This window comes from Pseudomonas khavaziana (assembly GCF_019145205.1).
In the GTDB taxonomy this organism is placed as follows: domain Bacteria; phylum Pseudomonadota; class Gammaproteobacteria; order Pseudomonadales; family Pseudomonadaceae; genus Aquipseudomonas; species Aquipseudomonas khavaziana.
On sequence record NZ_JAHSTT010000001.1, the window covers coordinates 461,374 to 904,643 of the forward strand.

At 59.8% G+C, this 443,270-nt stretch carries 442 protein-coding genes, 2 tRNA genes and 5 pseudogenes (2 of these 449 only partly in view); 250 read left to right on the forward strand and 199 right to left on the reverse strand.

What is annotated here, in order from left to right; genetic code table 11:
* Together recA and recX are read left to right on the forward strand one after the other, a co-directional pair.
* Positions 1-921 carry the 3' portion of a recombinase RecA gene (recA, locus tag KVH01_RS01945; protein ID WP_005785454.1) on the forward strand. It extends 138 nt beyond the left edge of the window, so 921 of the gene's 1,059 nt are visible here — the last part of the coding sequence; the start codon falls outside the window, past its left edge; its stop codon occupies positions 919-921.
* Between the two features lie 8 nt (positions 922-929).
* Entirely contained in the window at positions 930-1,397 is a 468-nt protein-coding gene (gene recX / locus KVH01_RS01950; protein ID WP_034118389.1) for a recombination regulator RecX, read from the forward strand.
* A 60-nt stretch (positions 1,398-1,457) separates the two neighbouring features.
* On the opposite strand, the gene KVH01_RS01955 is transcribed toward recX, so the two are convergent.
* Positions 1,458-2,570, reverse strand: coding sequence for an LOG family protein (locus KVH01_RS01955; RefSeq protein ID WP_217880266.1), 1,113 nt, complete (start codon positions 2,568-2,570; stop codon positions 1,458-1,460).
* A 291-nt stretch (positions 2,571-2,861) separates the two neighbouring features.
* Positions 2,862-3,296, reverse strand: coding sequence for a PA3611 family quorum-sensing-regulated virulence factor (locus tag KVH01_RS01960; protein WP_217880267.1), 435 nt, complete (start codon positions 3,294-3,296; stop codon positions 2,862-2,864).
* Positions 3,297-3,475: 179 nt separating this feature from the next.
* Here KVH01_RS01960 and KVH01_RS01965 point away from each other — a divergent pair, with 179 nt between their 5' ends.
* The 3 genes from KVH01_RS01965 to KVH01_RS01975 all read left to right on the forward strand — a co-directional run bounded on the left by KVH01_RS01965 (position 3,476) and on the right by KVH01_RS01975 (position 5,536).
* Positions 3,476-4,195 (forward strand): tRNA-uridine aminocarboxypropyltransferase, encoded by a 720-nt coding sequence (locus KVH01_RS01965; protein WP_217880268.1) that lies wholly within the window; start codon positions 3,476-3,478, stop codon positions 4,193-4,195.
* A 252-nt stretch (positions 4,196-4,447) separates the two neighbouring features.
* Positions 4,448-5,098 carry a response regulator transcription factor ErdR gene (erdR, locus tag KVH01_RS01970; protein WP_046071233.1) on the forward strand — a complete coding sequence of 217 codons (651 nt, stop codon included), beginning with the start codon at positions 4,448-4,450 and terminating at the stop codon, positions 5,096-5,098.
* 75 nt (positions 5,099-5,173) lie between these two features.
* Positions 5,174-5,536, forward strand: coding sequence for a diacylglycerol kinase (locus KVH01_RS01975; RefSeq protein WP_043048897.1), 363 nt, complete (start codon positions 5,174-5,176; stop codon positions 5,534-5,536).
* Positions 5,537-5,539: 3 nt separating this feature from the next.
* Here KVH01_RS01975 and KVH01_RS01980 read toward each other — a convergent pair whose 3' ends face one another.
* Positions 5,540-6,466 carry a LysR family transcriptional regulator gene (locus KVH01_RS01980; protein ID WP_010212678.1) on the reverse strand — a complete coding sequence of 309 codons (927 nt, stop codon included), beginning with the start codon at positions 6,464-6,466 and terminating at the stop codon, positions 5,540-5,542.
* Between the two features lie 125 nt (positions 6,467-6,591).
* On the opposite strand from KVH01_RS01980, the gene fpr reads away from it, so the two are divergent.
* Positions 6,592-7,371 carry a ferredoxin-NADP reductase gene (gene fpr / locus KVH01_RS01985; protein ID WP_003172178.1) on the forward strand — a complete coding sequence of 260 codons (780 nt, stop codon included), beginning with the start codon at positions 6,592-6,594 and terminating at the stop codon, positions 7,369-7,371.
* 182 nt (positions 7,372-7,553) lie between these two features.
* On the opposite strand, the gene tsaA is transcribed toward fpr, so the two are convergent.
* From tsaA to rimO, 5 genes are all read right to left on the reverse strand, one after another.
* A complete protein-coding gene (gene tsaA, locus KVH01_RS01990) occupies positions 7,554-8,249 on the reverse strand; it encodes a tRNA (N6-threonylcarbamoyladenosine(37)-N6)-methyltransferase TrmO (protein ID WP_217880269.1) in 696 nt (231 codons plus the stop codon).
* Positions 8,250-8,252: 3 nt separating this feature from the next.
* Positions 8,253-8,714 (reverse strand): YehS family protein, encoded by a 462-nt coding sequence (locus KVH01_RS01995; RefSeq protein ID WP_043048901.1) that lies wholly within the window; start codon positions 8,712-8,714, stop codon positions 8,253-8,255.
* A gap of 66 nt (positions 8,715-8,780) precedes the next feature.
* Positions 8,781-9,491: an rRNA pseudouridine synthase gene (locus tag KVH01_RS02000; RefSeq protein ID WP_217880270.1), complete on the reverse strand. Its 711-nt coding sequence runs from the start codon at positions 9,489-9,491 to the stop codon at positions 8,781-8,783.
* A gap of 71 nt (positions 9,492-9,562) precedes the next feature.
* Positions 9,563-10,036 (reverse strand): GNAT family N-acetyltransferase, encoded by a 474-nt coding sequence (locus KVH01_RS02005; protein WP_217880271.1) that lies wholly within the window; start codon positions 10,034-10,036, stop codon positions 9,563-9,565.
* A 195-nt stretch (positions 10,037-10,231) separates the two neighbouring features.
* The gene (gene rimO, locus KVH01_RS02010) at positions 10,232-11,572 is read right to left on the reverse strand and encodes a 30S ribosomal protein S12 methylthiotransferase RimO (protein WP_225923994.1); all 1,341 of its coding nucleotides are present in this window, start codon (positions 11,570-11,572) and stop codon (positions 10,232-10,234) included.
* A 289-nt stretch (positions 11,573-11,861) separates the two neighbouring features.
* Here rimO and KVH01_RS02015 point away from each other — a divergent pair, with 289 nt between their 5' ends.
* The 4 genes from KVH01_RS02015 (at position 11,862) to KVH01_RS02030 (ending at position 16,112) form a co-directional block, all read left to right on the forward strand.
* A complete protein-coding gene (locus KVH01_RS02015) occupies positions 11,862-13,763 on the forward strand; it encodes a potassium transporter Kup (protein ID WP_217880272.1) in 1,902 nt (633 codons plus the stop codon).
* Between the two features lie 212 nt (positions 13,764-13,975).
* A complete protein-coding gene (locus tag KVH01_RS02020) occupies positions 13,976-15,082 on the forward strand; it encodes an NADH:flavin oxidoreductase/NADH oxidase (protein WP_124399574.1) in 1,107 nt (368 codons plus the stop codon).
* Positions 15,083-15,185: 103 nt separating this feature from the next.
* Positions 15,186-15,722, forward strand: a complete 537-nt coding sequence (locus tag KVH01_RS02025) for a GNAT family N-acetyltransferase (protein ID WP_217880273.1) — start codon at positions 15,186-15,188, stop codon at positions 15,720-15,722.
* A 204-nt stretch (positions 15,723-15,926) separates the two neighbouring features.
* The gene (locus KVH01_RS02030) at positions 15,927-16,112 is read left to right on the forward strand and encodes a hypothetical protein (RefSeq protein WP_043051506.1); all 186 of its coding nucleotides are present in this window, start codon (positions 15,927-15,929) and stop codon (positions 16,110-16,112) included.
* A 53-nt stretch (positions 16,113-16,165) separates the two neighbouring features.
* On the opposite strand, the gene KVH01_RS02035 is transcribed toward KVH01_RS02030, so the two are convergent.
* A complete protein-coding gene (locus tag KVH01_RS02035; protein WP_217880274.1) occupies positions 16,166-17,791 on the reverse strand; it encodes a glucan biosynthesis protein D in 1,626 nt (541 codons plus the stop codon).
* Between the two features lie 304 nt (positions 17,792-18,095).
* Here KVH01_RS02035 and KVH01_RS02040 point away from each other — a divergent pair, with 304 nt between their 5' ends.
* From KVH01_RS02040 to KVH01_RS02115, 16 genes are all read left to right on the forward strand, one after another.
* Positions 18,096-18,803, forward strand: coding sequence for a tellurite resistance TerB family protein (locus KVH01_RS02040; protein ID WP_217880275.1), 708 nt, complete (start codon positions 18,096-18,098; stop codon positions 18,801-18,803).
* A 556-nt stretch (positions 18,804-19,359) separates the two neighbouring features.
* On the forward strand, positions 19,360-20,982 hold the full coding sequence (locus KVH01_RS02045) for a methyl-accepting chemotaxis protein (protein ID WP_217880276.1): 1,623 nt from the start codon (positions 19,360-19,362) through the stop codon (positions 20,980-20,982).
* Positions 20,982-21,494: a chemotaxis protein CheW gene (locus KVH01_RS02050; RefSeq protein ID WP_217880277.1), complete on the forward strand. Its 513-nt coding sequence runs from the start codon at positions 20,982-20,984 to the stop codon at positions 21,492-21,494. Before KVH01_RS02045 ends, KVH01_RS02050 begins: the two co-directional genes overlap by 1 nt.
* Positions 21,491-22,750, forward strand: a complete 1,260-nt coding sequence (locus KVH01_RS02055; protein ID WP_217880278.1) for a CheR family methyltransferase — start codon at positions 21,491-21,493, stop codon at positions 22,748-22,750. The genes KVH01_RS02050 and KVH01_RS02055 overlap by 4 nt, the downstream gene beginning before the upstream one ends.
* Positions 22,747-23,448, forward strand: a complete 702-nt coding sequence (locus KVH01_RS02060) for a chemotaxis protein CheW (RefSeq protein ID WP_217880279.1) — start codon at positions 22,747-22,749, stop codon at positions 23,446-23,448. The genes KVH01_RS02055 and KVH01_RS02060 overlap by 4 nt, the downstream gene beginning before the upstream one ends.
* Positions 23,445-25,712 (forward strand): hybrid sensor histidine kinase/response regulator, encoded by a 2,268-nt coding sequence (locus KVH01_RS02065; protein WP_217880280.1) that lies wholly within the window; start codon positions 23,445-23,447, stop codon positions 25,710-25,712. The genes KVH01_RS02060 and KVH01_RS02065 overlap by 4 nt, the downstream gene beginning before the upstream one ends.
* Positions 25,709-26,719, forward strand: a complete 1,011-nt coding sequence (gene cheB / locus KVH01_RS02070; RefSeq protein ID WP_043051514.1) for a chemotaxis response regulator protein-glutamate methylesterase — start codon at positions 25,709-25,711, stop codon at positions 26,717-26,719. The genes KVH01_RS02065 and cheB overlap by 4 nt, the downstream gene beginning before the upstream one ends.
* A 52-nt stretch (positions 26,720-26,771) precedes the next feature.
* The gene (locus KVH01_RS02075) at positions 26,772-27,773 is read left to right on the forward strand and encodes a diguanylate cyclase domain-containing protein (protein ID WP_217880281.1); all 1,002 of its coding nucleotides are present in this window, start codon (positions 26,772-26,774) and stop codon (positions 27,771-27,773) included.
* Positions 27,774-28,252: 479 nt separating this feature from the next.
* Positions 28,253-29,348 (forward strand): peptide chain release factor 2 gene (gene prfB / locus KVH01_RS02080; RefSeq protein WP_124399583.1). Its coding sequence is split into 2 segments (ribosomal slippage): positions 28,253-28,324 and positions 28,326-29,348, totalling 1,095 coding nucleotides; the frame shifts between segments, so codons are not numbered across the junction.
* 83 nt (positions 29,349-29,431) lie between these two features.
* Positions 29,432-30,934 (forward strand): lysine--tRNA ligase, encoded by a 1,503-nt coding sequence (gene lysS / locus KVH01_RS02085; RefSeq protein ID WP_217880282.1) that lies wholly within the window; start codon positions 29,432-29,434, stop codon positions 30,932-30,934.
* Between the two features lie 106 nt (positions 30,935-31,040).
* The gene (locus KVH01_RS02090; RefSeq protein ID WP_217880283.1) at positions 31,041-31,757 is read left to right on the forward strand and encodes a TetR/AcrR family transcriptional regulator; all 717 of its coding nucleotides are present in this window, start codon (positions 31,041-31,043) and stop codon (positions 31,755-31,757) included.
* A gap of 16 nt (positions 31,758-31,773) precedes the next feature.
* Positions 31,774-32,322, forward strand: coding sequence for a hypothetical protein (locus KVH01_RS02095; RefSeq protein WP_217880284.1), 549 nt, complete (start codon positions 31,774-31,776; stop codon positions 32,320-32,322).
* A 21-nt stretch (positions 32,323-32,343) separates the two neighbouring features.
* Positions 32,344-33,621: a flavohemoglobin expression-modulating QEGLA motif protein gene (locus KVH01_RS02100; RefSeq protein ID WP_124399587.1), complete on the forward strand. Its 1,278-nt coding sequence runs from the start codon at positions 32,344-32,346 to the stop codon at positions 33,619-33,621.
* Between the two features lie 50 nt (positions 33,622-33,671).
* On the forward strand, positions 33,672-34,577 hold the full coding sequence (locus tag KVH01_RS02105) for an alpha/beta hydrolase (RefSeq protein WP_217880285.1): 906 nt from the start codon (positions 33,672-33,674) through the stop codon (positions 34,575-34,577).
* Positions 34,574-34,900 (forward strand): hypothetical protein, encoded by a 327-nt coding sequence (locus KVH01_RS02110; RefSeq protein ID WP_043050917.1) that lies wholly within the window; start codon positions 34,574-34,576, stop codon positions 34,898-34,900. Before KVH01_RS02105 ends, KVH01_RS02110 begins: the two co-directional genes overlap by 4 nt.
* Before the next feature lie 124 nt (positions 34,901-35,024).
* Positions 35,025-35,417, forward strand: a complete 393-nt coding sequence (locus tag KVH01_RS02115) for a hypothetical protein (protein ID WP_217880286.1) — start codon at positions 35,025-35,027, stop codon at positions 35,415-35,417.
* A 412-nt stretch (positions 35,418-35,829) separates the two neighbouring features.
* Here KVH01_RS02115 and KVH01_RS02120 read toward each other — a convergent pair whose 3' ends face one another.
* From KVH01_RS02120 to KVH01_RS02130, 3 genes are all read right to left on the reverse strand, one after another.
* Positions 35,830-36,615: an OmpA family protein gene (locus tag KVH01_RS02120; protein WP_043050916.1), complete on the reverse strand. Its 786-nt coding sequence runs from the start codon at positions 36,613-36,615 to the stop codon at positions 35,830-35,832.
* A gap of 56 nt (positions 36,616-36,671) precedes the next feature.
* Positions 36,672-37,097, reverse strand: a complete 426-nt coding sequence (locus KVH01_RS02125; protein WP_043050915.1) for a DUF4398 domain-containing protein — start codon at positions 37,095-37,097, stop codon at positions 36,672-36,674.
* 280 nt (positions 37,098-37,377) lie between these two features.
* On the reverse strand, positions 37,378-37,722 hold the full coding sequence (locus tag KVH01_RS02130; RefSeq protein ID WP_043050914.1) for a hypothetical protein: 345 nt from the start codon (positions 37,720-37,722) through the stop codon (positions 37,378-37,380).
* A gap of 196 nt (positions 37,723-37,918) precedes the next feature.
* Between KVH01_RS02130 and ppc the strand changes: the two genes are divergently transcribed.
* From ppc to KVH01_RS02165, 7 genes are all read left to right on the forward strand, one after another.
* On the forward strand, positions 37,919-40,546 hold the full coding sequence (gene ppc, locus KVH01_RS02135) for a phosphoenolpyruvate carboxylase (RefSeq protein WP_217880287.1): 2,628 nt from the start codon (positions 37,919-37,921) through the stop codon (positions 40,544-40,546).
* 280 nt (positions 40,547-40,826) lie between these two features.
* Positions 40,827-41,474, forward strand: coding sequence for an adenylate kinase (gene adk / locus KVH01_RS02140; protein ID WP_217880288.1), 648 nt, complete (start codon positions 40,827-40,829; stop codon positions 41,472-41,474).
* An 89-nt stretch (positions 41,475-41,563) separates the two neighbouring features.
* Positions 41,564-42,250 carry a tRNA (adenosine(37)-N6)-threonylcarbamoyltransferase complex dimerization subunit type 1 TsaB gene (gene tsaB, locus KVH01_RS02145; protein ID WP_217880289.1) on the forward strand — a complete coding sequence of 229 codons (687 nt, stop codon included), beginning with the start codon at positions 41,564-41,566 and terminating at the stop codon, positions 42,248-42,250.
* A 160-nt stretch (positions 42,251-42,410) separates the two neighbouring features.
* The gene (locus KVH01_RS02150) at positions 42,411-42,713 is read left to right on the forward strand and encodes a hypothetical protein (RefSeq protein WP_217880290.1); all 303 of its coding nucleotides are present in this window, start codon (positions 42,411-42,413) and stop codon (positions 42,711-42,713) included.
* On the forward strand, positions 42,713-43,576 hold the full coding sequence (locus KVH01_RS02155) for a DUF72 domain-containing protein (RefSeq protein WP_217880291.1): 864 nt from the start codon (positions 42,713-42,715) through the stop codon (positions 43,574-43,576). Before KVH01_RS02150 ends, KVH01_RS02155 begins: the two co-directional genes overlap by 1 nt.
* A 27-nt stretch (positions 43,577-43,603) precedes the next feature.
* Entirely contained in the window at positions 43,604-44,431 is an 828-nt protein-coding gene (locus tag KVH01_RS02160) for an isocitrate lyase/PEP mutase family protein (protein ID WP_043050909.1), read from the forward strand.
* A 3-nt stretch (positions 44,432-44,434) separates the two neighbouring features.
* Positions 44,435-45,133, forward strand: coding sequence for an extensin-like domain-containing protein (locus KVH01_RS02165; protein ID WP_217880292.1), 699 nt, complete (start codon positions 44,435-44,437; stop codon positions 45,131-45,133).
* A 3-nt stretch (positions 45,134-45,136) separates the two neighbouring features.
* Here KVH01_RS02165 and KVH01_RS02170 read toward each other — a convergent pair whose 3' ends face one another.
* Positions 45,137-45,757: an energy transducer TonB gene (locus KVH01_RS02170; protein WP_217880293.1), complete on the reverse strand. Its 621-nt coding sequence runs from the start codon at positions 45,755-45,757 to the stop codon at positions 45,137-45,139.
* A 96-nt stretch (positions 45,758-45,853) separates the two neighbouring features.
* Between KVH01_RS02170 and KVH01_RS02175 the strand changes: the two genes are divergently transcribed.
* Positions 45,854-46,636, forward strand: coding sequence for a class I SAM-dependent methyltransferase (locus KVH01_RS02175; RefSeq protein WP_217880294.1), 783 nt, complete (start codon positions 45,854-45,856; stop codon positions 46,634-46,636).
* A gap of 39 nt (positions 46,637-46,675) precedes the next feature.
* Here KVH01_RS02175 and KVH01_RS02180 read toward each other — a convergent pair whose 3' ends face one another.
* Complete coding sequence (locus tag KVH01_RS02180; RefSeq protein WP_124411669.1) at positions 46,676-47,311, reverse strand: TetR/AcrR family transcriptional regulator; 636 nt, start codon at positions 47,309-47,311, stop codon at positions 46,676-46,678.
* A gap of 93 nt (positions 47,312-47,404) precedes the next feature.
* On the opposite strand from KVH01_RS02180, the gene KVH01_RS02185 reads away from it, so the two are divergent.
* The 3 genes from KVH01_RS02185 (at position 47,405) to KVH01_RS02195 (ending at position 51,959) form a co-directional block, all read left to right on the forward strand.
* Positions 47,405-48,505, forward strand: a complete 1,101-nt coding sequence (locus KVH01_RS02185) for an efflux RND transporter periplasmic adaptor subunit (RefSeq protein WP_217880295.1) — start codon at positions 47,405-47,407, stop codon at positions 48,503-48,505.
* 3 nt (positions 48,506-48,508) lie between these two features.
* Complete coding sequence (locus KVH01_RS02190) at positions 48,509-51,574, forward strand: efflux RND transporter permease subunit (protein ID WP_217880296.1); 3,066 nt, start codon at positions 48,509-48,511, stop codon at positions 51,572-51,574.
* 142 nt (positions 51,575-51,716) lie between these two features.
* Positions 51,717-51,959, forward strand: coding sequence for a type III secretion protein (locus KVH01_RS02195; protein ID WP_217880297.1), 243 nt, complete (start codon positions 51,717-51,719; stop codon positions 51,957-51,959).
* Positions 51,960-52,551: 592 nt separating this feature from the next.
* Here KVH01_RS02195 and KVH01_RS02200 read toward each other — a convergent pair.
* From KVH01_RS02200 to plsB, 3 genes are read right to left on the reverse strand one after another with little or no spacing between them, the layout of a single operon-like run.
* Positions 52,552-53,241: a DUF4197 domain-containing protein gene (locus tag KVH01_RS02200; RefSeq protein ID WP_124376671.1), complete on the reverse strand. Its 690-nt coding sequence runs from the start codon at positions 53,239-53,241 to the stop codon at positions 52,552-52,554.
* 27 nt (positions 53,242-53,268) lie between these two features.
* Positions 53,269-53,670, reverse strand: a complete 402-nt coding sequence (locus KVH01_RS02205; RefSeq protein ID WP_217880298.1) for a YbaY family lipoprotein — start codon at positions 53,668-53,670, stop codon at positions 53,269-53,271.
* Between the two features lie 51 nt (positions 53,671-53,721).
* Entirely contained in the window at positions 53,722-56,241 is a 2,520-nt protein-coding gene (gene plsB / locus KVH01_RS02210) for a glycerol-3-phosphate 1-O-acyltransferase PlsB (protein ID WP_217880299.1), read from the reverse strand.
* A gap of 181 nt (positions 56,242-56,422) precedes the next feature.
* Between plsB and KVH01_RS02215 the strand changes: the two genes are divergently transcribed.
* Complete coding sequence (locus KVH01_RS02215) at positions 56,423-56,632, forward strand: cold-shock protein (protein WP_043050897.1); 210 nt, start codon at positions 56,423-56,425, stop codon at positions 56,630-56,632.
* A 133-nt stretch (positions 56,633-56,765) separates the two neighbouring features.
* On the opposite strand, the gene KVH01_RS02220 is transcribed toward KVH01_RS02215, so the two are convergent.
* The 3 genes from KVH01_RS02220 to dapE are packed head-to-tail and all read right to left on the reverse strand — an operon-like array spanning position 56,766 to position 59,158.
* Complete coding sequence (locus tag KVH01_RS02220; RefSeq protein ID WP_217880300.1) at positions 56,766-57,143, reverse strand: hypothetical protein; 378 nt, start codon at positions 57,141-57,143, stop codon at positions 56,766-56,768.
* A gap of 54 nt (positions 57,144-57,197) precedes the next feature.
* On the reverse strand, positions 57,198-58,007 hold the full coding sequence (locus KVH01_RS02225) for a putative RNA methyltransferase (protein ID WP_217880301.1): 810 nt from the start codon (positions 58,005-58,007) through the stop codon (positions 57,198-57,200).
* Positions 58,007-59,158, reverse strand: a complete 1,152-nt coding sequence (gene dapE, locus KVH01_RS02230; protein WP_043050894.1) for a succinyl-diaminopimelate desuccinylase — start codon at positions 59,156-59,158, stop codon at positions 58,007-58,009. Before dapE ends, KVH01_RS02225 begins: the two co-directional genes overlap by 1 nt.
* A gap of 272 nt (positions 59,159-59,430) precedes the next feature.
* On the opposite strand from dapE, the gene KVH01_RS02235 reads away from it, so the two are divergent.
* Positions 59,431-60,855: an IS1182 family transposase gene (locus KVH01_RS02235; RefSeq protein WP_217880603.1), complete on the forward strand. Its 1,425-nt coding sequence runs from the start codon at positions 59,431-59,433 to the stop codon at positions 60,853-60,855.
* A gap of 130 nt (positions 60,856-60,985) precedes the next feature.
* Here KVH01_RS02235 and KVH01_RS02240 read toward each other — a convergent pair whose 3' ends face one another.
* The gene (locus tag KVH01_RS02240; protein ID WP_217880302.1) at positions 60,986-63,577 is read right to left on the reverse strand and encodes a glycosyltransferase; all 2,592 of its coding nucleotides are present in this window, start codon (positions 63,575-63,577) and stop codon (positions 60,986-60,988) included.
* A 217-nt stretch (positions 63,578-63,794) separates the two neighbouring features.
* On the opposite strand from KVH01_RS02240, the gene tcdA reads away from it, so the two are divergent.
* Positions 63,795-64,604: a tRNA cyclic N6-threonylcarbamoyladenosine(37) synthase TcdA gene (gene tcdA, locus KVH01_RS02245; protein ID WP_371920232.1), complete on the forward strand. Its 810-nt coding sequence runs from the start codon at positions 63,795-63,797 to the stop codon at positions 64,602-64,604.
* A 489-nt stretch (positions 64,605-65,093) separates the two neighbouring features.
* Here tcdA and KVH01_RS02250 read toward each other — a convergent pair whose 3' ends face one another.
* The 25 genes and pseudogenes from KVH01_RS02250 to KVH01_RS02370 all read right to left on the reverse strand — a co-directional run bounded on the left by KVH01_RS02250 (position 65,094) and on the right by KVH01_RS02370 (position 80,630).
* Complete coding sequence (locus KVH01_RS02250) at positions 65,094-65,507, reverse strand: SufE family protein (RefSeq protein WP_043049609.1); 414 nt, start codon at positions 65,505-65,507, stop codon at positions 65,094-65,096.
* Positions 65,504-66,709 (reverse strand): aminotransferase class V-fold PLP-dependent enzyme, encoded by a 1,206-nt coding sequence (locus KVH01_RS02255; RefSeq protein ID WP_217880303.1) that lies wholly within the window; start codon positions 66,707-66,709, stop codon positions 65,504-65,506. Before KVH01_RS02255 ends, KVH01_RS02250 begins: the two co-directional genes overlap by 4 nt.
* Before the next feature lie 67 nt (positions 66,710-66,776).
* Positions 66,777-67,811, reverse strand: coding sequence for a 2,3,4,5-tetrahydropyridine-2,6-dicarboxylate N-succinyltransferase (dapD, locus tag KVH01_RS02260; RefSeq protein ID WP_217880304.1), 1,035 nt, complete (start codon positions 67,809-67,811; stop codon positions 66,777-66,779).
* A gap of 31 nt (positions 67,812-67,842) precedes the next feature.
* On the reverse strand, positions 67,843-68,205 hold the full coding sequence (locus tag KVH01_RS02265; RefSeq protein ID WP_217880305.1) for an ArsC family reductase: 363 nt from the start codon (positions 68,203-68,205) through the stop codon (positions 67,843-67,845).
* A gap of 50 nt (positions 68,206-68,255) precedes the next feature.
* Positions 68,256-69,359, reverse strand: a complete 1,104-nt coding sequence (locus KVH01_RS02270) for a phage integrase Arm DNA-binding domain-containing protein (protein WP_217880306.1) — start codon at positions 69,357-69,359, stop codon at positions 68,256-68,258.
* On the reverse strand, positions 69,340-69,582 hold the full coding sequence (locus KVH01_RS02275; RefSeq protein ID WP_005785574.1) for an excisionase: 243 nt from the start codon (positions 69,580-69,582) through the stop codon (positions 69,340-69,342). Before KVH01_RS02275 ends, KVH01_RS02270 begins: the two co-directional genes overlap by 20 nt.
* Positions 69,579-69,803 (reverse strand): hypothetical protein, encoded by a 225-nt coding sequence (locus KVH01_RS02280; RefSeq protein WP_217880307.1) that lies wholly within the window; start codon positions 69,801-69,803, stop codon positions 69,579-69,581. The genes KVH01_RS02275 and KVH01_RS02280 overlap by 4 nt, the downstream gene beginning before the upstream one ends.
* Positions 69,804-69,838: 35 nt before the next feature.
* Complete coding sequence (locus KVH01_RS02285; RefSeq protein ID WP_217880308.1) at positions 69,839-70,162, reverse strand: hypothetical protein; 324 nt, start codon at positions 70,160-70,162, stop codon at positions 69,839-69,841.
* Between the two features lie 49 nt (positions 70,163-70,211).
* Positions 70,212-70,526 carry a hypothetical protein gene (locus KVH01_RS02290; RefSeq protein ID WP_217880309.1) on the reverse strand — a complete coding sequence of 105 codons (315 nt, stop codon included), beginning with the start codon at positions 70,524-70,526 and terminating at the stop codon, positions 70,212-70,214.
* Between the two features lie 49 nt (positions 70,527-70,575).
* Positions 70,576-71,256: a hypothetical protein gene (locus KVH01_RS02295; RefSeq protein ID WP_217880310.1), complete on the reverse strand. Its 681-nt coding sequence runs from the start codon at positions 71,254-71,256 to the stop codon at positions 70,576-70,578.
* Positions 71,253-71,528: a hypothetical protein gene (locus tag KVH01_RS02300; protein ID WP_217880311.1), complete on the reverse strand. Its 276-nt coding sequence runs from the start codon at positions 71,526-71,528 to the stop codon at positions 71,253-71,255. The genes KVH01_RS02295 and KVH01_RS02300 overlap by 4 nt, the downstream gene beginning before the upstream one ends.
* A gap of 79 nt (positions 71,529-71,607) precedes the next feature.
* Positions 71,608-72,072: a hypothetical protein gene (locus KVH01_RS02305; protein WP_217880312.1), complete on the reverse strand. Its 465-nt coding sequence runs from the start codon at positions 72,070-72,072 to the stop codon at positions 71,608-71,610.
* The gene (locus KVH01_RS02310; RefSeq protein WP_217880313.1) at positions 72,069-72,380 is read right to left on the reverse strand and encodes a DUF4406 domain-containing protein; all 312 of its coding nucleotides are present in this window, start codon (positions 72,378-72,380) and stop codon (positions 72,069-72,071) included. Before KVH01_RS02310 ends, KVH01_RS02305 begins: the two co-directional genes overlap by 4 nt.
* A gap of 44 nt (positions 72,381-72,424) precedes the next feature.
* On the reverse strand, positions 72,425-73,348 hold the full coding sequence (locus KVH01_RS02315) for a DNA cytosine methyltransferase (protein WP_217880314.1): 924 nt from the start codon (positions 73,346-73,348) through the stop codon (positions 72,425-72,427).
* 7 nt (positions 73,349-73,355) lie between these two features.
* Positions 73,356-74,513, reverse strand: a complete 1,158-nt coding sequence (locus KVH01_RS02320) for an RNA-directed DNA polymerase (protein WP_225924000.1) — start codon at positions 74,511-74,513, stop codon at positions 73,356-73,358.
* A 212-nt stretch (positions 74,514-74,725) separates the two neighbouring features.
* Complete coding sequence (locus tag KVH01_RS02325; protein ID WP_034134182.1) at positions 74,726-75,079, reverse strand: four helix bundle protein; 354 nt, start codon at positions 75,077-75,079, stop codon at positions 74,726-74,728.
* A 57-nt stretch (positions 75,080-75,136) separates the two neighbouring features.
* Entirely contained in the window at positions 75,137-75,730 is a 594-nt protein-coding gene (locus KVH01_RS02330) for a DUF1566 domain-containing protein (protein WP_217880315.1), read from the reverse strand.
* Positions 75,731-75,850: 120 nt separating this feature from the next.
* Positions 75,851-76,327, reverse strand: a complete 477-nt coding sequence (locus tag KVH01_RS02335) for a hypothetical protein (RefSeq protein WP_217880316.1) — start codon at positions 76,325-76,327, stop codon at positions 75,851-75,853.
* Positions 76,328-76,384: 57 nt separating this feature from the next.
* Positions 76,385-76,696, reverse strand: coding sequence for a hypothetical protein (locus tag KVH01_RS02340; protein WP_217880317.1), 312 nt, complete (start codon positions 76,694-76,696; stop codon positions 76,385-76,387).
* Between the two features lie 81 nt (positions 76,697-76,777).
* Positions 76,778-77,092 (reverse strand): hypothetical protein, encoded by a 315-nt coding sequence (locus tag KVH01_RS02345; RefSeq protein ID WP_217880318.1) that lies wholly within the window; start codon positions 77,090-77,092, stop codon positions 76,778-76,780.
* The gene (locus tag KVH01_RS02350; RefSeq protein ID WP_217880319.1) at positions 77,089-77,370 is read right to left on the reverse strand and encodes a hypothetical protein; all 282 of its coding nucleotides are present in this window, start codon (positions 77,368-77,370) and stop codon (positions 77,089-77,091) included. Before KVH01_RS02350 ends, KVH01_RS02345 begins: the two co-directional genes overlap by 4 nt.
* A gap of 602 nt (positions 77,371-77,972) precedes the next feature.
* A complete protein-coding gene (locus tag KVH01_RS02355; RefSeq protein WP_217880320.1) occupies positions 77,973-78,143 on the reverse strand; it encodes a DUF3927 family protein in 171 nt (56 codons plus the stop codon).
* Entirely contained in the window at positions 78,143-78,577 is a 435-nt protein-coding gene (locus tag KVH01_RS02360; RefSeq protein ID WP_217880321.1) for a tellurite resistance TerB family protein, read from the reverse strand. The genes KVH01_RS02355 and KVH01_RS02360 overlap by 1 nt, the downstream gene beginning before the upstream one ends.
* Positions 78,578-78,723: 146 nt before the next feature.
* Positions 78,724-78,912 (reverse strand): annotated as a pseudogene (locus KVH01_RS29670) (response regulator transcription factor); the annotation flags it as partial.
* Between the two features lie 980 nt (positions 78,913-79,892).
* Positions 79,893-80,630 carry a S24 family peptidase gene (locus tag KVH01_RS02370; protein ID WP_217880322.1) on the reverse strand — a complete coding sequence of 246 codons (738 nt, stop codon included), beginning with the start codon at positions 80,628-80,630 and terminating at the stop codon, positions 79,893-79,895.
* Positions 80,631-80,713: 83 nt separating this feature from the next.
* On the opposite strand from KVH01_RS02370, the gene KVH01_RS02375 reads away from it, so the two are divergent.
* Positions 80,714-80,953: a helix-turn-helix domain-containing protein gene (locus KVH01_RS02375; protein ID WP_217880323.1), complete on the forward strand. Its 240-nt coding sequence runs from the start codon at positions 80,714-80,716 to the stop codon at positions 80,951-80,953.
* Positions 80,954-81,252: 299 nt separating this feature from the next.
* On the opposite strand, the gene KVH01_RS02380 is transcribed toward KVH01_RS02375, so the two are convergent.
* Complete coding sequence (locus KVH01_RS02380; protein WP_192904187.1) at positions 81,253-81,471, reverse strand: hypothetical protein; 219 nt, start codon at positions 81,469-81,471, stop codon at positions 81,253-81,255.
* 136 nt (positions 81,472-81,607) lie between these two features.
* On the opposite strand from KVH01_RS02380, the gene KVH01_RS02385 reads away from it, so the two are divergent.
* The 36 genes from KVH01_RS02385 (at position 81,608) to KVH01_RS02555 (ending at position 109,578) form a co-directional block, all read left to right on the forward strand.
* Positions 81,608-81,832 carry a hypothetical protein gene (locus KVH01_RS02385; protein ID WP_217880324.1) on the forward strand — a complete coding sequence of 75 codons (225 nt, stop codon included), beginning with the start codon at positions 81,608-81,610 and terminating at the stop codon, positions 81,830-81,832.
* Positions 81,829-82,536 (forward strand): helix-turn-helix domain-containing protein, encoded by a 708-nt coding sequence (locus KVH01_RS02390; protein ID WP_217880325.1) that lies wholly within the window; start codon positions 81,829-81,831, stop codon positions 82,534-82,536. Before KVH01_RS02385 ends, KVH01_RS02390 begins: the two co-directional genes overlap by 4 nt.
* Positions 82,529-83,899, forward strand: a complete 1,371-nt coding sequence (gene dnaB / locus KVH01_RS02395) for a replicative DNA helicase (RefSeq protein ID WP_217880326.1) — start codon at positions 82,529-82,531, stop codon at positions 83,897-83,899. Before KVH01_RS02390 ends, dnaB begins: the two co-directional genes overlap by 8 nt.
* The gene (locus KVH01_RS29675; protein WP_034117627.1) at positions 83,899-84,108 is read left to right on the forward strand and encodes a hypothetical protein; all 210 of its coding nucleotides are present in this window, start codon (positions 83,899-83,901) and stop codon (positions 84,106-84,108) included. The genes dnaB and KVH01_RS29675 overlap by 1 nt, the downstream gene beginning before the upstream one ends.
* Positions 84,105-85,400, forward strand: coding sequence for a tyrosine-type recombinase/integrase (locus tag KVH01_RS02400; RefSeq protein WP_217880327.1), 1,296 nt, complete (start codon positions 84,105-84,107; stop codon positions 85,398-85,400). The genes KVH01_RS29675 and KVH01_RS02400 overlap by 4 nt, the downstream gene beginning before the upstream one ends.
* Before the next feature lie 5 nt (positions 85,401-85,405).
* Positions 85,406-85,723, forward strand: coding sequence for a hypothetical protein (locus tag KVH01_RS02405; protein ID WP_404821999.1), 318 nt, complete (start codon positions 85,406-85,408; stop codon positions 85,721-85,723).
* 3 nt (positions 85,724-85,726) lie between these two features.
* The gene (locus KVH01_RS02410; protein ID WP_032903592.1) at positions 85,727-86,080 is read left to right on the forward strand and encodes an antiterminator Q family protein; all 354 of its coding nucleotides are present in this window, start codon (positions 85,727-85,729) and stop codon (positions 86,078-86,080) included.
* 114 nt (positions 86,081-86,194) lie between these two features.
* Positions 86,195-86,740 carry a hypothetical protein gene (locus KVH01_RS02415; RefSeq protein WP_217880329.1) on the forward strand — a complete coding sequence of 182 codons (546 nt, stop codon included), beginning with the start codon at positions 86,195-86,197 and terminating at the stop codon, positions 86,738-86,740.
* A gap of 77 nt (positions 86,741-86,817) precedes the next feature.
* Entirely contained in the window at positions 86,818-87,192 is a 375-nt protein-coding gene (locus KVH01_RS02420; protein ID WP_217880330.1) for a putative holin, read from the forward strand.
* A complete protein-coding gene (locus KVH01_RS02425) occupies positions 87,193-87,474 on the forward strand; it encodes a phage holin family protein (RefSeq protein WP_217880331.1) in 282 nt (93 codons plus the stop codon). It begins immediately after the preceding gene.
* Positions 87,474-87,635, forward strand: a complete 162-nt coding sequence (locus KVH01_RS02430; protein WP_217880332.1) for a hypothetical protein — start codon at positions 87,474-87,476, stop codon at positions 87,633-87,635. Before KVH01_RS02425 ends, KVH01_RS02430 begins: the two co-directional genes overlap by 1 nt.
* A 114-nt stretch (positions 87,636-87,749) precedes the next feature.
* A complete protein-coding gene (locus KVH01_RS02435) occupies positions 87,750-88,091 on the forward strand; it encodes an HNH endonuclease (protein ID WP_217880333.1) in 342 nt (113 codons plus the stop codon).
* 158 nt (positions 88,092-88,249) lie between these two features.
* A complete protein-coding gene (locus KVH01_RS02440; protein WP_217880334.1) occupies positions 88,250-88,738 on the forward strand; it encodes a terminase small subunit in 489 nt (162 codons plus the stop codon).
* Positions 88,739-88,741: 3 nt separating this feature from the next.
* Positions 88,742-90,421 carry a terminase large subunit gene (locus KVH01_RS02445; RefSeq protein WP_217880335.1) on the forward strand — a complete coding sequence of 560 codons (1,680 nt, stop codon included), beginning with the start codon at positions 88,742-88,744 and terminating at the stop codon, positions 90,419-90,421.
* 2 nt (positions 90,422-90,423) lie between these two features.
* A complete protein-coding gene (locus tag KVH01_RS02450; protein WP_217880336.1) occupies positions 90,424-91,641 on the forward strand; it encodes a phage portal protein in 1,218 nt (405 codons plus the stop codon).
* Positions 91,625-92,269 (forward strand): HK97 family phage prohead protease, encoded by a 645-nt coding sequence (locus KVH01_RS02455; protein WP_034134202.1) that lies wholly within the window; start codon positions 91,625-91,627, stop codon positions 92,267-92,269. Before KVH01_RS02450 ends, KVH01_RS02455 begins: the two co-directional genes overlap by 17 nt.
* Entirely contained in the window at positions 92,266-93,468 is a 1,203-nt protein-coding gene (locus KVH01_RS02460; RefSeq protein ID WP_217880337.1) for a phage major capsid protein, read from the forward strand. The genes KVH01_RS02455 and KVH01_RS02460 overlap by 4 nt, the downstream gene beginning before the upstream one ends.
* 56 nt (positions 93,469-93,524) lie before the next feature.
* On the forward strand, positions 93,525-93,743 hold the full coding sequence (locus KVH01_RS02465; RefSeq protein ID WP_217880338.1) for a DUF7302 family protein: 219 nt from the start codon (positions 93,525-93,527) through the stop codon (positions 93,741-93,743).
* The gene (locus KVH01_RS02470; protein ID WP_034134205.1) at positions 93,744-94,043 is read left to right on the forward strand and encodes a head-tail connector protein; all 300 of its coding nucleotides are present in this window, start codon (positions 93,744-93,746) and stop codon (positions 94,041-94,043) included. It abuts the gene before it with no gap.
* Complete coding sequence (locus KVH01_RS02475) at positions 94,043-94,384, forward strand: phage head closure protein (RefSeq protein WP_217880339.1); 342 nt, start codon at positions 94,043-94,045, stop codon at positions 94,382-94,384. The genes KVH01_RS02470 and KVH01_RS02475 overlap by 1 nt, the downstream gene beginning before the upstream one ends.
* On the forward strand, positions 94,377-94,823 hold the full coding sequence (locus KVH01_RS02480; RefSeq protein WP_217880340.1) for an HK97-gp10 family putative phage morphogenesis protein: 447 nt from the start codon (positions 94,377-94,379) through the stop codon (positions 94,821-94,823). The genes KVH01_RS02475 and KVH01_RS02480 overlap by 8 nt, the downstream gene beginning before the upstream one ends.
* Positions 94,820-95,185, forward strand: coding sequence for a DUF3168 domain-containing protein (locus tag KVH01_RS02485; RefSeq protein ID WP_217880341.1), 366 nt, complete (start codon positions 94,820-94,822; stop codon positions 95,183-95,185). The genes KVH01_RS02480 and KVH01_RS02485 overlap by 4 nt, the downstream gene beginning before the upstream one ends.
* 87 nt (positions 95,186-95,272) lie before the next feature.
* A complete protein-coding gene (locus KVH01_RS02490; RefSeq protein ID WP_217880342.1) occupies positions 95,273-96,013 on the forward strand; it encodes a phage tail tube protein in 741 nt (246 codons plus the stop codon).
* Between the two features lie 9 nt (positions 96,014-96,022).
* Positions 96,023-96,382, forward strand: coding sequence for a phage tail assembly chaperone family protein, TAC (locus KVH01_RS02495; RefSeq protein WP_217880343.1), 360 nt, complete (start codon positions 96,023-96,025; stop codon positions 96,380-96,382).
* A 29-nt stretch (positions 96,383-96,411) separates the two neighbouring features.
* Entirely contained in the window at positions 96,412-96,690 is a 279-nt protein-coding gene (locus KVH01_RS02500; protein ID WP_318836562.1) for a phage tail assembly protein T, read from the forward strand.
* 3 nt (positions 96,691-96,693) lie between these two features.
* A complete protein-coding gene (locus tag KVH01_RS02505) occupies positions 96,694-99,570 on the forward strand; it encodes a phage tail tape measure protein (protein WP_217880344.1) in 2,877 nt (958 codons plus the stop codon).
* Positions 99,560-99,898, forward strand: coding sequence for a phage tail protein (locus tag KVH01_RS02510; RefSeq protein WP_034134212.1), 339 nt, complete (start codon positions 99,560-99,562; stop codon positions 99,896-99,898). Before KVH01_RS02505 ends, KVH01_RS02510 begins: the two co-directional genes overlap by 11 nt.
* A gap of 9 nt (positions 99,899-99,907) precedes the next feature.
* On the forward strand, positions 99,908-100,657 hold the full coding sequence (locus KVH01_RS02515) for a phage minor tail protein L (RefSeq protein WP_217880345.1): 750 nt from the start codon (positions 99,908-99,910) through the stop codon (positions 100,655-100,657).
* Between the two features lie 3 nt (positions 100,658-100,660).
* Positions 100,661-101,416: a C40 family peptidase gene (locus KVH01_RS02520; RefSeq protein ID WP_217880346.1), complete on the forward strand. Its 756-nt coding sequence runs from the start codon at positions 100,661-100,663 to the stop codon at positions 101,414-101,416.
* 33 nt (positions 101,417-101,449) lie between these two features.
* Positions 101,450-101,794: a hypothetical protein gene (locus tag KVH01_RS02525; RefSeq protein WP_217880347.1), complete on the forward strand. Its 345-nt coding sequence runs from the start codon at positions 101,450-101,452 to the stop codon at positions 101,792-101,794.
* Positions 101,795-101,850: 56 nt separating this feature from the next.
* Positions 101,851-102,444 (forward strand): tail assembly protein, encoded by a 594-nt coding sequence (locus tag KVH01_RS02530; protein ID WP_217880348.1) that lies wholly within the window; start codon positions 101,851-101,853, stop codon positions 102,442-102,444.
* 58 nt (positions 102,445-102,502) lie between these two features.
* Positions 102,503-106,369 carry a TipJ family phage tail tip protein gene (gene gpJ, locus KVH01_RS02535; protein WP_217880349.1) on the forward strand — a complete coding sequence of 1,289 codons (3,867 nt, stop codon included), beginning with the start codon at positions 102,503-102,505 and terminating at the stop codon, positions 106,367-106,369.
* A gap of 340 nt (positions 106,370-106,709) precedes the next feature.
* The gene (locus KVH01_RS02540) at positions 106,710-107,390 is read left to right on the forward strand and encodes a hypothetical protein (RefSeq protein ID WP_217880350.1); all 681 of its coding nucleotides are present in this window, start codon (positions 106,710-106,712) and stop codon (positions 107,388-107,390) included.
* Positions 107,391-107,436: 46 nt separating this feature from the next.
* A complete protein-coding gene (locus KVH01_RS02545; protein ID WP_217880351.1) occupies positions 107,437-108,609 on the forward strand; it encodes a phage tail fiber protein in 1,173 nt (390 codons plus the stop codon).
* Between the two features lie 43 nt (positions 108,610-108,652).
* Positions 108,653-109,078, forward strand: a complete 426-nt coding sequence (locus tag KVH01_RS02550) for a cell wall hydrolase (RefSeq protein WP_217880352.1) — start codon at positions 108,653-108,655, stop codon at positions 109,076-109,078.
* Positions 109,078-109,578, forward strand: coding sequence for a lysis system i-spanin subunit Rz (locus KVH01_RS02555; RefSeq protein WP_217880353.1), 501 nt, complete (start codon positions 109,078-109,080; stop codon positions 109,576-109,578). Before KVH01_RS02550 ends, KVH01_RS02555 begins: the two co-directional genes overlap by 1 nt.
* On the opposite strand, the gene KVH01_RS02560 is transcribed toward KVH01_RS02555, so the two are convergent.
* Positions 109,559-109,918 carry a hypothetical protein gene (locus KVH01_RS02560; RefSeq protein ID WP_217880354.1) on the reverse strand — a complete coding sequence of 120 codons (360 nt, stop codon included), beginning with the start codon at positions 109,916-109,918 and terminating at the stop codon, positions 109,559-109,561. The genes KVH01_RS02555 and KVH01_RS02560 overlap by 20 nt on opposite strands.
* A 501-nt stretch (positions 109,919-110,419) precedes the next feature.
* On the opposite strand from KVH01_RS02560, the gene KVH01_RS02565 reads away from it, so the two are divergent.
* Positions 110,420-112,063 carry a Na+/H+ antiporter gene (locus KVH01_RS02565; protein ID WP_217880355.1) on the forward strand — a complete coding sequence of 548 codons (1,644 nt, stop codon included), beginning with the start codon at positions 110,420-110,422 and terminating at the stop codon, positions 112,061-112,063.
* A 47-nt stretch (positions 112,064-112,110) separates the two neighbouring features.
* Here the strand turns inward: KVH01_RS02565 and KVH01_RS02570 are convergent, their stop codons facing one another.
* The 4 genes from KVH01_RS02570 to map form a co-directional block, all read right to left on the reverse strand.
* Entirely contained in the window at positions 112,111-112,785 is a 675-nt protein-coding gene (locus KVH01_RS02570) for a M12 family metallopeptidase (protein WP_217880356.1), read from the reverse strand.
* A 584-nt stretch (positions 112,786-113,369) separates the two neighbouring features.
* Entirely contained in the window at positions 113,370-114,569 is a 1,200-nt protein-coding gene (gene dapC / locus KVH01_RS02575; protein WP_217880357.1) for a succinyldiaminopimelate transaminase, read from the reverse strand.
* A 158-nt stretch (positions 114,570-114,727) separates the two neighbouring features.
* Positions 114,728-117,430 (reverse strand): [protein-PII] uridylyltransferase, encoded by a 2,703-nt coding sequence (locus KVH01_RS02580; RefSeq protein ID WP_217880358.1) that lies wholly within the window; start codon positions 117,428-117,430, stop codon positions 114,728-114,730.
* A 65-nt stretch (positions 117,431-117,495) separates the two neighbouring features.
* Positions 117,496-118,278: a type I methionyl aminopeptidase gene (map, locus tag KVH01_RS02585; RefSeq protein ID WP_043049616.1), complete on the reverse strand. Its 783-nt coding sequence runs from the start codon at positions 118,276-118,278 to the stop codon at positions 117,496-117,498.
* A gap of 387 nt (positions 118,279-118,665) precedes the next feature.
* Here map and rpsB point away from each other — a divergent pair, with 387 nt between their 5' ends.
* From rpsB to ispD, 23 genes are all read left to right on the forward strand, one after another.
* Positions 118,666-119,403, forward strand: coding sequence for a 30S ribosomal protein S2 (gene rpsB / locus KVH01_RS02590; RefSeq protein WP_003219330.1), 738 nt, complete (start codon positions 118,666-118,668; stop codon positions 119,401-119,403).
* Positions 119,404-119,594: 191 nt separating this feature from the next.
* Positions 119,595-120,458 (forward strand): translation elongation factor Ts, encoded by an 864-nt coding sequence (tsf, locus tag KVH01_RS02595; protein WP_043049617.1) that lies wholly within the window; start codon positions 119,595-119,597, stop codon positions 120,456-120,458.
* A 211-nt stretch (positions 120,459-120,669) separates the two neighbouring features.
* The gene (gene pyrH / locus KVH01_RS02600; RefSeq protein WP_003172271.1) at positions 120,670-121,413 is read left to right on the forward strand and encodes a UMP kinase; all 744 of its coding nucleotides are present in this window, start codon (positions 120,670-120,672) and stop codon (positions 121,411-121,413) included.
* Positions 121,410-121,967 (forward strand): ribosome recycling factor, encoded by a 558-nt coding sequence (gene frr, locus KVH01_RS02605; protein ID WP_043049618.1) that lies wholly within the window; start codon positions 121,410-121,412, stop codon positions 121,965-121,967. The genes pyrH and frr overlap by 4 nt, the downstream gene beginning before the upstream one ends.
* Before the next feature lie 17 nt (positions 121,968-121,984).
* A complete protein-coding gene (gene uppS / locus KVH01_RS02610; RefSeq protein WP_217880359.1) occupies positions 121,985-122,740 on the forward strand; it encodes a polyprenyl diphosphate synthase in 756 nt (251 codons plus the stop codon).
* On the forward strand, positions 122,741-123,547 hold the full coding sequence (locus KVH01_RS02615) for a phosphatidate cytidylyltransferase (protein ID WP_217880360.1): 807 nt from the start codon (positions 122,741-122,743) through the stop codon (positions 123,545-123,547).
* Positions 123,544-124,734 carry a 1-deoxy-D-xylulose-5-phosphate reductoisomerase gene (ispC, locus tag KVH01_RS02620; RefSeq protein WP_217880361.1) on the forward strand — a complete coding sequence of 397 codons (1,191 nt, stop codon included), beginning with the start codon at positions 123,544-123,546 and terminating at the stop codon, positions 124,732-124,734. Before KVH01_RS02615 ends, ispC begins: the two co-directional genes overlap by 4 nt.
* A 53-nt stretch (positions 124,735-124,787) precedes the next feature.
* Positions 124,788-126,140, forward strand: a complete 1,353-nt coding sequence (rseP, locus tag KVH01_RS02625; protein ID WP_217880362.1) for a sigma E protease regulator RseP — start codon at positions 124,788-124,790, stop codon at positions 126,138-126,140.
* A 74-nt stretch (positions 126,141-126,214) separates the two neighbouring features.
* Positions 126,215-128,602 (forward strand): outer membrane protein assembly factor BamA, encoded by a 2,388-nt coding sequence (gene bamA, locus KVH01_RS02630; protein WP_217880363.1) that lies wholly within the window; start codon positions 126,215-126,217, stop codon positions 128,600-128,602.
* 45 nt (positions 128,603-128,647) lie between these two features.
* Positions 128,648-129,151: an OmpH family outer membrane protein gene (locus KVH01_RS02635; protein ID WP_003172279.1), complete on the forward strand. Its 504-nt coding sequence runs from the start codon at positions 128,648-128,650 to the stop codon at positions 129,149-129,151.
* Positions 129,152-129,154: 3 nt separating this feature from the next.
* Positions 129,155-130,210: a UDP-3-O-(3-hydroxymyristoyl)glucosamine N-acyltransferase gene (gene lpxD, locus KVH01_RS02640; protein WP_217880364.1), complete on the forward strand. Its 1,056-nt coding sequence runs from the start codon at positions 129,155-129,157 to the stop codon at positions 130,208-130,210.
* A gap of 111 nt (positions 130,211-130,321) precedes the next feature.
* Positions 130,322-130,762: a 3-hydroxyacyl-ACP dehydratase FabZ gene (fabZ, locus tag KVH01_RS02645; RefSeq protein ID WP_034118457.1), complete on the forward strand. Its 441-nt coding sequence runs from the start codon at positions 130,322-130,324 to the stop codon at positions 130,760-130,762.
* A complete protein-coding gene (gene lpxA, locus KVH01_RS02650; protein WP_043049624.1) occupies positions 130,759-131,535 on the forward strand; it encodes an acyl-ACP--UDP-N-acetylglucosamine O-acyltransferase in 777 nt (258 codons plus the stop codon). The genes fabZ and lpxA overlap by 4 nt, the downstream gene beginning before the upstream one ends.
* 2 nt (positions 131,536-131,537) lie before the next feature.
* Positions 131,538-132,677, forward strand: coding sequence for a lipid-A-disaccharide synthase (gene lpxB, locus KVH01_RS02655; RefSeq protein WP_217880365.1), 1,140 nt, complete (start codon positions 131,538-131,540; stop codon positions 132,675-132,677).
* Positions 132,674-133,306, forward strand: a complete 633-nt coding sequence (gene rnhB / locus KVH01_RS02660) for a ribonuclease HII (protein ID WP_217880366.1) — start codon at positions 132,674-132,676, stop codon at positions 133,304-133,306. The genes lpxB and rnhB overlap by 4 nt, the downstream gene beginning before the upstream one ends.
* Before the next feature lie 76 nt (positions 133,307-133,382).
* On the forward strand, positions 133,383-136,904 hold the full coding sequence (gene dnaE, locus KVH01_RS02665) for a DNA polymerase III subunit alpha (RefSeq protein WP_043049627.1): 3,522 nt from the start codon (positions 133,383-133,385) through the stop codon (positions 136,902-136,904).
* 128 nt (positions 136,905-137,032) lie between these two features.
* A complete protein-coding gene (locus tag KVH01_RS02670; RefSeq protein ID WP_003189182.1) occupies positions 137,033-137,980 on the forward strand; it encodes an acetyl-CoA carboxylase carboxyltransferase subunit alpha in 948 nt (315 codons plus the stop codon).
* Between the two features lie 163 nt (positions 137,981-138,143).
* Positions 138,144-139,463 carry a tRNA lysidine(34) synthetase TilS gene (gene tilS / locus KVH01_RS02675; protein ID WP_217880367.1) on the forward strand — a complete coding sequence of 440 codons (1,320 nt, stop codon included), beginning with the start codon at positions 138,144-138,146 and terminating at the stop codon, positions 139,461-139,463.
* Between the two features lie 273 nt (positions 139,464-139,736).
* Positions 139,737-141,368, forward strand: coding sequence for a CTP synthase (locus KVH01_RS02680; protein ID WP_057723190.1), 1,632 nt, complete (start codon positions 139,737-139,739; stop codon positions 141,366-141,368).
* A 5-nt stretch (positions 141,369-141,373) separates the two neighbouring features.
* Positions 141,374-142,219 (forward strand): 3-deoxy-8-phosphooctulonate synthase, encoded by an 846-nt coding sequence (kdsA, locus tag KVH01_RS02685; RefSeq protein WP_003189190.1) that lies wholly within the window; start codon positions 141,374-141,376, stop codon positions 142,217-142,219.
* A gap of 155 nt (positions 142,220-142,374) precedes the next feature.
* Positions 142,375-143,664, forward strand: a complete 1,290-nt coding sequence (eno, locus tag KVH01_RS02690) for a phosphopyruvate hydratase (protein ID WP_032877366.1) — start codon at positions 142,375-142,377, stop codon at positions 143,662-143,664.
* Positions 143,665-143,835: 171 nt separating this feature from the next.
* Entirely contained in the window at positions 143,836-144,114 is a 279-nt protein-coding gene (ftsB, locus tag KVH01_RS02695; RefSeq protein WP_003189195.1) for a cell division protein FtsB, read from the forward strand.
* Positions 144,111-144,821 carry a 2-C-methyl-D-erythritol 4-phosphate cytidylyltransferase gene (gene ispD / locus KVH01_RS02700; protein ID WP_217880368.1) on the forward strand — a complete coding sequence of 237 codons (711 nt, stop codon included), beginning with the start codon at positions 144,111-144,113 and terminating at the stop codon, positions 144,819-144,821. Before ftsB ends, ispD begins: the two co-directional genes overlap by 4 nt.
* Positions 144,822-144,824: 3 nt before the next feature.
* On the opposite strand, the pseudogene KVH01_RS02705 reads toward ispD, so the two are convergent.
* The 3 genes and pseudogenes from KVH01_RS02705 to KVH01_RS02710 form a co-directional block, all read right to left on the reverse strand.
* Positions 144,825-147,230, reverse strand: a pseudogene (locus KVH01_RS02705) (dermonecrotic toxin domain-containing protein); the annotation flags it as partial.
* A gap of 15 nt (positions 147,231-147,245) precedes the next feature.
* On the reverse strand, positions 147,246-147,851 hold the full coding sequence (locus KVH01_RS29680) for a hypothetical protein (protein WP_225924002.1): 606 nt from the start codon (positions 147,849-147,851) through the stop codon (positions 147,246-147,248).
* A gap of 69 nt (positions 147,852-147,920) precedes the next feature.
* Positions 147,921-148,817, reverse strand: coding sequence for a LysR substrate-binding domain-containing protein (locus tag KVH01_RS02710; protein ID WP_217880369.1), 897 nt, complete (start codon positions 148,815-148,817; stop codon positions 147,921-147,923).
* Between the two features lie 109 nt (positions 148,818-148,926).
* On the opposite strand from KVH01_RS02710, the gene KVH01_RS02715 reads away from it, so the two are divergent.
* The 8 genes from KVH01_RS02715 (at position 148,927) to rpoS (ending at position 156,048) form a co-directional block, all read left to right on the forward strand.
* A complete protein-coding gene (locus KVH01_RS02715) occupies positions 148,927-150,039 on the forward strand; it encodes an S-(hydroxymethyl)glutathione dehydrogenase/class III alcohol dehydrogenase (protein WP_217880370.1) in 1,113 nt (370 codons plus the stop codon).
* Between the two features lie 7 nt (positions 150,040-150,046).
* A complete protein-coding gene (fghA, locus tag KVH01_RS02720) occupies positions 150,047-150,892 on the forward strand; it encodes an S-formylglutathione hydrolase (RefSeq protein WP_217880371.1) in 846 nt (281 codons plus the stop codon).
* A 54-nt stretch (positions 150,893-150,946) separates the two neighbouring features.
* Positions 150,947-151,420 carry a 2-C-methyl-D-erythritol 2,4-cyclodiphosphate synthase gene (gene ispF / locus KVH01_RS02725; RefSeq protein ID WP_032877363.1) on the forward strand — a complete coding sequence of 158 codons (474 nt, stop codon included), beginning with the start codon at positions 150,947-150,949 and terminating at the stop codon, positions 151,418-151,420.
* The gene (gene truD, locus KVH01_RS02730; RefSeq protein WP_217880372.1) at positions 151,417-152,475 is read left to right on the forward strand and encodes a tRNA pseudouridine(13) synthase TruD; all 1,059 of its coding nucleotides are present in this window, start codon (positions 151,417-151,419) and stop codon (positions 152,473-152,475) included. The genes ispF and truD overlap by 4 nt, the downstream gene beginning before the upstream one ends.
* Positions 152,463-153,212, forward strand: a complete 750-nt coding sequence (gene surE, locus KVH01_RS02735; RefSeq protein WP_043049636.1) for a 5'/3'-nucleotidase SurE — start codon at positions 152,463-152,465, stop codon at positions 153,210-153,212. Before truD ends, surE begins: the two co-directional genes overlap by 13 nt.
* A 41-nt stretch (positions 153,213-153,253) precedes the next feature.
* Positions 153,254-153,889, forward strand: coding sequence for a protein-L-isoaspartate(D-aspartate) O-methyltransferase (locus KVH01_RS02740; protein WP_169850588.1), 636 nt, complete (start codon positions 153,254-153,256; stop codon positions 153,887-153,889).
* A gap of 209 nt (positions 153,890-154,098) precedes the next feature.
* Positions 154,099-154,935, forward strand: a complete 837-nt coding sequence (locus tag KVH01_RS02745) for a peptidoglycan DD-metalloendopeptidase family protein (RefSeq protein WP_043049637.1) — start codon at positions 154,099-154,101, stop codon at positions 154,933-154,935.
* A gap of 105 nt (positions 154,936-155,040) precedes the next feature.
* Complete coding sequence (rpoS, locus tag KVH01_RS02750) at positions 155,041-156,048, forward strand: RNA polymerase sigma factor RpoS (protein ID WP_043049638.1); 1,008 nt, start codon at positions 155,041-155,043, stop codon at positions 156,046-156,048.
* A gap of 212 nt (positions 156,049-156,260) precedes the next feature.
* Here the strand turns inward: rpoS and KVH01_RS02755 are convergent, their stop codons facing one another.
* Positions 156,261-156,470 (reverse strand): cold-shock protein, encoded by a 210-nt coding sequence (locus tag KVH01_RS02755; protein WP_002554837.1) that lies wholly within the window; start codon positions 156,468-156,470, stop codon positions 156,261-156,263.
* Positions 156,471-156,857: 387 nt separating this feature from the next.
* Here KVH01_RS02755 and dcd point away from each other — a divergent pair, with 387 nt between their 5' ends.
* Positions 156,858-157,424 carry a dCTP deaminase gene (dcd, locus tag KVH01_RS02760; protein ID WP_003189215.1) on the forward strand — a complete coding sequence of 189 codons (567 nt, stop codon included), beginning with the start codon at positions 156,858-156,860 and terminating at the stop codon, positions 157,422-157,424.
* A gap of 108 nt (positions 157,425-157,532) precedes the next feature.
* Positions 157,533-157,730, forward strand: a complete 198-nt coding sequence (locus tag KVH01_RS02765; protein WP_005785769.1) for a hypothetical protein — start codon at positions 157,533-157,535, stop codon at positions 157,728-157,730.
* A 23-nt stretch (positions 157,731-157,753) separates the two neighbouring features.
* Here the strand turns inward: KVH01_RS02765 and pdeM are convergent, their stop codons facing one another.
* From pdeM to KVH01_RS02835, 14 genes are all read right to left on the reverse strand, one after another.
* Positions 157,754-158,404 (reverse strand): ligase-associated DNA damage response endonuclease PdeM, encoded by a 651-nt coding sequence (pdeM, locus tag KVH01_RS02770; protein ID WP_217880373.1) that lies wholly within the window; start codon positions 158,402-158,404, stop codon positions 157,754-157,756.
* A complete protein-coding gene (locus tag KVH01_RS02775; RefSeq protein WP_217880374.1) occupies positions 158,404-160,884 on the reverse strand; it encodes a ligase-associated DNA damage response DEXH box helicase in 2,481 nt (826 codons plus the stop codon). Before KVH01_RS02775 ends, pdeM begins: the two co-directional genes overlap by 1 nt.
* A gap of 217 nt (positions 160,885-161,101) precedes the next feature.
* Positions 161,102-161,866, reverse strand: a complete 765-nt coding sequence (locus KVH01_RS02780) for an ABC transporter ATP-binding protein (protein WP_217880375.1) — start codon at positions 161,864-161,866, stop codon at positions 161,102-161,104.
* Positions 161,867-161,879: 13 nt separating this feature from the next.
* A complete protein-coding gene (locus KVH01_RS02785) occupies positions 161,880-162,998 on the reverse strand; it encodes a succinylglutamate desuccinylase/aspartoacylase family protein (protein WP_217880376.1) in 1,119 nt (372 codons plus the stop codon).
* 9 nt (positions 162,999-163,007) lie between these two features.
* A complete protein-coding gene (locus KVH01_RS02790) occupies positions 163,008-163,718 on the reverse strand; it encodes an ABC transporter permease (protein WP_043049643.1) in 711 nt (236 codons plus the stop codon).
* Positions 163,715-164,443 carry an ABC transporter permease gene (locus KVH01_RS02795; RefSeq protein WP_217880377.1) on the reverse strand — a complete coding sequence of 243 codons (729 nt, stop codon included), beginning with the start codon at positions 164,441-164,443 and terminating at the stop codon, positions 163,715-163,717. The genes KVH01_RS02790 and KVH01_RS02795 overlap by 4 nt, the downstream gene beginning before the upstream one ends.
* 56 nt (positions 164,444-164,499) lie before the next feature.
* On the reverse strand, positions 164,500-165,279 hold the full coding sequence (locus tag KVH01_RS02800) for a transporter substrate-binding domain-containing protein (protein WP_043049645.1): 780 nt from the start codon (positions 165,277-165,279) through the stop codon (positions 164,500-164,502).
* Between the two features lie 304 nt (positions 165,280-165,583).
* Complete coding sequence (locus tag KVH01_RS02805; protein ID WP_217880378.1) at positions 165,584-167,218, reverse strand: ATP-dependent DNA ligase; 1,635 nt, start codon at positions 167,216-167,218, stop codon at positions 165,584-165,586.
* Positions 167,215-168,219, reverse strand: a complete 1,005-nt coding sequence (locus KVH01_RS02810) for a ligase-associated DNA damage response exonuclease (protein WP_043049647.1) — start codon at positions 168,217-168,219, stop codon at positions 167,215-167,217. Before KVH01_RS02810 ends, KVH01_RS02805 begins: the two co-directional genes overlap by 4 nt.
* Positions 168,220-168,420: 201 nt before the next feature.
* The gene (locus KVH01_RS02815; RefSeq protein WP_217880379.1) at positions 168,421-170,862 is read right to left on the reverse strand and encodes a penicillin acylase family protein; all 2,442 of its coding nucleotides are present in this window, start codon (positions 170,860-170,862) and stop codon (positions 168,421-168,423) included.
* A gap of 233 nt (positions 170,863-171,095) precedes the next feature.
* Positions 171,096-171,296: an SEC-C metal-binding domain-containing protein gene (locus tag KVH01_RS02820; RefSeq protein WP_043049649.1), complete on the reverse strand. Its 201-nt coding sequence runs from the start codon at positions 171,294-171,296 to the stop codon at positions 171,096-171,098.
* Positions 171,293-171,775: an LEA type 2 family protein gene (locus KVH01_RS02825; protein WP_124399640.1), complete on the reverse strand. Its 483-nt coding sequence runs from the start codon at positions 171,773-171,775 to the stop codon at positions 171,293-171,295. Before KVH01_RS02825 ends, KVH01_RS02820 begins: the two co-directional genes overlap by 4 nt.
* 21 nt (positions 171,776-171,796) lie before the next feature.
* Positions 171,797-172,267: a YchJ family protein gene (locus KVH01_RS02830; RefSeq protein WP_217880380.1), complete on the reverse strand. Its 471-nt coding sequence runs from the start codon at positions 172,265-172,267 to the stop codon at positions 171,797-171,799.
* Between the two features lie 4 nt (positions 172,268-172,271).
* Positions 172,272-172,769 carry a DUF6231 family protein gene (locus KVH01_RS02835; RefSeq protein ID WP_124411693.1) on the reverse strand — a complete coding sequence of 166 codons (498 nt, stop codon included), beginning with the start codon at positions 172,767-172,769 and terminating at the stop codon, positions 172,272-172,274.
* A gap of 188 nt (positions 172,770-172,957) precedes the next feature.
* Between KVH01_RS02835 and KVH01_RS02840 the strand changes: the two genes are divergently transcribed.
* Positions 172,958-173,716, forward strand: a complete 759-nt coding sequence (locus KVH01_RS02840; RefSeq protein ID WP_043049653.1) for a hypothetical protein — start codon at positions 172,958-172,960, stop codon at positions 173,714-173,716.
* Positions 173,717-174,212: 496 nt separating this feature from the next.
* Here the strand turns inward: KVH01_RS02840 and KVH01_RS02845 are convergent, their stop codons facing one another.
* Positions 174,213-174,677: a CopD family protein gene (locus KVH01_RS02845; protein WP_217880381.1), complete on the reverse strand. Its 465-nt coding sequence runs from the start codon at positions 174,675-174,677 to the stop codon at positions 174,213-174,215.
* Between the two features lie 99 nt (positions 174,678-174,776).
* On the opposite strand from KVH01_RS02845, the gene dinG reads away from it, so the two are divergent.
* The 6 genes from dinG to KVH01_RS02875 all read left to right on the forward strand — a co-directional run bounded on the left by dinG (position 174,777) and on the right by KVH01_RS02875 (position 183,232).
* Entirely contained in the window at positions 174,777-176,921 is a 2,145-nt protein-coding gene (gene dinG, locus KVH01_RS02850) for an ATP-dependent DNA helicase DinG (protein WP_217880382.1), read from the forward strand.
* 88 nt (positions 176,922-177,009) lie between these two features.
* Positions 177,010-179,307, forward strand: coding sequence for a beta-galactosidase (locus KVH01_RS02855; protein WP_217880383.1), 2,298 nt, complete (start codon positions 177,010-177,012; stop codon positions 179,305-179,307).
* 81 nt (positions 179,308-179,388) lie between these two features.
* On the forward strand, positions 179,389-180,534 hold the full coding sequence (locus KVH01_RS02860; protein WP_217880384.1) for a serine hydrolase domain-containing protein: 1,146 nt from the start codon (positions 179,389-179,391) through the stop codon (positions 180,532-180,534).
* A gap of 143 nt (positions 180,535-180,677) precedes the next feature.
* Complete coding sequence (locus KVH01_RS02865) at positions 180,678-181,829, forward strand: OmpA family protein (protein ID WP_217880385.1); 1,152 nt, start codon at positions 180,678-180,680, stop codon at positions 181,827-181,829.
* Positions 181,830-181,856: 27 nt separating this feature from the next.
* Complete coding sequence (pdxH, locus tag KVH01_RS02870) at positions 181,857-182,504, forward strand: pyridoxamine 5'-phosphate oxidase (protein WP_043051583.1); 648 nt, start codon at positions 181,857-181,859, stop codon at positions 182,502-182,504.
* A gap of 263 nt (positions 182,505-182,767) precedes the next feature.
* Positions 182,768-183,232, forward strand: coding sequence for an outer membrane lipoprotein (locus KVH01_RS02875; protein WP_003189251.1), 465 nt, complete (start codon positions 182,768-182,770; stop codon positions 183,230-183,232).
* A gap of 75 nt (positions 183,233-183,307) precedes the next feature.
* Here KVH01_RS02875 and nhaA read toward each other — a convergent pair whose 3' ends face one another.
* Positions 183,308-184,483 carry a Na+/H+ antiporter NhaA gene (gene nhaA / locus KVH01_RS02880; RefSeq protein WP_217880386.1) on the reverse strand — a complete coding sequence of 392 codons (1,176 nt, stop codon included), beginning with the start codon at positions 184,481-184,483 and terminating at the stop codon, positions 183,308-183,310.
* A 213-nt stretch (positions 184,484-184,696) separates the two neighbouring features.
* Between nhaA and KVH01_RS02885 the strand changes: the two genes are divergently transcribed.
* Positions 184,697-185,794: a PLP-dependent cysteine synthase family protein gene (locus tag KVH01_RS02885; protein WP_217880605.1), complete on the forward strand. Its 1,098-nt coding sequence runs from the start codon at positions 184,697-184,699 to the stop codon at positions 185,792-185,794.
* A gap of 124 nt (positions 185,795-185,918) precedes the next feature.
* Here KVH01_RS02885 and KVH01_RS02890 read toward each other — a convergent pair whose 3' ends face one another.
* The 3 genes from KVH01_RS02890 to KVH01_RS02900 all read right to left on the reverse strand — a co-directional run bounded on the left by KVH01_RS02890 (position 185,919) and on the right by KVH01_RS02900 (position 189,005).
* Entirely contained in the window at positions 185,919-187,532 is a 1,614-nt protein-coding gene (locus KVH01_RS02890; protein WP_217880387.1) for an NAD(P)/FAD-dependent oxidoreductase, read from the reverse strand.
* A 106-nt stretch (positions 187,533-187,638) separates the two neighbouring features.
* On the reverse strand, positions 187,639-188,310 hold the full coding sequence (locus KVH01_RS02895) for a COG3650 family protein (RefSeq protein WP_056847414.1): 672 nt from the start codon (positions 188,308-188,310) through the stop codon (positions 187,639-187,641).
* A 95-nt stretch (positions 188,311-188,405) separates the two neighbouring features.
* The gene (locus KVH01_RS02900) at positions 188,406-189,005 is read right to left on the reverse strand and encodes a short chain dehydrogenase (protein ID WP_043049976.1); all 600 of its coding nucleotides are present in this window, start codon (positions 189,003-189,005) and stop codon (positions 188,406-188,408) included.
* A gap of 217 nt (positions 189,006-189,222) precedes the next feature.
* Between KVH01_RS02900 and KVH01_RS02905 the strand changes: the two genes are divergently transcribed.
* A complete protein-coding gene (locus KVH01_RS02905; RefSeq protein WP_217880388.1) occupies positions 189,223-190,131 on the forward strand; it encodes a LysR family transcriptional regulator in 909 nt (302 codons plus the stop codon).
* Here the strand turns inward: KVH01_RS02905 and KVH01_RS02910 are convergent.
* From KVH01_RS02910 to KVH01_RS02950, 9 genes are all read right to left on the reverse strand, one after another.
* Positions 190,128-190,613: a DoxX family protein gene (locus KVH01_RS02910; protein ID WP_217880389.1), complete on the reverse strand. Its 486-nt coding sequence runs from the start codon at positions 190,611-190,613 to the stop codon at positions 190,128-190,130. The two genes, KVH01_RS02905 and KVH01_RS02910, sit on opposite strands and share 4 nt — an antisense overlap.
* Positions 190,610-191,374, reverse strand: a complete 765-nt coding sequence (locus tag KVH01_RS02915; RefSeq protein WP_217880390.1) for an HvfC/BufC N-terminal domain-containing protein — start codon at positions 191,372-191,374, stop codon at positions 190,610-190,612. The genes KVH01_RS02910 and KVH01_RS02915 overlap by 4 nt, the downstream gene beginning before the upstream one ends.
* Positions 191,371-192,249, reverse strand: coding sequence for an MNIO family bufferin maturase (gene bufB, locus KVH01_RS02920; protein ID WP_217880391.1), 879 nt, complete (start codon positions 192,247-192,249; stop codon positions 191,371-191,373). The genes KVH01_RS02915 and bufB overlap by 4 nt, the downstream gene beginning before the upstream one ends.
* Positions 192,250-192,272: 23 nt before the next feature.
* Entirely contained in the window at positions 192,273-192,569 is a 297-nt protein-coding gene (locus KVH01_RS02925; protein WP_043049981.1) for a BufA1 family periplasmic bufferin-type metallophore, read from the reverse strand.
* Positions 192,570-192,818: 249 nt separating this feature from the next.
* Positions 192,819-193,520: an ABC transporter ATP-binding protein gene (locus KVH01_RS02930; protein WP_046071335.1), complete on the reverse strand. Its 702-nt coding sequence runs from the start codon at positions 193,518-193,520 to the stop codon at positions 192,819-192,821.
* 1 nt (position 193,521) lies between these two features.
* Positions 193,522-194,289, reverse strand: a complete 768-nt coding sequence (livG, locus tag KVH01_RS02935) for a high-affinity branched-chain amino acid ABC transporter ATP-binding protein LivG (protein WP_005785832.1) — start codon at positions 194,287-194,289, stop codon at positions 193,522-193,524.
* Complete coding sequence (locus tag KVH01_RS02940) at positions 194,286-195,539, reverse strand: high-affinity branched-chain amino acid ABC transporter permease LivM (RefSeq protein ID WP_043049982.1); 1,254 nt, start codon at positions 195,537-195,539, stop codon at positions 194,286-194,288. Before KVH01_RS02940 ends, livG begins: the two co-directional genes overlap by 4 nt.
* Entirely contained in the window at positions 195,536-196,459 is a 924-nt protein-coding gene (gene livH, locus KVH01_RS02945) for a high-affinity branched-chain amino acid ABC transporter permease LivH (protein WP_003193535.1), read from the reverse strand. The genes KVH01_RS02940 and livH overlap by 4 nt, the downstream gene beginning before the upstream one ends.
* Positions 196,460-196,686: 227 nt before the next feature.
* Positions 196,687-197,814, reverse strand: a complete 1,128-nt coding sequence (locus KVH01_RS02950) for a branched-chain amino acid ABC transporter substrate-binding protein (RefSeq protein WP_003193533.1) — start codon at positions 197,812-197,814, stop codon at positions 196,687-196,689.
* Between the two features lie 342 nt (positions 197,815-198,156).
* On the opposite strand from KVH01_RS02950, the gene KVH01_RS02955 reads away from it, so the two are divergent.
* A complete protein-coding gene (locus KVH01_RS02955) occupies positions 198,157-198,459 on the forward strand; it encodes a DUF2288 domain-containing protein (protein WP_217880392.1) in 303 nt (100 codons plus the stop codon).
* A 217-nt stretch (positions 198,460-198,676) separates the two neighbouring features.
* Here the strand turns inward: KVH01_RS02955 and KVH01_RS02960 are convergent, their stop codons facing one another.
* Together KVH01_RS02960 and KVH01_RS02965 are read right to left on the reverse strand one after the other, a co-directional pair.
* Positions 198,677-200,941 (reverse strand): putative bifunctional diguanylate cyclase/phosphodiesterase, encoded by a 2,265-nt coding sequence (locus tag KVH01_RS02960; protein ID WP_217880393.1) that lies wholly within the window; start codon positions 200,939-200,941, stop codon positions 198,677-198,679.
* A 138-nt stretch (positions 200,942-201,079) separates the two neighbouring features.
* Positions 201,080-201,448, reverse strand: a complete 369-nt coding sequence (locus tag KVH01_RS02965) for a YkgJ family cysteine cluster protein (protein WP_217880394.1) — start codon at positions 201,446-201,448, stop codon at positions 201,080-201,082.
* Positions 201,449-201,698: 250 nt separating this feature from the next.
* Between KVH01_RS02965 and KVH01_RS02970 the strand changes: the two genes are divergently transcribed.
* Positions 201,699-203,045, forward strand: coding sequence for a spinster family MFS transporter (locus KVH01_RS02970; protein ID WP_217880395.1), 1,347 nt, complete (start codon positions 201,699-201,701; stop codon positions 203,043-203,045).
* A 160-nt stretch (positions 203,046-203,205) separates the two neighbouring features.
* On the opposite strand, the gene rapA is transcribed toward KVH01_RS02970, so the two are convergent.
* Entirely contained in the window at positions 203,206-206,052 is a 2,847-nt protein-coding gene (gene rapA / locus KVH01_RS02975) for an RNA polymerase-associated protein RapA (RefSeq protein WP_217880396.1), read from the reverse strand.
* A gap of 219 nt (positions 206,053-206,271) precedes the next feature.
* Between rapA and KVH01_RS02980 the strand changes: the two genes are divergently transcribed.
* Positions 206,272-206,613: a hypothetical protein gene (locus KVH01_RS02980; protein ID WP_043049987.1), complete on the forward strand. Its 342-nt coding sequence runs from the start codon at positions 206,272-206,274 to the stop codon at positions 206,611-206,613.
* On the opposite strand, the gene KVH01_RS02985 is transcribed toward KVH01_RS02980, so the two are convergent.
* From KVH01_RS02985 to KVH01_RS02995, 3 genes are all read right to left on the reverse strand, one after another.
* A complete protein-coding gene (locus tag KVH01_RS02985; protein ID WP_217880397.1) occupies positions 206,610-207,791 on the reverse strand; it encodes an aminotransferase class V-fold PLP-dependent enzyme in 1,182 nt (393 codons plus the stop codon). The two genes, KVH01_RS02980 and KVH01_RS02985, sit on opposite strands and share 4 nt — an antisense overlap.
* On the reverse strand, positions 207,788-208,258 hold the full coding sequence (locus tag KVH01_RS02990) for a RidA family protein (protein ID WP_217880398.1): 471 nt from the start codon (positions 208,256-208,258) through the stop codon (positions 207,788-207,790). The genes KVH01_RS02985 and KVH01_RS02990 overlap by 4 nt, the downstream gene beginning before the upstream one ends.
* 90 nt (positions 208,259-208,348) lie before the next feature.
* Positions 208,349-209,221: a LysR substrate-binding domain-containing protein gene (locus tag KVH01_RS02995; RefSeq protein WP_217880399.1), complete on the reverse strand. Its 873-nt coding sequence runs from the start codon at positions 209,219-209,221 to the stop codon at positions 208,349-208,351.
* Here KVH01_RS02995 and KVH01_RS03000 point away from each other — a divergent pair.
* Both KVH01_RS03000 and ccoM read left to right on the forward strand, forming a co-directional pair.
* Entirely contained in the window at positions 209,208-209,516 is a 309-nt protein-coding gene (locus KVH01_RS03000) for a hypothetical protein (RefSeq protein ID WP_124376798.1), read from the forward strand. The genes KVH01_RS02995 and KVH01_RS03000 overlap by 14 nt on opposite strands.
* 143 nt (positions 209,517-209,659) lie before the next feature.
* Entirely contained in the window at positions 209,660-209,776 is a 117-nt protein-coding gene (gene ccoM, locus KVH01_RS30395; RefSeq protein WP_017530457.1) for a cytochrome c oxidase subunit CcoM, read from the forward strand.
* Between the two features lie 140 nt (positions 209,777-209,916).
* Here ccoM and KVH01_RS03005 read toward each other — a convergent pair whose 3' ends face one another.
* Both KVH01_RS03005 and KVH01_RS03010 read right to left on the reverse strand, forming a co-directional pair.
* A complete protein-coding gene (locus tag KVH01_RS03005) occupies positions 209,917-211,392 on the reverse strand; it encodes an inorganic phosphate transporter (protein WP_003189291.1) in 1,476 nt (491 codons plus the stop codon).
* Between the two features lie 332 nt (positions 211,393-211,724).
* Positions 211,725-211,925: a hypothetical protein gene (locus KVH01_RS03010; RefSeq protein WP_043049991.1), complete on the reverse strand. Its 201-nt coding sequence runs from the start codon at positions 211,923-211,925 to the stop codon at positions 211,725-211,727.
* Positions 211,926-212,486: 561 nt separating this feature from the next.
* On the opposite strand from KVH01_RS03010, the gene pcaR reads away from it, so the two are divergent.
* The 11 genes from pcaR to pcaC all read left to right on the forward strand — a co-directional run bounded on the left by pcaR (position 212,487) and on the right by pcaC (position 223,193).
* Positions 212,487-213,329 (forward strand): pca regulon transcriptional regulator PcaR, encoded by an 843-nt coding sequence (pcaR, locus tag KVH01_RS03015; RefSeq protein WP_043049992.1) that lies wholly within the window; start codon positions 212,487-212,489, stop codon positions 213,327-213,329.
* A 145-nt stretch (positions 213,330-213,474) separates the two neighbouring features.
* Entirely contained in the window at positions 213,475-214,815 is a 1,341-nt protein-coding gene (locus KVH01_RS03020; RefSeq protein ID WP_217880400.1) for an MFS transporter, read from the forward strand.
* Positions 214,816-214,980: 165 nt separating this feature from the next.
* On the forward strand, positions 214,981-215,838 hold the full coding sequence (locus KVH01_RS03025; RefSeq protein WP_217880401.1) for a CoA transferase subunit A: 858 nt from the start codon (positions 214,981-214,983) through the stop codon (positions 215,836-215,838).
* The gene (locus tag KVH01_RS03030) at positions 215,838-216,617 is read left to right on the forward strand and encodes a CoA-transferase subunit beta (protein ID WP_057021962.1); all 780 of its coding nucleotides are present in this window, start codon (positions 215,838-215,840) and stop codon (positions 216,615-216,617) included. The genes KVH01_RS03025 and KVH01_RS03030 overlap by 1 nt, the downstream gene beginning before the upstream one ends.
* Positions 216,614-217,819: a 3-oxoadipyl-CoA thiolase gene (gene pcaF / locus KVH01_RS03035; RefSeq protein ID WP_217880606.1), complete on the forward strand. Its 1,206-nt coding sequence runs from the start codon at positions 216,614-216,616 to the stop codon at positions 217,817-217,819. The genes KVH01_RS03030 and pcaF overlap by 4 nt, the downstream gene beginning before the upstream one ends.
* A 14-nt stretch (positions 217,820-217,833) precedes the next feature.
* Positions 217,834-218,538, forward strand: a complete 705-nt coding sequence (gene pcaH, locus KVH01_RS03040; protein ID WP_217880402.1) for a protocatechuate 3,4-dioxygenase subunit beta — start codon at positions 217,834-217,836, stop codon at positions 218,536-218,538.
* A 1-nt stretch (position 218,539) separates the two neighbouring features.
* On the forward strand, positions 218,540-219,106 hold the full coding sequence (pcaG, locus tag KVH01_RS03045) for a protocatechuate 3,4-dioxygenase subunit alpha (protein ID WP_217880403.1): 567 nt from the start codon (positions 218,540-218,542) through the stop codon (positions 219,104-219,106).
* A gap of 209 nt (positions 219,107-219,315) precedes the next feature.
* The gene (locus KVH01_RS03050) at positions 219,316-220,611 is read left to right on the forward strand and encodes an MFS family transporter (protein ID WP_217880404.1); all 1,296 of its coding nucleotides are present in this window, start codon (positions 219,316-219,318) and stop codon (positions 220,609-220,611) included.
* A 10-nt stretch (positions 220,612-220,621) separates the two neighbouring features.
* Positions 220,622-221,986 (forward strand): 3-carboxy-cis,cis-muconate cycloisomerase, encoded by a 1,365-nt coding sequence (locus tag KVH01_RS03055; RefSeq protein ID WP_217880405.1) that lies wholly within the window; start codon positions 220,622-220,624, stop codon positions 221,984-221,986.
* 9 nt (positions 221,987-221,995) lie between these two features.
* Positions 221,996-222,787 (forward strand): 3-oxoadipate enol-lactonase, encoded by a 792-nt coding sequence (gene pcaD, locus KVH01_RS03060; RefSeq protein WP_217880406.1) that lies wholly within the window; start codon positions 221,996-221,998, stop codon positions 222,785-222,787.
* Between the two features lie 10 nt (positions 222,788-222,797).
* Positions 222,798-223,193, forward strand: a complete 396-nt coding sequence (gene pcaC / locus KVH01_RS03065; protein ID WP_043050002.1) for a 4-carboxymuconolactone decarboxylase — start codon at positions 222,798-222,800, stop codon at positions 223,191-223,193.
* 37 nt (positions 223,194-223,230) lie between these two features.
* Here the strand turns inward: pcaC and KVH01_RS03070 are convergent, their stop codons facing one another.
* From KVH01_RS03070 to KVH01_RS03095, 6 genes are all read right to left on the reverse strand, one after another.
* On the reverse strand, positions 223,231-224,124 hold the full coding sequence (locus KVH01_RS03070; protein WP_217880407.1) for a polysaccharide deacetylase family protein: 894 nt from the start codon (positions 224,122-224,124) through the stop codon (positions 223,231-223,233).
* Positions 224,125-224,246: 122 nt separating this feature from the next.
* Positions 224,247-225,470, reverse strand: coding sequence for a hypothetical protein (locus tag KVH01_RS03075; RefSeq protein ID WP_217880408.1), 1,224 nt, complete (start codon positions 225,468-225,470; stop codon positions 224,247-224,249).
* Positions 225,471-225,690: 220 nt separating this feature from the next.
* The gene (locus KVH01_RS03080) at positions 225,691-226,941 is read right to left on the reverse strand and encodes an OprD family porin (RefSeq protein ID WP_217880409.1); all 1,251 of its coding nucleotides are present in this window, start codon (positions 226,939-226,941) and stop codon (positions 225,691-225,693) included.
* Positions 226,942-227,124: 183 nt separating this feature from the next.
* Positions 227,125-228,582, reverse strand: coding sequence for an AdeC/AdeK/OprM family multidrug efflux complex outer membrane factor (gene adeC, locus KVH01_RS03085; protein WP_043050007.1), 1,458 nt, complete (start codon positions 228,580-228,582; stop codon positions 227,125-227,127).
* Positions 228,579-231,740, reverse strand: a complete 3,162-nt coding sequence (locus tag KVH01_RS03090; protein WP_043050008.1) for an efflux RND transporter permease subunit — start codon at positions 231,738-231,740, stop codon at positions 228,579-228,581. Before KVH01_RS03090 ends, adeC begins: the two co-directional genes overlap by 4 nt.
* A 3-nt stretch (positions 231,741-231,743) precedes the next feature.
* Positions 231,744-232,892 (reverse strand): efflux RND transporter periplasmic adaptor subunit, encoded by a 1,149-nt coding sequence (locus tag KVH01_RS03095; protein ID WP_043050009.1) that lies wholly within the window; start codon positions 232,890-232,892, stop codon positions 231,744-231,746.
* Positions 232,893-233,157: 265 nt separating this feature from the next.
* Between KVH01_RS03095 and KVH01_RS03100 the strand changes: the two genes are divergently transcribed.
* Positions 233,158-233,790 (forward strand): TetR family transcriptional regulator, encoded by a 633-nt coding sequence (locus KVH01_RS03100; RefSeq protein WP_217880410.1) that lies wholly within the window; start codon positions 233,158-233,160, stop codon positions 233,788-233,790.
* Between the two features lie 303 nt (positions 233,791-234,093).
* Here the strand turns inward: KVH01_RS03100 and KVH01_RS03105 are convergent, their stop codons facing one another.
* From KVH01_RS03105 to KVH01_RS03115, 3 genes are read right to left on the reverse strand one after another with little or no spacing between them, the layout of a single operon-like run.
* Complete coding sequence (locus tag KVH01_RS03105; protein ID WP_217880411.1) at positions 234,094-235,149, reverse strand: alkene reductase; 1,056 nt, start codon at positions 235,147-235,149, stop codon at positions 234,094-234,096.
* Positions 235,150-235,180: 31 nt separating this feature from the next.
* Positions 235,181-236,347, reverse strand: coding sequence for an MFS transporter (locus KVH01_RS03110; protein ID WP_217880412.1), 1,167 nt, complete (start codon positions 236,345-236,347; stop codon positions 235,181-235,183).
* A 14-nt stretch (positions 236,348-236,361) separates the two neighbouring features.
* A complete protein-coding gene (locus KVH01_RS03115) occupies positions 236,362-236,688 on the reverse strand; it encodes an ArsR/SmtB family transcription factor (RefSeq protein ID WP_046071364.1) in 327 nt (108 codons plus the stop codon).
* A 155-nt stretch (positions 236,689-236,843) separates the two neighbouring features.
* On the opposite strand from KVH01_RS03115, the gene KVH01_RS03120 reads away from it, so the two are divergent.
* A complete protein-coding gene (locus KVH01_RS03120; RefSeq protein WP_217880413.1) occupies positions 236,844-237,428 on the forward strand; it encodes an acyl carrier protein phosphodiesterase in 585 nt (194 codons plus the stop codon).
* Positions 237,429-237,468: 40 nt separating this feature from the next.
* On the opposite strand, the gene KVH01_RS03125 is transcribed toward KVH01_RS03120, so the two are convergent.
* Both KVH01_RS03125 and olsB read right to left on the reverse strand, forming a co-directional pair.
* On the reverse strand, positions 237,469-238,260 hold the full coding sequence (locus KVH01_RS03125; protein ID WP_217880414.1) for a lysophospholipid acyltransferase family protein: 792 nt from the start codon (positions 238,258-238,260) through the stop codon (positions 237,469-237,471).
* Positions 238,260-239,015 carry an L-ornithine N(alpha)-acyltransferase gene (olsB, locus tag KVH01_RS03130; RefSeq protein ID WP_217880415.1) on the reverse strand — a complete coding sequence of 252 codons (756 nt, stop codon included), beginning with the start codon at positions 239,013-239,015 and terminating at the stop codon, positions 238,260-238,262. The genes KVH01_RS03125 and olsB overlap by 1 nt, the downstream gene beginning before the upstream one ends.
* A gap of 188 nt (positions 239,016-239,203) precedes the next feature.
* Between olsB and KVH01_RS03135 the strand changes: the two genes are divergently transcribed.
* Complete coding sequence (locus tag KVH01_RS03135; RefSeq protein ID WP_217880416.1) at positions 239,204-240,277, forward strand: serine hydrolase domain-containing protein; 1,074 nt, start codon at positions 239,204-239,206, stop codon at positions 240,275-240,277.
* On the forward strand, positions 240,274-240,588 hold the full coding sequence (locus KVH01_RS03140) for an amidase (RefSeq protein ID WP_217880417.1): 315 nt from the start codon (positions 240,274-240,276) through the stop codon (positions 240,586-240,588). The genes KVH01_RS03135 and KVH01_RS03140 overlap by 4 nt, the downstream gene beginning before the upstream one ends.
* Positions 240,589-240,628: 40 nt before the next feature.
* Here KVH01_RS03140 and KVH01_RS03145 read toward each other — a convergent pair whose 3' ends face one another.
* Positions 240,629-240,919, reverse strand: a complete 291-nt coding sequence (locus KVH01_RS03145; protein WP_217880607.1) for a DUF3077 domain-containing protein — start codon at positions 240,917-240,919, stop codon at positions 240,629-240,631.
* 529 nt (positions 240,920-241,448) lie between these two features.
* Here KVH01_RS03145 and KVH01_RS03150 point away from each other — a divergent pair.
* From KVH01_RS03150 to KVH01_RS03175, 6 genes are all read left to right on the forward strand, one after another.
* Positions 241,449-242,627, forward strand: a complete 1,179-nt coding sequence (locus tag KVH01_RS03150) for a M20 aminoacylase family protein (protein ID WP_217880418.1) — start codon at positions 241,449-241,451, stop codon at positions 242,625-242,627.
* Positions 242,628-242,798: 171 nt separating this feature from the next.
* Positions 242,799-244,109 carry a citrate-proton symporter gene (locus tag KVH01_RS03155; RefSeq protein ID WP_217880419.1) on the forward strand — a complete coding sequence of 437 codons (1,311 nt, stop codon included), beginning with the start codon at positions 242,799-242,801 and terminating at the stop codon, positions 244,107-244,109.
* Complete coding sequence (locus KVH01_RS03160) at positions 244,106-245,548, forward strand: amidase (protein ID WP_217880420.1); 1,443 nt, start codon at positions 244,106-244,108, stop codon at positions 245,546-245,548. The genes KVH01_RS03155 and KVH01_RS03160 overlap by 4 nt, the downstream gene beginning before the upstream one ends.
* 63 nt (positions 245,549-245,611) lie before the next feature.
* Positions 245,612-246,370, forward strand: a complete 759-nt coding sequence (locus tag KVH01_RS03165; RefSeq protein WP_217880421.1) for a helix-turn-helix domain-containing protein — start codon at positions 245,612-245,614, stop codon at positions 246,368-246,370.
* A gap of 174 nt (positions 246,371-246,544) precedes the next feature.
* Positions 246,545-247,126, forward strand: a complete 582-nt coding sequence (locus KVH01_RS03170; protein ID WP_217880422.1) for a YceI family protein — start codon at positions 246,545-246,547, stop codon at positions 247,124-247,126.
* Between the two features lies 1 nt (position 247,127).
* Positions 247,128-248,285: a phospholipase D-like domain-containing protein gene (locus tag KVH01_RS03175; protein WP_217880423.1), complete on the forward strand. Its 1,158-nt coding sequence runs from the start codon at positions 247,128-247,130 to the stop codon at positions 248,283-248,285.
* A 143-nt stretch (positions 248,286-248,428) separates the two neighbouring features.
* Here the strand turns inward: KVH01_RS03175 and bglX are convergent, their stop codons facing one another.
* Complete coding sequence (gene bglX / locus KVH01_RS03180; RefSeq protein WP_217880424.1) at positions 248,429-250,720, reverse strand: beta-glucosidase BglX; 2,292 nt, start codon at positions 250,718-250,720, stop codon at positions 248,429-248,431.
* Between the two features lie 238 nt (positions 250,721-250,958).
* On the opposite strand from bglX, the gene KVH01_RS03185 reads away from it, so the two are divergent.
* The 4 genes from KVH01_RS03185 to KVH01_RS03200 all read left to right on the forward strand — a co-directional run bounded on the left by KVH01_RS03185 (position 250,959) and on the right by KVH01_RS03200 (position 254,405).
* Complete coding sequence (locus KVH01_RS03185) at positions 250,959-251,570, forward strand: LemA family protein (RefSeq protein ID WP_043046330.1); 612 nt, start codon at positions 250,959-250,961, stop codon at positions 251,568-251,570.
* A gap of 18 nt (positions 251,571-251,588) precedes the next feature.
* Positions 251,589-252,317, forward strand: coding sequence for a TPM domain-containing protein (locus KVH01_RS30285; RefSeq protein WP_217880425.1), 729 nt, complete (start codon positions 251,589-251,591; stop codon positions 252,315-252,317).
* 31 nt (positions 252,318-252,348) lie between these two features.
* A complete protein-coding gene (locus KVH01_RS03195; protein WP_043046333.1) occupies positions 252,349-252,966 on the forward strand; it encodes a TPM domain-containing protein in 618 nt (205 codons plus the stop codon).
* 221 nt (positions 252,967-253,187) lie between these two features.
* Entirely contained in the window at positions 253,188-254,405 is a 1,218-nt protein-coding gene (locus tag KVH01_RS03200) for a class I SAM-dependent methyltransferase (RefSeq protein ID WP_217880426.1), read from the forward strand.
* 123 nt (positions 254,406-254,528) lie between these two features.
* On the opposite strand, the gene KVH01_RS03205 is transcribed toward KVH01_RS03200, so the two are convergent.
* The 5 genes from KVH01_RS03205 to KVH01_RS03225 all read right to left on the reverse strand — a co-directional run bounded on the left by KVH01_RS03205 (position 254,529) and on the right by KVH01_RS03225 (position 260,602).
* Positions 254,529-257,087, reverse strand: coding sequence for a TonB-dependent receptor (locus KVH01_RS03205; RefSeq protein ID WP_217880427.1), 2,559 nt, complete (start codon positions 257,085-257,087; stop codon positions 254,529-254,531).
* Between the two features lie 127 nt (positions 257,088-257,214).
* Positions 257,215-258,183 (reverse strand): FecR family protein, encoded by a 969-nt coding sequence (locus tag KVH01_RS03210; protein ID WP_217880428.1) that lies wholly within the window; start codon positions 258,181-258,183, stop codon positions 257,215-257,217.
* On the reverse strand, positions 258,180-258,719 hold the full coding sequence (locus KVH01_RS03215; protein WP_217880429.1) for an RNA polymerase sigma factor: 540 nt from the start codon (positions 258,717-258,719) through the stop codon (positions 258,180-258,182). Before KVH01_RS03215 ends, KVH01_RS03210 begins: the two co-directional genes overlap by 4 nt.
* Before the next feature lie 200 nt (positions 258,720-258,919).
* Positions 258,920-259,792, reverse strand: coding sequence for a dihydrodipicolinate synthase family protein (locus KVH01_RS03220; RefSeq protein WP_217880430.1), 873 nt, complete (start codon positions 259,790-259,792; stop codon positions 258,920-258,922).
* A gap of 27 nt (positions 259,793-259,819) precedes the next feature.
* Positions 259,820-260,602, reverse strand: a complete 783-nt coding sequence (locus KVH01_RS03225) for an aldolase (protein ID WP_217880431.1) — start codon at positions 260,600-260,602, stop codon at positions 259,820-259,822.
* 160 nt (positions 260,603-260,762) lie between these two features.
* Here KVH01_RS03225 and KVH01_RS03230 point away from each other — a divergent pair, with 160 nt between their 5' ends.
* Positions 260,763-261,290, forward strand: coding sequence for a helix-turn-helix domain-containing protein (locus KVH01_RS03230; RefSeq protein WP_217880432.1), 528 nt, complete (start codon positions 260,763-260,765; stop codon positions 261,288-261,290).
* 75 nt (positions 261,291-261,365) lie between these two features.
* On the opposite strand, the gene KVH01_RS03235 is transcribed toward KVH01_RS03230, so the two are convergent.
* Positions 261,366-262,382, reverse strand: coding sequence for a DUF4917 family protein (locus tag KVH01_RS03235; RefSeq protein WP_217880433.1), 1,017 nt, complete (start codon positions 262,380-262,382; stop codon positions 261,366-261,368).
* 123 nt (positions 262,383-262,505) lie between these two features.
* Here KVH01_RS03235 and yiaY point away from each other — a divergent pair, with 123 nt between their 5' ends.
* Complete coding sequence (gene yiaY, locus KVH01_RS03240; protein WP_217880434.1) at positions 262,506-263,654, forward strand: L-threonine dehydrogenase; 1,149 nt, start codon at positions 262,506-262,508, stop codon at positions 263,652-263,654.
* Positions 263,655-263,743: 89 nt separating this feature from the next.
* On the forward strand, positions 263,744-264,418 hold the full coding sequence (locus KVH01_RS03245) for an NAD(P)H-binding protein (protein WP_217880435.1): 675 nt from the start codon (positions 263,744-263,746) through the stop codon (positions 264,416-264,418).
* Between the two features lie 23 nt (positions 264,419-264,441).
* Here the strand turns inward: KVH01_RS03245 and KVH01_RS03250 are convergent, their stop codons facing one another.
* Positions 264,442-264,930, reverse strand: coding sequence for a DMT family transporter (locus tag KVH01_RS03250; protein ID WP_124399704.1), 489 nt, complete (start codon positions 264,928-264,930; stop codon positions 264,442-264,444).
* Positions 264,931-265,007: 77 nt separating this feature from the next.
* On the opposite strand from KVH01_RS03250, the gene KVH01_RS03255 reads away from it, so the two are divergent.
* From KVH01_RS03255 to KVH01_RS03270, 4 genes are all read left to right on the forward strand, one after another.
* Complete coding sequence (locus tag KVH01_RS03255) at positions 265,008-265,925, forward strand: LysR substrate-binding domain-containing protein (RefSeq protein WP_404821992.1); 918 nt, start codon at positions 265,008-265,010, stop codon at positions 265,923-265,925.
* 15 nt (positions 265,926-265,940) lie between these two features.
* Positions 265,941-266,357, forward strand: coding sequence for a fosfomycin resistance glutathione transferase (gene fos / locus KVH01_RS03260; RefSeq protein WP_217880437.1), 417 nt, complete (start codon positions 265,941-265,943; stop codon positions 266,355-266,357).
* A 45-nt stretch (positions 266,358-266,402) separates the two neighbouring features.
* A complete protein-coding gene (locus KVH01_RS03265) occupies positions 266,403-267,044 on the forward strand; it encodes a LysE family translocator (RefSeq protein WP_217880438.1) in 642 nt (213 codons plus the stop codon).
* Between the two features lie 120 nt (positions 267,045-267,164).
* Positions 267,165-267,692, forward strand: a complete 528-nt coding sequence (locus KVH01_RS03270; RefSeq protein WP_217880439.1) for a DUF4142 domain-containing protein — start codon at positions 267,165-267,167, stop codon at positions 267,690-267,692.
* A gap of 56 nt (positions 267,693-267,748) precedes the next feature.
* Here KVH01_RS03270 and KVH01_RS03275 read toward each other — a convergent pair whose 3' ends face one another.
* Positions 267,749-268,174, reverse strand: coding sequence for a low affinity iron permease family protein (locus tag KVH01_RS03275; RefSeq protein WP_217880440.1), 426 nt, complete (start codon positions 268,172-268,174; stop codon positions 267,749-267,751).
* 178 nt (positions 268,175-268,352) lie between these two features.
* On the opposite strand from KVH01_RS03275, the gene KVH01_RS03280 reads away from it, so the two are divergent.
* Positions 268,353-269,135, forward strand: coding sequence for a GNAT family N-acetyltransferase (locus tag KVH01_RS03280; protein WP_217880441.1), 783 nt, complete (start codon positions 268,353-268,355; stop codon positions 269,133-269,135).
* Here KVH01_RS03280 and KVH01_RS03285 read toward each other — a convergent pair whose 3' ends face one another.
* The 5 genes from KVH01_RS03285 to KVH01_RS03305 form a co-directional block, all read right to left on the reverse strand.
* On the reverse strand, positions 269,136-269,636 hold the full coding sequence (locus tag KVH01_RS03285; protein WP_124399709.1) for a methylated-DNA--[protein]-cysteine S-methyltransferase: 501 nt from the start codon (positions 269,634-269,636) through the stop codon (positions 269,136-269,138). It lies immediately after the preceding gene.
* Positions 269,637-269,734: 98 nt separating this feature from the next.
* Complete coding sequence (locus tag KVH01_RS03290) at positions 269,735-270,046, reverse strand: hypothetical protein (RefSeq protein ID WP_217880442.1); 312 nt, start codon at positions 270,044-270,046, stop codon at positions 269,735-269,737.
* Positions 270,047-270,128: 82 nt separating this feature from the next.
* Positions 270,129-270,539, reverse strand: a complete 411-nt coding sequence (locus KVH01_RS03295) for a type II toxin-antitoxin system HicB family antitoxin (RefSeq protein ID WP_043046364.1) — start codon at positions 270,537-270,539, stop codon at positions 270,129-270,131.
* Positions 270,540-270,561: 22 nt separating this feature from the next.
* Positions 270,562-270,744 carry a type II toxin-antitoxin system HicA family toxin gene (locus tag KVH01_RS03300; protein ID WP_217880443.1) on the reverse strand — a complete coding sequence of 61 codons (183 nt, stop codon included), beginning with the start codon at positions 270,742-270,744 and terminating at the stop codon, positions 270,562-270,564.
* Between the two features lie 166 nt (positions 270,745-270,910).
* Complete coding sequence (locus KVH01_RS03305) at positions 270,911-271,804, reverse strand: LysR family transcriptional regulator (protein ID WP_217880444.1); 894 nt, start codon at positions 271,802-271,804, stop codon at positions 270,911-270,913.
* Positions 271,805-271,899: 95 nt separating this feature from the next.
* On the opposite strand from KVH01_RS03305, the gene KVH01_RS03310 reads away from it, so the two are divergent.
* Positions 271,900-273,063: an MFS transporter gene (locus KVH01_RS03310; RefSeq protein ID WP_217880445.1), complete on the forward strand. Its 1,164-nt coding sequence runs from the start codon at positions 271,900-271,902 to the stop codon at positions 273,061-273,063.
* An 80-nt stretch (positions 273,064-273,143) separates the two neighbouring features.
* On the opposite strand, the gene KVH01_RS03315 is transcribed toward KVH01_RS03310, so the two are convergent.
* From KVH01_RS03315 to KVH01_RS03330, 4 genes are all read right to left on the reverse strand, one after another.
* Positions 273,144-273,217, reverse strand: a tRNA-Gly gene (locus KVH01_RS03315).
* A 166-nt stretch (positions 273,218-273,383) separates the two neighbouring features.
* Positions 273,384-274,268: an alpha/beta fold hydrolase gene (locus KVH01_RS03320; protein WP_217880446.1), complete on the reverse strand. Its 885-nt coding sequence runs from the start codon at positions 274,266-274,268 to the stop codon at positions 273,384-273,386.
* A gap of 301 nt (positions 274,269-274,569) precedes the next feature.
* Positions 274,570-275,262, reverse strand: coding sequence for a 16S rRNA pseudouridine(516) synthase (locus KVH01_RS03325; protein ID WP_217880447.1), 693 nt, complete (start codon positions 275,260-275,262; stop codon positions 274,570-274,572).
* Positions 275,252-275,464, reverse strand: a complete 213-nt coding sequence (locus KVH01_RS03330; protein WP_217880448.1) for a cysteine-rich CWC family protein — start codon at positions 275,462-275,464, stop codon at positions 275,252-275,254. Before KVH01_RS03330 ends, KVH01_RS03325 begins: the two co-directional genes overlap by 11 nt.
* 244 nt (positions 275,465-275,708) lie before the next feature.
* On the opposite strand from KVH01_RS03330, the gene KVH01_RS03335 reads away from it, so the two are divergent.
* Both KVH01_RS03335 and KVH01_RS03340 read left to right on the forward strand, forming a co-directional pair.
* The gene (locus tag KVH01_RS03335; protein ID WP_217880449.1) at positions 275,709-276,068 is read left to right on the forward strand and encodes a hypothetical protein; all 360 of its coding nucleotides are present in this window, start codon (positions 275,709-275,711) and stop codon (positions 276,066-276,068) included.
* Between the two features lie 153 nt (positions 276,069-276,221).
* Positions 276,222-276,713: a DUF3757 domain-containing protein gene (locus KVH01_RS03340; RefSeq protein ID WP_217880450.1), complete on the forward strand. Its 492-nt coding sequence runs from the start codon at positions 276,222-276,224 to the stop codon at positions 276,711-276,713.
* Here KVH01_RS03340 and KVH01_RS03345 read toward each other — a convergent pair.
* Positions 276,661-277,773 (reverse strand): enoyl-CoA hydratase/isomerase family protein, encoded by a 1,113-nt coding sequence (locus KVH01_RS03345; protein ID WP_217880451.1) that lies wholly within the window; start codon positions 277,771-277,773, stop codon positions 276,661-276,663. The genes KVH01_RS03340 and KVH01_RS03345 overlap by 53 nt on opposite strands.
* A gap of 136 nt (positions 277,774-277,909) precedes the next feature.
* On the opposite strand from KVH01_RS03345, the gene ung reads away from it, so the two are divergent.
* From ung to KVH01_RS03365, 4 genes are all read left to right on the forward strand, one after another.
* Positions 277,910-278,602 carry a uracil-DNA glycosylase gene (gene ung, locus KVH01_RS03350; RefSeq protein WP_005785971.1) on the forward strand — a complete coding sequence of 231 codons (693 nt, stop codon included), beginning with the start codon at positions 277,910-277,912 and terminating at the stop codon, positions 278,600-278,602.
* Between the two features lie 228 nt (positions 278,603-278,830).
* Positions 278,831-280,861: a hypothetical protein gene (locus KVH01_RS03355; protein ID WP_217880452.1), complete on the forward strand. Its 2,031-nt coding sequence runs from the start codon at positions 278,831-278,833 to the stop codon at positions 280,859-280,861.
* A 262-nt stretch (positions 280,862-281,123) separates the two neighbouring features.
* Positions 281,124-283,061, forward strand: coding sequence for a hypothetical protein (locus tag KVH01_RS03360; protein WP_217880453.1), 1,938 nt, complete (start codon positions 281,124-281,126; stop codon positions 283,059-283,061).
* Positions 283,062-283,243: 182 nt separating this feature from the next.
* Complete coding sequence (locus KVH01_RS03365; protein WP_217880454.1) at positions 283,244-285,532, forward strand: autotransporter outer membrane beta-barrel domain-containing protein; 2,289 nt, start codon at positions 283,244-283,246, stop codon at positions 285,530-285,532.
* 86 nt (positions 285,533-285,618) lie between these two features.
* Here KVH01_RS03365 and KVH01_RS30525 read toward each other — a convergent pair whose 3' ends face one another.
* From KVH01_RS30525 to KVH01_RS03395, 6 genes are all read right to left on the reverse strand, one after another.
* Positions 285,619-285,945: a YncE family protein gene (locus KVH01_RS30525; protein ID WP_217880455.1), complete on the reverse strand. Its 327-nt coding sequence runs from the start codon at positions 285,943-285,945 to the stop codon at positions 285,619-285,621.
* 342 nt (positions 285,946-286,287) lie between these two features.
* Positions 286,288-289,827 carry a YncE family protein gene (locus KVH01_RS03375; RefSeq protein WP_217880456.1) on the reverse strand — a complete coding sequence of 1,180 codons (3,540 nt, stop codon included), beginning with the start codon at positions 289,825-289,827 and terminating at the stop codon, positions 286,288-286,290.
* Positions 289,828-289,986: 159 nt separating this feature from the next.
* A complete protein-coding gene (locus tag KVH01_RS03380; RefSeq protein ID WP_217880457.1) occupies positions 289,987-291,015 on the reverse strand; it encodes an AbrB family transcriptional regulator in 1,029 nt (342 codons plus the stop codon).
* On the reverse strand, positions 291,008-292,522 hold the full coding sequence (locus KVH01_RS03385; protein ID WP_043046378.1) for a tripartite tricarboxylate transporter permease: 1,515 nt from the start codon (positions 292,520-292,522) through the stop codon (positions 291,008-291,010). Before KVH01_RS03385 ends, KVH01_RS03380 begins: the two co-directional genes overlap by 8 nt.
* Before the next feature lies 1 nt (position 292,523).
* A complete protein-coding gene (locus tag KVH01_RS03390) occupies positions 292,524-292,982 on the reverse strand; it encodes a tripartite tricarboxylate transporter TctB family protein (protein WP_043046379.1) in 459 nt (152 codons plus the stop codon).
* A gap of 60 nt (positions 292,983-293,042) precedes the next feature.
* Positions 293,043-294,026 (reverse strand): Bug family tripartite tricarboxylate transporter substrate binding protein, encoded by a 984-nt coding sequence (locus tag KVH01_RS03395; RefSeq protein ID WP_043046380.1) that lies wholly within the window; start codon positions 294,024-294,026, stop codon positions 293,043-293,045.
* A 244-nt stretch (positions 294,027-294,270) separates the two neighbouring features.
* Between KVH01_RS03395 and KVH01_RS03400 the strand changes: the two genes are divergently transcribed.
* Positions 294,271-294,942: a response regulator gene (locus tag KVH01_RS03400; RefSeq protein ID WP_043046381.1), complete on the forward strand. Its 672-nt coding sequence runs from the start codon at positions 294,271-294,273 to the stop codon at positions 294,940-294,942.
* A complete protein-coding gene (locus tag KVH01_RS03405) occupies positions 294,935-296,320 on the forward strand; it encodes a sensor histidine kinase (protein WP_217880458.1) in 1,386 nt (461 codons plus the stop codon). The genes KVH01_RS03400 and KVH01_RS03405 overlap by 8 nt, the downstream gene beginning before the upstream one ends.
* Here KVH01_RS03405 and KVH01_RS03410 read toward each other — a convergent pair whose 3' ends face one another.
* Entirely contained in the window at positions 296,321-297,142 is an 822-nt protein-coding gene (locus tag KVH01_RS03410) for an HDOD domain-containing protein (protein ID WP_217880459.1), read from the reverse strand. It abuts the gene before it with no gap.
* Positions 297,143-297,178: 36 nt separating this feature from the next.
* Complete coding sequence (ygfZ, locus tag KVH01_RS03415; RefSeq protein ID WP_217880460.1) at positions 297,179-298,120, reverse strand: CAF17-like 4Fe-4S cluster assembly/insertion protein YgfZ; 942 nt, start codon at positions 298,118-298,120, stop codon at positions 297,179-297,181.
* 140 nt (positions 298,121-298,260) lie between these two features.
* Here ygfZ and KVH01_RS03420 point away from each other — a divergent pair, with 140 nt between their 5' ends.
* Positions 298,261-298,515 carry an FAD assembly factor SdhE gene (locus KVH01_RS03420; protein ID WP_043046387.1) on the forward strand — a complete coding sequence of 85 codons (255 nt, stop codon included), beginning with the start codon at positions 298,261-298,263 and terminating at the stop codon, positions 298,513-298,515.
* On the forward strand, positions 298,499-298,945 hold the full coding sequence (locus KVH01_RS03425) for a protein YgfX (RefSeq protein ID WP_217880461.1): 447 nt from the start codon (positions 298,499-298,501) through the stop codon (positions 298,943-298,945). The genes KVH01_RS03420 and KVH01_RS03425 overlap by 17 nt, the downstream gene beginning before the upstream one ends.
* On the opposite strand, the gene nadB is transcribed toward KVH01_RS03425, so the two are convergent.
* A complete protein-coding gene (gene nadB, locus KVH01_RS03430; protein WP_217880462.1) occupies positions 298,914-300,530 on the reverse strand; it encodes an L-aspartate oxidase in 1,617 nt (538 codons plus the stop codon). The genes KVH01_RS03425 and nadB overlap by 32 nt on opposite strands.
* Positions 300,531-300,991: 461 nt before the next feature.
* On the opposite strand from nadB, the gene rpoE reads away from it, so the two are divergent.
* The 4 genes from rpoE to KVH01_RS03450 all read left to right on the forward strand — a co-directional run bounded on the left by rpoE (position 300,992) and on the right by KVH01_RS03450 (position 304,841).
* Positions 300,992-301,573, forward strand: a complete 582-nt coding sequence (rpoE, locus tag KVH01_RS03435; protein WP_003172477.1) for an RNA polymerase sigma factor RpoE — start codon at positions 300,992-300,994, stop codon at positions 301,571-301,573.
* 32 nt (positions 301,574-301,605) lie between these two features.
* Complete coding sequence (locus tag KVH01_RS03440) at positions 301,606-302,193, forward strand: sigma-E factor negative regulatory protein (protein ID WP_043046391.1); 588 nt, start codon at positions 301,606-301,608, stop codon at positions 302,191-302,193.
* Positions 302,194-302,209: 16 nt separating this feature from the next.
* The gene (locus KVH01_RS03445; protein ID WP_217880463.1) at positions 302,210-303,169 is read left to right on the forward strand and encodes a MucB/RseB C-terminal domain-containing protein; all 960 of its coding nucleotides are present in this window, start codon (positions 302,210-302,212) and stop codon (positions 303,167-303,169) included.
* A gap of 235 nt (positions 303,170-303,404) precedes the next feature.
* Positions 303,405-304,841 (forward strand): DegQ family serine endoprotease, encoded by a 1,437-nt coding sequence (locus KVH01_RS03450; RefSeq protein ID WP_057011938.1) that lies wholly within the window; start codon positions 303,405-303,407, stop codon positions 304,839-304,841.
* A gap of 67 nt (positions 304,842-304,908) precedes the next feature.
* Here the strand turns inward: KVH01_RS03450 and KVH01_RS03455 are convergent, their stop codons facing one another.
* The gene (locus KVH01_RS03455) at positions 304,909-306,342 is read right to left on the reverse strand and encodes a M48 family metalloprotease (RefSeq protein WP_046071419.1); all 1,434 of its coding nucleotides are present in this window, start codon (positions 306,340-306,342) and stop codon (positions 304,909-304,911) included.
* Positions 306,343-306,437: 95 nt separating this feature from the next.
* On the opposite strand from KVH01_RS03455, the gene KVH01_RS03460 reads away from it, so the two are divergent.
* Positions 306,438-306,677 carry a sulfurtransferase TusA family protein gene (locus KVH01_RS03460; protein ID WP_217880464.1) on the forward strand — a complete coding sequence of 80 codons (240 nt, stop codon included), beginning with the start codon at positions 306,438-306,440 and terminating at the stop codon, positions 306,675-306,677.
* A gap of 19 nt (positions 306,678-306,696) precedes the next feature.
* On the opposite strand, the gene KVH01_RS03465 is transcribed toward KVH01_RS03460, so the two are convergent.
* Both KVH01_RS03465 and KVH01_RS03470 read right to left on the reverse strand, forming a co-directional pair.
* Positions 306,697-307,170 (reverse strand): peroxiredoxin, encoded by a 474-nt coding sequence (locus KVH01_RS03465; protein WP_217880465.1) that lies wholly within the window; start codon positions 307,168-307,170, stop codon positions 306,697-306,699.
* Between the two features lie 10 nt (positions 307,171-307,180).
* Entirely contained in the window at positions 307,181-307,741 is a 561-nt protein-coding gene (locus tag KVH01_RS03470; protein ID WP_003189463.1) for a glycine cleavage system protein R, read from the reverse strand.
* A 262-nt stretch (positions 307,742-308,003) separates the two neighbouring features.
* Here KVH01_RS03470 and dapA point away from each other — a divergent pair, with 262 nt between their 5' ends.
* The 7 genes from dapA (at position 308,004) to hepT (ending at position 312,618) form a co-directional block, all read left to right on the forward strand.
* Positions 308,004-308,882, forward strand: coding sequence for a 4-hydroxy-tetrahydrodipicolinate synthase (dapA, locus tag KVH01_RS03475; RefSeq protein WP_014717368.1), 879 nt, complete (start codon positions 308,004-308,006; stop codon positions 308,880-308,882).
* Between the two features lie 17 nt (positions 308,883-308,899).
* Positions 308,900-310,015, forward strand: coding sequence for an outer membrane protein assembly factor BamC (gene bamC / locus KVH01_RS03480; protein ID WP_217880466.1), 1,116 nt, complete (start codon positions 308,900-308,902; stop codon positions 310,013-310,015).
* Between the two features lie 4 nt (positions 310,016-310,019).
* On the forward strand, positions 310,020-310,778 hold the full coding sequence (locus KVH01_RS03485; RefSeq protein WP_124376864.1) for an MBL fold metallo-hydrolase: 759 nt from the start codon (positions 310,020-310,022) through the stop codon (positions 310,776-310,778).
* A gap of 27 nt (positions 310,779-310,805) precedes the next feature.
* On the forward strand, positions 310,806-311,519 hold the full coding sequence (gene purC / locus KVH01_RS03490; RefSeq protein ID WP_010212191.1) for a phosphoribosylaminoimidazolesuccinocarboxamide synthase: 714 nt from the start codon (positions 310,806-310,808) through the stop codon (positions 311,517-311,519).
* Between the two features lie 83 nt (positions 311,520-311,602).
* A tRNA-Ser gene (locus KVH01_RS03495) sits at positions 311,603-311,692 on the forward strand.
* Between the two features lie 121 nt (positions 311,693-311,813).
* The gene (gene mntA / locus KVH01_RS03500; protein WP_005786031.1) at positions 311,814-312,209 is read left to right on the forward strand and encodes a type VII toxin-antitoxin system MntA family adenylyltransferase antitoxin; all 396 of its coding nucleotides are present in this window, start codon (positions 311,814-311,816) and stop codon (positions 312,207-312,209) included.
* Positions 312,199-312,618, forward strand: a complete 420-nt coding sequence (hepT, locus tag KVH01_RS03505) for a type VII toxin-antitoxin system HepT family RNase toxin (protein ID WP_217880467.1) — start codon at positions 312,199-312,201, stop codon at positions 312,616-312,618. Before mntA ends, hepT begins: the two co-directional genes overlap by 11 nt.
* Before the next feature lie 32 nt (positions 312,619-312,650).
* Here the strand turns inward: hepT and KVH01_RS03510 are convergent.
* Positions 312,651-312,734: pseudogene (locus tag KVH01_RS03510) on the reverse strand (type II toxin-antitoxin system RelB/DinJ family antitoxin); the annotation flags it as partial.
* A gap of 520 nt (positions 312,735-313,254) precedes the next feature.
* Here KVH01_RS03510 and KVH01_RS03515 point away from each other — a divergent pair.
* On the forward strand, positions 313,255-313,506 hold the full coding sequence (locus tag KVH01_RS03515; protein WP_005786036.1) for a DUF6124 family protein: 252 nt from the start codon (positions 313,255-313,257) through the stop codon (positions 313,504-313,506).
* Positions 313,507-313,579: 73 nt separating this feature from the next.
* Here the strand turns inward: KVH01_RS03515 and KVH01_RS03520 are convergent, their stop codons facing one another.
* The 4 genes from KVH01_RS03520 to KVH01_RS03535 form a co-directional block, all read right to left on the reverse strand.
* Positions 313,580-314,806, reverse strand: coding sequence for an MFS transporter (locus tag KVH01_RS03520; protein ID WP_217880468.1), 1,227 nt, complete (start codon positions 314,804-314,806; stop codon positions 313,580-313,582).
* Positions 314,807-315,045: 239 nt separating this feature from the next.
* Complete coding sequence (gene nadS / locus KVH01_RS03525) at positions 315,046-315,333, reverse strand: NadS family protein (protein ID WP_057022035.1); 288 nt, start codon at positions 315,331-315,333, stop codon at positions 315,046-315,048.
* A 2-nt stretch (positions 315,334-315,335) separates the two neighbouring features.
* Positions 315,336-315,650, reverse strand: coding sequence for a type II toxin-antitoxin system RelE/ParE family toxin (locus KVH01_RS03530; protein ID WP_057022036.1), 315 nt, complete (start codon positions 315,648-315,650; stop codon positions 315,336-315,338).
* 105 nt (positions 315,651-315,755) lie between these two features.
* Positions 315,756-316,697, reverse strand: coding sequence for a LysR family transcriptional regulator (locus KVH01_RS03535; protein ID WP_217880469.1), 942 nt, complete (start codon positions 316,695-316,697; stop codon positions 315,756-315,758).
* Positions 316,698-316,854: 157 nt separating this feature from the next.
* On the opposite strand from KVH01_RS03535, the gene KVH01_RS03540 reads away from it, so the two are divergent.
* From KVH01_RS03540 to KVH01_RS03550, 3 genes are read left to right on the forward strand one after another with little or no spacing between them, the layout of a single operon-like run.
* A complete protein-coding gene (locus KVH01_RS03540; protein ID WP_217880470.1) occupies positions 316,855-318,171 on the forward strand; it encodes an MFS transporter in 1,317 nt (438 codons plus the stop codon).
* Between the two features lie 11 nt (positions 318,172-318,182).
* A complete protein-coding gene (locus KVH01_RS03545; RefSeq protein WP_217880471.1) occupies positions 318,183-319,412 on the forward strand; it encodes a Zn-dependent hydrolase in 1,230 nt (409 codons plus the stop codon).
* Positions 319,413-319,423: 11 nt separating this feature from the next.
* Positions 319,424-320,461 (forward strand): histone deacetylase family protein, encoded by a 1,038-nt coding sequence (locus tag KVH01_RS03550; protein WP_217880472.1) that lies wholly within the window; start codon positions 319,424-319,426, stop codon positions 320,459-320,461.
* A 69-nt stretch (positions 320,462-320,530) separates the two neighbouring features.
* On the opposite strand, the gene KVH01_RS03555 is transcribed toward KVH01_RS03550, so the two are convergent.
* Together KVH01_RS03555 and KVH01_RS03560 are read right to left on the reverse strand one after the other, a co-directional pair.
* Positions 320,531-320,833, reverse strand: a complete 303-nt coding sequence (locus tag KVH01_RS03555) for a type II toxin-antitoxin system RelE/ParE family toxin (RefSeq protein WP_217880473.1) — start codon at positions 320,831-320,833, stop codon at positions 320,531-320,533.
* The gene (locus tag KVH01_RS03560; RefSeq protein WP_225924005.1) at positions 320,830-321,234 is read right to left on the reverse strand and encodes a ribbon-helix-helix domain-containing protein; all 405 of its coding nucleotides are present in this window, start codon (positions 321,232-321,234) and stop codon (positions 320,830-320,832) included. The genes KVH01_RS03555 and KVH01_RS03560 overlap by 4 nt, the downstream gene beginning before the upstream one ends.
* A gap of 210 nt (positions 321,235-321,444) precedes the next feature.
* Here KVH01_RS03560 and KVH01_RS03565 point away from each other — a divergent pair, with 210 nt between their 5' ends.
* Complete coding sequence (locus KVH01_RS03565) at positions 321,445-322,347, forward strand: LysR family transcriptional regulator (RefSeq protein WP_043046437.1); 903 nt, start codon at positions 321,445-321,447, stop codon at positions 322,345-322,347.
* On the opposite strand, the gene KVH01_RS03570 is transcribed toward KVH01_RS03565, so the two are convergent.
* Together KVH01_RS03570 and tcuC are read right to left on the reverse strand one after the other, a co-directional pair.
* A complete protein-coding gene (locus tag KVH01_RS03570; protein ID WP_217880474.1) occupies positions 322,339-323,094 on the reverse strand; it encodes a substrate-binding domain-containing protein in 756 nt (251 codons plus the stop codon). The two genes, KVH01_RS03565 and KVH01_RS03570, sit on opposite strands and share 9 nt — an antisense overlap.
* Positions 323,091-324,398: an MFS transporter gene (gene tcuC / locus KVH01_RS03575; protein WP_043046441.1), complete on the reverse strand. Its 1,308-nt coding sequence runs from the start codon at positions 324,396-324,398 to the stop codon at positions 323,091-323,093. The genes KVH01_RS03570 and tcuC overlap by 4 nt, the downstream gene beginning before the upstream one ends.
* 197 nt (positions 324,399-324,595) lie before the next feature.
* On the opposite strand from tcuC, the gene KVH01_RS03580 reads away from it, so the two are divergent.
* Positions 324,596-324,739: a hypothetical protein gene (locus tag KVH01_RS03580; RefSeq protein ID WP_173664474.1), complete on the forward strand. Its 144-nt coding sequence runs from the start codon at positions 324,596-324,598 to the stop codon at positions 324,737-324,739.
* 163 nt (positions 324,740-324,902) lie between these two features.
* On the opposite strand, the gene KVH01_RS03585 is transcribed toward KVH01_RS03580, so the two are convergent.
* A complete protein-coding gene (locus tag KVH01_RS03585; RefSeq protein WP_217880475.1) occupies positions 324,903-325,340 on the reverse strand; it encodes a hypothetical protein in 438 nt (145 codons plus the stop codon).
* A gap of 1,016 nt (positions 325,341-326,356) precedes the next feature.
* Positions 326,357-326,533 carry a hypothetical protein gene (locus KVH01_RS03590; RefSeq protein WP_164486643.1) on the reverse strand — a complete coding sequence of 59 codons (177 nt, stop codon included), beginning with the start codon at positions 326,531-326,533 and terminating at the stop codon, positions 326,357-326,359.
* Positions 326,534-326,662: 129 nt separating this feature from the next.
* Between KVH01_RS03590 and KVH01_RS03595 the strand changes: the two genes are divergently transcribed.
* Entirely contained in the window at positions 326,663-327,586 is a 924-nt protein-coding gene (locus tag KVH01_RS03595; protein WP_217880476.1) for a LysR substrate-binding domain-containing protein, read from the forward strand.
* Positions 327,587-327,691: 105 nt separating this feature from the next.
* On the opposite strand, the gene KVH01_RS03600 is transcribed toward KVH01_RS03595, so the two are convergent.
* The 4 genes from KVH01_RS03600 to KVH01_RS03615 form a co-directional block, all read right to left on the reverse strand.
* Entirely contained in the window at positions 327,692-328,627 is a 936-nt protein-coding gene (locus KVH01_RS03600; RefSeq protein ID WP_217880477.1) for a LysR family transcriptional regulator, read from the reverse strand.
* 137 nt (positions 328,628-328,764) lie between these two features.
* Entirely contained in the window at positions 328,765-329,952 is a 1,188-nt protein-coding gene (locus tag KVH01_RS03605; RefSeq protein WP_217880478.1) for a cyanate transporter, read from the reverse strand.
* Between the two features lie 91 nt (positions 329,953-330,043).
* Entirely contained in the window at positions 330,044-331,450 is a 1,407-nt protein-coding gene (locus tag KVH01_RS03610) for a saccharopine dehydrogenase NADP-binding domain-containing protein (protein ID WP_217880479.1), read from the reverse strand.
* Between the two features lie 103 nt (positions 331,451-331,553).
* Positions 331,554-333,176: a 5-guanidino-2-oxopentanoate decarboxylase gene (locus tag KVH01_RS03615; protein WP_217880480.1), complete on the reverse strand. Its 1,623-nt coding sequence runs from the start codon at positions 333,174-333,176 to the stop codon at positions 331,554-331,556.
* Between the two features lie 111 nt (positions 333,177-333,287).
* On the opposite strand from KVH01_RS03615, the gene KVH01_RS03620 reads away from it, so the two are divergent.
* Positions 333,288-334,166 carry a LysR substrate-binding domain-containing protein gene (locus KVH01_RS03620; protein ID WP_217880481.1) on the forward strand — a complete coding sequence of 293 codons (879 nt, stop codon included), beginning with the start codon at positions 333,288-333,290 and terminating at the stop codon, positions 334,164-334,166.
* Positions 334,167-334,602: 436 nt separating this feature from the next.
* On the opposite strand, the gene KVH01_RS03625 is transcribed toward KVH01_RS03620, so the two are convergent.
* Both KVH01_RS03625 and KVH01_RS03630 read right to left on the reverse strand, forming a co-directional pair.
* The gene (locus KVH01_RS03625) at positions 334,603-335,217 is read right to left on the reverse strand and encodes an NAD(P)-dependent oxidoreductase (protein WP_217880482.1); all 615 of its coding nucleotides are present in this window, start codon (positions 335,215-335,217) and stop codon (positions 334,603-334,605) included.
* A gap of 34 nt (positions 335,218-335,251) precedes the next feature.
* Positions 335,252-336,118 carry an MBL fold metallo-hydrolase gene (locus tag KVH01_RS03630; RefSeq protein WP_217880483.1) on the reverse strand — a complete coding sequence of 289 codons (867 nt, stop codon included), beginning with the start codon at positions 336,116-336,118 and terminating at the stop codon, positions 335,252-335,254.
* Between the two features lie 105 nt (positions 336,119-336,223).
* Here KVH01_RS03630 and KVH01_RS03635 point away from each other — a divergent pair, with 105 nt between their 5' ends.
* Both KVH01_RS03635 and KVH01_RS03640 read left to right on the forward strand, forming a co-directional pair.
* On the forward strand, positions 336,224-337,129 hold the full coding sequence (locus KVH01_RS03635) for a LysR family transcriptional regulator (protein WP_217880484.1): 906 nt from the start codon (positions 336,224-336,226) through the stop codon (positions 337,127-337,129).
* 102 nt (positions 337,130-337,231) lie between these two features.
* A complete protein-coding gene (locus tag KVH01_RS03640) occupies positions 337,232-337,411 on the forward strand; it encodes a hypothetical protein (protein WP_043046463.1) in 180 nt (59 codons plus the stop codon).
* Here the strand turns inward: KVH01_RS03640 and KVH01_RS03645 are convergent.
* On the reverse strand, positions 337,395-338,279 hold the full coding sequence (locus tag KVH01_RS03645; protein WP_043046464.1) for a helix-turn-helix domain-containing protein: 885 nt from the start codon (positions 338,277-338,279) through the stop codon (positions 337,395-337,397). The genes KVH01_RS03640 and KVH01_RS03645 overlap by 17 nt on opposite strands.
* 189 nt (positions 338,280-338,468) lie before the next feature.
* Here KVH01_RS03645 and pobA point away from each other — a divergent pair, with 189 nt between their 5' ends.
* Together pobA and KVH01_RS03655 are read left to right on the forward strand one after the other, a co-directional pair.
* Positions 338,469-339,653 (forward strand): 4-hydroxybenzoate 3-monooxygenase, encoded by a 1,185-nt coding sequence (pobA, locus tag KVH01_RS03650; protein WP_217880608.1) that lies wholly within the window; start codon positions 338,469-338,471, stop codon positions 339,651-339,653.
* Between the two features lie 66 nt (positions 339,654-339,719).
* Positions 339,720-341,237 (forward strand): MDR family MFS transporter, encoded by a 1,518-nt coding sequence (locus tag KVH01_RS03655; protein ID WP_217880485.1) that lies wholly within the window; start codon positions 339,720-339,722, stop codon positions 341,235-341,237.
* A gap of 147 nt (positions 341,238-341,384) precedes the next feature.
* Here KVH01_RS03655 and KVH01_RS03660 read toward each other — a convergent pair whose 3' ends face one another.
* Genes KVH01_RS03660 through KVH01_RS03670 form a run of 3 tightly spaced genes read right to left on the reverse strand, consistent with a single transcriptional unit; the run spans position 341,385 to position 343,419 of the window.
* On the reverse strand, positions 341,385-342,224 hold the full coding sequence (locus KVH01_RS03660; RefSeq protein ID WP_217880486.1) for a cache domain-containing protein: 840 nt from the start codon (positions 342,222-342,224) through the stop codon (positions 341,385-341,387).
* A 55-nt stretch (positions 342,225-342,279) separates the two neighbouring features.
* Positions 342,280-342,750: a cyanase gene (gene cynS / locus KVH01_RS03665; RefSeq protein WP_056847330.1), complete on the reverse strand. Its 471-nt coding sequence runs from the start codon at positions 342,748-342,750 to the stop codon at positions 342,280-342,282.
* A 27-nt stretch (positions 342,751-342,777) separates the two neighbouring features.
* Entirely contained in the window at positions 342,778-343,419 is a 642-nt protein-coding gene (locus tag KVH01_RS03670; protein ID WP_217880487.1) for a carbonic anhydrase, read from the reverse strand.
* A gap of 112 nt (positions 343,420-343,531) precedes the next feature.
* Here KVH01_RS03670 and cynR point away from each other — a divergent pair, with 112 nt between their 5' ends.
* Entirely contained in the window at positions 343,532-344,416 is an 885-nt protein-coding gene (gene cynR / locus KVH01_RS03675; protein ID WP_217880488.1) for a transcriptional regulator CynR, read from the forward strand.
* A gap of 521 nt (positions 344,417-344,937) precedes the next feature.
* On the opposite strand, the gene KVH01_RS03680 is transcribed toward cynR, so the two are convergent.
* Positions 344,938-345,711: a transporter substrate-binding domain-containing protein gene (locus KVH01_RS03680; RefSeq protein WP_217880489.1), complete on the reverse strand. Its 774-nt coding sequence runs from the start codon at positions 345,709-345,711 to the stop codon at positions 344,938-344,940.
* 376 nt (positions 345,712-346,087) lie between these two features.
* On the opposite strand from KVH01_RS03680, the gene KVH01_RS03685 reads away from it, so the two are divergent.
* From KVH01_RS03685 to KVH01_RS03705, 5 genes are all read left to right on the forward strand, one after another.
* Complete coding sequence (locus tag KVH01_RS03685; RefSeq protein ID WP_217880490.1) at positions 346,088-347,458, forward strand: glutamine synthetase family protein; 1,371 nt, start codon at positions 346,088-346,090, stop codon at positions 347,456-347,458.
* A 101-nt stretch (positions 347,459-347,559) separates the two neighbouring features.
* Positions 347,560-348,159: a class I SAM-dependent methyltransferase gene (locus KVH01_RS03690; protein ID WP_217880491.1), complete on the forward strand. Its 600-nt coding sequence runs from the start codon at positions 347,560-347,562 to the stop codon at positions 348,157-348,159.
* Positions 348,160-348,281: 122 nt separating this feature from the next.
* Complete coding sequence (gene rnd / locus KVH01_RS03695; RefSeq protein WP_043046477.1) at positions 348,282-349,415, forward strand: ribonuclease D; 1,134 nt, start codon at positions 348,282-348,284, stop codon at positions 349,413-349,415.
* Positions 349,412-349,705 (forward strand): YcgL domain-containing protein, encoded by a 294-nt coding sequence (locus KVH01_RS03700; protein ID WP_014717482.1) that lies wholly within the window; start codon positions 349,412-349,414, stop codon positions 349,703-349,705. The genes rnd and KVH01_RS03700 overlap by 4 nt, the downstream gene beginning before the upstream one ends.
* Before the next feature lie 108 nt (positions 349,706-349,813).
* The gene (locus KVH01_RS03705; protein ID WP_043046479.1) at positions 349,814-350,746 is read left to right on the forward strand and encodes a D-2-hydroxyacid dehydrogenase; all 933 of its coding nucleotides are present in this window, start codon (positions 349,814-349,816) and stop codon (positions 350,744-350,746) included.
* Between the two features lie 162 nt (positions 350,747-350,908).
* On the opposite strand, the gene KVH01_RS03710 is transcribed toward KVH01_RS03705, so the two are convergent.
* The gene (locus tag KVH01_RS03710; protein WP_043046480.1) at positions 350,909-351,493 is read right to left on the reverse strand and encodes a nitroreductase family protein; all 585 of its coding nucleotides are present in this window, start codon (positions 351,491-351,493) and stop codon (positions 350,909-350,911) included.
* A 153-nt stretch (positions 351,494-351,646) separates the two neighbouring features.
* Here KVH01_RS03710 and KVH01_RS03715 point away from each other — a divergent pair, with 153 nt between their 5' ends.
* Positions 351,647-352,096 (forward strand): YcgN family cysteine cluster protein, encoded by a 450-nt coding sequence (locus tag KVH01_RS03715; protein ID WP_217880492.1) that lies wholly within the window; start codon positions 351,647-351,649, stop codon positions 352,094-352,096.
* Positions 352,097-352,110: 14 nt separating this feature from the next.
* Entirely contained in the window at positions 352,111-353,331 is a 1,221-nt protein-coding gene (locus KVH01_RS03720; protein WP_217880493.1) for a hypothetical protein, read from the forward strand.
* A 141-nt stretch (positions 353,332-353,472) separates the two neighbouring features.
* On the opposite strand, the gene KVH01_RS03725 is transcribed toward KVH01_RS03720, so the two are convergent.
* From KVH01_RS03725 to KVH01_RS03735, 3 genes are all read right to left on the reverse strand, one after another.
* Entirely contained in the window at positions 353,473-353,823 is a 351-nt protein-coding gene (locus tag KVH01_RS03725; protein WP_124399845.1) for a YgaP family membrane protein, read from the reverse strand.
* A gap of 67 nt (positions 353,824-353,890) precedes the next feature.
* Positions 353,891-354,358, reverse strand: a complete 468-nt coding sequence (locus tag KVH01_RS03730; RefSeq protein ID WP_003189607.1) for an RNA methyltransferase — start codon at positions 354,356-354,358, stop codon at positions 353,891-353,893.
* Between the two features lie 162 nt (positions 354,359-354,520).
* Positions 354,521-354,895: a YajD family HNH nuclease gene (locus KVH01_RS03735; RefSeq protein WP_005786102.1), complete on the reverse strand. Its 375-nt coding sequence runs from the start codon at positions 354,893-354,895 to the stop codon at positions 354,521-354,523.
* A 106-nt stretch (positions 354,896-355,001) separates the two neighbouring features.
* Here KVH01_RS03735 and KVH01_RS03740 point away from each other — a divergent pair, with 106 nt between their 5' ends.
* Positions 355,002-355,922 carry a ParB/Srx family N-terminal domain-containing protein gene (locus KVH01_RS03740; protein WP_217880494.1) on the forward strand — a complete coding sequence of 307 codons (921 nt, stop codon included), beginning with the start codon at positions 355,002-355,004 and terminating at the stop codon, positions 355,920-355,922.
* A 117-nt stretch (positions 355,923-356,039) separates the two neighbouring features.
* Here KVH01_RS03740 and KVH01_RS03745 read toward each other — a convergent pair whose 3' ends face one another.
* Complete coding sequence (locus tag KVH01_RS03745; protein WP_057022068.1) at positions 356,040-356,726, reverse strand: spermidine synthase; 687 nt, start codon at positions 356,724-356,726, stop codon at positions 356,040-356,042.
* A gap of 78 nt (positions 356,727-356,804) precedes the next feature.
* On the opposite strand from KVH01_RS03745, the gene KVH01_RS03750 reads away from it, so the two are divergent.
* Complete coding sequence (locus KVH01_RS03750) at positions 356,805-357,083, forward strand: hypothetical protein (protein WP_043046491.1); 279 nt, start codon at positions 356,805-356,807, stop codon at positions 357,081-357,083.
* On the opposite strand, the gene KVH01_RS03755 is transcribed toward KVH01_RS03750, so the two are convergent.
* Both KVH01_RS03755 and KVH01_RS03760 read right to left on the reverse strand, forming a co-directional pair.
* Entirely contained in the window at positions 357,080-357,553 is a 474-nt protein-coding gene (locus tag KVH01_RS03755) for a Crp/Fnr family transcriptional regulator (RefSeq protein ID WP_217880495.1), read from the reverse strand. The genes KVH01_RS03750 and KVH01_RS03755 overlap by 4 nt on opposite strands.
* A gap of 68 nt (positions 357,554-357,621) precedes the next feature.
* Positions 357,622-359,664 (reverse strand): S9 family peptidase, encoded by a 2,043-nt coding sequence (locus KVH01_RS03760; protein ID WP_217880496.1) that lies wholly within the window; start codon positions 359,662-359,664, stop codon positions 357,622-357,624.
* A gap of 24 nt (positions 359,665-359,688) precedes the next feature.
* On the opposite strand from KVH01_RS03760, the gene KVH01_RS03765 reads away from it, so the two are divergent.
* Genes KVH01_RS03765 through KVH01_RS03775 form a run of 3 tightly spaced genes read left to right on the forward strand, consistent with a single transcriptional unit; the run spans position 359,689 to position 361,577 of the window.
* Complete coding sequence (locus KVH01_RS03765; RefSeq protein ID WP_043046496.1) at positions 359,689-360,216, forward strand: hypothetical protein; 528 nt, start codon at positions 359,689-359,691, stop codon at positions 360,214-360,216.
* Positions 360,217-360,246: 30 nt separating this feature from the next.
* Positions 360,247-361,023 (forward strand): class II glutamine amidotransferase, encoded by a 777-nt coding sequence (locus KVH01_RS03770; protein WP_043046498.1) that lies wholly within the window; start codon positions 360,247-360,249, stop codon positions 361,021-361,023.
* A gap of 11 nt (positions 361,024-361,034) precedes the next feature.
* On the forward strand, positions 361,035-361,577 hold the full coding sequence (locus KVH01_RS03775) for a DUF2937 family protein (protein WP_043046500.1): 543 nt from the start codon (positions 361,035-361,037) through the stop codon (positions 361,575-361,577).
* 123 nt (positions 361,578-361,700) lie between these two features.
* Here the strand turns inward: KVH01_RS03775 and KVH01_RS03780 are convergent, their stop codons facing one another.
* Complete coding sequence (locus tag KVH01_RS03780) at positions 361,701-362,615, reverse strand: LysR family transcriptional regulator (protein WP_217880497.1); 915 nt, start codon at positions 362,613-362,615, stop codon at positions 361,701-361,703.
* A gap of 175 nt (positions 362,616-362,790) precedes the next feature.
* Here KVH01_RS03780 and KVH01_RS03785 point away from each other — a divergent pair, with 175 nt between their 5' ends.
* The 4 genes from KVH01_RS03785 (at position 362,791) to KVH01_RS03800 (ending at position 365,871) form a co-directional block, all read left to right on the forward strand.
* Positions 362,791-363,531, forward strand: coding sequence for a 5-oxoprolinase subunit PxpA (locus tag KVH01_RS03785; RefSeq protein ID WP_043046505.1), 741 nt, complete (start codon positions 362,791-362,793; stop codon positions 363,529-363,531).
* A complete protein-coding gene (gene pxpB / locus KVH01_RS03790; protein ID WP_217880498.1) occupies positions 363,528-364,232 on the forward strand; it encodes a 5-oxoprolinase subunit PxpB in 705 nt (234 codons plus the stop codon). Before KVH01_RS03785 ends, pxpB begins: the two co-directional genes overlap by 4 nt.
* Entirely contained in the window at positions 364,229-365,143 is a 915-nt protein-coding gene (locus KVH01_RS03795; RefSeq protein WP_217880499.1) for a 5-oxoprolinase subunit C family protein, read from the forward strand. Before pxpB ends, KVH01_RS03795 begins: the two co-directional genes overlap by 4 nt.
* A 143-nt stretch (positions 365,144-365,286) precedes the next feature.
* Positions 365,287-365,871: a hypothetical protein gene (locus KVH01_RS03800; protein ID WP_217880500.1), complete on the forward strand. Its 585-nt coding sequence runs from the start codon at positions 365,287-365,289 to the stop codon at positions 365,869-365,871.
* Between the two features lie 18 nt (positions 365,872-365,889).
* Here the strand turns inward: KVH01_RS03800 and KVH01_RS03805 are convergent, their stop codons facing one another.
* Both KVH01_RS03805 and KVH01_RS03810 read right to left on the reverse strand, forming a co-directional pair.
* Positions 365,890-367,068: a vWA domain-containing protein gene (locus KVH01_RS03805; protein WP_217880501.1), complete on the reverse strand. Its 1,179-nt coding sequence runs from the start codon at positions 367,066-367,068 to the stop codon at positions 365,890-365,892.
* Complete coding sequence (locus tag KVH01_RS03810) at positions 367,068-367,913, reverse strand: AAA family ATPase (protein ID WP_217880502.1); 846 nt, start codon at positions 367,911-367,913, stop codon at positions 367,068-367,070. The genes KVH01_RS03805 and KVH01_RS03810 overlap by 1 nt, the downstream gene beginning before the upstream one ends.
* Before the next feature lie 242 nt (positions 367,914-368,155).
* Between KVH01_RS03810 and KVH01_RS30400 the strand changes: the two are divergent.
* Both KVH01_RS30400 and KVH01_RS03815 read left to right on the forward strand, forming a co-directional pair.
* Positions 368,156-368,308: pseudogene (locus KVH01_RS30400) on the forward strand (DUF6538 domain-containing protein); the annotation flags it as partial.
* Positions 368,309-368,584: 276 nt separating this feature from the next.
* Positions 368,585-369,610, forward strand: coding sequence for a site-specific integrase (locus KVH01_RS03815; RefSeq protein ID WP_225924009.1), 1,026 nt, complete (start codon positions 368,585-368,587; stop codon positions 369,608-369,610).
* A 94-nt stretch (positions 369,611-369,704) separates the two neighbouring features.
* Here KVH01_RS03815 and KVH01_RS03820 read toward each other — a convergent pair whose 3' ends face one another.
* Positions 369,705-370,133, reverse strand: a complete 429-nt coding sequence (locus KVH01_RS03820) for a hypothetical protein (RefSeq protein ID WP_217880504.1) — start codon at positions 370,131-370,133, stop codon at positions 369,705-369,707.
* A gap of 196 nt (positions 370,134-370,329) precedes the next feature.
* Here KVH01_RS03820 and KVH01_RS03825 point away from each other — a divergent pair, with 196 nt between their 5' ends.
* The 5 genes from KVH01_RS03825 to KVH01_RS03845 all read left to right on the forward strand — a co-directional run bounded on the left by KVH01_RS03825 (position 370,330) and on the right by KVH01_RS03845 (position 374,331).
* The gene (locus tag KVH01_RS03825) at positions 370,330-370,887 is read left to right on the forward strand and encodes a recombinase family protein (RefSeq protein ID WP_217880505.1); all 558 of its coding nucleotides are present in this window, start codon (positions 370,330-370,332) and stop codon (positions 370,885-370,887) included.
* A 479-nt stretch (positions 370,888-371,366) separates the two neighbouring features.
* Positions 371,367-371,795, forward strand: a complete 429-nt coding sequence (locus tag KVH01_RS03830) for a hypothetical protein (protein WP_217880506.1) — start codon at positions 371,367-371,369, stop codon at positions 371,793-371,795.
* Positions 371,785-372,087, forward strand: a complete 303-nt coding sequence (locus KVH01_RS03835) for a hypothetical protein (RefSeq protein ID WP_217880507.1) — start codon at positions 371,785-371,787, stop codon at positions 372,085-372,087. Before KVH01_RS03830 ends, KVH01_RS03835 begins: the two co-directional genes overlap by 11 nt.
* 10 nt (positions 372,088-372,097) lie before the next feature.
* The gene (locus tag KVH01_RS03840) at positions 372,098-372,967 is read left to right on the forward strand and encodes a hypothetical protein (RefSeq protein WP_217880508.1); all 870 of its coding nucleotides are present in this window, start codon (positions 372,098-372,100) and stop codon (positions 372,965-372,967) included.
* 392 nt (positions 372,968-373,359) lie between these two features.
* Positions 373,360-374,331: a hypothetical protein gene (locus tag KVH01_RS03845; protein ID WP_217880509.1), complete on the forward strand. Its 972-nt coding sequence runs from the start codon at positions 373,360-373,362 to the stop codon at positions 374,329-374,331.
* Positions 374,332-374,439: 108 nt separating this feature from the next.
* Here the strand turns inward: KVH01_RS03845 and KVH01_RS03850 are convergent, their stop codons facing one another.
* Together KVH01_RS03850 and KVH01_RS03855 are read right to left on the reverse strand one after the other, a co-directional pair.
* Positions 374,440-375,255, reverse strand: a complete 816-nt coding sequence (locus tag KVH01_RS03850; protein WP_217880510.1) for a hypothetical protein — start codon at positions 375,253-375,255, stop codon at positions 374,440-374,442.
* Positions 375,256-375,403: 148 nt separating this feature from the next.
* Positions 375,404-376,480 carry a DUF748 domain-containing protein gene (locus KVH01_RS03855; protein WP_217880511.1) on the reverse strand — a complete coding sequence of 359 codons (1,077 nt, stop codon included), beginning with the start codon at positions 376,478-376,480 and terminating at the stop codon, positions 375,404-375,406.
* Between the two features lie 125 nt (positions 376,481-376,605).
* On the opposite strand from KVH01_RS03855, the gene cysK reads away from it, so the two are divergent.
* Positions 376,606-377,580, forward strand: a complete 975-nt coding sequence (cysK, locus tag KVH01_RS03860; RefSeq protein WP_043046514.1) for a cysteine synthase A — start codon at positions 376,606-376,608, stop codon at positions 377,578-377,580.
* A gap of 249 nt (positions 377,581-377,829) precedes the next feature.
* A complete protein-coding gene (locus tag KVH01_RS03865) occupies positions 377,830-378,768 on the forward strand; it encodes an aspartyl/asparaginyl beta-hydroxylase domain-containing protein (protein WP_043046517.1) in 939 nt (312 codons plus the stop codon).
* 126 nt (positions 378,769-378,894) lie between these two features.
* Here the strand turns inward: KVH01_RS03865 and acnA are convergent, their stop codons facing one another.
* A complete protein-coding gene (acnA, locus tag KVH01_RS03870; protein ID WP_217880512.1) occupies positions 378,895-381,636 on the reverse strand; it encodes an aconitate hydratase AcnA in 2,742 nt (913 codons plus the stop codon).
* 196 nt (positions 381,637-381,832) lie between these two features.
* Here acnA and rlmM point away from each other — a divergent pair, with 196 nt between their 5' ends.
* Entirely contained in the window at positions 381,833-382,909 is a 1,077-nt protein-coding gene (gene rlmM, locus KVH01_RS03875; RefSeq protein WP_043046521.1) for a 23S rRNA (cytidine(2498)-2'-O)-methyltransferase RlmM, read from the forward strand.
* Positions 382,910-383,035: 126 nt separating this feature from the next.
* Complete coding sequence (tusA, locus tag KVH01_RS03880; protein WP_032877224.1) at positions 383,036-383,281, forward strand: sulfurtransferase TusA; 246 nt, start codon at positions 383,036-383,038, stop codon at positions 383,279-383,281.
* A gap of 97 nt (positions 383,282-383,378) precedes the next feature.
* Here the strand turns inward: tusA and KVH01_RS03885 are convergent, their stop codons facing one another.
* Positions 383,379-384,776, reverse strand: coding sequence for an MATE family efflux transporter (locus tag KVH01_RS03885; RefSeq protein ID WP_043046522.1), 1,398 nt, complete (start codon positions 384,774-384,776; stop codon positions 383,379-383,381).
* 273 nt (positions 384,777-385,049) lie between these two features.
* On the opposite strand from KVH01_RS03885, the gene pdxB reads away from it, so the two are divergent.
* Complete coding sequence (gene pdxB / locus KVH01_RS03890; protein ID WP_217880513.1) at positions 385,050-386,192, forward strand: 4-phosphoerythronate dehydrogenase PdxB; 1,143 nt, start codon at positions 385,050-385,052, stop codon at positions 386,190-386,192.
* Between the two features lie 53 nt (positions 386,193-386,245).
* Here the strand turns inward: pdxB and KVH01_RS03895 are convergent, their stop codons facing one another.
* Entirely contained in the window at positions 386,246-386,419 is a 174-nt protein-coding gene (locus KVH01_RS03895) for a PA1571 family protein (protein WP_217880514.1), read from the reverse strand.
* Positions 386,420-386,664: 245 nt separating this feature from the next.
* Here KVH01_RS03895 and KVH01_RS03900 point away from each other — a divergent pair, with 245 nt between their 5' ends.
* The gene (locus KVH01_RS03900) at positions 386,665-388,422 is read left to right on the forward strand and encodes an ABC transporter transmembrane domain-containing protein (protein WP_217880515.1); all 1,758 of its coding nucleotides are present in this window, start codon (positions 386,665-386,667) and stop codon (positions 388,420-388,422) included.
* Positions 388,423-388,560: 138 nt separating this feature from the next.
* On the opposite strand, the gene KVH01_RS03905 is transcribed toward KVH01_RS03900, so the two are convergent.
* Positions 388,561-390,489, reverse strand: a complete 1,929-nt coding sequence (locus KVH01_RS03905) for a transglycosylase SLT domain-containing protein (protein WP_217880516.1) — start codon at positions 390,487-390,489, stop codon at positions 388,561-388,563.
* Between the two features lie 213 nt (positions 390,490-390,702).
* On the opposite strand from KVH01_RS03905, the gene KVH01_RS03910 reads away from it, so the two are divergent.
* Positions 390,703-392,622 (forward strand): ATP-binding cassette domain-containing protein, encoded by a 1,920-nt coding sequence (locus KVH01_RS03910; protein ID WP_005786146.1) that lies wholly within the window; start codon positions 390,703-390,705, stop codon positions 392,620-392,622.
* A 194-nt stretch (positions 392,623-392,816) separates the two neighbouring features.
* Here KVH01_RS03910 and KVH01_RS03915 read toward each other — a convergent pair whose 3' ends face one another.
* A complete protein-coding gene (locus KVH01_RS03915; RefSeq protein WP_043047503.1) occupies positions 392,817-393,257 on the reverse strand; it encodes a universal stress protein in 441 nt (146 codons plus the stop codon).
* Between the two features lie 105 nt (positions 393,258-393,362).
* Here KVH01_RS03915 and KVH01_RS03920 point away from each other — a divergent pair, with 105 nt between their 5' ends.
* From KVH01_RS03920 to KVH01_RS03950, 7 genes are all read left to right on the forward strand, one after another.
* Positions 393,363-393,800 carry a hypothetical protein gene (locus KVH01_RS03920; RefSeq protein ID WP_046071493.1) on the forward strand — a complete coding sequence of 146 codons (438 nt, stop codon included), beginning with the start codon at positions 393,363-393,365 and terminating at the stop codon, positions 393,798-393,800.
* A 458-nt stretch (positions 393,801-394,258) separates the two neighbouring features.
* Entirely contained in the window at positions 394,259-396,406 is a 2,148-nt protein-coding gene (gene fadB / locus KVH01_RS03925; RefSeq protein WP_005786151.1) for a fatty acid oxidation complex subunit alpha FadB, read from the forward strand.
* A gap of 29 nt (positions 396,407-396,435) precedes the next feature.
* Positions 396,436-397,611: an acetyl-CoA C-acyltransferase FadA gene (gene fadA / locus KVH01_RS03930; protein WP_043047500.1), complete on the forward strand. Its 1,176-nt coding sequence runs from the start codon at positions 396,436-396,438 to the stop codon at positions 397,609-397,611.
* A 98-nt stretch (positions 397,612-397,709) separates the two neighbouring features.
* Positions 397,710-397,946 (forward strand): DUF1653 domain-containing protein, encoded by a 237-nt coding sequence (locus KVH01_RS03935; RefSeq protein WP_003172568.1) that lies wholly within the window; start codon positions 397,710-397,712, stop codon positions 397,944-397,946.
* Positions 397,947-398,060: 114 nt separating this feature from the next.
* Complete coding sequence (gene topA / locus KVH01_RS03940; RefSeq protein ID WP_043047499.1) at positions 398,061-400,682, forward strand: type I DNA topoisomerase; 2,622 nt, start codon at positions 398,061-398,063, stop codon at positions 400,680-400,682.
* A 248-nt stretch (positions 400,683-400,930) separates the two neighbouring features.
* A complete protein-coding gene (locus KVH01_RS03945) occupies positions 400,931-401,452 on the forward strand; it encodes a DUF6586 family protein (RefSeq protein ID WP_043047498.1) in 522 nt (173 codons plus the stop codon).
* 148 nt (positions 401,453-401,600) lie between these two features.
* The gene (locus KVH01_RS03950; protein ID WP_005786160.1) at positions 401,601-401,834 is read left to right on the forward strand and encodes a hypothetical protein; all 234 of its coding nucleotides are present in this window, start codon (positions 401,601-401,603) and stop codon (positions 401,832-401,834) included.
* 37 nt (positions 401,835-401,871) lie between these two features.
* On the opposite strand, the gene sulA is transcribed toward KVH01_RS03950, so the two are convergent.
* Positions 401,872-402,345, reverse strand: coding sequence for an SOS-induced cell division inhibitor SulA (gene sulA / locus KVH01_RS03955; RefSeq protein ID WP_217880517.1), 474 nt, complete (start codon positions 402,343-402,345; stop codon positions 401,872-401,874).
* Positions 402,346-402,355: 10 nt separating this feature from the next.
* On the reverse strand, positions 402,356-402,964 hold the full coding sequence (gene lexA, locus KVH01_RS03960) for a transcriptional repressor LexA (RefSeq protein ID WP_003172575.1): 609 nt from the start codon (positions 402,962-402,964) through the stop codon (positions 402,356-402,358).
* Positions 402,965-403,227: 263 nt separating this feature from the next.
* Between lexA and KVH01_RS03965 the strand changes: the two genes are divergently transcribed.
* Together KVH01_RS03965 and nagZ are read left to right on the forward strand one after the other, a co-directional pair.
* Positions 403,228-403,935 (forward strand): TetR/AcrR family transcriptional regulator, encoded by a 708-nt coding sequence (locus KVH01_RS03965; protein WP_043047496.1) that lies wholly within the window; start codon positions 403,228-403,230, stop codon positions 403,933-403,935.
* Positions 403,936-404,071: 136 nt separating this feature from the next.
* Positions 404,072-405,082, forward strand: a complete 1,011-nt coding sequence (gene nagZ / locus KVH01_RS03970) for a beta-N-acetylhexosaminidase (RefSeq protein WP_217880518.1) — start codon at positions 404,072-404,074, stop codon at positions 405,080-405,082.
* 102 nt (positions 405,083-405,184) lie between these two features.
* On the opposite strand, the gene KVH01_RS03975 is transcribed toward nagZ, so the two are convergent.
* The 3 genes from KVH01_RS03975 to mfd are packed head-to-tail and all read right to left on the reverse strand — an operon-like array spanning position 405,185 to position 411,914.
* Positions 405,185-407,878: a DEAD/DEAH box helicase gene (locus tag KVH01_RS03975; RefSeq protein ID WP_217880519.1), complete on the reverse strand. Its 2,694-nt coding sequence runs from the start codon at positions 407,876-407,878 to the stop codon at positions 405,185-405,187.
* 9 nt (positions 407,879-407,887) lie between these two features.
* Positions 407,888-408,454 carry a CsiV family protein gene (locus tag KVH01_RS03980; protein WP_217880520.1) on the reverse strand — a complete coding sequence of 189 codons (567 nt, stop codon included), beginning with the start codon at positions 408,452-408,454 and terminating at the stop codon, positions 407,888-407,890.
* A 10-nt stretch (positions 408,455-408,464) separates the two neighbouring features.
* Complete coding sequence (gene mfd / locus KVH01_RS03985; RefSeq protein WP_217880521.1) at positions 408,465-411,914, reverse strand: transcription-repair coupling factor; 3,450 nt, start codon at positions 411,912-411,914, stop codon at positions 408,465-408,467.
* Positions 411,915-412,254: 340 nt separating this feature from the next.
* Here mfd and KVH01_RS03990 point away from each other — a divergent pair, with 340 nt between their 5' ends.
* Complete coding sequence (locus KVH01_RS03990) at positions 412,255-413,718, forward strand: glyceraldehyde-3-phosphate dehydrogenase (RefSeq protein WP_217880522.1); 1,464 nt, start codon at positions 412,255-412,257, stop codon at positions 413,716-413,718.
* A 282-nt stretch (positions 413,719-414,000) separates the two neighbouring features.
* Here the strand turns inward: KVH01_RS03990 and KVH01_RS03995 are convergent, their stop codons facing one another.
* The gene (locus tag KVH01_RS03995) at positions 414,001-414,534 is read right to left on the reverse strand and encodes a chalcone isomerase family protein (RefSeq protein ID WP_217880523.1); all 534 of its coding nucleotides are present in this window, start codon (positions 414,532-414,534) and stop codon (positions 414,001-414,003) included.
* 214 nt (positions 414,535-414,748) lie between these two features.
* Between KVH01_RS03995 and sthA the strand changes: the two genes are divergently transcribed.
* On the forward strand, positions 414,749-416,143 hold the full coding sequence (sthA, locus tag KVH01_RS04000; protein ID WP_043047489.1) for a Si-specific NAD(P)(+) transhydrogenase: 1,395 nt from the start codon (positions 414,749-414,751) through the stop codon (positions 416,141-416,143).
* A 42-nt stretch (positions 416,144-416,185) separates the two neighbouring features.
* Here the strand turns inward: sthA and KVH01_RS04005 are convergent, their stop codons facing one another.
* Positions 416,186-416,908: a glycerophosphodiester phosphodiesterase gene (locus KVH01_RS04005; RefSeq protein WP_003172585.1), complete on the reverse strand. Its 723-nt coding sequence runs from the start codon at positions 416,906-416,908 to the stop codon at positions 416,186-416,188.
* A gap of 44 nt (positions 416,909-416,952) precedes the next feature.
* Positions 416,953-417,531, reverse strand: a complete 579-nt coding sequence (locus KVH01_RS04010; RefSeq protein ID WP_217880524.1) for a PilZ domain-containing protein — start codon at positions 417,529-417,531, stop codon at positions 416,953-416,955.
* 94 nt (positions 417,532-417,625) lie between these two features.
* Here KVH01_RS04010 and KVH01_RS04015 point away from each other — a divergent pair, with 94 nt between their 5' ends.
* The 3 genes from KVH01_RS04015 to KVH01_RS04025 are packed head-to-tail and all read left to right on the forward strand — an operon-like array spanning position 417,626 to position 420,872.
* Entirely contained in the window at positions 417,626-418,876 is a 1,251-nt protein-coding gene (locus tag KVH01_RS04015; RefSeq protein ID WP_043047486.1) for a lipoprotein-releasing ABC transporter permease subunit, read from the forward strand.
* A gap of 7 nt (positions 418,877-418,883) precedes the next feature.
* Positions 418,884-419,567: a lipoprotein-releasing ABC transporter ATP-binding protein LolD gene (gene lolD / locus KVH01_RS04020; RefSeq protein ID WP_019818240.1), complete on the forward strand. Its 684-nt coding sequence runs from the start codon at positions 418,884-418,886 to the stop codon at positions 419,565-419,567.
* A 60-nt stretch (positions 419,568-419,627) separates the two neighbouring features.
* Positions 419,628-420,872 (forward strand): lipoprotein-releasing ABC transporter permease subunit, encoded by a 1,245-nt coding sequence (locus KVH01_RS04025; RefSeq protein ID WP_005786190.1) that lies wholly within the window; start codon positions 419,628-419,630, stop codon positions 420,870-420,872.
* A 117-nt stretch (positions 420,873-420,989) separates the two neighbouring features.
* Here the strand turns inward: KVH01_RS04025 and KVH01_RS04030 are convergent, their stop codons facing one another.
* Both KVH01_RS04030 and KVH01_RS04035 read right to left on the reverse strand, forming a co-directional pair.
* A complete protein-coding gene (locus tag KVH01_RS04030) occupies positions 420,990-422,336 on the reverse strand; it encodes a heavy metal sensor histidine kinase (RefSeq protein ID WP_217880525.1) in 1,347 nt (448 codons plus the stop codon).
* On the reverse strand, positions 422,333-423,013 hold the full coding sequence (locus KVH01_RS04035; RefSeq protein ID WP_043047484.1) for a heavy metal response regulator transcription factor: 681 nt from the start codon (positions 423,011-423,013) through the stop codon (positions 422,333-422,335). The genes KVH01_RS04030 and KVH01_RS04035 overlap by 4 nt, the downstream gene beginning before the upstream one ends.
* 262 nt (positions 423,014-423,275) lie before the next feature.
* On the opposite strand from KVH01_RS04035, the gene copI reads away from it, so the two are divergent.
* A complete protein-coding gene (copI, locus tag KVH01_RS04040; protein ID WP_217880526.1) occupies positions 423,276-423,797 on the forward strand; it encodes a copper-resistant cuproprotein CopI in 522 nt (173 codons plus the stop codon).
* Between the two features lie 66 nt (positions 423,798-423,863).
* Positions 423,864-424,694: an NADPH-dependent 7-cyano-7-deazaguanine reductase QueF gene (queF, locus tag KVH01_RS04045; protein WP_217880527.1), complete on the forward strand. Its 831-nt coding sequence runs from the start codon at positions 423,864-423,866 to the stop codon at positions 424,692-424,694.
* A gap of 153 nt (positions 424,695-424,847) precedes the next feature.
* On the opposite strand, the gene KVH01_RS04050 is transcribed toward queF, so the two are convergent.
* Positions 424,848-425,114, reverse strand: coding sequence for a DUF4404 family protein (locus KVH01_RS04050; protein WP_043047481.1), 267 nt, complete (start codon positions 425,112-425,114; stop codon positions 424,848-424,850).
* A gap of 111 nt (positions 425,115-425,225) precedes the next feature.
* Entirely contained in the window at positions 425,226-425,834 is a 609-nt protein-coding gene (locus KVH01_RS04055; protein ID WP_217880528.1) for an HAD family phosphatase, read from the reverse strand.
* 196 nt (positions 425,835-426,030) lie between these two features.
* On the opposite strand from KVH01_RS04055, the gene KVH01_RS04060 reads away from it, so the two are divergent.
* Entirely contained in the window at positions 426,031-426,720 is a 690-nt protein-coding gene (locus KVH01_RS04060) for an MlaA family lipoprotein (RefSeq protein ID WP_043047479.1), read from the forward strand.
* A gap of 62 nt (positions 426,721-426,782) precedes the next feature.
* Here KVH01_RS04060 and KVH01_RS04065 read toward each other — a convergent pair whose 3' ends face one another.
* Positions 426,783-427,079: a PilZ domain-containing protein gene (locus tag KVH01_RS04065; protein ID WP_043047478.1), complete on the reverse strand. Its 297-nt coding sequence runs from the start codon at positions 427,077-427,079 to the stop codon at positions 426,783-426,785.
* Positions 427,080-427,355: 276 nt separating this feature from the next.
* On the opposite strand from KVH01_RS04065, the gene rssB reads away from it, so the two are divergent.
* Both rssB and rssC read left to right on the forward strand, forming a co-directional pair.
* Positions 427,356-428,537 carry a two-component system response regulator RssB gene (gene rssB / locus KVH01_RS04070; protein ID WP_005786210.1) on the forward strand — a complete coding sequence of 394 codons (1,182 nt, stop codon included), beginning with the start codon at positions 427,356-427,358 and terminating at the stop codon, positions 428,535-428,537.
* A complete protein-coding gene (gene rssC, locus KVH01_RS04075) occupies positions 428,537-429,019 on the forward strand; it encodes an anti-sigma factor antagonist RssC (RefSeq protein WP_010212025.1) in 483 nt (160 codons plus the stop codon). The genes rssB and rssC overlap by 1 nt, the downstream gene beginning before the upstream one ends.
* 200 nt (positions 429,020-429,219) lie before the next feature.
* On the opposite strand, the gene tal is transcribed toward rssC, so the two are convergent.
* Both tal and dusA read right to left on the reverse strand, forming a co-directional pair.
* Entirely contained in the window at positions 429,220-430,146 is a 927-nt protein-coding gene (tal, locus tag KVH01_RS04080) for a transaldolase (protein WP_043047477.1), read from the reverse strand.
* 331 nt (positions 430,147-430,477) lie between these two features.
* Entirely contained in the window at positions 430,478-431,464 is a 987-nt protein-coding gene (gene dusA, locus KVH01_RS04085) for a tRNA dihydrouridine(20/20a) synthase DusA (protein WP_217880529.1), read from the reverse strand.
* Between the two features lie 175 nt (positions 431,465-431,639).
* Here dusA and KVH01_RS04090 point away from each other — a divergent pair, with 175 nt between their 5' ends.
* Both KVH01_RS04090 and KVH01_RS04095 read left to right on the forward strand, forming a co-directional pair.
* The gene (locus KVH01_RS04090; protein ID WP_225924010.1) at positions 431,640-431,915 is read left to right on the forward strand and encodes a BrnT family toxin; all 276 of its coding nucleotides are present in this window, start codon (positions 431,640-431,642) and stop codon (positions 431,913-431,915) included.
* The gene (locus tag KVH01_RS04095; RefSeq protein WP_217880530.1) at positions 431,893-432,201 is read left to right on the forward strand and encodes a BrnA antitoxin family protein; all 309 of its coding nucleotides are present in this window, start codon (positions 431,893-431,895) and stop codon (positions 432,199-432,201) included. Before KVH01_RS04090 ends, KVH01_RS04095 begins: the two co-directional genes overlap by 23 nt.
* 142 nt (positions 432,202-432,343) lie before the next feature.
* Here KVH01_RS04095 and KVH01_RS29700 read toward each other — a convergent pair.
* From KVH01_RS29700 to KVH01_RS04105, 3 genes and pseudogenes are all read right to left on the reverse strand, one after another.
* A pseudogene (locus tag KVH01_RS29700) lies at positions 432,344-432,439 on the reverse strand (type II toxin-antitoxin system RelE/ParE family toxin); the annotation flags it as partial.
* On the reverse strand, positions 432,429-432,671 hold the full coding sequence (locus KVH01_RS04100; RefSeq protein WP_019820674.1) for a CopG family ribbon-helix-helix protein: 243 nt from the start codon (positions 432,669-432,671) through the stop codon (positions 432,429-432,431). The gene KVH01_RS04100 and the pseudogene KVH01_RS29700, both read right to left, overlap by 11 nt.
* A 178-nt stretch (positions 432,672-432,849) precedes the next feature.
* Positions 432,850-433,296: a thiol-disulfide oxidoreductase DCC family protein gene (locus tag KVH01_RS04105; protein ID WP_019820672.1), complete on the reverse strand. Its 447-nt coding sequence runs from the start codon at positions 433,294-433,296 to the stop codon at positions 432,850-432,852.
* 424 nt (positions 433,297-433,720) lie between these two features.
* Here KVH01_RS04105 and KVH01_RS04110 point away from each other — a divergent pair, with 424 nt between their 5' ends.
* Together KVH01_RS04110 and KVH01_RS04115 are read left to right on the forward strand one after the other, a co-directional pair.
* A complete protein-coding gene (locus KVH01_RS04110; protein ID WP_217880531.1) occupies positions 433,721-434,086 on the forward strand; it encodes a DUF6124 family protein in 366 nt (121 codons plus the stop codon).
* A gap of 145 nt (positions 434,087-434,231) precedes the next feature.
* Positions 434,232-434,450 (forward strand): hypothetical protein, encoded by a 219-nt coding sequence (locus KVH01_RS04115; RefSeq protein ID WP_217880532.1) that lies wholly within the window; start codon positions 434,232-434,234, stop codon positions 434,448-434,450.
* Between the two features lie 147 nt (positions 434,451-434,597).
* Here the strand turns inward: KVH01_RS04115 and KVH01_RS04120 are convergent, their stop codons facing one another.
* Positions 434,598-435,785 carry an MFS transporter gene (locus tag KVH01_RS04120; RefSeq protein ID WP_217880533.1) on the reverse strand — a complete coding sequence of 396 codons (1,188 nt, stop codon included), beginning with the start codon at positions 435,783-435,785 and terminating at the stop codon, positions 434,598-434,600.
* A 481-nt stretch (positions 435,786-436,266) separates the two neighbouring features.
* On the opposite strand from KVH01_RS04120, the gene mqo reads away from it, so the two are divergent.
* Positions 436,267-437,913, forward strand: coding sequence for a malate dehydrogenase (quinone) (mqo, locus tag KVH01_RS04125; protein WP_217880534.1), 1,647 nt, complete (start codon positions 436,267-436,269; stop codon positions 437,911-437,913).
* A gap of 63 nt (positions 437,914-437,976) precedes the next feature.
* On the opposite strand, the gene KVH01_RS04130 is transcribed toward mqo, so the two are convergent.
* The gene (locus tag KVH01_RS04130) at positions 437,977-438,813 is read right to left on the reverse strand and encodes a LysR substrate-binding domain-containing protein (protein WP_217880535.1); all 837 of its coding nucleotides are present in this window, start codon (positions 438,811-438,813) and stop codon (positions 437,977-437,979) included.
* 98 nt (positions 438,814-438,911) lie between these two features.
* Here KVH01_RS04130 and KVH01_RS04135 point away from each other — a divergent pair, with 98 nt between their 5' ends.
* Together KVH01_RS04135 and KVH01_RS04140 are read left to right on the forward strand one after the other, a co-directional pair.
* Entirely contained in the window at positions 438,912-439,811 is a 900-nt protein-coding gene (locus KVH01_RS04135; protein WP_217880536.1) for a DMT family transporter, read from the forward strand.
* Between the two features lie 130 nt (positions 439,812-439,941).
* A complete protein-coding gene (locus tag KVH01_RS04140; protein ID WP_124411790.1) occupies positions 439,942-440,271 on the forward strand; it encodes a YXWGXW repeat-containing protein in 330 nt (109 codons plus the stop codon).
* 129 nt (positions 440,272-440,400) lie between these two features.
* Here KVH01_RS04140 and KVH01_RS04145 read toward each other — a convergent pair whose 3' ends face one another.
* From KVH01_RS04145 to KVH01_RS04160, 4 genes are all read right to left on the reverse strand, one after another.
* Positions 440,401-440,796, reverse strand: a complete 396-nt coding sequence (locus KVH01_RS04145) for a PIN domain-containing protein (RefSeq protein WP_217880537.1) — start codon at positions 440,794-440,796, stop codon at positions 440,401-440,403.
* Entirely contained in the window at positions 440,793-441,050 is a 258-nt protein-coding gene (locus tag KVH01_RS04150) for an AbrB/MazE/SpoVT family DNA-binding domain-containing protein (RefSeq protein WP_057013363.1), read from the reverse strand. Before KVH01_RS04150 ends, KVH01_RS04145 begins: the two co-directional genes overlap by 4 nt.
* Before the next feature lie 177 nt (positions 441,051-441,227).
* Positions 441,228-442,601 carry a nucleotide 5'-monophosphate nucleosidase PpnN gene (gene ppnN / locus KVH01_RS04155; protein ID WP_043047468.1) on the reverse strand — a complete coding sequence of 458 codons (1,374 nt, stop codon included), beginning with the start codon at positions 442,599-442,601 and terminating at the stop codon, positions 441,228-441,230.
* Positions 442,602-442,749: 148 nt separating this feature from the next.
* On the reverse strand, positions 442,750-443,270 hold the 3' portion of the coding sequence (locus tag KVH01_RS04160) for an aspartyl/asparaginyl beta-hydroxylase domain-containing protein (protein ID WP_217880538.1). The gene runs 304 nt beyond the window's last position; the window shows 521 of its 825 coding nt (coding positions 305-825); its start codon lies beyond the right edge, outside the window; it ends in the stop codon at positions 442,750-442,752.

The following is a 443,270-nucleotide window of genomic DNA, read 5'->3' on the forward strand; positions in this document are numbered from 1 at the left end:
GACATCGCGCTCGGCATTGGCGGTCTGCCAAAAGGCCGTATCGTTGAGATCTACGGTCCTGAATCTTCCGGTAAAACCACCCTGACCCTGTCGGTGATCGCCCAGGCGCAAAAGATGGGCGCCACCTGCGCATTCGTCGACGCCGAGCACGCCCTGGACCCTGAGTACGCCGGCAAGCTGGGCGTCAACGTCGACGACCTGCTGGTTTCCCAGCCGGACACCGGCGAGCAAGCCCTGGAAATCACCGACATGCTGGTGCGCTCCAACGCCATCGACGTGATCGTGGTCGACTCCGTGGCTGCCCTGGTACCCAAGGCTGAAATCGAAGGCGAAATGGGCGACATGCACGTGGGCCTGCAAGCCCGTCTGATGTCCCAGGCGCTGCGTAAAATCACCGGTAACATCAAGAACGCCAACTGCCTGGTGATTTTCATCAACCAGATCCGTATGAAGATCGGCGTGATGTTCGGCAGCCCGGAAACCACCACCGGTGGTAACGCGCTGAAGTTCTACGCGTCGGTCCGTCTGGATATCCGTCGTACTGGCGCGGTGAAGGAAGGTGATGAGGTTGTCGGTAGCGAAACCCGCGTCAAGGTTGTGAAGAACAAGGTGGCTCCGCCATTCCGTCAGGCCGAGTTCCAGATTCTCTACGGTAAGGGTATCTACCTGAACGGCGAGATGATCGACTTGGGCGTACTGCACGGTTTCGTCGAGAAATCCGGTGCCTGGTATGCCTACAACGGCAGCAAGATCGGTCAGGGCAAGGCCAACTCGGCCAAGTTCCTGGCAGACAACCCGGATATCGCCGCCACGCTTGAGAAGCAGATTCGCGATAAGCTGCTGACCCCAGCGCCGGACGTGAAAGCTGCCGCCAACCGCGAGCCGGTTGACGAAATGGAAGAAGCCGACACTGACATCTGAAGCAAACGATGACTGTGGTACTGGATACACTCGTCGCCGTTCGGCGCACTGCGATGGACCTGCTCGCTCGCCGCGAGCATGGTCGAGTCGAGCTGACGCGTAAATTGCGTCAGCGCGGCGCAGAACCTGAGATGATCGAAACAGCCCTTGACCGTCTGACGGAAGAGGGACTGTTGTCGGAAGCCCGTTACCTTGAAAGTTTTGTGTCCTATCGAGCGCGCTCCGGTTACGGCCCTGCGCGGATTCGCGAAGAACTGAGCCAGCGTGGCCTGCAACGTGCCGATATCGACCTCGCGCTACGTGAATGCGGTATCAGTTGGCAGTCGCAGCTGGAAGACACTTGGCGACGCAAGTTTGCAGGCCATCTTCCGATTGATGCCAGGGAGCGTGCGAAGCAAGGTCGCTTCCTGAGTTATCGCGGGTTTTCCATGGACATGATCAGTCGTTTGTTAAGCGGTCGGGATATGGACGACTGAACGCTACAAAAAAAGGCCCACTATGAAAATAGTGGGCCTTTTTTTTCGCCTGCGAAAAAGTCACGCGGGTTCTGGCGTTACCCGTTGCTGCGTCTTGCCCTGAGCCTGCGCCCAGTTTTCCGGGAGGTTGATGTAATCCACCAACTCTCGCAACCGCCCCTGATCGCGGCCATTGAAGTTGAACACCAAGCGGGTCAAATGACTGAATCGCGGTTCGTCGTGGTCTTCACCCGTATAGGCGAGTTGCTGGAACTCACCACTGAGCCGCAGACTGGCAAATTCTTCCTGCAAATGGGCCAAGGCATGGTCGCTGAGGGGATGGTGCATGCGCACCACAAACTCACGCTTCAACCAACGGGTAGAGTGGAAGTTGGCGTAAAACTGGTTGATTTCGTCCACCGCTTCCTCGGCGCTGTAGACCAGGCGGATCAGCTTGAGGTCGGTGGGCAGGATATAGCGATTGGCCTCCAACTGGCTGCGGATAAAGTCCAGGGCGCCTTGCCAGAAACCACCACCCGGTGCATCCAGCAGTACCACCGGCACCAGCGGGCTCTTACCGGTCTGAATCAAGGTCAACACTTCAAGTGCCTCATCCAGGGTGCCGAAACCACCCGGGCACAGCACCAGCGCGTCGGCTTCCTTGACGAAGAACAGCTTGCGGGTAAAGAAGAAGTGGAAGGACAGCAGGTTTTCGGTGCCGTCAATGGTCGGATTGGCGTGCTGTTCAAACGGCAGGGTGATGTTGAATCCCAGGCTGTGCTCCAGGCCCGCGCCCTCGTGGGCTGCGGCCATGATACCGCCGCCGCCACCGGTGATGACCATCAGGTCGGAACGCGCCAACGCAGCGCCCACTTCTCGGGCTAACGCATACAATGGGCTTTCCACAGGTGTGCGTGCTGAGCCGAATACTGTCACCTTGCGCCGCCCCTTGAACTGTTCGAGTACACGAAAGGCGTGGTCCAGTTCGCGGATGGCGCGCAGGGTGATCTTGGCATTCCAGCGGTCGCGGTCGTCCTGGGCCATGCGCAGGACGGTAAGGATCATGTCGCGATAAAGGGGAATATTCGGACTGTTAGGGGCCATCAACTGGATTTGCGCGTCGACCTGCTGCGTGAGGTCGGTCCCGTTTTCTTCAAAATGACGAAGCAACTGCTCATTCGATTCATAAGGCATTCAACTTCTCCTTCTTTGCAGGGCCTGGGTAGTCGACGAGAGCGTCGTCGGGCCACGACACTGCATGTGTCGCGGCATGCCGCAGGAGGGCAGGCCTTTTTTGCCCTGAAAGTACTACAGAACAGCATTGAAACTGCTGTGGATGGGCGTATGGGATGGCATGATCATGGGCCGAAAAACCCTTGTCTGGCAACCGCTTATTGGTCACCCTCAAGAAGTTCGGTAGTTGGCAGGAAACGCAGTGAGAAAGTACGCGCTGCTGGACAGCAGCGCGTGAGGGGTCAGCAATGGTTACTTTTTCTTCTTTGTCGGAGCCGGGCAATCGGCTTCTACGAACTTGACCGACGCCACGGGCCGGTTGGTCTTGTTCTCGGTGATTTCGTAGCGCATCACCGCACCCTTGGCCATCAACTCGCGATAGCCTGGGTTGGTGCACACACTGCGGCCCAGCTGGAAGTACACAGCCTTGGGGTTGGCGCGCATCTGTTCGGCGCGATCAGGTAGCACGCTGAGGTGATCAATCAGTTGCATGCCTTCGACGGTGTAGGCCACTTCCAGGGTTTTTTCATCGATTTCCCGGGGCAGGTCCTTGTTGCTTTCGGCTGCGACGCTTTGCAGCTTCCTGTTCATCTGAGCCTCCAGCAGCGAGGCCGCATGGGCGCCCATGGGCAAGGCCAACGCAAGGGCGACGGATGGGGCAACAAGGCGCAGCATGGAACGCAGCATTAAACTCTCCTGATTCGGTTACTGGTGCATAGACCAGCCACTGCGCTGTGCGTTCAGTGGCGCGCAATTATAGGTGAGCCCTTGCCACTACAGCCAGGCGTATCGCTGGTAAACTGCGGGTACTTCTGTTTTTCACGAGTTTGTTCCGTGTCGATCTCCTTTTCTTCGCCGCGTGTCCGATGAGCCACGCCGTTTCCCGTTTGCGCACCCAGCGCCTGGCGCGTGCCGTCAGGCCATTTCTCAATCGGGGTTCCCGCGCTGAGCGCTGCCCCGGCTGTCGGGTGATTCCCGAGTATTGCTTGTGCGCCTGGCGACCCAAAGTCGTGGCCGAGTCGGCAATGTGCTTGCTGATGCACGATGTTGAACCGATGAAGCCCAGCAACACGGGCTGGCTGATTGCCGATGTAATCGAAGACACCACCGCGTTTGCCTGGTCACGCACCGAGGTTGATCCCGGTTTGCTCAGGTTGCTGGTCGACCCGCAGTGGCAGCCATACATTGTATTCCCCGGTGAATTCGTGGCGCCCGAGCGGGTAGTCAGTGAAGTGCGCGTGGAGGAGGGCAAGCGCCCGCTGTTTATCCTGCTGGACGGCACTTGGAGCGAAGCGCGCAAGATGTTTCGCAAAAGTCCTTACCTTGAGCATTTGCCGGTCCTGAGCCTGGCCCCTGAGCAGTTATCGCGCTATAAGCTGCGGCGCTCCAAGCGTGATGACCATTTCTGTACTGCCGAGGTGGCAGCGCTGTGCCTGGAGCTGGCCGAAGATGTAGCTGCAAGCGAAGTGCTGGACGCCTACCTCGATGTATTCAGCACCCATTACCTGGCAGCCAAGTTCCAAATGCCCTTGGACCCGATGGACGCTGTCCATACGCGCCTTGCACCCTATATACCGCCAGTCTAGCCAGACGACGTTTGCATGATGGCACCCTGAACCCGCCACCCGCTAGAATGCCCACGGGCGTAGTGCTTGACCCTCCAGGCTGCGCTGGGCATGCTGGGCGCCGATTGGGGCGCAACCGTGAATGCTCGACGTCGTTTCATGTACTTTTGGCGTTGGGCGAGCCCTGTGGCGATGGCTGCCTGGCCGTCGCCTCGTGTATTGGTGAACCCTGAACCCATCAGGGCTCCCATAAAAAACAGGATCATTTAACCAATGGCCACATACGAAATCCTGATAGCCGATGACCACCCGCTGTTTCGTAGCGCACTGCATCAGGCGGTAACCCTGGGCCTTGGTCCTGATGTACGCCTGGTCGAAGTGGCCAGCATTGCCGAACTGGAAGCCCGCCTCACCGAAAAATCCGATTGGGATCTGGTCTTGCTCGACCTGAATATGCCGGGCGCCTACGGTTTCTCGGGGCTGGTGCTGTTACGCGGGCAATACCCGCAGATCCCCGTGGTGATGGTCTCTGCCCAGGAAGAAGCCGACGTGGTGGTACGCTCCAAGGAGTTTGGTGCCAGTGGTTTCATTCCTAAGTCCAGCGCAATGGAAGATATCCAGAAAGCCGTGCGCGCGGTGTTGGATGGCGATGTGTCGTGGCCACCCCAGGCGTTTGAAGAAATCAATGTGTCCGAAGAAGCCAAAGCCGCCCGTGATGGCCTGGCCAGCTTGACTCCCCAGCAGTTTCGCGTGTTGACCATGGTCTGCGAAGGGCTGCTGAACAAGCAGATCGCCTACGAGCTGAGCGTGTCCGAAGCGACCATCAAGGCACACGTGACAGCGATCTTCCGCAAGCTGGGGGTGCGTACTCGAACCCAGGCGGCACTGCTGTTGCAACAACTTGAGTCAATTTCGCAGCATTAAGTTACAACCACTTCACGCTTTTTTGACTTTGCGTGATCTAGCTTCCCCACTTCTTTGGTTCAGTTGCCTACATCTATGTCGCCTTTCAAGGGTCAAACCGGTATCAAACGTATCTTCAATGCAGGGGGCTATTCCCTCGATGGCCTGCGCGCGGCCTTCACTGGCGAGGCGGCATTCCGTCAGTTGGTGTTACTGAATGTCATCCTGATCCCAGTGAGCTTTTTCCTGCAGGTCAGCCGGGTTGAGCGGGCACTGTTGATTGCGGTGTGCCTGCTGGCACTGATCGTCGAATTGCTCAATTCAGCGGTGGAAGCGGCCATCGATCGCATTTCCCTGGACCGTCACCCCTTGTCTAAAAACGCCAAGGACATGGGCAGCGCCGCGCAATTCGTGGCACTGACCATGATCACCCTGGTGTGGGCGGTGATCCTAGTCTGAGCATCAAGCGATGCTCGGCAGTACGATCTCGTCGCTGCGCTGCACCCCCGCGGTGAAGGCGCGGCACAGCTCCAGAAACTCGCGCATGGCCGAGGTCTGGTACTTCTGCTTATGCCAGATGAAGTAGAACTGCCGGGCCAGGTCCAGGTCCGGGGTTTCCACCGGCACCAGACTGCCACGGCGGAAGGCATCGCGTAGCGCCAGCCGCGAAATGCAACCAATACCCAAACCCGACTCCACTGCTCGCTTGATCGCCTCGGTGTGTTCCAGCTCCAGGCGGATATTCAACGCGCTGCGGTGATGACGCATGGCCTGGTCGAAGGTCAGGCGCGTGCCCGAGCCTTGTTCCCGCAGGATCCAGGCTTCGTGGGTCAACTCGTCCATGCTCGCCACGCCACGTTTGGCCAGGTGATGCTGCGGCGCACAAAACACCACCAGTTCGTCCTCCACCCAGGTTTGCACCTCGATATCCGGGTGGCTGCAGTCGCCTTCGATTAGACCCAGATCAATTTCGTAGTGCGCAACCTGATGCACGATATGCGCAGTGTTCTGCACGTGCAGCTTCACTTGGCTTTCGGGATGCTGCTGCATAAAACTACCGATCAACAATGTTGCCAGGTAGTTGCCGATGGTCAGGGTCGCCCCGACTGCCAGGGAACCGAAGCCGGACTTACCGTTGAGAAGGTCCTCGATCTCCTTGGCCTGGTCCAGCAGCGCCACAGCCTGGGGCAATAGCTGATGGCCGAGGGCGTTAAGGCTCAGGCGTTTGCCGGCGCGGTCGAATAATTGGCAGCTGGATTGGCGCTCCAGCTCGGTAATCGAGGTGCTGGCGGCGGATTGAGATAAGGCCAGAAGGCCAGCAGCGCGGGAGACGCTTTCTTGCTGGGCGACGGCGACGAAGACTTGCAGTTGACGGAGAGTAAATCGCATATCGATATAACCGATAACCCTTATCTTAATAATCCAGTTAACAGATATTGTCGCCGCCATTAGAATGCTGTGCAATTGCGCATCTGTATCTTTTGCGCAGACCCATTTCCAGGAGTCCCCCGTACATGAGCAACATGAACCACGAGCGTGTCCTCAGTGTTCATCACTGGAACGACACTCTGTTCAGCTTCAAGTGCACCCGCGATCCGGGCTTGCGCTTCGAGAACGGTCAGTTCGTGATGATCGGCCTGCAACAGCCCAACGGCCGCCCGCTCATGCGTGCTTACTCGATTGCCAGCCCTAACTGGGAGGAGCATCTGGAGTTCTTCAGCATCAAGGTGCCCGATGGCCCGCTGACTTCCCAATTGCAGCACTTGAAGGAAGGCGACGAGATCATCATCAGCAAAAAACCGACAGGCACCCTGGTGCTTGACGATTTGAAGCCAGGCAAGCACCTGTACCTGCTCAGCACCGGTACTGGCCTCGCGCCCTTCATGAGCGTGATCCAGGATCCGGAAACCTACGAGCGTTTCGAAAAAGTGATCCTGTGCCATGGCGTGCGTTACGTCAACGAAGTCGCCTACCGCGAATTCATCACCGAGCATCTGCCGCAGAACGAATTCTTCGGCGAGGCCCTGCGTGAAAAGTTGATCTACTACCCGACCGTGACCCGCGAGCCGTTCGAAAACGAAGGCCGCCTGACCGACCTGATGCGCAGCGGCAAGCTGTTCAGCGACATCGGCCTGCCGCCGATCAATCCCGAGGACGACCGCGCCATGCTGTGCGGCAGCCCAAGCATGTTGGACGAGACCAGCGAAGTGTTGAACAGCTTCGGCCTGAAAGTTTCGCCACGGATGCGAGAGCCGGGCGATTACTTGATCGAGCGTGCGTTCGTCGAGAAGTGACTTCGGGTCACTGGTAGGAGCGAGCTTGCTCGCGAAGGACGTCAACGACAACGCTGGCAGCCTGAATTAACGCGGTGCTTGTAGTTTTTTCGCGAGCAAGCTCGCTCCTACAGTTGAATGCGTTTGCAAAGAAAAGCCCGCGTTGCCTATGAAAGCAGCGCGGGCTTTTGCGTTTTTGCGATTTACTGCGCCGGCACCACTTCCAGCACACAAATCATCCCCGGTTCCGGATAGTGCCAGCGCACATCCACATCCCAGAGTTGCGCGCCGTATTCCCGTTCTGACGTCGGGACCTGATACGCCGGCCGTGGATCCTGCGCCAGACACTGCTCAATCAGTTCCACCAAAGGCTCGCCGAGGCGCTGGGCGTGGCCTTTCGCCTGTTGCAGCGCGGTCTTGAGCCACTGCACAGCAATCAACTGCGGCGCACTGCTGGCGATGCCGTTTGTGGCATCGTCGATCATGTCGGCGTACGGCACATACGGCTTGATATCCAGTACCGGTGTGCCATCGAGCAGGTCTATTCCCGAGATCCACAGCCGCCCCGGCTCCACCTTGTCCAGCTTGACCACCGACTGGCCAATGCCATTAGGCCGATGAGTGGCGCGGGTGGCAAACACGCCCATGGACGTATTGCCACCCAAACGTGGCGGGCGCACTTTCAGGCGCGGCTTGTCTTCCAGGGCCTGGTGAAACAGAAACAGCAGCCACACATGGCTGACCTGCTCCAACCCCTGCACCGCCTCACCCTGGTCGAACGGCGCCACCAACTCCAGCACTCCGCGGGCAGCCGGCGCCAGTTGTGGTTGGCGTGGGATGGCGAACTTCTCCTTGAAGCAGGAGCGTACGAAGCCGACGGGCGAGACCTGGTAACTCATGGCTTAAGCGCGGACCCGCAGGGTCAAGCCCTTGAGGAAGTTACGCAGCAACTGGTCGCCGCACGGGCGGTAGTTGGTATGACCGAACTTGCGGAACAGTGCGCTCAGCTCAGGCTTGGACACTGGGAACTCCGCTGCCTTGAGGATCGCATGCATGTCGTCTTCCTTCAGCTCGAAGGCCACGCGCAGCTTTTTCAGGATGATGTTGTTGGTTACCGGGGTTTCAATCGGCTGCGGCGGACGGCTTTCGTCCTTGCCGCGCTTGAAGATCACCAAACCATCGAGGAAGTGGGCCATGACCTCATCCGGGCAGAACACGAAGCCTTCTTCCTCATCTTTCTTGAGGTAGGTCAGCAGGTCTTCCTTGGTCACGTCCATGCCGCCGAGCTTGATGATCTCGACCATCTTGTTGTCGCTGATGTCGAGCATGTAGCGCACGCTGCGCAGTACGTCGTTGTGAATCATGGTGGGCAATCCTGGTATCAACTGAGGACACCGCCCAATCAGGCGGTGTCGGGAAAAGGGAGCGGCTTAGAACTTCTCTTTGCCGGACAAGTAGCGCCATTGGCCAACTGGCACCTTGCCGATGGATACGCCGCCGATACGGATACGGCGGATGGCGACGACTTTCAGGCCAACCGCTTCGCAGAACAGCGCGATCACGCCGGGCTGCGGGTTTTTCATCGCAAAGCGCAGGCGGTTTTCGTTCTGCCAACTGGCTTTGACTGCCGGCAACTCCTTGCCTTTGTAGGTCAGGCCGTGGTTCAGGCGATTGAGACCGTGGGCAACCATGTCGCCTTCGACTTCTACCACGTACTCTTGCTCGATCTTGGCGGCATCGGCGGTCAACTTGCGCAAAATCTTCCAGTCCTGGGTGAACACCAGCAGGCCGCTGGCCTTGGCTTGCAGGTCGGCGCTGGCGGTCAGGCGCAGGAAATGCCCCTTGAGCGGGCGCTTGCTGAAGCGATGTTCTTCGGACAGGGTCTCGGCGCTGATCAAGGTCATGGCGGTTTCAGCATCCATGCCCGCCGGTGCATGCAGCAGGATGGTGACTGGCTCTGGCGCGGTGGCTTTAGCCTGCGGGTCCAGTTCAACTTTCTCGGTCGTGACCTTGAACTGCGGCTCATCGATCACTTCGCCGTCCACCGAGACCCAGCCGCCTTCGATAAACAGCTCAGCCTCCCGACGGGAGCAACCGACCAGTTCGATAAGGCGTTTGGAGAGGCGTATGGGGTCAGTCATGACAAGGGCCGTAACAAAAGGGGGCGGCTATTGTACCTGCCTGGCGTCGGTTAATCCCGAGCCCATTTCATTTAGCCCTGGCGCGCCTGTTGTCGCGCCTGGCGCAAACGCATATGCAGCAACGGGTAGGGCTGGCCAAGGCCGTCATGTTCCGTGCGTCCGATCACCTCGAAGCCTTGCTTGAGGTAAAAGCCCAGGGCCAGGGGGTTCTGCTCGTTGACGTCCAGTTCCTCGGCATTCATGTGGTCAATTGCATAGCCCAGCAATTGGCGGCCCAGGCCCTGGCCACGATGTTGCGGGTCGATAAACAGCATCTCCACCTTGCCCGCCGCCACCCCGGCGAACCCGGTGATACGTTGGCGTGAGTCCTTGGTGCAGATCAGCATCACCGCGTCCAGGTAGCGGGTCAGCACCAGGTTTTTCAGCAAGTCGATATAGCTGCCCGGCAGGAAATCGTGGGTGGCGCGTACCGAGTCTTCCCAGATCTGCGCCAAACGCGCGTAATCGCTGGATTGAGGTGTGTGGATAACCGAATGCTGCCGCATGCCTGCTGCCCCTTGCCGTAATTGGCGTCGATGGGCAAAACGATAGCCCGAAAAAAGCCCCGCATCTTGTCAGAGGCGGGGCTTTTTCAAAAATATTACGCCTTGATCATCATTGTCGGCGCCGGCTGGCGGGACGCTGAGGGTCCCGAGAGGCAATCCCACGCAGCGTGGGAACGATCAATTACGCAAATGCGATCAGTCGCGTTTTTCAGCCCACAAGTCGTACTCGTCGGCGTCGGTCACGGTGCACCAGACCTTGTCGCCCGGCTTCAAGCCGCTGGCATCGTCGATAAATACGTTACCGTCGATCTCCGGCGCATCGAAGAAGCAACGGCCAACCGCGCCTTGCTCGTCGACTTCATCGATCAACACTTCGATTTCCTTGCCGATGCGCAGTTGCAGGCGTGCCGAACTGATCGCCTGCTGGTGTGCCATGAAACGCTCCCAGCGCTCCTGCTTGACGTCGTCCGGCACCACGGCCAGGTCCAGCAGGTTGGCCGGAGCGCCTTCCACCGGCGAGTACTGGAAGCAGCCGACGCGGTCCAGCTGAGCTTCGGTCAGCCAGTCGAGCAGGTACTGGAAGTCTTCTTCGGTCTCGCCGGGGAAGCCGACGATGAAGGTGGAACGGATGATCAGTTCCGGGCAGATCTCGCGCCAGTTCTTGATGCGCGCCAGGGTCTTGTCCTCGAACGCCGGGCGTTTCATCGCCTTGAGCACCTTCGGGCTGGCGTGCTGGAACGGGATGTCCAGGTACGGCAGGATTTTGCCGGCGGCCATCAGCGGGATCAGCTCGTCCACGTGCGGGTACGGGTAAACGTAGTGCAGGCGCACCCACACACCCAGGCTGCTCAAGGCTTCGCAGAGTTCTGTCATGCGGGTTTTCACCGGCGCGCCGTTCCAGAAGCCGGTGCGGTATTTCACGTCGACGCCGTAGGCGCTGGTGTCCTGGGAGATCACCAGCAGTTCCTTGACGCCGGACTTGACCAGGCGTTGGGCTTCGTCGAGCACGTCACCGACCGAGCGGCTCACCAGTTTGCCGCGCATCGACGGGATGATGCAGAAGCTGCAGCTGTGGTTGCAGCCTTCGGAAATCTTCAGGTAAGCGTAGTGGCGAGGGGTCAGCTTGATGCCTTGGGGCGGCACCAGGTCGATCAGCGGGTTGTGGTCCTGGCGTGGCGGCACCACGTCGTGCACGGCGTTGACCACCTGCTCGTACTGCTGCGGGCCGGTTACGGCCAGCACGCTCGGGTGCACGTTGCGGATATTGCCTTCTTCCACACCCATGCAGCCGGTCACGATGACCTTGCCGTTTTCCTTGATGGCTTCGCCAATCACTTCCAACGACTCGGCTTTGGCCGAGTCGATGAAGCCGCAGGTGTTGACCACCACCACGTCGGCGTCCTGGTACGTGGATACGACGTCATAGCCTTCCATCCGCAATTGCGTGAGGATGCGCTCGGAGTCGACCAGAGCCTTCGGGCAACCCAGGGAAACAAAGCCAACCTTGGGGTTGGCTTTTGCGATGGTGGTGGACATGTCTAACCTCGGTATTGAATGACGCTGCCGGTCGTGCACGACAAGGCAGCGGAAGGGCGCTTGGTGCGCCTCTGATCAAAAAGTGCGCAATTCTAGCGACGGGCAACGCACTTGACCAGCTTTATGCAGGGAAATGCGACGAGTGCTGCGCTATGCTTCGCGCCGTTACGCACGGGTAATGCCCTTGGGTCAATAAAACGTCTGTTACGAGAAGTAAAACAGCGCATGCTAGGGTCAGCTTAGTCGTGCTGTTTATAAAAGACCTCAGGTCAAAGGGCAGGAGTGGTTGATGGGTCAGGCAAGTAGTCAGGCAGCAGGTGCCGAGCATTCAAACGCCAAGCCGATTGGCATGCTGGTGGCGGCGGTCGGGGTGGTTTATGGCGATATCGGGACCAGCCCGCTCTACACCCTTAAAGAGGTGTTCAACGGTGGTTATGGGGTGCAGGTCAACCATGACGGCGTCTTGGGGATCCTGGCGCTGATCTTCTGGTCGCTGATCTGGGTGGTGTCGATCAAGTACATGCTGTTTGTGCTGCGCGCCGACAACCAGGGCGAGGGCGGCATCATGGCGCTCACTGCATTAGCGCGGCGAGCCGCCGGGGAGCGTGCAAAACTGCGTAGTTTCCTGGTGGTGTGCGGCCTGTGTGGCGCGGCGCTGTTCTATGGCGACAGCATGATCACCCCGGCCATTTCCGTGTTGTCGGCCATCGAAGGCCTGGAGCTGGCGTTCGACGGCCTGGAAAAATGGGTGGTGCCGATTGCGTTGATTGTGCTGGTGGCGCTGTTCCTGATCCAGAAACACGGCACCGATCGCATCGGCAAGCTGTTCGGTCCAGTGATGGTCACCTGGTTCCTGGTGCTGGGAGGGCTGGGTGTGTACGGCATCCTGCAGCAGCCCGAAGTGCTGAATGCACTGAACCCGGCATGGGGCGTGCGCTTCTTTATGGTGCACCCCGGTATCGGCGTGGCGATCCTCGGCGCGGTGGTGCTGGCCTTGACCGGCGCCGAAGCGCTGTACGCCGACATGGGCCACTTCGGCCGCAAACCCATTGCCCGTGCCTGGTTCATCCTGGTGCTGCCGGCGCTGGTGCTCAACTATTTTGGCCAAGGCGCCATGCTGCTGGGCGATCCGGAAGCCGCACGCAACCCGTTCTATCTGCTGGCGCCGAGCTGGGCACTGATTCCGTTGGTGGGCTTGTCCACACTGGCGACGGTGATTGCTTCCCAGGCGGTGATCTCCGGGGCGTTCTCGTTGACCCGCCAGGCGATCCAACTTGGCTACATTCCGCGCATGCATATCCAGCACACCTCCAGTGCCGAGCAGGGCCAGATCTACATTGGCGCGGTGAACTGGTCGCTGATGGTGGGTGTGATCCTGCTGGTGCTGGGCTTCGAGTCTTCTGGTGCGCTGGCTTCGGCCTACGGCGTGGCCGTGACCGGCACCATGCTGATGACCACTATCCTGGTGTCGGCGGTCATGCTGCTGCTGTGGAAATGGCCCCCGGTACTGGCTGTGCCGGTGTTGCTCTGCTGCCTGTTGGTGGACGGCCTGTTCTTCGCGGCCAACGTGCCCAAGGTGATCCAGGGCGGTGCCTTCCCGGTGCTGGCGGGGATCGTGTTGTTTGTGCTGATGACCACCTGGAAGCGTGGCAAGCAGTTGCTGGTCGAGCGCCTCGACGAAGGCGGGCTGCCGTTACCGATCTTTATCAGCAGTATCCGCGTGCAGCCGCCCCATCGTGTGCAGGGCACGGCGGTGTTCCTCACTGCGCGGCCCGATGCGGTGCCCCACGCGCTCTTGCATAACCTGCTGCATAACCAGGTGTTGCATGAGCAAGTGGTGCTGCTTACGGTAGTCTACGAGGACGTTCCGCGGGTGCCCGCCACGCGGCGGTTTGAGGTGGACGCGTATGGCGAAGGCTTCTTTCGGGTGATCCTGCATTTCGGCTTTACCGACGAGCCGGACGTGCCCGAAGCACTCAAGCTGTGCCATTTGAGTGACTTGGATTTCAGTCCGATGCGCACCACCTACTTCCTCAGCCGCGAAACAGTGATCGCCTCGCGTATCAAGGGCATGGCGCGCTGGCGCGAGACCCTGTTCGCCTTCATGTTAAAGAACGCCAACGGCAACCTGCGCTTCTTCAAGTTGCCGGTAAACCGCGTGATCGAGCTGGGCACCCAGGTCGAAATGTAAGGCGTTGCACCACGGGAGCCGGCAATCGGCTCCCGCTTTCCTTATCTGAACCCTGTGCAATCGATGGTTGTCGACTAGGCTGGTAGGAGCGAGCTTGCTCGCGAAAAACGTCAACGATCACGCGTTAATCCTGGATAAACGCAGCGCCTATGAGGCCTTCGCGAGCAAGCTCGCTCCTACAGAAATGTCTAGAAACCCAGAAGAGGTGCGCCATGAGTCAGCTGCTCGAACCCTATACCCTGCGCCAATTGACCCTGCTCAACCGCATCGCGGTCTCGCCGATGTGCCAATACTCAAGCGACGATGGCCTGGCCAACGACTGGCACCTGGTGCATCTCGGCAGCCGCGCCGTGGGGGGCGCCGGGCTGATTTTCACCGAAGCCACCGCCGTGACGGCCGATGGGCGCATCACCGCCCAGGATCTGGGTCTGTGGAACGATGCCCAGATCGAACCGCTGCAACGCATAACGCGCTTTATCGCGGCCCAGGGGGCAGTTGCGGGTATTCAACTGGCCCATGCAGGACGCAAGGCCAGTACCCATCGGCCTTGGATTGGCAAGCATGGCAGCGTCAAGCCGGACGAAGGCGGCTGGGTGCCGGTGGGGCCTTCGCCGATTGCCTTCGACCCGAATCACACCCAGCCCAAGCAATTGGACGAAGGGCAGATCCAGCAGGTGATTGCCGATTTTGTCGCTGCCGCCAAGCGCGCCTTGACCGCCGGCTTTGAAGTGGTGGAAATCCATGCTGCCCATGGCTACCTGCTGCACCAATTTCTATCGCCGATCAGCAACCAGCGTCAGGACCACTACGGTGGGTCGTTCGAAAACCGCATTCGACTGGTGCTGGAGGTGACCAAGGCTGTGCGCGCTGCCTGGCCACAGGACTTGCCGCTGTTTGTGCGAGTATCGGCCACCGATTGGGTAGAAGACGGCTGGAACCCGGATGAAACCGTGGAGCTGGCGCGCCGCCTCAAAGACTTGGGTGTCGACCTGATCGACGTGTCCTCCGGGGGGACCGCCGCCAATGCCGAGATCCCCACCGGCCCCGGCTACCAGACGCGCTTCGCCGAGCGGGTGCGCAAAGAGTCGGGCATCGCCACCGGCACGGTCGGCATGATCACCGAACCGGCCCAGGCCGAGCACATCCTGCGCACTTGCCAGGCTGACATTATCTTCCTGGCTCGCGAACTGCTGCGCGATCCTTATTGGCCGCTGCATGCCGACGATGACCTGGGTGGGCGCAAGGCCATCTGGCCGGCCCAATACCAGCGGGCGACCCATCGCGACCAGCCGATCCATGAGTCGGATCTGCGCGACTGATCTTGCACACGGCCCCGCCAGACCCACTCTTACACGGTGGGTTTTTTCTTGCCGGCGTTTAAAGGAAGGCTGATCCTTGGTGGTCGTGAAGCAGGAGACCCCTATGCTGGTGGAACGCGCGTTAACCGAAAACGATATCCCCTTGCTGGCTACCATCGACCGTACGGAGTTGATCCAGGCGTGCTATCGCATGGAGCGTGGTGAACTGGTGTTGTATACCGCGCACCATGACATGCGCGGCTGGCCCGAAGGCGAGGCCGAGCAGGATGCCGTGGCCCTGCGTGCCTGTCTCCAGCGTGGCGGGTGGCTGTGGGGCGTTTTTGACGGCCCCGCGCTGGTCGCCGCAGCGGTGGTGGACAACCGGCCCTTGCGCCATCAGGGCCTGCTAATGCGGCAGTTGAAATTCCTGCACGTCAGTCACGCATCCCGTGGTTCGGGCCTGGGTGGCCGGTTGTTGGCGCTGGCCTGCGAGCACGGCTGGCAGGTGGCGGCACAGGCGTTGTATATCTCGGCCACGTCGTCGCGTAACACCGTGGACTTTTACCTGCGCCATGGTTGCCGACTGCTGCAGCAACCCCATGCTGAGCTGTATGCACAAGAGCCTCTGGACATTCACCTGTATCGGCCACTGTGTGAGTAACGGCTGTAGGGTTTTATTACCCAGCCTATTTTTTTAAGTGAATACTCTAAAAAAATCCCACGTGCGACGAGATAGTTTCTAAGATTAGGGTAAGTCTGGTTCCTGGCCCAGGGAGGCAGGCTGCTTGTCCACGGAAGCGTTGCGCTTCGGGGAGTTGGGAAGTGGGCACCAGGAGTATTTGACTGATATCAGGAGTAACAGTCCATGGCCAAGTCCTATGGCGTAGCGGGTGCGGTGGCGTCTTTCCTCAGCCGCCGGATGTCCTTGCGGGATCGAAGGTTGAGTTCGGATGAAATGGAGCTGCTGGCCCAGTATCGGGCGCTGACCGAAAGTGATCAGGTGGCGATGCGGTACTTGATTGGTGCGATGAAAAGCGTATCGCGCTTCTGAGCTATATACGATCACTCCCACGTTCTCGCGTGGGAATGATCGCGAAGCTCACCTCAGGTGTACTTGCGCTGCTCCGGCGCAGGCGGGAAGTATTGGTAGAGCCAGGTTTCGCTCAAGGTTCGGTCCTGGGTGCGAATAAACAGGCGCAGCTCCACCGGCTCCACACTGTCGCTGGTGGGGTACCAGTCGAACAGGATGCGATATCCTTTGATGTTGTCCAGCACCAGCACGCTGAAATCCTTCACCTCACCATGGGAGCAGGTCACTACCGGCTCGATACCGGTGCCTGCTGGCAGGCGATCCAGGCCGCCGCCCTTGAAGTCGACGGCGAAACGCCGTGCCCACACCTTCGGGTAATGCTCGCCGGGTGCCCAACCCTCGGTAAATCCACCCATGCCCGAACGAGTCGCGTCGACCTGGGCCAGCGGCGTGCTCACCGGCGGTAGTGCGCTCCAGTACAGCTTGTAGCCATAATTGAGCGAATCACCAGCGGCCACGGGCTTTTTCGGGGTCCAGAAGGCCACGATATTGTCCAGGGTTTCGCCGGTGGTGGGGATCTCCAGCAAATCGATCGAGCCTTCACCCCATGCAGTGGTAGGTTCAACCCACAGACTTGGGCGCTTGCTGTACCAGTCGACGGTGTCCTGGTAGCTGGCGAACTCATGATCGGTCTGCACCAGGCCGAAGCCTTTGGGGTCGGTGTCGGCGAACGCATTGAATTGCAGCTTGGCCGGGTTGTTCAGCGGGCGGCAGATCCACTCGCCATTGCCGCGCCACATGGCCAGGCGGTCCGAATCGTGGATTTGCGGGTGGATGGTGTCGCACATGCGCCGCTCGTGGGTACCGCAGCTGAACATGCTGGTCATCGGCGCGATGCCCAGTTGTTCGATGGCGGTGCGCGCATTGATATGCGCATCGATCGCCATCACCACCTGGTTGGCCTGGCAGTCGATATCGAAGCGGTAGGCGCCGGTGGCGCTCGGTGAGTCGAGCAGGGCATAGACCACAAAACGGGTGGCGTTCTTGTCCGGGGTTTCGAACCAGAACTGCGTGAAATCGGGGAATTCTTCGCGTTTTTTCGCGTAGGTATCAATCGCCAGGCCACGGGCCGAGAGGCCGTATTGGCCGGTGGAGTCCACTGCGCGGAAGTAGCTGGCGCCGAGAAACGACAGCACGTCATGGCGGTCCAGTTCCGGCGCCTTGAACAGCTTGAAACCGGAGAAACCCAGGTCGCCGGTCAGTTGCTGGGTGTCCACCGTGGTTTTTTCATAGTTGAACAGCGAAGGGCGGAAATGCACTTCGCGGGCCTCGCGGGTCTTGGGATCGACACTGTGCATGCGCACCGGGGTCTTGAAGCCCATGCCGACATGGAAGAACTGCACGTCGAGTTGGCCATTCAATTCTTTCCATAACGAATGGTTGCCGTCATAGCCGATGGCGTTGAAATTCTGCGGGGTCATGGTGGCCAGGGTCGGCGGCAGTACCTGTTTAGTGTCCTGATAGCCACGGATGGCCAATTGCTTGGCTTGCGCCTTGAGCGATTCGAAATCGAACGCCACGGCCTTGCCATCGGCGGCCCGGTTCCCGGCCCAAGCCTGCGCGGCCAGCAGGCCGCTGGCCGACAAACCGGTGTAAGCCGCAATGGCCATGGACGCTTTGAGCAAATTCCTGCGGTGCATAGAGACAACCTGTCGTGAGCAAATCCCGCGCCGTTCCTGGCACGTAATGGATCAGAAATAACGGTTCGGACATGCCTTCGGCCAAACGCAACGGACATTAAACAGACGCCGGATAGCTTAAGCGGTTCGATGTATAAGGAAAATTGATTGATGGCGTGATGATAGCGCTGCATGTGCAACAAGACATTTCCAGGATGGCAGCCAAACGTTACATCTGGAAGCACTCTAGATCGTGGCTCTTTGGCACTTAGTTTTACGCTGAGGGCCTACTGTCCCTACGAACTCAAGTGTCTGGAGGCTACAAATGAATACCCGTGGATTGCTCGATCAGTTGCTCAAGTCTGGCCAGGACATGTTGCAAAACAAGGCTGGTGGCCAGGGTAAGTCCAATGACAAAGGCGCCCTGGGCGGTTTGCTTGGCGGCGGCGGGCTCGGCAGCCTGCTCGGCGGTGCTGGCGGCGGCGCCCTGGCGGCCGGGGCCATGGGCTTGCTGTTGGGTAACAAGAAGGCGCGCAAATTCGGCGGCAAGGCCCTGACCTACGGTGGTTTGGCTGCATTGGGTGTGATTGCCTACAAAGCCTACGGCAACTGGCAGGCCCAGCAGGCCAGCGCTCCCCAGGGCGAGCCACAAACCATCGACCGCCTGCCACCGGCCCAGGTCGAGCAACACAGCCAGGGCATCCTCAAGGCCCTGGTGGCGGCGGCCAAGGCTGACGGGCATGTAGATGAGCGCGAACGTGCGTTGATCGAAGGGGAATTCACCAAGCTGGACAACGACCAGGAGCTGCAGCACTGGCTGCATGCCGAGCTCAACAAGCCCCTGGACCCTGCCGACGTCGCCCGTGCCGCCAGCACCCCGGAGATGGCGGCCGAGATGTACATCGCCAGCGTGATGCTGGTGGACGAGGAGAACTTCATGGAGAAGTCCTATCTGGACGAATTGGCTCGCCAACTGAAGCTTGAGCCCGGTTTGAAGCTGGAGTTGGAAAAGCAGGTGCGGCTTAACGCATAAGTAAGGCTACCGGCACAGCTCTGCCCCGCTAACCACGAAGCGAAGCGAGCCGCTCTTGATCTTGATCTGCTTTTGATCTCAGGCGCCCCGTTAAACCACGCTGGCCGGAATTCGACAGGGGATTGGGGGGTAAACCGGCAGGGATGCCGGTTTAGCCGCCCCGCGCCATGGATGGCGCGTGGCGGCGGCCCCCCAAATCCCTGTCGGATTACGGGCACACCGAGCCTGAGCGAGGTGCCGAGTGGTGGGGCAAGAGCGTTTGGTTACTTTGCGCTTTTCAAAGTGACCCGCTGTAAAAGCGGAAGCCTAAGTGGCCGTTACCGCAGCAATGGATATGTACTCGCTCTGATCCGACATGCTGGTCGGTTGTCAGGCCGCCATCGGGAGCAAGCCCCCTCCCACATTTGAACCGCGTCCGTCAGTTGGATCGTCCTCGGCACACGTGCCACCCATCCCACGTACGCATTCTGTGCACGCGCCCTCAAAAGCGTTGATAAACGCAGGCATCCGCTCAGCTATACTCCCCTCCATTTGAATGGCCCTGCGAGGAATTACTGTGAAGAACTGGACCCTGCGCCAAAGGATTTTGGCGAGCTTTGCGGTAATCATCGCGATCATGCTGCTGATGGTGGTGCTCTCGTATTCGCGTCTGCTGAAGATCGAAGCCAGCGAAAATTCTGTCCGCGACGATGCCGTGCCCGGGGTGTTTTTCAGTTCGATGATTCGCAGTGCCTGGGTCGACAGCTACCTGCAGACCCAAGAGTTGGTCGGAATCCACGAAAACCAGGGCATTTCCGAGGAAGACAAGCAGGACTACAAGTCGTTCGAGACGCGACTCGAGCAGCACATGGCGAGCTACGCGGGGACGATCAATATCATCCAGGATCGCACGCAATTCGATGCCTTCGAAAAACTGCACCAGAACTACAATGCAATGCTTGCCCAGGTTCTGGCGGCCCATCAGAGCAACAACCCGGCCGAGGCACTGAGGTTGTTCAACGAGAAGCTGACCCCCGCCTGGATCGCAGGCCGCCTGAAACTCAACGACATCATCAATGAGAACAAACAGGTCGCCGACAATGCCACGGCCGCCATCGATGATGCCGTCGCGGCCGCGAAGGTCAGCATGGGAGTTTCACTGCTGCTGGCGGTTCTCGCTGCAGCGTTGTGCGGCCTGTTGCTGATGCGCGCGATCATGGCGCCGATGCAGCGCATCGTCGAAATCCTCGAAGTCATGCGCACCGGTGACCTGAGCAAGCGTTTGAACCTGGAGCGCAAGGACGAATTCAACGTTGTCGAAACCGGCTTCAACGACATGATGACCGAACTGACCGCCCTGGTCTCCCAGGCACAGCGTTCGTCGGTGCAGGTCACCACCTCGGTCACCGAGATTGCCGCGACCTCCAAGCAGCAACAGGCCACCGCCACGGAAACCGCGGCCACCACCACCGAAATCGGCGCCACGTCCCGCGAGATCGCTGCCACCTCCAAGGATTTGGTCCGCACCATGACCGAAGTGTCCACCGCCGCCGACCAGGCCTCGGTCGCCGCCGGTTCAGGCCAGCAGGGCCTGGCGCGCATGGAAGAAACCATGCACTCGGTGATGGGCGCGGCCGACCTGGTCAACGCCAAGCTGGCGATCCTCAACGAGAAGGCCGGCAATATCAACCAGGTGGTGGTGACTATCGTCAAGGTGGCTGACCAGACAAACCTGTTGTCCCTCAATGCCGCCATCGAGGCGGAGAAAGCCGGTGAATACGGTCGCGGTTTTGCCGTGGTAGCCACCGAAGTGCGTCGCCTGGCCGACCAGACCGCCGTGGCCACCTACGACATCGAGCAAATGGTGCGTGAGATCCAGTCGGCAGTGTCGGCGGGGGTGATGGGCATGGACAAGTTCTCCGAGGAAGTACGCCGGGGCATGTTCGAAGTGCAGCAAGTCGGCGAGCAGTTGTCGCAGATCATCCATCAGGTCCAGGCCCTGGCGCCGCGGGTGTTGATGGTCAACGAAGGCATGCAAGCCCAGGCCACCGGCGCCGAACAGATCAACCACGCGCTGGTGCAATTGGGCGATGCCAGCAGCCAGACCGTCGAATCCCTGCGCCAGGCCAGCTTTGCCATTGATGAACTGAGCCAGGTTGCGGTCGGTCTGCGCAGCGGCGTGTCGCGTTTCAAAGTCTGATGAGCGATCTCGCGGCTAAGCGCGGCGCCGTCCCGGCACCGAAAAAAGCGTTGTTCCTGGTGTTCCACATCGGCAACGAACGCTTTGCCCTCAAGGCTACCGAAGTGGCGGAGGTGCTGCCGCGCCTGCCACTCAAACCCATCGCCCACGCGCCATTGTGGGTGGCGGGTATCTTCGCCCATCGCGGGGCGCTGGTGCCGGTGATTGACTTGAGCGCCCTGACCTTCGGCACCTCGGCCCAGGCTCGCACCAGCACACGGCTGGTGTTGGTCAATTACCAGCCGCAGTCCTGGAGCCAGGCGCGCTGGTTGGGGCTGATCCTGGAACAGGCCACCGACACACTGCGTTGCGACCCCGCCGAGTTCCAGCCCTATGGCTTGGACAACCAGCAGGCGCCGTACCTGGGGCCGGTGCGCGAGGATGCCCAGGGCTTGATGCAGTGGATTGGCGTCGCCGAGCTGCTGACCGCTGAAGTGCGTGCCTTGTTGTTTTCTGCCGAGTTGAGTTTATGAGCAGCGACCCGCGTTTTTCGGCGTTCTTGAAAGAGCGCATCGGCCTGGATGTTGCCTCGGTGGGCGAGGCGATCATCGAGCGTGCCGTGCGCCAGCGTTGCCAGGCATCCCAGGCGCAGTCGGCGGAGGCTTACTGGCAGCACCTGCAAAATTCCCACGACGAGCAGCAGGCGCTGATCGAAGCGGTGATCGTGCCCGAGACCTGGTTTTTTCGCTATCCCGAATCCTTTGCAACCCTGGCTCGCCTGGCCCAGGTACGCCTGGCCGAAATCAAGCAGATGCGCGCCCTGCGCATTCTCAGCCTGCCGTGTTCTACCGGCGAAGAGCCCTATTCGATTGCCATGGCTTTGCTCGACGCGGGCTTGGCACCCCATCAGTTCAAGGTGCAGGGAATGGATGTCAGCCCCTTGTCAGTGGAGCGTGCGCGGCGCGGTGTGTACGGCAAGAATTCGTTTCGCGGCGCCGATCTTGAGTTTCGCGACCGTCACTTCACCGAAGAGGCGGGCGGTTACCGCATCGCCGACCGGGTGCGCGAACAAGTGCGCCTGCAAGTCGGCAACTTGCTCGACCCGGCACTGCTGGCCAACGAGCCCACCTATGACTTTGTGTTTTGCCGCAACCTGCTGATCTATTTCGACCAGCCGACCCAGAAGCAGGTATTTGACGTGCTCAAGGAGCTGACCCACGTGGACGGCGTGCTGTTTATCGGCCCGGCCGAGGGCAGCCTGCTGGGGCGCCACGGCATGCGTTCGATTGGCGTGCCGCAATCCTTTGCCTTTAGCCGGCATGTGGAACAGGCTCCGCCGGTTCCGGTTTTTGTACCGATGCCCGCGCCAACGCCGCAGCGCAGCGCGGCACCGATACCGCTCAAGCCGCGTCCGTTCAGCAAGCCCTGCCCGCCAGTGCCTCCAGCCAAAGTGGCACCCGCCGATGCCGGCGAGCTGCTCAGCCAGATCGCGACCCTGGCCAATGAAGGCAAGAGTGCCAACGCCCGAGCCGCCTGCGAGCGTTATTTGAGCAGCCATCCACCGGCCGCCCAGGTGTTCTACTGGCTGGGGCTGCTCAGTGATGTGGCCGGCAGCGCCCTGGAGGCCCAAGGGTATTACCGCAAAGCCTTGTACCTGGAACCGCAGCATCCACAGGCCTTGATGCATCTGGCCGCATTGCTCGAGTCCAAGGGCGACAGTGCGGGGGCGCGCCGTCTACAGGCGCGCGCTGCCCGTAGCGAGCGAGCCGAGAGTGAGTCCAAACGATGAGTAGCCCTGACGCGCTCGACACCGCAGGCCTGGACCTGACGCTGACCGATACCCAAGCCATCGACGACTGCTGGAACCGCATCGGCATTCATGGTGACAAGTCCTGCCCATTGCTGGCTGAGCACATCCACTGCCGCAACTGCTCGGTGTATTCCGCCGCCGCCACGCGCCTGCTGGACCGCTATGCACTGCAGCAGGACGATCATCGCCCGCAGGCCGCCGTCGAAGCGGATAAAGAGGTAGTCACCCGTTCCCTGTTGATGTTCCGCCTGGGCGAGGAATGGCTCGGTATCGCCACCCGTTGCCTGGTGGAAGTGGCGCCATTGCAGCCGATCCACTCCCTGCCGCACCAGCGCTCCCGGGCGCTGCTGGGCGTGGCCAATGTGCGCGGCGCGTTGGTGGCGTGCCTGTCACTGGTAGAACTGCTGGGCCTGGACAGCACCATTGCTGGTGCCGGCGGCGCGCGCATCATGCCGCGCATGTTAATCATCGCGGCTCAGGACGGCCCGGTGGTCGTGCCGGTGGACGAAGTGGATGGCATCCATGCCATCGATGAGGGCACCCTGAAGGCGGCGTCGGCCTCCGGTACCCAGGCCAGCGCACGCTACACCCAGGGCGTGTTGCAGTGGAAAGGCCGCAGCCTGCGCTGGCTGGACGAAGCGCAATTGTTGTCCGCCGTGACTCGGAGCCTCGCATGACCCCCGACCAGATGCGCGATGCCTCGCTGTTGGAACTGTTCAGCCTGGAGGCCGATGCGCAGACACAGGTATTGAGCGCGGGCCTTTTGGCGCTGGAGCGCAACCCAACCCAGGCCGACCAGCTTGAGGCGTGCATGCGTGCCGCGCACTCGCTCAAGGGCGCGGCGCGGATTGTCGGCGTGGATGCCGGGGTCAGCGTGGCCCACGTCATGGAAGATTGCCTGGTCAGCGCCCAGGAAGGCCGCCTGTATCTGCAACCCGAACATGTCGATGCGTTGCTGCAAGGCACCGACCTGCTGATGCGTATCGCCACGCCGGGCAATGATGTGGGGGCGACGGATATCGAGGTGTATGTGGCGCTGATGGAGCGCTTGCTCGATCCGACACAGCCCATCGCCATGGGTGTGCCAAAGCCCGAGCCTGTGCCCCTCGTTGACGAAGTGCCGCAGGAGCCGGAGCCAGCACCGCCGGTCAGCAGTGAAGCGCCGCGCCAGAACAAACGTATGACCGAAGGCGGCGAGCGCGTACTGCGGGTGACGGCCGAGCGCTTGAACAGCTTGTTGGACCTGTCCAGCAAGTCCCTGGTGGAAACCCAGCGGCTCAAGCCGTACCTGGCGAGCATGCAGCGCCTCAAGCGTATTCAAAGCAACGGCTTGCGCGCCCTGGATACGTTGGACGGCCAGCTCAAGGCCCTGGACTTGAATCTTGAAGCCCTGGAGGCCCTGGCCGATACCCGTCGCCTGTTGAGCGAAGCCCAGGCGCTGCTGGCGGAAAAACACGCCGAGCTGGATGAATTCGGCTGGCAGGCCGGGCAGCGTGCCCAGGTGCTCTACGACACCGCGTTGGCCTGCCGCATGCGCCCGTTTGCCGACGTGCTGGCCGGGCAGGTACGCATGGTGCGTGACCTGGGCCGTAGCCTGGGCAAGCAAGTGCGCCTGGAGATCGAGGGCGAGAAGACCCAGGTCGACCGCGACGTACTGGAAAAACTCGAAGCGCCGCTCACTCATTTACTACGCAATGCCGTCGACCACGGCATCGAAACGCCCGAACAGCGCATGCTGGCAGGCAAGCCCGCGGAAGGCCTGATCCGCCTGCGCGCGTCCCACCAGGCCGGGCTGCTGGTGCTGGAGTTGAGCGATGACGGCAACGGTGTCGACCTCGAGCGCCTGCGCGGCGCCATCGTCGACCGACACTTGTCGCCGCTGGACACCGCCCTGCGCTTGAGCGAAGAGGAACTGCTGACGTTCCTGTTCCTGCCCGGTTTCAGCTTGCGCGACACAGTCACTGAAGTGTCCGGGCGCGGCGTCGGCCTGGATGCGGTGCAGCATATGGTCCGCCAACTGCGCGGCGCCGTGGTGCTGGAGCAGACGGCGGGGCAGGGCAGCCGCTTCCACCTGGAAGTACCGTTGACTTTGTCGGTGGTGCGCAGCCTGGTGGTGGAAGTGGGCGAAGAAGCCTATGCCTTTCCGCTGGCCCATATCGAACGTATGTGCGACCTGGCGCCCGACGACATCGTGCAATTGGAGGGTCGCCAGCACTTTTGGCATGAGGGCCGGCACGTCGGCCTGGTAGCCGCCAGCCAGTTGTTGCAGCGTCCGCCGGGGCAAACCCCATCAGATACCTTGAAAGTGGTGGTGATCCGCGAGCGTGACGCCGTGTACGGGATTGCCGTGGAGCGCTTTATCGGTGAACGTACCCTGGTGGTGTTGCCCCTGGATGATCGCCTGGGCAAGGTTCAGGACATCTCTGCCGGGGCCCTGCTCGATGACGGCTCGGTGGTGTTGATCGTCGACGTCGAAGACATGCTGCGTTCGGTGGACAAGCTGCTCAACACCGGCCGCCTGGAGCGTATCGCCCGGCGCAGCCAGCAGGCCAGCGAAGCACCGCGCAAGCGCGTGCTGGTGGTAGACGATTCGCTGACCGTACGCGAGCTGCAGCGCAAATTATTACTCAATCGTGGTTATGAAGTGGCTGTTGCCGTCGATGGCATGGATGGCTGGAACGCATTGCGCTCCGAGGACTTCGACCTGCTTATCACTGACATTGATATGCCTCGCATGGACGGTATTGAATTGGTCACACTCCTGCGTCGTGACAGTCGCCTGCAATCGTTGCCGGTGATGGTAGTTTCCTACAAGGATCGTGAAGAAGACCGGCGCCGTGGCCTCGACGCCGGAGCCGACTATTATCTAGCCAAAGCCAGTTTCCATGACGACGCCTTGCTCGACGCCGTGGTTGAACTGATTGGAGGCGCCCGGGCATGAGGATTGCGATCGTCAACGACATGCCCCTGGCCGTAGAGGCATTGCGTCGTGCCTTGAGTTTCGAGCCCGCCCATGAGGTGGTGTGGGTGGCCAGCAATGGCCTGGAAGCGGTGCAGCGTTGCGCCGAACTGACCCCGGACCTGATCCTGATGGACCTGATCATGCCGGTCATGGATGGGGTAGAGGCTACCCGCCAGATCATGGCCGACACGCCCTGCCCGATCGTGATCGTCACGGTCGACCGTCAGGCCAACGTCAGTCGCGTATTCGAGGCCATGGGCCATGGCGCGCTGGACGTGGTGGACACGCCCGCGCTGGGCGTGGGCAACCCCAAGGACGCGGCCGCACCGTTGCTGCGCAAGATCCTCAACATCGGCTGGCTGGTCGGCCAGCGCGGCAGTCGTGTGCGTGCCGAAACGCCGACGCAGCGTGTCACTGGCAAGCGTCAACGGCTGGTGGCCATTGGTTCTTCGGCCGGTGGGCCGGCGGCCCTGGAGGTCCTGCTCAAGGGCCTGCCGCGCAATTTTCCCGCCGCCATCGTGCTGGTGCAGCACGTGGACCAGGTGTTCGCCGCGGGCATGGCCGAATGGTTGAGCGGCGCCTCCGGCCTGCCGGTACGCCTGGCCTGTGAAGGCGAGCCGCCGCAAACCGGGGTGGTATTGCTGGCCGGTACCAACCACCATATTCGCTTGTTGAAAAATGGCACGCTAGCCTATACGGCAGAGCCGGTGAACGAGATCTACCGGCCTTCCATCGACGTATTTTTCGAAAGCGTCGCCAGCCACTGGAACGGCGATGCCGTCGGCGTCTTGCTGACCGGCATGGGGCGCGATGGCGCCCAGGGTCTCAAGTTGATGCGGGAACAAGGATATTTGACCATCGCCCAGGACCAGCAGAGTTCGGCGGTGTATGGCATGCCCAAAGCGGCAGCGGCGATCGACGCCGCTGTTGAAATTCGCCCACTGGATAGAATTGCGCCCCGATTGCTGGAGGTCTTTGCGAAATGAACAAAAATCTCCCGCCGTGCTGGCTTGCAGGTAGTAATTCAGGTGATTGCACATGAATGATTTACAGCTCGACGACTTCAAGACCGACGAAAACGCCGCCATGGTGTTGTTGGTCGACGACCAGGCCATGATCGGCGAAGCCGTGCGGCGTGGCCTGGCCCATGAAGAAAACATCGACTTCCACTTTTGCGCCGACCCGCACCAGGCGATCGCCCAGGCGATTCGCATCAAGCCGACGGTGATCCTGCAAGACCTGGTAATGCCGGGCCTCGACGGCCTCACCCTGGTTCGCGAATACCGCAATCACCCGGCTACCGCGAATATCCCGATCATCGTGCTGTCCACCAAGGAAGATCCGCTGATCAAGAGCGCGGCCTTTGCCGCCGGAGCCAATGACTACCTGGTCAAGCTGCCGGACAACATCGAGCTGGTGGCCCGCATCCGCTACCACTCGCGTTCCTACATGACCTTGTTGCAGCGCGATGCCGCCTACCGCGCACTGCGGGTCAGCCAGCAACAGCTGCTGGACACCAACCTGGTGCTGCAACGCCTGATGCACTCCGACGGCCTGACGGGGTTGTCCAACCGCCGCCACTTCGACGAGTACCTTGAACTGGAATGGCGCCGTGCCATGCGTGATCAGACCCAACTGTCGCTGTTGATGATCGACGTGGATTTCTTCAAGACCTTCAACGACAGCTTCGGTCACGTCGAAGGCGACGAAGCCCTGCGCAAAGTCGCCGAAGCCATCCGCGATGCCAGCAGCCGCCCTTCGGACTTGCCGGCGCGCTACGGCGGTGAAGAGTTCGCCCTGGTGCTGCCCAACACCTCGCCGGGCGGTGCGCGGCTGGTGGCGGAAAAACTGCGCATGGCCGTGGCCGCGTTGAACATTCCGCACAATGCGCCGGTGGAAGGTTCGAGCCTGACTATCAGTATCGGCTTGTCGACCTTGACACCGGTACAGGGCACGGATTGCCGGCAGTTGATCATGGCGGCGGACAAGGGGTTGTATACGGCCAAGCATAATGGGCGTAATCAGGTCGGCATCGAGTAGCCACACGCGCCACCCCCCCCCCTGTGGGAGCTGGCTTGCCTGCGTTCGGGCACACCGAGCCTAAGCGAGGTGCCGAGTGTTGGGGCGAAGGCCTTTTGGTTACTTTTGTGCCTTTACAAAAGTGACACGCCGTAAGGGCGTAACCCTAAGTGGCCGTTACCGCAGCAACGGATATGTACTCGGTCTGATCCAACATCCTGGTTGGCTGTCAGGCCGCCATCGGGAGCAAGCCCCCTCGCCACAGGTTCAGGGCCACGCCAAAGTTATGTAGATACCTATGCTGCGATAGCGGTGTGTCCGTCACAGAAGTATCGACTGATACACCGTTATCGCAGGCAAGCCAGCTCCCACATTTGATTTGTATTCTGCTGCGGATCCTGTACAAACCTCCGCCTTTTCGGCCAGGCGGACTGCCGTTTCCAGCCGTTTGCCGTTATACTCGCCGGCTTTCAAAAGTTCGCCAACGAGTGCTGCCCGCCATGGAAATCAACCCGATCCTTAACACCATCAAGGACCTGTCCGAGCGCTCCGAAACTATTCGGGGGTATCTTTGACTACGATCAAAAGCATGAGCGTCTGACCGAGGTCAATCGCGAGCTTGAAGATCCGAGCGTCTGGAACAAACCTGAATACGCCCAGGAGCTGGGGCGCGAGCGCTCTGCGCTGGCGCAGATCGTCGATACCCTCGACGAACTGAACACCGGCCTGGACGATTGCCGTGACCTGCTGGACATGGCCGTCGAAGAAAACGACGAAGGCGCAGTGGGCGATGTCGTCGCCGAGCTGGCCCGTCTTGAGGAAAACCTCGCCAAGCTTGAATTCCGCCGCATGTTCAGTCACGAAATGGACCCGAACAACGCCTACCTGGACATCCAGGCCGGTTCCGGCGGCACCGAGGCCCAGGACTGGGCCAACATCCTGCTGCGCATGTACCTGCGCTGGGCCGACAAGCGCGGTTTCGACGCGACCATCATGGAACTGTCCGCCGGTGAAGTCGCCGGTATCAAGGGCGCGACCGTGCACATCAAGGGTGAATACGCCTTTGGCTGGCTGCGTACCGAGATCGGTGTACACCGCCTGGTGCGCAAGAGCCCGTTCGACTCCGGCAACCGTCGCCACACCTCATTTTCCGCAGTGTTCGTCTCGCCCGAGATCGACGACAAGGTGGAAATCGAGATCAACCCGGCCGACCTGCGGATCGACACCTACCGTTCCTCCGGTGCCGGTGGCCAGCACGTAAACACCACTGACTCGGCCGTACGTATCACCCACGTACCGACCAACACCGTGGTCAGCTGTCAGAACGAGCGTTCCCAGCATGCCAACAAGGACACCGCCATGAAAATGCTGCGGGCCAAGTTGTACGAGCAGGAAATGCAGAAGCGCAACGCCGCGTCCCAGGCGCTGGAAGACACCAAGTCGGATATCGGCTGGGGTCACCAGATCCGTTCGTACGTACTCGATGCGTCGCGGATCAAGGATCTGCGCACCAACATCGAACGCAGCGACTGTGACAAGGTACTCGACGGCGATATCGACGAATACCTGGAAGCCAGCCTGAAATCCGGCCTGTAACACCCTATGTGGGAGCGGGCTTGCCCGCGATCCCCAGGCCGCAGGCCTGGGGGCAACGAACCTGTGATGGAAAATTTAAAGACATGAGCGACCAACAACTCGACCCGCAAGCCCTGCAACAGGAAGAAAACTCCCTGATCGCCCTGCGCAAGGAAAAGCTTGCTGCCGAGCGCGCCAAGGGTAATGCCTTTCCCAATGACTTCCGCCGCGACAACTACTGCGATGCCTTGCAGAAGCAGTACGCGGACAAGACCAAGGAAGAGCTGGCAGAGGCTGCGATCCCGGTCAAGGTGGCAGGTCGCATCATGCTCAACCGTGGCTCGTTCATGGTGATCCAGGACATGACCGGGCGTATCCAGGTCTACGTCAACCGCAAGACCTTGTCCGAAGACACCCTGGCCGCGGTGAAAACCTGGGACATGGGCGACATCATCGCCGCCGAGGGCACCCTGGCCCGTTCCGGCAAGGGCGACCTGTACGTCGAGATGACCAGCGTGCGCCTGCTGACCAAGTCCCTGCGCCCGCTGCCGGACAAGCATCACGGCCTGACCGACACCGAACAGCGTTACCGCCAGCGCTATGTCGACCTGATCGTCAACGAAGACGTGCGCCACACCTTCCGCGTGCGTTCGCAAGTCATTGCGCACATCCGCAGCTTCCTGATGCAGCGTGACTTCCTCGAAGTCGAAACCCCGATGCTGCAGACCATCCCCGGTGGTGCCGCAGCCAAGCCGTTCGAAACCCACCACAACGCCCTGGACATGGAAATGTTCCTGCGCATTGCGCCTGAGCTGTACCTCAAGCGCCTGGTTGTCGGCGGTTTCGAGAAAGTATTCGAGATCAATCGCAACTTCCGTAACGAAGGCGTCTCGACCCGTCACAACCCTGAATTCACCATGTTGGAGTTCTACCAGGCCTACGCCGACTACGAAGACAACATGGACCTCACCGAAGAACTGTTCCGTGAGCTGGCACAGCTGGTCCTGGGCAGCACCGACGTGCCGTACGGCGACAAGGTATTCCATTTCGGCGAGCCGTTTGTGCGCCTGTCGGTGTTCGACTCGATCCTCAAGTACAACCCTGAGCTGACGACTGAAGACCTCAATGACATCGACAAGGCCCGTGCCATCGCCAAGAAAGCCGGTGCCAAGGTGTTGGGTTTCGAAGGCCTGGGCAAGTTGCAGGTGATGATTTTCGAAGAACTGGTTGAGCATAAGCTTGAACAGCCACACTTCATTACCCAGTACCCGTTCGAAGTGTCGCCACTGGCCCGCCGCAACGACGACAACCCCAACGTCACCGACCGTTTCGAGCTGTTCATCGGTGGCCGTGAAATCGCCAACGCCTACTCCGAGCTTAACGACGCGGAAGATCAGGCCGAGCGCTTCATGGCCCAGGTGGCCGACAAGGACGCCGGCGATGACGAAGCCATGCACTACGACGCCGACTTCGTGCGGGCCCTGGAATACGGCATGCCGCCCACCGCCGGTGAAGGCATCGGCATCGACCGGCTGGTGATGCTGTTGACCAACTCGCCGTCGATCCGCGATGTGATCCTGTTCCCGCACATGCGGCCACAAGCGTAACCGTAGCGAAAACCGAAGCCGCCTTTTATAAGGCGGCTTTTTTATGTGGCGTATTCAAGCGTCAAGCGAACAGCGCCAGGTTTTGATCTATTCAAGGATGTGTTTGGTGAACCGCGTAATGGCTCAAGAAGGTGCCGCCGGCATAGCTGCTGCAGTGGCTGAAAGCGTTCAATATCAAGGCCGCAAGGCCAGCCGCCGGGGCAGTGAGCAACGCAGGCAAGATATTCTCGATGCGGCCATGCGCATCGTGGTGCGCGATGGCGTACGTGCCGTGCGCCATCGGGCCGTGGCTGCAGAGGCCGGCGTGCCGCTGTCGGCCACTACCTACTATTTCAAGGATATCGATGACCTGCTCACCGACACCTTCGCCCAATACGTCGAACGCAGCGCGGCTTTCATGGGCAAGTTGTGGGTGCGCAACGAAGGCCTGCTGCGCGAAATGGTTGCCTATGGCGATGGCAGCCCGCAGTCGCGCTCGCAGCTGGCCGATGACATCGCTCGGCTGACCGCCGACTACGTGCTGCGCCAACTGACCAATCGTCGCGACTATCTGATGGCCGAGCAGGCCTTTCGCCAGGAAGCCTTGCTGAACCCGCGCCTGGCCGAGCTGGTACGTTCCCACCAGCAGATCCTGTTGCAGGGCACCGGGCAGTTTTTCCAGGTATTGGGCTCCCGTGAGCCGCAACAGGATGCCAAAGTGTTGACGGCTATTATCAGTCGGATGGAATATCAGGGCCTGCTCGGCGGCCCAGAGCCGCTGACGGGCGAAGAGATGCTTGAAATCCTCAAGCGTTACATGCATTTGGTGCTGGCTTCGGTCTGACACCGGGGGATGTCCAATGAAAGCCTGGCGTGTCGCGGTAATCGCCTTGTTGGTCCTGTTGCTCAGCGGTTGCCTGGTGACTTTCAAGGAACCATTGCCGACGGCTGAAGCCGCGCCAGAGGCTCTGCTAGGCAAATGGGCCAGCAGGAATGCCTGGGGCGAGCCGCTCAACCTTCAGATCACCCGTGCCGGCGAGCACCGTTATAAAGCGGTGAGCTACCCTAAAGCCAGGCCGGGCCAGCGCGATGAGTATCTGTTCAGCGTCTCGCGCCATGGCAGCCGCTGGTATCTGTCGGCGCCGTTGCCTGCAAGACTGGGCGGGCATTTCATCCTGGCGGGCTTTGAGTTTGATGAAAAGCACGAACTTGTGGTCTACAACCTCGACCTTGAGCAGATCCACCAAGCCATTGGCCAGCAGGCCTTGCACGGCAGCACTGTAGACACCGTCGAAGGCGCCGGCGTGCTGGTGGATAGCCCCATGGAACAGGTGTTTGCCTACCTGGATGACCCGGCCAATGCCGATGTGTTCGTTGAAGCCGTGCGCTACCGGCGCGTGGGTAAATAACGTTTAAAGAGGAAGCACCGGGTGGACGAATACCAGCAGACGATACGCACCTTGTCCGATCGCATTGTGCTGGCGCAAACACCGATCCGCGTCCTCGACGCGGTGAAATGGGACGAGAATATTCGCCAGGGATTTCTCAAGGCCAAGGGCAAGGCCATGCCTGCCGTGGACCGCGATTACTACTTGAACCGGCCATTGTCGTTCGACTCCAGTGCGGTCAAGCTGGAGTTCCAGAACATCGAGCGCGACATCACCCGTCGCCTTGGGCAGTTCAGCCCGGTGGGGCAGATCATGCGTCGCATGTGCCGCGAATACCGCATGGTGGTGCGCATGCTCGAAGCACGCGGCACCGAGGATTTCGGCCTGATTTCCCAGGAGCTGTATGGCGCCGCTTCCGATGCCTTCCACGCCGGCGACCCGACCCTGGCGGACCTGGGACTGATGCTGTCCGACTACCTGAACAATATTGATGGCCGTGGCGACCTCAAGGACGAAGCCAAGACCCTCACCGCCAAGGATGCGGTCAGCCTGCTGCAAACCCGCTTGAACAAGGTGTTTGGTGAAGCGGAGGAAACCATTCGGGTGTTCGAGTCTGACGGGATCGTCGCTGACGCGGCAGCCGGCGCCGACTACATCAAGATCCGCGCCGATGCGATGTTCAACGACCGTGACGTGCGCGCCCTGGAAGTGCATGAGGGGCTGGTGCATGTGGGCACCACCCTCAATGGCCAGAACCAGCCGATCTGCACGTTCCTGTCCAAGGGGCCGCCGTCATCCACCGTGACCCAGGAAGGCCTGGCGATCCTGATGGAAATCATCACGTTTGCTTCCTACCCCAGCCGCTTGCGCAAGTTGACCAACCGTACCCGCGCCATCCACATGGTGGAGGAGGGTGCCGACTTCCTGCAGGTGTTCGAGTTCTTTCGCGAGCAAGGCTTTGAAATGGCCGAGAGCTATGGCAACGCCAGCCGGGTATTCCGTGGCTCGGTGCCGACCGGCCTGCCGTTTACCAAGGATTTGTCCTATCTCAAGGGCTTTATCATGGTCTACAACTACATCCAGCTCGCCGTGCGCAAAGGCAAGCTGGAGCAAGTGCCGCTGCTGTTTTGCGGCAAGACCACCCTGGAAGACATGCGTACCCTGCGCCAATTGGTCGACGAAGGCCTGGTGGTACCGCCCAAGTACCTGCCGGAGCAGTTTCGTGACATGAACGCGCTGGCGGCGTGGATGTGTTTCTCCAACTTCCTCAACCACCTGAGCCTGGACCGGATCGAGGCCGATTACTCCAATATCCTCTGACCACTGCAATCCCTACCAGTGGTGCGCCAATAACCATGAGGTTTCAACGGATGAGAATCCTCGGCATTCTATGCCTGCTACTCACACTGAACGGCTGCAGCTCCTTGCTGTTCTACCCCGAACCCGGCCTGCCATTTACGCCGGAGAAAGCCCGCCTGCAATACCGTGACGTCACCATCACCACCGCCGACGGCATCAAGCTTCACGCCTGGTGGCTGCCGGCCAAACCCGGTGTGCCGCTCAAGGGCACGGTGCTGCACCTGCACGGCAACGGTGGCAACCTGTCTTGGCACCTGGGTGGCAGTTGGTGGTTGCCGGAGCACGGCTATCAAGTGCTGTTGCTGGACTACCGCGGCTATGGGCTGTCGGAAGGCAAGCCGTCTTTGCCGGCGATCTACCAGGATCTCGATGCGGCGTTCAGTTGGATCGACAAGGCGCCTCAGGCCCAGGGTCAACCTCTGGTTGTGCTCGGTCAAAGCCTGGGCGGCGCACTGGCCGTGCATTACCTGGCAGCCCATCCGGAGCGTCAAAGCCAACTCAAAGCCCTGGTGCTGGACGGTGTGCCGGCCAGTTATCGTGACGTAGGACAATTCGCCCTGAGCACTTCATGGTTAACCTGGCCGTTCCAGGTTCCCTTGTCTTGGTTGGTGCCCGACGCCGACAGTGCGATCAACACCATGCCCCAGTTGACCGGCGTGCCAAAACTGCTGTTTCACAGCCTGGATGACCCGATCGTGCCGGTGTCCAATGGGCTGCGCCTGTATCAAGCGGCCCCACCGCCAAGGGTGCTGCAACTGACCCGTGGCGGCCATGTGCAGACTTTTGCCGACAAGACCTGGCAGACCGTGATGTTGCGTTACCTGGAAGATCCACAGCATTTCAATGGCCTGCGTCGCCTGGGCGAAATCCCGAATTATCCAACCTCTAAAGTTGATCCATCAGAGAGCCCGCAATGAGTGAAGAACGCAACATGATCCCGCTGATCCTCACCGGTATCGGCACCATCATCGGCACCGTCGGTTGCCTGTGGTACTACGGCTACCTGCATTTCGCCAAGCCGGAGGATGCGTTGCTGCTCAGCGACTTCACCATGCTCAAGACCTTGCCGGGTGAGGATTACAAAATATCCCTGACGCCCGCCGCACAAGTGGCGCAGTGCGTGGACGGTGTGTTGGTGATGTTTGATACTGAACAGAAAGGCTTGAGCGGCGTACTGGTGAACAACAAGAAGCAGGCTGTTCGTTGCATGGGGCAGGAAACCCCACAGTTGCAACAATGAAGCGCCGCACCGCTGTTGTGGGAAAACTCCGTTATACAGGCCGATTAGTCATTTAAGGCTGTTGCGATCCGTTACAGGCTGGAACCACTTTGGCGCGCTTGCCACAGATTGTGGACTGATTGGCTTGGCCGATCAGTTCCGCGTATTCATTAATCTGGAGCATGCAATTATGGGTGGTGTCAGTGGCGTACAGAGCGCAGGCAACGTTGGCAATCAGGGCAATGTCGGAGAGGCGCAGCAAACCCCTGCCCAGCAAATTCAAGACATTCAAGATCGAATTGCCAAGCTTACCGAAGGGGCCCAAGGCGGGCAGGGCAGCGGCGGCAGCCAGGGGGCCGGAGGAGCTCAAGGATCTGGTGGTGCCCAAGGAGCCGGGGGCGGTGATAGCCTTGAAGACCTGCTCGAAAAGCTGAAGCAATTGCTTGCGCAATTCGGTCAAGGCGGTCCGGATGGTGCGCAGGGTGAGGGCCAGATTCAGGCGGGCGCGGCCGAAAGCCAGGGCCCGATCAACTTTTGATCCACGCTGATTCGACAACCCGCCAGATATGGGCGGGTTTTTAATGCGTGCAGGGATGAAGCGTGCCGTTCCAGTCGCTGCTGGCTGGAGGGCGCATCTGACGAAATTATCTGGAACCGTTTTGTGTAAATAGCCACAGAGGGCATATAACTTTTACACGGAGCGGGGCCGGGAAGCAGTGATAAATATTAGTGCGATACACAACATGGTGGCCATGGCCAGGGCACATCAGGCGTTGGAGCGGGAAAGCGCCCAAGAGCAGGCTCATAACAACTGGACGGACAATTCGACCGATACTTCCCGTAGCGGAGCAATGATAACGCCGCCAGATGAAGATACAGATCGCACGATCAAGTATTCCTGATCAAAAAAAACCCACCATAAGGTGGGTTTTTTTATCCAGCGTCAACGATCAATAAGCAACGGAAGAGCGTGGCTTGACCGGCTGGTTATCGTTGGAGATGGTAACTTCAACGCGACGGTTCATGGCACGGCCAGACACGCTGCCGTTGTCGGCAACCGGGTATTCCTTGCCGTAGCCCTGGGTCACGATGCGCGAGATGTCCACGCCTTGTTGAGCCAGTGCACGCTGCACGGAAGCGGCACGGCGCTCGGACAGGCTCTGGTTGTACGAGTCCGAACCGGTACTGTCGGTGTAGCCTTCAACGATGACTTTACGGTCCGGGTTATCGCGCAGGAACTGCGCCAGCTTGGTGATGTTCACCAGGCCGCTGGATTTCAGGTCGGACTTGTTGGTAGCAAACAGTACGTCACCGAAAGTCACCAGGGTGCCACGGTCGGTCTGCTTGGCATTCAAGCTGTTTTGCAGTTGCTTGATCTGCGCATCACGGGCGTCCAGCAGGGCGCGGGCGCGTTCGTCGCCGGCGTTTTTCAGCTTGGCTTCGTTCTCGCGCAGGGAGATGGTGTCCTTGGCGACTTCAACGCGTTGGTTGGTCAGGTAGGCGAGTTGGTCGACCTTCTTCTCGTCTTCCTTGTCGCGGTACGCCTTGTCAGCCTTGTCCAGCCATTCGCTGGCGTCTTTGGTTTCCAGGGCTGCCAGCTTGGTGGCTTGCGGGTTGGTTTGCAGGGCCGAGAAGTTGGTCCGTGCATTTTCCAGGTTCGCGTTCGGCGGGGTGGAGCACGCCGCCAAGGCAACGCTCATCGCCAGCAGGGCAGGGATCATCAGTTGTTTACGCATAGTCGTGTCGTCCTTTCAATTCGATATCAGGTGCGATGCAGTCAAGGGGCTGCGGCTTACTTCTGCTGGATAGCAGCCGGGCGCATGCCTTCCTTACGCAGCTCTTCAACAGCCTTCTGGGAATCCTTCACAGCCTGTTCAGCCTTGGCAGCCTGGGCTTTACGCTCAGCGACGCGAGCGTCCCACTCGGCCTGCTCAGCCAACATACGAGCCTTGTCGTAGTTCTTGTCATGCATGGCCAGTTCAGCTTCCTTGAGCTTGTCCTGGGCCGCCTTCATTTCCACGGCAGCGTACTCGGTGCCGCCGGCGCTCACGGCGCTGTTGACAGCCGATTGAGTCACGGCGTACTGCTCGGTTGGAGGATTGCCGGCGCAGCCCGCGAGAACGAAGCTGGTGCCGATTGCCAGCGCGGCCAATTTGAGCCCGCGCAGGTGGTTAAACGAGGATTTGGCAGTGCTGGTGTTCATCGTCTTCAACTCCATTGGATAACTCCTGAAAAACATCAAAATCCATCGTGGCGTATCGATTGCGGGCCCGGCGATAAAGCACATGACGCCAGTTTCAAACGACCGTTCCAAGTGATGGCTTACTGGCTGTGACCGGCGGCTTTTTTCAAAAGTTCAGAGAAGATGGCGATTTGCCTAAAAAAATATCTGACTGATCGGTCAGCGTTTAAACATGGAACTTTCAGCGCTCGCAGAGGTAGGCCGAGCCTCTAAGAGGCCCGGAATACTTGATTCAGATAGGCATTGCAGACGTTGATCAGTGCTTTTGTTCGTCGGCACTGGCTGACAGATCATGCAGATAACGGCGCGACAGGGTCAGAAAACGTGGGGTGGGCCCGACGTCTTCATACAGCGGGTCACCTTCTTCGTCGGTGGCAATCACCTGCTGACCCTTGATATAGGGGAAGCTGGCTTCCAGCTCTTCCAGGGCGGCACCGATCAGCTCGCCGAGCAATTCCTCGGTATGGCGCTTGGGGTACATCTCGGCAAGGGCAGCCAAGCGTGCCGCGGATTCCACATCCAGATGAATCGCGTATTCAGTCTGGGTCAGGCGACCCTTGGCGGTTTCTTCCCAGTGCTGGGGCAGTTCTCGAATCTTCATGGCAACCTCAATGAGCCTGCAATGGCAGGCGGTGATGAGTGACCAGCCGTCTGCGTGGATAACGTGGCGGCTCACTCTTGAGACTCGCTGTCAGCCACAAGGTTTAAAGTCGTTTGCGTTCGGCCTTGTCAGATACCGATGCCGACGGCACTCTGGAACACTTGCGCGTCCCGGATTTCTGGCTGGAGATTGGCTGATGAGTGATATCGATGCACGCTTGCGTGAGGATGTTCACCTGCTGGGTGAACTGTTGGGCAATACCATTCGAGAGCAGTACGGCGATGGTTTCCTCGATAAGATCGAGCAGATCCGCAAAGGCGCCAAGGCCGACCGACGCGGCGCCGGCGACGAGTTGAGCACCCGTCTCAACCAGTTGCAGGAAGACGAATTGCTGCCCGTGGCCCGGGCCTTCAACCAGTTCCTCAACCTGGCCAACATTGCCGAGCAGTATCAGTTGATTCATCGACGCGACGAGTCGCAACCGGCGCCGTTCGAATCGCGGGTCTTGCCGGAGTTGCTGGCGCGCCTTAAAAGCGAAGGCCACAGTGATGAGTCCCTGGCCCGTCAGTTGGCGCGGTTGGAGATCGAGCTGGTACTGACCGCCCACCCTACCGAAGTGGCCCGCCGCACCCTGATCCAGAAATACGATGCAATCGCCGCGCAATTGGCCTTGCAGGATCACCGTGACCTCACCAGCGCCGAGCGCGAGCAGATCCGCACACGCCTGCAACGATTGATCGCTGAAGCCTGGCATACCGAAGAAATCCGTCGCATCCGGCCCACCCCCGTAGACGAAGCCAAATGGGGCTTTGCGGTTATCGAGCATTCGCTTTGGCACGCCATTCCCAATTACCTGCGCAAGGCTGATCAGGCCCTGTTTGCCGCTACCGGGCTGCGCCTGCCACTGGAGGCAGCGCCGATTCGCTTTGCGTCGTGGATGGGCGGTGACCGTGACGGCAACCCGAATGTCACCGCGCCGGTCACCCGTGAAGTGCTGTTGTTGGCACGCTGGATGGCGGCGGATCTGTATTTGCGTGACGTCGATCACCTGGCCTCCGAGTTGTCGATGCAGCAAGCCAGCCCGGCGTTGCAGGCCAAGGTTGGTGACAGCGTCGAGCCCTATCGCGCGTTGCTCAAGCAACTGCGCGAACGCCTGCGGGCCACCCGGCAGTGGGCCCACGCGTCGTTGACCGCCAGTACGGCGGTGTCTGCCGAAGTGTTGCAGGACAACCGTGACCTGCTGGACCCGCTGGAGTTGTGCTACCAGTCGCTGCATGAATGCGGCATGGGCGTGATTGCCGATGGCCCGCTGCTCGACTGCCTGCGACGCGCCGTGACCTTCGGCCTGTTCCTGGTGCGCCTGGATGTGCGCCAGGATTCCAGCCGCCACTCGGCGGCCATGACCGAGATCACTGACTACCTGGGCCTGGGGCGTTATGAGGACTGGGACGAAGACGCGCGCATCAGCTTCCTCACCCAGGAGCTGGCCAATCGTCGGCCGTTGTTGCCAGGCTATTTCAAACCGTCGGCGGACACCGCCGAAGTGTTGAATACCTGCAGGGAAATCGCAGCGGCTCCGGCGGCATCATTGGGTTCATACGTTATCTCCATGGCGGGCGCCGCGTCGGATGTGCTGGCGGTGCAGTTGCTGCTCAAAGAATCGGGCGTACAACGGCCGATGCGCGTGGTACCGCTGTTTGAAACCCTGGCCGACCTGGATAACGCCGGGCCAGTGATGGAGCGGCTGTTGCAACTGCCGGGCTATCGCGCACGGTTGCAGGGCCCGCAGGAAGTGATGATCGGCTACTCGGACTCGGCCAAGGACGCCGGCACTACCGCTGCGGCCTGGGCACAATATCGAGCGCAGGAGCGCCTGGTGGATATTTGCCGTGAGCAGCAAGTTGAGTTGCTGCTGTTCCACGGACGTGGCGGCACGGTCGGCCGTGGCGGCGGTCCGGCTCACGCGGCGATCCTGTCGCAGCCACCGGGCTCGGTGGCGGGGCGGTTCCGTACCACGGAACAAGGCGAGATGATTCGCTTCAAGTTCGGCCTGCCGGATATTGCCGAACAAAACCTCAATCTCTATCTGGCCGCCGTGCTGGAAGCGACGCTGTTGCCGCCGCCACCACCGCAGCCGGCCTGGCGTCATTTGATGGATGAACTGGCGGCCGACGGTGTCAGCGCTTACCGTGCCGTGGTACGGGAAAATCCGCAGTTCGTTGAATACTTCCGCCAGTCCACCCCGGAGCAGGAGCTGGGTCGTTTGCCCCTGGGCAGTCGACCGGCCAAGCGCCGGGCCGGTGGTATTGAAAGCCTGCGTGCCATTCCGTGGATCTTCGGCTGGACCCAGACGCGCCTTATGCTGCCTGCCTGGCTCGGTTGGGAGGCAGCATTGAGCAAGGCGCTGGAACGGGGTGAAGGCCCGTTGCTGGAGCAGATGCGTGAGCAGTGGCCGTTCTTCCGAACGCGCATCGACATGCTGGAAATGGTGCTGGCCAAGGCGGATGCCGATATTGCCCGCCTTTATGACGAACGCTTGGTGCAGCCGGACTTGCTGCCATTGGGTGCGCACTTACGCGACCTATTGTCGCAGGCGTGTGGCGTGGTGCTTGGCCTGACCGGCCAGTCGCAGCTGCTGGCCCATAGCCCCGACACCCTGGAGTTCATCCGTCTGCGCAACACCTACCTCGACCCCTTGCACTTGTTACAGGCCGAGTTGCTGGCACGTTCGCGTCAACAGGAGGCCGCGCAAGACAGCCCTCTGGAACAGGCGCTGCTGGTGTCCGTCGCCGGTATTGCCGCCGGTTTGCGCAACACCGGTTGAGGTTTCTTGCGTGTTCTCAACGGCTTGCGGATAAACCCCGATGACCGCCCTGAAAAGGGCGGCCATCGTTTGAAGGAGCGGGTTGCGCTCGGGCACACCCCGTCGCTGACGCATGCCGGGCGTGGGTTTCTCCTACTTTTGGCGGCTTGTATGGTAAGGGCCCGCTGTGTATCTTGATCAGCCTTTGGCCGTTTGATCGGCCTGGAACCACATTTTTACGAGATTGGCCCCACGCGGCGAATCCGAGCGTCATCTCTATAAAAAATTGAGGAGCACATCGATGCGCGTCATTCTGCTGGGAGCTCCCGGGGCCGGTAAAGGTACTCAGGCAAAGTTCATCACTGAAAAATTCGGCATTCCACAAATCTCCACCGGCGACATGCTCCGTGCGGCCGTCAAGGCTGGCACCGAGCTGGGCCTGATCGCCAAGAGCGTGATGGACAGCGGTGGCCTGGTCTCCGATGACCTGATCATCAACCTGGTCAAGGAGCGCATCAGCCAGGACGATTGCAAGAACGGTTTCCTGTTCGACGGCTTCCCGCGCACCATTCCCCAGGCTGAAGCGCTGGTGAAGGCGGGTGTTGAGTTGGACGCCGTGGTCGAAATCGCCGTTGAAGATGAAGAAATCGTCCAGCGGATTGCCGGCCGCCGTGTCCACGAAGGTTCGGGCCGCGTTTACCACATCGTCTACAACCCGCCGAAAGTGGAAGGCAAGGACGATGTCACCGGCGAAGACCTGGTGCAGCGCAAAGACGATACCGAAGAAACCGTGCGTCATCGCCTGTCGGTCTACCACTCCCAGACCAAACCGCTGGTGGATTTCTACCAGAAGCTGTCCGCAGCCGAGGGCAAGCCGAAGTACAGCCATATCCCTGGCGTAGGTTCGGTAGAAGCCATCACCGCCAAGGTGTTGCAAGCGCTGAGCTGATTCAGCTATCCGCTTGTGTACAACGGCCCGCTTGCGGGCCGTTGTTGTTTATACTGGCGCACTTTTTTCCGACTTGGACACCTACACCGATGAGCACCCTGCTGGCCCTGGACACCGCGACTGAAGCTTGCTCCGTTGCCTTGCTGCACGATGGCAAGGTAACGAGCCACTACGAGGTGATCCCGCGCCTGCATGCGCAGAAGCTGTTGCCGATGATCAAGCAGTTGCTTGAAGACGCCGGCACCACCCTGGCGTCTGTGGATGCCATCGCCTTCGGTCGTGGCCCCGGTGCCTTTACCGGCGTGCGTATTGCCATCGGCGTGGTGCAGGGCCTGGCCTTTGCATTGGAGCGTCCGGTATTGCCGGTGTCCAACCTCGCCGTGCTGGCCCAACGCGCATTGCGTGAGCACGGCGCCACGCAAGTGGCGGCGGCGATTGATGCGCGCATGGATGAGGTCTATTGGGGCTGCTACCGCGAGACCGCCGGTGAAATGCGTCTGGTGGGTGTGGAAGCGGTACAGGCGCCGCAAGCGGTGACATTACCGGATGACGCCAGTGGGGATTGGTTTGGTGCCGGCACGGGCTGGGGTTATGGCGAACGCATCAAGGTGCAGTTGGCAGGACGGGACGCTGCGATGTTGCCCCATGCTGAAGATTTGCTGGCATTGGCACGGTTCGCATTCGAGCGCGGCGAGGCCATTGCGGCAGATCAGGCGGCACCGGTTTACCTGCGCGATAAAGTGGCGCAGACCAAGGCCGAACGCGGAATTATTTGACGTCAAGAATGTAGGCATCCGGTGGCAAATGTCGCCAATCGTCAGAATTTGCCGCAGTTTTTAAACCTTTTACGAATTATGTGTTCTAGTTATCACCAGAGCATTTGCGCACCACGGAAAGTGCCGCTAAATTGCCATCATTGATACCGAGTCTGCATGTATGCGTATAGACGGCTTTTCCTCACAGTCCTACCCACTCAAGCGTAAGCCGCGCAAGGCGAACGTGACGGTAGACGATAGCGTCGAGGATTCGCCGGACTTCATCGAAGTCCACTCTGAGTCGCCATCACGCGCCCAAGGGGCTGCAGGCGCCCGTACCAGCGGCGTTCCCGCCCGTCAGCAAGACATGGTCTTCCCCCGCTCCATGAGCAAAAGCGTTGCCACCGCCTTGGCCAGTTACCTGACCACTGCCGGCTTTGTCGAGTGGGATATGGAAGTGCTGGGTCTCGACATCCATATCTGATGGGGTTGTTGCCTTACTACATCGGCTGCCCGTCCTGGAGTGAAAACGCCTGGCGCGAATACCTGTATCCCTTGGATGCTCGTTCCAGCGATTACCTCGGTCTCTACTCCCAGGTCTTCAACGCCGTTGAAGGCAATACCACATTCTATGCGCGCCCCTCGGCCGTCACTGTGCAGCGTTGGGCTGACATCATGCCCGATGACTTTCGCTTCACCGCCAAATTCCCCGGGGATATCAGCCGTGCCGGCGACTTGCGTGAGCAATTGCCGGCGGCGATAAGTTTTGTCGGGCTGATGAGCCCTCTGGGGGCGCGCGTTTCGCCGCTGTGGCTGCAACTTTCCAAGGGTTTTACACCGCAACGCCTCGCTGAGCTGGCCGGGTTCCTTGATGGCATTGATCGTCCGCTGGCCGTGGAAGTCAGGCATGAGCAGTTCTTCGCCAAAGGCGACGCCGAACGCATGCTCAACCGCCTTTTACGTGACCGTGGCGTCGAGCGCATTTGCCTGGATCCCCGTGCACTGTTCAGTTGCACTTCCACGTCAGCGGCGGTACTGCATGCCCAGGCAAAAAAGCCCAGGGTGCCACCGCGCCCGGCGGCGCTGACCCAGTTTCCCCAGGTGCGTTTTATCGGCCATCCGCAGCTTGAGGCCAACGACCCGTTCCTGATCCCCTGGGTGGAAAAGATCGCCAGCTGGATCGAAGAGGGGCGTACGCCCTACATGTTCCTGCACACCTCGGATAACCGCCTCGCAGCACAACTCGCCCTGCGCTTTCACGCCAAACTGATGGCGCGCCTGCCCGGCTTGCCGTCGCTGCCCACCTTGCATCGAGCGCCCGAAGCGGAGCAACTGGGGTTACTCTAAGGCTCCTTTTCTCGCCAGGAGTCAGTCATGGATGCCCAAACCCTACGCGCCGAAACCTTCAAGGCCCTGCATGAGCGTGACCGCGCGTTTGTGATGCCCAACCCCTGGGATGCCGGCTCCGCGATCATGCTCGCCAGCCTGGGCTTCGAGGCGCTGGCCACCACCAGCGCGGGTTATGCATTCAGCCTGGGGCGGCCGGATGCGGAGGGCGCCCTGACCCTCGAGGACACTCTGCTCAATGCTGCGATGATCGCCAACGCCACCACGCTGCCGGTCGCGGCGGACTTGGAAAACGGCTTCAGTGATACCCCCGAAGGCTGCGCCCAGACCATCCTGCGGGCGGCGGCCAGCGGGATTGTCGGTGGCTCCATCGAAGATGCCACGGGCATTGCCGTAGATCCGATCTATCCCTTTGATCTGGCTGTTGAGCGTGTGGAGGCCGCCGTCGCCGCCGCCCGCAGTTTGCCATTCCCCTTCACCCTGACCGCCCGCGCAGAAAATCTCCTGCATGGCCGCCTCGATCTGCCCGACACCCTTCGGCGCCTGCAGGCCTTTGCCGAAGCCGGCGCCGACGTGCTTTATGCCCCGGGCTTGCGCAGTGCCGAAGAGGTGCTGGCGGTGGTCAAGGCTGTGGCACCTAAACCCGTGAATGTGTTGATGTCCGGTGGCCTTAAGCTCAGCGTGGCACAGTTGAGCGCGATGGGCGTCAAGCGCATCAGCATCGGCTCGGCCATGGCGTTGGCGGCGTATGGCGAATTCTATCGCGCTGCGCGGGAAGTCCATGAACAGGGCACATTCACCTTTACCGAGCGTTCGATGTCTTATGCCCAGGCCACTCAATTTTTCAAGGGCTGAGCCGTGAGCTGGATAAAAGTGTCGGGTGCGTTGCTATTGCTGGCGTGCGCGTTCGCGCTGGCAGTTTGGCGTGGCTGGGTGCCGATGCCGGCTGAATGGAATCCCTGGGCGCCTTTGGATGTGCGCGCCAGCCCGAACCTGCTGACGCGCTACAAGCTTAGCCGTTTGCAGGATGACCCGGCGCTGTGTGATCAGGTGTTGAAAACCTCCGGCCTGCGGGTGAGTCGCCAGGCGGATACCGCGACCGATGCGGCGTGCCCCTTGCGCAATATCTTGCGGGTGCAGGACGCTGACGTGGCCTTGAGCAGCAGCTTTCTCGCCAGTTGCCCGCTGGCCGTAGCGTTTGCCTTGTTCGAGCGTCACCGTCTGCAACCGGCAGCCCAGGCGATTTTTGGCCAGAGGGTGAGTCGCGTCGAACATTTGGGCAGCTTTGCCTGTCGCAATGTCTACAACCGAGCCGAAGGACGACTCAGCCAGCACGCCTCGGCCAATGCCCTGGACATCGCCGGTTTTCGCCTGGCCGATGGGCGCAGCATCAGCGTGCTCAAGGATTGGCCGGGGGAGGGTGACGGTGCGCGGTTCCTGCGCCAGGTACGCGATGGCGCTTGCGGCGATTTCAACGTGGTATTGAGCCCGGACTACAACGCGGCGCATCGCAACCACTTTCATCTGGATATGGGGCGGTGGTGGGTGTGTCGCTGAGGTTTAAGCGGCCAGGCGCAGGTTTTGGGTGACCAGCGGGCGTGCCCAGTAGTAGTCGAAATCCAAGGCCTTTTGCTGTTCCATGAGCTCTTCTTCAGGGTAAGGCGCAGCAGCCGGTGGCAACAGGTCCAGTTCGAACTCGGCAATCGGCAGGTGCAGGGGGCGTGGCTGCGGCGCCGGGCCTGGCGCTGGCAGCGGTTGGCCGGCGTTCAGGACAATCGGCCGTACCCAGCCACTGTCGAAATCCTGCATGCGCTGCTGGGCGATGATTTCATCTTCCGGGAACGGTGTCGCGGCCGGTGGCAGCAGTTCGGTTTCGAATTCGGCTATCGGCAGGAACAGCGGCTCGGGCGGCGCGATCTCGATGTCTTTCACCTCGCACTCACGTTGGGTGAGGATCTGCGACAACAAGTCGGCGCCTTCACTGGGCTCAACCGCTGGGTCCAGCGGTGCTGGCGCCTTGGCGGCCAGCGCCTGCGGCGTTTCACCGAGCTGCTCGGCCAATGCCCGGGCGAAGAAGTCCTGCCACACATGACTCACCCCGGCCAGCGCTTGGGTATTGCGCAGGCCGTAGTGGTTGTGGGTCGGCAGTACACCGATGGTTAGAGGAAGAATGTCTGACATTTTTCTCGGTCGTCGCTCAGCTCTGGCAAAATACCTGACTGTTGTTTTTATCGGCCGTTTTTGGCCGATCCTTAATATTTTCGAGCGTAGCGATTGATGAGCGAACAACCAGCGGCCAGCCGCATCCAGGTCGAGGCGTTGGCCGACAGTTTCCAGGTCCGCGCCGAGCAGTGGGCTGCGCTGTTGGGCTTGCCCCTGCAGGTGGCGGATGCGGATTTTTCCCTGCAAGTCGGGGAGCAGGGCCTGCAACTGCAACAGCTTGGGCCTGATGCGCCGGGGCCCGTGCGGGTCGACTTTGTCGAGGGCGGGGCGGCGCACCGGCGTCTATATGGCGGTGGCAGCGGGCAGATGATCGCCAAGGCCGTGGGCATTGCCCAAGGCGTGCGGCCCCGGGTGCTGGACGCCACGGCTGGCTTGGGCAAGGACGCGTTCGTACTCGCCAGCCTGGGGTGCGAGATGAGCCTGATCGAGCGCCAGCCGTTGATCGGCGCCTTGCTCGAAGACGGCCTGGCACGGGCTGCGCAAGATGTTGAAGTGGCACCGATTGTGGCGCGCATGCAACTGCTCAAGGGCAACTCCATCGACGTGATGCTTAATTGGGAAGGTGAGCCGCCGCAGGTGATCTACCTTGATCCGATGTTTCCGCATCGTGAGAAAACTGCCCTGGTGAAGAAGGAAATGCGCCTGTTCCGGCCGCTGGTAGGCGATGATCCGGATGCACCGGCGTTGCTCGCGGCTGCCCTGGCGCTGGCCAGCCACCGCGTGGTGGTCAAGCGCCCGCGCAAGGCGCCTTGCATTGACGGGCCGAAGCCGAGCCATGCATTGGATGGTAAATCCAGCCGTTATGACATCTATCCTAAAAAAGCCCTGAAACCCTGAGGTTGGTCGCTCCCACGCAGGCGCGTGGGAGCGATGGGTTCAGGGCCTGAATGCGCGCATAAACAACCTCACGACCTCCTGCACATGCTCCTCGGCCTCTACGGCGCTCAGCTGTCCGCCGCAGCCATACAACAAGCGAAAATTCGCCGTGCCCTTGAGCAGGCAAAAGAAGTGTTCGGCTGCCTTGAATGGTTTATCGATGCGCAGGGCACCGCTCTGGTCAATCTTGCCGAGCAGGCGCTCCATGCCTTGCAGCATGCGCATGGGGCCGGCCTCGAAGAAGATTTGTGAGAGTTTCACGTCCTGATTGCCGCTGGTCATCATCAGGCGATGCAGGTTCACCGACTCCTCGCTGTTGATCAGCCGATGGAAGCCCCGTGCGATGTTCAGCAGCACCGTCTCGACGGGCATGCCTGCGGGCAGCTCGAAGTACATCACCGGCAACTGCTCTTCACACTTGGCCACCACCGCGGAGGTGAACAGCGTCTCCTTGTCGGTGAAGTGGCTGTAGACGGTTAGTTTCGATACGCCGGCCGCCAGGGCGACGGCATCCATACTGGTGCTTGCGTAACCCTTGCTCAAGAACAGGAATTTCGCCGCTTCGAGGATCGCCTGGCGTTTTGCCATGTCCTTGGGACGCCCGGGGCTGGCGGTGTTCACAGGATTGTCGGACATTTTCACCTTTAATACTGGACTGGCGAGTTTGGTATTAATAACATACCGGCCAGTATAATTATTCCTAGCACTATTTGCGAAAGGTCCTTCAGCATGCGCAGCGCCGTCCTGCCCCTTGCTTTGTCTGTCAGCCTGGTCTTCCTGTTGGCCGCCTGCGGCCATGAAGAAGCGACCCCAACCAGCGTCCGCCCAGCCATGGTGGTACAACCGCAACCCTCCGCGCAGGCGATGGACAGTTACCCCGGCGAGGTGCGTGCCCGTTATGAACCGGACCTGGCCTTTCGCATCGGTGGCAAAGTCAGCAAGCGCCTGGTGGAGGAGGGGGAGCGGGTCAAAACCAATCAGCCGCTTGCCGAACTCGACCCCCAGGATGTGCGCCTGCAACTGGAAGCCACCCGTGCCCAAGTGGCTGCCGCCGAGGCCAACCTGAGCCTGGTGCGCGCAGAGCGTGATCGCTACAAGACCCTGATGGATCGTCAGATGGTCAGCCGTTCGCAGTACGACAATTCCGAAAACCTCTACCGAGCGGGTGAAGCACGCCTGAAGCAGATCAAGGCCGAGCACGAGGTCTCGAGCAATCAGGCCGGCTATGCTGTGCTGCGTGCGCCTCAGAACGGAGTGGTCGCCAAGCGTGCGGTGGAAGTGGGACAAGTGGTTTCTGCTGGCCGGACTGTGTTCACCCTGGCCACCGATGGCGAGCGCGAAGTATTGATCAGCCTGCCCGAACATGGCTTTGGCCGCTTCAAGATTGGCCAACCGGTGTCGGTGGAGTTGTGGAGCCAGCCGGATCAACGCTTCGCCGGGCGCATTCGTGAGCTGTCACCTGCCGCCGACCCGAAATCACGCACCTTCGCCGCTCGCGTCGCCTTCACGGGTGGCAAAGTACCCGCCGAGCTGGGCCAAAGTGCCCGTGTGTTCATACAAGCTGACGGTGTCATTCCACTGTCGGTGCCGCTGTCTGCCCTCAGCGCCGAGAATGGCGCGTCCTACGTCTGGCGCGTGCAGCCGGACAACACGCTTGAGCGCATCCCGGTGCGCATTGGCGCCTTCGGTGAAAAAACCGTGCCTGTACTGGAAGGCTTGACCCCCACCGACTGGGTGGTTGCCGCAGGCGTGCATGTGCTCCATGAGGGCCAGCAAGTGCGCCCGGTGGATCGCTCCAACCGTGTGGTGAATCTGGCGGCCAAGGAGTAGTCCATGGGTTTCAATCTCTCCGAATGGGCGTTGCGTAATCGCCAGATCGTGCTGTTCCTGATGATCCTGCTGGCGGTGGTTGGCACCTTGTCCTACACCAAGCTGGGGCAAAGCGAAGACCCGCCCTTTACCTTCAAGGCCATGGTGATCAAGACCAACTGGCCCGGCGCCACGGCCCAGGAAGTGTCGCGCCAAGTCACCGAGCGCATCGAGAAAAAACTGATGGAGACCGGTGAGTACGAGCGCATCGTGTCCTTCTCGCGCCCTGGTGAATCACAGGTGACCTTCATGGCTCGCGATTCGATGCCTTCGGCGCGAATTCCTGAGCTGTGGTACCAGGTGCGCAAGAAAATCAGCGACATCCGCCAGACCTTGCCGCCGGATATCCAGGGACCGTTTTTCAACGATGAGTTCGGCACCACTTTCGGCAACATTTATGCCCTGACTGGCGACGGCTTTGACTATGCCGTGCTCAAGGACTATGCCGACCGCATCCAGATTCAACTGCAGCGGGTTCCGGACGTAGGCAAGGTCGAGTTGCTTGGCCTGCAGGACGAGAAGATCTGGATCGAGCTGTCCAACCTCAAGCTCGCCACCCTCGGGTTGCCATTGGCAGCGGTACAGCAGGCGTTGCAGGAACAAAATGCGGTCTCGACCGCCGGTTTCTTTGAAACCCCGAGCGAGCGCGTGCAGTTGCGGGTATCGGGCAATTTCAAAACCGTGGAGGAAATCCGCAACTTCCCGATCCGTGTGGGGGATCGCACCTTCCGCATCGGTGATGTGGCCGACATCCACCGTGGCTTCAATGACCCTCCGGCACCGCGCATGCGTTATATGGGCGCAGACGCCATCGGCCTGGCCGTGGCCATGCGTGACGGTGGGGATATTCTGGTGCTGGGTAAAGCCCTTGAAGGTGAATTCGCACGCTTGCAGAAGAACCTTCCTGCAGGCATGGAGCTGCGCAAGGTGTCCGACCAACCGGCAGCGGTGAAGACCAGTGTCGGCGAATTCGTTCAAGTACTTGCCGAAGCATTGGCGATTGTATTGCTGGTGAGTTTTTTCTCCCTCGGTGTGCGTACCGGCATGGTGGTTGCCCTGGCGATTCCGCTGGTACTGGCGATGACCTTTGCCACCATGTATTACCTCGGCATCGGCCTGCACAAGATTTCCCTCGGCGCCTTGGTCCTGGCTTTGGGCTTACTGGTGGATGACGCGATCATCGCCGTGGAAATGATGGCGATCAAAATGGAGCAGGGCTACGATCGCCTCAAGGCTGCCAGCTTCGCCTGGACCAGCACCGCGTTCCCCATGCTCACCGGTACGTTGATCACGGCGGCGGGCTTCCTGCCGATTGCCACCGCGCAATCGAGCACTGGCGAATACACCCGTTCGATCTTCCAAGTGGTGACCATCGCCTTGCTGGCTTCCTGGGTGGCCGCCGTAGTGTTCGTACCCTACCTGGGGGAAAAGCTCCTGCCGGACCTTGCGAAGATTCATGCGGCCAAGCATGGCGCTGATGGTCCTGATCCCTACGGCACGCCTTTTTACCAGCGCGTAAGACGTTTGGTGGAGTGGTGCGTACGTCGGCGTAAGACGGTCATCGTCCTGACCTTGCTGTTGTTCATTGGCTCGGTTGCGTTGTTCCGCTTCGTGCCGCAACAGTTCTTCCCGGCGTCCGGGCGCCTGGAGCTGATGGTCGATCTGAAACTGGCCGAAGGTGCCTCCCTGAGCAACACCGCCGACCAGGTCAAGCGCCTGGAGGCGTTGCTCAAGGAACACGCCGGCATCAACAATTACGTGGCTTATGTGGGCACCGGCTCGCCGCGCTTTTACCTGCCTTTGGACCAGCAATTGCCGGCCGCCAGCTTTGCGCAATTCGTGGTGCTGGCTAACACCATCGAGGAACGTGAAAGTCTGCGCACCTGGCTGATCGAAACGCTTAACGAGCAATTCCCCGACCTGCGCTCGCGGGTCACCCGCCTGGAGAACGGCCCGCCCGTGGGTTACCCGGTGCAATTTCGTGTGACTGGCGAGCACATTGAAGAAGTCCGCGCACTGGCCCGCAAAGTAGCGGCCAAGGTTCGCGAAAACGCCCATGTGGTCAACGTGCACCTGGATTGGGAAGAACCGAGCAAAATCGTCTACCTGAACATCGACCAGGATCGTGCGCGTGCCCTCGGCGTGAGCACCGCAAACTTGTCGAAGTTCCTGCAGAGTTCCTTGACCGGTTCCAGTGTCAGCCAATACCGGGAGGACAATGAATTGATCGAGATCCTCCTGCGCGGCACTGTCCATGAACGTACCGAGTTGTCGCTGCTGCCAAGCCTGGCGGTGCCTACCGACAATGGTAAAAGCGTGGCGCTCTCGCAAATCGCCACCCTCGAGTACGGTTTTGAAGAGGGCATTATCTGGCACCGCAATCGCCTGCCGACAGTGACCGTGCGCGCCGATATCTACGGCAAGGAACAACCGGCGACATTGGTCCAGCAGATCCTGCCGACCCTTGCACAGGTGCGTACCGAACTGCCGGACGGCTACCTGCTGGACGTGGGCGGCACGGTTGAGGACTCCGCTCGTGGGCAGAACTCGGTGAAGGCGGGCGTGCCGCTGTTCATTGTGGTGGTGCTGACGTTACTGATGCTGCAATTGCGCAGCTTCTCACGCACCGCGATGGTCTTCCTCACCGCGCCGCTGGGGTTGATCGGCGTCACCCTGTTTCTGCTGGTATTCCGCCAACCCTTCGGTTTCGTTGCCATGCTCGGCACCATCGCTCTGTCGGGGATGATCATGCGCAACTCAGTGATCCTGGTGGACCAGATCGAGCAGGACATTAAGGCCGGCCTGGCGCCCTGGCAGGCGATTATCGAAGCCACCGTCCGACGTTTCCGCCCCATTGTGCTGACGGCCCTGGCAGCCGTGCTGGCGATGATTCCGCTGTCGCGTAGCGTGTTCTTCGGACCGATGGCCGTGGCGATCATGGGCGGATTGATTGTGGCGACGGCGTTGACGCTGCTGTTCTTGCCGGCGCTGTACGCGGCATGGTTCAGAATCAGGAAGGATGGGGTGTAAATCTGCGAATGTTTTGGTAAGCCGGGCGGGAACCTTTTTTTCACGCTTGCCACATATGGTTACCTGTTCGACAGGTATTTAATCCGGTCGATTTTTATCGCCAGGATCAAGTTTCCAGAACATTCATAGAGGTGGAACTGAGATGCTACTACAAGCATTGGGTAACTTTTATACCGGGATCGGCATGCTGCTGGGTGGTGGTCTAAACCAGATGGGCTGCAACAAGCATTCGCATAATGATTCTGTCAGTCGGCGTGAGCTGACTGATGCGCTCGAATCCTTTAAATACGACAATTCACAGCCCAAGGGCAATATCACAATCAACAACAGCATTGCCAACGCCAATGCCAATAGCAACACCCAATTGGGTCGCTCAACGCATTGAGTGAGCGTTTGTCACTTTTTGTCATTGGGTGAACGGCAAGCACTTCGCGCGCCGCGAAGTGTTTGCCGTTTACGATCAAGCAATGCTCCATGGGCCAGGCTGTTGGCTGGTTATCCGCGCTGATTTACATGCTGATGCAAACACCCAGCAGCTCAGTTGGAACGCCTGCGCCTGTTTCCCCGACTCAGAAATGCCTGATGGACAGGCAGAAGACTTGGCATCGCCATCTGGCGGCCAAGCCGTTTTCAATGAGTATATGGAGAGTTCTACATGTCGTTTTTTAATGCCATTGCAGCTTTCAAAGGGGCGTTTCTCGGGGCTTTGCTAGGTAATCATTTTCCCCGTGATGACGTTGGCACCACCCGACCCTACAGGCCTGATGAAGGGGCTTCGGGCCATCACCGTCCCCACTTCAGCCACGCCCGACCCGTGACGACATACCAGCATCAACAACCGGTCAGCGGCTATCACTCGCCCCACAGACCCTTGTACCCGCTTTTTCGTTGAGCCATTAGTAGGCGTTACCTGAAACCACTGCGCCAAGGCCGTAAGAAGCGGCCTTGGCGCAGTGGTAAACAGGTGCAACTGAGGGTTACAGCGCCCCAAACACCTTTTTCGCCAGACTGGTGGCTGCAGCGGCCGGATTCTTGCGAATGGTCTCTTCCTGTTGCGCAATCATCTTGAACAACCCGTCCAGTGCCTGCTCGGTCACGTAGTTTTCGACGTTGGCGCTCTTGGCATCCACGGCACCGAAAGCTGCGGCTTTACCGGCCAGGGCGTTGTACTGCTGGGCGACGCCGACCTTGTCGGTGGCGGCCTTGACGATGGGCAGGAACTTGGCGCGGATTTCCTCGCGGCTGCTCTTGTTCAGGTATTGAGTGGCGGAGTCCTGACCGCCACTGAGAATGCCCTTGGCGTCGGTCACACTCATCTTCTTCACGGCGTTGACCAGAATCGGCTGGGCCTGGGTCACGGCGGTCTCAGCCGCCGCGTTCATGCTGGTTTCCAACTGAGTGACCTGGTCACCCATGCCAAACATTTTCAGCTTGTCGGCGACTTTGCCGAGTTTGCCCGGCAGGCCGATTTTTACTTCCGGGTTGTCGCTGAAACCACCAGGCTTACCCAATTGCTTCACGGCGATCTGCGCACCTTGGGTCAAGGCATCCTTGAGGCCGCCGCTGGCGTCGCCCTGGGACAGGCTACCGAGATCCAGGGCCATGGCATTGGCGCCGAACATCAGCCCGGCGCACAGGGCAGTAAGGCGAAGAGTTTTACGGAGCATTGGCGCTTCCTTATGACTGTTGAATGATCAGTGTGCGACCGCATCGACCCGCAGGCGCAGCGGTTGGGGATCCTGGCCGTTGAGCTTCACGGCGTGCCGCTCGGTGGTGATAAACAGTAGCTTGCCGTCCAGCTCGATGCGAGCGCTCAACGAGTAGGTGTGACCGGGCTTGACCTGGGCCGGGTCGTAGCTCAGGTGAAACGGTAGCGGCACCTGACCTTTGACCGGGCCTTTCTGTTCGGCGAGGATCACGGTCGCAGTGTCCATCAGGGACACGTCTTGCAGGCTGACACTCAGTGTGGCGGCAGGCGGCAAGGCGATGCGTTGCAGGTAGAACACTTCGCCGTCGAGGCTGGCCTTCGGGGTAGGGGTCATCGAGTGGCAGGCTCCGAGCAGGGCAGTCAGGCCCAGGAGGATGATCTTTTTCATGGTGCAGCTCCTTTTCAACGGCGCCGGAATCCGCCCGGCGCCTCAGTCAATCTAGCGGCTTTCTGTAGGGGGCAGCGCATCCGCTTCGGCCGGTGCCTCGGCGGCGCCATCCACGCGGTGCAAGGCGACCTGGCGGATCGACAGGCGGATATCGGCCGGCAGCACGCGTTTGGCGGCGCCTTCGGCCAGCTCGCCAAGCAGGTCGTGATAGCCCAGTTTGCCGGCTTCATCGCGGCGCAGCACATCTTGCTCCAACAACGTCTGGATGAAATGTCGGAAAAGACTTTTGTCGAAGAACTCCGGTGCGTTGAGGCCGTGCAGGATCGACAGGCGCTGGGCCATGATCGTGCACAGGTCTTCCAACTCCTCGGCGCTGATGCTGTTCTGGCCACTGTTGAGCAGCAGCGAGATCGCCATGTAGAAGCGCTGCAGGGTCTGGGCGATGCTTTTGGACAGCAGCGTCAGCAGCACAAACTGCCGCGAGCTCGGTGCCGGGCGCAGGTACACGTTGTTTTCGAAGCGCAGCAGGCCTTGTTCGACGAACGCGTCCAGCCATTGGTCGACCACGGTGTCCAACTCCTCCAGCGACCAGCGGATGAACAGCTCCGATTGCAGGTACGGGTAGAGCGCCCGGGTGTAGCGCAGGATCTGTTCGCGGCTCATCCGCGAGCTGCTTTGGAAGAAGCTCGCGAGCAACGCCGGCAGGGCAAAAATGTGCAGCACGTTGTTGCGGTAGTAGGTCATCAGGACGGCGTTCTGTTCGTCCAGGTAGACGATCTTGCCCAGGGCGTCGCTCTGTTCCGACAGCAGCTTCATGTCCTTGACGTGCTTGATCAGCGCCAGGCCATCGCCTTCCGGCAGGGTGGTATGGGGCGAGTAGGGCACGCGGCGCAACAGCGCCAGGTACAGGTCCAGCTGGCGCGCCATGGCTTGCTCATCCAGGGCCAGGCGCGTGGTCGACAACAGTGCCAGGGCCACCAGGTTCACCGGGTTGATCGCTGCAGCTTCGTTCAAGTGCCGCGCCACCTGCTCGCCGAGTCGGTTGGTGGTTTCGTTGAGCCAGGCCGGCTTGTAGTTCGGGCCCAGTTCCTGGGCGCGCCAATCCGGTTGTTCGGCGTCGAGGAATTCGGCCAGCTTGATCGGTTCGCCGAAGTTGACGGCGACTTGGCCAAAGCGCTGCTTGAGGGCGCCGACCACTTTGAAAATATCGAAGATCGATTCTTTCTTTTTGCTCGCGCCGCGCAGTTCCCCCAGGTAGGTGCGACCTTCGAGCACGCGTTCATAGCCGATATACACCGGCACGAACACGATCGGCATGCGCGAGGAGCGCAGGAAGCTGCGCAGGGTAATCGCCAGCATCCCGGTTTTCGGTTGCAGCATGCGTCCGGTGCGCGAACGCCCGCCTTCGACGAAATACTCCACCGGGAAACCCTTGGTGAATAGGGTATGCAGGTATTCATTGAACACCGAGGTGTACAGCGGGTTGCCCTTGAAGGTGCGGCGCATGAAAAACGCCCCGCCACGGCGCAGCAGGCTGCCGATCACCGGCATGTTGAGGTTGATGCCGGCGGCGATGTGCGGTGGGGTCAGGCCATTCTTGAACAGCAGGTAAGACAGCAGCAGGTAGTCGATATGACTGCGGTGGCAAGGCACGTAGATCACCTCGTAGCCTTGGGCCACCTTCTGCACGCCTTCGATGTTGTTGACCTTGATGCCGTCGTAGATCTTGTTCCAGAACCAGCTCAGCACCACTTCCAGGAAGCGGATCGCGGTGTAGGTGTAGTCCGAAGCGATCTCGTTGCCATAGCGCAGGGCCAGGGCCTTGGCTTTTTCCGGAGAGATCTTCTCGCGTTCGGCCTCATCCAGGATGGCCTGGCGGACCAGCGGCATATTGACCAGGCCCTTCACCAGATTACGGCGGTGGGACAGGTCGGGACCGATCACCGCCGTCTTCAGGTTACGAAAGTGCACACGCAGGATGCGCTGGGCCATGCGCACGGTGCGTTCGTGGCCTTTATTGTGCTCGATCAATTCACGCAGGTTGATGGGCGCGGAGAATTGCACGCGGGTCTTGCGCCCCAGGATCAGGATGCTCAACAACCGGCGTAGGCGCCCGGTGACCGCCCAGCTATCGGCGAATAACAGCTTCCACGGGCTGGACTCGCTTTCGGGGGATTGGCCCCAGAACACGCTGACCGGAATGATTTGTGCATTCTCTTCGGCGTGTTCGGTGAGGGTATTGACCAGGCGCGCCAGGGTGGGCGGCGTACCGCGCTTGTCCTGGCGGCCGAGCCAATCCGGATCCGGCGTGAGGTAGAAGAACGCCGCGGGCTCCAGCAACGGCCCCACCGATACCGGCAGCACCGGGCGCGGCAGGCCGGCCTTGGTGCACTCGGCATCGACCACGGCCAACTCGGTAAGGGAGGGGGATTGCAGGACGTAGAAAACCGGCCGGCTGCGGTCCAGGTTAAGGGTTAGGGACGACTGGTTGATCGTCTCGGAGCGAACCCAGAGGTACAACAGTCGGCGCAAGGTGCCAAACACCAGACGGCGGAACGGGGAGCGGGTCATAGGCGAACTGCTTCAAGTGGAAAAAAACCGAGCAGGCGCTCGGGCGGGTAGTGTGCCGTATTCGCCGAAAATCGGCAAAAAAGCAGCGATGTAAAGTTGAGTTGATGGTTTTTGAGCCTGTCTTATACTCGGCGGTTCAATGCAACCGACTCAACAATAAAAACCAAGTGGGAGTGAACTGATGGCAACGCGAGAGACGGGCAGTGTGAAGTGGTTCAACGATGCAAAGGGCTACGGCTTTATTCAGCGTGAGGATGGCAAGGATGTGTTTGTGCACTACCGCGCCATTCGTGGTGAAGGCCACCGTTCGTTGGCCGAGGGCCAGCAGGTGGAGTATGCCGTGGTGACGGGTGAGAAGGGCTTGCAGGCCGAGGATGTGGTCGGTTTGTAAGTTCACCACTGAACCAATGTGGGAGGGGGCTTGCTCCAGATGGCAGAGTATCAGTCAATGTATTCAGTGACTGACCCACCGCTATCGGGAGCAAGCCCCCTCCCACACTTTTGATTGGGTTTACAGATCAGGATCAGGTGGTTTTCCAGGTGATCTGTTCTTCACCGTCTACGCTGATGCGAATCCAGGTATCGGCACTTTCCTCACCTTCCTCTTCAACCCACGTCCCCGGTGCACAGCGCACTTCGACGTTCAGCGCGACGAACGCAGCGCGGGCGCAGGCGATGTCGTCTTCCCACGGGGTCTGGTCGCTTTCCAGGTACAGGCTGTTCCACTTGCCGACGGCTTTCGGCAGCCAGGTGACCGGCACGCTGCCGGCCTTGCACTTGTAGGTCTGGCCTTTCTGGATCCAGTCGGTGCACGGGCCCAGGGCGCCGCCGAGCCAGGCGGCGATGGCCTTGTGATCGACGTCGGCGTCTTTCAGGTAAATCTCAATATCAGGTTGGCGCATGGATGTTCCTCGTTGCGGGATTCGAAAATCCATTCGCGGATGCTTGAAAGGCGGTTATTGAAGCACGAAATAATCGTAGCGCATCGACACAGTGACCAGCAGTGGCTCAACCGCCTCGATCACCTCGCTGCGACGCTCGGCACTGGCACGCCAGCCGTGGGGCGTCATCGCCAACAGGTTGGCGCGGTCCTTGGGGTTGGCAAGGCTCAAGGTGAATTCCAGGGTTTCACTGTGCGCAAGGCTCATGCCGTCCGGCACCAGGGCCAGATGTTTGTCGTCGGTGTACTCGCGCACTTCGTCGTACAGACGCTCGCGCAGTTCCATCAAGTGGCCGCTGGTCGGACCGACCTTCATCAAGCCGCCGCCGGGGCTGAGCAGGCGCTTGGCTTCTTGCCAATCCAGCGGGCTGAACACGCTTGCGAGGAACTGGCAGCTGGCATCGGCCAATGGCACACGGGCCATACTGGCGATCAACCAGGTCAGGTCAGGGTTACGTTTACACGCGCGCTTGACTGCTTCCTTGGAGATATCCAGGGCATAGCCATCGGCATGGGGCAGGGCCTCGGCGATCTGCGCGGTGTAGTAACCCTCGCCACAACCAATATCTACCCAGCGCTGCGGTGCACGTTCGACGGCCAGTTCGGCCAGGCGTTTGGCCACCGGGGCGTAGTGCCCGGCGTTGAGGAAGTCGCGGCGCGCCTCGACCATGGCCAGGTTGTCGCCTGGGTCGCGGCTGTTCTTGTGCTGCACCGGCAACAGATTCAGGTAACCCTGGCGCGCGCGGTCGAAACGGTGCCCGGCCGCGCAGGCCACGCCATTGTCCACCGCATTGAGCGGTGCGCTGCAAATGGGGCAGGCAAGCATCAGGCGAGCAACTTGATCAGGGTCTGGTAATAGATTTCGGTCAGTACATCGAGGTCGCTGGCCAGGATGCGTTCATTGACCTGGTGGATAGTCGCGTTGACCGGGCCCAGTTCGACCACCTGGGTACCCAGGGTGGCAATAAAGCGCCCATCGGAGGTACCGCCGCTGGTGGACGCCTTGGTCTCACGTCCGGTGATCGCCTTGATGCTGGCGGATACCGCATCCAGCAGAGCCCCCGGCTCGGTGAGGAACGGCAGGCCCGACAGTGCCCACTCCACGTGCCAGTCCAGGCCGTGTTTATCCAGGATCGCCGCGACCCGTTGTTGCAGGCCCTCGACGGTGGATTCGGTGGAGAAGCGGAAGTTGAACACCGCCGTCAGGTCACCGGGGATCACGTTGGTGGCGCCGGTGCCGGAGTTGAGGTTGGAAATCTGGAAGCTGGTCGGCGGGAAGAAGGTGTTGCCGTCATCCCAGTGCTCGGCAGACAGTTCCGCCAGGGCCGGCGCGGCGAGGTGGATCGGGTTCTTCGCCAGGTGCGGGTAGGCCACGTGGCCCTGTACACCGCGTACGGTCAGGGTGGCGCCGAGGGAGCCGCGACGGCCATTCTTGACCACGTCGCCCACCAGGGTGGTGCTCGAAGGTTCGCCGACGATGCACCAGTCCAGGCGCTCCTTGCGTGCCGCCAGGCGTTCGATCACGGCCTTGGTGCCGTGGTGCGCCGGGCCTTCTTCGTCGCTGGTGATCAGGAAGGCTACCGACCCCTTGTGGTCCGGGTAGTCGCTGACGAAGCGTTCCGCTGCCACCAGCATCGCCGCCAGGCTGCCTTTCATGTCCGCCGCGCCACGCCCGCAGAGCATGCCATTTTCATCGATCAACGCATCGAACGGGTCGTTCTGCCAGGCCTGCACCGGGCCGGTCGGTACTACGTCGGTGTGACCGGCGAAGCACAACACCGGGCCCTCATGCTTGCCGTGGGTGGCCCAGAAGTTGTCCACGTCGAAGATGCGCATCGGTTCAAGCGCAAAACCGGCGTCGCCCAGGCGCTGCATCATCAGCTTCTGGCAATCGGCATCGATCGGCGTGACCGAGGGGCGACGGATCAGGTCGATGGCAAGTTGAAGGGTCGGCGAAAGGTCGGCATGGGCCGTCATGGGGAAACTCCGGAAATCGAGGCGGCGACGTTCTAACTGTAGGAGCGAGCTTGCTCGCGAAAAACTCAAGGGCACCGCGCGCATTCAGGATGCCCACGTCATCGTTAACGATTTTCGCGAGCAAGCTCGCTCCTACAGTGATGGGTGTAAGGCACACAAAAGGGCCGTTATCTTATAGCAAAACGGCGGCCAGAGCAGACTGTGTGAAAACCTAGCAATCTGCCGGCCGGTTAAAGAAAATGCCCGTATCGCAAGATACGGGCATTTTGCTTATGCGCTATATCCAAGGTGAAGACCGCTCCCAGAGCGCTCTGTTTCCACTTTCGTTGGACGAACTTATCCCCGATGACCATCTGGTTCGGGTGATCGAGGCCTACATTTCCCTGCTGGACCTTGAGCAGTTGGGTTTCGACAAAGCCAGACCCAAGGCCACGGGACGCCCTTCGTACGATCCTGCCGATCTGCTCAAACTCTATCTGTACGGCTATTTCCAGCGTATTCGCTCGTCGCGACGACTCGAGGCCGAGTGTCAGCGCAACGTTGAAGTCATGTGGCTGTTGGGCCGACTGGCCCCTGACTTCAAAACCATCGCTGATTTTCGCCGCGACAACAGTGCGGCGTTCAGCGCCACCTGCCGCGCCTTTGTTCAGTTTTGCCGACACGCTGGCCTGATTGCTGGCGAGCTGGTGGCCATCGATGGCAGCAAGTTTCAGGCGGTGGCTTCGAATCGAAAGCACATGACGCCGAAAAAGCTCAAACACCAGGAAGCGGCGCTCGAGAAGCGCATTGAACGCTATTTGGCGCAGCTCGATGAGGCGGATCGTGGCGAGGAAGGGGAATCCATTGACCGCTCGGCGGTGCAGGCGACGCTTCGGGAGTTGCAGGTAAAAAAGGCCAATAACCAGACCTGCCAACTGCTCATGGAAGCTCAAGGTCTGGTTCAACACATTGTGGGCGAGTCCGATGCGCAAAAAATGCGCACGCCTTCTGGCAAGTTCGTGGCGTACAACATCCAAAGCGCCGTGGACGCTGAACATTGTCTGATTCTGCACCACGAGGTAACTCAGGATGGCTCTGATCGGCAGCAGCTTGAGCCAATGGCAAAAGCTGCTAAAACCGAGCTGAATCAATCGCAATTAAGCGTCACGGCCGATGCCGGCTACTCCAATGGCGAACAGTTTCAAGCCTGTGAAGATGTCGGCATCATGGCCTTCGTACCGCCTAATCGCTCGGTCAACAATCAAGGTGACGGTACTGAGTTTTTTGATCGCACGGACTTCAAGTACGAGGAACAACGCGACGCTTATCAATGCCCTGGCGGTAAATGGCTAACACTTAAGCAGATGAACAAAAGCAATCGGATTTATCAGGCGACTATCGCCGATTGTGGCGTTTGTCCGTTAAAAAGCCGCTGTACCAAAACGAGCCGCCGCCACCTCACGCGCCATGCTCATGAAGCCGCTTTTGAACGGATGGAGCAGCGAATGCGGGCCCATCCCGAGATGATGGCTAGCCGACGATCTATCGTCGAACACCCCTTCGGCAATCTCAAGCAATGGCTATTTGGCAATGGCCGGTTCTTGCTACGACAGCTGAAAGGCGCCAGAGCCGAAATGGCACTGGCGGTACAAGCCTACAACCTGAAAAGGGCGATCAAGGTGCTCGGAGCACAAAAGCTGATGGCGTTGATGGGCTGAGAGGCCCATTATTTTTCAGATTTCAGAAAAGCCAATGCCCCGACAAGTCGGGGCATTGGCTTTTAAACAGTGGCAGACTGCGTTTTCACACAGTCTGCAGAGGCCGCCGTTTAGTGCATTGCGCAAGTTTTTACACCGCAGGCACAGGCTCTGCCTTCGGTGCCGGCTTGGGCAGCGACGACAGAAACGCCATGATCAGCGCCGCTACGTACGGCAGCGATTGCACCAGCAGCATCACTACCCAGAAGCGTATGTCGTTGCTGGGCAGGCCCTGTACCAGGTAGATCCCCAGCGCGGCGCCCCACAGCAGCAGCATGATGAACATTTCTTCGCGGGCTTCGGAGATCGCCACCCAGAAGCCGTGGTTATCCGCGTTTTTCGGCGTACGAAAGAACGGAATGCTGGTGGTGAAGAAGCCATACAGCACCGCCTTGGCGATGGTGTGGGACAGCGCCAACCCGGCCAGCGCGGCGCAGAACGCATCTTTCAAGTTCACGCCTACCGCACGACGGTAGAGGAAGATGATCTTGCCGACCTTGAACACAAACAACGCCAATGGCGGGATGGCGAAAATCAGCAACGGTGGGTCGACCCGGGTCGGCACGATGATCATTGCCGCCGACCACAACAGTGCGCCGACGGTAAAGAAGATGTTCATGCCATCGGCCACCCACGGCAGCCAGCCGGCGAGGAAGTGGTAACGCTGGCCACGGGTCAGCTCGGTGTCCTTGCCGCGCAACAGGCTGGCGGTGTGGCGCTTGATGATCTGGATCGCACCATAGGCCCAGCGGAAACGCTGTTTCTTGAAGTCGATAAAGGTATCCGGCATCAGGCCCTTGCCGTAGCTGTCGTGGTAATAGGCCGCCGACAGGCCTTTTTCGAACACGCGCAGCCCCAGTTCGGCGTCTTCACAGATGCACCAGTCGGCCCAGCCCAGCTCCTCGAGCACCGAACGGCGGGTCATGGTCATGGTGCCGTGCTGGATGATCGCGTCGCGATCGTTGCGGGTGACCATGCCGATATGGAAGAAGCCCTTGTATTCGGCATAGCAGAGCTTCTTGAAGGTACTTTCGTTCTGGTCGCGGTAATCCTGGGGCGACTGCACCACAGCGATTTTCGGGTCGGCGAAGTGCGGGACCATGTGCTTGAGCCAGTTGGGCGACACGCAGTAGTCCGAGTCGATCACCGCGATCACTTCAGCATCCTTGGCGGTGTGTGGGATCAGGTAGTTCAGCGCGCCACCCTTGAAACCAGCCAGAGGGGCGACGTGGAAGAACTTGAAGCGCGGGCCCAGGGTTTCGCAGTAGTCACGCACCGGCTCCCACACCGCAGGGTCCTTGGTGTTGTTGTCGATGATCAGGACTTCGTAGTCCGGGTAATCGAGGGCGGCCAGGGCGTCGAGGGTCTGTTTGACCATCTCCGGCGGCTCGTTGTAGCACGGCACATGGATGGACACTTTCGGGCGGTAGTGCGAATCCCCGATCACCGGCAGGAATTCACGCCGACGCTTGTGGGTCCACACCGCTTCTGCCAGTTCGTGGGCTTCGGTCAGCAACACGATAAACACACCGAGGGCGCCCAGGGCGAGGAGGATGCCCACGGTGACGCTGAACCAAGTGCTGTATTGCTGGCTGTAGTCGTAGCCGATCCAGACCAGCACTGACCCACACAGGAACGCGACAAAGGTCAGGAAAGTACGACCGCGTTGACGCAGGGCCGAGCCGTCGATCATCAGCAGGGTCAGGGACAGCAGTGCAAGCACCACCGAGCCGATGGCCAGCACGCGCCATTGCGGGATCGCCACCACCGGGCCTTCAAAATTGAATTTCTGCTGGCGTGCGGCGTTGAACACGCCCCAATACGCGCCCGCCGAGCCTTCGTCGCTGACCTTCCAAGGCTGGTCAAAGGCCTCGATCACGAAGTAGTTGTAACCCTGGCGATTGAGCTTGTTCACCAGCGTGCGCAGGTAAATCGCCTGGTCGGCCGGGGACGACTCATTGCCACCGCGCATACGACCGTTGCTCGGCCAGCCAACTTCCGACAGCAGCAGCGGTTTTTTCGGGAAGGCTTTCTTCAGGTCTTTGGCGCGGTCGATCACGTATTGGCCGGCCTTGTCCATCGGGATGTATTCCCAGAATGGCAGGATGTGCGCGGCAATCAGGTCAACGTGCTTGGCCAGTTGCGGGTTCTTTTCCCAGATGTGCCATTGCTCGGAGGTGGTCACCGGTACTTTTACCGCGGAGCGCACTCGGTCCAGCAGCACGATCAGGGCTTCTGGGGTGATTTCTTTTCGGAACAACGCCTCGTTGCCGACCACCACGCGCACGACACTGCGCGAGGTGTTGGCGATTTCGATGGCGCGCTGGATTTCACGCTCGTTGCGTTCCAGGTCCGGGCTGATCCAGATCCCCAGGGTCACGCGCAGGCCGAACTCTTCGGCCAGCTTGGGGATGTCGCCCAGGGTGCCGTCGACCGAGTAGGTACGGATGTTATCCGTCAGCTTGCTCATGATCGCCAGGTCTTGACGCATCTGTTCGTCAGTGGGGAACTGGTTTTTCTGCGGGTACTGGCCCTGCTGGAACGGCGAGTAGGAAAACCCGGAGATCTGTTCAGGCCAGTTGGGAGTGGTGACCGGGCGGTTGATCAGCGCCCAGAAGCCGGTGAACAGCGCGGCAATTGCCAGCACTACCACCAGGTTGAGTCCAAATTTACGCGATGACATGGCGATTTCGGGTTCCAAAAGGTGTGGAACGAAAAGAGGTGTCGGCCTACGCCGAACGGCGCGCATCCTACACCGGCCCCTCCCTGAGCGTATAGCAGACAAGGAAAGGCCGGACGTTAGTCTGCGAAAGTTCACCTAAGTTCTTTACTTGTAGCTGGAAGCTTCGAACTTGTCGCTCTGTAGTCCATAATGCGCGCCGGTTTTTGGGGTAATGATCATGAGTACAGAAGATCCGCGGTTTGCAGGCGTCGCCCGCTTGTACGGCATTGAGGGCCTGGAACGCTTGAAAGCGGCCCATGTGGCAATTGTCGGCGTCGGCGGCGTGGGCTCCTGGGCGGCGGAAGCGATTGCCCGTTGCGGGGTGGGCGAGATTTCACTGTTTGATCTGGACGATGTCTGCGTCAGTAATAGCAACCGGCAGTTGCATGCCCTGGACAGCACCGTGGGCAAGCCCAAGGTCGAGGTTATGGCCGAGCGCCTGCGGGGCATCAACCCGGATTGCACCGTGCATGCCGTGGCGGATTTCGTCACTCGCGACACCATGGCCGAGTACATCACCCCGAACATCGATTGCGTGATCGACTGCATCGACGCCGTCAACGCCAAGGCGGCGCTGATCGCCTGGTGCAAGCGCCGCAAGATCCAGATCATCACCACCGGCGGCGCCGGCGGGCAGATTGACCCGACGTTGATCCAGGTGTGCGACCTGAACCGTACCTTTAATGACCCCCTGGCCTCGAAAGTGCGCTCCACCCTGCGCCGCGACTATGGTTTCTCCCGCACTGTGACCCGCCATTACAGCGTGCCCTGTGTGTTTTCCACCGAACAGCTGCGCTACCCCAAGCCGGACGGCAGTATCTGTTTGCAGAAGAGTTTTGTTGGCGATGGCGTAAAGTTGGACTGCGCGGGCGGGTTTGGCGCGGTGATGATGGTGACGGCTACCTTCGGGATGGTGGCGGCGACCAAGGCGGTGGACAAGATTGTGGCTGGGGTGCGCAGACCTTCGGAGCGGGTCAAGCCCCTCTGAGTCTCAGAGCTTTACACCGTTCAAAATGTGGGAGGGGGCTTGCTCCCGATGGCGGCCTCAGGGCCGACCAGGATGTTGGATCAGACTGAGTACATATCCGTTATTTGGGTAACGGCCGCTATGGGTTCCGCCCTTACGGCGGCTCACTTTTGAAAACAGCGCAAAAGTAAGCAAAACGCTCTTGCCCCACCACTCGGCACCTCGCTCAGGCTCGGTGTGCCCGTAATCCGCCATGGATTTGGGGGGCCGCCGCCACGCGCCATCCATGGCGCGGGGCGGCTAAACCGGCATCCCTGCCGGTTTACCCCCAAATCCCTGTCGAATTCCGGCCAGCGTGGTTTAACGGGGCGCCTGAGATCAAAAGCAGATCAAGGTCAAGAGCGGCTCGCTTCGCATCGTGGTTACCGTCGGTTGCTATCAAGTTGGAGTGTCAGATTGATAGATCTGGTGGCTGATACGCCGCCATCGGGAGCAAGCCCCCTCCCACATTCAGTTGTGTGTATGGCTTAGTTCGCGCATACGTTGCAGGACTGCATTCAAGCCGTTGGTGCGCGATGGTGACAGCTGCCGGGACAGGCCTAGTTGTGCAAACCAACCCGGCAAATCCACCGCTTGCAGTTCATCAGCCGACACCCCATTGACCCGCGCCAGCAACAGCGCCACCAACCCGCGAATCATCCTTGCCTCGCTGCTGGCAGCAAACTGCCAATGGCCGTCCTGCAAATGCCCCACCAACCACACCAGGCTTTCACAGCCTTGCACCAGGTTGGCGTCGACCTTTTCATCATCCGCCAACGCGGGCAGTCGCTCGCCCCATTGCATCAGCATCCGCGCGCGCTGCTCCCAACCGCCGACAGCCTGGAATGCCTGCAGCGCAGCCATCGCGTCCACTGGCAAGCTCATCGCAACATATCCAGCGCCTGGTCCAACGCTTCAAAGAAGCGCTCCAAGTCATCGGAGTCGTTGTACAGCGCCAGGGACACTCGAATGGCGCCGGATAAGTGCATGGCCTTGAGCAGCGGCATTGCACAATGATGCCCGGCGCGCACGGCGATGCCTTGCTCGGTCAACAGGTGAGCCAGGTCGGCGTTATGCACACCGTCCACCACAAAGCTCACCAGTGCTGCTTGCGGTGATCCCAGTACGCGCACGCCATTGCGTGCTTTCAGCCCGCGCAGCAAATAGTCGTGCAGTGCCGCTTCATGGGTGGTCACGGCGTGCTGATCCAGTGAGCTCAGGTAATCCAGGGTGGCACCCAGGCCGATCACGCCGGCAATGGGCGGCGTGCCGGCTTCGAACCCCAGTGGGGCAGGGCGGAAGCTGGCGCCTTGATAATCTGCCTGCTGCACCATCTCGCCGCCAAACTGCCAGTGGCGCAGGTGATGCAGGGCAGCGTTGCGACCGAACAGCACGCCGACGCCGTCCGGGCCGTAGAGCTTGTGGCTGGAAAATACGTAGAAATCGCAGCCCAGGGCCTGTACGTCGTGGCGACCATGCACGATGCCTTGGGCGCCATCCACAACAGTCAGGGCACCGTTTGCCTGGGCCAGCGTCAGTAGCGCTTCCAGCGGCTGCCAGGTGCCCAGCACGTTGGACAACTGGCTCACCGCCAGCAGGCGCGTGCGCGGGCCGATCAATGATGCGGCGGCTTGCAGGTCGATCACGCCGTCATCGTCCAGGGGCAATACCACCAGCGTCAGCGCACACCGTTTGGCCAATTGCTGCCAGGGCAACAGGTTGGCGTGGTGTTCCAGGGCGCTGATGGCTATCTCATCGCCCGCATTGAATAGGTGCTCAAGGCCATAGGCCAAGAGGTTCAGCGCAGAGGTTGCGCCGTGGGTGAATACGACCTGCCCGCTGTCGCCTGCATTCAACCACTGCGCGACCTTGCTGCGACTGTCCTCAAAGGCTTGGGTCGCATGGGCCCCCGGCAAATGCTGGGCGCGGTGCACATTGGCTGCGCCATTGGCGTAGTAATGGCTGATGGCATCCAGCAGGGCCTGGGGTTTTTGGGCGGTGGCGGCGCTGTCCAGATAGGTCTGGTCTTGCCTTTGCAGGGTGGCGATGGCCGGGAAATCGGCGCGCCAGGGGGAGGGCACAAGCATGGTGGTCAAAACTCGTATAAGCGGGCCGCCCCGAAGGTGCGACCCGCTAGTGGCATCGAGTGGCTGCTTAGTTGTGAGCGTGCAGCGCTTCGTTCAGTTCGATGGCCGATTTGTGGGTTTTGCATTCCACGGCACCGGTCTCGGAGTTACGACGGAACAGCAGGTCTGGTTGGCCAGCCAGCTCGCGCGCCTTGACCACCTTGACCAGCTGGTTTTGCTCGTCGAGCAGGGCAACCTTGGTGCCGGCGGTGATGTACAGGCCCGATTCCACGGTGTTGCGATCGCCCAATGGGATACCGGTACCGGCATTGGCGCCGATCAGGCAGCCTTCGCCCACCTTGATCACGATATTGCCGCCGCCCGACAGGGTGCCCATAGTGGAGCAACCGCCGCCCAGATCCGAGCCTTTGCCAACGAATACGCCTGCCGATACGCGGCCTTCGATCATGCCCGGGCCTTCGGTGCCGGCGTTGAAGTTGACGAAACCTTCGTGCATCACGGTGGTGCCTTCGCCCACGTAGGCGCCCAGGCGGATACGCGCAGCATCGGCGATACGCACACCGGCCGGTACCACGTAGTCGGTCATTTTCGGGAACTTGTCCACCGAGAACACTTCCAGCAGCTCGCCACGCAGGCGCGCTTCGAGTTGGCGTTCGGCAAGCTCGTTGATATCGATGGCACCCTGGCTGGTCCAGGCCACGTTCGGCAACTGCGGGAACACGCCGGCCAGGTTCAGGCCGTGGGGCTTGACCAGGCGATGGGACAGCAGGTGCAGCTTGAGGTAGGCCTCAGGCGTGGAGGTCAGCGCGGCGTCTTCGGCCAGCAAGGTAGCGACCAGCGGCGTATGACTTTCTGCCAGGCGATTTAGCAGCGCGGCTTGGGTGGCATCGACGTTCTTGAGTGCATCGGCCAGTTGCAGCGCTTGGCTGATGGTGAACGTGATCGCGTGGTTGCCCTCGGTGTAACCCAGGATCGGCGCAATGGCCGCAACGATTTCTGCCGACGGGTTGAGCAACGGTTGTGCGTAAAACACTTCCAGCCAAGCACCTTGGCGGTTCTGAGTGCCGACGCCGAAGCCCAGGCTGAACAGGGAATTGGACATGCTGTTACCTCTACAAAAATGGAAGGCTGGCCTACTTGAGGGCCGCCGAATAACTATCTGGCTTGAAGCCAATCAGGGTTCTGTCACCGAGATCGAGCACCGGGCGCTTGATCATCGAGGGTTGTGCGAGCATCAATTCAATGGCTTTCGACTGATCGAGATCGGCTTTGCGTTCGTCTTCGAGTTTGCGAAAGGTGGTACCCGCACGGTTCAAAACCACCTGCCAACCGTGCTCGTTGCACCATTGGGTCAAGTGTTCGCGGTCGATACCGGCCGTTTTGTAGTCATGGAACTCATAGCTCACCGCGTGCTCATCGAGCCAGGTGCGCGCCTTTTTCATGGTGTCGCAGGCTTTGATGCCGTAAAGCTGTAAGTGCTTGATTTCACTGGGCATAAAATCCTCCCCAAAACTTCCCCAATATCGCCCAAAAATTCAGCCGTCGATTATGCCACGTCGATCCACTCAGCGCCTCGGCTGTCGCGGTACAGATCGGTCATTGTGGCCGAACGATGACCGAGTAGTTTCTGGGCGTCACGGCCTTCAAGCTCATGAAGGCGTGCAGCCAGCGAGCGTTGTTCGTGAAAGGACGGTGGCTGGCGCCCAAAACTTATACCCAGCTTCGCGCCGGCCTTGTCGCGCGCTTCGGCAAATGCAGAGCTCAGCGTGTCCAGCACCAATGGCTGGCCAGCCTTTGCCCGGCCCGAAGCTTGTGCATGGTGCACCAGGTGTTGTGACAGAGCGCGGTCGCGGCATTGCTTAATTACGGTGGACAGATCCAGGCCGACCGACTCGAGGCGAAGCGCGGTGCTGATCCGCAGCCGGGCCCCGGTCTTGGACTGAACGACATGAAGGAAGCCGTCGTGCACGTCCTTGAAAAGCATCGAGGCTATATCGTCCCGGCGCTGGCCAGTCAGCACCGCCAGTTCCATTGCCCTGCGAAGCCATGGTTTCTTGGCTTCCTCATAGATTGCCTTCCACAGTTCCAGCGTCAGCCGTTCGCGCTTGATGCTTACCCGCGCGGCCTTGGTCACTTCGACCGGGTTGGCGTCTGCCCACCCTCGCGCCTGAGCCTCGGCGAACACGTCTCGCAACAGCGAGCGCATCGCCCTGGCCATCTGCGCCTTTCCCTCTTTAGCCATGCCCGTCAGGTAATCGGCCACATCCATCGTTGTGATGTCCTTAATCCCCTTCGAGCCGAAGACTGCCGTCAGGCGGTTTAGCCGCATACCCACGTTTTTATTGCTGCTTGCCGACAGCTTCCGCTCGGCGAACAGCTCGCGGTATTCGTCCAGCCATTCCGAGAACAATTTGCCAGGCGCTGGCGCCGGAGTGCTGATGCGCTCAGCCAGCGTTGGTTTGATGGCGTCTGCGTGGTTGGCGGCGACGGCCTCTCGAATGGCCGCCTCCTTATCCTTACCCAGGCCGAATACGCGACCGCTGATTGGGTCGCGGTAGGTGTAATAAGTGACGCCGTTGCGGGCGTCAGTTTTACGGTAGAGATTGGGGGGGAGGTCCTTTGACCCGGTGTTACGCGGCCTGGGCGCCATGGCGGGCTCTCTCTATTCTGCTGATCAGGCTGCCCCCTGTGATTCGGGCGGGCTGCTGCTCAGGGTCCTGATAATGTGCGTCCGATTCTACATAGTAGTTGCGGCCGTGCTTTACGGGTACAGGGTTGATTCGGCCCTCCCGTGCCCATTTGCGTAGGGTGTTGGGGCTTGGTGGCGTTTTGAACTCGGCCGCCGCCCATTCATCTAGGGTGACTTTGCTCATGGATTCCTCCCGCCGGCAGTGGGCCGCGCTGTCTTGATGATGTGGATTGCCAGGCCCAAGCTGATCAGCAGCCAGGCGCATGTGCCGGCGAAGGCGTAGAGCAGTGCCTCGGTGGTGCCGGTGCCAACAAGGCCGGGCCCGGCCCAGAAGAACCAGCCGAGTGTTCCTACCAGGTACAGAAAAGCGCCCAGCAGTATCAGGGTGAGTTTCATAGCGAACATGGGGTGTCCTTGCCGCGCTGGGCGGCAGAAGGTGGTTAATCCATCTGATACCAGACGTAGCAGTCGACGCCCTGGTCCTTGAGTGATTTGTGCATGGCCTGGACGCCGGCATAACGACGATTGCCGATGCCAGCGAAAGGGGTGTCGAGGTGGAAGCCTCGGCGGTGCCAGCCAGTCGCCTCCTGGAGGTATCCGCGCATACCATTAACCCATGACTCGCGAACACCGGGCATTGGGATAACAACTCGGTCACAGTTGGCGCTACCGCCATCGTCGTCGCATGCATCAGCGGCGGCTTGGCCTGCTTTAATTGCAATTTCAATCTTTGGCGGCAAGGCCACGATTTCTTCTTTGTTCATGCCATAGCTCCGCCCGCCGCTCACCGGCAGGCATGTAGGGGGATTGGGGTTAGGCTGTTGCTTTGATGGAGATGCCGGCGGCGGTCATTGCAATGCGCACATCGATGACCGGAGCCAGGCCCATGGCGCAGTTGGCCGTGTCGTCCTTTTCGCGATCCAAGCGCCCGTCGTTATCCCAGGCCTCGACGGCGGGCAGGTCCACCACCAGGGTTTCGCGAGAGCGCTTGAACCAGTACCAGGCCCTGGCAACGCGTGGCACGCTGTAGCTGTCGCCCTGGCGCTGCAGTTTGATGAAAGCCACTGGCATCTTGCCGTTGTCGTCGCTGAAGGCTTGTTCGAACTGTTCCTGCATTGTCTGCGTCATGGCTTGCTCACCTTGTAGATGAAGACGTAGGCGAACCAGAGGGTGGCGATCATGGCGTCACCCGCTTGAACGAAACCGCCCAGACCCACGGGTTGGCGACCCATGCATGCGGTCCATTGATGGAGTTCCACAAGTCGCTGAATGCTTCTTTGGCAGTCGGCCATGGTGTAACGAGGTTTCCAGGGCCTTCTCTACTTACCCACGTATCGCTGCCGTCGCGCATCAGGCGCACACCCTCGGCTTTGGCCTGGTCTTCGCTGATGTCCTGCAACCGCTCGACGCGCACGTCGGTGATCTCCAGCAGGATGCGGCACGCAACCCGCGGCATGTGAATGCTGGGTTTGTACTTCAGGCCGAAGTCTTTCCGTGCCTCGTCGCTGTGTGACCTAGGGCGGCAGTCGGCAGCATAGGCGTAGCGCTGTAGCGGGCCGGCCGGGTCTGGGCGGTGCTCAACGCCGGTACCGCGCAGATCGATGAAAGTCTCGCGCACCCACAGCCGGTCGCCTGGCTTGCCGTAGGGGCAGTCAGCGATGATCTGTGCTTTGGCATTCGGATAAAGCCAGTGGCCGCCTCGCTTATTTTTGAAAGTCAGCATTGGGCCGATCATGTCGACCATGCGTACTTCGGGCTGCGGCTTCACCGCACGGCGCGTGACCGTCTTCCGGCCTTCCAGGATGGCGCGCACCATCGGCGCCGAGAACAGGATCGGCCATTCCTTGACGCTGCTCATGCGGACTCCTTGGCTGGTGGCCATTTCGCGTACTCGTTTGGCGGAAGCTGATCAGTTACGTCATGGCTGGCCCATGCGAGAAATTTCTCCTTGGTCACCTTCGGGTAGTGCTTGCCGAATCCGACCGAAGGGCCGTCGTACTGAACCTCACACGAGCCGACCCACGTGATAGTTCGGTCGTTGATCGATGGGTTCCAGGTGGCACCGGCCTTGGCTGGCTTCTTTGCTCGGTAGGTCCGGCCTACCTGGAGTTTGAGTTTTTCTTCAGGCATGACTTCGTCCTTGCCGCTATAGCGGCTGACTTTGAAGGGGGAGGGGTTACAGGTTTTGCGCGGGAGTACGGATGTACTCCTATCGGGATTTTGCGCTCTGCCACGACAACTCTAGGGCGTCTTCGCCTTGCTGAGTCATTTCCCACAGTGCAGGGCTGCGCTGCACACGATTCAGTAGGCCGAGCTGGGTGAGCAGGTCAAACCAATGCCGTCCGATGTCCGCACCTTGGCCGTCGTCCGCGCACTCCTGGAAGCGTTCCAGTTTGCGGATGACCTTTTCGGCGAATGGATGCATCGCTGTCGCCACTGTCAATTTTTGCTGCTGGGCGTCACGCTGACCCTCAATTCGGCAAAGAAGACTACCGCGATAAGCCAGGCTTTCCTTAATCTCTGAAAGCTCGGCCAGAGCCGCGTCACGCTCGGCGGTTACCCGGTCGAAGTCTGAGGCGAGCACGACCAAGCGCTCTTCTGTACCCATCCGGCGCCCAGGCAAATCCAAGAACATCCCATGCCAGTCAGCCTGATACCGTTTAGCTTCGCTCATACAGCCTCCCTCGTTACCAGATCATGGGCATCCACAACGGTCATGCCGAGCTTCTCGGCGATCAGCACTTCCAGCTTTGCGCCCTTTGAATGCTCCCAACCGGGCAGGGTGGCCACGGTGTCGCAGTCCATCAGGGCGGCAATGTCGCGGCGCATACAGTCGGTCCAGGTGCCGCCTTCTGGGTTGATCTCGGCGGGGTTGGTGACGGTGTGGCCGCTGGCGCGAAGGCTGGCGGTCATGCTGTGGAAGGTGGGGAAGTTCAGCCCTGGCAAGCCGCTCATGGGCCCGCTGAGGTAAATTCGTTTCACGGGGAGTCCTTGCCGGGCCATGCCCGGGCGGTGGAGTGGGGGAGTTATGCGGCTTCGAGATAAGCTTCGATCACTCGCTGTCCGGCCAGCGGCGGTACTGCGTTGCCCGCCATGTGCATGGTCAGCCGGTGGTTGTCAGGTCGCAGGGTATTGGTCGGGAATGACTGGGCTGCCAGAGCCTCATTAGCGCTGAGCATTCTCATCTCGTTGCCGCGTACCAGCGCCCACCGATCCAGCGTGGTGATGGTGCCGATTGGTCTGCCCATGTCTCTGCCCGTGAGTCCAGAGCCTTTGCCGTAGTAGGGCATGATGAACTGATCACCGAAGCGATCCCTGCCGTTAGCCACGCGCGCGAGAGTTGCCGCGGCACGACCAGGCTTGTCTATGAGCGACCATTTTCCAGAGTTGAAATCAAGGAAGCTGGTGGCCGGAACATGCTCATGCCGCTGTATTTGGAGCAGTAGTGGCGCCCTGCTGCGGGTCAGAACCAGAAACAGACGAATACGATGCTGGGGAACGCCAAGGTCGGCGCAGTCGACGATGTGCGGCGCAACCTGGTATCCAAGAGCCTGAACAGCTGCGAGCCAGGCTGGATATAGCGCCCAGTCCATGAACTCGGCCACGTTCTCCAGTAGGCCGCCTTCGGGTCTGTGAAATTCAAGCGCAGAGACAACCGCCCAGGCAGTCGAGCGGCTCGCGTCGTGCTGCGGATTACCCGATGACTTGCCACGCGCCTTTGAATGGCCCTGGCAACACGGTGACGCCAGAAGCAAATCATGCCTGGGAACCGTTTCCCACTTGGCCTGGTGAAGGTCTTGGCATACATGCTGGGTGCCTGGGTGGTTGGCGCTGTGCCATTTGACGGCTTCAGGCCAATGGTTGGCAGCCCAAAGAACGTTAACGCCGGCAGCGCGTGCACCAGTACTCCATCCGCCCAGCCCGGCGAACAAATCGATTGCTGTTGTCATTATGAATTTACCGTTTCTGAAAGGTTTTGGTCAGCGCCGAGTTGACGCTGTTGCCGCGCTTCAGCACGACGCGGGCGAGTGCCGCCCGGTCTTTCTCGCTGTGGCTGGCCTGACTGAGCAGGCCGAAGTAGCTGTTGGCCGTCTCGCGTAGATCCTCGGCTGGTGCTGCGGCCGTTCGCTTCAATGCCTGGGCCAGTGATCGCTTGCGAGTGGTACGCCGCCAGGGCTTGATGACGTGGCCCACGAAGTCGACGCCGCGATCCACTGGCTGCAGGATCGTCTTCGTGGGGTTGAGCTTGGCGCCGAGCCTCGGCAGGAATGCTTCGACCTCGGCCAGCCACTGGTTAAGTTGCTGCGGTGACTCATGCAGAAAGACGAAGTCGTCCACGTAGCGTATGTAGTGCTTTGCGCGCAGCGTGTGCTTGGCGAACTGGTCCAGGGCATCGAGGTAGACGTTGGCGAAGAACTGCGACGACAGGTTGCCGATCGGCAGGCCGAGGCTTGCGGGCTGCGCGACCAGGCGCTTGTGCTGTGGCACCCGGTTGAACAGGTGGGCCGGGCTTCGCGTCTCGTAATCCTCACGCGGGTCGTGCATGAGGATCTGCGTTGCCAGGGCCAGCCACCAGGGTTCGGTGATCCTTGCCTCCAGCTGCTTGCGCAGCACCGCCTTGTCGATGGCGACGAAGAAGTTGGCCAGGTCGCACTTGAGGTAGAAGATCGGCTTCGACCAGTTCTCGCTGGCGCTGCGGATCTTCGATTCAAGACGCTTGGCGGCGTACAGCGTGCCGCGCCCTGGGATGCATGCGCAACTGTCCGCTATGAAGCTGGCGTAGAAGCGCGGGGCCACATGGTTGTACATCAGGTGGTGGACGACGCGATCCCGAAAGGCTGCCGCCCAAACTTCGCGGGCTTTCGGGCGGGAGACAACGAAACAAATGGATCGGCCTGGCCGGTAAGTGCCGGCAATCAGGTCGTCGTACAGTTCCAGCAAGTTGATCTCCATGTCCTTCTCGAATTGTCGGGCACTCGCGGAGTTCCGCTTGTTGCGCCGACAGTCGTAGTAAGCCTGGACGAGATCCTCGAACTGGAATGGAGCAACACTTAAATCTGCGGACAGGGCGCGCGAGCCGCTCGTTGTTCTTGTCGTTGTTGTTGAGCCAGCCATCTTCAAAGTCCATGTTGTAGGCGTTGTTGGCGGAGCGCTGCGACCTGTCGAGCTATCTAAATCGCCAAGCCGAAGGCATTGCCGATCAGCTTGGAAACTGCGCGAGACCAGCCCGGACGCTTTAGACCGGTGGTATCTGTTGTGCGCATGGCGGTGACCAAGAGGTCAGCGGCTCGACCAGATTTGGCGCACAGGCAAGAGGGCCTTAACCCTCAAGCAGCGGGCGCGGTTGCGGACTTCTTCCAGGCGTTTGCCTGGCGGCCAACTGAGGCCGTCATCATCATTGCCTTGGCGTGCTGCCCTTTGCTGATCAACCCTCTGTTGGTGAGGGCGCGCAGCAAGTAGTTGAGCATCCAGATGCTTTCAAGCAGGAGGTTGATGTGGGGTAGCTTCTCCCGGGTCATGTTGGCCCGGCCGATCAGAACCAGGACCTGCAAGCACTCGTCCCGGATCTTTGCCCCGACAACCTGTTTCAGGTCGCGCGGGATGTTGCGCACCAGGTCAAGCGAAAGCCCGAGCAACTCCTCGGCCACTTTGTGGATTTCCAAATCCGTATGCAGCGCCATCCCTGGCCTCCTGAAAAGCGAGGGTGCTATCGCACCCATGAATGAAGAATTGAATGATCAAATAAACTTTCTGCGGACAGGGCGCGCGAGCCGCTCGTTGAGCTTGCCGTTGTTGTCGAGCCAGCCAGCTCCAAAGTCCATGGTGTAGGCGAAGTAGGCGGAGCGCTGCGAGCTCGTCCAGTGATAGGCCTTGGTGAACACATCTGGAACGGTGATTTCGAGGAAAGACGCCTCACGGCGCGCCATCAGGTAAAAGTCCTTGTGACCATCGCGCTCGTACGCGGCGCAGAATTGGGCGGCAGGGTGGTCGTGTTCCCGATTGCTGCTTATCAGGTAAGCGGTGTTCGCCTGGCCATCCCATGGGGATTTGGCGCCGTCGAGTTCTTGTCCGTAGCTGCCCCACTCAAGACTGGACTCAGCATCTGCGCCCGTCGGCATGATGAGGTAGTAGGGCTTATCGCCGCCAGGGAACAGGCCGCCGTTCACGCCGCCTTCGCCGGGCCAGTATTCGCCGATAGCTGGGATGCCGCTTGCGGTGATGGCGGGCTCGGCGGCGATGGCGAGCGTCGCCAGTTTCAGAACCACCGCTTCGTCTGGGCCACTGATCATCAGATCGCCACGGGTGTACGTGGTCAGTTCATTTGAACGCATGGGATGCTCCTGTGAGTGAGATAAGGGTGCAGGTAGCCGGCGCTTCCCGACGAGCTTCTGGTCTGAGCGCCGTCCTGGCGCTCCCGGGAATCACCTGCGAAAAACGAATGAAGAAATGAATTACTGAATAGGCAGGCTGCGGACAGGGCGCGCGAGCCGCTCGTGGAACTTGGCGTCGAAGTTGAGCCAGCCATCTTCAAAGGCCATGTGGTAGGCGTAGATGGCGGAGCGCTGCGTACTTAGCCAGTGGTAGCGGTCATCGCGGAGCTCCACCAGGCCATCAGACATTGCCGCCATCAGCAGCTGGCCTTCCAGGCAAGACGGGATGAAGCCATCCAGCTCCAGGGCCTTGATGGCGATCACACTGCCAGCCTCGGCCATCGCCCTGGTGTTGGCTTCGCCGTCGCTGTAACTGCCGGTGCCTTTTATCTCGACGCCGTACTCACCCCATGGGCCGCTGAGTTCGTCAGGCAGTAGGATCAGGGCGCGCTCGGCGCCGTTGAGCCAGTAGCGGGTGACGAACACACCGCCGGCCAGAGGTTGGCCGCGCTCAGGGAGTTCGGCGGCGAGTACTGTTTGCTGTGCTTGCTTGGTCATGGGGTTACTCCGGGTAAGCGCCGCCCTCCGTTTACCGGATGCAGCGAGTAGGGTGGGTTATGCTGGTTCGATACCGGTCTTGCTGAACTCTTCAAGCTGTCGCGACTGCTTTTCTGTTATCTCGAAATCAGGTCGCGACATGTTCACGAGGCGGGCCGACACTTCGGTGGGTGCCGCCGCCAGATTGATCAGGAAGGTTGATACCGTTTCCTGCCATTCCTCAAAATCGTGACGCTCGCCCAGCACTTGAAGCGCATCATCGAGCGCTTTCGAGACAATCAACGAGCGCTTCTCGGCGCCGATCTTGTCGAGCAGCGCCTTCTCTTTCGCACGCTTGTCCCGCTGGATCTGGGCGTTGTCCTTGGCCATGGCCTACCTCTTCGATTTCATGTGCTGGCAAATCAAGCCATGCCTGGCGCCGGCGTTGGCGCACCTGGTTGTTGATGCGTCTCATGGGGTGTCGGCGAACTTGAAGCCGTTCTCCTGGGCGATCAACGTCACGCGCTTGATGTGCATGCCCAGGTTCTTTGCTGCAACGCTGGCCACGACACCCTTGGCTGCTTCGGCGCGCACGGAAGGTGCAAGCTTGTCGCGTTCTTTGCGCAGGCGTTCGTGGTGTGCCGTGGTGCCGCTGTAGGGACCGTCAACACCAACGCCGTTCGGGATGATCTGGGCTTTCTTGCCAGAGCCGAAGAACGCTTCCAGCTGCTGGTTCAGGTTGTCGATAATCGAGTGCCGTGGATCCGGCATTGGTTCGCCGATCATTGCGCACCGCCTGAGAGCGTTACCTTCACGCCATCTGCACGCGCCTCAAGAGCCTGGGCAAAGTTGCTTGCCTCCTTCCAGGTCCAGCGGAAGCCCTTCACCTTTCGTGTTGCGAGCTCGACGATGTGATACGCCTTACCGCGGGTGATGATCTGATAGCGGATCTTCTGCACTGGCTGCTCCTTGCCGATCAAGGCGTAGAAGTCTTCGGTGGCAATGCGGGAGCGAACATGCAGGGCCGCAACCCCGTCTACGCGCTGTTGAATTGATGCGTGCATGGTGGATACCTCAGTGGGTTGCGTTTATTCGTCAGCACCCTGACCGCCTGGTATGTGCCGGTGAGCCCAGGGGAGGGGGCTGGCGGGTAAAGGCCAGTCGTAAAAAAGCCCAGTCGAAACCGGGCTTTCAGTGCGCTTCGTAGACCTCCCTACGTCACGCGGTCGACGCTTTGGCGTCTAGGGTTCGTTGTGGTTCACATGGCTGCCAATCCTCCGCGCTGGGTGGGCTGAATGCAGGTGGCCGGCAAGTGCCGGGTGTTCGTCCGCATTGGACTGCTCTCAGGCTTTCGGTGAAGGTTCTTTAACGATCTAAAGCCTGTCGTGAAAGGTGGAGAGCAGTCCGATGCGGCCTGGTGCTGGGGAGTACCAGGTGCTCGGGCCGTCTTTCCGGCTGTCCGTCGTACTCTTCCGACTGTCAGCGTTCTTGATTTGGCTCATTGGCTAAGCCTGCGCTCATACGGAACGAAACGAACACTGCTCTGGAGTGTTCACAGAGACCGTCTTGTCCGACGGCCGTGGCGGAGGCGGCTTTATCCCCGCTCTGGATTCGTTTGGGCCTTCGCCATCCCGCTGCCCACTCAGTGAATGGGCAGAAGTGATGCTCAGCGTTGTTTGATCAGCGGCCAGATCAGAAGCAGGATCAGCAGCGCAAGGAACCCGTCGGCGCACATGCTGATGATTCGAGACACTGAATCGATCAGCACCACGCCGATGAGCAGAGCGAAGATGAGAAACGCACGCAGGCGTTTAACCAGCTCTGTGATCCCCGGCATTACAGGTGGTCTTTCAGGTTCAGGCCCAGCAGCTTGGCGCTGCGCTCCAGGGCGGTCAGTTCGGCTGGTTCGATCTCGCCGTCGGCCTCGGCCACCGTCAACATGACGTTGAGGACGGTCAGCGCTTCGGCTGGAGAGTGAGCCAGGTCGCCCAGTTCTTTCTCGGCGTTCTGGCGCAGGATGCGAGCGCCTGACTTGAAGTCGGTCTTGGCACGGTCGATGGTGTTGGACAGCTCCGCGCCGAAGCCCTGGAGCGCCGGGTTGTTGCTGAGGATGGTTTCGATCTTGGACAGCTCACTGTCTTCCAGCTCGCCATCGGCAGCCGCAACGTAGATCGAGCCGTACACGACCGCTTCCATCAGGTCGCGGTTGGCCAGCTTGGAGACTGCTGCGCGGGCTTGGCCGGATTTCTTGCCGAACAATTTGCCTAACATGGTGATTCCTCTGGGTTGGGTTACATCCCGCTGCACCCTGTCGCCAAGGTGCACAAGTGATGCTCCGCTGGCGTTTAAGCGATAAAGACACCATCGTTTGATTCTCCTGCTGGGCCTTGAGGATTCGGGCTTTCAGACAGGCCAACGATGATTTCTCGCCGCATCGCCTCGGCTACCAGCGCCGTTTGACGAGTCACGCCGAGCTTGAACATCGCGCTGGAAAGGCGCTTCGCTACGGTGCAGGCCGCCACGTTGAACTGGCGTGCAATCTCCTTGGCCGTCATGCCCTGGGCAGCGCCAAGAACGTACTGCAACTCCCGAGGCGCTAAACCCATGCCCAGATAGCCCTTCCACAATCCACTTACGATTTTCGGTTTCACTGACTTCCCTCCTGGTTGATTTCCCGTCAGGCCCTTTTGCGAAGGCCTATCGGTGAAATCCCGGTCACGCTACTGGCGTCAGACCGGGTTTGTTGCGTCATCGGTGTTGGCCAGTTACCCGCCGCTGGTTGCAGGGATGGCCGTTCGTCTTCGTGGGTGGGCTTCGAGCTTCCTACGCACAGCGTCAAACAGCATTTGTTCGCCGTGGATCACAGGTCCTTACAACATGCACGCTACAGCTCTGAGTGCCCTGATTGAGTGGGCAGGGTGCATGAGGTCCGGCGGTCCCAGCCGAGGCTATCGGGCCCGCTAATTCAATTCGTTTGATGCTGGCCGTGACCCGCTACTGGCGTCGGTCACCGGCTTGAAACAAATGTCACTCCAGCCGCGGGCCTTTCGGCTTGTTCTCCCGCTGGATAACTCGTCTTGGCGATTTACGCTGCACGCCCGGGTCAGTTGCCAACCCTCTGAACCGTTGAGGCCGGTTCATCGCTGCCTTCCATCTGGCCGGTTGTTATCCGGCGATGGGGCAAATATGTACCAATGGTTCATATTGGTCAAGTACCAAAAGTACATATTTTGTCAGGGGGCAATAAAAAGCCCGCTCAATGGCGGGCTGTTCGGGGTGGGAGGGTTATTCTTTTCGTATCGTGGAGGAGGGCCCGAATTCTGACTCGTAATCTTCAACCATCTTCTGGCAAGCGCCTCTAATGAACCTGCGATTGCTCAAGGGCTGAAGGTTGTCGTCCACACGCTTCCAACAAAGATCAATTGCATCGCGAGCGTGCGACTTTTGCTGCCCTTCTGGCGTGCTATTGATGATTGCGCCGTAGCCTAAAAACAATACCACTGCTACCACTATGCCTATTGCGATTTTACCGAACATTGAATCCATTCCCATTCGTAGATTTATGGTTAGTAGCAGCGCTTTCTAGCTACAGCATACCCCCTCGCCAAACCACACGACCGATGATTCTGACTTCGTTTATCTCACCATCACGCAGTGTCTCATCGCCGTAACGTGCTTTATCTGGATTGTCACTACGGATAATCCATCCATCAAAGTCTGACTTCACCAGGCGCTTCACGATGGTACCCTTCGATTCGCTCTGCATCGCGAATATCTGGCCATCCTTCGGTTCAATCTTGGACTCATCCACCAGCAGTACGTCGCCGTCATTGATCGTCGGCTCCATGCTATTGCCGCTAGCGTAGATCACGTCCAGATGCTTCTGATTTAGGTTGTTGGCCCGCAGCCATGTCGACTTGAATGCCATGACGCCGCGTATCTCAACATGCGGATTATCATCACCGTCACCAGTTGAGCCCCGCGCCGTGAGTTGCAGCACGCCAGTGTAGCCGGGCTCACTGTTTAGATCGAAGCTGCGCGGTTGCGCGCGAGGATCTTCAGGAGTCAGTGCTGCTGATTCACGCATTGGACCGCGGCCGTATTCCAGCCACTCAACTCTCACGTTAAGCGCTGCAGCCAAGGCAAGCATCTTGGCGCCTCCAGGCATTGATTCTCCGTTGAGCCATTTACTACAAGCCTTCGGAGTCACCTTTGCCATTTTTGCCAAGCGCACACCCGCCCCCCACTCAGGAATCCCTGCCTCGGCGAGGGATTGCTTTAGGCGCGCTACGAACGAATTGCGGATTTCTTCTATTTGAACCATGGGTTCATGTTCTCACGCGCTTGCATGTACTTTCAGTTCCGACTTAAGATGTACCGTAAGTTCATATTTGAATTGGAGGCCAAATGCGGCCGCTCAAGAAAACGATCGACGACGCAGGTGGTGTTCCAAGCGTGGCCTTGGCTTGCGGAAAAACCCCGCGCGCCATTTACAAGTGGCTGGCTGCCGACGCGTTACCAAGAACCGAGTACACGGGCGAAACAAATTACGTCATGAAGATTGCCGAGCTTGCGGCAGCCAGGGGTAGACCCTTCGATCCGGCCTGGCTGCTTATCGAGGCACATCCCAACAAATCTGCGGCTTAGCCGTTCGATGCCGCCATTTTCCGCTGAAGCGGGGAGGGCGAATAGAGATTCTGGATCAGCTGTTAATTCATACAGTGCATAGGAAGGGAATAGCGATGGTTGCAGATAGCTTGTTGGTCGCCTGTGGGGCCTTTGGTGTTTCTGCCTTTTGCTTTGCCGCTGGCTTCGTAACGGGAAGCGCGAACCGCGGTGGGTCCACAACCTTTCCTCTGACTCACGTCAGCTTTGATCCTTCCGCCAGCGACCTGGATCGCTTGAAGGTTTTGGACGAGGCCCGCGCCGCCGTGCTGGATGGTCGCTTAAGCGAGACCCATCAGCTTCAGGATTATCGCACCGCCGATGAGGCTCGCAAGCCAGGGGGCCGCTTTGAGAATTAACCCTTTCCGTCGCTCCCAGAAGTCCCGCAAGGGCGGCCTGTCGAACCCCATCATCAGAAACATGGGTTCGTCGTGGATGTATGGCTTCAGATCCCAATGCTTCGCCTTCCAGCGTGCAAAGGCTTCCTTCAAACGTTTCATGTCCGGTCTCCGTGACCTTTTCGTGTGGAAGCAAAAAGCTACCACGGATGCGCCGGACACCCATAACGCCTGAATCGCAGGCATAAAAAAACCGCCTGGCAGGGCGGCTTAGTACAGCTTTATTTCGAGGTGAATAATGATCAATAAAACCCCCGCAGTCAACAGTTCGAGGGATGTCGCGACACTTTCCGACACCTCTAAAAACGTGTCACGACACCTCACAACAAATCAATCCGCCGCGATGGATGCCGCGCTGATGATCAGCGGCCAGTACTCGCACGCATCTAAATCCAAATTTCGCCGGGAATGCCTCAGTCACCTGAAGGCGTCCCTGGCACCTGCCCAGGATGTTTCCGCATGAGTACCATCATCATGAGCCTGTGCTGGCCGTTGCAAGGCATGAGCGGCCCGCAAAAGGCTGTCCTGATATCGCTGGCTGATAACGCAAACGACGAGGGTGTTTGCTGGCCTTCTGTTGCTCGTATCGCTGAGCGCACCTGCCTGGGTGAGCGCACGGTTCAGTCGGCAATTAAGTGGCTGGGGACAACTGGGATTCTGTCATTTCGCGAGCGTATGGGACGATCGACTATGTACACCCTGACCCCCGCAGCATACGCACCCCCGCAGGAGGTGCACCCCGCAGCAGATGCACCACCACCCCCGCAGGAGAAGCACACCCCCCCCGCAGCAGCCGCACCCAGAACCGTAATAGAACCATCAAGTGAACCATCACCTTCTCGAGTTGATGCAAATCCGTCGAAAGCCTCCAAGCCGAAATGCCCAACTCAGGCCATCGTCGATCTGTTCAACGAAACCCTTCCTGGGCTTCCTCGGGTAGTGATGATCACCAAGAGCCGTGTAGCCACGCTCAACGCCCGGTGGAATGAGAGTGTGGTTCATCAGGATCTCGATTTCTGGTCGGACTTTTTCAAGTTGGTCGCCGCTAGCCCCTTCCTGATGGGCCAGACAGAAGGGCGAGCCGGCAAACCGTTCCGCGCAGTGTTCGATTGGCTCATTGCGCCGACCAACTTCGTGAAGGTGATCGAGGGTAATTTCAATGCGTGACCCATACAGCCTTGAGGCCGAGCACGGTGTGCTGGGGGCCATGTTCCTGCGCCCTGAGTTGATCGACTTGCTCAGTGCTGACCTGTCGGTCGAGGATTTCTACTACGAGGATAACGCCGCCATCTATCGCGGCATCTTGGACTTACATGGCGCAGGCCAGCCGGTGGATATCGTGACTATCGGCGCTCGTGTCGGGGACCTGCCTTGCGGTTCTCCCGCCTTCGCGTACGCCGCCGATATCGCCCGGAACACTCCAAGCGTTGCGAACGCTGCCTCGTACGCCGGAACCGTTCGTGAGCGCAGCCTGGATAGATCACTGATCGCATTGAGCGTTCGGATCAACGATATCGCTTACGGCGACCAGACCACCGTGGACAAGGTGGCAGCGGTGCAGGCCGAGGCCCAGGCGGTCGACAGCCAGTCGGCCACGTCCGAGGTGATCAAGGCTGAGGACATCCTGGATGACTACATCGAAGTGCTTCAGGCCCGTGCCGACCGGGGTGACGAGATTGACGGGCTATCCACCGGCATTCCCGATCTGGACGAGAAGCTGCAGGGCTTGAAGCCTGGCCAACTGATCATCATTGCGGGCCGCCCGGCCATGGGTAAAACCACCCTGGCCATGAACATCGCATCCAATGCCGCTATCCGTGAGGGTAAGAGCGTGATGGCGTTCAGTCTCGAAATGGATAACACCGGCCTGATGGACCGTTTCATGGCGTCCGAAGGGCGTATCCCCCTGCACTTGATCAAGAACGGAAAGGCCCCGCACAGCCATGGCGCCGAGCTGATGAGTGCCGCCAGCAAGCTCAAGCACTCCAGCCTGTACCTATCGGACCGCGCATCGATGTCGATGAACCGGATGCGCGCCGCTGCCCGTCGTCACAAGCGCCGATACGGCCTGGACCTGATGGTGATCGATTACCTGCAGCTGGTGGACTCCGACTCACGCACGTTCAGCCGAGAGCAGGAAGTCAGCCACATGACCCGCACCGCGAAACTGATGGCTCGCGAACTGGGCATCCCGGTGATTCTGCTCAGCCAGCTCTCGCGTGAGTGCGAAAAACGCCCCAACAAGCGCCCAATGTGCTCTGACCTGCGCGAATCCGGCGCCATTGAGCAAGACGCCGACATCATCTTGTTCGTCTACCGCGACGAGGTTTACCACGAGCATTCCGAAGCGAAGGGTATTGCCGAAATCATCATTGGCAAGGGCCGTGACATCGCCGGTGGCACCGTGCGTGCTGCCTTCCTCGGGCAGTACAGCCGATTTGAACAACTGGCTGCTGGATGGGTTGAGCCGTCCAAGCCTGCAAAGGTCACCAGCATGGCTGACCGCTACAAACAAAAGGATCAATTCTAATGGCAGATCCCCGCCTTGCGGTTCCGAAGCCTGACCTGTACCGCTACGCGGTGTTTTGCTGTTCATCCAAGATAGACCTGGGGAGTGCACCAGATCATGCGCTAGCGCTCTTTTTTGATAGGGCCATGGCAGTTCGATACGGCGGCCAGATGTGGCCGTCGACGTTTGAGGTTATCGACCTCCTTAATCCGGAGGAGGGCGCGTTTTGAACACCCAAATCAAAACCCTGACGGTGAAGCTGTCAGATGCCGAGATTGCCCGCAATGCCAAGCTTGAGCATGTGCGTGATCTGCGGGACGCCGGCCACCCGGCGCTGCACTTCCGTTTCGCCAAGAATCGCACGCGCGGCTCCTGGTACCTGCTCAACAAGCGCAAATGGCATCGCATCGGCGGCTTTCCCGACCTGAATACCAAGCAGGTGATCGCCGCACTGCCGGCGGTGCGCTTGCGGGTTGCTGCCGACAGCGCGGCCAGTGTTTCAGGCTGGGTGACTGTGGGCGAGCTACTCGATTGGTTCGGTGATCGCATGGCCAAGTCGCGTGCGCTCTCCGACAAGCGTCGGGCTGCGGGCAAGTCGGCCATCAGTTGCCAGCTCAAGCCGCGCCTGGACGATCTGCTGCTGCGCGACGTGAGCGCCCAGACCCTCGACAAGCTGCTGATGTGGCCAGCCCAGGCCGAACTATCGCTGTCCTACGTGCAGCAGCTGTACCGGCTGCTCGCGGTGGCCTTCCGTCAGGCCCGCAAGCTTGACTTGATCCCGGTCAACCCGATGGCGGAAATGAAGTTCGTCAACTTCACCACGGCGCGGATCCTGCCCAAGCCGGCGCGGTTGCGTGACGTGCAGCTGCAAGACCTGGTGAGCCTGTTGGCCGAGCGCTTCGACAGCGCGCCGGGTGACGCCATGCTGGCCTTGATGATGCTGTGCCACGGCACCCGTATCGGTGAGACCCGTCAGTCCCGTTGGGCTGACATCGCGCAGCCAGAGCGTGAGTGGTTCATCCCCGCAGAACACACCAAGACCAAGACCGAGCTGCGCGTGCCACTGACCGACCAAGTGTGCGCGTTGCTGCGCCGCTACCGTGACCGCCAGACCGCCCAGGGATACGAGGGGGCTTTCCTATTCCCATCGCGCCGTGGCAAGCCGCTGAGCGATAACCAAGCAAGCGCGGTATTCACACGGCTAGGGCAGGGCGCCTGGACCAGTCACGACCTACGCAAGGTCGCCCGCACTGCGTGGACTGACCTCGGCGTCGACGGGCACATCGGCGAGATGCTGCTCAACCACTCGCTGGGCAAGATCGCCTCCACCTACATCAACACCCAGGCCAAAGAGCAACGCCGCCTGGCTCTGGTGAAGTGGCACAACTGGCTAGATGAGCGTGGCTTCAAGGCGATCCACGAGCAGACAGGCGTTAGATATGAAGATTCGCAAAACCTCGTAGACACCTTGAACGGCGGGGCCTGCGAGCCGGAACCACAATTTGTTAAGGGCGAGGTTTAAAAATGATCAAAAAGCAGCAAGGCCCCGCCCTCCACAAGGAAGTGATCCCGCTCAAGACATGCCCAGTATGCAAAGGAAGGGCAGTAGTTAGCGGTGTATTCCACGAGCTCGACTGCCTCCATTGCCACGCCTCGGGCTGGGTTCGATTCGACAATGGCGAGGCGCTGGGCCTGCAGGATCTGGTCACCCAGCTGGGGTTAAACCTGCGGATTGCCTGCAAGCAGATAGATCAGCGGATGTCCCGTGTATCCATGGACGTTTCCGATTACTACGAACAGAACAACCGCCGCGGCGCCGGTGGCACCAACTACACAGGGGATTGAGCCATGGCCTTCACACCGAGCTTTAGAGAACGTACTGCTGAGGATCTGCTGGAGCATTGGGGCCGCTGGGTTGTACTGGGCTCCGGTGTGTCGTGCTGCGCCTCCCGTGAGAACACCGTCCTTTCGCCAATGATCACCGACGACGATGCCCTGATGATCGATGGCTTGATGGGGCGGCTGCTCAAGCGCTACCCGGAATGCGGCCAGGTTCTAATGAAGTACTACACCAGGCTCGACAGCTCCTTAATGGAGGTTGGTAAGAAGATGGGCTTCGGGGAAGAGAAGACGCGGCAGCTCTGGAAGGCGGGCGTCGCCTGGATTGATGGGGCTTTAGATATTCGTCGCCAGGCTGCTTGACAGGCCCGGGGACGATATATAGATTTAAGTTACTTTGCGGTTTTTCCGCGAGCAAAGCCCGACCCTGAGTTGGGCTTTTTGCTTTCTACGATATGGTTATTGAAGGAAAGGGAAATGGATTCCATCAGCTCTGCGGTTTGGTTCCCGGTGGTAACTCTTGTTGTGGGTCTTGTGTTGAAGGCTGTGTTCGATTCCTGGACGGAAAATCGGAAAGCTGGTTTTGATAGAGAGTCGCGAGTTGAGAGGCGAAAGGAGGTTCTGCTTTTGCAGCGTATTGACCTGCAGAGAAAAGCCTTGGGTGATCTGCAGATAGCCATCGCGGACATGATGCGTTCCACAAGTATGATTCAGACCCATGACTTGGTTTCTTTTCATGAGACGGGGGAGTGGGGTCAGACTCCTGCCCCTGAGAGTCTTGATGAAGTAGCGAGATCCAACTTCAGGGCTGTTTCGCTCATGAAGGTGAGAGTTAGTGATGCTGAAATCAGAGAAATGACAAGTGAGCTCTCCTCCTTGTGCGCTAACGTAACGCTGGCTGCATCGGCAGAGATTGCTGAAGATGATTGGCGTTCTGCAAGCACGCTTTACGTTGGAGCGAATGAGCGTATTGGTGATGTTTTGAGGTCTTTAGAGCATCAAGAGCAAGCATTTCTTAGCTAGCTGTAAACAATAGCAGCACGGAATCTAATTTTTAGCCTCGCCATCGTGCGGGGCTTTTTCGTTTCTGGAGTACACCCATGGCCGAACCGAGCACCGGCGCCTTGGCAGTAACTGGTGTTCTTGCCAGCGTGGGCTTGGGCGCGGCATTCCCCACCATCGACCTTGCTGCATTGGTCGGAGCATTTGGTGGTGCCTTCCTATTTGTTGTTGCTGCGGACGCCATGCCAACTTGGCGTCGCATTGGTTATCTCTTCGCCGGTTGGATTGGCGGTTATTTCGGCGCTGCCGAGCTACTGGGGCTTGCCTGGACCAAAACAGCCGGATTCAGCGGCTTCGTTTGTGGTGCGATCTGCGTGGCTGTTGCCACCGGAATCCTTGAGTGGATGCACACAGGCGTAATGCCTCGCTGGCTGCAATGGTTCTTCCGCCTTCGGGCGAGGAAGGAGGGCTAAATGGTTTCCATTGTTCAGGCTGCGCTATGCGCGGTCATCTTCATCATGATCGGTCTGCGCTATCGCCCATACCCTGACAGTCGCTACAAGTTGTCGGTATCGCTGTGTGCCTGGGCCGCGTGCGCCATCACCGGCATGCAGTGCGTGAGCCTGGTAGGCCGCATGGTGCTGGAAGGTGAGTTCGCTGATGCATCGTGGTTCAACACCGCTTTCTATGGTCTGGCTGCTGTATTGGTGTGTCGTGCCAAGGGCAACGTCGCCCGCATCCTGAGAGTTGAGTGATGGCAAGCATTGAATTAAAACTGAAGATCACCCTCGGCTGGTGGGTGATGCCACTGCTCAACTGTGCAGTGGTGTGGTATTGGCTCACACGCCGAGATGAGATCGCACCTGGCTTGATTGACTGGGTCCTACGTCACGGCCTCACGATTGAACTGGAGTGATGGCCTGTTCAGGATGTGCGGCCCGCCGAAGCAGGGCAGTCAAGTGGCTGAGAATCGCCGCAGAGCGAGCAGCATCAGTGCTATCACCTAAGCCGAATGACGGAGTACCACCAGATGGGAAGGCTGAAGACACTGGCAAACAGGGTCAAGACCCAGCCTGATCGCCTTGTGGCCGTGAACACCAACTCTTGGCGAGCCACGAAGGAAACCGCCGCCCAGCGTGGTTACGGCTACAAGTGGCAAAAGGCGCGCGAGGGCTGGCTCCATGCCCATCCACTCTGCGTCTACTGTGAGCGGCTTGGTAGGGTGACAGCAGGCTCAGTCGTAGACCACACAGAGGCTCACCGCGGCGACATGGCGCTATTCTGGGATAGGAACAACTGGCAGACCCTGTGTAAGCCATGCCACGACTCGATCAAGCAGGCCGAAGAGGCAGCCGGTGTGCGGTCCTGGTAGACACCCGCAAATGATAGGAATTCCCATCTGAATTGCACCGAAATGGTGCGATTGAGGATTGCTATGGAGGGGGGGGTCTAAATATAGTGGGTGTATCGCTTCCAGACCGCGCCCGATCCCATTCGCACTTTTTTTCCCGACCCCAAGGTATTTTGTTAATGGTGTTAACAGACAAACAACGACAGTTTGTTGACGCTAAGGCCCGGGGTGCGTCAAACAAAGAAGCGGCAGAAGCCGCAGGCTGTAAGGCCTCCACGGCATCCGCCGCCGGTTCCCGCTGGGCAAATGACCCAAAGATTTGCAGTGCAATTCTTGCGCGCCGATCTGAGCTGAGTGTTAAACCCGAAAAGCAGCGCAAGCAGAAACCAAGCGCTGACGACCAAGCCCCCGAACAGGATGAAGCTGGCGGTGAGTACCTCGACTGCCTGCCGACTACCGAAGATCCCCTTGCCTGGCTCTTGGCTCTGATGAATGAGCCCAGGGCAAAAATCTTTGACCGCCGAAACGCAGCGCAGACAGCCGTGCCCTATGTGCACGGCAAAAAGGGCGAGGCTGGTAAGAAAGAAATCAAGGCTGATGCCGCCAAAGAGGCGGGGAAAGGCAAATACGCCGCCGGCAAGCCGCCGCTCACTGTAGTCAAGAGGTAGGCCATGCAATGGACAACTGCCTGCCCGGACTGGTGGCGGCGCCTCTCTGTCGGTGAATCAATAATCCCAGCACCACTTTTTCCAGCTGAAGCTGAAGAGGGCCTGGAGGTTTTTCGCTCGCTCAAGATCGTCGACGCGCCAGGCTGCCCAACTATTGAGTCGGCTTGCGCGCCCTGGGTGATCGACTTTGCTGGCGCGATTTTTGGGAGCTACAACAGCGAGACTGGCCACCGCCTGATCAGCGAGTATTTCCTCTGCATCCCGAAGAAGAACTCCAAGTCCACGATCGCTGCCGCGATCATGCTGACGGCGTTGATTCGCAATTGGCGGCTTGAAGCTGAATTCATCATCTTGGCGCCCACCAAGGAAATTGCCGACAACGCTTTCAAGCCGTGCGCGGCAATGGTCAAGCATGACGAAGAGTTGAGCGCGCTGCTTCACGTTCAGCCGCACCTGAAACTCATCACGCACCGCGAAACAGGCGCCACGCTAAAGGTAGTGGCGGCTGACAGTGATGTGGTGGGTGGCAAAAAGGCCGTGGGCGTGCTGATCGATGAGGCTTGGCTGTTCGGTAAGAACGTCAAGGCCCCGGACATGATCCGTGAGGCTACTGGCGGGCTGCTGTCCAGGCCTGAGGGCTTCATTATTTGGCTGACGACTCAGTCAAACGAGCCTCCTGCCGGCATCTTCAGATCGAAACTGAGCTATGCCCGTGGTGTGCGGGAGGGTCGAATCGAAGACCCGCGCTTCCTGCCGGTGATCTACGAGTTTCCGCCCGAGATGATCGAGACTGGAGAGGCCCGGCGGCCTGAGAACTTCCACCTGGTGAACCCGAATATGGGGTACTCGGTGGACAGGCCCACCCTCGAACGCTTGTTTATGCAAGCCGAGATGGATGGTGAGGCTGAGGTACGCGGCTTCCTGGCCAAATTCCTGAACATCGAGATCGGCCTTGCGTTGATGTCGGACAGTTGGGTGGGCGCAGACTTCTGGGAGCCGCAGGCCGAAGCCGGATTGACGCTCGACTCACTGATCGAGCGTTGCGAGGTGATTGTCGTCGGTGTCGACGGTGGTGGTCTCGATGACTTGCTGGGCCTGGCAGTCATGGGCCGAGTTCGTGACTCGCGCACCTGGCTGCACTGGGCTCATGCATACGCTCACCCGTCTGTGCTTACACGCCGAAAGACCGAAGCCCCGCGCCTCATGGATCTTGCGGCGGTTGGTGATCTGACCCTGGTGAAAAAGATCGGCGATGACGTCGAGCACCTCGCCGCCACGGTGGCCCGCATCAATCAGGCCGGTTTGCTGGACAAAGTTGGCCTTGACCCCGCCGGTATTGGCGCTGTGCTTGATGCCCTGGCTGATGCGGGCGTCGAGGAGGACAAAATTATCGGCATATCCCAGGGCTGGAAGCTCACCGGGGCGATTAAAACCACCGAGCGCAAGCTTGCTGAAGGCGCGTTCTTGCACTGCGGTCAGCCGCTTATGGCCTGGGCCTGCGGTAACGCGAAGGGCGTGCCCTCGGCGAACGCATTCCTTATCACCAAACAGGCGTCGGGCACCGCGAAAATTGACCCACTCATGGCCACGTTCAACGCCGTATCGCTGCTTTCTCTCAATCCAGAGGCGCTTGGCGGCATGGACGACTACCTCAATAACGGCTTTTTCGGACTAGTAGGCTGACCATGGAATTTCGCTGGTACAACCCCCGCACCTGGGGCTTTTTCGGCTACACCGACCCGACTACCGGTGACTATGTCGAGGTCGACATGGAAATTGGCGGCAAGCGCACGAAGTCCGGTGTCACCGTCACCACCAAGACCGCGCTGTCGATCAGCATGGTCTGGTCTTGCGTGAAGATCCTTTCGGAATCGTTGAGTGGGTTGCCTCTCAAGCTGTTTGACGATTCGGCGGATGGCCGAAAGCTGGTTTCTGGTGATGATCGATCGCTCAAGCTTCTGCGCAAGCCGAACCCATACATGACGATGCTGAATTTCCTCAAGTTCGTCGTGGTGAATATGGCTCTACGCGGTAATGCGTTCGCGCTGATCGAGCGAAATCGAAACGGCGAGCCCATCGGCTTGGTGCCCTTGGACTGCAACACCGTCACCATCGACACCGATGAAGACATGATTTATTGGGTGACGCCGAAAGACGGAGATCCTTTTCCGGTTTCTCCAGAAAACATGCTGCATTTCAAGCTTTTCAGCCTTGATGGGGTAGTGGGTTTGTCGCCCATTGAATACCAGGCTGAAACGATGGGATTGGCGAAGGCCGGGCAGCAATGGTCATCGCGATTTATGCGCAAGGGCGGGTTCACCGGCGGATATGTCATCTACGAGAACTTCCTGACCAAGGCTCAGCAGGCCCAGGTCATGGAAAAGTTTCCCGATGTGCGCAAGGGCGACGTGGATGACATTGGCAAGATGGCCATCCTGCAGGGTAACCCCAAAATCGTCCCTGCCGGCCTGAGCCAGCGTGATGCGCAGTTCATTGAGTCTCAGCAGTTTCAGGAAGAGGCCCTGGCCGGTATATACGGCGTTCCCCTTTGGCTGGCGAACCGCGCCGGCAAGACTTCCATCATGGGTTCCAACCTGGAACAGCAGCTCATCGGCTTCATCACATTTGGATTGAAGCCCTACATCGACGTCGTCGAAGACGAACTGAACGACAAGATTTATCGAAAGTACTCTCGTTTCGTCGAGTTCACAGTTGAGGGCTTGCAGCGCGCCGACAGTGCTGGCCGGGCCACTCTATTCGCCGCAGCCTTAGGCGGATCTGGTGGGTCTGGCTGGATGAGCGTCAACGAAGTCCGCCGAAAGGAAAACCTGCCACCACTTGATGGCCCTGAATATGACCGGGTGACCCGGTGGGAGATGCAGAAAAATGCTGACAAAACTTGATTGTCCGTTCGAGGTAAAAGCTGCCGATGACGCTGGCAATTTTGAAGGGTACGCGGCTGTGTTCGACAACGTCGACGACGGTGACGACGTCATTCTGAAGGGCGCTTTCACGAAAGTGAAAACCGCCCGCAATGGCCGGCTCAAGCTCGCGCTATATCACGACTTGACCCGCCTTGTCGGTAACTCTGAGTTCACTCAGGACGATAGAGGGCTGTTTCTCAAGGGCAAGGTCAATCTTGCAGTCAGCTACGCGCGAGATGCCTACGAGCTGATGAAAGACGGTTCGCTGGACAGTATGTCCATCGGTTTCAACACAATTGAAGCGACGTTCGAGCAGCGTGCCGGCCGTCAGGTTCGCGTGATCAAGTCAGCCGAGCTGTGGGAGGCATCTTTCGTCCCCTTCGGCATGAACACCGAGGCCGAAGTCCTCAGCGTCAAATCTAACATTCGACTTTTTGAGACGGCTTTGCGTGATCGCATGGGCCTCTCACAGAAGGAAGCGGCGGCAGTCGCTTCGCTCGGCTACCCCGCGCTACGCCGTGATGGCGGCAGCGAGGCCACGGCGATCGTGGAAGAGCTGAAATCAATTTCCACGTTATTCACCAACCATTTTGGAGTGTCGCCATGAGCGAAGTAGCAGAACTTAAGGATTCCCTCGAGCTGCAATTGAAGACCGGTTTCACCGGCTTGCAGGCGAAGTACGACGCTGCGATTGCCGAAGTTGAAAAGGGCAATCAAGTCACCACCGATCTGAAGGGACAGATCTCCAAGCAGAAAGACGATCTGCAGCGCGTGATTGACCAGGTCCAGGATCTTGAGCAGAAGGGCGTCAAGCTGCGCGGGCAGCAGGCCGAGGGCAAATCGTTTATTGACCTCATCGGTACGCACGAAAACTACAAGGGCCTGCAGCAGAAAAGCGTCAGCATGGCCGATATCGAAGTCACCAAGTCGGACTTGGCTGGCATGAAGGAAATGAAGGTCGGTAGCGCCGGCATCGTCGCGCCGATCTATGATCCGGTGATCCAGCCCGGCATTCGCCAAGAGCTGCGCATCCGTGACCTCCTCACCACCATTCCGGTGACCGGCCAGAGCTACACCTATTTCCGAGAAAACGTGCACACCCGCGGCGCTGCCCCGGTCGCAGAAGGCGGGCTGAAGCCAACCAGCAACGTTACCTTCACCACCGCGACGGACCGCGTGAAGAAAATTGCTGTGTGGATGCCGGCCACCGATGAAGTGCTTTCCGATGTGCCGCAAATGTTCGCCTACCTGCGTCAGCTGCTGCGCTACGACCTAAAGCTCGAGGAAGAAGGCCAGATCCTGAAGGGCGATGGTACCGGTGAAAACCTGAATGGCCTTATGACCCAGGCGACCACCTACAACGCGGCGCTGAGCAAGGCGGGCGATACGGCAATTGACCTGGTGCGACGTGCCATTTACCAGGTGCGCAAGCAGTCGCAAATGTCCGCCGATGGCGTGGTGATGACAGAGCTGGACTGGATGAACATCGAGCTGCAGAAGGATGGCGAAAATCGTTATCTGTTCGCCAACCTGCAGGGCCTGGTGACGCCGATCCTGTGGGGTCGCCCAGTTATCACCTCCGATAGCATGGATGAAGGTGACGTAGATACCGGGGGTGAATTCCTGGTGGCCAACTTCGCCCGATCGAGCACTCTGTTCGACCGCATGGCGTTCCAGTTCAAGATGGGCTTGATCAACGATCAGTTCATCCGCAACGAGATCGCGCTGCTGGTTGAAGAGCGACTGGGCCTGGGCGTGCGCCGCCGCGAAGCGCTGGTCAAGGGCCAGTTCGCTGTCGCACCGTAATTCATCCAACCTGGGAAGGCCGACATTTAGTCGGCCTTTTTGATTCTGGAGGCAGCATGGACATCAAGACTTTGTGGGGGTTCGTCGGCAATGCAGAACTGCTCGGCGCCGAATCGCCCAAGATCAAGGCGGGTAAGGAGTTCAGCGGCGTCGACGATGAGTACGCACATGCGCTGATCGGCAAGGGGCTGGCGGTTGAGGTCGGCGCCGCCGATAGTCAGAAATCGGCTGCCGCGAAGGGAAATAAAGCCGCTGCACCTAAAGAGAATAAGTAGATGATCGAATTGGCCACTTTGAAGATGCATTTGCGGGTCGATGGCGACGAAGAAGACGCCTTGATCGGCGGCTACCTCGAAGCGGCCAAGGCTCATGTTGAACAGCACTGCGACCGTAAGCTCGTGGATGGTGACCCGGTCGATCCCGCTGAAATGGGTCTTACCCGGGACGTCGAGCAGGCGCTGTTGCTGCTCGTCGGGCATTGGTACACAAACCGTGAGGCGGTTGTTGCCGGTGCGGCTCCATCAGCTGTTCCTCTCGCGGTTGACCGGCTGCTTTGGTATAGGAAGCGCTTCTAATGCAGGCAGGAAAACTGAGGCACCGCATTCGTATCCAGCAGAAGGTCACCGTGCAAGACCCTAAGACTGGTGAGCAACTCACGAACCAATGGGTTGACTTCGCCAAGGTGTGGGCTTCCATCGAGGACTTGAGCGCCCGGGATTTTATCGCTGCCCAGGCCGTTCAATCCGAAGCAAAGAGCAGGGTCGTGGTTCGTTACCGAGCCGGCATCACCTCTGACATGCGCATCGTACTGTCGACCGGAGCAGTCTGCAAAATCCTAGGGCCGCCCCTGGCGGATCCAAACTCAGGTAAGGAGTACCTGACTATGGTTGTATCTACGGGGGTGAGCGATGGCTGATTGGGTCACTTACAACCTCAAAGGTGCTGACGCGCTCTCTGCAAAGTTCAAGGGGCTGACGGAGGAGCTGCGCCGCAAAGTGGTCACGCCGGCGGCCAAGGATGCCATGGACATTGTTCTGCTGGATGCGAAGGATCGCGCAGCTCGCATCGATGACCCGGAAACAGCAAACTTCATTCCGGCCAACCTGGCGATGGTGGAGCGCAAAGCCCTTGGCGAAGAGATTGGCGCCGTAGTCATCTCTGTGGGGGTGAGGATGCGGAAAAAGGGCCAGAAGGGCGGCAACACGTTCTACTGGTGGTGGGTTGAGCTCGGGACCGAAAAGAATCGGGCAAAGCCTTTCCTTCGGCCTGCCCTGGCGAACAACCGTGAACAGCTGTTCCAGGAGTTCCTCAGCTCGGCGAAGTATCAGCTGATCAAACTGGGGGTGAATGAATGATCGCGCCTATTTTCCAAGTGTGCGCCGCCAGCCTCGCGGTCACCGCGCTGCTCGGAACTGGGCCTACGCGCCTTTATCCGCATGGCGAGGCGCCAGAGGGGACCGAGCGGCCCTATGCCGTTTGGCAAGTCGTAACCGGCTCGCCGATCAACTTCATCAACTGCGTACCAAGCACGGATCGCTACGGCCTTCAGGTCGACGTATACGCTGAAACAGCATCCGCCGCCGACGAGGTAGTGAGCGCGCTGCGCCGGGTGATTGGCCAGCACGCCTATATCACCGGTTTTGGGATCGACGCTAAGGACGAGGACACCCACAGCTACCGCAAAGGATTCGACGTCGCCTGGCTGGTGAGTTTGTAGCTGTAAACCAGAAAAGAACCACCCGCTTAGGCGGGTTTTTTTATGCCCGCTCAACAGTGATTTTCCAGGAAAATCGGGGAGTACAAATTGACCATTAAAACCCAAGGCACGGACCTCTATGCCATTGATCCAGCCAACAATAGCTTGTTGGTGGTTGGCTGCTTCACCTCCCTGGACGGGATCGACACCAGCATCGCGCAGATCGAAACGACCTGCATGAACTCAAGTGCCCGCGAATACGAGGCGGGCCTGGCTGAGCCTGGTTCTGCATCCTTCGGCCTGAACATCGACCCTCAGTCGCCGGCACACGTACGCCTCCACCAGTTGAAGACAGCCGGCACCAAGCTGGTATGGGCAATTGGCTGGTCTGACGGCCGCGTCGTGAACAGTGCGGGCGACCTGGAAGGCATCCCACCGACCATCAGCCAGCCAGGCACTGTTTCTGGGTTGCTGCTCACCAACCCAGGCACTGGTTACACCACGGCGCCTACTGTCGCGCTGACTGGTGGCGGCGGTACCGGTGCAACCGCTACAGCAACCGTTTCAGGCGGTGCGGTGACTGGTTTCACTATCACGAACGCCGGCAGCGGCTACACCTCGGCGCCAACGGTAGCGCTGACTGGCGGAGCCGGGACCGGTGCTACAGCGTCGGCCGCTATTGATGCCGGTGTCGATTTCAACCTGCCGAACACCCGCACCTGGATCACTTTCGAGGGCTACATGAACAGCTTCCCGTTCAGCTTCGCGCTGAATGACGTTGTGAAGTCCACCGTGGGCATCCAGGTATCGGGCGATCCGGTATTTGTCCCTAAAGTCATCGCACCATAAGGAATATCCATGGACCTCAGTATTCAGGCCCTGAAGGCCGCCGGTGCGTTTTCTCCGCCACCGGTTAAGAAGGACATCACCTGGCACTCGGGCGGTAAGCCGCAAAAGGCATCGATCTACATTCGGCAGGAGTCGTTTGTAGAGCTCACCGAGCGCTGGAAGGAACAGGACAAGGGGGCCGATTTCCTCGCTACCCGAATCGCTGCCAACGTCCTGAAAAAAGACGGTACGCCAGTATTCACGGTGGCGGATGTGCTGGGTTCTGAAGAGGCTGGACACGGTCCTCTCTCGGCCGAGCTGACCATCGTCCTGCTTAACGCTATTTCCGAAGCGAACGGGGCCGGTGCGACGGACAAGCCAAAAAAATAGGGCCCGCCGAAGAGTTTTGGCATGAGCTGGTGCTTAACGGCATCGGCGGGCGAACGATCGCCGAAGCGAAAGCCAGCCTCACGTACAACGAGGCGCTTTCGTGGATGGCGTATGTCGAGCAGAACGGATCGCTGAATGTGGGGCTCAAGCTCGAGAAGGGCTTCGCCCTGCTGGCCACCATCCTCAACAACGTGCACGGCGGAAAGGCGAGTTTTGAAGACTTCCTGCCGCAGCGCGGTGAGCCCCAAGAGGAGGCTGCGGCATCGCCACAGGATCTGTTCAGGCTTTTGCAGTCGGTCAAGAGGTGATTTATGGCTGTTGATTCACTTGGCCAACTGACGGTCGACCTGGTGGCGAACACCGGCGGCTTCGAAAAGGGTATGGACAGGGCGGAGCGCAAGCTCAAGTCCACCACCAAGGAAGCGGCCTACCAGGCCAAGGAACTGGATAAGCTGGTTGGCCGCATCGACCCTGTCGTCGCAGCCTATGGGCGCTTGGACAAAATGGAGGAGCAACTCCAGGCCCATCGCAAGGCTGGCCGGTTGCCGCCCGCCGATTTTGACGTCTACAAGAAAAAACTGGACGAGCAGCGCGCCGCTATTGAGCAGACCGACAAGGTCATGGCTAAGAACGGCCAAACCGCCAAGCAATACGCAAACAACCTGCGCGGGGTGCCTGCACAGTTCACTGATATTGCAGTGTCGTTGCAGGCCGGCCAGAACCCCATGACGGTGTTTTTGCAGCAGGGCGGCCAGCTCAAGGATATGTTCGGCGGCGTGGTTCCCGCTGCAAAGGCCCTGGGCGGCTACGTCCTCGGCTTGGTGAACCCGTTCACCGTTGCAGCGGCAGCTGCTGCCGTGCTGGCCTTGGCTTACAAGCAGGGCAGCGATGAGTCCACGGCTTACAGTACCTCTCTGGCGATGACAGGCAACACCGCTGGCACCACCGCCGGGCAGCTTTCAACTCTTGCCCAGCAGATTGCCCAGTCCAACGGCACGGTCGGCAAGGCTGCGTCCGTTCTGGCACAGCTGGCCGGTTCCACACGCATTCCGGTTCAGGCCTTCGAGAGCATCACGGCATCGGCTATCAGGTTTGAATCGGCTACGGGCCAGGCCGCCGAGGAGACGGTCAAAAACTTCGAGAAGATCGCCAGGGAACCGGCGGCGGCAATTCTCGCTCTCAATGAGTCGATGAATTTCCTGACAGCGACGACGTACGAGCAAATCAAGGCGCTCCAGGAACAGGGTCGAACCCAGGAAGCTGCGGCGCTGGCCAACACCGCGTACCGAGAGGGGATGGATCGCACTTCCGCCTCAGTAAAACAGAGTTTGGGTTATCTGGAGACAAGCTGGAATGCCGTAAAAAGCGCCGCGAAGGGCGCGTGGGACGCAGCCCTGAACATCGGCCGCACAGACACGCTTGATCAACAGATTGCGGCGCTGGACAAGCAGCTCAACGATATCGCCAATGCGCGAAAGCTGAATAAGTCTGACGGCTTCAACAACCTGGCGCCTGACGATAGCTTTCGTGTCGAAGCCCTCGAAGCAGAGAAAACCCAAAAGCTTGTTCTGAAAGCTGAGGAGGATCGTCGGGCCGCCGCGCGCGGGTTCCAACAGCAGCAACAACAGCTTGCGCTAGCCGATCAGCTCGCCCTGGACAAACTCCGTAAGGAGACGGAGAGCAACGCCGACAAGCGCGCTCGGGAGCTGGGTGAGTATCGAATGCTCGTTGAGCGCCGAATCATCCAGGCGCGCGCGTCCGGCGATAAGTCGTTGCTGATCCCTGCTGATCAGCAGACGAAAGATATCGCTGCAATCAACGAGAAATACAAAGATCCGAAGGCCGCCAAGACCCCTCAGTACCGAGAGGACGCTGGCATTAAGGCGCTCGACCAGGCCAAGCAGCAATATGCGGTTCTACAGCAGCAAAACGCCCTGATCGGTGACCAGAGTGCCGCCAGCCAGACCCTGGGCGCGAATGCCAAAAAGCTGGTGGAGTTCGAGCAGCAGCTGGCGGACATCAAGAGCAAGAAAACCCTCACCGCCGACCAGAAGTCGTTGCTGGCGAACCAGGAGCTGATCACCGCCCAGCTGAAACGCAATGCTGCGCTTGAGGCCGAAAACACGCTGCGCGAGAAGGGGCTGGAGACCCGGAAAAAGCTCGCGGCGTTCGATGAGAACCTGAAAAGCCAGCTCGCCAGCGCCCAGCAGGGGCTGGACAACAACCTGGCCGGTGTTGGGCTTGGCGATGAGCAGCGCAAGCGTCTGCAGGAGCAGCTGAGCATTCAGCAGTCCTACCAGTCGCAAATGGACAAGCTGACCTCCGACTACAACAAAAGCGACAAGGACCAGTTCAGCACTGAGCTGTACGACAAGGAAACCCAGGCACTGCGGTCGGCACTCGACAAACGCACGGCGATGCAGAGCAAGTATTACGAAGACGAGGACTTGGCCAGGGCCGATTGGTCGTTGGGCGCATCCGCTGCTTTTCAGAACTTCAACGACCAGGCCAAGGACGTTGCCGGACAGGCCCAATCGGCGTTCACATCGCTGTACGACGGGCTGACCGACGCTGCTGTGGATTTCGCTTTCGGTGCCGATCAAAGCTTTGGTGATGTGGCCAAAAGCTTCGCCAAGATGATTGCAAAAATGGCATTGCAGTCGGCCGCCTCAGGAGTTTTCAGCAGCATTGCAGGCGGGGCCCTGGGCTCTGCCATTGGTAGTGCGTTCGGTGGTGGTGCGGCGCCGGCATCGCTTGGAAGTACTGCCGCCGGATATTCCGCCGACATCCTGTCCCAATGGCCCGGGCTTTCTGACGGGGGGTGGACAGGGCCAGGCGGGAAAATGGAGCCGAAAGGGGTTGTTCACGGAGACGAGGTAGTGATCCGCAAGGAGGTGGTGAACAAACCCGGCATGAAAGATTACCTGGTCAACCTGAACAAGCGCGGCTATGCAGACGGTGGCTACGTTGGGTTGTCAGGCGGATCTGCCGCCAAGCCCGCCATGAGCGGTGGTGTGACCATCAACCAATCGTTCCAGGTGCCGGCGGCGCAGGGCGGAGCCTCTGATCAAGATACGCAGGCCCTCGGCCAAGCGTATGCCGACGTGGCCCAGCGCGGTGCCCAGCAGGAAATCGCTAAACAAACTCAACCTGGCGGACAGATTTGGAGGCTCGTTAATGGCCGTTGAAACGTTCACCTGGTGCCCGCTGGTTTCGGCCACCAGTGCACCTGAATACCGCAACCGAACATCAAAGTTTGGGAGCGGATACGAGCAGGTTGTTGGCGACGGCCCGAATAACCTAGTCGACAGCTGGCCGCTCACGTTTGTGGTGAAAGAGGCGGTGGCCAGGGAGATAAAGGGCTTTCTTGATCGTCATGCCGGCCACAAGTCTTTCTTCTGGACGCCTCCACTTGGTGAGCTTTCCTTTTTTCGCGCATCGGCACCGGCAATCACACCCAACGGCGCGGGAATGTTCACGCTTACAACCACCTTCACCCAATCGTTTCTTCCATAAGAGGCACGTATGCCGCTGATCAGTGATATCCAGTTGCTCGAGCCTGGCAGCGAAGTGCTGCTATTTGAGTTGGACGGTACCGAGTTCGGCGCAGACATCCTGCGCTTTCACGGTCATTCCATACCTCACACCCCGGCGGAGCTGATGGCCGCCGGCGCACAGGCTGACCAGCTGCCAGCGAAACCCATCTATTGGCAGGGTGAGGAGTACGGCGCGTGGCCGATGCAGATCGACGGAATTGAAGCCAATGGCGATGGAACCGCTGTTCGGCCCACGCTATCTGTCGGCAACGTCAACGGGCGCATTACTGCGCTCTGCCTGGCGTTTCAGGATTTGGCCGACTTCAAATTGACCATGCGTCACACGCTGGGCAGCTACCTCGACGCCGAGAACTTCCCCGGCGGCAATCCGACCGCAGACCCGACCCAGGAAACCATCGAGATTTGGTACATCGACCAGAAAACGAACGAGGATGGGGAGGCTGTCAGCTGGGAGTTGGCCAGCCCGGGCGACGTAGGCGGCGAGTCAATCGGGCGGCAGGCCACCACTCTCTGCCACTGGTGTCTGACGGGGGGGTACAGAGGCCCCAGCTGTGGCTACACAGGCCCCTATGTCACAAAGGACGGGTTGGTTACCGATGATCCTGAATTGGACGTGTGCGACGCCACCCTGGGGCGGGGCTGCATCCCCCGCTTCGGCGAGGGCAATCCCTACCCATTCGGTGGATTCCCCGCCGTGTCACTCATTGCCCGGAGCTGAAAGATGCGTAAACACATTTTGAGCGCGATCCAGGCGCACGCGGCAGCGGAGTACCCGAAAGAGTGCTGCGGGCTTTTGCTGGCGGTTGGCCGGGCACAGAAGTATTTCCCATGCCGCAACACTGCCACCGAGCCAAGCGAAGAGTTTCGCATCGATGTCGAGGATTACGCCGCCGCTGAAGACGCTGGAGAGGTGATCGGCATCGTTCATTCCCACCCAGACGCCACTAGCAGGCCGTCGCCGCGGGACCTGGCAATGTGTGAGGCCACGGCGCTGCCCTGGCATATCCTCAGCTGGCCCGAAGGCGACATGCGCACCGTTATGCCCTCGGGCTCTGTTCCGTTGCTCAAGCGGCCTTTCGTGCACGGCGCCTGGGACTGCTGGCAGGTTTGTGCCGACTGGTATCAGCGCGAATGGGGCTTGGAGTTTGAGGCATTCAAGCGCGCCGACGGCTGGTGGGAGAGTGCTGACAGCATCAGTCTGTACGAGGCCAACTATCAGGCCGCGGGATTCTATCGGGTAGATAAGCCTCAGCGCGGCGACATGATCGTGATGCAGGTAGGTCGCACGGCTCACCCGAACCATGCAGGGATTTTCCTCGGCACCGACCCAACGCTGCCTGGTGAGGCTGCTGATACTTTCGGTCCAGGTCCGTTCCTGTTGCACCACATGTACGGCAGGCCGTCAGAGCTGATCGTCTTTGGCGGGCCATGGCTCGAACGCACACGCCTGATGCTGCGCCATCAGGATGCTCGGTGATAAGGTGATTACCTTTCCACAGGAGTGAACCGTATGAAGTTGATTTTAGGAGCGCTGGCCCTGGCGCTGTTGGCGGGATGTGTTTCGCCTAGCGATCTGAAGAGTAACGCACCCACAACAACTGCAACCACCAAGAAAACCCCGAAAGAATATGCCGTTTGCGTCTTCCCGAAGTGGCAAGACGCAAGGTCTGAGGCGGTTATGTCTGAAACTGAAAATGGCTACCGCATAGTTATCGGTGCCATGCAAATGACTGACGAACTACTTGAAGTAAAGAAAACAGCAAGTGGGAGCTCGGTTATGTTTTATCAGCGTTTGGCTTGGATGCCTGGGGTTGGCCGTACCGCTATCGAAAGAGCAGTGAAGAACTGCCTTTAACCAGTATTTCGTAAAGCAGCCGCCGATTGGCGGCTTTTTATCGTCCGGAGAATGGCATGTCTACAGCAGCACATTACTCGCCAATGACCACTATTAAGCTTTCGGGGCCGCTTGCACAAAAGTTTGGCAGGCTGCACCTTCGTCTTCTGGAAACTGGAAGCGTGAAGGAAGTGTTTGCGGCTCTCAAGTCAACGATTCCTGGATTCACAGAGGAGATCAGGCGGCTAGATATGCTTGGTATGAGATTTGCGATTTTTCGAAACAGGGTCAACGTCGGAGAAGCGGAATTTGATCGGAGGGGTGTAAGTGATCTACGAATTATACCAATTGTCAGTGGTAGCAAGCGCGCCGGCCTGCTGCAAACGATTATAGGCGCTGTCATTTTTGTCGCGTCTTCTTTCATCCCTGGTATGCAAGGGTGGGGACATTCGCTTGGTGCTTCCTTGGCGCTCGGAGGGGTAATTCAGATGCTCAGCCCGCAGGCCGCCGGCCTCAAGCAAAGCGCGGCCCCTGAAAACGCACCCTCCTACGCATTCGGTAGTGCCAAGAACACCACGGCCAGCGGCAACCCTGTACCGATCTGCATCGGCGAGCGCGACTGGGGCGGGATGATCATCTCTGCCTCCATTACCGCTGAAGACAAAACGTAACCCGATCAACAGCACCGCTACCGCCCGAGAGGCGGTTTTTTTATGCCTGGAGAAAAGCATGGGCCCACCAGAAAAAACCGAGATCCACGGGGAGAAGGGCGGTAGCGCCAAACCAAAGTCGCCAGTAGAAGCCAGCGACAGCCTGCGCTCGACTAACCTTGCAAAAATCTTGATTGCTGTGGGTGAAGGTGAGTTCGACGAGGCTCCTACCGACTACACCGTGAAGCTGGACGGCACGCCCATCAGAGACGCCAGTGGCAATTACAACTTCCCGAATGTGAAGTGGGACTGGCGCCCGGGTTCAGTTGACCAGACCTATATCCCTGGGATTCCCTCCGTTGACAACGAGACCTCTCTGAATATTGAACTTCGTAGCGATGCGGCGTGGGTGCGCTCGATCTTCAACACGCAATTATCTGCTGTGCGTATCCGCTTGGCCTGGCCGGCCCTGCAGCGCTCGGACGACGAAGGTAATGTCGGCGGGTACCGCATCGAGTACGCCATTGATATCGCCACCGATGGGGGCTCTTATCAGGAGGTGCTGGTGGACGCCGTCGACGGAAAGACGACCACTCGCTACGAGCGCTCTCGGCGCATCGATCTTCCAGCAGCTACCACGGGCTGGCAAATCCGCGTACGCCGTCTGACGCCCAACCAGAATAGCAACAAAGTCGCCGACACTATGCTGATCGCCGGGTATACGGAGGTCATCGACGCAAAACTCAGGTACCCGAACACGGCTCTGTTGTACATCGAGTTTGACGCCGAGCAATTCACCAACATCCCCGCGGTGACTATGAAGTGCAAGGCCCGGCGCTGGATGGTGCCGAGCAACTACGACCCGGTGCAGCGCACCTATTCCGGCACCTGGGACGGCACCATGAAGTCGGCTTGGACAAATAATCCGGCCTGGATCACCTATGGAGTTTGTACAGAGGACCGTTTTGGCCTGGGCAAGAGAATCAAGTCGTTCATGGTCGACAAGTGGGAGCTTTACCGGATTGCTCAGTACTGTGACCAGGCCGTACCGGATGGCGTAGGCGGCACAGAGCCCCGCTTTTTGTGCGATATGAACCTGCAAGGCAAAGCCGACGCCTGGTCTCTTCTGCGCGATATTTCGGCCATTTACCGCGGCATGACTTACTGGGCCCAGGGCCAGCTGGTGATGCAGGCCGATATGCCCCGCGCTCAGGACTTCGATTATGTGTTCACGCGCTCAAACGTAGTTGATGGCAAGTTTTCCTACGGCAGCGCCTCAGCGAAGACTCGTTACACCCGGGCCTTGGTGAGCTTTGACAACCCTGCAAACAACTACGATACCGACGTTATCCCATTCTCTGATCTTGACCTGCAGCGCAGATACGGAGATCGGCCGACTGAGCTAAGTGCGATAGCGTGCACACGAGCGTCGGAAGCTCAGCGTCGTGGTAAGTGGGCGGTACTGAGCAACAACCAGGACAGAACGGTTTCCTTCAAAACAGGCATGGAGGGTGTGATCCCGCTACCTGGCCACATCATCCCAGTAGCTGATTCGCTATTGGCCGGTCGAGAAATCGGCGGGCGTATTTCTGCCGCATCTGGTCGCGTTATCCAGCTTGACCGGGACACCGTGGCAAAAGCCGGTGATCGACTGATCATCAACTTGCCTGGCGGCCGGGCCGAAGGCCGCACCGTACAAAGCGTCAGCGGGCGAGATGTGACCGTCACGGTAGCGTACAGCGAAGCACCGAATGAACAGCTTCAATGGGCGCTCGACGCGGACGATCTGGCGATTCCTCTTTATCGAGTGTTGCGCACGAAGCGGACCACGCAAGGCGATTTTGAAATCACTGCGCTGCAGTTCGAACCAAGCAAGTTCGCTCACATTGATACCGGCGCCCGCCTTGAAGAGCGCCCAATCAGTGTAATTCCGATCACCGTTGTTCCCGCTCCCGCAAGTGTTTCCTTGGTGGCGGCCTCTTCTGTTGTTCAGGGCCTGGCGGTAGCCACTATGACGATCAGCTGGCCCGCCGTAGATGGCGCGGTGGGTTATGACGTGGAGTGGCGCAAAGACAGCGGCAACTGGATAAAGCTGCAGCGTACCGGCCTGTCCAACGTGGACGTGGTCGGCATCTATGCCGGCGGCTACGTTGCGCGCGTGCGCGCGGTGAGCGCTTTCGATATCTCCTCGCCGTGGAGAACTTCGCTTCTCACGGCGCTGAAGGGAAAAGAAGGTCTACCGCCGGCGGTGTCGTTCCTGACCACCACCAGCTTGATCTATGGCATCGGCATCCAGTGGGGATTCCCACCAGGTGCCGAGGACACCCAACGGACGGAACTCTGGTACAGCGAGTCGCCCGACTTGACGACGGCGGTCAAGCTGAGCGACTTCAGCTACCCGCAGGCCTCGCACGAAATGCACAGCCTGTTGGCGGGGGCGAGTCTGTTCTTCTGGGCACGCCTGGTTGATCGGACTGGCAACGTCGGGCCGTTCTTCCCGATACCTGGTGCCGTCAACGGACAGGCCAGTACCAATCAGAGCGACTACGAGGCGTACTACGCCGAGAAGATCGGCAAGGGCGCCCTGTACCAGAGCCTGCGCGAAGAGATCGAGCTGATTACAGGGGATGGGCCTGGCTCAGTAAATGAACGCCTCGAGGAAGCCAAGCAGGAACTGAAAGACCTGATCGATCAGGTGAACGATGCGCTCGCTTACGACCCGGCAAAGCCTTATCTGAAGGGCGACATCGTGCGTCTTGATCAGCGCCTGTACCAAGCGAAAGGCCCCGTGCCCGTGGGAGCAACGCCACCCGACGCCACGTACTGGATCGATATCGGCACCATCCTTGAGACCACTGACGCACTGGTATCCCAGGTCCAGATCATCGAAACCAAAATCGAGGAAATCGACGGCAAGGTCTTGGCTACCGCCACGTCAGTTGAGGCGTTGCGCTCAGCTGCCCGTGGTGATGACGGCGCCGGCGATCTGGCCGACGCCATCAAAGGCTGGACTTCGACGGCCGATCTTGCGGTCGAGCGTAAAACCCGAGCCAGCGAAAACGATGCGATGGCTCAGCAACTGCTCACCCTGGGCGCCCAGGTCGGTGACAACAAGTCGTCGCTGACCGTCCTGGAACAGGTGGTTGCCAGTAATCGCGAGACGTCCGCAGCGCAGATCAACCAGCTTAAGAGCGATCTATCTGCGGTCGATCAAAAGGCGACCGGCAATGCACAGGCGCTCAACAGCCTCGACACAAAAGTCACCAGCTTGGACGGGAAGATCACCTCTCAGGCGTCTAGCAATGAGGCGCTGCGGGCTTCGGTTCGTGGGGACGATGGCTCTGGTGATCTGGCAGGGGCGATCAAGGCATGGGAGTCAACTGCCAGCTTCGCGGCCGAGAAAGTCGTGCAGGCAAGTGCAAACGAGGCCTTGACCAAAACTACGGAAACGCTGCAGTCGAGCATCGGGCAGACCAGTGCGTCGGTTCAGACGGTGAGCGAAACAGTCGTGCAGCTCAACGGCAAGGTACTGGCTCAGACCACTATGAAGGCTCAAACCATCGTAAATGGCCAAAGGGTTGTATCGGGCCTGGCTTTCGGCGCGAACGGAGAGCAGTCGGAGTTTCTGATCTTCGCTCAAAGGTTCGGCGTCGTTAACGAGATAGACGGAAAGATCGACCCGATGTTCGTCATTGAGAACGGCCAAGCGGTGTTCAACACGGCGATCATTAGCAAGGCGATCATTCAGGAAATTGTTTTGGGGATGGTGCTTCGCTCGCCGACGGTGGACTCGAAAGGCCGGCCGCTACTGGAAATCAACATTCCGGCGGGCACGGTGACTGTGCGTGGCGAAGGCACCGACGGTTCGAGCTTGTTCGATAACAGCGGTATCTCGGTGTTCGACGCGAATGAGAAACGTCGCGGCAAGTTCGGGAGGCTTAACTGATGGCTGAATATGGCCTGGCTACATGGGACGAGAACGGGGTTCAGCAACTTGGCCCCGCATCTTTCACGCTCCGCACCGTTTTCTCAACGCTGGTCACCTTCTCTGGGCCTGTCACTGGCGCCGGCGCTGCGCAGGTCTTCTCTGTGCAAGGGGTGACCCCACTAAACTGCATCGCTATCGTTGTGCCGATTGGGCCATATACAACCGGGTTACACACAGTAGTTCAATACGAACCTGAAATACTTACGGACCAAATCAGGGTGTGGAGGGGGCACAGGACCGCTGTTGATGGAAGGTTTGGGACTGGGACCCAGCGCCTTATAGTGTCGAGGTACAAATAATGAGTTGGGGGTTTGAGTTCAAGAATAATGACGATGTCGTTATTCTCGATTCTGAATATGCGCGTCTTTCAATTCTATCTAAAGGGCGTTTTGTCCCTACACAAGAGTCTGGGCTTGGATCTTCGACAAACTTTGAGAGGGTTATAACCACTCAAGAACCACCGCTGGTATTTGTCAAGCCTGACAATGTTGGAATAATTGCTGGTCTCTGTAGGGTCCTCATACTTGGGTCGCCGGGCAACTGGACAGGCTTTTACGTTCGAGCATATGACGTGAACACGGCTCAGCCCAGGGGTAACTACTTTGCAGCAGCATTCTCAGCAAGCCCTACAGCTCTATGGGGAGGACGACTTTATGATCAGAATGAGTCTTTGATTTTCGACACAGGAACTCCCAGCGCGGTGTTCAGCCAATCTCTAGCTTCTTGGAACTACGTTACATCCGGCAGTGACGCTCAAGGCCAAACTATGGTTTATTTTAGTGTGCCTTTTGTCTTCTCTAGTAACGAATATATGCTGATTAATAACTTCGGCATGGATGTCGCCGGGAGTTCATTTCGGGCTTCAGCTTTGTATTGTTGGTGGGATTTTCCCGCGAATCGGTTATGGGCCATAACTATAGGAGTAACGCCACAAAACACTCTTTATATACCGGCCGTGTTCGCGAAAATGCAAGCATGACTATTCAGGTTAGACCTGCTTTTATAAATTTTTATTGGAGAAAAACATGGCCTCTTGGTTCGCAGAAGGAACGGTAACAGTCACTAACGGCAATGCTGTTGTAATCGGCGTCGGTACAAAGTTTTCAAACTGCCGGGCCGGTGACATGTTCGTTGGCCCAGACAACGGGATCTATCAGGTTATTAACCCGTCAAGCGATACCTCTGTCTCGATCTCGCCAGCGTATCGTGGCGCAACCTCAGCGGGCGCCGCTTATGGCATCGTCCCGGTGAATGGATATCCCAAGGCTTTGGCTGATGCCGTCAACCTGATGGTTCAACAGTGGGGCGCTACGCTTGCGGGACTTGGCACTGTCTCGACTGAGAATGTCGTTCCGATTACGAAAGGAGGAACGGGGGCAGCCACGCAAGCCGCTGCCCGGGCGAATTTAGGTCTTGGATCCGTGGCAACTGCCGCTTTCGGGACTCAGAATGGGCAGGCCCTCACCACTCCGATGCTTGGCCTTGGCGCGCGAGCGACCATTGGCAATAGCTCCATCTATACATCTATGAACGTTTGGGAAACCGGATTCGGCGTAATTGCAGATGGCACGCAATTTAGGCCTGTGACTTACGGCACGCTACTCAACCTGGCTTTTCCGGGGGAAGGAAACCTCGGCTCGCAGCTTTGGATGGGAACCTCACCAGGAAAAACCCTTGGATTCCGTAGTGGCGACTACGGTACAGAAAGCTTCAATTTCGTTTATCACACGGGCAATACCACTCGGGGCTCAGGCGGCGTGCTTTCTGCTGCCTCGCCAATCATGCGGATTGCCTGTGTGGCCACCAGCGAGCGCCGCGACCTTCAGGAAGAAACCTTCGTGCCTGCTGGTGAATGGGGAGTGGTGAACAGCGAGGCCCGCGGTGTCACCGTGGAGCGCGTAAGCGTGGGCGAATACAAGATAGCGGGAAGCCTTGGCTTGGCGCTTGAAGGGTGGCGAACCCAGGATCCTTGCTCACCAGATGGGGGGCGCACGCTCGGCGTTACCGAAAGTGAACAATCCGAAGATGGCACTGTGATCATCCGCCTTTTCAAACAGCGCTGGACACTTTCCGATGAGGGCGAGATGTTCCCAGGTCGAGGCGCGCCGATGGATGTGCCGCTGAACAGCTGGATCGACGTACGTCTCGAAATGCCGAAGGCTGAAACGCCACCACCCATGGAAGTCGCAACAGAGTAACTGCCCGCCAATTGAGCGGGCTTTTTTTCGCCTGGAGAAAAGCATGAACGCAACCGAGAAAGACCGGGACATCCTGGCGCGCACGCTGTGGGGCGAAGCCCGCGGCGAGGGACTGGACGGCCAGATCGCCGTGGCCTGGACCATCCGCAACCGCGTGTTCGATGGCAAGGCAAAATCCTGGTGGGGGGAGGGCTACGCCGGTGTGTGCCTGAAACCGTGGCAGTTCAGCTGCTGGAACACGAACGACCCGAACTACGCCTACCTGAACGGTGCCAAGCAGATCCCGGCTGCACAGTTCGCCCAGGCCCAGCGTGCGGCTGACCAGGTGATGAATGGCGCGGTACCAGATCCAACGGGTGGCGCCACGCACTACTACGCAACAACAATGCCCAAGGCCCCGGCCTGGGCGGCGAAGGCCACACAGACGCTGCGCCTCGGTCACCACGTCTTCTTTAAGGACGTGCCGTGATGACGCCCGGGCAGATCCTTGGCGCGATCCTGCTAGCGCTGGCCATCGGGTTCGGCGGGGCGTGGCAGGTTCAGGATTGGCGAATGGGCAAAAAGCTGGCTGAGCAGGCCGGGCAGTTTGAGAAGGAGCTGGCCGCGATCAGCAATAAGGCTTCCGCCCAGGCCCAGGCCGAGCAGGACAAGCGCCTGGCCCTGGAGCAGCAGCTCGCAGGCCAGGACCAACAACACTCTAAGGAGTTATCCGATGCCCAGCGCAACCAGGCTCGCCTGCGCGACCAGCTTGCTACTGCTGATGTCAGGCTGTCAGTCCTCATCGAGGATCCAGCCAGTAGCTGCAACATGCCTTCCACCCCCGGCGCCGTCGGCGTGGTTCATGCGGCCCATCGAGCCCAACTTGACCCAGCGCATGCGCAACGAATTATCCGCATCACCGACGACGGGGACAACGCCATAATCGCCTTGCGTGCGTGCCAGGCGTACGTCAGGGCTGTGGCTCCTTGAGTGCAGCCAGTTCAAGCAGAAGCCGCTGGTTCTCAACGCGCAACTGCTCGTTCTGACTCGCGATCATCTTCAAGCCCATAATGTCCTTGCTCATTTCTGAGGTATGCACGTTCGCTCGGCTCAGGTCTGCCATTGTCATCCTGAGTTCCGTTTCAGCCTTGGCCTTTCCTGTCATGAGCAGGTCATTCATCTGCACCAGTCCGGCTATATTCGCCCGCGCTCTGCGCAGCATGCGCTCGGTCTCGACCAGTTCGTCCACGAGGATTGAGCATTGGTGCTTGTACATCTCCAGTGGAGTGGGGCAGCCGAGCCAGTCTTCGGTGTCCATGTCAACGTTCATAGCGTGAATCTCAAATACTGTATGTGTGTACAGTAATCGAGGTGTGGCAGGTTTGGGGAGTGGTGTTCGTCGGCAGGACGCCGGGGCGGGATTTCGCGTTTGAGCTTCTTCCCCAAAACGCAACCGTTTGGACCAATGTTTATTGGTTTTAGAAGAGTCGCAAAAGTGGGTATTTTTGGAGGGTGTTTTTAGGGTCAAGGCCTTGATATTAAAGGCCTTGAGCGTTTCTTATTCGGCATCCCAGGCTTTGATGCCGAAAAGGTGCAAGGTTTTGCTTGAAGCGGTCAAGGAATTGCCCCCCTTTGGACGTACGAAAATGAAAGGTCACGGATTATGCCATGACCAGCAAGTTTCGGCGCCGCTCGTCAACACTCTGCGACTTTTGTGCAAAAGCCTGCGCGTAGCATGAACGGGTAACATAGCCGGGTAATATGGCACTTCAACGGCCAGTTGTTGCCTCACGTGTGTCGTTGCAAGTCGATTGCCCGGGAAACCCGCGTTATGCAAACCGCCTATACCGTTCTTATCCTGCTGATGCTGGTCAGCGTTTCGCGCCTTGTCGGGCGTGTCATTCCTCTGCCCTTGCCGCTGGTGCAGATTGCCGCCGGAGCCTTGTTGGCCTGGCCAACGCTGGGGCTGCATGTGGCCCTGGACCCGGAGCTGTTCCTGTTTCTGTTTCTGCCACCATTGCTGTTTTCGGATGGCTGGCGCATGCCCAAGCGCGAATTGTGGCGTCTGCGCGGGCCGATCCTGACGCTGGCGGTAGGGTTGGTGTTATTCACCGTGGTCGGCGCCGGCTACTTCATCCACTGGATATTGCCGACGATTCCGCTACCTGTGGCCTTCGCTTTGGCGGCAGTTTTATCACCAACGGATGCCGTGGCGGTGTCGGCCATTTCCCAGAACCGTTTACCCAAGCCGCTGATGCATATGCTTCAGGGCGAGGCGTTGATGAACGACGCGTCGGGCCTGGTCACCTTCAAGTTCGCCCTGGCAGCGGCGTTGACCGGGGTGTTTTCCCTGGCGGATGCGAGCCTGACGTTTGTGTTGGTCGCCGTGGGCGGCCTGGCGGTCGGCGTGGCGTTGAGCTGGCTGGTTGGCCGCCTGCGCGCCTGGATGATCGCGCGGGGCTGGGATGACCCGGCGACCCATGTGGTGTTCATGCTGTTGCTGCCCTTTGCTGCCTACGTGTTGGCCGAGCGGCTGGGCGCTTCGGGCATTTTGTCGGCGGTAGCGGCGGGCATGATGCAGAGCTGGCTTGACCTGCTGCCACGCCAGACCAGTACGCGCTTGCTCAATCGCAGTGTCTGGTCGTTGCTGGAATTCGCCTTCAACGGCCTGATCTTCCTGCTGCTCGGCTTGCAATTGCCGGACATCATCAAGGCGGTGGTGAGTCACGAAACCACGCTGTGGCCCACCCTGTTGTATCGCTGCCTGGATGTGGTGGCGATCTTCCTGGTGCTGGTGGTATTACGTTTTATCTGGGTGCAAAGCATCTGGCGCCTGTCGGGCTTGCTTCGCAGGCTGCGTGGGAAAAGTGCGCTTACCCTGGTGCCGACCGCCCGTTCCTGCTGGTTGTTGACCGTCGGTGGTGTCCGCGGGGCTGTGACCTTGGCCGGTGTCATGTCGGTGCCGCTGCTGTTGGCACCGGGGCAGAATTTCCCTGAGCGTGACCTGCTGATCTTCATTGCGGCCGGGGTGATTTTGTTGTCGCTGGTTGCTGCCTGTATCGCGCTGCCGTTGTTACTGCGTGGCGTCGAAAAGAGCCCGGATGAAAAGCGCCATAATGAGGTGCGTGAGGCTTGGAAAAAGACCGCCGTCGCCGCGATCCATGCCCTGGAGGCCGATGAGCCTGCCGAAGCCGAAACGCCGGATGCGGCTCAAGCTGCATTGGCCACCGAACTCAAGGCGCGGCTGATGGCGGAGTACCGCCATCAATTGCAGGTTTTCAACGACTCGGCCGAAGCCCAAGCGCTGGCGCAACAGATGGATCAGTTGGAGCGCAAACTGCGGCTCAAGGCCCTGCGTGCGCAGCGGTTGGAATTATATAGCCTAAGTCGTCATCACCAGATTGGTGATGACGTGTTGAGAGAGGTGTTGGCGGAGCTGGATTTAAGTGAGGCGGGCCTGCGTTTGGCCAAATAAATGAGCATTCGACTGGCGCTTGTTTTACGCCGAATACAGCAAGGGTTTCATTCTGGTGGAACCTGTGACTCAGGTAATTCCGATGATTCCGGTGGTTGCTCAGCGCCCGGATCCCATTCAAAAGCCTGTGTGCCCCCTGTCCGAGCGTTTTGAATCAAAAATGTTCTTGGGGTTTCGGGAGGGTAAAGGGTTTCTGCCAGATGTTTATCGCCAGGTGAAAGTTCATAGTTTGGCGCTTTGACGTCACCGCCGCTCGCGAAATTATCTATTACGTGGTAGTGCATGATTGACTTGGGGTCATAAGGGGTCAGCTTGATTTCGTCTGGCCCAACATGAAGTAATGCCGTCATGATTCTTTGGTAACTGCTGAATTCCTGATTCGCAAACTGTTCACCAAACATCTCAGCTAAGGCGGGCACGTTATATTGTATAGGGTTAGCTGGGTGCTGGTGTTCGTGAATTATGCCCAGTGCGTGACCGAACTCATGTTGTATGACTCTGGATGTCTCCCTGGTGTTATTGGTGTAACGAACGGTCATCGTTGGTTGGTCGGGGGGAGCGTCTTTTGCATTCGTGCCGCGCAGGGATTGCCCTCCGCTTGCTCTTTGAGTACCTATCCTGATATCGCCGTCGTCCGTATCGACGAATTCGAGTTTTAAATTGATATAAGGCTGCCATTTTTTTATGGCTGTTTTAGTCAGGTCCTTGTCCTCGTCGCTCATGCCAATCAATGAAATTCGCACCGTTGAGTGTTGTGGCCATAAGTACCGAGTGTCGGCGATTCCCCGCTTTTTCCTGATTGAAGGTGATGTGCTGGCTTCGACGGTCGAGTCTTGCGAGGGTGGCTGATCGGCGTCAAGCTGGGTTGGCGGGAGGACGGCCGTGGGCGGAATGGCAGTTATGTTCATGAATTTCCTGACTAAGCGTCGACGTGTAGGGCGAGTCGTACTTAGTAGTGGGAATTGGATATGAACAGTTCCGGAAAAGTATGTTTCAGAGTTTTTCGTTATTTTTAATGCTGTGGCTTGAGCAAAAGTTAGAAGTTCGAAATAGAAGTAAGTTTATTTGGAAGTTTGATTTATTAATCAGAGAGTTTTTTCGGTTTGAAAGCTTGCCAAACGTTTATAGTTTATTTTTTTTTACGCATATTAGGTTGTTGACTTCAGGCTGAACCTGATCTCAAAAACATTTGGGTGGTCAAGCCTAGGAAACTATGCTGCTGGTGGTCTAGAACCTTGGGTTTACGAGTATTTGCTGAAGGCGCATCCGTTGCAGCCGCCCCCACAGTATGGAGGCGGCACGCGGTTCAAGCGCGACGCTGGATGAAGTTGCGAATTCGCTCGGCCGCCTCCATGCACTCTGCCAACGGAGCAACCAGCGCCATGCGTACACGCCCCGAGCCAGGGTTGAAACCGTCCACTTCCCGTGACAGGTAAGAGCCCGGCACCACGGTCACGTGTTCTTCTACGAACAAATCACGGCAGAAAGCAGCATCGTCGCCATTCACGTTCGGCCACAAATAAAAACCACCGTCCGGGCTCTGCACATCCAGCACTGGTTTAAGGATCGCCAGCACCGCGTCGAACTTCTCGCGATACAGGTCACGGTTGGCCTGTACGTGGGCTTCGTCCTGCCAGGCGGCAATGCTTGCCAGTTGGGTTTGCACCGGCATCGCGCAGCCGTGGTAGGTGCGGTACAGCAGGAAGCTCTTGAGGATGTCGGCATCGCCGGCCACGAAACCCGAGCGCAGGCCTGGCAGGTTGGAGCGCTTGGATAGACTGTGGAACACCACGCAACGCTTGAAGTCCTGGCGGCCCAGTTCGACGCAGGCACTGAGCAGGCCCGGCGGCGGGGTTTGTTCGTCGAAGTACAGCTCGCTGTAGCACTCGTCGGCGGCGATCACGAAGTCGTGTTCGTCGGCCAGGGCGATGAGTTTTTTCAGGGTGCCCACCGGGATCAGCGCGCCGGTCGGATTGCCTGGCGAGCACAGGAACAGGATCTGGCAGCGTTTCCAGATATCCGGTGAAACTGCCTCGAAGTCCGGGTTGAAGCCGTTGGCATCCAGGCAAGGCAGGTAGTGTGGCTTGGCCCCGGCCAGGAACGCGGCGCCTTCGTAGATTTGGTAGAACGGGTTCGGGCTGACCACCAGTGCATCGTCGCCGCGGTTGACCACGGTCTGGGTAAAGGCGAACAGCGCTTCACGGGTGCCGTTGACCGGCAGGATGTTACGCGCCGGGTCCAGCCAGCCCTTGGGCACGTTGAAGCGGCATTCGCACCAGGCGCCGATGGCTTCGCGCAGTGCCGGGATGCCCAAGGTGGTGGGGTACACCGCCATCTGGTCGAGATTGTTGCTCAGTGCCTCGGCAACGAATGCTGGCGACGTGTGCTTGGGCTCGCCGATAGACAGCGCGATAGGGCGTTTGTCCGGGTTTGGCGTGACACTGCCGAGCAGAGCGCGCAATTTCTCGAAGGGGTAGGGCTGCAACTGGTTAAGGGCGTTGTTCATCGAAGATCTCGTTTAATTCAGTTGTAATGCGATGTGCCGGACAAAGCAGATCTAAAGGTGGGAGGGGGCTTGCTCCCGATAGCGGCCTGCCAGTTGATCTCTTTGTTGCTGACCCACCGCTATCGGGAGCAAGCCCCCTCCCACAATAAACCGGGTGTTCAAATGGTCAGGCGCGTCAGCTCAACGCCAGGTTCCTGGGTCACGCTCAATTGCTGCACGATGGCGTCCTGCAAGCGTCGACACAGTTCCGGGTCGGACAGCGGCTGGTTGTCGGCATCGGTAATAAAGAACACGTCTTCCACCCGCTCGCCGAGGGTCGCAATCTTGGCGTTCTGCAATGACAGATCGAACTCCAGGAAGATCCCGCCGATGCGTGCCAGCAGGCCTGGGCGGTCCGGTGCGCTGAGCTCCAGCACCGTTACCGGGCGCTGGGCATCGTTGGAAATGGTCACCTGGGGCGCAAAGGCAAAATGCTTGAGCTGGCGTGGCACCCGGCGCTGGATGATGGTCGGGTAATCGTCCGGGTTGCGCAGTGCTTCCGTCAGGCCCTCGCGGATCTTTTTCACCCGCACCGGGTTGTCACCAATCGAGTCGCCGTCGGTGTCGAGCACGATGTAGGTGTCGAGGGTGAACTGGCTGCTGGAGGTGATGACCCGGGCGTCGTGGATATTCAGGTTGAGCTGGTCCATGGCGGCCACGGTCACGGCAAAAAAGTCGTGCTGGTCCGGCGCATAGATGAAGATTTGCGTGCCGCCTTCAAATTCTCGCTGGGTGGTTTCCTTGATCAGCACCAGGGGGCCGCCATCGGCCGGTTGCTGCAGGATCGCGTCGCTGTGCCAGGCCACGTCGCCGGCGGTGTGGCGCAGGAAATAATCGTCACCCAGTTGTGACCAGAGTTGCTCGACGTCGTCCGGGTCATTGCCACCGCGTACCAGGATATCCAGGGCCGCGCTCTGGGTGCGGCGGATCTGCTCTTCGCGATCCACCGGGTTCTCCAGGCCGCGGCGCAGGGCGCGCTTGGTCTCGGTGTAGAGCTGGCGCAACAGGCTGGCACGCCAGGAGTTCCACAGCGTGGGGTTGGTGGCGTTGATGTCGGAGACCGTGAGCACATACAGGTAGTCGAGGCGGGTTTCATCACCGACGATTCCGGCGAAGTCGTGGATTACCTGCGGGTCGGACAAGTCCTTGCGCTGGGCTGTGGTCGACATCACCAGGTGGTTTTGCACCAGCCAGACAATCAGGCGGCTGTCCCACAGGGGCAACTGGTGACGCTGGCAGAAGGCTTCGGCGTCCACTGCGCCAATTTCCGAGTGGTCGCCATGCCGGCCTTTACCGATGTCGTGATACAGGCCGGCCAGGTAGATCAGCTCGGGCTTGGGCAGCTTGGCCATCAACTTGCTGGCCAGCGGGAATTTCTCTGACACCTGGGTGTACTGCAACTTACGCAGATGCTTGATGAGGTTCAGGGTGTGGGCGTCGACGGTATAGATGTGGAACAGATCATGTTGCATCTGCCCGACGATAAAGCCGAACTCCGGCAGGTAGCGCCCGAGGATGCCGTAGCGGTTCATGCGCCGCAGGTTGCGGTGGATGCCGATGCGGCACTTGAACAGCTCTATGAACAGGCTGGTGTTGCGGATGTCGTTGCGAAATTCGTCGTCGATCAGGTGGCGGTTTTCCCGCAGCAGGCGAATGGTGTCGGCGCGCACGCCTTTGATTTCCGGCTGCTGGGCCATCAGCACGAAGATTTCCAGCATGGCGAACGGGGTGCGGCGGAACACGTTGTCGTTGCGTGCTTCGATATAGCCATCGTGCAGCTGGAAGCGCGCATTGATCGGCTGTGGCGGCGCTTCGTCTTCGGGGGCCAGGATCACCTCTTCGAAGTGCTGGATGATCAGATCACTGAGCTGGGCGATGCTCATGACCACACGGTAATACTGCTGCATGAAACTTTCGATGCTGGTCTTCGCGTCTTCGCCTTCAAAGCCCAGCAGGGTGGCAATGGAGCGCTGGTGATCGAACAGCAGGCGGTCTTCGGAGCGCCCGGCGAGCATGTGCAGGGCGTAGCGCACCTTCCACAGAAACTCCTGGGACGAGGCCAGCAGGGTGTTTTCGCTTTCCACCAGGAAGCCTTCGCCGGCCAGGGCGCGCAAGTTCAGCGTGCCATATTGGCGGCGCGCCACCCATAGAATCGTCTGAATATCCCGCAGCCCACCCGGGGAGCCTTTGACGTTGGGTTCCAGGTTGTATTCGGTGTCGTTGTACTTGTGATGCCGCGCCTTCTGTTCGGCGCGCTTGGCCAGGAAGAAATCCTTGCTCGGCCACATGTGTGCAGTGCTGGTGACCTCAAGCATACGTTGGCGCAGGCGCTCGGGGCCGGCGATGGTGCGGCTTTCCATCAGGTTGGTGATCACCGTCAGGTCGGCGCGGGCTTCTTCGGCGCATTCGGCCACCGAGCGCACGCTCTGGCCGACCTCCAGTCCAATATCCCACAGCAATGTCAGAAAACGCTCGATGGAATCGCGAAAGATCTCGTGGTCGGCGCTGTCCAGCAGGATGAGCAGGTCGATGTCGGAGTAGGGGTGCAGCTCGCCGCGACCGTAGCCGCCGACCGCCACCAGGGCGATATCGGCGTTTGCGCTCCAGCTGAACTGTTCCCAGGCTTTTTGCAGGATGTTATCGACGAACCAGGCACGATCCTCGATCAGGCGACGGATGTCCCGACCGCTGCGAAAGCGTGCGTCGAGCACTTCGCGGGCTTGGCGGATGGCTTTCTTGAAGGCGGCGATGGGGCTCGCCTTCAGTGCCAGCTCGGCCTGGAACTGGCCGCGGTCGAAGAGTTCGGGATCCACCTGGGGCATCGATCGGCTTTCCTTTCTATCTAATAGTCAGTCACAGCACAGCCTGGGAAAACCAGCACAGCCTTTTACGCAGAGACGCGAGGGATTGTGTCGTCGGCGCGCAGGGTGAAGATCTCGTAGCCGGTGTCGGTGACCAGCAGGGTGTGTTCCCACTGGGCCGAGAGCTTGCGGTCCTTGGTGATGGCGGTCCAACCGTCGCCCAGCACTTTGGTATCGGCCTTGCCCTGGTTGATCATCGGCTCGATGGTGAAGGTCATGCCGGCCTTGAGTTCCATGCCGGTGCCGGCCTTGCCGTAGTGCAGGATCTGCGGTTCTTCGTGGAACACCTTGCCGATACCGTGGCCGCAGAATTCGCGCACGACCGAGAAGCCGTTCTTTTCCGCGTGCTTCTGGATCACTTCGCCGATGTCACCCAGGCGGCAGCCAGGCTTGACGATCTCAATGGCCTTGTACATGCATTCCTGGGTGACCTGGGACAGGCGCTCGGCCCACACCGGCACGTTGCCGACGTGGAACATGCGGCTGGTGTCGCCGTGGTAGCCATCCTTGATCACGGTGACGTCGATGTTCAGGGTATCGCCATCCTTCAGCGGCTTGTCACCGGGAATCCCATGGCAGACCACGTGGTTGATCGAGGTGCAGATCGACTTGGGGAAGCCTTTGTAGTTCAGCGGGGCAGGGATGGCCTTTTGCACGTTGACTATATAGTCGTGGCAGATACGGTCCAGCGCTTCGGTAGTGACACCGGGCTTGACGTGTTCGGCAATCATTTCCAGCACGTCGGCAGCCAGTTTGCCGGCAACGCGCATGCCTGCGATGTCTTCGGCGGTTTTCAAGGTAACGGTCATACAGGCTCTCTCTAGCGCGACGCGCTGAAATCAATACGGTTCACGGGGGCGCGACAAAGGGTTGAAGTATTCGCGCAAGTCCCAAAAAACGCGATTCTAACAGACGATGGTGTCAAATCATGAGCGTCTGGTGATCGCTTCTCTCTATAAGGTGGCGGCAGGTTGGCTCTATTCAAGGGGTTGGGTAAAGGTCGCGGGGGGCAAATGTGATTGCGGGTTTCGTTTTTGTCGATGCTGTGGTATAAAATGCGCCGCTTTCCGGGGATACCCCGCAAAGCTTAAATCCACACACGTGTCGACACGATGACCTGGGTGCCGGAGGCCTTGAAGCCGCTGGTTGGTCATTGGGATACGTGGAGGCCAAACCCGACTTATTAAGGAACTATCATGTCCCAAGTCAACATGCGCGATATGCTGAAGGCCGGTGTGCACTTCGGTCACCAGACCCGTTACTGGAACCCGAAAATGGGTAAGTACATTTTCGGCGCGCGTAACAAGATCCACATTATCAACCTTGAAAAAACCCTGCCAATGTTCAACGAAGCGCTGACTTTCGTAGAGCGCCTGGCCCAGGGCAAAAACAAGATCCTGTTCGTCGGCACCAAGCGTTCCGCTGGCAAGATCGTTGCTGAAGAAGCAGCACGTTGCGGTTCGCCGTACGTCGATCACCGCTGGTTGGGCGGTATGCTGACCAACTTCAAAACCATCCGTGCTTCCATCAAGCGTCTGCGTGACCTTGAAGTGCAAGCCGAAGACGGTACTTTCGCCAAGCTGACCAAGAAAGAAGCGCTGATGCGCACTCGTGACCTGGAAAAGCTCGATCGTTCCCTGGGTGGTATCAAGGACATGGGCGGTCTGCCTGACGCACTGTTCGTTATCGACGTTGATCACGAGCGCATCGCGATCACCGAAGCCAACAAGCTGGGCATCCCGGTTATCGGCGTAGTCGATACCAACAGCAGCCCGGAAGGCGTTGACTACATCATCCCAGGCAACGATGACGCAATCCGCGCTATCCAGCTGTACATGGGTTCGATGGCTGACGCTGTAATCCGTGGCCGCAACCACGTTGCTGGTGGTACCGAGCAGTTCGTTGAAGAAGCTCCGGTAGCTGCCGCTGAGTAACTGACGCCCTGGCGTTGACTCAGTAAGCAAAAAGGGGGCTTGGCCCCCTTTTTGCCACCTCGAAAACCATTTGTCGGCAGCGCAGCTACATTATTTGTAACGTGCAGCGGCCTACAACGGAGATTCGGGAAGAATTGATCGCCCGTTTGATCGGGTGGAATGGTTGAAAACCTATCCAAGAGGATTTTGAAATGGCAGAGATTACTGCAGCGTTGGTTAAAGAACTGCGTGAGCGTACCGGCGAAGGCATGATGGATTGCAAAAAGGCCTTGACCAAGGCCGGCGGCGACATCGAAAAAGCCATTGATGACATGCGTGCTTCCGGCGCCATCAAGGCTGCCAAGAAAGCAGGCAACGTCGCTGCTGAAGGCGCCATCGCCCTGAAGGAAGACGGTAAATCCGCCGTTCTGCTGGAAGTGAACTCGCAGACCGACTTCCTGGCCCTGCAGGATGACTTCAAGGCATTCGTTGCTGCCAGCGTTGAGAAGGCCTTCGCTGACAAGCTGACCACCGTTGAGCCTCTGATCGAAGCTCAAGAAGCTGATCGCCTGGTACTGGTCGGCAAGGTTGGCGAGAACGTCAACATCCGTCGCCTGGTTCGCGTTGAAGGTGATGTTGTCGGTGGCTACCTGCACGGCAACAAAATCGGTGTAGCGGTTGTTCTGAAAGGCGGCGATGTTGAGCTGGCCAAAGACATCGCCATGCACGTTGCTGCAAGCAACCCTGAGTTCCTGCTGCCTTCGGAAGTGTCTGCCGACGCAATCGAACGTGAAAAAGCTGTGTTCCTGAGCCTCAACGCCGACAAGATCGCCGGCAAGCCAGAGAACATCGTTGAAAACATGATCAAAGGCCGTATCAGCAAGTTCCTGGCTGAAGCAAGCCTGGTTGAGCAGGCGTTCGTGAAGAACCCTGAAATCAAGGTGGGCGAACTGGCCAAGAAAGCCGGTGCTGAAATCGTTTCCTTCACTTACTTCAAAGTAGGCGAAGGCATCGATAAGCCGGTCGACAACTTCGCTGAAGAAGTTGCTGCCCAGCTGGCTGCCGCCAAGCAATAAGACAGTTCCAGACTGTCGCCGAAAGAGGCTGCCCGCTCACGCGCGCAGCCTCTTTTCAAATGGGAAGGCCAATTTTATTTGGTTTCCTCTCGGAACTGGCTTACAAAGCCGTGTTCCGATGGCGCTGTGATAGCGTCCAGCTAGAGTGAACGCAAGCCGTAAACGGCTCGCCAAGAATTTTTTAAAAAATACGCCGCAGGAGAGATTCGCAATGGCTCAGCAGGGCAGTGGTTATCAGGCTCGCTATAAACGCATTCTACTCAAGCTCAGCGGCGAGGCCCTGATGGGCTCGGAAGAGTTCGGGATCGACCCCAAGGTGCTTGATCGCATGGCGCTGGAAGTCGGCCAACTGGTCGGTATCGGCGTGCAGGTCGGCCTGGTGATTGGCGGTGGCAACCTGTTCCGCGGTGCGGCACTGAGTGCGGCAGGCATGGACCGTGTCACCGGCGATCACATGGGCATGCTGGCCACTGTGATGAATGCCCTGGCCATGCGCGACGCCCTGGAGCGCGCCAACATCTCGGCCATCGTGATGTCGGCTATTTCCATGGTTGGCGTGACCGATCACTATGATCGCCGCAAAGCCATGCGCCACCTGAACGCCAAGGAAGTGGTGATTTTTGCTGCCGGCACTGGTAACCCATTCTTCACCACCGACTCGGCCGCATGCCTGCGCGCTATCGAAATCGATGCTGACGTGGTGCTGAAGGCGACCAAGGTGGATGGTGTATACACTGCAGACCCATTCAAAGACCCGCATGCCGAGAAGTTCGATCATCTGACCTACGATGAAGTGCTGGATCGCAAGCTGGGTGTGATGGACCTGACGGCTATCTGTCTGTGCCGCGACCACAAGATGCCGTTGCGCGTATTTAACATGAACAAGCCCGGCGCCCTGCTGAACATCGTACACGGCGGCGCAGAAGGGACTCTGATCGAGGAAGGCCAACAATGATCAATGAAATCAAGAAAGACGCCCAGGCGCGTATGCAAAAATCCCTGGAATCCCTGAGCCACGCATTTGGCCAGATCCGTACCGGCAAGGCGCACCCGAGCATCCTGGGCAGCGTGATGGTGCCTTACTACGGCGCTGACACTCCTCTGAGCAGCGTAGCCAACGTCACCGTAAAGGACTCGCGCACCCTGCAAGTCGTGGCCTTCGAGCGCAACATGCTTGCTGCTGTGGACAAAGCGATCCAGAGCGCCGGCCTGAACCTCAACCCGACCAACCTGGGCGAGTTGCTGCTGATCTCCATGCCTGCCCTGACTGAAGAAACCCGTAAAGGCTTCACCAAGCAGGCACGCAGTGCCGCTGAAGATGCGCGCGTTGCCGTGCGCAACATCCGCCGTGACGCATTGGGCGACCTGAAGAAGCTGGTCAAGGACAAGGAAATCAGCGAAGACGAAGAGCGTCGTGCCGTCGCTGATATCGACAAGCTGACCAAGGACGCCGAAGCGCAGATCACCAAGGCGACCGAAGAAAAAGAAAAGGACCTGATGGCCGTATAAGGGGTCAGGACGCCTTCATGGAAAAGACCAAGCAGACTGTGCCCTCCGTGGTGCCGCGCCATGTCGCGATCATCATGGATGGGAATAATCGCTGGGCGAAAAAACGCTTTATGCCGGGTGTCGCCGGGCATAAAGCGGGTGTTGACGCGGTAAGGGCGGTGATTGAGGTGTGCGCTGAGGCCAAGGTCGAAGTGTTGACCTTGTTCGCCTTCTCCAGTGAGAACTGGCAGCGGCCCGCCGATGAAGTCAGTGCCTTGATGGACCTGTTCTTCAAGGCGTTGCGTCGTGAGGCCAAGCGCCTCAATGACAACAACATCAGTCTGCGCATCATTGGTGATCGCTCGCGGTTCCGCCCGGAACTGCAAACCGCCATGCGCGAAGCCGAGGCCATTACCGCAGGCAGTAACCGCTTTGTGCTGCAGATCGCAGCCAACTACGGTGGCCAGTGGGATATCGCCCAGGCCGCGCAGCGGCTGGCCCGCGAAGTGCAGGCCGGCCACCTGCGACCCGACGACATCACGCCTGAACTGTTGCAAACCTGCCTGGTGACTGGCGACCTGCCGTTGCCGGACTTGTGCATTCGTACCGGTGGCGAGCATCGCATCAGCAATTTCCTGCTGTGGCAGATGGCATACACCGAGTTGTACTTCTCCGACCTGTTCTGGCCGGACTTCAAACACGATGCCATGCGCAATGCGCTGGCTGATTTCGCTTCCCGTCAGCGTCGCTTCGGTAAAACGAGCGAGCAGATCGAAGCTGGAGCCCGGGTTTAAATGTTAAAACAACGAATCATCACGGCGCTGATCCTGCTGCCGATTGCCTTGTGTGGTTTTTTCCTGCTTGAAGGTTCCGGCTTTGCGCTGTTTATCGGCCTGGTCGTGACGCTGGGAGCCTGGGAGTGGGCGCGCCTGGCGGGTTTCAGCAGCCAATTGCCGCGTATGGCGTATGCGGCAGTGGTCGCAGTGCTGTTGTTCCTGATGTACATCCTGCCGGACATTGCGCCTTGGGTGCTGGGTGCGGCAGTGCTGTGGTGGGCGTTGGCGACATTCCTGGTGCTGACTTACCCGCGCACCAGTGGCCAGTGGTCGAGCGTGGCCTGCAAGCTGGTGATTGGCCTGCTGATCCTGCTGCCGGCCTGGCAAGGGCTGGTGGAAATCAAGCGCTACCCCCTCGGTAACGAATTGATCCTGGCGGTGATGGTGCTGGTGTGGGGCGCAGATATTGGCGCTTACTTCTCCGGCCGTGCCTTCGGCAAGCGCAAGTTGGCTCCGGCCGTCAGCCCCGGCAAAAGCTGGGAAGGCGTATACGGCGGCTTGGGATTGACGCTGCTGATCACGCTGGTAGTCGGTGTGGTACGCGGCTGGTCGGTGAAGGAGATTTTCCTGGCCTTGCTGGGCACGGCTATCGTCGTGTTCATCTCGGTGGTGGGTGATCTCACTGAAAGCATGTTCAAGCGCCAGGCCGGGGTCAAGGACAGCAGTAACCTGCTGCCAGGGCATGGTGGTGTGCTGGATCGTATCGACAGTCTGACTGCCGCGCTGCCGATCTTCGCCGTGCTGCTGTGGATGATCGCTTCGTGAGCCGCCTGCAACAGGTCACCGTGCTGGGGGCGACCGGCTCGGTCGGGCTGAGTACCCTGGACGTCATTGCACGTCATCCTGATCGCTATCAGGTTTTCGCCCTGACCGGCTTCACGCGCTTGAGCGAGTTGCTGGCCTTGTGTGTGCGCCATGCGCCGCGCTTTGCCGTAGTGCCCGAGGCCGCGGCAGCCCGGAGTCTGCAGGATGACCTGCGGACCGCCGGGCTGGCCACGCAAGTCCTGGTGGGTGAGGCGGGACTGTGCCAAGTGTCGGCCGATACGCAGGTGGATACCGTTGTGGCGGCGATTGTCGGCGCGGCGGGTTTGCGCCCGACCCTCGCTGCAGTCGATGCCGGCAAGAAGATTCTGCTGGCCAATAAAGAAGCCCTGGTCATGTCCGGCGCGCTCTTTATGCAGGCGGTGCGCAAGAGCGGTGCGGTGCTGCTGCCACTGGACAGCGAGCACAATGCAATTTTCCAATGCATGCCAGGGGATTTTGCCCGTGGCTTGAGCCAGGTCGGCGTGCGCCGGATTCTACTGACGGCGTCTGGTGGTCCATTCCGGCAGACTCCGTTGGCCGAGTTGGAGCATGTGTCTCCCGATCAGGCCTGCGCTCACCCGAACTGGTCCATGGGGCGCAAAATCTCCGTGGATTCGGCGAGCATGATGAACAAGGGCCTGGAGCTGATCGAGGCGTGCTGGTTGTTCGATGCGCGGCCTGACCAGGTCGAAGTGGTGATTCACCCGCAAAGCGTGATCCATTCCCTGGTCGATTACGTAGACGGTTCGGTGTTGGCGCAGTTGGGTAATCCTGATATGCGTACACCGATCGCCAACGCCCTCGCCTGGCCACAGCGCATTGATTCCGGCGTAGCGCCATTGGATCTGTTTGCGGTTGCGCGCCTGGACTTCGAAGCGCCGGACGAGCAGCGCTTTCCCTGCCTGCGCCTGGCGCGGCAGGCGGCCGAGGCGGGTGGCACCGCGCCAGCGATGCTGAATGCGGCCAATGAAGTGGCCGTGGCGGCGTTTCTCGAACGGCGCATCCGCTTTCCACAGATCGCGAGTATCATCGAGGACGTCCTGAGCCTTGAGCCTGTCGAGGCGGTGAATGACCTGGGGGCCGTGTTCGAGGCGGATACCAAGGCGCGAGCCCTGGCCCGACAATGGCTGGGTCGCAATACGCGTTAGGCTGTGGGTGGGTTCGAGCCTTCAGGCATTGGATTGAAATGCGGAGAAATTAGATGAGTGCGCTCTACATGATTGTCGGCACCCTGGTTGCTCTGGGTGTGCTGGTTACCTTCCACGAATTCGGCCACTTCTGGGTGGCGCGTCGTTGCGGCGTCAAGGTATTGCGCTTTTCCGTCGGTTTCGGCATGCCTTTGTTGCGCTGGCATGATCGTCGTGGCACCGAGTTTGTGATCGCCGCTATCCCGCTGGGTGGCTACGTCAAGATGCTCGATGAGCGCGAAGGCGAAGTGCCCGCCGATCAATTGGACCAATCGTTCAATCGTAAGACCGTTCGTCAGCGTATCGCAATTGTTGCAGCGGGGCCGATCGCCAACTTCCTGTTGGCTATAGTGTTCTTCTGGATCCTGGCCATGATGGGCAGCCAGCAAGTGCGTCCGGTCATCGGCGCGGTCGAGGCGGACAGCATTGCGGCCAAGGCCGGCCTGATCGCTGGGCAGGAAATTGTTTCCATTGATGGCGAGCCCACCACGGGTTGGGGCGCGGTCAATTTGCAGTTGGTGCGTCGCCTGGGTGAAAGCGGCACCGTCAATGTGGTGGTGCGTGACCAGGATTCCAGCGCCGAAACCCCGCGGGCATTGGCGCTGGATCATTGGCTCAAGGGGGCCGACGAGCCCGATCCGATCAAATCCCTGGGGATTCGCCCTTGGCGTCCGGCGTTGCCGCCGGTGCTGGCTGAGCTGGATCCGAAAGGCCCGGCCCAGGCAGCTGGCCTGAAAGCCGGCGATCGCCTGCTGGCCCTTGATGGCCAGGCGCTGGGTGACTGGCAGCAAGTGGTCGACCTGGTGCGTGTACGGCCTGATACCAAGATTGTGCTGAAAGTTGAGCGCGAGGGTGCTCAAATTGACGTCCCGGTAACCTTGTCGGTTCGGGGAGAAGCCAAGGCAGCCGGGGGTTACCTGGGTGCCGGGGTCAAGGCTGTCGAGTGGCCGCCGTCGATGGTGCGAGAGGTCAGCTTCGGGCCTTTGGCGGCAATTGGCGAGGGCGCGAAACGCACCTGGACCATGAGCGTGCTGACCCTCGAATCCCTCAAGAAAATGTTGTTCGGTGAGCTCTCGGTAAAAAACTTGAGTGGACCGATAACCATTGCTAAAGTGGCGGGCGCTTCTGCCCAGTCGGGTGTCGCGGATTTCCTGAATTTCCTGGCTTATCTGAGTATTAGCCTTGGGGTTCTGAATTTGTTGCCCATTCCAGTGTTGGATGGGGGGCATCTGCTGTTTTATCTGGTCGAGTGGGTGCGTGGTCGCCCCTTGTCGGATCGGGTGCAGGGTTGGGGGATACAGATCGGTATCAGTTTGGTGGTCGGGGTGATGTTGTTAGCTCTGGTCAACGATCTGGGACGACTGTAACGCTTCGCTGAATTGCGAATCTGCCGCATTTTGCGGCAGTTTGTTTATTGCCAGTTGGAATAAGAAAGGACTTCATGAAACGTCTGCTGCTAACTGCGGTTCTCACCGTATTGATGATCGCCGAAGTTCACGCCGAGTCCTTCACTATCTCCGATATTCGTGTCAACGGCCTCCAGCGGGTTTCCGCCGGTAGCGTCTTTGGTGCCTTGCCGTTGAACGTCGGGGAACAGGCGGATGATCGTCGCCTGGTGGAATCCACTCGTGCGCTGTTCAAAACCGGGTTCTTTCAAGATATCCAACTGGGTCGCGAAGGTAACGTCCTGGTTATCACGGTCGTCGAGCGACCTTCCGTCGCCAGTATCGCGATCGAGGGTAACAAGGCCATCTCCACTGAAGACCTGATGAAGGGTCTCAAGCAATCCGGCCTGGCCGAGGGCGAGATCTTCCAGCGCGCTACCCTTGAGGGTGTGCGTAACGAACTGCAACGCCAGTACGTTGCCCAGGGCCGCTACTCCGCGACCGTGGAAACCGAAGTGATCCCGCAGCCTCGTAACCGTGTAGGCCTGAAGGTCAATATCAACGAAGGCACCGTGGCGGCCATCCAGCACATCAACGTGGTGGGCAACACCAAGTTCGCTGATGACGACCTGGTCGACCTGTTCGAGCTCAAGACCACCAACTGGCTGTCGTTCTTCAAGAACGATGACAAGTACGCCCGTGAAAAACTCTCCGGTGACCTCGAGCGCCTGCGCTCCTACTACCTGGACCGCGGCTACATCAACATGGACATCGCTTCGACCCAGGTGTCCATCACCCCGGACAAGAAGCACGTCTATATCACCGTCAACGTCAACGAAGGCGAGAAGTACAAGGTTCGTGACGTCAAGCTCAGCGGCGACCTGAAAGTCCCAGAAGACCAGGTCAAGTCCCTGCTGCTGGTGCAGAAGGACCAAGTGTTCTCGCGCAAGCTGATGACCACCACCTCCGAACTGATCACCCGTCGCCTGGGTAACGAAGGCTATACCTTCGCCAACGTCAACGGCGTGCCGACCCCGAATGATGAAGACCACACCGTGGACATCACCTTCGTCGTCGACCCGGGCAAGCGTGCCTACGTCAACCGCATCAACTTCCGTGGCAACACCAAGTCTGCCGATGAAGTGCTGCGTCGTGAAATGCGCCAGATGGAAGGTGGCTGGGCTTCGACCTACCTGATCGACCAGTCCAAGACCCGTCTCGAGCGCCTGGGCTTCTTCAAGGAAGTCAACGTCGAAACCCCGGCCGTACCGGGTGTGGATGACCAGGTTGACGTGAACTACGCCGTTGAAGAACAAGCCTCGGGTTCGATCACCGCCAGCGTCGGTTTCGCACAGAGTGCCGGCCTGATTCTCGGTGGCTCGATCACCCAGAACAACTTCCTCGGTACCGGTAACAAGGTGTCCATCGGCCTGACCCGCAGCGAATACCAGAGCCGCTATAACTTCGGTTATGTCGACCCCTACTGGACGGCTGACGGTGTGAGCCTGGGCTACAACGCCTTCTACCGCACCACCGACTACAAAGACCTCGACGTTGACGTTGCAAGCTATGCGATCGACAGTTTGGGTGTGGGTGCCAACATCGGTTACCCGATCAGCGAGACCTCGCGCCTGACCTTTGGCATCACTGCGCAACAGGATGAGATCAAGACCGGTGTGTACACCGTGGATGAGATCTTTGACTTCACCCGTCGTGAAGGTGACAAGTTCCTGAACTTCAAGGCGTCTGCCGGCTGGTCCGAGTCGACCCTGAACAAAGGTGTGCTGGCAACCCGTGGTCATTCCCAAAGCCTGACTGCCGAAGTCACCACGCCGGGCAGCGACCTGTCGTTCTTCAAGCTCGACTACCGCGGCCAGCTGTTCCAGCCGTTGAGCGACAACTACACCATGCGCCTGCACACTGAGCTGGGTTATGGCGACGGTTATGGTTCCACTGACGGCTTGCCGTTCTATGAAAACTACTATGCGGGTGGTTTCAACTCGGTACGTGGCTTCAAGGACAGCACCTTGGGCCCACGTGGTACCCCAAGCCGCGGTTTTGCTGACACCGGTAACGTCGGAACTCGACGTGACGACGACAACGACCCGCTGCCATTCGGTGGTAACGTGCTGATCCAGGGTGGTGCCGAGATCCTGTTCCCGCTGCCGTTCGTCAAGGACCAGCGTTCCCTGCGCACCTCGGTCTTCTGGGACGTGGGTAACGTGTTCGACTCCAAGTGCGAGCAGATCAAGAACCCAAGCGGTCTGAAGTCCAACACCCAGTGCAACGACGTGAGCCTCAGCAACCTGGCGAGCTCCGTGGGCGTGGGTGTGACCTGGGTGACGGCACTGGGCCCGTTGAGCTTTGCTCTGGCCATGCCGATCAAGAAACCGGATAACGCTGAAACCCAGATTTTCCAATTCTCCCTCGGCCAGACGTTCTAAGCGTCTGACCTAAGATAACGACAACGGATTCTGTAGGAGTACATCGTGCGTAAGTTGACTCAATTGGTCCTGCTGGCCACTGTGCTGGTAACCACCCCGGCCTTCGCCGAAATGAAAATCGCCGTGCTGAACTATCAGATGGCCCTGCTGGAATCCGACGCGGCCAAGAAGTACGCGGTGGATGCCGAGAAGAAGTTCGGTCCGCAACTGACCAAGCTCAAGACGTTGGAAAGCAGCGCCAAGGGCATCCAGGATCGCCTGGTAGCCGGTGGCGACAAGATGCAGCAAGGCGAGCGCGAGCGTCTGGAGCTTGAATTCAAGCAAAAGGCCCGTGACTACCAGTTCCAGTCCAAGGAGCTGAACGAAGCCAAGGCTGTGGCCGACCGTGAAATGCTCAAGCAGCTCAAACCTAAGCTCGACAGCGCCGTGGAAGAAGTTATCAAGAAGGGTGCCTTCGACCTGGTGTTCGAGCGCGGCGCCGTGATTGACGTCAAGCCTCAATACGACATCACCCGCCAGGTGATCGAGCGCATGAACCAGCTGAAGTAACCCATGACCGCGACTATCAGGCTCGGCGAGTTGGCCGAGTTCCTGGGAGCCACCTTGCGTGGCTCCCCGGAGAAAGAAATCACTGGGCTAGCCACCTTGCAGGAGGCTGGCCCAGCTCAGTTGAGCTTCCTCGCAAATCCCCAATACCGTAAGTACCTCGTCGATTGCCAGGCCGCAGCCGTGTTGCTGAAGGCCGCTGACGCCGAAGGGTTTATCGGGGATGCGCTGGTGGTGGCTGACCCGTACCTGTCGTACGCCAAGGCGTCACACCTGTTCGATCCAAAGCCCAAGGCGGCCGGCGGTATTCATCCATCGGCCGTGATCGCCCCGGATGCCCAGGTTGACCCTTCGGCCAGCATTGGTGCGTTTGCCGTGATCGAGAGTGACGCGCGTATCGGTGCAGGCGTGACCGTGGGCGCCCACTGCTTTATCGGTGCGCGCTGTGAAATCGGTTCCGGTGGCTGGCTGGCTCCCCGTGTGACTCTCTACCACGATGTGCGTATTGGTCAGCGTGTAGTCATTCAGTCGGGTGCGGTGATCGGCGGTGAAGGGTTCGGTTTTGCCAACTCCAAGGGTGTCTGGCACAAGATCGCCCAGGTCGGCGGGGTATTGATCGGCGACGATGTAGAGATCGGCGTGAACACCGCTGTTGATCGCGGGGCCCTGGCCGATACCGTGATCGGTAACGGTGTGAAGCTCGATAACCAGATCCAGATCGCCCACAACGTACAGATTGGCGATCACACCGCCATGGCTGCCTGCGTGGGCATCTCCGGCAGCACCAGGATCGGCAAGCATTGCATGCTCGCCGGTGGTGTCGGGCTGGTCGGGCATATCGACATTTGCGACAACGTCTTCATCACCGGTATGACCATGGTGACCCACTCGATTACCGAGCCTGGGGCCTATTCTTCCGGGACCGCCATGCAACCTGCGGCTGAATGGCGCAAGAGTGCGGCGCGGTTGAGAAAGATCGACGACATGGCACGACGCATCAAACAGCTGGAAAAGCGTGTTGGGGACGTGACCCCTGGCGGTAATGCTTCATCAGAAGGCTGATACCATTTCCATATCAAGTGTGCACAGCCGCTAGACTGCTCCCTTGATTTGCTAGCGGGGCGTGCGCTTAGTCCGCCCGCCCCCAATCTTTATTACAGGCTTCCCCCCGAAATGATGGACATCAACGAGATTCGCGAATACCTGCCTCACCGTTACCCGTTCCTGCTGGTGGATCGTGTAGTGGACCTCAACGTCGAGGAAAAGCGCATTCGTGCCTACAAGAATGTCAGCATCAACGAACCATTCTTCAACGGTCACTTTCCTGCGCATCCAATCATGCCGGGTGTGCTGATCATCGAAGCGATGGCCCAGGCTGCCGGTATCCTTGGTTTTAAAATGCTCGACCTCAAGCCTGCCGACGGTACGCTTTACTATTTCGTGGGTTCCGACAAACTGCGTTTTCGCAGCCCGGTCACTCCGGGTGACCAGTTGATCCTGGAAGCCAAGTTCATCAGCTGCAAGCGCCAGATCTGGAAGTTCGAATGCCAGGCCTCGGTAGATGGCAAGCCAGTGTGCTCTGCCGAGATCATCTGTGCGGAACGCAAACTATGAGTTTGATTGACCCTCGCGCAATCATCGATCCGTCGGCCGTACTGGCCGCCGACGTTGAGGTCGGCCCTTGGTCGATCGTCGGCGCAGGTGTGGAAATCGGCGAGGGGACTGTCATCGGGCCACACGTGATCCTCAAGGGTCCGACCCGCATTGGCAAACACAATCGTATCTACCAGTTTTCCTCGGTAGGCGAAGACACCCCGGACATGAAGTACAAGGGCGAAGAAACACGCCTGGTAATCGGTGACCACAACATCATCCGTGAAGGCGTCACCATTCACCGCGGGACTGTACAGGATCGTGCCGAAACCACCTTGGGTGATCACAACCTGGTCATGGCCTATGCGCATATCGGTCATGACAGCGTGATCGGCAACCATTGCATCCTGGTCAATAACACCGCGTTGGCAGGCCACGTGCACGTTGACGACTGGGCGATCCTGTCGGGATTCACCCTTGTGCATCAGTATTGCCATATCGGCGCCCACAGCTTTTCCGGCATGGGCACTGCCATCGGCAAGGATGTCCCGGCATTCGTTACGGTGTTCGGCAATCCTGCCGAAGCCCGTAGCATGAACTTCGAAGGCATGCGCCGCCGGGGTTTCAGCGAGGATGCGATCCACGCCCTGCGCCGCGCCTACAAGACCGTTTACCGCCAAGGATTGACGGTTGAGCAGGCCCTGACCGAACTGACCGAGCCGGCTACGCTGTTCCCGGAAGTCGCGGTGTTCCGTGACTCGATCCAGGCGTCGACTCGCGGCATCACCCGCTGATCATGGCGAACCTGCGTATTGCGCTAGTGGCCGGTGAAGCTTCCGGCGATATCCTCGGTGCAGGCCTGATGCGTGCCCTCAAGGCCCAGCATCCCGCGGTGGAATTTGTCGGGGTGGGTGGCCCCTTGATGCAGGCCGAAGGTCTTGCCTCCTATTTTCCCATGGAGCGTCTGTCGGTCATGGGCCTGGTGGAGGTATTGGGACGCCTGCGCGAGCTTCTCGCTCGTCGCAAACTGCTGATCAAGACGCTCATTGAAGAAAAGCCCGATGTGTTTATCGGTATCGATGCGCCGGATTTCACCCTCAATATCGAACTCAAGCTGCGTCAGGCCGGAATCAAGACCGTGCACTACGTCAGCCCGTCCGTGTGGGCGTGGCGACAGAAGCGTGTGTTGAAGATTCGCGAAGGCTGCGACTTGATGTTGACCCTGTTGCCATTCGAGGCGCGGTTCTACGAAGAGCAGGGCGTGCCGGTGCGGTTTGTCGGTCATACCCTGGCCGATGCCATCCCCCTGCACGCTGACCGTGCTGCGGCGCGTGCTGAATTGGGCTTGCCTGATGGCCCATTGGTAGCGTTGATGCCGGGCAGTCGTGGCGGTGAAGTCGGGCGCTTGGGTGCGCTGTTTTTTGACGCCGCCGAACGTCTGCAAGCGCAAAAACCGGGCGTTCGTTTTGTATTGCCATGCGTCAGCCCGCAACGTCGCGCGCAGATCGAAACCTTGCTGGAAGGCCGCGACCTGCCGCTGACCCTGCTCGACGGCCAGTCCCACCTGGCCCTTGCAGCCTGCGATGCCGTGCTGATCGCGTCGGGTACTGCCACCCTGGAGGCCTTGCTGTACAAGCGCCCCATGGTCGTGGCCTATCGCCTGGCGCCGCTGACCTTCTGGATCCTCAAGCGCATGGTCAAGAGCCCCTACATCTCCCTGCCCAACTTGCTGGCCCAGCGTCTGCTGGTGCCGGAGTTATTGCAGGACAATGCAACGCCCGAAGCGCTCGCGCAAACTCTACTACCCTTGATCGACGGCGGCGAAGAGCAGACCCGCGGTTTCGACGACATTCACCGCACCCTGCGACGTGATGCCTCGAACCAGGCGGCCGACGCCGTATTGACCTTGATCGGCCAAAAACAGGGAGCTTTATGATCACGCAAATGGGCCTGGATTTCAGCCTGGTTGCCCAAGCCCATGAGCTTGTGGCCGGCGTTGACGAAGTTGGACGCGGTCCGCTGTGCGGCGCAGTCGTCACGGCAGCGGTGATCCTTGATCCGAACCGCCCGATCCTGGGGCTCAACGATTCGAAAAAGCTCACCGAGGCCCGTCGTGAAAAACTCTTCGACGAGATCTGTGAGAAAGCCCTGAGCTGGCATATTGCCCGGGCAGAAGTAGAAGAAATCGACGAATTGAACATTTTACACGCTACCATGCTGGCCATGCAGCGTGCGGTGGAAGGCCTGCATATCACCCCGAAATTGGCGATGATCGACGGTAACCGTTGCCCGAAGCTGGCCATGCGCGCTGAAGCTGTGGTCCAGGGCGATAGCAAGGTGCCGGCCATTGCCGCGGCATCCATCCTGGCCAAGGTTAGCCGTGACCGCGAAATGGCTGCGTTCGAGCTGATCTACCCCGGCTATGGCATGGGCGGTCATAAAGGCTACCCGACGCCCGTTCATCTGGAAGCCCTGGCCCGTCTTGGCCCAACGCCCATCCATCGTCGCTCCTTTGCCCCGGTGCGCCAGGCTTATGAGGCGCGTGAGAGCCTGATCGAGGTTTAGCGGCAAGGCTGATGTTTTTACCAAGGCCCGGTACAATCCGGGCCTTGTTGTTTTCATGTATCAAGACAGGATCACTATGCCGGCTTCATTCGTTCACCTGCGCCTGCACACTGAATATTCCCTGGTCGACGGCCTGGTACGGATCAAACCACTGGTCAAAACCCTGGTGGGCATGAACATGCCTGCGGTGGCGGTTACCGATCAGAACAACATGTGCTCCCTGGTCAAATTCTACAAAAATGCCATGGGCGCCGGCATCAAGCCGATCTGCGGTGTTGACCTGTGGCTGTCCAACAAAGACCCGGATAACCCCCTTAGCCGCATCAGCCTGCTGGCGATGAATGGGGTGGGGTATCGCAACCTCACCGAACTGATTTCCCGTGGTTTTATCGACGGCCAGCGCAACGGCTCGATCATCATCGAGCGCGAGTGGGTCGCCGAAGCCAGCGAAGGCGTGATCATGCTTTCGGCGGCCAAGGAGGGTGAAATCGGTATCGCGCTGCTGGGCGGTAATCCCCAGGAAGCCGAAGTGCTGGCCCGCGAATGGATGCAGGTTTTTCCGGACCGCTTCTACCTGGAAGTGCAGCGTACCAACCGCCCCAATGATGAAGAGCACCTGCACGCCGCTGTGGCTCTGGCCGACAAGTTGGGCGCGCCGCTGGTGGCGACCAACGATGTGCGCTTTATCAAGAAAGAAGATTTCGAAGCCCACGAAACCCGCGTGTGCATCGGCGAAGGCCGGGCCCTGGATGACCCGCGCCGTTCGAAAAACTACAGCGAAGAGCAGTACCTCAAAAGCGCCGAAGAAATGGCGGAGTTGTTCAGCGATTTGCCCGAGGCCCTGGAAAACTCCGTCGAGATCGCCAAGCGCTGCAACATTGAAGTGAAGCTGGGCAAGCACTTCCTGCCCAACTTCCCGATTCCCGATGGCATGACCATCGATGAATACTTTCGCAAGGTGTCGTTCGATGGCCTGGAAGAGCGCCTCAGCGTCCTGCTGCCCAAGGACACCACCGAAGACTACGAAGCCAAGCGCCAGGTCTATGTTGACCGGTTGAATTTCGAACTGGATATCATCATCCAGATGGGGTTCCCCGGTTACTTCCTGATCGTGATGGACTTTATCCAGTGGGCCAAGAACAACGGCGTGCCGGTCGGTCCGGGCCGGGGGTCAGGTGCTGGCTCGCTGGTGGCCTATGTGCAGAAGATTACCGACCTCGATCCGTTGGAATATGACCTGCTGTTCGAACGGTTCCTGAACCCGGAACGGGTATCCATGCCCGACTTCGACGTCGACTTCTGCATGGACGGCCGTGACCGGGTCATCGAGTACGTAGCCGAGAAATACGGTCGCAACGCGGTAAGCCAGATCATCACCTTCGGTTCCATGGCCGCCAAGGCGGTAATCCGTGACGTGGCGCGGGTGCAGGGCAAGTCCTACGGTTTGGCGGATCGCCTGTCGAAGATGATCCCGTTCGAAGTCGGCATGACCCTGGAAAAAGCCTACGAGCAGGAAGAGATCCTGCGCGACTTCATCAAGGTCGATGAAGAGGCCGCAGAAATCTGGGACATGGCGCGCAAGCTTGAAGGCGTGGTGCGTAACGTCGGTAAGCACGCCGGTGGCGTGGTGATCGCGCCGACCAAGCTGACCGACTTTTCGCCGATCTATTGCGATGAAGAAGGCGACGGCCTGGTTACCCAGTTCGACAAAGATGACGTGGAGGCGGCCGGCCTGGTGAAGTTTGACTTCCTCGGCCTGCGCACCCTGACCATCATCGACTGGGCGCTCAAGACCATCAATCGCGACCGTGCCAAGGTTGGCGAAGAACCGCTGGATATCGCGTTTATCCCGCTGGATGACAAACCAACCTACAGCCTGTTGCAAAAAGCCGAAACCACGGCGGTGTTCCAGCTTGAATCCCGGGGCATGAAGGAGCTGATCAAAAAGCTCAAGCCCGACTGCCTGGAAGACCTGATCGCACTGGTGGCCCTGTTCCGTCCGGGCCCGCTGCAATCGGGCATGGTGGATGACTTCATCAACCGTAAGCACGGCCGCGCCGAACTGGCGTACCCGCACTCCGACTACCAGTACGAGGGCCTCAAGCCCGTATTGGCGCCGACCTACGGCATCATCCTGTACCAGGAACAGGTGATGCAGATCGCCCAGGTGATGGCGGGCTACACCCTTGGTGGTGCAGACATGCTGCGTCGCGCCATGGGTAAGAAAAAGCCCGAGGAAATGGCCAAGCAGCGTGGCGGTTTCATTGAAGGCTGCGCAACTAACAATATCGACGCCGACCTGGCGGGTAACATCTTCGATCTGGTGGAGAAGTTCGCCGGTTATGGTTTCAACAAATCCCACTCCGCCGCCTACGGCCTGGTGTCGTACCAGACCGCCTGGCTGAAAGCCCACTACCCGGCGCCGTTCATGGCGGCGGTACTCTCGGCGGATATGCACAACACCGACAAGGTCGTGACCTTGATCGAGGAAGTGCGCACCATGAAGCTGCGCCTCGACGCGCCGGACGTGAACGCCTCGGAGTTCAAGTTCACGGTGAATGACGAAGGCCGCATCATCTATGGCCTCGGCGCGATCAAGGGCGTGGGCGAAGGCCCGGTGGAAGCCATCACCGAGGCGCGCCAGGATGGGCCGTTCAAGGACCTGTTCGATTTTTGTGCACGGGTTGACCTCAAACGCATCAACAAACGTACCCTCGATGGCTTGATCCGCAGCGGTGCACTCGACCGGCTCGGCCCGTATTTCCATGATGAGCCGAAGGCTTACCAGGCCAATATCGACCGCAACCGAGCGGTGCTGCTCACCGCCATGGAAGAGGCGATCAAGGCCGCCGAACAGACCGCCCGTACCCATGACAGCGGTCACGCCGACCTGTTTGGCGGGCTGTTTGTCGAAGAAGATGCCGATGTCTACGCCAACCATCGCAAGGCCAAGGAGCTGACCCTCAAGGAGCGTCTCAAGGGTGAGAAAGACACCTTGGGCCTGTACCTCACGGGTCACCCGATTGACGAGTACGAAGGCGAGATCCGGCGTTTCGCCCGCCAGCGCATCATCGACCTGAAACCGGCGCGCGATACCCAGACCGTCGCCGGCATGATCATCGCCCTGCGGGTGATGAAAAATAAGAAGGGCGACAAGATGGGCTTTATCACCCTGGACGACCGTTCGGGCCGTATCGAGGCGTCGCTGTTTGCCGACGCCTTCCACTCCGCCCAGTCACTGCTGCAGACCGACGCCATGGTGGTGGTGGAAGGGGAGGTCAGCAACGACGACTTCTCCGGCGGCCTGCGCCTGCGCATCAAGCGGGTGATGAGCATGGAAGACGCCCGTACCAACCTCGCCGAGAGCCTGCGCTTGAAGGTCAAGACCGAAGCACTCAAAGGCGATCAGCTACGCTGGTTGGGTGACCTGCTCAAACGTCACCGCGGCGCGTGCCCGGTGACCATGGAGTACACCGGCAGCGACGCCAAGGCCATGTTGCAGTTTGGCGAGACGTGGCGAATTGATCCCGCCGATGGCTTGATTCAAGCTTTGCGTGACCAGTTCGGGCGAGACAACGTCTTCCTCCAATACCGTTGACGGTCAGCGCCCCTGACCTCGGCTGAACATTTAATCTCGACCTAAACGCGCCTCTCCCTTAAGGTAGGGCGCGAATAGACAACCGGCTGGCCAGGCACCCCTTGGCCGTCGACCCAAGACGGACGCTTATGAACCCGAATTTTCTTGATTTCGAACAGCCGATCGCTGACCTGCAAGCCAAGATCGAAGAGCTGCGCCTGGTCGGCAATGACAATTCGCTGAATATCGGCGATGAGATCGCTCGCCTGCAAGACAAGAGCAGCACGCTCACCGAAGACATTTTCGGCAAGCTGACCAGTTGGCAGATCGCGCGCCTGGCTCGCCACCCGCGCCGTCCGTATACCCTGGACTACATCGAGCACATCTTCACCGAGTTCGACGAGTTGCACGGCGACCGCCACTTCTCCGACGACGCAGCCATCGTGGGCGGTATCGCTCGCCTGGACGACCAGCCAGTGATGGTGATCGGTCACCAAAAAGGCCGTGAAGTGCGCGAGAAGGTGCGCCGCAACTTCGGCATGCCGCGCCCGGAAGGCTACCGCAAGGCGTGCCGCCTGATGGAAATGGCCGAGCGCTTCAAGATGCCGATCCTGACCTTCATCGACACCCCGGGCGCCTACCCGGGCATCGATGCCGAAGAGCGTAACCAGAGCGAAGCGATTGCCTGGAACCTGCGGGTCATGGCGCGCCTGAAAACCCCGATCATCGCCACCGTGATCGGTGAGGGTGGTTCCGGCGGTGCACTGGCCATCGGCGTCTGCGACCAGTTGAACATGCTGCAATACTCGACCTACGCGGTGATCTCACCGGAAGGTTGCGCCTCGATCCTGTGGAAAACCGCAGAGAAGGCGCCGGATGCGGCTGAAGCCATGGGCATCACCGCCGATCGCCTCAAGGGCCTGGGCATCGTGGACAAAGTCATCGCCGAGCCACTGGGCGGCGCTCACCGCGACCCGGCTGCGGCCGCCGCGACCATACGTGCTGAATTGGGCTCGCAATTGGCGATGCTCAAGAAGCTGGATAACGAAGCGCTGCTGGCCCGTCGTTACGAGCGCTTGATGAGCTACGGTCTCTAAAGTCGACGCCGTAACTCAATGTGGGAGGGGGCTTGCTCCCGATAGCAGTGGATCAGTCACCCGATGCAGTGACTGACACTCAGCAATCGGGAGCAAGCCCCCTCCCACATTTGCTTTGTGTATGCTCAGCCTACGTATTCCAGATTTGTGGCGGTGACATCTGATGAAACCGGCTCTACCCGCCAGACTCCTGAAAACCCTGGCCCCCTGGCGCAATGCCCCGGTCTGGCACATCGCGTTCTCCGGTGGCCTTGATTCCACCGTCCTGCTGCACCTTCTGGCCTCCCTGGCAAACACCGAAAGCCTGCCGCCCCTCAGCGCTGTGCATGTCCATCATGGCCTGCAAGCGGCCGCTGACGCCTGGCCCGGTCATTGCCAAGCGTTATGTGACAGCCTGGGCATCCCTTTGCAGGTCTTGCGTGTACAGGTGCAACCCGGTGCCAGCCTGGAGCGTGCCGCACGTAACGCACGTTACCAGGCGTTTGCCGAGGTGATCGGGGCAGGGGAGGTGTTGCTCGCCGCCCAGCATCGCGACGATCAAGCCGAGACCCTGCTGTTGCGCCTGTTGCGCGGCGCCGGAGTGCGTGGGTTGGCGGCAATGCCCGAGTGTCGCCCGTTGGCGAAGGGCCGCTTGGTGCGGCCATTGCTGGCAGTCTCTCGGGAAGCGCTGGAGGCCTACGCTCACGAACACCAATTGAAGTGGATTGAAGACCCTTCGAACGCCGATCCACGGTTTTCGCGCAATTATTTGCGCCATCAGGTCTTTCCAGCGCTGACACAGCGCTGGCCACAGGCAGTCTTGAGCCTGGCCCGCACTGCCGAGCACCTGAGTGAAGCCCAGGGCCTGCTCGATGAGCTGGCGCACATGGATCTGACCGCTGCTGATCAGCCTTCAGCGTTTCCGTGGCTGCCTTTGCCCTCCCTGGCCCTTGCTCCGTTGCGCAATCTTTCCGATGCGCGCCAGCGCAATGCCTTGCGTCATTGGTTGAATCCGCTGACTCGACTGCCCGACAGTGATCACTGGGCCAGTTGGTATGCCCTGCGCGATGCCAAGATGGACGCACAGCCATTATGGCGCCTGGCAGACGGTCAGCTTCATCGTTGCGGCGAACGCATTTGGTGGCTGCCTTCCATTTGGTCGGAATTTTCCGACGTGTCGGTGAGCTGGCCCCATCCGCGAAATCCACTAGAGTTACCTGGGAACGGCCAATTGATGTTTGCCGACAAGGCTCCCGAGGGACCCTTGTCGATTCGTTATCGCCAGGGTGGCGAAATCGTCGAAGTGCCAGGTCGAGGCCGGCGTGATCTTAAGCGCCTGCTGAATGAAAGTGGTCTGCCAGGCTTCGTGCGTGGCAGATTGCCGCTGGTCTATCGGGGCGAGCAATTGCTGGCAGTCCCAACCGTCGCGGGGACTTGGACCCGCTCGATGGATGGGGGCCAATTACATTGGTTGCCACAGACCTGCGATCAAGGTTTGAGCTGATAGAGCCTTTCCGGTAGACTACGCTCCCTTCTTGATACAACTTCTGTGGATTCGACTGAATCGCAGCAGTTGCCGATTACCAAGCAGTCTTTGCTGGGCGATTCCAAAAAATGTGTAGCGATCAACGTACCGGTGTTCCATTGCTGGTCTGTCACAACGCGGCGGTTTTTTTGAAAGGTGCACTGTGATTAATGCAGGTGATCGGGGGCTTCGGCCTTCCTTCGCTTTCCCCGGCGGCTCGGACCGCTTTAACGCAGACTTCTAGGGTTTTTCATGACGCGCTACATATTCGTCACGGGCGGTGTTGTTTCTTCATTGGGGAAAGGCATTGCCTCCGCTTCATTGGCGGCCATCCTGGAGGCGCGGGGACTTAAGGTCACCATGCTCAAGCTGGACCCGTACATCAACGTTGACCCGGGCACCATGAGCCCGTTCCAGCACGGTGAAGTGTTCGTCACCCACGACGGCGCCGAGACCGACCTGGACCTGGGCCACTACGAGCGGTTCATCCGCACGACCATGACCCAGAACAACAACTTCACCACCGGCCGTGTCTACGAGCACGTGCTGCGCAAGGAGCGCCGTGGTGACTACCTGGGTGCAACCATCCAGGTGATCCCGCATATCACCGACGAAATCAAGCGCCGCATCATCAAGGGTGCAGGCGATGCCGACGTGGCGATGGTCGAGATCGGTGGCACAGTGGGTGACATCGAATCCCAACCGTTCCTCGAAGCCATCCGCCAGTTACGTTTCGAAGTCGGCGCCAAGCGCGCGATGCTGATGCACCTGACACTGGTGCCGTACATCGCCACCGCCGGCGAAACCAAGACCAAGCCCACCCAGCACTCGGTCAAGGAACTGCGTTCCATCGGCCTGCAGCCTGACGTGCTGGTGTGCCGCTCCGATCACCCGATCGATATTTCCTCGCGCCGCAAGATCGCGCAATTCACCAACGTTGAAGAACGTGCGGTAATTGCCCTGGAAGACGCCGACACCATCTACAAGATCCCGGGCATCCTGCATTCCCAGGGCCTGGATGATTTCGTGGTCGAGCGTTTCGGCCTGCAGTGCAATGGCGCGGACCTGTCCGAGTGGGAAGCCGTGGTCGACGCCAAGCTCAACCCTGAGCATGAGGTCACCATCGCCATGGTCGGCAAGTACATGGAGCTGCTGGATGCGTACAAGTCGTTGATCGAAGCGATGAGTCACGCCGGTATCAGCAACCGTACCAAGGTCAACCTGCGCTACATCGATTCCGAAGACATCGAGAACCAGGGCACCGCGCTGCTTGAAGGCGTTGATGCGATCCTGGTTCCCGGCGGTTTCGGCCTGCGCGGCGTGGAAGGCAAGATCACTGCGGTGCAATATGCCCGTGAGAACAAGGTGCCGTACCTGGGCATCTGCCTGGGCATGCAAGTGGCCGTCATCGAGTTCGCCCGTAACGTGCTGGGCTGGAAAGACGCCAACTCCACCGAGTTTGATCACACCAGCGGCCACCCGGTCGTGGGTCTGATCACCGAGTGGGAAGATGCCACCGGCGCGGTCGAAACCCGCACCGAAAGCTCCGACCTGGGCGGCACCATGCGCCTTGGCGCACAGGATTGCCTGCTGGAAGCAGGTTCCCTGGTGCACGACTGCTACGGCAAGGACGTGATCGTCGAGCGTCACCGTCACCGCTACGAAGTGAACAACAACCTGCTGCCGCAAATCAAAGAGGCTGGCCTGAAAATTTCCGGTCGCTCCGGTGATGGCAAGCTGGTTGAAGTGGTCGAGGCGCCGGATCATCCGTGGTTCGTGGCCTGCCAGTTCCACCCTGAGTTCACCTCGACGCCGCGCGACGGTCACCCGTTGTTCAGCGGTTTCGTCAAAGCAGCACTGACGCAACATCAGAAGAAGGCGTAAACCTGATGGCCCAGAAGATCATTCGCGTAGGTGACATCGAGATTGCCAACGACAAGCCCATGGTGCTGTTCGGCGGCATGAACGTGCTGGAAAGCCGCGACATGGCGATGCAGGTCTGTGAAGAGTACGTGCGGGTTACCCAGAAACTGGGCATCCCTTATGTGTTCAAGGCCAGTTTCGACAAGGCCAACCGTTCATCCGTGACCTCCTATCGCGGCCCCGGCCTTGAAGAAGGCATGCGGATCTTCCAGGACATCAAGCAAGCCTTCGGCGTGCCGATCATCACCGACGTCCATGAGCCTGAACAGGCTGCGGTGGTCGCCGAGGTGTGCGACATCATCCAGTTGCCGGCCTTCCTGTCGCGTCAGACCGACCTTGTGGTCGCCATGGCCAAGACCGGCGCTGTGATCAATATCAAAAAAGCCCAGTTCCTCGCGCCCCAGGAAATGAAACATATCCTGAGCAAGTGCGTGGAAGCGGGTAACGACCAGTTGATCCTGTGCGAACGTGGTTCGAGCTTCGGCTACAACAACCTCGTGGTGGACATGCTCGGTTTCGGCATCATGAAGCAGTTCGAATACCCGGTATTCTTCGACGTGACCCACGCGCTGCAAATGCCCGGTGGTCGCTCGGACTCTGCCGGCGGGCGCCGTGCCCAGGTCACCGACCTGGCCAAGGCGGGCATGAGCCAGTCCCTGGCCGGCCTGTTCCTTGAAGCCCACCCGGACCCGGACAACGCCAAGTGCGACGGCCCATGCGCCCTGCGCCTGGACAAGCTGGAGCCATTCCTGGCCCAGCTCAAGCAGTTGGACGAACTGGTCAAGAGTTTTCCGACGGTAGAGACCGCGTAACTGCCATTTCTCCGGTAGAATTTCCCACGCTTTACGCTCAGGCCCGCGGGCCTGGGCCTTGCCCTCTGCAAGCCTGCCCGTTGTTCCACCCTTGCGGTCGGTCAAAGATTTCCTTCAGCTGCGTCGTTTTCGTCAACTTTGGAGTGTTTACAACAATGGCAAAAATCGTCGACATCAAAGGTCGTGAAGTTCTCGACTCCCGTGGCAACCCCACCGTCGAAGCCGACGTGCTTCTCGATAACGGCATCATCGGCAGCGCCTGCGCGCCGTCCGGTGCCTCCACCGGTTCGCGCGAAGCGCTGGAACTGCGTGATGGCGACAAGAGCCGTTACCTGGGCAAGGGTGTACTCAAGGCTGTGGCCAACATCAACGGTCCGATTCGCGACCTGTTGCTGGGCAAGGACCCGCTGGACCAGAAAGCCCTGGACCACGCGATGATCAAGCTCGACGGCACCGAAAACAAAGGCAGCCTGGGCGCCAACGCCATCCTCGCCGTGTCCCTGGCTGCCGCCAAGGCCGCAGCCCAGGACCAGGACCTGCCGCTGTACGCGCACATCGCCAACCTGAACGGTACCCCGGGCGTCTACTCGATGCCGGTGCCGATGATGAACATCATCAACGGTGGCGAGCACGCTGATAACAACGTCGACATCCAGGAATTCATGGTGCAGCCGGTGGGTGCCAAGTCCTTCTCCGAAGGCCTGCGCATGGGCACCGAGATTTTTCATCACCTCAAGGCTGTACTGAAGGCCCGTGGCCTGAGCACCGCCGTGGGCGACGAAGGTGGTTTTGCACCGAACCTGGCCTCCAACGAAGACGCCCTGAAAGTCATTTCCGAAGCGGTGGCCAACGCTGGCTACAAGCTGGGCACCGATGTGACCCTGGCCCTGGACTGCGCTGCCAGCGAGTTCTTTGAGGATGGCAAGTACAACCTGTCCGGCGAAGGCCAGGTGTTCAACTCCGAAGGTTTCGCTGAATACCTCAAGGGTCTGACCCAGCGCTACCCGATCATCTCGATCGAGGACGGCCTGGACGAGTCCGATTGGGATGGCTGGAAAATCCTCACCGACAAGATCGGCGAGAAAATCCAGCTGGTGGGCGACGACCTGTTCGTGACCAACACCAAGATCCTGAAAGAGGGCATCGACAAGAAGATCGCCAACTCGATCCTGATCAAGTTCAACCAGATCGGCACCTTGACCGAAACCCTGGAAGCCATCCAGATGGCCAAGGCCGCCGGTTACACCGCGGTGATCTCCCACCGCTCCGGCGAAACCGAAGATTCGACCATTGCCGACCTGGCCGTGGGCACTTCGGCGGGCCAGATCAAGACCGGCTCCCTGTGCCGTTCCGATCGCGTTTCCAAGTACAACCAATTGCTGCGCATCGAAGAGCAATTGGCAGGTAAAGCCAAGTACAACGGTCGCGGCGAGTTTCGCGGCTAAGCAGTAAATGGTAAAAAGTCGGCGGATTGCGTCAGAAATTTCACGACAGTGTGAATTTCGGCGCTAATCTGCTGACTGACAAGCGCAAGCCTGGTTTTTCCAGGCTTTGTGCTATCAGTTGCTGCAAAAGGTTTGCATGACTGTTTTTTTTCACTGGATATCCGGATTTCGATGCGCAGTCCCAATTGGTTGTTCCTCGTCTTGCTTTTGTTGCTGGCTGGCCTGCAGTACCGCCTATGGGTCGGTAATGGCAGCTTTGCGCAGGTGGAAGAGCTGACCCAGCAAATTGCCGACCAGCGTGCCGAAAACGAACGCCTGCTGGAGCGCAACCGCGTCCTTGACGCCGAAGTGCTTGAGCTGAAGAAAGGTACGGAGACCGTTGAAGAGCGGGCTCGCCATGAGTTGGGCATGGTCAAGGAGGGCGAGACCCTCTACCAGTTGGCCCAATGAACCGTGATCTCCCGGCCTTCTGGGCCGTGATTCCTGCCGCGGGCGTTGGTGCCCGTATGGCTGCGGACCGTCCCAAGCAATACCTGCAACTGGGCGGGCGCACTATTCTCGAACACAGCCTCGGCTGTTTCCTCGACCATCCATCGCTCAAGGGCCTGGTAGTCAGCCTTGCTGTGGATGATCCCTATTGGCCGACCCTGGCGTTTGCCACTGACCCGCGTATCCAACGTGCGGACGGCGGCTCGGAGCGCTCGGGCTCTGTGCTTAATGCGCTGCTGCAGCTCAATGCCCTGGGCGCCAGCGATGATGATTGGGTATTGGTGCATGACGCGGCGCGGCCTAACTTGAGTCGTGATGACCTCGACAAACTCCTGGCTGAACTGGCGGATGACCTGGTCGGCGGTCTGCTGGCGGTGCCGGCTCGCGACACGCTCAAGCGCGTCGACAAGCATGGCCGCGTGGTCGAAACCATCGATCGCAGCCTGATCTGGCAGGCTTATACGCCGCAGATGTTCCGCCTGGGGGCCTTGCACCGCGCCTTGGCCGACAGCCTGGTAGCAGACGCCGTGATCACCGACGAAGCATCGGCCATGGAATGGTCCGGACAGGCGCCGCGGCTGATCGAAGGGCGTGCAGACAACATTAAAGTCACCCGCCCCGAAGACCTCGAATGGCTGCGTCAGCGCCGGGCTTATCAGGCATCCTGACCCTCAGCCGTTGACTTGCTTCAACCCGGGCAGGGTTTTCAGCTCGCTCACCAATGCCTGAATGCTGTCGAATGGCTTCTCATCAATAGGCCAGCCGGCCACGTTGATGGAGTACCGACCGTCCTGGCTGTTGATCCTGAAACTGCGCAGGTCCCCACGTCGGGACCTATAGTCAATGTGGGTGGTCTCGGTGAGCATGAATTGGCCTGGCCGTGTCAGCAGTGTCTGGGCCGACTTCACCACTCGACTATGGGAAGGGCCGGGCTGTGGTTCCATTGAACGCTGCAAGACGGCAGGATCGACGCGCAAGACCAGGTTGGCTTTGACCGTAGCTTCTCCTTTGTTGAGGCCCAGGCTGGCAGTGCGCCCCGGATCGACTTCGATGCCCAAGGGGTGGGCGCCCACTCTATCTTCTATCCGCAAACCGATGCTGCCGGTGAGTTCGGCCACCCCGGGGATGTCCTTGAAGGTATTGGTATGGGTATCGCCCACCAGCGCGACCCATTTACCTGGTTGGCGCTTGGAGGTCTGGATCCACTGGATCACCTCGGTGGCGTAATAGTTCATCATTCGCTGGCGCAGGGTTCCTGCGTTGTCGCGCATATCGCGAAGTACGTAGCTCACGGTACAGTCGATCGGTTGGATCTTGATCCCGGCGTCGCGGGCTTTGGTCACGACATTTCTGAATGAGTAATAGTGGTTTCGGGGCAGTGGGTAGATCCCGTTCAGAAAGTTTGTCAGCGCCTCGGCCATGGGGGCGCTCTTGGACCGGTAGAATGCCTTCAACATTGGAATATGCACATCTGTCAGCAGATGTTCGAAGTAAATGCGTTTGACACCCTGGCTGGCGAGTAGCTGCATGTTGTCGATCAGAAAGGCTTTGCTCGATTCGGCGCTGTGGCTTTCGCCGACCACGAGGCCATCACTGGCACGTAGCAATTTCTCGATAATGCTTGGCTGTGATTCGTTCAAGCTCAAGCGGGGGAGTACCGGCTGCAGGGGCGAATAGGGCAAGCGGTTAAAGAAGATCGCGGAATCCTGGTTCAGTTGGCTCCTCTTTTCAAAGAACAGCTTGCGGACGTTGCTGATCGATTGCGCATCCATGCCGAAGGGTTCGAAGTCTTCCGAAAATGAACTGGTGTCGGTGAGCATCTGCACGAGAGTCTCGCGCACTGGCGCTGGCATCTGGTAGGTGCTGAACAGACTTGACTGTTCAGGGCCGCCGAACAGCTTGTAAACCCGTTGCCAGGCATTGCGAAATGCCCCACCCCCGGCCAGGCCGGCACGCCGCCATTGCCGGTCGGTGCTCTGGATAGCGTAGAGACCTGTGGATTGGAGTGTCTCCGGGGCTTCTGGGTTGTTCACGAAGAGTTCAAAAAAGCCCCAGGCATTTGGGGTTTTGTAGGTCAGGAAGGTCTCCCCCTGAATCTTGACGGTCTGCAAACCGCTGGGGGCTGTTGCAGCGACCAAGGGTCGTGTCTCGGTTTGGATCGATGCGGGGGGCTCAGTGATGACCCTGGCACTGATCTGACCCTCCTCTGTACGCATGGCCGGGCCAAGCACAGGGCGCAACGCCTCAAGACTGCTCACTCCTTTGCTGATGCCACGGATAACCACCGGGAAGGCGTTCAAGGCACCGAACACAATGCGCTCAACGGCGTGGGGTTTGTCTTTAATAACGTCATCGGCACCGATAGCCATTCCAGTCAAGCCCGATGTCACGAAGCAAAACTCCGCCAGCAGCGCCGTACCCATGGTCAGCGCCACCGGGATCGCCAGCAGGCAAGCCTTTTCCAACGCGTCAAGGGTGTCGGCCTTGAGTGTGTCCAAGGGCGAGACAATGGTTTTTGCCGCCAGCTTTGCAATGCGAGCGCGGATCTGCCGTGCGATATAGGCAAATGGATTGCTTCTGAGCGCCGGATACATTGGATTATTGATGTATTGCTCGGGGTCCCAGTAACCGTTGTGCAACAAGCTGTTGAAAAAGCCGGGAGGGCTGGAAGATTCCGGGTACATCGCCATGCCGATCAATGCTTCCTCCACACCACTGTAAAGCAGGCCGGAGTCAATCGAGTCGGGTTCAAAGTGGTTGTTCAGGGCTTTGCGCTGGGTCGGGTCCCTGGCGAGTTTCACCAGCGCATTGCGCATGTCCGTCGGGGTGTTGAAACCATGGATGGGCGATGAATTTCCCGGTATGTACAGCAGGGTGATCTGGCTCTGGTTGTCGGTAATCGTGAGGATGTCGGTGGCTTCGGATTGATGAATACGCAGCACGCGCACGGACAGGTTTGCATCGGGTGAATAGGGCGCCTGGAAGTCTTCGAGGGTCAGGTTGCTGGCGTCCTTGTCGATGCCGATACCTGCCGCCCGGGCGGCGAGTTGCCGTTCTGCCTGGGTGAGCGTGAACTCTTCGTACTGATGAAGCTAAGCCTTGGTGAAGGCGATGCGCATCAGGGTGGTGTAATTGTCTCGATGTTCGCCCCAGAACAGGGTGATGGCCTGATCATAGGTTTGTTCGAAGTTACTTGATTCAATGACCTTTCTAAGAACAACCGGCGCGATCTCTAATTGCGTGGTCGGGTCGTAGACCTGAGGTTCACTTTGCCGGTAAAGCGCTTCATAGCGCCTGGGCGGGATCCAGCCGGACGTAATGAACTCTTCGTTGAACATCTGCGGAATGCGGTTATCCATCAGGCGCGGTAGTTCATCAACGATATTGAAGTATGGCGCGGTGGTGGAAAAGCCCGTGGTGTTGATCATGCCGCCGGGGGCGTGGGGCGCATTGCAGATCATGGCATCGGTCAGGCTCATGGATTGGACGATCTGAGCGTTGTAGGCCGCGTTGGGGTTGTCGATGTTGTATTCAAGGGTGGTCAGGAACGTGGTGTCCGGGTCCAATGGCTCCTGGCTGAACGGTTGCAGATGCTCGCAAAGCAATTGGGCGGCAATGGCGCTGGGCACTGGAAAGTCGGCCAGGACCTTACGGACAAAATGATTGATATGCTGGAGTTGTTCGGCGTTGGACGTCATGGGCTTGCCTGGTTCTGCAGTGGAAGCGGCTATTTACCGGTAGCCAGGCAATGCACGGGCGGTAATTGTTTATGCTCGATAGACCGGGTTGTCACCCAGGCCTTCCTTGAGGAAGTCCACCAGCTTCCTGACCTTTGGCGACAAATGCCGTTGCTGCGGGTACATCGCCCACACGGCCGTATTCGGCGGCTGATGGGCCTCCAGCAACGACACCAGCGCACCACTGTGCAGATGCCCCAGCACGTAATAGTCCGGCAACTGGCACAAACCCACGCCCAATAGGGCAGCATCCAATACCGCCTGGCCACTGTTACAGCGCCAATTGCCCTGCACACGCTGGGAAAATTCCCGCCCGTCCTGGGCCAGTTGCCAGATATCCGAACTGCCAATCAGGCAATTATGTCGACTCAGTTCCGACAGACTATGTGGCCGACCATAGCGTTCGAGGTAGGAAGGCGAGGCACACAGGTACATGCGCCGCGGCGCCAGACGGCTGGCAACCATGCGCGAGTCTTGCAGGCGTCCCAGGCGGATGGCCAGGTCGATTCCTTCATGGACCAGATCCAGCGGGCGATTGGTCAACTCGATATCCACGCGCAACTGCGGATAGAGCGCCATGAACCGCGTGACCAAGGGCACGATAAAGCGTTCGCCGTACGCCACGGCACAGGTCATGCGCAACATGCCCTTGGGTTCGCTGGTGAGGTCGCCGACTGCGCGCAAAGCTTCTTCGCGACCGTCCTGCAGGCGTTGGCAGTGCTGCAGGAAGGTCTGGCCGGCTTCGGTCAACGTCACCCTGCGCGTACTGCGGTACAGCAAACGGGTTTGCAGGCGTTCTTCCAGGCGCGCCACCTGCCGGCTGATGTGGGAGGACGATACCCCCAACCGCTCCGCTGCTGCCGTGAACTGGCTGCATTCGGCCACCGCAACGAACTCATCGATGCCTTCCCAGCGGTTCTCCAGCATGGTCATTGTCCCTGTACAGCAATAATGTTTTGCTTTTGCCTGGATTATTAATCATCGGGTGATGTTTTACACTCCCTCTCTCAGTTTTTAACCCGATGGAGAAACCCGGATGATCAAGTCCCGTGCCGCCGTAGCCTTCGAAGCCAAGAAGCCCCTTGAGATTGTTGAAGTGGATGTCGCCATGCCCAAGGCCGGCGAAGTGCTGTTGCGGGTGGTAGCGTCCGGCGTGTGCCATACCGATGCCTATACGTTGTCGGGCGCAGACCCGGAAGGCATTTTCCCGTCGATCCTCGGCCATGAAGGCGGTGCAGTGGTGGAAGCCATCGGCGACGGCGTGACCTCCGTCGCAGTCGGCGATCATGTGATCCCGCTGTACACCCCGGAATGCGGCAAGTGCAAATTCTGCCTGTCGGGCAAGACCAACCTGTGCCAGGCCATTCGTTCTACCCAAGGTAAAGGCCTGATGCCGGATGGCACCACGCGTTTCTCCTACAAGGGCCAACCGATTTTCCACTACATGGGCACCTCGACCTTCTCCGAGTACACCGTGCTGCCGGAAATCTCCGTGGCCAAGATTCCTAAAGAAGCACCATTGGAAAAAGTCTGCCTGCTCGGTTGCGGCGTCACCACCGGCATCGGCGCGGTGCTCAACACCGCCAAGGTCAAGCCTGGCGATACCGTAGCTATCTTCGGCCTCGGCGGTATCGGCCTGTCGGCGGTGATTGGTGCGGTCAAGGCCAAGGCCGGGCGCATCATCGCCATCGATATCAACCCGGCCAAGTTCGAAATCGCCAAGCAACTGGGCGCTACCGATTGCATCAACCCGAAGGACTACGACCGCCCGATCCAGGACGTGATTGTCGACCTGACTGACGGCGGCGTGGACTTTTCCTTCGAGTGCATCGGTAATGTGCAACTGATGCGGGCCGCCCTCGAGTGCTGCCACAAGGGCTGGGGCGAATCGGTGATCATCGGTGTGGCCGGTGCTGGCCAGGAGATCGCCACACGTCCGTTCCAACTGGTCACCGGGCGCGTCTGGCGCGGTTCGGCGTTCGGTGGCGTGCGTGGGCGTACGGAATTGCCAAGCTACGTGGAAATGGCCCAGACCGGAGAAATTCCGCTGGACACCTTTATCACCCACACCATGGGCCTGGAAGACATCAACAAAGCGTTTGACCTGATGCATGAAGGCAAGAGCATTCGTACCGTCATCCACTTCTGAGGTCGCCATGAGTCTGGAAAACCTGTCATGCCAGAAGAGCTTCGGTGGCTGGCATAAACGCTACAAGCATCATTCCGATGTACTCGGTTGCGACATGACCTTCGCCGTCTATCTGCCGCCGCAAGCGGAGCAGGGTGGCAAGCTGCCGGTGTTGTACTGGCTGTCCGGCTTGACCTGCACCGATGAAAATTTCATGCAGAAGGCCGGCGCCCAGCGCATGGCTGCCGAGCTGGGCCTGATCATCGTCGCGCCGGACACCAGCCCTCGTGGCCCGGGTGTGCCGGACGATCCGGACAACGCCTGGGACTTCGGCCTCGGTGCCGGATTTTATCTGAATGCCACCCAGGAACCCTGGGCCAAGCATTATCGGATGCATGACTACGTGGTGCAGGAATTGCCGGCACTGGTGGAGACGCATTTCCCAGCGTCGGATAAACGTGGCATCAGCGGACATTCCATGGGCGGGCACGGTGCGCTGGTGTGCGCGCTGCGCAACCCCGGGCGTTACCAATCGGTATCGGCGTTTTCGCCGATCACCAATCCGATGGACTGCCCTTGGGGCCAGAAAGCCTTCTCCCGTTACCTCGGTGAAGAGCGTTCCAAGTGGCGTGAATGGGACGCCTGTGTGCTGATCAGCGAGGCCTCGCAAAAGCTGGCGCTGCTGGTAGACCAGGGCGATCGTGACGACTTCCTCGAGGTTCAGCTCAAGCCGCAGGCCCTGGTGCAAGCGGCCAAGACAGCCAACCATCCGTTGGAATTGCGCCTGCAACCCGGCTATGACCACAGCTACTTCTTTATCGCCAGCTTCATCGAAGACCATTTGCGACATCATGCTCGTGCTTTGCTCGGTTAATATCAGGCAAAAGTAGGTAGAATCACGCCCTGAATTAAATCGGGGCGTTTTTTTATGCGTATTGGCCACGGCTATGATGTGCACCGTTTCGCTGAGGGCGATTTCATCACCTTGGGCGGCGTGCGCATTGCACATCACCATGGGTTACTGGCCCATTCCGACGGCGACGTTGTCCTGCATGCCTTGAGTGATGCCTTGCTCGGCGCGGCGGCGTTGGGCGATATCGGCAAGCACTTTCCGGACACCGACCCCACCTTCAAGGGCGCGGACAGCCGAGTATTGCTGCGCCATGTGGTTGGCTTGATCCACGCCAAGGGCTGGAAGGTCGGCAATGTCGATAACACCATCGTGGCCCAGGCGCCGAAAATGGCCCCGCACATCGAGGCAATGCGCGCACTGATTGCCGCAGACCTGCAAATTGAATTGGATCAAGTCAACGTGAAAGCTACCACCACCGAAAAACTCGGGTTTACCGGTCGTGAAGAGGGCATCGCGGTGCACTCTGTCGCCTTGTTGCTGCGCGCATGAACGACTTGCAACTGCTGGGTCCTCGGGCCTATGGCGAGGCGCTGGGCAGCGCGGTGCTGAAGGCGACGGCTGAAGACTTCCAGGTGGATGAGGTGCTGGACATCCCGCTGACAGGCGAGGGCGAACACCTGTGGCTTTGGGTAGAAAAGCGCGGCTTGAATACCGAGGAGGCTGCACGGCGTATCGCCAAGGCTGCCGGCGTGCCGTTGCGCACCGTCAGCTATGCCGGGCTCAAGGACCGCCAGGCCCTGACCCGCCAGTGGTTCAGCGTGCAGCTGCCCGGCAAGGCCGACCCGGACCTGAGCGGCGCGCAAAACGACACCCTCAAGATCCTCAAAACCGCCCGTCATAAACGCAAGTTGCAGCGTGGCGCGCATTCGGCCAATGGCTTTACCTTGCGCCTGACCCAGCTGGCCGGCGACACCGCCGCCATCGACGCGCGTTTGCAGCTGATTGCCCAGCACGGTATTCCCAATTATTTCGGTGCCCAGCGTTTCGGCCACAACGGCGGTAATGTGGTGGACGCACGCGAATGGGCCGCGCGCAAGGCCTTGCCGGAGCAACGTAATGTACGCTCGCGGCTGCTGTCCACTGCCCGTAGCTACTTGTTCAACAAACTGCTGGCAGCGCGTGTCGCCGACGGCTCCTGGCAGCGCGCCCAGGTGGGTGACTTGCTGGCCTTTACCGACAGCCGCAGCTTTTTCCCGGCAGGGGAGGCTGAATGCAGCGATCCGCGCCTGGCGATCCTGGACCTGCATCCAACCGGCCCACTATGGGGTGAGGGTGACTCGCCAGCGACAGGTCCTACACATGAATTGGAACAATCTGTCGCCGGCAGCGAAGCCGACCTACGTGATTGGCTGGTGAATGCGGGCATGAGCCAGGAACGTCGCATTCTACGACTGCCCATTGGCGGGTTGACGTGGCATTATCCCGTGCCTGACATTCTGCAATTGGAATTCGTCCTGCCGGCCGGATGCTTCGCCACTGTCTTGGTGCGCGAGCTTGTTGATCTGGTGCCGGTGGGGCAGACGGACAGCCCATGCGTATTCTGATATCAAACGATGACGGTGCTACCGCACCCGGTCTTGCCGCGCTCTATGCTGCGCTGCAAGATTATGCCGAGTGTGTGGTGGTTGCCCCCGACCAGGACAAAAGCGGCGCCAGCAGTTCGTTGACGCTCGATCGTCCACTGCACCCGCAGGTCCTGGCCAATGGCTTTATCAGCGTGAACGGTACTCCCACCGACTGCGTGCACCTGGCGATCAACAGTCTGCTGGAGCATCAGCCGGACCTCGTGGTCTCGGGTATCAACCTGGGCGCCAACCTGGGCGATGATGTGCTGTATTCCGGAACCGTGGCGGCGGCCCTCGAGGGGCGCTTTCTCGGGCGCACCGCGTTCGCTTTTTCCTTTGCCTCGCGGCAGTTGGATAACCTGCCGACGGCGGCCTATTTCGCGCGCAAGCTGGTGCAGGCCCATGGTTCCCTGGACCTGCCGCCGCGTACTGTACTCAACGTCAATATCCCCAACCTGCCCCTCGACCATATCCGCGGTATCCAGCTGACGCGCCTGGGCCATCGTGCCCGTGCGAAGGCGCCCTTGAAGGTGGTCGATCCGCGTGGCAAGGAAGGCTATTGGATCGCAGCGGCCGGTGATGCCGAGGATGGTGGCGAGGGCACGGACTTTCATGCGGTGATGCAAGGTTATGTCTCCATTACTCCGTTGCAGTTTGATCGCACCTTCAGTGATGCCTTCAGTGGTCTCGATGGCTGGCTGGAGGGGCTGCGTTGATGGCTCGTGAACAAGACGACCTGCTGCGCCGTGGCATCGGCATGACGTCCCAGCGCACTAGGGAACGATTGATCCAGCGTCTCTATGAAGAAGGCCTGTCCAACGCCCAGGTGCTGGAAGTCATCCGGCGTACGCCGCGGCATCTGTTTGTCGATGAGGCTTTGGCGCACCGCGCCTATGAAGACACGGCGTTGCCCATTGGCCACAACCAGACCATTTCCCAGCCCTACATGGTTGCGCGCATGAGCGAGTTGCTGCTGGCGGCGGGACCGCTGGACAAGGTGCTGGAGATCGGAACCGGTTCCGGCTACCAGACGGCCGTGCTGTCGCAATTGGTGGAGCGGGTGTTCTCGGTGGAGCGCATCAAGGTGCTGCAGGACCGGGCCAAGGAGCGTCTGGTCGAGCTTAACCTGCGCAATGTGGTGTTCCGGTGGGGCGACGGTTGGGAAGGCTGGCCCGCGTTGGCGCCCTACAACGGTATCATCGTCACTGCAGTGGCCACCGATGTGCCGCAAGCCTTGTTGGATCAATTGGCACCTGGCGGGCGGCTGGTCATTCCAGTGGGCTCCGGCGAAGTGCAACAGTTGATGCTTATCATCCGTGAAGATGAAGGCTTTTCCCGGCATGTGCTGGGTGCCGTGCGCTTCGTGCCGTTGCTCAATGGTCCGCTGGCCTGATCATTTATTTGCAAACAGTGAATTCTGTTGGCGGGTATGTGTCTTACGGCGGGGTCTATTGAATCAACATGCCTGGCGATCGGTATTAAACATGATGAAATTTTCGTTTCAGTCATGTGCCAGTAAAAGACCAATGCCCAGTTATACTTGCGTCATATTTCAAGCCTGATACAGGCGTTAATGTTCAGCCACCACAAAGGGAGCGGCGGGTGAGTCTCACAGGTCCTGCGCAGCGAATGAGTAAAACAAGCTTTCAGCGACTGGTGCTTGGCCTTGTCTTGAGTTCCTTATTGGCAGCCTGCTCGAGCACGCCATCCGGCGGTGCGCGTGTCGTTGACCGCACCAAGGCCGCGCCGCAAAGACCGACGGTGACCACCGGCCAATACGTGGTGCGCAAAGGCGACACTCTGTTCTCGATTGCCTTCCGCTACGGCTGGGACTACAAGGCGCTGGCCGCCCGTAACAACATTCCTGTGCCCTACACCATACATCCTGGGCAAACCATCCGTTTCGATGGCCGCAGCGGTTCGGCGCCTACGGCAGTTGTGACAAAATCCGGTTCTTCGCCATCGTCTTCGAGCAAAACCACCGTCATCACCCGGCCGGCAGGCAGCGCTGCGCCTACGGTTGCGAGCAAGTCGCCACCCGCGCCATTGCCACCTGCCGGGCCTGCGCCGACGGGGTGGGGGTGGCCTTCAAACGGAGTGTTGATTGGAAAATTCTCTTCAAACGGTAGTTTGAATAAAGGCATTGATATCGCCGGGGATTTGGGACAGCCTGTTTTAGCTGCGTCTGATGGGACAGTGGTGTACGCCGGGAGTGGTTTACGGGGCTACGGCGAGCTGGTCATCATCAAACACAGCGATACCTACGTCAGTGCCTACGGTCATAACCGCAGGCTGTTGGTTCGGGAGGGGCAGCAGGTCAAGGTCGGACAGACAATTGCGGAGATGGGTTCAACGGGTACAGACCGGGTGAAACTGCACTTTGAGATTCGCCGCCAAGGGAAACCTGTAGATCCGCTGCAATTCCTACCCCGTCGTTGATATGTTGCACAGCCTGTTCCTAGCGTAGAAGGAACAGGCTCCAGCGTTGCCAAGGATAAAGGCGTCGCTTGAGCTTGAGGTCGAACTCACCAAAGGACTATAACAATGGCTCTCAGTAAAGAAGCGCCGGAGTTTGACATCGACGATGAGGTTCTCCTTATGGAGGCCAGTATCGATATGGATTCGATGTCAGATAATGAAGGAGCGACACCACCTTCAGTTCGCACCAAATCCAAGAACTCCACCGCGTTGAAGCAACACAAATACATTGATTACACGCGGGCGCTCGACGCCACCCAGCTGTACCTCAATGAAATCGGTTTTTCCCCTCTGCTGACCCCTGAAGAAGAAGTCCATTTTGCGCGTCTGTCGCAAAAGGGCGATCCGGCTGGGCGTAAACGCATGATTGAAAGCAACCTGCGTCTGGTGGTGAAAATCGCCCGACGCTACGTCAATCGCGGGCTGTCGTTGCTGGACCTGATCGAGGAGGGCAACCTGGGCTTGATCCGGGCGGTGGAGAAGTTCGACCCTGAGCGGGGCTTCCGCTTTTCAACCTATGCCACCTGGTGGATTCGCCAGACCATCGAACGGGCGATCATGAATCAGACCCGTACGATCCGGTTGCCGATCCACGTGGTCAAGGAGCTCAACGTCTACCTGCGGGCGGCGCGTGAGCTGACGCAAAAACTCGATCATGAACCTTCGCCTGAAGAGATCGCCAACCTGCTGGAAAAACCGGTAGGGGAGGTCAAGCGCATGTTGGGCCTCAATGAGCGCGTTTCTTCGGTTGATGTCTCGCTGGGGCCGGACTCGGATAAAACCCTGCTGGATACACTGACAGATGATCGTCCGACGGATCCTTGTGAGCTGTTGCAGGACGATGATCTTTCCCAAAGTATTGACCAGTGGCTGTCGGAGCTTACCGACAAGCAGCGTGAGGTGGTGATTCGCCGCTTCGGTCTGCGCGGCCATGAGAGCAGCACCCTGGAAGATGTGGGCCTGGAGATTGGCCTCACCCGTGAGCGGGTGCGGCAGATCCAGGTAGAGGGCCTCAAGCGCTTGCGTGAGATCCTGGAGAAAAATGGTTTGTCGAGTGAGTCGTTGTTCCAGTAAGCGACGCCGCTTGAATGCTTGAATGTGGGAGGGGGCTTGCTCCCGATAGCAGTGCCACAGTCGCTAGATATATCGACTGACATAGCGCTATCGGGAGCAAGCCCCCTCCCACATTTTTTGTGCCTGGCAGTGGATGGGTACTAACGCCAAATCCCAGGCATAAAAAAACCCCGCTTTTAAGGGCGGGGTTTTTTCGACTAAGTCAGTACAAGTTAGATAACTTGAACTTCTTCAGCTTGCATGCCTTTCTGACCGCGGGTAGCGATGAAAGAAACCTGTTGGCCTTCTTTCAGGCTTTTGAAGCCGTCGGATTGGATAGCTTTGAAGTGAACGAACAGGTCGTCACCGGATTGTGGAGTGATGAAGCCGAAGCCTTTTTCATCGTTGAACCACTTAACGGTACCAGTTTGGCGATTAGACATGGTGTATCTCCTTGGACAAAGTTAACTGCGACTCAGGAAAAGCCCTGGCCGAGACTGAGTGCAAAGAGCAGGAAAAATTCTTGGAGATGGTTGGATCGAAATTCAACATATCGTGTAGAGATTCTCAGTGACACAAGCAGCACAGTGGCGCCACCTTAACCCTTTTTCCGGAACGTGCCAATGGTATTTCCGAAGGTTTCTCTATTTTCGTGACTGGCGGTGGTATTTACAGTCAACCCTGACGGCAATCCGGGTCCCGGCCCCGCTGGCTGCGGCCTATAGACAGCAGCCTATTCATTAAGAAAACCCCAGCGGCCTTTGAACCCCAACGCCGGCCCCGGTAAGATGGCCCACAGTTTTTTCTACCTCGCTATTCAGGACACCGCCATGAGCATCAAATCGGACAAGTGGATTCGCCGCATGGCGCAGGAACACGGCATGATCGAGCCGTTCGTCGAGCGCCAGATTCGTGGCGAAGGCGACGAGCGGGTGATTTCGTACGGGGTTTCCAGCTATGGCTACGACGTGCGGTGCGCCGATGAATTCAAGGTGTTCACCAACATCAATTCGGCAATCGTCGACCCGAAGAACTTCGATGAGAAGAGCTTTGTCGACGTCAAGAGCGACGTGTGCATCATCCCGCCAAACTCCTTCGCCCTGGCGCGTACCGTGGAGTTCTTCCGTATTCCCCGTGACGTGTTGACCATCTGCCTGGGTAAAAGTACCTACGCCCGCTGCGGCATTATCGTCAACGTGACTCCGCTTGAGCCGGAGTGGGAAGGCCACGTGACCCTGGAATTCTCCAACACCACGACCTTGCCGGCGAAAATCTACGCCAATGAGGGCGTGGCGCAGATGCTGTTCCTGCAGTCCGACGAAGCTTGCGAAGTGTCCTACAAAGACCGCGCCGGCAAGTACCAGGGCCAGCGTGGCGTTACGCTTCCACGCGCTTGATCGAAAGCTCGTACTGGTAAAGGGAATTAGTCTGCGCAAAGTGACTCTATCTAGGTGTACTGCCTCGGCGCGTGCAAAACGCGCCGGGCCACGCTTGAGGAGTACCTTATGAAGATCGACCCGCGAATCAGCGCAGAACTTGCCCGGCTTGAACCCAACCAGATTGGCGTTCTGGCCTGGTCCCTGATGGCCAATCCCGCCCATGCCGGTGGCATTCCGGGCCAGCCCGAACCCGATTATCCACAGCCTACCGAACCCGGTGAGCCGACCCTGCCAGACGAGCCGCCACCGGCACCTGTCGCCTGATACCTGGATGGCCGGTCAGCACTTCACTGAATCGGCCAGACCGCGTGATCGCCGATCACAAAGATTCGGCGGTCATCGTCCTGCTCCACGGCATACCCGCCCGTAAATGCGCCAAACGCTGGCAGCAGGCTGACCCGTTGGCCGATCTGGAAGCACGGTAGGCGCAGATGCTGGCGCCCTTTGCCGCGCAGGTGATACACGGGGTGCACATGCCCCGCCAGCACGTGATGGGTGGGGTGGCTGTCCGGTTCATGTTGCAAGGCGAAAGGGCCCATCAGCAGCGGCTCAGGGACCACCTCGATCCTCAAGTCCCCAGGGGGATCGCCCGCACGTTTATCGTGATTGCCGCGAATCAGGGTCATGACCAGTGTCGGATTGCGTGCACGCCAGGCCCGGATCGCGCTGAGGGTGCCGCTGGCGTGTGAGCCAGGCCCGTGTAGGAAGTCGCCTAGAAAGATCAACTGCGTGCAAGGCAGGGCCGCTATCAGCTTGTCCAGGCGTTGCAGATTGGCCGTGGTGGTGCCCTGGGGCACAGGTTGCCCGAGGCTGCGGTAGGCCGATGCCTTGCCAAAATGCGCATCGGCAACCAGCAGGCATTGGCGGGCGGGCCAGTACACCGCCTTATCGGCCAATAACCACAGATCTTCGCCTTCCACTGTCAGAGCACAATGCATCAACCTTTTCCCTTGTCCGCGACTTTTTCCAGATCCTTGACCATCCGCGCAATGCGTTCCGAGAGTTTTTCCGAACTCATGCTCTCGCGCATGCGTTCCACCAGCAGCGGGAAGGCCAGGGGCGTAGGCCGTTGGATCTGGTGCAAGTCGAGCTTCAATGCCGATAAATGGCTTAAGGTCTGTTCCAGCCGACGAATATCCAACTCATCGCGTAGCACTTCTTCACCTGCCTGGGCCAGCAGCAGGTTCTGCGGGTCATATTGTTTGAACACTTCAAAGAACAAACCGCTGGAGGCCTGTACCTGTCGCGTACTCTTCGGCGCGCCGGGATGCCCTGCAAACACCAGCCCGGCAATGCGCGCAATCTCACGAAAGCGGCGCAGGGCCAACTCGCCAGCGTTGAGGCTGGCGGCCACATCGCCCAGTAAATGCCGGGGGCTCAACAATGCCGTATTCAACAACTGCGGCCAGTGCACCTCTGTAGCACTCAATAGCTCCAGGCCATAATCATTCACGGCAATCGAAAAGGTCAGCGGTTGCTGTTGGCTGACCCGCCACGCCAGCAAACTCGCCAGGCCCAGATGCACCTGGCGTCCGGCGAACGGGTACAGAAACAGATGCCAGCCTTCGCGTGATTGCAGACTTTCAGCCAGCAGATTCGCGCGTGTCGGCAGGCCGGACCAACGCAGCTGGGTTTGCAATAACGGTTGTACCGCCTGCATCTCCGGGCCCTCGAAGTGCCCCTGCGCCGCAGCATCAAAACGCTCGATCACCGCCTGGGCCAGCTCGTTTGAAAGCGGCATGCGCCCGCCATTCCAGCGGGGCACGGCGGCTTTTTTGGCGTTGCTGCGGCGCACATAGGCGGTCATGTTTTCGACCCGTACCAACTCCAGCAAGCGCCCGGCGAACAGGAAGCCATCTCCTGGCTTGAGCCGGGCAATAAAACCCTCCTCGACACTGCCCAGGTGCTTGCCGCCGCCGCCTTTGCTCCAGAATTTCAGCTGGATACTGGCATCGCTGACGATGGTCCCCACGCTCATGCGATGGCGACGCGCCAGGCGTGCGTCCGGGACACGCCAGATGCCGTGCTCGTCGGGTTCTACACGGCGGTAATCCGGGTACGCGGTGAGTGACAGGCCGCCGTGGCGCACGAACCCCAGAGCCCAGGCCCAATCCGCGTCGGTGAGGTCGCGATAGGCCCAGGCGCCGCGCACTTCCGCCAGCAATGCATCCGGGGTAAATCCGCCGCCCAGGGCCATGCTGACCAGGTGTTGTACAAGCACATCCAGCGGTTTGTGCGGCGATTCCCGCGCTTCGATGCGCCGTTGGGCTATCGCCTCCTGGGCCGCCGCGGCTTCCACCAGCTCCAGGCTGTGTGTCGGCACCAGTGTCACCCGTGATGGCCGCCCGGGCGCATGGCCGGAGCGCCCGGCGCGCTGCATCAGCCGCGCCACGCCCTTGGCGGAACCGATCTGCAGCACCCGTTCTACCGGCAGGAAGTCCACGCCCAAGTCCAGGCTTGAGGTGCACACCACCGTCTTGAGCTGGCCGTCTTTCAAGGCGCGCTCCACCCAGTCCCGGGTTTCCCGCGATAACGAGCCGTGGTGCAGGGCAATCAATCCAGCCCAGTCCGGGCGGGCGTCGAGTATCGCCTGATACCAGATCTCCGATTGTGCCCGGGTATTGGTAAACACCAGGCAACTGCTGCTGGCCTCCACCTCGGCGACCACTTGCGGCAACATCTTCAAGCCAATATGCCCGGCCCAGGGAAAACGCTCGGTGACGGGCGGCAACAAGGTGTCGACCCTCAATTCCTTGGCTGTTTGCCCCTGTAGATTGACTCCGCCACCCTGTGGCACCAGCACTTCCAACGCGTGGGCCTGGTTACCCAAGGTCGCCGAGATGCCCCACACCATCAGCTCAGGATGCCAGCGCCGCAAGCGTGCCAGGGCCAGCTGCAACTGCACGCCGCGCTTATTGCCGATCAACTCGTGCCATTCGTCCACGATCACCATGCGCAGGTGCGCCAGGCTCGTTTCACTGTCGGCCCGCGCCAGCATCAGCGTCAGGCTTTCCGGGGTGGTGACCAGTGCCGTGGGTTGGCGGCGGGTCTGGCGCGCGCGTTCACTGCTGCTGGTGTCGCCGGTACGCAGGCCCACGGTCCAGGGAATCTGCAGGGCCTCCAGCGGTGCTTGCAGGGCGCGTGCGGAGTCGGCGGCCAAGGCACGCATCGGCGTGATCCACAGCACCGTCAGCGGTTCTGCGGGCGGTTTACGCTTGCTCGTGGCGGTCGGGCGGGTGATGGCGAAACGGTTAAGGGCGGCAAACCACAAGGCATAGGTTTTACCTGCGCCGGTGCTGGCATGCAGCAACCCCGACTGGCCAGCCTTGACCGCTGCCCATACGTTTTTCTGAAAGGCGAACGGTTTCCAGCCTTTGGCGGCAAACCATTGTTTGGCGAAATCGTGGGTTTTTGCCATTCGGCAACTGACGCTCTGGCGGGCTTAGTTCAAAGACCTCTCAGGCACCGCCGACGTTCAACTGCCTAATGCCAGTCAGTTAAGCAGGAGCGCTGCACTGTGGCGAGGGAGCTTGCTCCCGCTGGACTGCGCAGCAGTCCAAGTTTTTTTTGAACAAAGAGCGGGGCCGCTTCGCGCCCCAGCGGGAGCAAGCTCCCTCGCCACAGCAAGCTTGCTCCTACTTCAAATTGCCACTTAGAAACTGCTGCAGGCGCTCGCTTTTCGGATTGCCCAGCACATCCTCTGGCGTGCCTTGCTCTTCCACCAGCCCCTTGTGCAAGAACAGCACCTGGCTTGAGACCTTGCGCGCAAAGCTCATTTCGTGGGTCACCATGATCATGGTGCGGCCTTCCTCGGCCAGGCCCTGAATTACCTTCAACACTTCACCTACCAGTTCCGGGTCGAGGGCCGAGGTGGGTTCATCGAACAGCATCACCTCCGGCTCCATGGCCAGGGCACGGGCAATGGCTACCCGCTGTTGCTGGCCGCCGGACAGGAACGCCGGGTACTGATCAGCTACCCGTGCCGGCAGCCCGACCTTGTCCAGGTAGCGACGGGCGCGGTCTTCGGCTTCTTGCTTGCTGCACCCCAGCACGCGGCGCGGGGCCATGGTGATGTTTTCCAGCACACTCATATGGCTCCACAGGTTGAAGTGCTGGAACACCATCGCCAATCGTGTGCGCAGACGTTGCAGCTCGGCATCGTCGGCCACGCGCATGCCGTGGCGGTCGCTGACCATGTGGATCGTCTGGCCGTCCAGGGTCATGGCACCATCGTTGGGAGTTTCCAGGAAGTTGATGCAGCGCAGGAAGGTGCTCTTGCCCGAGCCGCTGGCGCCGATCAGGCTGATCACATCACCGGTCTTGGCCTTGAGCGATACACCTTTGAGCACTTCATTGTCGCCATAGCTTTTATGCAGGCCTTCAACGGTCAGTTTGTACATGGGGCGTGCATCCTCAAGGCGAAAGTAGGTAGCCGCTGCGATAGGCCTGCGTGCCGGCGACATGGCTGATCACCATGCCGGCAGTGGCCATGCGGCGTAGTGAGCGGGCGTAAAGCAGGCCCGCGTGCTGACAGTGCACGGGCGTTACGCGGTCAGTAATAGGGTCGATGATTTCGGCAATCAGTTGCCCAGCCTCCAGGTATTCACCGGGCAGGGCGCTGAACACCAGCAGGCCGCCCACCGGGGTTGCCACTGGCTCCACGGCCGCCAGCGGCGTCGCCGGGTAGGCCAGAGCGGGCAGTGGCGCCAGGTCGCCGCTGATGGCGCCGAAGTGGGTCAGGTAATCGAGGATGGCCTGGCAGTCCAGGGCGGCCAGGCCATGGTTTACATCGCCTTGGCCGCGCAATTCGACGGTTACCGAAAAGCTGCCCATGGGGATCGGGAAGCGCTCGCCAAAACGTTGCTGCAACTGCCACCACAGCAGGGTGAAGCACTCATCGAAAGACTGCCCGCCGGAATCGGTGGCCAGCAGGTTGGCCTCCGAGCCGAGGTAGCGTGCAAGCGGTTCCACCCGCGGCCAGGCTTCGGGGGTGGTGTACAGGTGCGCCACGGCTTCGAAGTCGCAATGCAGGTCCAGCACCATGTCGGCATCACAGGCAAGGCGTTGCAGCACCAGGCGTTGGGAGTGCAGTTGGGTCGAGGCGCTTTGCGCGGCCAGAGCGGCGGCCAGTGCGGTACGGATCAAACCGGTGTTGTGCTGGGGATCATCGCCCAGCAGGCCTTCGACCTGGTTACCGACGTCGTCACTGAGGTCGACAAACCAACGATTGAAGTTCTGCCCGCTTTCCAGTTCGTAGCGGCCCAAGGGGACGTCCATCAACACTTGTTCGAGGCCCACCGGGTTAGCGACGGGCACCAGCACGATTTCGCTGCGCAAACGGCCGGCCGCCTCCAGCTGGGCCAGGCGCGCCTTGAGATGCCAGGCCACCAGCATTCCCGGCAATTCGTCGGCGTGCAGCGATGACTGGATGTAAATCTTGCCTTCGGCCTGTTCCGGGCCGAAGTGGAAGCTGTGAATCTGTCGCGCCGTGCCTGGCAGCGGCGCAAGCAGATCATGTCGCTGATGTCGCATGCAGGCTCCTTAATGGCTCGGCCCGAGGAAGGCCAGCCAGCGGCGCTCCGCCAGGCGGAACAGGCCGACCAGGGCAAAGGTCACCGCGAGGTAGATCAGCGCGGCGATGCCGAACGATTGAAAGGTCATGAAGGTGGCGGAGTTGGCGTCCCGTGCCACCTTGAGGATGTCCGGGATGGTTGCGGTAAACGCCACCGTGGTCGAGTGCAGCATCAGGATCACTTCGTTGCTGTAGTAGGGTAACGAACGCCGCAGGGCCGACGGCATGATCACATAGGCGTACAGCTTCCAGCCGCTGAGGCCGTAGGCCTTGGCCGCCTCGACTTCGCCGTGGGCCATGCTGCGGATCGCCCCGGCGAAAATCTCCGTGGTGTAGGCGCAGGTGTTGAGGGCGAAGGCCAGAATGGTGCAATTCATTGCATCGCGAAAGAACGCATCCAGCACCGGCTGAGCGCGCACTGCCGCAATGCTGTAGATGCCGGTGTAGCAGATCAACAACTGGATATAGAGCGGCGTGCCGCGAAACAGGTAGGTGTAGAACTGCACCGGCCAACGCACCAGGCGCTTGCGCGAGACGCGGGCGATGGACAGCGGGATCGACACCAGGAAACCGATGACGAGGGCGGCGCTGAGCAGCCACATCGTCATGGCCAGTCCGGTGATGTGCTGGCCATCGCTGTAAAGGAAGGGGCGCCAGTATTCCTGCAATAGTTCGATCATCGCACTGCCTCCCGGGCGCCTGCAGAGTAGCGACGTTCAAGACGGCGCAAGACAATATTGGAGGCGCTGGTGATCAACAGGTAGATCAGCGCGGCGAGTACCAGAAAGTAGAACAGTTGATAGGTGCTCTTGCCCGCGTCCTGGGCCGCCTTGACCAAGTCCGCCAGGCCAATGATCGACACCAGCGCGGTGGCCTTGAGCATCACCATCCAGTTATTGCCGATGCCCGGCAGGGCAAAGCGCATCATTTGTGGAAAGGTCACGTAGCGAAACCGCTGGCCGCGCTTGAGCCCGTAGGCGGTGGCGGCTTCCAGTTGACCACGGGGCACCGCGAGGATCGCGCCGCGAAACGTCTCGGTGAAATAGGCGCCGTAGATAAAGCCGAGGGTAATCACCCCGGCGCTGAAGGGGTCAATCTCGATGTATTCCCATTCCATGAAGTCGGTGAAGCCGCTGAGCCAGGTCTGCAGGCTGTAGAAAATCAACAGCATCAGCACCAGGTCGGGCACCCCGCGAATCAACGTGGTGTAGAGCTGGGCGGGAATGCGCAGGAAGGGCAGGCTGGACAGTTTGGCGCTGGCGCCGAGCAGGCCCAGCAAGACGCTGACGGCCAGGGACAGCACCGACAGCTTGATGGTCATCCAAGTGCCTTGCAGCAACAGCGGGCCGAAACCCTTCAAGCTGAACGCGCCCAGCCCGAGGGTTTGCAACAGATCTTCGAACATAAATCAGGACCTATGGCGATAAGAAAGCGCCCCGGAGAGGCAGGGCGCCCCAGGCATTATTTGCCGCTGTACAGGTTCAGATCGCCAAAGTGTTTTTTCTGGATGGTGGCGTAGGTGCCATCATCGTGTAACGCTTTGATACCTTTATCCAAAAGGGCCTTCAGCTCAGTGTTACCTTTTTTGATACCGATGGCAGTTTTCGACGGCAGCAACGGATCGTCGATGGCAGCGCTGACTTCGTAGCCGGCACCGGCTGGCGACTTGAGAAAGCCCAGCTCGGCTTGCAGCATGTCCTGCACGGAAGCATCAAGGCGTCCGGAGGTGAGGTCAGCGTAGACCTGGTCCTGATTGGCGTACGCCTTGGTGGTCACACCGGCTTTATCCAGCACGGCCTTGGCATAGGCTTCCTGGATGGTGCCTTGCTCGTAGCCTACGGACTTGCCCTTGAGGGACTCAGGCGTCGAATACCCTGCGCCTTTCTTGAACACCAGCGAAGTCGGACCGGAGAACAGTTCGCTGGAGAAGTCGATCGCCTTCTCGCGCACCGGGGTCACGGTCATGGAAGAAATCACACCGTCGAACTTGTTGGCTTTCAGGCCGGGAATCATGCCGTCAAAGTCACTTTCGACCCACTTGCACTTGACCTTCAGCTCCGCGCAGATCGCATTGCCCAGGTCGATATCGAAGCCCACCAGGCTGCCGTCGGCGGCTTTGGATTCGAACGGTGCGTAGGAGGGGTCTACACCAAAACGCAATTCCTTGTATTCCTTGGCGCTGGCAACACCAGCAGCCATGCACAAAGCCAGTGCAGAAAGGGTCAGCAATGCTTTTTTCATTAGGTAATCCCTGGAAACCAAGATAAGCGCTTTTGGCGCGTTTAGGACTGTTACTGAGCGGTGTCAGACGGATCACAAGTAGCAATTTCTGCACCATAGTTCCGGATGGGCGTTTTAAAAGGTGGGATAAGGCAAGGCTGAGCGTAGGAGATGCCCGAAAATGGGCATCAAAAAATGGGTGCACTGTTTCAGGTCGTGTGGAGATTCCAATGTGGGGCTTGCTCCCGATAGCAGTGTGTCAGTCAATACATGCTTGGCTGACAGCCTGCTATCGGGAGCAAGCCCCCTCCCACAGGGATTTGCGTCAAGTCAGTAGGTCTTGCAGTGTGGCAAGGTTGTCAGCTTCATCCACCGTCTTATCCTGCCGCCAGCGCAACATCCGCGGAAACCGCACCGCGATCCCGCTCTTGTGTCGCTTGGACAGGGCGATACCCTCAAAGCCCAGCTCAAATACCATGCTTGGCGTCACACTGCTGACCGGGCCGAATTTTTCCACCGTGGTTTTGCGCACGATGGCGTCCACCTTGCGCATTTCTTCGTCGGTCAACCCGGAGTACGCCTTGGCGAACGGCACCAGGGTGCGCTCGCTGCCTGGCGGGCCATCCCACACCGCGAAGGTGTAGTCGCTGTACAGGCTGGCGCGCCGGCCATGGCCACGCTGGGCGTAGATCAACACGGCGTCGACGCTGAAGGGGTCGACTTTCCACTTCCACCACAGGCCCATGTCCTTGGTGCGGCCCACGCCATAGAGGCCTTGGCGATCCTTGAGCATCATGCCCTCGACACCAAGGCTGCGCGAGGCTTCGCGCTGCTCGGCCAACGCTGCCCAGGTCGGCCCCTCGAGCAGTGGTGAGGGCAGCAACACGGGTTGGTTACACTGAGCGATCACGCGTTCCAGCTGTGTGCGACGCTCAGCCTGGATGTGGTTGCGCCAGTCATCGCCCTGAAACTCCAGCAGGTCGTAGGCCAGAACCGCGACCGGCGCGTCCTCCAGGACTTTTTTGCTCAGGGTCTTGCGGCCAATCCTCTGTTGCAGCAACGCAAAGGGTTGCACCGAGTCTTTCCACACCACGATTTCGCCATCGATCACCGTGCCGTCGGGCAGGCCACTCACCAGGCTGTGCAGCTCGGGGAAGCGCTCAGTCACCAACTCTTCGCCCCGGGACCAGATCCACAGGCGCCCTTCGCGCTTGACCAGTTGCGCGCGAATGCCATCAAACTTCCATTCCACCTGCCAATCGGCGGGTGACCCGAGCAGCGTGTCGAATTGCTCCACCGGTTGCGCCAACCCATGGGCAAGAAAAAACGGATACGGCTGCCCACCTCGTTGCGCATGCTCGTCGGATGATTCGGCAGCGATCAGCTTGAGATAGCCCGCAGCCGTCGGGCGATTCGACAAGTCGGTGTAGCCCACCAACCGCTGGGCCACGCGCTTGCTATCGAGGTCGGCCATGGTGGCAAGGGCGCGGGTGACCAGCAGCTTGGACACCCCGACGCGGAAGCTGCCGGTGATCAGCTTGATGCACACCATCAGGCTCGGCTGGTCCAACTGCGCCCAGAGTGCCGGCAGTCGTTCGGCCAGGTCCATGGGCGAAAGCCCACGCAGTGGCAGCAATTTGTCTTCCAGCCACACCGCCAGGCCGTCCTCGGAGCTGTAGGTGGATTCGGGTAGGAGCAGGGAAATCGTCTCGGCCAAGTCACCCACTGACTGGTAGCTCTCCTCGAACAGCCAGGGTTCGATGCCGGCCGCTTCGGTGGCCATGTCCCGTAGCAGGCGCGTGGGCACCAGTTGCCGCGGCCGTCCACCGGAGAGGAAGTACACCGCCCATGCAGCATCTGCTGGCGGCGCTTGCAGGAAGTAGGTTTGCAGCGCCGCGAGCTTGGCATTGCTGGAGGTGGTGGCGTCGAGGTTGGCGTACAACTCGGCGAAGGCTTTCATGCCGTAGCCTCTTCTTCGTCGTCACCGTACTCGGTGGTGAAACCCTGGGCGTCCAAGCCCTTTTCCCGCAGATGACGTACCAGCACGCCGACTGAGCCGTGGGTAACCATCACCCGTTCGGCACCGGTTTGTTCGATGGCCCATAACAGTCCGGGCCAATCGGCGTGGTCCGACAGCACAAAGCCACGGTCCACGCCACGCCGCCGACGGGTACCACGCAGACGCATCCAGCCACTGGCGAAGGCGTCGCTGTAGTCGCCGAAGCGGCGCATCCAGGTGCTGCCGCCGGCGGAGGGCGGGGCGATGATCAGTGCTTGGCGCAACAGCGGGTCGGTCTTCTTGAAATCGCCGGCATACAGCGTCTCGGGAATGTAGATGCCGGCTTCACGATAGACCCGGTTCAAGGGCTCGACTGCGCCGTGGCTGAGGATCGGGCCGATGCTGGCGTCGAGGCCATGGAGAATGCGCTGGGCCTTGCCGAAGGAGTAGCAGAACAACACGCTCGCCTTGCCGTTGGCGATATTGGCCCGCCACCAGTCGTTGATCCCCGCGAAAATCTGCGCCTGGGGCTGCCAGCGGTAGATCGGCAGGCCGAACGTGGATTCGGTGATAAAGGTATGGCAACGCACCGGTTCAAACGGCGCACAGGTGCCATCGGGTTCAACCTTGTAGTCCCCGGACGCTACCCACACTTCGCCCTGGTATTCCAGGCGCACCTGGGCCGAACCGAGCACGTGCCCGGCCGGATGAAAGCTCAAGGTCACGCCGTGATGCTCCAAGCGTTCGCCGTAGGCCAGGGTTTGCAGGTTGATGTCCTGGCCCAGGCGCCAGCGCAGGATGCCTTCGCCTGGGGCGGCAGCCAGGTAATGCTGGTTGCCGGTGCGCGCGTGGTCGCCATGGGCATGGGTGATCACGGCGCGCTCCACCGGACGCCAGGGGTCGATATAGAAATCACCTGCAGGGCAATAGAGGCCTTCGGGGCGGGCGATGACAAGGTCCATGGGGTTGCCGTGGGCAATGGGCTTATCAGTTAGGAGGCGAGGGCGGTGCGAGAAGTTCTATCTGATATACATGGGGCCAAATGTGGGAGGGGGCTTGCTCTCGATAGCAGTAGTTAAGTCAATGAATGTGTTGACTGTGACACCGCTATCGGGAGCAAGCCCCTCCCACATTTGGATTCGGTTTCTGCTGGGAAAACCGGGTTACTTGCCAGGCGTCAGGGTCAATCTGGTCTTGCCATACACCTTGTCAAAGTTCTGCGGCTGCATCGGGAAACTCAGGTATTGCGCCTTGAGCGATGGGTCGATGCCGTTGGCATAGTTCGGGCTCGCCGGGTTGCCTGATTGGCCGATGCCACCCTGGCCCAGCATTGGTTCCGCCAGGCCGAAGTCGATGATCATGCGCAGCGCCGGCACCTGGGTGGTGTCGAAATCCTGGCCCCAGCTGTACGGTGCCGGGTTCAGGGTGTTGTGGTCGCCACCGCTGGCAAAGGGGCCGCGGATAACCTGGCCGTGAGTGTTTTTCCAGCGGGTGCTGTGTAGCTTGCCCCATTGCCAGGCCTTGTGATCGGCGCCCATTTGGCTATCGCCGTTGCTGATGGCGGCGGCGAGGGTGCGGGCCAGGATCGCGGGTTTGTCCTCTTTTTGCGGTGTGCGCGTGTCGTCCCAGAACGGGCTGTCTTCACGCCCCAGCAAATGATCGGCGATGGCCGAGTAGGACAGGCTGGCGTTGCTGACGAAGGCGTTCCAGCTGGGGCTGTTCTGCGGGCCGAGTTTGTCGAGGAAGATCTGTTTGGCACTTTCCTGCAGGAACAGCTCGTAGATTGCCGCGTCAGCCGAAGCAGGCACAAGACGGCCATCGAAGGCCAGCAGGCGGTCCAGTGCTTCGCGAGCCTTGGCGAGATCCGCCGCGGGGAGGGCGTCGATGGCCTGCTTGAGCGGCTGGGCCATGCCTGGCGCCTGGAACATGCCCTTGAGCTTGGCGGCGAAGGTAGTGGTCTGGTCGTACTGCATGGCGATCAGGCTGCGGCTGTCATGCTTGCCGGCATTGGCCAGTTGCGCCAGGCGCTCGCTACGTTCCGGTGCGTCCCAGGAGTTGGACAACTGCATGCCGTAGCCACGCGGCGCAGTGCGCTGGTTGGCGGTGCCGATCCAGCCTTGGGCCGGGTCCTGGTCGTAGGGGTGCAGCATCGCGTCGGCGTAGCCGTCCCAGTCAAAGCGCGTATCCCAGCCAGGCGATGGCAACAGGCCTTCGCCTTCGCGGCGGTTGGGAAAGCGGCCGGTGACCTGCCAGCCGATGTTGCTGGCGTCGGCGAAGATCATGTTCAACGCGATGGCACGGATCTCACGGGTGGCATCCGATGCCTTGCCGGCGTTCTGCGCACGGGACAGGTCGAAGAACGCGTCCAGGCTCTTGTCGTCCTTGAAGTCGGCGGTTTGCAAAGCCAGGCCAAGCCCGCTGGTAAGCGCCTGGCTGCTGTTGAGCAGTACGCCGTGGCGGGTTTCGTACACCACCTCGCGAATCGAGCGCTGACCCTTGATGAAGAAAGTTTCGTTACGTACGCCGGCCGGTAGCCATTTGCCGTTGTTCTCGTAGTACAACGCGCTGCCCTGGCGCTTGACCTTTTCCAGGAACAGGTCCTGGGTGTCGCCCTTGACCGCGCTCATGCTCCACGCAACCTTGCCGTTGAAGCCGGACAGCAGGGTCGGTAGGCCGGCGATTGAAGCCCCGACGGCCTGGTATTTCGGTGCACGAATCTGCACGTAGCTCCACGGTGACGGCGCTTGCGGCTGGGCGGCGATAGCATTGGCCAACAGGCTCTTGCCGCTGCGGCTGCGTTGCGGCCCGATGGCCCAGTTGCTGGACGTGGTGACCGCCAGCGCGTTGAGGCTGTTCAATTGCTGGCTGACCGTGTCCAGGCCGGCGAGGCCGGTGATCTGACCCAGGTTCACGCCCTTGAGCTTGTCGGCTTCGGCCTGCGGGATCGCTTCGTCCGGCGCACTCGGAGTGAGCCAGGCGAGTTTGTCGATGCCGACTTTTTGCGCCAGCACCAGGGACGAAATTTCTTCCTGCAAGTTGCCCGACTGACTGAAATTCAGCAGGCAGAACAGCAGCGCCGAATCTTCCGGCTTCCAGTACTCCGGTTTGTAGCCGCTCTGGGCCAGGTCCGCCGGCAGTTTGTCGCGATAGCGGAACAGGTAGGCATTGACGCCCCGGGCATACACCTCAAAGAAACGTTTGAGGCGCGGCGACGAGGAGTTGTACAACTCGCCCGCGCTTTTCTTGAGGTTGACCGCACGCATGAAACGGTCGACATCCAACACTTGCGGCCCGGACATTTCCGCCAGGCGACCCTGGGCCAGCAGGCGCAGCGTGACCATCTGGGTGATGCGATCGCTGGCGTGCACATATCCGAGGCTGAACAGTGCGTCATGGAAGGTGTTGCTTTCGATCAGCGGCATGCCCTGGGCATTGCGGCGCACCGACACATTTTGTGCCAGGCCTTTGATCGGCTGTACGCCTGCAACGGGGGGAAGGGTGTCCTGGGTGCTCTGGAGCTGGCAACCGGCCAGGCCCAAGGCACTGGCCACTGCCGCGGCAACGCCGAACCGGGGAATAAAGTGTAAGAGGGCTGGCGAGGCCATGGCAAAGCTCCTGCGGGGGGTAGCGTCAGTAAAGGCGCTACGTTAGTGAGCGCGGCGAAACGACGCAAGCGGGAGTTGTGTAATGCCTTGTAGGAGCGAGCTTGCTCGCGAAAAACCCATAGGCGCCGCGTTTATTCAGAAGACACGCGTTATCGTTGACGTTTTTCGCGAGCAAGCTCGCTCCTACAGGTATATAGGGCTTGCCCCTCCCACATTTTGGTCTTCAGTGTGGCTTACGCACCATGGCACTTTTTGAATTTCTTCGCACTGCCGCACGGGCAAGGATCGTTGCGACCCACATCCTTCAAGGCATTGCGCACGGGCTCCTGGTGAGCGTGGCCGCAGTTCGGGCCATGGACATGGCCGTGGTCGTGATCATGGTGCTCATGCTCGTGGTTGCAGTCAGGACCATGGACATGGGGTTGTTGAGTCATCGATGTTGCTCCGGAATAAAATCGCCGGGGATTATCTCGCCATTGTGCGCGACCTGCACGTCATTACCGATGAATAATCCGGTTTTCAACTCGCCTTCCAGGCGATAAGGCACAGGCGTGTCGGAATTTTTCAGCATCTGCACCACGTCACGTACCTGAGGCCAGAGGTTGGTGCGTACCGAAACCCGGAAGAACTTATGACTGCGCGGCGGTACGGTCAGCCATTCGTTGGACTCGCCCTCGGTCAGCAGCAGGTTGCCCAGGCTGATCTTATAGACCAGTCCACGCACCGTCAGGTCGGCGTCGTCGCGGTTGTCCACGCGAAAGTACAGCTTGAATTTCTGCTCCAGCAGCTTGGCCCGCACCACTTCGACCTTGACCAGCGACACGTGGGGCGGGGGCGAATCGTCTTCGAACCAGGACGCGCAGCCGGTGAGGCCCAGGGTCAACGCCAGCATCAAGCTGTACATCCGAAGCATGGCGTTATCCCTTTCAAGTGATTAGAGGTAGCTGGAGCAACACTTCTTGAATTTCTGACCGCTGCCACACAAACATACATCATTACGTCCGAGCGTCACGTCCACTGTAGGATCGATGAAGTACCAGCGCCCATCATGCTGTACGAAAGATGATTGCTCACGGTGGCTGTGTTCGCCGCTGCTGTCATGCCAGCGCGCGGTAAAGGTGACGAAGGCGTGTTCCGGCTGGCCGCCGAACACTTCTGAGCTTTCCACCTCAAGGCCCAACCAGGTGCTCTGGGCACTCCAGGCGGCAATGGCTTCGCGATCCAGCCCGGCTTGTTGCGCGGGCAGGGTAGTGGCTACCAGGTAATCGACCAGGCCCAGCACGTAGGCGCTGTAGCGCGAGCGCATCAACGCGCTCGCGCAGGGCGCCGGGTGGCCGGCGTGATAGTGGCCGCAGCAGGCATCCAGCAGATTGCCGCTGCCGCACGGGCAAATGGATGTACTCATCGGGTTACCACCAATACTTTCCGAAGTTTTCCGGGTTGGCCCAGAAGCGGGCGTTGAGCCAGTCCGGCACCTGTTTATAGTCAAGCAGATCATAGGTAAACAGCGTCAGGACCTGCTCATCACGCTGGAAGCGTTCGCCGGCTTGCAGCGCCAGGGAGAAGAAATCGGTTTCCTTCCAGTCGCAGGCGCCCAGGTCGACCAGAACCGCGATCCGGCTGGCATTGAGGTTTCTAATGCCGCCCAGAAGCGTCAGACCTTGGGGCTTGGGCAAGTGTTCAAGGCAATCGACTACCAGTGCCAGATCGAAACGCTGCGTAGCCAGTTCAGCCGGCAGTGGCCCAGGTGCCGCGACACTGACGTGCACATCGGGGTGCGCCGTTTTAAATGCCTCCAGCGCCGGAAACTGGCTGGTGCCCACTAACAGCAGGCGTTTGGGTTGGTGCAGGTCGAGCAGGGCAGCCAGGGCTTGCTGGGGTGTACGGGTAGAAATGCCAGCGGTCATTGCAGATCCTCACATCAGGACCGTAGAGACTAGCGCGGCTGGACGTGGGAGCCTAGGACATTGCGGTCAAGGGCAAGAGGGCCTGTACCGTACCTGCGTAAGTTTTTTGATCCTTCACTGGCAAATCGCCGGTAGAAGTCGTTACTGTGCGCTCAAAGAAAAATTTGAAAACACTCAGGAGCCCCATGATGCGTAAGGTTTTTCTGTTGGCCCTGTTGGTCAGCCCCGTTGCCCTGGCCCAGAGCGTCAGTGTCGAAACCAACTCGTTGATGCGCCTGCCCAGCAGCACCAGCGTGCTGCAACTGGAGCGCCTGGAGGTGGCGGACTACGGCACTTTGCTGATTCCGTCCACCATCAGCCAGGTCACGGTGGATGAGCTGCACCTGGGGCGCGACGCACGCATCGCCATTGTCCCCGGCAATACTGCGTTGCAAATGCAAGTGCGCCAGGCGCAACTGGAGCACGGTAGCCAGATCACTTCACGCGGGGCCCCCGGCACCCATGAAAAACCGGCCAAGGCCGGGCGTGACCTGATCTTGCGGATCAACGACCTTAGTGCTGAAGAATTGTCCGTGGACGCCCGCGGCGGTGCCGGTGCCCAAGGGTATGCGGGGCTCGATGGTGCCAACGGCGAGGACCCGGGATGTACCTGGGGTTCGGCTGGGCGCGGGGCCAACGGTGATAACGGCGGCGACGGTCTGCCGGGTGCTTCGGGGGCGAGTGTGCGGTTGGAGCTGCCGCAAGACTTTCCCGGCGACAAGATCAAGGTCTGGGTTGATGGTGGCGCCGGCGGTTTGGCCGGTATAGCGGGCAAACCCGGGAAGGGGGGGCAGTCGAAGGGGTGCCTGGTGTACCGTGCTGATGGCGGCGACAAGGGCCGGGCCGGGTTGGAAGGGCAGCCGGGGCCGGCTGGGCCTGCGGGGTCTGTGACTATTCAGCGGCTTTGAGTCGCCTGGTCTGACGCTATCGGGGCATGGGTATCTACATAACTTTGGTTACGCCGCTGAACCTGTGGGAGGGGGCTTGCTCCCGATGGCGGCCTGACAGCCGACCAGAATGTTGGAATCAGACCGAGTACATATCCGTTATTTGGGTAACGGCCACTATTGGTTCCGCTCTTACAGCGGGTCACTTTTGAAAAGCCGGAATGCCGGCCCAGGCAAAAGTAACCCAAACGCTCTTGCCCCACCACTCGGCACCTCGCCCAGGCTCGGTGTGCCCGTAATCCGCCATGGATTTGGGGGGCCGCCGCCACGCGCCATCCATGGCGCGGGGCGGCTAAACCGGCATCCCTGCCGGTTTACCCCCCAAATCCCTGTCGAATTCCGGCCAGCGTGGTTTAACGGGGCGCCTAAGATCAAAAGCAGATCAAGATCAAGAGCGGCTCGCTTCGCATCGTGAGTTGTGTAGATACCTACGCCCCGATAGCGATATAAGCGCGCCTCAGAACATCGGCCGAGCCGAAGCGATCGCCACCACCGCCAACCCCACGATCAAATTAATCCCCACCAATTTGCGAATCTGCCCCAGCGCAGCCGCGCCCGCCGGCCAATCTTCGGCTGCTACTGCCTTGCGCAGCTCCGGGAGTTTCAACGCCTGGATGCGGATAAACAGCGCCGTCATCACCAGATACAAACCCATCATCACCTGCACATAGCGCGGTGCTGTCTCAAATCCGTTGAAGCGCAGGTGCAAAAGGCCTATGCCACTGATCGGCAAAACCAGCACTGTCACCCATACCCATACGAAAAAACGTTGAAACACATTCGCCCACAGCTTGAGCCGGGCAGGGCCCTCAAGGGCCGCCATGGCGGCGGGGCGCAGGATCATCCAGGCGAAAAACATACCGCCGACCCAGATCAGGGCAGCCAGTACATGCAGGGTGTAAGCGAAGCTAAACGCGGTCATTGTGGTACTCCGTTCTGCGCGGGATTAATTAGCGGGGTATGATAGCGGCCGATCCGAACCACTGAAAATTTATCCAGCGTTTTTTGCGCCCGACTATCCATGATCAGCACTGAACTCAAAACCACGATCCAGGGCGCCTATTCGCGTTTTCTCGAAGCCAAGAGCTTGAAACCGCGCTACGGCCAACGCCTGATGATCGCCGAAGTGGCAAAAGTCCTCGGGGATATCGATACCGACGACGAAGGTCGCCGCGAGGGTGATCCCGCGGTCGTGGCCGTCGAGGCCGGCACCGGTACGGGCAAGACCGTGGCCTACAGCCTGGCTGCGATCCCTACCGCCAAGGCCGCGGGCAAGCGCCTGGTGATCGCCACGGCCACCGTTGCCCTGCAAGAGCAGATTGTCTACAAAGACCTGCCCGACCTGATGCGCAACAGCGGCTTGAGCTTTACCTTCGCCCTGGCCAAGGGCCGTGGCCGTTACATGTGCCTGTCCAAGCTCGACGTCCTGCTGCAGGAAGGCCACGCGCAAACCGCGACCGCTTCGCTGTTCGAGGAAGAAGGTTTCAAGATCGAGGTCGATGAAACCAGCCAGAAGCTGTTTACCAGCATGATCGAGAAACTGGCCGGGAATAAATGGGACGGCGACCGCGACAGCTGGCCCACCGCCCTGGAAGATGCCGATTGGGCGCGCCTGACTACCGATCACAGCCAGTGCACCAACCGCCATTGCCCCAACTTCGGCCAGTGCGCTTTCTACAAGGCCCGCGAAGGCATGGGCAAGGTTGACGTCATCGTCACCAACCACGACATGGTGCTGGCCGACCTGGCCCTGGGCGGCGGCGCCGTGCTGCCCGATCCGCGCGACACCCTTTACGTATTCGACGAAGGTCACCACCTGCCGGACAAGGCCATCGGCCACTTCGCCCATTACACACGCCTGCGTTCCACCGCCGACTGGCTGGAAACCACCGCCAAGAACCTTACCAAGTTGCTGGCCCAGCATCCGCTGCCCGGTGACCTTGGCAAGCTGATCGAGCAGGTGCCGGAACTGGCGCGCGAGATCAAGACCCAGCAGCAGTTCATGTTCAGCGCCTGCGAACAGGTCGCAGACTTCAAGCCCGGTGAAGACGTCGAGGGCCGTGAGCGCCCGCGCCATCGCTTTGTCGGTGGGATGATTCCCGAGCACATGCGCGAAATGGGCATCGAGTTGAAGAAGGGCTTTTCACGCCTGACCGACCTGTTCACCCGCCTGACCGACTTGCTCAAGGAAGGCATGGATGGCGAGGTCAATATCGGCATCGCCAGCAACCAGGCCGAAGAATGGTACCCGTTGTTCGGCAGTCTGCTGTCCCGCTCACAGGGCAACTGGGAGCTGTGGACCGCCTTCACCGTCGAAGACCCCGAAGACAACCCGCCGATGGCCCGTTGGCTGACCCTGTCGGAAAGCGGTGCGCTGTTTGATATCGAGGTCAACGCCAGCCCGATCCTTGCCGCCGAAATGCTGCGCCGCAACCTGTGGAACGTGGCCTACGGCTGCCTGGTGACCTCGGCCACGCTGACTGCCCTGGGCACCTTCGACCGCTTCCGCATGCGCGCCGGCCTGCCGAAAAAGGCTGTTACCGCCGTGGTGCCGAGCCCGTTCCATCATGCCGACGCCGGGGTGCTGCGGGTGCCGGACCTCAAGGCCGATCCTCGGGATGCAGCGGCGCATACGGCGGCGATCATTCGTGACCTGCCATCGTTGGTGGAAGGCTCTCGCGGCACCCTGGTGCTGTTCTCGTCGCGCAAACAGATGCAGGACGTGTTCGATGGCCTTGATCGCGACTGGCGCAAGCAGGTGTTTATCCAGGGCAACCTGTCCAAGCAGGAAACCCTGAACAAGCACAAGGCCCGGGTCGACGGCGGTGATTCCAGCGTATTGTTCGGCCTGGCCAGCTTTGCCGAAGGCGTGGACTTGCCCGGGGCCTACTGCGAACACGTGGTAATCGCCAAGATCCCGTTCTCGGTGCCCGATGATCCGGTTGAGGCCGCGTTGGCCGAATGGATCGAAGCCCGGGGCGGCAACCCGTTCATGGAAATCTCGGTGCCGGATGCTTCACTGAAGCTGGTGCAGGCCTGCGGTCGCTTGCTGCGTACCGAGGAAGACCGGGGCACCATCACCTTGCTCGACCGCCGCCTGGTCACCCAGCGCTACGGCAAGGCTATCCTCAATGCGTTGCCGCCGTTCAGGCGCGAAATTTCTTAAGCCACCGTGGGCGAATTCGCCCACTTCGTGGTCTATTTCATCACTATCATCAGGCCATTCATCGGCCGTCTGGGAGAACCTTGTTCGTATGATTCGCACGCTGCCCGCCCTGTTTGCCTTGCTGTTCGCTGCGCCGTTGATGGCCGCGCCAGCGGGGCAACAAACGCTGTTCAACTTCGTCAGGCCTGCCGATGTGGTCAAAGTGGCGACCCAGGACGCCAGCCTGCCGCAATACAACGCCGAACAAACGCCCGAAGGCGAGGTGCTGCGCCGCATCACCTTCAACCCGGCGGCCGAGCCGAGCCTGGTGCTCAGTCCGCAAACCGGCGCTTGGGACTGGTCGCAATCCAGCGCCATGAGCCTGCGTATCCAAAGCGCCATGAACTGGGCGCTGACCCTCTACATCAAGGTGCAGAGCGCCGACGGCAAGACCCTGGTCAGCCGCGTCGACCTGCCGGCCGGACCGGCCCAGACCCTGCTGGTGCCGCTGCAAGCCAACTCGCCGCTGAGCCAGGGCATGAAGGCCGGCCCGCCGATGCCTGTCACCGTGGACGGCCAACGGGTGTTGCTGGCCGCAAGCGCCGGGGAAATCGACCGCAGCCAAGTGGTCTCGGTGACCCTGTCGATGATCAAGCCCAACGCCGCCCAAAGCATTTTGCTGGAGCGCTTCGGCGTGCAGGACAGCGAGCCGGTGTTGAAGGCCGCCTATAGCGAATTGGTCGACGCCTATGGTCAGTCGACCCGTGCGCGCTGGCCGGAAAAGGTCAGCAGCGATGACCAGCTCAAGGCTTTGGCCGCCAAGGAACAGCAGCAGCTCAAGACCTGGCTGGCCGAGCGGGACAAATCCTCCCTGGACCCATATGGCGGCTGGAACAAAGGCCCGGCATTCGACGCCAGCGGCTTTTTCCGCACCGAGAAGCGCGATGGTCGCTGGTATCTGGTGACCCCCGACGGTCATCCGTTCTATTCCCTGGGCATCAACACCGTGGCACCGGACAACAGCCAGACCTACGTGGCGGGGCGTGAATGGATGTTCGCGGCGCTGCCCAAGGCCGGCGAACCTTTCGACAAGTATTACGGCAGTGGCGACAACCGCACCGGCAACGGTGCCGGCGAAGGACGTGGCTTTGGCTCGGGCCGCTGGTACGATTTCTATGCAGCCAACCTGCAGCGCACTTATGGCGGTGAAGGTCTGGACCAGAAGCGCTGGGTCACCCATACCCTCGACCGCCTGCAAGCCTGGGGTTTCAACACCGTAGGCAACTGGAGCGACGCGGACTTGGCCACGGCCGACCGCGTGCCATACACCTTGCCGCTGTCGATTGTGGGTGACTATGCCAGCATCAGCACCGGCACCGACTGGTGGGGCGGCATGCCCGACCCGTTCGACCCACGCTTTGCGATGGCCACCGAACGCGCCGTGGCCATCGCCGCGCGCGATCACCGCGATGACCCATGGTTGATCGGCTTCTTTGCCGACAACGAGCTGGCCTGGGCCGGCCCAGGCGACGATCCAAAGTCCCGCTACGCCCTGGCCTACGGCACCTTGCGCATGACCACCGATGTGCCGGCCAAGCGCGCCTTCCTCAAGCAACTGCGCGACAAATACCGCAACGAAGAAGGCCTGTCCAAAGCCTGGGGCATTCATTTGGCGGGCTGGGAGCTGATGGAAGACCCAGGCTTCGAGCCACCGATGCCCAACCCGGAGCACCCGGAGATCGAAGCCGACTTCAAGTATTTCCAGAAGACGTTTGCCGATGCCTACTTCAAGACCCTCTCTGACTCGCTGAAGTGGCATGCGCCCAACCAGCTGTTGCTGGGCGGCCGTTTTGCAGTGAGCACCCCGGAAGCGGTGGCGTCGTGCGCACAGTATTGCGACGTGTTGAGCTTCAACATGTACACCCTCAAGCCCCAGGACGGTTATGACTTTGCCGCCCTGCGGGCATTGGACAAACCGGTACTGATCACCGAATTCAACTTTGGCTCTGCCGACCGTGGCCCGTTCTGGGGCGGCGTGACGCAACTGGCCCGTGAAGAAGACCGCGGCGCCGCTTACAGCGCTTTTCTCAAGCAGGCTATGGCCGAGCCGTCGATTGTCGGCGTGCACTGGTTCCAGTACCTCGACCAGCCGGTGACCGGGCGTCTGCTGGATGGCGAAAACGGCCACTTCGGCCTTGTCGGTATCACCGATGTGCCGTTCCAGGGCTTCGTCGACAGCGTACGTAAAAGCAATCTTGCGGCAGTTGACCAATTGGGCAAGGCGGCCGAAAAAGCCAAGGCGGCCGGTGCCGTGCGTGAGCACGAAGGTGGCCGATCAGCCCAAGCGGGCAAAGGGGCCGGGCAGGGCGCCGGGCAGGCCGGTGGGCACTCTGGAAATGGCCATTGATTCATCGTTGACGGGTTCACAAAACCGACAATGACTGGAACAATGTCGACCATTTCCTACAGTATTTTCAAGGCGGCTTAGGTGCAGATTCAGGGTCATTACGAGCTCCAGTTCGAAGCGGTACGCGAAGCCTTCGCCGCGCTGTTCGATGACCCCCAGGAGCGTGGTGCCGGGTTGTGCATCCAGATCGGCGGGCAAACCGTCGTCGACCTGTGGGCCGGTACTGCCGACAAGGACGGGGCCGAAGCCTGGCACAGCGACACTATTGTTAACCTGTTCTCTTGCACCAAGACCTTCACGGCCGTTACCGCCCTGCAGCTGGTGGCCGAAGGTAAGCTCAAGCTCGATGCGCCTGTGGCCGATTACTGGCCGGAATTTGCCGCGGCGGGCAAGGAAGCGATTACGCTGCGCCAGTTGCTCTGTCACCAGGCCGGGCTGCCGGCCATCCGCGAAATGCTGCCCACCGAAGCCCTCTACGACTGGCAATTGATGGTCGATACCCTGGCGGCCGAGGCTCCCTGGTGGACACCGGGCGAGGGGCATGGCTATGAGGCGATTACCTATGGTTGGCTGGTCGGCGAATTGCTCCGCCGTGCCGATGGGCGCGGGCCGGGGGAGTCTATCGTGGCGCGGGTCGCACGGCCCTTGGGGCTGGATTTTCATGTGGGTCTGGCGGATGAAGAGTTTTATCGTGTTGCCCACGTAGCTCGCAGTAAAGGCAATATGGGCGATGAAGCGGCACAACGATTACTTCAAGTAATGATGCGCGAACCTGCGGCAATGACCACACGTGCATTTGCCAATCCACCGTCTATTCTGACCAGCACTAACAAGCCTGAATGGCGACGCATGCAGCAGCCCGCGGCTAATGGTCACGGTAATGCACGCAGCCTGGCCGGGTTTTATAGCGGATTGTTGGACGGTAGTTTGCTGGAAAGCGACATGCTCGAACAATTGACCCGTGAACACAGTATCGGGCTGGATAAAACCTTATTGACCCAAACCCGTTTCGGCCTGGGCTGCATGTTGGATCAACCGCAGTTGTCCAATGCCACGTTCGGCCTGGGGCCACGCGCATTCGGGCATCCCGGGGCAGGCGGCTCAGTTGGGTTTGCCGACCCTGAACATGATGTCGCATTCGGTTTTGTGACTAATACCCTGGGCCCTTACGTACTTATGGACCCGCGTGCACAGAAGTTGGTCGGAATATTGGCCGGTTGTCTATAAACCCCTTGCTGTTTCACAATTTTTTGTTACAAAGGCAAGTATAAGAAAGATGCTGAACGACACGTTGTAACTTGAATGTTCTTAAGCGTCGGTTTAACGGGTCACGAGACCCCCCTGGTTTTTTCTCATTTTGTGGATATCTCATGTTATCGAACAAGTCCTTGGCACTGGCGCTGTGCCTCACTATTACGGGTTGCGCACAAACTCCCCAAAATGATGCCGAAGGTGGGCATTGGTGGTCATTCGGATCGGACAAGACTGCGACCAAGGACGCAGTGTCCCAAACCGACGCCAAGCCCGATGCCAAGCCTGCCGCGGGCGCCAAGCCTGTTGAGCCCGTCGCTGCTGCTGCTGCACCCGCTCCAGCTGCCAAGGCTGACACCGGCTACAGTTGGTGGCCGTTCTCCACCAAGAGTGCCGAAGAAAAGGCCGCCGATGCCAAGGCTGACCTGAAAGCCGACCTCAAGGCCGCCACCCCGACGTCGGACGCGGCGCCTGTGGTCGCCAAGACCGACACCGGGCCTCACTGGTGGTGGCCGTTCGAAAGCAAGCCAAAGCCCTTGGCCAAGGTCGACGTGACCAACGTGCAGATGCCTGACCCGAAAATCACCCAAGCCTGGCTGGATGACTACGAACCACGCCTGCGTGAGGCCATCAAGGGCAGTACCCTGCAACTTGAGCGTCGCGACAACGTGCTGGTAGTGATTGCCCCTGTCGACGGTTCCTACAACCCGAAGCGCCCGGCGATGTTGCTGCCGGTGACCCTGGGCCCGTTCACCCGTGTAGCCAAGGCTGTCGAGGCTGATCCCAAGACTGCCGTACTGGTCCTGGGCCACGTCGACGCCACTGGCAGCGCGCCGGCTAGCCAGGCGTTGAGCAAGGAACGTGCGCAGTCGATTGCGTCGATTTTCAGCCTCAGTGGTTTGAAGCAGGATCGCCTGATGCTGCGTGGCATGGGCGACCTTATGCCGCGTGCCGCCAACGACAGCAATCAGGGCCGTGCGCTGAATCGTCGCATGGAAATCATGTTCACTCAGCGTACAACGATGTTGGCACTGCTGAGCAAGTACAACTCGGGCAAGACCCCGCCTGTTGCTGAAATGGTTGCCGTGCAAGATGTTCCAGCCCCGGCACCCGCGGCCAAGGCAAAAGCGCCAGCCAAAAAGGCCCCGGCCAAGAAAGCTGCTGCCAAGCCCGCGGCTAAAAAGGCCGCAGCCAAACCGGCAGCGAAGAAACCCGCTGCGGCCAAAGCCAAGGCTGCTGCACCCGCTTCGAACGACCAGGCGAAGAACTGAGCCGTTGAACCACGAGGATAAAGCCGCATGACCCAGGCACTGGCCGATATGCGCCGTGACTACACACGGGACGGTTTGAGCGAGGCCCAGGCCCCGGACGAACCGTTTGCATTGTTCCACCAATGGTTTGGCGACGCGGTGAAAACCGAACAGCCACCGGTGGAGGCCAATGCCATGACCCTGGCGACGGTCGACCAGGACGGTCGCCCGCACTGTCGTATCCTGTTGCTCAAGGGCCTGGATGCACAGGGCTTTACCTTCTTCACCAACTATCAGAGCGCCAAGGGTGAGCAACTCGCGGCGCGGCCGTTTGCGGCCATGACCTTCTTCTGGCCGACCCTGGAACGCCAGGTGCGCATTGAAGGGCGCGTGGTCAAGGTCACCCCTGAAGAGTCGGACGCCTATTACCAGGTACGTCCTTTGGGCAGCCGCCTGGGGGCTTGGGCTTCTCCACAGAGCCAGGTCATTCGTGACCGCGAGGAACTGCAGGAACTGCTCAAGGCCACGGAACAGCGTTTCAGTGATACCCAGCCCGACTGCCCTGAGCATTGGGGTGGGTACCGTTTGCTGCCCGAGCGCATCGAGTTCTGGCAAGGCCGCGCCAGCCGCCTGCATGACCGCCTCAACTATCGTCTGCAAGGGGCTCAATGGTCCCGCGAGCGCCTGGCGCCCTGAGCCTCACCTTTCGTCATCCCGCCTGAATCAAAGCTATTGCGCTGGAGTCCCTGATCAAGAGACCTCGGTGCTTTCGGCTGCGCGGCTACACTGATCAAACAGGTCGGCATCGTTCGGTGCCATAACCTTGGTTACCGTTCGTCGAGTTTTCTGGTGCTTGCAGTCTGTACTCAGGCTGAATGAAAACAATTTTTTGCCTGGCTTGCCGTGACAGGCGCCAAGCCAGAGCGTTTAATGAATACCTGTCCTTTGGAGTTGATGCTATGCGTAAGTCCGTTTTACTAGTTGCCTGCTTTACCACCCTGTCGTTGCTCCTGGGTGGCTGCGCCTCGAGTCTGACCGGCGACTCGTACTCTCGCGATGAGGCGCGTCGTGTACAGACCGTGCGCATGGGCACCATCGAATCCCTGCGTCCGGTGAAAATCGAAGGCACCAAGACCCCAATCGGCGGCGCCGCAGGCGCAGTCATCGGCGGCGTTGGCGGCAGCGCCATCGGTGGCGGCCGTGGCAGCATCGTCACCGCGGTGATCGGCGCGGTCGCTGGTGGCCTGTTGGGCTCGGCCACAGAAGAAGGCCTGACCCGTACCCAGGGTGTGGAAATCACCGTTCGCGAAGACGACGGCAGCATGCGTGCCTACGTACAAGCCGTGCAGGAAAATGAAATCTTCCGCATCGGCGACCGCGTACGCATCATGACCGTTGACGGTACCAGCCGCGTTACCCGCTAAGCGCTAGCGAGCAGGCAAAGAAAAACCCCAGCCGGGTGACCGGTTGGGGTTTTTTTATGTTGTTTTCCCAGAGGGTCAGGCTTTCTTGCGACTCGCCATTGCCGTCACCGCGTACCCGATAAAGGCTGCCAGGATCGACCCGGTCAGAATCCCCATGCGGTCCTCACCGGCAAACTCACTGGCGCCCGGCACAAATGCGAGGGAGCCGACAAACAGGCTCATGGTGAAGCCGATTCCGCACAGGATCGCCACGCCAAGCACCTGGCCCCAGTTGGCGCCGCTCGGCAGCGAGGCAATGCCGGTCTTGATCGCCATCCAGGTCAGGCCGAACACACCGACTGTCTTGCCGATCAACAGGCCGGCGGCGATGCCCATGGGCACGTGGTGGGTGAAGCTGTCCAGGCTGACGCCGCTGAGGGAGACGCCAGCATTGGCGAATGCGAAGAGCGGCAGGATGGCGTAGGCCACCCACGGGTGCAGGGCGTGTTCCAGGGTCAGCAGCGGTGAGGTTTCGGCATTTTTGGTGCGCAGTGGAATGCAGAACGCCAGGGTCACCCCGGCCAGCGTGGCATGCACACCGCTCTTGAGTACACACACCCACAGGATCAGGCCGATGATCAGGTAGGGCCCAAGCTTGATCACGCCCAGGCGGTTCATCGTAATCAAGGCAATCAGGCAAGCACCCGCGCCAGCCAGGGATGCGCCGGACAAGTCGGCGGAATAGAACAACGCAATGACGATGATGGCACCGAGGTCGTCAATAATTGCCAGGGTCATCAGGAACAGCTTCAGCGACACCGGTACGCGCTTGCCCAGCAGGGCCAGGACACCCAGGGCGAACGCAATATCCGTGGCCATGGGGATCGCCCAGCCGGCGAGGGCGGCGGGGTTGTCCTTGTTCAGCGCCCAGTAGATCAGTGCCGGCACCACCATGCCGCCGATGGCTGCTGCGCCGGGCAGTACCACTTGGGAGGGCTTGGACAGGTGGCCGTCGAGGAGTTCGCGCTTGACCTCCAGGCCGATCAACAGGAAGAACAGGGCCATCAGGCCGTCGTTGATCCACAGCAGCGCCGGCTTGGCGATGGTCAGCGCCCCCACCTGTGTGACCACCGGGGTCTCGAGGAAGGCGTTGTACAGATGCGACAGCGGCGAGTTGTTAATGATCAGCGCCAAGGCGGCAGCGGCGATCAGCAACAGGCCACTGGCGGCTTCCAGCTGGAAGAAACGGGTAAAAGTGCTACGCAGAGGCAAGGGATGCTCTCCATTCCAGGTTCAATAGGTGGGTACCCTAACCCGTACTGTTAGTTGTTAAAACAAAAGTTATATTCTTATTTGTTATAAAAAACTGGCCGGGTTGTCGACGCGCCAAAGACTAGCAATTGTGTGTCCAATTGAGTCGTTACTGTATCTGTGTGGAGTGAAGGAAACATCCTAAGATCGAGACTGAAAACCTTTAGAGAACTCATCATGAGCGACCACCGTACCTGGGCCCGCGAAGCCATTCGCATCATTGAAGCGGACTTCCAGCGGAGCGCCGATACCCATCTGATTCCATTGCCGCTGCCCGGGTTGCCCGGCATCGAGTTGTACTTCAAGGACGAGTCCAGCCACCCCACAGGCAGCCTGAAACACCGGCTGGCCCGCTCGCTGTTTTTGTACGCGCTGTGCAATGGCTGGCTCAAGCCGGGCGCCCCGGTGATCGAAGCGTCCAGCGGTTCTACGGCCATCTCTGAAGCTTACTTCGCTCGCCTGTTGGGGTTGCCGTTCATTGCCGTCATGCCGGCCACCACCTCCCAGGAGAAAATCGCCCAGATCGCCTTCTACGGCGGCAAGAGCCATCTGGTCCAGGACCCGACGCAGATCTATGCCGAATCCGAACGCCTGGCCCAGGAAAGTGGTGGTCACTTCATGGACCAGTTCACCTACGCCGAACGTGCTACCGACTGGCGTGCGAACAACAACATCGCCGAGTCGATCTTCCAGCAGATGCGTTTTGAACAGCACCCGGAGCCCAACTGGTTGATTTCCAGCCCCGGCACCGGCGGTACCACCGCCACGCTGGGTCGTTATGTGCGTTATCGCCAGCATTGCACCCGCGTGCTGTGTGCCGATGCCGAACGTTCGGTGTTCTTCGACTTCTACCAGAGCGGCGACGCCAACCTGCGCCTGGACTGTGGCTCACGGATCGAAGGGATTGGTCGGCCGCGAGTGGAAGCGTCGTTTCTGCCTGCGGTGATTGATGCGATGGTCAAGGTGCCGGACGCCTTGTCATTGGCGGCCATGCATTACTTGGCTGGGCGTTTGGGACGACGGGTCGGCGGTTCCAGCGGGACCAACCTGATCGGCGCCTTGATAGCGGCGCAACAGATGAAAGCGGCCGGGGCGTCGGGGTCGATCGTGGCGATCTTGTGTGATGGCGGCGAGCGTTATGCCACGACCTATTACGATCAGGCGTGGTTGGCGGGGCAGGGGTATGAGCTGGAAGGGTTGATTGCGGCGGTGGCGGCGAGTGTCGAGCGCGGTGAACCGTTGCCCAACACTATCCTGCGCGCCAATATCTGACCCACCGCAAATCAAAATGTGGGAGGGGGCTTGCTCCCGATTACGGTGTGTCAGTCAAAAATACTGTGACTGAACCACTGCTATCGGGAGCAAGCCCCCTCCCACATTTTATATTGCGGTGTGCTCAGGCCTCTATGCCGAGCATATCCCGCGCCAACGCCTCGGCAATCCGAATCCCGTCAACCCCCGCCGACAGGATCCCGCCGGCATAACCCGCGCCTTCCCCGGCCGGAAACAGGCCTTTTACGTTCAGGCTCTGCATCGACTCATCGCGAGTAATGCGCAGTGGTGACGAGGTGCGGGTCTCGATCCCCGTCAGCACTGCATCGTGCAGCGAATAACCTTTGATCTGTTTCTCGAACGCCGGCAAGGCTTCGCGGATGGCCTCGATGGCGAAGTCCGGCAAGGCCAGGGCCAGGTCGCCCAATGAAACGCCGGGCTTGTAGGACGGTTCTACACTGCCGAGGGCAGTGGATGGTTTGCCGGCGATAAAGTCGCCCACCAACTGCGCCGGTGCCTCGTAGTTGCTGCCGCCGAGGACGTAGGCGTGGGACTCCAGGCGCTCCTGCAACTCGATGCCGGCCAGCGGGCCACCTGGGTAATCCACCTCGGGCGTGATACCGACCACGATGCCGGAGTTGGCGTTGCGCTCGTTACGCGAGTATTGGCTCATGCCGTTGGTCACGACGCGATTGGGTTCCGAGGTCGCGGCCACCACCGTGCCGCCCGGGCACATGCAGAAGCTATAGACCGAACGACCGTTCTTGGCATGGTGCACCAGCTTGTAGTCGGCCGCGCCCAGTTTCGGGTGGCCGGCGTACTTGCCCAGGCGTGCGGCGTCGATCAGCGACTGCGGGTGCTCGATACGGAAACCCACCGAGAACGGCTTGGCCTCCATGTAAACGCCGCGGCCATGGAGCATGCGGAAGGTGTCGCGGGCGCTGTGGCCCAGGGCAAGAATCACATGCCTGGAGAGAATCTGCTCGCCGCCGTCGACGACCACGCCGTTCAACTGCCCCTCTTCGATCAATACGTCGGTGACGCGTTGCTCGAAGCGCACTTCACCGCCGAGGGCGATGATCTGCTCGCGCATGTTTTCCACCACGCCGGTCAGGCGGAAGGTGCCGATATGGGGCTTGCTGACGTAGAGGATCTCTTCCGGCGCGCCGGCCTTGACGAACTCGTGCAGCACCTTGCGGCCGTGGAATTTCGGGTCCTTGATCTGGCTGTACAGCTTGCCGTCGGAGAAGGTGCCGGCGCCGCCTTCACCGAATTGCACGTTGGACTCGGGGTTGAGCACGCTTTTACGCCACAGGCCCCAGGTGTCCTTGGTACGTTGACGCACTTCCTTGCCGCGCTCGAGGATAATCGGCTTGAAGCCCATCTGTGCCAGCAGCAGCCCGGCGAAGATCCCGCAGGGCCCAAACCCCACCACGATCGGCCGCTCGACCAAATCTGCCGGCGCCTGGCCCACCACCTTGTAGCTGACGTCGGGGGCCGGGTTGACGTTACGGTCGTCGGCAAACTTGAGCAACAGGGCGGCTTCGCCCTTCACGTTCAAGTCGATGGTGTAGATGAAGCACAGCTCCGACGATTTTTTACGGGCGTCGTAGCTGCGTTTGAACAGGGTGAAATCGAGCAGGTCATCACTGGCGATGCCCAGGCGCTGCACGATGGCTGGCCGCAGGTCTTCTTCGGGATGGTCGATGGGCAGCTTGAGTTCAGTGATTCGTAACATGACAGGATCCGGTAGGCGGCGGGCGAGAAGGCCGGCTGTTTTGCAAACCGGCGATTATAAGCCCCAATGGCGACTTTCCGTCAGGTTAAAACAGCGCAGGGTCGAATCAGTCGTCCCGCGAGCCGCCAAACGCCGCGCAACCACGCTGCACCTGGCCGTTAACCCGCAACTCGGCGCTCATGTGCTGCAGGCTGCCGCTCACGCTGTCGACGCAGCGCTGGGGCGCCACCCACAGTTCGATGTGTTGGTTATTGGCTTCGGTCATCAGGTTGAAGCGGCCGTCGCCCAGCTGTTCTTCAACGTACGGCACTGCCAGCGGCGGTTGGCCCTCACGTTCCAGCACCATCCCCTTGGCCGTGACGTTCATCGCCCAGGCCGGTTTGTGGCCGTTGGCGCGCAGGATCATGCGCTTGAAGTCCGGGTCGGTACAGGCGGAGGTCGAGCGTTCGACGCGGTACAGCTGTTGCAGCTCCACTTCGCCCTGGGTGCCGGTGGCAACCCCGGAAAACTTGCCGCGCAGGTCGGCAAACAGTGCGCCTTGCTGGCCGGCCAGGGAGGCCGCTTCCTGCAGGATGCTGGTGCCGCCGGTATCCTTGACCACGTAGTTACGCTGGTCGCCGCACGGCTGGAACAACAGCTTGCCGTCCACCGCGGTCAATTCACCCTGCATACGGGTCAGCCCGACGGTAGATGGCTTGGCCGGCTCGCTTTCGAACAGCTGGCAAGCGGCGAACAGGGGAAGCAAGGCACACAGGGCGAGGGTACGGGCGGCACGCATATTGGGTCTCCAAACAAGTGCCGCCACGTTACGCAGGCTGGCGCCGCATCACAAGCCCGCTTGCCAGCTTCAGGTGTTTCTGACAGATATCAAATTCAGCCTACGATAAAGGTCTGACCGGTTTGTAGGCCCTCGACGCTTTTTGCATAAGCCAGTGCCACATCGGCAGCTGGGGCTGGCTTGTAGCCACGGAAATACGGTGCATAGCTGCCCATGGCCTCCAACAGCACCGTCGGGCTCACCGAGTTGATGCGCAAGCCGCGTGGCAATTCAATGGCGGCCGCTTTGACGAACGCATCCAGTGCACCGTTGACCAACGCCGCCGAGGCCCCGGTGCGAATCGGATCACGGTTCAGGATGCCGCTGGTGAAGGTGAACGAAGCGCCGTCGTTGGCATATTCGCGACCGATCAGCAGTAGGTTGACCTGGCCCATCAGTTTGTCACGCAGGCCCAGTTCAAAGTCGCTTTCGCTCATCTCACCCAAGGCTACGAAGTTAACGTTGCCCGCTGCGCAGACCAGTGCGTCGAACTTGCCGGTTTGTTCAAACAATTTACGAATCGAAGCGCTGTCGCTGATGTCCACCTGGAAATCGCCGCTGGTGCGACCGATGCTGATCACTTCGTGACGCTGGCTCAGCTGCGCCTTCACCGCCGAACCGACTGTGCCGCTGGCACCAATCAATAGAATTTTCATCGTGCTGTTCCTCTGGGTTAATTACTTGTAGGAGCGAGCTTGCTCGCGAAAAGCTCAAGGTCGCCGGCGTGCAATCAGGCTTACCGCGTGATCGTTGACGTTCTTCGCGAGCAAGCTCGCTCCTACAGGAGTTGGGATTTGCATTGAGTCTAGTGTGGCTTTTTCAGTGGATAAACGCGCTAATAGGCAACCTTTGGTTTTCAAATGGAAACAATCCATGAGCGAAATGGATGACCTGGCGGCCTTTGCGGTGCTGATCGAAGCTGGCAGCTTTACCCTGGCCGCCGAGCAACTGGGTTGCAGCAAGGGGCAGCTGTCCAAGCGCATCAGCCAGTTGGAAGCGCAGTTTGCCGTGGTGCTGCTGCACCGTACGACGCGCAAACTGAGCCTCACCGCCGCCGGCGTGGCGTTGCTGCCCCAGGCACAAGCGCTGGTGGTGCAGGTGGAGCGCGCGCGCCAGGCATTGGCGCGGCTCAAAGATGATTTGACCGGCCCTGTGCGCATGACCGTTCCGGTTTCGTTGGGTGAGACCTTCTTCGATGGCTTATTGCTGGAATTCTCCAAGCAATACCCGCAGGTACAGATCGAGCTGGAGCTCAACAACAGCTACCGCGACTTGGCCCGGGATGGTTTTGACTTGGGCGTACGCTCGGGCGCCATCGAACATGAACGCCTGGTGGCCAAGCCTCTGCTGGCGTGGCGCGAGATGACCTGCGCCAGCCCGGCCTATCTGGAACAGCACGGCGAACCACTGACCCCGGCGGACCTGGCGACACACATCTGTTTGCTCAACAGTCACTACAGCGGCCGCGAGGAATGGTTGTATCACCAGCAACACGAATTGCTGCGGGTGCGGGTAAGCGGCACGTTTGCCTCTAACCACTACAACTTGCTGAAAAAAGCCGCCTTGGTGGGCGCCGGTATCGCACGCCTGCCATCCTATGTGTTACCGACGGAACTGGCTGACGGCCGATTACGCTGGCTGCTGCGCGACTATCAGACGCGCAGCATGCCGATGTACCTGGTGCATCCCTACCAGGGTGGCCTGCCGCGGCGCACCCAGGTATTGGCCGATTACCTGGTGGAATGGTTCAGGCGCAGCGGCGAGGCGTTGGATCGACTTTAATGTAAGCGACGGGCGATCAAGTGGTCGATGGACAGGCTGCCCGGTCCCTTGGCGAGTAACAGCAACAGCAGCGCAATCCAGGTGCCGTGGGTCGGATAGGCATCCGGGTAGACGAACAACTGGATGGTCAAGGTCATGCCGATCAGGCCCAGGGCCGAGAAGCGTGTAGCCAACCCCAGCAGGATCAGCACCGGGAAAAAATGCTCGGCAAAGGTTGCCAGATGCGCGGCCACTTCCGGCGACAGCAACGGCACGTGGTACTCGCTGCGAAACAGCCACAACGCCGACGCAGCAAGTTTGGGCTCGCCCCATTGGAATGTGCCGCTGACCAAGTCAATGGCAAAGCCTTCGACTTTGGTTTGCCCGGATTTCCAGAACACTGCCGCAATGGAAAAGCGCGCAATAAACGCGATCAGGCTGTAGGGGATGTTTTCGAACAGGGCGACTGCCCGTTTTACCAGGCAGGGAGCGGGCGTGTTCATGGCGATACCTTTTGTTCCAGATGCAAATGAGTGATGGCGTCGTGGCTGATCAGCAGCGTGAGACATTGGTGCAGGTCGAATTCGTCCGAGTTTTCAAGCGCATTGGCAACGGCCACCTCTAACCCCGCGCCATGCTTGAGGCTATTGATAAAGGTGACCGAGCCACTGTCGATGGCGAACACTTTGACCGCCACCCCTTGGCGCAGGACCAGCGCGCCCTGGGCATGCCGGGGGTTAAACGTGTCGATAGCGTCCTCGGCCTGGTGCGCGGCCCATACTGCGACGATTGCGTAGGGGGAGTTCAGCGTGGCGAGTGATGGGTGCAGTTGCACACGCAAGTGCCCCAGTTGCTCTGCGCCTTGCAGTTGTTGAAGAACGCCGGGCTGGTCCAGCACCTGGCGATCCGCCGCGTGGTAGGCGCGAACCCGTAGGCGTTCCAATCGCGCTATATCTGCCAGGTAAGGCACGCTCGAAGCCGGCTCAAACCCTTGGATAAAGTCAGCCAAAGAGTTGCCGTATTCGCTGATCAACGGGGTAGCGGGAGGATAAGCCTGGACGTACAGGCCGGCCATGGCGCGGAAAAACTCATCGCCGACCACCGGATAAGCGGTCGCCAGCCCATTGATCAACGAGCTGTGAACGTTATTGCGATACACCGCGAAGCGGCTCGCAGGGTCGGCACCGTTGCTGCTGAACACACCCTCGGGACAGGCTGCGGCGGGCGTCAGCAAAGCTTGAGCAAATGCCTGTTGAATACTCATCGGGCTACCTGCGACAAATACCATTGGGCTTGCTGCGCCTCGGCCTGCAGCACGCTGAACGCCGGGACCTGATTATCCCGTTCGATCAGCGTGGCTACCGGCCCGGTCCGTGCCAGCACCTGTTCGTACAACTGCCACACGGCGTTATCGATAGGCGCGCCGTGATCATCGATCAGCAGGCGGTCACCCAGGCTGTCGGTGTCTTCAGCAAAGCCCGCCAGATGAATCTCACCGACTGCGCGCAATGGCAGGGCATCGATATAGGCAAGTGGGTCGCGCTGGTGATTGATACAGGAGACATAGACGTTGTTGACGTCGAGCAGCAGGCCGCAACCGGTGCGGCGGATGATCTCGCCGATGAAGTCGGTCTCGTCCAGGGTGGAGCGCTGGAACTGCAGGTAGGTCGAGGGGTTCTCCAACAGCATCGGCCGCTTGAGTGTGCTTTGTACCTGGTCGACGTGGTCGCATACCTGGCTCAGGGTGCTGGCGTCGTAGGCCAGGGGCAGCAAATCATTGAGAAACACCGGGCCGTGGCTGGACCATGCCAGGTGTTCGGAAAAAGACTGGGGTTGATAGCGCTCGATCAGCATGGCCAGGCGTGCCAGGTGCTCATGGTCCAGTGGACCTTCGCCGCCGATGGACAGGCCCACGCCGTGCAGTGACAGCGGGTACTGCGCGCGGATCAAGCCCAGGTAGTGATGAAACGGCCCGCCGGCCACCATGTAGTTTTCGGCGTGTACTTCGAAAAAACCGATGTCCGGGCAGGTCTCTAGCACGTGGGTGAAGTGCTGGGTCTTCAGCCCCAGCCCGGTCCGCAAGGGCAGGCCAGGTGCCTGAGCCGGTGAGACCATGGAGTCGGGTGTTGGCGTCATCATCAGTACTCAGGCTTCGCGGGGGATCAGGACTTGGCGGTGAAGGCGGCTTCCTGGCCGAAGCCGGTCGGCGAGGTGGTGCTTGGGGTCTTGGTGCAGGTGCCGGCGGGCACCAGTTTCCAGGCGTTGGCCTGGTCTTTGGTTTTGGAGGTGCCAGCGCAGGAAGTGCCAGCACCCGCGGCGCAGTCATTCTTGCCGGCTTCAGCCACGCCGAAGCACTTCTGCATGTCGTCGGCCGCATGGGCGGTGGTGCTCAGGGCGGACAGGCTCAGGGCCGAGCCCAGGGCCAGGATGAGGGAGGCGGCGGACAGTTTGGTGGTCATGGGTATAACTCCAGCAGTGGGTTGAATGAGCGGGCTTGATTGCCTGCTTGCACCACTAGAGAGAGGGGGGGGGAGTTCGTTACAACGAGTTCGAAAATAATTCGAGAATCTTTCGGTACACACAAAAAAATGTGGGAGGGGGCTTGCTCCCGATAGCGGTGGTTCAGTCACCAGATGCAGTGACTGTCACCCTGCCATCGGGGGCAAGCCCCCTCCCACATTTAGATCCGGTTTACTCAGTTACCGGTCTTAGCCGCCAAGGTACGCCTCCCGCACCTTCGGGTCCGTCAGCAGTTGCTCGCCAGTCCCCTGCATCACCACCCGGCCGTTTTCCAGCACATAGGCACGGTCAGCAATTTTCAGCGCCTGGTTGGCGTTCTGCTCCACCAGGAACACCGTTACACCGTCCTTGCGCAGCTGTTCGATGATGTCGAAGATCTGCTGGATGATGATCGGTGCCAGGCCCAGGGACGGTTCGTCCAGTAGAAGCAGCTTGGGCTTGCTCATCAGCGCCCGGCCGATGGCGAGCATTTGCTGCTCGCCGCCGGACATGGTGCCGCCGCGCTGGCTGAAGCGTTCCTTGAGGCGCGGGAACAGGTGCAGCACCTTGTCCATCTGCTCCTGGTAGTCGCCCTTGTCGGTGAAGAACCCGCCCATGGCCAGGTTCTCTTCCACGGTCAGGCGCGAGAACACCCGACGACCCTCCGGTACTACGGCGATGCTCTTGCGCATGATTTCGGCGGAGTGCTTGCCCACCAGTTCCTCACCCATATAGCGGATGCTGCCGCCGTGGGCCTGGGGCGAACCGCACAGGGTCATCAGCAGGGTCGATTTGCCGGCGCCGTTGGCGCCGATCAGGGTGACGATCTCACCCTGGCGCACTTCCACATTGACATCGTGCAGGGCCTGGATCTTGCCGTAGAACGTGGAAACGTTTTCGAATTGCAGCATTTTACGCTTCCCCCAAGTAGGCTTTGATTACTTCAGGATTATCGCGGATCTGCTCCGGCGTCCCGTCGGCCAGCGGCGTGCCCTGGTTAATCACGACAATGTGGTCGGAAATGCTCATGACCAGTTTCATGTCGTGTTCGATCAACAGCACCGTGGCGTTGTTTTCCTCACGCAGTACGCTGATCAACGCCTTGAGGTCTTCGGTTTCCTTGGGGTTCAGGCCGGCGGCAGGTTCGTCGAGCATGAGGATCCGCGGGCGGGTCATCATGCAGCGGGCGATTTCCAGGCGACGCTGCTGCCCATAGGCCAGGGTGCCGGCCGGGCGGTTGGCGAACTCGGTCAGGTTGACCTTGTCCAGCCAGTACGCCGCGTACTCCATGGCCTCGCGCTCGCTCTTGCGGAACGCCGGGGTCTTGAACAGGCCTGCGAAGAAGTTGGTGTTCAAGTGACGGTGCTGGGCGATCAACAGGTTCTCGACCGCCGTCATGTCCTTGAACAACCGCACGTTCTGGAAGGTGCGCACCACGCCCTTGCGGGCGATCTCGTGGCCGGCCAGGCCCTGGATCGGCTGGCCGTCCAGCAGGATGCTGCCGCCGCTGGGCTTGTAGAAGCCGGTGAGGCAGTTGAACACCGTGGTCTTGCCGGCGCCGTTGGGGCCGATCAGTGCTACAACCTGTTTCTCTTTCACGGTCAGGGCTACGCCGTTGACCGCCAGCAAGCCACCGAAGCGCATGCTCAAGTTTTCGACTTTCAGGATCTCGCGGCTCATTTGCGCAGCTCCATGTGTGGACGTTGCATGGGCAGCAGGCCTTGAGGGCGCCAGATCATCATCAGCACCATCATGGCGCCGAACATCAACATGCGGTATTCGCTGAACTCACGCATCATTTCCGGCAGCAGGATCATCACGATCGCCGCGAGGATCACGCCCAGTTGCGAGCCCATGCCACCGAGCACCACGATGGCGAGGATGATCGCCGACTCGATGAAGGTGAACGACTCGGGGGTCACCAGGCCTTGGCGGGCGGCGAAGAAGCTGCCGGCAAAACCAGCGAACGCGGCACCCAGGGTGAACGCGGAGAGCTTGATGATGGTCGGGTTCAGGCCAAGGGCACGACAGGCGATCTCATCTTCGCGCAACGCTTCCCACGCGCGGCCGATGGGCATGCGCAGCAAGCGGTTGATCACGAACAGTGCCGCCAGCGCCAGCAACAGCGCAACCAGGTAGAGGAACACCACTTTGCTTATCGGGTTGTAGGCAATCCCGAAGTATTCGTGGAAGGTCTGCATGCCTTCGGCGGCGGTACGGTCGAACGACAGCCCGAAGAACGTCGGCTTGGGGATGCTGCTGATGCCGTTGGGGCCGCCGGTGATATCGGTGAGGTTACGCAGGAACAGACGGATGATTTCACCAAAGCCCAGGGTCACGATCGCCAGGTAGTCACCGCGCAGGCGCAGCACTGGGAAGCCCAGCAGGAAGCCGAACGTCGCCGCCGCCATACCGGCCAATGGCAGGCAGATCCAGAAGCTCCAACCCAGGTAGTGCGAGAGCAGCGCGTAGGTATAGGCACCCACGGCGTAGAAGCCCACATAACCAAGGTCAAGCAGGCCGGCCAGGCCCACCACGATGTTCAGTCCCAGGCCCAGCAACACGTAGATCAGGATCAGCGTTGCAATGTCGACCGCACCGCGGGAGCCGAAGAACGGCCAGATCAGCGCGGCGATAATCAGGCCGATGATAATGTAGCGCTGGGTGCGCGGCAGAGTCAGGAATTGGCTGACCTTGGGCGACACCAACGGGCCACGGTTACCTTTGAACAAGGCACCGACCTGCTGGGTGAACAGCACGCGCAGGAACATCAGCACCGAGCACAGGGCGATGACCGCCAGGGTCACGGGACCGGTGCCATGCACTTCCAGGTTGATGCCGACAATGCTCAGCTTGAGGCCGAGTACCGGAAAGGCCACGGCCCATACCAGCAAGGCGCTGAAGAACGCCGATTTAAGATATCTGCTCATACTTTCTCAACCTCCGGACGGCCCAGGATGCCGGTCGGACGGAACAACAGCACCAGAACCAACAGGCCGAACGCCACGACGTCCTTGTACTGGTCACCGAAGATATCGGCGCCAAAGGCTTCGGCCACCCCCAGCACCAGCCCGCCGAGCATCGCGCCCGGAATGCTGCCGATGCCGCCCAATACCGCTGCGGTAAAGGCCTTGAGGCCCACCAGGAAACCCGCGTTGGGGTTGATCACGCCGTATTGCATGCTCAGCAACACGGCCGCCACGGCCGCCAGTGCGGCACCGATGACGAAGGTCAGGGCGATGATGTTGTTGGTGTTGATGCCCAGGAGGTTGGCCATCTTGATATCTTCGGCGCAAGCCCGGCAGGCGCGCCCCAGACGGGAGCGGGAGATGAACAGGGTCAGGCCCAGCATGGCCACCAGGGTGACGACGAAGACCAGGATCTGCATGTACGAAATCAGCACTTCTTGTGCGCCACCCGGGCCGAAGGAGATGCTCCCCGGGATCAGGTTGGGAATGGACTTGTCCTTGGAGTCCTGGGACAGCAATACGGTGTTCTGCAGGAAAATCGACATGCCGATGGCGGAAATCAGCGGGATCAAACGGTTGCTGCCACGCAAGGGACGATAGGCAACCCGCTCGATACTGTAGCCATAGGCACTGGTTACGATGATCGACGCCAGGAACGCAGCGGTCATCAACAGCGGCAGGGAGTGGATCCCCATCATGGCCAGCCCGGCGAGGGCGATGAAGGCCACGTAGGAACCAATCATGTACACCTCGCCATGGGCGAAGTTGATCATTCCAATGATGCCGTAAACCATTGTGTAGCCAATGGCTATCAAGGCATAGGTGCTGCCAATGGTCAGGCCATTAACCAGCTGTTGGAAAAAATGATAGATCTCAGGCATTACAGCGCTCCTAAAAACCCGATACGCATTTCACTGGTGGAGTCATTTCCGGCTCGGTGCCCTGTTCTGTGACCAGGTTGCACAAAGCGTTTGCCAGCGAACCGCTGGTGACGGTTTTAAGATTTTCAGGTGAGCCAGCGCCCGGATCGCGGGTGACATGGCCCATAAACCTCGTAAAACAAAGCCCACTGCTTGCACAGTGGGCTTGTTGACCAGTAACGCCTGGCTTACTGAGGGGAAACTTCGGTTTTTGGTTTACCGAAGTGCCATTCGTAGACCACGAACTTGAAGTCCTTCAGATCACCTTTGGCGTCGAAGCTCAGGTCGCCGGTAGGGGTCTTGAAGGTACCCGCGTGGATGGCCTCGGCCACTTTGGCGGTGTCTTCGCTCTTCGCCGCAGCGATACCGCCAGCGATGACTTCAACAGCAGAGTAGGCCGGGAACACGAACGGACCGGTTGGGTCCTGCTTGTTCTTGGCGAACTCTTCAACGATGGCTTTGTTGGCAGGGTCGGTGTCGAAGGATTTCGGCAGGGTCACCAGCAGGCCTTCGGAAGCGCCCTGGGCGATTTGCGAGATGGAGTCGTTGCCGACGCCTTCTGGGCCCATGAACTTGGCGTTCAGGCCTTTTTCCTTGGCTTGGCGCAGGATCAGGCCCAGCTCAGGGTGGTAGCCGCCGTAGTAGACGAAGTCGACGTTGGCTTGCTTGAGTTTCTGGATGATCGAGGAGAAGTCCTTGTCACCGGCGTTCAGGCCTTCGAAGACGGCAACCTTGGTGCCTTTCTCTTCGAGGGTTTTCTTCACGGCGCTGGCGATGCCTTCACCGTATTGCTGTTTGTCGTGCAGCACGGCGACGATTTTCGGCTTCACATGGTCGGCGATGTAGTTGCCGGCTGCCGGGCCTTGCGCGCTGTCGAGGCCGATGGTGCGGAAGATCAGCTTGTAGCCACGGGAGGTGATTTCCGGGCTGGTGGCGGCTGGGGTAATCATGATGACGCCTTCGTCTTCATAAATATCCGACGCAGGCTGAGTGGAGCTGGAGCAGAGGTGACCGACTACGAACTTGACGCCGTCGTTGACCACTTTGTTGGCGACGGCCACGGCTTGTTTCGGATCGCAGGCGTCGTCGTATTCCTTGGCTTCAAGCATTTTGCCATCGACGCCGCCTTTGGCGTTGATGTCTTTGATGGCTTGCTTGGCACCCATGAATTGCATGTCACCGTATTGCGTCACCGGACCGGTCTTGGGGCCGGCAATGCCGATCTTGATGGTGTCGGCTGCGAACGAATGGCCGGCAACCCCAGCCAGGACCATAGCGGCAAACAGTTTGGAAATCTGCTTAGTAGCCTTATTCATAGTGCTCCACTCTTACTGTTGTATTTTTTATAGTTCTAGCGGCCTTGTGAGCTGCAGAACCGGATCAGATATCGCGGATATCCCCCCCGGCATTGCCCTGGCAACTGTACCGGTACAGTGTAGAGCGCCGGTTGATCGCTTGAAAAGCTGGCAGCTGGGGGCATACCACTGCTATGTCGCTTAAATGAAAGAAAAAGACAGAATTGCGGCGGGTTCATATCAGCCTTCAAGGCATTCCTTGGCTTTCCTGGCACTTTCAGTCGCTACTTCATTTGCTACTGGGTTTTTCTGCCTGGGTTACGACGCTATGATTGCGCCGATTTTTTTCTCAGGTGAACTCCCATGACGCAAGAACCTAGCACCCTCTATGCCAAGCTGCTCGGTGAAACCGCCGAAATTTCCTGGAAGGAGCTCGAGCCGTTCTTTGCCAAGGGTGCCCTATTGTGGGTCGACGCCGGCCTGGATCTGATAGAAGCGGCTGAGGGAATGGCCGAGGACAACCGTGACAAAGTCGCCGCCTGGCTGGCTGCGGGGAGCCTTGGCGAAGTGTCTGCAACGCGGGCTTTAGACTTGGTGGAGCGCGATCCGAACCTGTGGGCGGTGGTGGTCTCGCCTTGGATTTTGATCCAGGAAAGGGCGGCTTGAGAATTGCCTGCACGAAAAAGGTGCGTCTTTTTAACCTCTGTAAGTGTGTAGCGGAGTAACCGCCCGGCCGGTGATGGCACCTTGCCGTAGAGAAAGGTCACAGCCGAGGGTGACGTAAACGTCACGGGAACAGTTGATACCGAGGGGAAACCGAGGATGAATTGTTTCCGGGTGTGCCAGGGCGCTGAAGGCCAACAACTGCACTGTCCATTCGATCTCAGCGGATTGGCCTGACGATGGAAGGCGGGCCGATGCGCGCCGGCGCAGGGTCGTTCGACGGTGGGGTGTCCGTGGCGCCTTCCACGCTGAATGGGTAAATCGGGTTGCGCAGCGCAATGCCTTGAATCACACCGATGATCTCGTTGAAGGGCACCGCCGGGCTGAGCAGGTACCCCTGGATATAGTCGCAGTCATGTTTGAGCAGCAGCTCGAATTGCTCCTGGGTTTCCACGCCTTCAGTGACCACCTGCAAGTGCAGGGTGTGGGCCATGCCGATAATCGCCTGGACAATTTCGCTGTCGGCTCTGGACCTCGGGATGTCCTGGATAAACGATCGGTCGATTTTCAAGGTGTTGAGCGGCAAGCGCTTGAGGTAGGCCAGGGATGAATAGCCAGTGCCGAAATCATCGATCGCCAGGGAGACACCCAACGCACGGATTTGCCGCAACAGCGCCAGGGTGCTGCTGATATTGCCCATCAGTGCATTTTCGGTGACTTCCAGTTCCAGGCGGTTGGCAGCCACAGCGGCGAAGCGCAGGGCGGCTTCGATTTCATCGGCCAACTCGTCCCGGGCCAGGTTCAGCGCCGAGCAGTTCACCGCCATGGTCAGCTCGGTATAGCCTCGGTCAGACAGCAGGCTCAGATCATGACAGGCCTGGCGCAGTACCCAGTGATCAAGCTCGGCGATCAGTCCGTTATTCTCGGCGATGCCGATAAAGCGGTCCGGTGCCAGCAGCCCGTGCTGCGGATGCTGCCAGCGCACCAGGGCTTCCAGGCGCGTGACCTTGGCAAGTTTCATGTCGAAGATCGGTTGATAAAAGAGCACCAGCCCACTGCGTGCGCGCAGGGCAGCGCGCAGCTCTTCTTCCAGCTGCAGCTCGAGGAACGCGCGGGTTTTCAGGTTGGAGCTGAAGAAGTGCAGGCTGTTGCGCCCGGCGTCCTTGGATTGATAAAGCGCCAGGTCCGCTGTTTTAAGCAGCTCTTCGCAGGACTGGCCATCATCCGGGAACAGGCTGATGCCGATGCTGGTGGTCATCACCATGCGCCGGCCGGCCAGTTCGATGGGTTCTTTCATTTTCTGCATGATGCGCAGGGCCATGTGCCGTGCTTCGTCGCGGTGATGGATATTGATCAGGATGCAGAACTCGTCGCCACCAAACCGGGCGACCACGTCCTCATGGCTGCGTACCGAGCTTTTGATATGCCCGGCCAAAACTGTGAGCAACTGGTCGCCGGCGTCATGCCCAAGGCTGTCATTGATGCGCTTGAAGTGGTCTATATCGAGGAATATAACCGCCATCATTCCTTTGTTTCGCGTTTTTTCGACGATTTTTTCCGCGAAAATCTGATTGAACCCGCGGCGGTTGAGCAAATTGGTCAATGCATCGAAGTGGGCCACCTGCTGCAGTGAGGCGCGAGCCTGGTCCAGTTCGCTGAGCAGCGCGTTGACCCGGCGCAGGTCATGCTCCTTGTGTTGCAGTTTTTTGTCCGCCAGGGCTGCGCTGATACTGCTGCCGATTACCAACAAGGTAATCACAGCCACCGACAGGCCCAGTTGAATCGGGTTGTTATCTGCCGGCAGCGACAGGTCCGCATCATTGGGTACCAGCATTTGCATGGCGGCCATGCCAGTGAAGTGCATGCTCAGGATCCCGGCGCCCAGCACCAGGCTGGCGGCGTATTTGAGTAATTGGTGAAAGACTCCGGCACCGTTGCGCAAATAACTCGACAGCAGTAAAGCTGCCAGGCTGGCACCGATGGCTATCGCCACCGACGCCATGAACAGCCGCGATTCAACGTACACCTGGGCCTGGGAGCGCATGGCCGCCATGCCCACGTAGTGCATCAGTGCGATGCCAAGGCCCATCCACACAGAGGCCACCAGGTATTGATGGAGCCGCAGGTGGGCATGGCTGAGGGTTTGCATGGCCAATAGTGCAGCGATCAGGGCGATCAGCAGCGAAGCGAAGGTCGTGAGCAATTCGTAGTGAATGGCGACAGGGGCCTGGAAGGCCAGCATGCTGATAAAGTGGGTCGACCAGATCCCACCTGCCAGGCAACCTGCTCCCAGCCAGCACCAATGACGGCGGGCGGTGGGGTCTTCGACATGGCCGACGCGTTCAGCCATGTCCAGCGTACCGAAACCCGCTGCGCAGGCGACCAGGTACGCGAGTAGCACCAGAAACGGGTTATGACTGCAGTTGAGTAATAAATGCCCGCTGTCTGGAAGGTCGGTAAAAAAATGCTGCCCCAGCCATTCCATAGCTTATCCCGTCATGGAGCCACGTCACTGCCAGAGGCGATGACCTATGACGTCGAGTATAGAAGCTTCGTGGTATTTGCCATGAATAATGGCACTTTGCCTCCAATGATTTTGGCATGCGACACATAGCATTTGGTGCTAAGCGCTGATGGGCAATTGCAGTTCGAAGTGTTGCTCTTCAAGGGGCGCCAGGCCGAACGCGGCGCGGGCTGCATCGCAGTCGATGTTTTGCACCCCCTGGCTCCAGGAAGAATCGAACTCGCGGCATACGCTGGAACGCTGTTCATAGATCGAGCAACTGGTTGCCTGTCCTACCTCGCCTTCAAGGCTGCAGCACCGTGCGGGCTTCTGGTCGGTACCGATCATCGCCACGCGGCTGGGGTTGATCTGCACCACCAGATCATCGGGCACCGAGCCCCCGGAAGAGGCGCACTCACCCCAAAAGAAAGACACACGAAAGTGTGAACAGCAGGCACCGCAATTCAGACACGGACTGGCTTCGGACATGGGCGTCATCGATAAAAAGGTAAGAGGAGGGTGCTACGGAAGGCTCGCCATTCTATCCGCGCCAAGGCCGTTGGGAAGGGGGGCAAGCACTTATATTTCTGTGGGTGAAATCCCGCGTTACCGGGCGAAATCATGCCCTATCAGCTTTACGAATCATTACAGACAACCGCTGCCAGCCTGATTATGTTGCAGGTACCGGGCAGGATGCGTCGGGCATCGCAGCTCTCATAACAATAAAAGAGACGGACCCATGCAGAACTCGACCCAAGCGGCGAATGCCTGGCGCATTCTGTTCCTGCTGTTCCTCGCCAACCTGTTCAATTTCTTCGATCGCACCATCCCCGCGATCATCATCGAGCCCATTCGCATGGAATGGCACCTGAGCGACTTCCAGCTCGGGATCATCGGCACCGCCTTTACCATTGTCTACGCCATCGCCGGGCTGCCGCTCGGACGCCTGGCCGATACTGGCTCACGCAGCAAATTGATGGGCTGGGGCCTGTTCGCCTGGAGCGGGCTGACGGCGGTCAACGGCTTGGTCGGCAGTTTCTGGACCTTCCTGCTGGTGCGTATGGGCATTGGTATTGGCGAGGCCAGCTATGCGCCGGCTGCCAATTCGCTGATTGGCGACCTGTTTCCCGCCCACCGCCGCGCGCGCGCCATGGGCATTTTCATGCTCGGTTTGCCGTTGGGGCTGTTGCTGGCGTTCTTTACCATCGGCTGGATGGTCAAGGCATTCGACAGCTGGCGCGCGCCGTTCTTTATCGCGGCGGTGCCGGGGCTGATCCTGGCGGTGTTCATGTTCTATATAAAAGAACCCAAGCGCGGCGCGGCGGAAACCGTGCAAGTCTCCCAGGAGCGCGTCGACCGCCCGATCCGTCGCGTGCTGGCGGTACCGACTTTCCTGTGGCTGGTGCTGGCCGGGTTGTGTTTTAACTTCGCCACCTACGCGTGCAACTCGTTCCTGGTGCCGATGCTGCAGCGTTATTTTCTGATGCCATTGCAGGATGCGGCTGTCGCGACTGGTGTGATTGTCGGCTTGACCGGCCTGGTGGGCTTGACCCTGGGTGGCTGGATTGCCGACAAGATCCATCAACGGGTCGCCAATGGCCGTCTGCTGTTTGCCGCGTGCAGCTTGATCATCTCCACGGTGACTACCGCCTGGGCCCTGCATGCCGGGCGTATCGAGATTGGCGTGTTTGTCGCGCTGTTCAGTGTGGGCTGGTTGTTTGCCTACAACTTCTACACCTGCGTTTATACGGCGATCCAGGATGTGGTCGAACCGCGCCTGCGCGCTACGGCAATGGCGCTGTTCTTTGCCGGGTTGTATTTGCTGGGTGGCGGGATGGGACCGATCGTGGTGGGCGGGCTGTCTGATCACTTTGCCCATTCGGCAATGTATGCGGCGGGAGCGGAGCAGATGACTGAGGCTTATAAAGCCGTGGGGTTGCATGACGCCATGTACCTGATTCCGGTGGCGCTGTTCTTGACCATGCTGTTTTTGTTCCAGGCGTCACGCAGTTTTGTGCGCGATGCCAAGCGCATGAAGGATGGGTTGAGTGGGGTTGAGGTGCCGGCTGCTGCGGTAACGGCATGAGGCCGAGGTGACGCTATCGGGAGCAAGCCCCCTCCCACACTGACCGAGTAGAGTTCAGACAACTCGGTCAAATGTGGGAGGGGGCTTGCCCCCAATGAGGCCCTCAAGACCAATAAAAAAAGGCCCGCACTAAGCGGGCCTCCTAATTGGCAGCGAATGATTAGCCGGCCACCAATACCCGAATCGCTTCCAGTCGCAGCGCCGCCTTATCGAGCATGGCCAGGCCTTGCTCGCGTTGATTGCGCAAGGCAACCAGTTCGCTGTCACGCACGGTGGGGTTGACCGCTTGCAACGCGGTCAGGCGCGCCAGTTCTTCGTCGGTGTCCGCCGCCAGGCGGCGCTTGGCCTCGGCCACACGCTCGGCGTGGCGCGGGGCGATCTTCTCTTCACCGGCGTTGATACGCGGTGTGAGCTGGTCGCGCTGGGCCTGTACGAACTTGTTGGCGCTGGCCCGCGGTACGCTTTCCAGTTGGTCGTTCAAGGTCACAAACGACACGCGCCCCGACAGATCGTTGCCATTGGCATCCAGCAGGCAGCGCAGGGCGGCCGGTGGCAGGTAGCGGCCCAGTTGAAGCGAGCGCGGCGCCACCACTTCGCTGACGTAGAGCAGTTCCAGCAACACGGTGCCCGGTTTGAGCGCCTTGTTCTTGATCAACGCCACGGCGGTGTTGCCCATGGAGCCGGACAGCACCAGGTCCATGCCGCCTTGCACCATCGGGTGTTCCCAGGTGATGAACTGCATGTCTTCGCGCGACAGTGCCTGGTTACGGTCGTAGGTGATGGTCACACCCTCGTCGTCACCCAGGGGGAAGCTGGCGTCGAGCATTTTTTCGCTCGGCTTGAGGATCAGCGCGTTTTCCGAATGGTCTTCGCTGTCGATACCGAAGGCGTCGAACAGAGTTTCCATATAGATCGGCAGGGCGAACTGGTCGTCTTGCTCGAGGATGTCCTCGACCAGCGCATCGCCTTCACCGGCGCCGCCGGAGTTGAGTTCCAGCAAGCGGTCACGGCCGGTGTGCAGCTCCTGCTCCAGGCGTTCGCGCTCGGTCCGGGCTTCGTCGATAAGGGTTTGCCACTCGCTGTCGTCGGCGGCTTCCAGCAATGGCAGCAGGCGCGGGCCGAACTGATGCTGCAAGGCGTTGCCGGTCGGGCAGGTGTTGAGGAAGGCATTCAGTGCTTCGTGATACCACTGGAACAGGCGCTGTTGAGGGCTGGTTTCCAGATAAGGTACGTGCAACTCGATCACATGCTTCTGGCCGATCCGGTCCAGACGGCCGATGCGCTGTTCCAACAGGTCGGGGTGGGACGGCAGGTCGAACAGCACCAGGTGGTGGGAGAACTGGAAGTTGCGGCCTTCACTGCCGATTTCCGAACAGATCAGCACCTGGGCACCGAACTCTTCATCGGCGAAGTAGGCGGCGGCGCGGTCACGCTCGAGGATGTTCATGCCCTCGTGGAATACCGTGGCGGGGATGCCGGAGCGCACGCGCAGGGCGTCTTCCAGGTCCATGGCGGTTTCGGCGTGGGCGCAGATCACCAGGACCTTGGTGCGCTTGAGCATTTTCAGTTGGTCGATCAGCCACTCGACCCGTGGGTCGAAGCGCCACCAGCGGTTTTCTTCCTCGATGTCCGGTTGCGCCTGGAAGCTGACTTCCGGGTACAACTCGGCGTGTTCGCCCAACGGCAATTCGAGGTATTCATCCGGGTTCGGCAGCGGGTAGGCGTGCAGCTTGCGCTCGGGGAAGCCTTGCACGGCGGCACGGGTGTTGCGAAACAGCACGCGGCCGGTGCCGTGGCGGTCGAGCAGTTCACGCACCAGGCGGGCACTGGCTTCGCTGTCGCCATCGTTGACGGCGGTGAGCAGGGCTTCGCCTTCGTCACCGAGGAAACCCTGGATAGTCTTGTGCGCGGCCGGTGACAGGCGGCCCTTGTCCAGCAGTTCCTGCACGGCCTCGGCCACCGGGCGATAGTTCTCGCTCTCGGCGCGGAAGGCCTGCAGGTCGTGGAAACGGTTTGGATCGAGCAGGCGCAGGCGCGCGAAGTGGCTGTCCTGGCCGAGTTGTTCCGGGGTGGCGGTCAGCAGCAGCACGCCTGGAATAACCTCGGCAAGCTGCTCGACCAGGCTGTATTCGGCGCTGGCCTTGTCTTCATGCCACACAAGGTGGTGGGCTTCGTCGACCACCAGCAAGTCCCAGCCGGCCGCGAACAGCGCATCCTGGGCCTTCTCGTCATCCACCAGCCATTCCAGCGCAACGAGTGCAAGCTGGGTGTCTTCGAACGGGTTGGTGGCATCGCTTTCGATAAAGCGCTCTTCGTCGAACAGCGCGACCTGCAGGTTGAAGCGGCGGCGCATTTCCACCAGCCACTGGTGCTGCAGGTTTTCCGGGACCAGGATCAACACACGGTTGGCACGGCCCGACAGCAGTTGGCGATGGATCACCAGGCCCGCTTCGATGGTCTTGCCCAGGCCCACTTCGTCAGCCAGCAAGACCCGTGGTGCGATACGGTCGGCGACTTCACGGGCGATGTGCAGTTGGTGCGCAATAGGTTGCGCGCGTACGCCACCCAGGCCCCACAACGAGGACTGCAACTGGCGGCTGGTGTGTTCCAGGGTGTGATAGCGCAGCGAGAACCAGGCCAGCGGGTCGATTTGCCCGGCGAACAGACGGTCGCTGGCCAGGCGGAACTGGATGAAGTTGGACAGTTGGGTTTCCGGCAGGGTGACCTGCTCGTTCTGCCCATTCAGGCCGTGGTAGACCAGCAGGCCATCGACGTCGTCGACTTCCTGTACGGTCATTTTCCAGCCTTCGAAATGGGTGATGGTGTCGCCCGGCGAAAACCTCACGCGAGTGAGGGGCGCATTCCGTAGCGCATACTGGCGGGTGTCGCCAGTGGCCGGATAGAGCACGGTCAACAAGCGCCCGTCCTGTGCCAGAACGGTGCCTAACCCCAGCTCTGCTTCGCTGTCACTAATCCAGCGTTGCCCCGGTTGATACTGCTGCGCCATGCTGCCTGACTCCCGCCGTGAAAAAGCCGACTATCTTAACGGAACAAGCCCCTGCGCCCAAGGACTCTGACAAAAACTACGCTGTTTGTGAGGTGCGCCGGGAGTTGAATCGACGGGTGGCGGGCACTTGCGAGTGTCGACTGGGTCACAGCTTGGCACGCCGGTGCTCAAGTCGCCCTGCCACCCGCCGACAGCCTGTTGATCAGGAGAATAACTATCATGCTGCCACCCATGCTGCCCGTCAGTGTTGTGCCGGTCACGTCGCAACTCGATCCGGCACGCCAGAAGCCGGATATTCCGCCGGTGGTACCCGTTCAACCGGGCTCCAACGAGAGCACCATCGACCTGAAGAAGGGCGATGCCGAGCAATCGACCTTTTTGCTGCGCGAAGAACAACGCCGCCAGCAGGAACAGCAGAAACGCCGGCGCGAAGCCGACGATGAGACGCAGCAGCACTTGCCCATTCCCGGCGACCTGCTCAATGCTGACAACACCGTTCCCGTGGCGCCGCTGATCGAAGACGCGCCGCGCCAGGGTCTGTGGGTGGATATCGAGGTTTAGTCGCTCAGTTCACCCAGGGACGTCATCAGTCGCTCGATGTCGTCATCGGTGTTGAGCGGGCTGACGGATATCCGTGCAATGCTTGCCAGCCCGCGTGCTTGCATATCCAGCGGCGTATAGGCGATGCCATTGGCGCCGATGTTGATGCGCTTCAATCCCAGGCGTCGCTTGAGTTCAAAGCTATCCCAGCCAGCCAGGTTGAAAGCGATCAAGCCTGAATGCGTGGTGCCCAAGTCGTGCAGGGTAATCTGCGGTAGCTGACGCAGTGCTTCGCGGATTCGTGTGCTGGTCTGCGAGACCCTCTCCCACACCCGCTCGATCCCCCATTGATTGATCTCTTGCAACGCATTGCCCAGGCCCGCCAGCAAGGCGAAGGACACTTCACTGGTTTCGAAACGCCGGGCGTCATTGCGCAAGTCGAAGCCGTCGGCAGTCCATGGCGCTGAAAACACGTCGCGCTGGACGGGGTTCAGGTGCTGGAGAAAATCAGGCCGTATATAGAGCAGTGCGGTACCGCGAGGCCCGCGCAGGTGTTTGCGACCGGCGGACTTGAGCACGTCGCACTGCAACGCTTGCACATCCACTGGCACCTGGCCGATGGCTTGGCCCGCATCGATAAAGAAGGGGATAGCATGCCGCCGGGCTACTGCACCGATGGCCTGGGCCGGGTTGATCAGGCCACCGTTGGCCGGTAGCCAGGTAAGGTCGATCAACTTCACATGGTCGTCGAGCATCGCCTCCAGTGCCACCGGGCAGACCGCGCCGGCAGCGTCACAGGGGATCACCTCCACCTGCGCGCCCGCTTGCACGGCCAGCGCCATGCTCGCCAGGTTGCCGCCCCATTCATGGCGGCCCACCAGGATGCGGTCGCCCGGCTGCCAAGGCCCCAATGCCTGGAACGCCATGCTCCAGGCCGTGGAGCCACTGCTGGTGAAGGCAATCGACGACGCCGGCGCATTGAGTAACTGCCCGGCGGCACGGCGGGCTTTTTCCACCAGCACGGCGCCCCGTTCGCCGGCCTCCATCGGGCCGTCACGAGCTTCGTGGTGCAACTGCTCGATGATGGCGTCCAGGGTCGCCTGGCTGGGCAAGGACGCCCCGGCGTGGTTGAAATGCACAATGCCCGACTGACAGCCAGGCGTGGTGTCGCGCAATTGCTGGATGTCCAGCGGGCTCACGGTTGCAGCTCGAAAATGGCATCCACCTCGACGGCGACGCCGGCAGGCAAACTGCAGACGCCTATGGCGGTGCGCACATGTCGGCCCTTATCGCCCAGAGCATTGACCAGCAGGTTCGAGGCGCCATTGGCGACCACGCTCTGGCGTTGGAACTCGCCAGTGCTGGCGATGAATACGCCCAGACGCAGGGTACGCGTCACTCGCGACAGATCGTCCCCCAGCGCATCGCTCAATTGCCCCAGCAGGCCCAGCGCTGCCAATTCCGCCGCCCGTGTACCTTGTTCATCACTGACGGAGTCGCCCAGGCGCCCGATGTAGGCCGGTTTACCATCGACCAGGGGAATTTGCCCGGAGATAAACAGTTGGTGTTGGCTGATGACATGGTTGATGTAGTTGGCCGCCGGCTGGCTGGGCGTTGGCAGTATCAGGCCGAGCGCGTGTACGCGTTGGCGGATGGAGTCGGTCATGGTGAAGCCTCCGGGTTCAGGAGGTTTGAGCATGTCGGTCGACGCGGCGGCCGACAAACGGATAGATCTCAACCGACGTATCGAAAAAACTCACGCGTTGGCGCAGGCTTGCTTGAGCCACTGGCTGAAACACTCGGCCGCTTGGCTGAGCGGGCCTTGGGGGGCGACCAGCCAATAGCCGATTTCACTGTGATAGGGCGGCCAGTCAAACGCCTGGACCAGGCTCCCGTCCTGAAGTCTGCGCTCGATCAGGCGATGGCGGCCCATGGCGATACCCTGGCCGGCCACGGTGGCTTCGACCACAATGTTGTAGTCATGCAGCATGACGCGGGGGTAGGGGCCGAGGTCGACCTGGTAATGGGCAGACCAGTCCGTCCATTCGAAAGGGCGGTGCGAAGTCGCCATCAACAAGGCGCCATGGAATACCCGCCGGGCCTTGAAAGCCGGGCTGCACACCGGGGACAGGATTTCGGCCATCAGGCGTGTGGCTTGCACGTCGGGCCAGTCGCCCTTGCCGTAACGGATGGCGAGGTCAACCTCGGCCGTGGCGACGTTGGCCAGTTGGATCGCGGGCAGCAACTCCACCTGGATGTGCGGGTAGCGCTGGAGAAAGTCGGCCAGGCGCGGTGCCAGCCATAGCGTGGCGAACGATGCCAGCACGCCGATGCGCAGTACGCAGGCGCTGGGGGTAACCCGTTGGCTGCGAGTCGCCGCGCCGATGGCTACCAGTGCCGGGCGGATTTGATCGTAGTAGTGTTGCCCGTCCAACGTCAGGTCAATCGCACGGGTACGCCGGATAAACAGCGGTTTGCCCAAATGCTGTTCGAGCTTGTGCACCTGATGGCTCAGCGCGCTTTGGGTCACAGACAACTCGTCCGCCGCCTTGATAAAGCTCAAGTGCCGTGCCACGGCTTCGAAGGCGCGCAGGGCCAGCAGCGGTGGAAGGTCGTTGTGCAAGGCCACCTGGATGCGCCTCCTGGGTCGAGTGGAAGGTGCCGATTTTGGTCGATGCCCTGCATTTTGTCGCCCGCTGATTTGCCGTCAGGCGGGGCAGGCCGCATTATTGGGGCATTCCCGCCACGACGTAAGCCAAGCCATGAGTGATGATGACAAGCTGATTGACCTGAATGCCGAACGCGCCAAGCGCGTACACGATCTCAATGACAAACGCTTGAATGAAGTGCGCCAAGCCTTTGAACAAGCCATGCCCTTGGGAAAAACCAAGAAGAAGTCGAAAAACAAACCGAAAAAGCGTTGAAACAGCCTGTATCCATTGATGCAGGTCAGTTATTACCCTTCTTTACGCCCCGTTGCGGGCGACATTGATCCTGATCAATTTCCCACTGCGCCTTCTCCATTAACTTAGCCCTATCGCAACAGGGCAAGTGCAGGAGGCCGGTCATGTTTATCGATAATGTGGTTTTTGCCGGAGTGCTGACTGTAAGCCTCATGGTGCTGTTTTTTGTAGGGTTTGGATTTTTTATCTGGAAGGACGCGAACAAGCGTAAAAAACCTTAGGTTTTTCCGGATTACATGGGCACGCAAGGCATTTTGGGCGACTTCGGTCGCCCTTTTTTTTGCTCTGCTTTTCTCTAAGCGCGAATATAAAAAAAGGTGCGACCCTCGCGGATCGCACCTTTTTTACTGCCAGCTGGCTATCAGTTGCCCAATGCCTTGGATGCCAACCAGAACAACCCGGCCGAGAGGCCCACGGTGGCTGGCAGGGTCAATACCCAGGCCATCAGGATGGTCTTGACGGTGCCGCCTTGCAGGCCGCTCTTGTTGGCGACCATGGTGCCCGCGACGCCCGAAGACAGCACGTGGGTGGTGGACACCGGCAGGGCGAAGATATTCGCGAAGCCGATCATGGTGGCGGTGGTGATCTGGGCCGACATGCCCTGGGCATACGTCATGCCCTGCTTGCCGATCTTCTCGCCGATGGTCAGTACCACGCGCTTCCAGCCCACCATGGTGCCCAGGCCCAGGGCCAGTGCGACCGCAAGAATCACCCAGAACGGGGCGTACTCGGTGGTGGCGGTCAGGTCTTTGCGCAGTTTGTCGAGGTCGGACTTCTCACGGGAGTCCAGGCCTGGCAGCTTGCCGACTTTCTTCGCGGTGTCGTCCAGGCAGAGCAGGTAGCGACGTACTTCAATGCGGTGGTCGGCAGTCAGCGAGTGGTAGTCCGAAACGCCTTTCAAGGTACCCAGCAGCGCGTTGATCGTCGGTTCGGTCTGCTGCGGGTTGCAGCGGAATTTGCCCGGCAGGTCATCCTTTACGCTTTTGCCCAGGGCCAGGAACTCGCCCAGGGTCTCGTGGTTACGCTGGTAGAACTGGTTCAGGTGCAAGGTCGCGTCGCGGGTACGCTCGATCTGATAGGTAGTGCTGCCCAGGTCAAGAACGAACTGCGCCGGCACGATACCGATCAGCACCAGCATGATCAGGCCGATGCCTTTCTGGCCATCGTTGGAGCCGTGCACGAAGCTGACGGCCATGGCCGAAATCACCAGGACCAGGCGGTTCCAGAATGGCGGGTGTTTCTTATCGTCGAGCTTGCGGCGTTGGTCCGGAGTCTTGTGCATCTTCGACAGCGGGCGCCACCACTTCAGGCCGATCAGCACCAAGGCTGCGACCAGGAAGCCGGCCATCGGCGAGAACACCAGGGACGCGCCGATATCCACGGCTTTTTGCCAGTTCACACCGTCAGCCAGGGGGATGTCGTTGATCAGGGCATTGGCCAGGCCAACACCGAGGATCGAGCCGATCAGCGTATGGGAGCTGGAGGCGGGGATACCGAAGTACCAGGTGCCCAGGTTCCAGGTGATCGCCGCAGCCAATAAGGAGAAGACCATCGCCAAGCCGTGGCCGGTGTTCACATTGATCAGCAACTCCACCGGCAGCAAGTGCACAATGGCGTAGGCGACACCGACACCACCGAGCAATACGCCGAGGAAATTGAACACCCCGGAGAAGAACACGGCCAGGTGTGGCGGCATGGCTTTGGTATAGATGACTGTGGCCACCGCGTTAGCGGTGTCATGAAAGCCATTGATGAACTCGAAGGCGAGGACAAAGGCCAGGGCGAGCAACAGGCTCACTAGAACCCAAGCATCCAGTCCGCTGAATAAATCGATCATGAAGGTTTTCTGACCCGGTCGTAAGGGGGCGCGATTATGCCAGAAAACATCGGTAATCGATGCATTAGCTGCTCATCGGTAACAATCTTCATTGAAAAACCGCTGCCAGGGCGGGCGCATCCCAGGGTTTTCGGGGCTTTGGCAAGTCTTTGATTTATAAAGCTCAGGCAGGAAAAGACCGGCATTGGTCATGAAAGTGTCATGCCTGAAACATTTGTATGAAATTTCGTTGGCGGCTGTAGGTTACTGACCAGCGGGCGTTGCGCCATGGAGCCCTCTGCCAGTGGTGGACCGGCAGAGACAGCAGACCCTGGAAGCTCGACCGCAAGTGCTTATGGCTCCTGCGTCTTGAGTTCCTGTTCTATCTTTTGGATTTCCTGGGCAAAGGCTTGGTCGAGCAGGCTGGCTCGCTTGCGCCATGGCTTGCGTTCTGGCTCAGGTTGCGCGGCGTAGGTGGTGACTTCCCCGCCGTAGACGTCCTTGTAACGTTGCTCCTGGCGCTCAAGTTCCGCGCGCAGTTCATCTTTCGTCACAGTGTTACCTAATTGAGTTAAGTTTATTGATTGCGCAGTGTCATGCCTGAAAGTCGTCCTCGCATGGTTTCAGGTTGAACAGTCGAACTGTTCAACTTGGAACGCAGACCTGAGGGCAGTTCTTTTAAGCGGGTATTGTGACCGTCGCTGCATACATCCGCAGCGCCTGGCGAGCTCCAATTCCGATAGTGATACCGGGCTGACCTCTGCACAGGTTGCATTATAGCGGCGCATTTGAATAACACTATCACTACGAAGTTAAAAAGCGTCAACGCTGTGTGAGGGTTTTATTACATGCGGGTGCCAGTATGTGTGAACACCGTCACCCTGATTTTCTACGTTAATTCTAAATGGCAGGTAAACGCCCACATTTTTCAGATTTATCAGGCAAATCTGAAACGTTGACCACAGGGTCCGTGCAGTGCTGGGCAAATTGCGATAATCGCATGATCGTCCGATAATCGCCCAGTGTTGCCGGTGCTGTCTTGTGCATCGCGACCGGCACGGCTTGTAATGGCGGCCAACCCTCCCGTGGTGAAAACAAGAGAAAGGACCCCTGAAATGAACGATCAATTGCGCAACTCCTTTGCATCAGTGGCGCCGCCGATCGTGGCATCACCGGCCAAGCGCATCCAGGCCTTCACCGGTGATCCGGATTTCATGACCTCCCTGGCCCGTGGCTTGGCCGTGGTGCAAGCGTTTCAGGAGCGCAAGCGGCACCTGACCATCGCCCAGATCAGCCATCGCACCGAAATCCCTCGCGCCGCCGTGCGTCGTTGCCTGCATACTTTGATCAAGCTTGGCTACGCCACTACGGATGGGCGCACCTACTCGTTACTGCCCAAGGTCCTGACCCTTGGTCACGCCTATCTGTCGTCCACACCGTTGGCCGTGTCGGCTCAACCCTATCTGGACCGCATGAGCGAGCAGCTGCATGAAGCCTGCAATATGGCCACCCTCGAAGGTGATGACATCCTCTATATCGCCCGTTCGGCCACCACCCAGCGGCTGATTTCGGTTGATTTGTCGGTGGGTGGGCGCTTGCCTGCGTATTGCACATCCATGGGCCGCATCCTGTTGGCCGCCCTCGACGATGCTTCGTTGCAGGACTATCTCCAGCATGCCGACCTGCAAACCAAGACCAGCCGTACCTTGACCACGCCTGAAGCCCTGTTCGAATGCCTGCAACAGGTGCGTCAGCAAGGCTGGTGCATTGTCGATCAGGAACTGGAGCAGGGCCTGCGTTCTATTGCGGTACCTGTGTATGACGCATCTGGCCAGGTGCTGGCCGCGCTCAATGTCAGCACCCATGCCGGACGGGTTAGCCGCAGTGAGTTGGAGCAGCGCTTTTTGCCAAGCATGCTCAGTGCCAGTCGCGAGTTGAGTGCGCAGTTGTTTGCCTAAGCTGTTCGGTGACCGCACAGATCCCGGTTGGCTCGATTGACGGTGTTTCCCCTGGCTTATTAATGTGCGGCAGCGCTCTGAGGAGCTGCCCAATAATAATGATGACCTGAGGTCGTCAGCCCGCCATCGGTGTGGAATAAAAATAATGAATCAGCCTTCTGTCGGTACCACCCTGGACGTGCAGTCCTTCATCAATACCCAGCCACTGTCACGCTATCAGTGGCGCGTGGTCATTCTATGTTTCCTGATTGTCTTTCTTGACGGCCTCGATACGGCGGCCATGGGCTTTATCGCGCCTGCATTGTCCCAGGACTGGGGCATCGACCGCGCCAGCCTCGGCCCGGTGATGAGCGCCGCATTGATCGGCATGGTGTTCGGCGCATTGGGTTCCGGCCCGCTGGCCGACCGCTTTGGTCGTAAGGTCGTGTTGGTGGGCGCGGTGGTGGTATTTGGCGCTTTCAGCTTGGCGTCGGCCTACAGCAGTAATGTCGATCAGTTGCTGGTGCTGCGCTTTCTCACCGGGCTGGGTCTGGGCGCCGGCATGCCGAATGCCACTACCTTGCTCTCCGAGTACACCCCCGAGCGCCATAAGTCGTTGCTGGTGACCAGCATGTTCTGCGGCTTCAACCTGGGCATGGCTGGCGGTGGGTTTATTTCGGCCAAGCTGATCCCCGCGTTCGGCTGGCACAGCCTGTTGCTGATTGGCGGCATCCTGCCATTGATCCTGGCGCTGGTGCTGTTGCTGTGGTTGCCGGAATCGGCGCGTTACCTGGTGGTACGCAATCGCGGCACCGACAAGGTGCGTAAGACCCTTGCACCCATCGAGCCCGGTATCGTGGCCCAAGCCAGCGCTTTCAGCGTGCCGGAGCAAAAAACCGTCAAGGCCCGCAATGTGTTCGCGGTGATCTTCTCGGGCACCTACAGCGCCGGCACCTTGCTGTTGTGGCTCACTTACTTCATGGGTCTGGTAATTGTGTACCTGCTGACCAGTTGGCTGCCCACGCTGATGCGCGACAGCGGCGCGAGCATGGAACAGGCCGCGTTTATCGGCGCGTTGTTCCAGTTTGGCGGAGTGTTGAGTGCAGTGGGTGTGGGCTGGGCGATGGACCGGTTCAACCCTCACAAAGTGATCGGTACCTTCTATCTGCTGGCAGGGGTGTTTGCCTACGCGGTCGGGCAGAGCCTGGGCAATATCACGCTACTGGCGACCCTCGTGCTCATCGCCGGGATGTGTGTCAACGGTGCGCAATCGGCGATGCCGTCCCTGGCCGCACGGTTCTACCCAACTCAAGGGCGTGCCACCGGTGTGTCGTGGATGCTTGGCATTGGTCGCTTCGGCGCCATTCTGGGTGCATGGATGGGCGCCACCTTGCTGGGCCTTGGTTGGAATTTCGAGCAGGTGCTTACGGCACTGGTGATCCCGGCGGCGTTGGCCACGGCAGCGGTGGTGATCAAGGGCATGGTCAGCCATGCCGATGCCACTTAAGCCTTGGTGGGTTCCAAATGTGGGAGGTTAGCCAGGTAACAATCCGTTCGATAATCGAACGCTGAGTCGATTATCGGATTGTTTGGCCCCTATCTCCGGCTTAACCTTCAAGCACTTCGGCGCCCTCTCAGCGCCTTTTTCGATCAACACCGGGAGCCCAACCCCATGGCTGAAATCCTCACCCTGCGTGATGCGGTCAAGCGCTTCGTGAACGACGGCGATACCGTCGCCCTCGAAGGCTTTACCCACCTGATCCCCACGGCCGCAGGTCATGAAATCATTCGTCAGGGCAAGAAAGACCTGACACTGGTACGTATGACCCCTGACCTGATCTACGACCAATTGATCGGTGCCGGCTGTGCGCGCAAGTTGATTTTTTCCTGGGGCGGCAACCCGGGTGTGGGCTCCCTGCATCGGCTGCGCGACGCGGTCGAGAAGCAATGGCCGCAGCCTCTGGAGATTGAAGAACACAGCCACGCCGACCTGGCCAATGCCTACGTTGCCGGGGCATCGGGCCTACCGTTCGCGGTGCTGCGTGCCTACGCCGGTTCTGACTTGCCCAAGGTCAATCCACTGATCAAGACCGTTACCTGCCCGTTCACCGGCGAAGTGCTGGCGGCGGTACCGTCGGTACGTCCGGACATCACCGTGATCCACGCGCAGAAAGCCGATCGCAAGGGCAACGTGTTGCTCTGGGGCATTCTTGGCGTGCAGAAGGAAGCGGCCCTGGCGGCCAAGCGCTGCATCGTCACCGTCGAGGAAATCGTCGATGACCTGAATGCACCGATGAACAGTTGCGTGTTGCCGACCTGGGCGCTGACGGCAGTGTGCCACGTACCCGGAGGTGCACATCCGTCCTACGCCCACGGCTACAACGAGCGCGATAACCGTTTCTACCAGGCGTGGGACCCGATTGCCCGCGACCGTGAAACCTTTACCGCCTGGATAGACGAATACATCCACGGCACCGCCGATTTCAATGAATTCCAGGCCAAGCTGGCTACCGCGCAGGAGGCCAAGTAATGGCTTACTCCACCAATGAGATGATGACCGTCGCCGCCGCGCGTCGCCTACAGAACGGCTCGGTGTGCTTCGTCGGTATCGGCCTGCCGTCCAAGGCCGCCAACCTGGCGCGCCTGACTTCATCGCCCGACGTGGTGCTGATCTACGAGTCCGGCCCGATTGGGGCCAAGCCCAGCGTGCTGCCGCTGTCCATCGGCGATGGCGAGTTGGCGGAGACCGCCGACACCGTGGTGCCCACCGGGGAGATCTTTCGCTATTGGCTGCAGGGCGGGCGCATTGACGTCGGCTTTCTCGGCGCGGCCCAGGTCGACCGTTTCGGCAATATCAACACCACCGTGGTCGGTGACTATCACCAGCCCAAGGTGCGTTTGCCCGGTGCCGGGGGCGCGCCGGAGATCGCCGGTTCGGCCAAGAGCGTGCTGATCATCCTTAAGCAATCGTCCCGTTCGTTTGTCGACAAGCTGGACTTCATCACCTCTGTTGGTCACGGCGAAGGCGGCGACTCACGCAAGCGTCTTGGCCTGCCCGGCGCAGGACCCGTAGGCATCATTACCGACCTGTGCATCATGGAGCCGGAGGAGGGCAGCCATGAATTTGTGGTCACCGCGTTGCATCCCGGCGTGACCCGTGAACAGGTAGTGGCCGCAACTGGCTGGGCGATTCGCTTTGCCGATCAGGTCAGCGTCACTGCTGAGCCCACCGAGACAGAACTGACCGCCCTGCGTGATCTCGAAGCTCGCACCGCCGCGGCCCACGGCCAAGCGCCGGGAGAAGCCTGATGCGCGACGTATTTATCTGCGATGCCATTCGCACGCCTATCGGCCGTTTCGGCGGCGGCTTGTCGACTGTACGCGCCGATGACTTGGCGGCACTGCCGATCAAGGCCCTGATCGAGCGCAACCCTTCGGTGGATTGGAATGCAGTGGACGAGGTGTTCCTCGGCTGCGCCAACCAGGCCGGCGAAGACAACCGCAACGTGGCGCGCATGGCACTGTTGCTGGCGGGGCTGCCGGAAAGCGTTCCGGGCGTGACCCTCAACCGTTTGTGCGCCTCAGGCATGGACGCCATCGGCACGGCCTTTCGCGCCATCGCCAGCGGCGAAATGGAGCTGGCGATTGCTGGTGGCGTCGAGTCGATGTCCCGTGCTCCGTTCGTGATGGGCAAGGCTGATGCGGCGTTTTCGCGCAACATGAAGCTGGAAGACACCACCATCGGCTGGCGCTTTATCAACCCGCTGATGAAGGCCCAGTACGGCGTGGATGCTATGCCGCAGACCGCCGACAATGTCGCCGACGACTATCAGATTTCCCGCGCCGACCAGGACGCTTTCGCCCTGCGCAGCCAGCAGCGCACCGCCGCCGCACAAGCCGCTGGCTTCTTCGCCGAGGAAATCGTGCCGGTGCGGGTCGCCCATAAAAAAGGTGAAACTGTGGTGGAGCACGATGAGCACCCACGGGACACCAGCCTGGAAGCCCTGGCCAAGCTCAAGCCGGTCAACGGTCCGGACAAGACCGTCACTGCCGGCAATGCTTCGGGCGTGAACGACGGCGCTGCGGCGTTGATCCTCGCGTCTGCCGAAGCGGTCAAGAAACACGGCCTCACCGCCCGCGCCCGCGTGCTGGGCATGGCCAGTGCCGGTGTCGCCCCGCGTGTGATGGGCATCGGCCCGGTGCCGGCGGTGCGCAAGCTGGTGGAACGCCTGGGGTTGGCGGTCACTGACTTTGACGTGATCGAACTTAACGAAGCCTTCGCCAGCCAAGGTCTGGCGGTGCTGCGCGAACTGGGGCTTGCCGACGATGCGCCTCAGGTCAACCCGAACGGTGGCGCCATTGCCCTCGGCCACCCCCTGGGCATGAGCGGTGCGCGGCTGGTTCTGACGGCCCTGCACCAGCTGGAAAAAACCGGCGGCAGCAAAGGCTTGGCGACCATGTGTGTGGGTGTCGGCCAAGGTTTGGCCCTGGCGATTGAACGCGTCCAATAAGAGAGGATTGCTCCATGAGTGACAAGCCCGGTTACCGGCGCCCGCAAGCGGGCACTCAACCTGATTACCTGCACCCGGCCTACCAGTCGACGAACTTGCGTTCGCCGTCCCAGCCGTTGGTGTTCCTGCCCCATTCCCTGTCGGAAATCACCGGCCCGACCATCGGCGCCGAGCGTCTCAATGACAAGGACAACGACCTGACGGCCCAGCATGAAGGCGAGCCTCAAGGCGAGCGCATCATCATTCATGGCCGGGTGCTGGACGAGAACGGCCTGCCGGTGCCGGGCATCCTTGTGGAGATCTGGCAGGCCAACGCCTCGGGTCGCTATAACCACAAGCGCGACCTGCACGACGCACCGCTGGACCCGAACTTCACCGGCACCGGGCGTACCGTCACCGACGCCGATGGCTGGTACCAGTTCCAGACCATCAAGCCCGGTGCCTACCCGTGGGGCAACCACCACAACGCCTGGCGCCCGGCGCATATCCACTTTTCGCTGTTCGGCCCCAGTGTGCTGACGCGGTTGGTGACGCAAATGTATTTCCCCGGTGACCCGCTGCTGGAATATGACCCGATCTACAACTGTGTGCCGGATACCAGTGCCAAGGAGCGCCTGATCGCGCGATTCGACCTGGAGAAAACTGTTCCGTCCTACGCCCTCGGTTATCGCTGGGACATCGTCCTGCGCGGCCGCGACGCCACGCCGATGGAGAAATGAGATGACACTCTACGCAACCACGTCCCACACCGTCGGGCCGTATTACCACATCGGCCTGACCTGGCTGAATCGCGAAGATCTCACCGTAGCTGCGACCCTCGGCGACCGCGTGGCGATCAGCGGGCAAGTGCTGGACGGCAACGGCGATGTCGTCAACGACGCCATGCTGGAAGTCTGGCAGGCCAATGCCGCCGGCAAATACGACCACCCTGAGGATGATCAGGACAAGGCGCTTGACCCCAACTTCGAAGGCTTCGGCCGGGTGCCCGTGGATGCCGAAGGACGCTTTCGCTTTACCACCATCAAGCCAGGCAGTGTGCCGGGACTGAAAGGCACGACCCAGGCGCCGCATCTGGTGGTACTGGTGTTTGCCCGGGGGCTGGTGAAGCACTTGCTGACGCGGATTTATTTTGACGGTGAGGCGCTCAATGGCGATGACCCGCTGTTGGCGTGTGTGCCGGCAGAGCGTCGCGGTACCTTGATTGCCAAGGCGGACGCGCAGGGTGTGCATCAGTGGAATGTGATTTTGCAGGGGACAGATAAGGAAACGGTGTTTTTCGACTATTGACCGGTCCGTGTAGGAGCGAGCTTGCTCGCGAAAATCGCCAACGATAACGCGGTCAGCTTGAATGAACGCGGCGTTCTCAGGGTTTTCGCGAGCAAGCTCGCTCCTACAGTGATGAGGTCTCAGACAGTGCCTACCCAAAAGTCTGCTTGCGGAACATGGTTGTTGCAAAGTATGTCTAGGCTATAACCGTTCCCACTGAGTGAAAAAACATGACAACAACAACCAGCCACTACACCGGAGAAGAGCGCAGCAAACGGATTTTTGCGATTGTCGGTGCCTCATCCGGCAACCTTGTCGAATGGTTCGATTTCTACGTCTACGCCTTCTGCGCGATATATTTCGCCCCGGCGTTTTTCCCCTCCGACGACCCCACGGTGCAACTGCTCAACACCGCCGGTGTGTTCGCCGCCGGATTCCTGATGCGGCCCATCGGCGGCTGGTTGTTTGGCCGGGTGGCCGACAAGCACGGGCGCAAGAACTCGATGATGATCTCGGTGCTGATGATGTGCGCCGGTTCCCTGGTCATCGCCTTCCTGCCCACCTATAACGATATCGGTGCCTGGGCGCCGGCGCTGCTGTTGGTGGCGCGGCTGTTCCAGGGCTTGTCGGTGGGAGGCGAATACGGCACCACCGCGACCTACATGAGCGAAGTCGCGCTCAAGGGCCAGCGCGGTTTCTTCGCCTCGTTCCAGTACGTGACCCTGATCGGCGGCCAGTTGCTGGCGGTGTTGGTGGTGGTGATCCTGCAACAGATCCTCACCGAAGAAGAACTGCGCGCCTGGGGATGGCGCATTCCGTTCGTGATCGGTGCCATCGCGGCGGTGATCTCCCTGCTGCTGCGTCGCACCCTGAAGGAAACCACCAGCAAGGAAATCCGTGAAGACAAGGACGCCGGCAGTATCGTCGCGCTGTTTCGCGACCACGGCAAAGCCTTCATTACCGTGCTTGGCTACACCGCTGGCGGCTCGCTGATTTTCTACACCTTCACCACCTACATGCAGAAGTACCTGGTGAACACTGTCGGCATGCACGCCAAGACATCCAGCTACATCATGACCGGCGCGCTGTTTCTGTACATGTGCATGCAGCCGCTGTTCGGCATGCTGGCCGACAAGATCGGCCGGCGTAATTCCATGCTCTGGTTCGCCGGCCTTGGCACCCTGTTCACCGTGCCGATCCTGCTGACTCTGAAAACCGTGACCAGCCCGTTCCTGGCCTTTGTGCTGATTACCCTGGCCCTGGCGATTGTCAGCTTCTACACCTCGATCAGCGGCCTGGTCAAAGCCGAGATGTTCCCGCCCCAGGTACGTGCCCTGGGTGTGGGCCTGGCCTATGCCGTGGCGAATGCGGTGTTTGGCGGCTCCGCGGAAGTGGTCGCGCTGAGCCTGAAATCCATCGGCATGGAAAACACCTTTTATTGGTACGTCACTGCGATGATGGCGGTGGCCTTCCTGTTCAGTTTGCGCTTGCCGAAACAGGCGGCGTACCTGCACCACGATCTGTAAGGGACGAGTTATGACGCTGCGCACGAGCAATCAACTGTTCGACGCCTACTTCACCGCCGGCAGCATGGCCGAAGTGTTCTGTGACCAGGGACGCTTGCAGGGCATGCTGGATTTCGAGGCCGCGCTGGCCCGGGCCGAGGCCCGGGTCGGGTTGATTCCGCAGGCCGCCGTGGCGCCGATTGCCCAGGCCTGCCTGGCTTCGCTCTACGATGTGGACGCCCTCGGCGTGGCGATTGCCACGGCAGGCAACTCGGCGATCCCATTGGTCAAGGCACTGGGCAAGCTGATCGCCAGTGAAGATCCCGGTGCCGAGCGCTATGTGCATCTGGGCGCGACCAGTCAGGACGTGATGGACACTGGCCTGGTGCTGCAGTTGCGTCAGGCACTGGGGTTGATCGACGCGGACCTGGCGCGCCTGGGCGATGTAATGGCTGCCCAGGCCCAGCGTTACGCCGCCGTGCCATTGGCCGGGCGTACTTGGTTGCAACACGCGACACCGGTCACCCTGGGGATGAAAATCGCTGGTTTGCTGGGCGCCCTGACGCGCAGTCGCCAGCGCCTTGCCGAATTGAAGCCGCGCCTGCTGGTGCTGCAGTTCGGCGGCGCGTCCGGCACCCTTGCAGCGCTCGGCGAACACGCCATGCCCGTCGCCGAAGCTTTGGCCGCTGAATTGCAGTTGGGCTTGCCCGAACAACCCTGGCATACCCAGCGTGATCGTCTGGTGGAATTTGCCAGCGTGCTCGGCCTGATCGCCGGCAGCCTCGGCAAGCTGGGTCGTGATATCAGCCTGTTGATGCAAACAGAAGCGGCGGAGGTATTTGAACCTGCGGCGCCCGGCAAGGGTGGTTCCTCGACCATGCCCCACAAGCGCAACCCTGTGGGCGCCGCGGTACTGATCAGCGCCGCCACCCGCGTACCGGGCCTGGTGGCGACGATGTTCAGCGCCATGCCCCAGGAGCACGAACGCAGCCTGGGCTTGTGGCACGCCGAATGGGAAACACTGCCCGAGATTTGCCGCTTGGTGTCCGGCGCCTTGCAACAGGCACTGCTGGTCTGCGAAGGGTTGGAGGTCGACCCCGAGCGCATGGCAGGCAACCTTGACCTGACCCAAGGCCTGCTGCTGGCCGAAGCCGTCAGCATCGTGCTTGCCCAGCGCCTGGGCCGCGACACCGCCCACCATCTGCTGGAGCAGTGCTGCAAACGCGCCGTGAACGAGCGGCGCCACTTGCGTGAAGTATTGGCGGATGAACCGCAAGTGACCGCCGAGCTATCCGCGGCTGAGCTGGATCGCCTGCTCGACCCGGCCCACTACCTGGGCCAGGCGCACACCTGGGTCACCCGTGCAGTGACCGAACACTTTGCCTTGACTGCCTAGGAGACCGCTGTGGCTTTTGTACAACTCGCCCAGGGCGAACTGCATTACCAATTGGAGGGGCCGGTGGATGCACCGGTGCTGGTGTTGTCCAACTCCCTGGGCACCGACCTGCATATGTGGGACATCCAGATCCCGGCATTCACCAAGCATTTTCGCGTGTTGCGCTACGACACTCGTGGCCATGGAAAATCCCTGGTGACCGAAGGGCCGTACAGCATCGGGCAACTGGGCCGAGATGTGATTGCCCTGCTGGATGCGCTGGATATTCAACGCGCGCATTTTTGTGGCCTGTCCATGGGCGGGTTGATCGGCCAATGGCTGGGCATTTACGCCGTCGAACGCCTGCAACGCCTGGTGGTATGCAATACCGCCGCCAGGATCGGCACGCCAGACACCTGGAACCCACGCATCGAAATGGTCCTGCGCGATGGTGCCGCTGCGATGGTGGCCCTGCGCGATGCGTCGATTGCGCGCTGGTTCACTGCGGATTTCGCCGCCGCCAACCCGCATCAGGCCAAGCAGATCACCGACATGCTCGCGGCTACTTCGCCTGAGGGTTATGCCGCCAACTGCGGTGCGGTGCGCGATGCGGATTTGCGTGAGCAATTATCGTCGATCAAGGTCCCGACCCTCGTCATTGCCGGTACTGAAGACGCCGTGACGCCGCCAGCCGGCGGCCACTTCATCCAGAATCATGTGCAGGGTGCCGAATATGCCGAGTTCTATGCAGCGCACCTGTCCAACGTGCAAGCCGGTGCTGCATTCAGTGACCGGGTGATTAAATTCCTGCTGGCCCGCTGAGGAGCTTTTCGTGGACGAGAAACAACGTTACGCCGATGGCCTGCAAGTGCGCCGCGAAGTATTGGGCGATGCCCATGTCGACCGCAGCCTCAATGCCTTGACCGAGTTCAACAGCGAGTTCCAGGAAATGATCACTCGCCACGCCTGGGGCGATATCTGGACCCGCCCCGGCCTGCCTCGGCACACCCGCAGCCTGATCACTATCGCGATGCTGATCGGCATGAACCGCAGTGAAGAACTGAAACTGCACCTGCGCGCCGCCGCCAGCAATGGCGTGACCCGCGCCGAGATCAAGGAAGTGTTGATGCAGAGTGCGATTTACTGCGGGATTCCGGCGGCAAATGCAACCTTTCACCTGGCTGAATCGGTGTGGGACGAATTGGGGGTTGAGTCTCGAGAAACCTGAGTTGAAATACATTTCTGATCTCTACAACCTGCACAGATCAGCGTGAGTCGGCATTCCATACCCAATTCCACACGCCTGGCAGGTGCACGGGCTCGCTTACGACCTTCACCGTACGTGCCAGCGCCGCCCTTTGAAGCTGGGTGGTGTCGGTGTAGAAAGGCTCGACAGCGGTGTTCAAACCGTTGATGTGCGCGCTGTCCATCAGGATCTGCAAGTACTCCTGCATATGCCGCGCGGTATAGCGGTTGATATCATGGAAAGTCATCACCACGGGGATAACGCCGTCCACCGTCGGTAATTCGCCCAGGGCAATGCGTTCACGTACCAGTGACAACTGCCGGTACAAATTGGCCCGTCGGCGCGGGCTGCCATTGAAACCCCAGATCTTGCCGTCATTGGCGCTCAAGTCCGTCAGCAACACCTGCAGGCCATGCCGCTGGTAGGCGGCGAAGGTGCGCTTGTCGTAGTTCCAGAAGGGCGGGCGTACCAGCACGGGAGACGTGCCGGTGATGCTGGCGATATCGGCGGCACCTTCGGTCAGGGTGCGTTCCAGTTCGGCATCATTGAGCCAGCGATGGTTAGTATGAAGCGCCGTTGCCGTATGGAATGCCAGGATGTGGCCGGCGGCATGTTCGCGCTCCATGGTCTTGCGCCCCCGGGAACTGCCGCCGGAGCGGGCCGCTTCGGTCTGGAGGAAGAACACCGCCTTGATACCCGGCAGTACCGGGTTGTGCGCCAGGTCGGCTATCACTGAGCGGCTCGGATTGTTGTAGCCCGAGGCGCTGGGGCCATCATCGAAGGTCAGCAGGAAGCGGATCGGTGCCTGGGCTTTCAGGCGTTGCTCGGTTTGCGGTGTCAGGGCCACAGGCGCACCGATGCAGCCAGTGAGACTCAGGGTCAGGAGTGCGCATGCAAGGGTGAAGAGTTTCATGGCATAGGCCTGGCTCGAAAAAGGCCGCCACTGGGGAGGATCAACAGCGGCAGGCGCGCACCATACAGCAAGTTTGTCGTGAGTCTACGATCAGCTGACGAGTGCGCGCCTGGTCCGCCAACTCAGCGGGCTTGAAGCGGGTTGTAGTTCTGGTTCCGATATTGCTGGTCCTGTTTAGCTTCTTCCGGGTTGGAGACAAAGCCACCGCCCATGTAGACCGTCCCTGACATCTCTGCACCCAGATTGATATAGGAGAAATTCTTGACGTTGGAGTCGATGATGACGCTATCGTTACCTTCCTGGGTTTGTATAAAAAAGCGTGAACGGCCGGTAGGATCATTTTTGACCGGCAGTAAGAATTTTTCTCCATTGATGTCGGCAATTAATGAACCATCGTCGGCGGCACTGATGCGTACCTTGTCGTCACCATTGCCTGTCTTGATTACCGTGACGCCGTCGCCGGGGTAGTCGGAGTGATTATTTTGAGTGAAACTAATAGTGACATCGCCCTGTTTGAATACTTGGCTGTCACCTTCTTTCGTCATGTGCAACGGTACGGGAATAACGTCCGGAGCAGAAAAAGTTTCTTTGTCGGCGGATTCAGGCGCTGATGTGTAGTGATCTCGGCCCGATACAAGATGATCTTCGTTGAGGCTGATTGAGGTTTCAAACCAGATTTTCTTATCAATGTTTACTTGATCGTTTCCTCCATTGGTTTTTATTTCAAGCTGCCCCATGATCGCCCCATGATTTTCAATGGGCAGCCCGTAGGCTTTTCCATTTATTTCAGCAACAACAGCTCCTGACTGAAGTGTCTTGATCTCTATGTGATCATCTTGGTTGCCGGTTTCTATGGTGACTTTATTACGCGTGGTAGGCGTGCCATTGAAACTTCCCTGATGCAGAGGAGAGGAAGTTATTTTGACGTTGCCATTCTCAAATTCGTGGGTGACAGGCGCTCCCGTTGGAGACCTTGGCACCTCCGTAAGCGTGGTCCAGATGACATTTTGGTCAGGTGGTGTCGTGCCAGCCGAGCTTTGAACTGGAGCTTGAGTTGGCGCTTGAGTTAGCGTTGGAGTTGGAGTTGGAGCTGGAGCTGGAGTTTGGCGCGGGCGCGGGCTTGGGCGATGCCAATCGTGCTTGTGGCGAGTCAAGTGCGAGGAATGGTGAAACCGGCCACGTTTACCTGCTTTGCGGGTATGGACCTGCGGCGCCTTATCGGTGCTGTCGGAGTCTGCCGAAGTGGTCGTTGCGTTTTGTTCTTTGAATGTGTGCTTGTCGTCTAATTGCTGTTTCCAGTTGTTCCAAGTGTGCAAGGCTGGGTTGCCGGAATTTACTGTAGTCATGTTGTTGCTCCATATGTTAAGAAATGAAGAAAGGTTCGAGTACGAAAAGGCTCTCTTAGTAACTCGGCCATTCTTAATGGCGCAGCGACGACTATGGTTCATATTGTATTTGTTTCATTTCCCTACGGTTTGGAAGGGCGTAAGCCGCGAGTGGACGAACCGTTTCCTCACCTGTTAATGAAGGGCGCTTGCTGGGCGGCTGGAGGTAGCAATTGAGGTGTTAGAGCAGGGAGATCGGATAGCTGACGATCAACCGGTTTTCATCAAACTCATTGTTGCTGTAGTCCCGGCGCATGCTTGAATTGCGCAAGCGCACATTGAAGTTCTTCAGTGCGCCGCTCTGCACCGTATAGCCGATTTCACTTTCACGGCCCCATTCCTTGCCGTCGCTGATGGTGCCTGTGTGCACATTGCTGCCGCTGATATAGCGGTTCATGAGCGTCAGACCGGGTATGCCGAGGGCGGCGAAGTTGTAGTCGTGGCGCACTTGCCAGGATTTTTCCTCGGCGTTGTCGTAACTCGAGTTATAACTGTCGTTGGCCAGGGTTCCGCCACTGGTGCCATTGACGCGCATCCAGGCGCTGTTGCCGGTGAGTGTTTGTAGGCCGAGGTAGAAGGTGTGGCCGCCGTACCTGGCGGAGAACAGGCCGGACCAGGTTTTGTTGTCCAGGCTGCCTGCGCGGGCGCTGCCGTCGTCCTTGCCGTAGAAGAGCCCCAGGTTGGCGCCGAGTGTCCAGTTGCCGACGGGCTGGCTGTGGATCAGGTTGACGAATTGCTGACTGTAGATGTCCTTGAGCTGGGCGTTCCATACGCCGACCTGGGTGCGCTTGTCGTTGAAGGCATATTCGGCACCCTGGAAGTTGAAACGGTCGGAAGTAAACGCAGCTTTACCGACCATCGACATGTCGCCCATGCTGCCGTCATCACGCGGGCTGTTAGCGCGGAACTGGCCGCCATACAGGGTCAGGCCGTCGATTTCCTTGGAGGTGATCTGCCCGCCGCGTAGGGTCTGCGGCAGGGAGCGGCCGTCGTCCGAACGCAGGATCGGCAACACTGGCATCCATTCGCCTACCTTGAGTTCCGTCTTGGAAAACCGCGCCTTGAATGCCACACCCAGGCGTCCGAATTCGTCCGCTGGCCGGCCATCATGGTCCAGCGGCAGCAACTGAGTGCCGCCCGTGCCACGCCCACCATCGAGCTTGAGCGAGTACAAACCCAGCACGTCCACACCAAAACCTACTGTGCCTTGGGTGAACCCGGACTTGGCGTCGAGGATAAAACTCTGCGTCCACTCCTGCGCGCCGCCCTGGGCCTTGGTCGGGTTGGTGTAATTGCGGTTGAAGAAGAAATTACGCAGGTTGAGGTTGGCGCTGGCGTCTTCGAGAAAGCCGTGCTCTTCGGCGATAGCGGGAAGGGCAAGGCTGGCGACAGCGGTCGCCAGCAACAGCTGGCGCGGTTGGAAAGTGCTCATGGCGTTGGACCTGTTGTTATTGGGCTTATGCAGGTGGCGGCCATGGTGCGCGGCGGTGTGGGGTCGATTCAATCGGGGCAGGGCGGGTTGTGGGCGATGATCGAACGCAACTTGGCGGGGTAATCATCCAGGCATAAAAAAACCGCTTCCGGTGAGGGAAGCGGTTTTCTTACACCCGCACTATCAGAACAACTTCAAGGGCGGTGCTTCTTCTTTCAACGGCTCATTCTGCGCGGTCTGCTCGTTCCAGCCACCGCCGAGGGCCTTGTACAGGTTGACCTCGCTGTTGAGCTGAGCCAGGCGGTCGGTGATCAGCGATTGCTGGGCACTGAACAGCTGACGCTGGGCGTCGAGGAAGGTCAGGTTGCTGTCGACACCAATGCGATAGCGACGCTCGGCCAGGCGGTAGTAGTCCTGGTTAGCCTCGACGAAGCCACGTTGGGCGTCCAGTTGCTGCTTGTAGGTCGCCCGTGCGGCGAGGCCGTCGGAGACTTCCTGGAAGCCGGTCTGGATCGCCTTCTCGTAGTTGGCCACGTTGATCTCTTTCTGGATCTTCGAGTAGTCCAGGCTTGCGCGCAGGCTACCGGCGTTGAAGATCGGGATGTTGATCTGCGGGGCGAACGCCCAGGTGCCCGAGCCGCCTTTGAACAGGCCGCCCAGGGTAGGGCTGGCGGTGCCGGCGCTGGCGGTCAGGCTGATGCTCGGGAAGAACGCTGCACGGGCAGCGCCGATATTGGCGTTGGCCGCCTTGAGGTTGTACTCGGCCTGCACAATGTCGGGACGACGTTGCAGCAGGTCCGATGGCAACCCGGCAGGTACTTCGCTGAGCAGGTTATCCGACAGCGGCTTGCTGACGATATTCGCCGGCAGGCCGGTACCCAGCAGCAGGGTCAGGTTGTTCTCGTCCTGGGCCACCTGGCGGGTATACCGGGCCAACTGGACCCGGGCATTTTCCACCGAGGTGCGTGCCTGGCTGAGGTCCAGCGCCGAGGCCACGCCGACTTCGTTGCTGCGCGAGGTGAGCTTGAAGCTCTGCTCGAAAGCACCGAGGGTGTCCTGGGTCAGCTTGAGCAGTTCCTTGTCGGCCTGCCAGGTCAGGTAGGCATTCGCCACGCTGGCCACCAGGCTGATCTGGGTGCTGCGCCGCGCCTCTTCAGTGGCGAAGTACTTTTGCAGCGCTTCTTCACTCAGGCTGCGTACGCGACCGAACAGGTCCAGCTCATAGGAGCTGATTCCGAGGCCGGCCGAGTATTGGCTGGTGATGCCTGCTTCGCCGGTCTGCGACAGCTTGGCCGGGGTGCGCTGGCGGCTGCCGCTGCCGGTGGCCGACACGGCCGGGAACAGGTCGGCACGCTGGATCTGGTACTGCGCTGCATAAGCGTCGATGTTCAAGGCCGCGACACGCAGGTCACGGTTGTTCACCAACGCGGTCTGGATCAGCTGCTGCAGGGCAGGGTCATGGAAAAACTGCTTCCAGCCTTGCTCGGCAGCGGCCTGGCCCGGCGCCTGGGCCGACGAATACGCCGGCCCCTGCGGGAACTGCGCGGCCACCGGCGCATCGGGGCGCTGATAGTCAGGTATCAGCGAGCAGCCACTGAGCACGAATGCCGTGACGGCTAGGGAAAGTAGCGACTTGCTCATTGGCCAGCCTCTTTAGGAGTTTCAGTAGTGTCTTTCTTTTTGCGTTCGCCAGCCGAGGACACGGTTGCATAGAACAGTGGCACCCAGAAGATCGCCAGCACGGTGGCGGTGATCATACCGCCGATTACGCCGGTACCGATTGCGTGTTGGCTACCTGAGCCGGCGCCACTGGAAATCGCCAGCGGCAGTACGCCGAGCACGAACGCCATGGACGTCATGATGATCGGGCGCAGACGCATCCGCGAAGCTTCGATCGCCGCCTCGACGATGCCTTTGCCTTGCTCATGCAGCTCCTTGGCGAATTCCACGATCAGGATGGCGTTTTTCGCCGCCAGGCCCACCGTCACCAACAAGCCCACCTGGAAGAACACGTCGTTGGACAAGCCACGCATACTGGTAGCGATCAGCGCACCGATTACACCCAGTGGCACAACCAAGATCACCGCAATCGGGATCGACCAGCTTTCGTACAGTGCCGCCAGGCACAGGAATACAACCAGCAGCGACAGTGCGTACAGCGCAGGTGCCTGGGAGCCGGACAGGCGTTCTTCATACGACAGGCCGGTCCAGGAGTAGCCGATGCCGGCCGGCAGTTCCTTGGCAATGCGTTCGACTTCCGCCATCGCGTCACCGGTACTGTAGCCCGGCGCCGGGGTACCGAGGATTTCCATCGCCGCTACACCGTTGTATCGCGAGAGCTTCGGTGAACCATAGATCCACTTGCCCGACGAGATGGCCGACAGAGGCACCATTTTCCCGGACTCGCTGCGCACATACCATTTGTCCAGGTCTTCCGGCGCCATACGACTGGCAGCGTCACCTTGCACATACACCTTCTTCACACGACCACGGTCGATGAAGTCGTTGATGTAGCTGCCACCCAGGGCAATGGCCAGGGTCTGCTGGATATCGGCGAGGCTGATGCCCTGGGCACTGGCCTTCTCGTCGTCGACGGTCAGCTCATATTGCGGCTCATCGTTCACACCGTTGGGACGTACGCCTGCCAGTACCTTGCTCTGCGCCGCCGCACCGAGGAACTGGTTACGTGCAGCCATGAGCTTGTCGTGGCCGACGCCACCCTGGTCTTGCAGGAACACGTCGAAACCGGTGGCGTTACCCAATTCAAGAACCGAAGGTGGCACGATGGCGAATACCATTGCGTCCTTGAAGGCTCCGAAGAAGTAACCCTGGGCCCGCTTGGCGACTTCGAATACCGATTGGGTCGAGTCACGCTCATCCCACGGCTTGAGCATCACAAACGCGAGGCCCGAACTCTGGCCACGGCCGGCGAAGTTGAAGCCGTTTACGGTAAACACCGAGTTCACGGACTTGCCTTCGCCTGGCTCGCCTTCCTTGTCATGCAGCAGGAAGGCCCGCATGTCATCGATGACTTTTTGCGTACGTTCAGCCGAAGAGCCGACCGGTGTCTGCACCTGGGCAAAGATCACGCCCTGGTCTTCCTCAGGCAGGAACGCGCTCGGGATACGGGTGAACATCCAGATCATGCCGGCCAGGATCAGCACATACACCAGGAATGCCGGGATCTTGTGCTTGATCATGCCGCCCACGCCGCGCTCGTACTTGAGTACGCCGCTGTCGAAGGTGCGGTTGAACCAGCCGAAGAAGCCGCGCTTGGGTTGGCCGTGCTTTTCCGGATCGATCGGCTTGAGCATGGTGGCGCACAAGGCCGGGGTGAAGATCAGGGCAACCATGACCGACAATGCCATCGCCGAAACAATGGTGATGGAGAACTGACGATAGATCACCCCGGTGGAACCACCGAAGAACGCCATCGGCAGCAGTACCGCCGACAGTACCAACGCAATACCCACCAGGGCGCCCTGGATCTGGCCCATGGACTTGATCGTCGCTTCTTTGGGCGACAGGTGTTCCTCGGCCATTACCCGTTCGACGTTTTCCACCACCACGATGGCATCGTCCACCAGCAAGCCGATGGCCAGGATCATGCCGAACATGGTCAGGGTGTTGATGGTGAAGCCGCACGCGGCCAGGATTCCGAAGGTGCCCAGCAATACCACCGGTACGGTCATGGTGGTGATGATGGTGGCGCGGAAGTTCTGCAGGAACAGGAACATCACCAGAAACACCAGCACGATCGCTTCGACCAGGGTGTGAACCACACCGGAGATCGATTCGGTCACCACCGGGGTGGTGTCATACGGCACCACCGCTTTCATCCCTGGCGGGAAGAACGGCTCCAGGGACTTGACTGTTTCGCGGATGGCCTTGCCGGTGTCCAATGCGTTGGCACCTGCCGCCAGCTTGATGGCCATACCCGAGGCCGGCTTGCCGTTGAACTGCGCACTGATGCTGTAGTTCTGGCCGCCCAGTTCGATACGCGCCACGTCACCCAGGCGAACCTGGGAGCCGTCGGTATTGACCTTCATCAGGATCTTGGCGAACTCTTCAGCGCTTTGCAGGCGCGTCTTGCCGATGATGGTAGCGTTCAGCTGGGTACCGGGCAGGGCAGGCAGGCCGCCCAGTTGGCCGGTGGCCACCTGCACGTTCTGCGCCTTGATGGCGTTGCTGACATCCACCGGGGTGAGCTGGTAGTTGTTCAGCTTGGCCGGGTCGAGCCAGATACGCATGGCGTACTGCGAACCGAAGACCTGGAAGTCACCCACGCCCGAGGTACGGGAAATCGGGTCCTGGATGTTGGACACGATGTAGTTGGACAAGTCGTCCTTGGTCATGCTGCCGTCTTCCGACACCAGACCGATCACCATCAGGAAGTTCTTCACCGACTTGGTCACACGGATACCCTGTTGCTGCACTTCTTGCGGCAGCAGCGGGGTGGCCAGGTTCAGCTTGTTCTGCACCTGGACCTGGGCGATATCCGGGTTGGTACCTTGGTTGAACGTCGCGGTGATGGTCATGCTGCCGTCGGAGTTACTGTCCGAGGCGACATAACGCAGGTTGTCGATACCGTTGAGCTGTTGCTCGATAACCTGCACCACGGTGTCCTGCACGGTTTGTGCGGACGCGCCTGGGTAGGTCACCTGGATATCAATGGCCGTCGGCGCAATGGCCGGGTATTGGTTGATAGGCAACTTCAGGATCGACAGTGCCCCGACCAGCATGATCACCAGGGCAATTACCCAGGCAAAAATGGGACGGTCGATAAAAAATTTCGACATGGATTACTCCCCTTGACCAGCAGCGGCAGCAGGCGCTGCAGCAGTACCGGCGGGTTTGGCGTTGTCGGCGTCCTTGACCTTGACTTCGATACCCGGCTTGATGAATTGCAGGCCCTCGGTGATCACGCGGTCACCGGCGTCCAGGCCTTTTTCCACCAGCCAGTAGGCACCGGCAGTGCGGTTGGCAACCAGCTCGCGTTGCTCGACCTTGTTGTCCTTGTTCACGATCAGCGCCGTCGGAATGCCCCTGAGGTCACGGGTCACGCCTTGTTGCGGAGCGAGAATGGCCTTGCTGTTCACACCCGCTTGCAACTGGGCGTGCACGAACATGCCCGGTAGCAGCACATGGTCAGGGTTGGGGAACACGGCACGCAGGGTCACGGAGCCGGTGGTCTGGTCGACCGACACTTCGGAGAATTCGAGCTTGCCGTCTTGGGCATAAGGCGTGCCGTCTTCCAGAGTCAGCTTGACCTTGGCCGCGTTGTCGCCGGCTTTCTCCAGTTGGCCACTGGCAAGGTCGCGACGCAGTTTCAACATTTCAGCCGAGGATTGGGTAACGTCGACGTAGATCGGGTCCAGTTGCTGGATCACGGCCATGGCATCGGCCTGGCCATTGCTGACCAGTGCGCCTTCGGTGACCGAAGAACGGCCGATACGCCCGGAGATCGGTGCGAACACCTTGGTGTAGCGCACGTTGATCTGGGCGCTCTGCAGGTCGGCTTCGGCGGTCATGCGGTCGGCGACGGCGGTGTCGTATTCCTGACGGCTGACGGCCTGTTCATCGACCAGTTGCTTGTAGCGGTCGGTGATCGACTTGGTCTGGGTCAGCTTGGCCTGGGCGCTCTTGAGTGTCGCTTCATAGACCGACGGGTCGATCTGGTACAACTGCTGGCCTTCCTTCACATCCGCGCCTTCCTTGAACAAGCGCTTGAGAATGATGCCGTTGACCTGAGGCCGGACTTCCGCGATGCGATAGGCCGTGGTGCGGCCTGGCAACTCGGTGGTCAGGGTAAAGGCTTGCGGTTGAATGGTGACCACGCCGACCTGAGGGGTTTGAGCGGGCGGTGCCGCTTCTTCCTTTTTACATCCGCTGAGCAGCGATGCCAGGGCGACGGCAGTGACCAGAGCGGTAACAGCTGGCTTAAGTTGCATGAAGATCCTCGGGTCAGGCGCGCAGAGTGCGCACAAGAAGTGTGGAAGGGTAAAAAACAGGCTGCGAGTGGATAAGTAGCTTGCTACGCAATATACTTACGTTCATGGTTGTTTGTAAACTCTTGACAGGCCGTGCGCAATGTTGACAAAGCTGCGCCCCAAGCCTCGATTCTAGTACGTTCGGCGCCCATGACGGCGTCGTCCCACAATTATTCAGATGATGGTCAAGCACCATCCACAGTGTCCCGATTGAGGTTTTACTGCCATGGTTCGTCGCACCAAAGAGGAAGCTCAGGAAACGCGCAGCCAGATTCTCCAAGCCGCCGAGCAAGCCTTCTATGAGCGTGGCGTGGCGCGCACCACCCTGGCGGACATCGCCGCGCTGGCCGGGGTGACGCGCGGTGCTATCTACTGGCATTTCAGCAATAAGTCCGATTTGCTCCAGGCATTGCTCGACACGCTGCACGAGCCCTTGGACGAATTGGCCCGCGCCAGTGAAAGCGAGGACGAAGTCGACCCGCTGGGCTGTATGCGCAAGTTGCTGATTCATCTCTACCATGAAGTGGCCCTGGACCCGAAAACCCGGCGCATCAACGAAATCCTGTTTCATAAGTGCGAGTTCACCGATGAAATGTGTGACATGCGCCGCCAACGCCAGACCCACACTCTCGAATGCAACCTGCGAATCGGCTTGACGTTGCGTAACGCAGTCCATCGCGGGCAGCTTCCGGAAGCGCTCGATACCACCCGTGGAGCCATATGCATCCATGCGTTTATCCACGGTCTGATCGGTCAGTGGCTGTTGGTGCCTGACAGTTTCCAACTGCATCAAGATGCCGAGCGCTGGGCCGACATAGGGCTGGACATGCTGCGCCTGAGCCCCAGCCTGCGCAATTGAGACAAAATGCGTAATTGCGTCCAGTTGTGTCAATAGTAAAGACCAGAGACAGTCAATCGTCCCTTTGCCTGATTGGAGGGGTGACTTTATATACGGGCTGGCCTGCGGTTGATAGGTAGCCGGCTAAGTATTTTGTAGCGATTTTGTTGCGGTTCTGTGAAGCAATGTTTCCAAGCGCCTACATACAGTCAAAATGTGGAAGGGGGCTTGCTCCCGATAGCGGTGCCTCAGTCAACCCATCATTGACTGACACACCGCTATCGGGAGCAAGCCCCCTCCCACTTTGTTTTTTGTTTCAGTCAGTTAGATCGGCAGCGTCGGATAGTCGATGTAACCCACCGGGCCTTTGCCATAGAAGGTTTCCGGGTGCGGCTCGTTCAACGGCGCATCGGCCTTCAATCGTGCCGGCAGGTCCGGGTTGGCGATAAAAGGAATACCAAAGGCCACCGCATCCGCCTTGCCCGCCGCCAGCCAGGCGTTGGCGCTGTCCTTGGTGAAGCGTTCGTTGGCGATGTACACACCGCCGAAGGCTTTTTTCAGTTGTGGGCCGAGGCTGTCCGCGCCTTCTTTTTCACGGGAGCAGATGAAGGCGATGCCACGCTTGCCCAGTTCGCTGGCGACGTAGGTGAAGGTTTCGGCCAGGTTGGCGTCGCCCATGTCGTGCGCATCGGCGCGCGGTGCCAGGTGCACGCCCACGCGGCCGGCGCCCCAGATTTCGATGGCGGCGTCGGTCACTTCCAGCAGCAGGCGCGCACGGTTTTCCAGGGAGCCGCCGTATTGGTCGGTGCGCTGGTTGGTGCTGCTTTGCAGGAACTGGTCGAGCAGGTAGCCGTTGGCGCCGTGGATTTCCACGCCGTCAAACCCTGCAGCCTTGGCGTTCTCGGCACCTACGCGGTAAGCGTCGACGATGTCGGCGATTTCAGCGGTTTCCAGGGCGCGTGGGGTCGGGTAGTCGGCCAATGGACGAACCAGGCTGACGTGACCTTTGGCCTGGATCGCGCTGGGGGCCACTGGAGTTTCGCCGTCCAGGTAGGACTCGTGGGAAATGCGACCCACATGCCACAGTTGCAGGAAGATCTTGCCGCCCGCGCCATGCACGGCCTTGGTGATGTTGGCCCAACCACGTACCTGGTCGTTGGACCAGATGCCCGGCGTGTCCGGGTAGCCCACGCCCATGGGCGTCACGGAGGTGGCTTCGCTGAGGATCAGCCCGGCGGAGGCACGTTGCACGTAGTACTCGGCCATCAGCGCATTGGGCACGCGCCCGGCATCGGCACGGCAGCGGGTCAGCGGCGCCATGATGATGCGGTTCGACAGTTCCAGCTCGCCCAGTGTGATCGGATCGAAAATAGTCGTCATGGGATAACACCCTTCTCTTTAAGTGGATTGATCAGTTGGTCGCAGGGGCCAGGTCGGCATCGCCGCTCTGACGGAAAGTGAGCAGGGTCGCCAGCAGGGCCAGGATCGCCAGTGCTGCGGCGGCCAGCGGCACGCTGGTCAGGCCGAAACCGTGGGCAATCACGCTGCCGCCGACCCAGGCGCCAAGGGCATTGCCGATATTGAACGCGCCGATGTTCAAGGTGGACACCAGGTTCGGTGCCGCCTTGCCGAAGGTCACCACATTGATTTGCAGCGCCGGTACGGCGGCAAACGAAGCGGTGGCCCACAGGAACAGGGTGATTTCGGTGGGGATCAGCGCGACGCTGGTCCAGGACAGGACAGTTGAGACCACCGCCATGCTGATGAACACGCCGATCAGGGTGGCCGCCAGGCGTTTGTCCGCCAGCTTGCCGCCGATGATGTTGCCCACCGTGAGGCCCAGGCCGATCAGCAGCAGGGTCCAGGTCACGCCCTTGGGCGACACGCCGGTGACATCGCCAAGCAGCGGTGCGACGTAGGTAAAGAGGGTGAACATCGAAGCGGCAAACAACGCTGTCATGCTCAGCGACAACCAGATGCCGGCACCTTTGAGGGCTGCCAGTTCGGCGCGCATGTCGAGTTTTTCTTCGTCACGTTTGGCCGGCAGGAAGCGGATCAGGCCGATCAAGGCGATCACGCCAATCACGGTCACCGCCCAGAAGGTCGAGCGCCAGCCAGCTTGCTGGCCCAGGGCGGTGCCCAGCGGTACGCCGAGCACGTTGGCCAGGGTCAGGCCGGTGAACATCAAGGCCACGGCCGAAGCGCGCTTATTGGCTGGCACCAGGTTGGCCGCGACCACTGAGCCAATCCCGAAGAACGCGCCGTGGCACAGCGCGGTGACGACGCGGGCAAACATCAGCACGTTGTAGTCACTGGCCAGGGCGCAGAGCAGATTGCCGACGATGAAGATGCCCATCAACGCGACCAGCGCCGCCTTGCGTGGCAGCTTGGCGGTGGCCAGTGCCATGAAGGGGGCGCCGATGGCCACGCCCAGGGCGTAGCCAGTAACCAGCCAGCCGGCGCCGGGGATCGACACGCCCAGGTCCGCCGCCACATCGGGCAGCAGCCCCATGATGACGAACTCGGTGGTGCCGATGGCAAAGGCGCTGAGGGCCAGTATGAGTAGCGAGAGGGGCATCTACGTTTCCTTTATTACAGCGGTGCGCTCATATCAGCGCTGAGTTCAGTGGTGAGCGCCACGAGAAAGGCTTGGATCACTGCCTCGTTGCGTTTGAAAAAGTGCCATTGCCCGGCCTTCTGGCTGCTGATCAACCCGGCCCGTTGCAAGGTGGCCAGGTGGGCCGACACAGTCGACTGGGACAAGCCGCAGCGCTGGTCGATCTGCCCGGCGCAGATACCGTATTCGTGGTTGTGCAGTTGCTCGGGAAATTGCACCTTCGGGTCTTTCAGCCAGGTGAGGATGTCTCGTCGTACTGGGTGCGCCAGGGCTTTTATTATTTCGTCGAGGTCAATGGACATGGCAGTTTGCTCGGTGTCGTAAAGCGTTATATCGCGATGAGGCGAACTTTAAATCGGTCTATCCCGATATACCAATATGAATTTGATCTGAGGTCAGGCTGAATCGGTATATCGGGTTATAACGATACGTTGAAGGCAGTGGTAGACTGCGCGCCATGAATTATCTCGCACATCTGCATCTGGGCGGCCAACTTCCTGCGCAACTGCTGGGCAGCCTCTATGGCGACTTTGTCAAAGGTCGCCTGCAGGGCCAGTTCAGCCCGCAAATCGAAGCGGCGATCCAGCTGCATCGCTCCATTGACCGTTTTACCGATAGCCATGCGCTGGTGGGTGAGGCGTTGTCGCGTTTCAGCCTGACCCGCAGGCGCTATGCCGGGATCGTCCTCGATGTGTTTTTCGACCATTGCCTGGCGCGGGATTGGGCGCTGTATGCCGACCAGCCCCTGGAGCGTTTTACCGCGCAGGTGTATGGCGTGCTGGCGGCCGAACCCGCGTTGCCGGGGCGGCTGGCGCAGATTGCGCCGTATATGGCGGCGGATGATTGGCTGGGCTCGTATCGCGAGTTTGCGGTGATGGAGCAGGTGTTGAGGGGGATTTCGCGGCGGCTGACCGACCCAGACGCGTTGGGGTTTGCGATGCAGGAGTTGCGGGTGTTGTATGAACCACTGAGCAGAGACTTCAGTGAGTTCTACCCAGAGTTACAGGCATTCGCACAAACCCAGCAGGCCACACAGAATTGAATGTGGGAGGGGCTTGCTCCCACATTTAACCGTGCCCGCTTTAGGCCGCAAACGCAGGCCGAGTATTTACTGGCTCAACCTCCGGCACCGGCCCAAACAACGCCTTCTGCACCGCCTGCTGCGCCTGGAACGCCAATGCCGCACGCTCTTGCCCAGCGCAGGCAATCGGCTTGAGCACATGAATCTCCACATCGCCCTGGTCATTGGAAAACAGGCGCATCAGGTGCGAGAGCAAATCATCATCGCCAATAAACGGTGCCAGCGGGTCGACCTGGCCGTCGCGCAAATAACGGATCGCTACCGGTTGCAGCGACACATCCGCCTCAATCGCGCTGGCCAGTAAACGCCCGTGGAACGTACGCAGGCTGCGTCCATCAGTGGTGGTGCCTTCGGGGAACATCAGCAGCGGGTGCTGTTGCTCCAGATGGCGGGTCATTTGCTTGCGGATCAACTGGCTGTCGCCCGCGCCGCGACGGATAAACAGGCTGCCAGCCTTGGCCGCCAACCAGCCGGCCACCGGCCAGGTGCGCACTTCGGCCTTGGACAGGAACGACATTGGCGTGACCATGCCCAGCAGCGGGATATCCGTCCAGGACACGTGATTGCTCACCCACAGCATCGGCTGTTGCGGCACCTCACCGTGCACCGTCACGCGAAAGGGCAGGGCGTTGCTCAGGCGCGCCATAAAGAACCGCGACCAACGCTGGCGCCGCACCATCGAGTTGGCGACACCCAGGCGCTCGAACAGGCCAAACGCACTGGCCATGCTCAAACCCAGCGCCACCACCAGCAGCACCCGGGCGATGCGCCCGTACACACGCAGGCGGCTCATCACATGGCCGCCTTGAAGTGGCGTGCATAACGCGGGCACAACTCATCGCGCTTGAGCAGGATGAACACGTCGGCGACCTGGAAGTCTTCATCCCAGCACGGCTCGCCGCAGATCTTTGCGCCCAGGCGCATATAGGCCTTGAGCAGCGGTGGCATCTCGGCGATGACATTGGACGGCAGGTCCAGGGCCGGCAACGGTTTTTTCGGTTCGGCGCGCAAGTGTTCGTTGCACAGGTAACGCTCGCGCAGGCGCTGCATGATCGCGTGGGCCTGGATACCGCCATCGTGCATCGGGATGCTCGCGCAGCCCATCAGGTAGCTGTAGCCACCCTGATTGAGCACCTCGGCCAACTCACCCCACAATACCGCGATAGTACCGCCGTTGCGGTAGGCCGGGTCGACGCAGGTGCGGCCGATTTCGAGGATCGGGCCCTGCAGGTGCAGCAGGCCATGCAGTCTGAATTCTTCTTCACTGTAGAACCGGCCCAGGGTACTGGCGGCCTGGTGGTCGAGCAGACGGGTGGTGGCGACGAGTCGACCGCTGTTCAAATCCCGCACGCCGATGTGGCTGCAGTGAACATCATAGTCATCCATGTCCAGGCCCAGTTCCGCGCCTTTCAGCTTGGCGTTGAACTCGCCGCTGAACACGTTGAACCGCAGGGCCTGGGCTTCCTGCAAAGCCTGTGCGCCCACCAGGCGTTCGGCTTGCAGACGGCGTTCATTGCCTTTGTCGCTGATGCGGGCGATCTGAGTCATAGCGAGTCTCCGAGTGCCGGCCAGGTTGTACGGCCAGTCGACTTTGTTGTCCAAAGTCAGGCTATGTAGCCTCGGTGTCATCTCCATGAAGTTACGGTGACGGTTGGATGACAGACCCTGTGTAGCAAATCTGTCATTGGCCTGCGCTAGGCTCGCGGGCTTGAATGCCCCCCCTTGAGTTTGCGTCCATGGTCCGAGGCCTGTTGTGCGTTGCCCTGTTGTTTGTCACCGTTACCGCCCGCGCCGAAACCTGGCCTGAAAAGGATTGGGCCATGGGCACACCACTCAATGGCCCCGCTGTCGATGCATTGGACGCCTACGCTTTCCCGCCCCGTGACGACACTAGCCGCGAAGGCATTCGTACCGATGCGCTGCTGGTCATTCGTGACGGCGAAATCATCTACGAACGCTACGCCGCGCCCACCACCGCCAGCACGCCGCACCTGACCTGGTCGGTGAGCAAAAGCCTGATGGCCACCGTGCTTGGAGTCGCCTACGGCGAAAACCGCTTCAAGTTGAGCGACCCCGTTGCGCGTTTCTACCCGCCGATGAAGCAGCATCCCAAGGTGACCATGGCCGACCTGCTGCACTGGGCCTCGGGCCTGGACTGGCAGGAAGACTATGAATACGCGCCGCTGAAATCCTCGGTGGTGGCGATGCTCTACACCCGAGGTCGTGGCGATATGGCCGAGTTTGCCGCCAGTACCGACGCTGCTGCTGCCCCGGGCCAGGCGTTTCGTTATTCCAGTGGCGACAGCAACATCTTGTCTGCGGCCCTCAAAGGCATGCTCGGCCACAAGGCATATATGAGCTATCCGTGGGATGCGTTGTTCAAGCCGTTGGGCATTCGCAATGCGACCTGGGAAACCGATGCTGATGAAACCTTCGTCGCCTCGTCCTATGCCTACCTCACCGCCCGCGATCTGGCGCGTGTCGGCCTGCTGATGGCGCGGGGTGGACGTTGGGGTGAGCAACAGTTATTGCCTGAAGAATGGGTCGCCTTCAATCGCCAGCCGTTCGCCAAATACAAAAGCGGCCAGGATGAAGCGGTTCCCGGCGGCCAATGGTGGCTCAACACGGGTGCGTCCAGACCGTGGCCCGATGCCCCCGCCAATACCTTCGCCGCATTGGGCCACTGGGGCCAAGCGTTGTTTGTGATACCTGACGAACACCTGGTGATCGTGCGCTACGGCGATGACCGCGACGGCAGCTACCGTCATAACGAACTGCTCAAGCGCGTGCTGGCGGCGGTGCGGTCATGATCCGTCGTCGGCCGTTTACCAGTCTGTTTCTGCTGCTGTTGCTCGCCCTGCTGGGCTGGGTGTGGCATGAGCGCGTCAACCTGCAAGCCTTCCCCGACATCATCGCGGCGTACACCGCCAAGGAATATTGCTCGTGTCGGTATGTGGAAAACAACCCGGCGCAGTATTGCCGTGGGTATGTGAAGCAGTACGTGCCGACCAGTGCGCTGATCGACACGCCTGAGCGCAGTGAAGTGACGGCGAGTGGGTTGGGGCGTACGCATACGGCAAGGTGGGTGGGTGAAAGGCAGGGCTGTCGGTTGTTGCTGTGAAGTATCAGGCGCCCGGTGCAGTGCACCGGGCGTGTACTACTTACTGCGGTTCTGGGGTGCCGGGCTGCATCGCCAGCAGCAGGTCATCGATGATAGCTTTGCCCATTTCGCCCAAGTAATGCGAGGCGAACGCAAACCTCTCGGCCCTGGGGTCCATGGCAGCTTCAAGGGAGAGCATTTTTGCGTAATAGAGCACGTGGGATGCGTGTTCGAGGGCTTCTACAAGCGGAACCCCGGCGTTGACGCGGAACAGTTTCAGGTGGCTTTTGTTTTCTCCGCAGTCTGCGAAGGTGGCGGCGCCGATGGTTTCGGCTGATAGAGCATTTGGCATAGCAGAGTCCTTTTGCATGAACAAAAAGAGCTGCCACTTACGTTTCCAGGCGAAGGGTGGCAGCTGTACGCGGGCTGGAAACCGAGGCAAAAGGAACCCGGCAGACCCGAAGGTCTCCCACGCACAGCCGCCATAAAGCACAAACTGCAGGCATAAAAAAAGCGCCTGCTGATTGTTTGACGACGCTGTAGCGTCCTTAAGCATCGGGTTTCCAGGCCCGGTCACTGATGAGCAGCGACGGTGGGAGATTAACGCTATGCAGGCGCCCTCGCAACCGGTGGCAAATGGCTGTTGTGTTTAGCGAGCATGCTGATGGCAGCGGCGGGTCAGTTAGAAATGTTTTGGCTGGCACTCAGTCATCGGGAGCAAGCCCCCTCCCACATTTTGATCTCCAGAGATTTTAAGAAAATGGTTGGCTTCAGGTTCCACTGGGTGGAACCACCTTTGATTGTCCTCGCGCCCACATCGCGGTTAGCTGGCGGTGTGTCGCCAACAAGAACGGGAACACCCGCCTGTGAGGAGAATCACCATGCGCCCACACCAGCACATCCTGGATTGGCTCAGCGACGTTGCCAGCGACTTGCACGCTGTGCGTCACGATATCCATGCTCATCCTGAGCTTGGCTTTGAAGAGAACCGTACCTCGGCACTGGTCGCGCAATCCTTGCGGGAGTGGGGGTATGAGGTGCATACCGGCATCGGCAAGACTGGTGTGGTCGGCGTGCTGCGCAATGGCAACAGCTCGCGCACGTTGGGGATTCGCGCCGACATGGACGCCTTGCCCATCATTGAAAACACCGGCGCGGCCTATACCAGCCTGCATGCCGGCTGCATGCACGCCTGCGGCCATGACGGCCACACCACCATGTTGCTCGGCGCCGCGCGTTACCTGGCGGCGACGCGGCAATTCGACGGCACTTTGAACCTGATTTTCCAACCCGCCGAAGAAGGCCAGGGCGGTGCCGAGGCGATGCTGGCTGACGGTTTGCTGGAGCGTTTTCCCTGTGAGGCATTGTTCGGCATGCACAACATGCCAGGCTTGCCGGCTGGGCATCTGGGCTTGAGAGTGGGCCCGATGATGGCGTCCCAGGACCTGCTCACCGTGACCCTCGAAGGTGTGGGTGGCCATGGCTCCATGCCGCACCTCACAGTCGATCCATTGGTGGCGGCCGCCAGCATGGTCATGGCCTTGCAGACGGTGGTGGCGCGCAATATCGATACCCAGGAAGCCGCCGTGGTGACGGTCGGCGCCTTGCAGGCCGGCCAGGCTGCCAACGTGATTCCCCAGCAAGCGTTATTGCGCCTGAGCCTGCGCGCACTCAACCCCAAGGTGCGTGAACAAATGCTGGAGCGGGTCAACGCGATCATCCAGACTCAGGCCGCCAGCTTCGGCTGCACGGTACAGGTCGAACACCGCCCGGCCTACCCGGTGCTGGTCAACCATGCCGAAGAAACCGAGTTTGCCCGCCAGGTCGCAGTTGCGCTGCTCGGCGCCGATGCCGTGGACGGCAACACCCGCACGCTGATGGGCAGCGAAGACTTCGCCTGGATGTTGCAGCGCTGCCCTGGCAGCTACCTGTTCATCGGCAACGGCGTATCGCGGCCGATGGTGCATAACCCCGCCTATGACTTCAACGACGACATCCTGCTGACCGGCGCCGCCTATTGGGGCGCACTGGTCGAGAGCTGGTTGAAACCAGCTGGATGATCCGAATACCCGTAGGAGCGAGCTTGCTCGCTAAAAACCAACAGACGACTCGGGCTACCTGACAGCGCTACGTCATCGTTGACGATTTTCGCGAGCAAGCTCGCTCCTACAGCAACACCTTTTTTTCTGCCGCTGGACCCTTTCCCTTATCGGTTGAATGGAGTGTTCCTCATGCAGACTTCAAACCCCGGCGTTTCCCGCAGCCGCCAAGTAGTGGCGGCCGTGATCGGCAACGCGTTGGAGTGGTACGACTTTATCGTCTACGGCTTTCTGGCCAGTATCATCGCCCGGCAATTCTTTCCCTCCGAGGATGAATACGCTTCGCTGCTGATGGCCTTGGCCACCTTTGGCGTGGGCTTTTTCATGCGCCCTGTGGGCGGCATCCTGTTGGGCATCTACTCCGACCGCAAAGGCCGCAAAGCGGCGATGCAGTTGATTATCCGGCTGATGACCGTGTCCATCGCAATGATCGCCTTTGCGCCAAACTATGCCGCCATCGGCATGGGCGCGCCGCTGCTGATCGTGGTGGCGCGCATGCTCCAGGGCTTTGCCACCGGCGGGGAATACGCCAGTGCCACGGCGTTCCTGGTGGAAAGTGCGCCGGCCCATCGCAAGGGCTTGTACGGCTCGTGGCAGCTGGTGGGGCAATGCCTGGCGGTGTTTGGTGGGGCGGCGATGGTGGCGCTGGTCACGCATTTCTTTTCCCCCGAAACCCTCGACCTGTGGGGCTGGCGCCTGCCGTTCGTGCTGGGCTTGCTGATCGGCCCGGTGGGGTTGTGGATTCGTCGGCACATGGAAGACCCGGAAGAGTTCATTGAGGCGCGCAGAAACGCCACCGGCCCGGCGCCGAGCCTGATGAATGTGTTGCGTGATCATCGCCGCAGCATCCTGGTGTCCATGGGGCTGGCCTGTGGGGCGACGGTGTCGTTCTATGTGGTGCTGGTGAACATGCCGACCTTCGCCCACAAGAACCTCGGCCTGCCGTTGGATCAGGTACTGATGGTGCAGATGTTTGCGGTGGCGCTGATGACCGTGGTGATCCCATTGTCCGGCCTGCTCTCGGATCGTCTGGGGCGGCGACCGGTGCTGATGGCGTTCACCCTGGCGTTCTTTGTGATGGTCTACCCGCTGTATGTGTGGGTGGCCGCCGCGCCGTCCATCGAACGCTTGCTGGTAATGCAAGTGATGCTGTGCACGGCCATCGGTGGGTTCTTCGGCCCCGCGCCGACGGCATTGGCCGAACAGTTTCCCATCGAGGTGCGCTCCACCGGCGTATCGGTGGCCTATAACGTAGCGGTGATGGTGTTCGGTGGTTTTGCACCGTTGATCGTGACCTGGTTGAGTAAGGTGCTGGGCACACCGGTGGCGCCGTCGTTCTATGTGTTGTTCGCTTGCGTGCTGACGCTGTTGGGCACTTACTGCATGCAGGAGGCACCGCGGGCGAAAAAACCGCTGCCGTTTTCAAGCGAGGTGAAGCCTTGAATATTGTTGATTGGGATGCCACGCAACTGTCGCGGGCGATCCATGGGCGGCAGGTGTCGTGTGAAGAGGTGATGCAGGCGTACCTGGCGCAGATCCGGCGCTTTAACCCTAAGGTAAATGCGCTGGTGTCGTTGCGCGACAGCGATGCCGTGCTGGCCGAGGCGAGAGCCTGTGATCGTGAGCTGGACCAGGGCCAGACCCGCGGCTGGATGCACGGCATGCCCCAGGCGATCAAGGACCTGGCGGCGACCCAAGGTCTGCGCACCACCCTGGGCTCACCGTTGTTTGCCGAACATGTGCCGAGTGAAGACGCCATCAGCGTGGCGCGGGTGCGGGCCAGTGGCGCGATCATCATCGGCAAGACCAACGTGCCGGAGTTCGGCCTGGGCTCCCATACCTACAACACGCTGTTCGGCACCACCGGCAATGCTTATGACCCGCGCCTGTCGGCCGGCGGCAGCAGCGGCGGGGCGGCGGTGGCCCTGGCGCTGCGCATGCTGCCGGTGGCCGATGGCAGCGACATGATGGGCTCGCTGCGCAACCCGGCGGCGTTCAACAACGTATTCGGCTTGCGCCCGTCCCAGGGGCGTGTGCCCCACGGGCCGATGCCGGAACTGTTCGTGCAGCAGCTGGGCACCGAAGGTCCCATGGGCCGCAGCGTGACGGATGTGGCGCGCTTGCTGAGCATCCAGGCCGGTTACGACCCACGGGTGCCGTTGTCATCCAAGGATGATCCCGCTGTGCTGGGCCAGCCGCTGCAGCGCGACTTCAACGGCGTGCGCCTCGGTTGGCTGGGGGACTACAACGGTTATCTGCCGATGGAAGACGGCCTGATGAGCCTGTGCGAAACGGCCCTGGGTGACTTCGCCGAGCTTGGCTGCAAAGTAGAAAGCTGCCAGCCGGACTTTTCAATGGCACACCTGTGGCGCTGCTGGCTGGCACACCGCCATTGGCTGGTGCACGGTAACCTCGGCGCGGCTTATGCCAACCCCAAAAAACGCGCACTGCTCAAGCCCGAAGCGCAATGGGAAGTGGAGGGCGGCCTGGGCTTGAGCGCCCAGCAGGTGTACCAGGCTTCGGTGGATCGTAGCGAGTGGTACAGAGCCTTGACCAAATTGTTCGAACGTTACGATTTTCTGCTGCTGCCCACCGCCCAAGTGTTCCCTTTCGATGCACAACAAGCGTGGCCGTGCCATGTAGCCGGGCGCGAAATGGACACCTATCACCGTTGGATGGAAGTGGTGATCGGCCCAACCCTGGCCGGCTTGCCGAGCATGAGCATCCCGGTGGGCTTCAACTCCCAAGGCCTGCCCATGGGCCTGCAAATCATCGGCCCGGCCCAGGCGGACCGCGCCGTGCTGCAATTGGCCTATGCCCATGAACAGTTGACCCAATGGGTGCAGCGCCGACCGCCGGCGTGCCTGGAATCGACCGGCTGAAATGCCAACGGGCCTGCATCTTGCTGTGAAAATGATCATCCACCGGCAACAGGGAGATCGAACATGGACACAGGCACCGTACGCTCGGTTGAGCGCGCATTGGCAATCGTCGAATTGCTGGGTGAGCACCAGGCCCTGGGGCTGGAGGAACTGCACTACCTCACGCGCCTGCCCAAGGCCACGGTGTCGCGCATGTTGCTGACCTTGCAGGAACAGGGCTGGGTCTATCGCGGCCTGAGCGATCGGCGCTACCGCCTGCGTGCCCGGCGTTTGTTCGGCGATACCCAGCAACGCTTCAGGCGCCAGGTGGTGGAAAGCGCGGCGCCGTGGTTGGTGGAGTTGAGCGAGCGCACCGGCTTGGTGGTGGACTTGTCCTGCTTCGACGGCGAGCGCCTGGAAGTCATGGAGAGCGCGATTCCCAGCGTGTTGCGCAAGCTGTACCCGAACAACTGCCAGATCGTCGGCCAGTACGCCAGCCTGTTTCACTCGGCGATGGGCAAGGCCTGCCTGACGCAACTGCCCCGTGATGAAGTGCAACGCCTGGCGGGCCGCGACCGGGTGGCCGCCGATGAGCAATACCATGCGTGCGAGCACACCCAGCACCAGGGGTTCGGCCAGCGTACCGAAGGCTATTGGGAATACCCGGTACGTCTGCCGTTTCTGATCCGGGCGGTGGCGTTACCGGTGCGCGCCCAGGGCCGGTTGGTGGGTAGCATGGCCTTGCATTGGCCGATGCATCAGGCGCCGGTGGAGCGGGTGTTGAACCTGCATATGGCCAGCCTCGAACAGGCTGTGCTTGAGGTGCAGCAGGCCTTGGCCTAGACACTCACCACAGGACCAATGTGGGAGGGGGCTTGCTCCCGATAGCGGTGTGTCAGTCAGTTCATCTATAACTGACCCACTGCTATCGGGAGCAAGCCCCCTCCCACAATCGATTTGCGCCGCTCATGATATTGCGCTTAATGTTCGCCCAGGTTTTTTGCCCCATGAGTCTTTATGTTCAATGTCAAACCCCTGGTCTTCGCCCTGCTGACCTGTGCCACCGTGCCTGCCCACGCCGACTGGTACCTGGATAACGAATCCTCGCGCCTGTCTTTCGTCACCACCAAAAACACCGAGATTGCCGAGGTGCATCGCTTCCTGGTGCTGCACGGCAAGGTCGACGCCAAAGGCGCGGCGCAGTTGCAAGTGGAGATGGAGTCGATCAACAGTGGCATTCCGCTGCGCGACGAGCGCATGCGCAAGGAGCTGTTCCAGATCAAGACCTTCCCCAACGCGTTGATCAGCGCGCAGATCAATCTGCAGCCGATCAACGACCTGGCGCCCGGCGCGCAGTTGGAATTGCGCCTGCCGCTGAGCGTTACCCTGCACGGCAAGACCCAGACCTACAGCGCCGAATTGCTCGCCACGCGCCTGGATGAGCGGCGCTTCCAGGTGGTGACCCTGGAGCCGGTGGTGTTGCACGCCGAGGATTTCGACCTGGCGCCGGGCGTAGCGGCGTTGCGCAAGGCTGCCGGGCTTAAGTCGATCAGCCTGTCGGTGCCGGTGGGTGCGGTACTGATTTTCACGGCGCGCTGACATGAGCGGCGCAGTGTTCCCGTGGCGCAGCGCCAATCAGTTTGAATTGCTGATCGACGGGCCGAGTTTCTTCCCGCAGATGCTGGTGGGCATTGCCCGGGCCGAGCAGCAGGTCGATCTTGAATTGTATCTGGTCGAAGCCGGGGCCTGTGCCGATGCCATGGTGCAGGCGCTGGTGCTGGCCGCCGAGCGCGGCGTGCAGGTGCGCTGCCTGTTTGATGATTACGGCAGCCTGGCGTTTACCCTCGGGCTGCGCAAGCGCTTGATCGATGCTGGCGTGGAGTTGCGCTTCTACAATCGCTTGAATTGGCGGCGCTGGATGCGCAACCTGTACCGCGACCACCGCAAGCTGTTGCTGATCGACCAGGGGGTCGCCGTGGTCGGCGGCACGGGCGTCACCGATGAGTTCTGGACGCCAGGGCAAGACAGCGCCGACTGGCATGAAGTGATGGTGCAGATCCGCGGCCCGCTGGTGCTGGACTGGCAGGCCCTGTTCGACCGGCAGTGGCACGCCAACGCGGCGCGCCGTGAATGGAAACCGGCGACCCATTTCGGTTTGCCGCGCTTGCCCAAGGTGCCTGCGATGGGCCCCGGCCTGGGTCGCGTGGCCTATGCCGACGCCCGTCAACACCGGGATATCCTGCAATCGCTGATCCGCGCCTTGAACAGCAGCAAGGGGCGGGTCTGGCTGGCGACGCCTTACTTCCTGCCGACCTGGAGCGTGCGTCGTGCCTTGCGCAGGGCGGCAGGGCGGGGCGTGGATGTGCGTTTGCTGCTCACCGGGCCACGTACCGATCACCCGTCAGTACGCTACGCCGGCCATCGTTATTACCCGCGTCTGCTGCGGGCAGGCGTGCAGATCTTTGAATACCAGCCGTGCTTTTTGCACCTGAAAATGGTGCTGGTGGATGATTGGGTGAGCATTGGTTCGTGCAATTTCGATCACTGGAATTTGCGCTTCAACCTGGAAGCCAATCTCGAAGCGTTGGACCCGGGATTGACGGCGGCGGTGGTGAGCAGTTTCGAAGCGGATTTTGCCCAGAGCCAGGCGGTGAGCCTGGAGGCATGGAAAGCGCGGCCGTTGTGGCGGCGGGTGAAGCAGCGGGTGTGGGGGTGGATTGATCGGTTGGTGGTGAACCTTCTCGACCGACGCGGCTAGCAAGAACAATGAGGTCAAATGTGGGAGGGGGCTTGCTCCCGATGGCGGTGGATCAGCAACTCATCCAGTGACTGACACCCTGCTATCGGGAGCAAGTCGAATCGTCGCGCCGCCCCTCCCACATTTTTTACTGCATTTGAGGTTTAGAGCAGTTCAAAGGTCTGTTGCTGCACATCCTGGGAATCCAGCCCGATCTGCACATTGAACTCACCCGGTTCCGCCGCGAACTTGAGCTGGGTGTTGTAGAACTTCAAGTCCTCCTCGGTGATGGTGAAGTGCAGCGTGCGTTCTTCGCCAGCCTTGAGCATGACCTTCTGGAAGTTCTTCAGCTCCTTGATCGGGCGGATCATTGAGCCGGCCACGTCCTGGATATACAACTGCACCACGGTTTCGCCATCAACCTTGCCGGTGTTCTTCACCGTGACGCTGGCGTCGAGCTTGCCGGTCTTGTTCAGGGTGGTGGACGACAGCGCCATGTCCGCCAGGCTGAACGAGGTGTAGCTCAGGCCATAGCCAAATGGAAACAGCGGACCTGTGGTGTCATCGAAGTACTGCGAGGTGTAGTTGCCCGGCTTGCCTGGGGTGAATGGCCGGCCAATGGTCAGGTGGTTGTAGTAGGTGGGAATCTGCCCCACCGAACGGGGGAAGGTGATCGGCAGCTTGCCCGACGGGTTGTAGTCACCGAACAGCACGTCGGCGATGGCGTTGCCCCCTTCGGTGCCGGCGAACCAGGTTTCCAGGATCGCGTCGGCCTGCTGGCTCTCGTCGAGGATCGACAGCGGACGGCCGTTCATCAGTACCAGTACCAACGGCTTGCCGGTGGCTTTCAAGGCCTTGATCAAGTCGCGCTGGCTTTGCGGGATGTTCAAATCGGTGCGGCTCGACGATTCGTGGGACATGCCACGGGACTCGCCCACCGCCGCGACGATCACGTCGGCATTCTTTGCCGCTTTTACTGCTTCGTCGATCAGCACTTGGGCAGGGCGCGGGTCATCCACCACTTCCGGGGCGTCGAAGTTAAGGAAGTTGAGGTAATCGAGCACCGCCTTGTCGCCGGTGATGTTGGCGCCGCGGGCATAGATCACTTTGCCCTTCTCGCCGATCACCGCGTTCAGGCCATCGAGCAGGGTCACCGATTGCGTAGGTCGGCCGGCTGCAGCCCAACTGCCCATCATGTCGATGGGTGCCTTGGCCAGCGGGCCGACGAGGGCAATGGTCGCGGATTTTTTCAACGGCAGGGTTTCGTTGTGGTTCTTCAGCAACACCAGGCTGCGGCGCGCGATGTCGCGGGCTTCGGCGCGGTGCAGGCGGCTGTCGGCGTAGGTGTCGGCCGGGTCATCCTCGGCCTTGCCGATGCGCAGGTACGGGTCCTTGAACAGGCCCATGTCGTACTTGGCGCCGAGCACTTCGCGCACGGCGTTGTCGATGTCGCTCTGCTCGATCTCGCCGGACTTGAGCAGCCCGGGCAATTCCTTGCCGTACAGCGAGTCGTTCATGCTCATGTCGATGCCGGCCTTGATCGCCAGCTTGGCGGCTTCGCGCCCGTCCTTGGCCACGCCGTGCTTGATCAGCTCGAAGATCGCGCCGTGGTCGCTGACGGTCAGGCCCTTGAAGCCCCAGTCTCTGCGCAGCAGGTCGTTCATCAGCCAGGTGTTGGCGGTGGCGGGCACGCCGTTGATCGAGTTCAACGCCACCATCACGCCGCCGGAACCGGCCTTGATTGCCGCGTGGTAGGGCGGCAGGTAGTCCTGGTACATCTTGACCGGGCTCATGTCGACCACGTTGTAGTCGCGCCCGCCTTCTACCGCGCCATACAGGGCGAAGTGCTTGACGCTGGCCATCAGGCTGTCGGCATTCGCGGGGCTGGTGCCCTGGAACGCCTTGACCATGACTTCGGCAATGCGCGAGACCAGGTAGGTGTCTTCACCGAACCCTTCGGAGGTGCGGCCCCAGCGTGGATCGCGGGAGATATCGACCATTGGCGCAAAAGTGATGTCGAGGCTGTCGGCAGCGGCTTCCTGGGCGGCGATGCGCCCGGAGCGGCCGATGGCGTCCATGTCCCAGCTGGAGGCCAGGGCCAGGCTGATCGGGAAAATCGTGCGGTGACCGTGGATTACGTCGTAGGCGAAGAACATCGGGATCTTCAAGCGGCTGCGCATGGCCGCGTCCTGCATTGGACGGTTTTCCGGGCGGGTGATGGAGTTGAACGTGCCACCGATACGGCCGGCGGCGATTTCCTGGCGGATCAGTTCCCGGGGCATTTCCGGGCCGATGCTGATCAGGCGCAATTGCCCGATCTTTTCATCCAGGGTCATTTGCTTGAGCAGGTCGCTGACGAAGGCGTCCTTGTCTTTGAGCGCAGCAGGCTTTGTTTCTGCCCAGACGGGGTGGGTGGCCAGAGTGGCAACAAGGCCGAGCAAACACAGCTTCTTCATGAATATCCTTTTTCGGCTCACTGCACAGCGATAACGCTGATCGGCCAAAATGTGGGGAGCGTCTATTGTTGTTCGGGTGTTGTTCAGATAAATGCAGCACACTCTGAACTCTTTTTCGCGCTGGGCATCTTTGTAGCTGATTGGCTCGATGCATGCCAGTGGTGGCGGATTATGCCCCAAGCGCGTCGTTTGTAGGGTTAGTCATCAAATTCCATCGAGATCGGGCAGGAGAAACATCATGCAAGCAGCACAAACTTACCGCTGGGGCTTCAAGGCTGCGGCGTTGTTACTGATCAGCACCGTGCTGAGCGGTTGCGGCATCAACAATATCCCGACCCTGGACGAACAGGCCAAGGCGGCCTGGGGCCAGGTGCAGAACCAGTACCAGCGCCGTGCCGACCTGATCCCCAACCTGGTGGAAGTGGTCAAGGGCTACGCCGCCCATGAGCAAGACACCCTGACCGCGGTGATTGAAGCACGGGCCAAGGCCACCTCGATCCAGGTGGATGCCAGCACCCTGGACAACCCGGAAAAACTCAAGCAGTTCCAGCAAGCCCAGGACGGCCTGAGCGGCGCACTCAGTCGCTTGATGGTGGTGTCCGAGCGTTATCCGGACCTCAAGGCCAATCAGAACTTCCTGGCCTTGCAATCCCAGCTTGAAGGCACCGAGAACCGTATCGCCGTGGCCCGCCGTGATTTCATCCAGACCGTGCAAGCCTACAACACCGAAATCCGTACTTTCCCGGGCCGCCTGTGGCACACCGTGATGTACAGCGACCTGCCGATTCGCGCCACGTTTGAAGCCACCAGTGCCGATGCCGATAAAGCACCGCAAGTGAAGTTCAAATAAGGCCGCGCTGAGGTGTCGATGCGTTTATTACGGATAGGCCTGGCGCTGTGGCTGTTGGCCTGCGTGGGCGTGGCCCAGGCAGCGTTGACCTTCCCGGCGCTGAGCGGGCGTGTGGTGGACAGCGCGCAGATGATCGACCCGGCGGTGCGCGAGCAACTGACCCAGCAGTTGCAGGCGCTGGAGCAAAGCTCGGGCGACCAGGTCGTGGTGGTCACCGTGCCCGACCTGCAGGGCGTGCCCATTGAAGACTACGGTTATCAATTGGGCCGCCAGTGGGGTATTGGCCAGAAGGGCAAGGACAACGGCGCGCTGCTGATCGTCTCCCGTGATGACCGCAAAGTGCGCATCGAAGTCGGTTACGGCCTGGAAGGTGTGCTGACGGATGCGCAGTCCTGGGTGATCATCAATCAGGTGATCCTGCCCAAGTTCAAGGCCGGTAACTTCAGCCAAGGCATCAGCGACGGCGTGGCCGCGATGGTGCAGGTGGTGGGCGGCGACCCCTTGGCAGTGCCGGCCCATGTGGCAGATGCCAACTTTGCCAAGGATAATCCCGGATTTTCCATCGGCTTGTTTATCCTGCTGATCGGCGTGTTGTGGCTGTGCAATCGCATGGGCCTGCCGGTGGGCGCTATCCTGCTGGCCATTCTCAGCAGCAGTGGACGCGGTGGCGGTGGGGGAGGCGGTGGCGGTGGTTTCCGGGGCGGCGGCGGTGGCTTCGGCGGCGGCGGGGCTTCGGGGGGCTGGTAATGACAATAACTAGAAAAGAGCATCTACAACCATGGCATTACTGACTGAACACGAGCAACGCCAAGTCGCCGAAGCCATCGCCCGGGTCGAGAAAACAACCGACGCGGAGTTGGTAACGGTGCTGGCGGCGCGGGCCGATGACTACGCCTACATACCGTTATTGTGGGCCAGCTTGATCGCGTTGGTGGTGCCTGGCGTGGTGCACTACCTGTCGGGCTACCTGACCATGTACACCTTGCTGTTGGCGCAATGGGCGACGTTCATTGTGTTGTGCCTGGTGTTCCGCTTGCCCAAGGTCACCACCCGGCTGATCCCGCGTTCAGTACGCCACTGGCGTGCGTCCAACCTGGCGCGCCGGCAGTTCCTGGAGCAGAACCTGCACCACACCGTGGGCAGCACCGGCGTGCTGATTTTTGTCAGCGAGGCGGAGCGTTACGTGGAGATCCTGGTGGATGACGGGATTTCCCAGCGCCTGGATGACAGCAACTGGGATGCCATCGTCCAGGCGTTTACCCAGCAGGTGAAGCAGGGCCAGACCCTGGCCGGGTTCATCGCCTGCGTTGAAGCCTGTGGCGAGTTGCTCAAGGTGCATGTGCCGGTGACGCAAACGCGCAATGAACTGCCCAATCGCCTGGTGGTACTCGAATAGTCCAGCCAACTCAGTTCCAAATGTGGGAGGGGGCTTGCTCCCGATGGCGGTGCACCAGTCAACGAATCTGTTGGCTGACACACTGCAATCGGGGGCAAGCCCCCTCCCACATTTGGATCTACTGTGGCTGCTGGAACTGACCATTGGTCAAATAACTCCGTGCCGTTGAGGGTTATCCCCCCTAAAATGCCCGGCATTCTTTGCCCGAGGCGTTTTTGTTCATGTCCGTCACCGCTCAACCCGCCAACCCTGCGCCGGATCATCACGCCCAGTTCATCCAATTGCTGAGCGCAAGCCTTGCGCAAAACGCCTTTATCAAGCTGGTGCTGGCCAAGTACGTCGGTGAGGAAGCCGAGCTGCAACGGCTGATCATCAAGCCGGTCACCGTCAAAGACCAGCCGTGCCTGTCCTTCGTGTACCGCTACAAGACCCGCGACATCACCAAGAATTTCCCCGTGGCCGAGGGTGTGGCGGCGATTGCCGCGCTGTTGCCGGCGTCGTTCAAGAACGCGCACTTGCTGTCGCTGACCGACGAAGCCCAGTTGGAATACAGCAAGAAGAACAAAAGTTCGCTGTTCAAAAGCAAGCCGCAGCAACTGCGTGAGGCGCCGTCGGCCGAGCATAACCGTGAAAAGAACCGCTTCCTCGACCTGAGTCGGCCGTTCCTCGCCGACCTCGGTGTGACCGACGCCAAGCAGGCGCTGATCCCATCGATGTCGCGCAAGTGGAAGCAGATCAACAAGTTCATCGAAGTGTTCAGCCATGCGCTGACGTCGTCGCCGTTGAAGCTCGATCAACCGGTGCGCGTTGCCGATTTCGGCTCGGGCAAGGGTTACCTGACCTTCGCCATCCATGACTACCTGCGCAATACCCTCAAGGCCGAGGGCGAGGTCACCGGCGTTGAATTGCGCGAAGACATGGTCTCTCTGTGCAACGCCGCCGCTGCGCGCCTTGAGCACCCGGGACTGGTGTTCAAGTGTGGGGATGTGCGCAGCGTGGCGCCGAGTGAGCTGGACGTGATGATCGCCCTGCATGCCTGCGACATTGCCACTGATTATGCGATCCACACCGGCATCCGTTCCGGCGCGTCGATCATCATGTGCTCGCCGTGCTGCCACAAGCAGATCCGCCTGCAGATCCAGAGCCCGGCGCTGCTCAAGCCGATGCTGCAATACGGCCTGCACCTGGGCCAGCAGGCGGAAATGGTCACCGACAGTTTGCGTGCGTTGTTCCTCGAAGCCTGCGGCTATGAGACCAAGGTGTTTGAGTTCATCTCGTTGGAACATACCAACAAGAACAAGATGATTCTTGCGGTCAAGCGTGCGCAGCCTTTGGACAACGCGCAGTTGCTGGTGAAAATCCAGGAGCTCAAGGCGTTCTACCACATTACGGAACATTGCCTGGAAACCCTGCTGCGCGCCGATGGCTACCTGGCCTGAATACAGCGTTTTTGTAGGAGCGAGCTTGCTCGCGAAAAACATAAGGACGCTTCGGGGCATCAGGTGCCCTCGTGTCAGCGTTGGCGATTTTCGCGAGCAAGCTCGCTCCTACAGGTTCAGCGATCAGAAGAACCGCGTCACGCTGATCTTCGCATCGCGGCCCTTGGTGTAGGCGCGGTCGCCGCTCAAGGCCGGGCGGAAGTTTTCGTTGAACAGGTTGTCCACGGTGAAGTTGACCTCGGTGCCTTTGAGGTACGCCTGCTGCGGGGTCCATTTGGCGAACAGGCCCTGGGTGTTGTAGCGCTTGTTGCCGTACTGGTCGAAGAACAAGTCACCCACACCGGAGCCTGGGCCACCGGAGTATTTGTCGCTGGGCAGGCGGTCGGTGGCACCGATGAACTGGCCCATCCAGCCCACCTGGGCATCCCAGGCGGGGATGTGGGTACCCAAGACCAGCACCCATTTGGTCGGCGGGATATCCCGCGCTGCCACATCAGGGCCCCAGGGGTTGGTGTAGGCGCCTTGGTGCTGGCCCTTGGCATAGGCGAACGACACCGAACCAAACAGGTAGGTGGAGTTATAGATCGACTCCAGCTCGACGCCCTTGATGGTCATGCCACCGATATTGCGGTAGTTGGACATCGGTCCCGGCGGGCACGCAGAGGCAATGCTGCCGCCGTTGATGGCCTGGTTCTGGCAACCCACGCCGGTGGCCTTGAAGATTTCGTCTTCGACTTTGTTGTGGAACAGGGTGGTGCGCAGCTGCAGGTTATCGTCCTGGGCGATCAGGTTGTCGAAGCTGGTGATGTTGCCCAGGGTGATCGAGGTGATGCGTTCCGGGTCCAGGTCCACGCTGGTGGCGGTACGGCTGCCCAGGCCCTGGACTTCATATTGTTCGTCGATCACCGGCGCACGCCAGGTCTGGCTCCAGTTGGCGAACAGCCCGACGTTCGGCGTCACGGTCCAGAACAGCGCCACGCGTGGCGACCAGCCTGTGTAGGTGCGGTCGCTGTAGTCGTGGCCAACGGCCGGGTCGGGGTTGTTGTAGTAGGGCGCATCGTTGCCTTCGCCGCGGTTGCGCACATGGTCGTAGCGCAGGGACGGCGTAATCGTCACGTCGCCGATGGTCACCGCGTCCTGGATAAAGAAGCTGTTGGTGTCGACCTTGCCGTGGGGCATGAAGCCCGGCTGGAAGTGCCCGTAGTTGTAGCGCGCTGTGTTGTAAGTGGTGCCGGGCATCCACATTTCGGTTTCGCGGACATGCTTGCGGATCTGCCCGCCGACGGTTACGGCGTGCTGCAAGGGGCCGGTATCGAACAGGCTGACGTTACGGATATCGAGGTTCTTGTCCGTATAGGACGTGTCCATCTTGCGCCCGCCGGTGGCCAGCTGGAAAAACGCGGTGGCGTCACGCTCGTCGGTCTGCTCGGTGTCGGACTGGGAATACTTGATGGTCAAGTCCACCAGCGGGTTGTCCAGGGGTTGGTATTCGTACTTGCCCGACCAGGTGGTGTCGACCGTGTCACGGTGGGCCAGGAAACGCTTCAACGCCCCTTCGTAGCCGTAGCGGTCGATGTTGAACTGGGTGGGCGGCGTCGGATAGCTCGCGGCGGAAAACGGCGTCCAGCGGTTGCTGTGGGAGCGCGAGTACGACAGGCCGACACTGTGCTCATCGGTGAAATGGGCGTTGACCTTGAACAGCTTGCCGTCCACATCCTGGGCGCTGTTGGGCAGGCGCTGGGGGTTGATGGGGTATTGGTTATTCTCGTTGGGCAACTTGGCGGCCACCTTCATATCGCCGCCGTCCCGTTGAGTCAGGTAGGCCAGCGCGTCGAAGCGACCATCGTCGGTACGACCATACACCGCACCGCTGTAGACCTGTTCATGGTCATTGCTGGAGTAGCCGTATTTGAGCATCGCGCCGCTGTTGCGGCCGTCCTTGAGCAGGTCCGGGGCATCCTTCGTAATCATGTTGACCGTGCCGCCGAAGCCGCCATTGCCGGTGAACGGCGAATTGGGGCCTTTTTCCACTTCGATGCGCTTGATCAGCTCAGGCTCGATGAACACCGTGCCTTGCTGGTAGCGCTCAAAGCCAGTCTTGGTAGCGCCGTCCACGGTCAGCGGTACGTCTTCGGCATCACCGAAACCACGGATGTTGATGGTCTGGCCGCCGGGTTTCAGCGAGCCGCCCTGGCTGACGCCGGGCAGGGTCTGCAACAGGCTCGGGATGTTATTGGACTGGTAGCGGTCGATGTCGGCCTGGGTCAGGGTGGAGCGGTTGACCGTGCTGGAGTTCACTTCGTTGCCGGTGCCGATCACGCTTAACGTGTCCAGCTGGATCGCGCCGCTTTGGGTGGTCTTGCCCTCATCCGGGCGCACGACATAGGTGCTGCCGACCTTGATCAGGGTGAAGTCGCCATTCTTGAGCAGGGAGCGAATCGCCGCTTCCGCTGTGTAGTCACCGTTGAGTGCCGGCGCTTGCAGGTTCTTGAGCAGGCTTTCATCGAACAGCAGCTGGATTTTAGCCTGTTGCGCCACCTGGCTCAGGGACGTGGCCAACGACTGGGCCGGCAGTTGCAGCTTGAACGACGCGGCCTGGGCGCTGAGGCTGAAGGTCAGGCAGGTAGCGATGAGCGTCGGTCGAAGAAACAGGTGCGAAGCGTGGCAAGGCGCGCGAAACATGAAATCCCCCGGTGCGGCTAAGTAGCCAAAAAGGTGTGCGTATCAAACGCAGACAGAAGGGAGACGGGGCAGGCAAAAAAAACCACACATGCGAATGCAAAATATTCTCATGTGTGGATTATGCAGGCTATTTGTTTGGCTCGATTTTCACAATGCCATCGGTCGATACCACGGTTTTCACCGGCAACAATGCGGGCAGGGCGCTGAGCAGGGCGTCCGGGTCATTCACGTCAAGGTTGCCCGACACCTTGAGTTGGGCGACGGCCTTGTTGACCTGCAACGGTTGTTGGGGACGGTATAAGCTCAATTCGTCGATCAGGCTGGCCAGCTCGCGATTACGAAACGACAAGTGCCCGCTGCGCCAATCGGCCACTTCTTCGGCGCTGAGGGTTTGCTGTTGCAAGGTGCCCTTGGCGTAGTTGTAAGCAGCGCGTTGCCGGGCGCCGAGCAGAGTGACCGGGCTTTTGCCATCCGCTTCGAACGCCACTTGGCCATGGGCAACACTGACCACCAGTTGCTGCTGGCCGCGACGCACATCAAAACCGGTGCCCACCACCCGTACGTTCGACTCGCCGGCCTGTACGTAGAGTGGGCGCTCCTTGTCGGCGGCTACTTCGATATACAGCTGGCCCTTGTCCAGGTGCAGGATGCGTTGGTGGGCGTTGAAGTCCACACGGATGCGGGTGTTGGCATTTACATACAAGCGGCTGCCATCGGGCAGGTTCAATGTGCGCATGCCCTTGGCCTGGGTGGCGATCTGGCTGTGATACAGCTCGCGGGGCGCGCCGAGAGGCGTTGCCATCACGGCGCAGAGCAGGGCAGCGGCCACCGCCAAGGCAGGGCGCCAGAGGCTGGGCTTGCGCTGGGCCAATGGCACGGGTTTGTTCAGTTGTTGCAATTGGGCCAGGTCGGCCCACAGCTGTTCGAATTCGGCATAGGCGCGCGCGTGCGCAGGCACGGCTTGCCAGGCAGCAAAGGCTTTGCGGTCGACGCGGCTCGCCTCGTTGCAGTTGCGTGCAAACCAACTGGCGGCTTGGGCGTCGATGGAGTCGCTTGCTTCGATGTCCAGGGCGTCGATGTCGCTCAGGCGGTTCATTCTGGCTGCTCCGTGCCGGGGTCGGGTTGAAGGCGTCGCTTGCAATGCAGCAGGGCAAAGGCGATGTGCTTTTCTACCATGCTGGTCGAAATGCCCATGCGCTCGGCGATCTGCGCCTGGCCCAGGCCTTCGAAGCGGTGCAGCATAAGGGCTTCTCGTCGGCGGGGCGAGAGTTCGGCGAGGACTTCTTTCAATTGTTCCAGGCGTTGCAGGCGCAGGGCGGCGGCCATGGGGTCGTGCTGCTCGTCGGTGACCGGCTCGGCATCCATTTCGGCGGGGTCAGAGTGGACGGTCTGCCGTACCTTCTGTTTGCGCCAGTGATCGCGCAGCAGGTTGCGCGCCATCTGGAACAGAAACGCCCGTGGCTGCTCGACCTTGGCCCGGTCGCGGTAGCCCAGCCATTGGGTAAAGACATCCTGGGTCATGTCCGCCGCGTCGCTGGCGTTGTCCGTGCGTTTACGCAGGAAATACAGAATATCTGCATAAAACCCGCGACAGGCATCGGCCGATGACGGGTCGGGCTTGGGACGAGACATGGATATCCTTCTTGACGAAGCACGACGTGGAAAAGTCGCGAATGATATCGAGAATTATTGTCATTTGTCTCTATTGAAGTGCCATCTTCTGTAGGAGCGAGCTTGCTCGCGAAAAACGAACAGGCGACCCGAACACCCGATGTGCTGCGTTATCGTTGGCGTTCTTCGCGAGCAAGCTCGCTCCTACAGGGGCGGGGTGTTTACTTCAGAAGTGTTTTGAGTTGCTCGATCCCGGCGTCACCCAGCGGGAATACCGGCAGGCGTGGATTACCTACTTCCAGCCCGGTCAACCGCAACCCAGCCTTGATCGTCGCCGGCAACCCACCCTTGAGGATAAATTGCAGCAATGGCAACTGGCGGTAGAACAGCTCCCGCGCCTGGTTCAGGTCATTAGCCAGCACTGCCTGGTACAAATCCAGGTTGAGTTGCGGGATCAGGTTAGGCGCTGCGGTGCACCAGCCTTTGGCACCGGCGGCGAAAGCCTCCAGGGCCAGCGGATTGCAACCGTTGTAGAACGGCACGTCACTCTGCAGTTTCAGCTGATGCATGCGCTGGATATCGCCGGTGCTCTCCTTGACCATGGTCACGTTGTCGACCTGCTTGAGGATGCGCAGGATCAGCTCCACCGACATGTCGGTGCCGCTGGTGGCCGGGTTGTTGTAGAGCATGATCGGTACGCCGATGCTGTCGCCAATCGCGGCGTAGTGGGCGAGGATTTCCGCTTCGCTGAGCTTCCAGTACGAGGCGGGCAGTACCATCACCACATCGGCGCCGTGCGCTTCGGCATAGCGTGCCCGGCGCACGGCCTTGGCGGTGGTCAGGTCGGATACGCTGACAATGGTCGGCACACGCTTGGCGACTTTCCTGATGCTGTAGGCGCTGACTTCGTCCCACTCGGCGTCGCTCAGGTAAGCGCCTTCGCCGGTGCTGCCCAAGGGCGCGATGGCGTGGACGCCGCTGTCGATCAAGCGGTCGATGGAGCGCCCGAGGGCGTCGAGGTCAATACGCTGGCCGTCGGCGCTGAACGGGGTGATGGTGTAGCCGATGATGCCGTGGATAGTTGGGTTGGACATGGGCAAACTCCGGTCAAAAAGGGGCAATCAGTTCAGGCAATCGGCGTGCGTGCGCAGGTTCTGCCGGGCGTAATAGTTGAACGCGGCGCCATGGCGCTTGGGCTTGGAGATCCAGTCATGGGCTTCGCGCCCCAGCTCCGGCAGGATAGGCTTGACGGTGCCTGCGGCCATCGCCAGCAACTGCAACTTGGCCGCACGTTCGATCAGCTGTGCGATGACGCAAGCCTCTTCGACGCTGGCGCCCGTGGACAACTGGCCGTGGTGCGAAAGCAAAATGGCGCGCTTGTCGCCCAGGGCCGTGGTGATGATTTCCCCTTCTTCATTGCCCACGGGCACGCCGGGCCAGTCCTGCAGGAAGGCGCAGTCTTCGTACAGTGGGCAGAGGTCCATGTGTGACACCTGCAGCGGCACTTCCAGCATCGACAGCGCAGCAATGTGCGTCGGGTGCGTATGGATGATGCAGTTTACATCCGGCCGGCCGCGGTACACCCAGGTATGAAAACGGTTGGCCGGGTTGGGAATGCCATGGCCTTCCAACACTTCAAGGTCTTCGTTGACCAGCAGCAGGTTGCTGGCGGTGATTTCGTCAAAACCCAGGCCCAATTGCTGGGTGTAGTAGGTGCTAGGGGTGGGCCCGCGCGCAGTGATTTGCCCCGCCAGGCCGGAGTCGTGACCGTGCTCGAACAGAATTCGGCAGGTCAGCGCCAGCTTTTGCCGGTCGGTCCACGTATTATCTGCCAGATTGTTTTGCATCTGGCTCAGGGCTTGCTTGACCAGTTGTTCTTTTGGGAGTGCTAATGTCTTGGCCATATCGGTGTCCTTTGGGTGGTTCAATGGACGTCGGATTTGCTGCTCGCCCGCTGCTCGCAAGGTCGTTGGGTGAATGCAAATGACACGAATGATGCTATATGACACTTTGTGTCATTGGCAAGCACGGCTCATCGCTTTCTGCAGGGATTAACCGCAGCAAATGTCTATCCGTTTGAAATTATTGAGAAAAAAACTTGGCGTGACCCTGGAAGCCCTGGCTGAAAAATCCGGGATGACCAAGAGTTATCTGTCGAAAGTGGAGCGCGGGCTCAACACGCCCTCCATAGCCGCTGCGTTGAAATTGGCCAAGGCGTTGAACGTGAAGGTCGAAGAGCTGTTCAGCGAAGACAAGGTCAGCCTCGACAGCTACAGCCTGGTGCGCACTCACGAACGGCCAGACACCTCGCCGGGTTACGCGGTGCTGGCCCATCAAGTCAGCGAGCGCAGCCTGCTGCCGTTCATCATCTACCCACCGGCGGATTTCACCGACAAGACCTTCAAGGAGCATTTGGGGGAAGAGTTTCTGTTCGTGCATGAAGGCCGGGTGGAAGTGGATTTCATGAACGAGCGGGTGATTTTGGAGCGTGGTGACGCTTTGCATTTCAATGCGCAGAAGCCCCACCGCCTTCGTTCGTTGGGGGAGGTGCAGGCTCAATTGCTGGTGGTGGTGCACAGTTCGGAGGAGTAACGCTTGCCGCAACCTGAAATGCAGTCAGTGTGGGAGCAAGCCCCCTCCCACATTTGATTTTCTTTGTTCACTGGATCAGCGTTCGACCGGGACCGAAAGCGTCGGGTTACCCAGCGGATGGGTGCGTGCTACGAAGAACCTCAGCGTTGCGCCACTGCCCTCAAACAACTCCAAATACCGCCGCTTCTGCTGGCGGATAAACCCATCGCTGCGCCCCGACACCGAGATCGCCAGGGTGCTGATGCTGGCTTGGCGAATTGCATCCACCAGGTGTTGATCCTGCGGTCCCAAGTCGTGGCCGAAGATGCACAACGCGCCTTCATGGCTCAGCAGTTGCTCATAACAGAACGACAGGTAATCCGAACTGCGGATGCTCTTGAGCTTCTCTTCTACCTTGCCTTCACTGACGAACAGTGGCACATCGTCCAGGGTCTTGATCGTGTTGTTGATCGCAAAGCTGCTGAGCAAGGTGCTGTCGGTGGACGGCAGTTTGCGTGCCGTGCCATCGAGGTTGCGCACCAGGTGCAGGCCGCCGTGCAGGTAGAGGATGCGCGTGGCATCGGTATGGGTATTGCGCAGGTCGAAGCTTGAGTCGGCGCTGCGGAACAGGTCATCAATGCCCGGCGTGTGGAGGATCGCCCAGTAGTTGAGCAAGTCGTAGTTGCTGGTGAAGACGGTGGCGTAGTTGGCCAATTCTGCGTTGATCGTCGTCAGCGTCGACGGCTGCACCAGGCGCCAGGGAATGTGCACGGCATGAATGGTGTTGATCAGCGCTTCCTTGATCGCGTAGTAACGGTTACGCGGCGCCGCCGAACTCACCGCCAGGGCCTTGTTGACCCGGCTGGTGGTCTTCAAGGCGCCCAGGACCTGTTCGAAGCTGCGGGTTTGCAGGGCGTCAAATACGCTGAGTTCGGACTGGCTCAGGGGTTTTTCTTCAACGGTGCGGGCGTTTTCGAACAGCGAATCGTAGGCGAAGTCTTCCCAAATCGTACGACTGGCGCCGTTGCCGATCAGAATCCCGCTGAAGTCGAGGGCAGCGCGCAGGGCGCTCCAGTCTTCAAGGTGGGCGTCAATATCCTGGAAATCCTTCATTGCGGCGGGTCTACTCGAAATCGGCTGGGCGGTGACTTTATCACGAGCCGACGTTGATCCTGATCAAGATGCGCCATGCGGTACAGGTTGATTCTGTGGGCATAAAGCCTCTGAGGATTGACCATGAGCAGCACGTTCTTCATCCCCGCCGTCAACATCATGGGCAGCGACTGCCTCGACGAAGCCATGATCGCCATTCGCAATTATGGCTTTCGTAAAGCCTTGATCGTCACCGATTCCGGCCTGGCCAAAGCCGGCATGGCCAGCATGATCGCCGAGAAGCTGGCGATGCAGGATATCGATTCGGCGATCTACGACGGCGCCAGGCCCAACCCCACGGTGGAAAACGTCGAGAAGGGCCTGGCGCTGCTACAGCAAAATGCCTGCGATTTTGTGTTGTCCCTGGGCGGCGGCTCGCCCCATGACTGCGCCAAGGGCATCGCGCTTTGCGCCACCAACGGCGGGCGTATCGGCGATTACGAGGGCGTCGACCAATCGAGCAAGCCGCAACTGCCGCTCGTAGCTATCAACACCACCGCCGGCACTGCCAGCGAGATGACACGGTTCTGCATCATCACCGACGAAACCCGCCACGTGAAAATGGCCATCGTCGATCGCAATGTTACGCCGCTGCTGTCGGTCAATGACCCGGCGCTGATGGTCGGCATGCCCAAGGGGCTCACCGCTGCCACTGGCATGGATGCGCTGACCCACGCCATCGAAGCCTATGTGTCCACCGCCGCTACGCCGATCACCGACGCCTGCGCCATCAAGGCCATCGAGCTGATCAGCGCCAACCTGCGTCTGGCGGTGCGCGATGGCAGTGACATGGCGGCACGGGAGAACATGGCCTACGCGCAGTTTCTCGCCGGCATGGCCTTCAACAACGCGTCCCTGGGTTTTGTGCATGCCATGGCCCATCAGTTGGGCGGTTTGTACGACTTGCCCCATGGCGTGTGCAACGCGGTGTTATTGCCCCATGTGCAGAGCTTCAATGCCAGTGTCAGTGCCAAACGCCTGAGCGACGTGGCTCGTGCCCTCGGCGCGGATATCAAGGGCATCACGGTGGAAGAGGGCGCCCAGGCGGCCATCGCAGCGATTCGCCGCTTGTCCCAGGACGTGGATATTCCCGCTGGCCTGCGCGAGCTTGGCGCCAAATTGCAGGATATCCCGCTGCTGGCTGCCAATGCGCTGAAGGATGCGTGTGGGCTGACCAATCCACGGCGAGCTGATCAACGGCAGATCGAAGAGATTTTCCGTAGCGCGTTTTGATAGGGGGCAGCCTTTAGCCGCAAGCGTTAAGCTGCACGCTGAATGCGTTTAACTTGAGCAAGCTTGCGGCTTGCCGCTGAGGTCCCCCAATGAGAGTTCTGTTATTCGGCGCCACCGGCATGGTCGGGCAGGGCGTGCTGCGCGAATGCCTGCTGGCGGCTGATGTGCAGGAAGTCGTCGCCGTCGGCCGTACGCCCCTGACCCAGGAACATGGCAAGCTGCACCAAGTGTTGCACAGCGACATGCTGGATTTCCAACCCCTGGAAAACCTGTTGCAAGGCTTTGACGCGTGTTTCTTCTGTCTCGGCGTTTCCTCGGCGGGCATGAACGAAGCGCGGTACACCCATCTCACCTATGACCTGACCCTGGTCGCTGCCAGTACGCTGGCGCGGCTTAATCCGCAGATGACCTTTATCTATGTGTCCGGTGCCGGCACGGACAGTTCCGAAGCCGGCAAGTCGATGTGGGCCCGGGTCAAGGGCAAGACCGAGAATGCCTTGCTGCGAGTGCCGTTCAAGGCGGTGTACCTGTTCCGTCCGGGGATTATCCAGCCGTTGCATGGTGTGCGTTCGAAAACGCCGCTGTACCAATCTTTCTACAGCGTGCTCGGGCCTGTGCTCTCGTTTGTGCGTCGGATAAAACCGGCTTGGGTGGTAAGCACCGAGACCGTCGGCCGGGCGATGTTGCAAGCCGCCAGCCATGGCGCGCCGCAGCCGGTGGTGGAGCAGGCCGAGATCAATCGCCTGGCTGTCGAGCGCCGTTGACGTTGCACAAACGCTCGATCTGATCAGCCGGTAGTTGCCAGCGCCCGGGCGGGTGCTGCGCTGAACTGAATCAACGCCACGCCGCCGATCAACAACACCGCTCCCAGCACCCGTGGCGTATTCAGTTGGCGTTCCACCAGGCCGAACAGACCAAAATGGTCGAGCAGCAACGACGCAAGAATCTGCCCGGCCATGGCCAACGCAATAAACCCCGATGCGCCCAGCTTGGGCAGCAGCATCAACGCCAACGAAATAAAACACACGCCGAACGCACCGCCGGCCCACATCCACAAGGGTGCCTTGCTGATAAAGGCCAGGCTCGGCAGTGGTAAACGCAGCGCCACCATCACCGGCAGCAACACGATGATGCTTACCAGCAGGGACGCCAGGGTGGCCCACAACGGATGCCCAAGCCCGCGCCCGAGGTTGGCGTTGATCGCACTTTGAAACGGCACCACCGCCCCTGCAATCACCGCCAACGCTAACAAACCCAACCAATGCAACGTCGTCATTTCAAATCTCCCAGAGGTTTTGCTGGACTCTAGGCTATTCGTCACGCAAATTTAAATTCCAAATTTTTATGCCGAGCATGCAGCTGATGAATGACCTGCGCCGCATCGATCTGAACCTGCTGGTGATTCTCGACGCCTTGCTCAGCGAGCAACATGTCACCCGCGCTGCCGAGCGCCTGCACCTGAGTCAGCCGGCAGTCAGCCATGCGTTGGCGCGCTTGCGCGATATGCTCGGTGACCCGTTGCTGGTGCGCCAGGGCGGTACACTGATCCCAACGGCTCGTGCCCTGGAGCTGGCGGCGCCGTTGACCGAAGCCCTTGCCCAAGTGCAGGCGCTGCTGGCACCGAATCGTTTTGACCCTGTCTCGGCCAAGCGCCGGTTTCGTGTGGCGATGTCGGACTACAGCGCGGCGATTATCCTGCCCAGCTTGGTCCGCGTTCTACGCCATGAAGCGCCCGGCATCGATCTGCAGATCATCCAGGCCAGCCGTGAAGGTATGGTCGACGGCGTGCTCAATGGCGATCTCGACCTGGCGGCTGGCGTATTCCCCGATATGCCCGCCGAACTGCGTACTACGCCTTTGTTTGAAGAGCATTACACCTGCCTGGTCGACCGCAGCAGCCTTGCACCCAGCGGCGTGCTCGACTTGCCGACTTACCTCGCACGCCCCCATGTGCTGCTGGAGATGCGTGGCAGTGGCACGCCGGAAATCGAACGGGCACTGAGGGCAATACGTGAACGGCGGCATGTGGCGATCAGCTTGCCGCATTGGGGCGTGGCGCCACAGTTGATCGAGGGCACGGACCTGATTTTGACGGTGTCGTCCCGCGGTTTACTGGATATCGATCATGCACGCCTGTTGACCGTGCCGCCGCCCTTTCATATTCCGTCATTTGCCTTTGAGCTGGCCTGGCATGCGCGGCGGGGTGGGGATTCGGGGTTGCAGTGGTTGATTGGGCGGGTGCGGAGTGTATTGTCAGACGGTCACCAATAACCACGGGAAATCTACATGCTCAGCGGCTTTAACCACCTGACCCTGGCCGTGACCGATGTGCCGCGCAGCGTCAGTTTTTATCATGAGTTGTTGCACCTCCGGCTTGACGCCACCTGGGACAACGGTGCCTACCTGTCATTACCCGGCCTGTGGCTTTGCCTGTCACTGGACCCGTTGCGTCCGAGCGTGCCAGCGGCGGACTATACCCACTATGCGTTCACCGTCGAGGCCGCTCTTTTCGCCGCGCTGGTCGACCGCCTGCGGGCGGCTGGCGTGCAGGAGTGGCGCGACAACCGCAGCGAAGGCGCGTCGTTTTATTTCCTCGATCCTGACGGCCATAAACTGGAGGCCCATGTCGGCGACTTGGCCTCGCGCCTGCGAGCGTGTCGCGCCAAGCCTTATGTGGGAATGAAGTTTTACCCGTCGCGCTGAAACATGCAGAATCAATCACCTTCACACGTCTGTCAGAGCCTACCTATGACCCCCTCCTTGCTGCTCGCCGTCCTTGCATCGGGTTTTATCTACGGTATTACCCCTGGCCCGGGTGTCTTGGCTGTGTTCGGCATCGGCGCTGCCCGTGGTCGACGTGCCGGGGCGGGTTTCCTGTGTGGGCATTTGCTCGGCGATGTGGTGTGGTGCAGCACGGCGCTGATTGCCATCGTCGGTGCGCGGGAAGTCGGCAGCAGCGCGTTCGATGTACTGGGTGTGCTCAGCGGTGTGTATCTGTTCTGGCTCGGCTGGCGGGCGATCCGCACCCAGCGCCGCAGCGGCGATGCGCCCCAGGGCGCGGCGCGGCATCCGTTCTGGCATGGCATTCTGTTCGGCCTGACCAACCCCAAGGCGTATCCGGTTGCCGTGGCGACCTTCACGGCGTTGCTGTCCAGCCGTGCAGAGTTGCTGACCTGGTCGATGCTGCCCTCGCTGATCTTCCTGAGCTTTATCGGTGGCCTGCTGGCCTACGCGATTCTGATCGGCGTGGTTGGCGCCCAGCGGGTGCGTACGGTGTATCAGCGTCATGAAATCCTGATCACCCGGCTCTGCGGCGTGATGTTTATCGGCTTCGCCATCAATGCCCTGGCGCACGCGCTGCCGGGCCTGTTCGGCAATAAACCGGCCTGACGCATCCACGACCGTTCGTCGCACTGGCAGGTTTTTTCTAAACCTTTGCCGCGCAAAAAATTCCAACTCAGGGCGGGGCATGTTTTCCCCGCACTTATTTTTGCCCTGGAGGAACCCATCATGAGCCGCATGGCTATCCGGTTACGCACCGCCAGTTTCGCGATGCTGCTGGGCCTCGGCGCCAGCAATGCTTTCGCCCAGTCGCCTGCCGAATTCATCGAGCAGGCTTCGGCCAAAGGCATGGCCGATATCGAAACCAGTCGCATGGCCCACGCCAAGACCTCATCCCAAGAGATCAAGGACTACACCATCGAGGTCATCAACGAACGTACCCTGGCCAACCAGCACTTGGCAGCCATCGCCAAGAAGCTCGACTTGCCGGTAGCACCTCGGGAAAAGATCGTTGATAAAGCCGAAACCCTGATGCCCGAACTCAAGGACGGCGACTCCTTTGACGCTGCCTACACCGCACAACAGATCAAGGAAAACGAGGACGCTATCGCCCTGTTCAAGAAAGAAGGTGCCGCGTCGGATGTGCCGGAAATAAAAGCGCTCGTGGATGAAACACTGCCCAAGCTCGAAGAGCGTCTGCAAAAAGCCCGGGCCCTGGCATCGACCTATGGCAAGGGGCATCAAGGTGATGGCTGAGGTTATTACGTGAAATAAAAAAACGGCGATTGGATCACTCCAACCGCCGTTTTTTTTCAGGCCTGGTGCAGGTCAGTCTTGATCTGCGCTGCATCGTCGGCCGCGGCCCCGCAACTGCTGTTCAAACTCACCTTGTCGCTGCTGCCAATGCTGCGGTACTCCTTGCGCAGTCTTTCAAGTTCTTTGCGGTCCAGGCCATCCAGGCTGAGCACGGCATTCTGTGCGTCCTTGGATGCGCGCAAGAGTTCATCGATCTTGATATGCAGGATGTCGTTATCCCGGTTTTGCGTGTTCTGAATCAGGAACACCATCAGGAAGGTGATGATGGTGGTCGAGGTGTTGATGATCAGTTGCCAGGTGTCGTTGTAGTGAAAGTACGGCCCGCTCAGACTCCATAGGAGAATCAGCGCGACTGCCGCGTAGAAGGTCCTGGGACTGCCTGCCCAACGGGACAGGGTTTGGGAGACTGCAGAGAATTTCATGACCGTTTTTCCTCAAAAAGGGTGATGAAAATACTGACCGCGGGCAGTCGCTGAAATTTCTTTTTACAACTTAGCATGTGCACAAAATTGAGCGTTTTTCTGCCAGGTATTTAGGCATGAACCTACGGCGTCCTGAAACGGCCAGAGCAAGACTGGGTTTTTTATCTGGAAATTGCCCATGCGTGCTGACCCTGCTTTTGAACTGGACACACTTTATCACCTGACCGAAGACCATTATTTTGCCGCCACCTGCCTGACGCATCACCGCTACTGCGCAGCCATCAACGCGTATTTTATTGACGAGGATGATTTCCCGTTGAATTTGCTGTTTATTCGTCTTGGCAGCGGTCCGTTGGGAGATGAAATGGCTGCGACACTCGAGCTGATCCGACGCACCCTGATTGAAGTACGCCTAGTGATTCATGAGCAAAAGGTCGAGGGCTTGCGCGAATTGCTTGCCGGGCTCGATTTTCAGCCCGCTGAAAAGACTACGGCGATGGTGCTCCAATTGTCAGCGCTTATTCCATCAGAGGGTGAGGGTGATGTGCAGGTCCGCCTGACACGGGATTTGAATGAGTGGGCCGTTCCGCTTGGCAATGCGTACGCGATGCTGCCCGAGGTGGCTGCGCATTATCAGGCCCGACACCAGAGGGCCCTTGACGCTGGTGAAAGCCTTTATCACTTCACCCTGTCCGCCGAGGGGCAGGTGAGCTGCTCTTTGACCTTGTCGCTATGCAATGGAGAGGCCCGGCTTAATGATGTTGGCACGCTCATTAACTCGCGCGGGAGAGGCTATGCCACGCGTTTGATCCAAGAGGCCCTGAATCATGCGTCGAGCCTGGGCGCCCAGCGATGCTTTCTCGAGGCATCGGAGGGCGCCGTCCCGCTGTATCGCAAGTTGGGTTTCGAGCGTTTATTCGACTACCGGGCTTTTGTTCGCGTGGCTGTACCAGGCCTATGATCAGAAAGCCATTTTGACTTGGCCGCGATCTTCGAGGGTCAACAGATACTGTTTGGCCTCAAGCCCTCCTGCAAACCCGGTCAGCCCGCCCGATGCACCCACCACGCGATGGCACGGTGCGATGATCGAGATCGGATTACGCCCGTTGGCGGCGCCTACTGCACGCACGGCCTTCGGGTTGCCGATCTGCTGGGCGATCTGGCTGTAGCTGCGGGTTTCGCCGAACGGAATGGTCAATAGGGCCTGCCAGACTTGCTTTTGAAAGTCGGTGCCCGCGAAGTCCAGTTCCAGCTCGAACTGATTGCGCGTTCCAGCAAAGTATTCCGTCAATTGGCGCTCGGTTTCCAACAGCACCGGGTTGTGGTTGGCCTCGATCAATTCACCCAGGCGCACGCGGTTGGCACGTTCTGCTTCCCAAAGGATAGCGCTGAGTTTGCCCTCACGCGCCACCAGCGTAAGTTCACCGACGGGGGAGGGCATGAGCTTGTAGTGGTAAGTCATGAGCAGGCTCCTCGAAAGGGCGTTAATGGGATGACGCTACTGTAGCTGCACCTGCTGGCGAGGAAACTACGTTTCTTGCGGTCAAATTCGTCGCCAGGCTAGAAGTTCCAGTAAACCCAACTGGAATAGTACGGGTACCAATAGAGCCATGAGATCCAATAGAGCGCCACGAGCACTGATGCATGACCCATCGCCAACGAAATCACATTGAGCACGGTCATGATCAGCGCGAAAAGCGTCACGCGCCGGCTGGCATGGCGCGAGGCGAACCTTACGCCGTAAACCGATGCTGCAATCGATCCGAGTATCAGTAACCAGCCAAGGGGAAATGGCAGCCTTAAAAACGAGACCAGCAGCGGCACCACTACCACCCAGCCAACCACTTGACGCAGGATAGGTTTTCCAAGCATGGGGTGCTCCGGATCTCTGAATCGACGAGCTGACATCATCACGATGTGTATTCGTCACCACCGTAAGATTTTACTTAGGTAATTACCGGTCCTGCTGCAATACCTTGAGCGCTGCCGACGCCAGGAACCCCGAGCGGCTTTTTTCTTCCGGATGACTCAACACATATTCATCGATGCGATTCAACAGGTACCCCGGCAGGGTGATGTTGAGTTTTTGCGCCTTGCCCAGGTACTTGGTGACATCGATGTCCACTACTGCCCACGTGCAGCCGGCGTACTGTGGGTTGGCGGCATGCAGGGTGACTTTCTGGGCGCTGGGGATCGGGGCGCCATCTTCTGCCAGGATCTCGAAGTGCCCCTCGATGGCTTCGCGGGCCATCGCCATGGCGTCGTCCAGGTCATCGCCGGCGGAGTAGCAACCTGGAATATCCGGGACCTCCACGCCCCACGCGTGGTCCTTGTCACCGGTTGAAATTGCGATGGGGTAAAGCATGTGTGTTGCCCTCCAGGGACGGTTAACTCAACAGAGCCTGTTTCAAGATGCTCTTGGCGGTCTTATCCAGCAGGTCCTTTTTTGGATGAGGGATCGTTACCAACCCTGGCTTCGTCGGGTGCTTGCAATGGTGATGACTGCCCCTGATGCGTACAAGATACCAACCGTCTGCAACGATATGACCGATCAAATATCGACTGTCCACATCACCTCCTTGTGGTGTGTGTTGGTGGTGACTATAACCACTGAAAAAAAATAATCAACACGCTACCTACCAGCGGTAGCTGTGCGGTTTTTCAGTAAGCGTTGAATAAAGTGTATGGGCGCGCATCCAAGGCGGAGTGGAGAGGTATTGCAAGGATTTTCAGGGGCTAACGGGTATGCAGTGACTGCTCAAGTACGCCGAGAAATGCATCCGCCAATACACTTCTTGCTGATGCCGGGGTCAGTACCAGCAACTCTGCACACGCATCCACTTCCTGCATTGGCCTATAGGTCACGCCCCTATTCATCAGACTCTGCGTACAGTCCGGCACCAGCGCCACGCCCTGTCCGGCCGCCACCAGGGCGATGATCGAAGTGATCTGCCGCCCGGTCGGCCCAGGCCGCAACGGATGGCCATGGTTGCGGTAAAGTTGCTCGATGGACTGGTTCAAGCCTGACCCATAGTCAGCGGGAAACAGAATCAGCGGGTAAGTGCTCAGTTGCGCCAGGCTGACCATCGCCTGGCTCGCCAACGGGCTGTCGCTGGAGACCGCTGCCACCAGCCGTTCTTCACCCAGCGACAATACCTGGACATCAGTGTTTTTTGGCAACAGCCGGCTCAAGCCGATATCCAGGCGCCCATCTGCGACCTGCGCGCCCAGACCGCCGGAGGCGCACTCCACCAAGGTCAGTTGCACATCGGGAAAGCGCTGGGCGAAGGCCTGGATGGCGCGGCTGAACAGGTCTGACAGGGCGATTGAGCTGACGTAGCCCAATGTCAGCTGACCCGCCGTGCCGGCAGCCAATTTACCGGCGATCACCTGCGCCAACTGCACCTGTTCCAACACGCTCCTGGCGTAGGGCAGGAACGCCCTTCCCTGGGCAGTGAGGGTGACCGTGCGGCTGGTGCGGTCAAACAGCTTGAACCCCAATTCGGCTTCCAGGGCGGAAATCTGCCGGGTCAGCGGCGGCTGGGCCAGATGCAGGCGAATTGCTGCGCGGCCGAAGTGCAATTCTTCGGCGACCGTCAGAAAGTAACGCAGCTTGCGTAGGTCGAGCATCCTGGTCCTTGGGTATCAATCGGTCGGAATTCGGTATTGGTTTTAAGCCCTCTGGCCATTCTATAAAGACCGCACAAAATAAAACGAGAAGTTTCATGAAACCGCACCTGCACTGTGCCCGCCTTGCCCTGTTCCTGTGTGGTTGCGCGGCGTTTCTCAATCTCTATGCCACCCAGAGCATCTTGCAGGTGTTCGCCGCGCAATTTCATATCAGCGCCAAGACCGCGGGATGGAGTATTACCGTGACCACGCTGGCCGTGGCGATGACTGCGCCATTTGTCAGCCGCCTGACCCGGCACTTCGAACAGCGCACCGTGATCTCGACTGCGGCGTTGCTGCTGGCCGGACCGGTGTTGATGACGGCCTATGCTGACAGTTTCGCGCAAGTGCTGGTGTGGCGCTTTGTCGAGGGCATGTTGATCCCGTTTGTGTTTGCCTCCAGCGTTGCCTACATCGGCGATCGCTGGCGCGGCGGCACGGTGACCGAAGTCACCAGCCTTTACGTGGCGGGCACTGTGTTGGGCGGGCTTGGCGGGCGCTTCATCATCGGGGTGGTGACCGAATATGTGGGCTGGCGTGAAGCGTTTGAGTGGCTGGCGGTACTGAGCTTGATGGTGGGCGGTTTTATTCAGTTTCTGCTGCCGGCCAACCGCCCGCGGGCGCAGCAGGTCCAGGCGGCTTCGTCAGGTGTTTGGTGCAGGCCGTTGCTGGCCGCTTACGCCGTAGGCTTTTGCGTGCTGTTCTCGCAAGTCGCTGCTTTTACATACGCAGGTTTGTACCTTGGCTTACCGCCGTTCAACCTCGGGCCTGCCGCCTTGGGGACGCTGTACATGGTGTTTCTGTTGGCGTTGATCGTGATCCCCATCGCAGGCCGGCTCAGTAAAGCTCGCCCGCATGCCGAACTTCTGAGTGTCGCTGCTGTGCTGGGTGTGACTGGTTCGGCCCTGACCCTGGTGCCTGCCCTGTGGTGCATCGTGGTGGGCCTGGCCCTCAGTTCCACCGGCGTGTTCCTCGCCCAGGCCGCTGCCAATGCCTTCACCACCGCTACAGCTGGCGCCAACAAGGCAGGTGCCGTGGGACCCTACCTCAGTTGTTATTACGTGGGGGGCAGCTGCGGCGCCATCGTCCCGGCACTGATCTGGGAGCGCTGGGGCTGGACCGGTTGTGTGGGGCTGATCATCGGTTTCCAGGTGATGACCCTGTTGATCGCGCTGGCCGGCTGGAAGCCCCTTAAACCTGAGCTGATCCGCGTACCATGACCCATAAAAAAACCGGCCACCAAGGGCCGGTTCTTATGCATTCGCGCCAGAACCATTCCGACGCAAGCGCAAAATCTGAGTGGAGCGGGTAGAGGGAATCGAACCCTCAACTAAAGCTTGGGAAGCTTTCGTTTTGCCACTAAACTATACCCGCTCAGAGCGGCTGACTTTGTACCAGATGTCCGCCAGAATTTGAAGTTTTTCTTCGAAAAATGTGCGGGTTGCATGTGGCGAGGGCGCTCGCTCACGCTGGAGTGCGAAGCGCTCCTACAGACAGAGGCTCTGCTTCGCACCCCAAGTCGCTCCCGTCAGCCTTCATTTCAGATGGCAAACGCCTGCTGGGCATGACCCTGCTGATACCGCAACCTGCTCACCTGCCGCTCCGGTTTCAAGAAGCCCACCACCGCCTCTCGGCTGTCCCTACACGCCGCTTTATGCTCCATATCCAGGAAATGCCCCGTTGCCTGGATGGTGCTGAAGCTGCTCTTGGCTACATGCTGGCCAAACAGCTTGGCATCTTCGGCACTGGTGTATTCGTCCCATTCACCGTTCAGGAACAGCACCGGAATGTCGATCTGCCTCGCCGCCTTGAGGTAGCACAGCCGGTCGCTGTTGAGCACGTGGCTGATATGGAAGTGCATCTGCCCGTATTCATGCTCGGCCAGGCTGCTGACGTGGCGGTAGTTGAAGCGTTTGAACAGCGACGGCAAGTGTTTGCCGAGGGTGCTGTTGACCAACTGGCCGACGCGGTCGCGGTCGAGGTTGCCGAGATAGTCGACGCCGCGTTCGAGGTAGTCACGCATGGGGGTGTTGATCACTGGCGAGAATGAGCTGATCACGGCTTTCTCCACGCGGCGAGGCCGGTGCGCGAGGGCGACCAGAGTGGCAGCACCGCCCCAGGAGAAAGACAGCACGTGCTCGGCGGCGAAGTGGGCGAGCAGCTCCAGGAGAATCTGGCCTTCGACTTCCTTCGTCAGCATTTGCTCATGACGGTTATGGATTTTTGAGCGGCCAGCGTAGGGCTGGTCGTACAAAACCACATTGAATTGCGGGTACAGGCTTTTCACGGTTTGAGCGAAGGACGCCGTGGTCGCCATGGAGCCATTGACCAGGACGATGGTCTTTTCAGCTGCGTCCGCGCGATAGAACTCCGTATACACCCGATACTGCCCCTGTATATCCAGCACAGCGATTTCTGGCCTCATGTCGTAAGACTCCTGGCAAGCGGGTAGTGCGCGCAGATCACTCTGCACGAGCTTTGTGACAGGTAGGCATACGCCTGGAAAGGAGGGCCCATGTCCGGCCGATGACGGCTGGTGCACGGGTGTAGTCATGGCGGCTGTTTGCCGGAAAGGCCCGTCAATCAAGCGCGGGCGAGGCAAAGTCTTTCTTGGAGATTATGGAGGTTCATCAGCCTGAAACTGGCTCAGACCCTGATTCAAGCAGTCCACACGGCAGGTCGCAAGGCGACAGCGCGGTTTCTTGTCATCATCGGCCGAACGGTCGTCAGACTTGTCGGATTTCTTCGTCAGTCAATGGCCGATATTGGCCCGGCGTCAGCGCCGCATCCAGCACCAAAGGTCCCATTCGCTCACGATGCAGGCCGATCACCTTGTTATCAAAATACCCGAACATGCGCTTCACCTGATGGTAGCGCCCTTCGATGATGCTCAACCGCGCCGTTCTTGAACTCAGTAGTTCAAGCTCGGCGGGTTGGGTGGTGAGGTCTTCGAAGGCGAAATACACACCCTTGGCAAACATCGCCGCGTATTCCGGGCCGATGTCCTGCTCGGTTTGCACGTAGTAAACCTTGGGCAACTTGGTCTGTGGTTGCGTCAGGCGTCGCGACCATTGGCCGTCGTTGGTGATCAGCATCAGGCCGGTGGTATTGAAGTCCAGGCGTCCGGCGATATGCAGTTCGGCCTTGTCCGGTTCATCCAGCAGGTCCAGGACCGTGGGGTGTTGTGGGTCCGAAGTGGCGCTGACGCAACCCTGGGGTTTGTGCAGCATGAAATAGCGCGCCGGCTTACCCGCCTGCAGTATGGCGTCATCAACGCAGATCAGGCTGAATTCACGTACGTCATGATGAGCGTCGCTGATCACAACACCATCGACGGACACTCGGTGTTCCGCGAGCAGCAGGCGCACTTGCTGGCGATTGAACTGCGGCAGGTTGCTGAGAAAACGGTCAACGCGCATTGCGCTGACGCATCTGGTCGTCCACCTGGGCACAGCGTGGGCACAAGCAGGCTTGATTGCGCAGTTCATCAGGCAAGGCTGCAAGCACCGCCGGGTCGATGGTGACGCTGTAGCACCAGCAGGCTTGGTCGGCGGTACGCGGGTCGGCCAGTGTGCAGTCGTTGCGGGCACCGCAAGCGGGGCAGAGGGATGGCGTGGTCATCGGTCGGTTCAGGCAGGCATCGGGCAGGGTTGCGCAAGTTCTTGCACGATACAGTGCTGCTCAGTCGCATTCCATCTCCCTGTCCTGAAGACAGGTATTCAATTCGTCCGAAACAGATGTTTCTACTTATGTCGTCAGCGCACCAGATTCTGTTTTTGATGTCAGATATTTCGTCATTCAGTGAAAGCTGAATGCCGCTTCCCAGCGTCGCTGGAGGAGCTCTTCCGCGGTCCAGGAGGCCGCCATGTATCGACGACTGCTACTTATCGCTTTGCTCGGCCTGACCCTTTGCGCCTGCGTGCCCTACTACGATGGAGGCTCTACTTACTACCGTTCTGAGGTCTACACCGCACCTGCGCCGGCCTATTACTACGGTGGCCCGCGTTACTCCCCGTATGGGCGCAGTTACTACGCTCCAGCGCCTCGCTACTATGCGCCACCGCCTCGTTATTATTCCGCGCCGCGTTACTACCAGCCCGCGCCGCGTTATTACCCGAGGGCCGGTTACCGGCCCTATCAGAACCAGGGATGGGGCAATCGCTGGGGCAACGGTGGGCATGGCCGTGGTTCCGATCACGGAGGTGGCCGAGGCGGTCACCGTTAAATGTTTTGAAAAACAAGCGGCGCCTGATGCGCCGCTTTTTTTTACCGTTTGTCGGTACTGTCAGATTTAACAGCTATCTTTGGGTTTCTAGATGCATTTCACTACGTGAGGCTGTGTATGCCCCGTAGAGAAAATGGGTGAATGGAACCTGCTATGTTCAAACGATTGATGTGTCTTCTCTTAATGATGGGCAGCGTTGCTGCCCTAGCCAGAGCGGAACAGGGTTGCCCTTATCCCTTGATGATCAAGCATGTCGATGAGCATTTTGAAGTCGTGGATAAAAATGTGCTGTGGCAGAGCCAGAAAGTCGAGAGCCGCGATTTTATCGACCGGTTTATCGGCGCCGTATTTACCCCGGGCAAAGGTGAGGAACGGCAAGGCGGCTACATGGACAAGTGTATCTATCGAACGGGCGGGGGCGCCGTTGTCGCCTTGAGACCAAGCCCGCCTGGTGTTCCGACCAGCATGTCGTTGACTGATACGTTGTATTGGCGGCTAGACAAAGATCTATTCGGCCAACCGGTTTATTTGTGTGACGAAGGGCCGCCGGATAACTGCGCCTTCAAGGTAGCCGACAAAAACCGTAAAGCTGTCAAAATTCGGATAAATCCGCCAGAGGATTCCTACCTTCCCACGCCTTATTGAAGTGTGCCTGCACCACTGCTTCCGGAAGCGTGTTGATATCCGGCCAGTGCCAATGGGGCGTCTGGTCTTTATCGATCAGGCGCGCCCGGACCCCTTCGGCGAATTCCGGGTGACGGCAGCAGTTGAGACTGATGGTGTATTCCATCTGGAACACCTGGGCCAGGGACAGATGGCGAGCGCGCTGGATCTGCTCCCATACCAGATGCGCCGTCAAAGGGCAGCCTTCACTGAGGGTTTTGCCGGCGCGGCTCAACAGCGGGTCGCTGTGATCACGCAGCAGGCTCAATGCACGCCAGGCACAGCGTACATCCCCCACATCCAGCCACTCGTCGATCTGCCCGCGGCGGGGCAGCCACTGCGCTTCGGGTTGCTGGCTCACCGCTTCCTGGGCCAGGGCCTTGAGCAAGCTGTTGAGTTGCATGGCGGTTTGTTCCTGCCAGTTCAGTTGCAGCAGGCCATTGAGCAATTCGTCTTGCTGGTCATCGCGCAGGAAGCGGTCGGCCAGGCCCAGGTCCAGTGCATCACGACCGTTGATATGGGCGCCGGTGAGGCCCAGGAATAACCCGAGCTTGCCCGGCAGGCGGGAAAGAAACCAACTGGCACCGACGTCCGGGTAAAGGCCGATGCTGATTTCGGGCATGGCCAGGCGGCTGCTTGGCGTGACGATGCGCACGGAAGCGCTTTGCAACAGGCCCATGCCGCCGCCCAGCACATAGCCGTGGCCCCAGCAGATCAGCGGCTTGGGGTAGGTGTGCAGGCGGTAATCGAGGCGATATTCGGCAGCAAAAAACTGCGCGGCCAAGGCCGGGACTTCGCCGGGTTGTTCACGGCATTCCTGGGCCAGGCTGCGCACCTCGCCACCGGCGCAAAAGGCTTTGGGCCCATTGCCGCGCAACAGCACGCAGACGATTTGCGGGTCTTTGGCCCAGGCATCCAGGCGGTCGCTCAGCGCGAGGATCATCGGTAGGGAGAGGGCGTTGAGGGTCTTTTCTGCGTCCAGGCTGGCGATGCCAATGCGGGCGCCGCCACTGCCGGTCAGTTCTTCGAAGTGCAGGTTCATCGTGACCTCAATCGAGAAGGTGAAGGATGAGTATGATCCCTTCGTGGGAAAGTGCCGGTGGTGTGTCAGATCAATTGACAAGCGGAGTCGGCTTTCCTAGGGTTCGCCTCATTCTTTTTTACAAGACAATTCAACTATGACCGATGGCGACCGTATCAAACTCGAACCCAGCTGGAAACACGCCCTGCGCGATGAGTTCGAGAAGCCCTACATGGCCCAGTTGCGCGAGTTCCTGCGCCAGGAACACGCCGCCGGCAAAGAGATCTACCCGCCTGGCCCGCTGATTTTCAACGCCCTTAACTCCACCCCCCTGGATAAGGTCAAGGTGGTGATCCTTGGCCAAGACCCCTACCACGGGCCCGGCCAGGCCCACGGCCTGTGCTTCTCTGTGCAACCTGGCGTGCCGGCGCCGCCGTCACTGGTCAATATCTATAAAGAACTCAAGCGCGACCTGAATATCGACATCCCCAATCACGGCTACCTGCAAAGCTGGGCCGACCAGGGGGTGTTGATGCTCAACACCACCATGACCGTGGAGCGCGCCAATGCCAACGCCCATGCGGGCAAGGGCTGGCAGTTCTTTACCGATCGTATTATCGAGGTGGTCAGCGAGCATCAGCCGCACTTGGTGTTTCTGCTGTGGGGCGCTCACGCCCAAAGCAAGCAGAAGCTGATCGATGCCACCAAGCATCTGGTGCTGACGTCGGTGCATCCGTCGCCGTTGTCCGCGTATCGCGGGTTTCTGGGATGTGGGCATTTCAGCCGGGCTAACAAGTTTCTTGAGCAAAGCGGTGAGACACCGATTGATTGGGTGTTGCCGCCTGTCTGATACGTGCGAGGCGTGCTATGCCGTCTCACATCTGCAATTCGATGATTCGAAAGAATTTTATCGTTCTGGCCAGGCTTAACAAAACTGCAGGGGACGCAGCACCTGTTAGTTCTGACAGTATCCGCTTGGGGGCAAATTGCCTTAACTACTCTCCGTGATCTTTGGATGGGGTCAGTACCCTTTAGGTGGTCGAGGGCCTCAACCTGATAGTCGTCTAGGAGAGTCGATATGTCTGAGTACGATCCGCTTAACCCACCTTCCAGTCGTGGCACAAAAGCAGGTGTGCTGGTCCTGGATGCACCTGTTGCACCTGATGCATTACCCCTTGAGGCAGATGATCGCGGTCATAAAATACCGGTATTTTTTCAAAGCACAGGGCTGAGGGTTGAAGTGCCTACGTTGTGGCCCGGCAGTAACGTGCTCGATCCTGGGGATATCACTCTTGTCAAGTGGTTTTTTGGAGTCGAGATGTTTGATGAGAAGAGGCTGACGGCGCCTTATGACGCTAGCGACCTGCCTGACGTTGACGCTCTGGTACCTCCCCATCTCATGGACGTACCCGGCCTGCATAAATTGTACTACGAGGTGATATTAAGAGAGTCAAGTGGTAACCCAGGGGAGCTTTCGTTTTCGACAAATCTGGACAGTGACAAGGTCGGGCCAAATAGCGGCTTGCGTGGTCCGCGTTTCCAGTTCCCGCAGGTCATCGAAGATGACGGCGTAACGGATGAATATCTGGATAATCCCGCCAACCTGGACAGAGTGACCGCTACCATTGATTTGATTTGGCCGGACATACGTTTGGGGGATGTGGTGGAGGCTTCTTTAATACCATTGCCTTTTCTCAAGCCTTTGCGCAAACGTCCACGCCATTTGGACATCGTTGCCACCACCACCATTGTTCAAGCGCACAAGGATGGGGTTCGGCCCATCGAGGTGCATTTCCCGGGCGCTTTTCTTCGCGGTTTGCCCAATCGGGAGTTCAACGCTCAGTACTATTTGAAAGACCGCTCGGGTCGTGAGTCGGGCCCATCACGTACCGCTCCCCTGTTAATCAATCTGACGCCTACGCCCACCGACCTGCGTCCTGTTGAAATTCCGCAGTTGAATGATGGGCGTATAGCCCTCAATGACGCCCGTGCTGAAGGCGGGGTATATATGAATATCCTCGAAGTATTCGGCTCAACAGAGGGGGATCGTCTCCTACCGTCATGGGATCTTATACCGCTTGACCCCATCGTTATTTCAGCTTTTCAGGCTTGGCCTATCAGGGTGCCGATTCCGTATTCGGTGTTGGCCAGCGGCGGTTACGAGTTCGTTTCCGGGATTGTGAGGGCAGAATACCGTTGGCAGAGAGGCGTTGCCCCCTCCAGGCCATCGATCACCCGCTTTGCTCCTGTGGATCTGACGGTTGCCGGGCCGGTGAGCCCTAATAACCCAGACCCTATCAACCTGTTGCTGGACGTGGTGACAGTGAAGGGGGTAGATGGTGACAACCAATTGACTATCAACGACGAGGGTAAGCCGGTACGCGTGATTACCTCGTTGTATGACGCGCCCGATGTTGGTCAAACGTTGGAACTGATGGCAGGGAGCTTTCCCGGGCCCATCGCGACCTACACCGTGCAAGCGGGAGATAGCGCGGGTCGGGAAATTGAGTGGTTCGTCGGCTGGAACATCATCGAGCTTTTAGATACAGGTTGGGTTCCTTTCTTTTACTGGACCTTCAACGGGGTCAACCGGCAACGCGCGTCAGACACGCCGGTAATGGTCAATATCGTGCGGCTCGTCGGGCTAAAACCGCTTGAGTATGTAGGAGTCGAGTACGGACCCGGTCCTGGTGCCGGGTTTATCAGCTGCCATCTGCGACCTTGGGTAAACGGAGCGGGCGTTAAAATACCCGGGGATCCAACGCTGTTGGACGGCGGTGATGAGGTGATTTTGCACTGGGCCAGTTATGCGCACCCTAATGGCTTCGCTGGCGCTGTTATTCCTGAAACCATCAAGGCCTTCAGCCATACGCTGACGGAACAAGAAGCTCGTGAGGGATATGTCTTTCAGGTTCCGTTTGACCCATACATCTTGCTTCCAGGGCTGGTCAAGCCACCAGAAGGGCAAACCAACCCTCGGCATGGCTCTGCGGTTGCGCGCTATCAGATCATCAAACCGGCAGGTGCAGGCATGGGGTATTCCGAGCGTAACTTGGTGTTCATCAGATTGATTCGGCCCAACTCACCGCCTTGCGTGTCGGACGATTAGGCGTAGTGGAGAAGGATGCAGTGTGCTTGTAGTGAAGGAGGTGCTCGTGGTTGCGAGCATCACAGTCGAGCCGCAGGGGATACTGTCAAGTTTGACAGTTACGCGTTAAAGGGAAATCCCATTAAATGAATGAGAGGCCAGCAGATTTTCCAATTCAGACCTCTGCAGGGTCGGCATACGTTTAGAAAATGACACCCGGGTGTTTAGTCTTACCGTCGTTTTATGCCCGGACAGATACTTATTCTTTTGAGGAGTTTGAATCATGTCCAACACATCCAGTAAACCTGTTAGTCAAGACCCTGTAGGCCCCATGGAAGAGTGGGAAGAACCCGTTCCCGATCCCACATTATTACCTGCTCCGACGATCCCTGGTTTATTGCCGGCCATTGCTGGCGACAACCACCGGAATGTGGTGACAAGGGCGCTTCAATTGAGCGGACTCATTCTATGGATTGACCTGTGGGACCGTACCGGCTTTTTTAATCTATTCGATATACTCACCGTCTTTGTGGATGGCCGGCCGGTACATATTGAGACCTACGACGCAGCTGTCACTTTACCTGATCCGGTAATTGTGAATTTGGGCCCCAAGTCGGCCTTGCAAACCAACGGTGTCAAAGACATTAGCGTTCATGTGCTCAACCTCAGCGACAATGACGTTAATTACAACATCATTCGGGTTTACGTAGATGCGCAGGACCCTAACTATGGCAGTCAACCTTCGAGGGTCATGATAGAAGATTACGGCACCGAACTGACCCCAGCCTTTCTCGTGGGTAAAGCCGGTTTGGAATTCACCATTCCCACGCCGGCAGACCGGCGTGGCGGTGATACTTATCGAGTACTTGTGGGAAGTAATATCGTTGCGATCGAGGATGACGTGCCGGTGACAGGCGACATTACTGGTCATATTCCAACTGCAACGATTCTTGAGCGGTCAGGTTCGATAGACGTGAGATATAACCTGGCTGATCGGTCTGGCAACACGACTACGTTGTCTATTCCAAACTACGTACAAGTGAGTCTGAACGAAGCGCCCGTGTTTGGTCCCGTCAGTGTGTTGGAAGCGCCATTGGTTGATAAAGCAGAGGCCCGTAACGGCGCAACGGTGCGGTTGGAAAGCCTGACCGGCCATTTGCAGAACGACACCCTGGTCGTGTTATGGGGGGCTATTGAGATCTATCGTCAATCTATTGGCATGCCCGTTTTCCCAATTGACATCCCTGCAGGTTTTGCAGCTATTGCAGCAGGCGGGAATTTCTATACGGCGGATATCAAAGTCATGATTGAGCGCCAAAGCAGCCCCACTTACAACGCAACTGCGGTGCAAGTGGATGTCGACCTGCGTGAGCCCGGTGGGCAAAACCCTGGCGAAGGCCCTGTAGACCCAAACTTGGCACAGCCCGTTCTGCTCGGTGGGGGCCCCGACCCCAAACCCGATAACCGCCTCTCCGAGAAAGATCGCAACTTCGATGCCACCGTCACTTTCACCCTACCACCGGGGCTGGAAGCAGGTGATTTCATTGACTATGTCTATGGGGGGGATGTCGTTGCGACTTACCCGGTAACCGGGACGGAAGCGGCCGATTTTCCGGTGCCTTTTACCGTGCCGTGGGCCGCTATCGATGCCAAGGGCAATGGCACCATTGAAACCCACTGCGTTATTCGGGATGCCATCAACTATAAGCATTCTCCGAATCAAGATGTTGTCGTGGAGATCTTCAACATCGGTAGCCTCACGCCTGTGACCTTTGAAAATGCCACGGTTATTACAAACAACCCGAACTTCACCTATGCCATTAACTGTGCTCGGCAGCCTTGGCTAGGTGTGCCTGTCAAGATTCTGGATCCCGGGCTCCTCTTGGTTGGCGACAAAGTGATCATCGAGGCTGTCAGATACGTGTTCAACGCTCCTGGCGCGCCTGTCGGTACGCCCATAGAGACCTCTGAATTCGAGCTCAACAGTGAGCATATCAATCTTGGCTTGACCGTCCCGCTGGATTTGAAGGTCTGGCTTCAAGACGTCACAGGCAATAATGGCCGAGGCATCGTCGGTGTGCGTTGGAGGCTTCTGCGCCCCTCCACGGGAGACCGGGGCAGGTCCGAAGAGGTGAGGGCAGCCTGGGATCTGGTTGGTTCGGGAGGCAACATTCCTGGCTATTGTGTTCCGGGTGCGTCGCGCGTCAAAGGTACGCTTTGATTGATTGTCGGGGCCCCACCCTCTCGCTTGAGAGGGTGGGGTTTTTTATTGAGTTTGTACCTTAAGGAAAGTCCTACGCTCTTTGGGAACTCACGTTATTAGTCTCTGCACCGTGGAAAACGGAAACCTCTTCGATACGGGTTCCGGGTTCGAACTGGTACTTAATTCTGAGGCTACACAACATGATTTCTCCTGCTTCCCAGCGTTTTCGTTACTCGCGTTTATCATCGATCATCAAGCTCGTAGCCGCCGCACCGTTATGCCTGTTGAGTCAACAGGCAATGTCGACAATTGTGGTGGACGGAACGGTGGGCAGCGGCAAATATGACGTCCGCCCGGGGGCCGCAGCCAGCGACTATCTGGCCCAAAAAGGTGCGACGCTTACTGTTCACAAGAACGCCAATGTTAAAGAAATACGTGCGACGAGCGGGTCGACCTTGACGTTGACAGGAGCCAGCGTGAGTTCTGTCCATGGCTCCCAGGCGGCCATTGCGCTCAGCAATTCAAGCGCCACTATTTCCGACGCGCGCATTACCAGCCACACCAGTGGCGGCTTGAATGTGGCTCGCCAGGTGGGCACGCCCACGGGGTCCTACGCACAAGTCGACAATAGTGAAATCACTGGAGCGACCTATGGGGCCAACGTCACGTCCCATAGCCTTCTGGAGTTGAACAACTCTGTGCTGGTGGGCCAACGCCAGCAAGGGTTGAGGCTCCTGGGAGGGGCCGCAATCGCCACTGACAGCGAAATTACCGGTGGTACCACGGGCGTTGTGATGTCCCTTGAAAGTGCAACTGCCCTTGAGTCGCCTCACCTGATACTCGACGGTTCGCGTGTGACGGGCCTCGATGGCCCCGCGATTAATGTGCTGGGGCCGATCACGGCTGAAATCGACGTGACCAATGGTTCGTCCCTGCAGGGTCAGAACGGTAACATGCTCGAGCTGACCCAAGGCGGCTCGGCCAACATGCGCGTGCGCTTCAGCGAGTTGGCTGGCAATATTCAGGTGGGTGCCGACAGTGCGTTGGACCTTAACCTGGACCACGCAATTCTGACGGGTGATGTCATCAACAACGGCGGCAGCGCCAGTGTCGGCCTGAATAATGGCTCGGTGCTCACCGGCCGCCTGGAAAACGTCGACACACTGGCGATCAACAGCGACGCCACCTGGGTCATGGTCGACGACCAGCATGTGGGCGATCTGCTCCTGGCCGGCGGTAACGTCAAGTTCGGCGACACCGGCACGTTCTACCAATTGGACGTTGACAACCTGTCGGGCAATGGCACCTTCGTCATGAGCGCGGATTTCGCTACCTTGACCGGCGACTTCCTGAATGTCACCGGCACGTCCTCGGGTGACCATCAGTTGTTGATCGCCAGCACCGGTGCAGACCCGTTGTCGGAAGATCGCTTGCATGTCGTGCACACCGAAGACGGCGGCGCCAAGTTCAGCCTGGTGGGTGAACGGGTGGACGTGGGTACATACTCCTACAGCCTGGTCGACGACAACGAAGGCAAGGATTGGTTGCTCGATCCGGGCAGCAAAGTGATCAGCCCGAGCACCAACTCCGTGCTGGCCCTGGCCAACGCGGCGCCGAGTGTGTTGTACGGCGAAATGACCAACCTGCGCACCCGCATGGGTGAGCTGCGCCATAGCGATGGTCAATCGACCGGGTTGTGGAGCCGTGCCTATGGCAACAAATTTGAAGTGAACAACAGCGATAAAGGCATGCAGTACAACCAGACTCAGCGTGGTTTCACCCTGGGTGCCGATGTGCCGTTGACCGGGGGCGATGGTCAATGGCTGGCGGGCTTCATGGCCGGTCACAGCACCTCGGACCTGGATCTGACCCGCGGCAGCAAGGCCACCGTCGACAGCTACTACGTGGGCGGCTATGCAACCTGGCTGGATGCAGAAAGCGGCCTGTACTTTGACGGTGTGCTCAAGTTCAACCGCTTGCACAACAAGTCAGACGTTGCCATGAGCGACGGCAAGAAAGCCAAGGGCAACTACACGCAAAATGCGGTCACGGCTTCGGCTGAAGTGGGGCGTAATATCAAGCTGGATGACGGTTACTTCGTCGAGCCATACGGCCAATTGGCCACGGCGATCATCCAGCGCCAGAGCTATGAGCTGGACAACGGCCTGCAGGCCGAAGGTGCACGTACGGCTTCGGTAGTAGGTAAGCTCGGTGTGACCGCCGGACGTGACATCCAGTTGGACAGCGGCAGCGTGTTGCAGCCGTACCTGCGTACGGCGGTGGCCCATGAGTTCAACCAGAGCAACAAGGTGTCCGTCAATGGCAACAGCTTCAACAACGACCTGTCGGGATCGCGGGTTGAGATGGCGGCCGGTGTCGCCATGGCGGTGTCGAAGAACTGGAAGGTGCATGCCGATGTGGAACGTAGCATGGGCAAGAGCATTGACCAGCCTTGGGGGGTGAATGTGGGGTTGCGTTACGATTTTTAAGGATGTGAACCTCTGACGTGTAACCCACTAAAAAAGCCCCGGATCGCAAGATCCGGGGCTTTTTATTGAGTTCGCACCGGGGCGAGCTAAAACACCACCAAGGACACGGAATCGCCGCCAACATTGGCGTTATACCCGTGGGAATCTTCTGGAGCTACCACGACTCCACGGGGCTTGTTAAAGCCGTGTGCGCGGTTGTTATCGGGGCTAAGAGTGACATCAATGGGGGCACGCACAGGGATTGACGCCAGGCGTTGGCGGGTGGCGGTATTGATTATCACCAGTTGTGACGCCCCGTTATCAGCCACGTACAGGTGATTGGCCGCTGGATGAACGGCCACCGGTGTGGTCAAACCGGGAATGTAAGGTGCTAGCTGCGAGACAGGGGGGAGGTCGCTCAGGGCTGGTTCCATGATCAGGACCTCGTAGTAAGATGCGGCACCGCGACGGGAGGGAGCATCAGGGGATTGCACGCAGGGTGGAGGATGAATGACTAGCTGTGAGAATTGACAGTGCCGACGAATGGTATGGCCCGCTGAGGCCTGCCTGAACGGTTGCCCCCAAACTTGCGTTGAGCAGATATATTCGCGCTTTCCTGCAATTCGATGCGGCCGCCGCGGATGACTCCGCTGCCGGGCTGGCTGCAAGCACTGAAAATGCGGATTAGCGCTGATAAGTAGCGAATAAAGCGCAAACAGGTTTATCGGAGAGATAAACCTGTTTGCGTTACTTCTGGCTCATGTTGCCCTGGGTTGTCAAAGTTGAACGACAAACACTGTATTGGCATTGTAGTTGCTGACTAATGCATATGACCCATCGGGGGCAATAGCGATGCTTGTGGGATAGACGAACCCCGTCATGGTTCTGATGACTTCCTCTTTGTCGATGTCAATGATTGCCACTGAGTTGGAGGTCTGCATCGTTACATAAGCCAGCCGGCGTGTGGGATGAAAGGCTATACCGAATACGCCGGTTAGGTTGGGTATGGTGTTGCTGATTAAGTTGGTGCGCGTGTCGACGATTTTCACGTTGGCCATATTTTTGTCTGTCACATAGATTTTTTGCGCATAAGGGCTGTATGCCAGTCGCCAGGCATAACTGAAACCTGCAAGTGTCGACAGCTGAGTATTGGTAGCCGTGTCGATAATGCCCATCGCATTATAGGCTGCAGAGTATAGACGTGTGCCCTGTGGAGCCAGCGTAAAGTCCGTAGGGTAATAGGCGTATTCCGACTGGATTATGCTGTCGTTCGATGTGTCAATAACTTGTAATGAGCTGTAGTAGCTACTGCCATGGTAAAGGCGTGAGCCGTCAAGATTAAATGTTAATGCGCCAAATCCATAACGGGAAAGGCCAGTAATTTTATTGATGATTTTATTGTCACTTGTATCGATTATTTGAATTTCGCCAAGGTAGTATCCACTTGTGTACAGGCGTGACCCATCTGGATGAAGCGCCAATCCATTTGTGTAATTATTAATCGGCAGAGTAATGGTGTCCGTCAGGCTGAACGTCGTCAGATCAATCACGGATATCGTGCTGGTATTGTAATTGGCAACATAAGCTACGGTGCCCTCTGCATTAATGACAATGCGGTCCGGGGCGCCACCTACGTTGATGCTGTCTACAACGCCCGGTTGCTTGCTGATTCTGTAACTTGCAGGCACCAACCGTTGCGCTGTCGCCCGCCCGCCGCCATCCAGCGACACATACCCCTTGAGGTCCAACGAGCTGCCATCGGCGAGTCTTCTCAGGTAACTGGCCGGAATCGGCGTCAGGATGCGCTTGGCGGCAAACTCGTCGGGCGTCAGCGGGGTGCCGTTGCGCAGCACTTGATTCACTGTGCCCTCGGCATCAATCCACACCGCTTGCGGGTTCTCAGGGTCATAGCGCAAAAACGGCCAGGCATTGATCCGAACATCATGTGCCTTACTGACATCAATCACCCCGCCATTGGTCTCGGCCTGTGGCACACTCACCAAGTCCCAATACTGCGTCTCCAGCGCCTCGATCTCGAGCGTCAGTTCCCTGGACGGTTCACGCTTGTGGTCACGGATCACCTCGTAGAATACCCGGCAACTTTGCGCCAGGTTGGCGCCCACAAACACGTTGGGCACGGTGAAATCGACATAGTCTCCACCGGGCGCAGGTATGCCAGGCTTGATGCCGATATCCGGTGTGCCGAGCCCCGGTTTGCCGATGACGTACACCTTGATGTCATCGCTTGCCAGCATCGGGCGATAACGTACGCGCACGGTCACCACGCCCGACTGCAGCACATGCGCAGGGTTCAGGCGGCTCAGGGTCGGCGTGATCTGCGTGCTTTCGAGCACTTCTGGGACGGGCAGGTCGAGGGCCGCGCCGACGCGGATCCTCAGGGCCTCGGAAAGCATGTCACGCTGCCCCGGTTTTACCACGGTGTAGTACAAACTTTGGGTGCCATTGAGGTTGGCGGTGACGTAGAGCCGAGCAACCACGAAGGGCAGGTCGACACCGAGCCAGTTCTCGTCGATCTCGAATTCCATCCGCGGGGCGCTACCGCCAGGGGCACTGCCTTCGGCGTACAGGTACACCGTGGCGCCCAAGGTGAAGGCGGGATGAGCCTTGACCGTGACATTCAGGTTGCCGCGGTTCTTGTCCGGGTCGAACACATGGTCCGGTGGCACTGCTTCGCGTGTGATGGGCGGTGGCAGGATAGCTCGCAGGCCTCCCACGTACAGGTCCAGCCGACGTGACGGTGGCCCGCCGTTGACGGTGTAGTGCAGCGAGAGCGAGCCGCCTTCCAACTGGGCGATTTCGCCATTGGGTCCGTTGGGCAGTTCTAGGATTATATCGTCCTGGCCGGCGCGGGCCGTGTACTCGGCATAGTAGGACCGACCATTGGCGTAGGTGCCGTTGAGCACCAGCAAAACGCGAGCGTTGGCAGGGTAGCCGGTAAGGGCCCTGATGAACACTGTCACTGGGTCGGTGGCTGCGGGCAGGTTTCCACCTACGGCCTCGCGCACGATAGGCGGCGCCAGGCCGGCCTCGACGGGGGTACCGGTGATATCCACCGACGTGCCGAGGGAGTTGCGTGGTAATGCGTTGAGGCGAAGCCGTTGATAGGTCAATTGGACGCGCCCATCGATCAACGGCACGATATCGGCGTAGGGCCAGCGGATGCGCTGGGCGCGAGTGGTGGAGTCAATAGGGTGGTCGTAAAAGGTGGTAATCAACTGGCTGCCTTCAGTGCGCCCGGAGACTTTCAGACGTAGTACGTCACCGAGTTCATAGCCCAGGCGGTTCACCTCAACCACAATGGTTGCATCGTTGCCGTCAAGGTCATCAGCATCGAGCAGATCGTTTTGGCCTGGCCGCTCGATGGATTCTTCGATGTAAGGGGCCGGTAAAAGCGGTTCTGCACCCGTGTTGCGCCGTACCTCGATGATTTGAGGTGGGGAAAATCCTTGGGAGTGGTTGCCGACCTCGTCCACCACTTCGTATTCGCACACGTGCACGCCGTCACCCACCTTATCCCAAGTGCCGGTGTTGACGTTGATGATGATCGGGGCTTCGCCCGCCGCCTCGAATTCAGTCACGGGGTGTTTGACAACGACCCCCCCGAGGCTCAGACGAATTTCATCACGAACCATGCGATGATTGACCCTGGGGAGGTTTGTGTTAACCGGGTAATAGCCGATGGATACGGGGATGGGGTTTATGGAGTTTTCCGGCGTGACGCCGAAGTCGATTACATCCTGAGGAAATACGGGCTTGGGCAGGTTCTCGTTTTGCGGGGTGCTGGCCACCGGGTTACGCCCACCTGGGAACTCGATATCGACCTTGATATTGAAGGGTTTGGTTTGGTCGCTGCCTCCACCGAAGTGGGTCACAAAGGCCTGCAGTGTATTGCCGGCCTCACGGATAAAGCGTTCGCTGGCCACATGCAGGACAATTTGCAGGCCCTTGCGGGCCTCATCATCGGTTACGGTATGAAAGTCAACGCGAACACCTTTTAATTTCAGCTCGATGAAGTCCCCTTCAACCTGCTCAAGATAAGGCAGCAGGATACAGGTCACGCCTTTGTCACTGACCTCCAGCGCCGCTCGGTTAAAGCCACCATCGAAGCCGACCACCGGATTGCTCAGAGTGGGCAGGTACAGGGGCAAGTCCGCGAAGGGAGTATTGCGAAAGGACTGTGACGTCAAGATGGCGTCGTCGGATTGGGCAATGGTGAAGCCTTCAGGGCGCAAAGAGGCGGGCTGAACGGAAATGGGTGAGCGATCGGGGTGCTGGGTATCCTGGTCGATAGTCATGAAGAAGGTCCTGTCAGAGCCGTTGAGGGGCGTGCCCGAACTGGTTGGGCTGAGCATCACTCGGTTGATTCAACGCTGTGACGAGGGCGAGATATAGCTGTGAGAATTGACAGTGCCGACGAATGGTAGGGGCCTGGGGCGACCCAAGCCAAAGCAAGATCAGGACTGCCGATTCCAATGCCTGAATAACGGCTCCGCCAGAAACAACACAAACAACAAGCGCATCACCTGCATCGCCGTCACCAACGGCACCGACAATTGCAGGGTCTCTGCCGTCAGGCTCATCTCGGCGATGCCACCGGGCATCATGCCCAGCGTCAGTGAGCGCAGGTCCAGGTGGGTCAGCGCACTCAACCCTACCGCTGCCAACGTGGCGAGCGCCATGGTCAAGGCCGTTCCAATCAAGGTGCGGCCCATGAACGCCGGTGCGCTGCGGAAGAACTGCCGATTGAAGTGGCAGCCCAAACCGCTGCCGATCAGCCATTGGCCGATCTGGCTGCCGCCGTCGGGCAGGCCAATGTGTAAATCCCAGGTCACGCTGGCGATGGCGCTCACCAGCAATGGCCCGAACAACCAGGGATTGGGTTGGCGCAAGCGCTGCCAGCCCCAGGCAACCAGCGCACCTATCGGAAATAGCAGGGCCAGCCAGGCCCAGTCGACCGGAGCGGGATGAAACTGCGGTGCACCGCCGCCGAGCAAATACTTGAAGATCGCCGGCACACACAACACCACCACCAGCACCCGCAGACTCTGCCCTGCTGCAACCCGGCTAAGCACTGCGCCATTGCGTGCGCCGAGGTTGACCATTTCGCCGGAGCCGCCCGGCATGCTCGAGAAAAACGCCGTAGCTCGGTCTTCACCGCTGCGGCGCATCAACCAAACGCCGACTACGCTCGACAAGCTTGTAACCAAGGCACCAAAGAAAATCAGGCCGAAGTGGCTCATCACCTGCTCGATCACCACCGGCGTGAAGTGCAGGCCGATGCCGATGCCTACCACCCATTGCCCGCATTTGCGTCCGCCGGGAATCTCCGCCAATTGCCAGGGCGTGAGGCAGCGCACCAGGATGATCGCCAGCAACGAGCCGACCATGTACGGCAAAGGCCAGCCGACCAGGCTGGCCAGGTAACCGCCGGCCAGGCCGACCAGCGGTGTTCCCCACCAATGTTTGAAGGTGACCTCAAGCATCGGCTACGGCACGACGCTGCAAGGAGCGCTTGCGCCAGATACGCAGCAACGGCACGAGCAGCATGATGGCAGTCATTACCCACACACCGAAGGTGATCGGGCTTGACCACAAGATCTCCAGCGCGCCATTGGAAATCGACAGCGCACGACGCAGGTTCTGCTCCATCAGGCCACCGAGGATGAAGCCCAGCAGCAACGGCGACAGTGGGAAGTCCAGCTTGCGCAGGATGTAGCCGAAGATGCCGATGGCGATCATCAGGAACAGATCGAAAGTGGTGGCATGTACGGCGTACACACCGATCGCGGTGATGATGGCGATCACCGGCACCAGCGCCCAGTTCGGCACGGCAAGGATGCGCGTGAAGATGCGGATCATCGGGATGTTGAGGACCACCAGCATGATGTTGGCGATAAACAACGAGGCGATCAGGCCCCAGACGATATCGGGTTGCTGTTGGAACAGCAGCGGGCCAGGGGTGATGTTGTAGAGCGACAGCGCCCCGATCATCACGGCCGTGGTGCCTGAGCCAGGAACGCCGAGGGTCAGCATCGGCACCATGGCGCCGCAGACCGAAGCGCCGATGGCGGTTTCCGGTGCTGCCAGGCCGCGCATGTCGCCTTGGCCGAACTTGCCGCTGGCGCCGGCGATACGTTTTTCGGTCATGTAGGCCACGGCCGAGGCCATGGTCGCGCCAGCACCTGGCAAAACACCGATGATAAAGCCTGACACCCCGCAACGCAGGTTTACGGTCAGCACCGACAAGGCTTCCTTGACGTTGAACATCATGCGCCCGGTGGCTTTCACCGCTTCCTGGCCACGGTGGGTTTTCTCCAGGAGCAGCAGGATCTCACTGATGGAGAACAGGCCCAGCACCAACACCACGAACTGGATGCCGTCGGTCAGGTGGATATTGTCGCCGGTAAAGCGATACACACCGCTGTTGGCATCGATGCCCACGCAGGCCAGGAACAAGCCGATCAACGCCGAGACGAAGGTTTTCAGTGGCTTGTCGCCGGCCATGCCGCCCAGGCAGACAATCGCGAATACCATCAACACGAAGTATTCCGCCGGCCCAAAGGCAATTGCCCATTTGGCCAGCAGCGGGGCGAACAGCACCATGCCGCAGGTGGCGATAAACGCACCGATGAACGAGCTCCAGGCAGACAGCGACAACGCCACGCCGGCCATGCCTTTACGGGCCATTGGGTAGCCGTCGAGGGTGGTCATCACGGTGGAAGCTTCGCCCGGGATGTTGAGCAGGATTGAGCTGATACGGCCGCCGTATTCACAACCCAGGTATACGGCTGCCAGCAGGATCAGCGCTGATTCGGGCGGCAGGCCCAGAGCAAACGCGATGGGGATCAACAGTGCCACGCCGTTGATCGGGCCCAGGCCCGGCAGCAGGCCGACCACGGTGCCGATCAGGGTGCCGCACAGGGCGGTCACCAGGTTGTAGGGGCTCAGCGCGACGCCGAAACCCTGGCCCAAATAGCCGAAAGTATCCATATCAGTTCTCCAGAACGTCGAGCAGACCGAGGGGCAGTGGCACGTCCATGGTTTTATCGAACAGCAGATAAAGACCGATGCTCATCAAGGTGATGATGACCACGCTGGGCAACCAGCGGCCGCCGTACAGCCGTGCCATCGGAATACCGATGAGCATGCTGCTGAGAATGAAGCCCAGGGATTCGAAAGTGCCGGCAAACACCAGCAGCAAGGCCACGCAAATCCCGATCTTGACCAGGGTCGGGCGGTCCAGCGCCGGCTCATCTTCGGTGTGCTTGGTCGGTTGCGGACGAATCAGCATGTAGATCAGCGCCAGGCCCATCAGCCCGATCAGCAGCAGGGGGAAGGCTCGAGGCCCTACCGGTTCGTAGGAAAATGCCGCCTGATACGGCCAGGCCATGAGTGCCAGGCCGATACAGGCCAGTAACATCGCGGCAGCGAAAATGCGTTGAAAGAGCATGGAGAACTCCTGGGCCACGCCTTCGATGCACGAAGGCGTGGCCGCGCGAACAGGGGGCGATTACTGGATCAGGCCGAACTCTTTGGCCAGCACTTTATAGTCGGCCACCTGTTTCTTCACGTAGGTGTCCAGCTCCTGGCCAGTCATGGCGAACGGGAACAGCTCGCGCTGGTCACGCAGCTTGGCGAAGTCCTCGGAGGCCAGCAGTTTGTCGAACGCATCTTTCCACCAGGCATAGTCGGCATCGCTGACTTTTGGCCCAAGGTAGAAACCGCGCACCACCGGCCAGACGATGTCGTAGCCTTGCTCCTTGGCCGTCGGGATGTCTTTCATTTCCGGCTCGTCCAGGCGCTTTTCGGCGAATACGGCCAGCAAGCGCATATCGCCGCTCTGGATGTGTGGCATGGAGTCGGAGATGTCGGTACTGCCCACCTGGATATGGCCGCCCAGCAGCGCCGTGGCGATTTCGCCGCCACCTTCGAGCGCCACATAACGCAGGTCACGGGGGTTGATGCCGGCCGCCTTGGCGATCAGTGCTGTTTGCATCCAGTCCTGGCTGCCGACGGTACCGCCGGAACCAATCACGACCTTGCTCGGGTCCTTCTTCAACGCCTGGACCAGGTCGTCGAGGGTCTTGTAGGGCGAGTCGCTTTTCACCGCGATGGCACCGTAGCTGGTGCCCACCGCCGCCAGCCAGCGCACGTTGGTTTCATCGAAACGGCCGAACTTGCCTTGGGCCAGGTTCAATAGCGAGCCGCTGGACCAGGCCACCAGGGTGCCGGCGTCTGCAGGCCGTTGGGCGACTACGGCGTTGTAGGCCACCGCGCCCACGCCGCCGGGCATGTAGGTCACACGCATCGGCTTGCTTAGCAGCTTTTCATTGACCAGCGCGCTTTGCGCCAGCTTGCAGGTCAGGTCGAAACCACCGCCAGGTGAGGCCGGGGCGATGCATTCAGGGCGCTTGGGTTCGTCGGCGGCCAACAGTTGGCCTGCGAACAGCATGCAACCAGCGGCGAGGGCAACTCTACGTAGTGAAGAGGTCATGGGATTTCTCCGTTATTGTTCTTATTTTGACGAAAACGCGTCGAGGCGTTTTTCGGGTGCTACGAATCAGGTAGCTCGGCAGGCATAGACCACCGTGGCTGGATGCTAAAGGGCGAAGCTTTCACTAACCTTTCAATGGCCTTTCAATGTTTTCGGGCTTCACAGGGCAGGTTGCGCCTGTAAACTCGCCGGCCAGCGGGTCTATAAAAAGCCGCGCCGATCACTCCTCATGAGGTAGAAGTCCATGCGTGTCCTCCTGGTTGAAGACCATTTGCAACTCGCCGAAAGTGTCGCCCAGGCGCTCAAGGGCATGGGTTTGACGGTCGACGTACTGCACGATGGCGTGGCCGCGGACCTGGCCTTGGGCAGCGAGGAGTACGCGGCGGCAATCCTCGACGTGGGCCTGCCGCGCATGGATGGTTTCGAGGTGCTGGCGCGCTTGCGCGCCCGCGGCAAGAATCTGCCGGTGCTGATGCTGACGGCGCGCAGCGATGTGAAAGACCGCGTGCACGGTCTGAACCTGGGCGCCGACGACTACCTCGCCAAGCCGTTTGAGCTGACGGAGCTGGAAGCACGGGTCAAGGCGCTGCTGCGGCGCAGCGTGCTGGGCGGGGAGCGCCAGCAGGCGTGCGGGGTGCTGGTGTACGACCTCGACACACGGCGCTTCACGGTTGGGGGCGAGTTGATGACATTGACCTCCCGCGAGCAAGCCGTGCTCGAAGCCCTTATCGCCCGACCGGGCCGCGTGATGAGCAAGGAACAGTTGGCCTCCCAGGTATTCGGCCTTGATGAGGAAGCGAGCCCCGACGCCATCGAAATCTACGTGCACCGCCTGCGTAAGAAGCTCGACGGCCAACCCATCGCTATCGTGACGTTCCGCGGCCTTGGCTACTTGTTGGAAGCCCGCGATGCATAAGCCCAGCAGCCTGCGCTGGCGCCTGCTGTGCAACCTGGCGCTGCTGCTGGTGTTGTTGATGCTGGCCAGCGGCATGAGTGCCTACTGGAATGGCCGCGAAGCCGCCGACACCGCCTATGACCGCACCTTGCTGGCCTCGGCGCGCACCATTGCTGCCGGCTTGACCCAGGTCGACGGCACCCTTAGCGCGAATGTGCCATACGTGGCCTTGGACACCTTCGCCTACGACAGCGCAGGGCGTATTTATTACCAGGTCAATGACATCGACCAGAAGCTGATTTCCGGCTACGAAAACTTGCCCGGCCCGCCCCCCGGCACGCCGCGCACCGACGATTACCCGGCCCTGGCGCGCTTCTACGATGCCAAGTATCAAGGCCAGCCTGTACGGGTGGTGAGCCTGCTCAAGGCCGTCTCCGAACCGAATATGAATGGCATGGCGGAAATCCGCGTCGCCGAAACCGACGAAGCACGGGTCGCCATGGCCCGCAGTTTGATGGCCGACACGCTGTTGCGCCTGGGTATGCTCGCCATCGGTGCGCTGTTGCTGGTGTGGTTCGCCGTGAGCGCGGCATTGCGCCCGTTGGAACGCCTGCGCACGGCGGTGGAAGAGCGCCAGCCCGATGACCTGCGGCCATTGCCGCTGGTGGAAGTCCAGGATGAATTCGGCCCGTTGGTGCGTTCCCTCAACCACTTTACCGAACGTCTGCGTGGGCAGTTCGAGCGCCAGGCGCAGTTTATTGCCGACGCAGCCCATGAACTGCGTACGCCGCTGGCGGCGCTCAAAGCCCGGCTGGAGCTGGGCCTGCGCGCCGAAAAGCCGGCCACCTGGCGCAGCACCCTGGAAAGCGCCGCACAAGGCACCGACCGCCTGACGCACCTGGCCAACCAGTTGTTGTCGCTGGCCCGCATTGAAAACGGTGCCCGGGCCATTGCCGAGGGCGGTGCGCAATTGCTCGACCTCAGCCAGTTGGCCCGTGAGCTGGGCATGGCCATGGCGCCGCTGGCCCACGCGCGGGGAGTGGCCCTGGCGCTGGAGGCGGACGAGCCGGTATGGCTGCGCGGCGAACCGACGCTGTTGAACGAATTGCTGAGCAACCTGGTGGACAACGCCCTGGCCCACACACCGCCTGGCGGCAATGTGATTCTGCGGGTGACGGCACCGGCGGTGCTGGAGGTCGAAGATGATGGCCCGGGCATCCCGCTGGATGAGCGGGACCGGGTCTTTGAGCGTTTTTACCGACGCAGCCAGCAGGGCATGGGGTCGGGCTTGGGGCTGGCGATTGTCGGCGAGATCTGCCGCGCCCACCTGGCGCAGATCAGCCTGCATGATGGCGAGTTGGCTGGGCTGAAAGTGCGCGTGAGTTTTATTGCGGGTTGATCAGTAAAACATTGAGCGCGCTTCATCCAGTTCGGCGCGTGACTTTTCGCTGTAGAGATCAAGCTGCAGCTTTTGCATCGCCGGCACGCTGGAAATGTTGACTTCCGCCAGCGGATGGTCGGTGTTGTGGTGGCAGTAGAGCACGGCGATCTGCACCAGATCGACGTAGTCGAGCCTGGCAGAGTCGCGTTCCAGGTTCAGGTACTGGCCCGGCAGTTTTGCCAGCATTTCCGGAAAGTCCCAGCCGCCCAACAGTTTGTCGCCCAGCAACGGGTGAATGCTCTCGATGACGTGGTTGAGGCTGACCGGGTCCGAGAGCAGTTCGTAATGGTCTTCGGCGTAGGTGAGGATCGGCAGCACGCCGATCTGATGCACCAAACCACCAAGGGCCGCCTGGTCCGCCTTGAGGTGGCTATGCTTGCGGCACAAGGCGTAGCTGACGCCGGCTACTTCCAGGCTGCGACACCACACATCACGCATTTTCTGTGCAACCACTTCGGAGCGGGCGTGAAAGATCTGCTCCATCACCAAGCCGATGGCCAGGTTGCTGCTGTAGTTGGTGCCGAGCCGCGTGATGGCGGTGTGCAGGTCGGTGACTTCCTGGCTGGCCCGCAACAGCGGGCTATTGACCACTTTGATCAGGCGCGCCGACAGAGCGGTGTCGCGACTGATCACCTTGCTCAAGTGGCTGATGCTGATCTCCGGGTCTTCGGCGGCCTGGCGAATCCTCAGGGCCACCTCCGGCAGTGTCGGCAGAACCAGGTCATCGTTGTCGATGGCCATCACCAAAGCCTGTTGGACTTTTTCCGCCAGCTTGTTCATTCATGCTCTCTAGGGTGCTGCAAAAAGGTACGGCAATTAACGCTGGATCTCGCGATCACGGTCCAGTTGGTAGGGCAGGTCGAGCAGGCGCAAGCCAGGGCCTTCCAGGGTGCCCAAGCGCACGTCGCCATTGTCGGCAGCTTCGGCTTGCAGCACGGCGAGAAGTTCAATCGACTGGTCCGCTTTTGCCGCGATGACGACTTCGCCGATCGCGCTGTTGTGGCTGGGTGAAAACAATGGCGTGCCTGGCTCGGGTAGATCGACCGCCTCCAGGCTCAGGCGATACAGGCGCCGCTTGAGTTTGCCCAGGTACTGCATGCGCGCGACGATTTCCTGGCCGGTGTAGCAGCCTTTCTTGAAGCTCACGCCACCCACGGCCTGCAGGTTGAGCATTTGTGGGATGAACAGCTCACGAGTCTGCGGCATCACTTGGCCGATACCGGCACGGATCTGGCCGAGCAGCCAGGCATTCAAGTCAGCCTGTGGCAGCTGCGCGGCCAGTTGGCTGCGCATGGCGTCGGCTTGCTCTACGGGTACCCAGAGTTCGGCACGGTTAGGGGAGACGCGTATGGCGATGAGCGAATCGGTGCGGACTACGCTGTCGGTCTCGGCCGGCAGTGCCAGGCCAAGGGCGGCCAGGGAAGCGTCTGCGTTTGCCAGGCCGAAGCGCGCCCAGGCGGCGCTTTCGTCGGTGAGTTTGGATTTGGAGAACACCGCGTATTTCTTCAGGTCCGCCAACTGTGGTTCGAGCAGCTCGGTGGCCATGGCCATCAGCACGCCGTCGCCTTGCAACAGGATGCGAAAGCTGGACTGCATACGGCCTTTTTGCGTACAGCGCGCGCCCAGGCTGGCCTGGGTGTCACTCAGGTAATTGAGGTTGCAGGTCAGTTGTCCCTGCAGGAACTTGGCAGCATCGGAGCCGCGGACGGCAAGCACGCCTTCGTGGGTCAGTGAACAGAAAAACGCAGAGTCAGCCATGGGTCATCGCACATCAAAAAGTCATGGGTGCATCATAGAGGGGCGCCCGGCAAATGGATAGTTTCCGTAATGGGCGACCAAAGCCGAGTGTCCCGGTCTCGCCGGGGCTGTATACTGGCGCTCTATTTGAGGAGGGCTCCATGGTCGAAGATGTAGAAATCAATCGTCTCTTCTGGCACAGCCGTCGTGGCATGCTTGAGCTGGATGTGTTGTTGGTGCCGTTCACCAAAGAGGTGTACGCGACGCTCGATAAAGTCGATCGCGATCTCTACGTCAGGCTGCTCGAATGCGAAGACCAGGATATGTTCGGCTGGTTCATGGAGCGCTCCGAATCTGAAGATCCGGAGCTGCAGCGCATGGTTCGCAAGATTCTGGACCGTGTCCAGCCCAAGTAACCACTTCGAATGCCGCTGGCAGGCCTCACGGCTGTTGCTGGCGGCGTATCTGCTTGCCCAGCTGATTGCGCTGGGTAGCCTGCTGGTGCTGAACCTGCCTTATTCAAGCCTTGGCATCCTGCTATGCCTGGCTCACTGCACCTGGGTGCTGCCGCGCCATATCCTGCTCACTCACCGTTCGTCGATTCGTGGCCTGCGCCGTGACGACGATGGCTGGCAGTTATGGAGCGCCGCGCGCGGTTGGCACGCGGTGCAATTGCGTCCCGACAGCCTCGCGTTGCCGCTGATCGTTGTGTTGCGCTACCGAGTGCAGGGTGAGCGGCGAGTGCGTTCGATCTGTGTGCCGCAGGACGCACAGGCTGCCGATGTACACCGGCGCCTGCGGGTACGTCTGAAGTTCAGCCGCCGTAGGTGGCTGGCACCAGGATAGTGTCGCGGGCTTCGGGCAGCATCTGCGGGTAGTCGAGGGTGTAATGCAGGCCCCGGCTTTCCTTGCGCTCCATGGCCGAGCGAATCATCAGTTCTGCCACTTGGGCCAGGTTGCGCAATTCGATCAGGTCACGGCTGACCTTGTAGTTGCTGTAGAACTCGTCAATTTCATCCAGCAGCAAGCGCACCCGGTGCTGGGCGCGTTGCAGGCGCTTGTTGGTGCGCACGATCCCCACGTAATCCCACATGAAGCGTCGCAGCTCGTCCCAGTTGTGGGCGATGATCACGTCCTCGTCCGAATCGGTCACCTGGCTGGCATCCCAGCGGGGCAGGGCGGCTGGTACCGGGATGCGGGGCAGTTGTTCAAGGATGTCGGCTGCGGCTGAGCGTGCATACACAAAACATTCGAGCAGTGAATTGCTGGCCATGCGGTTGGCGCCGTGCAGGCCGGTGAAACTGGTTTCACCGATGGCGTACAGGCCGGGGACATCGGTGCGGCCATGCTGGTCGACCATTACGCCACCGCAGGTGTAGTGCGCAGCGGGTACCACCGGGATCGGGCCTTTGGTGATGTCGATATTGAAGGTCAGGCAACGTTCATAGACTGTCGGGAAGTGGGTCTTGATGAAGGCTTCGGGCTTGTGGCTGATGTCCAGGTATACGCAGTCGATACCCAGGCGCTTCATTTCATGGTCGATGGCGCGGGCGACAATATCGCGCGGCGCCAGCTCGGCGCGAGGGTCGAAGCGCTGCATGAAGCGTTCGCCATTGGGCAACTTCAGGTGTGCGCCTTCGCCACGCAGGGCTTCGGTAATCAGGAAACTCTTGGCCTGGGGGTGGTACAGGCAGGTGGGGTGGAACTGGTTGAATTCCAGGTTGGCCACCCGGCATCCCGAGCGCCAGGCCATGGCAATACCGTCGCCACAGGCGCCGTCGGGGTTGCTGGTATAGAGGTAGACCTTGGCCGCGCCGCCCGAGGCCAAAATAGTGAAGCGTGCGCCGTAGGTATCGACTTCGCCGCTGGCACGGTTGAGCACGTAGGCGCCGAGGCAGCGCTCGCCCGCCAGGCCCAGGCGTTTTTCGGTGATCAGGTCGACGGCGACGCGTTGTTCAAGCAATTGGATATTGGGACGCTGGCGGGCCTGCTCGAGCAGCGTCTTGAAAATGGCCGCGCCGGTGGCGTCGGCGGCATGGATGATTCGCCGATGACTGTGGCCGCCTTCGCGGGTCAGGTGGAACTCAAAGCCACCGTCGTCGCTGCCGGCATGTTCATCGCGTGTGAACGGCACGCCCTGGTCGATCAGCCACTGGATGGCTTCCCGGCTGTGCTCGACGGTGAAGCGCACCGCCTCTTCATGGCAAAGGCCGCCGCCGGCATTGAGGGTGTCCTCAACATGGGATTGCACCGTGTCGGTGTCATCCAGCACCGCGGCGACGCCGCCTTGGGCCCAGAATGTCGAGCCGTTGGCCAGGTCGCCTTTGCTCAAGACGGCGATACGCAGGTGGCTCGGCAGGGTCAGCGCAAGGCTCAAGCCGGCCGCGCCGCTGCCGATTACCAGGACATCGTGTTGGAACTGTTGGCTCATTGAATGGATTCCGCAAAAAGCGATCCGAAGGAGCGGCGCAAGCAGGACGCCTGGATCGGCGAATCAAAGGGGCACACGGGCCACTAGTATATAGAGGGGGGGAGCGGCACAATAGCCACGCACACGTGGCATTGTGAGATTATGCTGCGCAGCTTTGGGAAATGGCCGGTTGGCGAGGCGGGAACTTTTTGCATGGGTCCCGACTCAATAGCAGGTTGCCCGAAAGCTGGGAAAACGTTGAGTTTATTGGCCCGTCGGGAGCATTGGACGCGTCACGAAACCGGCGACAAGATTATTCGCGCAGCCGGCGCCGCCCGGGCTGCGTTTTTCGTGTGTGCCAAATCAGTGCATGCCGGAAACTTGCTTGAAGGGGGAGAACTTTTGCGAAAAGCCCGAGTCTATGTTTGCAAGCCTGATCGTTTAGTTATGCAAGCCTCCTTCGAGTACAACGAGGAGTGTTCATGCTAACCCAGGAAGAGGATCAGCAGCTGGTCGAGCGCGTACAACGCGGCGACAAGCGAGCATTTGATCTGCTAGTGCTGAAATACCAGCACAAAATTCTCGGGTTGATCGTGCGGTTTGTGCACGACACCCATGAAGCGCAGGACGTTGCACAGGAAGCCTTTATCAAGGCGTACCGTGCACTGGGAAATTTCCGCGGTGATAGTGCGTTTTATACGTGGCTCTACCGCATCGCCATTAACACGGCGAAGAACTATCTGGTGTCTCGCGGCCGCCGCCCACCAGACAGTGATGTCAGTTCAGAAGATGCAGAATTTTACGATGGTGATCACGGCCTCAAAGATCTCGAGTCGCCGGAGCGTGCATTGCTGCGCGACGAGATCGAAGGCACCGTCCATCGCACAATTCAGCAACTGCCAGAAGATTTGCGTACGGCGTTAACTTTACGTGAATTTGATGGTCTGAGTTACGAAGACATTGCGAGCGTCATGCAATGTCCGGTGGGGACTGTAAGGTCACGGATTTTCCGGGCCCGGGAAGCCATCGACAAAGCCTTGCAACCTTTGTTGCAGGAAAACTAAAGACAGCGGCGACAGCCAAGAGAGGAACCGCCATGAGTCGTGATGCCCTGCAGGAATCGCTGTCCGCAGTGATGGATAACGAAGCGGATGAACTGGAACTTCGTCGGGTGCTCAATGCATTTGATGATGCCGAAACCCGTGATACCTGGTCTCGTTACCAAGTCGCTCGGGCGGTGATGCACAAGGATCTTCTAATCCCTCGTCTGGATATTGCTGCGGCCGTTTCTGCTGCGCTTGCTGATGAAGCCGTTCCGGCAAAAGCTGCACGGGGTCCATGGCGTAGCCTGGGTCGCCTGGCAGTAGCTGCTTCGGTCACCGTCGCTGTGCTCGCTGGTGTTCGCCTGTACAACCAGGATGAGATTGCTGGCAACGAGTTGGCCCAACAGACCCAGCAACCGGTCATGGCCGGTCCGCAAGTCAAAGGCCCGGCCGTACTGGCAGGCTACAAGGAAAGCTCCGATACCACCGGCCCTATGGCTAATGGTGTGCTTCAAGGGCAATCCGGTTGGCAGGACCAGCGTCTTCCAGGCTACTTGCGTCAACATGCGCAGGAATCGGCTTCGAAAGGCACTGAAAGCGCTCTGCCATACGCTCGCGCAGCAAGCCAGGAAAACCGTTGATCCGCTAAGGAGCCCTATGCGCGCCATACCGCTCCTTACGCTTTGGCTCAGTAGTTGGTTTGCACTATCCGCCCATGCCGATGAAGCCCAAGATTGGCTGACTCGACTTGGGCGTGCAGAGCAGCAGCAAAGCTTTGAAGGCACGTTTGTCTACGAACGCAATGGCAGTTTTTCTACCCATGACATCTGGCATCGCGTCCAGGATGGTCATGTACGTGAGCGCTTGTTGCAGCTCGATGGCGCTGCTCAGGAAGCCCTCAGGGTAGACGGTCGCACACAGTGCGTCAGCAGTGTCTTGGTTGCTGGCTTGGCGAGTTCTTCTGATACACCTTCGCGTGCACTCGATCCACAAAAACTCACTCAATTCTATGAATTGGCCGTTATCGGTAAATCCCGTGTGGCCGGTCGTAATGCGGTGATCGTGTCGATCAGCCCGCGTGATCAATATCGCTTTGGTTTTGAATTGCACCTGGATCGTGAAACTGCGCTGCCGCTCAAATCCTTGCTGCTCAATGATCAGGGGCAGCTGTTGGAGCGCTTTCAGTATACGCGCCTTGATACCCGCGCCGTTCCGTCCGACCAGGACTTGCAGCCTGGCCGCGAGTGTTCGCCTGTCGCTGTAGCCTCCTCTAAAGTCTCCAGCACGCCTGTCACCCAGGTGTGGCATCTGGATTGGCTGCCGCCTGGCTTCCAGCAGATCAGTGCTGTCACGCGCAAAGATACCCAAACCAAAGCCACCGTCGATAGCCTGATGTATGACGATGGGCTCGCGCGTTTTTCTGTGTTTCTGGAGTCAGCAAAAGGTGCTGATGTGAATGAAACCCGTGCTCAGCTTGGGCCAACCGTAGCCGTATCCCGACGTTTGAATACGGTGGAAGGTGAAATGATGGTGACGGTGGTGGGCGAAATCCCTATTGGCACTGCTGAGCGTATCGCCTTATCGGTGCGTAGTGGAAAGGCTGCTGCCAAGCCATGAACTTGTTAATCCTGCGTTCATGCTGATCTTTCAATCTGTGCCCAACTTTGGTTGGGTACTGAGCGTATGAAATCTCTGGATCAGCATTTTCACTTGCAAAAACTCCCTATGTTTTTTATAGGTCAGGGTTTGATGGCCCTGGCCTTGTTTTGTTCGCGGGACAAAAGTGCCGGTCGCAGTCTCCGGCATTTATTGAACCCTGTCGCTTAACCCTGCTCGTCGTAACGGGAGCTGTATGTCGATACCACGTTTGAAGTCTTACCTATCCATAGTCGCCACGGTGCTGGTGCTGGGTCAGGCCTTGCCTGCGCAAGCAGTCGAACTGCCTGACTTCACCCAATTGGTGGAGCAGGCCTCGCCTGCGGTGGTGAACATCAGTACCACGCAAAAACTGCCGGATCGCAAAGTATCGAACCAGCAGATGCCGGATCTGGAAGGCTTGCCGCCCATGCTGCGCGAGTTCTTCGAGCGCGGCATGCCGCAACCACGCGCCCCTCGTGGCGGCGGTGGTCAGCGCGAAGCCCAGTCGCTGGGTTCCGGCTTCATCATCTCGCCCGATGGCTATATCCTCACCAACAATCACGTGATTGCCGATGCCGACGAAATTCTCGTACGCCTGGCTGATCGCAGTGAGCTCAAGGCCAAGCTGATCGGCACCGACCCACGCTCTGACGTAGCGCTGCTGAAAATCGATGGCAAGGACTTGCCGGTCCTCAAGCTCGGTAAATCCCAGGACTTGAAAGCCGGCCAGTGGGTGGTAGCCATCGGTTCACCGTTCGGCTTCGACCATACGGTTACCCAGGGCATTGTCAGTGCCATCGGTCGCAGCCTGCCGAATGAAAACTACGTACCGTTCATCCAGACCGACGTGCCGATCAACCCGGGCAATTCCGGTGGTCCGTTGTTCAACCTGGCTGGCGAAGTCGTGGGGATCAACTCGCAGATCTACACGCGCTCCGGTGGTTTCATGGGCGTTTCCTTTGCGATCCCGATCGACGTGGCCATGGACGTTTCCAACCAGTTGAAGAGCGGTGGCAAGGTCAGCCGGGGTTGGTTGGGTGTGGTCATCCAGGAAGTGAACAAGGATCTGGCTGAGTCCTTCGGCCTCGACAAGCCGGCCGGTGCGCTGGTTGCACAGATTCAGGACAATGGCCCTGCAGCCAAGGGCGGCCTGAAAGTCGGCGACGTGATCCTGAGCATGAACGGCCAGCCAATCATCATGTCGGCCGACCTGCCTCATCTGGTCGGCGCGCTCAAGGCTGGCGGCAAAGCCAAGCTGGAAGTGATCCGTGACGGCAAGCGTCAGAACGTTGAGCTGACCGTCGGCGCCATCCCGGAAGAAGGTGCGACCCTGGATGCCCTGGGCAATGCCAAGCCAGGTGCCGAGCGCAGCAGCAACCGCCTGGGTATTGCCGTGGTTGAGCTGACCGCCGAGCAGAAGAAAACCTTCGACCTGCAGAGCGGTGTCGTCATCAAGGAAGTCCAGGACGGCCCGGCCGCCTTGATCGGCCTGCAGCCTGGCGACGTCATCACCCATCTGAACAACCAGGCGATCGACTCTACCAAGGAATTCACCGACATCGCCAAGGCGTTGCCGAAGAATCGTTCGGTGTCGATGCGCGTCCTGCGTCAAGGTCGAGCCAGCTTCATCACCTTCAAGCTGGCGGAGTAATCTACTAGCCCACAAAAAAGCCCCGCTGTCGGTTAACGACAGCGGGGCTTTTTTGTGGCTGATGGGTTTAGCTCATCATGCCTTTGACCAAGCGCTCCTGTTCGATCAGCTCACGCTGGCGGGCATCGATGCGCGAGGACAGTGGGAAATTATTGCCGGCGCGGCGCTTGGCAAAGTCCAACTGCTGGATGGCTTGCTGGAAATCACCCACCAGGGCGAAGTATTCGGCACGAGCCTGGTGCAGGCCGATGATGTTGCCGGATAAGCCGCGGGTCTCGGCGACCTGATACCACACGTCCGGATCGTCCGGGCGGGACTTGAGCAGCCCGTCCAATGCTTTCTCCGCATCGGCGGTGCGGTTCTGCTTAAGCAACAAGTCCACTCGCACCTGATTCAGCGGGTAGTTGCTGGGATACTGGGTGAGCATGCGGTCGGTACGTTGCTGTGCGTCCGGCATGCGGTTGCTGGTGATGTCCAGCTCGATCTGCGCCAGGTTGTAGGTGATATCGTTGGGCGCCTTGGCCAGCAGCGGTGCCAGGCTCTCCCGTGCTTCCTTGAGCTGGGTGCCCTTGATCTGTGCGATGGCCAGGCCGTATCGCGCCACATCGTTCTTGGGGTTCTCGTCCAACTGTGCCTGGAAGCGCTTGGCGGCGAGACCTGGCGTGTCTTCGTACTTCAATTGCACCCGTGCGCGAATCAACTGATAGCGCAGGCTGTCTTCCTTGCCGCCGGGTTTGGCCTGCTCGGCGCGGTTACGGGTATCGGCGATCCGCGATTCAGTCACCGGGTGAGTCAGCAGGAATTCCGGTGGCTTGGCGTCGAAGCGGTATTGGCGCATCAGGCGTTCGAACATGGTCGGCATGGAGCGTGGGTCGTAGCCGGCTTTCTCCAGGTTGAGGATGCCGATACGGTCGGCCTCCTGTTCGTTCTGCCGGGAGAATCGGCGTTGTTCCTGGATCGCTGCGGCTTGTGAGCCGGCAATCGCGGCGATACCCGCGTCGCCTGCACCCGCGGCGGCGGCGATGATACCGCCGAGCAGGGCGGCCATCATCGGCAGCTGCATGCGTGACTGCGCTTCCACGCCCCGGGCGAAGTGGCGCTGGGACAAGTGCGCCAGTTCGTGGGCCAGTACCGACGCGTATTCACCTTCGGTCTGGGCATTGAGGAACAAGCCGCCGTTGACTCCGACGATCCCGCCAGGTGCCGCAAAGGCATTGAGCTGCGGGCTGTTGATCAGGATGAATTCCAGGCGCCGGTCGTTGACCTGGCTGGTCTCTACCAGCTTGTACACGCTGGTTTCGACGTAATCCTTGAGTTGTGGGTCATTGAGCTGAGACACCTGGCCGCGCAGGTAGGCCAGCCAGGCGCGGCCCAGTTGGTATTCCTGTTGGGGCGAGACAATGGCAGAACTGGCGTCGCCAAGTGACGGCAGCTCGTCAGCGAAGGCCGGGGAGGCCAGCAGGCAGGCCAGCGTCAGCAGGGTAGGGCGCAAAAAAGTCATGCACAAAGCCTTTCGACAAAGAGCTTACTGTAGCCGGACACTGAGCTTGGGACCAGATATTCTAAGCAACCCAAATGTTTGCCTGGAGTAACACCATGACCGACGCTGCAGCCTTTGACGCCGAACTCGATGCCAGCGGCCTCAACTGCCCGCTGCCTCTGCTCAAGGCCAAGCTGGAACTCAATCGTTTGGCTAGCGGGGACGTGCTTAAAGTGATCGCCACCGATGCAGGTTCCCAACGCGATTTTCGCACCTTTGCCAAACTGGCGGGCCATACGTTGGTTCGGGAAGAAGAGGCAGCTGGCGTTTACCGCTATTGGTTGCGCAAGGCCTGAAGGCCTTGCAAGCGCGAGATCAGGCCTTGTTCAGCGCCTGCGCCGCGGCCAGGACCGCATCCACATGCCCCGGTACTTTCACGCCCCGCCATTCCTGACGCAGCACACCTTCGCTGTCGATCAGGAAGGTGCTGCGATCCACGCCCAGGTATTCCTTGCCGTACAGCTTCTTCAGCTTGATCACATCGAATAGCTGGCAAACCGCCTCGTCTTTATCGCTGATCAGCTCGAAGGGGAATTGCTGCTTGCCCTTGAAGTTCTCGTGGGACTTGACGCTGTCACGCGACACACCAAACACCTCGGTGTTGGCCACTTTGAACGCTGCGTACTGGTCACGAAAACCCTGGCCTTCAGTGGTGCAGCCTGGGGTGCTGTCCTTCGGGTAGAAGTAGATCACCACTTGCTTGCCCTTGAGGGCCGCGAGGCTGAAAGTCTGGCCGCTGGTGGCCTGGGCTTCGAAATCGGCCACGGGTTTGTCGATGGCTACCGGCATGGGTGTTTCCTTACATTGGGTTCTGTGGGCGCCATGGCTCGATCAAGGCGTCGAGGTTCAGGGCATCGGCGAAGTCCAGGAACTGGTCGCGCAACCAGCTGATCTGCACGCCGGCCGGCAGGGTCACGGTGAACGTGGCGTTGAGCATGGTGCCGCCGGTCTGTGGCGCCTGGTAGGTGTCGCAGGTCAGGTTTTCCAGCTCGACGTTGTGGTCGATGAAGAACTGGCACAACTCGTTGACGATGTCCGAGCGGTAGGCCGAACTGACATACGCTACATAAGGCAGGGCCTGCGGGCGATTTTCCAGGGCGGCGCTGCGCACCACGTTGACAGTGAAGTCGTGTTTCTTGGCCAGGCCCGGCAGGCCGGTTTCCAGACGCGCCAAGGCGTCCCAGGAGCCGGAGATCTGCAAGACCAGCGCACTGCACTCGCCGTGGCGGGTCAGGCGCGAGGTCACGACGGCGCAGCGGTTTTCATGGCTGGCGCGGCACAGGACGTTGGTCAGCTCCATGGGGTTGGCGCCGAGGGCACTGATAACAAGGAATTGTTCGCGAACTGTGGGGGTGGACATGCAGCCTTCCTAAAGCGATGAGCGGTCGATACTGTGTGGGCCGTATCGATCAAAGGATGAAGGGTAGCGAAAACCGTCGCCAAGGGCTAGGAGGTGGCGTTTTCATTGTGTGATCGGTCGGCTTGCGGCAGTGCTTTGGCCCAATGATGGCATTGCCCGACGTTTAGTTGGTCCAGAACGCATCCTCACGCGGTACTTCGCTTGTACAAGCATCTTGGCGCCAGTACCATTACGGCTCTCTTTTTCCGGCAGGAGCGGTTGCATGATTGCGGGCAGTATGGTGGCACTGGTCACACCCATGGATGCACAAGGTCGTCTCGACTGGGACAGCCTGGGCAAACTGGTGGACTTCCACCTGCAAGAGGGCACCAACGCCATTGTGGCGGTCGGCACCACAGGTGAATCGGCCACTCTCGATGTGGAAGAGCACATCCAGGTGATCGAATTCGTCGTCAAGCGCGTCGCGGGCCGCATTGCCGTGATCGCCGGTACGGGCGCCAACTCGACGCGTGAAGCGATCGAGCTGACCAAAAACGCCAAGAAGGCCGGCGCCGACGCTTGCCTGCTGGTAACCCCGTACTACAACAAGCCGACCCAGGAAGGCTTGTACCAGCACTTCAAAGCCATCGCCGAAGCCGTCCAGATCCCGCAGATCCTCTATAACGTACCGGGTCGCACCGCGTGCGACATGAAGGCCGAGACCGTGATCCGCCTGTCCACCGTGCCGAACATTATCGGCATCAAGGAAGCCACCGGCGACCTGCAGCGCGCCAAGGACATCCTGGCCGGCGTGAGCAGCGACTTCCTGGTGTATTCCGGTGACGACGCCACCGCTGTCGAATTGATCCTGCTGGGTGGCAAGGGCAACATCTCCGTGACCGCCAACGTGGCCCCGCGTGCCATGAGCGACATGTGCGCCGCCGCCATCGCTGGCGATGCCGCGACGGCCCGTGCGATCCACGAGAAGCTGATGCCGCTCAACAAGACACTGTTTATCGAATCCAATCCTATTCCCGTGAAGTGGGCGCTGTTTGAGATGGGCCTGATGCCGGACGGTATCCGTCTGCCGCTCACCCGCCTCAGCGAAGCCTGTCACGAACCGCTGCGACAGGCCCTGCGCCAGTCCGGCGTCCTGGTTTAATTGAGGAAGCACTACGCATGAAGCGATTGGCCGGACTTTCCGCACTTGCCTTGATTATCTCCAGCACCAGTGGCTGCGGTTGGGTATGGGGCCCGGAAGGCTACTTCCGTGACCGTGGCAGCGATTACCTGGAAGCGCAAGCAACCAAACCGATGCAACTGCCGCCTGATGTCAATGTCGCCAAGCGCCTTGACCCGTTGCTGCCGATTCCACGCAACGTCGCCGACGACACCGTCAAGGGCGAATACGTGGTACCGCGTCCACAGCCGATTACCGCAGTGGCGGATGCCAGCGACTACAGCCTGCAGAAAAGCGGCGACAACCGCTGGATCGTGGCCCAGCGCCCACCCGCCGAAGTCTGGCCGGTTGCGGTGCAGTTCTTCCAGGACAACGGTTTTAGCATCGACCAGCAACGCCCGCAGACCGGTGAGTTCACCACGGCGTGGCAGCAAGGTCGCGAGCTGTCCGCGAACATGGCCCAGCGCCTGTTGGCCGGCGGTGTAGCCGCCGACAGCGAAGCCCGTGTGCGGGTACGCATCGAGCCAGGCGTGCAGCGCAATACCAGTGAAGTCTATGTGGTCAGCGCCGAGCGTCCTGCCGGCAGCACGGCCAACGTTGATTTCACACCACGCTCGGTTAATACCGGCGTCGATGTCGCGCTGGTCGACGAGATGCTGGCCAGCATGAGCCGTATCTCCGAGAAGGGCGGTTCCGTTTCCCTGCTCGCCGCCCGTGATTACGACACGCCTAACCGTGTCAGCCTCACCGAAGACGGCAGCGGCAACGTCGTACTCAACCTGGGTGAAGACCTCGATCGCGCCTGGGCCAGTGTTGGTCGCGCGTTGGAGCAGGGCCCTTGGCGTGTTGAAGACATCAACCGCAGCCTGGGCCTGTACTACATCAACGTGGCTGAAAAGGCCGAGAAGAAAGACGACGAGCCAGGTTTCTTCGGCAAATTGTTCGGCAGCACGCCGACCAAGGAAGAGGTTGAAACCCGCGCCGAGCGTTACCAGGTTCGTTTGAGCAAGGTGGGCGAGAGCGTGCAAGTCACCGTCGAGAAGAACATCAACACCGTCGCGCCAGCTGAAACAGCGCGCAAAGTGTTGGGCGTGATTCAAGACAACCTGGGCTGATCCGGTGCGTTTTGCCGTTCTCGGCAGCGGTAGCCAAGGGAACGGTACGCTGGTCGCCCATGACGACACGTATGTGCTGGTCGATTGTGGTTTCTCCCTGCGGGAAACCGAGCGGCGCCTGCTGCGCCTGGGGGTTCACCCCACGCAGCTGAGCGCAATTGTGGTGACCCACGAACATGCCGACCATGTGCATGGCGTGGGTTTGCTGTCTCGGCGCTACAATCTTCCGGTGTACTTGAGTCGTGGCACGTTGCGCGGGATGCGCAAACCCGTTGAACCCGCAGGCTTCCTGGCTGGTGGCGAGCAACTGCAAATCGGAGCGCTGAGCATCGATGTCATTGCAGTCGCTCACGATGCACAAGAGCCGACGCAGTATGTATTCAGTGGCGGTCAGCGGCGTTTCGGCGTGCTGACCGACCTGGGTTCCTACTGCGCCAAGGTGCTGGACGGTTACCGGGACCTCGATGCCTTGATGATCGAATCCAATCACTGCCGAGACCTGCTGGCGCGCGGTCATTACCCCTACTTCCTCAAACAACGGGTGGGCGGCGAGCTGGGACATCTGAACAACCACCAGGCGGCGTACCTGGTGTATGAGTTGGGCTGGCAAGACCTGCAACACCTGGTCCTGGCCCATCTGAGCAGCAAGAACAACCTGCCGACGCTTGCCCGGCAATGCTTTGTCGACACCCTTGGGTGCGACCCGGACTGGCTGCAACTGGCCGATCAAGATTCAGGGCTCGACTGGCGACACATCGCCTAGCCCACCTTACTCAAAGCGGAGCCCATCATGGAAAAACGTGAAGAACTCTACCGCGGCAAAGCCAAGTCGGTGTACAAGACCGACGACGCCAACCGCCTGATCCTGCTGTTTCGCAACGACACCTCGGCGTTCGACGGCAAGCGCATCGAACAGCTTGATCGCAAAGGCATGGTGAACAACAAGTTCAACGCCTTCATCATGCAGAAACTCGAAGCGGCCGGCATCCCGACCCAATTCGACAAACTGCTGGGCGACAACGAGTGCCTGGTCAAGAAGCTCGATATGATCCCGGTGGAATGCGTCGTGCGTAACTACGCCGCCGGCAGCCTGGTCAAGCGCCTGGGTGTGGAAGAGGGCCTCAAGCTCAACCCTTACACGTTCGAGCTGTTCCTGAAGGACGACGCCAAGGGCGACCCGTTCATCAACGAATCCCACGTTGTGGCGTTCGGTTGGGGCACCGCTGAACAACTGGCGCGCATGAAAGAGTTGTCCCTCAAGGTCAACGACGTGCTGAGCAAGCTGTTCGACGACGCCGGCCTGTTGCTGGTGGACTTCAAGCTCGAATTCGGCGTGTTCCACGACGGCTCCATCGTCCTGGGCGACGAGTTCAGCCCGGACGGCTGCCGCCTGTGGGACAAGGACACCAAGAAGAAGATGGACAAAGACCGCTTCCGCCAGGGCCTCGGTGACGTGATCGAAGCCTACGAAGAAGTCGCCAATCGCCTTGGTGTACCGCTGTAATCGACGCAAGCATCTGATAGCACGGAAAAAAATCACCTTTGGGGTTTGCTTCCGCGAAACACACTGTTATGATGCGCGCCGTTGGAGAGATGCCAGAGTGGCCGAATGGGACGGATTCGAAATCCGTTGTACCTTCACCGGTACCTAGGGTTCGAATCCCTATCTCTCCGCCATTATTTATAAACAGAAACCCCCAATAACTTAAAGGTTGTTGGGGGTTTTTGTTTTTGTAGCAGAAATGCTCAGGTGAATTCTGCTACGGTCGTGATTACCTGATGACAATGCGGGTCAATCATGAATTTTGAAAAAGTGCTCACGCATTTGCAGGCTAACCTTCCAGGTCTTTTGGCAGTGTACGTCTTTGGCAGCCAGGCGACGGGCGAGGCAAATGCCGACAGCGATCTTGACTTGGCTGTGCTGATTGAGGGAAGCATTGACCCACTGCAACTGTGGCGCCTATGCGGGGAATTAGCGGATATCGTCAAGGTCCCCGTCGATTTGCTGGACTTACGCGCGGCCTCGACGGTCATGCAATACCAAGTCATAACCACAGGGCGCCGCCTCTGGAGCAAGGACAGTCAGGCGGGTATCTTCGAGAGCTACATACTCAGCGAGAAAACTGCATTGGATTGCGCCAGGGCAGAGCTGCTAGTCGACATTCAAAAGGATGGAACGGTATATGGCCGATGATGTACTCATCAACAAGGCTGCCAGTATTGAGCGTTGCGTTGCTCGTGCTCGGGAGGAGTACGAAAAGGATCCAGCCAGTTTTGCCACTGACTTCACCCGTCAAGATGCGGCCATTCTCAATATTCAGCGTGCCTGCGAGGCGGCTCTGGACATGGGTCAACATCTGATTCGTCGTGAGCGCCTCGGTGTCCCCCAAAGTGCTCGTGACGTGTTTGAGCTGCTGGCGCAGGGAGGATGGGTGAATCCTTCCTTACTGACTAACCTGAAAAACATGGTCGGTTTCCGCAATATCGCGGTGCATGAGTATCAGACGCTTCAGTTGCCTATTGCCGTTGCGATCATCACCAAACATTTGGGCGATTTCCTGGCATTCAGTGCACATGTCTTGACTAAGGACGCAGGCCCGTGAGCCGATTCAAATGGCCCGCGGTAAAATCAAGGCTACAGGTCGTCTAGAGAAACCTTCACTCGCTGAGCAGACGCCTGGCGCTCACGTACGGTCGCTATCAACGCTTCATCCTCTTTTGCCGGGCGCTTTTTGTCCGATTCTTTTACCGTTTCCCTTGGTCTTTTCTTCGCCTCTTGCTCGGTTACGTATTCACCTGTGACCGCATCGCGATATCTCGTTGGCATATCAGCATCCTTGACAGTATGTCGCCACGGCGGCGACCTTTTTGAGGCTAGCTTGCAGGCTTGTGCACACAAGCTTCCTCGCCGGAATTCTGGTTACCAAGCTTTTCCGAAACAGGTGCTTACGTTGTGCCGGTTCGACAGTTTTCCAGCAGGGTTGCGTTGACTGGGGCAGGACGCTAACCTTTCGCCGTCGCCCTAATGGCGACCGGTTTTGACAGACTGATTTACAGGTGTACGACCTCCATGCGATTACAGGCTCTTCTGCTGTGACGTCGTTTTATGGCGGCTGTGCGTGGGGCATCTTCGGGTGCGCCGGGTCCTGTATACCGGTCTGTCAACCCGCGCATAGCTGCCACCTGATTCTGTTTGACAGCGGGATGTGGCAGCTCCCATTGCATACAGGAGCTACACAATGAGCAATCTCGATTCTGACTCCGAATTTTCCCCTCGGAAAATCTTCCATGTAGGTGCAGATGTCGGCACCGAAGAAGCCCTCACCAACGCTACCGAAATCCTTTCATCCGCCCTGCAAACCGCCTATCAATGCGCCGAAGATCCTGACAGCACGCAGTCGCCCGTGATCATGGCCCTGGCTCAATTGATCGAAAACGCGCAAATGCTGGTGGATGCCGTCCTCGAGCGTGATTTCCCCACGGCCAAATAAGTACCTGCTCCCTGAAACGAAAAAAGCCTGCTGAACTCAATGCTCAGCAGGCTTTTTTGCGCATCTAACCCGGTCAGGCAGGCTGCGCCACCAGGCTATTGCTGACCTTGCGCCCCAATACCAGCACGGTCGCAAACCCGAACCCCACCAACACCGTGGCCAGGCTCAACAACACCGAGCTGCCCATCTGGTCGACGATGCGCCCGCCAAAGAACGAGCCCAGGGCAATGATCACCTGAAACAGCGCCACAAACAGTGGCATGCCGCGTTCGACATCCTTGGGGGCCACGACAAACATCCAGATGCTGGCGCAAGCCGGGAAGGCGCCGAAGGCGAAACCCCAGAGTGCGATCAGCATCGAGGCGCCTGTCAGGCCGGTGGCGAAGTAGGGGAACAGTGCGGTGCTGGTACCGATCATCAACGCAACCAGCAGCAGGGTGTGACGTACGCTGCGGTTGGCGGCGAAACCGGCAAAGATATTGCCCATTACCCCGGCCACACCGTAGAGCAGCAGCAATGAACCAATTGTCGGGCCGTCAAAGCCGGAGCTGTTTTTGAAGAAGGGCGCGACATAGGTATACGCAGCAAAGTGCGCCAAGCCGATGAGCAACACTGCGATCAAGCCGACTCGCGCCTGTGGGTTGATAAACAACGCGGGCAGGTCACGGATCTCAATGGCCTTTTCCGGGGTGAGTCGCGGCAGCAGAAAAATCTGCGCCAGCAGCACCGGTATGCCCACCAACGCCGTGACCAGGAAGGTCATGCGCCAGCCCATCAGGCCGCTGAGCCAGGTACCCACAGGCACGCCCAGAACGGTGGCCAGGGTCACGCCCATCATGATGATCGACGTGGCTTTCGCAACCCCAACGCCTTTGGGCGCTAGCCGCCCGCTGAGGGCAATGGCCGTGGCCCAGAAGCCGCCGATGCTGATGCCGAGCAATACGCGGCCGAACAGCAGCAGGCTGAAATCGGTGGCGAAGGCCACCACCGAGTTGGCGATGATCATCACCAGTGTCAGGCCAATCAGCAGATAGCGACGGTCCATGGCGCCAATGCTGACCGACAGAAACGGCGCGGCGAGAGCGGCCATGATGCCGGGCAATGTGACCATCAATCCGGCGTGACCGGCACTGATGCCCAGGTCGCTGGCGACGTCGTTGAGTACGCCCACCGGCAGGAATTCACTGGTCACCAGGGCGAAGGCACCCACGGCGACTGAAAGAATCGCCAGCCACTGCTGTTTGACGCTTTGTTGATTATGTTCGGGAAGCCCGCTAGGGGCCTGGCTCGCGCTTGGCATGGGATTGGGTTCCGGGAGGAATATCGCCTGAAGCCAGGCGAGGAGGGAATTTGGAGCGATTATAGGAATCAGTGGCGGCAATCGTTCAGGCGCTCGTTTCGATAGTAATCATCAGTGCTATCGATGTGAGATTTTAAAAAGCCTTAAATCTGCCGCACAAACGAAAAAGCCCGTCGCTGAGTCAGCTCCGAGCTTTTCCGGTTATGACGATGGTTAAGGCGCAGCGGTGGAGTCTTATTTTAGCTAGCCAACGCATTCAGTACATGGACTGGGTCATTATGGATAGCTTTCAACAATGCCTTTGCTGGTCCGGTAGGTTCACGACGACCCTGCTCCCAGTTACGTAATGTGCCAAGTTGCACATCAATCAGCGCTGCGAATTTAGCCTGGGTCAGCCCTGTCGCCTTGCGGATCTCTTTGACTCGCATTGAATCAACATGGAATTCACGAGAAGGTTCGCGTTCTCCGCGCAGGATCTCGTTCATCTCTTGAACGCTTTCCATCAGTTCATTAAAAAATCTGCTCATAGCTATCTCCAGTGCTCAATCGCAGCCTTCAGTGACTTGCGCTCGTCGGCAGTCAAGTCCTGCTGTTCATTTTTGGGATAGATCATCAGTAGAACAATCTGTGATGCCGAGACGAAGTGGTAATAGATCACCCGCGCCCCGCCTCGTTTGCCATGGCCCTTGGCTGCTACTCGTATCTTGCGAACTCCACCCGTACCCTCGATTACATCGCCAGCAGAAGGGTTGACTACCAACACGTTCTGAAGAGCCGTGTAGGCATCCTCGTCGATCAATTCTTTAACGCGACGGGTGAAGACTGACGTCTCTATGAAAATCATCGCTAATGTACGCCATTGGCTTAGTTGACTGCAATCCTAGCCGTGCGTGCTTCGACGTGCATCCAGTGAGTTGTAACTGCTTTTTGACACGCAGGATGTGGCCAATTATACGTCGGCCAACCGCCCCAAAAGACACTCAATAAACACCCCCTCCGCCCGGCTCATCTTCTGCTCCCGGTTCCACAGCAGATGAATATCCACATCCGCAATCCCCTCATCCGGCGGCAACCGCCACAGCAGCCCGTTCTTCACATCGTCCGCCACCACATGAATGGGCAAACACCCCAAGCCAAACCCGGCAATCACCAAACGCCGCACTTCTTCCAGGCTGGAAGATGACGCCACGATCCTCCCACCGAACCCTTGCTGATCACGGAAAATCGTCAGCGGCGAGAGCATTCCGCCAATCTGGTCGCTGGTAAAACTCACGAAGTTTTCCGACTGCAAATCCCCCTCGGCCAGGCCTTTGCGCCCAAACAATCGATGGTGTTTTCCGCAGAAAAAAGCGTAACGCTGACGCAAAAAGAGGTGCTGTTCCAGGCGCGGTTGCGGCCGACGATTGAGACTGAGCCCAAGGGTCGCGGTTTTTTCCAGCAGGGCGGCGACGATGTCGGAGCTGCGCATCACTTCGACTTCCAGATCGACCCGCGGATGTTCACGATGAAAGCCTGCGAGAAAGTCATCGAAGGTGTCGGAATTAATCCGGCTGATCATCAGCAAGCGCACCTTGCCGATCACTTCATCACCGGGCTTTTGCACGGCGTTGCTCATCTGCGACACCTGGCCGTACATCTCGCCGGCGATCGCGAAGATCTGTTCACCGGCCTCGGTGAGCACGAAGCGCGGGCCACGGCGCACGATGAGCTGGCAGTCGAGTTGCTCTTCCAGACGCTTGAGCGCCTGGCTGATGGCCGGTTGCGTCAGGTGCAGGCGCGCGGCGGCGCGGCTGATGCTCAGTTCCTGGCCGATCACGCGGAAGGTGCGCAGCAGGTTCCAGTCCAGACGGTCGTTGAGCAGCGGATGAATATCGCGACGGGATTGGGACATGGCATCGCTCGATAATAAGCAGGATTTATAATCAAGATAATAAATAGAAAATTGACTAATCATAGCCCGGAGCCGAAAAATCGGGCTTAACAAGCGCCACCAGAGCGCACCGGTTCGACCTTCTCCTGCCAAAAAAATAACCAAAGGAGCCAGCCCCATGAAGCCTTCCGCTTCGCCGCAGCCTCGCCGTGCCGCGGCCGCCGCTTTTATCGGCACCATGATCGAGTGGTACGACTTTTACATCTATGCCACCGCTGCGGCGCTGGTGTTCGGTCAGCTGTTTTTCCCATCCGACGATAAGCTGTTCAGCACCATGGCTGCGTTCGGCACTTTCGCCGTAGGCTTTTTCGCCCGGCCATTGGGCGGCATCGTGTTCGGCCATATCGGTGACCGTATCGGCCGCAAGAAATCCCTGGTGATTACCCTGGTCATGATGGGCGTGGTCACGGTGTGCATTGGCCTGTTGCCGACCTACGCACAGATCGGTGCTGCCGCGCCGGTGCTGCTGATACTGCTGCGGGTAGTGCAGGGCATTGCGGTCGGTGGCGAGTGGGGCGGGGCGGTGTTGATGGCTGGCGAGCATGCGCCAAAGGGGCGGCGTAATTTCTTTGCGTCCTTCGCGCAGTTGGGTAGCCCGGCGGGTTTGATCCTTTCCCTGCTGGCGTTCAGTGCGGTGACCCGTTTGCCCGAAGAAGACCTGCTCAGTTGGGGCTGGCGCCTGCCCTTTCTAGCCAGTGCCTTGTTGTTGGTCGTTGGCCTGGCGATTCGCTTGGGTGTGAACGAGTCGCCGGAGTTCCTCGAAGACAAAGCCCTGGCGGAAAAAGCGCGGGCGATCAAGAAGGACCAAGCCCCCGTGCTGGAAGTGCTGAAAACCGCTTGGCGCCCACTGTTGTTGTGCATTGGCGCCAACACGTTGGGGATTGCCGGCGTGTATTTCACCAACACCTTCATGATTGCCTACAGCACTCAGCAACTGAACCTGCCGCGCTCGCTGATTCTGGAATGCCTGTTCTTCGTCGCCATTATTCAATTCTGCGTTCAGCCACTGGCCGCCTGGGTGGCGGAGAAGGTCGGCGCTACGCGGTTTCTGTGCGCCATGTGCGTGCTGGCAATGGCCTCGCCGTACCCGATGTTCGTATTGGTCAGCAGCGGCCAGGCGCTTTTGATCATCCTCGGCATTGCCCTGGCGGTGGTGTGCATGGCGTCGTTCTACGCCGTCATTGCAGGTTTTGTCAGCGGCTTGTTTGAAACGCGCGTGCGCTACACCGCGATCTCCCTGGCTTATCAGGTATGCGGTGCGTTGGCCGGTGGCCTGACACCGTTGATCGGCACCTGGCTGGCCCATCAGTACCAAGGTCAATGGTGGCCGATGGCAGTGTTTTACAGCGTGATCGCGGCGGTCTCGTTGGTGTGCGTGCTGGCCTTGTCCCGCCGCCATGCTACGGCCCACCGCCTGGAAATGGCACACAGTTGAGGAAGTCAGCAATGTTGAAGATTAATGGCGAGCGCCTGTGGGCCAGCCTGATGGCCATGGCCGAGATCGGCGCTACCGCACGCGGCGGCAGCTGCCGCCTGGCGTTGAGCGCCGAAGACAAGGCCGGTCGCGAGCTGTTCAGTCACTGGTGTAAAGCCGCTGGCCTGACGTTGAGCGTGGATGCCATCGGCAACCTGTTCGCCCGTCGCGCGGGTACCGACAATGGCGCCGCCCCGGTAATGATCGGCAGCCATCTCGATACCCAGCCCGAAGGCGGGCGCTTCGATGGCGTATACGGCGTATTGGCTGGCCTGGAGGTGATTCGCAGCCTCGACGACCACGGCATCCAGACGCGCAAGCCCCTGGAAATTGCGGTGTGGACCAACGAAGAGGGTGCGCGTTTCACCCCGGCGATGCTGGGCTCGGCGGTCTTCACCGGCGCCCTCGCGCTGGACAAGGCGCTGGCGACCACCGACGGTGATGGCGTCAGCGTGGACGAGGCGTTGCGCGCCACCGGCTATAACGGTGAGCGTGCATTGGGTGGGGCGGTGGACGCCTATTTCGAAGCACATATCGAGCAAGGCCCGATCCTGGAAGACAACGCCAAAACCATCGGCGTGGTGACCGGCGGCCAGGCGATTCGTTGGCTCGATGTACGGGTCGAAGGCATGGCAGCCCATGCGGGCACCACGCCGATGGCGTTGCGCAAAGACGCGTTGTACGGCGCCGCAAAAATGATCCAGGCCCTGGAAAACCTCGCTGCCGATTTTGCCCCGCAAGGCCTGACCACCGTGGGTGAGCTGAACATCGTCAAGTCGTCGCGCAACACCATTCCTGGTGTGCTCGACTTCACTGTGGATCTGCGCCATCACCGCGACGCCGCTATCGACGCCATGGAGCAGCAAGTGCGCGCACGCCTGCAGGCGATAGCCGACAACCGTGGCCTGAGCGTAACCATCACACCGCACTGGATCAGCCCGGCCACGCCGTTCGATGCTGAGTGCGTGGCCTGTGTGCAAGCGTCGGTGGACGCCTTGGGTTACAGCCAGCAGAGCATTGTCAGCGGCGCCGGCCACGACGCCATTCACCTGGCGCGCTATTGCCCGACTGCGATGATCTTCATCCCCTGCGTCGGTGGCCTGAGCCACAACGAAGCCGAAGACGTGTTGCCTGAAGACGTGCGCCAGGGCACTGATGTATTGCTCAACGCCGTGTTGAAACGCGCCGGCCGGGTTCAGTAAGGAATATTCTTATGCGTACATTCTTTCACCCCGAACAACTGCTGCATTACCCACGCAGCTACTACTCTCGTGGCCAGATGCGCACGCCACAGGAGGTCCCCGAGCGTGCGCGCAATTTGCTGCTGGCCGCGCAAACCCTGGGCTTTAATATCCAGCAACCGGTCGACTACGGCATGGCGCCGCTGCTCGCCGTACACGGCGCGGCATACCTGGATTTTCTCCAGGAGGCTCACCAGCGCTGGAAGGAAATCCCCGAAGACTGGGGCGACGAAGTCATGTCCAACATCTTCGTACGCGAGCCCAACGCCCTGCGCGGCATTCTTGCCCAGGCGGCACGTTACCTGGCCGATGGCAGTTGCCCGGTCGGTGAGCTGACCTGGCGCTCGGCTTATTGGTCAGCCCAGAGCGCGGTTGCCGCTGCCCAGGCCATCCTCGATGGCGCACCTGCCGCCTACGCCTTGTGCCGCCCACCGGGCCATCACGCCCGCTTCGATGCGGCAGGCGGCTTCTGTTACATCAATAACGCGGCGGTGGCTGCGCAAGCGTTGCGTCAGGGCTTCCAGCGCGTCGCGGTGCTCGACACCGACATGCACCACGGCCAAGGCATCCAGGAGATTTTCTACCAGCGCGATGACGTGCTCTACGTGTCTATCCATGGCGATCCGACTAACTTCTATCCAGGGGTGGCCGGCTTTGCCGAGGAAAAAGGCGATGGCGCAGGCTTAGGATTCAACCTCAACCTGCCCATGCCCCATGGTGCCAGCGAAGCGCTGTTTTTCGAAAAGCTGGAACTGGCCCTGACAGCGGTGAAGGACTTCTCGGCGGATGTGCTGGTGTTGTCACTGGGTTTCGATATTTATGAGCTGGACCCGCAAAGCAAGGTCGCGGTGACGCGGGAAGGCTTTGCGCGGCTGGGGCAGTGCATTCGAGGGCTGGGGTTGCCGTGCTTGATCGTGCAGGAGGGGGGGTATCACCTGGAGACGCTGGACAGTAATGCGCAGGCGTTTTTCAGTGCGCCAGCGGCTTGGGAGAAGTTATCAGGCGATTAAGCGCTAAAAGCCTGCCGATCAGTTTTCAGCAGGCTTCTCATCCGTCAGTGGGCGCTCGCTTCCTTCATCCTACAACAATGCCGTGTAGTCTTGCCCGCCATAAAACACACCCACTATCGACACCGTTTCGCATTCAGGCCTCACCCTGAACGCGATGATGGTGCTGCGACGATAGTGCGTGATGCGCAAGCCGGTAAGCAGGTCGTCACGGCGCGCGCCACGCAAGGGGAACAGGCCAAGGCTTTCACAGTAGTTGACGAGGTTGTCGATAAATCGCGCCGCTATCGAGGGGGAGCCGACATCGCTGATGTAGTCTTCAAGGGCATCGAGTTGCGCCAGGACTTCAGGCGAAAAAACTACCGAGTAGCTCACGCGTTCCCGGTGCCTTTGCGCTGACGTCTGGCTGCCATATGCTCGCGAACCTGTTCTGCGGATAACCCGCGCGCAGGCTGTGCCTCAAGAGCGGTCGCTGCCGGGATGACTTCGTCCCTCAGCCAATCTTCCATGGCACGGTCACGTGCCAGCAGCACCCGCAATCCGTCGCGAATCACTTCGCTTTCGCTGGCATATTCGCCGGCAGCTACCTTGGCTTTGACCAGGGCCGCCATTTCAAGGGGCAAGGTGATGCTCATTTGCTGGGTTGAGCGCATTGGGATGTCCGCCAGAGGTGAGTAGGATTCAATCCTACTTGACCATTGGCGCGATGCAAGAAGCAGTTGATCAATGCCGATATCCGGCGCCTCGCCGTCCATCCAGAAGGGGTAGGTTTGCATAAGTGGCTGCGTCTCCATTTGTGTGGGTCAGGCCGCAAGTATTGACTCGTTTTGGCGACCGCGTGGCCGTAGGTGGCCGATAAGCTGCTGAAATGTATGACTTGATATCTGTAACAGGGTTATCTCGGCAAACCGGCTCCGGCTCGCATGGCATCCCATCGGCTCCCATACGATAATGCTCGCCATCCCGACCACTTTGGCCTGTCTCCCGTGATCATCAACTTCGACCTCAACGACCTCCAAGCCTTCCGCGCCGTGGTAGACAAGGGCAGTTTCCGTGGCGCCGCAGAGGCCATCCGTATCTCGCAGCCGGCCCTCAGCCGGCGTATCGAGAAGCTTGAATCTGCCCTTGATGTAAAGCTGTTCGAGCGCACCACGCGCCGGGTCAGCCTGACCATGGTCGGTCGTGCATTCTTGCCCCAGGTGGAGCGCATGCTCGATGACCTGGACATCGCCCTGATGGGCATCAGTAACGTCGCGTCGACGCGCATGGGCAACGTCACCATCGCCTGTGTGCCATCCACCGCCTATTACTTCATGCCCCACGTGATCTCCGAATTCCACAAGCTGTATCCGAAGATTCGCCTGCGGGTGCTGGATGCCAGTGCTGGTGAGGTGAGCAATGCGGTGGCCAGTGGCGAGGCGGACTTTGGCGTGAGTTTCAGCGGCAGTCTGGCCGATGAAGTGGAGTTCGAACTATTGCTGCAGGAGCGTTATGTGCTCGCCTGTCGTCGTGACCATCCGCTGGCCGCACGTGAGAGCGTGACGTGGACCGAAGCCTACGAACACGACTACATCACCGTGGACAAAACCTCGGGCAACCGTTTCCTGCTCGACCAGGCCCTGCGTGGCGTGCGCGTGAAAAAGCCGAGTATCTGCGAGACTCACCACGTGACCACGATGATCGGGCTGGTAGAGGCGGGGTTGGGCGTGGCGATGGTGCCGTCGATTGCGATGCCGGCGTGCGAGCACCCGATTCTGGTGAGTGTGCCCTTGGTAGAGCCGCAGGTGATGCGCAACGTAGGCTTGATCAAGCGCCGCGGGCGGACATTGCCGCCAGCGGCGCTGGAGTTGGAGCGATTGGTGCGGGAGATGCCGTTTCGGTCAGCGTGACACCGAGTCCAGGCCGGTGGATTGCACCACCGGTTGAGCTTGCGGCGAGGCCATGAACTGCAGCAGCGCCTTGGCCTCTTCGGGGTGTTCGGCGTTGACCGGAATGCCCGCCGCAAAGCGTGTCACCGACTGCACGTTTTCCGGGATCTTGCCGACAAACGTCACACCCTTGACCGGCAACAATTCAGCCACCTGTTGCAAGCCGACTTCGTAGTCACCCTTGGCTACCTGCTCGCCCACCGGCACGCGTTCGATCATGGTGCCTTTGGCCGGCATACCGAGTTTCTTGAACAGCTCCTTCTCGACATAGACACCGCTGGCACTGTCCGAATACGCCACGGATTTAGCCTTGCTCAGCACGGCCTTGAGTTCGGCATCGGTATTGATTGCAGGTTTCGCCGCGCCTTCTTTCACCACCAGCCCAATCCGCGAATCCGCCAGTTCCACGCGGGATGCGGGGTCGACCTTGCCCTGTTTGATCAGCTCGTCCAGTGCGTAGCCGACCATGATCACCACATCGGCATGTTCGCCACGGGCCAGGCGGTTGGGAATCGCTTCCGGCGACTTGCCCATGGAGGGGCCGAGGATGGTGTCGAGGGTGTCACCGCTTTGCTTGGCGTATTGCGGGCCGAGCAACTTGTAGGCAGCGGTGAAGCCACCAGAGGTCATTACCTTGAGTTCTTCGGCCTGGGCCGCCAGCGCCAGGGTACCGAGGGCCAGTGCGGCCAGGGTATTGAAAAGCTTCATTGCACAGCCTCCTGCATGACTTGACCACGGGTATTGGCGCGGCGATACAACGCCAGGGTGGAGCACAGGGCGCAGAGCGCAGCGAACATCATCCAGTAAGCCGGCGATGCCTTGTCTTCGGTGATGTGAATGAACCAGGTGGAAATCGCCGGCGTGAACCCACCGAAGATCGCCGTTGCCAGGCTATAGGCCAGGGAGAAGCCCGCCACGCGCACTTCCACTGGCATGATTTCGGTCAGCGCAGGGATCATGGCGCCGTTGTACATGCCGTACAGGAACGAGAACCACAACAGGGTTTCGAGCATGTGCACAAAGCTCGGTGCATTGACCACGTACGACAATGCCGGGTAGGCGGTGATCAAGGTCAGTGCGGTCATCGCCACCAGTACTGGCTTGCGGCCGAAGCGGTCGCTCAGGGTGCCCCCGATCGGTAGCCAGACAAAGTTCGACACAGCCACCAATAGCGTCACCAGCAGGGCATCGGAGGTGCTCAGGTGCAGAACGGTCTTGCCGAAGGTCGGCGCGTACACCGTGATCAGGTAGAACGCCGTAGTGGTCATGGCCACCATCAGCATGCCGCCAATCACCATGGTCCAGTTCGAGGCCAGGGTCGCCAGCACTTCGCGCATGGTTGGGCGATGCTTGCGGTTGGCGAACTCTTCAGTTTCCTGCAGGTTGCGGCGCAGCACGAAGATGAACGGGATGATCACGCAGCCGAGGGCAAACGGAATGCGCCAGCCCCAATCGGCTACTACCGCCGGCTCCATCCACACGTTCAGGCCGTAGCCCAGCGCGGCGGCCACCACGATGGAGATCTGTTGGCTGCCCGACTGCCAGCTGGTGTAGAAGCCTTTGCGGCCCGGCGTGGCCATTTCGGAAAGGTAAACCGACACACCGCCCAATTCCGCACCGGCGGAGAAGCCTTGCAGCAGGCGGCCCACCAGCACCAGCGCCGGGGCCCACAGGCCGATGGTTTGATAACCCGGCACCAGCACGATCAGCAGGGTGCCGCTGGCCATGATCGCCAAGGTCACAATCAGGCCCTTACGACGACCCACATCATCAATGTAGGCCCCCAGGATGATTGCGCCCAGGGGACGCATCAGGAAACCCGCGCCGAACACGGCAAAGGTCATCATTAATGACGCAAACTCATTAGCCGCCGGGAAGAACGCGGCAGCGATATAGGTGGCGTAGAAACCGAATAGGAAGAAGTCGAACTGTTCGAGGAAGTTGCCCGAAGTAACGCGCAATACCGCGCCCACTTTCGAACTGGCAGCGTCGGGCCGGGAAGGGCTAGTCATGGTTTTGTGTCTCCAGCGTTCTTTTTAAAGTGCTTGTTTCGCTTAAGACTTGGGATAGTGGCTGACACATTTAGAAATGATAAGTGACAAATTTGGATGGATTGATGCGCGCTGGCTATCAATCAGTGCCTCCGTCAAAAGACCTGCCTTGTTCTATACTTGAGCCTGTGTCCAATTCTTACGGATGGGAGGTGGTAATGGCTGACGAACAGAAACGGCAGAATGAGTCGGAGCGCGAACAACCCCGGCGACAGGAGGAGGAAAAACCGCAGACCTGGAAGCATCCCGATGATGGGACTGAGCTTTCCGAGCGGGACCAGGAGCGTCCGCTGAAACCCTGAGTACCCATCCAGTCAAAAAAATTGAGAGCGACGTTGTAGGTGTGGGGGGGGGGCGTCAAAGTGCCTTCGCTCTCATATATGACCGATGCAAGGGGTATATTTATATTTCGTTTTCCTCGAAGTTGAAGATAAACGCTTTATTTATGCGGGTGGCAAATAATTATTATTTTTTATATTTTACGTCGCTTTTAAGGGAGTGTCCCTCGAACTCGCCCTCGCCATCTATTTTCTTACGTTCTTGGTTGTTTGCCGGGTTAACTGCAACAAAATTGAAAGATATTTTGATAGAAGCTTCGTTCGAGGAAACTGATAACACATTCACCGTTCCTCCTTTTTCATCGGCATGCCAGCTGTTTGCCCTCCCGGGATTGAACCACGCGCCGACTCTGGTATCTCTATTGATTGCATGCTCGCCAATAGAGATATTTGTGGGGAATGTAAAATACAAACCTTTGAACATGAATCCTCCTTCTGGACCACCTACTACAAAAGAGTTCGTGTCGGCCTCATAGATAACTGAGTCAGCCACCCACCGTTCAGTGTCACCTTCGATATCGGCTTCTAAGCGACCTGTAGTTGCGCGTTTTTCGATAGTCGTCATGATGGAGTTCTCATCAGTGTCAGTAGTATTTAACAGCCTTTTTCGTGATTAATGAATAATACTAATGTCAGTGAAAATCTACTGTCAGATTTAACAGTAAATCGATTCAGTTGATTTGTGGGAGTGCCACCACATCTTCGATGTGACGCTGTCGCGCAGCAAACTAGGGAGCTTGCTCCAGTGGCGGCCTGATAGCCGAGGATGTTGGTTTTCGTCCTGGGTACATATCCGTTGTTTAGGTAACGGCCACCCGGCGTCCTGCCGGGTTACCCGCGGCTTCAAGCCTGCGTTCGGCCAGCGTGGTTTAACGGGGCGCCTGAGATCAAGATCAAGAGCGACTCGCTGCGCATCGCAGATACGCTGGCGGCGCTTTTGCTTTTCTGTAGGAGCGAGCTTGCTCGCGAAAAACCTGAGAACGCCGCGTTCTTTCTGCTTTCCCGCGTCATCGTTAACGACCTTCGCGGGCAAGCCCGCTCCCACAGTTGTACGCGCACGCTTCAACGATCAGGTCGGCTATAAGGCCGCCTCGCTGTGCTTTTGATCTTAGGCGCCCCGTTAAACCACGCTGGCCGCAAATCAATGTCGGATTACGGGCACACCGAGCCTGGGCGAGGTGCCGATTGGTGGGGCAAGAGCGTTTTGCTTATTTCTGCGCTTTTCAAAAGTGAGCCGCTGTAAAAGCGGAACCATAAGTGGCCGTTACCTAAGCAACGGATATGTACTCGCCCTAACAACCCAACAACCCGGTCACATCGTCGACGTGGTGCCGTCGCGCAGAACCTGGGCCGCCTCCAAAATATCCGGCATTAAGACTAAATTTTAAATATTTAAAATCAGTAGCTTACTTGAAGCTTGATAAGAGCAGCCTCGCCTGGAAGAGAGCGACGACCGAATTTCGCAACACCTTCAGAGACATTACCCACATCCCCCAATGCCTGCGTCGAGAACCGCACCCGCTTTGGCGGCCTAGTGGTCGCATTGTCGGCATTACGCCTGCGCCAGGGCCAGGAGGCCCTTCACACCAGCAGCGAGGTCGGAAACCCGGAAGCCAGCACCAGGTAAGCCACCACCGCCGCCAGGCATAAACCGACAAAAACGCGCAGCAAAGTCCTGGCGGTGGGGTGGACGATGAATTTGATGGCCCAGAGCAAAACCCCGCTGAGCAGGATGCTTAAGGCGAAAATGACCAGCACGGCGGTGTACCTGTGACCTTCAAGAGCTGATTTATAGTCTCAAAGCCTGCGGATGAACAGTGCGCACATAGACGCAGCCCCGCTGCCTTTCTAAACTGCGGCTTGTCTTGGGGAAAGGGGCAGGCGCCGATGAATCGCAATGAATTACGCAAGGCCGATATCAACCTGATGGTGGTCTTCGAAGCGCTGATGCTCGAGCGCAATGTGACGCGGGTGGCCGAGAAGCTGTTTCTTGGCCAGCCGACTATCAGTTCGGCCCTCAATCGCTTGCGCACCCTGTTCAATGACCCGCTGTTTATTCGCGTCGGCCATCGCATGGAGCCCACGGCCCGCGCCGAGGAAATTATCCAGCACCTGTCGCCGGCCCTGGATTCGCTGTCATCGGCCCTGAGCCTGACCCACGACTTTGATCCGTCCATCAGCACCATGACCTTTCGCATCGGCCTGTCCGACGACGTTGAGTTCGGCCTGCTGCCGCCGTTGCTGCGAGCCTTGCGCCAGGAAGCACCCCAGGTAGTGTTTGTGGTACAGCATGTGGATTACTGGCGTATTCCCGACCTGCTGGCTTCCGGCGATATCACCGTCGGCATCACCCAGACCCGCGGCCTGCCGGCAAACGCCAAGCGTAAGCTGTTGCGGCATATCCGCCCGTGCCTGCTGCGCGCCGATGCCTCGGATACGCCGCTGACTCTCGACGAATATTGCGCACGGCCCCATGTGCTGGTGTCCCACACTGCCAACGTGGCCGGGTTTGCCGATGAGTGGCTGGCGGAGGTGGGTCGCAAGCGTCATGTGGTGCTCTCGGTGCCGCAATACAGCTCGCTGCCGGCGTTGCTCGCCGGCACTGACATGATCGCCAGCCTGCCGGACTACACTGCCCAGGCTATGGCCGCCAGCGGGAACCTGTTCTGCGAGCCGTTTCCGTTCCAGACCCCGACACTGGACTTGTCGATGGTCTGGCTCAGTCATGTCGACACTGACCCGGCGGAGCGCTGGATGCGCTCGCGGCTTGAAGCATTCATGAGTGACCGAGGGCTTGCAGGTGCAATGTAGGAGCGAGCCTGCTCGCGAAGAGCGTCAGCGATAACGCGGGTAGCCTGGTTCAGCACGCAGTGCTTGAGTGTTTCGCGAGCAAGAACTAGGCGTCCCCCCTCGCGCCTACAAAAGGCTCTGTTCCTCACACACCCTCACCACTTGTTCACGAAACCAGGTATTGGCCCTGTCCTGCCCACTGGTTTCATTCCATTGCATATCCAGAGTGAAACCCGGCAAGCCATTCGGGGCTTCGCACACACCGAACGCCGGCGCCGGTGCCAGCAATTTTTGCACGCGGCGGGGCAGGGTGAGGATGAAGTCAGTGCCGGCAATCATCTTTAACGCCGCGCTGTAGCTGTTGGCCCGCGCGATCACCTGGCGCTTGCGGGCCTGGCGGGCGAGCCAGCCGTCGATCATGTTGGTGTCGGAGGTCCACGGCGTGGGAAATATGTGACGTCGCTCAACGTAGGATTGCAGGCTGAACGCCGGCTCCCGTGGCGCCGAGCGTTGGTCAAATACGCAGACCAGGTCGTCTTCGAGCAGCATCTGTGTCTTGAAGTCTTTATGCGCGCGGTGAAAGTGCGGACCGAAACAGATCACCAGGTCGAGGCGACCTTCACGCAGATCATCGGCGGGAATATCGGCTTCCAGTTTTTGCACATTGACGATCACCGGCAGGTCGGCGCGGTCGAAGTGCTTGAGCAGGCGCGGCAGGATCAGTTGTTCGAAATATTCCGGGGCGCATACATTGAAGGTCACCGCCTGTTGGGTCGGGTCGAAAGCCTGGCCACCAGCGTGACACAGGTTGATGCTTTCCAGGATCTTCTGCACATGCCCGTACATGGTGGTGGCCTTGTACGTGGGACGCATGCCCGCCCGCGTGTTGATAAACAGCTCATCCTCAAAGCTGGTACGCAGCTTCTTCAGGCTATAGCTCACGGTGGACTGGCTGACGAACAGCGTCTCGGATACATCGGTAACGCTGCTCTGGTCGTAGACCGCGATAAACACCATCAGGTCCTGCATGTCGAGTTTTCTGAGCAAGTTACTGTTTAGCATCGGTTTCGTCCGTAAACCCTTTGTACCGAACTCAGTACAAGACTGGGCAAAATGTTAACGGAACGCTCGTACCAATAGAAAGCTCTGTAGGACTCTTCAATGTTATGTGTGGGACAAATAATGTTTGCAATACGACGTCAGCGGATATGTCGCGCGTAATGCTTCGGATCGAAGCGGATGACGATCAGCAGCATCACCACGACCACAGCCGTCAACGACCACCAGGCCCATTCAAAACTGCCCAACTGGTCGCGGATCATGCCGGCGATCAGTGGCGACAGGCCGGCGATCAGGTAGCCAATGCCTTGTACAAACGCGGTAAGGCTACCGGCGCGTCGGGGGTTGTCGAGGTGGTCTAGAGACAGGATCAGGCTCATTGGAAACAGGCCGCCTATACCCAGGCCGAGCAGGCATGGCCACAGCAGGCTCCAATGTCCGGGGCTCAGGATAAGGCCGCAGAACCCCAGGATGATCAGCACCAGCAGCACCGCGACTACCGCGCGTTTATCCTGGCGGCGGTTGGCGATGGCCGGGGTGACCAGGCCCGAGATCACTTCCATCGCGGTCAAGAAACCCAGCAACAAGCCCGCATTCTGTTCGCTCCAGCCCTGTTCGACGTAATACGGCGCCAGCCACGCCAACACACAGGTGTAGGACGCCGTGCCGAGGCCGAAAAAAATCGCCAGCAACCAGGCGCGGCGATTGCCAAAAAAGGAGGCCTGCGCGCCTGAACCGGCTTGGGGTAACGCCGGCAAGACTGCGCGCTGGGCATGCCAGAACACCAGGGCCAGCAACGCCAGCGCTGCCCAGATTGCCAGGCCGATGCGCCAACTGCCGGTCTGCACTTGTACAAACGGTGAGAACGAGGCGGCCAGTGCGGCGCCACCCATGATTGCGGTGACGTACAGGCCCATGAACAATGAGACATTAGCGTTGAACCGCGACTTGATCAGCGCCGGCATCAACGCCTGGATCAGCGCAATGCCGACACCCGCTGCGATGGCGCTGACGATCAACTCCAATGCCGAATTCAGGAACAACCGCGACAAGGTTGCCAGCCCAATCACCAGCAGCGACAGCACAATGCTGCGATGCTCGCCCAGGCGCTTGGCCAGGCCCATGCCAAAGAACATTGCCAGGCCCATGGCCATGACTGGCAACATGGTCAGTAAGGCTGCGCTGCTGAAACTCAACGGCACATCCAAGCGGATCGACGACAATAACGGCCCCACGGCTGCCATCGACGGGCGCAGGTTAAGGGCGACCAGCACCACGCTGATCATCAGCCAGACGGCGGTGGTGGGTTTTGCCTGAACGTTTTCCATGGGCCTGCCTTGAGTGAACAAGGGCGAATCAGGCCACGGATGGGGAAGCAGGGCAAATCAGAAAGTTGCAGGGGCTATTGAAAAAAACGATTCATGCCTCTGTGAACTGTGCAAATTGCCACGGGTATTCAATGTCGTCGCGTTGTTCCGGCAGGGGCTTAATGGCCGGCCGCCAGTCGGTCTGCCGGGCAAGCACGAGGCCCAGGTACGGGTACGCCGCGTCGAGGACATGCGTATGGTCCATATCCTCGGCTTCGACAATGCCCCGGTCGGGGTTGCGCACCGCCCAGACCATTCCCGCGAACACCCCCGCGACGACTTGCAGGCTGGTGGCCGTATTGAACGGCAGCAGGGCCCGCGCCTGGTCAACCGACAGCATTGAGCCAAACCAATAGGCATTCAATGCATGCCCCATGAGCAATACTCCGAGCGCATCAATGCCGCCGTCGGCCACTTCATGACCCATTACCCGTTTGCTGCGCGGATGCTGCCAGTTGTTGCCGATCAATTCGTGGATCGACAATAATGCGTCGTCGCAACAGCGGTAGGCGTAGTGCAGCGTGGGCCGATATATCACATGGCCGTTTTCGCGCAGCGTCAGGCAATCGGCCAATGAACAGGTTTCATGGTGGGTAATCAACAGGCCCAGGCAGCTACCCTCTACAGGTGTCCAGGTCTTGACCGGCACCGTCGCGCTGGGGCGATCCAGAAAAATAGCATTTTTTTCACCATTACGATGACGTCGCGCATTTGGCGGCCAGTGTCTCTCATGGGTCCCCCACGCCAACTCTGCCGGCTGTCCGCCTTCGCTGATAAAACCGTCGACCGACCAGGTATTGACGAACTCTCCGGTTTGTTTGGGCTGGGTGGAGCGTTGCGTGTCGTGCTCGGCGATATGAATCACCTTGACCCCCATTTGCATCGACAGCCGTGCCCATTCCACGTGAGCGTTGGCGACGGGTACTGGGTGCTTCAGTTCGTCTGCCAGCCCCATGAGCCCCGCCTTGAGCAAGTGTGAGATCAGCCCGGGGTTGGCGCCATGGGCCACCACCGCCGTGGGCCCCTTGCCGAGTTTCTTGCGCAACTTGAGCATTTGCTGGCGCAAGGCGTAGTTGGTGCGTTGCTCGCTCGACAGCGTCGGGTCGGTGTAACCACCGGCCCAGGGTTCGATACAGGTGTCGAGGTACAACACACCGGCATTGGCGGCATAGGTCATCAGGGCGATGGAACTGACGTCCACGGATAAATTGAGCAGGAAGTCGCCGGGGTCGATATACCGATCCAGCAAGGCTTCGTAGTTGTCCTCGTCCAAGTGCGCCTTGATAAAGGTGATGCCGTGGGCTTCGAACCATGATGTCTGGTCAAGTACGGGCGCGATCACGGTGATGGTGCGCAGGATCAGCGTGTCCTGCTGCAGCAACAGCGGCAGTGTGGCCCTGGCGATCGAGCCAAAGCCAATCACTACCAGGTTGCCGGAAAATATCGATGCCTTAGCCATGCAGCCTCCTTGTGCATCAACGTTGTGCATGGCTTGAATATTACGGCGTCGTACTCGTGCGTCTACTGTCAGAATCGACAGGGTGGTTGGCGTGATCCACGGCTCAAATGTTCGCCTGCTGCCACCGCCCCTGATCGATTTCAATCAGCGTCGGCCCCGGGCGCTCAGCAGCCGCACGCAATGCCGCACGCAGTTGTTCGATGCCATCGATGCTTTCTGCCGCGCACCCCATTGCCTTGGCGATGCCGATGAAATCCGGGGTGTAGATGTCCACGCCCACCGGCTCGATGGCGCGGTTGAGCATGTACTTCTTGATCTCTTCATAACCCTGGTTATTCCACAACAGCACGATCACCGGTATGCGGGCTTCCACGGCGCTGGCCAGTTCCGGCAGGGTGAATTGCAGGCCGCCATCGCCGATCAGGCACACCACCGGTTGCCCGTCGCCGTGCCCCAGCCAGGCACCGATAGCTGCGGGCAGGGCGTAGCCGAGGGTGCCGTAGCCGGTGGAGGAGTTGAACCAGCGGCGTGGGTGGTCGAGGTTCAGGGTCAGGTTGGCGCTGTACACCGGCTGGGTGGAGTCGCCTACCAGCACGGCGCCGGGCAGTGCTTCCAGGATGGTGTGGAGTAACAGTGTTTGTGCGCGGGTGGCGGCATCCCAGGTGGGCGCCAGTTCGGCCCACAAACGGGCTACGCGTGCTGCGCCCCACTCGGCGTGGCGCGGTGGCAGTGGCTGGCGGTTCAGCTCGGTGAGCAAGGCCTCGGCGGCGATTGTCGCGTCGGCCACCAGCGCCACCTGGGGTGGGTAGTTGCGTACGGTCTGGTCCGGGTCGATATCGATGCGCAGCAACGCGCCGGGAATCTCGAAACCGCCGGCGAAGGTCACGTCATAGTCGGTCTCCGCCAGTTCCGTGCCGATGGCCAGCACCACATCGGCCTCGGCGACCAGGGCGCGGGTGGCCGCCAGGCTTTGGGTCGAGCCGAGCAACAAAGGATGTGCGGCAGGCAGCAGGCCTTTGGCATTGATAGTCAGGGCCATGGGGGCGCCGAGGGTTTCGGCCAGGCGGGTCATTTCTGGCGCTGCATCGATAGCACCGCCACCGGCCAGGATCAGCGGGCGCTTGGCGGCGGCGAGCAAGCGGCTCATCTGCCTGACCGTCGCCGGTGCCGCGCCGGCGCGGGCCACGTTGACCGGTGCACTGCCCAGCAGGGCATCGGCGTTCTCCACCAACACATCCAAAGGGATCTCGATATGCACCGGGCGCGGCCGACCGGCCTGGAACAGCGCAAACGCCCGCGCCAGCACGCCAGGCAATTCTGCCGCCGACATCAGGGTATGGGAGAAGGCCGCCACGCCTGCCACCAGCGCGCTCTGGCTGGGCAGCTCATGCAACTTGCCGCGCCCGCCCCCCAGTTGGCTGCGCGCCTGCACACTGGAAATCACCAGCATCGGGATCGAGTCGGCATAGGCCTGCCCCATGGCCGTGGTGATATTGGTCATGCCGGGGCCCGTGATGATGAAGCACACGCCGGGCTTGCCACTGGTGCGCGCATAACCGTCGGCCATGAAACCGGCGCCCTGTTCGTGGCGCGGGGTGATGTGACGGATACTGGAACGCGCCAGGCCACGGTACAGCTCCACGGTGTGTACGCCGGGGATGCCGAACACCTGGTCCACGCCGTAGCTTTCCAGGAGGTTGACCAATACTTCGCCGCAGGTCGCCATAGAGGTCGCTCTTGTGATGGATTCGAGACGCTATTGGAGCGGCAGGCCGGTAGCGGCAACAATCGATAAAAAGTCATACTTGCCATGTCCTCACGTCATGGCTGAACCGCGATGAAACGCCTTCCACCATTGCCCGCGTTGCACTCCTTCTGGGTCACTTCCCAGTGTTGCAACTTCACCCGTGCCGCCGAACAACTGCACATTACCCAGGGGGCGGTGAGCCGGCAGATTGCCGGGTTGGAAAGCCAGTTGGGCTATGCCTTGTTCCTGCGCCAGGCTCGGGGCTTGAGCCTGACCGAGGAGGGGCGCGAGTGGGCGTTGCGGGTACAGCAGGTGTTCGGCTTGATCAACGAGGCGGTGGAGCAAATCGGCGGGCGCCGCGAGGTCCTGCAACTCAAGGCGCCCACCTGCGTCATACGCTGGCTGCTGCCGCGCGTGTTGCAATGGCAAAAGGAGCGCCCGGACGTGCCGGTGGAACTCACCACCACAGTGGCCTATACCGTGGACTTTCATCGCGAGCGATTCGACGCGGCGGTGATCTACGCACCCATCGCCGAGCAGGCCGCCGAGGCACGGCATTTGTTCGACGAACAACTGACCCCGGTGTGTGCGCCGACGCTGCTGGCAGGCTTGCACACCCCGGTTGATCTGCAGCAACAAGTGCTGTTGCATCCCACGCGGGACGAGCGCGATTGGGCGTTGTGGTTGAAGGCGGCGGGTACGCACTTGAGTCACCTGAGCCAGGGGCCTCATTTCGAAACTTTGGACCTGGCGATGACGGTGGCATCACAAGGTTCAGGCGTGGCGATCGGTGATCGTGCGTTGATAGGCGAGGACTTGAAGGCCGGGCGCCTGGCGATGCCGTTCGAATTGCGGGTGCCTACGGGGATGGGCTATTACCTGGTGTATCCCCCGGGGAAAGTGCCTTCTGCTGGCTTGTTGGCCCTGATGGACTGGCTAGTGAGCCAGGCACAGCAGTCACAGCACTGAAGGTCCAAATGTGGGAGGGGCAAGCCCCCTCTTATCAAACTTCAAGTAAGCTACTGATTTTAAATAGTTAAAATTTAGTCTGAACGCCAGATATTTGGAGTCGGCCCAGGTTGTTGCGCGACGGCGCCACGTCGACGATGTGACCGGGTTGTTGGGTTGTTGGGGCGAGTACATATCCGTTGCTTAGGTAACGGCCGCCGTAAGGGCGGAACCAATAGCGGTCGTCACCTAAACAATGGATATGTACTCGATCCAACCGAACATCCTGGTCGGGTGTGAGGCCGCAATCGGGAGCAAGCCCCCTCCCACATGGGCCGGCGGCGTACCAGAAGTTGTCTAGATACCCATGCCCCGATAGCGGTGTGTCAGTCGCAAATAATCTGCCTGATCCACTGCTATCGGGGCAAGCCCCCTCCCACATTTTTAACCCGTTGTATCAGTAACCGACGGTGAAGCGCTGACGCGAGTGTCTAGGTGTTTCAACCTCATCAATCATGGCGATGGCGTAGTCGGCAAAGCTGATCGAGCTGTTACCGTCACTGCTCACCAGCAGATCATCCTGGCCCAGACGGAACTTACCGGTGCGCCCGGTTCCATCGAACAGGGCAGAAGGCGACAGGAACGTCCAATCCAACTCCTTTTCCTGACGCAGCGCTTCCAGGAATTCAGCCCCGGCACTGGCTTCGGCCTTGTACTCTGCCGGGAAGCCCGGGCTGTCGATGACGCGGCTGCCGTCCGGTAGCAGCAGCGAACCTGCACCCCCCACCACCAGCAGGCGTTTGACCCCGGCCCTTTTCACCGGGCCGATCACGGCGCCGGCGGGCAAGGTGGCAAAGTGTGCGGCGCTGATTACCACGTCGCTGCCACTGATGGCGTGTTGCAGGGCGTCGGCGTCCAGGGCATCGACCTGCTTGACCGTGACGCCCGGGCGAACGCCCAGCTTGTCGGTGTTGCGGGCGATGGCGGTGACGCTATGCCCACGGCGCAGCGCTTCTTCCAGCAGTTGGCTACCGGCACGGCCAGTGGCCCCAATGATTGCGATCTTGCTCATGACGTTCTCCAACAGGGTTAAGGGTTCAAACCAATCACCACTTCATTTCGCCCTTGGCGACTTTGGCGCTCAGTTCCAGCGAGCTCTCGTCGGCGAGGGTGGGGTAACGCTGTTTCATGGCCGCGATCAGGGCGGCAGAATCCTTGGCCTTGGCGGTCTCGATGTCGAAAGCCTTGATGTAGTCAGCGGTGAATTTCACCGAGGCCAATGATGGAGTGCCTAGGTAATGGCCTGGAATCACCGTCTGCGGTTTCAAGTCTTCAATACGCTTGAGGGTTGCCAGCCAGTCTTTATGGGATTGCGCGCCCTGGGTATCGGCCATCCACAGGTGGATGTTTTCTGCGACGACCACGCCACCGACCACGGCCTTGATCGACGGAATCCACACAAAGCTGCGATCCGGCTGCGGGCCGTCGAGGCCGATCACTTCAAGCTGTTGCCCTTCAAGAGACAGGCTGTGGCCTTGCAGTGCCTGCGGCACGATGGTCCTGGCGGGTTTGTCGGCGCCCATTTTCGGACCCCAGAATTCCAGCTTGCCGGCGACGGTGGCGTTGATATGGTCGACCACCGGTTGCGGCGCCAGCACCTTGGCGTCGGGGAAGGCGCTGGTGAGCGTGTCGAGGCCGAAGTAGTAGTCCGGGTCGCCATGGCTGATGTAGATGGTGGTCAGGTGCTTGCCGCTGGCGCGGATCTTTTGCACCAGTTGCTCGGCTTGACCCTTGCCGAATTGCGCATCCACCAGGATCGCGTCTTTGGCGCCGCTGACCAACACCGAACTGACCGGGAAGATCGCGGCTTCGCCGGGGTTGTAGACGTCGAGTTTCAGCTCTGCGGCGGCGGCGTGGGCGGCGAAGGCCAGGGCGGCAGTAGCCAGGGTCAAGCGTTTGAAGGTCGAGAACATCGGGCAGCTCCTGCCATGGGTAAGGGATGCACAGAGCTTAGTTGCATAAAACACCACAAAAAATGCGATGCTGGGACATAGTTTGTTTCTGAAATCGGGCAAATCATGGATCGTCTTCAAGCAATGCGCGTGTTTGTCACCGTGGTCGACCTGGGCAGCCAGTCTGCCGCCGCCGATCATCTGGACCTGTCGCGGCCGGTGGTGTCACGCTACCTGGCCGAACTGGAGGACTGGGTCGGCGCGCGGCTGCTGCACCGCACCACACGCAAGCTCAGCCTCACCGCCGCCGGCAGCGAAACCCTGCCGCGCTGTCGGCAATTGCTGGAACTGTGTGGTGATATGCAGGCCGCCGTCAGTGAGCCCGATGACGCGCCCCGAGGCTTGCTGCGCCTGAGTGTCAGCACCTCGTTCGGCCAGGCGCAATTGGGCGCGGCCATTGCCGAGTACGTCAAACGCTATCCGTTGGTGACGGTCGACCTGCAGATGCTCGATCGCACGGTGAATCTGGTGGATGAGCGCATTGACCTGGCGATCCGCACCAGCAATGACCTGGACCCGAACCTGATCGCCCGGCGCTTGACCGTATGCCGCTCGGTGGTCTGCGCCACACCGGCCTATCTGCGCGAGCATCCAGCCCCGCAGAAAGTCGAAGACCTGGCCCGGCACAATTGCCTGACCCACTCTTATTTCGGCAAGAGCCTGTGGCATTTCGAAGAACAGGGCGAACACGTGTCGGTGCCGGTGCACGGCAATATCACGGCCAACGAGGCCGGCACGTTATTGCGTATCACCCTGGCCGGGGCAGGGGTGGCGATGCTCCCCAGTTACCAGGCCGGCGACTTGATCCGCAGTGGTGAACTGGTGCGCTTATTACCAGAAGCTGAGCCGCGGCAGATGAACATTTATGCGGTGTATGCCTCGCGCAAGCACATGCCCTCGGCGCTGCGCAGCCTGCTGGATTTCCTGGTGCTGCGGTTTCCCGAAGAGCCCGCATGGGACATCGGGCTCTGAGCGCGCTATAAACGCGCTGAATGGCAACCAATCATGGCAACTTGCCCTAGCTGACCTATGCTTTAAACAGCACCCTGTAGATCGGGTCCGGAGGGCAGTGCCATGAGTATTAAAACCCGCAAATACCTGACGATTTTCTCCCTCTGCGCATTGGCGACGGCGCTGTATGGCACTGCCGCCTATCGCGTCGAGCAAACGCGCATGCAGCCGGCGGCGTTCGCCATCAGCTGCCATCAGGATCAATGCGTGCCGCGCAGCGGCAGTTTCAGCGCACTCCGGTAGGCTGCTCGGCCTTTAACTGCTCGCGAAAGGCCTTGGGCGAAAACCCGACTCGGCGGCGAAACAGCCGCGAGAAGTTGGTCGGGTCAGAAAAACCCAGCACCTCGGACATCTCATTGATGGTCATGCTGGTGTAGGTCAGCAAGCGCTTGGCTTCCAGCAACTGACGATCATGCATGATCTGCAACGCCGGTTGCCCGCCCAACTCCCGACACGTGCCATTCAAGTGTGAGACCGAGATGCCCAGCTTGTGGGCCAAGTCTTCAATCTTGGGATGCTCACGGTAATGCTGCTCGACCAGCTGGGTGAAGCGGCGGAAATACTCACGACCCCGCGGTGCCCGGGGATGGCGGCGCTGGATCGCCTGGCGACTGACCCACACCAGCAGCACGCTCACCAGGGCATGCAGCATCATGTCCCGGGCCGGTTGATCATCGGCGTATTCGTCCTGCAAACGGGCAAAAAGCCTGTTCAGGTAGTCGCTGTCCTTGCCTGCCGGGTAACTGCCGAGGGTTTGCAAACCATCGATGGTGTCGCCCAATTGCGCCTGCAAGTGGCTGACCAGCGGCGCCGAGAGGGTCACGACATAACCTTGTACATCTTCAGAAAAACGAAAGCCATGCACACAGAGCGGCGGCAGCACTTGCAGGCTCGACTCGTTGAGGGTGGTGCGCTGGCCTTCGATTTCCAGTTGTGCCTGGCCTTTGTGCACATACAGCAACTGACACAGGTCCGCGTGCCGGTGGGGCTGGATTTCCCACTGGTATTCCCGACTGCGCCGGGAAATAGTTTCGCAGTGCAACAAATCGGGCGTCGGCCACTGCTGGCTTTCCCCGTAAAGCTTGAAGACCGGAATCGCGGTTTTGGTCATGGTTTCAATCCGATACTCAGGATAGTGGTTCGGTAATCGCCCCGATTGGCGAAAAGTGCAGGCTTTGAGGCAGTTTTCACCTTCTTATGCTGCTCACTCAAGTGAAAAATGTCAGCCACAAGTCCACTGACAACTCTTTCACTCGATCCGTTCGAATGAAGGGTGAAGGCGATAAAAATAATGAAAACCCTGAAAACTCAAGTTGCCATTATCGGTGCCGGTCCGTCCGGATTGCTGCTCGGCCAGTTGCTACACAACGCTGGTATTCAAACCCTTATCCTAGAGCGCCAGAGCGCCGATTATGTGCAAGGTCGCATCCGGGCCGGCGTGTTGGAGCAAGGCATGGTCGACCTGCTGCGCGAGGCCGGCGTCAGCCAACGCATGGACACCGAGGGGCTGGTACATGACGGTTTTGACATTGCGCTCAATGGCCGACTCTTCCCCATCGACCTCAAGACCTTGACCGGTGGCCAGTCGGTGATGATCTACGGCCAGACCGAAGTCACCCGCGACCTGATGGCCGCTCGTGCAGCCGCCGGCGCCACCACCCTGTATGAAGCGTCCAATGTGCAGCCCCATGACCTCAAGGGTGAGCAGCCCTGGCTGACGTTCGAGCATGAAGGCCAAGCCTGGCGCTTGGAGTGCGACTACATTGCCGGTTGCGATGGCTTCCATGGCATCGCCCGTCAGTCGATTCCGGCCGAGGCATTAAAGGTGTTCGAACGGGTCTACCCCTTCGGTTGGCTGGGTGTGCTCGCCGACACACCGCCGGTACACGCCGAGCTGGTGTACGCCAAACACGCGCGGGGCTTTGCCCTGTGCAGCATGCGTTCACCGACGCGCAGCCGTTATTACCTGCAAGTGCCGCAGGACGAGGCCGTGGAGCAATGGTCGGATGCACGTTTCTGGGAGGAGCTCAAAGCGCGCCTGCCCCATGCATTGGCAGAGCAGTTGGTCACCGGCCCGTCGATTGAAAAGAGCATCGCGCCGCTGCGCAGCTTCGTGGTGGAGCCCATGCAATACGGGCGCCTGTTCCTGCTCGGCGATGCCGCGCATATCGTCCCGCCCACCGGTGCCAAGGGCCTGAACCTGGCGGCCAGCGATGTGAGCAGCTTGTTCCGGATCCTGCTCAAGGTGTATCGCGAAGGGCGCCTGGACTTGCTGGAAAAATACTCGGCGATCTGCCTGCGCCGGGTGTGGAAAGCCGAGCGGTTTTCCTGGTGGATGACCTCGATGCTGCATCAGTTTCCCCAGGCGGACGCTTTCAGCCAGCGTATTGCCGAGAGCGAACTGGACTATTTCATTCACTCCGAGGCCGGGCGCAAAACCATCGCAGAAAATTACGTCGGGCTTGCTTACGAGCCTATCGAATAGCCTGCTATCGTATCGAGCATTCCCGCGGGCGACCTTTTCCTGCGGGCCTTGCTCGAAGGTTCTGCCGTGACTCACCTCAATCAGCCCGCTCCAACCGTTCCCGCCGTGCGCAGCATCCTTGCTGCACTGATGATGGCGATCTTCCTCGGTGCCTTGGACCAGACCATTGTCGCCGTGTCCATGCCGGCCATTTCCGCGCAGTTCCATGACGTCAACCTGCTGGCCTGGGTGATCTCCGGCTACATGGTGGCGATGACCGTGGCGGTGCCGATCTACGGCAAGCTCGGCGACCTGTATGGGCGCCGGCCGATGATGCTGATCGGCATGGGCGTGTTCACCCTGGCGTCGCTGTTCTGTGGCATGGCGCAGAGCATGGAACAATTGGTGCTGGCGCGAATTCTCCAGGGCATCGGTGCCGGCGGGATGATCTCGGTCAGCCAGGCAATCATCGGCGACATCATTCCCCCACGCGAACGCGGCCGTTACCAGGGCTACTTCAGCAGCATGTACGCGGTAGCCAGCGTGGCCGGGCCGGTGCTGGGCGGCTATATGACCGAGTACCTGTCGTGGCGCTGGGTGTTTTTGATCAACCTGCCATTGGGTGCAGGCGCCTGGTACGTGGCCCATCGCACCCTGGTGGGGCTGCCGGTGCCGCAGCGCAAGCCGATCATCGATTACCTCGGCACGGTGCTGATGATCATCGGCCTGACCGCGTTGCTGCTGGGTATCACGCAAATCGGCCAGGGCCATCATTGGCGCGATGACGAAGTGCTGGGGTTGCTGGCCTGCGCACTGCTGGCGCTGAGCGTGTTTGTGTGGCACGAGCGCCGGGCCCGCGAGCCATTGCTGCCCATGCACCTGTTCGCCAACCGCAGCGCGGTGTTGTGCTGGTGCACGATTTTCTTCACCAGCTTCCAGGCGATTTCCCTGACCGTATTGATGCCCCTGCGTTACCAGACCGTGACCGGTTCAGGCGCCGACAGCGCGGCCCTGCACCTGCTGCCACTGGCGATGGGTCTACCGATGGGGGCGTATTTCGCCGGGCGCATGACCTCGGTGACCGGCCGCTATAAACCCATGATCCTCAGTGGCGCATTGTTGAGCCCCTTGGCCATTCTTGGCATGGCCTACAGCGCGCCCCAGGCGATGGTGATCACCGCCGTATTCATGTTGCTGTGCGGGATCGCCGCGGGCATGCAGTTCCCCACCTCATTGGTAGGCACGCAGAACTCGGTGGAGCAACGGGACATCGGCGTCGCCACCAGCACCACCAACCTGTTCCGCTCCCTGGGCGGGGCCGTCGGGGTGGCGTGCATGTCGGCGCTGCTGCTGGCGTTGTTGCACGATTCCAGTTTTGCCCACTTGACCAGCGGCGCGCTGGTGGCCGAAGGCAGCTCCGGCAACGTCTTGCTCGACGGCCTCAACGCCGCCCCGGGCCCGGCCCAGGATGCGTTGCGTGGGGAGTTGGCGGTGACGTTCCGGCATTTGCTGATGGTGAGCGCGGCGGTGTCGTTGCTCGGGTTGGCGGCGGCGATAGCGATGCCGAACCGGGTGCTGCGCGGCCGGGAAGACAAAGCCCGCTAACTGACACCCTCAAAGTCCAAATGAATGCAGGAGGTCAAAATGTGGGAGGGGGCTTGCTCCCGATAGCGGTGGATCAGTCAGAATATTTTTGACTGATACACCGCTATCGGGAGCAAGCCCCCTCCCACATTTTAATTGCATTCCAGGTCAGGGGCTGTAGTAACCCACTGCCACCATGAAATGCCCGGTCTTGCGCACATAAGCGTGCTTGTTCTCGACCTTGCCGGTCACCGGGTTCCTCCAGCGGTACTCGTATTCCCCCTGGTCCTGCTCGGCCATCAGCTTGAGGATCGGCTCACCCACCGGCTTGCCGTCCGGGTCCTTGATCTTGCCGAAGTCGGTATTGACCAGGCGCAGGTTGGTACCGTGGGCCACATAACGTTGGGTATCCAGGTCGACCACAAATACATACAGGTCATCCTGCAGGAAACCGCCCTGCAAGGAATTGATCGCCTTGAGTGTGCCGGTTTCGTCCTTCACCAGCGCATTCACCGCTTTGTTGCGCAGCGCTCGCGCCTGTTCCGGCGTGGCCCGGGGCAGGTAATAGCCGACCGCGAGGATGCGTTCGCCCACCCGCTGATAAAACACGTGCTTGTGTTCGACCTTGCCGTCATTCCAGTTCTGCCAACGATAGTCAGCCTGTTGGATGCCCTGGCCTTCGGGCACCTTGAGCGCGTCCTTGAATGACTGACGCAAATCCGGCCCGAGTACCTCGGACACATCGCGACCGATCAATGCAGAGGAGGGGCCGCCACTGGCGAGCAGTACGCCCCGGGTATCGACCACAAACACATAGCGGTCCTGGTCGATGAATTCGCCTTGGCGGCTGAACGCGGCAAAGGCTTTGTCGCCTTGCTGGTGGTAGTACGCCAAGGCCTTTTCCAGCAGGGCCTTGGCGGCTTGGGCGTCCGCTTCCTGAGCCGGGTCGGCATGCACCTGGCTGCAACACAACAGCAGCAGCCAGGTGATTCGAAGCAGTGTGTTCATTTACCCGTCCCTCGATCTTGTTGATGTGCCAAGAGCGTAGACGGTTGCCGGGTAATCAGAAGGGTTTGGTCGGCAGGTATTTGCCGTCCAGGGTGATGACCGCACGGGAACCGCCGTCCGGGTCTTCGACTTTCTTGATGTCCAGCTTGAAATTGATGGCGCTGATGATGCCGTCGCCAAACTGTTCATGCACCAAGGCTTTTAGGGTGGAGCCGTAGACCTGCAGCATTTCGTAGAAACGGTACATGGTCGGATCCGTCGGCACGCCGCCTGGGAAGCTGCCGCGCAGAGGCACGCTTTGCAGCAGGCGGCTGGCGTCCTGGTCGAGGCCGAGTTTGTCGCACACGATGTCTGCGGCGTCCTTGGGCAGCGGGTGCTGGCCGAGCAGGGCGGCCGTGACGAAGGCCAGGCTCAGGCCGGTGCCGTCGGTGAGGTCCTGCCAGGACAGGTTCTTGCGCGCCTTGAGGTCGATAATGGTGTCCGCCAGGGCCAGGCGTGGGGTTTGGGCGAATTGGGATTGCAACATGGTGACGTCCTCTTGGTTAAGTCAGGTTCAGGCGGCGTGGGCACGGGTGGCTGGATGGTCGAGCAGGGAGACGAAGCGTCCAGTGCGCCCATCCAAAGCGTCGATGCCGCCGGTTTCGATGTCATAGACCCAGCCATGCAGGTTCATCCGGCCTTGTTCCAGGGCCAGGGCTACGCTGGGGTGGGTCTTGAGATTAGCCAATTGGGCGACTACGTTTTCGCGCACCAATGCCTCCAGGCGTGCAGCGTCCGAGACGTGCTGGCGTGAAGCGTTGATCACCCTGGCCGACTCGGCATGGCGTAACCAGTTGGCCACGGCCGGCAAGTGGTTCAGGCATGTGCAGGTGGAAATCGCGGTCATTGCGCCGCAGTCCGAATGCCCGCAGATCACAATGTCGCTGACGCCGAGTACCGCGACCGCATATTCGACCGTGGCTGACACGCCGCCCGGCTCCGGCCCGTAGGACGGCACTATGTTGCCGGCATTGCGGATGACGAACAGATCGCCGGGCTCCTGCTGGGTCAAAAGTTCCGGGACTACACGGCTGTCGGAGCAGGACACGAACAAGGTGCCAGGGTTTTGCGTGGTCGCCAGGTGTTTGAACAGGTCGCTGCGCTGGGTAAAGGCTTCAGCCTGGAATTTGCGAAAGCCGTCGATGAGATGCTGCATGGTGGTTCTCCTTGCGTCGCTGGTGGGGCAAGGATGGAAGTTTTCAGCTATAGCGTCCAAGACCGGTTTATTATGCTTTCTATAAGTCGTTCCTATAGCTGGAGCATTGTCGATGCTGTTGCGCCATATCCGTTATTTGCTGGCCGTCGCCGAGCACCGCAATTTCACCCGCGCAGCCGAAGCGTTGCATGTATCGCAGCCGACCTTGTCGCAGCAGATCAAGCAACTTGAAGAAAGCCTGGGCGCGCCGCTGCTTGACCGCTCCGGGCGCAGCGTCAGCTTGACCGATGCAGGGCAAGCCTATGTGCGCTTTGCACGGCTGGCCTTGCAAGACCTACAGGCCGGCACCCGCGCCATTCACGATGTGCAAGACCTCAGCCGCGGGCATTTGCGCCTGGCGATGACGCCGACCTTTACCGCCTACCTGATCGGCCCGCTGCTGGCGCGGTTCAACCGGCTGTATCCGGGCATTACTTTGAGCATCGAAGAACTGACCCAGGACCGCATCGAAGTCGCCCTGGGCGAGGATCTGCTGGATATCGGCATCGGATTTACCGGCGAGCATGGGCCAGACATCGAGTGTGAGGCGCTATTTGTCGAAGAGTTGAGTGTGGTCGTGGGGAGCACACACTCCGAATTGATTCGCCTCGATTGGCTCGAGCAGCCGCTGGTGCTACTGAATACGGGCTTCGCCACCCGCCGTCATATCGATGACTATTGCCGCCGGCAAGGTGTGAAACCCCGCATCGCCATGGAAGCCAACTCCATCAGCGCAATCATCGAAATCGTGCGCAATACGCCACTGGCAACCGTCCTGCCCCAGGCACTGGCCGAGGCGCAGACGGGCTTGCACGCCGTGACCATCGACCCACCGTTGCCGCAGCGTACTGCCGCACTATTGAGCCGCAAGGGCGCCTACCGCAGTGCCGCCTGCAGGGCGTTCGTCGAGTTGATCAAGGCGCCGAGTGGAGGGGCAAGCGCGTTTTACCTGGTGTAAGACAAGCAAAGTGTGGGAGGGGGCTTGCTCCCGATAGCGGTGTGTCAGGCGTAGATTTATTAGCTGAGCCACTGCAATCGGGGGCAAGCCCCCTCTTATCAAACTTCAAATAATATACTGATTTTAAAGAGTTAAAATTTAGTCTTAACACCGGATATTTTGGAGGCGGCCCGGGTTGCTGCGCGACGGCGCCACGTCGACGATGTGACCGGGTTGTTGGGTTGTTGGGGCGAGTACATATCCGTTGCTTAGGTAACGGCCACTATAGGTTCCGCCCTTACGGCGGCTTACTTTTGCCTGGGCCGGCATTCCGGCCTTTCAAAAGTGAGCCGCTGTAAAAGCGGAACCATAAGTGGCCGTTGCCCAAATAACGGATATGTACCCAGGACGAAAACCAACATCCTGCTCGGCTGTCAGGCCGCCACGGGAGCAAGCTCCCTAGTTTGCTGCGCGACAGCGTCACATCGAAGATGTGGTGGGGGCTCCCACATTTTGACCGCGGTGTACCCGTTGGATCGCCATCAAGGCGCAGCCAACCACTGACTGACCACTCCCTCATACACACCGGTTGCTACGCTCAGGTGCAGCCACTGATCCACATAACTCTTCCAGGCCACATCATCGCGAGGCAGCAGGAAGGCTTTTTCACTGTATTGCATCGGTTGCTCCGGGTTGACCGCACACAACCCAGGCTTGAGCTTCTGCTGGTAGCGCGCCTCGCTGGCGTCGGTGATCATCACGTCGGCCTTGCCTGCCAGCAATTGGTCAAAAATCGTCACATTGTCATGCAGGCGAATCTGCGTTTTGGCCAGGTGGGCGCGGGCAAACACTTCGTTGGTGCCGCCTGCCGGCTCGATCACCCGCACCTGAGGCTGATTGATCTGTTCGACTGTCTGGTAGCGCTGCACGTCGGCGCAGCGCACCAGCGGGATCTTGCCGTCGACTCCGAGGGACTGGCTGAAGAAGGCTTGTTTCTGGCGCTCCAGCGACACGGAAATACCGCCCACGGCGATGTCGCAACGTCGGGCAAGGAAGTCCGGCATCAGGGTTTTCCAGGTCGTAGGCACCCAGTTGACCTTGGCGTTGAGGCTCTTGGCCAGGGATTCGGCCATGGCAATGTCAATGCCTTCATAGCGGCCGTCGGTACGCAACGAGGTGTAGGGTTTATAGTCGCCGGTGGTGCAGACGGTAAGGGTGCCGCGCTGAAGTACTTCATCCAGGCGCGAGGCGGTGGTGTCGGCCTGGGCGGTGCTTGCCAGGGTCGCCAGTACACAGAGGGCTAGAGGCACTTTCATGGGAGTCGAATCCTTGGAGGCCATGCGGGGGGCGGCCATTATTTCCAGCAGAGCGCCAAGGTAGCAAGCGGCGGCGAATGTTTGGCCGCATTGCAACAAAACGTTATAGAACCTGGATCTAACTCGCGACCAACGCGTGCTAAGGTGCCGGGCATCTACCTCAATGTGATTTGCGCATGGACGGTTCTTCCCCTCATCCCGCGACATTGCCCGTGCCCGGCCCGGCCGATATTGAGGCGCTACCCTCCGAACTGGCCTTCTGGGCCTTGTTTCACTGCCGACACGCACGCCCACCCGATACCTTTTCCTACGTTGATCTATCCAATGGATGACGCACTTGTGCGCATCTGCCTGACCCAAACGTATGAGAATTCCCATGACAGATTTTGCCAGCCTGGACGAAGCCCAGGCGTTCCTTGAACAGAACCCGGACATCGAGCTGTTCGAGTTGTTTATCCTCGACAACAACGGCGTACCACGCGGCAAGCTGCTGCACCGCGACGAGCTGCTGGCGGTGTATGAAAGTGGCCGGCCACTGCCCAGCACCATCCTCGGCTTGACCATCAATGGCGACGACGTAGATGACTCCGGGCTGGTATGGGACGTGGGTGATATCGACTGCCGCGCCTACCCGATCAGCGGCAGTCTGCAGCGCATGCCCTGGCGCTTGATCCCAACCGCTGCGGTGCAAGTCAGCATGCACCCCACTGAAGGTTTACCCGCCACCGTTGCCGACCCCCGGCACCTGCTGGCCAAGGTCATCGATGCCCTCAAGGCTGACGGGTATTACCCGGTGATGGCCGCAGAGCTGGAGTTCTACCTGCTCGACCAGAAGCCCGACAGCAACGGCCGCCCGCAACCGGCGCGGGACGCGGACGGCAAGCGTCCACGTTCGACCCAGGTCTACGGCCTGCGCGAACTGGAACAGATCGAGCCGTTTCTCGCCGACCTCTACAGCGCCTGCAAACTGCAAGGTATCCCGGCGCGCACGGCGATCTCCGAATACGCTCCGGGCCAGGTTGAAATCACCCTCGAACATCGCACTGACGCGTTGCAGGCGATGGACGAGGCGGTGCGCTACAAACGCCTGGTCAAGGGCGTGGCCCACAAGCATGGGATGACGGCGTGTTTCATGGCCAAGCCATTCGATGACCTGGCCGGCACCGGTATGCATATGCATGTCAGCCTGGCCGATGCCCAGGGCCATAACCTGTTCGCCAGCGAGGCGGCTGATGGCACGCCGCTGTTGCGCCAGGCGGTGGGCGGCATGCTCGACACCTTGCTTGATTCGTTGTTGATGTTCTGCCCTAACGCCAACTCTTATCGGCGTTTCCAGACCAACAGCTACGCGCCCCTGGCCGCCACCTGGGGCGTGGACAACCGCACCGTCAGCCTGCGCGTGCCCGGTGGCCCGGCCCATTCCCGGCATATCGAGCATCGCATTTGCGGGGCAGACGCCAATCCTTACCTGGCGGCCGCTGCGATTCTTGCCGGCATCCACCGCGGCATCCGCGAACAGCGCGACCCCGGTGCCCCAGTGGAAGGCAACGGCTACGCCCAGGCCAAGGCGTTGCTGCCTACGGATTGGCTGACCACCCTGCGCGCACTTGAGGGGTCAAGTTGGGCACGGGATGCGTTCGGCGGTGAGTTCCTCGGCGTCTATCTGGCGGTTAAACGCGAGGAATACCGCCAGTTCATGGGCGAGGTCGGTGAGCAGGATTGGCGTTGGTACCTGCACCAGGCGTGACCGATTTCACGGTAGTGAGGCTTTCGACCTTTTTTTCACGTTGCGGTGGTTAAGCTGCGGGTCAAGATCGTTCACTACCGTTTTACCCACATGAGCCCGCGATGTTGCCACAACCCCCACCCTCCATCGAGATCGAATTCACTGAGCGCTGTGACCGTGAGCACGCCAGGGTCTGCGGTGACTCGCGCCCACCCCGGCTGTTGCAGCGCCTGGGGGCTTGGCGCGATGCACGGCTGGTGCGCCATGCGCTGAAGGTGGCCGGCGAGCCGGGGCTCGTCCTTGACCTGGCGTGTGGTTCGGGGCGTTTCTGGCCGGTGTTGGCGGAACATGTCAACCGGGTGATCCTGGCCTCGGACCACTCCCAGCCCATGCTCGACCATGCTCGTACCCATCACCCGGGGACGCTGCTCAAGCGCGTAAAGACATTTCAAGGCTCGGCGTTCTCCATTGGCCTGTCGGCGAATGCGGTGGACTGCATTTTCTGCCTGGAATTGTTTCGGCATGTGCGCTGCAGCGAGGTGCGATCAATCTTGTTACGCGAGTTTCATCGCGTCAGCCGCGACACGGTCATTGTTTCTGTCAGCGCAGGAACACCGGTGGAAGACGAGTTTCGTCGGGCAGGCTTCAAGATTCTGAATTATCAGGAGTTCCTGCCGGGCTCGAGGCTTTGGTGCGTGTACGTTCTGCGTAAGAGAGGATAACTTCCATTTGTCGGACTATTCTTCGTCTGCTGTCGGAGTTTTCATGATGCTGTGTGCACTACGGATGCTCGCAAGTCCCTTTCGCGATATATACTGCGCGCCATTCTTCAAGGGAGAGCCGTGTGGCCATCGATATTCACTGGATCTGCGACAACGATAGCCTCGGCCAGCATTGCGCCGAATGGCAGCAGTTGCCATTCGTCGCCCTCGACACCGAATTCATGCGGGTCGACACCTTTTATCCCATTGCCGGGCTGATCCAGATTGGTGATGGCATCCGCGCTTACCTGATTGATCCGCTGACTATCGATAATTGGCAACCCTTGGCCGCCTTGCTGGAAAACCCGGCGGTGATCAAGGTGGTGCATGCCTGCAGCGAAGATCTGGAAGTGCTGCTGCGCCTGACCGGCAGCCTGCCGGTGCCGCTGTTCGACACCCAATTGGCTGCGGCTTACCTGAACCTCGGTTTCTCCATGGGCTACTCGCGCCTGGTCCAAGCCGTGCTGGATATCGAGCTGCCCAAGGGCGAAACCCGCTCTGACTGGCTGCAGCGGCCGTTGTCGGAGACGCAAGTCAGCTACGCCGCCGAAGACGCGGTGCACCTGGCCGAGGTGTATATCCGCCTGCGCCCCCGGCTATCGGATGACAAGTACGCCTGGGTACTGGAAGACGGCGCCGAACTGGTAGCCAACCTGCGCCGTGAGATCGACCCTTACGAGGTCTACCGCGATGCCAAGCTGGCATGGAAGCTGTCCCGCGCCCAACTCGCCGTGCTGCGTGAACTGTGCGCCTGGCGCGAGCAGCAGGCCCGTGCACGTGACCTGCCGCGCAACCGCATCATTCGCGAGCACTCGTTGTGGCCGCTGGCTAAATCCCAGCCGGATAACCTGGCAGCGCTGGGCAAGATCGAAGACATGCACCCACGCACCGTGCGCCAGGACGGCCAATTCCTGCTGGACCTGATCAAGCGAGCCGGCAGCGTGCCGATGGACCAGTGGCCTCCCGCCGTCGCCGAGCCTTTGCCGGTGGACGCAGCCACGCTGATCAAGCAACTGCGCGCCCTGGGCCAGACGTTCGCCGAGCGCCTGGACATGGCGCCGGAACTGATGCTGCGCAAGAAAACCCTCGAAGCCCTGGTTAAAAGCGGCTACCCCGATGGGCCTTATCAATTGCCAGACTCGCTGCGTGGCTGGCGTCGCGAGCTGATGGGCCAGGCGCTGCTCGACAGCCTGGCCACCGCCGGAGAACAGCCTTGAAACGTATTTGCTCCATCTATCGCAGCAAGAAAAAAGACGGCATGTACCTCTACGTGCTCAAAAGCGACGCCCTGGAGCGCGTGCCTGAACCCTTGATGGAAGCCTTCGGCAAGGCCCACCACGCCTTCGACATGGTGCTGACGCCGGAGCGCAAGCTGTCCCGCGAGGACATCACGGTGGTGCTGGAAAACCTCGACAAGCAGGGCTACCACCTGCAAATGCCGCCGGCCGAGGACGAGTACATCGAGCACTTGCCCGAAGAGCTGTTGCGCCGCAACGACCCGATGTGATCGATCAGTGCCCGCATCAGGGCGCAGGCTTTAAATGGAATCGTATTAGAGGACGGTGGCCGTAAGGATGCGGGCGACCGTCTGTACTGTTTTTGAAAGGTTTGAACCATGCGTGTTCTGATTGCTGAACAGGATCACCCGCTCTACGCCCAATTGCTCAAGCAAGCGGCCCCAGACCTTGAAGTGCTGACCAGCGGCGACTCGGCCGAACTCTCGCGGCTGGCCGCCGATTGCCCGGTCTGGCTGGGCCAGCCCGATCTGCTGGCGACCCTGTTGCGCCAGGGCCATCACCCCCAGTGGCTGCAATCGACCTGGGCCGGTATCACGCCGCTGCTGGCCGATGGCCTGCCCCGCGACTATCGCCTGACCCGCGCGGTGGGGATTTATGGCCAGGTCATGGCTGAGTTTGTCCTCACCTACATGCTGGGCCACGAGCGCGAAGTGCTGGCGCGCCTGGTCAGCCAGGTCGAGCGCAAGTGGGACAACCGCATGGGCCAGAGCCTGGCGGGGCGGAAAGTGCTGATTGTCGGCACCGGCGATATTGGCCAGAGCGTGGCCGATTTCCTCGTGCCGTTTGGCGTCACGCTGTATGGCATCGCCCGCGTAGCCCGGGAGCAGGCGCCGTTTCTCGAAGTGGCCGAACTCGACCAATTGGGCCGCTTGGTAGGGGAGGTGGATTACGTGATCAACCTATTGCCCAACACACCGGACACCCATGACCTGTACGACGCCGCGCTGTTCAAGCAATTCAAGCCGACCGCGTTGTTTATCAACGTCGGGCGCGGCGTGGCGGTGGTGGATGCCGATCTGGTCGAGGCCCTGAAAGAAGGGCACCTGGCCGGTGCAGTGATCGACGTGTGCCGCCAGGAGCCGCTGCCGCAGCGCCACCCGTTCTGGACCGCGTGGGGGTTGCTGTTGACCGGGCACAGTTCGGCACCCACCTCGCCGTCGATGATGGTGGCGTTGTTTGTGCAAAACGTGCGCGCCTACCAGGCCAAGCAGGCGTTGCGCGGGGAAGTGGATTTCGAACGGGGCTACTGATCCTGGGCCATGCATGAGGAGGCTTGCCCCAATGGCTTTATGTAGGAGCGAGCTTGCTCGCGAAGAACGTCAACGATGACGCGTACTTTCTAAGTAAGCGCGGCGCCTATGAGCTTTTCGCGAGCAAGCTCGCTCCTACAGAGGGCGATTATTGCCCAAGGCTTACAGGCTGAAGTCACCTTCGCACACCAGCTCGCTCAACGGTTTGCGCGGGCTCGGCGCTTCACGGCCCTGCAGATATTCCGGCAAGCTCGACTTGTCACCCAGCTTGCCCACAGCCACGGCCGCATGCAGCGCGTAGCCTTGTGGAATTTTCAGCTCCTTGCGGGTCAGCTCCTGATCGAAACCGGCCATGCCATGGGTATGCCAGCCGCTTAGACTGGCTTGCAGCGCCAGGTGGCCCCAGGCTGAGCCGGTGTCGAAGGTGTGCCATAGCGCCGGGGTTTCTTCGGTGGCGCCTGGAGCCATGAACTCGGTTTTCGAGGCGATGATCACCAGGGCCGACGCGTGCTGCGCCCAGTTGCGGTTGAATTCATTCAGCAGGCCCAGGAAACGCTCCCAGTCCGGGGTGTCCCGACGCGCATAGAGAAACCGCCACGGCTGCGAATTGTAGGCCGAGGGTGCCCAGCGTGCGGCTTCGAAGAAACTCAGCAGGGTCTCTTTCGGGATGCTTTCGCCGGTAAAGGCGCGGGGCGACCAGCGTTCTGTGAATTGGGTGTGGATCGGGTAATCGGCAACGCGTGTCATGGGCTGTTCCTGATCGTCAATTCGGTGCCCAAAACTACTGCGGGCTCAGTAGTCTGACAAGTGTTGCTACACCGTCAGTCGTAAGCGCTTGGCCCCAGCAGGCTTGGGCACTAGACTGGCGGCCTTTTCAGCTTCCGATACTGATGTAGAGCCATGGCCGCCAAAGTCGAACCTTTCTGGATACGCAAAACCCTTGAACAGCTCGACCAGGAGGAGTGGGAGTCGTTGTGCGATGGCTGTGGCCTGTGCTGCCTGCAAAAGCTTGAGGATGAAGACGACAACAGCGTTTACTACACGCGTATCGCCTGCAAACTGCTCGACCTGAAAACCTGTCAGTGCACCGATTACCCCAACCGCCGCGCATCGGTGCCGGACTGTATCCAGCTCACTGCGGGTCAGGCCGACCAATTCAAATGGTTGCCACCAACCTGCGGCTACCGCCTGGTCAGCGAGCGCAAGGATCTGCCGCTCTGGCACCATCTGGTCTGCGGCGACCGTGACGCGGTGCACCACGAACGCATTTCCCAGTCCGGGCGCATGCTCAGCGAAGGCAGCGTGCCCGAGGACGACTGGGAGGACTACCTGATCTTCCGCGCAGGCTGAACCAAGGAGTGTGTATGAAGGTGGTAGCCAAGTTAGCCGCGGGCCTGGTATTGCTGGCGCTGAGCGGGCCGGGCTGGTGCGCGAAAAAAGTCGACCTGGACTATCACGTCAAGCTGCTGCCCCAGAGCGATCAGGCGCAGGTGCGCGTCAGCCTGTCCCAAGGCTCGGCAGTGCGCAGCCTGGACTTCGACCTGGGCCGCGAGGGTGACTACAGCGACTTCAAGGCCGACGGCCAATGGCAGGTCACGGGCAACCGTGGGCTTTGGCAACCCAGCGCCGACAAAGCCAGCCTGACCTACAAAGTGCGTCTGAGCCATACGCGCAAGCCGGGCATCTATGACACACGGGGCACACCGGGCTGGGCGTTACTGCGCGGTGAAGACCTGGTGCCGGCTGCGCGTCTCGATCAGCAAGATGGCATTGAGTTGGTCTCGCGCCTGGCGTTCGAGTTGCCCACGGGCTGGAAGAGCGTCGAAACCGCCTGGCCGCGCATTGGCAAGCATAAATTCCGCATCGATAACGTGTCCCGCCTGTTCGACCGACCTACCGGCTGGATGCTCGCCGGTAATCTCGGCAGCCGCCGCCTGCGCCTGGGCGAAACCGAAATCACCGTGGCCTCGCCCAAGGGGCAGGGCATGCGCCGTATGGACGTGCTGACCTTGTTGACGTTCGTCTGGCCCCAGGTGGAAGCCGCGTTCCCGCGTCATCCTGGCAAATTGTTGATCGTCGGCGCCGGTGACCCGATGCGGCGTGGCGCCTATTCGTTGCGCGATTCGATCTACCTCAACAGCCGTACGCCGTTGGTCAGCGAAAACGCCAGCAGCCCGTTGCTGCGCGAAGTGGTGCAGGCTATCGGGCGCTTTAACGACCATGACAGCAGTGACTGGATCAGTGAAGGGTTGGGGGAATATTACGCGGTTGAATTGATGAGGCGTGCCGGAGGCATTACCGATGAGCGTTATGCGGCGATCCAGGCGCGGCTGGTCAAAGAGAGCAAGGCGGTCACTACCCTGAGGGGCGAGCAGATCGGCAGTGCCGGCGTGGCGCGGGCGGTGCTGGTATTGCAGGATCTGGACCGCGAGATCCGTGTGAAGACCCACAACAAGCGGTCCCTGGATGATCTGGCGCAGGCAGTGATGCGGGTGAACAGCATTGATACCAAGGAGTTTGTGCAACTGGCTGAAAGTGTGATCGGCGAGTCTTCAGTGGTTCTGGACAGCAAACTACTGCGCTGATCCGAAGCCATGTGCAGTTCAAAATGTGGGAGGGGGCTTGCTCCCGATGGCGGTGGGTCAGCAAAAAGTATGCTGCTGACACTCTGCTATCGGGGGCAAGCCCCTCCCACATCTGAATCTCCAGCATGTCCAATACTCAGGTCAGGCTTTGGGTTTTACAGCCTTTTCAGCCGCCACTTCGGCCTTGGTCTTCAAGTTCTTCAACTCTTCACCAGCACGCTCGATCTTGGTGCGCACGCTGTTCATTTCCTGACGGCCCTGCTCCAGCTTGTCCTTGAGCGAACTGTGCCCGGTAAAGCCGCGGGCCAGGGCCACGCCGCCAATCGCTACCTGGATCAACCCGAAAATCCCACCCCGGCGCAGGCCTTTGCCGACCATCATCACGCCGCCGGCCACCGAGCCGATGCGTTCCCAGCCATGCACGTTCTGGGTAGGCTGAGCCTTCAACGGCGTGGCTTCGATGATAGGTTGTAAGATTTTGCTGTCGCTCATGATCTGTCTCCAACAAGGGCAAGTGTAACTAGCTGACTGCGCGCAGGTGCCGGATGTTCCCGGAAAGTCAGTACTTGGGGCCCGAGCGGGTGTTGTTGCCCTTGGCCAGGCGGTCGTAGAGCACCACGTTGACTGTGGCCGCCAGGTTCATGCAGCCAGTGGTGGGGATGTACACCACATCTTCGCACCAGTCGCGGATTTCCTTGTCCAGGGAGCCGTCTTCGGGGCCGAAGATATACAGGGCACGGTCGGGGTGGGTGTATTCGGGCAGCGGGCGGGCGCCTTCCACCAGTTCCACGGCGACCGGGATGCAGCCCAGGGGCAGGATCTTTTTCAGGTCGTCGATGCCGATCAGCGGAATGTCGTGGTGGACCTTCTTGGTGTCGGTGATGAAATCCCGGGCGCGCTCGTAGCGCACGCCGGTGTAGAACACCGAGGCCACGCCGTAACAGCCGGCGGCACGCATTACCGAGCCGACGTTTTCGGGGGATTTGGGGTTATACAGACCGATGCAGCTGTAGCGTTTATTGCCCACGGGGAAGGGTGCCTTGCAGGAAAAGCCGGGATTATACGGCTTGGGGGGATGCAATGCTTGGGCGATCGCCATCGCGGGCAAGCCCGGCTCCCACAGGTAAATGCATTCCAAATGTGGGAGCTGGCTTGCCTGCGATGAGGCCAGTACAGGCAAGGACGATCTTCAGTCGTCTTTCTTCATCAACCCCGCCAACGCCGCAAACGGATTATGCGTCGCCTTGGCAATGCTCGGGCTGCTGGTAGAGCCTTCGCCGAAGTACTGCTGGTCGGTGTAGCGCGAGTGTTCGTTGTCATGGCAATACAGGCATAGCAACTCCCAGTTGGAGCCGTCCTGGGGATTGTCATCATGGTTGTGGTTACGGTGGTGTACGGTCAGTTCGCTCAGGCGTTTGCCGGCGAATTCACGGGCGCAACGGCCGCAGACGTGGGGGTACATCTTCAAGGCTTTGTCGCGATAGCCCATTTCGCGGTCGCGCTGGGCATCGGCGAGGATGCGGTCCAGCTTGGCGGTGTGTGAGGGCGGGTTGGTCGAGCTCATCATGGCTCCTGGCTATTTGGTGGGTCACGGATAAGGTGGATTCTAGCCGCTTGTGCGGTAAATGACCGCTAGGATTGCTTCACTGACTGAGAAGGAATGGAAATTCATGCGTCTGCATTCATGGACTATCGGGCTTGTGCTCTGTGCCCTTACTGCCCAAGCCCAAGCGTTTTCGACGCCACAACCGGGGCAGGTGATCGAGGTCGCCCTGGAACAATTGCATCCGACCCAGGCTGTGGTGGGTTTCGACCAGATCTACTACAGCCTGGGGCTGTTCGCCGACAAGCCCGCCAAGGCTTTCGATGAATACTGCGAAACCAATGGCCAGGGCGAGGCCGTTCAGGTGCCCAAGAACGCCGAACTGCTGCGGCCCGCCAGCTTCACCTGCAAGCGTGCGGTGGGCACCTATCCCGATGAGATGAAAACCGTGGTGGTCGGCCCCGGCGGCCAGCTGTACCTGACCGATGGTCATCACAGTTTCACCACCCTGTGGGAGACCCCCGGCGCCGGCCCGCGCTTGAAGATGTGGGTCAAGGTCACCGACGATTTCAGCAGCAGCCCGAACCTTGCCACCTTCTGGCAACGCATGGAGGCTGCGCGCAAGGTCTGGCTCAAGGATAACCGGGGCCAGACGCTGTCACCTGCGCAATTGCCGGCGCACTTGGGCTTCAACAACCTGCAGGACGACACCTTCCGCAGCCTGGTGTATTTCACCCGCAAGGCGGCGTATGGCAAACCGACCGAGGGTGCAATTGCGCCGGAGTTCCTCGAGTTCTACTGGGGCAACTGGCTGCGCACGCAAATTGATCTGGGGGCGTTCAACCTGAACAAGAAGGGCGGCTATAAGGATGCCATTGAGGCCGTGGCCAAGCGCATGGTCGGCCTGGCGCCGGGGGCGCAGGTTGGCGTTAGCGGTTTCACCGCCCAACAATTGGGCGGTATGACCCAGTTGGATCACAGTGAGATGGAAAAGACTTTCGATAAAAAACTGCCGTATGTAATCGATTACCGCAAATCCAGAGACTGAAGCAGTACCAAATGTGGGAGGGGGCTTGCTCCCGATAGCAGTGTGTCTGCTAAGGATAGGCTAGCTGAGACACCGCTATCGGGAGCAAGCCCCCTCCCACATTTGATCGATGATGATTCAGCCCTTCAGCTTTTCTGCAATCCAGATGGTATGCCGCGTGCCCTTGTTGCCATGGGCAAACACCTGGACTTCCTCAGCCTTGAAGCCGGCCTTGCGCAGTTTGTCGCTGAACAGCTTATCGGCACTGGCCGACCACACGGCGAGCACGCCCTTGGGCCGCAGGGCCTTGGCGCACGCGGCCAGGCCACCGGCGGAATACAACCAGCTATTGGCCTTTTGCGTCAGACCCTCGGGGCCGTTGTCGACGTCGAGCATGATTGCGTCGAAGCCCTGGGGCTCGGCCTGCAGCACCTTGGCCACGTCTTCTAAGCGGATCACCGTGCGCGGGTCCAGCAGCGGGCGCCCGGACTTTTCCCCCAGCGGCCCACGGTTCCACTCCACAACGCCGGGCACCAACTCCGCCACCACCACTTCGGCACTCTTGCCCAAATGCTTGAGGGCGGCGGCCAAGGTAAAACCCATGCCCAAGCCGCCGATCAGCACCCGTGAGCCCGGGCGACCGGCGACCTTGCGGCAGGGAATCTCGGCCAGGGCGTCTTCGGAGCCGTGCATGCGCGTGTTCATCAGTTGGCCGCCGTCACCGCCCTGGATCTTGATGACAAAGTCCTCGCCGTATTCGAACAGGCACAAGGCACCGCCATTGTCGGGGATCGGAGTGGTGTCCAGCAGAACGAAACGTTTCATGGAAATCTCATTGGGAAGGGCATTCTTGCGCAGTTGGGAGTAGCCTTACGATATTCCGGTCAGGCCATGGAGCCATCGATGAAGTGCAGCATTCTAACGGTCATTGTATTGAGCGCGCTCATATCTGCTGTGGCGCAGGCTCAGGAGTTGCAAACCGTTCCGGTCGCGCCCGCTCCAACCCCAGGCGCGCCGGGCACGCCAACGCCGACCTTGTACCCGCAAGTCACGCCACCCGTCGTGCCCAAGACCGATGGCTCGCCGCCCCTGGTGCCCATCGTATTGCCCGCGCCGCCCAAGGACCAGACCGTCCCCGGCCTGCAGCAGAACGACAGCAAGCCCAAGCCCCCCGGCGGTTAAAACTGTTGAGATAACAGTTGCCCGTCGGCCATGCGCAGGCGCTTGGACAGAGCCACGGCAATGGCGCGGATGATCTTGGCCGCCACCCTGGGCGTCTCATTGAGCATTTTTTCCAGGGCATCCTTGCCCAGGTTCAGCAGCACGCAATCACTGGCTGCAACGCAACTGGCCGAGCGCCGCTCGCCGTCAAGCACCGCCATTTCACCAAACGCCCGGCCACTGCGCAGGGTGGCGATGGTCAGGCGCTGGCCGGTGTGATTGGTTTTCTGCACGGCCACCTGGCCAGTGTGGAGGATGCACATGAAGGTGCCCGCATCGCCCTCGAGGAAAATCACCTCGCCCTGGGCAATGCTGCTGATATTGAAGTAGCCCGCGGCGATATGAAAATCTTCCGGCAGCAGCGGGTCAAACAGCCCGCAGTCCATCAGCATGTCGCGGATTTCGTCATTGAGTAAGGTGGCTTCTGGCATGGCAGCAGTATTGGTCCGTCAATAGGTAGGGCGGTCCCCTGTTCAGACAGGGCCGCCCCGGTAAGTTCCTAAATCAGCCCGAGCGCCTTGAACACAAACGCATATTCGAGCGCTACGTCACGTAATCCCTGGTAGCGACCGCTCATACCGCCATGGCCGGCGCCCAGCTCGGTCTTGAGCAGCAGCAGGTTGTCGGAGGTGGCGGTGTCGCGCAGCTTGGCCACCCACTTGGCCGCTTCCCAGTACTGCACGCGGCTGTCGTTGTAGCCGGCGATCACCAGCGTGGCCGGATAGGCCTGGGCGCTGACGTTTTCGTACGGCGCGTAAGCCTTGATGCGCGCATACACCTCGGGATCCTCGGGGTTGCCCCATTCATCGTACTCGGTGATGGTCAGCGGCAGTTCCGGGTCGAGCATGGTGTTGAGCACATCGACGAACGGCACTTCGGCAATCGCTGCCTGGAACAGTTCCGGACGCTGGTTGAGTACGGCGCCGATCAACAGGCCACCGGCACTGCCGCCGCTGATCGCCAGTTGCCTGGAGGTGGTCAGGCCCTCGGCAATCAAGTGTTCGGCGCAGGCGATAAAGTCGCTGAAGGTGTTCTGCTTGTGCTCCTGCTTGCCGTTGCGATACCAGGCTTCGCCCAACTCACCGCCGCCACGCACATGGGCGATGGCAAACGCCACCCCGCGATCCAGCAAGCTCAGGCGCGCATGGGAGAACCACGGATCAAGGCTTTGGCCGTAGGCACCATAGCCATACAGGTACAGCGGCGCCGGCTGGCCGAGCCGGTCACGCTTGACCACCAGGCTGATGGGCACCTGGGTGCCGTCAGCGGAGGTGGCCCACAACCGTTGGCTGACGTAATCGTCGGCGTTGAACACCCCGAGTACCGGGGTTTCCTTGAGCACCACTTGGGCGCCGCTCGCCAGTTCGAGCTGACGTACCTGGGCCGGACGGTTCAAGGCCTCATAGCGCAGGCGGATCTTGTCGCTGGGAAACTCCAGGCTGTTTTGTACGTAGAGGCTGTAGGCCGCGTCGGGCAACTCCACCCGATAGGCCGGTACGTCTTCAGGGTGCACCTCGATGACCGGCAGTCCACCGATACGCAAGCTCAAGGTCATGGCGCTGGCGTTCAGGCTCACACCGTCGAGCATGACTTCATCGCTGTGGGGGATCAGGTTCTGCCAGTCGGCCTCGGTAGGCGGTGTGCCGTTATCGGCGGCGATGAACAGCGCGTAGTTGATCCCATCGCGGTTGCTGCGAATAAACCAGGTCCACTCGCCATTGCGCTTGCCGTGGTCGACATCGTATTCATGGTCATCGACCCGTGGCGCCAGGCAGGTGAAAGGCAGGTGCGGATGCTCGGCGTCCAGCGCCCAGATCTCGCTGGTGGTCTTGCTGCCCAGGGCCAGCAGCAGCTGGCGCTCGGAGCTGGAGCGGTAACAGTGCAGAAAGAAACGGCCGTCGGGCTCGTGGAACACTTCCTGCGCCGCGGTGCCATCCAGGCGATAGCGATACAGCTTGTGCGGGCGATGGGTGTCGTCCAGCTCGCCGAAGAACAGGGTCAGGCTGTCATTGGCCCAGGTCATGCTGCCGTCGCAGTTCTCGAACGCCAGTTCGCTGACTTTGCCTGTGGCCAATTCCTTCACGAACAGGGTGTAGATCTCTTCGCCGCTGGTGTCGAGGCTGTAGGCCAGGCGCTGGTGGTCGGGGCTGATGCTGAACGCGCCGAGGGAGAAAAAGCCACCATTGGCCAATACGTTCGGGTCCAGCAGCAGCTCTTCGCTGCTGTCATCCACCTGGTTGCTGTCGTCAGCCGGGCGGCGGCAGCGGTAATGGCGTGCATATTCGTCACCGGCGGTGGTGCGGGTGTAGTACAGGAACGGGCCCCAAGGGGAGGGCAGGGACAGGTCGGTTTCAAGGATACGGCCTTTGATCTCTTCGAACAGCGTCTCGCGCAGCGCCTGCTGGTCGGCCAACTGGGCCTCCTGCCAGGCATTTTCGGCCTTGAGGTAGTCGAGCACTTCAGGGGTGTCCCGCGCTTGCAGCCATGCATACGGGTCTGGGTCTGGGGCCTTGCGGGCAATCGGGGCGGTCGATGACGTCATGGATCACTCTCTGTCTGGCGGAAGGTGGCAGGCATTGCAGCCGCGACACGCAAAAGCCGTTATCATAGCCGCCTGTTTGCCAACCTTGCCATGGACACCATGACCGAGAACGACTATCTGACCGCTTGGGGCCTTTACGCCTTCGCCGCTTTGGGCTGCCTGTTGGTGTGGTGGCGCATGACCCGCTGGATGTGGCGCTGGCTGCGCGAGCCACTGCAATTGCTGATGGCGGTGCTGTTGCTGAGCCCGACCATCGTCGACCCGGTCAAGACCCAGTTCGCGCCGGCCGTGGCGATTACCGCCCTGGACCTGGTGCTCAAGGTCGGCAATAACGCCTGGCGGGCGATTTCCGATCTGTTCATGTACACCATGATCGTGTTTGCCCTGTACATCGTGTTTGTGCTGATCCGCTGGCCCATCGAGCGTGCGGCCAACGCCCGGCGTGAGCGCAAGGCCGCCACGGATGCTGCCCTGGCTGCCGAGCCGGAAGACGATGAACCGTTCCGCCGCCCTGCACCTGTCGGCGGCATGCGGGTCGAGCCGCGCCTTTAACGTTGTCCGCCCTGCAGCGAGAGCCCTGGCATGTGTGAATTATTGGGCATGAGTGCCAACGTCCCCACCGATATCGTGTTCAGCTTTACCGGGCTGATGCAGCGCGGTGGGCGTACCGGCCCGCACCGCGACGGTTGGGGCATTGCCTTCTATGAGGGCCGTGGCCTGCGGCTGTTCCAGGACCCGGCCGCCAGCAGCGAGTCGGAAGTCGCGTTGCTGGTGCAGCGTTACCCCATCAAGAGTGAAGTGGTAATCGGTCATATCCGCCAGGCCAATGTGGGCAAGGTGAGCCTGGCCAATACTCATCCGTTCGTACGTGAGCTGTGGGGCCGTAACTGGTGTTTCGCCCACAACGGCCAGCTGGCGGATTTCAACCCCCGCGCCACCTTCTACCGCCCAGTGGGCGATACCGACAGCGAAGCGGCCTTTTGCGATCTGCTCAACCGCGTGCGCGAAGCCTTCCCCGAGCCGGTAGACATCGAGCAAGTGTTGCCGGACCTGATCACCGCCTGCACCGAATACCGCAGCAAGGGCGTGTTTAACTGCCTGCTCAGCGATGGCGACTGGCTGTTCTGCTACTGCTCGACCAAACTGGCGCAGATTACCCGGCGCGCCCCCTTTGGCCCGGCGCGCTTGAAAGATGTCGACGTGATCGTCGATTTTCAGGCCGAAACCACCCCCAATGACGTGGTAACGGTGATCGCCACCGAGCCCCTGACCGACAACGAAAACTGGACCCGCTACGAACCGGGCCAATGGAGCCTATGGCGACGCGGTGAATGCGTCAGCCAGGGCGTTACCGAGTAAGGATATCGACCATGTTGCTTAGCTATCTGCGGTTGGTGCTGTTTGCCATTGGCTTGTTGGTCGGCGTACAGGTGCCGGGGTTTATCAACGACTACGCCAAGCGAGTAGAAGCCCATTTGATCGAGGCGCAGACCGGCTTGCGCGGCTTCGAGTCCACCGCGCAGCAGTTCTTCAATGGTGATATGCAAGCGCTGGTGGCGCATTACCGCGCCAGTGACGACCCGGTGTTCCAGAGCGATGCCAGCAGCCTTGGCGCGATGCTCGATCGCCAGCTCGAGTTGGACAAGCAATTCCAGGCCATGCAGGGCCCGTGGTACATCCGCGTGCTGCAAGTGGCGGTGGCTGCCGACCCGGATATCCGCCAGGAGACCTGGAATGGCTACAGCTACCAGATCTTGCTCACCCCTGAAGCCATGGGTTGGGGCCTGGGCGGGGCGATGCTGTTGTCGTTCGGCATCGAATGCCTGTACCGCCTGATTGATTGGGTGGTGTTGGGCGGCAGGCGCTTGCGCCAGAGCCGGCCCATCGAAGAGCGGGACCTCAAGGGCCTCTAACGCTCAACTCGGCCAAATGTGGGAGAGGGCTTGCTCCCGATGGCGGCAGGTCAGTCAACATCTTCATCGACTGACACTCTGCTATCGGGAGCAAGCCCCCTCCCACATTTGGATCCGGTTTAGTCAGTGGCTCAGCACCATCCGTTCTTCGCCGACCTCCTTGGCATAGCGGGCCACCACCTTCTGGCACAATCCCACAATCTCCTCCACCAACTCTACCCCCACGCGCCATGACACCACCACCTGCAAGTTCGGCAGGCGCTGGGCCATCGGCAGCATCACCAATTCGCCCCGCGCCAGTTCTTCGCTGACCAGTACCGGCGGCAATGCGCCAATGCCGAAGCCATCGCGCAGCAACCGGGTAATCGCCGACACCGAGTTCACACAGTTCATCCGTGGCGCGGCCACGCCGTTGGCCTGCATCAGGCTGATCACGTCCTGGTGCGGGTGGGAGTTTTTCGAGTAGGTGATGATGCGCTCCTGGGCCAGTTCGGCCAGCGAGGCGTAGTCGCGGTGGTAGATCGATTGGCTGGCGACGATCCAGGCCATGGGGTGGCTGGCCAGTTCCAGGCTGCGTACGGTTTCCAGGCGCAGCAGGTCGGTTTGCAGGATCAGGTCCAGGAAGCCTTTTTGCAGCTGATCGCTGAGGTTAAGCGCGGTATCGGCGACCAACTCGATTTCCACCAGGGGGAAATGATCCATCAACTCCGCGACCAGCGGGCTCAGCCAAGTGTGGATCACCGTGTCCATCGCGCCGATGCGGATGCGTCCGACCTTGCTGCTGCTGGTTTCCAGGGACTGCTTCAAGCCCTGCATGGTCACCATCATCTGTTCGGCGTAATCGAGCACCTTCAAGCCTTCCGGGGTCAGGCTAACGCCACGGGAGTCGCGCAGGAACAGCTTCACGCCCAACTCGCTTTCCAGCACAGCGATGCGGCTGGAGATCGAGGCCTGGGTGGTGAACAGCTTCTCGGCAGTCAGGCGAAAGCTCTTGAGCTTGGCCACCCAGACGAAGGTTTCGAGGAACTTCAAATTCATGGGATCAACTTTTTCTTATGCATGGATCGGTTTTTATTAGTTGGACGTCGCACCGGGCAAGCGCCAAAAATCGAGCTGTTCCACGATAAGCGTCGTAGGGGTGCCAGGACAAGTTGCCAGTTCTGTGTAATAAATCCCACACTACAAAAAAACAAAGCCTACAGGAGCGACCACCGTGAGCCGCCTGCTTTTGAACTGCGACATCGGCGAAAGCTTTGGTAACTGGACTATGGGTCTGGACGCCGAAGTCATGCCGTTCATTGACTGCGCCAACGTGGCCTGCGGCTTTCATGCCGGCGACCCGAGCATCATGCGCAAGACCGTCAGCCTGGCGTTCAAGCATGGCGTGCAGGTCGGCGCCCATCCGGCCTATCAAGACCTGCAGGGCTTTGGCCGGCGTTCCATGCATTACACGCCCCAGGAAATCCAGGATCTGTTGCACTACCAGATCGGCGCGCTGGACGGCATCTGCCGGGCCCAGGGCGGTCGCGTCAGCTATGTGAAGCCCCATGGGGCAATGTACAACGACATGATGGCCAACCCCGAGCAGTTGCGTGCGGTGATCCAGGCCGTGGCCGCCTACGGCGACCTGCCACTGATGCTGCTGGCCACCCGCGACAACAGTGCTTCCCAGGCATTGGGCGATGAATACGGCGTGACTTTGTGGTTCGAAGCCTTTGCCGACCGTGCCTATGACAGCAAGGGCCACCTGGTTTCGCGCCAGTTGCCCGGCGCGGTGCATCACGACTCCGAGACCATCGTGCAGCAGGCCCTGACCATTTCCCGTGGCGAGCCGCTGGTCGCCAGTGACGGCAGCGCGCTGGTATTGCAGGCCAATACCTTGTGCGTGCATGGCGACAATGCCAGCTCGGTGGCTGCGGTGCAGCGTATCCGTGAGGCGTTGAAGACAGCATGAAGCCACGCATTGAAGTGGTGGCTATCGACTGCCTGATGGTGCGTCTGTTTGAGGTGATTGCCGAAGCCAATATGCCGTGGATGCTCGCCGCCACCCAGCGTCTGCGGGCCGGGTTCGGCCCGGCGTTGGTGGACCTGGTGCCGTCCTACACCACCTTGATGGTGCATTACGATCTCACGGCGCTGACCCCGGCCCAGGCCCGGGAACTGATCGACCAGGCCCTTACCGATCTGCAACCCCAGGCCCAGGGTAGCGGCCAGTGCCATGTGCTGCCGGTGTGGTACGACCTGAGTGTCGGCCCGGAACTGATCCTGCTGGCCCAGCGTAGCGGCTTGGCGGTGGATGAAGTGATCCGCCGCCACAGCGCCCATGAATACCAGGTGTTTGCCCTCGGTTTCGCCCCGGGTTTTGCCTTTATGGGGCTGGTGGACGAAATCCTTGCCACGCCGCGCCTCGACACACCGCGCAAACGCGTGGCGGCCGGCAGCGTCGGCATTGCCGAACGGCAAACCGCCGCCTACCCGGTGGTGTCGCCGGGCGGGTGGAACTTGATCGGCCGCACCCCGGCCAAGCTGTTCGACCGCGAGCGCGACGGCTACAGCTTGATGCAGCCCGGTGACACGGTGCGTTTCGAAGCGGTCGATCACGCTGAATTTATCCACTTGGGAGGCGATGACACGCCGTTGGAGGCGCAGGCATGAGCCGCTTGATCATCGAGGCCAGCACGCCGCTGTGCCTGTTGCAGGACGCCGGGCGTTTTGGCGTGCGCCACCTCGGCGTGACCCAGGGCGGCGCGCTGGATTGGGTATCCATGTCCTGGGCCAATTGGCTGCTGGACAATGCCCTGGATGCGCCGGTGGTGGAAATCACCCTCGGCGGCTTCACCGTGCAAGCCGAGGACTATTGCCTGCTGGCCCTGGCCGGTGCGGATCTGGGCGCTTATATCGATGAGCGTGCCATCAGCCCGGGTCGCAGTTTTATTCTGCAAAAGGGCCAACGGTTGCGCTTCACCCAGCCGTTCAATGGGGCGCGGGCTTATCTGGCGGCGCCCGGCGGGTTCGACGCGCCGCCCGTGCTCGGCAGTTGTGCCACCGTGGTGCGTGAGTCTTTGGGCGGGGTGGACGGTTTCGGCAAAGCCTTGGCTGAAGGCGCGCGGTTGAGCTATTCCGGGACCGGAGGCGCGATGAAAGTGCTGGCCAACCCGGATTTGCCATCCGCTGCATCGCTGGACGTGATCATCGGTGCGCAGATCGGCCAGTTCAGCGGGCAGAGCCTGTTCGATGCGTTCAACACCGAATGGGCCCTCGACAGCCGCGCCGACCGCATGGGCATGCGCTTGCTCGGTACACCGCTGCACTACCAGGGCCCGTCGTTGATTTCCGAAGGTATTCCGCTGGGAGCGATTCAAGTGCCGCCGGATGGGCAACCGATCGTGTTGCTCAATGACCGCCAGACCATTGGTGGCTATCCGCGCCTGGGAGCGTTGACGCCGTTGTCGCTGGCACGATTGGCGCAATGCCTGCCCGGTGCGACGTTGAAACTGGCGCCTATGATGCAGCCTGGCGCCCACGCGCAGCATCTGAGGTTTCTGGCGCAATACGCCAACCCGTAATCGAGCCTCATGGGTCAGCGAAGACACTGCCCTGGCCGGACAGGGACGCCAGAATTGCCTGACTTGCCCTGACGGCTTGAGGCTGTCGACCTCGAGGCGCAGCAATGGGAGCCTGTCGGTTCTTCTTGTTACGAGTTTGTATTATGCGATTCTTGATGCTGCGTGCTTACGATATTAGCGACAACGCCAGGCCCGACGTGGTTTACCTGGATTTTTACGACGACACACTCGCGCAGCCCCTTGCCATGGCGGCTGCAGCGGTGGATATGAAGGGCGATGGCAGGCTTGATTGGAAGCTGGCTGACGACATCAACCATAACGGTGTCACTGACACGCTGGATGCTGCCATGGCGCTGGAGTTCGCCCAGCAATTTCTCGAGTTCAACTGGTTCAGCCAGGATGGCGCCGCCGATAAATACCTGATGGTGTTTGCCGTAGACTTCGATGCCAATGGCATACCAGACACCGTGCGCCTGCATTTTCACCAAGGCGAGGGGCAGCTCGATGATGAGTCACTGGCCTACACAGCGGCTTATTTTACCAACGAGGTGGGCACCGCCGATGGCGCCCATATCAGCCAGGACGTGAACAACGACGGCCGCGTCAATGGTGTCGATGCAGAACTGGTGCGGCGGTTCTCCAGTAACTTCCTGCTGTTCGGCTGGCATGATGCGCGCAGGCCCACGCCGTCGACACCACCCTGCAAACCGGTGCTGAATCGGCCGTAAAGGGCCTGCCGAGGTGGCTTATTTGGCCAGGAAACGCATGCCTTCCTCCAGGCCGCGCAAGGTCAGCGGGTACATCTGATCCTCCACCAGCTCCCGCACGATTGCGGTCGATGCCGTATAACCCCAGGTGTCCTTGGGGTATGGGTTGATCCAGATCAGCTTCTTGTACTTGGCCATGAAGCGCTGCATCCACACATACCCAGGCTCCTCGTTCCAATGCTCGACGCTGCCGCCGGCCTGGGTGATCTCATAGGGCGCCATGGCTGCATCGCCGATGAAGATCACCTTGTAGTCGGCGCCGTACTTGTGCAGCAGGTCCTGGGTGGAGGTGCGCTCCGAGGTGCGGCGCTGGTTGTTCTTCCACACCGACTCGTACACGAAGTTGTGGAAGTAGAAATACTCCAGGTGTTTGAACTCGGTTTTGCAGGCGGAGAACAGCTCTTCGCAGGTCTTCACATGGGCGTCCATCGAACCGCCGATATCGAACAGCAACAACAGCTTGATGGTGTTGCGGCGCTCGGGGCGCATCTGGATATTCAGCAACCCGGCGTCGCGGGCGGTGTGGTCGATGGTGCCGTCGATATCCAGCTCTTCGGCCGCACCCTGGCGTGCGAACTTGCGCAGCCGGCGCAGGGCGATCTTGATGTTGCGCGTGCCCAGCTCCACCTGGTCGTCGAGGTTCTTATACTCGCGCTGGTCCCAGACTTTCACGGCCTTGCCCTGGCGCTTGCCGGCGTCACCCACGCGAATGCCTTCCGGGTTGTAGCCACCGGAACCAAACGGGCTGGTGCCGCCAGTGCCGATCCACTTATTGCCGCCGGCATGCCGTTCTTTCTGTTCTTCCAGGCGTTTCTTGAACTCCTCGATCAACTTGTCGAGTCCGCCCAGGGACTGGATCTGCGCGCGTTCTTCATCGCTCAGGGAACGTTCGAACTCCTTGCGCAGCCAGTCTTCGGGGATCAGCGCCTGCAAGTGGTCGTCGAGCTTTTCCAGGCCGTTGAAATAAGCCCCGAAGGCGCGGTCGAACTTGTCGAAATGCCGCTCGTCCTTGACCAGGATCGCCCGGGCCAAGTAGTAGAACTCGTCCATGTCGGCGAAGGTCACGCGCTGTTTCAGCGCGTTGATCAGGTCGAGCAGTTCGCGCACCGATACCGGCACCTTGGCTGCACGCATTTCATTGAACAGGTTGAGCAACATTATCGGTTACCGCGGCGGCTCATGAACGCCAGACGTTCCAGCAGCTGCACGTCTTGCTCGTTCTTCACCAAGGCACCGGCAAGCGGCGGGATGGCTTTGGTCGGGTCGCGTTCGCGCAGCACCGCTTCGCCGATATTGTCGGCCATCAGCAGCTTGAGCCAGTCCACCAGTTCGGAGGTGGACGGTTTTTTCTTCAGGCCCGGCACCTTGCGTACATCGAAGAACACATCGAGCGCTTCGCTGACCAGGTCCTTCTTGATGTCCGGGTAGTGCACGTCCACGATCTTCTGCAGGGTAGGGCGGTCGGGGAAGGCGATGTAGTGGAAGAAGCAGCGACGCAGGAAGGCGTCCGGCAGCTCTTTTTCGTTGTTGGAGGTAATGATGATGATCGGGCGCTTCTTGGCCCTGATGGTCTCGTCGATCTCGTAGACGTAGAACTCCATCTTGTCGAGTTCCTGCAACAGGTCGTTGGGGAACTCGATGTCGGCCTTGTCGATTTCATCGATCAGCAGGATCACCCGCTCTTCGGACTCGAAGGCTTCCCAGAGCTTGCCCTTCTTCAAGTAGTTGCGCACATCGTGGACCTTGTCCACACCCAGTTGCGAGTCGCGCAGGCGGCTGACCGCGTCGTACTCGTACAGGCCCTGATGGGCCTTGGTGGTGGACTTGATGTGCCAGGTGATCAGCCGGGCACCGAAGGATTCGGCCAGTTGCTCGGCGAGCATGGTCTTGCCGGTGCCCGGTTCGCCCTTGACCAGCAACGGCCGTTCCAGGGTGATGGCGGCGTTGACGGCCAGTTTCAGGTCATCGGTAGCCACATAGGCCTGGGTGCCTTCGAACTTCATCGGTCATTCCTCGAATTCATCAATGTCCGGACTATACCGCGCAGCCCTGGCGACTGTGAACGCAGACGGGTTATTCAGTCTCTGACTCACCGGTACACTCGCAAACTGTTGAGTCCGCTGGAAGCCCTGTAGAATAAGGGGCGCAGCGGTTCTGCTCTGTGTCACATGGCTGGGCATTCAGCGTTTGGATGTGCCGCATGTCACCAACACACGACCGTACCACGTGCCCCGGAGAATCCTGCATGTCTTATTTGTCCCGCCGCGATGGTCGGTACCACTACCGCCGCCGATTCCCCGCCGATGTTGCCGAGCTTGTAGGGCGTGCAGAATTTCGCAAGGCGCTGGGCACCGCTGATAGAACCGAGGCACTGCGCCTTGCTAGGCAAGTATCAGTAGAGTTCGACCGTATATGCTCTGACGCCTTGGCACCGGCTACAGGCTCAGCCCAGGGGCAAGCGGACCCAACCTCACCGGTTGATGCTCAGGCTGTCTTGCGGGGCTTGAGAGACGTTGTGGAGAGGGTGACTACGGCCGCTGTTGAGGCGATGCATCCCCGAGGTCGGCGGGTAGCTAAAGACTGGAAGACCGAGTTCGATTGGCAGGAGAGGGCGCTGCTAGCGATCATAGACGGCACGCATCCAGGCGCAGCAGAAACTCACGTGCTTGAAGCAATGACCGCATTAAAAGCATTGCGGGCTGTACGTGATGGTTCGCCTTTGGCAGTGACGCCAGATGCACACGCGCCGGTCGAACCGATGCTGCCGCAAGAAAGCGCCGTATCTTCCAATCCTGATAGCCGTACTGCTGCTGAATTCACGGAAGCACTCGACGGCTACTGTGAGCGGGTCAGCTCTGGCCGCGTTGCCATCATGCGCAAGCTTTGCAAAGACGTGTTGCGCTGGCCGAGTACCCAAGCGGATCAGGTCGAAAGGATTATGCGGTACGCCGAGGGCAAGTTAGCGGGCGGCGGTAAGGCGTCGTCGGTGCATACCCAGGCTGCGGGACTTATCACTATTCTCCGGGAGGTTCCCGGCTGGTCTGGTATCAGCTTGCCAAAGACTGGTGCGGTAGCACGTGCAGTACGCGCTGGTGGTGCGCTATCCAAGGAAGCCCGCGACCCTATGCCGTTAGACGTGGTGAAGGTGGTGCAGGCAAGCCTTGAGGCTCGCGGTGATGATGTGGACGCGACGGCAGCAAAGCTGCTGGTTCGATACGGTTTACGCCCCATTGAGCTATTGCAGGAGGGGCGGGCAGCATTGACGGAGAGGGTGGATATTCTCGGCAAGCGAGAGCTAGTGTTTCGTGCAGGGTTGTCCGGTGCCAAGAACGCAGCCAGCCGCCGCGATTTACCGGTGCATGCGGATGACGTGAAAGCCTTTGAACTGGTACTCAGCGGTATTGGCATTGAGGACTCTGCAACGAAGGCGGAGCGCGAGCGAAGGGGGAGGCAGCGAGTCTCTCGACTGAGCAGAGCAGTAAGTATCGGCTTGCGAGGACAACCTGAGCGGCTGAGTTTGTACAGCTTTCGGCATACCTGCGCTGACCTTCTACGCGCCGTGGGTGCATCTGGTGAAGAGGTCGGCGGTGTTCTTGGGCACACGGCTGGAGGATCGAAAGCCACTAGCATCTATGGTGGTACTGCGCCACTTGATCGGCCACGGGCATTACTCGCGGCGGTACGTGACCTGCTGCCCTGAGTCGGGAAGTGGAGTTCTATACGCGGCCTAAAAATGCTGACCTCGTGCGCTAGGGCTTCTCCGATTCGATCACGTGTTTCTCCCCCGTGGCCCCTCAATCGGCAGTCGTTTGCGACGGTTTCAGGGGGCGAGAGCCTCGTGCTTGCAGCCATGCAGAGTCGATGTCTCCTGCGTCACCGATGACGATGACATCGCCTGTCTTCTCATTGCTAGCGATAAGGTCTAGAAGTTTTGCAGATGGGTGCATTGCGAGCACCATACCGTAGGTGCGGTACTTGTCGAACGTCTGCGTAGATTCGAGCGTGACTGTCACGCCTTCACATGGAATCGCGCTAGGCAGGCGCAGCTTGTTAAGCAGTGGCGCACTAAACAGATGCTCTAAAAAGGAGGCGCTACCTTTACTGTTCACAGCAAGCACCAATGACGTGCCGGATTCCTTGGCAATATCTAATGCGAACGTGAGAGCTGCGGACAGATGTTCTTCGTCAGCATGCGTCGGCAGGTAGTGCGCCCAGTTTGTCATGTGGTCAGTCCGTTGAGGTTGGCCCATAACGATAGCATGACAACGCTCTGAGTAGCGGCTCAAAAGGTACACCCTGTGAGCCACCGCTAAATTATCTGCAAGGCATGGCTCAAAGGTGTTGACTTGTATTGAGCTATTAGTGACTATATGAGCCATAGGTTCTGAGCTACTCAGGCCGCTCATTAGGTATCGGAACATGGCAACCATCGGATATGTGCGGGTCTCCACTCACGACCAAAGCGTCGAAGCCCAAAAGCATGGGCTCACTGAGATGTACAACGTAGACGAGTGGTACGAGGACAGTGGAGTGTCTGGCGCTGTGAAGGCATTAGAGCGCCCTGGCTTTGATGCCTTGGTTGCCTATGTTCGCCGTGGCGACACGCTGGTAGTCAGCGCCGTGGATCGCTTAGGGCGCGATACTCTGGACGTACTCCACACAGTGGAGGCATTGCAGGCCAAAGGCGTGAGCATAATCTCCAAGCGCGAGGGTTTCGACCTCAGTACGCCCATAGGTAAGGCCATGCTTACCATGCTGGCCGCTGTAGCGGAGCTGGAGCGTTCAAATATCAAAGCCCGTCAGATGGCAGGTATTGAGCGTGCAAAGGCTGAGGGGAAAGCCCTGGGCCGTGAGAAGACTATCAATGACGCGCAGGTCAGCGAGTGGCGTAAGACCAATAGCGCCAGCATCAAGGCCACTGCCGAGCACTTCAATATCTCAGTAGCCTCGGTCAAGCGCGCTTGTGCGGCGGTTTGAGGCTGGTAATCAGCACTCCATACACCCTGTCTGGTTTGAAGTCTCATACAGTGGTAAGAATGCAAGCGCTATGAACTGGGCCGGATGGTCCCAAGACGCTATCGACGAGCCCATGAACGTAGCGTGCGCCTGATGGGCGACCACTTGTAGTTCGGTTGGTCTGGATTAAATGTCTCGTACCAATGATAAGGATGGCGGCGATCAACACCACCGGCTCCCTCCAAGTTTCGGTGCCCCTGCTGTCATGGGTCAGGGCAAGCAGCAGCCGTTGTACGTTTCGGCTGCTGTAGCACCACCAATCCTAAGCCCGATCACGTGGCTGTCTGCACTCGCAAGCTCCTTCGCTCGTGTCGTGAACGCGTCAGCACCCATCCTCGCACCACCCCGTAAACAAGCCGTTCCTGTACTGCTACACGTCTCGTCCGCGCTCTGTGGACAACTTGAATCGAACCCATCACCACTAGCCTGGAGGCCCCGGCGTGTCTGGTGATTCCCTTTTGCCGTTTCGGCACCATTCCTACAACAAGGAGTACACCAAGATGAAAGCAAGCTACCTCGCTGGCGGGCGTAAACCCATCGGTCAAGCCATGATTATCCGGGCGTTGCGTGCCTTAAACGGACGTCAGGAACCAGCAACAGCCGGTGCCATCCACCGCCAAGAACCAAACCTGTCCCGCAGCACGCTTATGGCCGGGCTGGCCTCGTTGGTTCGTACTGCTGGTCTGATCCCCAATCCATTGGATGGGGCACCCTCGATCAACACGTACACCCTGGCAACTTATGCCCATCGGGTTGGTGTCAATCTCAGCGACACCGATTTGCGTTACTACACCAAAATGGAGAACACCGCCCTACTGATGCTCTCCGAACATGAACAAGCTAAGGCGGTATTAACCCATGGCGCGTAAACGCAAGATCACAACTGCAACGGTCAAAGAGTCCGCTTTAGAGTTGCTTGACCTGACGCTACAAGCAACTAACGCTAGATTCAAGGACGCTCTTGCGGACAATTATCCCGTCGAAGCCGCATTGGTGTCGGCCTCTGTTTCTCTTTTGAAGTTGGTAGAGGCGCGGACAAGTCTTTCCGAAGATGACCAAACCAATGACTTGGCTGCGCAACGTAAAGCGTTTGCTGAGCGTAAGCCAATTGCGAAACAAACTCCCGAAGACATCGTTGCATTGTACGGAAATGGTAACTAATGGATTGATAATGACAAAACTAGAAGTATTACAACAGCAAGCCCACACCGCGACACCTGTACTCCCTACCTGTAAGTGGCACGAACAAACCGACGTACCCTTTGTAATACGAGCATTGAAAGGCGCGGGCATCTCGCTGTCGCAGCTTAGTCACTACGTAGCAAAGGCTGAGCAGTACAAGCTCAAGCATGGCGAGTTGGCAGGTTGGACAGTGCGCGGCGGTGGTAATGCTCAATCTGTTTACCGTGAACACTTCAAGCGTGAGCAGGCGTCCCGTAGACAGGCACAGAAAGAGCTGGCTGCCATTGGGCACAAGGCTTTGTATCCGACCTACCATGCTGTGCGCGACATGTTAACGGCAGCCCACGATAGCGCGTTCGAAACGGTGCGCCCGAGTGGTCGTGAGATACTGCGAGGCTTGCACACTGACCAAGAGGTAGTTGTCACGTTTGCCAAACGCGTTCCTAGCAAGCACACCCGGCGTGCCCTGAGCGAACTACAGAGCCACCCCACGAGTAAGCGTCTAGAGAAGCAGGGGTTACGTGGTGCACGTGACATTGCTGCAATCACCGGAGCATCCATGGCAGGTAGTGTTGCAGAACTATACCGGCGCGCAGATGTAGCCAAGCGTCTAGAGCAACAGGATGTATTGGTACTGGAAGTGGCCGACCTCAAGGCGCGCTTGGCCGAGCTGGAAGCCCGTGCAGTTGCATCTGAGGCACGACATGAGATAACCGAGGCGGGTGGTCATTGGCATGAGGTCGCGGCCCGTATGCGTGCTGATGGCGCTTCCTATGGTGCCATCGCCAAAGCTACTGGGCAGGGCCGAAGCACTGTTAGCCAATTCATTCTCCGTCAGCAATCGGCAAAGCAAGGGTAAGGTTTTAAGTACGTAGTACTAGAGGAATCCGCCCGGATCGGCTGTACACATCTGTACACCTGCCGTGTACAGCCTAAATAACAACCGGCAATAGTTACCACCCATCCGGGAGGTGGCGCCGTGGGCGCAATTAAAGGAATCACCATGGACACTCCGTACCCGTACTTGACGGTTGAACAGCGCCTTGTAGTTGTACTCAGCCATCATCTCTGTAAACACCCCTATCGAACTGCTCATTATGCATTGCGGAACGCGAACAAGTGGGTAGAGCGAGGGCGCTCATTTGAAAGCTTGCCATTGCTCAAATATGGATGGCCGTAATGTCTGTACTCCCTAACTTAATTTCTACCGCACTCCCTCGCGCACTTTGCGCCAATCAAATTGGAATAACTATGACTACTACCAAAAAGAACTCTAACGTAACCGCTATCGATAACGAGCGCGCCCGTGCGCTACTTGCGTTGATGTCGACCACTATAGAGCTGACCCGTGATACAGCCCCTTCGATTGTGGTTCCGGACATGCCAGCGTCGTATCCCGATGTACAACGGGGCATTGAGCGGATGACAGCCCAGTTCATTGACCCAGCACGCGCAGAGGGGCGCCGCACCAGCGCCGACGATGTGGAGCAGGAGCTATTGCAGGTTCTGACCAATGCGCAGGACGCGGGCTTCGACTTCGCAGAACTGGCGAAGGTGCTGACGTACCGCAAAGAACGAGACCGTGCCCGTAACATGCAGGACAGTTATGTGCGTGCATCCAGCGCCAGGGCCGAACGCCTCGGCGAGCAGGTCCGCGAGTGGCTGCAAGACCTTCTCGACGTAATCGCCATCCGTGATGTTGTAGGGGTTGATGCTGTTAAAGATGCTGCCGAGGCAAGTAACAAAACCTTAGCGGCTGTGGCCCTGGACTTGATGGTACGGGAGACCGTCAATGCTGCTGCCGCATCGGAGTTGAACACCGTAGCTGCTGGCCGTGGGCTAATGACCTTGGCGCAGGCTGGTATCCCACCGGCTGAGCTTGAACATCGTGACCTTGAACAAGTCGCCGCCCTGGCAGGGTTTGCAGTGTACCCCGAAGGTTTCAAAGGCTTCGGACAGCGCCACGCCCCTCTGAGCATTCGCGTGGGTCGCAGCCTAATTCAGGTGGACACCCAAGCCGCCGTGCTGTGTACAGAGGCCACTACTCCCCAGCAGGGCACGACGCTCCTGGCGCGGCTTGCATTGGTGGCCGGTTCTGAGGGCGCACTCATGGGCGCACAGACACTTATTGACGAGCGCTTGGCCGGTATTCCGCATCGCTTCCACGACGCCGTAGACGATGGTTCCAGCAGCTTAGATGTGGCGCGACGTTCGGTCATCTGAGATTTTCCGAGTAAGGGGCGGTGAAGATAACCACCCCTTACTAATCACTGCTTATGCAATGTACAGACTGCGTTTACCAACGTGTGATGTGGCGTGCCGTTAGTTGAGTCAAGATAACGCGTTGGTATCCTGATCTTTTCCAATAGAAGGAAGCGGAGCGTCGCTTGAAAGCTCTTCTGCCCGGGCTTGAGTGCGCCAGGTAATGTTCGTGAGTTCGCGTATCCGATCAACAATTGGCTTGGCATCTTTACCGAGTTTTCCTAGCACTACTCCTGCATCCCCTATAAGTCCATAAATATTATCTAGGTCCGAAACCTTCTTATGGATTTCATTTTGAAGCTTTTCCAAGCGCTTTAGCAATCGCTGGCGATGGTTTTGCTCAAGCTCTTTGGATGAAGTGATATGGCTTCTGAGTTCGTTGATTAATTCTTGTACTCGTGTGAGGTCGCCATCTGTGAATTCGTATGCAAAGTTATTTGTAAGTCTAATCGACATTTGCTTTTTGAGGTTTTCAAGCTTTACCTCAGCCGCTGCCCCGATTAGCTGATTTTGCACTAGGCTGAGGAATTTTGAGATGGTTCCACATACCGCGTTCATATCCGGCTCAATTGATGGTTCAAATTCGCTGTAAAAAATTAGATCGTTTTCTTTTAATGTCGAGACAATAGCTAAACATTCCAACAGCACTTCATAATCATCTATCGTCCATTCGCGTGACGATTCAACTGATTGCAAGGCGTAGTTGCATGCATCAATGGCACCCTGCAATGGGTTGGCTTGGAGGGTAAGCATGATGTGTTCAGGAATATGCATATCTCGTCCTTGTTGAAGAGGCAGGCGGAACCCTAGACGATAGGTTAAAAGATGGCGTTTAGCTATGCTTTCTGTGATGTCGCTGCGATGTGGCACATGGCGTGTGCTCAAGTGCGCCCCAGTCGTCCCGTTCACGCCTGAAAGGCCCGGTTTAGAGGGGTTATGTAAATATCCCTTGTTCAGTCTCTGAATGGCGGGTCACATCAATATCCTGAGCAATGAGGGACATGTGGGAGGGAGCAGGCCCCCTCCCACAGGGTTAATCAGCGCTGGGCTTGGGTTGTTCATAGCGGGCATTGAACGCCTGGATAAACCCATTGCGCAGAATCGCGATCACCGCAGAAAACGCACTGACATTCTGCTGGTGCACGCTACCGCTGAGTTCCACACGGGTGGCGAACTGATTTTTACGCTGGTTTTTTAGCACCGTTTCGCTGGCTCCGACCACGGCCTCCCAGATTGAGCGGAAGATATTCTTGTCCTTGTTTTCAACGTCTTGTTGCCAGTCAAACACCTCTACGTCACGCAGCAGCGGCTTGATGTAGCCGGTGAGGCGGCCTTTTTCAGCCTGGGCTTCGATCACCACATCGCCGGTACCGGCCTTGAAGTCGAACTTGCCATAGGCCGATGCAAAGTCGTTCATGCGCTTGAGTTGCAGGTCGCGGGCGCGGAAGCGGAACTCGAATTCTTCGAAATCGCTCAGCGGATCAAAGGTGGCATTAGCCTCCAGAGGCGCCTGGCCTTGCAGCAGTGCCTTACCTTCGAAGCGGGCGTCGCGCTTGCCTTTGACATCCACCACATTGGTCAGGTTGTAGAAGCTGGCGTTGACCCCAGTGGCGTTGATATTTACCCGGGGCTTGGAGCTGAAGTTATGGAAGGCAATCTCACCGTCTTCGATGCGCACTTCATTGAGGGTGATCGGCAGCAACTTGCGCAGTTGTTCCTGCCAGTCGGTGCCTTTACCCGTCTGGGACGCCTGCTTGTTGGCACCGCCATCGACGAAGTTGATCTGCGGACGCACAAAATGCCCCTCGGCCACGACGGCGTGGTCGTACCAGAGTGAATGCCAGCTCACGGCGAACTCGATCAGCGGCGCCTTCACGAACGGCACCGGGACCTTGCCGTCCACCTTGACGATTTGCAAGCCGTTGATCCGGTAGGCGCCGCGCCACAGGGCCAGGTCCACATCGGCGATTTCCCCGCGGTAATCGCCCATGTTGGCGAGTTTCTCGTTCAGGTAATTGCGCACCAGGTAGGGCAGCGCGATATTCAAGGCAATCAGGACCAGCACCAGAGCGGCGATTGTCCCTAACGCCCAACTGTAGCGACGTTTCATGGGTTGGTTCTCCTTGCTTGTAGGAGATTGACTGTTCTGATGAACGCAACGTTCCACCGTCTGGACGCGTTGAAGTACGAGGCATACCCTTGGGGCCTTCTTCAAAACCGCCAATAGGACCCGTCATGAGCCGTATCTTTGCAGACAACGCGCACTCCATCGGTAACACGCCCCTGGTCCAGATCAACCGCATCGCACCGCGTGGCGTGACCATCCTGGCCAAGATCGAAGGGCGCAACCCCGGCTATTCGGTGAAGTGCCGCATTGGCGCGAGCATGATCTGGGACGCGGAAAGCAGCGGCAAGCTCAAGCCAGGCATGACCATTGTCGAGCCGACTTCCGGCAACACCGGCATCGGCCTGGCCTTTGTCGCCGCCGCCCGTGGCTATAAGCTGCTGCTGACCATGCCAGCGTCCATGAGCCTTGAGCGCCGTAAAGTGCTCAAGGCCCTCGGCGCCGAACTGGTGCTGACCGAGCCGGCCAAAGGCATGAAAGGAGCCATCGACAAGGCCGGCGAAATCGTCGCCAGCGATCCGGCCACCTACTTCATGCCGGCCCAGTTCGATAACCCGGCCAACCCGGCGATCCACGAGAAAACCACCGGCCCGGAAATCTGGAACGATACCGACGGCGCCGTGGACGTGCTGGTGGCAGGGGTAGGGACCGGCGGCACCATCACCGGTGTGTCGCGCTATATCAAGAACACGGCGGGCAAGCCGATCCTGTCGGTGGCCGTCGAGCCGAGGGTGTCGCCGGTGATCACCCAGGCCTTGGCGGGTGAAGAGATCAAGCCCAGCCCGCACAAGATCCAGGGCATCGGCGCCGGTTTTGTGCCAAAGAACCTCGACCTGTCGATGGTTGACCGCGTGGAACTGGCGACCGACGAAGAATCCAAGGCCATGGCCCTGCGCCTGATGCAGGAAGAGGGCATTTTGTGCGGTATCTCCTGCGGCGCCGCCATGGCCGTGGCGGTACGCCTGGCCGAGAAGCCGGAAATGCAGGGCAAGACCATCGTGGTGATCCTGCCGGACTCCGGTGAGCGCTACCTGTCGAGCATGTTGTTCAGCGACTTGTTTACCGACCAGGAAAACCAGGCCTGAATCGACTGTAGGAGCGAGCTTGCTCGCGAAAAACCTGAGAGCGCCACGTTGTATCAGTAAGCCCGCGTTATCGTTGACGTTCTTCGCGAGCAAGCTCGCTCCTACAGGGGGCGGGGTGTTGATGCAGGTCAGTCTGTTTGCGTGGGCCTTCTGCATAATGGCTCAAGTGTTTATCATGGCCGGCTATTACGTCTGGTTTCCCGTTGACGGAAGTTTGCTGGCCAGGCGCTTATTTCCAGGAGTTGCTGCATGACCTTTTCCTTGGCCACCAAACTGTCGGTGTTGCTGCTGTTTATCGGCAGCACACTGTATGTCCACCTGCGCGGCAAGGCCCGTTTGCCGATGTTGCGCCAGTTCGTCAACCATTCGGCGCTGTTCGCCCCGTATAACGCCCTGATGTACCTGTTCTCCGCGGTGCCGTCCAAGCCCTACCTGGACCGCAGCAAGTTCCCGGAACTGGACGTGCTCAAGGACAACTGGGAAGTGATCCGCGAAGAGGCCATGCACCTGTTCGACGAGGGCTACATCCGCGCTGCCGAAAAGAACAACGACGCCGGCTTCGGTTCGTTCTTCAAGAAGGGCTGGAAGCGTTTCTACCTCAAGTGGTACGACAAACCGTTGCCATCGGCCGAGGCGCTGTGCCCCAAGACCGTGGCGTTGGTGAGCAGCATCCCTAACGTCAAGGGCGCGATGTTTGCGCTGTTGCCGGGCGGCAGTCACCTCAACCCGCACCGCGATCCGTTTGCCGGGTCCCTGCGTTATCACCTGGGGCTGTCCACGCCGAACTCCGACGACTGCCGGATCTTCGTCGACGGCCAGGTCTACGCCTGGCGCGACGGTGAAGACGTGATGTTCGACGAAACCTACGTGCATTGGGTGAAGAACGAAACCGAACAGACTCGCGTGATCCTGTTCTGCGACATCGAGCGCCCATTGAGCAATCGCCTGATGACCCGTATCAACCGCTGGGTCAGCAAGCAACTGGGCCGTGCTACCGCTCCGCAGAACCTCGATGACGAGCGCGTGGGCGGCATCAACCAGGCCTACGCCTGGAGCAAGACGTTCAGCGACAAGTTCAGTGGCCAGGTCAAACAGTGGAAGCGCAAGCATCCCAAGGCCTACCGCATTGCGCGGCCGGTGCTGGCGGTAGTCGTCTTGGTACTGCTCTGGAAGTGGTTGTTCGGCTGATCTGAAATGCGGTCAAAACTGTGGGAGGGGGCTTGCTCCCGATGGCGGTGTGTCAGGTTAAATATCTGTACCTGATCCACCGCCATCGGGAGCAAGCCCCCTCCCACATTTGATCTCCAGCGATCTTTAGCTGGCAATCAACTGACGCAGCACATAGTGCAAGATTCCGCCCGCCTTGAAGTATTCCACTTCATTCAAGGTATCAATCCGGCACAGCACCTCAACCTTCTCGCTGCTGCCATCTTCCCGGGTAATCACCAGTGTCAGGTTCATCCGCGGTTCGATCTCGGCATCGGTCAGCCCGAGGATATCGATCTTCTCCTTACCGGTGAGCTTGAGCGTCTTGCGGTTCTGGTCCAGCTTGAACTGCAACGGCAAAACACCCATGCCCACCAGGTTGGAGCGGTGGATGCGCTCGAAACTCTCGGCAATCACCGCCTTGACCCCCAGCAGGTTGGTGCCTTTGGCTGCCCAGTCACGGCTGGAGCCGGTGCCGTATTCTTGCCCTGCGATCACCACCAGCGGCGTACCTGAGGCCTGGTACTTCATCGACGCATCGTAGATCGCCATCTTCTCGCCGGTGGGGATATACAGCGTGTTGCCGCCTTCCTCACCGCCGAGCATTTCATTGCGGATGCGGATATTGGCGAAGGTGCCGCGCATCATCACTTCATGGTTGCCCCGGCGTGAGCCGTAGGAGTTGAAGTCACGTGGCTCCACGCCTTGCTCGCGCAGGTAGCGACCGGCCGGGCTGTCGGTCTTGATATTACCGGCAGGGGAGATGTGGTCGGTGGTCACCGAATCCCCCAGCAGAGCCAGCACGTTGGCGCCCTTGACGTCCTTGATCACCGGCAGCGGGCCGGCAATGTCGTCGAAGAACGGTGGATGCTGGATATAGGTGGAATCCTTCTGCCACACGTAGGTTGCCGCTTGTGGCACTTCAATCGCCTGCCACTGCTCGTCACCGGCAAACACCTCGGCATACTCCTTGTGGAACATGCTGGTACTGACCTGGGCCACCGCGTCGGCGATCTCCTGGCTGCTGGGCCAGATGTCCTTCAGGTACACAGGATTTCCGTTCTGGTCGTTACCCAGTGGCTCGCTGCTGATGTCGATGCGCACAGTGCCGGCCAACGCGTAGGCGACTACCAGGGGGGGCGAGGCCAGCCAGTTGGTTTTCACCAGCGGGTGTACGCGGCCTTCGAAGTTGCGGTTACCCGAAAGCACCGAGGCCACGGCGAGGTCGGCCTTCTGGATGGCTTTTTCGATAGGCTCGGGCAACGGCCCGGAGTTACCGATACAGGTGGTGCAGCCGTAGCCCACCAAGTCGAAGCCGAGCTTGTCGAGGTATTGGGTGAGGCCCGCGGCCTTGTAGTAGTCGGTGACCACTTTGGAGCCCGGGGCCAGCGAGGTCTTGACCCAAGGTTTGCGGGTCAGGCCTTTTTCCACGGCTTTTTTCGCCACCAGCCCGGCTGCCATCATTACGCTGGGGTTGGAAGTGTTGGTGCAGGAGGTAATGGCCGCGATGACCACCGCGCCGTTTTTCAGGCGATAGGTCTGGCCGTCGTACTCGTAATCGGTTTCGCCCACCAGGTCAGCATTGCCCACGGCTACGCCGCCACCGCCTTCACTTTCCAGGCGGCCTTCTTCCTTGCTGGTGGGTTTGAATTGCAGGTCGAGGAAGTCACTGAACGCTTGGCCGACATTCGGCAGGGATACACGGTCCTGCGGGCGCTTGGGTCCGGCGAGGCTGGCTTCGACGCTGCCCATGTCCAGGGCCAGGGTGTCGGTGAACACCGGCTCCTGGCCGGCGTTGCGCCACAGGCCCTGGGCCTTGGTGTAGGCCTCCACCAGTTTGACCGTTTCTACCGGGCGACCGGACAGGCGCAGGTAGTCCAGAGTCACTTCGTCGACCGGGAAAAAGCCGCAGGTGGCGCCGTATTCCGGAGCCATGTTGGCAATGGTGGCGCGGTCGGCCAGGGGCAGGTCGGCCAGGCCGTCGCCGTAGAACTCGACGAATTTACCCACCACGCCTTTCTTGCGCAGCATCTGCGTGACGGTCAGCACCAGGTCGGTGGCGGTGATGCCTTCCCTGAGCTTGCCGGTGAGCTTGAAGCCGATCACTTCCGGGATCAGCATCGATACCGGTTGGCCGAGCATTGCCGCTTCGGCTTCGATCCCGCCCACGCCCCAGCCGAGTACGCCGAGGCCGTTGATCATGGTGGTGTGGGAGTCGGTGCCGACCAGGGTGTCCGGGAAGGCGTAGGTACGGCCGTCTTCCTCCTTGGTCCACACAGTGCGGCCCAGGTACTCCAGGTTGACCTGGTGGCAGATGCCGGTGCCCGGCGGGACCACGCTGAAGTTGTCGAAAGCGCTCTGGCCCCAGCGCAGGAAGGCGTAGCGTTCGCCGTTGCGCTGCATTTCGATATCGACGTTTTGCTCGAAGGCGCTGGTAGTACCGAACCTGTCGACCATCACCGAGTGGTCGATCACCAGGTCCACCGGCGACAGCGGGTTGATACGCTGCGGGTCGCCACCGGCCTTGGCCACGGCGGCGCGCATGGCGGCCAGGTCGACCACGGCGGGCACTCCGGTAAAGTCCTGCATCAGCACACGGGCGGGGCGGTACTGGATCTCGCGGTCGGACTGGCGTTCTTTGAGCCAGGCGGCGATGGCCTTGAGGTCGGTGCCGGTGACGGTCTTGGCATCTTCCCAGCGCAGCAGGTTTTCCAGCAGCACCTTGAGGGACATCGGCAGCTTATCCAGGTCACCCAGGCTCTTGGCGGCTTCGGGCAGGCTGAAGTAGTGGTAAGTCTTGCTGTCTATTTCCAGGGTTTTAAGGGTTCTCAGGCTATCAAGGGATGACATTACATGACTCCTTATGGTCCGCACGGCTACGGACCTGACGGGACGAACAGAGCTATCACGTTAGCGCTGTTTTCAATAGCAAGCTAATAACTGGACTCTATCGCCGAGCCCAAGGTTCCGAACTCGGCTATCATGCGCGCGTTTTCATGACAGGCATTGCGATAGCGCAAGGTCAGTTGATTCACCAGGAGAGTTGATGAACACCCTTTTTATGCACTGCCGCCCCGGCTTTGAAGGCGAAGTCTGTTCCGAGATCGCGGAACACGCCGCGCGCCTGAACGTTTCCGGCTACGCCAAGGCCAAGACCGGCAGCGCCTGCGCCGAATTTGTCTGCACCGAGGAAGACGGCGCCCAGCGCCTGATGCACGGCCAGCGCTTCGCCGAGCTGATCTTCCCCAGGCAATGGGCACGCGGGGTGTTTATCGACCTGCCGGAAACCGACCGCATCAGCGTGATCCTTACCCACCTGCGCGACTTCCCGGTGTGCGGCAGCCTGTGGCTGGAGATGGTCGATACCAATGACGGCAAGGAACTCTCAAACTTCTGCAAGAAATTCGAAGTGCACCTGCGCAAAGCCCTGCTGGGCGCAGGCCGGCTGGTGGATGACCCGAGCAAGCCGCGCCTGCTGCTGACTTTCAAGAGCGGTCGCGAAGCGTTCATGGGCCTGGCCGAGTCGAACAACTCGGCGATGTGGCCCATGGGCATCCCGCGCCTCAAGTTCCCACGTGACGCGCCCAGCCGCTCGACCCTGAAACTGGAAGAGGCCTGGCATCACTTTATCCCCCGTGACCAGTGGGACGAGCGCCTGCACGGCGACATGACCGGCGTTGATCTCGGCGCAGCACCGGGTGGCTGGACCTGGCAACTGGTCAACCGCGGCATGCTGGTGACCGCCATCGACAACGGCCCCATGGCCGAAAGCCTGATGGATACCGGCCTGGTGCAACACCTGATGGCCGACGGTTTCACCTTCGTGCCCAAGCAGCCGGTGGACTGGATGGTCTGCGATATCGTTGAAAAGCCGGCGCGTAATGCGGCGCTGCTGGAAACCTGGATCGGCGAGGGATATTGCCGCGAGGCGGTGGTCAACCTCAAGCTACCGATGAAACAGCGTTACGCCGAGGTGAAGCGCCTGCTCGAACGCATCGAGGAGGGCTTCAAGGCACGCGGCATACGTGTGGAGATCGGCTGCAAGCAGCTGTACCACGACCGCGAGGAAGTGACGTGCCACCTGCGCCGCCTGGTAGACGTAAAGAAATCCAAAAACCGCTGAAATCAAATGTGGGAGCGGGCTTGCCCGCGATAGCGGTATAACAGTCGAAATCTATGTTGAATGTGCCCACGTCATCGCGGGCAAGCCCACTCCCACATAAGAGCGGGCCTGTTTCAGGAGTGAAGTATGAGTGTTGATTTACCCGTAGACGGCACCCTCGACGCCACCGGTCTCAACTGCCCGGAGCCGGTGATGATGCTGCACCAGCATATCCGTGACCTGCCGGCGGGTGGCTTGCTCAAGGTGATCGCCACCGACCCGTCGACCCGCCGTGATATCCCCAAGTTCTGTGTGTTTCTTGACCACGAGCTGGTGGATCAACAGGAAGATGCTGGCACCTACCTGTACTGGATCCGCAAGAAAGCCGATTGACCTGTAGGAGCGAGCTTGCTCGCGAAAAACTCTAACGATAACGCAGCACTTCCGGTTTAACGCGGCGCTCTCAAGTTTTTCGCGAGCAAGCTCGCTCCTACAGGGCGCGTGCGTTGTCTGCGCGAATGCGTCGGCGTGCACTGCGCGCCAGGCGCACCAGCAACATCCCCGCCGCACAGCTCAAGCCGACGATCAGCCCTTGCCACAAGCCGCTTGGGCCGCTGGGCTCGCCGAGCCAGTCGGTCAGCCCCAGGGCGTAACCCACCGGCAACCCTACGCCCCAATAGGCGAACAATGTCAGCACCATGGTCACCCGGGTGTCCTGGTAGCCGCGCAGTGCGCCGGCGGCGGTGACCTGGATCGAGTCGGAGAACTGGAACAGCGCCGAGAATACAATCAGCATCGATGCCAGGTGGATCACCACCGGGTCCGGTGTATAGATCGCGGCGATCTGCTCACGAAACACCAGCATCAGGCTGCACGACAGGCACGCATAGGCCAGTGCGGTGCCCATGCCGACCCCCGCAGCGAAGCGCGCTTCGCGGGGTTCACCACGGCCCAGGGCCTGGCCGACCCGCACGGTCACAGCCATGCTCAAGGAGTAGGGGATCATGAACACCAGGGAGCTGACGTTGAGTGCGATCTGATGGCCGGACACCACGGTAGCGCCCAGGCTGCCAAGCAACAGGGCAATCACTGCGAAAATGCTCGACTCGGCGAAGATCGCCACACCAATCGGCAGGCCGATGCCCAATATGCGCTTGATCACCGTCCATTGCGGCCAGTCGAAACGCTTGAACAGTTCGCTGCTCTGATACACCGGGCCCCAGCGCGTCCAGCCGGCCAGGCCGAGCATCATCACCCACATTGCAATCGCCGTGGCCCAGCCGCAACCCACGCCGCCCATCGCCGGCACGCCGAAGTGGCCGTAGATGAAGATGTAGTTCAGCGGAATATTCAACGCCAGGCCGCACAGGCCCATGACCATGCTCGGCCGTGTGCGGCCCAGCCCGTCACTGAAACAGCGCAGCACGTAATACAGCGCAATCGCCGGCATACCTGCGGCGATGCCATGCAGGTAACCCATGGACGGCTCGATCAGGTCAGGCTCGACCTTCATCGCATGCAGGATCGGCTCGGCGCATAGCAACAACAACGCACCGCAAAGGCCGACCACCACGGCCAACCACAACGATTGGCGCACCAACGGCCCGATCTCGGTGAGTTTGCCCGCGCCATAACGCTCGGCAACTTTCGGCGTGGTGGCCAGCAACGTGCCCGTCATCAGCAGGTACACCGGGATCCAGATCGAGTTACCCAGGCCGACCGCCGCCAGGTCCTGGGGGCTGACACGCCCGGCCATCACCGCATCGACAAAGCTCATCGCGGTGGTTGCCAGTTGGCCGATCATGATCGGCAAGGCCAGCGTCAGCAGGCCGCGCACTTCCCGGCTGATGCGCGCGGGGCGGGAGAGGGTAGCGGTGGCAGTGTTCACGTACAGGTGTCCAATCAAAAGGCAGTCGCAAGGACGGCGGATTCTACGCTTTGACGCAGCGGTCAGGAAAAAACCTGTGTTGTTGATTTGTAATGCAACCTCGCAGGCACTGCATGACCCTGGTGGGAGGGGGCTTGCTCCCGATAGCGGTGTGTCAGTTTATGCATCTGTGACTGAACAACCGCTATCGGGAGCAAGCCCCCTCCCACAGGGATCTGTTGTGTTACTTGAATCCCATGCCTGTACACTGCTGATCCGCCAAAGGAGCCTGCCATGCTGATTGTTGCCGACGAAAATATCCCGCTGCTCGATGCATTCTTCGAAGGGTTTGGCGAGATTCGCCGCGTGCCCGGCCGGTCCATCGACCGCGCCACCGTCGCGCAGGCCGACGTGCTGCTGGTGCGCTCGGTGACCAACGTCAACCGTGCCTTGCTCGAAGGCAGCAACGTGCGCTTCGTCGGCACCTGCACCATCGGCACCGACCACTTGGACCTCGATTACTTCAAGCAGGCGGGTATCCAGTGGTCCAGCGCGCCGGGCTGCAATGCCCGTGGCGTCGTGGACTACGTGCTCGGCAGCTTGCAGACCCTGGCCGAAATCGAAGGGGTTGAGCTTGGCCAGCGCACCTATGGCGTGGTCGGGGCCGGTGAAGTCGGCGGGCGGCTGGTCAAGGTGCTCAAGGGCCTGGGCTGGAACGTGCTGGTCTGCGACCCGCCGCGACAGATCGCCGAAGACGGTGACTACGTCAGCCTGCAACAGATCATCGAGCAGTGCGACGTGATCAGCTTGCACACACCGCTGACCAAGTCCGGCAATGGTTCCACCTGGCACCTGTTGGATCGCCTGCGCCTGGAGCAGCTCAAGCCCGGTACCTGGCTGATCAATGCCAGCCGTGGTGCAGTGGTGGATAACGCCGCCCTGCGTGAGGTGCTGCTGGCCCGTGAAGACCTGCAAGCCGTATTGGACGTGTGGGAAGGTGAGCCCGAGGTGGATGTCGACCTGGCTGACCTGTGCGTGCTGGCTACGCCGCATATCGCCGGATACAGCCTTGACGGCAAGCAGCGCGGCACGGCGCAGATCTACCAGGCGTTCTGCGCGCACCTGGGCCAGGAGCCGAGTGTTCAACTGAGTGATTTGTTGCCGGCACCGTGGCTGGCTGAAGTGCACCTGAACGCTGCAACCGATCCGGCCTGGGCGCTGGCGACCCTGTGCCGCAGTGTGTACGACCCACGGCGTGACGATGCGGATTTCCGGCGCAGCCTGGTCGGCACGGTGGAGGAACAGCGCAAGGCATTCGACCTGCTGCGCAAGCACTATCCGCTACGGCGCGAGATTGACGGCTTGAAGGTGCGGATCAATGGTGAGTCGGCGGCGTTGCCCGCTATCGTCTCGGCCTTGGGTGCCGAAGCCCTGTAGCCCCCCATTAAAAACCCGGCCACCTGGGCCGGGTCTCAAAGAGCGCGGGCGTATCAGCCTTGCTGGGCAGGTTTGACCAGACGCTGTTCCAGTTCGCTGCAGGCTTGCTGGATCATCTCTTCGGTAATCTGCACTTCGCGGCCCTTGGCATCGATGTACGAGCATGGCAGTTGCTGCGGCTGGCGGATCACTTCAATCTCGGCGTTGCTGCTATCTTGCAAGGTCATGGCCTGTCTCCTCATCAGGTTGTGTACCTACTCTAAATCTCCCGCGTGAACGCGCTGTTACAACTCCGTTCGCGTCTATCGGTTAGAACACCCAGTCCACCAGAAACCGATACATATTTCCAGATGAGTCTTAGACCGATAGCCTCTATGGGCTTGCGTCGGCGGGCATAATTAACCTGACTCATTGTTATTCACGCAAGTTCCCCCAATGTTGAGGTACACAGACTCCTCATTGGTGATGTCCCATGCTCTCGACCCGTCAACGCCGTGCGATCCGCCTGGCCAGCCGCTTTATTGCGCCCTATCGCTGGCAGGCGCTGGGTGCCCTGTTGGCGCTGATCGTCACCGCCGGCATTACCTTGTCCATGGGGCAAGGCATACGCCTGCTGGTGGACCAGGGCTTCATGACCCAGTCACCTCATCTGCTTAACCAGTCCATCGGCCTGTTCATGGTGCTGGTGCTGGGCCTGGCCGTGGGCACCTTCACGCGGTTTTACCTGGTGTCCTGGATAGGCGAGCGGGTGGTGGCGGATATTCGCCGGCAGGTGTTCAACCACCTGATCTACCTGCACCCCGGCTTCTACGAAAACAACCGCAGCTCGGAAATCCAGTCGCGGCTGACCACCGACACCACGTTGTTGCAATCGGTGATCGGCTCCTCGCTGTCGCTGTTCCTGCGCAATGCCCTGATGGTCATCGGTGGCATCGTGCTGCTGTTCATCACCAACCCCAAGCTCACCAGTATCGTGGTGGTGGCACTGCCCCTGGTGCTGGCACCGATCCTGATTTTCGGTCGCCGCGTGCGCAGCCTGTCGCGTCAGAGCCAGGACCGCATCGCCGATGTCGGTAGCTACGTCTCGGAAACCCTTGGTCAGATCAAGACAGTGCAGGCCTACAACCATCAGGTGCAGGACGAAAAGCGTTTCGCCGTCACCGTGGAAGAGGCTTTCACTACCGCTCGTAAACGCATCTTGCAGCGCTCCTGGCTGATTACCCTGGTGATCATGTTGGTGCTTGGCGCCGTGGGCGTGATGCTCTGGGTGGGGGGCATGGACGTGATCAGCGGGCGCATTTCCGGCGGTGAGCTGGCGGCATTTGTGTTCTACAGCCTGATCGTCGGTAGCGCCGTCGGCACCCTGAGCGAAGTGCTCGGCGAGTTGCAGCGTGCCGCCGGCGCGGCCGAGCGCATTGGTGAACTGTTGCAGTCGAGTAACGACATCCAGGCGCCGGCCAATGGCAGCGAACGCCTGCCGGAGCGGGTCAGTGGCCGCATGGAGCTTAAAGACCTGCGCTTTTCCTACCCCTCACGGCCGGACAGCTACGCCATCGATGGCTTGAACCTGACCATCAATCCCGGCGAAACCCTGGCGCTGGTAGGCCCCTCCGGCGCGGGCAAGTCGACAATTTTCGACCTGCTGCTGCGCTTCTACGATCCCCAGCAAGGTCGCATTCTGCTCGAAGGCCGCCCGCTGACCGAGTTGGACCCCCTGGACCTGCGTCGCCATTTCGCCCTGGTGTCCCAGAGCCCGGCGCTGTTTTTCGGCAGCGTCGAGGAAAACATCCGCTACGGCAACCCGTCCGCCACCATGGCCGAGGTCGAAGCCGCTGCCCGTATCGCCCATGCCCACGACTTCATCCTGCAAATGCCCGATGGCTACCAGACCCATCTCGGCGATGGCGGCATGGGTCTCTCCGGCGGCCAGCGCCAACGCCTTGCCATCGCCCGCGCCTTGTTGGTCGACGCGCCGATCCTGTTGCTGGACGAGGCCACCAGCGCCCTCGATGCCCAAAGTGAGCACCTGATCCAGCAAGCGCTGCCGCAATTGATGCAAGGGCGAACCACCCTGGTGATCGCGCACCGCCTGGCGACTGTGAAGAATGCCGATCGAATTGCAGTGATGGATCAGGGCAAACTGGTGGCGGTGGGCACGCACCAGGAGTTGATTGCGAGCAACCCGCTGTATGCGCGGTTGGCGGCGTTGCAGTTCAGTGAGGGGCAATAGCCACAATTCTGGACCCGCTCAATACCAAATGTGGGAGGGGGCTTGCTCCCGATGGCGGCGGATCAGCAACACAAGCGTTGACTGACAGCCTGCCATCGGGGGCAAGCCCCCTCCCACATATGAAGCAGATTCAGTGCCTTACTGGTCGTCGAAGTACCGCTCATGCCAATCCACTAGCGGCTGTGGCGAATTGAGCTTCTGCCCGTAGATCACCGAATAAGACAGCACGTTTTGCACATACTGGCGGGTTTCGTCGAAGGGGATACTTTCTACCCAGACATCGAAACTCAGATGGTCTGCGCCGCGCAGCCATTGGCGCACGCGGCCGGGGCCGGCATTGTAGGCGGCGGAGGCGAGTACGCGGTTGCCATTGAACTGGCTGTGCACCTGGCTCAGGTAGGCGGCGCCGAGCTGGATGTTTTTGTCCGGGTCCAGCACCTGGGCCGGGGAGGCCAGGGGGATGCTGAACTTGCGCGCAGTCTCTTTGGCGGTACCAGGCATCAGTTGCATCAGGCCGCTGGCGCCCACGCCGGAGCGGGCGTCGTCCATAAAGGCACTTTCCTGTCGCGTGATAGCGAATACCCAGCTCGAATGCAGGCCTCGTACCTTGGCCTCTCGCACCAGGGTGTCGCGGTGGGCCATCGGGAAGCGGATGTCCAGGTCATCCCAGTACTGCGCCTGGCTGATGGTGCGGATCGCCGGGAAGTACCACTTCATGTCGTAGGCCAGCTTGGCCTGGGCAACCATCTCGTCACGGTTGAAGTGGCGGCTGACGTGATACCACTCGCGGCGGCCGTCGACGATCTGGCCGCGGGCATAGAACTCCAGGGCACGGCGTACACCTGGGGTATTGCGGACCTTGTTGACCAGCGCCTGGCTCATCACCAGCGGCTTATTATTCAACTGGTAGGGGGATTTGGAGCGATCAGCGGCTAGAAAGCCGTAGAAGTCCCGCTCCTTGGCCACGTTCTTGTAGAGCACCAGCGCCTGCGGGTTTTGCGGCTCGGCCAGCTCCAGGCTACGCGCCTGCCAGTAGCGCCAACGGTTGCTGGTGGCCAGGTCTTGTGGGAGCTTGCGGGTCAACTGGTAGGCATCTTCCCAGCGCGCCAGGCGCAACAGCAGGCGCAGGCGCCATTCTGAAACGGTGTTGTCGCGCAGTTCCGGGTCGTATTTGGTCATCACTTCCAGCGCGCGCGGGTCGAAGCGCTTGGCCAGGGTCAGGCCGATCTCGCGGGCAATCGACACTTTTTCGTCACGGGAGAAGTGCATGCTGCTGGCATAACCGTCGAGCAGGGCCATGGCCTTGTCTGGATCCTGGCGCGCCAGGCGACGCAGGCCCAGGCCCACGGCGTCTGACATCGCCTCGGTGGCCGGCAGGAAGCGTGACGGGTCACTTAGCATGTCTGGCTTCTGCGCCACATCCACCATCAGCCGGCCTTGGGCGCCGAGGGTGGGCAGGGTTTTCACCAGGCTGTTGGCCAGCGCGTAGTTACGGGCTTCGGCGGCGAGCTTGGCGCGGTCCCAGATCTTCTGTTCGGTCAACTGGCCGGCAGCGGCCCATTGGCCGAAGGTGGCGTCACAGGCGGCCGGCTGGGTTTTGCCGGTCATCCACAGTTTCTCGGCGGTCTTGTAGCCTTCAGCTTTGAGATTGTGACTGAGCTGGTACTGGCCGTGCAGGCAGTCGAGTTCGACGAAATTGAGCTTGGCGTCGTAGTACTTTTCAAAGGTCTGCCAATCGCCACGCTCGGCCAACCAGCGCAGCCAACGCAGTTTCATCCAGTTGGCCTGGGGCAGGTCGCCGTGTTTGGCGAGGAACTGTTCGATTTCCTCGTTGCTCGCGGTTTTCAGGCGTGCGGTCAACTCGTCATACGCCAGGTACGGCGTGAGCGGGTAGTCGGCCAGGGCCTGGCTGTATTGCATGTAGGGGCCGCTGTCGCCCTTGGCCAGGGCGCGTTTGGCTTGATCGTAATACTGACGTTGGGTAGTGAGGTCCACCGCCTGGGCGGATTGAACGGCAGTGGCGGAAAGAAGCAGGCAAGATAAAAAGTTGAAAAGGCGACTGCGCATGAGACGTCCGTGCAGAGAAATCACGACTAGCACCGGCACTGCCGACACTGATTGCCCCTAGCTTAGCCTTTTGCCAGCGGCCCGCGAAAGCTTTGCCGACCGGTTCGATCAAGTTCGCCGGAAATGTCCTACAGAACGTGTCGATAGAGAAAATCCCGACCGCATCCCACCCTCAAGTCAGGTAGAATGCGCGCCCAGTTTTTGGAGAAGCGTATGACCCTGCTCAAATTCAGCGATGTGTCCCTTGCTTTCGGCGCCATGCCGTTGTTGGACAAGGTGTCCTGGCAGATCGCCCGTGGTGAGCGGGTGTGCATCATCGGCCGCAACGGCACCGGCAAGTCCAGCATGATGAAGCTGGTAAAAGGCGACCAGAAGCCCGATGACGGCTCTGTGTGGCGTGCCCCGGGCCTCAAGATCGGCGAATTGCCGCAAGAGTTGCCGGTGGCCGACGGACGGACAGTGTTCGACGTGGTTGCCGAAGGCCTGGACGGCGTTGGCGAGTTGCTCGCGCAATACCATCACCTGGCGCAGAACTGCGTCACCGAGGAAGATCTGGACAAGCTGATGCACGTCCAGCAAGACCTCGAAGCCCGTGACGGCTGGCGCTTGCAGCAACTGGTGGACAGCACCCTGAGCCGCCTGCAACTGCCGGCCGACAAGACCCTCGCCGAATTGTCCGGCGGCTGGCGTCGCCGTGTGTTGCTGGCCCAGGCCCTGGTGTCCGAGCCGGACCTGCTGCTGCTCGACGAACCGACCAACCATCTGGACATCGGCGCCATCGCCTGGCTTGAAGAGGCCATCAAGGACTTCCAGGGCGCCGTGCTGTTTATCACGCACGACCGTGCATTCCTGCAGAGCCTGGCCACGCGCATCCTCGAGCTGGACCGTGGCGGCCTGATCGACTGGAACGGCGACTACGCCAGCTTCCTGGTGCACAAGGAAGCCGCCCTGGCTGCCGAAGAAACTGCCAACGCGCTGTTTGACAAAAAGCTGGCTCAGGAAGAAGTCTGGATCCGCCAGGGCATCAAGGCCCGTCGCACCCGCAACGAAGGCCGCGTACGTGCCTTGAAAGCCTTGCGCGTCGAGCGTAGCGAACGTCGCGAGCGTACCGGCAAGGCCAATATCCAGCTGGATACCGCCGACAAGTCGGGCAAACAAGTCATGGTGCTGGAGAACGTCAGCTTCCATCACCCGGACGGCCCGTTCCTGATCAAGGACTTTTCCATGGTCCTGCAGCGCGGCGACCGTATTGGCCTGCTGGGCGCCAACGGCACCGGCAAGACCACCCTGCTCAAGCTGATGCTTAGTGGTCTGCAACCGACCAGTGGCAAGGTGGAAGAGGGCACGCGCATCGACGTGGCCTACTTTGACCAGTTGCGCCATCAGCTGGACCTGGAAAAGACCGTGATCGACAACGTCGCCGAAGGCCGCGACTTTATCGACATCGACGGCCAGAGCCGCCATGTGCTCAGCTACCTGGGCGACTTCCTGTTCAGCCCGCAACGTGCGCGTACGCCGGTCAAGGCTCTGTCCGGTGGTGAGCGTGCGCGTTTGCTGCTGGCCAAGCTGTTCAGCAAGCCGGCCAACCTGCTGGTGCTCGACGAACCGACCAACGACCTCGATGTGGAAACCCTTGAGTTGCTCGAAGAAGTGCTGCTGACGTTCAACGGCACTGTGCTGATGGTCAGCCACGACCGGGAATTCCTCGACAACGTGGTCACCAGCACCCTGGTCTTTGAAGGTGAAGGCAAGGTGCGCGAATACGTCGGTGGTTACCAGGACTGGCTGCGCCAGGGCGGCTCGCCGCGCCTGCTGGGAGTGACCGAGAGCAAGTCCGGCAAAGCCGACCTGACCTCGGCGGTGGTGACGCCTGTGCAAGAGGCTGCACCAGCCCAGGAAGCTGCACCGGCGGCCAAGAAGAAACTCAGCTACAAGCTGCAGCGTGAGCTGGAAGCCTTGCCGGGTGAGATCGACGCCAAGGAACAGCAGATTGCCGCCGTAGAGGCGCAAATGGCTGACGCCGGTTTCTACCTGCGCCCGGCGGCAGAAACCGCTGCGGTCATCGCTTCCCTGGAGACGTTGAACCAGGAGCTGGAAGCGTTGGTTGAGCGTTGGGCCGAGCTGGATGCCTGAGTGATTGCTGGGCAATAAAAAACCCGGTGTTCATCTGATGAACACCGGGTTTTCTATATGAAGTGCGATTCAAAATGTGGGAGGGGCGGTGCGACGATTCGACTTGCCCCCGATGAGGGAGTGCCAGTTGAGACATCTGTAACTGACCCGCCGCCATCGGGGGCAAGCCCCTCCCACCTTAGCCTCCATCGGTCTTACGAATTTTTTACCAGCTTGACGGCCAGCACATCGCACGGCGCGCCGTGCAGTACATCATTGGCAGTAGAACCCAGCAACAACGCCAAACCGTGACGACCATGGCTGCCAACCACGATCAAGTCGCAAGCCTTTTCCTTGGCCAAGTGGTGGATTTCCTGGCGCGGTTGGCCGTACGTCAGGTGGCAGTCTTCCTTTTTCAGGTGCGGGTATTTGAGAATCAAACGGTCCAGGCGCTCCTTGGCCTGGTCGAATTGTTGTTGCTGCAACTGGGAAAGGTCCATCGGTACGTCACCGCCAAAGGCCATGGCCATGGGCTCGACGATATGCACCAGCGATAGTATGGCGCCATTGGCCAATGCAGATTCCTGCGCGCGCTTGATCACCGGATCACACTCTTCGGTCAGATCGACAGCAACCAGAATATGTTTGTAGGGCATGAGGCGTTCCTCCAAGGGACTGCAATAAGTTCAGTATGGCTGCTTTCAAGCGGATGGGGTTGCGTCAGGTCAAATCCGCTCATCTAGAAATTCGGGAGTACACATATGACGGTGTGGATAGTGGTGTCAATCCTTGCGGTGGTTTTAAGCCCCCTGGCCTGGCTGCGCCCGTCGCGTGGGCAGAGTGGGCGCATGGCCCTGCGCATGGAGGCGCGCCGCATCGGGCTGGCCATGCAGCTCGCGCCCCAGGAGTGGCCGCATTGGCTCAAGCAGGAGCCGCCGAGCCCCTGTGCGCAATACTGTCGGCCACGTCGCGGCAGCACCCCGGCCCTCTGGAGTTACTGGCAGCTGGAGCCGGGGGTGTGGGTCAATCAATGGCGTGAAGTGTGCGTGGATGAAAAGTTGTTGCCGCATTTTGCGACGCTGCCGGCGAACGTCTACAAGGTCGAGGCCGACAAGCAGATGATCGCCTTGTACTGGGGCGAGAAGGGCGACATGAGTGTGTTGAAGGATATTGATGCGTTGCTCAGGGCCTTGGCCTGACACTCCTACAGAGGCCGGGCAATAAAAAGCCCGACATCATCATCGGGCTGGAGGTGGCCAGGCAGGCCGGTAAATCTGCAAGTTGCCGCTAGCCTAGCCGTATATCCCTTTCTGTACAGCCTTTTCCCACATCTTTCCTATTATTGATCCTGTGAATATTTAAATATTGACGGGTTGCCCGCCCGTGGTCCGGGTTCTGAAATGACTGGAAAGTCGCGTTTTTCCTAGCCTTTGGAGCGATTGACAATTGCTCGGAATTGGATGAAGGTGGCGTACCCAAATCAAACGGGCGTATGAATTGAGCGTTTGCCTGTCAGACGACTCGTACAGAATCCCGACTATCGCACTGGCGGGTGTGCCTGGCTGATTGGCGTGAGCATTGATGCAACTGTCAATGTCAAACCAGCGACCAGCGTCCAGTGTGTACTGTTCAGCTTCCATATCGTGGAGATCAGTTGATGATTTACGAAGGTAAAGCCATCACGGTTAAGGCTCTTGAAAGTGGCATCGTCGAATTGAAATTCGACCTCAAGGGTGAGTCCGTCAACAAGTTCAACCGTCTAACCCTGAACGAACTGCGTCAGGCCGTAGACACCATCAAAGCAGATGCTTCGGTCAAGGGCGTGATCGTCTCCAGCGGCAAGGACGTGTTTATCGTCGGCGCTGACATCACCGAATTCGTCGACAACTTCAAGCTGCCCGATGCCGAGCTGGTGGCTGGCAACCTCGAAGCCAACAAGATCTTCAGCGATTTCGAAGACCTCAACGTGCCGACCGTTGCCGCGATCAATGGCATCGCGTTGGGCGGCGGCCTGGAAATGTGCCTGGCGGCGGATTTCCGCGTCATGTCCGCCACCGCCAAGATCGGCCTGCCGGAAGTCAAGCTGGGCATCTACCCAGGTTTTGGCGGCACCGTGCGCCTGCCGCGCCTGATCGGTGCTGACAATGCTATCGAGTGGATCGCCGCCGGTAAGGAAAACAAGGCCGAGGACGCGCTGAAAGTCGGTGCGGTCGACGCTGTGGTTGCCCCGGACAAACTGGCCGAAGCCGCGCTGAACCTGATCAAGGGCGCCATCAGCGGCGAATTTGACTACAAGGCCAAGCGTCAGCCAAAGCTGGAAAAACTCAAGCTCAACGCCATCGAACAAATGATGTCGTTCGAAACCGCCAAGGGTTTCGTGGCTGGCCAGGCCGGCCCGAACTACCCGGCGCCGGTTGAAGCGATCAAGACTATCCAGAAGGCCGCGAACTTCGGTCGCGACAAGGCCCTGGAAGTGGAAGCGGCCGGCTTCGTCAAACTGGCGAAGACCTCGGCGGCCCAGAGCCTGATCGGCTTGTTCCTGAACGATCAGGAACTGAAGAAAAAAGCCAAGGCCTACGACGAAATCGCCAAGGACGTGAAGCAGGCTGCCGTACTCGGCGCCGGTATCATGGGTGGCGGCATCGCCTACCAGTCGGCGTCCAAGGGCACGCCGATCCTGATGAAAGACATCAACGAGCACGGTATCGAGCAGGGCCTGGCGGAAGCCGCCAAGCTGCTGGTTGGCCGTGTTGATAAAGGTCGCATGACCGCGGCGAAAATGGCCGAGGTGCTTAACGGCATTCGTCCTACGCTGTCCTACGGCGATTTCGGCCACGTCGACCTGGTGGTCGAAGCGGTCGTCGAGAACCCGAAGGTCAAGCAGGCGGTATTGGCTGAAGTTGAAGCCCAGGTCAAGGACGACACCATCCTGGCGTCCAACACCTCGACCATTTCCATCTCGCTGCTGGCCAAGGCCCTCAAGCGCCCGGAAAACTTCGTTGGCATGCACTTCTTCAACCCGGTGCACATGATGCCTCTGGTGGAAGTGATCCGTGGCGAGAAGTCCAGCGAGCTGGCGGTAGCCACCACCGTTGCCTACGCCAAAAAAATGGGCAAGAACCCGATCGTGGTCAATGACTGCCCGGGCTTCCTGGTCAACCGCGTGCTGTTCCCCTACTTCGGCGGTTTCGCCAAGCTGGTCAGCGCCGGTGTGGACTTCGTGCGCATCGACAAGGTCATGGAAAAATTCGGCTGGCCAATGGGCCCGGCGTACCTGATGGACGTGGTCGGCATCGATACCGGCCACCACGGTCGCGACGTGATGGCTGAAGGCTTCCCGGACCGCATGAAAGACGACCGCCGCTCGGCGATCGATGCGCTGTACGAGGCCAAGCGCCTGGGCCAGAAGAACGGCAAAGGCTTCTACGCCTATGAGGCCGACAAAAAGGGCAAGCAGAAGAAAGTCGCCGACCCGTCGGTGCACGAAGTCCTGGCTCCGGTCATCTACGAACAGCGTGAGGTGTCCGACGAGGACATCATCAACTGGATGATGATCGCCCTGTGCCTGGAAACCGTGCGTTGCCTGGAAGATGGCATCGTCGAAACCGCCGCTGAAGCCGACATGGGCCTGGTGTACGGTATTGGTTTCCCTCCATTCCGTGGTGGTGCGCTGCGTTACATCGATTCGATCGGTGTGGCTGAGTTCGTTGCCCTGGCTGACAAATACGCTGATTTGGGCCCGCTGTACCACCCGACCGCGAAGCTGCGTGAAATGGCCAAGAACGGCCAGAGCTTCTTCGGTTAAGTGCCCAGACGACTAGAGCGAGAATATTTATGAGCTTGAATCCAAGAGACGTCGTGATTGTCGACTTCGGTCGTACTCCGATGGGCCGCTCCAAGGGCGGCATGCACCGTAACACCCGTGCCGAAGACATGTCGGCGCACCTGATCAGCAAGCTGCTGGAACGTAACGTCAAGGTTGATCCCAACGAAGTCGAAGACGTGATCTGGGGCTGCGTCAACCAGACCCTGGAGCAGGGCTGGAACATCGCGCGCATGGCTTCCTTGATGACCCAGATCCCGCACACCGCGGCTGGCCAGACTGTCAGCCGCCTGTGTGGCTCGTCGATGAGTGCACTGCACACCGCTGCCCAGGCGATCATGACCGGCAACGGCGATGTATTCGTGGTCGGTGGCGTGGAGCACATGGGCCACGTCAGCATGATGCACGGTGTCGATCCTAACCCGCACATGTCGCTGTACGCGGCGAAAGCCTCGGGCATGATGGGCCTGACCGCAGAAATGCTCGGCAAGATGCACGGCATCACCCGTGAGGCCCAGGACGCGTTCGGCGTGCGTTCCCACCAGCTCGCCCACAAGGCGACCGTGGAAGGCAAGTTCAAGGATGAAATCATCCCGATGAACGGCTACGACGAGAACGGCTTCCTGAAACTGTTCGACTACGATGAAACCATTCGTCCGGACACCACCCTGGAAAGCCTGGCGGCCCTCAAGCCGGCCTTCAACCCAAAGGGCGGCACCGTGACCGCCGGTACGTCGTCGCAAATCACCGACGGTGCCTCGTGCATGATCGTGATGTCGGCGCAGCGTGCCCAGGACCTGGGTATCCAGCCGCTGGCCGTGATCCGTTCGATGGCAGTGGCGGGTGTGGACCCGGCAATCATGGGCTATGGTCCAGTACCGGCCACACAAAAAGCCTTGAAGCGCGCAGGCCTGACCATCAACGACATCGACTTCTTCGAGCTCAACGAAGCCTTCGCCGCACAGGCCCTGCCAGTGCTGAAAGATTTGAAAGTGCTCGACAAGATGAACGAGAAGGTTAACCTGCACGGCGGTGCGATTGCCCTGGGCCACCCATTCGGTTGCTCCGGTGCACGTATCTCCGGTACTTTGCTTAATGTGATGAAGCAAAATGGCGGCAACCTTGGGGTTGCAACCATGTGCATTGGTCTCGGCCAAGGCATTTCCACCGTCTTCGAACGCGTCTAAGCGTTTCGTTGACGGAAGCCGGGGCCCAGTGCCCCGGTTTTTGTTTTTTGAAACTTTTTAATATTTTTTTTCAACAAATTTTGTAAGGGGGCCAGAGCATGAAAGTCGAACCGGGGCTCTACCAACATTATAAGGGGCCGCAGTACCGCGTTTTCAGCGTGGCACGCCACTCCGAAACCGAAGAAGAAGTGGTGTTCTACCAAGCACTGTATGGCGAATACGGCTTTTGGGTGCGCCCCTTGAGCATGTTCCTTGAGAGCGTCGAAGTTGACGGCGAGCAGGTCCCGCGCTTTGCTTTGGTCCAGGCCGAACCCAGTCTTTTTTCAGGGCAATAACGGCAGGTCGCGCAGAATGCTGCGCTTGACCTCACCTTGTTGCCACTATATATAGCGTTGCCGCGTCAGGCGCCAACTGCCTTTCACTTCTCGAATTCAGGAATTTTCCGATCCATGGGCAAATCGCTGGTCATTGTGGAATCCCCGGCTAAGGCCAAGACCATCAACAAGTACTTGGGCAACGAGTACGTGGTGAAGTCGAGTATCGGCCATATCCGAGACCTGCCCACCAGCGGTTCGGCTAGCGCCAGCAAGGAGCCTGCCGCCAAGCGCGGCAAGGCGGCTGCGGGCGAAGGTCCGGTGCTCAGTCCTAAAGAGAAAGCGCGCAAGCAGCTGGTCTCGCGCATGGGCGTGGACCCGGACCATGGCTGGAAGGCCAAGTACGAAATCCTTCCGGGCAAGGAAAAGGTCATCGAAGAGCTGCGCCGGCTCGCCAAGGATGCTGACACCATCTATCTCGCGACGGACTTGGACCGCGAAGGGGAAGCCATTGCCTGGCACCTGCGCGAAGCCATCGGCGGCGATGACAGCCGCTACAAGCGCGTGGTGTTCAACGAAATCACCAAGAAAGCCATCCAGGAAGCCTTCTCCAAGCCAGGGGAGCTGGACATTGACCGCGTCAACGCCCAGCAGGCCCGTCGTTTCCTCGATCGCGTGGTGGGTTACATGGTCTCGCCACTGCTATGGGCGAAGATCGCCCGTGGCCTGTCCGCCGGTCGTGTGCAATCGGTAGCGGTCAAGCTGGTGGTAGAGCGTGAACGCGAAATCCGTGCGTTCAACCCCGAAGAATACTGGGAAGTCCACGCCGATCTCGGCACCGCCAAGGGTGCCAATGTGCGCTTCGAAGTGGCGCGAGAGAAAGGCGAGGCCTTCAAGCCGCTGAACGAAGCCCAGGCCATGGCTGCGCTGGAAAAGCTCAAGGCTTCCAGCTACAGCATCGTCAAGCGCGAAGACAAACCGACCAGCAGCAAGCCGTCGGCGCCGTTTATCACCTCCACCCTGCAACAGGCCGCGAGCAACCGCCTGGGCTTCGGGGTGAAGAAAACCATGATGATGGCCCAGCGTCTGTACGAAGCCGGCTACATCACTTATATGCGTACCGACTCCACCAACCTGTCGCAAGACGCGGTGGCAATGGCGCGTACCTATATTGAAAGCGAATTCGGCAAGAAGTACCTGCCGGAGAAGCCGAACGTCTACAGCAGCAAAGAGGGCGCCCAGGAGGCTCACGAAGCGATTCGTCCTTCCGATGCCAACACCGAGCCCTCCAAGCTAAGCGGCATGGAGCGCGACGCTGAGCGCCTCTACGAGCTGATCTGGCGCCAGTTCCTGGCCTGCCAGATGCTGCCGGCGCAATACCTGTCCACCACTGTCAGCGTGGGCGCTGGCGACTTCGAGCTGCGTGCCAAGGGCCGTATCCTCAAGTTCGACGGCTACACCCGCGTCATGCCGCAAATCGCCAAGCCAGGCGATGACGACGTGCTGCCGGACATGGCCCAGGGCGATACGTTGAAGCTGATCAAGCTCGACCCGTCCCAGCACTTCACCAAACCGCCGGCGCGCTATTCGGAAGCCAGCCTGGTGAAGGAGATGGAAAAACGCGGTATCGGTCGCCCGTCGACCTATGCGGCGATCATCTCCACCATTCAGGACCGCGGCTACGTCGCGCTGCACAACCGTCGTTTCTATTCGGAAAAGATGGGTGACATCGTTACCGAGCGCCTGTCCGAGAGCTTCTCCAACCTGATGGACTACGGCTTCACCGCCGGTATGGAAGAGAATCTCGATGACGTGGCCCAGGGCGAGCGCGACTGGAAAAACGTGCTCGACGAGTTCTACGGCGACTTCAAGAAAAAACTCGAAGTGGCTGAAAGCCCTGAGAGCGGCATGCGTGCCAACCAACCGGTGATGACCGACATCCCGTGCCTGACCTGTGGCCGTCCGATGCAGATTCGTACTGCGTCCACCGGCGTGTTCCTCGGCTGCTCGGGCTACAGCCTGCCGCCGAAAGAGCGCTGCAAGGCGACCGTCAACCTGGTGCCGGGCGACGAAATCGCGGCCGATGACGAGGGCGAATCCGAGTCGCTGGTATTGCGTGGCAAGCACCGCTGCCCGATCTGCAGCACGGCGATGGACGCCTACCTGCTGGACGAGAAGCATAAGCTGCACATCTGCGGTAACAACCCGGATTGCAACGGCTACGAGATTGAAGAGGGCACCTACCGCATCAAGGGCTACGAAGGCCCGAGCCTGGAATGCGACAAGTGCGGCAGCGAGATGCAACTCAAGACCGGCCGTTTCGGCAAGTTCTTCGGCTGCACCAATCCTACGTGCAAAAACACCCGCAAACTGCTGAAAAGCGGTGACGCGGCGCCGCCGAAGATGGACCCGGTGAAGATGCCCGAGCTCAAGTGCGAGAAGGTCAACGACACCTACATCCTGCGTGACGGTGCTTCGGGCCTGTTCCTGGCGGCCAGCCAGTTCCCGAAAAACCGCGAGACCCGTGCACCGCTGGTGATGGAAATCGTGCCGCACAAAGACGAGATCGATCCCAAGTACCACTTCCTGTGTGAAGCGCCGAAGAAGGACCCGGATGGTCGTCCAGCCGTGATCCGCTACAGCCGCAAGACCAAGGAGCAGTACGTGCAGACCGAAGTGGACGGCAAGCCTACCGGCTGGAAAGCGTTCTACGACGGCGGCAAGTGGAAGGTCGAGGACAAGCGCCAGGGCGCTTGATCCATCGCATGTGCTGAAGATCCAAGGTGGGAGGGGGCTTGCTCCCGATGAGGGAGTGTCAGTTGATACATCTGTAACTGACACTCCCTCATCGGGAGCAAGCCCCCTCCCACATTTGGATCTGCTCTGTTCTGGAAAGTGAAGTCCCGACCTTTCTGAGCAGTCGTTTATTGCACTTGCAGTACGCCCGGCCGTTCCGTGACACTGTTCAGCCAGCATCACGCCTATTCGTTGTGGAGATTGCCGTCATGGCCAACGAACTCTATACCCGTACCAATCAGAAAATTTACTTCGCGGGTTTGTCCCTGGAGGCCCTTGGCCGTGCCGAGGAAGGGAAGGAGATGAATGCCATCGCGCTGGTCCAGGCGGGGCGCGAGGCGGCCTTGTTCCATCTGTATGGTGCCTTGCTGGGGCTGTGTCATGAAATCGCCGGGTTCTACCGCTTGCCCCAGGCCGGTTCGCCCCGTGCGGAAATGATCGTGAATCGTGAAGTGCTGGATTCCATGGCCATCCCTGAGTTGGCCGAGTTGGTGGAAATGGCCCAGAGCCCTGACAGTTGGGTGGCGCGGCTGCTCAAGGCGCATGCGGATATGTTTCAGCCGCCGCGTATTCCCCATGTGCCTAAGGGGGATGTCACCCAGCCGCTGATCGTCGCCGTGGCGTTGGAACAGGATGAACCCAAGCCCTTGAGCCGCGAGGAATTGGAAGGCTGGCGCCAGGAGCTGAAAAAGATGGCGTTGAGGTTTCGTGAGGGTTTGAACGAGTGCTGAGGGTTAAAGCAGGCTTGCCCGATATTGCCCTGTGCAGGAGCGATTGGCCCGGCACCATTCATCAAGTCGTAAAGAAACCTGCCCAGATCCTCTGCGAGGCTGGGTGGATGACTGTATAATCCTGGCCTTTCGTGGAGAACAGACTTTTATGCCAACGTCCTTTCTGGAAATTGTTGAACTGCCTGATGGCCGAATCGAACTGCGCCGAGCTGAGGACGAAGGTTCTCTAGTCATTCTGGATTTCTCCGAAGATGCCAAAGTGTTCCTGCAGGGGCAGCATGTGGAAGTGGCTAAGGCCATGTTGAGCGTGGGCGTGCAGATGGCAGGTCGCCTGGCGGAAGGCGAGCCTGAGAAAGACGACGGCCCGCGGGTTCTTCACTGAGCCCAGATAACAAGCTCGTTCGCCACGACATGTCCCTCTATCCCAAGCGAATATTCAAGCTCTGTGCATCGCCGATGCGTGCGGCACTGATCAGTTGCTGCTTGGCGCTGGCAGTCAGCGGATTCAACCAACTCACCACCGTATGACTACGACCCAGGCGCAAGGCTTCGCAGGTCAGCTGCTGGGCACTCTGCGCACCGCGTGGTTGCAGCAACAGGATGCGCTCACGGTTGAGGCCAGCCTCCCGCAGCCAGGCCTGGGTAAGGCTGGCGGGCGGGGCGATCAGCGTCAGCCAGCGTGCATCCTTGTCCTCGCTTAGTTCGCGCAGGATAGGCGCCAGCAAGTTCAGGCAGCTCTCAGCCGCACCGCGCAACGACAATTCACTGAATGCCTCGGGCTCGCCGCCCCAGGGAGTCTCGACCGTTTCCTTGAGGATGGGTGCAAGGGGTTGGGCCATGAAGGCCTCGAACAGCGATAGTTGGGCGTGTTGTGGGGTGTGCACGAGCTGCATGATGCCTCCTTTAGCGGCGAATAACGCCGACACTCAAGCCTTCGATCACCAGGTCCTGGTCTTTCAGGTTCACTTCAATCGGGGCGAACTCAGGGTTCTCGGCCAGGAGCCAGACCTTGCTGCCTTCACGTTTGAAGCGCTTGACGGTGACTTCATCGCCGATCCGGGCCACGACGATCTGGCCATTGCGGGCTTCTCGGGTGGTATGGACGGCCAGCAGGTCGCCATCGAAAATGCCCACGTCCTTCATGCTCATGCCGTGCACACGCAACAGGTAGTCGGCGCGAGGATGGAAGAAGGTCGGGTTGATGTTGCAGGATTCCTCGACGTGCTGCTGCGCCAGAATCGGCGCACCGGCGGCGACTCGACCGATGATCGGCAATGTCGATTCGTCGGCCTTGGCTTCGAAGCCTGGGATGCGAATGCCCCGCGAGGCACCCGGGGTCATCTCGATCGCGCCTTTGCGGGCAAGGGCCTTGAGGTGTTCTTCTGCGGCATTCGGGGACTTGAACCCCAATTCCAGGGCAATCTCCGCACGAGTCGGCGGGTAACCATTGTCATCAAGGCAGCGCTTGATGAAAGCCAGAATCTCAGCTTGGCGTGGCGTCAGTTTTAGCATGTTGATCGCTCTGTCTTTTTATACAGTGACTGGGATTATATACAGTGGACTGCGCTTGGCAATCATCCTTTTCATCGACTCCGCTGGACGGTCATTCGTCATCCTTCCTACAACCTAGAAAGAGTGCTGCCTACAGAGCGAGAGGGATGTGATTAAATAGCCATGTTCAGGATGACTGCCCGGCCGGAAAGCGAACCCGCAGGCTTGACAAGACACACTCTGAAACGTATGTTTCAAACAAGTGTTTGTCAGGCGGAGTAGCCATGGCCCAGTCGGAAACCGTTGAACGCATTCTCGATGCTGCCGAGCAGTTGTTCGCGGAAAAAGGATTTGCTGAAACCTCACTGCGGCTGATCACTAGCAAGGCTGGGGTCAACCTTGCCGCGGTGAATTACCATTTCGGCTCGAAAAAGGCCCTGATCCAGGCAGTGTTTTCGCGCTTTCTGGGGCCGTTCTGCGCCAGTCTTGACCGTGAGCTGGAGCGTCGTCAGGCCAAGGCCGATCACAAGCCGAGCCTGGAAGACCTGCTGGAAATCCTCGTTGAGCAAGCGTTGGTCGTGCAACCACGTAGCGGCAACGACCTGTCGATCTTCATGCGTTTGCTGGGCCTGGCGTTCAGCCAGAGCCAGGGCCACCTGCGGCGTTACCTGGAAGACATGTACGGCAAGGTGTTCCGCCGCTATATGTTGCTGGTCAACGAAGCCGCCCCGCGTATTCCACCTATCGAACTGTTCTGGCGCGTGCATTTCATGCTCGGCGCCGCGGCGTTCAGCATGTCCGGTATCAAGGCTTTGCGAGCGATTGCCGAGACCGATTTCGGGGTGAACACCTCCATCGAGCAGGTGATGCGCCTGATGGTGCCGTTTCTCGCGGCCGGCATGCGCGCCGAAACCGGCGTCACCGACCCGGCCATGGCCTCTGCGCAACTGCGCCCGCGCAGCAAAACCGTGCCAACCGCCGCCAAGGTTTGACTGCCCCCGGGTGTGCGCGGCCGCTTGCATCCGCTAAGCTAGCCGCCATGCCGATTTCAGCTATCTATTCGCAACCCGTCGTGCTTGCCGTGTCTGGTGAGGGCGACGGGTTGTGTGCGTTATTTAAGGAAGGTTTATGACTGCTGTCCTGCAAGGTTCTTTGATGGTCGACGTGGCCGGTACCTGGCTGACGGCCGAGGATCGCCATCTGTTGCGCCAGCCGGAAGTGGGCGGCCTGATCGTTTTTGCGCGCAATATCGAGCATCCACGTCAGGTGCGCGAGTTGAGCGCGGCGATTCGTGCAGTGCGCCCGGACTTGCTGCTGGCGGTCGACCAGGAAGGTGGCCGCGTACAGCGCCTGCGCCAGGGCTTCGTGCGCCTGCCGGCCATGCGCGCTTTGGCCGATAACCCCAACGCTGAATACCTGGCAGAACAGTGCGGCTGGATCATGGCCACCGAAGTACTGGCTGTGGGTCTCGACTTGAGTTTCGCCCCGGTGCTGGACCTGGATTACCAACGCAGCGCCGTGGTCGGCACCCGCTCCTTCGAAGGCGACCCCGAGCGTGCCGCCGTCCTCGCTGGCGCCTTCATCCGTGGCATGAACAGTGCCGGTATGGCCGCCACGGGCAAGCACTTCCCCGGGCACGGTTGGGCCGAGGCCGATTCTCACGTTGCGATTCCCAATGACGAGCGCAGCCTGGAACAGATTCGCGCCAATGACCTGGTGCCCTTCGCACGCTTGAGCAAGCAATTGGCCGCAGTGATGCCCGCGCACGTGATCTACCCGCAGGTGGACAGCCAGCCCGCCGGCTTCTCGCGCCGCTGGTTGCAGGACATCCTGCGCGGCGAGTTGCAGTTCGACGGGGTTATTTTCAGTGATGACCTGTCCATGGCGGGGGCCCATGTGGTCGGCGATGCGGCGAGTCGGATCGAGGCGGCGCTGACGGCGGGTTGTGATATGGGGCTGGTATGCAATGATCGCGCGGCTGCCGAACTGGCGCTGAGTGCGGCGCAGCGCATGAAGGTCACACCGTCTGCTCGTATTGCGCGGATGCGCGGGCAGGCCATTGCTTCGACGGAGTACAAACAGGATCCGCGTTGGTTGGCAGCGCTTGCCGCGTTGAGGGATGCTCAGTTGATTGATTGACTGACTGAGTCGCACCCATCGGCGGCAAGCGCTCTCCCACACTTTGAATTGTAAATACATACAAATGTGGGAGCGGGCTTGCCCCCGATGACGATCCAACAGTCAGCGCTTTTCTTGTTTGTTGGGCAACGGCGCAAACAACGCTTCAATCTCTTCATTACCCAACTGCCAATCCCCAGTCGTACGCCCATCCAGCACGCCCGCCGCCAAGTCGGACTTCTCCTTCTGCAGGTGCTGGATTTTCTCCTCCACCGTGCCCCGCGCAATCATCTTATACACAAACACCGGCTTTTCCTGCCCGATGCGATACGCACGGTCGGTGGCCTGGTTTTCCGTGGCCGGGTTCCACCACGGGTCATAATGGATCACCGTGTCGGCTTCGGTCAGGTTCAAACCCACGCCACCGGCCTTCAAACTGATCAGAAAAATCTGCAACTTGCCGCTCTGGAAGTCCTTTACCGGTGTGCGCCGGTCACGGGTCTGCCCGGTCAGCAGTGCGTAGGCAATCCCGCGCTTTTTCAGCTCGATCTCGATCAGGCTCAGCATTGAGGTGAACTGGGAAAACAGCAGTATCCGCCGGCCCTCGGTAAACAGCTCGTCGAGCATTTCCATCAGGCTGTCGAGCTTGCCCGAGCTGCTGCCACGCACCGCCAGGCTGGCATCGTTGACCAGGCGCAGGTCGCAGCACACCTGACGCAGCTTGAGCAGGGCTTCAAGAATGATGATCTGGCTGCGGGCCACGCCCTTGCGGGTGATCTCATCTCGGACTTTTTTATCCATGGCCAGGCGCATGGTTTCGTAAACGTCGCGCTGGGCCTCGTTGAGGTCGACCCAGTGGATGATTTCAGTCTTGGGCGGTAGCTCTGTCGCCACCTGTTCCTTGGTGCGGCGCAGCAGAAACGGTTTGATCCGACCGTTGAGGTGCTGCAAGCGCACCTCACTGGCGCGCTTTTCAATGGGCACGCGGTAATCACGGTTGAAGCTCTTCACGTCGCCCAGCCAGCCCGGCAACAGGAAGTGGAACAGTGACCACAGCTCACCCAGGTGGTTTTCCAGCGGTGTGCCGCTCAGGCACAGGCGCTGGCGGGCGTTCAGCTCGCGTGCAGCCTGGGCAGCCTTGCTCGAAGGGTTCTTGATGTATTGCGCTTCGTCGAGGATCAGCACGTGCAAGGGTAGGGCGGCAAGCTGTTCGACGTCCTTGGGCAGCAAGGCATAGGTAGTCAGCAGCAGGTCGTAGTCCTGTAGGTTGGTGAAGTGCTTTTTGCGTGAGGCACCGTACAGCGCCAGTACCTTGAGTTGCGGGGTAAAGTGCGCAGCCTCATCGAGCCAGTTCGGGATCAGGCTGGTCGGCATCACTACCATGCAGGGTCGATCAAGGCGCCCGGCGATTTTCTCGGTAAGAATATGCGCAAGGGTTTGCAGGGTTTTGCCCAGGCCCATGTCGTCCGCAAGAATCCCGCCCACTTCCAGCTGGCGCAGCGACTGCATCCAGCTCAAGCCTTCCAACTGATAAGGGCGCAAAGTCGCGTTCAGTCCCTTGGGCGCCACGCAGGTGAAGTCCTTGATATCGCGCAGGCGCTGGGCGAAGTTGCGGATCTTTTCGCCGCCTTCCCATTGCAGCGGCAGGTCTTCCAGCGGGTTGAGGCGAATCGCGTCGGCCTTGGCCAGGCGCAGGGCGGTCGTACCGGGCTCCTGCAAATAGAACTCGCCAAGGGTGGCCAGCACCGGTTTCAAACGGCCGTAGGGCAGCGCCACTTGCAGCGGGCCATGGCCGCCGTTGGGCAGGCCGGGGATATTCACCAGGATCAGCTCATCATCACGGCGCCGCGCCACTTTCTCCGGGTTGAGGATCTCGGTGTGGGAGCGCATCAGGTTCAACAGGATCGGCAGCAGGCTCAAGCGTTCGCCGTTGACGATAATGCCCAGCTCCAGATCGAACCAGTCGCGCTCCGGGCCTTCCTCTACCGTGGCATACCAGTCATCGACGGGGCTCAGGTCAAAACCGAAATCTTCATCGATCTGCAGCTCCCAGCCCTCGGCACGCAAGGTCGGCGATGCATTGAGGGTAAAGTTCAGCCAGGCGCTGTCATTGACCATCTCGAACAACTCGCCGGCACTTTCCGGCAAGGCCTTGCTCTGGCGCGTGGCGATCTTGAAGCCGAGCAGGCGCAGTTGCTCGCGATAGGGTTGTTCCAGCTCGGGATGACGTTTGATGCGCAGGCTCTGGGTTTCCTGGCGCACGATAATGTCGGCATTTTTTTGCCCGCTGACATAATTGCCCAGGTAGTTGAACGACAGCGCCGCACGGTGCTGGATATAGCGCTGCATCTTGCCGTTGCGCGGCTCGAACGCGCTGAATTCCACACTGGCCAGCCACAGGCGTGGCACGGGCTGTACATCCTCCATGACCACCTGTGGCAACACCACACGGTTATCCAGTACGGCCTGGAGTTTCTCCAGCAGCTCGGCATCCTGGGCCGCCGCCGGGTAGGCCAGGGTTTCCTGGACCTTGAGCAGCACCGCTGCGATATGTTTGCAGTTGGTATGCACCGGGCACGTACAGCGGCTGTCCACCAGGATCAGCATGCCCTTGGCCGACTCGCGCAGCGAGATCGTTTGCCGGTACACATTGCCACCCGAGCCTTCGCAGCTGGCGGTGATGGTGCTGTCGCCGCACTCGACGATGCGCACGCGGTTTTCCAGGGCGTAGCGCCGCCCGCGCTCAAGGCTTTGCTCTTTGAAGCGATTGGCCCACGAAGGGGCCAGGGGTTTGGTCAGTGAGGACGTCAGGGGCATGGCGCTGGATCAGTCCTGAAGCTCGGGCGGTGGAGCGCTGGGTGGCTTGGCGGTCAGCGAGGTGATTTTGATCAGCAACGCCAGATGACCGCCGTCCAGGTAGTTGAGCTGGTTGTTCTTGGTGCGCACGTCTTTCTGCGCCAGGTGCTCACTGGAGACCACGCTGCCGTTGCCGTCGAACTGGTTGATCCAGAAGTCGGCATCGATATCGGTAAAACGCCCCAATTGCAGGCTCAACACACCTTCGATGGGGAGTTGGCCGAATTGCTCCTGGCCGTCGGTAATCGCGACTTTGACCGGCTGCTCGCCCAGGTTCTGTTCCCAGGCCTTGTGGGCGAGCACCGTGTAGTTGGTATCGGCGCGCAGCTTGTCGACAATATTGCCCAGGCGCGGCGGGCTCAGCCGCTCGCCCAGGCGCGGTGCACCTTCATCCCAGTTTTCCGGTGCGGCCCGGCTGTTGATCACCGGCTCGGCATTCTGGCGCACCAGGATCATTTCCACCTGGTACGGGCTGTCGGCAAATGCCGACGGCGCAAGTACCACCAACAACAGGCTCAGGAAGCGGAACAGGCGCATGGGGCGTCCTTCAAGCGGATTTCGGGATGAGGCGCTCAAACAGCGCCTCCAGGGTATTGAAGCGTTCTTCGGCGCGTTCCATCGGCACCATGAACTTGAACAGCGTAGCCCCTTCGAACTTGTAGCGGTTGGGCTGGCCTTGGATCAGCTTGATCAGCACCAAGGGGTCGACCGGCGTCTGCGCTTCGAATTCGATGCGCCCACCCTGCGGCCCGGCGTCGACCTTCTTGATACCCAGCTGCTCGGCCTGCAACTTGAGCAGGGTCAGGCGCACCAGATTCTTGGTCGGTTCCGGCAGCAGGCCGAAGCGGTCGATCATTTCCACTTGCAGGTCCTTGAGACCTTCTTCGTCGGTGGCCGAGGCAATGCGCTTGTACAGGATCAGCCGTGCATGCACATCCGGCAGGTAGTCTTCGGGAATCAGCGCCGGCAAGCGCAGGTTGATCTCCGGGCCGCCGCCCAGGGGTTGGTCGAGGTTCGGTTGCTCGCCCTTGCGGATGGCTTTTACCGCGCGTTCGAGCATCTCCATATACAGGGTGAAACCGACCGCCTGGATCTGGCCGCTCTGGCCGTCACCGAGCAGTTCGCCGGCGCCACGGATTTCCAGGTCGTTGGTGGCCAGCACGAAGCCGGCGCCGAGGTCCTGAGTGTTGGCGATGGCTTCCAGGCGCTTTTCCGCGTCGCCGGTAATTTGCTGACGCGGCGGCGTGAGCAGGTAGGCATAGGCCTGGTGGTGACTGCGCCCGACGCGCCCGCGCAGCTGGTGCAGTTGGGCCAGGCCGAACTTGTCGGCACGCTCGATGATGATGGTGTTGGCGCTCGGCACGTCGATGCCGGTCTCGATAATGGTCGAGGCGATCAGCACGTTGAAGCGCTTGTGGTAGAAGTCGCTCATCACCTGCTCGAGTTCGCGCTCGCGCATCTGCCCGTGGCCGATGGCGATGCGTGCTTCGGGCACCAGCTCGGCGAGGTCGGCGGCACATTTCTCGATGGTCTTCACATCGTTGTGCAGGTAGTACACCTGGCCGCCACGCAGCAGTTCGCGCAGCAGTGCTTCCTTGACCGTGCTCTTGTTCTGTTCCATCACAAAGGTGCGCACCGACAGGCGACGCGCCGGCGGCGTAGCGATGATCGACAGGTCGCGCATGCCCGACACCGCCATGTTCAGCGTGCGCGGAATCGGCGTGGCGGTCAGGGTGAGGATGTCGACTTCACTGCGCAGGGCCTTGAGCTGTTCTTTCTGGCGCACACCGAAGCGGTGTTCTTCGTCGATGATTACCAGGCCCAGGTTCTTGATCTTCACATCGTCCGACAGCAGCTTGTGAGTGCCGATGACGATATCGATCTTGCCTTCGGCCAGGTCGGCGATGGCGGCGTTCACTTCCTTGGCGGACTTGAAGCGGCTCATCACCTCCACGGTCACCGGCCAGTCGGCAAAGCGGTCGCGGAAGCTGTTGTAGTGCTGCTGGGCGAGCAGGGTAGTGGGCACCAGGATCGCCACTTGCTTGCCGCCGTGTACCGCAATGAAGGCTGCGCGCATCGCCACTTCGGTTTTGCCGAAGCCCACGTCGCCACACACCAGGCGGTCCATCGGCTTGGGTGCGAGCATGTCGGCGCGCACCGCTTCGATGGTGGTCTGCTGGTCCGGGGTTTCTTCGAAGGCGAAGCCGGCGCTGAAGGTGGCGTAGTCGGCTTTCGGGTCGGCGAACGCGTAGCCTTCGCGGGCCGCGCGGCGGGCATAGATGTCGAGCAGTTCGGCGGCCACGTCGCGTACCTGTTCGGCGGCCTTGCGCTTGGCTTTCTGCCAGGTCTCGGAGCCCAGGCGGTGCAACGGCGCCAGAGCGTCGTCGCTGCCGGTATAGCGGGCGATCAGGTGCAGGCTGGCCACCGGCACATAAAGCTTGGCGCCTTCGGCGTATTCCATGGTGAGGAATTCGGCGGCCTGGTTGTCGATCTCCAGGGTCTGCAGGCCCAGGTAGCGGCCGACGCCGTGGTCGATATGCACCACCGGCGCGCCTTCGCGCAGTTCGGTGAGGTTCTTGATCACCGCATCATTGTTGGCGTCTGCGCGTTTCTCACGGCGACGGCGCTGCATCACGCGCTGGCCGAACAGTGGGCTTTCGGCAATCAGCGCGAGCGCCGGGTCGTCCAGCAGCAGCCCTTCGTCCAGTGGCGCGATGGTGATCGCCAGGCGCTCTTTACTGGCGACAAAGTCCGGCCAGCTGTCGACTGTCTTGGGCCGCAGTTTCAGGCGTTCCAACAGCTCCAGCAGCACTTCGCGGCGCCCGGCGGACTCGGCGGTAAACAGCACGCGGCCGGGAAAGTCACCGAGGAAGTTGGACAGGGCTTCCAGCGGTTGGGTGGCCTTGGCCTGGATCGACAGGTCCGGCAGCATCCCCGCCGGGAAGCGCTCACGGCCACTGCCGGCGTCCACATCCTGCTGGCTGGCAACTATACGCGGCCAGTTTTTCAGACGGGCGAAGCAGTCTTCCACCGGCAGGAACAGTTCGGCAGGCGGCAATAAAGGCCGGGACGGATCGACGCGGCGCTCTTCGTAGCGGTTGCGCACGTCGTTCCAGAAGTTTTCCGCGGCCTGTTCGATGCCCGGCAGCGAAAACACCTGGGTGTCCTGGGGCAGGTAATCGAACAGGGTGGAGGTTTCGTCGAAAAACAGCGGCAGGTAGTACTCGATACCGGCCGGGGTAATCCCGCTGCTCAGGTCCTGGAAGATCGGGCAGCGGCGGAAGTCCACGTCAAAGCGTTCACGAAAGCGCGCCTTGAAGCGGGTGACCGCGTCTTTTTGCAGCGGGAATTCCCGCGCCGGCAGCAGCTTGATCGAGTCGACCTTGTCGATGGAACGCTGGTTTTCCGGATCGAAGGTGCGCAGCGTCTCGATTTCGTCATCGAACAGGTCGATGCGATACGGTAACTTGCTGCCCATCGGGAACAGGTCGATCAGCGCGCCGCGCACTGCGAACTCACCGTGTTCGTACACCGTGTCGACGCAGCGGTAGCCGCTGGCTTCCAGGCGCGTGCGCATTTGTTCTACGTCGAGCTTCTGACCGATATCCAGCACCAGGCTGCTGCCCAGCAGGAACTTGGTCGGCGCCAGGCGATGCAGGGCCGTGGTGATCGGCACCACCAGCACGCCGTGAGCCAGTTCCGGCAGGCGGTACAGGCTGGCGATGCGCTGGGAAATGATGTCCTGGTGCGGCGAGAACAGGTCGTAGGGCAGGGTTTCCCAGTCGGGAAAATGCAGCACCGGTAAATCCGGGGCGAAGAAGCTCAGCTCCTGCTCCAGCCGTTCGGCACTTTGGCTGTCGGCGGTAAGCAGCAGGGTAAAGCGCTTGGCTGCGCTGGCAGCCTCGGCAATGGCCAGGCTCAGGGCGGCACCGGGCAGGTTGCCCCAGTGCTGTTTACCTGCCGCAGCAGGGAGAAGCGGTAGACGCAGAACGGGCACGGAAGGTTGAGCTCCAAGCGTTGCGACAAAGTCGGTAATTGTAACGGCCCGAGGTGCCGCCTGTCAGTTGCTGACTGTGCCTATTACGGTTTGTAGGAAATGTAGTGGCTAAGACAAACAATGCCGGGTTTTGACTCAATATGTAGTGCCAAAAAGCGCGAATGTTTAGGAGGGTTACGGACAAGTCGGCCCGTCGGCTCAACTAGTGGCCTTCTGGAACCCGCGTATTTCCTGGGCTGTAGCGCGGTGGTATTTTTTTGCAAGGGCTTTTTGTTGCCCCTCGCGCATTGCTCATCGTGCAGTCGGGCGACATAATGTAGCCCCTTTTTTCTGCCCCTACATGTGGAAGGTTCCCGTGACTCAGAAGCCCGACCAGTGTCTTGGTGAATGGATCGACCGTGAAGCACTCGCAGAAGCGATGATTCCGCTTATCGGCCAGCTGTACCGCAATAACAATGTGGTGAGCTCGATCTATGGCCGCAGCCTGATCAACCAGTCTGTCATCGCGATTCTCAAGGCGCACCGCTTTGCGCGCCATCGCTCCGCCGACGACAGCGAACTCTCCGTCCACGAAACATTCCCACTGCTCAAGGCCATGAGCGAGCTCAAGCTCGGCGCGGCCTCGGTAGACCTGGGCAAGCTGGCCTACAAGTTCCGCAAGGAAGGCGCCGGCCGTAGCGCCGAGCAGTTCGTGCGTGAAGAAATGGCCGATGTGGTTGGCCAGCAAAACGCCGCACCTCGCAAGGGCACCGACGTGGTGCTGTACGGCTTCGGGCGTATCGGCCGCTTGCTGGCGCGCATCCTGATCGAGAAAACCGGTGGCGGCGACGGCCTGCGCCTGCGTGCCATCGTGGTGCGCAAAGGCGCCGAGAATGACCTGACCAAACGCGCCAGCCTGCTGCGTCGCGATTCGGTACATGGTTCGTTCAACGGCACCATCACCATCGATGAAGAAAACAACACCATCACCGCCAACGGTAACCTGATCCAGGTGATCTACGCGAAGAACCCGACTGAGGTGGATTACACCCAGTACGGCATTCAGGACGCCCTGCTGGTGGACAACACCGGCGTATGGCGCGATGCCGAGGGCCTGGGCCAGCACCTGGCGTGCCCGGGTGTCGACCGCGTTGTGCTGACCGCGCCTGGCAAGGGCAAGCTCAAGAACATCGTGCACGGCATCAACCACGCTGAAATCACCGCTGACGACAAGATCGTGTCCGCCGCCTCCTGCACCACCAACGCCATCGTGCCGGTGCTCAAGGCGGTGAATGACAAGTTCGGCATCGTTAACGGCCACGTTGAAACCGTTCACTCCTACACCAACGACCAGAACCTGATCGACAACTTCCACAAGGGCGATCGCCGTGGTCGCAGCGCCGCGTTGAACATGGTGATCACCGAGACCGGTGCTGCCACCGCTGCCGCCAAGGCCCTGCCTGAGCTGGCCGGCAAGCTGACCGGTAACGCGATCCGCGTACCGACGCCGAACGTATCGATGGCCATTCTCAACCTGAACCTTGAGAAAGCCGCCACCCGTGAAGAGATGAACGAGTATCTGCGCTACATGGCGCTGCACTCCGACCTGCACAAGCAGATCGACTTCGTCAATTCCCAGGAAGTGGTCTCCACCGACTTCGTCGGCTCGCGCCACGCCGGTGTGGTGGATGCCGAAGCGACTATCACCCAGGACAACCGCGTTGTGCTGTACGTGTGGTACGACAACGAGTTCGGCTACAGCTGCCAGGTGGTTCGCGTGATGGAAGACATGGCTGGGGTCAACCCGCCTGCGTTCCCGCGCTAAGCCTTGGCTGAATGAGAAAGCCCCGACTGGTTCGCAATGCCGTTCAGTTAAGCGTATACCACCCTCTGTAGGAGCGAGCTTGCTCGCGAAAAACATCGTCACGATAACGCGCCTCTGAATGAACGCGGCGCCTATGAGTTTCGCGAGCAAGCTCGCTCCTACAAAATGCCTTAACTGAACAGCATTACGACTGGTTCGGGGCTTTTTTTATGGCTGTGGGTTTTGTGTTGTCTGGGAGGGCGTCATAGGGGGCTCGCCCCGATGGCGATGCTACAGCCGACATCAATCCAGCAATTTGTCGCGCAACTCATCAGACAGCCCTTTGGGTGCCAGCCAGATGCCCAGGTAGGCCTTCGCCAGTTCCTCATCACGGCTGCTGAACACCACTTGCCCATTGATTTCCAGCTCCAAGCCACGCCCCGGATGAAAATCCAGGGCATAACGATCACCGCTTCGGATGTCGCGAAAGCTGGCGTGCAACCTATCCAGCTGCGGTTTTAATCGGGCATTGGCTTGCTGGCGTTCCAGAGTGACCGTGGCGGCCTTGATCACGTCACTACGGTCGATGTCGCGAAAGTAATACAGCGCCAGCCGCAGGGCCTTGTGCTGGTCCCAGGCTTGTCTTGCACTCACTTGTGCCGGGGCGTACAGCGCCGCCGCATATACATCCACCCACAGATAGTTGAGCACCGCCTGGTTTTTCAAGGCCAGCCCCTCGATCTGTGCCGGGAAGCCAGCCTGCTTGAGCCGCTGCGCATCGTTGGCATGCGCCGTGATCGACACCATCAGCATTAAACAAAAAAATAGTTGTCGCATAATGGCTCATCCTGAAATCGGCGCTGATTTGCGTCCTGTAGTATGGCAACACTGGCCTACGACGCGACCAAGGGTTAATGTTCGCGGCGCTCGGCCTTCTATAGACTGTGCCCCGGTTCACACACTTGAGCCAAATTGTCCTTCATGACCGCTGGCCGCGGCATGATTTAGCCAGGCGTCCAACCGTATGCCTGGCCTGTTTTGAGGAGTACGCATGGCTGTCTACAACTATGACGTGGTGGTACTGGGTTCCGGCCCAGCTGGAGAAGGTGCGGCGATGAACGCTGCCAAAGCAGGGCGCAAGGTGGCGATGGTCGATAGCCGTCGCCAGGTCGGCGGCAACTGCACCCACCTGGGTACCATCCCGTCCAAGGCGTTGCGTCACTCGGTGCGCCAGATCATGCAGTTCAACACCAACCCGATGTTCCGGGCCATTGGCGAGCCGCGCTGGTTCTCGTTCCCGGACGTGTTGAAAAGCGCCGAAAAAGTCATCTCCAAACAAGTCGCCTCGCGCACCGGCTACTACGCCCGTAACCGCGTCGACCTGTTCTTCGGCACCGGCAGCTTCGCCGACGAGCAAACCGTCGAAGTGGTCTGCGCCAACGGCGTGGTCGAGAAACTGGTGGCCAAGCACATCATCATCGCTACCGGTTCGCGCCCGTATCGCCCGGCGGACATCGATTTCCACCACCCGCGTATCTACGATAGCGACACCATCCTCAGCCTGGGCCACACCCCGCGCAAGCTGATCATCTACGGCGCCGGCGTGATCGGCTGTGAATACGCCTCGATCTTCAGCGGCCTGGGTGTATTGGTGGAACTGGTGGACAACCGTGACCAGTTGCTCAGCTTCCTCGACTCGGAAATCTCCCAGGCGTTGAGCTACCACTTCAGCAACAACAACATCACCGTGCGTCACAACGAAGAGTACGAGCGGGTCGAAGGCCTGGACAACGGGGTGATCCTGCACCTCAAGTCCGGCAAGAAGATCAAGGCCGACGCCTTGCTGTGGTGCAACGGCCGCACCGGCAACACCGACAAGCTGGGCATGGAAAACATCGGGGTCAAGGTCAACAGCCGTGGCCAGATCGAAGTGGACGAGAACTATCGCACCTGCGTGACCAACATCTACGGTGCCGGTGATGTGATCGGCTGGCCGAGCCTGGCCAGCGCCGCCCATGACCAGGGCCGTTCGGCCGCCGGCAGCATTGTCGACAATGGCAGCTGGCGCTACGTGAACGATGTGCCGACCGGGATCTACACCATTCCCGAGATCAGCTCCATCGGCAAGAACGAGCACGAACTGACCAAGGCCAAGGTGCCTTACGAAGTCGGCAAGGCGTTCTTCAAGAGCATGGCGCGCGCGCAGATTGCCGGTGAGCCGCAAGGCATGCTCAAGATCCTGTTCCACCGGGAAACCCTGGAAGTCCTCGGCGTGCATTGCTTCGGCTACCAGGCGTCGGAGATCGTGCATATCGGCCAGGCGATCATGAACCAGCCGGGTGATCTCAATACCCTCAAGTACTTCGTCAACACCACGTTCAACTACCCGACCATGGCCGAAGCCTATCGGGTAGCCGCCTACGACGGCCTCAACCGGCTTTTTTGAGCGGCTCCGGCCGGTGGCCTGAGCCGGCCGGGGAGACCGATTTCAGTAATTCCCGAGGGTGGCAGTGGCCAAACCGGGAAAGTCTGTAATCAGGCTATCTACGCCGAAGTCGGCGAGCCTGCGCATCAGCGCGGGTTCGTTGACTGTCCACACGGACACGTGCAAACCCTGGCGCTGGGCTTTTTCCAGCCGCTCAGGGGTGCACAACGTCCAGTTCAACGCCAGGTATTCACAGCCGTAGTTCTGCGCGACCTTCAACGGGTCGAGCCAGGCGTATTCGGCCACCAGGCCGCGTGACAGGTCCGGGGTGAGTTCCACGGCGGCCTTGAGCACTTCCCGCGAGCTTGATGTCACGGTGACCTTGTCCATCAGGCCAAAGCGCACAGCCATTTCGCGAATCGCCAGCACAGTGGTGGCGGCCCGGGTGCGCGAGGCGCTTTTGACTTCCAGTTGCCAGTGGTCGAAGTCACACTTTTCGAACAGCTCCTCCAAGCGTGGGATCGGGCACGGGCTGACCCAGCCCGGGCCGCCTTTGCGCGCGTCCATCTTTACCAGGTCGGCCGCAGAATACTCGACGACCTTGCCGCGCCGGTCGGCGGTGCGCTTGAGGGTCGGGTCATGTATGACCATCAGTTCGCCGTCCATGGACAGGTGCAGGTCCAGTTCGCAACGGCGTACGCCGTGCTTGAGGCATTCCTGAAAACTGGTCAGGGTATTTTCCGGTGCTTCGCCTTTGGCACCGCGATGGCCGTAGATCAGGGTCACAGTTGCTCCTTTGCGCCAGGATCGCTGGCGTAATGACTAGGTATTCAGGTGTCGTCGCTTTGTTCTCGCGCCAGGCGGCGTTCCTGCGCCTGCTTTTGCAGGATGTAGCGCGCCAGCAACTGGCGTTGGGCATCGGTCATGGATTCGAATTCCGTGCCCACATCAAAGCTGTCGCCCTTGGGGTCGCAATGGGTCACCCGCGCACGCAGCAACAGGCCGAGCGCCTGGGGCATCAGCACCAGCTTGACCGCCAGGTGAGTGTCGGGCGCCAACGGGGTAGGGTGCTGGAAGTCGATGCCGCCCTCGGAAAGGATCACCGGTTGCGGCGCGCCCACTTCACTCAGCAGGCCGCGGGCCATGACCTGGCTGAGCAGGTCCAGGCGTTTGTTCTGCACCTTGAGGAACGCCGCCAGGCTGCGGTCTTTTTCGCTGATCTGGCGCAGCAGGTGCTGGGCTTCGAATTCGCTCAGGTGCAGTTCGCTCAGCAGGTTGAACAACGGCGAATCATCCAGCAACACTTCCTTGCTCGCCGCTTCGGGGCCAGACAATGTGCTGATTTGAAGTGCGATCATGTCGTCGATACGGTAGTATTCGCGGCGCTCTTCTTCATCTAATGTCGACATGGCGAACCCCAGGTTACGGTAATGGTCTGAGTGTAAAGCTGCTTACCAGACCCCGCCACCGGGACGTCTTCTTTTCCTCCGAACAAGCCCCGACATGTTCAGACCTCTCTTCGTATTTATTGGCACGCGTTATACCCGTGCAAAGCGTCGCAATCATTTTGTGTCGTTCATTTCCTTGACCTCGATGATCGGTCTCGCCCTGGGCGTGGTCGTGATGATCGTGGTGCTGTCGGTGATGAACGGCTTCGACCATGAGATGCGCACCCGCGTGCTGGGCATGGTGCCCCACGCGACCATTGAGGGCGATGCGCCCATCGATGATTGGCAAAGCCTGGCCGCCAAGGTCAAGCAGAACCCCAAGGTCGTGGCCGTTGCGCCGTTTACCCAGATGCAGGGGTTGCTGACCAACGACGGCAAGGTGCAGAAGATCCTGCTCAATGCCATCGACCCGGCCCAGGAGCGCAACGTCTCGATCATCGACAAGTTCATGCAGCAAGGTAAGCTCGACGACCTGGCCCCCGGAAGTTTCGGCATCGTTATCGGTGACAAGGCCGCGGCCAAGCTCGGCGTGGGGGTTGGCGACAAGCTGACCTTCGTCGCGCCGGAAGTCACCGTGACCCCGGCCGGCATGTTCCCGCGCATGAAGCGCTTTACCGTGGTGGGCACCTTCCATGTCGGCGCCGGCGAAATCGACGGTTACATCGGCCTGACCAACCTCACCGACCTGGCCCGCCTGCATCGCTGGCAGCCGGACCAGGTGCAGGGCCTGCGCCTGAAATTCAATGACCTGTTCGATGCGCCGCGTGGCGCCTGGGAAATTGCCCAGCACCTGGGCGAGTCGCAGTACTACGCCCGCGACTGGACCCGTACCCACGGCAACCTGTACCAGGCCATCCGCATGGAAAAAGCCATGATCGGCCTGCTGTTGCTGCTGATCGTCGCGGTTGCCGCCTTCAACATCATCTCCACGCTGGTGATGGTGGTGAACGACAAGAAGGGCGATATCGCCATCCTGCGCACCCTGGGCGCCACGCCGGGGCAGATCATGGCGATCTTCATGGTGCAGGGCACCGTGATCGGCGTGGTCGGCACCCTGATCGGCACGGCGGTGGGCATTCTGGCCGCGCTGAACGTCAGCGCCGCCATCGCCCTGCTTGAAAAAGTGATCGGCCACAAGTTTCTCAACGCCGACGTCTACTTCATCGATTACTTGCCGTCCCAGGTGCAAACCCAGGACGTGCTGATGGTGGGCGGCGCTGCGTTGGTCCTGAGCTTCCTTGCCACCCTGTATCCAGCCTGGCGCGCGGCACGCACCCAGCCAGCACAGGCATTACGTTATGAGTGAATCGGGCATGAGTGAAAAAGCAATCCTGAGCTGCCGCAACCTGGGCAAATCCTACGAGGAAGGCCCGGAGTCTGTGGTGGTGCTGTCCAACCTGCAACTTGAACTGCACCCGGGCGAGCGCGTGGCAATCGTCGGCAGTTCCGGTTCCGGCAAAAGTACCTTGCTCAACCTGCTGGGCGGCCTCGATACGCCGTCCCAGGGCAGCGTGTGGCTGGCCGGTGAAGAGCTCTCGGCGTTGAATGAAAAGGCCCGTGGGCAACTGCGCAACCGTTCGTTGGGCTTTGTGTACCAGTTCCACCACCTGTTGCCGGAATTCACCGCCCTGGAAAACGTGTGCATGCCGCTGTTGATCGGCAAGACCGCGATCCCCGAAGCGCGCCAGCGTGCCACCGCTTTGCTGGAGCGTGTCGGCCTCGGCCATCGCCTGGAGCACAAGCCGGCCGAGCTGTCCGGCGGCGAGCGCCAGCGTGTGGCGATTGCCCGCGCCCTGGTGAACAACCCGGGCCTGGTGATGCTCGACGAGCCGACCGGCAACCTCGACTCCCACACCGCCCAGGGCATCAAGGATTTGATGCTGGAACTGAGCACCCAGATGCGCACCGCGTTCCTGGTGGTGACCCATGACATGAGCATGGCCCGGCAGATGGACCGCGTGTTGCACCTGCAGGAAGGTCACCTGGTCGCCATCTGACCTGTTTCAAGCCTGGCGCCTGGCGTCGGGCTTTTTCATTTTTTCAGGCGGTGTACGCGAATGTTCAGACCGTTATCCATTTTCATCGGCACGCGCTATACCCGCGCCAAGCGCCGCAACCGTTTTGTCTCGTTTATCTCGATGACCTCGATGATCGGCCTCGCCCTGGGCGTATTGGCGATGATCGTGGTGCTTTCGGTGATGAACGGCTTCCAGCGCGAAATGAGCTCGCGCATCCTCGGCATGGTGCCCCACGCCACCATCGTCGGCGTAAAGCCGATTGATGACTGGCAACCGGTGGCCGCCGCGGCGATGAAGAATCCGCAAGTCACCGCCGCCGTACCCTTCACACAGATGGACGGTATGTTCTCCTACAAGGGCGCCATGCAGCCGATCGAGATCAGCGGCGTCGACCCGGCCCAGGAAGGCAAGGTATCGATCGTGACCCAGCACATTGTGCGCGGCAAGCTGGACGACCTGAAACCCGGTGAATTCGGCGTGGTGGTCGGCGATATCACCGCACGCCGCTTCCGCCTGAATGTGGGCGACAAGCTGACCCTGATCGTGCCGGAACTGAGCAGCGCGCCGGGCGGTATCACCCCGCGCATGCAGCGGCTGAACGTGGTGGGTATCTTCAAGGTGGGCGCCGAGCTGGATGGCTCCATGGCCCTGATCCACATGGCCGACGCCGCTGAAATCCAGCATTGGCAGCCCAACCAGGTGCAAAGCGTGCGCCTGGCGGTGAAGGACCTGTATGCAGCGCCCAAAGTCTCGGCAGATATCGCCGCCAGCCTGGGCGCGGCTTACAAGCCGGACGACTGGACCCACACCCAGGGCAGCCTGTTCAGCGCGATGAAAATGGAAAAGACCATGATCGGCCTGCTGTTGCTGATGATCGTCGCCGTGGCCGCGTTCAACATCATCGCCACCTTGATCATGGTGGTGAACGACAAGGGCGCGGACATCGCGATCCTGCGCACCATCGGCGCCACGCCCCGGCAGATCATGGCAATCTTCATGGTGCAGGGCACGGTGATTGGTGTGGTCGGTACCCTGATTGGCGGGGTGCTTGGGGTGATCGCAGCGCTGAACGTCAGTGAGCTGGTGGGCTGGCTGGAGCGGGTCAGTGGGCAGCATATCTTCAGTTCGGACGTGTACTTCGTCAGCAACCTGCCTTCGGAGCTGCAAGGTGGGGATGTGTTGCTGATTTGTTCGGCGGGGTTTGTATTGAGCTTTTTGGCGACGATTTACCCGGCGTATCGGGCGGCGAAGATTGAGCCGGCGCATGCCTTGAGATATTCGTAGTCTTTGAGAATGCCATCGGGAGCAAGCCCCCTCCCACATTTTGACCTCATTGTTCCTGAATAAACGCGGTCCAGTGTGGGAGGGGGCTTGCCCCCGATAGGGCCTGCCGAGCCTGCATCAATCTCCCTTCGGCAACTCGATCACAAACCTTGTCCACCCCGCCTGCGACTCACAATAAATCCTCCCCCCGTGGGCCCGCACAATCGATTGGGTAATCGCCAACCCCAGCCCTGCATGTTCACTGCTGCCTGCGCGCCTTGACGGGTCGGCCCGGTAGAAACGGTCAAACAACCGCGGCAATAACTGCGCTGGAATGTCATCCCCGGTGTTCTCAACCGCAAGTGTCACGCCTTCGTCCATTCGCACCCGCACCTCACCGCCTGGTGGGGTAAACCGCAGCGCGTTATCGAGCAAGTTCGACAGGGCCCGGCGCAACATGCCGCGATCGCCCAGCGTATGGGCGGTGCCTTCGCGAACCAGCGTGACCTGCGCATCCTCTGCCAGCAGGGTAAAAAATTCCAACAGGGCGTCGACCTCATCGCCCAGATTCAGGGCTTCACGGCTGGGCATCAGCAAGCCGTGGTCGGCCTTGGCCAGGTATAGCATGTCGTTGACCAGTTGTGCCATCCACTGCAATTCCTCCAGGTTGCTGTGCAGCGCTTCGCGGTAATCCTCCAGTGGGCGTGGCTGGGTGAGAATGACCTGGGTCTGGGTCAGCAGGTTGGAGAGTGGTGTGCGCAGTTCGTGGGCGATATCCGCCGAGAACGCCGATAGACGCTGGAACGCATCGTCCAGGCGCCCCAGCATGGCATTGAAGGCCTGGGCCAGTTCCGCCAGCTCCACTGGCATTTGCGCCTGGGGCAGGCGTTGGGTCAGGGAATGGGCGGATACGCTGGCGGCCACCTCGCCCATGCGCCGCAACGGTCGCAACCCACTGCGCGCAGCCCAGGCGCCGAGCAGGGCGGTGGCCAGGGCCGAGAGGCCGACGGTCAGCCAGATCAAGCGCTGCATACGCTCCAGAAAGTGCTGGTGGTGGGTGATGTCGAGTATCAGGCTCAGCTGTGGCGAGCCGGGTTGGCCGGGCGTCAACGGCGCGTTGTACACACGGTAGTCGGTGCCGGCGTTTTGCAGGCTGTGCAGGCCCGGTGCTGCGGGCACGCTGAGGTACGGCGCACCGTCCACCCAGCGCTGGTCGGCCGCAGTGATACGCAAGGTGAAGTCGGGCTGCTGATCAAGTTCGGCGCGCCATTGCGGGCCTCGCAGGGCAAAGGCTTGCCGTGAGTCGACACCCTGCAAGGCGCTGCGCAGGGCCACCAGCTTGCTGTCGAGCAGTTGCTGGTCCAGCTCGATAAAGTGCGCTTCGCTGGCGCGGTTGAACAGCACCCCGGCAATCAACGAGACCACCGCCGTGCAGGCGGCAAACAGCAGCGCCAGGCGGCTGGCCAGGGACAGGCGCTTGATCACGTGAACCGCTCCTCCAGCACATAGCCCATGCCGCGCACGGTGTGGATCAGCTTGTTGGGGAAGTTGTCATCGACTTTAAGGCGCAGGCGACGGATCGCCACTTCGATGATGTTGGTGTCGCTGTCGAAATTCATGTCCCAGACCTGGGAAGCGATCAGGGTCTTGGGCAGCACTTCGCCCTGGCGACGCAGCAGCAGTTCCAGCAGGGCAAATTCCTTGGCGGTGAGGTCAATGCGCTGGCCGTCGCGCTCGACCCGGCGGCGGATCAGGTCCAGGCTCAGGTCGGCCAGTTGCAGGGTGGTTTCCTGCGGTGTGCTGCTGCCACGGCGCAACAAGGTGCGCACCCGGGCCAGCAGCTCGGAAAAGGCGAAGGGCTTGACCAGGTAATCGTCGGCGCCCAGTTCCAGGCCATGCACGCGGTCTTCCACGGCATCGCGAGCGGTGAGGAACAGCACCGGCATATCCAGGCCGGCACTGCGCACCGCCTGCAGGATCTGCCAGCCATCGCGGCCCGGCAGCATCACATCGAGGATCAACAAGTCATAGTCACCCGTCAGCGCCAGGTGCTGGCCGGTCGTGCCGTCGGCCACCAGTTCGGTGGTAAAGCCAGCCTCGGCCAGGCCCTGACGCAGGTAGTGGCCGGTTTTGGGTTGGTCTTCGACGATCAGCAGTTTCATATAAAACTCTTAATAGGTGCTATGCAGGAGCGAGCTTGCTCGCGAAAAGCGTCAACGATAACGCGTATGACCTGGCTCGGCGCGGTGTGCTGGAGCCCTTCGCGAGCAAGCTCGCTCCTACAAAAAAACATCGGCCTTTATACCCTGGGCTCCAGGGGATGGGCGCAAGCTGACAAAGTTGTAATCTAGCAGTCAGCTGGCTGGCAGCGGGGCTATCTTAAAGTGCGACCCAAGCTGGTCACCTATTTTTGGAGAGTGAAAGATGGCGTTGCGCACACCCCTGTTATTGGCGGGCTGCTTGTTGGCGATGAGCTTCAATGCGCTGGCGGACGCTGCCCACACCTACGCGTTCGGCCAGCCGGCACCGGCGGATCAAGCCACGCGTACTGTGGAAGTTACGCTGCAGGACATTGCCTTTGAGCCCAAGGCCCTGGACGTAAAGGCCGGTGAAACCGTGCGTTTCGTGCTGGTCAACAAAGGCCAGCTGCTTCACGAATTCAACCTGGGCGACGCAGCGATGCATGCCGCCCACCAGAAGGAGATGCTGCAAATGCAAGCCAGCGGCATGCTCACCGCCACCGGCATGGGCAAGATGGACCACAGCGCCATGGGCCACGGCGATATGGGTGGCATGAAGCACGACGATCCCAACAGCGTGCTGGTGGAGCCGGGCAAGACCGCCGAGCTGACCTGGACCTTCACCAAGGCCACGGGCCTGGAGTTCGCCTGCAACCTGCCGGGGCATTATCAAGCGGGCATGGTCGGCAAACTGACCGTTGAGTGAGGGGTTTGTTAAGGCCATGAGCAAAGGCTGGTAGACTGGCGCGGTTTATTTAGCCAGGTTTCCGCCATGCATCCCGCAGCCGAACATTCGCCGCTGGGCAAGTCCAGTGAATACATCTCTACCTATACGCCTTCGTTGCTGTTCCCGATTCCGCGCGCCGCCAAATGGGCCGAACTGGGCCTGAGCGCCGACACCCTGCCGTACAAGGGCGTGGATTTCTGGAACTGCTTCGAACTGTCCTGGTTGCTGCCGTCGGGCAAACCGGTGGTGGCCATCGGTGAGTTCAGCATCCCGGCTGACTCGCCGAACATCATCGAGTCCAAGTCGTTCAAGCTGTACCTCAACTCGTTGAACCAGACCACCTTTGTCGATACGCAAAGCCTGGAAGCCACCCTGCGCACCGACCTCAGCTTTGCAGCCGGCAAGCCGGTGACCGTGCGCATCCGCAGCCTGGCCGACATCGAGGCCGAAGGCGTGATGGCGTTGCCGGGTGCGTGCATTGATGGCCTGGATATCAGCGTCAGCAACTACGAACACCCGCGCCCGGAGCTGCTGCGTTGCGATGACTCGCGTGTGGTGGAGGAGAGCGTGCACAGCCACTTGCTCAAATCCAACTGCCCGGTGACCAGCCAGCCGGATTGGGGCAGCGTGGTGGTGGAGTACCGTGGCGCGGCATTGGATCACGCCAGCCTGCTGGAATATATCGTGAGTTTTCGCCAGCACTCGGACTTTCATGAACAGTGCGTGGAACGCATCTTTCTCGACCTGCAGCGCTTGCTCAAGCCGGAGAAGTTGACCGTGTATGCGCGCTATGTGCGCCGGGGCGGGTTGGATATCAACCCGTACCGCAGCACTGAGAATACGCAGTTCCTGAACGTGCGCCTGGCGCGCCAGTAAGCCTGCACACAAAACTAAATGTGGGAGGGGGCTTGCTCCCGATAGCGGCGTGTCAGTCACAGCATCTGTGTCTGAACTTCTGCTATCGGGAGCAAGTCGAATCGTCGCACCGCCCCTCCCACATTTTGGTTCTTTATTTGGCTTAGGGTCGGGTCAGATCCCGATATTGCCCAGGGTGATCATGATATTGCGCAAGGTCCCGGAAATGACCGGGTGCTCGGCGTCGAACTCTATGGCCGCCTGATTCACATCGTCGGAGATGCTCGGCGTCTGGGTGGCTGGTTCCAATTCAAGTTGCACTTCGAACTTGGCAATCAGTTCCTCCAACGCTTCACGTTTTTCCGGTGACAGCGGTGGCTCCTGTTCCAGCTGCCCGCGCAGGATCTCGACCTGTTCTTCCAGCTTTTTGCGATCAGGCATGACGTTCTTTCCTTTTATCGATAGTCACTGGCATAGACCACGGCACGCCGCGAAAGGTCTACGGGCTGACCTGTAGATTAATCCACTGGGGCCAACCGTGCATGATCTCCGTCAGGGCTTCTCACCTTTGAGCCGGCGCAGGTTGATGTCTGCCAGGCAACTGCCGAGCTCGCCGAGATGGTCGATCACCGAGTGCACGCCCAGGCCATAGAGCGCCACCGTCGCCTTGCCGCGCTTGTATTCGCGTTGTTGCGCGGTGAGTGCCTGCCATTGCTCGGGTGACAGGCCGCAGAGCGAACCACAGGAGGCCAGGCCCACAGTCCACAACCCGGCATTAAGGCCCGATTGCAGCAGGCGCGGCTCGCCGCTGACCAATACGCAGCCTTCCAGGCGTTCGATATTCAGCTCCATCAAAGCTTGCCAGCAGGCGTGGGGCGCGGGCCAGCGGATGGAGGAGGGCGAGGCGGCCTTGACCCAGCCCGGCAGGCTGGCGGACAGGGGCGTGGTGACCGAGGGCGGCAGTTCATCCAGCCAGGCGCAGGGCACGCCTAGTTCTTTCAGGCTGCGCAGGCTTTTCAAAGCGCCGGGTGTGGCCACGGAGCCGGGGCAGGCCGAGTCGGTACGCGCCAGGGAACCAAAATCCACCAGGCAGCCACTCAGGCCAAATAACACGGCGGTCAACGAGGGGGCTGTGGCGAGGGCAATCTCGGCGTGTGGCATCTGAACGTCCCTGAAATAGCAGCAACACTATCGGGGTGGCGTGACAAGCCCATGACACTGACGGTGTTTGTAGGAATTTTGTGCATTTTTCGTAAGACAGGATCCTTGTAGCTGCCTAAACACACACTTCCGTCATATACTGACGGCCTTATTCAGGGCATAGCGCCCATGACAGACCATTCAAGGAGCAAAAGCTATGCGCTGGAGCCACTACTTCGCTCAGCTGTCGGTGTGTGCCACCGTGCTGTTGGCACCTTTCGCCGTACAGGCCGCGTCGGAAGATGACCCATGGGAAAGCGTCAACCGCCCGATCTTCACCTTCAACGACACCGTTGATACCTACGCCCTCAAGCCAATCGCCCAGGGCTATCAGTTCGTCACCCCGCAGTTTGTGCAGGACGGCGTTCACAATTTCTTCCGCAACATCGGCGATGTCGGCAACCTGGCCAACAATGTGCTGCAGCTCAAGCCCTACAATGCTGGCGTCGACACGGCTCGCCTGCTGGTCAACACCACGTTTGGCGTGCTGGGCTTTATCGACGTCGGCACCAAAATGGGGCTGCATCGCAGCGATGAAGACTTCGGCCAGACCCTCGGCTACTGGGGCGTCGGCAGCGGTCCATACGTGATGATCCCGTTGCTCGGCCCAAGCACCTTGCGTGATGCGCCATCCAAATACGTCGACAGCTACACCCAACCCTACCGCTACATGAACGACATCGGCTGGCGTAACAGCACCTTCGGCCTGAACGTCGTCGACGTGCGCGCCAGCCTGCTCGACAGCGAGAAGCTGATCAGCGGCGACAAGTACACCTTCATTCGTAACGCCTACCTGCAGAACCGTGAGTTCAAGGTCAAGGATGGCAAGGTCGTTGACGACTTCTAGGCCGTGACGTTTTGAAATGAAAAAGGCGACCTTCGAACGGTCGCCTTTTTTGTGCGCGCTTTTCAGCGCATCTTCAAGATCCTGAGACCCAAGTGCTGTTCATCGCCCGCAGCCTTAGTCCACACGACTTCAGTGTCTGCCTCCAGGCCCTTGAGTGCTGCGTGCTCTGAATCGATGCGCACGGTCAGTAGGTCGCCCACGTTAAACTGGCGCGGCGCCTGCACCTGCATGCCGGAGCTGGAAAGGTCCAGGCATACACCTTCAATCTCCTGCCCGGCGTGAATCAGAGACACATTGGCGTCCACCCGCATGCGGATGAAATCGCGTTTTTCGGCGTAGTCGCGCTCGTGTTCGCTCACAGCATCCGTCCTTACTTTACGTTGGGGTTGTGGCAGTTCTTATAACTCCCGGTGATTTGCGGTGTAAAGACGCCCGGCGACCATCGGCATGAGCTTGAAACCCCTCACGGATGGGAGTACCGTCTGCGCCTTAGAAGGGCACCTCTGCTTTACCGTTGTGCATGGGCCAAATCCCAATGCTTTGTAGGACAGAGAGGCTAGAAAGCGAATCCAGTACGTGAGCCCGGCCATTGCCGAGCCGCCTACGCCAACCTAATTCTGGCGCCGTTTGCCCACATGCAAAAAACCAGTGCCACGCTGCTGATAATCGATGACGACGAAGTAGTGCGCGCGAGCCTCGCGGCCTACTTGGAAGACAGTGGCTTCAGCGTCCTGCAGGCCAGTAATGGCCAACAGGGTCTCCAGGTATTCGAGCGCGACAAGCCCGACCTTGTGATCTGCGACCTGCGCATGCCCCAAATGGGCGGCCTGGAGCTGATTCGCCAGGTGACCGAGCTTGCCCCGCAGACGCCGGTGATTGTCGTGTCCGGTGCCGGGGTCATGAACGATGCCGTCGAAGCCCTGCGCCTGGGCGCTGCCGATTACCTGATCAAGCCCCTGGAAGACCTGGCCGTGCTGGAGCACTCGGTGCGCCGCGCCCTGGACCGTGCCCGCCTGCTCCTGGAAAACCAGCGCTACCGCGAAAAGCTCGAGACCGCCAACCGCGAGCTCGAAGCCAGCCTGAACCTGCTTCAGGAAGACCAGAACGCCGGTCGCCAGGTGCAGATGAACATGCTGCCGGTGAGCCCCTGGAGCATCGACGAGTTCAAGTTTGCCCACCAGATCATCCCGTCGTTGTACCTGTCTGGTGATTTTGTCGACTACTTCCGCGTCGATGAGCGACGCGTGGCGTTCTACTTGGCCGACGTGTCCGGCCATGGCGCGTCCTCCGCTTTTGTGACCGTGTTGTTGAAGTTCATGACCACACGGCTGTTGTTCGAGTCCAAGCGCAATGGCACCTTGCCGGAGTTCACCCCCTCCGAAGTGCTGGGCCACATCAACCGGGGCCTGATCAGCTGCAAGCTGGGCAAGCACGTGACGATGGTCGGCGGCGTTATCGACGAAGAAACCGGTCTTTTGACCTACAGTATTGGCGGTCACCTGCCGATGCCTGTTTTGTACACTCCTGACAGTGTGCGCTACCTGGAAGGGCGTGGCCTGCCCGTAGGCTTGTTCAATGAAGCCACCTACGAAGACCACATCCTGGAACTGCCGCCGACCTTCAGCCTGACGCTGATGTCCGACGGCATCCTGGACCTTTTGCCAGAGCCTACACTCAAAGAGAAAGAAGCCGCCTTGCCCCAAAAGGTCAAGTCGGCGGGCGGCAGCCTGGATGGCCTGCGGCAGGTTTTTGGATTGGCCACGCTAGGGGAGATGCCGGATGATATCGCCCTATTGGTGTTGAGCAGGAATCTTTGATGAGTACCGGAAGAATCCAATTCGCCGAGCAAGACGGGACCTTCGTCCTGAAGTTTGTCGGCGAAGTGCGCCTGACCTTGTGTTCGGCCCTGGATGCGACGATTGAGCGGATCTTCACAGCGCTGAACTTCTCGGCGATCGTGATCGATCTGACTGAAACCCGCAGCATCGATAGCACCACTCTTGGGCTGTTGGCCAAGCTGTCCATTCTGTCGCGGCAGAAGGTCGGCCTGTTGCCGACCGTGGTCACCACCCACGAAGACATCACCCGTCTGTTGCAGTCCATGGGATTCGACCAGGTGTTCAACATCGTTGACCGCCCGATCCCCTGCCCGGAATGCCTCACCGACCTGCCGTCGCAAGACCAGTCCGAGGAAATCGTACGGGTCAAGGTGCTCGAAGCGCACAAGATCCTCATGGGCCTCAACGAGTCCAACCGCGAAGCCTTCCACGACCTGGTCAACGCCCTGGAGCGTCACTGACGGCTTCCCTGTCGAAACACATTCCAATGTGGGAGGGGGCTTGCTCCCGATAGCGGTGTGACAGTCGGCACATATCCAGCTGACAGTCCGCAATCGGGAGCAAGCCCCCTCCCACATTTGATCTGTGACTGGCTTGAAATTGGCAGCATAAAAAAGGGCGGCACCCTCACAGGTGCGGCCCTTTTTGCTGCTATCTGCCTTTACAGCTTGGCCGACAACAACGCCTCCAGCTTCTCTTGGTCCCGAGCAAACTGGCGAATGCCCTCGGCCAGCTTCTCAGTGGCCATCGCATCCTCGTTGGACTCCCAACGGAACTGCGCTTCAGTCATATGCACCCGTGCCTCACCGGCATGGCCTGGCGACAACTTACGCTCCAGCTTGCCCTCATCCGCCGCCAGCTTCTCCAGCAGGTCGGGGCTGATGGTCAGGCGGTCACACCCGGCCAGCTCTTCAATCTGGCTCAGGTTACGGAAGCTCGCACCCATCACCACAGTCTTGTAGCCATTGGCCTTGTAGTAGTTGTAGATGCGCGTCACCGACTGCACGCCTGGGTCATCGGAACCGGTGTAGTCGTTGCCGTTGGCCTTCTTGTACCAATCGTAGATACGGCCCACGAACGGCGAAATCAGGAATACACCGGCTTCGGCGCAGGCCACGGCCTGGGCGAAGGAGAACAGCAGCGTCAGGTTGGTCTGGATGCCTTCTTTTTCCAGCTTCTCGGCGGCGCGGATACCTTCCCAGGTGGAGGCGATCTTGATCAGCACGCGATCACGGCCAACCCCTGCTTTGTCGTACAGGTCGATCAGACGGTGCGCACGCTTGAGAATGGCGGCTTCGTCGAACGACAAACGGGCGTCCACCTCGGTGGAAATACGGCCCGGCACTACTTTAAGGATCTCCTGGCCGACCGCCACGGCAAAACGGTCACTGGCCAGGCCCACATCGCCGTTGCAGTCTTGTACACACTCATCCAGCAGCTTGGCATAGCCAGGGATCGACGCAGCCTTGAGCAGCAGGGATGGGTTGGTGGTCGCGTCTTGTGGCTTGAGCTTGGCGAGGGTAGAAAAATCGCCGGTATCGGCTACGACGGTGGTGAATTGCTTGAGTTGTTCCAGCTTGGAAGTCATGGGCGTGCTCTGTCCTGTGGGTCTGATGACATTACCCGAGCGCTGGCAGGCGCTCAAGGGCGCAAATGCGTTAGGTCGTTTGCGAGGGCAATAACCTGGAAACGGCCGTTTGAATTACCGGCAGTGGTGCTCAATAGGAGGGCAAAATCGCTGGCAGGTTCAACCCAACTGCCCGATGACACGGTCATCGCCACTGGGCCTGACCCAATACTGTAGGAGCGAGCTTACTCGCGAAAAACGTCAACGATAACGCGTGCTTCCTGAATAAACGCGGCGCCCATGGGTTTCTCGCGAGCAAGCTCGCTCCTACAAAAGCCCAGCAGCTATCCAGTCAACGCCCTTCCAACAACTCCCCAGCCTGATCCAACAATGCCAACGGATCCGCCGCCTTATGAATATCCACCGACAACAACTGCCTGAACCTGCGCGCTCCAGGGAAACCAGTACCCAACCCCAACACATGCCGGGTAATGTGATGCATCGTCCCACCACTGGCCAAATGCTCAGCAATATAAGGCCGCAACTGCGCCAACGCCTGCGCCCGGCTAATCACCGGCGCCTCACTGCCAAACAACTGCTGATCCACCTCCGCCAACAGATACGGATTGTGATAAGCCTCACGCCCCAGCATCACCCCATCAAACGTCTGCAAATGCTCCTGGCACTGCTCCAACGTCTTGATCCCACCGTTGAGATTAATCTCCAACTCCGCAAAGTCCCGCTTCAACTGCGCCGCCACGTCATAACGCAACGGCGGAATGTCCCGGTTCTCCTTGGGCGATAACCCCTCCAGAATCGCAATCCGCGCATGCACGGTAAAACTGGTGCAACCGGCATCCTTCACCGTGCCGACAAAATCACACAGCTCGGCATAACTGTCCCGGCCATTGATGCCGATACGGTGCTTCACCGTCACCGGAATCGACACCGCATCGCGCATCGCCCTCACACAGTCCGCCACCAGGGCAGGGTGAGCCATGAGGATCGCGCCGATCATGTTGTTCTGCACCCGGTCGCTGGGGCAACCGACGTTCAGGTTCACTTCGTCGTAACCGGCGGCCTCGGCCATACGGGCACAGGCGGCCAGATCCGCGGGGACACTGCCACCCAATTGCAGCGCCAGCGGGTGCTCGGCTTCATTGTGGCGCAGGAAGCGCTCGTGGTCGCCGTGGAGGATCGCGCCGGTAGTCACCATCTCGGTGTAGAGCAGGGCGTGTTTGGAGAGCAGGCGTAGGAAGTACCGGCAGTGGCGGTCGGTCCAATCCATCATGGGGGCGACGGAGAAGCGGCGGGAGAGTGGGGCGGTTTGTAGGGGCATGGGGGATCTGAGTTGGCGAGGCGAATGGGGCGTAGTTTATCAGGGATGCTTGTCAGGTACTTGACGGGTTCTCAAGCCCTAGCCAGTCAGCCCATCGGTGGTAACCCGAGTACACGCTCGGTAGGCTTTCGACGCGCACCTTGTGTTGATGATTTATTGTGGCTACGATAATCAAATGCAGATTACCTACGACCCAGTCAAAGACGCTCGTAAAGTTGAAGAACGCGGACTCCCATTTGCGTTAGTACGGGACTTTGAATGGTCTACGGCCTTGATCGTGGAAGATGATCGTTTTGACTACGGTGAGTGTCGTTATCGGGCGATGGGATACATAGGGGATCGGCTGCATGTCGTAGTGTTCACCCCACGGGGTGATGCGGTTCACGTCATCAGCTTTCGTAAAGCCAACAAACGGGAGGTCAAAAATTATGACCAAGAAACCCAATCCTGAGAAGGTCGACACAGCGAACCCGGAATGGTCGGCTGAAGACTTTGCTAAGGCCAAGCCAGCCAGCGAGGTGCTTGTGGGATTGTTTGGCAAAGCTCAGGCGAAGGAAATGCTCAAACCCAAGCGCGGGCGGCCAAAGTCGGTAGCCACTAAAGAGCACGTTAATGTTCGTTTTGATGCTGACGTGCTGGAGCGATTCAGGGCTTCCGGACCGGGCTGGCAAACGCGAATGAATGCCGCCTTGGCTGATTGGCTTAAGACGCATACGCCAGAAGAGCTGAAGGCCTAAGGCAAAAAGACGCGGATGACGCGGATGACGCGGCTTTTTGCTGTCTTGTGATTAGCTTTTTGTCAGCGAGCGTATAAATAAATCTGTCCGTTTTTTGCTACCTTTCGGCGTTGTTTCAATAGGAATATTTCTTGAGTTAGAGCGAGAAGTCGTCAGCGGCTTTTGGATCTTCGAGAGCGATATAGTTCGCTTCGTCTTCCAGGTTTTTGAGTGCTTTTTCAAGCCCCTCAACTCGCATTCCTGCTCCAGCGCATAGCGCGCATGGCCGCCACCTGGTCATCAGTAGCGAATATGCCTTGATCTGCTTCCTTTACTGCCCGCTCGATTTGAGCCGTAAGCGTTTTTTCATGCTCGATGTAGTCGCGGAGAACGTCCATCGCCAAGTAGCTCGCTGTCTGGTCGTTGGTTTTGGCCAGGTCGGAGAGAGAGTTGGATAGGTCTTCCGGCAGGTTTAGGAATATCCCAGTCATGGCGGCCTCAATGGTGGACGAATGTTGGGCATCTTACGCCGTGAAGCGTCGGGTTGAAGCCGCACGCCGTCGCGAGGTGTGTCTGGGAGTGAATCGTTTGCTTTTCCTCTGCCAACTCATAGCCGGGTGTCGTGGTCTGATCCCGGTATTCGAGGTGGTTTTTCGCTGCCTGCTCTCTTTATCTCCGCGCCTTCAAAAACCGCCCTTCGTAATCCGCCACCGGAAGACGGGTGGAATCGTACTTCCCAAATAATCTATAGCGATTTATAGCGATTTTGTCGTACATCCAATCTCGCAGGGTCGCTGGGACGACGCGGGCAGCCGTTAGCCAGCGCCACGGGGCATTCAGGCGTGCCAAGATCTCGAACATCGCCTCGGAACGCACGGACACCTTGTCATTCGAGATGAGAACAATGGTGTTGAATTTGTCCTGCGGTAGCCCCGCCCACTTTAATAGCGCTTGACCTTCCGGCGATTGAACCGCAGCAAGCTGAATTCGATGTGCATGGTCATAGTGGATAATGAACCGCGCCCAGCCGTTGCAGAGCTTGCAGGTGCCGTCGAAAAGTACTGCTGTTTCGCCTGGTTGCAGGAGCGGGGCAGGAGATCGGGGTTGGATGATCATCGGGTCTGCCGTATCTGAAGATAAACCATTTTAGAGGCTTTCATTTGCGATCGTTTTTATAACTTAACGATCTTTAAATTCTCGTTGCCTCTACGCCTGTTCAACAAATCTCTCGCTCAGGCTTGGCAGGATATGACATGGAACGTCACAAGGGCATCCCCCTGTCGTTGGCGTTGCTCCACTCTGGAGCGCATACAACGTTGTTTAAAGCATCTTGCAGCTCGCAGACGAAGTTGGTAATGGTGCTGGCCGGGAGTTTTAGATCCAGTCGTTGATACGCCTTAGGGTATTTCCTACACATTTCTCGGCTTGCCCCTCAGACCACCCCTAGCTAACCTCCTCAAGCCGCTGCAAACCAGTGGCCGGAGGTGGAAGTCCGCATTGCTAAGGCGTTTTAACTCCCGTAAATATTTGGAGCTTCGCCATGCACTACAACACACGAAATTCTTCTATTGATCACGGTACATCGTCCGCCGATCCCAAGCTTCAAGCCGCAGCCCAGCGCGCAATCAACCATCACTTGCCCCCATCCGAAGATGCTGCACCCACCGAACGCCCAAGCAACAACCTATTCCTCGTAAACCCAACCATCGACCCCGAAACCCTCCTGGCCAACGCCGCCGAAAACCTCGCATCCGCCAACGAAATGGCCGCCACCCTGGCGTTCGACCTCGACGACTCCCAGCGCGCCATCGCCCTAGGCATTCAGCAGTTAATCGAGTTGAGCTCGCTGCTGGTTGACCGAGCCCAGGAGCAGGTTGCGCCTGTAACCGCCTCAGTCAAAGCCTGATAACCAACCCTGCCGCCTCACCCAAGGCGGCAACCTGAACTCATGCTGTCCCCCCGCAAAGTTTCATAATTCCCTGCGCCGTTGAGGCCTACGATTGCCTGCAAGAGAGGACCCCAGCGCCTCCAGCCCATAGGGAGTTGAAACCATGATCTCGAACCTCGTCAAAGTTGTGATGATCGCCGGCACGTTGCTGTTGAGTGCTTGTTCATCTTCACCAGCCGTGAGCAGTGACCCGTGCTTTTCAGGTGGATGCCAGGCATTTGGGGACCATAGCCCCAGCAAAGCAGCGAAGATGAATTTTGGTGGCAGTGGGTTGGGAAGTAGTTATGGGGAGTATGGTTCGGGGTTGTTGCGTGATGATTGATGCCGCGCTGGGCTGCTGTGCAGCCCGCTTGAGTGATGACGTGTAGGAGCGAGCTTGCTCGCGAAAAACTTGAGGGCGCGGTGGTGAATCAGGATGCCCGCGTTATCGTTGGCGATTTTCGCGAGCAAGCTCGCTCCTACAGAGAGCCTAGTGGCCGCCTTTCATGCGCCGGGCTATCAAGTAGAGGCCCAGGCCGACCAGGGCTGTTGCGGCGCCGATGTAGCCGGTGCTGGTCCAGCCCAGGCCGGCAGTAATGGCCATGCCGCCAAACCACGGCCCCAGCGCATTCGCCAAGTTAAACGCCGCATGGTTCGACGCGGCCGCCAAGCTTGGCGCTTCATGCGCGATGTCCATCAGGCGGATCTGCAACGGCGCTGCCAGCGCAACCATAGTGCCAACCAACCCCATGCTCAGCAGCACGCCCCACAGCGAAGACGCAGCGAAGGGGAAGAACAGCAGCACGGCCATCGACCACACCAATATCAAGCCCACGGCCCGAAATTGCATGCGATCAAACAGCTTGCCACCGGCAATGTTGCCGATAATCCCGCCGACGCCGAATGCGGCGAGGCCAAACGGGATCCATTGTGGCGAGACTTTGGTCACTTCCAGCATGGTCGGCGCCAGGTAGCTGAATACGCAGAACATCCCGGCAAAGCCAATTGCGCCGATGGACAGGGCCATCCATACCTGGGGTTTGGTGAAGGCGCGCAGTTCCTTGCGCGGGTCGCTGCGTTGTTCGTCGTGGCGGTGGGGCACGAATTGCCAGACCAGGGCGATGGTGAGCAGGGCGATCACGCTGACCAGGGCGAACGCCGATCGCCAGCCCAGGTGTTGGCCGAGGAAGGTGGCGATGGGGTTGCCCAGCAGCATGGCCAGGGTCAGGCCCATCATCACGCGGGCCACGGCGCCGGCGCGTTTGTCGGTGGGCACCATGCTGGAGGCGACCACGGCGGCTATGCCGAAGTAGGCGCCGTGGGGCAGGCCGCTGATAAAGCGGAAGGCCACCAGCGAGCCGAAGGTGGGGGTGAAGGCGGTGGCGAAGTTGCCCAGGGCGTACAGGCCCATCAGCAACAGCAGCATGTGTTTGCGCAGCAGCTTGGCGCCGAGGATGGCCAGCAGTGGGGCGCCGACCATCACGCCGAGGGCGTAGGCGCTGATGGCGTGGCCGACCTGGGGCTCGCTTAAACCCAGGTTTTGGGCGATGTCGGGCATCAGGCCCATGATGGCGAATTCGCCGGTGCCGATCGCGAAGGCGCCTACGGCCATGGCCGCTTCCATTTTCGCGGCGCTGCGCGCGGGCAATACGTGCCCGGGGGGGTGCTGGGTAGTCATGGGTAACTCTATGTGGAAGGTGTGCACGAAGGACAACCGCCGATGCTACGCAGGCAACGGCGAAGGTGTCTAGAACCGCCATTTGCGCCAGAGTTCCAGGCCTGTGACCGCAGGTCGCGCCTGTCAGGCTTGACAGGCGCGCATTAAAAGCCGCGATTTGGGTCTGTCAATTGGCCAAACGGCGCATAAACGCTGTTTAGCGTGATATTCTGCGCGCCGTCTTGGTCTAGGCTTTCCCTGGTGCGTACACCCGTATACGTCCCAGCGGTTGGCTGTCGCCCAGGTAGCTGAGCCAATAATGATAAGAAGTCAGCGCAGAAGGGACATAACAGTGAGGTCGATCCATCGGCCTTGTGTGCCCACCCTGCAGCCTTCATGTGAATGTGCAGACCCCGCGGTACGTTGCCTGACGTAGCGTGAACGAGGGTTACTCATGACAGGGGGCGGTAGGGCGGATGGCGTTTTATCATAGGTGCTACTGATGTTTAAAAAAGTAAACACTGCCCTGCTGGGGCTGGCTTTGTCGATGGGGATCACGTCCGCGCAAGCGGAAGAGGCAAAGAAAGTCGATGTGCTGCTGATCGGCGGCGGCATCATGAGTGCGACCCTGGGTGTCTGGCTCAATGAGCTGGAACCGGATTGGTCGATGGAGATGGTCGAGCGCCTCGATGGCGTGGCCGAAGAAAGCTCCAACGGCTGGAACAACGCCGGTACCGGTCACTCTGCTTTGGCTGAGCTGAACTACACCCCGGAAGACAAGAACGGCAACGTTGAGATCCCGAAAGCGGTCGAGATCAACGAAGCGTTCCAGATCTCCCGTCAGTTCTGGTCCTGGCAGGTTCAGCAGGGCGTGTTGAAGAACCCGCGTTCGTTCATCAACTCCACACCGCACATGAGCTTTGTGTGGGGCGATGACAACATCAAGTTCCTGAAGAAGCGCTACGAAGCCCTGCAAGCGAGCCCGCTGTTCGCCGGCATGCAGTACTCCGAAGACCCGGCGCAGATCGCCAAGTGGGTTCCGCTGATGATGGAAGGGCGTGATCCGAAGCAGAAGATCGCGGCCACCTGGAGCCCGATCGGTACCGACGTGAACTTCGGCGAGATCACCCGCCAGTTCGTCGCTCACCTGCAAACCACGCCGAAGTTTGACTTGAAGCTGTCGAGCGAAGTGCAGGACATCACCCGCAACGACGACGGTTCATGGCGTGTGAGCTACAAAAACCTCAAAGACGGCACCAAGACTGAAACCGACGCCAAATTCGTGTTCATCGGCGCCGGCGGCGGTGCCCTGCACCTGCTGCAGAAGTCGGGCATTCCTGAAGCCAAGGAATACGCTGGCTTCCCGGTCGGTGGTTCGTTCCTCGTGACCGAAAACCCAACCATTGCCGAGCAGCATCTGGCCAAGGCCTACGGTAAAGCCTCGGTAGGTTCGCCACCGATGTCGGTGCCGCACCTGGACACCCGCGTGCTGGATGGCAAGCGTGTGATCCTGTTTGGCCCATTCGCAACCTTCTCGACCAAGTTCCTGAAAGAAGGCTCGTATCTGGACCTGCTGACCAGCACCACCACCCACAACATCTGGCCCATGACCAAAGTCGGTATTCGTGAATACCCACTGGTCGAGTACCTCGCCGGCCAACTGATGCTGTCGGATGACGACCGCTTCAAGGCGCTGCAAGAGTACTTCCCGAACGCCAAGCAATCCGACTGGCGCCTGTGGCAAGCCGGCCAGCGCGTGCAGATCATCAAGCGTGACGAAGAGCAGGGCGGCGTGCTGAAACTCGGTACCGAAGTGGTCAGCTCTGCCGACAACTCCATTGCCGGCCTGCTGGGCGCATCGCCAGGCGCGTCCACCGCGGCTCCGATCATGCTGACCGTGCTGCAGAAAGTCTTCAAGGACAAGGTAGCAAGCCCGGCCTGGCAGGAAAAACTGCACCAGATCGTGCCAAGCTACGGCACCAAGCTTAACGACAGCCCTGAAGCGGTTGCCAAGGAATGGGCCTACACCGCCGGTGTCCTGCAACTGACCCCGCCACCTGCGATCCCGCAACTGGCTGCTCCACAGGCTACCGAGGCTGCCAAGCCTGCGGCTGAGCCGAGCAAGCCGGCGTCTGACCTGGCGCTGTAAGCAACACCCACGAAAAAGCCCGCTGAACCGGTGACGGTCAGCGGGCTTTTTTGTGGGCGCAGTTCAGACCTTGAAGTGGCGGATTTGCTCATGCACATGCAGCGCCAGCGCATTGCTGGTATCGCACATCAGGTACAGATGCTGCGCGGGTAGAGGTGGCAGTTCTGACATGTGGATCAGCCCCTCGCCCATGCGGCTTTGCTCCATCAAGCCAACCGCCACGCCACTGCGTACACAGGCTTCGACCGCCGATGAGTTGGGGCTTTCCAGCAGTAGCCGGTGGTAGATCCCATAATCCTTCAACGACTGCAGCGCTGCGGCGCGATAGGGGCAGCCAGTGATGGGTACAGTGACGGGTAATGGCGCGTTCGGCGGCGTGTTGAAGCCTTTGGTCGCTACCCACAGCGGCTGCACGGCCCCCAGGCGTTCACCTTGTGCAAGTGGGTGCGCGCTGACGGTGATCGCCAGGTCCAGTTGGTTGGCCGTGAATAAGTCCAGTAACTCACCGCTGGTGCGCGCTTCGATCTCCAGTTCCAGCAGGGGGTTGTCAGCGATCAGTCGCGGTAAAAATTCCTGGATGAAGGCGGGCGCATAGGTATCCGGCACCCCCAGGCGGATCTTGCCCTGCATGCGCTGGGGCATCAGCGAAATCAGCAGGCGGTCATGGCTCTTGAGAAACTCGGTGGTTTCGCCCAGCAGTTTCTGGCCGTACAGGGTCAATTCCACGCCCTGGTTACTGCGGCTGAACAGACGCTGCCCGACCTGGTCCTCCAGCTTCTGGACCTGCGTGGTGACGGTGGACGCGCTGCGGTGCACATGCTCAGCGGCTTCGTTGAAGCGCCGAAAGCGCGCTACGGCGTGAAAGGTGCGCAGCAGCTCGATATTCAGTTGTTTAGTCATGATTCGGTTTTTTTGGATTTGTAGTTCGCGTAATTCAAATATACGCAAGCATGTGCAGCCTTTAGCCTTTGAGTCAAATCACAGCGATGGGAGGCGATATGAAGCGATCTACCTTGGGGTTGCTGTTGTTGCAGGCGGTTTTCGTTTTGTCGTGGAGTTCAGGCTTTATCGGCGCCAAGCTCGGCACCCAGGGTGGTGGAGCGTTCAATCTGCTGTTCTGGCGTTTCCTGCTGGTCTCGCTGTGCCTGGCGCTGTTCCTGAACCGGCGGTTGCTGGAGGTGACCTGGCAGCAACTCCGTCATTACGCGGTTGTCGGGTTCCTGTCGCAGTTTCTCTATTTGAGCTGCGTCTACGTCGCCATCCAGAACGGCCTGCCCCCCGGGATCGCGGCAATTATTGCGGCATTGCAGCCATTGATGACGGCGGCATTGTCGACGGGAATGGCGTCCGAGCGCAGTGGCGGCTGGCAATGGGTGGGGTTGGTGATCGGCTTTGTCGGTGTGTCGATTGTAATTGCCGGGCAGTACGGTGGCGGCGGGGAGGATGTCGGGCTGGTCATGTACCTGTTGCCCCTGGTATCGGCACTGGGGCTGACACTGGCGACCTTGTACGAGCGTCGCTCGGTGCAGACCCAGGACAGCGGGTTGGTGTTGCCGCTGTTTATCCAGTCGCTGTTGACCCTGATCGGTTTTACTGCGGCCGTGATCTACACCGACACCTTGAGTATTCCCCATGACACCAACGTACTGATCTCGATTGTCTGGTTGACCCTGTTCTCCACCTTCATCGCCTATTTGAGTCTGTGGATGCTGCTGCGGGTGATGACTGCCACCCATGTGGCGACGCTGGTGTACCTGGAGCCGCCGGTGACGTTGGTGTGGGCGGCGTTGATGTTTGGCGACGTGATCCATGCACCGACCTACGCGGGCATAGCTGTGGTCGTGGCCGGGTTGGTGTTGGTACGTCTGAAGCGACCGACTGTCGCCTGTACTTCCTGAGGCTGGCGGGTTCAGCAAGCTGACAGACACCACCTGTTAAAAAGTACCCATGCCTAAGCAGGAGCGCGGCTGAAACAAGGGGGGACTTTTACCAGTGCAGGTATTGGGCGTACGCGCCCGAGGGTTTTGTATGTTGCTACGTTATGCAGCATTGGCCGCCATGGTCGTCGCGGCATCCGGGTGTGTGCAGGAGCGCGTTGTGCATGAGCGCAGGCCGGTGCAACGAGAGTATGTAGAGGTTGTCGCGCCGCAACCGCCGCCCGTACAGGTGATCGAAGTCGAGCCTCCGGTACGCGAAGGTTATATCTGGTCTCGTGGTTACTGGCGCTGGCAAGGCGGGCGATACGTCGCGGTGCACGGCCACTGGGAGCCGGTGCGCGAGGGTTATCGCTATGTGCATCCGCATTGGGTGCAGCGTAACGATGGCTACCACTGGCAGATCGGGGGCTGGGTTCGCTGACCCAACACTCTCTTTCGTTGTAGGAGCGAGCTTGCTCGCGAAAAAATCACAGGCACCGCGTGCTCCCTGAATGGCTCGCGTAATCGTTGGCGTTTTTCGTGAGCAAGCTCGCTCCTACAAAAAGAGGGCCTAGCCGATCCGTTTCATGCCCGCTGCCTTGACCGCATTGAGGTCGAAGGTGGCGGTGTACTCGCAGCCGGCCGCATGGGCGCAGCGTTCGATCAGGCAGTCGGCGAAGTCACCCTTGTTCGCCACAAACCTGCGTAGCGCCTGCCAGATCACCTCGGCATGTTCTACGGTCAACTCACGGGTGCGCAGCAGGGTTTCCAGCACCGTCACTACATCACTCTTGGCCGACTGGTAGCAGCTCTGCAGCACCCATACCAATTCGACGACTGACACCAGGCTGATAAAGCCCGGCGAAGCAGTGGTCAATGATTCGATCAGTTCGGACGCCTTGGCTGATTGAATCGGATCATCCTGGGTGACGTAGCGCACCAGCACATTGGTATCCAGGCCAATCATCGGGCTTTGGCCCCCTGCGCGGCGATAGCCTGGTTCATCTCGTCGATGGACACAGCCTTGACTGGCTTGCGGATCAAGCCCTTGAGGTCGTGCACCGTTTTGCTCGCGGCTATGATGGAAAACTTTCCATCCTCCGTTTCTACGAATTCAACCCGATCGCCTGTTTCCAGGCCCAGGGCTGTCCTGACTTGGACAGGAATGGTGATTTGACCTTTCGAGGTCAGCGTGGCGGTCGCCATAGTAAAGATCTCCATCGTGATGCTCCTTACCTTAGGGTAAGGAATGATGGAGGACAATATCCGTTGGTCCATAGGTTGTTCTCAGAGGTGTGGGGAAGAGTCGCACTCATAAAAACCCTAGTCCGAACGCTTGCTCCTCACACCCTTGATCACGCCTCAAACAAATACAAACTATGTCCGACCGCCGCTACCTCACTGCACCACGCGATAGCACGGCACATACGCCGCGCCGCCCGGCAGTTTCATGCGGTGCTGGGCCACGAATGCCTTCAATAGCTCATCCAGCGGTTTCATGATCGCCGGGTCGCCGTGGATCTCATACGGGCCGTTCTCCTCGATCAGGCGAATGCCCTTGTCCTTGACGTTACCCGCCACGATCCCCGAAAACGCCCGCCGCAGGTTGGCCGCCAGTTCGTGGGGGGGCAGGCTGTGGTTCAGCTGCAGGCTGGCCATGTTTTCGTGGGTGGGGTCGAATGGGCGCTGGAAGCCTTCGTCGATCTTCAGCAGCCAGTTGAAGTGAAACGCGTCGTTACGCTCGCGGCGGAATTGCTTCACGGCCTTGAGGCCGACGGTCATCTGGCGCGCCACTTCGGCCGGGTCGTCGATGATGATCTGGTAGTGCTGCTGCGCCGCTTCGCCCAGGGTGGCGCCAACGAACGCATGCAGCTGCTCCAGGTAGGGTGCGGCGTGTTTCGGCCCGGTGAGGACCACCGGAAACGGCAGGTCGCGGTTGTCCGGGTGCATCAGGATGCCCAGCAGGTACAGGAACTCTTCGGCGGTGCCGGCGCCGCCCGGGAAGATGATGATGCCGTGGCCGACGCGTACGAAGGCTTCCAGGCGTTTTTCGATGTCCGGCAGGATCACCAGCTCATTGACGATGGGGTTCGGCGCTTCGGCAGCGATGATGCCCGGCTCGGTCAAGCCCAGGTAGCGGCCATTGGTGATGCGTTGTTTGGCGTGGGAAATGGTCGCGCCCTTCATCGGGCCTTTCATCACGCCGGGGCCGCAGCCGGTGCATACGTCAAGGCTGCGCAGGCCCAGTTCGTGCCCGACTTTCTTGGTGTATTTGTATTCTTCGGTGTTGATCGAGTGCCCGCCCCAGCACACCACGATCTTCGGCTCCACACCCGGGCGCAGCGTGCGGGCGTTGCGCAGCAGGTGGAACACGTAGTCGGTGATGCCCTGGGAGTTGCTCAGGTCGATGCGCTGGCTGTCCAGCTCGTTCTCGGTGTAGACGATGTCACGCAAGGCGCTGAACAGCATCTCGCGGGTGCTGGCGATCATCTCGCCATCGACAAAGGCATCGGCCGGGGCGTTGAGCAGTTCCAGGCGCACGCCGCGGTCCTGCTGGTGAATACGCACTTCAAAGTCTTTGTAGGCGTCGAGGATGGTCTTGGCGTTATCGATGTGGGCGCCGGTGTTGAGAATGGCCAGGGCGCACTGGCGGAACAGGGTGTAGATGCTGCCGCTGCCGGCTTCACTCAGTTGCTGGACTTCACGTTGTGACAGGGTTTCGAGGCTGCCCTTGGGGCTGACGGAGGCGTTGATGACTTGACGTTGGGGCATTCTGATTCCTTGAAAGCATAGCCACCGCACCCACTGAGTTGCGATGGCCTGAGAATGGTGGGCGCCGTTTACGGTCGCACGAGACAGTTATTTACCTCAGGCCAGAGGCCAAGCGCAAACATCGTCCAGCACCATCATGCCGCAGAACTCACTCAATCAGCTTCCAGTTTTTGTAGAAAACCCGACGCAGGGTAAAGACCAGGCCGGCAAAGCCCGCGATCACGGCGTTGAGCACCGCGGGCAGCGGGGTCGGCCGCACAATGTCGATGAACAGGCAGTAGCGTTTGGCGTCGTTCTTGTTGAAGGATGCGTGCATCAAGGTGTCGTCGAAGATAAACAGCGGGTCGTCGTGCCAGTAGTGCTTGTGCTTGCCCACCTGGATATACACGCCCTCGTGATGCGGCGCCGGCGCCATGTTGTAGAGCACGCGGAACATCATGCGCAGGGGGCCGAAATGAAAGGAGGTGGACCGGTTCTCGTTGAACACCGAGACACCGATGGTCTTCACGAAGGGCAATTTCTTGCGCAGTTGCGGAATATCCAGGGTGGTCTCGATCGGGCGGCCGTACCACTGGAAAAACAACATGCCGCGTTTCTTCTCGGCCATGCGCTCGTCCAGGTAGCCGATGATTTCATCCTTGCGGGCCATGGCGTCGTCGATCGCCTGTT

What these genes read in the sequence shown, in the direction of transcription:
- rpoE (WP_003172477.1), top strand. Translation starts at nt 300,992, where the DNA reads ATGCTAACCCAGGAAGAGGATCAGCAGCTGGTCGAGCGCGTACAACGC.
- rpoS (WP_043049638.1), top strand. Translation starts at nt 155,041, where the DNA reads ATGGCTCTCAGTAAAGAAGCGCCGGAGTTTGACATCGACGATGAGGTT.
- KVH01_RS03600 (WP_217880477.1), bottom strand. Translation starts at nt 328,627, where the DNA reads ATGCTAAACAGTAACTTGCTCAGAAAACTCGACATGCAGGACCTGATG.
- dapE (WP_043050894.1), bottom strand. Translation starts at nt 59,158, where the DNA reads ATGACGGCCCATGCCGACCTTTCGCCGACCCTTCAACTTGCCATCGAC.
- KVH01_RS02250 (WP_043049609.1), bottom strand. Translation starts at nt 65,507, where the DNA reads ATGAGCTTGCCAGTGGACGCGATGGCTGCGCTGCAGGCATTCCAGGCT.
- KVH01_RS03115 (WP_046071364.1), bottom strand. Translation starts at nt 236,688, where the DNA reads ATGTCCATTGACCTCGACGAAATAATAAAAGCCCTGGCGCACCCAGTA.
- KVH01_RS03615 (WP_217880480.1), bottom strand. Translation starts at nt 333,176, where the DNA reads ATGGCGACCTGCGGCGAAGTATTGGTCAACCTCCTGGAAAGCTACGGC.
- KVH01_RS02580 (WP_217880358.1), bottom strand. Translation starts at nt 117,430, where the DNA reads ATGCCCCAGGTGGATCCCGAACTCTTCGACCGCGGCCAGTTCCAGGCC.
- KVH01_RS03895 (WP_217880514.1), bottom strand. Translation starts at nt 386,419, where the DNA reads ATGACCTTGCAAGATAGCAGCAACGCCGAGATTGAAGTGATCCGCCAG.
- KVH01_RS03135 (WP_217880416.1), top strand. Translation starts at nt 239,204, where the DNA reads ATGGTCCGAGGCCTGTTGTGCGTTGCCCTGTTGTTTGTCACCGTTACC.
- KVH01_RS03835 (WP_217880507.1), top strand. Translation starts at nt 371,785, where the DNA reads ATGGCGCGTAAACGCAAGATCACAACTGCAACGGTCAAAGAGTCCGCT.
- KVH01_RS04120 (WP_217880533.1), bottom strand. Translation starts at nt 435,785, where the DNA reads ATGACTACCCAGCACCCCCCCGGGCACGTATTGCCCGCGCGCAGCGCC.
- dnaB (WP_217880326.1), top strand. Translation starts at nt 82,529, where the DNA reads ATGCGTGACCCATACAGCCTTGAGGCCGAGCACGGTGTGCTGGGGGCC.
- KVH01_RS03920 (WP_046071493.1), top strand. Translation starts at nt 393,363, where the DNA reads ATGACGGTGTGGATAGTGGTGTCAATCCTTGCGGTGGTTTTAAGCCCC.
- KVH01_RS03950 (WP_005786160.1), top strand. Translation starts at nt 401,601, where the DNA reads ATGCCAACGTCCTTTCTGGAAATTGTTGAACTGCCTGATGGCCGAATC.
- KVH01_RS30285 (WP_217880425.1), top strand. Translation starts at nt 251,589, where the DNA reads ATGCGTTTATTACGGATAGGCCTGGCGCTGTGGCTGTTGGCCTGCGTG.
- KVH01_RS03820 (WP_217880504.1), bottom strand. Translation starts at nt 370,133, where the DNA reads ATGACAAACTGGGCGCACTACCTGCCGACGCATGCTGACGAAGAACAT.
- KVH01_RS03365 (WP_217880454.1), top strand. Translation starts at nt 283,244, where the DNA reads ATGATTTCTCCTGCTTCCCAGCGTTTTCGTTACTCGCGTTTATCATCG.
- KVH01_RS02520 (WP_217880346.1), top strand. Translation starts at nt 100,661, where the DNA reads ATGCGTAAACACATTTTGAGCGCGATCCAGGCGCACGCGGCAGCGGAG.
- KVH01_RS02295 (WP_217880310.1), bottom strand. Translation starts at nt 71,256, where the DNA reads ATGAGCAGCGTCAAGGAATGGCCGATCCTGTTCTCGGCGCCGATGGTG.
- KVH01_RS04100 (WP_019820674.1), bottom strand. Translation starts at nt 432,671, where the DNA reads ATGACTGGGATATTCCTAAACCTGCCGGAAGACCTATCCAACTCTCTC.
- ispD (WP_217880368.1), top strand. Translation starts at nt 144,111, where the DNA reads ATGAACCGTGATCTCCCGGCCTTCTGGGCCGTGATTCCTGCCGCGGGC.
- fadB (WP_005786151.1), top strand. Translation starts at nt 394,259, where the DNA reads ATGATTTACGAAGGTAAAGCCATCACGGTTAAGGCTCTTGAAAGTGGC.
- tcdA (WP_371920232.1), top strand. Translation starts at nt 63,795, where the DNA reads ATGAGTACAGAAGATCCGCGGTTTGCAGGCGTCGCCCGCTTGTACGGC.
- KVH01_RS02460 (WP_217880337.1), top strand. Translation starts at nt 92,266, where the DNA reads ATGAGCGAAGTAGCAGAACTTAAGGATTCCCTCGAGCTGCAATTGAAG.
- KVH01_RS03965 (WP_043047496.1), top strand. Translation starts at nt 403,228, where the DNA reads ATGGCCCAGTCGGAAACCGTTGAACGCATTCTCGATGCTGCCGAGCAG.
- topA (WP_043047499.1), top strand. Translation starts at nt 398,061, where the DNA reads ATGGGCAAATCGCTGGTCATTGTGGAATCCCCGGCTAAGGCCAAGACC.
- KVH01_RS02810 (WP_043049647.1), bottom strand. Translation starts at nt 168,219, where the DNA reads ATGGACCTTGTCATCGCCCGCCCCGAAGGCCTCTATTGCCCTGCAGGT.
- KVH01_RS03770 (WP_043046498.1), top strand. Translation starts at nt 360,247, where the DNA reads ATGTGTGAATTATTGGGCATGAGTGCCAACGTCCCCACCGATATCGTG.
- KVH01_RS03050 (WP_217880404.1), top strand. Translation starts at nt 219,316, where the DNA reads ATGACAACAACAACCAGCCACTACACCGGAGAAGAGCGCAGCAAACGG.
- nadS (WP_057022035.1), bottom strand. Translation starts at nt 315,333, where the DNA reads ATGAGCAGATTTTTTAATGAACTGATGGAAAGCGTTCAAGAGATGAAC.
- bglX (WP_217880424.1), bottom strand. Translation starts at nt 250,720, where the DNA reads ATGAAGAAGCTGTGTTTGCTCGGCCTTGTTGCCACTCTGGCCACCCAC.
- ccoM (WP_017530457.1), top strand. Translation starts at nt 209,660, where the DNA reads ATGTTTATCGATAATGTGGTTTTTGCCGGAGTGCTGACTGTAAGCCTC.
- KVH01_RS02330 (WP_217880315.1), bottom strand. Translation starts at nt 75,730, where the DNA reads ATGCGTTCAAATGAACTGACCACGTACACCCGTGGCGATCTGATGATC.
- KVH01_RS03245 (WP_217880435.1), top strand. Translation starts at nt 263,744, where the DNA reads ATGAGAGTTCTGTTATTCGGCGCCACCGGCATGGTCGGGCAGGGCGTG.
- pcaG (WP_217880403.1), top strand. Translation starts at nt 218,540, where the DNA reads ATGACACTCTACGCAACCACGTCCCACACCGTCGGGCCGTATTACCAC.
- KVH01_RS02225 (WP_217880301.1), bottom strand. Translation starts at nt 58,007, where the DNA reads ATGCTTGCCTGCCCCATTTGCAGCGCACCGCTCAATGCGGTGGACAAT.
- KVH01_RS04090 (WP_225924010.1), top strand. Translation starts at nt 431,640, where the DNA reads ATGCAGATTACCTACGACCCAGTCAAAGACGCTCGTAAAGTTGAAGAA.
- KVH01_RS02915 (WP_217880390.1), bottom strand. Translation starts at nt 191,374, where the DNA reads ATGAGTATTCAACAGGCATTTGCTCAAGCTTTGCTGACGCCCGCCGCA.
- KVH01_RS02370 (WP_217880322.1), bottom strand. Translation starts at nt 80,630, where the DNA reads ATGGTTCAAATAGAAGAAATCCGCAATTCGTTCGTAGCGCGCCTAAAG.
- KVH01_RS02815 (WP_217880379.1), bottom strand. Translation starts at nt 170,862, where the DNA reads ATGGCCTCGCCAGCCCTCTTACACTTTATTCCCCGGTTCGGCGTTGCC.
- uppS (WP_217880359.1), top strand. Translation starts at nt 121,985, where the DNA reads ATGGAAAAGACCAAGCAGACTGTGCCCTCCGTGGTGCCGCGCCATGTC.
- KVH01_RS03220 (WP_217880430.1), bottom strand. Translation starts at nt 259,792, where the DNA reads ATGTCCAACCCAACTATCCACGGCATCATCGGCTACACCATCACCCCG.
- pdxB (WP_217880513.1), top strand. Translation starts at nt 385,050, where the DNA reads ATGCTGATTGTTGCCGACGAAAATATCCCGCTGCTCGATGCATTCTTC.
- lpxA (WP_043049624.1), top strand. Translation starts at nt 130,759, where the DNA reads ATGAGTTTGATTGACCCTCGCGCAATCATCGATCCGTCGGCCGTACTG.
- KVH01_RS01965 (WP_217880268.1), top strand. Translation starts at nt 3,476, where the DNA reads ATGAGCCACGCCGTTTCCCGTTTGCGCACCCAGCGCCTGGCGCGTGCC.
- KVH01_RS02670 (WP_003189182.1), top strand. Translation starts at nt 137,033, where the DNA reads ATGAACCCGAATTTTCTTGATTTCGAACAGCCGATCGCTGACCTGCAA.
- KVH01_RS02445 (WP_217880335.1), top strand. Translation starts at nt 88,742, where the DNA reads ATGCAATGGACAACTGCCTGCCCGGACTGGTGGCGGCGCCTCTCTGTC.
- KVH01_RS03825 (WP_217880505.1), top strand. Translation starts at nt 370,330, where the DNA reads ATGGCAACCATCGGATATGTGCGGGTCTCCACTCACGACCAAAGCGTC.
- KVH01_RS02835 (WP_124411693.1), bottom strand. Translation starts at nt 172,769, where the DNA reads ATGACCGCTGGCATTTCTACCCGTACACCCCAGCAAGCCCTGGCTGCC.
- KVH01_RS03460 (WP_217880464.1), top strand. Translation starts at nt 306,438, where the DNA reads ATGACCGACGCTGCAGCCTTTGACGCCGAACTCGATGCCAGCGGCCTC.
- KVH01_RS02375 (WP_217880323.1), top strand. Translation starts at nt 80,714, where the DNA reads ATGCGGCCGCTCAAGAAAACGATCGACGACGCAGGTGGTGTTCCAAGC.
- KVH01_RS03070 (WP_217880407.1), bottom strand. Translation starts at nt 224,124, where the DNA reads ATGAAACTCTTCACCCTTGCATGCGCACTCCTGACCCTGAGTCTCACT.
- nagZ (WP_217880518.1), top strand. Translation starts at nt 404,072, where the DNA reads ATGACTGCTGTCCTGCAAGGTTCTTTGATGGTCGACGTGGCCGGTACC.
- ppnN (WP_043047468.1), bottom strand. Translation starts at nt 442,601, where the DNA reads ATGCCCCAACGTCAAGTCATCAACGCCTCCGTCAGCCCCAAGGGCAGC.
- KVH01_RS03230 (WP_217880432.1), top strand. Translation starts at nt 260,763, where the DNA reads ATGTCTATCCGTTTGAAATTATTGAGAAAAAAACTTGGCGTGACCCTG.
- KVH01_RS03585 (WP_217880475.1), bottom strand. Translation starts at nt 325,340, where the DNA reads ATGACGACTATCGAAAAACGCGCAACTACAGGTCGCTTAGAAGCCGAT.
- KVH01_RS03530 (WP_057022036.1), bottom strand. Translation starts at nt 315,650, where the DNA reads ATGATTTTCATAGAGACGTCAGTCTTCACCCGTCGCGTTAAAGAATTG.
- lpxD (WP_217880364.1), top strand. Translation starts at nt 129,155, where the DNA reads ATGACCGCGACTATCAGGCTCGGCGAGTTGGCCGAGTTCCTGGGAGCC.
- dcd (WP_003189215.1), top strand. Translation starts at nt 156,858, where the DNA reads ATGAGCATCAAATCGGACAAGTGGATTCGCCGCATGGCGCAGGAACAC.
- KVH01_RS03800 (WP_217880500.1), top strand. Translation starts at nt 365,287, where the DNA reads ATGCGATTCTTGATGCTGCGTGCTTACGATATTAGCGACAACGCCAGG.
- KVH01_RS03685 (WP_217880490.1), top strand. Translation starts at nt 346,088, where the DNA reads ATGACAGATTTTGCCAGCCTGGACGAAGCCCAGGCGTTCCTTGAACAG.
- KVH01_RS03795 (WP_217880499.1), top strand. Translation starts at nt 364,229, where the DNA reads ATGAGCCGCTTGATCATCGAGGCCAGCACGCCGCTGTGCCTGTTGCAG.
- KVH01_RS02105 (WP_217880285.1), top strand. Translation starts at nt 33,672, where the DNA reads ATGAGAATCCTCGGCATTCTATGCCTGCTACTCACACTGAACGGCTGC.
- KVH01_RS02040 (WP_217880275.1), top strand. Translation starts at nt 18,096, where the DNA reads ATGAATACCCGTGGATTGCTCGATCAGTTGCTCAAGTCTGGCCAGGAC.
- KVH01_RS02560 (WP_217880354.1), bottom strand. Translation starts at nt 109,918, where the DNA reads ATGAACGTTGACATGGACACCGAAGACTGGCTCGGCTGCCCCACTCCA.
- KVH01_RS02980 (WP_043049987.1), top strand. Translation starts at nt 206,272, where the DNA reads ATGCTGCCACCCATGCTGCCCGTCAGTGTTGTGCCGGTCACGTCGCAA.
- KVH01_RS02235 (WP_217880603.1), top strand. Translation starts at nt 59,431, where the DNA reads ATGCGCTATATCCAAGGTGAAGACCGCTCCCAGAGCGCTCTGTTTCCA.
- KVH01_RS03635 (WP_217880484.1), top strand. Translation starts at nt 336,224, where the DNA reads ATGGATCGTCTTCAAGCAATGCGCGTGTTTGTCACCGTGGTCGACCTG.
- mntA (WP_005786031.1), top strand. Translation starts at nt 311,814, where the DNA reads ATGAATTTTGAAAAAGTGCTCACGCATTTGCAGGCTAACCTTCCAGGT.
- cheB (WP_043051514.1), top strand. Translation starts at nt 25,709, where the DNA reads ATGAGGATTGCGATCGTCAACGACATGCCCCTGGCCGTAGAGGCATTG.
- KVH01_RS02320 (WP_225924000.1), bottom strand. Translation starts at nt 74,513, where the DNA reads ATGGCTGGCTCAACAACAACGACAAGAACAACGAGCGGCTCGCGCGCC.
- KVH01_RS03215 (WP_217880429.1), bottom strand. Translation starts at nt 258,719, where the DNA reads ATGTCTCGTCCCAAGCCCGACCCGTCATCGGCCGATGCCTGTCGCGGG.
- KVH01_RS02315 (WP_217880314.1), bottom strand. Translation starts at nt 73,348, where the DNA reads ATGACAACAGCAATCGATTTGTTCGCCGGGCTGGGCGGATGGAGTACT.
- surE (WP_043049636.1), top strand. Translation starts at nt 152,463, where the DNA reads ATGCGTATTCTGATATCAAACGATGACGGTGCTACCGCACCCGGTCTT.
- KVH01_RS02525 (WP_217880347.1), top strand. Translation starts at nt 101,450, where the DNA reads ATGAAGTTGATTTTAGGAGCGCTGGCCCTGGCGCTGTTGGCGGGATGT.
- KVH01_RS02110 (WP_043050917.1), top strand. Translation starts at nt 34,574, where the DNA reads ATGAGTGAAGAACGCAACATGATCCCGCTGATCCTCACCGGTATCGGC.
- kdsA (WP_003189190.1), top strand. Translation starts at nt 141,374, where the DNA reads ATGGCCCAGAAGATCATTCGCGTAGGTGACATCGAGATTGCCAACGAC.
- mqo (WP_217880534.1), top strand. Translation starts at nt 436,267, where the DNA reads ATGTTTAAAAAAGTAAACACTGCCCTGCTGGGGCTGGCTTTGTCGATG.
- KVH01_RS29680 (WP_225924002.1), bottom strand. Translation starts at nt 147,851, where the DNA reads ATGACGTCCAACGCCGAACAACTCCAGCATATCAATCATTTTGTCCGT.
- KVH01_RS02715 (WP_217880370.1), top strand. Translation starts at nt 148,927, where the DNA reads ATGATCAAGTCCCGTGCCGCCGTAGCCTTCGAAGCCAAGAAGCCCCTT.
- cysK (WP_043046514.1), top strand. Translation starts at nt 376,606, where the DNA reads ATGAGCCGTATCTTTGCAGACAACGCGCACTCCATCGGTAACACGCCC.
- KVH01_RS03395 (WP_043046380.1), bottom strand. Translation starts at nt 294,026, where the DNA reads ATGACCTCTTCACTACGTAGAGTTGCCCTCGCCGCTGGTTGCATGCTG.
- KVH01_RS03710 (WP_043046480.1), bottom strand. Translation starts at nt 351,493, where the DNA reads ATGACACGCGTTGCCGATTACCCGATCCACACCCAATTCACAGAACGC.
- KVH01_RS02160 (WP_043050909.1), top strand. Translation starts at nt 43,604, where the DNA reads ATGGATGCCCAAACCCTACGCGCCGAAACCTTCAAGGCCCTGCATGAG.
- KVH01_RS02300 (WP_217880311.1), bottom strand. Translation starts at nt 71,528, where the DNA reads ATGCCTGAAGAAAAACTCAAACTCCAGGTAGGCCGGACCTACCGAGCA.
- KVH01_RS02290 (WP_217880309.1), bottom strand. Translation starts at nt 70,526, where the DNA reads ATGACGCAGACAATGCAGGAACAGTTCGAACAAGCCTTCAGCGACGAC.
- KVH01_RS03360 (WP_217880453.1), top strand. Translation starts at nt 281,124, where the DNA reads ATGTCCAACACATCCAGTAAACCTGTTAGTCAAGACCCTGTAGGCCCC.
- KVH01_RS03610 (WP_217880479.1), bottom strand. Translation starts at nt 331,450, where the DNA reads ATGGCTAAGGCATCGATATTTTCCGGCAACCTGGTAGTGATTGGCTTT.
- KVH01_RS03235 (WP_217880433.1), bottom strand. Translation starts at nt 262,382, where the DNA reads ATGAAGGATTTCCAGGATATTGACGCCCACCTTGAAGACTGGAGCGCC.
- KVH01_RS02465 (WP_217880338.1), top strand. Translation starts at nt 93,525, where the DNA reads ATGGACATCAAGACTTTGTGGGGGTTCGTCGGCAATGCAGAACTGCTC.
- KVH01_RS03105 (WP_217880411.1), bottom strand. Translation starts at nt 235,149, where the DNA reads ATGACGACTATTTTCGATCCGATCACACTGGGCGAGCTGGAACTGTCG.
- KVH01_RS02240 (WP_217880302.1), bottom strand. Translation starts at nt 63,577, where the DNA reads ATGTCATCGCGTAAATTTGGACTCAACCTGGTGGTAGTGCTGGCAATT.
- pdxH (WP_043051583.1), top strand. Translation starts at nt 181,857, where the DNA reads ATGACCCAGGCACTGGCCGATATGCGCCGTGACTACACACGGGACGGT.
- KVH01_RS02275 (WP_005785574.1), bottom strand. Translation starts at nt 69,582, where the DNA reads ATGAGCAAAGTCACCCTAGATGAATGGGCGGCGGCCGAGTTCAAAACG.
- tsaA (WP_217880269.1), bottom strand. Translation starts at nt 8,249, where the DNA reads ATGAGTTACCAGGTCTCGCCCGTCGGCTTCGTACGCTCCTGCTTCAAG.
- nadB (WP_217880462.1), bottom strand. Translation starts at nt 300,530, where the DNA reads ATGAGCCAACAGTTCCAACACGATGTCCTGGTAATCGGCAGCGGCGCG.
- KVH01_RS03605 (WP_217880478.1), bottom strand. Translation starts at nt 329,952, where the DNA reads ATGGAAAACGTTCAGGCAAAACCCACCACCGCCGTCTGGCTGATGATC.
- KVH01_RS03375 (WP_217880456.1), bottom strand. Translation starts at nt 289,827, where the DNA reads ATGACTATCGACCAGGATACCCAGCACCCCGATCGCTCACCCATTTCC.
- ispF (WP_032877363.1), top strand. Translation starts at nt 150,947, where the DNA reads ATGCGTATTGGCCACGGCTATGATGTGCACCGTTTCGCTGAGGGCGAT.
- KVH01_RS02285 (WP_217880308.1), bottom strand. Translation starts at nt 70,162, where the DNA reads ATGAACAAAGAAGAAATCGTGGCCTTGCCGCCAAAGATTGAAATTGCA.
- KVH01_RS02515 (WP_217880345.1), top strand. Translation starts at nt 99,908, where the DNA reads ATGCCGCTGATCAGTGATATCCAGTTGCTCGAGCCTGGCAGCGAAGTG.
- recX (WP_034118389.1), top strand. Translation starts at nt 930, where the DNA reads ATGACTGTGGTACTGGATACACTCGTCGCCGTTCGGCGCACTGCGATG.
- livH (WP_003193535.1), bottom strand. Translation starts at nt 196,459, where the DNA reads ATGCCTGAGATCTATCATTTTTTCCAACAGCTGGTTAATGGCCTGACC.
- KVH01_RS02215 (WP_043050897.1), top strand. Translation starts at nt 56,423, where the DNA reads ATGGCAACGCGAGAGACGGGCAGTGTGAAGTGGTTCAACGATGCAAAG.
- KVH01_RS03250 (WP_124399704.1), bottom strand. Translation starts at nt 264,930, where the DNA reads ATGACGACGTTGCATTGGTTGGGTTTGTTAGCGTTGGCGGTGATTGCA.
- KVH01_RS03840 (WP_217880508.1), top strand. Translation starts at nt 372,098, where the DNA reads ATGACAAAACTAGAAGTATTACAACAGCAAGCCCACACCGCGACACCT.
- ygfZ (WP_217880460.1), bottom strand. Translation starts at nt 298,120, where the DNA reads ATGGCTGACTCTGCGTTTTTCTGTTCACTGACCCACGAAGGCGTGCTT.
- erdR (WP_046071233.1), top strand. Translation starts at nt 4,448, where the DNA reads ATGGCCACATACGAAATCCTGATAGCCGATGACCACCCGCTGTTTCGT.
- KVH01_RS03470 (WP_003189463.1), bottom strand. Translation starts at nt 307,741, where the DNA reads ATGTCCACCCCCACAGTTCGCGAACAATTCCTTGTTATCAGTGCCCTC.
- KVH01_RS03400 (WP_043046381.1), top strand. Translation starts at nt 294,271, where the DNA reads ATGCGTGTCCTCCTGGTTGAAGACCATTTGCAACTCGCCGAAAGTGTC.
- KVH01_RS02020 (WP_124399574.1), top strand. Translation starts at nt 13,976, where the DNA reads ATGAGTCAGCTGCTCGAACCCTATACCCTGCGCCAATTGACCCTGCTC.
- KVH01_RS03020 (WP_217880400.1), top strand. Translation starts at nt 213,475, where the DNA reads ATGAATCAGCCTTCTGTCGGTACCACCCTGGACGTGCAGTCCTTCATC.
- KVH01_RS03735 (WP_005786102.1), bottom strand. Translation starts at nt 354,895, where the DNA reads ATGAGCTCGACCAACCCGCCCTCACACACCGCCAAGCTGGACCGCATC.
- KVH01_RS03120 (WP_217880413.1), top strand. Translation starts at nt 236,844, where the DNA reads ATGAATTATCTCGCACATCTGCATCTGGGCGGCCAACTTCCTGCGCAA.
- KVH01_RS04105 (WP_019820672.1), bottom strand. Translation starts at nt 433,296, where the DNA reads ATGATCATCCAACCCCGATCTCCTGCCCCGCTCCTGCAACCAGGCGAA.
- KVH01_RS03380 (WP_217880457.1), bottom strand. Translation starts at nt 291,015, where the DNA reads ATGCTTGAGGTCACCTTCAAACATTGGTGGGGAACACCGCTGGTCGGC.
- KVH01_RS02180 (WP_124411669.1), bottom strand. Translation starts at nt 47,311, where the DNA reads ATGTCCGACAATCCTGTGAACACCGCCAGCCCCGGGCGTCCCAAGGAC.
- KVH01_RS03150 (WP_217880418.1), top strand. Translation starts at nt 241,449, where the DNA reads ATGCGCCCACACCAGCACATCCTGGATTGGCTCAGCGACGTTGCCAGC.
- KVH01_RS03535 (WP_217880469.1), bottom strand. Translation starts at nt 316,697, where the DNA reads ATGTCCCAATCCCGTCGCGATATTCATCCGCTGCTCAACGACCGTCTG.
- KVH01_RS02195 (WP_217880297.1), top strand. Translation starts at nt 51,717, where the DNA reads ATGCTACTACAAGCATTGGGTAACTTTTATACCGGGATCGGCATGCTG.
- KVH01_RS03760 (WP_217880496.1), bottom strand. Translation starts at nt 359,664, where the DNA reads ATGACGTCATCGACCGCCCCGATTGCCCGCAAGGCCCCAGACCCAGAC.
- KVH01_RS03715 (WP_217880492.1), top strand. Translation starts at nt 351,647, where the DNA reads ATGGCCGCCAAAGTCGAACCTTTCTGGATACGCAAAACCCTTGAACAG.
- KVH01_RS02830 (WP_217880380.1), bottom strand. Translation starts at nt 172,267, where the DNA reads ATGAGTACATCCATTTGCCCGTGCGGCAGCGGCAATCTGCTGGATGCC.
- KVH01_RS03540 (WP_217880470.1), top strand. Translation starts at nt 316,855, where the DNA reads ATGAAGCCTTCCGCTTCGCCGCAGCCTCGCCGTGCCGCGGCCGCCGCT.
- KVH01_RS03165 (WP_217880421.1), top strand. Translation starts at nt 245,612, where the DNA reads ATGGACACAGGCACCGTACGCTCGGTTGAGCGCGCATTGGCAATCGTC.
- KVH01_RS02440 (WP_217880334.1), top strand. Translation starts at nt 88,250, where the DNA reads ATGGTGTTAACAGACAAACAACGACAGTTTGTTGACGCTAAGGCCCGG.
- KVH01_RS04055 (WP_217880528.1), bottom strand. Translation starts at nt 425,834, where the DNA reads ATGCCACACGCCGAGATTGCCCTCGCCACAGCCCCCTCGTTGACCGCC.
- KVH01_RS03320 (WP_217880446.1), bottom strand. Translation starts at nt 274,268, where the DNA reads ATGAGGCCAGAAATCGCTGTGCTGGATATACAGGGGCAGTATCGGGTG.
- KVH01_RS03195 (WP_043046333.1), top strand. Translation starts at nt 252,349, where the DNA reads ATGGCATTACTGACTGAACACGAGCAACGCCAAGTCGCCGAAGCCATC.
- rssC (WP_010212025.1), top strand. Translation starts at nt 428,537, where the DNA reads ATGAGTACCGGAAGAATCCAATTCGCCGAGCAAGACGGGACCTTCGTC.
- KVH01_RS02095 (WP_217880284.1), top strand. Translation starts at nt 31,774, where the DNA reads ATGAAAGCCTGGCGTGTCGCGGTAATCGCCTTGTTGGTCCTGTTGCTC.
- pdeM (WP_217880373.1), bottom strand. Translation starts at nt 158,404, where the DNA reads ATGCATTGTGCTCTGACAGTGGAAGGCGAAGATCTGTGGTTATTGGCC.
- KVH01_RS03270 (WP_217880439.1), top strand. Translation starts at nt 267,165, where the DNA reads ATGAGCCGCATGGCTATCCGGTTACGCACCGCCAGTTTCGCGATGCTG.
- pcaH (WP_217880402.1), top strand. Translation starts at nt 217,834, where the DNA reads ATGAGTGACAAGCCCGGTTACCGGCGCCCGCAAGCGGGCACTCAACCT.
- dapA (WP_014717368.1), top strand. Translation starts at nt 308,004, where the DNA reads ATGATTGCGGGCAGTATGGTGGCACTGGTCACACCCATGGATGCACAA.
- dusA (WP_217880529.1), bottom strand. Translation starts at nt 431,464, where the DNA reads ATGCCCCTACAAACCGCCCCACTCTCCCGCCGCTTCTCCGTCGCCCCC.
- KVH01_RS03005 (WP_003189291.1), bottom strand. Translation starts at nt 211,392, where the DNA reads ATGATCGATTTATTCAGCGGACTGGATGCTTGGGTTCTAGTGAGCCTG.
- KVH01_RS03915 (WP_043047503.1), bottom strand. Translation starts at nt 393,257, where the DNA reads ATGCCCTACAAACATATTCTGGTTGCTGTCGATCTGACCGAAGAGTGT.
- KVH01_RS03905 (WP_217880516.1), bottom strand. Translation starts at nt 390,489, where the DNA reads ATGCGCAGTCGCCTTTTCAACTTTTTATCTTGCCTGCTTCTTTCCGCC.
- KVH01_RS03550 (WP_217880472.1), top strand. Translation starts at nt 319,424, where the DNA reads ATGCGTACATTCTTTCACCCCGAACAACTGCTGCATTACCCACGCAGC.
- KVH01_RS03670 (WP_217880487.1), bottom strand. Translation starts at nt 343,419, where the DNA reads ATGCAGCATCTCATCGACGGCTTTCGCAAATTCCAGGCTGAAGCCTTT.
- KVH01_RS02845 (WP_217880381.1), bottom strand. Translation starts at nt 174,677, where the DNA reads ATGACCGCGTTTAGCTTCGCTTACACCCTGCATGTACTGGCTGCCCTG.
- KVH01_RS29675 (WP_034117627.1), top strand. Translation starts at nt 83,899, where the DNA reads ATGGCAGATCCCCGCCTTGCGGTTCCGAAGCCTGACCTGTACCGCTAC.
- KVH01_RS02495 (WP_217880343.1), top strand. Translation starts at nt 96,023, where the DNA reads ATGGACCTCAGTATTCAGGCCCTGAAGGCCGCCGGTGCGTTTTCTCCG.
- tcuC (WP_043046441.1), bottom strand. Translation starts at nt 324,398, where the DNA reads ATGACTAGCCCTTCCCGGCCCGACGCTGCCAGTTCGAAAGTGGGCGCG.
- KVH01_RS03355 (WP_217880452.1), top strand. Translation starts at nt 278,831, where the DNA reads ATGTCTGAGTACGATCCGCTTAACCCACCTTCCAGTCGTGGCACAAAA.
- KVH01_RS02680 (WP_057723190.1), top strand. Translation starts at nt 139,737, where the DNA reads ATGACGCGCTACATATTCGTCACGGGCGGTGTTGTTTCTTCATTGGGG.
- KVH01_RS02765 (WP_005785769.1), top strand. Translation starts at nt 157,533, where the DNA reads ATGAAGATCGACCCGCGAATCAGCGCAGAACTTGCCCGGCTTGAACCC.
- KVH01_RS03815 (WP_225924009.1), top strand. Translation starts at nt 368,585, where the DNA reads ATGACCGCATTAAAAGCATTGCGGGCTGTACGTGATGGTTCGCCTTTG.
- KVH01_RS02505 (WP_217880344.1), top strand. Translation starts at nt 96,694, where the DNA reads ATGGCTGTTGATTCACTTGGCCAACTGACGGTCGACCTGGTGGCGAAC.
- KVH01_RS02570 (WP_217880356.1), bottom strand. Translation starts at nt 112,785, where the DNA reads ATGAGCGACGAGGACAAGGACCTGACTAAAACAGCCATAAAAAAATGG.
- KVH01_RS03805 (WP_217880501.1), bottom strand. Translation starts at nt 367,068, where the DNA reads ATGTTGCTCAACCTGTTCAATGAAATGCGTGCAGCCAAGGTGCCGGTA.
- tsaB (WP_217880289.1), top strand. Translation starts at nt 41,564, where the DNA reads ATGAGCACCCTGCTGGCCCTGGACACCGCGACTGAAGCTTGCTCCGTT.
- KVH01_RS02015 (WP_217880272.1), top strand. Translation starts at nt 11,862, where the DNA reads ATGGGTCAGGCAAGTAGTCAGGCAGCAGGTGCCGAGCATTCAAACGCC.
- KVH01_RS03030 (WP_057021962.1), top strand. Translation starts at nt 215,838, where the DNA reads ATGGCTTACTCCACCAATGAGATGATGACCGTCGCCGCCGCGCGTCGC.
- KVH01_RS03775 (WP_043046500.1), top strand. Translation starts at nt 361,035, where the DNA reads ATGTTGCTTAGCTATCTGCGGTTGGTGCTGTTTGCCATTGGCTTGTTG.
- KVH01_RS02280 (WP_217880307.1), bottom strand. Translation starts at nt 69,803, where the DNA reads ATGTTCGCTATGAAACTCACCCTGATACTGCTGGGCGCTTTTCTGTAC.
- cynS (WP_056847330.1), bottom strand. Translation starts at nt 342,750, where the DNA reads ATGTTGCAATCCCAATTCGCCCAAACCCCACGCCTGGCCCTGGCGGAC.
- KVH01_RS01975 (WP_043048897.1), top strand. Translation starts at nt 5,174, where the DNA reads ATGTCGCCTTTCAAGGGTCAAACCGGTATCAAACGTATCTTCAATGCA.
- KVH01_RS03275 (WP_217880440.1), bottom strand. Translation starts at nt 268,174, where the DNA reads ATGAAATTCTCTGCAGTCTCCCAAACCCTGTCCCGTTGGGCAGGCAGT.
- KVH01_RS02050 (WP_217880277.1), top strand. Translation starts at nt 20,982, where the DNA reads ATGAGCGATCTCGCGGCTAAGCGCGGCGCCGTCCCGGCACCGAAAAAA.
- KVH01_RS03265 (WP_217880438.1), top strand. Translation starts at nt 266,403, where the DNA reads ATGACCCCCTCCTTGCTGCTCGCCGTCCTTGCATCGGGTTTTATCTAC.
- KVH01_RS03935 (WP_003172568.1), top strand. Translation starts at nt 397,710, where the DNA reads ATGAAAGTCGAACCGGGGCTCTACCAACATTATAAGGGGCCGCAGTAC.
- purC (WP_010212191.1), top strand. Translation starts at nt 310,806, where the DNA reads ATGGAAAAACGTGAAGAACTCTACCGCGGCAAAGCCAAGTCGGTGTAC.
- KVH01_RS02795 (WP_217880377.1), bottom strand. Translation starts at nt 164,443, where the DNA reads ATGTTCGAAGATCTGTTGCAAACCCTCGGGCTGGGCGCGTTCAGCTTG.
- bamA (WP_217880363.1), top strand. Translation starts at nt 126,215, where the DNA reads ATGAAACGTCTGCTGCTAACTGCGGTTCTCACCGTATTGATGATCGCC.
- KVH01_RS03865 (WP_043046517.1), top strand. Translation starts at nt 377,830, where the DNA reads ATGACCTTTTCCTTGGCCACCAAACTGTCGGTGTTGCTGCTGTTTATC.
- KVH01_RS02060 (WP_217880279.1), top strand. Translation starts at nt 22,747, where the DNA reads ATGAGTAGCCCTGACGCGCTCGACACCGCAGGCCTGGACCTGACGCTG.
- KVH01_RS03100 (WP_217880410.1), top strand. Translation starts at nt 233,158, where the DNA reads ATGGTTCGTCGCACCAAAGAGGAAGCTCAGGAAACGCGCAGCCAGATT.
- KVH01_RS03595 (WP_217880476.1), top strand. Translation starts at nt 326,663, where the DNA reads ATGAATCGCAATGAATTACGCAAGGCCGATATCAACCTGATGGTGGTC.
- KVH01_RS02055 (WP_217880278.1), top strand. Translation starts at nt 21,491, where the DNA reads ATGAGCAGCGACCCGCGTTTTTCGGCGTTCTTGAAAGAGCGCATCGGC.
- ung (WP_005785971.1), top strand. Translation starts at nt 277,910, where the DNA reads ATGACCGATGGCGACCGTATCAAACTCGAACCCAGCTGGAAACACGCC.
- KVH01_RS03620 (WP_217880481.1), top strand. Translation starts at nt 333,288, where the DNA reads ATGAAACGCCTTCCACCATTGCCCGCGTTGCACTCCTTCTGGGTCACT.
- KVH01_RS03755 (WP_217880495.1), bottom strand. Translation starts at nt 357,553, where the DNA reads ATGCCAGAAGCCACCTTACTCAATGACGAAATCCGCGACATGCTGATG.
- KVH01_RS02185 (WP_217880295.1), top strand. Translation starts at nt 47,405, where the DNA reads ATGCGCAGCGCCGTCCTGCCCCTTGCTTTGTCTGTCAGCCTGGTCTTC.
- fadA (WP_043047500.1), top strand. Translation starts at nt 396,436, where the DNA reads ATGAGCTTGAATCCAAGAGACGTCGTGATTGTCGACTTCGGTCGTACT.
- KVH01_RS03900 (WP_217880515.1), top strand. Translation starts at nt 386,665, where the DNA reads ATGCTCTCGACCCGTCAACGCCGTGCGATCCGCCTGGCCAGCCGCTTT.
- KVH01_RS04150 (WP_057013363.1), bottom strand. Translation starts at nt 441,050, where the DNA reads ATGGAGATCTTTACTATGGCGACCGCCACGCTGACCTCGAAAGGTCAA.
- adeC (WP_043050007.1), bottom strand. Translation starts at nt 228,582, where the DNA reads ATGAGCAAGTCGCTACTTTCCCTAGCCGTCACGGCATTCGTGCTCAGT.
- map (WP_043049616.1), bottom strand. Translation starts at nt 118,278, where the DNA reads ATGACCGTTACCTTGAAAACCGCCGAAGACATCGCAGGCATGCGCGTT.
- copI (WP_217880526.1), top strand. Translation starts at nt 423,276, where the DNA reads ATGGCGTTGCGCACACCCCTGTTATTGGCGGGCTGCTTGTTGGCGATG.
- KVH01_RS03720 (WP_217880493.1), top strand. Translation starts at nt 352,111, where the DNA reads ATGAAGGTGGTAGCCAAGTTAGCCGCGGGCCTGGTATTGCTGGCGCTG.
- ppc (WP_217880287.1), top strand. Translation starts at nt 37,919, where the DNA reads ATGAGTGATATCGATGCACGCTTGCGTGAGGATGTTCACCTGCTGGGT.
- KVH01_RS03125 (WP_217880414.1), bottom strand. Translation starts at nt 238,260, where the DNA reads ATGAGCCGCCTGCGTGTGTACGGGCGCATCGCCCGGGTGCTGCTGGTG.
- KVH01_RS02200 (WP_124376671.1), bottom strand. Translation starts at nt 53,241, where the DNA reads ATGCTCCGTAAAACTCTTCGCCTTACTGCCCTGTGCGCCGGGCTGATG.
- eno (WP_032877366.1), top strand. Translation starts at nt 142,375, where the DNA reads ATGGCAAAAATCGTCGACATCAAAGGTCGTGAAGTTCTCGACTCCCGT.
- KVH01_RS01980 (WP_010212678.1), bottom strand. Translation starts at nt 6,466, where the DNA reads ATGCGATTTACTCTCCGTCAACTGCAAGTCTTCGTCGCCGTCGCCCAG.
- KVH01_RS02205 (WP_217880298.1), bottom strand. Translation starts at nt 53,670, where the DNA reads ATGAAAAAGATCATCCTCCTGGGCCTGACTGCCCTGCTCGGAGCCTGC.
- KVH01_RS03725 (WP_124399845.1), bottom strand. Translation starts at nt 353,823, where the DNA reads ATGAGCGACAGCAAAATCTTACAACCTATCATCGAAGCCACGCCGTTG.
- KVH01_RS02875 (WP_003189251.1), top strand. Translation starts at nt 182,768, where the DNA reads ATGCGTAAGTCCGTTTTACTAGTTGCCTGCTTTACCACCCTGTCGTTG.
- lysS (WP_217880282.1), top strand. Translation starts at nt 29,432, where the DNA reads ATGAGCGACCAACAACTCGACCCGCAAGCCCTGCAACAGGAAGAAAAC.
- KVH01_RS03995 (WP_217880523.1), bottom strand. Translation starts at nt 414,534, where the DNA reads ATGCGACAACTATTTTTTTGTTTAATGCTGATGGTGTCGATCACGGCG.
- KVH01_RS02355 (WP_217880320.1), bottom strand. Translation starts at nt 78,143, where the DNA reads ATGCCGGGGATCACAGAGCTGGTTAAACGCCTGCGTGCGTTTCTCATC.
- rnhB (WP_217880366.1), top strand. Translation starts at nt 132,674, where the DNA reads ATGATCACGCAAATGGGCCTGGATTTCAGCCTGGTTGCCCAAGCCCAT.
- KVH01_RS02565 (WP_217880355.1), top strand. Translation starts at nt 110,420, where the DNA reads ATGCAAACCGCCTATACCGTTCTTATCCTGCTGATGCTGGTCAGCGTT.
- KVH01_RS04145 (WP_217880537.1), bottom strand. Translation starts at nt 440,796, where the DNA reads ATGATTGGCCTGGATACCAATGTGCTGGTGCGCTACGTCACCCAGGAT.
- KVH01_RS03545 (WP_217880471.1), top strand. Translation starts at nt 318,183, where the DNA reads ATGTTGAAGATTAATGGCGAGCGCCTGTGGGCCAGCCTGATGGCCATG.
- KVH01_RS02005 (WP_217880271.1), bottom strand. Translation starts at nt 10,036, where the DNA reads ATGCGGCAGCATTCGGTTATCCACACACCTCAATCCAGCGATTACGCG.
- KVH01_RS02255 (WP_217880303.1), bottom strand. Translation starts at nt 66,709, where the DNA reads ATGCTTGTGCCCTCCCCCTGGCGCGCCGATTTCCCGGCCATCGCCACC.
- KVH01_RS02960 (WP_217880393.1), bottom strand. Translation starts at nt 200,941, where the DNA reads ATGGAATGGCTGGGGCAGCATTTTTTTACCGACCTTCCAGACAGCGGG.
- KVH01_RS02550 (WP_217880352.1), top strand. Translation starts at nt 108,653, where the DNA reads ATGAACGCAACCGAGAAAGACCGGGACATCCTGGCGCGCACGCTGTGG.
- KVH01_RS02000 (WP_217880270.1), bottom strand. Translation starts at nt 9,491, where the DNA reads ATGACTGACCCCATACGCCTCTCCAAACGCCTTATCGAACTGGTCGGT.
- KVH01_RS03090 (WP_043050008.1), bottom strand. Translation starts at nt 231,740, where the DNA reads ATGTCGAAATTTTTTATCGACCGTCCCATTTTTGCCTGGGTAATTGCC.
- frr (WP_043049618.1), top strand. Translation starts at nt 121,410, where the DNA reads ATGATCAATGAAATCAAGAAAGACGCCCAGGCGCGTATGCAAAAATCC.
- KVH01_RS03055 (WP_217880405.1), top strand. Translation starts at nt 220,622, where the DNA reads ATGACGCTGCGCACGAGCAATCAACTGTTCGACGCCTACTTCACCGCC.
- livG (WP_005785832.1), bottom strand. Translation starts at nt 194,289, where the DNA reads ATGAGCCGCGAGATCCTGAAAGTCGAAAACTTGAGCATGCGCTTCGGT.
- KVH01_RS03520 (WP_217880468.1), bottom strand. Translation starts at nt 314,806, where the DNA reads ATGCCAAGCGCGAGCCAGGCCCCTAGCGGGCTTCCCGAACATAATCAA.
- KVH01_RS04110 (WP_217880531.1), top strand. Translation starts at nt 433,721, where the DNA reads ATGCACTACAACACACGAAATTCTTCTATTGATCACGGTACATCGTCC.
- KVH01_RS02940 (WP_043049982.1), bottom strand. Translation starts at nt 195,539, where the DNA reads ATGAGCAGATATCTTAAATCGGCGTTCTTCAGCGCCTTGCTGGTATGG.
- KVH01_RS03170 (WP_217880422.1), top strand. Translation starts at nt 246,545, where the DNA reads ATGTTCAATGTCAAACCCCTGGTCTTCGCCCTGCTGACCTGTGCCACC.
- gpJ (WP_217880349.1), top strand. Translation starts at nt 102,503, where the DNA reads ATGGGCCCACCAGAAAAAACCGAGATCCACGGGGAGAAGGGCGGTAGC.
- pyrH (WP_003172271.1), top strand. Translation starts at nt 120,670, where the DNA reads ATGGCTCAGCAGGGCAGTGGTTATCAGGCTCGCTATAAACGCATTCTA.
- KVH01_RS03750 (WP_043046491.1), top strand. Translation starts at nt 356,805, where the DNA reads ATGAAGTGCAGCATTCTAACGGTCATTGTATTGAGCGCGCTCATATCT.
- KVH01_RS03305 (WP_217880444.1), bottom strand. Translation starts at nt 271,804, where the DNA reads ATGCTCGACCTACGCAAGCTGCGTTACTTTCTGACGGTCGCCGAAGAA.
- KVH01_RS02220 (WP_217880300.1), bottom strand. Translation starts at nt 57,143, where the DNA reads ATGCGCCAACCTGATATTGAGATTTACCTGAAAGACGCCGACGTCGAT.
- KVH01_RS03560 (WP_225924005.1), bottom strand. Translation starts at nt 321,234, where the DNA reads ATGCAAACCTACCCCTTCTGGATGGACGGCGAGGCGCCGGATATCGGC.
- KVH01_RS02990 (WP_217880398.1), bottom strand. Translation starts at nt 208,258, where the DNA reads ATGACCGACTCCATCCGCCAACGCGTACACGCGCTCGGCCTGATACTG.
- KVH01_RS03345 (WP_217880451.1), bottom strand. Translation starts at nt 277,773, where the DNA reads ATGAACCTGCACTTCGAAGAACTGACCGGCAGTGGCGGCGCCCGCATT.
- KVH01_RS02150 (WP_217880290.1), top strand. Translation starts at nt 42,411, where the DNA reads ATGCGTATAGACGGCTTTTCCTCACAGTCCTACCCACTCAAGCGTAAG.
- KVH01_RS03095 (WP_043050009.1), bottom strand. Translation starts at nt 232,892, where the DNA reads ATGCAACTTAAGCCAGCTGTTACCGCTCTGGTCACTGCCGTCGCCCTG.
- KVH01_RS04115 (WP_217880532.1), top strand. Translation starts at nt 434,232, where the DNA reads ATGATCTCGAACCTCGTCAAAGTTGTGATGATCGCCGGCACGTTGCTG.
- KVH01_RS02030 (WP_043051506.1), top strand. Translation starts at nt 15,927, where the DNA reads ATGGCCAAGTCCTATGGCGTAGCGGGTGCGGTGGCGTCTTTCCTCAGC.
- KVH01_RS02125 (WP_043050915.1), bottom strand. Translation starts at nt 37,097, where the DNA reads ATGGAGTTGAAGACGATGAACACCAGCACTGCCAAATCCTCGTTTAAC.
- dapC (WP_217880357.1), bottom strand. Translation starts at nt 114,569, where the DNA reads ATGAACAACGCCCTTAACCAGTTGCAGCCCTACCCCTTCGAGAAATTG.
- KVH01_RS03405 (WP_217880458.1), top strand. Translation starts at nt 294,935, where the DNA reads ATGCATAAGCCCAGCAGCCTGCGCTGGCGCCTGCTGTGCAACCTGGCG.
- yiaY (WP_217880434.1), top strand. Translation starts at nt 262,506, where the DNA reads ATGAGCAGCACGTTCTTCATCCCCGCCGTCAACATCATGGGCAGCGAC.
- KVH01_RS04140 (WP_124411790.1), top strand. Translation starts at nt 439,942, where the DNA reads ATGTTGCTACGTTATGCAGCATTGGCCGCCATGGTCGTCGCGGCATCC.
- KVH01_RS03645 (WP_043046464.1), bottom strand. Translation starts at nt 338,279, where the DNA reads ATGACCAAAACCGCGATTCCGGTCTTCAAGCTTTACGGGGAAAGCCAG.
- KVH01_RS03690 (WP_217880491.1), top strand. Translation starts at nt 347,560, where the DNA reads ATGTTGCCACAACCCCCACCCTCCATCGAGATCGAATTCACTGAGCGC.
- KVH01_RS04025 (WP_005786190.1), top strand. Translation starts at nt 419,628, where the DNA reads ATGTTCAGACCGTTATCCATTTTCATCGGCACGCGCTATACCCGCGCC.
- KVH01_RS02820 (WP_043049649.1), bottom strand. Translation starts at nt 171,296, where the DNA reads ATGACTCAACAACCCCATGTCCATGGTCCTGACTGCAACCACGAGCAT.
- KVH01_RS03290 (WP_217880442.1), bottom strand. Translation starts at nt 270,046, where the DNA reads ATGCTTGGAAAACCTATCCTGCGTCAAGTGGTTGGCTGGGTGGTAGTG.
- KVH01_RS02410 (WP_032903592.1), top strand. Translation starts at nt 85,727, where the DNA reads ATGGCCTTCACACCGAGCTTTAGAGAACGTACTGCTGAGGATCTGCTG.
- KVH01_RS02475 (WP_217880339.1), top strand. Translation starts at nt 94,043, where the DNA reads ATGCAGGCAGGAAAACTGAGGCACCGCATTCGTATCCAGCAGAAGGTC.
- KVH01_RS02970 (WP_217880395.1), top strand. Translation starts at nt 201,699, where the DNA reads ATGCAGAACTCGACCCAAGCGGCGAATGCCTGGCGCATTCTGTTCCTG.
- bamC (WP_217880466.1), top strand. Translation starts at nt 308,900, where the DNA reads ATGAAGCGATTGGCCGGACTTTCCGCACTTGCCTTGATTATCTCCAGC.
- KVH01_RS02800 (WP_043049645.1), bottom strand. Translation starts at nt 165,279, where the DNA reads ATGAAAAAAGCATTGCTGACCCTTTCTGCACTGGCTTTGTGCATGGCT.
- KVH01_RS02900 (WP_043049976.1), bottom strand. Translation starts at nt 189,005, where the DNA reads ATGAAAATTCTATTGATTGGTGCCAGCGGCACAGTCGGTTCGGCGGTG.
- KVH01_RS03440 (WP_043046391.1), top strand. Translation starts at nt 301,606, where the DNA reads ATGAGTCGTGATGCCCTGCAGGAATCGCTGTCCGCAGTGATGGATAAC.
- KVH01_RS02545 (WP_217880351.1), top strand. Translation starts at nt 107,437, where the DNA reads ATGGCCTCTTGGTTCGCAGAAGGAACGGTAACAGTCACTAACGGCAAT.
- queF (WP_217880527.1), top strand. Translation starts at nt 423,864, where the DNA reads ATGCATCCCGCAGCCGAACATTCGCCGCTGGGCAAGTCCAGTGAATAC.
- KVH01_RS02390 (WP_217880325.1), top strand. Translation starts at nt 81,829, where the DNA reads ATGAGTACCATCATCATGAGCCTGTGCTGGCCGTTGCAAGGCATGAGC.
- KVH01_RS03295 (WP_043046364.1), bottom strand. Translation starts at nt 270,539, where the DNA reads ATGCTTTACCCCATCGCAATTTCAACCGGTGACAAGGACCACGCGTGG.
- KVH01_RS03325 (WP_217880447.1), bottom strand. Translation starts at nt 275,262, where the DNA reads ATGCGCGTTGACCGTTTTCTCAGCAACCTGCCGCAGTTCAATCGCCAG.
- KVH01_RS03225 (WP_217880431.1), bottom strand. Translation starts at nt 260,602, where the DNA reads ATGGCCAAGACATTAGCACTCCCAAAAGAACAACTGGTCAAGCAAGCC.
- KVH01_RS02350 (WP_217880319.1), bottom strand. Translation starts at nt 77,370, where the DNA reads ATGCACGCATCAATTCAACAGCGCGTAGACGGGGTTGCGGCCCTGCAT.
- KVH01_RS02930 (WP_046071335.1), bottom strand. Translation starts at nt 193,520, where the DNA reads ATGCTGCAATTCGAAAACGTTTCCACGTTCTACGGCAAGATCCAGGCC.
- KVH01_RS03205 (WP_217880427.1), bottom strand. Translation starts at nt 257,087, where the DNA reads ATGTTTCGCGCGCCTTGCCACGCTTCGCACCTGTTTCTTCGACCGACG.
- KVH01_RS03855 (WP_217880511.1), bottom strand. Translation starts at nt 376,480, where the DNA reads ATGAAACGTCGCTACAGTTGGGCGTTAGGGACAATCGCCGCTCTGGTG.
- KVH01_RS02825 (WP_124399640.1), bottom strand. Translation starts at nt 171,775, where the DNA reads ATGCTTCGGATGTACAGCTTGATGCTGGCGTTGACCCTGGGCCTCACC.
- fos (WP_217880437.1), top strand. Translation starts at nt 265,941, where the DNA reads ATGCTCAGCGGCTTTAACCACCTGACCCTGGCCGTGACCGATGTGCCG.
- KVH01_RS02710 (WP_217880369.1), bottom strand. Translation starts at nt 148,817, where the DNA reads ATGCTGGAGAACCGCTGGGAAGGCATCGATGAGTTCGTTGCGGTGGCC.
- KVH01_RS02775 (WP_217880374.1), bottom strand. Translation starts at nt 160,884, where the DNA reads ATGGCAAAAACCCACGATTTCGCCAAACAATGGTTTGCCGCCAAAGGC.
- KVH01_RS02435 (WP_217880333.1), top strand. Translation starts at nt 87,750, where the DNA reads ATGGGAAGGCTGAAGACACTGGCAAACAGGGTCAAGACCCAGCCTGAT.
- KVH01_RS02790 (WP_043049643.1), bottom strand. Translation starts at nt 163,718, where the DNA reads ATGATCGAACTATTGCAGGAATACTGGCGCCCCTTCCTTTACAGCGAT.
- KVH01_RS03515 (WP_005786036.1), top strand. Translation starts at nt 313,255, where the DNA reads ATGAGCAATCTCGATTCTGACTCCGAATTTTCCCCTCGGAAAATCTTC.
- rapA (WP_217880396.1), bottom strand. Translation starts at nt 206,052, where the DNA reads ATGGCGCAGCAGTATCAACCGGGGCAACGCTGGATTAGTGACAGCGAA.
- KVH01_RS03810 (WP_217880502.1), bottom strand. Translation starts at nt 367,913, where the DNA reads ATGAAGTTCGAAGGCACCCAGGCCTATGTGGCTACCGATGACCTGAAA.
- sulA (WP_217880517.1), bottom strand. Translation starts at nt 402,345, where the DNA reads ATGCAGCTCGTGCACACCCCACAACACGCCCAACTATCGCTGTTCGAG.
- KVH01_RS03580 (WP_173664474.1), top strand. Translation starts at nt 324,596, where the DNA reads ATGGCTGACGAACAGAAACGGCAGAATGAGTCGGAGCGCGAACAACCC.
- KVH01_RS02555 (WP_217880353.1), top strand. Translation starts at nt 109,078, where the DNA reads ATGACGCCCGGGCAGATCCTTGGCGCGATCCTGCTAGCGCTGGCCATC.
- KVH01_RS03780 (WP_217880497.1), bottom strand. Translation starts at nt 362,615, where the DNA reads ATGAATTTGAAGTTCCTCGAAACCTTCGTCTGGGTGGCCAAGCTCAAG.
- plsB (WP_217880299.1), bottom strand. Translation starts at nt 56,241, where the DNA reads ATGACCCGCTCCCCGTTCCGCCGTCTGGTGTTTGGCACCTTGCGCCGA.
- KVH01_RS03110 (WP_217880412.1), bottom strand. Translation starts at nt 236,347, where the DNA reads ATGCCCCTCTCGCTACTCATACTGGCCCTCAGCGCCTTTGCCATCGGC.
- KVH01_RS03080 (WP_217880409.1), bottom strand. Translation starts at nt 226,941, where the DNA reads ATGAGCACTTTCCAACCGCGCCAGCTGTTGCTGGCGACCGCTGTCGCC.
- KVH01_RS02075 (WP_217880281.1), top strand. Translation starts at nt 26,772, where the DNA reads ATGAATGATTTACAGCTCGACGACTTCAAGACCGACGAAAACGCCGCC.
- KVH01_RS02905 (WP_217880388.1), top strand. Translation starts at nt 189,223, where the DNA reads ATGAGCGAAATGGATGACCTGGCGGCCTTTGCGGTGCTGATCGAAGCT.
- KVH01_RS02890 (WP_217880387.1), bottom strand. Translation starts at nt 187,532, where the DNA reads ATGTTACGAATCACTGAACTCAAGCTGCCCATCGACCATCCCGAAGAA.
- KVH01_RS01960 (WP_217880267.1), bottom strand. Translation starts at nt 3,296, where the DNA reads ATGCTGCGTTCCATGCTGCGCCTTGTTGCCCCATCCGTCGCCCTTGCG.
- KVH01_RS03155 (WP_217880419.1), top strand. Translation starts at nt 242,799, where the DNA reads ATGCAGACTTCAAACCCCGGCGTTTCCCGCAGCCGCCAAGTAGTGGCG.
- KVH01_RS02485 (WP_217880341.1), top strand. Translation starts at nt 94,820, where the DNA reads ATGATCGCGCCTATTTTCCAAGTGTGCGCCGCCAGCCTCGCGGTCACC.
- acnA (WP_217880512.1), bottom strand. Translation starts at nt 381,636, where the DNA reads ATGTCATCCCTTGATAGCCTGAGAACCCTTAAAACCCTGGAAATAGAC.
- rssB (WP_005786210.1), top strand. Translation starts at nt 427,356, where the DNA reads ATGCAAAAAACCAGTGCCACGCTGCTGATAATCGATGACGACGAAGTA.
- rpsB (WP_003219330.1), top strand. Translation starts at nt 118,666, where the DNA reads ATGTCCCAAGTCAACATGCGCGATATGCTGAAGGCCGGTGTGCACTTC.
- KVH01_RS03335 (WP_217880449.1), top strand. Translation starts at nt 275,709, where the DNA reads ATGTATCGACGACTGCTACTTATCGCTTTGCTCGGCCTGACCCTTTGC.
- KVH01_RS02325 (WP_034134182.1), bottom strand. Translation starts at nt 75,079, where the DNA reads ATGGCGCTGCATACGGATTTGGAAATCCACAAAGTGGCCGAGGAGTTG.
- KVH01_RS02305 (WP_217880312.1), bottom strand. Translation starts at nt 72,072, where the DNA reads ATGAGCGAAGCTAAACGGTATCAGGCTGACTGGCATGGGATGTTCTTG.
- KVH01_RS02265 (WP_217880305.1), bottom strand. Translation starts at nt 68,205, where the DNA reads ATGCCCAGTGAAATCAAGCACTTACAGCTTTACGGCATCAAAGCCTGC.
- rimO (WP_225923994.1), bottom strand. Translation starts at nt 11,572, where the DNA reads ATGTCCACCACCATCGCAAAAGCCAACCCCAAGGTTGGCTTTGTTTCC.
- KVH01_RS04035 (WP_043047484.1), bottom strand. Translation starts at nt 423,013, where the DNA reads ATGAAACTGCTGATCGTCGAAGACCAACCCAAAACCGGCCACTACCTG.
- KVH01_RS02425 (WP_217880331.1), top strand. Translation starts at nt 87,193, where the DNA reads ATGGTTTCCATTGTTCAGGCTGCGCTATGCGCGGTCATCTTCATCATG.
- KVH01_RS02530 (WP_217880348.1), top strand. Translation starts at nt 101,851, where the DNA reads ATGTCTACAGCAGCACATTACTCGCCAATGACCACTATTAAGCTTTCG.
- KVH01_RS02450 (WP_217880336.1), top strand. Translation starts at nt 90,424, where the DNA reads ATGGAATTTCGCTGGTACAACCCCCGCACCTGGGGCTTTTTCGGCTAC.
- KVH01_RS02025 (WP_217880273.1), top strand. Translation starts at nt 15,186, where the DNA reads ATGCTGGTGGAACGCGCGTTAACCGAAAACGATATCCCCTTGCTGGCT.
- KVH01_RS02270 (WP_217880306.1), bottom strand. Translation starts at nt 69,359, where the DNA reads ATGGCGCCCAGGCCGCGTAACACCGGGTCAAAGGACCTCCCCCCCAAT.
- KVH01_RS02865 (WP_217880385.1), top strand. Translation starts at nt 180,678, where the DNA reads ATGTTATCGAACAAGTCCTTGGCACTGGCGCTGTGCCTCACTATTACG.
- cynR (WP_217880488.1), top strand. Translation starts at nt 343,532, where the DNA reads ATGCTGTTGCGCCATATCCGTTATTTGCTGGCCGTCGCCGAGCACCGC.
- KVH01_RS02065 (WP_217880280.1), top strand. Translation starts at nt 23,445, where the DNA reads ATGACCCCCGACCAGATGCGCGATGCCTCGCTGTTGGAACTGTTCAGC.
- KVH01_RS03640 (WP_043046463.1), top strand. Translation starts at nt 337,232, where the DNA reads ATGAGTATTAAAACCCGCAAATACCTGACGATTTTCTCCCTCTGCGCA.
- hepT (WP_217880467.1), top strand. Translation starts at nt 312,199, where the DNA reads ATGGCCGATGATGTACTCATCAACAAGGCTGCCAGTATTGAGCGTTGC.
- KVH01_RS02175 (WP_217880294.1), top strand. Translation starts at nt 45,854, where the DNA reads ATGAGCGAACAACCAGCGGCCAGCCGCATCCAGGTCGAGGCGTTGGCC.
- KVH01_RS02380 (WP_192904187.1), bottom strand. Translation starts at nt 81,471, where the DNA reads ATGAAACGTTTGAAGGAAGCCTTTGCACGCTGGAAGGCGAAGCATTGG.
- KVH01_RS04010 (WP_217880524.1), bottom strand. Translation starts at nt 417,531, where the DNA reads ATGTCGACATTAGATGAAGAAGAGCGCCGCGAATACTACCGTATCGAC.
- KVH01_RS03450 (WP_057011938.1), top strand. Translation starts at nt 303,405, where the DNA reads ATGTCGATACCACGTTTGAAGTCTTACCTATCCATAGTCGCCACGGTG.
- tal (WP_043047477.1), bottom strand. Translation starts at nt 430,146, where the DNA reads ATGACTTCCAAGCTGGAACAACTCAAGCAATTCACCACCGTCGTAGCC.
- truD (WP_217880372.1), top strand. Translation starts at nt 151,417, where the DNA reads ATGAACGACTTGCAACTGCTGGGTCCTCGGGCCTATGGCGAGGCGCTG.
- KVH01_RS04135 (WP_217880536.1), top strand. Translation starts at nt 438,912, where the DNA reads ATGAAGCGATCTACCTTGGGGTTGCTGTTGTTGCAGGCGGTTTTCGTT.
- KVH01_RS04130 (WP_217880535.1), bottom strand. Translation starts at nt 438,813, where the DNA reads ATGACTAAACAACTGAATATCGAGCTGCTGCGCACCTTTCACGCCGTA.
- sthA (WP_043047489.1), top strand. Translation starts at nt 414,749, where the DNA reads ATGGCTGTCTACAACTATGACGTGGTGGTACTGGGTTCCGGCCCAGCT.
- KVH01_RS02480 (WP_217880340.1), top strand. Translation starts at nt 94,377, where the DNA reads ATGGCTGATTGGGTCACTTACAACCTCAAAGGTGCTGACGCGCTCTCT.
- KVH01_RS02615 (WP_217880360.1), top strand. Translation starts at nt 122,741, where the DNA reads ATGTTAAAACAACGAATCATCACGGCGCTGATCCTGCTGCCGATTGCC.
- KVH01_RS02780 (WP_217880375.1), bottom strand. Translation starts at nt 161,866, where the DNA reads ATGTACAAACTGACCGTTGAAGGCCTGCATAAAAGCTATGGCGACAAT.
- KVH01_RS01955 (WP_217880266.1), bottom strand. Translation starts at nt 2,570, where the DNA reads ATGCCTTATGAATCGAATGAGCAGTTGCTTCGTCATTTTGAAGAAAAC.
- KVH01_RS02950 (WP_003193533.1), bottom strand. Translation starts at nt 197,814, where the DNA reads ATGAATAAGGCTACTAAGCAGATTTCCAAACTGTTTGCCGCTATGGTC.
- pcaR (WP_043049992.1), top strand. Translation starts at nt 212,487, where the DNA reads ATGAACGATCAATTGCGCAACTCCTTTGCATCAGTGGCGCCGCCGATC.
- olsB (WP_217880415.1), bottom strand. Translation starts at nt 239,015, where the DNA reads ATGACTCAGATCGCCCGCATCAGCGACAAAGGCAATGAACGCCGTCTG.
- bufB (WP_217880391.1), bottom strand. Translation starts at nt 192,249, where the DNA reads ATGATGACGCCAACACCCGACTCCATGGTCTCACCGGCTCAGGCACCT.
- tusA (WP_032877224.1), top strand. Translation starts at nt 383,036, where the DNA reads ATGAGTGTTGATTTACCCGTAGACGGCACCCTCGACGCCACCGGTCTC.
- KVH01_RS02540 (WP_217880350.1), top strand. Translation starts at nt 106,710, where the DNA reads ATGAGTTGGGGGTTTGAGTTCAAGAATAATGACGATGTCGTTATTCTC.
- KVH01_RS02455 (WP_034134202.1), top strand. Translation starts at nt 91,625, where the DNA reads ATGCTGACAAAACTTGATTGTCCGTTCGAGGTAAAAGCTGCCGATGAC.
- KVH01_RS03705 (WP_043046479.1), top strand. Translation starts at nt 349,814, where the DNA reads ATGCGTGTTCTGATTGCTGAACAGGATCACCCGCTCTACGCCCAATTG.
- KVH01_RS02130 (WP_043050914.1), bottom strand. Translation starts at nt 37,722, where the DNA reads ATGAAGATTCGAGAACTGCCCCAGCACTGGGAAGAAACCGCCAAGGGT.
- KVH01_RS03280 (WP_217880441.1), top strand. Translation starts at nt 268,353, where the DNA reads ATGCGTGCTGACCCTGCTTTTGAACTGGACACACTTTATCACCTGACC.
- lexA (WP_003172575.1), bottom strand. Translation starts at nt 402,964, where the DNA reads ATGCTAAAACTGACGCCACGCCAAGCTGAGATTCTGGCTTTCATCAAG.
- KVH01_RS03630 (WP_217880483.1), bottom strand. Translation starts at nt 336,118, where the DNA reads ATGTTCTCGACCTTCAAACGCTTGACCCTGGCTACTGCCGCCCTGGCC.
- KVH01_RS02755 (WP_002554837.1), bottom strand. Translation starts at nt 156,470, where the DNA reads ATGTCTAATCGCCAAACTGGTACCGTTAAGTGGTTCAACGATGAAAAA.
- KVH01_RS03465 (WP_217880465.1), bottom strand. Translation starts at nt 307,170, where the DNA reads ATGCCGGTAGCCATCGACAAACCCGTGGCCGATTTCGAAGCCCAGGCC.
- KVH01_RS03845 (WP_217880509.1), top strand. Translation starts at nt 373,360, where the DNA reads ATGACTACTACCAAAAAGAACTCTAACGTAACCGCTATCGATAACGAG.
- dapD (WP_217880304.1), bottom strand. Translation starts at nt 67,811, where the DNA reads ATGTCCAATTCCCTGTTCAGCCTGGGCTTCGGCGTCGGCACTCAGAAC.
- KVH01_RS03660 (WP_217880486.1), bottom strand. Translation starts at nt 342,224, where the DNA reads ATGAACACACTGCTTCGAATCACCTGGCTGCTGCTGTTGTGTTGCAGC.
- KVH01_RS02155 (WP_217880291.1), top strand. Translation starts at nt 42,713, where the DNA reads ATGGGGTTGTTGCCTTACTACATCGGCTGCCCGTCCTGGAGTGAAAAC.
- KVH01_RS01995 (WP_043048901.1), bottom strand. Translation starts at nt 8,714, where the DNA reads ATGATTCACAACGACGTACTGCGCAGCGTGCGCTACATGCTCGACATC.
- KVH01_RS03410 (WP_217880459.1), bottom strand. Translation starts at nt 297,142, where the DNA reads ATGAACAAGCTGGCGGAAAAAGTCCAACAGGCTTTGGTGATGGCCATC.
- KVH01_RS02340 (WP_217880317.1), bottom strand. Translation starts at nt 76,696, where the DNA reads ATGGCCAAGGACAACGCCCAGATCCAGCGGGACAAGCGTGCGAAAGAG.
- KVH01_RS02925 (WP_043049981.1), bottom strand. Translation starts at nt 192,569, where the DNA reads ATGACCACCAAACTGTCCGCCGCCTCCCTCATCCTGGCCCTGGGCTCG.
- dinG (WP_217880382.1), top strand. Translation starts at nt 174,777, where the DNA reads ATGATCAGCACTGAACTCAAAACCACGATCCAGGGCGCCTATTCGCGT.
- rseP (WP_217880362.1), top strand. Translation starts at nt 124,788, where the DNA reads ATGAGTGCGCTCTACATGATTGTCGGCACCCTGGTTGCTCTGGGTGTG.
- lpxB (WP_217880365.1), top strand. Translation starts at nt 131,538, where the DNA reads ATGGCGAACCTGCGTATTGCGCTAGTGGCCGGTGAAGCTTCCGGCGAT.
- KVH01_RS02345 (WP_217880318.1), bottom strand. Translation starts at nt 77,092, where the DNA reads ATGATCGGCGAACCAATGCCGGATCCACGGCACTCGATTATCGACAAC.
- KVH01_RS02965 (WP_217880394.1), bottom strand. Translation starts at nt 201,448, where the DNA reads ATGTCCGAAGCCAGTCCGTGTCTGAATTGCGGTGCCTGCTGTTCACAC.
- KVH01_RS03390 (WP_043046379.1), bottom strand. Translation starts at nt 292,982, where the DNA reads ATGCTCTTTCAACGCATTTTCGCTGCCGCGATGTTACTGGCCTGTATC.
- KVH01_RS03285 (WP_124399709.1), bottom strand. Translation starts at nt 269,636, where the DNA reads ATGACTTACCACTACAAGCTCATGCCCTCCCCCGTCGGTGAACTTACG.
- KVH01_RS03680 (WP_217880489.1), bottom strand. Translation starts at nt 345,711, where the DNA reads ATGAAAGTGCCTCTAGCCCTCTGTGTACTGGCGACCCTGGCAAGCACC.
- pxpB (WP_217880498.1), top strand. Translation starts at nt 363,528, where the DNA reads ATGAAGCCACGCATTGAAGTGGTGGCTATCGACTGCCTGATGGTGCGT.
- KVH01_RS03255 (WP_404821992.1), top strand. Translation starts at nt 265,008, where the DNA reads ATGCAGCTGATGAATGACCTGCGCCGCATCGATCTGAACCTGCTGGTG.
- KVH01_RS02035 (WP_217880274.1), bottom strand. Translation starts at nt 17,791, where the DNA reads ATGCACCGCAGGAATTTGCTCAAAGCGTCCATGGCCATTGCGGCTTAC.
- KVH01_RS03975 (WP_217880519.1), bottom strand. Translation starts at nt 407,878, where the DNA reads ATGCCCCTGACGTCCTCACTGACCAAACCCCTGGCCCCTTCGTGGGCC.
- KVH01_RS04015 (WP_043047486.1), top strand. Translation starts at nt 417,626, where the DNA reads ATGTTCAGACCTCTCTTCGTATTTATTGGCACGCGTTATACCCGTGCA.
- KVH01_RS03075 (WP_217880408.1), bottom strand. Translation starts at nt 225,470, where the DNA reads ATGACTACAGTAAATTCCGGCAACCCAGCCTTGCACACTTGGAACAAC.
- rlmM (WP_043046521.1), top strand. Translation starts at nt 381,833, where the DNA reads ATGAACACCCTTTTTATGCACTGCCGCCCCGGCTTTGAAGGCGAAGTC.
- KVH01_RS03310 (WP_217880445.1), top strand. Translation starts at nt 271,900, where the DNA reads ATGAAACCGCACCTGCACTGTGCCCGCCTTGCCCTGTTCCTGTGTGGT.
- KVH01_RS03945 (WP_043047498.1), top strand. Translation starts at nt 400,931, where the DNA reads ATGGCCAACGAACTCTATACCCGTACCAATCAGAAAATTTACTTCGCG.
- fpr (WP_003172178.1), top strand. Translation starts at nt 6,592, where the DNA reads ATGAGCAACATGAACCACGAGCGTGTCCTCAGTGTTCATCACTGGAAC.
- KVH01_RS03025 (WP_217880401.1), top strand. Translation starts at nt 214,981, where the DNA reads ATGGCTGAAATCCTCACCCTGCGTGATGCGGTCAAGCGCTTCGTGAAC.
- KVH01_RS03740 (WP_217880494.1), top strand. Translation starts at nt 355,002, where the DNA reads ATGCGTCTGCATTCATGGACTATCGGGCTTGTGCTCTGTGCCCTTACT.
- KVH01_RS02740 (WP_169850588.1), top strand. Translation starts at nt 153,254, where the DNA reads ATGACGTCCCAGCGCACTAGGGAACGATTGATCCAGCGTCTCTATGAA.
- KVH01_RS02840 (WP_043049653.1), top strand. Translation starts at nt 172,958, where the DNA reads ATGCGTAAGGTTTTTCTGTTGGCCCTGTTGGTCAGCCCCGTTGCCCTG.
- KVH01_RS03570 (WP_217880474.1), bottom strand. Translation starts at nt 323,094, where the DNA reads ATGAAGCTTTTCAATACCCTGGCCGCACTGGCCCTCGGTACCCTGGCG.
- KVH01_RS03145 (WP_217880607.1), bottom strand. Translation starts at nt 240,919, where the DNA reads ATGCCAAATGCTCTATCAGCCGAAACCATCGGCGCCGCCACCTTCGCA.
- KVH01_RS03625 (WP_217880482.1), bottom strand. Translation starts at nt 335,217, where the DNA reads ATGAGCAAGATCGCAATCATTGGGGCCACTGGCCGTGCCGGTAGCCAA.
- KVH01_RS03200 (WP_217880426.1), top strand. Translation starts at nt 253,188, where the DNA reads ATGTCCGTCACCGCTCAACCCGCCAACCCTGCGCCGGATCATCACGCC.
- KVH01_RS02910 (WP_217880389.1), bottom strand. Translation starts at nt 190,613, where the DNA reads ATGAACACGCCCGCTCCCTGCCTGGTAAAACGGGCAGTCGCCCTGTTC.
- KVH01_RS02360 (WP_217880321.1), bottom strand. Translation starts at nt 78,577, where the DNA reads ATGTTAGGCAAATTGTTCGGCAAGAAATCCGGCCAAGCCCGCGCAGCA.
- KVH01_RS02385 (WP_217880324.1), top strand. Translation starts at nt 81,608, where the DNA reads ATGATCAATAAAACCCCCGCAGTCAACAGTTCGAGGGATGTCGCGACA.
- ftsB (WP_003189195.1), top strand. Translation starts at nt 143,836, where the DNA reads ATGCGCAGTCCCAATTGGTTGTTCCTCGTCTTGCTTTTGTTGCTGGCT.
- KVH01_RS03445 (WP_217880463.1), top strand. Translation starts at nt 302,210, where the DNA reads ATGCGCGCCATACCGCTCCTTACGCTTTGGCTCAGTAGTTGGTTTGCA.
- KVH01_RS03745 (WP_057022068.1), bottom strand. Translation starts at nt 356,726, where the DNA reads ATGAAACGTTTCGTTCTGCTGGACACCACTCCGATCCCCGACAATGGC.
- KVH01_RS03980 (WP_217880520.1), bottom strand. Translation starts at nt 408,454, where the DNA reads ATGCGCCTGTTCCGCTTCCTGAGCCTGTTGTTGGTGGTACTTGCGCCG.
- KVH01_RS03185 (WP_043046330.1), top strand. Translation starts at nt 250,959, where the DNA reads ATGCAAGCAGCACAAACTTACCGCTGGGGCTTCAAGGCTGCGGCGTTG.
- KVH01_RS02170 (WP_217880293.1), bottom strand. Translation starts at nt 45,757, where the DNA reads ATGTCAGACATTCTTCCTCTAACCATCGGTGTACTGCCGACCCACAAC.
- KVH01_RS03340 (WP_217880450.1), top strand. Translation starts at nt 276,222, where the DNA reads ATGTTCAAACGATTGATGTGTCTTCTCTTAATGATGGGCAGCGTTGCT.
- KVH01_RS02855 (WP_217880383.1), top strand. Translation starts at nt 177,010, where the DNA reads ATGATTCGCACGCTGCCCGCCCTGTTTGCCTTGCTGTTCGCTGCGCCG.
- KVH01_RS02805 (WP_217880378.1), bottom strand. Translation starts at nt 167,218, where the DNA reads ATGAAAGCCTTCGCCGAGTTGTACGCCAACCTCGACGCCACCACCTCC.
- KVH01_RS30525 (WP_217880455.1), bottom strand. Translation starts at nt 285,945, where the DNA reads ATGGAACCAGCCCTGAGCGACCTCCCCCCTGTCTCGCAGCTAGCACCT.
- KVH01_RS03990 (WP_217880522.1), top strand. Translation starts at nt 412,255, where the DNA reads ATGTGGAAGGTTCCCGTGACTCAGAAGCCCGACCAGTGTCTTGGTGAA.
- KVH01_RS02335 (WP_217880316.1), bottom strand. Translation starts at nt 76,327, where the DNA reads ATGACCAAGCAAGCACAGCAAACAGTACTCGCCGCCGAACTCCCTGAG.
- KVH01_RS03420 (WP_043046387.1), top strand. Translation starts at nt 298,261, where the DNA reads ATGGTCGAAGATGTAGAAATCAATCGTCTCTTCTGGCACAGCCGTCGT.
- dnaE (WP_043049627.1), top strand. Translation starts at nt 133,383, where the DNA reads ATGCCGGCTTCATTCGTTCACCTGCGCCTGCACACTGAATATTCCCTG.
- KVH01_RS04095 (WP_217880530.1), top strand. Translation starts at nt 431,893, where the DNA reads ATGACCAAGAAACCCAATCCTGAGAAGGTCGACACAGCGAACCCGGAA.
- lolD (WP_019818240.1), top strand. Translation starts at nt 418,884, where the DNA reads ATGAGTGAAAAAGCAATCCTGAGCTGCCGCAACCTGGGCAAATCCTAC.
- tsf (WP_043049617.1), top strand. Translation starts at nt 119,595, where the DNA reads ATGGCAGAGATTACTGCAGCGTTGGTTAAAGAACTGCGTGAGCGTACC.
- KVH01_RS03385 (WP_043046378.1), bottom strand. Translation starts at nt 292,522, where the DNA reads ATGGATACTTTCGGCTATTTGGGCCAGGGTTTCGGCGTCGCGCTGAGC.
- KVH01_RS02120 (WP_043050916.1), bottom strand. Translation starts at nt 36,615, where the DNA reads ATGCGTAAACAACTGATGATCCCTGCCCTGCTGGCGATGAGCGTTGCC.
- KVH01_RS02955 (WP_217880392.1), top strand. Translation starts at nt 198,157, where the DNA reads ATGACGCAAGAACCTAGCACCCTCTATGCCAAGCTGCTCGGTGAAACC.
- KVH01_RS02430 (WP_217880332.1), top strand. Translation starts at nt 87,474, where the DNA reads ATGGCAAGCATTGAATTAAAACTGAAGATCACCCTCGGCTGGTGGGTG.
- KVH01_RS02470 (WP_034134205.1), top strand. Translation starts at nt 93,744, where the DNA reads ATGATCGAATTGGCCACTTTGAAGATGCATTTGCGGGTCGATGGCGAC.
- KVH01_RS04060 (WP_043047479.1), top strand. Translation starts at nt 426,031, where the DNA reads ATGCGCTGGAGCCACTACTTCGCTCAGCTGTCGGTGTGTGCCACCGTG.
- tilS (WP_217880367.1), top strand. Translation starts at nt 138,144, where the DNA reads ATGAAACCGGCTCTACCCGCCAGACTCCTGAAAACCCTGGCCCCCTGG.
- KVH01_RS02510 (WP_034134212.1), top strand. Translation starts at nt 99,560, where the DNA reads ATGGCCGTTGAAACGTTCACCTGGTGCCCGCTGGTTTCGGCCACCAGT.
- KVH01_RS03210 (WP_217880428.1), bottom strand. Translation starts at nt 258,183, where the DNA reads ATGAACCGCCTGAGCGACATCGACGCCCTGGACATCGAAGCAAGCGAC.
- KVH01_RS03330 (WP_217880448.1), bottom strand. Translation starts at nt 275,464, where the DNA reads ATGACCACGCCATCCCTCTGCCCCGCTTGCGGTGCCCGCAACGACTGC.
- adk (WP_217880288.1), top strand. Translation starts at nt 40,827, where the DNA reads ATGCGCGTCATTCTGCTGGGAGCTCCCGGGGCCGGTAAAGGTACTCAG.
- KVH01_RS03910 (WP_005786146.1), top strand. Translation starts at nt 390,703, where the DNA reads ATGACCCTGCTCAAATTCAGCGATGTGTCCCTTGCTTTCGGCGCCATG.
- KVH01_RS02415 (WP_217880329.1), top strand. Translation starts at nt 86,195, where the DNA reads ATGGATTCCATCAGCTCTGCGGTTTGGTTCCCGGTGGTAACTCTTGTT.
- KVH01_RS03455 (WP_046071419.1), bottom strand. Translation starts at nt 306,342, where the DNA reads ATGACTTTTTTGCGCCCTACCCTGCTGACGCTGGCCTGCCTGCTGGCC.
- KVH01_RS02895 (WP_056847414.1), bottom strand. Translation starts at nt 188,310, where the DNA reads ATGCGTGCCGCCCGTACCCTCGCCCTGTGTGCCTTGCTTCCCCTGTTC.
- KVH01_RS03140 (WP_217880417.1), top strand. Translation starts at nt 240,274, where the DNA reads ATGATCCGTCGTCGGCCGTTTACCAGTCTGTTTCTGCTGCTGTTGCTC.
- KVH01_RS02785 (WP_217880376.1), bottom strand. Translation starts at nt 162,998, where the DNA reads ATGCGACATCAGCGACATGATCTGCTTGCGCCGCTGCCAGGCACGGCG.
- KVH01_RS02190 (WP_217880296.1), top strand. Translation starts at nt 48,509, where the DNA reads ATGGGTTTCAATCTCTCCGAATGGGCGTTGCGTAATCGCCAGATCGTG.
- fabZ (WP_034118457.1), top strand. Translation starts at nt 130,322, where the DNA reads ATGATGGACATCAACGAGATTCGCGAATACCTGCCTCACCGTTACCCG.
- KVH01_RS04050 (WP_043047481.1), bottom strand. Translation starts at nt 425,114, where the DNA reads ATGCCTGATCGCAAAAAGCTGGAAGAACAGGTCGAGATCCTGCGCGGG.
- KVH01_RS02420 (WP_217880330.1), top strand. Translation starts at nt 86,818, where the DNA reads ATGGCCGAACCGAGCACCGGCGCCTTGGCAGTAACTGGTGTTCTTGCC.
- KVH01_RS03175 (WP_217880423.1), top strand. Translation starts at nt 247,128, where the DNA reads ATGAGCGGCGCAGTGTTCCCGTGGCGCAGCGCCAATCAGTTTGAATTG.
- fghA (WP_217880371.1), top strand. Translation starts at nt 150,047, where the DNA reads ATGAGTCTGGAAAACCTGTCATGCCAGAAGAGCTTCGGTGGCTGGCAT.